At 56.6% G+C, this 461,373-nt stretch carries 395 protein-coding genes, 2 tRNA genes, 1 other RNA gene and 2 pseudogenes (1 of these 400 running past the window's edge); 190 read left to right on the plus strand and 210 right to left on the minus strand.

The features are described from left to right. The first annotated feature begins 41 nt into the window (after positions 1-41). The 5 genes from DNI29_RS11825 (at position 42) to DNI29_RS11845 (ending at position 3,734) form a co-directional block, all read left to right on the plus strand. The gene (locus tag DNI29_RS11825) at positions 42-551 is read left to right on the plus strand and encodes a DUF695 domain-containing protein (protein ID WP_110978325.1); all 510 of its coding nucleotides are present in this window, start codon (positions 42-44) and stop codon (positions 549-551) included. A 193-nt stretch (positions 552-744) separates the two neighbouring features. After that, positions 745-1,404, plus strand: coding sequence for a hypothetical protein (locus DNI29_RS11830; RefSeq protein WP_110978326.1), 660 nt, complete (start codon positions 745-747; stop codon positions 1,402-1,404). A gap of 48 nt (positions 1,405-1,452) precedes the next feature. Continuing rightward, positions 1,453-1,716, plus strand: a complete 264-nt coding sequence (locus DNI29_RS11835; protein ID WP_110978327.1) for a barstar family protein — start codon at positions 1,453-1,455, stop codon at positions 1,714-1,716. A gap of 138 nt (positions 1,717-1,854) precedes the next feature. Then, entirely contained in the window at positions 1,855-2,829 is a 975-nt protein-coding gene (locus DNI29_RS11840) for an NADP-dependent oxidoreductase (protein ID WP_110978328.1), read from the plus strand. Continuing rightward, positions 2,826-3,734 carry a helix-turn-helix domain-containing protein gene (locus DNI29_RS11845; protein ID WP_110978329.1) on the plus strand — a complete coding sequence of 303 codons (909 nt, stop codon included), beginning with the start codon at positions 2,826-2,828 and terminating at the stop codon, positions 3,732-3,734. The genes DNI29_RS11840 and DNI29_RS11845 overlap by 4 nt, the downstream gene beginning before the upstream one ends. A gap of 127 nt (positions 3,735-3,861) precedes the next feature. Here the strand turns inward: DNI29_RS11845 and DNI29_RS11850 are convergent, their stop codons facing one another. Both DNI29_RS11850 and DNI29_RS11855 read right to left on the minus strand, forming a co-directional pair. After that, entirely contained in the window at positions 3,862-4,656 is a 795-nt protein-coding gene (locus DNI29_RS11850; RefSeq protein ID WP_110978330.1) for an SDR family oxidoreductase, read from the minus strand. Positions 4,657-4,830: 174 nt separating this feature from the next. After that, positions 4,831-5,712, minus strand: coding sequence for a helix-turn-helix domain-containing protein (locus DNI29_RS11855; protein WP_110978331.1), 882 nt, complete (start codon positions 5,710-5,712; stop codon positions 4,831-4,833). Positions 5,713-5,762: 50 nt separating this feature from the next. Between DNI29_RS11855 and DNI29_RS24140 the strand changes: the two genes are divergently transcribed. The 7 genes from DNI29_RS24140 to DNI29_RS11885 all read left to right on the plus strand — a co-directional run bounded on the left by DNI29_RS24140 (position 5,763) and on the right by DNI29_RS11885 (position 12,011). Then, on the plus strand, positions 5,763-5,969 hold the full coding sequence (locus DNI29_RS24140) for a hypothetical protein (RefSeq protein WP_123823223.1): 207 nt from the start codon (positions 5,763-5,765) through the stop codon (positions 5,967-5,969). 242 nt (positions 5,970-6,211) lie between these two features. Beyond that, positions 6,212-7,279 (plus strand): SDR family oxidoreductase, encoded by a 1,068-nt coding sequence (locus DNI29_RS11860; protein ID WP_110978332.1) that lies wholly within the window; start codon positions 6,212-6,214, stop codon positions 7,277-7,279. Positions 7,280-7,517: 238 nt separating this feature from the next. Then, positions 7,518-8,498, plus strand: coding sequence for a hypothetical protein (locus tag DNI29_RS11865; RefSeq protein WP_123823224.1), 981 nt, complete (start codon positions 7,518-7,520; stop codon positions 8,496-8,498). Positions 8,499-8,584: 86 nt separating this feature from the next. Continuing rightward, positions 8,585-9,409, plus strand: coding sequence for an alpha/beta fold hydrolase (locus DNI29_RS11870; RefSeq protein WP_110978714.1), 825 nt, complete (start codon positions 8,585-8,587; stop codon positions 9,407-9,409). Positions 9,410-9,437: 28 nt separating this feature from the next. Beyond that, positions 9,438-9,857, plus strand: a complete 420-nt coding sequence (locus tag DNI29_RS11875) for an ACT domain-containing protein (protein ID WP_110978334.1) — start codon at positions 9,438-9,440, stop codon at positions 9,855-9,857. 60 nt (positions 9,858-9,917) lie between these two features. Continuing rightward, positions 9,918-11,159: a M1 family aminopeptidase gene (locus tag DNI29_RS11880; protein ID WP_110978335.1), complete on the plus strand. Its 1,242-nt coding sequence runs from the start codon at positions 9,918-9,920 to the stop codon at positions 11,157-11,159. Between the two features lie 120 nt (positions 11,160-11,279). Next, on the plus strand, positions 11,280-12,011 hold the full coding sequence (locus DNI29_RS11885; RefSeq protein WP_238388076.1) for a hypothetical protein: 732 nt from the start codon (positions 11,280-11,282) through the stop codon (positions 12,009-12,011). A 42-nt stretch (positions 12,012-12,053) separates the two neighbouring features. Here the strand turns inward: DNI29_RS11885 and DNI29_RS11890 are convergent, their stop codons facing one another. Continuing rightward, a complete protein-coding gene (locus DNI29_RS11890) occupies positions 12,054-12,470 on the minus strand; it encodes a tellurite resistance TerB family protein (RefSeq protein ID WP_110978337.1) in 417 nt (138 codons plus the stop codon). A 195-nt stretch (positions 12,471-12,665) separates the two neighbouring features. Between DNI29_RS11890 and DNI29_RS11895 the strand changes: the two genes are divergently transcribed. Beyond that, positions 12,666-13,073, plus strand: a complete 408-nt coding sequence (locus DNI29_RS11895; RefSeq protein ID WP_123823226.1) for a hypothetical protein — start codon at positions 12,666-12,668, stop codon at positions 13,071-13,073. 10 nt (positions 13,074-13,083) lie between these two features. Here the strand turns inward: DNI29_RS11895 and DNI29_RS11900 are convergent, their stop codons facing one another. The 3 genes from DNI29_RS11900 to cypC form a co-directional block, all read right to left on the minus strand. After that, entirely contained in the window at positions 13,084-14,064 is a 981-nt protein-coding gene (locus DNI29_RS11900) for a pectinesterase family protein (RefSeq protein ID WP_238388077.1), read from the minus strand. A 62-nt stretch (positions 14,065-14,126) separates the two neighbouring features. Further along, positions 14,127-15,077: a pectinesterase family protein gene (locus DNI29_RS11905; protein WP_110978339.1), complete on the minus strand. Its 951-nt coding sequence runs from the start codon at positions 15,075-15,077 to the stop codon at positions 14,127-14,129. A 176-nt stretch (positions 15,078-15,253) separates the two neighbouring features. Next, positions 15,254-16,585, minus strand: a complete 1,332-nt coding sequence (gene cypC, locus DNI29_RS11910) for a CYP152 family fatty-acid peroxygenase CypC (RefSeq protein WP_110978340.1) — start codon at positions 16,583-16,585, stop codon at positions 15,254-15,256. Positions 16,586-16,707: 122 nt separating this feature from the next. On the opposite strand from cypC, the gene DNI29_RS11915 reads away from it, so the two are divergent. Then, entirely contained in the window at positions 16,708-17,316 is a 609-nt protein-coding gene (locus tag DNI29_RS11915; RefSeq protein WP_110978341.1) for a DUF3885 domain-containing protein, read from the plus strand. A 61-nt stretch (positions 17,317-17,377) separates the two neighbouring features. Here the strand turns inward: DNI29_RS11915 and DNI29_RS11920 are convergent, their stop codons facing one another. The 8 genes from DNI29_RS11920 to DNI29_RS11955 form a co-directional block, all read right to left on the minus strand. Further along, complete coding sequence (locus DNI29_RS11920; protein ID WP_110978342.1) at positions 17,378-18,199, minus strand: enoyl-ACP reductase FabI; 822 nt, start codon at positions 18,197-18,199, stop codon at positions 17,378-17,380. Between the two features lie 133 nt (positions 18,200-18,332). Beyond that, positions 18,333-20,006 carry a DNA repair protein RecN gene (recN, locus tag DNI29_RS11925; protein ID WP_110978343.1) on the minus strand — a complete coding sequence of 558 codons (1,674 nt, stop codon included), beginning with the start codon at positions 20,004-20,006 and terminating at the stop codon, positions 18,333-18,335. Between the two features lie 159 nt (positions 20,007-20,165). After that, complete coding sequence (porD, locus tag DNI29_RS11930; protein ID WP_110978344.1) at positions 20,166-21,092, minus strand: type IX secretion system protein PorD; 927 nt, start codon at positions 21,090-21,092, stop codon at positions 20,166-20,168. Next, entirely contained in the window at positions 21,085-21,735 is a 651-nt protein-coding gene (locus tag DNI29_RS11935) for a phosphopantothenoylcysteine decarboxylase domain-containing protein (RefSeq protein WP_110978345.1), read from the minus strand. The genes porD and DNI29_RS11935 overlap by 8 nt, the downstream gene beginning before the upstream one ends. Positions 21,736-21,872: 137 nt before the next feature. Then, the gene (locus DNI29_RS11940; protein ID WP_110978346.1) at positions 21,873-22,436 is read right to left on the minus strand and encodes a flavoprotein; all 564 of its coding nucleotides are present in this window, start codon (positions 22,434-22,436) and stop codon (positions 21,873-21,875) included. Positions 22,437-22,595: 159 nt separating this feature from the next. Beyond that, a complete protein-coding gene (locus DNI29_RS11945) occupies positions 22,596-22,928 on the minus strand; it encodes a DNA-directed RNA polymerase subunit omega (RefSeq protein ID WP_110978716.1) in 333 nt (110 codons plus the stop codon). 87 nt (positions 22,929-23,015) lie between these two features. Then, positions 23,016-23,843, minus strand: a complete 828-nt coding sequence (locus DNI29_RS11950; protein WP_110978347.1) for an outer membrane protein assembly factor BamD — start codon at positions 23,841-23,843, stop codon at positions 23,016-23,018. Between the two features lie 103 nt (positions 23,844-23,946). Next, a complete protein-coding gene (locus DNI29_RS11955; protein WP_110978348.1) occupies positions 23,947-25,635 on the minus strand; it encodes an OstA-like protein in 1,689 nt (562 codons plus the stop codon). Between the two features lie 239 nt (positions 25,636-25,874). Here DNI29_RS11955 and tilS point away from each other — a divergent pair, with 239 nt between their 5' ends. From tilS to DNI29_RS11970, 3 genes are all read left to right on the plus strand, one after another. Beyond that, positions 25,875-27,203: a tRNA lysidine(34) synthetase TilS gene (gene tilS / locus DNI29_RS11960; protein WP_110978349.1), complete on the plus strand. Its 1,329-nt coding sequence runs from the start codon at positions 25,875-25,877 to the stop codon at positions 27,201-27,203. A gap of 152 nt (positions 27,204-27,355) precedes the next feature. Continuing rightward, on the plus strand, positions 27,356-28,297 hold the full coding sequence (gene mdh / locus DNI29_RS11965) for a malate dehydrogenase (protein WP_110978350.1): 942 nt from the start codon (positions 27,356-27,358) through the stop codon (positions 28,295-28,297). 135 nt (positions 28,298-28,432) lie between these two features. Then, positions 28,433-29,065 carry a macro domain-containing protein gene (locus tag DNI29_RS11970; RefSeq protein WP_110978351.1) on the plus strand — a complete coding sequence of 211 codons (633 nt, stop codon included), beginning with the start codon at positions 28,433-28,435 and terminating at the stop codon, positions 29,063-29,065. 98 nt (positions 29,066-29,163) lie between these two features. Here DNI29_RS11970 and DNI29_RS11975 read toward each other — a convergent pair whose 3' ends face one another. The 3 genes from DNI29_RS11975 to mutL form a co-directional block, all read right to left on the minus strand. Beyond that, positions 29,164-30,063, minus strand: a complete 900-nt coding sequence (locus DNI29_RS11975) for a rhomboid family intramembrane serine protease (RefSeq protein ID WP_110978352.1) — start codon at positions 30,061-30,063, stop codon at positions 29,164-29,166. Between the two features lie 108 nt (positions 30,064-30,171). Further along, positions 30,172-30,954: a rhomboid family intramembrane serine protease gene (locus DNI29_RS11980; protein WP_110978353.1), complete on the minus strand. Its 783-nt coding sequence runs from the start codon at positions 30,952-30,954 to the stop codon at positions 30,172-30,174. A 189-nt stretch (positions 30,955-31,143) separates the two neighbouring features. Then, the gene (mutL, locus tag DNI29_RS11985) at positions 31,144-33,207 is read right to left on the minus strand and encodes a DNA mismatch repair endonuclease MutL (RefSeq protein WP_110978354.1); all 2,064 of its coding nucleotides are present in this window, start codon (positions 33,205-33,207) and stop codon (positions 31,144-31,146) included. Between the two features lie 307 nt (positions 33,208-33,514). Between mutL and DNI29_RS11990 the strand changes: the two genes are divergently transcribed. Beyond that, a complete protein-coding gene (locus DNI29_RS11990) occupies positions 33,515-36,466 on the plus strand; it encodes a serine hydrolase domain-containing protein (protein ID WP_110978355.1) in 2,952 nt (983 codons plus the stop codon). Positions 36,467-36,724: 258 nt separating this feature from the next. Beyond that, positions 36,725-37,867, plus strand: coding sequence for an N-acetyl-alpha-D-glucosaminyl L-malate synthase BshA (gene bshA / locus DNI29_RS11995; RefSeq protein WP_202910460.1), 1,143 nt, complete (start codon positions 36,725-36,727; stop codon positions 37,865-37,867). Positions 37,868-37,979: 112 nt separating this feature from the next. Here the strand turns inward: bshA and DNI29_RS12000 are convergent, their stop codons facing one another. Both DNI29_RS12000 and DNI29_RS12005 read right to left on the minus strand, forming a co-directional pair. Continuing rightward, complete coding sequence (locus tag DNI29_RS12000) at positions 37,980-38,510, minus strand: 5' nucleotidase, NT5C type (RefSeq protein WP_110978357.1); 531 nt, start codon at positions 38,508-38,510, stop codon at positions 37,980-37,982. Positions 38,511-38,654: 144 nt separating this feature from the next. Then, positions 38,655-39,191 carry a DUF7935 family protein gene (locus DNI29_RS12005; protein WP_110978358.1) on the minus strand — a complete coding sequence of 179 codons (537 nt, stop codon included), beginning with the start codon at positions 39,189-39,191 and terminating at the stop codon, positions 38,655-38,657. Between the two features lie 261 nt (positions 39,192-39,452). Here DNI29_RS12005 and DNI29_RS12010 point away from each other — a divergent pair, with 261 nt between their 5' ends. Beyond that, the gene (locus tag DNI29_RS12010; RefSeq protein WP_045687449.1) at positions 39,453-39,806 is read left to right on the plus strand and encodes a HesB/IscA family protein; all 354 of its coding nucleotides are present in this window, start codon (positions 39,453-39,455) and stop codon (positions 39,804-39,806) included. Positions 39,807-39,971: 165 nt separating this feature from the next. Continuing rightward, a complete protein-coding gene (locus tag DNI29_RS12015) occupies positions 39,972-42,167 on the plus strand; it encodes a penicillin acylase family protein (protein WP_110978359.1) in 2,196 nt (731 codons plus the stop codon). A gap of 42 nt (positions 42,168-42,209) precedes the next feature. On the opposite strand, the gene DNI29_RS12020 is transcribed toward DNI29_RS12015, so the two are convergent. From DNI29_RS12020 to DNI29_RS12035, 4 genes are all read right to left on the minus strand, one after another. Continuing rightward, the gene (locus tag DNI29_RS12020) at positions 42,210-42,875 is read right to left on the minus strand and encodes a hypothetical protein (RefSeq protein ID WP_110978360.1); all 666 of its coding nucleotides are present in this window, start codon (positions 42,873-42,875) and stop codon (positions 42,210-42,212) included. Between the two features lie 89 nt (positions 42,876-42,964). Further along, on the minus strand, positions 42,965-43,846 hold the full coding sequence (locus DNI29_RS12025) for a 3-keto-disaccharide hydrolase (protein WP_110978361.1): 882 nt from the start codon (positions 43,844-43,846) through the stop codon (positions 42,965-42,967). A 647-nt stretch (positions 43,847-44,493) separates the two neighbouring features. After that, positions 44,494-45,453 (minus strand): MBL fold metallo-hydrolase, encoded by a 960-nt coding sequence (locus DNI29_RS12030; protein ID WP_110978362.1) that lies wholly within the window; start codon positions 45,451-45,453, stop codon positions 44,494-44,496. A gap of 10 nt (positions 45,454-45,463) precedes the next feature. Then, on the minus strand, positions 45,464-45,925 hold the full coding sequence (locus DNI29_RS12035; RefSeq protein WP_110978363.1) for a GNAT family N-acetyltransferase: 462 nt from the start codon (positions 45,923-45,925) through the stop codon (positions 45,464-45,466). A 130-nt stretch (positions 45,926-46,055) separates the two neighbouring features. On the opposite strand from DNI29_RS12035, the gene DNI29_RS12040 reads away from it, so the two are divergent. After that, on the plus strand, positions 46,056-47,660 hold the full coding sequence (locus DNI29_RS12040) for a glycerol-3-phosphate dehydrogenase/oxidase (RefSeq protein WP_110978364.1): 1,605 nt from the start codon (positions 46,056-46,058) through the stop codon (positions 47,658-47,660). Here DNI29_RS12040 and DNI29_RS12045 read toward each other — a convergent pair. From DNI29_RS12045 to DNI29_RS12105, 13 genes are all read right to left on the minus strand, one after another. Continuing rightward, complete coding sequence (locus DNI29_RS12045) at positions 47,657-48,292, minus strand: hypothetical protein (RefSeq protein ID WP_110978365.1); 636 nt, start codon at positions 48,290-48,292, stop codon at positions 47,657-47,659. The two genes, DNI29_RS12040 and DNI29_RS12045, sit on opposite strands and share 4 nt — an antisense overlap. A gap of 23 nt (positions 48,293-48,315) precedes the next feature. Next, entirely contained in the window at positions 48,316-49,197 is an 882-nt protein-coding gene (locus tag DNI29_RS12050) for a ChaN family lipoprotein (RefSeq protein ID WP_110978366.1), read from the minus strand. 118 nt (positions 49,198-49,315) lie between these two features. Continuing rightward, positions 49,316-50,644 (minus strand): ABC transporter permease, encoded by a 1,329-nt coding sequence (locus tag DNI29_RS12055; RefSeq protein WP_110978367.1) that lies wholly within the window; start codon positions 50,642-50,644, stop codon positions 49,316-49,318. Between the two features lie 15 nt (positions 50,645-50,659). Then, positions 50,660-51,607 (minus strand): ABC transporter ATP-binding protein, encoded by a 948-nt coding sequence (locus tag DNI29_RS12060; RefSeq protein ID WP_110978368.1) that lies wholly within the window; start codon positions 51,605-51,607, stop codon positions 50,660-50,662. Positions 51,608-51,686: 79 nt separating this feature from the next. Continuing rightward, positions 51,687-52,235 carry a hypothetical protein gene (locus tag DNI29_RS12065; RefSeq protein ID WP_162303593.1) on the minus strand — a complete coding sequence of 183 codons (549 nt, stop codon included), beginning with the start codon at positions 52,233-52,235 and terminating at the stop codon, positions 51,687-51,689. Positions 52,236-52,321: 86 nt separating this feature from the next. Next, positions 52,322-52,831, minus strand: coding sequence for an RNA polymerase sigma factor (locus DNI29_RS12070; RefSeq protein WP_110978370.1), 510 nt, complete (start codon positions 52,829-52,831; stop codon positions 52,322-52,324). A 335-nt stretch (positions 52,832-53,166) separates the two neighbouring features. Then, positions 53,167-54,309: a molecular chaperone DnaJ gene (gene dnaJ / locus DNI29_RS12075; protein ID WP_110978371.1), complete on the minus strand. Its 1,143-nt coding sequence runs from the start codon at positions 54,307-54,309 to the stop codon at positions 53,167-53,169. Between the two features lie 93 nt (positions 54,310-54,402). Then, a complete protein-coding gene (locus tag DNI29_RS12080) occupies positions 54,403-54,993 on the minus strand; it encodes a nucleotide exchange factor GrpE (RefSeq protein WP_110978372.1) in 591 nt (196 codons plus the stop codon). A gap of 207 nt (positions 54,994-55,200) precedes the next feature. Next, a complete protein-coding gene (obgE, locus tag DNI29_RS12085; RefSeq protein WP_110978373.1) occupies positions 55,201-56,199 on the minus strand; it encodes a GTPase ObgE in 999 nt (332 codons plus the stop codon). A 212-nt stretch (positions 56,200-56,411) separates the two neighbouring features. Beyond that, positions 56,412-57,035 carry an adenylate kinase gene (locus tag DNI29_RS12090; RefSeq protein WP_110978374.1) on the minus strand — a complete coding sequence of 208 codons (624 nt, stop codon included), beginning with the start codon at positions 57,033-57,035 and terminating at the stop codon, positions 56,412-56,414. A 120-nt stretch (positions 57,036-57,155) separates the two neighbouring features. Then, complete coding sequence (gene hpt / locus DNI29_RS12095) at positions 57,156-57,695, minus strand: hypoxanthine phosphoribosyltransferase (protein ID WP_110978375.1); 540 nt, start codon at positions 57,693-57,695, stop codon at positions 57,156-57,158. Between the two features lie 101 nt (positions 57,696-57,796). After that, on the minus strand, positions 57,797-60,007 hold the full coding sequence (locus tag DNI29_RS12100; RefSeq protein WP_110978376.1) for a sodium-translocating pyrophosphatase: 2,211 nt from the start codon (positions 60,005-60,007) through the stop codon (positions 57,797-57,799). A gap of 196 nt (positions 60,008-60,203) precedes the next feature. Then, entirely contained in the window at positions 60,204-61,118 is a 915-nt protein-coding gene (locus DNI29_RS12105) for a M20/M25/M40 family metallo-hydrolase (RefSeq protein ID WP_110978377.1), read from the minus strand. A gap of 110 nt (positions 61,119-61,228) precedes the next feature. Between DNI29_RS12105 and DNI29_RS12110 the strand changes: the two genes are divergently transcribed. Beyond that, positions 61,229-62,485 (plus strand): tol-pal system protein YbgF, encoded by a 1,257-nt coding sequence (locus DNI29_RS12110; RefSeq protein WP_110978378.1) that lies wholly within the window; start codon positions 61,229-61,231, stop codon positions 62,483-62,485. Positions 62,486-62,506: 21 nt separating this feature from the next. After that, on the plus strand, positions 62,507-63,871 hold the full coding sequence (locus DNI29_RS12115) for a hypothetical protein (protein ID WP_123823228.1): 1,365 nt from the start codon (positions 62,507-62,509) through the stop codon (positions 63,869-63,871). On the opposite strand, the gene DNI29_RS12120 is transcribed toward DNI29_RS12115, so the two are convergent. Further along, on the minus strand, positions 63,823-64,890 hold the full coding sequence (locus DNI29_RS12120) for a glycosyltransferase (RefSeq protein ID WP_110978380.1): 1,068 nt from the start codon (positions 64,888-64,890) through the stop codon (positions 63,823-63,825). The genes DNI29_RS12115 and DNI29_RS12120 overlap by 49 nt on opposite strands. A gap of 176 nt (positions 64,891-65,066) precedes the next feature. Between DNI29_RS12120 and DNI29_RS12125 the strand changes: the two genes are divergently transcribed. Further along, positions 65,067-66,020 carry a glycosyltransferase family 2 protein gene (locus DNI29_RS12125; RefSeq protein WP_110978381.1) on the plus strand — a complete coding sequence of 318 codons (954 nt, stop codon included), beginning with the start codon at positions 65,067-65,069 and terminating at the stop codon, positions 66,018-66,020. Continuing rightward, positions 66,017-67,156, plus strand: coding sequence for a dTDP-4-amino-4,6-dideoxygalactose transaminase (rffA, locus tag DNI29_RS12130; RefSeq protein WP_110978382.1), 1,140 nt, complete (start codon positions 66,017-66,019; stop codon positions 67,154-67,156). The genes DNI29_RS12125 and rffA overlap by 4 nt, the downstream gene beginning before the upstream one ends. Positions 67,157-67,183: 27 nt before the next feature. Here rffA and DNI29_RS12135 read toward each other — a convergent pair whose 3' ends face one another. The 23 genes from DNI29_RS12135 to asnB (DNI29_RS12240) all read right to left on the minus strand — a co-directional run bounded on the left by DNI29_RS12135 (position 67,184) and on the right by asnB (DNI29_RS12240) (position 91,535). After that, positions 67,184-68,371: a glycosyltransferase gene (locus tag DNI29_RS12135; protein ID WP_162303594.1), complete on the minus strand. Its 1,188-nt coding sequence runs from the start codon at positions 68,369-68,371 to the stop codon at positions 67,184-67,186. A gap of 64 nt (positions 68,372-68,435) precedes the next feature. After that, a complete protein-coding gene (asnB, locus tag DNI29_RS12140; RefSeq protein ID WP_110978384.1) occupies positions 68,436-70,292 on the minus strand; it encodes an asparagine synthase (glutamine-hydrolyzing) in 1,857 nt (618 codons plus the stop codon). Between the two features lie 69 nt (positions 70,293-70,361). Continuing rightward, positions 70,362-71,249: a glycosyltransferase gene (locus DNI29_RS12145; protein ID WP_110978385.1), complete on the minus strand. Its 888-nt coding sequence runs from the start codon at positions 71,247-71,249 to the stop codon at positions 70,362-70,364. Positions 71,250-71,284: 35 nt separating this feature from the next. Continuing rightward, the gene (locus tag DNI29_RS12150; RefSeq protein WP_110978386.1) at positions 71,285-72,211 is read right to left on the minus strand and encodes a glycosyltransferase family 8 protein; all 927 of its coding nucleotides are present in this window, start codon (positions 72,209-72,211) and stop codon (positions 71,285-71,287) included. Positions 72,212-72,241: 30 nt separating this feature from the next. Continuing rightward, positions 72,242-73,126: a hypothetical protein gene (locus DNI29_RS12155; protein WP_110978387.1), complete on the minus strand. Its 885-nt coding sequence runs from the start codon at positions 73,124-73,126 to the stop codon at positions 72,242-72,244. Beyond that, on the minus strand, positions 73,123-74,118 hold the full coding sequence (locus DNI29_RS12160) for a hypothetical protein (protein WP_110978388.1): 996 nt from the start codon (positions 74,116-74,118) through the stop codon (positions 73,123-73,125). The genes DNI29_RS12155 and DNI29_RS12160 overlap by 4 nt, the downstream gene beginning before the upstream one ends. A gap of 124 nt (positions 74,119-74,242) precedes the next feature. After that, entirely contained in the window at positions 74,243-75,388 is a 1,146-nt protein-coding gene (locus DNI29_RS12165; protein ID WP_110978389.1) for a glycosyltransferase family 4 protein, read from the minus strand. A gap of 64 nt (positions 75,389-75,452) precedes the next feature. Further along, positions 75,453-77,228: an ABC transporter ATP-binding protein gene (locus DNI29_RS12170; protein WP_110978390.1), complete on the minus strand. Its 1,776-nt coding sequence runs from the start codon at positions 77,226-77,228 to the stop codon at positions 75,453-75,455. A 169-nt stretch (positions 77,229-77,397) separates the two neighbouring features. Then, entirely contained in the window at positions 77,398-78,342 is a 945-nt protein-coding gene (locus tag DNI29_RS12175) for a glycosyltransferase family 2 protein (RefSeq protein WP_110978391.1), read from the minus strand. 34 nt (positions 78,343-78,376) lie between these two features. Beyond that, a complete protein-coding gene (locus tag DNI29_RS12180) occupies positions 78,377-79,375 on the minus strand; it encodes a glycosyltransferase family 2 protein (RefSeq protein ID WP_110978392.1) in 999 nt (332 codons plus the stop codon). Positions 79,376-79,488: 113 nt separating this feature from the next. Beyond that, complete coding sequence (locus DNI29_RS12185; protein WP_123823229.1) at positions 79,489-80,565, minus strand: hypothetical protein; 1,077 nt, start codon at positions 80,563-80,565, stop codon at positions 79,489-79,491. 83 nt (positions 80,566-80,648) lie between these two features. Further along, entirely contained in the window at positions 80,649-81,221 is a 573-nt protein-coding gene (locus DNI29_RS12190) for a GNAT family N-acetyltransferase (RefSeq protein WP_110978394.1), read from the minus strand. A 70-nt stretch (positions 81,222-81,291) separates the two neighbouring features. Beyond that, positions 81,292-82,260: an aspartate aminotransferase family protein gene (locus DNI29_RS12195; protein ID WP_110978395.1), complete on the minus strand. Its 969-nt coding sequence runs from the start codon at positions 82,258-82,260 to the stop codon at positions 81,292-81,294. Next, positions 82,257-82,964, minus strand: a complete 708-nt coding sequence (locus tag DNI29_RS12200; protein WP_110978396.1) for a WbqC family protein — start codon at positions 82,962-82,964, stop codon at positions 82,257-82,259. The genes DNI29_RS12195 and DNI29_RS12200 overlap by 4 nt, the downstream gene beginning before the upstream one ends. Beyond that, on the minus strand, positions 82,961-83,989 hold the full coding sequence (locus DNI29_RS12205; RefSeq protein ID WP_317048752.1) for a DegT/DnrJ/EryC1/StrS family aminotransferase: 1,029 nt from the start codon (positions 83,987-83,989) through the stop codon (positions 82,961-82,963). Before DNI29_RS12205 ends, DNI29_RS12200 begins: the two co-directional genes overlap by 4 nt. 100 nt (positions 83,990-84,089) lie before the next feature. Beyond that, a complete protein-coding gene (locus DNI29_RS12210) occupies positions 84,090-85,193 on the minus strand; it encodes a DegT/DnrJ/EryC1/StrS family aminotransferase (RefSeq protein ID WP_110978398.1) in 1,104 nt (367 codons plus the stop codon). A gap of 79 nt (positions 85,194-85,272) precedes the next feature. After that, a complete protein-coding gene (locus DNI29_RS25130) occupies positions 85,273-85,395 on the minus strand; it encodes a hypothetical protein (protein WP_262510221.1) in 123 nt (40 codons plus the stop codon). Continuing rightward, positions 85,396-85,887: a glycosyltransferase family protein gene (locus DNI29_RS12215; RefSeq protein WP_110978399.1), complete on the minus strand. Its 492-nt coding sequence runs from the start codon at positions 85,885-85,887 to the stop codon at positions 85,396-85,398. It lies immediately after the preceding gene. 15 nt (positions 85,888-85,902) lie between these two features. Then, the gene (locus DNI29_RS25340) at positions 85,903-86,085 is read right to left on the minus strand and encodes a glycosyltransferase (RefSeq protein ID WP_369073972.1); all 183 of its coding nucleotides are present in this window, start codon (positions 86,083-86,085) and stop codon (positions 85,903-85,905) included. 393 nt (positions 86,086-86,478) lie between these two features. Next, on the minus strand, positions 86,479-86,889 hold the full coding sequence (locus DNI29_RS12225) for a sugar 3,4-ketoisomerase (protein WP_110978401.1): 411 nt from the start codon (positions 86,887-86,889) through the stop codon (positions 86,479-86,481). Positions 86,890-86,983: 94 nt separating this feature from the next. After that, positions 86,984-87,970, minus strand: coding sequence for a UDP-glucuronic acid decarboxylase family protein (locus DNI29_RS12230; RefSeq protein WP_110978402.1), 987 nt, complete (start codon positions 87,968-87,970; stop codon positions 86,984-86,986). A gap of 90 nt (positions 87,971-88,060) precedes the next feature. Continuing rightward, positions 88,061-89,404, minus strand: coding sequence for a UDP-glucose dehydrogenase family protein (locus DNI29_RS12235; RefSeq protein ID WP_110978717.1), 1,344 nt, complete (start codon positions 89,402-89,404; stop codon positions 88,061-88,063). 223 nt (positions 89,405-89,627) lie between these two features. After that, positions 89,628-91,535 carry an asparagine synthase (glutamine-hydrolyzing) gene (gene asnB, locus DNI29_RS12240; RefSeq protein WP_110978403.1) on the minus strand — a complete coding sequence of 636 codons (1,908 nt, stop codon included), beginning with the start codon at positions 91,533-91,535 and terminating at the stop codon, positions 89,628-89,630. 126 nt (positions 91,536-91,661) lie between these two features. Here asnB (DNI29_RS12240) and DNI29_RS12245 point away from each other — a divergent pair, with 126 nt between their 5' ends. After that, positions 91,662-92,192, plus strand: a complete 531-nt coding sequence (locus DNI29_RS12245; RefSeq protein ID WP_110978404.1) for an acyl-CoA-binding protein — start codon at positions 91,662-91,664, stop codon at positions 92,190-92,192. Positions 92,193-92,339: 147 nt separating this feature from the next. Here DNI29_RS12245 and DNI29_RS12250 read toward each other — a convergent pair whose 3' ends face one another. Then, on the minus strand, positions 92,340-93,749 hold the full coding sequence (locus DNI29_RS12250) for an FAD-binding oxidoreductase (RefSeq protein WP_110978405.1): 1,410 nt from the start codon (positions 93,747-93,749) through the stop codon (positions 92,340-92,342). Positions 93,750-94,091: 342 nt separating this feature from the next. Between DNI29_RS12250 and DNI29_RS24930 the strand changes: the two genes are divergently transcribed. The 6 genes from DNI29_RS24930 (at position 94,092) to DNI29_RS12280 (ending at position 102,760) form a co-directional block, all read left to right on the plus strand. Continuing rightward, complete coding sequence (locus DNI29_RS24930; protein ID WP_262510222.1) at positions 94,092-94,472, plus strand: C40 family peptidase; 381 nt, start codon at positions 94,092-94,094, stop codon at positions 94,470-94,472. A 143-nt stretch (positions 94,473-94,615) separates the two neighbouring features. Then, positions 94,616-97,858, plus strand: coding sequence for a TonB-dependent receptor (locus DNI29_RS12260; RefSeq protein ID WP_110978406.1), 3,243 nt, complete (start codon positions 94,616-94,618; stop codon positions 97,856-97,858). Between the two features lie 33 nt (positions 97,859-97,891). Further along, positions 97,892-98,713, plus strand: a complete 822-nt coding sequence (locus DNI29_RS12265) for a DUF4397 domain-containing protein (protein ID WP_110978407.1) — start codon at positions 97,892-97,894, stop codon at positions 98,711-98,713. A 249-nt stretch (positions 98,714-98,962) separates the two neighbouring features. After that, positions 98,963-102,241 (plus strand): TonB-dependent receptor, encoded by a 3,279-nt coding sequence (locus DNI29_RS12270; RefSeq protein ID WP_110978408.1) that lies wholly within the window; start codon positions 98,963-98,965, stop codon positions 102,239-102,241. After that, positions 102,219-102,518 carry a hypothetical protein gene (locus tag DNI29_RS12275; protein ID WP_110978409.1) on the plus strand — a complete coding sequence of 100 codons (300 nt, stop codon included), beginning with the start codon at positions 102,219-102,221 and terminating at the stop codon, positions 102,516-102,518. The genes DNI29_RS12270 and DNI29_RS12275 overlap by 23 nt, the downstream gene beginning before the upstream one ends. Before the next feature lie 168 nt (positions 102,519-102,686). After that, positions 102,687-102,760: transfer RNA gene (locus DNI29_RS12280), tRNA-Ala, on the plus strand. A gap of 140 nt (positions 102,761-102,900) precedes the next feature. Here the strand turns inward: DNI29_RS12280 and cysK are convergent. Further along, a complete protein-coding gene (cysK, locus tag DNI29_RS12285; RefSeq protein ID WP_110978410.1) occupies positions 102,901-103,821 on the minus strand; it encodes a cysteine synthase A in 921 nt (306 codons plus the stop codon). Between the two features lie 80 nt (positions 103,822-103,901). After that, positions 103,902-104,738: a serine O-acetyltransferase gene (locus tag DNI29_RS12290; protein ID WP_110978411.1), complete on the minus strand. Its 837-nt coding sequence runs from the start codon at positions 104,736-104,738 to the stop codon at positions 103,902-103,904. 169 nt (positions 104,739-104,907) lie between these two features. Between DNI29_RS12290 and DNI29_RS12295 the strand changes: the two genes are divergently transcribed. Beyond that, positions 104,908-105,249: a cupin domain-containing protein gene (locus DNI29_RS12295; RefSeq protein WP_110978412.1), complete on the plus strand. Its 342-nt coding sequence runs from the start codon at positions 104,908-104,910 to the stop codon at positions 105,247-105,249. A gap of 152 nt (positions 105,250-105,401) precedes the next feature. Here the strand turns inward: DNI29_RS12295 and DNI29_RS12300 are convergent, their stop codons facing one another. Then, positions 105,402-107,390: a peptidylprolyl isomerase gene (locus tag DNI29_RS12300; protein ID WP_110978413.1), complete on the minus strand. Its 1,989-nt coding sequence runs from the start codon at positions 107,388-107,390 to the stop codon at positions 105,402-105,404. A gap of 228 nt (positions 107,391-107,618) precedes the next feature. Here DNI29_RS12300 and DNI29_RS12305 point away from each other — a divergent pair, with 228 nt between their 5' ends. Genes DNI29_RS12305 through DNI29_RS12320 form a run of 4 tightly spaced genes read left to right on the plus strand, consistent with a single transcriptional unit; the run spans position 107,619 to position 110,779 of the window. Further along, positions 107,619-107,861, plus strand: a complete 243-nt coding sequence (locus DNI29_RS12305; RefSeq protein WP_110978414.1) for a hypothetical protein — start codon at positions 107,619-107,621, stop codon at positions 107,859-107,861. Between the two features lie 60 nt (positions 107,862-107,921). Further along, positions 107,922-109,292 (plus strand): ATP-binding protein, encoded by a 1,371-nt coding sequence (locus DNI29_RS12310; RefSeq protein WP_110978415.1) that lies wholly within the window; start codon positions 107,922-107,924, stop codon positions 109,290-109,292. 52 nt (positions 109,293-109,344) lie between these two features. Next, positions 109,345-109,743: a response regulator gene (locus DNI29_RS12315; RefSeq protein WP_110978416.1), complete on the plus strand. Its 399-nt coding sequence runs from the start codon at positions 109,345-109,347 to the stop codon at positions 109,741-109,743. After that, on the plus strand, positions 109,733-110,779 hold the full coding sequence (locus tag DNI29_RS12320) for an adenylate/guanylate cyclase domain-containing protein (RefSeq protein WP_110978417.1): 1,047 nt from the start codon (positions 109,733-109,735) through the stop codon (positions 110,777-110,779). Before DNI29_RS12315 ends, DNI29_RS12320 begins: the two co-directional genes overlap by 11 nt. A 199-nt stretch (positions 110,780-110,978) precedes the next feature. Here the strand turns inward: DNI29_RS12320 and DNI29_RS12325 are convergent, their stop codons facing one another. After that, on the minus strand, positions 110,979-113,666 hold the full coding sequence (locus DNI29_RS12325) for a cyclic nucleotide-binding domain-containing protein (RefSeq protein ID WP_238388078.1): 2,688 nt from the start codon (positions 113,664-113,666) through the stop codon (positions 110,979-110,981). Positions 113,667-113,776: 110 nt separating this feature from the next. Here DNI29_RS12325 and DNI29_RS12330 point away from each other — a divergent pair, with 110 nt between their 5' ends. After that, complete coding sequence (locus tag DNI29_RS12330; RefSeq protein ID WP_110978419.1) at positions 113,777-114,370, plus strand: HD domain-containing protein; 594 nt, start codon at positions 113,777-113,779, stop codon at positions 114,368-114,370. A gap of 171 nt (positions 114,371-114,541) precedes the next feature. Here DNI29_RS12330 and DNI29_RS12335 read toward each other — a convergent pair whose 3' ends face one another. Continuing rightward, on the minus strand, positions 114,542-115,615 hold the full coding sequence (locus tag DNI29_RS12335) for an MJ1255/VC2487 family glycosyltransferase (RefSeq protein ID WP_110978420.1): 1,074 nt from the start codon (positions 115,613-115,615) through the stop codon (positions 114,542-114,544). 125 nt (positions 115,616-115,740) lie between these two features. Beyond that, positions 115,741-116,691, minus strand: coding sequence for a hypothetical protein (locus tag DNI29_RS12340; protein ID WP_123823231.1), 951 nt, complete (start codon positions 116,689-116,691; stop codon positions 115,741-115,743). Positions 116,692-116,842: 151 nt separating this feature from the next. Between DNI29_RS12340 and DNI29_RS12345 the strand changes: the two genes are divergently transcribed. Together DNI29_RS12345 and DNI29_RS12350 are read left to right on the plus strand one after the other, a co-directional pair. After that, complete coding sequence (locus DNI29_RS12345; RefSeq protein WP_110978422.1) at positions 116,843-117,376, plus strand: redoxin domain-containing protein; 534 nt, start codon at positions 116,843-116,845, stop codon at positions 117,374-117,376. Positions 117,377-117,400: 24 nt separating this feature from the next. Next, complete coding sequence (locus DNI29_RS12350) at positions 117,401-118,984, plus strand: T9SS type A sorting domain-containing protein (RefSeq protein WP_110978423.1); 1,584 nt, start codon at positions 117,401-117,403, stop codon at positions 118,982-118,984. A 38-nt stretch (positions 118,985-119,022) separates the two neighbouring features. Here the strand turns inward: DNI29_RS12350 and DNI29_RS12355 are convergent, their stop codons facing one another. From DNI29_RS12355 to DNI29_RS12370, 4 genes are all read right to left on the minus strand, one after another. Further along, positions 119,023-119,628 (minus strand): DUF4136 domain-containing protein, encoded by a 606-nt coding sequence (locus tag DNI29_RS12355; protein WP_110978424.1) that lies wholly within the window; start codon positions 119,626-119,628, stop codon positions 119,023-119,025. 131 nt (positions 119,629-119,759) lie between these two features. Continuing rightward, positions 119,760-120,215 (minus strand): GNAT family N-acetyltransferase, encoded by a 456-nt coding sequence (locus tag DNI29_RS12360; protein WP_110978425.1) that lies wholly within the window; start codon positions 120,213-120,215, stop codon positions 119,760-119,762. A gap of 32 nt (positions 120,216-120,247) precedes the next feature. Beyond that, positions 120,248-122,125 carry an ABC transporter ATP-binding protein gene (locus DNI29_RS12365; RefSeq protein WP_110978426.1) on the minus strand — a complete coding sequence of 626 codons (1,878 nt, stop codon included), beginning with the start codon at positions 122,123-122,125 and terminating at the stop codon, positions 120,248-120,250. A 117-nt stretch (positions 122,126-122,242) separates the two neighbouring features. Then, entirely contained in the window at positions 122,243-122,503 is a 261-nt protein-coding gene (locus DNI29_RS12370) for a hypothetical protein (RefSeq protein ID WP_110978427.1), read from the minus strand. Between the two features lie 199 nt (positions 122,504-122,702). On the opposite strand from DNI29_RS12370, the gene DNI29_RS12375 reads away from it, so the two are divergent. Beyond that, the gene (locus DNI29_RS12375; protein ID WP_110978428.1) at positions 122,703-124,271 is read left to right on the plus strand and encodes a hypothetical protein; all 1,569 of its coding nucleotides are present in this window, start codon (positions 122,703-122,705) and stop codon (positions 124,269-124,271) included. A gap of 73 nt (positions 124,272-124,344) precedes the next feature. Here DNI29_RS12375 and DNI29_RS12380 read toward each other — a convergent pair whose 3' ends face one another. After that, positions 124,345-126,036, minus strand: coding sequence for a catalase (locus tag DNI29_RS12380; protein WP_110978429.1), 1,692 nt, complete (start codon positions 126,034-126,036; stop codon positions 124,345-124,347). Positions 126,037-126,199: 163 nt separating this feature from the next. Here DNI29_RS12380 and DNI29_RS12385 point away from each other — a divergent pair, with 163 nt between their 5' ends. The 6 genes and pseudogenes from DNI29_RS12385 (at position 126,200) to DNI29_RS12405 (ending at position 137,658) form a co-directional block, all read left to right on the plus strand. Beyond that, positions 126,200-127,402: an MFS transporter gene (locus tag DNI29_RS12385; RefSeq protein ID WP_110978430.1), complete on the plus strand. Its 1,203-nt coding sequence runs from the start codon at positions 126,200-126,202 to the stop codon at positions 127,400-127,402. 814 nt (positions 127,403-128,216) lie between these two features. Continuing rightward, positions 128,217-128,702: pseudogene (locus DNI29_RS25445) on the plus strand (transglutaminase domain-containing protein); the annotation flags it as partial. A gap of 36 nt (positions 128,703-128,738) precedes the next feature. After that, complete coding sequence (locus tag DNI29_RS25480; protein ID WP_498366055.1) at positions 128,739-129,527, plus strand: DUF3858 domain-containing protein; 789 nt, start codon at positions 128,739-128,741, stop codon at positions 129,525-129,527. Between the two features lie 176 nt (positions 129,528-129,703). Beyond that, positions 129,704-131,749 (plus strand): transglutaminase family protein, encoded by a 2,046-nt coding sequence (locus tag DNI29_RS12395; protein ID WP_162303597.1) that lies wholly within the window; start codon positions 129,704-129,706, stop codon positions 131,747-131,749. Next, entirely contained in the window at positions 131,749-133,707 is a 1,959-nt protein-coding gene (locus tag DNI29_RS12400; RefSeq protein ID WP_110978433.1) for a DUF3857 domain-containing protein, read from the plus strand. The genes DNI29_RS12395 and DNI29_RS12400 overlap by 1 nt, the downstream gene beginning before the upstream one ends. A 378-nt stretch (positions 133,708-134,085) precedes the next feature. Continuing rightward, positions 134,086-137,658, plus strand: a complete 3,573-nt coding sequence (locus DNI29_RS12405; RefSeq protein ID WP_110978434.1) for a reprolysin-like metallopeptidase — start codon at positions 134,086-134,088, stop codon at positions 137,656-137,658. 78 nt (positions 137,659-137,736) lie between these two features. Here the strand turns inward: DNI29_RS12405 and DNI29_RS12410 are convergent, their stop codons facing one another. The 3 genes from DNI29_RS12410 to DNI29_RS12420 all read right to left on the minus strand — a co-directional run bounded on the left by DNI29_RS12410 (position 137,737) and on the right by DNI29_RS12420 (position 143,165). After that, positions 137,737-139,845: a helix-hairpin-helix domain-containing protein gene (locus tag DNI29_RS12410; RefSeq protein ID WP_110978435.1), complete on the minus strand. Its 2,109-nt coding sequence runs from the start codon at positions 139,843-139,845 to the stop codon at positions 137,737-137,739. Next, positions 139,842-140,741, minus strand: coding sequence for a hypothetical protein (locus DNI29_RS12415; RefSeq protein ID WP_110978436.1), 900 nt, complete (start codon positions 140,739-140,741; stop codon positions 139,842-139,844). Before DNI29_RS12415 ends, DNI29_RS12410 begins: the two co-directional genes overlap by 4 nt. Positions 140,742-140,873: 132 nt before the next feature. Continuing rightward, positions 140,874-143,165: a S46 family peptidase gene (locus DNI29_RS12420; RefSeq protein ID WP_110978437.1), complete on the minus strand. Its 2,292-nt coding sequence runs from the start codon at positions 143,163-143,165 to the stop codon at positions 140,874-140,876. Positions 143,166-143,297: 132 nt separating this feature from the next. Between DNI29_RS12420 and yidD the strand changes: the two genes are divergently transcribed. From yidD to fbaA, 3 genes are all read left to right on the plus strand, one after another. Next, a complete protein-coding gene (gene yidD, locus DNI29_RS12425; protein ID WP_110978438.1) occupies positions 143,298-143,519 on the plus strand; it encodes a membrane protein insertion efficiency factor YidD in 222 nt (73 codons plus the stop codon). Positions 143,520-143,884: 365 nt separating this feature from the next. Next, positions 143,885-144,778: an SdiA-regulated/phytase-like domain-containing protein gene (locus tag DNI29_RS12430; protein WP_110978439.1), complete on the plus strand. Its 894-nt coding sequence runs from the start codon at positions 143,885-143,887 to the stop codon at positions 144,776-144,778. A gap of 166 nt (positions 144,779-144,944) precedes the next feature. Continuing rightward, positions 144,945-146,033, plus strand: coding sequence for a class II fructose-bisphosphate aldolase (gene fbaA, locus DNI29_RS12435; protein WP_110978440.1), 1,089 nt, complete (start codon positions 144,945-144,947; stop codon positions 146,031-146,033). Positions 146,034-146,120: 87 nt separating this feature from the next. Here the strand turns inward: fbaA and lgt are convergent, their stop codons facing one another. From lgt to DNI29_RS12470, 7 genes are all read right to left on the minus strand, one after another. Further along, entirely contained in the window at positions 146,121-147,116 is a 996-nt protein-coding gene (lgt, locus tag DNI29_RS12440; protein ID WP_110978441.1) for a prolipoprotein diacylglyceryl transferase, read from the minus strand. A 120-nt stretch (positions 147,117-147,236) separates the two neighbouring features. Beyond that, positions 147,237-147,521: a protein kinase family protein gene (locus tag DNI29_RS12445; protein WP_110978442.1), complete on the minus strand. Its 285-nt coding sequence runs from the start codon at positions 147,519-147,521 to the stop codon at positions 147,237-147,239. After that, complete coding sequence (locus DNI29_RS12450; RefSeq protein WP_202910440.1) at positions 147,514-148,146, minus strand: RNA polymerase sigma factor; 633 nt, start codon at positions 148,144-148,146, stop codon at positions 147,514-147,516. Before DNI29_RS12450 ends, DNI29_RS12445 begins: the two co-directional genes overlap by 8 nt. Before the next feature lie 214 nt (positions 148,147-148,360). Then, complete coding sequence (nadE, locus tag DNI29_RS12455; RefSeq protein ID WP_110978443.1) at positions 148,361-150,295, minus strand: NAD(+) synthase; 1,935 nt, start codon at positions 150,293-150,295, stop codon at positions 148,361-148,363. A gap of 146 nt (positions 150,296-150,441) precedes the next feature. Beyond that, positions 150,442-151,191: a ribonuclease III gene (rnc, locus tag DNI29_RS12460; RefSeq protein WP_110978444.1), complete on the minus strand. Its 750-nt coding sequence runs from the start codon at positions 151,189-151,191 to the stop codon at positions 150,442-150,444. Beyond that, positions 151,191-152,444, minus strand: coding sequence for a beta-ketoacyl-ACP synthase II (fabF, locus tag DNI29_RS12465; RefSeq protein ID WP_110978445.1), 1,254 nt, complete (start codon positions 152,442-152,444; stop codon positions 151,191-151,193). The genes rnc and fabF overlap by 1 nt, the downstream gene beginning before the upstream one ends. A gap of 165 nt (positions 152,445-152,609) precedes the next feature. Next, positions 152,610-152,846 (minus strand): acyl carrier protein, encoded by a 237-nt coding sequence (locus tag DNI29_RS12470; RefSeq protein ID WP_019948606.1) that lies wholly within the window; start codon positions 152,844-152,846, stop codon positions 152,610-152,612. A 161-nt stretch (positions 152,847-153,007) separates the two neighbouring features. Between DNI29_RS12470 and DNI29_RS12475 the strand changes: the two genes are divergently transcribed. Beyond that, positions 153,008-153,436, plus strand: coding sequence for an IPExxxVDY family protein (locus DNI29_RS12475; protein WP_110978446.1), 429 nt, complete (start codon positions 153,008-153,010; stop codon positions 153,434-153,436). 159 nt (positions 153,437-153,595) lie between these two features. Beyond that, positions 153,596-155,035 (plus strand): pyruvate kinase, encoded by a 1,440-nt coding sequence (pyk, locus tag DNI29_RS12480; protein WP_110978447.1) that lies wholly within the window; start codon positions 153,596-153,598, stop codon positions 155,033-155,035. A 294-nt stretch (positions 155,036-155,329) separates the two neighbouring features. On the opposite strand, the gene rpsT is transcribed toward pyk, so the two are convergent. Beyond that, on the minus strand, positions 155,330-155,587 hold the full coding sequence (rpsT, locus tag DNI29_RS12485; protein WP_110978448.1) for a 30S ribosomal protein S20: 258 nt from the start codon (positions 155,585-155,587) through the stop codon (positions 155,330-155,332). A gap of 209 nt (positions 155,588-155,796) precedes the next feature. Continuing rightward, the gene (locus DNI29_RS12490) at positions 155,797-156,528 is read right to left on the minus strand and encodes a DUF4142 domain-containing protein (RefSeq protein WP_162303598.1); all 732 of its coding nucleotides are present in this window, start codon (positions 156,526-156,528) and stop codon (positions 155,797-155,799) included. 250 nt (positions 156,529-156,778) lie between these two features. Between DNI29_RS12490 and DNI29_RS12495 the strand changes: the two genes are divergently transcribed. Further along, a complete protein-coding gene (locus DNI29_RS12495) occupies positions 156,779-157,765 on the plus strand; it encodes a YheT family hydrolase (RefSeq protein WP_110978450.1) in 987 nt (328 codons plus the stop codon). A 137-nt stretch (positions 157,766-157,902) separates the two neighbouring features. Here DNI29_RS12495 and rsmG read toward each other — a convergent pair whose 3' ends face one another. The 4 genes from rsmG to DNI29_RS12515 form a co-directional block, all read right to left on the minus strand. Further along, complete coding sequence (gene rsmG / locus DNI29_RS12500; RefSeq protein ID WP_110978451.1) at positions 157,903-158,526, minus strand: 16S rRNA (guanine(527)-N(7))-methyltransferase RsmG; 624 nt, start codon at positions 158,524-158,526, stop codon at positions 157,903-157,905. Between the two features lie 60 nt (positions 158,527-158,586). After that, a complete protein-coding gene (locus DNI29_RS12505; RefSeq protein ID WP_123823232.1) occupies positions 158,587-158,874 on the minus strand; it encodes a hypothetical protein in 288 nt (95 codons plus the stop codon). A 156-nt stretch (positions 158,875-159,030) separates the two neighbouring features. Continuing rightward, positions 159,031-159,648: an RNA polymerase sigma factor gene (locus DNI29_RS12510; RefSeq protein WP_110978453.1), complete on the minus strand. Its 618-nt coding sequence runs from the start codon at positions 159,646-159,648 to the stop codon at positions 159,031-159,033. Beyond that, positions 159,639-160,796 (minus strand): glycosyltransferase, encoded by a 1,158-nt coding sequence (locus tag DNI29_RS12515; RefSeq protein ID WP_162303599.1) that lies wholly within the window; start codon positions 160,794-160,796, stop codon positions 159,639-159,641. The genes DNI29_RS12510 and DNI29_RS12515 overlap by 10 nt, the downstream gene beginning before the upstream one ends. A gap of 132 nt (positions 160,797-160,928) precedes the next feature. Here DNI29_RS12515 and tgt point away from each other — a divergent pair, with 132 nt between their 5' ends. The 3 genes from tgt to DNI29_RS12530 all read left to right on the plus strand — a co-directional run bounded on the left by tgt (position 160,929) and on the right by DNI29_RS12530 (position 164,373). After that, on the plus strand, positions 160,929-162,059 hold the full coding sequence (gene tgt, locus DNI29_RS12520) for a tRNA guanosine(34) transglycosylase Tgt (RefSeq protein WP_110978454.1): 1,131 nt from the start codon (positions 160,929-160,931) through the stop codon (positions 162,057-162,059). A gap of 186 nt (positions 162,060-162,245) precedes the next feature. After that, complete coding sequence (locus tag DNI29_RS12525) at positions 162,246-163,322, plus strand: LptF/LptG family permease (protein WP_110978721.1); 1,077 nt, start codon at positions 162,246-162,248, stop codon at positions 163,320-163,322. Between the two features lie 115 nt (positions 163,323-163,437). Beyond that, on the plus strand, positions 163,438-164,373 hold the full coding sequence (locus DNI29_RS12530) for a DMT family transporter (protein ID WP_110978455.1): 936 nt from the start codon (positions 163,438-163,440) through the stop codon (positions 164,371-164,373). A 154-nt stretch (positions 164,374-164,527) separates the two neighbouring features. Here DNI29_RS12530 and ispE read toward each other — a convergent pair whose 3' ends face one another. Then, complete coding sequence (ispE, locus tag DNI29_RS12535) at positions 164,528-165,340, minus strand: 4-(cytidine 5'-diphospho)-2-C-methyl-D-erythritol kinase (RefSeq protein WP_110978456.1); 813 nt, start codon at positions 165,338-165,340, stop codon at positions 164,528-164,530. 82 nt (positions 165,341-165,422) lie between these two features. On the opposite strand from ispE, the gene DNI29_RS12540 reads away from it, so the two are divergent. The 3 genes from DNI29_RS12540 to DNI29_RS12550 all read left to right on the plus strand — a co-directional run bounded on the left by DNI29_RS12540 (position 165,423) and on the right by DNI29_RS12550 (position 168,019). Continuing rightward, the gene (locus DNI29_RS12540) at positions 165,423-166,082 is read left to right on the plus strand and encodes a sugar transferase (protein ID WP_110978457.1); all 660 of its coding nucleotides are present in this window, start codon (positions 165,423-165,425) and stop codon (positions 166,080-166,082) included. Then, a complete protein-coding gene (locus DNI29_RS12545) occupies positions 166,079-166,774 on the plus strand; it encodes an acetyltransferase (RefSeq protein WP_110978458.1) in 696 nt (231 codons plus the stop codon). The genes DNI29_RS12540 and DNI29_RS12545 overlap by 4 nt, the downstream gene beginning before the upstream one ends. 93 nt (positions 166,775-166,867) lie before the next feature. Further along, entirely contained in the window at positions 166,868-168,019 is a 1,152-nt protein-coding gene (locus tag DNI29_RS12550; protein ID WP_110978459.1) for a DegT/DnrJ/EryC1/StrS family aminotransferase, read from the plus strand. A 226-nt stretch (positions 168,020-168,245) separates the two neighbouring features. Here DNI29_RS12550 and DNI29_RS12555 read toward each other — a convergent pair whose 3' ends face one another. The 4 genes from DNI29_RS12555 to atpD all read right to left on the minus strand — a co-directional run bounded on the left by DNI29_RS12555 (position 168,246) and on the right by atpD (position 172,321). Continuing rightward, a complete protein-coding gene (locus tag DNI29_RS12555) occupies positions 168,246-169,367 on the minus strand; it encodes a trans-sulfuration enzyme family protein (RefSeq protein WP_110978460.1) in 1,122 nt (373 codons plus the stop codon). A 63-nt stretch (positions 169,368-169,430) separates the two neighbouring features. Further along, a complete protein-coding gene (locus DNI29_RS12560) occupies positions 169,431-170,315 on the minus strand; it encodes a tetratricopeptide repeat protein (protein WP_110978461.1) in 885 nt (294 codons plus the stop codon). A gap of 167 nt (positions 170,316-170,482) precedes the next feature. Beyond that, positions 170,483-170,722 carry a FoF1 ATP synthase subunit delta/epsilon gene (locus DNI29_RS12565; protein ID WP_110978462.1) on the minus strand — a complete coding sequence of 80 codons (240 nt, stop codon included), beginning with the start codon at positions 170,720-170,722 and terminating at the stop codon, positions 170,483-170,485. 93 nt (positions 170,723-170,815) lie between these two features. Next, on the minus strand, positions 170,816-172,321 hold the full coding sequence (gene atpD, locus DNI29_RS12570) for a F0F1 ATP synthase subunit beta (protein ID WP_110978463.1): 1,506 nt from the start codon (positions 172,319-172,321) through the stop codon (positions 170,816-170,818). A 266-nt stretch (positions 172,322-172,587) separates the two neighbouring features. Here atpD and DNI29_RS12575 point away from each other — a divergent pair. The 4 genes from DNI29_RS12575 to pth all read left to right on the plus strand — a co-directional run bounded on the left by DNI29_RS12575 (position 172,588) and on the right by pth (position 175,281). After that, positions 172,588-172,660: transfer RNA gene (locus DNI29_RS12575), tRNA-Gln, on the plus strand. Between the two features lie 91 nt (positions 172,661-172,751). Then, entirely contained in the window at positions 172,752-173,681 is a 930-nt protein-coding gene (locus DNI29_RS12580) for a ribose-phosphate pyrophosphokinase (protein WP_110978464.1), read from the plus strand. Positions 173,682-173,891: 210 nt separating this feature from the next. After that, positions 173,892-174,464 (plus strand): 50S ribosomal protein L25/general stress protein Ctc, encoded by a 573-nt coding sequence (locus DNI29_RS12585; protein WP_110978465.1) that lies wholly within the window; start codon positions 173,892-173,894, stop codon positions 174,462-174,464. 250 nt (positions 174,465-174,714) lie between these two features. Continuing rightward, positions 174,715-175,281, plus strand: coding sequence for an aminoacyl-tRNA hydrolase (gene pth / locus DNI29_RS12590; protein ID WP_110978466.1), 567 nt, complete (start codon positions 174,715-174,717; stop codon positions 175,279-175,281). A gap of 391 nt (positions 175,282-175,672) precedes the next feature. On the opposite strand, the gene metG is transcribed toward pth, so the two are convergent. Continuing rightward, positions 175,673-177,718 carry a methionine--tRNA ligase gene (gene metG / locus DNI29_RS12600; protein ID WP_110978468.1) on the minus strand — a complete coding sequence of 682 codons (2,046 nt, stop codon included), beginning with the start codon at positions 177,716-177,718 and terminating at the stop codon, positions 175,673-175,675. A 293-nt stretch (positions 177,719-178,011) separates the two neighbouring features. Here metG and DNI29_RS12605 point away from each other — a divergent pair, with 293 nt between their 5' ends. Next, positions 178,012-178,593 carry a hypothetical protein gene (locus DNI29_RS12605; RefSeq protein ID WP_110978469.1) on the plus strand — a complete coding sequence of 194 codons (582 nt, stop codon included), beginning with the start codon at positions 178,012-178,014 and terminating at the stop codon, positions 178,591-178,593. A 101-nt stretch (positions 178,594-178,694) separates the two neighbouring features. Here DNI29_RS12605 and DNI29_RS12610 read toward each other — a convergent pair whose 3' ends face one another. Together DNI29_RS12610 and DNI29_RS12615 are read right to left on the minus strand one after the other, a co-directional pair. Further along, positions 178,695-179,045 carry a hypothetical protein gene (locus tag DNI29_RS12610; RefSeq protein WP_110978470.1) on the minus strand — a complete coding sequence of 117 codons (351 nt, stop codon included), beginning with the start codon at positions 179,043-179,045 and terminating at the stop codon, positions 178,695-178,697. Positions 179,046-179,120: 75 nt separating this feature from the next. After that, positions 179,121-179,915 carry a DUF3050 domain-containing protein gene (locus tag DNI29_RS12615; RefSeq protein WP_110978471.1) on the minus strand — a complete coding sequence of 265 codons (795 nt, stop codon included), beginning with the start codon at positions 179,913-179,915 and terminating at the stop codon, positions 179,121-179,123. 447 nt (positions 179,916-180,362) lie between these two features. On the opposite strand from DNI29_RS12615, the gene typA reads away from it, so the two are divergent. Next, positions 180,363-182,171 (plus strand): translational GTPase TypA, encoded by a 1,809-nt coding sequence (typA, locus tag DNI29_RS12620; protein ID WP_110978472.1) that lies wholly within the window; start codon positions 180,363-180,365, stop codon positions 182,169-182,171. A gap of 177 nt (positions 182,172-182,348) precedes the next feature. Here typA and DNI29_RS12625 read toward each other — a convergent pair whose 3' ends face one another. Both DNI29_RS12625 and DNI29_RS12630 read right to left on the minus strand, forming a co-directional pair. After that, positions 182,349-182,681: a DMT family transporter gene (locus DNI29_RS12625; protein WP_110978473.1), complete on the minus strand. Its 333-nt coding sequence runs from the start codon at positions 182,679-182,681 to the stop codon at positions 182,349-182,351. A gap of 4 nt (positions 182,682-182,685) precedes the next feature. Beyond that, positions 182,686-182,967 carry an acylphosphatase gene (locus tag DNI29_RS12630; RefSeq protein ID WP_110978474.1) on the minus strand — a complete coding sequence of 94 codons (282 nt, stop codon included), beginning with the start codon at positions 182,965-182,967 and terminating at the stop codon, positions 182,686-182,688. Positions 182,968-183,126: 159 nt separating this feature from the next. On the opposite strand from DNI29_RS12630, the gene nagA reads away from it, so the two are divergent. Next, positions 183,127-184,260, plus strand: a complete 1,134-nt coding sequence (nagA, locus tag DNI29_RS12635; RefSeq protein ID WP_162303600.1) for an N-acetylglucosamine-6-phosphate deacetylase — start codon at positions 183,127-183,129, stop codon at positions 184,258-184,260. A gap of 296 nt (positions 184,261-184,556) precedes the next feature. Further along, positions 184,557-185,030 (plus strand): hypothetical protein, encoded by a 474-nt coding sequence (locus DNI29_RS12640; protein ID WP_110978476.1) that lies wholly within the window; start codon positions 184,557-184,559, stop codon positions 185,028-185,030. Here the strand turns inward: DNI29_RS12640 and DNI29_RS12645 are convergent. Next, the gene (locus tag DNI29_RS12645) at positions 184,969-185,907 is read right to left on the minus strand and encodes a TrmH family RNA methyltransferase (RefSeq protein WP_238388080.1); all 939 of its coding nucleotides are present in this window, start codon (positions 185,905-185,907) and stop codon (positions 184,969-184,971) included. The genes DNI29_RS12640 and DNI29_RS12645 overlap by 62 nt on opposite strands. A gap of 54 nt (positions 185,908-185,961) precedes the next feature. Between DNI29_RS12645 and DNI29_RS12650 the strand changes: the two genes are divergently transcribed. The 10 genes from DNI29_RS12650 to DNI29_RS12695 all read left to right on the plus strand — a co-directional run bounded on the left by DNI29_RS12650 (position 185,962) and on the right by DNI29_RS12695 (position 195,630). Then, the gene (locus tag DNI29_RS12650) at positions 185,962-187,446 is read left to right on the plus strand and encodes a sensor histidine kinase (protein WP_162303601.1); all 1,485 of its coding nucleotides are present in this window, start codon (positions 185,962-185,964) and stop codon (positions 187,444-187,446) included. 90 nt (positions 187,447-187,536) lie between these two features. Then, complete coding sequence (locus tag DNI29_RS12655) at positions 187,537-187,947, plus strand: response regulator (RefSeq protein ID WP_110978479.1); 411 nt, start codon at positions 187,537-187,539, stop codon at positions 187,945-187,947. Positions 187,948-188,342: 395 nt separating this feature from the next. Then, complete coding sequence (locus tag DNI29_RS24740) at positions 188,343-189,284, plus strand: hypothetical protein (RefSeq protein WP_202910442.1); 942 nt, start codon at positions 188,343-188,345, stop codon at positions 189,282-189,284. A gap of 99 nt (positions 189,285-189,383) precedes the next feature. Then, complete coding sequence (locus tag DNI29_RS12665; protein WP_238388081.1) at positions 189,384-190,115, plus strand: endonuclease III domain-containing protein; 732 nt, start codon at positions 189,384-189,386, stop codon at positions 190,113-190,115. A gap of 46 nt (positions 190,116-190,161) precedes the next feature. After that, positions 190,162-190,362, plus strand: a complete 201-nt coding sequence (locus DNI29_RS12670) for a hypothetical protein (RefSeq protein ID WP_110978481.1) — start codon at positions 190,162-190,164, stop codon at positions 190,360-190,362. Positions 190,363-190,365: 3 nt separating this feature from the next. Then, entirely contained in the window at positions 190,366-190,635 is a 270-nt protein-coding gene (locus tag DNI29_RS12675; RefSeq protein WP_110978482.1) for a DUF167 domain-containing protein, read from the plus strand. A 101-nt stretch (positions 190,636-190,736) separates the two neighbouring features. Beyond that, positions 190,737-191,537 carry a ZIP family metal transporter gene (locus tag DNI29_RS12680; protein ID WP_110978483.1) on the plus strand — a complete coding sequence of 267 codons (801 nt, stop codon included), beginning with the start codon at positions 190,737-190,739 and terminating at the stop codon, positions 191,535-191,537. A 115-nt stretch (positions 191,538-191,652) separates the two neighbouring features. Beyond that, complete coding sequence (locus DNI29_RS12685) at positions 191,653-193,062, plus strand: ATP-binding protein (protein ID WP_110978484.1); 1,410 nt, start codon at positions 191,653-191,655, stop codon at positions 193,060-193,062. A gap of 18 nt (positions 193,063-193,080) precedes the next feature. Beyond that, positions 193,081-194,409, plus strand: a complete 1,329-nt coding sequence (locus DNI29_RS12690) for a tetratricopeptide repeat protein (protein WP_110978485.1) — start codon at positions 193,081-193,083, stop codon at positions 194,407-194,409. Positions 194,410-194,421: 12 nt separating this feature from the next. Further along, positions 194,422-195,630, plus strand: a complete 1,209-nt coding sequence (locus DNI29_RS12695) for a tetratricopeptide repeat protein (RefSeq protein ID WP_110978486.1) — start codon at positions 194,422-194,424, stop codon at positions 195,628-195,630. A 121-nt stretch (positions 195,631-195,751) separates the two neighbouring features. On the opposite strand, the gene DNI29_RS12700 is transcribed toward DNI29_RS12695, so the two are convergent. From DNI29_RS12700 to DNI29_RS12720, 5 genes are all read right to left on the minus strand, one after another. Further along, the gene (locus tag DNI29_RS12700) at positions 195,752-197,134 is read right to left on the minus strand and encodes an ammonium transporter (protein ID WP_202910444.1); all 1,383 of its coding nucleotides are present in this window, start codon (positions 197,132-197,134) and stop codon (positions 195,752-195,754) included. A 306-nt stretch (positions 197,135-197,440) separates the two neighbouring features. Then, the gene (locus DNI29_RS12705) at positions 197,441-198,646 is read right to left on the minus strand and encodes a threonine synthase (protein WP_110978487.1); all 1,206 of its coding nucleotides are present in this window, start codon (positions 198,644-198,646) and stop codon (positions 197,441-197,443) included. A 71-nt stretch (positions 198,647-198,717) separates the two neighbouring features. Beyond that, positions 198,718-199,617 carry a LysR substrate-binding domain-containing protein gene (locus tag DNI29_RS12710; RefSeq protein WP_110978488.1) on the minus strand — a complete coding sequence of 300 codons (900 nt, stop codon included), beginning with the start codon at positions 199,615-199,617 and terminating at the stop codon, positions 198,718-198,720. A gap of 72 nt (positions 199,618-199,689) precedes the next feature. Next, entirely contained in the window at positions 199,690-200,550 is an 861-nt protein-coding gene (locus DNI29_RS12715; protein ID WP_110978489.1) for a M28 family peptidase, read from the minus strand. A 216-nt stretch (positions 200,551-200,766) separates the two neighbouring features. Next, positions 200,767-201,294, minus strand: a complete 528-nt coding sequence (locus tag DNI29_RS12720; protein ID WP_110978490.1) for an RBBP9/YdeN family alpha/beta hydrolase — start codon at positions 201,292-201,294, stop codon at positions 200,767-200,769. A gap of 721 nt (positions 201,295-202,015) precedes the next feature. On the opposite strand from DNI29_RS12720, the gene DNI29_RS12730 reads away from it, so the two are divergent. From DNI29_RS12730 to DNI29_RS12775, 10 genes are all read left to right on the plus strand, one after another. Beyond that, positions 202,016-207,613, plus strand: a complete 5,598-nt coding sequence (locus DNI29_RS12730) for an alpha-2-macroglobulin family protein (RefSeq protein ID WP_110978492.1) — start codon at positions 202,016-202,018, stop codon at positions 207,611-207,613. A gap of 162 nt (positions 207,614-207,775) precedes the next feature. After that, positions 207,776-208,105 (plus strand): hypothetical protein, encoded by a 330-nt coding sequence (locus DNI29_RS12735; protein WP_110978493.1) that lies wholly within the window; start codon positions 207,776-207,778, stop codon positions 208,103-208,105. A 149-nt stretch (positions 208,106-208,254) separates the two neighbouring features. Further along, complete coding sequence (locus DNI29_RS12740) at positions 208,255-209,037, plus strand: protease inhibitor I42 family protein (protein WP_123823233.1); 783 nt, start codon at positions 208,255-208,257, stop codon at positions 209,035-209,037. 76 nt (positions 209,038-209,113) lie between these two features. Continuing rightward, the gene (pbpC, locus tag DNI29_RS12745; protein WP_110978723.1) at positions 209,114-211,414 is read left to right on the plus strand and encodes a penicillin-binding protein 1C; all 2,301 of its coding nucleotides are present in this window, start codon (positions 209,114-209,116) and stop codon (positions 211,412-211,414) included. Positions 211,415-211,966: 552 nt separating this feature from the next. Continuing rightward, a complete protein-coding gene (locus DNI29_RS12750; protein ID WP_110978495.1) occupies positions 211,967-213,319 on the plus strand; it encodes a TolC family protein in 1,353 nt (450 codons plus the stop codon). A 136-nt stretch (positions 213,320-213,455) separates the two neighbouring features. Continuing rightward, entirely contained in the window at positions 213,456-214,619 is a 1,164-nt protein-coding gene (locus DNI29_RS12755) for an efflux RND transporter periplasmic adaptor subunit (RefSeq protein WP_110978496.1), read from the plus strand. Positions 214,620-214,774: 155 nt separating this feature from the next. After that, the gene (locus DNI29_RS12760; protein WP_110978497.1) at positions 214,775-218,002 is read left to right on the plus strand and encodes an efflux RND transporter permease subunit; all 3,228 of its coding nucleotides are present in this window, start codon (positions 214,775-214,777) and stop codon (positions 218,000-218,002) included. Positions 218,003-218,327: 325 nt separating this feature from the next. Beyond that, the gene (locus DNI29_RS12765) at positions 218,328-219,668 is read left to right on the plus strand and encodes an SWIM zinc finger family protein (protein ID WP_110978498.1); all 1,341 of its coding nucleotides are present in this window, start codon (positions 218,328-218,330) and stop codon (positions 219,666-219,668) included. Between the two features lie 76 nt (positions 219,669-219,744). Beyond that, positions 219,745-222,819: a DUF6493 family protein gene (locus tag DNI29_RS12770; protein ID WP_110978499.1), complete on the plus strand. Its 3,075-nt coding sequence runs from the start codon at positions 219,745-219,747 to the stop codon at positions 222,817-222,819. 26 nt (positions 222,820-222,845) lie between these two features. After that, positions 222,846-223,760 carry an alpha/beta hydrolase gene (locus tag DNI29_RS12775; protein ID WP_110978500.1) on the plus strand — a complete coding sequence of 305 codons (915 nt, stop codon included), beginning with the start codon at positions 222,846-222,848 and terminating at the stop codon, positions 223,758-223,760. A gap of 97 nt (positions 223,761-223,857) precedes the next feature. Here DNI29_RS12775 and DNI29_RS12780 read toward each other — a convergent pair whose 3' ends face one another. Further along, on the minus strand, positions 223,858-224,163 hold the full coding sequence (locus DNI29_RS12780) for a hypothetical protein (protein ID WP_110978501.1): 306 nt from the start codon (positions 224,161-224,163) through the stop codon (positions 223,858-223,860). Between the two features lie 200 nt (positions 224,164-224,363). Between DNI29_RS12780 and DNI29_RS12785 the strand changes: the two genes are divergently transcribed. After that, a complete protein-coding gene (locus DNI29_RS12785; protein ID WP_110978724.1) occupies positions 224,364-224,891 on the plus strand; it encodes a YMGG-like glycine zipper-containing protein in 528 nt (175 codons plus the stop codon). A gap of 100 nt (positions 224,892-224,991) precedes the next feature. Next, on the plus strand, positions 224,992-225,465 hold the full coding sequence (locus DNI29_RS12790) for a nuclear transport factor 2 family protein (protein WP_110978502.1): 474 nt from the start codon (positions 224,992-224,994) through the stop codon (positions 225,463-225,465). A 109-nt stretch (positions 225,466-225,574) separates the two neighbouring features. On the opposite strand, the gene DNI29_RS12795 is transcribed toward DNI29_RS12790, so the two are convergent. Together DNI29_RS12795 and DNI29_RS12800 are read right to left on the minus strand one after the other, a co-directional pair. Beyond that, on the minus strand, positions 225,575-226,483 hold the full coding sequence (locus tag DNI29_RS12795; RefSeq protein WP_110978503.1) for a manganese catalase family protein: 909 nt from the start codon (positions 226,481-226,483) through the stop codon (positions 225,575-225,577). A 175-nt stretch (positions 226,484-226,658) separates the two neighbouring features. Beyond that, positions 226,659-227,072: a DUF779 domain-containing protein gene (locus DNI29_RS12800; protein ID WP_110978504.1), complete on the minus strand. Its 414-nt coding sequence runs from the start codon at positions 227,070-227,072 to the stop codon at positions 226,659-226,661. A gap of 92 nt (positions 227,073-227,164) precedes the next feature. Between DNI29_RS12800 and DNI29_RS12805 the strand changes: the two genes are divergently transcribed. Next, on the plus strand, positions 227,165-227,923 hold the full coding sequence (locus DNI29_RS12805; protein WP_110978505.1) for a DUF3239 domain-containing protein: 759 nt from the start codon (positions 227,165-227,167) through the stop codon (positions 227,921-227,923). Positions 227,924-228,034: 111 nt separating this feature from the next. On the opposite strand, the gene DNI29_RS12810 is transcribed toward DNI29_RS12805, so the two are convergent. Then, complete coding sequence (locus DNI29_RS12810; protein WP_110978506.1) at positions 228,035-229,561, minus strand: aldehyde dehydrogenase family protein; 1,527 nt, start codon at positions 229,559-229,561, stop codon at positions 228,035-228,037. A 157-nt stretch (positions 229,562-229,718) separates the two neighbouring features. Between DNI29_RS12810 and DNI29_RS12815 the strand changes: the two genes are divergently transcribed. Together DNI29_RS12815 and DNI29_RS12820 are read left to right on the plus strand one after the other, a co-directional pair. Continuing rightward, entirely contained in the window at positions 229,719-230,669 is a 951-nt protein-coding gene (locus DNI29_RS12815; RefSeq protein WP_238388082.1) for an AraC family transcriptional regulator, read from the plus strand. A gap of 182 nt (positions 230,670-230,851) precedes the next feature. Continuing rightward, positions 230,852-232,093 carry an MFS transporter gene (locus DNI29_RS12820; protein ID WP_238388083.1) on the plus strand — a complete coding sequence of 414 codons (1,242 nt, stop codon included), beginning with the start codon at positions 230,852-230,854 and terminating at the stop codon, positions 232,091-232,093. 773 nt (positions 232,094-232,866) lie between these two features. Here DNI29_RS12820 and DNI29_RS12825 read toward each other — a convergent pair. Next, complete coding sequence (locus tag DNI29_RS12825; RefSeq protein ID WP_123823234.1) at positions 232,867-239,820, minus strand: FG-GAP-like repeat-containing protein; 6,954 nt, start codon at positions 239,818-239,820, stop codon at positions 232,867-232,869. 1,054 nt (positions 239,821-240,874) lie between these two features. On the opposite strand from DNI29_RS12825, the gene DNI29_RS12835 reads away from it, so the two are divergent. Continuing rightward, the gene (locus tag DNI29_RS12835) at positions 240,875-241,207 is read left to right on the plus strand and encodes a hypothetical protein (RefSeq protein WP_110978509.1); all 333 of its coding nucleotides are present in this window, start codon (positions 240,875-240,877) and stop codon (positions 241,205-241,207) included. Positions 241,208-241,489: 282 nt separating this feature from the next. Continuing rightward, complete coding sequence (locus tag DNI29_RS12840) at positions 241,490-242,575, plus strand: fatty acid desaturase family protein (RefSeq protein WP_110978510.1); 1,086 nt, start codon at positions 241,490-241,492, stop codon at positions 242,573-242,575. A 94-nt stretch (positions 242,576-242,669) separates the two neighbouring features. On the opposite strand, the gene rfbD is transcribed toward DNI29_RS12840, so the two are convergent. From rfbD to DNI29_RS12865, 5 genes are all read right to left on the minus strand, one after another. Then, on the minus strand, positions 242,670-243,527 hold the full coding sequence (rfbD, locus tag DNI29_RS12845) for a dTDP-4-dehydrorhamnose reductase (protein ID WP_110978511.1): 858 nt from the start codon (positions 243,525-243,527) through the stop codon (positions 242,670-242,672). A gap of 112 nt (positions 243,528-243,639) precedes the next feature. Beyond that, a complete protein-coding gene (locus DNI29_RS12850) occupies positions 243,640-244,554 on the minus strand; it encodes a TIGR03915 family putative DNA repair protein (protein ID WP_110978512.1) in 915 nt (304 codons plus the stop codon). An 11-nt stretch (positions 244,555-244,565) separates the two neighbouring features. After that, positions 244,566-245,450 carry an alpha/beta fold hydrolase gene (locus DNI29_RS12855; protein ID WP_110978513.1) on the minus strand — a complete coding sequence of 295 codons (885 nt, stop codon included), beginning with the start codon at positions 245,448-245,450 and terminating at the stop codon, positions 244,566-244,568. A 57-nt stretch (positions 245,451-245,507) separates the two neighbouring features. Next, positions 245,508-245,693, minus strand: coding sequence for a hypothetical protein (locus DNI29_RS12860; RefSeq protein WP_123823235.1), 186 nt, complete (start codon positions 245,691-245,693; stop codon positions 245,508-245,510). A 104-nt stretch (positions 245,694-245,797) separates the two neighbouring features. Continuing rightward, a complete protein-coding gene (locus DNI29_RS12865; RefSeq protein ID WP_110978515.1) occupies positions 245,798-247,066 on the minus strand; it encodes a putative DNA modification/repair radical SAM protein in 1,269 nt (422 codons plus the stop codon). 212 nt (positions 247,067-247,278) lie between these two features. Between DNI29_RS12865 and DNI29_RS12870 the strand changes: the two genes are divergently transcribed. The 5 genes from DNI29_RS12870 to DNI29_RS12890 all read left to right on the plus strand — a co-directional run bounded on the left by DNI29_RS12870 (position 247,279) and on the right by DNI29_RS12890 (position 252,098). After that, entirely contained in the window at positions 247,279-249,186 is a 1,908-nt protein-coding gene (locus DNI29_RS12870) for a BamA/TamA family outer membrane protein (RefSeq protein ID WP_123823236.1), read from the plus strand. A 68-nt stretch (positions 249,187-249,254) separates the two neighbouring features. Further along, complete coding sequence (locus DNI29_RS12875; RefSeq protein ID WP_110978517.1) at positions 249,255-249,533, plus strand: hypothetical protein; 279 nt, start codon at positions 249,255-249,257, stop codon at positions 249,531-249,533. Between the two features lie 202 nt (positions 249,534-249,735). After that, positions 249,736-250,569, plus strand: coding sequence for a CvfB family protein (locus tag DNI29_RS12880; protein ID WP_110978518.1), 834 nt, complete (start codon positions 249,736-249,738; stop codon positions 250,567-250,569). A gap of 229 nt (positions 250,570-250,798) precedes the next feature. Then, a complete protein-coding gene (locus tag DNI29_RS12885; protein WP_110978519.1) occupies positions 250,799-251,470 on the plus strand; it encodes an NAD-dependent epimerase/dehydratase family protein in 672 nt (223 codons plus the stop codon). A gap of 58 nt (positions 251,471-251,528) precedes the next feature. Further along, positions 251,529-252,098, plus strand: a complete 570-nt coding sequence (locus DNI29_RS12890) for a hypothetical protein (protein WP_110978520.1) — start codon at positions 251,529-251,531, stop codon at positions 252,096-252,098. A 98-nt stretch (positions 252,099-252,196) separates the two neighbouring features. Here DNI29_RS12890 and DNI29_RS12895 read toward each other — a convergent pair whose 3' ends face one another. The 9 genes from DNI29_RS12895 to DNI29_RS12935 form a co-directional block, all read right to left on the minus strand. Next, positions 252,197-252,463: a hypothetical protein gene (locus DNI29_RS12895; RefSeq protein ID WP_110978521.1), complete on the minus strand. Its 267-nt coding sequence runs from the start codon at positions 252,461-252,463 to the stop codon at positions 252,197-252,199. 115 nt (positions 252,464-252,578) lie between these two features. Beyond that, entirely contained in the window at positions 252,579-253,559 is a 981-nt protein-coding gene (locus DNI29_RS12900; protein WP_162303602.1) for a DUF4249 domain-containing protein, read from the minus strand. Between the two features lie 59 nt (positions 253,560-253,618). Then, positions 253,619-256,012, minus strand: coding sequence for a TonB-dependent receptor (locus tag DNI29_RS12905; RefSeq protein ID WP_110978523.1), 2,394 nt, complete (start codon positions 256,010-256,012; stop codon positions 253,619-253,621). Between the two features lie 213 nt (positions 256,013-256,225). Continuing rightward, the gene (locus DNI29_RS12910; RefSeq protein WP_110978524.1) at positions 256,226-256,888 is read right to left on the minus strand and encodes an OmpH/Skp family outer membrane protein; all 663 of its coding nucleotides are present in this window, start codon (positions 256,886-256,888) and stop codon (positions 256,226-256,228) included. A 146-nt stretch (positions 256,889-257,034) separates the two neighbouring features. Then, a complete protein-coding gene (locus DNI29_RS12915; RefSeq protein ID WP_317048754.1) occupies positions 257,035-258,123 on the minus strand; it encodes a succinylglutamate desuccinylase/aspartoacylase family protein in 1,089 nt (362 codons plus the stop codon). 187 nt (positions 258,124-258,310) lie between these two features. Then, positions 258,311-259,258 carry a 30S ribosomal protein S6--L-glutamate ligase gene (rimK, locus tag DNI29_RS12920; protein ID WP_110978525.1) on the minus strand — a complete coding sequence of 316 codons (948 nt, stop codon included), beginning with the start codon at positions 259,256-259,258 and terminating at the stop codon, positions 258,311-258,313. Between the two features lie 84 nt (positions 259,259-259,342). Continuing rightward, positions 259,343-259,807, minus strand: coding sequence for an ATP-dependent zinc protease family protein (locus DNI29_RS12925; RefSeq protein ID WP_110978526.1), 465 nt, complete (start codon positions 259,805-259,807; stop codon positions 259,343-259,345). Between the two features lie 113 nt (positions 259,808-259,920). Next, positions 259,921-261,051, minus strand: coding sequence for a PQQ-dependent sugar dehydrogenase (locus tag DNI29_RS12930; protein ID WP_110978527.1), 1,131 nt, complete (start codon positions 261,049-261,051; stop codon positions 259,921-259,923). 45 nt (positions 261,052-261,096) lie between these two features. After that, entirely contained in the window at positions 261,097-261,381 is a 285-nt protein-coding gene (locus DNI29_RS12935) for a 2TM domain-containing protein (protein ID WP_110978528.1), read from the minus strand. A 206-nt stretch (positions 261,382-261,587) separates the two neighbouring features. Between DNI29_RS12935 and DNI29_RS12940 the strand changes: the two genes are divergently transcribed. Both DNI29_RS12940 and DNI29_RS12945 read left to right on the plus strand, forming a co-directional pair. Further along, on the plus strand, positions 261,588-262,190 hold the full coding sequence (locus DNI29_RS12940; RefSeq protein ID WP_110978529.1) for an O-acetyl-ADP-ribose deacetylase: 603 nt from the start codon (positions 261,588-261,590) through the stop codon (positions 262,188-262,190). Positions 262,191-262,255: 65 nt separating this feature from the next. Further along, positions 262,256-262,714, plus strand: coding sequence for a DoxX family protein (locus tag DNI29_RS12945; protein WP_110978530.1), 459 nt, complete (start codon positions 262,256-262,258; stop codon positions 262,712-262,714). A 38-nt stretch (positions 262,715-262,752) separates the two neighbouring features. Here the strand turns inward: DNI29_RS12945 and DNI29_RS12950 are convergent, their stop codons facing one another. The 5 genes from DNI29_RS12950 to DNI29_RS12970 form a co-directional block, all read right to left on the minus strand. Next, the gene (locus DNI29_RS12950; protein WP_110978531.1) at positions 262,753-263,544 is read right to left on the minus strand and encodes an alpha/beta fold hydrolase; all 792 of its coding nucleotides are present in this window, start codon (positions 263,542-263,544) and stop codon (positions 262,753-262,755) included. A 249-nt stretch (positions 263,545-263,793) separates the two neighbouring features. Next, entirely contained in the window at positions 263,794-264,348 is a 555-nt protein-coding gene (locus DNI29_RS12955) for a DUF502 domain-containing protein (RefSeq protein ID WP_110978532.1), read from the minus strand. 125 nt (positions 264,349-264,473) lie between these two features. Further along, on the minus strand, positions 264,474-265,358 hold the full coding sequence (locus DNI29_RS12960; protein WP_110978533.1) for a 4-hydroxy-3-methylbut-2-enyl diphosphate reductase: 885 nt from the start codon (positions 265,356-265,358) through the stop codon (positions 264,474-264,476). A gap of 123 nt (positions 265,359-265,481) precedes the next feature. Further along, positions 265,482-266,198 carry a (d)CMP kinase gene (gene cmk, locus DNI29_RS12965; RefSeq protein WP_110978534.1) on the minus strand — a complete coding sequence of 239 codons (717 nt, stop codon included), beginning with the start codon at positions 266,196-266,198 and terminating at the stop codon, positions 265,482-265,484. 41 nt (positions 266,199-266,239) lie between these two features. Beyond that, positions 266,240-266,632, minus strand: a complete 393-nt coding sequence (locus DNI29_RS12970; RefSeq protein WP_110978535.1) for a hypothetical protein — start codon at positions 266,630-266,632, stop codon at positions 266,240-266,242. 257 nt (positions 266,633-266,889) lie between these two features. On the opposite strand from DNI29_RS12970, the gene ade reads away from it, so the two are divergent. Continuing rightward, positions 266,890-268,545 (plus strand): adenine deaminase, encoded by a 1,656-nt coding sequence (gene ade / locus DNI29_RS12975; protein WP_110978536.1) that lies wholly within the window; start codon positions 266,890-266,892, stop codon positions 268,543-268,545. 79 nt (positions 268,546-268,624) lie between these two features. Here the strand turns inward: ade and DNI29_RS12980 are convergent, their stop codons facing one another. The 3 genes and pseudogenes from DNI29_RS12980 to DNI29_RS12990 form a co-directional block, all read right to left on the minus strand. Beyond that, positions 268,625-269,044 carry a response regulator gene (locus tag DNI29_RS12980; RefSeq protein ID WP_110978537.1) on the minus strand — a complete coding sequence of 140 codons (420 nt, stop codon included), beginning with the start codon at positions 269,042-269,044 and terminating at the stop codon, positions 268,625-268,627. A 52-nt stretch (positions 269,045-269,096) separates the two neighbouring features. Then, positions 269,097-270,071 (minus strand): annotated as a pseudogene (locus tag DNI29_RS12985) (PLP-dependent cysteine synthase family protein); the annotation flags it as partial. 101 nt (positions 270,072-270,172) lie between these two features. After that, the gene (locus tag DNI29_RS12990) at positions 270,173-271,558 is read right to left on the minus strand and encodes an erythromycin esterase family protein (protein WP_110978539.1); all 1,386 of its coding nucleotides are present in this window, start codon (positions 271,556-271,558) and stop codon (positions 270,173-270,175) included. A 372-nt stretch (positions 271,559-271,930) separates the two neighbouring features. Between DNI29_RS12990 and sucD the strand changes: the two genes are divergently transcribed. Beyond that, a complete protein-coding gene (gene sucD, locus DNI29_RS12995; protein ID WP_110978540.1) occupies positions 271,931-272,812 on the plus strand; it encodes a succinate--CoA ligase subunit alpha in 882 nt (293 codons plus the stop codon). Between the two features lie 269 nt (positions 272,813-273,081). On the opposite strand, the gene DNI29_RS13000 is transcribed toward sucD, so the two are convergent. Both DNI29_RS13000 and DNI29_RS13005 read right to left on the minus strand, forming a co-directional pair. Next, the gene (locus tag DNI29_RS13000; RefSeq protein WP_110978541.1) at positions 273,082-273,321 is read right to left on the minus strand and encodes a hypothetical protein; all 240 of its coding nucleotides are present in this window, start codon (positions 273,319-273,321) and stop codon (positions 273,082-273,084) included. Positions 273,322-273,512: 191 nt separating this feature from the next. Further along, entirely contained in the window at positions 273,513-274,247 is a 735-nt protein-coding gene (locus DNI29_RS13005) for a putative outer membrane beta-barrel protein (RefSeq protein ID WP_110978542.1), read from the minus strand. A gap of 159 nt (positions 274,248-274,406) precedes the next feature. On the opposite strand from DNI29_RS13005, the gene DNI29_RS13010 reads away from it, so the two are divergent. Then, positions 274,407-275,804 (plus strand): mercuric reductase, encoded by a 1,398-nt coding sequence (locus tag DNI29_RS13010; protein WP_110978543.1) that lies wholly within the window; start codon positions 274,407-274,409, stop codon positions 275,802-275,804. A gap of 10 nt (positions 275,805-275,814) precedes the next feature. Here DNI29_RS13010 and DNI29_RS13015 read toward each other — a convergent pair whose 3' ends face one another. From DNI29_RS13015 to radC, 8 genes are all read right to left on the minus strand, one after another. Next, positions 275,815-276,558, minus strand: coding sequence for a hypothetical protein (locus DNI29_RS13015; RefSeq protein WP_110978544.1), 744 nt, complete (start codon positions 276,556-276,558; stop codon positions 275,815-275,817). A gap of 191 nt (positions 276,559-276,749) precedes the next feature. Next, entirely contained in the window at positions 276,750-277,505 is a 756-nt protein-coding gene (locus DNI29_RS13020; RefSeq protein WP_123823237.1) for a hypothetical protein, read from the minus strand. Positions 277,506-277,668: 163 nt separating this feature from the next. Beyond that, a complete protein-coding gene (gene rny / locus DNI29_RS13025) occupies positions 277,669-279,366 on the minus strand; it encodes a ribonuclease Y (protein WP_110978546.1) in 1,698 nt (565 codons plus the stop codon). 137 nt (positions 279,367-279,503) lie between these two features. Continuing rightward, the gene (locus DNI29_RS13030) at positions 279,504-279,794 is read right to left on the minus strand and encodes a cell division protein ZapA (protein ID WP_110978547.1); all 291 of its coding nucleotides are present in this window, start codon (positions 279,792-279,794) and stop codon (positions 279,504-279,506) included. A gap of 29 nt (positions 279,795-279,823) precedes the next feature. Continuing rightward, positions 279,824-280,120: a hypothetical protein gene (locus tag DNI29_RS13035; RefSeq protein WP_110978548.1), complete on the minus strand. Its 297-nt coding sequence runs from the start codon at positions 280,118-280,120 to the stop codon at positions 279,824-279,826. A 194-nt stretch (positions 280,121-280,314) separates the two neighbouring features. Then, positions 280,315-282,750 (minus strand): phenylalanine--tRNA ligase subunit beta, encoded by a 2,436-nt coding sequence (gene pheT / locus DNI29_RS13040; RefSeq protein WP_110978549.1) that lies wholly within the window; start codon positions 282,748-282,750, stop codon positions 280,315-280,317. Positions 282,751-282,898: 148 nt separating this feature from the next. Beyond that, positions 282,899-283,540 carry a DUF1684 domain-containing protein gene (locus DNI29_RS13045; protein WP_110978550.1) on the minus strand — a complete coding sequence of 214 codons (642 nt, stop codon included), beginning with the start codon at positions 283,538-283,540 and terminating at the stop codon, positions 282,899-282,901. Between the two features lie 51 nt (positions 283,541-283,591). Then, on the minus strand, positions 283,592-284,356 hold the full coding sequence (gene radC / locus DNI29_RS13050; RefSeq protein WP_110978551.1) for a RadC family protein: 765 nt from the start codon (positions 284,354-284,356) through the stop codon (positions 283,592-283,594). 114 nt (positions 284,357-284,470) lie between these two features. Here radC and DNI29_RS13055 point away from each other — a divergent pair, with 114 nt between their 5' ends. From DNI29_RS13055 to DNI29_RS13075, 5 genes are all read left to right on the plus strand, one after another. After that, positions 284,471-285,718 carry a metallophosphoesterase gene (locus DNI29_RS13055; RefSeq protein ID WP_110978552.1) on the plus strand — a complete coding sequence of 416 codons (1,248 nt, stop codon included), beginning with the start codon at positions 284,471-284,473 and terminating at the stop codon, positions 285,716-285,718. Positions 285,719-285,872: 154 nt separating this feature from the next. Further along, positions 285,873-286,532: a hypothetical protein gene (locus tag DNI29_RS13060; RefSeq protein WP_110978553.1), complete on the plus strand. Its 660-nt coding sequence runs from the start codon at positions 285,873-285,875 to the stop codon at positions 286,530-286,532. A gap of 153 nt (positions 286,533-286,685) precedes the next feature. Further along, on the plus strand, positions 286,686-287,357 hold the full coding sequence (locus tag DNI29_RS13065) for a carboxypeptidase-like regulatory domain-containing protein (protein WP_110978554.1): 672 nt from the start codon (positions 286,686-286,688) through the stop codon (positions 287,355-287,357). 174 nt (positions 287,358-287,531) lie between these two features. Beyond that, positions 287,532-288,440 carry a UV DNA damage repair endonuclease UvsE gene (gene uvsE, locus DNI29_RS13070; protein ID WP_110978555.1) on the plus strand — a complete coding sequence of 303 codons (909 nt, stop codon included), beginning with the start codon at positions 287,532-287,534 and terminating at the stop codon, positions 288,438-288,440. A gap of 26 nt (positions 288,441-288,466) precedes the next feature. Next, positions 288,467-288,817, plus strand: coding sequence for a hypothetical protein (locus DNI29_RS13075; protein WP_110978556.1), 351 nt, complete (start codon positions 288,467-288,469; stop codon positions 288,815-288,817). A 79-nt stretch (positions 288,818-288,896) separates the two neighbouring features. On the opposite strand, the gene DNI29_RS13080 is transcribed toward DNI29_RS13075, so the two are convergent. The 6 genes from DNI29_RS13080 to DNI29_RS13105 all read right to left on the minus strand — a co-directional run bounded on the left by DNI29_RS13080 (position 288,897) and on the right by DNI29_RS13105 (position 298,422). Further along, positions 288,897-289,292 (minus strand): hypothetical protein, encoded by a 396-nt coding sequence (locus DNI29_RS13080; protein ID WP_110978557.1) that lies wholly within the window; start codon positions 289,290-289,292, stop codon positions 288,897-288,899. Positions 289,293-289,487: 195 nt separating this feature from the next. Further along, the gene (locus DNI29_RS13085; protein ID WP_110978558.1) at positions 289,488-290,693 is read right to left on the minus strand and encodes an aldose epimerase family protein; all 1,206 of its coding nucleotides are present in this window, start codon (positions 290,691-290,693) and stop codon (positions 289,488-289,490) included. A gap of 190 nt (positions 290,694-290,883) precedes the next feature. Next, complete coding sequence (locus DNI29_RS13090) at positions 290,884-292,539, minus strand: family 43 glycosylhydrolase (RefSeq protein ID WP_238388084.1); 1,656 nt, start codon at positions 292,537-292,539, stop codon at positions 290,884-290,886. Positions 292,540-292,596: 57 nt separating this feature from the next. Continuing rightward, positions 292,597-293,664, minus strand: a complete 1,068-nt coding sequence (locus tag DNI29_RS13095) for a glycoside hydrolase family 43 protein (protein ID WP_110978559.1) — start codon at positions 293,662-293,664, stop codon at positions 292,597-292,599. An 87-nt stretch (positions 293,665-293,751) separates the two neighbouring features. Then, positions 293,752-295,317, minus strand: coding sequence for a RagB/SusD family nutrient uptake outer membrane protein (locus DNI29_RS13100; protein WP_110978560.1), 1,566 nt, complete (start codon positions 295,315-295,317; stop codon positions 293,752-293,754). Between the two features lie 30 nt (positions 295,318-295,347). Further along, complete coding sequence (locus DNI29_RS13105) at positions 295,348-298,422, minus strand: SusC/RagA family TonB-linked outer membrane protein (RefSeq protein WP_110978561.1); 3,075 nt, start codon at positions 298,420-298,422, stop codon at positions 295,348-295,350. 455 nt (positions 298,423-298,877) lie between these two features. On the opposite strand from DNI29_RS13105, the gene galK reads away from it, so the two are divergent. Both galK and DNI29_RS13115 read left to right on the plus strand, forming a co-directional pair. After that, positions 298,878-300,047: a galactokinase gene (gene galK, locus DNI29_RS13110; RefSeq protein WP_110978562.1), complete on the plus strand. Its 1,170-nt coding sequence runs from the start codon at positions 298,878-298,880 to the stop codon at positions 300,045-300,047. A gap of 198 nt (positions 300,048-300,245) precedes the next feature. Further along, positions 300,246-301,310, plus strand: coding sequence for a UDP-glucose--hexose-1-phosphate uridylyltransferase (locus tag DNI29_RS13115; RefSeq protein WP_110978563.1), 1,065 nt, complete (start codon positions 300,246-300,248; stop codon positions 301,308-301,310). A gap of 124 nt (positions 301,311-301,434) precedes the next feature. On the opposite strand, the gene DNI29_RS13120 is transcribed toward DNI29_RS13115, so the two are convergent. The 5 genes from DNI29_RS13120 to DNI29_RS13140 all read right to left on the minus strand — a co-directional run bounded on the left by DNI29_RS13120 (position 301,435) and on the right by DNI29_RS13140 (position 308,264). Next, complete coding sequence (locus DNI29_RS13120; RefSeq protein ID WP_110978564.1) at positions 301,435-302,493, minus strand: glycoside hydrolase family 43 protein; 1,059 nt, start codon at positions 302,491-302,493, stop codon at positions 301,435-301,437. A gap of 227 nt (positions 302,494-302,720) precedes the next feature. Continuing rightward, the gene (locus tag DNI29_RS13125) at positions 302,721-303,821 is read right to left on the minus strand and encodes a cellulase family glycosylhydrolase (protein ID WP_110978565.1); all 1,101 of its coding nucleotides are present in this window, start codon (positions 303,819-303,821) and stop codon (positions 302,721-302,723) included. Positions 303,822-303,874: 53 nt separating this feature from the next. Continuing rightward, the gene (locus DNI29_RS13130; RefSeq protein WP_110978566.1) at positions 303,875-304,900 is read right to left on the minus strand and encodes a glycoside hydrolase family 43 protein; all 1,026 of its coding nucleotides are present in this window, start codon (positions 304,898-304,900) and stop codon (positions 303,875-303,877) included. A gap of 123 nt (positions 304,901-305,023) precedes the next feature. Further along, the gene (locus DNI29_RS13135) at positions 305,024-306,079 is read right to left on the minus strand and encodes a beta-L-arabinofuranosidase domain-containing protein (RefSeq protein ID WP_238388085.1); all 1,056 of its coding nucleotides are present in this window, start codon (positions 306,077-306,079) and stop codon (positions 305,024-305,026) included. A gap of 55 nt (positions 306,080-306,134) precedes the next feature. Further along, positions 306,135-308,264, minus strand: coding sequence for an RICIN domain-containing protein (locus DNI29_RS13140; RefSeq protein WP_110978567.1), 2,130 nt, complete (start codon positions 308,262-308,264; stop codon positions 306,135-306,137). Between the two features lie 444 nt (positions 308,265-308,708). On the opposite strand from DNI29_RS13140, the gene DNI29_RS13145 reads away from it, so the two are divergent. The 4 genes from DNI29_RS13145 (at position 308,709) to DNI29_RS13160 (ending at position 314,843) form a co-directional block, all read left to right on the plus strand. Continuing rightward, positions 308,709-309,869 carry a glycoside hydrolase family 172 protein gene (locus DNI29_RS13145; RefSeq protein ID WP_110978568.1) on the plus strand — a complete coding sequence of 387 codons (1,161 nt, stop codon included), beginning with the start codon at positions 308,709-308,711 and terminating at the stop codon, positions 309,867-309,869. Positions 309,870-309,911: 42 nt separating this feature from the next. Next, positions 309,912-312,425: a glutaminase family protein gene (locus DNI29_RS13150; RefSeq protein WP_110978569.1), complete on the plus strand. Its 2,514-nt coding sequence runs from the start codon at positions 309,912-309,914 to the stop codon at positions 312,423-312,425. A gap of 147 nt (positions 312,426-312,572) precedes the next feature. After that, a complete protein-coding gene (locus DNI29_RS13155; protein WP_202910448.1) occupies positions 312,573-313,646 on the plus strand; it encodes a glycoside hydrolase family 43 protein in 1,074 nt (357 codons plus the stop codon). Between the two features lie 204 nt (positions 313,647-313,850). After that, on the plus strand, positions 313,851-314,843 hold the full coding sequence (locus tag DNI29_RS13160; RefSeq protein WP_162303604.1) for a LacI family DNA-binding transcriptional regulator: 993 nt from the start codon (positions 313,851-313,853) through the stop codon (positions 314,841-314,843). A 132-nt stretch (positions 314,844-314,975) separates the two neighbouring features. Here DNI29_RS13160 and DNI29_RS13165 read toward each other — a convergent pair whose 3' ends face one another. From DNI29_RS13165 to DNI29_RS13180, 4 genes are all read right to left on the minus strand, one after another. Beyond that, a complete protein-coding gene (locus DNI29_RS13165) occupies positions 314,976-315,944 on the minus strand; it encodes a PorP/SprF family type IX secretion system membrane protein (RefSeq protein WP_162303605.1) in 969 nt (322 codons plus the stop codon). A 72-nt stretch (positions 315,945-316,016) separates the two neighbouring features. Then, a complete protein-coding gene (locus DNI29_RS13170) occupies positions 316,017-320,903 on the minus strand; it encodes a DUF8696 domain-containing protein (protein WP_110978573.1) in 4,887 nt (1,628 codons plus the stop codon). 507 nt (positions 320,904-321,410) lie between these two features. Next, positions 321,411-321,781, minus strand: a transfer-messenger RNA (tmRNA) gene (gene ssrA / locus DNI29_RS13175). Between the two features lie 291 nt (positions 321,782-322,072). Further along, a complete protein-coding gene (locus DNI29_RS13180; RefSeq protein WP_110978574.1) occupies positions 322,073-324,247 on the minus strand; it encodes a prolyl oligopeptidase family serine peptidase in 2,175 nt (724 codons plus the stop codon). 201 nt (positions 324,248-324,448) lie between these two features. Here DNI29_RS13180 and DNI29_RS13185 point away from each other — a divergent pair, with 201 nt between their 5' ends. The 5 genes from DNI29_RS13185 (at position 324,449) to DNI29_RS13205 (ending at position 333,126) form a co-directional block, all read left to right on the plus strand. Further along, positions 324,449-325,207, plus strand: coding sequence for a helix-turn-helix transcriptional regulator (locus DNI29_RS13185; RefSeq protein ID WP_110978575.1), 759 nt, complete (start codon positions 324,449-324,451; stop codon positions 325,205-325,207). A gap of 60 nt (positions 325,208-325,267) precedes the next feature. Further along, on the plus strand, positions 325,268-327,430 hold the full coding sequence (gene dnaX, locus DNI29_RS13190) for a DNA polymerase III subunit gamma/tau (protein ID WP_110978576.1): 2,163 nt from the start codon (positions 325,268-325,270) through the stop codon (positions 327,428-327,430). Positions 327,431-327,780: 350 nt separating this feature from the next. After that, positions 327,781-330,822 (plus strand): M16 family metallopeptidase, encoded by a 3,042-nt coding sequence (locus tag DNI29_RS13195; RefSeq protein ID WP_238388086.1) that lies wholly within the window; start codon positions 327,781-327,783, stop codon positions 330,820-330,822. A 201-nt stretch (positions 330,823-331,023) separates the two neighbouring features. Further along, positions 331,024-332,286: an NADP-dependent isocitrate dehydrogenase gene (icd, locus tag DNI29_RS13200; RefSeq protein WP_110978577.1), complete on the plus strand. Its 1,263-nt coding sequence runs from the start codon at positions 331,024-331,026 to the stop codon at positions 332,284-332,286. Positions 332,287-332,460: 174 nt separating this feature from the next. Further along, positions 332,461-333,126 carry a hypothetical protein gene (locus tag DNI29_RS13205; protein WP_110978578.1) on the plus strand — a complete coding sequence of 222 codons (666 nt, stop codon included), beginning with the start codon at positions 332,461-332,463 and terminating at the stop codon, positions 333,124-333,126. Positions 333,127-333,504: 378 nt separating this feature from the next. Here the strand turns inward: DNI29_RS13205 and msrB are convergent, their stop codons facing one another. After that, positions 333,505-334,098 (minus strand): peptide-methionine (R)-S-oxide reductase MsrB, encoded by a 594-nt coding sequence (gene msrB, locus DNI29_RS13210; protein WP_110978579.1) that lies wholly within the window; start codon positions 334,096-334,098, stop codon positions 333,505-333,507. Between the two features lie 149 nt (positions 334,099-334,247). Between msrB and DNI29_RS13215 the strand changes: the two genes are divergently transcribed. Next, positions 334,248-334,583, plus strand: a complete 336-nt coding sequence (locus DNI29_RS13215; protein ID WP_110978580.1) for a hypothetical protein — start codon at positions 334,248-334,250, stop codon at positions 334,581-334,583. 170 nt (positions 334,584-334,753) lie between these two features. Here the strand turns inward: DNI29_RS13215 and DNI29_RS13220 are convergent, their stop codons facing one another. Further along, a complete protein-coding gene (locus DNI29_RS13220; RefSeq protein WP_110978581.1) occupies positions 334,754-336,247 on the minus strand; it encodes a serine hydrolase in 1,494 nt (497 codons plus the stop codon). A gap of 253 nt (positions 336,248-336,500) precedes the next feature. Here DNI29_RS13220 and DNI29_RS13225 point away from each other — a divergent pair, with 253 nt between their 5' ends. After that, positions 336,501-336,719: a DUF3817 domain-containing protein gene (locus tag DNI29_RS13225; RefSeq protein WP_317048755.1), complete on the plus strand. Its 219-nt coding sequence runs from the start codon at positions 336,501-336,503 to the stop codon at positions 336,717-336,719. Positions 336,720-337,096: 377 nt separating this feature from the next. After that, complete coding sequence (locus DNI29_RS13230) at positions 337,097-337,954, plus strand: M12 family metallopeptidase (protein ID WP_110978582.1); 858 nt, start codon at positions 337,097-337,099, stop codon at positions 337,952-337,954. 75 nt (positions 337,955-338,029) lie between these two features. Here DNI29_RS13230 and DNI29_RS13235 read toward each other — a convergent pair whose 3' ends face one another. Both DNI29_RS13235 and DNI29_RS13240 read right to left on the minus strand, forming a co-directional pair. Beyond that, entirely contained in the window at positions 338,030-338,893 is an 864-nt protein-coding gene (locus DNI29_RS13235; protein WP_110978731.1) for an SDR family oxidoreductase, read from the minus strand. A 131-nt stretch (positions 338,894-339,024) separates the two neighbouring features. Continuing rightward, positions 339,025-339,552: a DinB family protein gene (locus DNI29_RS13240; RefSeq protein WP_110978583.1), complete on the minus strand. Its 528-nt coding sequence runs from the start codon at positions 339,550-339,552 to the stop codon at positions 339,025-339,027. Positions 339,553-339,719: 167 nt separating this feature from the next. Here DNI29_RS13240 and DNI29_RS13245 point away from each other — a divergent pair, with 167 nt between their 5' ends. The 3 genes from DNI29_RS13245 (at position 339,720) to DNI29_RS13255 (ending at position 342,171) form a co-directional block, all read left to right on the plus strand. Next, positions 339,720-340,916: a pyridoxal phosphate-dependent aminotransferase gene (locus DNI29_RS13245; protein WP_110978584.1), complete on the plus strand. Its 1,197-nt coding sequence runs from the start codon at positions 339,720-339,722 to the stop codon at positions 340,914-340,916. A gap of 186 nt (positions 340,917-341,102) precedes the next feature. Next, positions 341,103-341,591 carry a hypothetical protein gene (locus DNI29_RS13250; protein ID WP_110978585.1) on the plus strand — a complete coding sequence of 163 codons (489 nt, stop codon included), beginning with the start codon at positions 341,103-341,105 and terminating at the stop codon, positions 341,589-341,591. A 52-nt stretch (positions 341,592-341,643) separates the two neighbouring features. Beyond that, the gene (locus tag DNI29_RS13255) at positions 341,644-342,171 is read left to right on the plus strand and encodes a hypothetical protein (protein WP_123823238.1); all 528 of its coding nucleotides are present in this window, start codon (positions 341,644-341,646) and stop codon (positions 342,169-342,171) included. Between the two features lie 142 nt (positions 342,172-342,313). On the opposite strand, the gene DNI29_RS13260 is transcribed toward DNI29_RS13255, so the two are convergent. Then, positions 342,314-343,354 (minus strand): NAD(P)-dependent alcohol dehydrogenase, encoded by a 1,041-nt coding sequence (locus DNI29_RS13260; protein WP_110978587.1) that lies wholly within the window; start codon positions 343,352-343,354, stop codon positions 342,314-342,316. A 172-nt stretch (positions 343,355-343,526) separates the two neighbouring features. Between DNI29_RS13260 and DNI29_RS13265 the strand changes: the two genes are divergently transcribed. Further along, entirely contained in the window at positions 343,527-344,465 is a 939-nt protein-coding gene (locus DNI29_RS13265) for a multidrug resistance efflux transporter family protein (protein ID WP_162303606.1), read from the plus strand. Between the two features lie 17 nt (positions 344,466-344,482). Here the strand turns inward: DNI29_RS13265 and DNI29_RS13270 are convergent, their stop codons facing one another. Both DNI29_RS13270 and DNI29_RS13275 read right to left on the minus strand, forming a co-directional pair. Then, positions 344,483-345,205 carry a DUF1990 domain-containing protein gene (locus DNI29_RS13270; RefSeq protein WP_110978589.1) on the minus strand — a complete coding sequence of 241 codons (723 nt, stop codon included), beginning with the start codon at positions 345,203-345,205 and terminating at the stop codon, positions 344,483-344,485. Further along, complete coding sequence (locus DNI29_RS13275) at positions 345,198-345,767, minus strand: hypothetical protein (protein WP_110978590.1); 570 nt, start codon at positions 345,765-345,767, stop codon at positions 345,198-345,200. Before DNI29_RS13275 ends, DNI29_RS13270 begins: the two co-directional genes overlap by 8 nt. Positions 345,768-345,903: 136 nt before the next feature. Between DNI29_RS13275 and nfi the strand changes: the two genes are divergently transcribed. From nfi to DNI29_RS13290, 3 genes are all read left to right on the plus strand, one after another. Beyond that, positions 345,904-346,593: a deoxyribonuclease V gene (gene nfi / locus DNI29_RS13280; RefSeq protein ID WP_110978591.1), complete on the plus strand. Its 690-nt coding sequence runs from the start codon at positions 345,904-345,906 to the stop codon at positions 346,591-346,593. A 281-nt stretch (positions 346,594-346,874) separates the two neighbouring features. After that, positions 346,875-350,075 (plus strand): SusC/RagA family TonB-linked outer membrane protein, encoded by a 3,201-nt coding sequence (locus DNI29_RS13285; protein ID WP_110978592.1) that lies wholly within the window; start codon positions 346,875-346,877, stop codon positions 350,073-350,075. A gap of 13 nt (positions 350,076-350,088) precedes the next feature. Then, on the plus strand, positions 350,089-351,606 hold the full coding sequence (locus tag DNI29_RS13290) for a RagB/SusD family nutrient uptake outer membrane protein (RefSeq protein WP_110978593.1): 1,518 nt from the start codon (positions 350,089-350,091) through the stop codon (positions 351,604-351,606). Positions 351,607-351,724: 118 nt separating this feature from the next. On the opposite strand, the gene DNI29_RS13295 is transcribed toward DNI29_RS13290, so the two are convergent. Further along, positions 351,725-352,627 (minus strand): glutamate--tRNA ligase family protein, encoded by a 903-nt coding sequence (locus tag DNI29_RS13295; protein ID WP_110978594.1) that lies wholly within the window; start codon positions 352,625-352,627, stop codon positions 351,725-351,727. Positions 352,628-352,653: 26 nt separating this feature from the next. After that, positions 352,654-353,010, minus strand: coding sequence for a winged helix-turn-helix transcriptional regulator (locus DNI29_RS13300; protein WP_110978595.1), 357 nt, complete (start codon positions 353,008-353,010; stop codon positions 352,654-352,656). Between the two features lie 156 nt (positions 353,011-353,166). On the opposite strand from DNI29_RS13300, the gene DNI29_RS13305 reads away from it, so the two are divergent. The 5 genes from DNI29_RS13305 (at position 353,167) to DNI29_RS13325 (ending at position 358,546) form a co-directional block, all read left to right on the plus strand. After that, the gene (locus tag DNI29_RS13305) at positions 353,167-353,880 is read left to right on the plus strand and encodes a pirin family protein (RefSeq protein WP_110978596.1); all 714 of its coding nucleotides are present in this window, start codon (positions 353,167-353,169) and stop codon (positions 353,878-353,880) included. Positions 353,881-354,050: 170 nt separating this feature from the next. Beyond that, the gene (locus tag DNI29_RS13310; RefSeq protein ID WP_110978597.1) at positions 354,051-354,629 is read left to right on the plus strand and encodes a nitroreductase family protein; all 579 of its coding nucleotides are present in this window, start codon (positions 354,051-354,053) and stop codon (positions 354,627-354,629) included. Positions 354,630-354,631: 2 nt separating this feature from the next. After that, positions 354,632-355,342, plus strand: a complete 711-nt coding sequence (locus tag DNI29_RS13315; protein ID WP_110978598.1) for a pirin family protein — start codon at positions 354,632-354,634, stop codon at positions 355,340-355,342. 259 nt (positions 355,343-355,601) lie between these two features. After that, positions 355,602-358,046 carry a S9 family peptidase gene (locus DNI29_RS13320; protein ID WP_110978599.1) on the plus strand — a complete coding sequence of 815 codons (2,445 nt, stop codon included), beginning with the start codon at positions 355,602-355,604 and terminating at the stop codon, positions 358,044-358,046. Positions 358,047-358,252: 206 nt separating this feature from the next. Next, entirely contained in the window at positions 358,253-358,546 is a 294-nt protein-coding gene (locus DNI29_RS13325; RefSeq protein ID WP_202910450.1) for a YMGG-like glycine zipper-containing protein, read from the plus strand. Positions 358,547-358,622: 76 nt separating this feature from the next. On the opposite strand, the gene DNI29_RS13330 is transcribed toward DNI29_RS13325, so the two are convergent. Beyond that, positions 358,623-359,675 (minus strand): methyltransferase domain-containing protein, encoded by a 1,053-nt coding sequence (locus DNI29_RS13330; RefSeq protein ID WP_110978600.1) that lies wholly within the window; start codon positions 359,673-359,675, stop codon positions 358,623-358,625. A gap of 145 nt (positions 359,676-359,820) precedes the next feature. Here DNI29_RS13330 and DNI29_RS13335 point away from each other — a divergent pair, with 145 nt between their 5' ends. Together DNI29_RS13335 and DNI29_RS13340 are read left to right on the plus strand one after the other, a co-directional pair. Further along, a complete protein-coding gene (locus tag DNI29_RS13335) occupies positions 359,821-360,753 on the plus strand; it encodes a D-2-hydroxyacid dehydrogenase (RefSeq protein WP_110978601.1) in 933 nt (310 codons plus the stop codon). Between the two features lie 106 nt (positions 360,754-360,859). Continuing rightward, a complete protein-coding gene (locus DNI29_RS13340) occupies positions 360,860-361,441 on the plus strand; it encodes a hypothetical protein (protein ID WP_110978602.1) in 582 nt (193 codons plus the stop codon). Between the two features lie 86 nt (positions 361,442-361,527). Here the strand turns inward: DNI29_RS13340 and DNI29_RS24480 are convergent, their stop codons facing one another. After that, the gene (locus DNI29_RS24480) at positions 361,528-361,668 is read right to left on the minus strand and encodes a hypothetical protein (RefSeq protein ID WP_162303607.1); all 141 of its coding nucleotides are present in this window, start codon (positions 361,666-361,668) and stop codon (positions 361,528-361,530) included. Positions 361,669-361,842: 174 nt separating this feature from the next. On the opposite strand from DNI29_RS24480, the gene DNI29_RS13345 reads away from it, so the two are divergent. Continuing rightward, positions 361,843-362,424: an HPP family protein gene (locus DNI29_RS13345; RefSeq protein ID WP_110978603.1), complete on the plus strand. Its 582-nt coding sequence runs from the start codon at positions 361,843-361,845 to the stop codon at positions 362,422-362,424. Between the two features lie 3 nt (positions 362,425-362,427). Here DNI29_RS13345 and DNI29_RS13350 read toward each other — a convergent pair whose 3' ends face one another. The 4 genes from DNI29_RS13350 to DNI29_RS13360 form a co-directional block, all read right to left on the minus strand. Continuing rightward, a complete protein-coding gene (locus DNI29_RS13350; RefSeq protein ID WP_110978604.1) occupies positions 362,428-363,192 on the minus strand; it encodes a DUF72 domain-containing protein in 765 nt (254 codons plus the stop codon). Positions 363,193-363,195: 3 nt separating this feature from the next. Beyond that, positions 363,196-363,693, minus strand: a complete 498-nt coding sequence (locus DNI29_RS13355) for a DUF2243 domain-containing protein (RefSeq protein WP_110978605.1) — start codon at positions 363,691-363,693, stop codon at positions 363,196-363,198. Continuing rightward, positions 363,690-363,920 (minus strand): hypothetical protein, encoded by a 231-nt coding sequence (locus DNI29_RS24145; protein ID WP_123823239.1) that lies wholly within the window; start codon positions 363,918-363,920, stop codon positions 363,690-363,692. Before DNI29_RS24145 ends, DNI29_RS13355 begins: the two co-directional genes overlap by 4 nt. 185 nt (positions 363,921-364,105) lie before the next feature. Then, entirely contained in the window at positions 364,106-364,852 is a 747-nt protein-coding gene (locus DNI29_RS13360; RefSeq protein ID WP_110978606.1) for a DUF72 domain-containing protein, read from the minus strand. Between the two features lie 227 nt (positions 364,853-365,079). Here DNI29_RS13360 and DNI29_RS13365 point away from each other — a divergent pair, with 227 nt between their 5' ends. From DNI29_RS13365 to DNI29_RS13375, 3 genes are all read left to right on the plus strand, one after another. Further along, positions 365,080-367,203 (plus strand): prolyl oligopeptidase family serine peptidase, encoded by a 2,124-nt coding sequence (locus tag DNI29_RS13365; protein WP_110978607.1) that lies wholly within the window; start codon positions 365,080-365,082, stop codon positions 367,201-367,203. Between the two features lie 65 nt (positions 367,204-367,268). Next, positions 367,269-367,631 (plus strand): hypothetical protein, encoded by a 363-nt coding sequence (locus DNI29_RS24940; protein ID WP_238388088.1) that lies wholly within the window; start codon positions 367,269-367,271, stop codon positions 367,629-367,631. Between the two features lie 39 nt (positions 367,632-367,670). Beyond that, on the plus strand, positions 367,671-368,072 hold the full coding sequence (locus DNI29_RS13375) for an NUDIX hydrolase (RefSeq protein ID WP_110978609.1): 402 nt from the start codon (positions 367,671-367,673) through the stop codon (positions 368,070-368,072). A 164-nt stretch (positions 368,073-368,236) separates the two neighbouring features. Here the strand turns inward: DNI29_RS13375 and DNI29_RS13380 are convergent, their stop codons facing one another. Both DNI29_RS13380 and DNI29_RS13385 read right to left on the minus strand, forming a co-directional pair. Next, on the minus strand, positions 368,237-368,623 hold the full coding sequence (locus tag DNI29_RS13380; protein WP_110978610.1) for a DUF3037 domain-containing protein: 387 nt from the start codon (positions 368,621-368,623) through the stop codon (positions 368,237-368,239). Next, complete coding sequence (locus tag DNI29_RS13385; RefSeq protein ID WP_202910452.1) at positions 368,601-369,395, minus strand: HipA family kinase; 795 nt, start codon at positions 369,393-369,395, stop codon at positions 368,601-368,603. The genes DNI29_RS13380 and DNI29_RS13385 overlap by 23 nt, the downstream gene beginning before the upstream one ends. A gap of 297 nt (positions 369,396-369,692) precedes the next feature. On the opposite strand from DNI29_RS13385, the gene DNI29_RS13390 reads away from it, so the two are divergent. Further along, a complete protein-coding gene (locus tag DNI29_RS13390) occupies positions 369,693-370,643 on the plus strand; it encodes a 1-phosphofructokinase family hexose kinase (protein WP_110978611.1) in 951 nt (316 codons plus the stop codon). 199 nt (positions 370,644-370,842) lie between these two features. Here the strand turns inward: DNI29_RS13390 and DNI29_RS13395 are convergent, their stop codons facing one another. Continuing rightward, positions 370,843-371,181, minus strand: coding sequence for an acyltransferase family protein (locus DNI29_RS13395; RefSeq protein WP_110978612.1), 339 nt, complete (start codon positions 371,179-371,181; stop codon positions 370,843-370,845). 179 nt (positions 371,182-371,360) lie between these two features. Between DNI29_RS13395 and bla the strand changes: the two genes are divergently transcribed. The 3 genes from bla (at position 371,361) to DNI29_RS24745 (ending at position 373,457) form a co-directional block, all read left to right on the plus strand. After that, positions 371,361-372,293 carry a subclass B3 metallo-beta-lactamase gene (gene bla, locus DNI29_RS13400; protein ID WP_110978613.1) on the plus strand — a complete coding sequence of 311 codons (933 nt, stop codon included), beginning with the start codon at positions 371,361-371,363 and terminating at the stop codon, positions 372,291-372,293. Positions 372,294-372,372: 79 nt separating this feature from the next. Further along, the gene (locus DNI29_RS13405; protein ID WP_110978614.1) at positions 372,373-372,948 is read left to right on the plus strand and encodes a hypothetical protein; all 576 of its coding nucleotides are present in this window, start codon (positions 372,373-372,375) and stop codon (positions 372,946-372,948) included. Positions 372,949-372,977: 29 nt separating this feature from the next. Next, positions 372,978-373,457 carry a hypothetical protein gene (locus tag DNI29_RS24745; RefSeq protein WP_202910454.1) on the plus strand — a complete coding sequence of 160 codons (480 nt, stop codon included), beginning with the start codon at positions 372,978-372,980 and terminating at the stop codon, positions 373,455-373,457. Positions 373,458-373,744: 287 nt separating this feature from the next. Here the strand turns inward: DNI29_RS24745 and DNI29_RS24150 are convergent, their stop codons facing one another. Further along, positions 373,745-374,422, minus strand: a complete 678-nt coding sequence (locus DNI29_RS24150) for a hypothetical protein (protein ID WP_123823241.1) — start codon at positions 374,420-374,422, stop codon at positions 373,745-373,747. 456 nt (positions 374,423-374,878) lie between these two features. On the opposite strand from DNI29_RS24150, the gene clpB reads away from it, so the two are divergent. After that, complete coding sequence (gene clpB, locus DNI29_RS13415; RefSeq protein WP_110978615.1) at positions 374,879-377,500, plus strand: ATP-dependent chaperone ClpB; 2,622 nt, start codon at positions 374,879-374,881, stop codon at positions 377,498-377,500. Between the two features lie 137 nt (positions 377,501-377,637). Next, positions 377,638-378,855, plus strand: a complete 1,218-nt coding sequence (locus tag DNI29_RS13420; protein ID WP_110978616.1) for a hypothetical protein — start codon at positions 377,638-377,640, stop codon at positions 378,853-378,855. An 87-nt stretch (positions 378,856-378,942) separates the two neighbouring features. On the opposite strand, the gene DNI29_RS13425 is transcribed toward DNI29_RS13420, so the two are convergent. Next, positions 378,943-379,347, minus strand: a complete 405-nt coding sequence (locus DNI29_RS13425; RefSeq protein ID WP_123823242.1) for a hypothetical protein — start codon at positions 379,345-379,347, stop codon at positions 378,943-378,945. Positions 379,348-379,509: 162 nt separating this feature from the next. On the opposite strand from DNI29_RS13425, the gene DNI29_RS13430 reads away from it, so the two are divergent. After that, positions 379,510-380,112 carry a HupE/UreJ family protein gene (locus tag DNI29_RS13430; RefSeq protein WP_110978618.1) on the plus strand — a complete coding sequence of 201 codons (603 nt, stop codon included), beginning with the start codon at positions 379,510-379,512 and terminating at the stop codon, positions 380,110-380,112. Positions 380,113-380,283: 171 nt separating this feature from the next. After that, positions 380,284-382,647: a M1 family metallopeptidase gene (locus DNI29_RS13435; protein ID WP_110978619.1), complete on the plus strand. Its 2,364-nt coding sequence runs from the start codon at positions 380,284-380,286 to the stop codon at positions 382,645-382,647. Positions 382,648-382,917: 270 nt separating this feature from the next. On the opposite strand, the gene DNI29_RS13440 is transcribed toward DNI29_RS13435, so the two are convergent. Then, positions 382,918-386,106, minus strand: a complete 3,189-nt coding sequence (locus DNI29_RS13440) for a TonB-dependent receptor (RefSeq protein ID WP_110978620.1) — start codon at positions 386,104-386,106, stop codon at positions 382,918-382,920. A gap of 468 nt (positions 386,107-386,574) precedes the next feature. Here DNI29_RS13440 and DNI29_RS13445 point away from each other — a divergent pair, with 468 nt between their 5' ends. The 3 genes from DNI29_RS13445 to DNI29_RS13455 all read left to right on the plus strand — a co-directional run bounded on the left by DNI29_RS13445 (position 386,575) and on the right by DNI29_RS13455 (position 388,760). Continuing rightward, positions 386,575-386,949 (plus strand): PH domain-containing protein, encoded by a 375-nt coding sequence (locus DNI29_RS13445; protein ID WP_110978621.1) that lies wholly within the window; start codon positions 386,575-386,577, stop codon positions 386,947-386,949. Positions 386,950-387,016: 67 nt separating this feature from the next. Further along, positions 387,017-387,400, plus strand: a complete 384-nt coding sequence (locus DNI29_RS13450; protein WP_110978622.1) for a hypothetical protein — start codon at positions 387,017-387,019, stop codon at positions 387,398-387,400. 463 nt (positions 387,401-387,863) lie between these two features. After that, positions 387,864-388,760 carry an urease accessory protein UreD gene (locus tag DNI29_RS13455; RefSeq protein WP_110978623.1) on the plus strand — a complete coding sequence of 299 codons (897 nt, stop codon included), beginning with the start codon at positions 387,864-387,866 and terminating at the stop codon, positions 388,758-388,760. Between the two features lie 16 nt (positions 388,761-388,776). Here DNI29_RS13455 and ureG read toward each other — a convergent pair whose 3' ends face one another. From ureG to DNI29_RS13490, 7 genes are all read right to left on the minus strand, one after another. Beyond that, complete coding sequence (gene ureG, locus DNI29_RS13460) at positions 388,777-389,529, minus strand: urease accessory protein UreG (RefSeq protein ID WP_110978624.1); 753 nt, start codon at positions 389,527-389,529, stop codon at positions 388,777-388,779. A gap of 164 nt (positions 389,530-389,693) precedes the next feature. Then, positions 389,694-390,377, minus strand: coding sequence for an urease accessory protein UreF (locus DNI29_RS13465; RefSeq protein ID WP_110978625.1), 684 nt, complete (start codon positions 390,375-390,377; stop codon positions 389,694-389,696). A 139-nt stretch (positions 390,378-390,516) separates the two neighbouring features. Continuing rightward, positions 390,517-392,232, minus strand: a complete 1,716-nt coding sequence (ureC, locus tag DNI29_RS13470; protein WP_110978626.1) for an urease subunit alpha — start codon at positions 392,230-392,232, stop codon at positions 390,517-390,519. Positions 392,233-392,373: 141 nt separating this feature from the next. After that, positions 392,374-393,063: an urease subunit beta gene (locus tag DNI29_RS13475; RefSeq protein ID WP_110978627.1), complete on the minus strand. Its 690-nt coding sequence runs from the start codon at positions 393,061-393,063 to the stop codon at positions 392,374-392,376. Between the two features lie 16 nt (positions 393,064-393,079). Beyond that, positions 393,080-393,769 (minus strand): urease accessory protein, encoded by a 690-nt coding sequence (locus tag DNI29_RS13480; RefSeq protein WP_110978628.1) that lies wholly within the window; start codon positions 393,767-393,769, stop codon positions 393,080-393,082. 140 nt (positions 393,770-393,909) lie between these two features. Continuing rightward, the gene (locus DNI29_RS13485; RefSeq protein WP_110978629.1) at positions 393,910-395,292 is read right to left on the minus strand and encodes an NAD(P)/FAD-dependent oxidoreductase; all 1,383 of its coding nucleotides are present in this window, start codon (positions 395,290-395,292) and stop codon (positions 393,910-393,912) included. Positions 395,293-395,592: 300 nt separating this feature from the next. Next, positions 395,593-396,276, minus strand: coding sequence for a carboxypeptidase-like regulatory domain-containing protein (locus DNI29_RS13490; RefSeq protein ID WP_162303608.1), 684 nt, complete (start codon positions 396,274-396,276; stop codon positions 395,593-395,595). Positions 396,277-396,401: 125 nt separating this feature from the next. Between DNI29_RS13490 and DNI29_RS13495 the strand changes: the two genes are divergently transcribed. From DNI29_RS13495 to DNI29_RS13505, 3 genes are all read left to right on the plus strand, one after another. Continuing rightward, positions 396,402-396,800, plus strand: coding sequence for an ArsR/SmtB family transcription factor (locus DNI29_RS13495; protein ID WP_110978631.1), 399 nt, complete (start codon positions 396,402-396,404; stop codon positions 396,798-396,800). Positions 396,801-396,848: 48 nt separating this feature from the next. After that, complete coding sequence (locus tag DNI29_RS13500) at positions 396,849-397,175, plus strand: (2Fe-2S) ferredoxin domain-containing protein (protein WP_110978632.1); 327 nt, start codon at positions 396,849-396,851, stop codon at positions 397,173-397,175. 162 nt (positions 397,176-397,337) lie between these two features. Beyond that, a complete protein-coding gene (locus DNI29_RS13505) occupies positions 397,338-398,033 on the plus strand; it encodes a YjjG family noncanonical pyrimidine nucleotidase (protein WP_110978633.1) in 696 nt (231 codons plus the stop codon). Between the two features lie 6 nt (positions 398,034-398,039). On the opposite strand, the gene DNI29_RS13510 is transcribed toward DNI29_RS13505, so the two are convergent. Continuing rightward, positions 398,040-398,750, minus strand: a complete 711-nt coding sequence (locus tag DNI29_RS13510) for an SIMPL domain-containing protein (protein ID WP_110978634.1) — start codon at positions 398,748-398,750, stop codon at positions 398,040-398,042. A gap of 89 nt (positions 398,751-398,839) precedes the next feature. Here DNI29_RS13510 and DNI29_RS13515 point away from each other — a divergent pair, with 89 nt between their 5' ends. After that, complete coding sequence (locus DNI29_RS13515) at positions 398,840-399,388, plus strand: hypothetical protein (RefSeq protein ID WP_110978635.1); 549 nt, start codon at positions 398,840-398,842, stop codon at positions 399,386-399,388. 503 nt (positions 399,389-399,891) lie between these two features. Here the strand turns inward: DNI29_RS13515 and DNI29_RS13525 are convergent. Together DNI29_RS13525 and DNI29_RS13530 are read right to left on the minus strand one after the other, a co-directional pair. Continuing rightward, positions 399,892-400,890, minus strand: coding sequence for a glycoside hydrolase family 43 protein (locus DNI29_RS13525; RefSeq protein WP_110978637.1), 999 nt, complete (start codon positions 400,888-400,890; stop codon positions 399,892-399,894). A 68-nt stretch (positions 400,891-400,958) separates the two neighbouring features. Continuing rightward, entirely contained in the window at positions 400,959-401,513 is a 555-nt protein-coding gene (locus DNI29_RS13530) for a Riean_0653 family protein (protein WP_110978638.1), read from the minus strand. Positions 401,514-401,686: 173 nt separating this feature from the next. On the opposite strand from DNI29_RS13530, the gene pruA reads away from it, so the two are divergent. After that, entirely contained in the window at positions 401,687-403,357 is a 1,671-nt protein-coding gene (pruA, locus tag DNI29_RS13535) for an L-glutamate gamma-semialdehyde dehydrogenase (protein ID WP_110978639.1), read from the plus strand. Between the two features lie 68 nt (positions 403,358-403,425). Here pruA and DNI29_RS13540 read toward each other — a convergent pair whose 3' ends face one another. Continuing rightward, positions 403,426-406,098: a glycoside hydrolase family 2 TIM barrel-domain containing protein gene (locus DNI29_RS13540; RefSeq protein WP_110978640.1), complete on the minus strand. Its 2,673-nt coding sequence runs from the start codon at positions 406,096-406,098 to the stop codon at positions 403,426-403,428. Between the two features lie 417 nt (positions 406,099-406,515). Here DNI29_RS13540 and DNI29_RS13545 point away from each other — a divergent pair, with 417 nt between their 5' ends. The 11 genes from DNI29_RS13545 (at position 406,516) to DNI29_RS13595 (ending at position 416,995) form a co-directional block, all read left to right on the plus strand. Continuing rightward, complete coding sequence (locus tag DNI29_RS13545) at positions 406,516-406,908, plus strand: NADH-quinone oxidoreductase subunit A (protein ID WP_110978734.1); 393 nt, start codon at positions 406,516-406,518, stop codon at positions 406,906-406,908. Between the two features lie 69 nt (positions 406,909-406,977). Continuing rightward, a complete protein-coding gene (locus DNI29_RS13550) occupies positions 406,978-407,532 on the plus strand; it encodes an NADH-quinone oxidoreductase subunit B (RefSeq protein ID WP_110978641.1) in 555 nt (184 codons plus the stop codon). 76 nt (positions 407,533-407,608) lie between these two features. Beyond that, positions 407,609-408,172: an NADH-quinone oxidoreductase subunit C gene (locus DNI29_RS13555; protein WP_110978642.1), complete on the plus strand. Its 564-nt coding sequence runs from the start codon at positions 407,609-407,611 to the stop codon at positions 408,170-408,172. Positions 408,173-408,190: 18 nt separating this feature from the next. Beyond that, on the plus strand, positions 408,191-409,459 hold the full coding sequence (locus DNI29_RS13560) for an NADH-quinone oxidoreductase subunit D (RefSeq protein WP_110978643.1): 1,269 nt from the start codon (positions 408,191-408,193) through the stop codon (positions 409,457-409,459). Between the two features lie 22 nt (positions 409,460-409,481). Next, positions 409,482-410,051 carry an NADH-quinone oxidoreductase subunit NuoE family protein gene (locus tag DNI29_RS13565; RefSeq protein ID WP_110978644.1) on the plus strand — a complete coding sequence of 190 codons (570 nt, stop codon included), beginning with the start codon at positions 409,482-409,484 and terminating at the stop codon, positions 410,049-410,051. A gap of 20 nt (positions 410,052-410,071) precedes the next feature. Then, the gene (nuoF, locus tag DNI29_RS13570) at positions 410,072-411,412 is read left to right on the plus strand and encodes an NADH-quinone oxidoreductase subunit NuoF (RefSeq protein ID WP_110978645.1); all 1,341 of its coding nucleotides are present in this window, start codon (positions 410,072-410,074) and stop codon (positions 411,410-411,412) included. Between the two features lie 45 nt (positions 411,413-411,457). Continuing rightward, a complete protein-coding gene (locus DNI29_RS13575) occupies positions 411,458-412,459 on the plus strand; it encodes an NADH-quinone oxidoreductase subunit G (protein WP_110978646.1) in 1,002 nt (333 codons plus the stop codon). A 93-nt stretch (positions 412,460-412,552) separates the two neighbouring features. Beyond that, positions 412,553-413,635: an NADH-quinone oxidoreductase subunit NuoH gene (gene nuoH / locus DNI29_RS13580; protein WP_110978647.1), complete on the plus strand. Its 1,083-nt coding sequence runs from the start codon at positions 412,553-412,555 to the stop codon at positions 413,633-413,635. Positions 413,636-413,702: 67 nt separating this feature from the next. Further along, complete coding sequence (locus DNI29_RS13585) at positions 413,703-414,278, plus strand: NuoI/complex I 23 kDa subunit family protein (protein WP_110978648.1); 576 nt, start codon at positions 413,703-413,705, stop codon at positions 414,276-414,278. Positions 414,279-414,337: 59 nt separating this feature from the next. Continuing rightward, positions 414,338-414,850: an NADH-quinone oxidoreductase subunit J family protein gene (locus tag DNI29_RS13590; protein ID WP_110978649.1), complete on the plus strand. Its 513-nt coding sequence runs from the start codon at positions 414,338-414,340 to the stop codon at positions 414,848-414,850. Positions 414,851-415,315: 465 nt separating this feature from the next. After that, a complete protein-coding gene (locus DNI29_RS13595) occupies positions 415,316-416,995 on the plus strand; it encodes a serine hydrolase domain-containing protein (protein WP_262510224.1) in 1,680 nt (559 codons plus the stop codon). Positions 416,996-417,054: 59 nt separating this feature from the next. On the opposite strand, the gene DNI29_RS13600 is transcribed toward DNI29_RS13595, so the two are convergent. From DNI29_RS13600 to DNI29_RS13610, 3 genes are all read right to left on the minus strand, one after another. Next, positions 417,055-417,435, minus strand: coding sequence for a hypothetical protein (locus tag DNI29_RS13600; protein ID WP_110978651.1), 381 nt, complete (start codon positions 417,433-417,435; stop codon positions 417,055-417,057). A 122-nt stretch (positions 417,436-417,557) separates the two neighbouring features. Further along, on the minus strand, positions 417,558-418,160 hold the full coding sequence (locus tag DNI29_RS13605) for an RNA polymerase sigma factor (protein ID WP_238388089.1): 603 nt from the start codon (positions 418,158-418,160) through the stop codon (positions 417,558-417,560). 109 nt (positions 418,161-418,269) lie between these two features. Then, positions 418,270-418,731, minus strand: a complete 462-nt coding sequence (locus DNI29_RS13610) for a MaoC family dehydratase (RefSeq protein WP_110978652.1) — start codon at positions 418,729-418,731, stop codon at positions 418,270-418,272. Positions 418,732-419,030: 299 nt separating this feature from the next. On the opposite strand from DNI29_RS13610, the gene nuoK reads away from it, so the two are divergent. The 5 genes from nuoK to DNI29_RS13635 all read left to right on the plus strand — a co-directional run bounded on the left by nuoK (position 419,031) and on the right by DNI29_RS13635 (position 424,642). Beyond that, complete coding sequence (nuoK, locus tag DNI29_RS13615) at positions 419,031-419,363, plus strand: NADH-quinone oxidoreductase subunit NuoK (RefSeq protein WP_110978653.1); 333 nt, start codon at positions 419,031-419,033, stop codon at positions 419,361-419,363. Between the two features lie 122 nt (positions 419,364-419,485). Further along, positions 419,486-421,441: an NADH-quinone oxidoreductase subunit L gene (gene nuoL / locus DNI29_RS13620; protein ID WP_110978654.1), complete on the plus strand. Its 1,956-nt coding sequence runs from the start codon at positions 419,486-419,488 to the stop codon at positions 421,439-421,441. A gap of 88 nt (positions 421,442-421,529) precedes the next feature. Then, the gene (locus DNI29_RS13625; protein WP_238388095.1) at positions 421,530-421,715 is read left to right on the plus strand and encodes a superinfection immunity protein; all 186 of its coding nucleotides are present in this window, start codon (positions 421,530-421,532) and stop codon (positions 421,713-421,715) included. Next, positions 421,715-423,184, plus strand: a complete 1,470-nt coding sequence (locus DNI29_RS13630) for a complex I subunit 4 family protein (protein ID WP_110978656.1) — start codon at positions 421,715-421,717, stop codon at positions 423,182-423,184. The genes DNI29_RS13625 and DNI29_RS13630 overlap by 1 nt, the downstream gene beginning before the upstream one ends. A 48-nt stretch (positions 423,185-423,232) precedes the next feature. Next, on the plus strand, positions 423,233-424,642 hold the full coding sequence (locus DNI29_RS13635; protein WP_110978657.1) for an NADH-quinone oxidoreductase subunit N: 1,410 nt from the start codon (positions 423,233-423,235) through the stop codon (positions 424,640-424,642). 84 nt (positions 424,643-424,726) lie between these two features. On the opposite strand, the gene DNI29_RS13640 is transcribed toward DNI29_RS13635, so the two are convergent. From DNI29_RS13640 to DNI29_RS13655, 4 genes are all read right to left on the minus strand, one after another. Further along, positions 424,727-426,070 (minus strand): OmpA family protein, encoded by a 1,344-nt coding sequence (locus DNI29_RS13640; RefSeq protein ID WP_110978658.1) that lies wholly within the window; start codon positions 426,068-426,070, stop codon positions 424,727-424,729. 163 nt (positions 426,071-426,233) lie between these two features. Beyond that, positions 426,234-427,022, minus strand: a complete 789-nt coding sequence (locus DNI29_RS13645; RefSeq protein WP_202910456.1) for a 3'-5' exonuclease — start codon at positions 427,020-427,022, stop codon at positions 426,234-426,236. A 119-nt stretch (positions 427,023-427,141) separates the two neighbouring features. Beyond that, complete coding sequence (locus tag DNI29_RS13650) at positions 427,142-427,801, minus strand: SdpI family protein (protein ID WP_110978659.1); 660 nt, start codon at positions 427,799-427,801, stop codon at positions 427,142-427,144. Continuing rightward, positions 427,798-428,076: an autorepressor SdpR family transcription factor gene (locus tag DNI29_RS13655; protein WP_110978660.1), complete on the minus strand. Its 279-nt coding sequence runs from the start codon at positions 428,074-428,076 to the stop codon at positions 427,798-427,800. Before DNI29_RS13655 ends, DNI29_RS13650 begins: the two co-directional genes overlap by 4 nt. Positions 428,077-428,166: 90 nt before the next feature. On the opposite strand from DNI29_RS13655, the gene DNI29_RS13660 reads away from it, so the two are divergent. Then, positions 428,167-428,673 carry a YegJ family protein gene (locus DNI29_RS13660; RefSeq protein ID WP_110978661.1) on the plus strand — a complete coding sequence of 169 codons (507 nt, stop codon included), beginning with the start codon at positions 428,167-428,169 and terminating at the stop codon, positions 428,671-428,673. A 60-nt stretch (positions 428,674-428,733) separates the two neighbouring features. Here DNI29_RS13660 and aspS read toward each other — a convergent pair whose 3' ends face one another. Further along, positions 428,734-430,497, minus strand: coding sequence for an aspartate--tRNA ligase (gene aspS, locus DNI29_RS13665; protein ID WP_110978662.1), 1,764 nt, complete (start codon positions 430,495-430,497; stop codon positions 428,734-428,736). A gap of 307 nt (positions 430,498-430,804) precedes the next feature. Here aspS and DNI29_RS13670 point away from each other — a divergent pair, with 307 nt between their 5' ends. The 5 genes from DNI29_RS13670 to DNI29_RS13690 all read left to right on the plus strand — a co-directional run bounded on the left by DNI29_RS13670 (position 430,805) and on the right by DNI29_RS13690 (position 434,710). Next, positions 430,805-431,257: a T9SS type A sorting domain-containing protein gene (locus DNI29_RS13670; protein ID WP_110978663.1), complete on the plus strand. Its 453-nt coding sequence runs from the start codon at positions 430,805-430,807 to the stop codon at positions 431,255-431,257. 178 nt (positions 431,258-431,435) lie between these two features. Further along, positions 431,436-431,999 (plus strand): hypothetical protein, encoded by a 564-nt coding sequence (locus DNI29_RS13675; RefSeq protein ID WP_110978664.1) that lies wholly within the window; start codon positions 431,436-431,438, stop codon positions 431,997-431,999. Positions 432,000-432,074: 75 nt separating this feature from the next. After that, entirely contained in the window at positions 432,075-432,521 is a 447-nt protein-coding gene (locus DNI29_RS13680; protein WP_110978665.1) for a nucleoside deaminase, read from the plus strand. 109 nt (positions 432,522-432,630) lie between these two features. Then, the gene (locus DNI29_RS13685) at positions 432,631-433,239 is read left to right on the plus strand and encodes a superoxide dismutase (RefSeq protein ID WP_110978666.1); all 609 of its coding nucleotides are present in this window, start codon (positions 432,631-432,633) and stop codon (positions 433,237-433,239) included. A gap of 181 nt (positions 433,240-433,420) precedes the next feature. Continuing rightward, the gene (locus DNI29_RS13690; protein WP_110978667.1) at positions 433,421-434,710 is read left to right on the plus strand and encodes a nucleoside permease; all 1,290 of its coding nucleotides are present in this window, start codon (positions 433,421-433,423) and stop codon (positions 434,708-434,710) included. A 319-nt stretch (positions 434,711-435,029) separates the two neighbouring features. On the opposite strand, the gene DNI29_RS13695 is transcribed toward DNI29_RS13690, so the two are convergent. Then, a complete protein-coding gene (locus DNI29_RS13695; protein ID WP_110978668.1) occupies positions 435,030-435,449 on the minus strand; it encodes a nucleoside-diphosphate kinase in 420 nt (139 codons plus the stop codon). Positions 435,450-435,713: 264 nt separating this feature from the next. Here DNI29_RS13695 and DNI29_RS13700 point away from each other — a divergent pair, with 264 nt between their 5' ends. From DNI29_RS13700 to DNI29_RS13725, 6 genes are all read left to right on the plus strand, one after another. Further along, positions 435,714-436,757, plus strand: a complete 1,044-nt coding sequence (locus DNI29_RS13700; protein ID WP_110978669.1) for a DHH family phosphoesterase — start codon at positions 435,714-435,716, stop codon at positions 436,755-436,757. Between the two features lie 47 nt (positions 436,758-436,804). Next, positions 436,805-437,857 carry an FKBP-type peptidyl-prolyl cis-trans isomerase gene (locus tag DNI29_RS13705; protein WP_110978670.1) on the plus strand — a complete coding sequence of 351 codons (1,053 nt, stop codon included), beginning with the start codon at positions 436,805-436,807 and terminating at the stop codon, positions 437,855-437,857. 107 nt (positions 437,858-437,964) lie between these two features. Continuing rightward, the gene (locus DNI29_RS24945) at positions 437,965-438,867 is read left to right on the plus strand and encodes an FKBP-type peptidyl-prolyl cis-trans isomerase (protein ID WP_110978671.1); all 903 of its coding nucleotides are present in this window, start codon (positions 437,965-437,967) and stop codon (positions 438,865-438,867) included. A gap of 52 nt (positions 438,868-438,919) precedes the next feature. Further along, the gene (locus DNI29_RS13715; protein ID WP_162303610.1) at positions 438,920-439,486 is read left to right on the plus strand and encodes an FKBP-type peptidyl-prolyl cis-trans isomerase; all 567 of its coding nucleotides are present in this window, start codon (positions 438,920-438,922) and stop codon (positions 439,484-439,486) included. A gap of 10 nt (positions 439,487-439,496) precedes the next feature. Then, positions 439,497-439,961 carry an FKBP-type peptidyl-prolyl cis-trans isomerase gene (locus DNI29_RS13720; RefSeq protein WP_110978673.1) on the plus strand — a complete coding sequence of 155 codons (465 nt, stop codon included), beginning with the start codon at positions 439,497-439,499 and terminating at the stop codon, positions 439,959-439,961. Positions 439,962-440,085: 124 nt separating this feature from the next. Next, entirely contained in the window at positions 440,086-441,054 is a 969-nt protein-coding gene (locus DNI29_RS13725; RefSeq protein ID WP_110978674.1) for an FKBP-type peptidyl-prolyl cis-trans isomerase, read from the plus strand. Between the two features lie 38 nt (positions 441,055-441,092). Here DNI29_RS13725 and recO read toward each other — a convergent pair whose 3' ends face one another. From recO to DNI29_RS13745, 4 genes are all read right to left on the minus strand, one after another. Then, complete coding sequence (gene recO / locus DNI29_RS13730) at positions 441,093-441,809, minus strand: DNA repair protein RecO (RefSeq protein WP_110978675.1); 717 nt, start codon at positions 441,807-441,809, stop codon at positions 441,093-441,095. Positions 441,810-442,001: 192 nt separating this feature from the next. Next, complete coding sequence (gene porZ / locus DNI29_RS13735; RefSeq protein ID WP_110978676.1) at positions 442,002-444,353, minus strand: type IX secretion system anionic LPS delivery protein PorZ; 2,352 nt, start codon at positions 444,351-444,353, stop codon at positions 442,002-442,004. A 113-nt stretch (positions 444,354-444,466) separates the two neighbouring features. Continuing rightward, entirely contained in the window at positions 444,467-445,090 is a 624-nt protein-coding gene (locus DNI29_RS13740) for a thymidine kinase (protein ID WP_110978677.1), read from the minus strand. Positions 445,091-445,333: 243 nt separating this feature from the next. Next, positions 445,334-445,657: a 2Fe-2S iron-sulfur cluster-binding protein gene (locus DNI29_RS13745; RefSeq protein ID WP_110978678.1), complete on the minus strand. Its 324-nt coding sequence runs from the start codon at positions 445,655-445,657 to the stop codon at positions 445,334-445,336. A gap of 34 nt (positions 445,658-445,691) precedes the next feature. Between DNI29_RS13745 and DNI29_RS13750 the strand changes: the two genes are divergently transcribed. Continuing rightward, positions 445,692-446,867 (plus strand): DUF8457 domain-containing protein, encoded by a 1,176-nt coding sequence (locus tag DNI29_RS13750; protein WP_110978679.1) that lies wholly within the window; start codon positions 445,692-445,694, stop codon positions 446,865-446,867. A 42-nt stretch (positions 446,868-446,909) separates the two neighbouring features. On the opposite strand, the gene DNI29_RS13755 is transcribed toward DNI29_RS13750, so the two are convergent. The 7 genes from DNI29_RS13755 to purH form a co-directional block, all read right to left on the minus strand. Next, a complete protein-coding gene (locus tag DNI29_RS13755; RefSeq protein ID WP_110978680.1) occupies positions 446,910-447,968 on the minus strand; it encodes a hypothetical protein in 1,059 nt (352 codons plus the stop codon). Positions 447,969-448,336: 368 nt separating this feature from the next. Continuing rightward, the gene (rodA, locus tag DNI29_RS13760) at positions 448,337-449,635 is read right to left on the minus strand and encodes a rod shape-determining protein RodA (protein ID WP_110978681.1); all 1,299 of its coding nucleotides are present in this window, start codon (positions 449,633-449,635) and stop codon (positions 448,337-448,339) included. 68 nt (positions 449,636-449,703) lie between these two features. After that, positions 449,704-451,542 carry a penicillin-binding protein 2 gene (gene mrdA, locus DNI29_RS13765; RefSeq protein WP_110978682.1) on the minus strand — a complete coding sequence of 613 codons (1,839 nt, stop codon included), beginning with the start codon at positions 451,540-451,542 and terminating at the stop codon, positions 449,704-449,706. A 224-nt stretch (positions 451,543-451,766) separates the two neighbouring features. Beyond that, positions 451,767-452,300 carry a hypothetical protein gene (locus tag DNI29_RS13770; protein ID WP_110978683.1) on the minus strand — a complete coding sequence of 178 codons (534 nt, stop codon included), beginning with the start codon at positions 452,298-452,300 and terminating at the stop codon, positions 451,767-451,769. After that, positions 452,297-453,223, minus strand: coding sequence for a rod shape-determining protein MreC (gene mreC, locus DNI29_RS13775; protein ID WP_110978684.1), 927 nt, complete (start codon positions 453,221-453,223; stop codon positions 452,297-452,299). Before mreC ends, DNI29_RS13770 begins: the two co-directional genes overlap by 4 nt. Before the next feature lie 93 nt (positions 453,224-453,316). Continuing rightward, positions 453,317-454,342: a rod shape-determining protein gene (locus tag DNI29_RS13780; protein WP_110978685.1), complete on the minus strand. Its 1,026-nt coding sequence runs from the start codon at positions 454,340-454,342 to the stop codon at positions 453,317-453,319. Positions 454,343-454,721: 379 nt separating this feature from the next. Further along, a complete protein-coding gene (gene purH, locus DNI29_RS13785; RefSeq protein ID WP_110978686.1) occupies positions 454,722-456,257 on the minus strand; it encodes a bifunctional phosphoribosylaminoimidazolecarboxamide formyltransferase/IMP cyclohydrolase in 1,536 nt (511 codons plus the stop codon). Between the two features lie 178 nt (positions 456,258-456,435). Here purH and DNI29_RS13790 point away from each other — a divergent pair, with 178 nt between their 5' ends. From DNI29_RS13790 to DNI29_RS13800, 3 genes are read left to right on the plus strand one after another with little or no spacing between them, the layout of a single operon-like run. Continuing rightward, positions 456,436-457,614 carry an acyl-CoA dehydrogenase family protein gene (locus DNI29_RS13790; protein WP_110978687.1) on the plus strand — a complete coding sequence of 393 codons (1,179 nt, stop codon included), beginning with the start codon at positions 456,436-456,438 and terminating at the stop codon, positions 457,612-457,614. Between the two features lie 58 nt (positions 457,615-457,672). Then, positions 457,673-458,428, plus strand: a complete 756-nt coding sequence (locus tag DNI29_RS13795) for a PIG-L deacetylase family protein (RefSeq protein ID WP_110978688.1) — start codon at positions 457,673-457,675, stop codon at positions 458,426-458,428. A gap of 12 nt (positions 458,429-458,440) precedes the next feature. Then, positions 458,441-459,046 (plus strand): class I SAM-dependent DNA methyltransferase, encoded by a 606-nt coding sequence (locus tag DNI29_RS13800; RefSeq protein ID WP_110978689.1) that lies wholly within the window; start codon positions 458,441-458,443, stop codon positions 459,044-459,046. Here DNI29_RS13800 and DNI29_RS13805 read toward each other — a convergent pair. Both DNI29_RS13805 and DNI29_RS13810 read right to left on the minus strand, forming a co-directional pair. Continuing rightward, positions 459,043-460,278, minus strand: coding sequence for a glycosyltransferase (locus DNI29_RS13805; RefSeq protein WP_110978690.1), 1,236 nt, complete (start codon positions 460,276-460,278; stop codon positions 459,043-459,045). The two genes, DNI29_RS13800 and DNI29_RS13805, sit on opposite strands and share 4 nt — an antisense overlap. 204 nt (positions 460,279-460,482) lie before the next feature. Beyond that, positions 460,483-461,373, minus strand: partial view of a BamA/TamA family outer membrane protein gene (locus tag DNI29_RS13810; protein ID WP_110978691.1) — the 3' portion only. The gene runs 372 nt beyond the window's last position; 891 of the gene's 1,263 nt are visible here — the last part of the coding sequence; its start codon lies beyond the right edge, outside the window; its stop codon occupies positions 460,483-460,485.

Consider the following 461,373-nt stretch of genomic DNA (forward strand, 5'->3'; position numbering starts at 1 on the left):
ATTATTGTACTGCCTTTCTGCTTCCTAGCTAATGTACTTCAATGAAGTTGTTTCGCACTTGCATTATATCGGCCTTTACGCTTATTAACCTCTCCTGCTATGCGCAGGCAGATTACACCCCCAAAGAAAATTGGTGTATCCAGAAGGCCACAGACCAAAGCAATAATGATGTGCTCATTACTGCTAACCTGAGCTATAAAGACTATGCATACAAAGCCTCTTTTCCTTGGTGCCTGGCAGTAAATATTATAACTGTTAATAAATATCCCAACGGTCATCCGACACCTGAGGAAGCTGCTGTTTTGAATGATACGGAGGATATTATCACCTCTGCTTTACGCCAAGCCGGTGTGATACAGTATGTAGGGCGTGTTACCGTTAAGGATTATCGGGAGCTGTACTATTTCGTGGCTGATCCGGAAAGAGCAGATGCAATACTTTCACGCCTTACCAAAAAACGTCAGCCGAGAAGATGGGAATACAGCATGCAACAAGATCCTCAATGGGAACGTGTGGCGCCTTTTTTCAGCGGCACCCCCAAATGCCTATAGCCGTTTTGGGCCTACCTAGCGTGAGCTTAGCGCAGTGGTAGCCCATAACGGAGAAGGTTTGTCAGCACTCAGCTAACACCGCGCCGCTCAGAAGTTGTTGTGCTAGCGGGTGTGGTGATAACTTGCTTCACAATCCAGCGCAGGTTGCGTTATATTAAACTCGTGCTAATACTATCCTACTTATCTCCTTCTTATGAACGACATCACTGCTAAGTTCTTTCAAGCCTATTGGCAACCTGGTATGATGGAGGTGTACACAGAAGATGTGTCCGCAGCCATGATGGCAGGGCCAGTAAATGAGGATGGATGGTTCGAGTGGAAGCTGGCCGAAGGCACGCTACTCGATGCTGAGTACGAAAGATTGGCCAAGGCTCATGGAGTGCTGTTGCCACCGAGTTTCATCGACTGGCACAAGGCGTTCTTCTTCTGCGACGGAGACTGTTTTATCGCCAGACTACCTCCATCGCTGCCGAACGAGCCCCTAAGGCATTTAGCTGCCGAGCTAAAAACGGGCGAGTATCTAGATCTGACTACGCAGGGGCTATACACTTTTGCGCAGGCCAACAACGACGCTGGCCCGTTGGTGTTTGATGCACGCCAGCCAGTAGAGAACAATGAGTTTCCCATCCGGGAGTACGAGCATGACGCTGGAAACTATTCGGGTGACTTGGCAGGCTTGAGTGAGGTTATTTTCTCCTCGTTCAGCAAAATGCTGGAGTGCCTCACCTTTTTCTTGAATCGCCCCAAAGCAATGGACCAGACAGAAGCAGTGCGTGCTTTTTTTACTATTGACCCAACTGGGGCCGGGGGACCAGGTAGGGAGTATTGGTTAAGCCAGTTCGTAGAGCACTGATTACCTTGTTAAATCGACACAAGCTAATTCGCCACCTCCCCCATTTCCATGACCCTCGACCTGACCGGCATCACCAGCAAAGCGGCCATTCACCAGCTATTCAAGGAGAAGCTGGGCTTTGAAGACTGGTACGGCCCGAGCTGGGACGCCTTCTGGGATTCTGTTGTGGCCATTGTTGAAATGCCGGAGCAGCTCACGCTCATCAACTGGCAAGAATTCGCTGAAAGCTGCCCCCGCGACATGCAGATTCTGCGGCAGGTAATGGAGGACTATGCGGTGGAAATGGCCCCCAAGCGCATCGTGCTGGCCTGATTCTGTGCCCTTCCTACCTGGTACACTTTTTACAAACCAATTCCTACCCTTTCGGCTAACACAAAGGGCATTTCAATTAAACCGGCGTTTCGGACGGTGTGGACCTTTGCTAGCGTCAACCAACCGAAATAGCCTGTTATGAAAGCGGTAAGAATCCATGCGTTTGGCGGCCCAGAAGTGCTGCACCTGGAAGACGTGGCGCGGCCCGTGCCCGCAGCGGACGAAATCTTAATCAGGGTGTATGCCAGCGGCGTCAACCCCGCCGACTGGGTGGTGCGAGAAGGCGGCAACGACGTGCTGCGGCCCTACCTGAAATTGCCCATGACCCTGGGCTGGGACGCGGCCGGAATTGTAGAGGAAGTGGGAAGCGCGGTAACTGACTTCCGGAAAGGCGACGCCGTGTACGGGGAGCCTGATTTCCCCGGCGCCGGCAGCTACGCGGAATACTGCGCGGCCAAAGCCAGCCAATTCGCGCATAAGCCCCGGAGCCTCAGCTTCACTGAAGCGGCCGGGGTGCCGCTGGCCGGCCTCACGGCCTGGACGGCCCTCTTCGCCGACGGTAAGCTACAAGCCGGGCAACACGTCCTTGTTCAGGGTGCTGCGGGCGGCGTGGGTAGCCTGGCGGTGCAGTTTGCCAAAGCCAAAGGTGCCTACGTCATCGGTACCGCCTCGGCCGCCAACCTGGACTACCTTCGACAACTGGGCGCCGATGAAGTGCTGGATTACCGCAGTCAGCCGGTGACAGAGTTGACTCAGGGCGTGGACCTGGTGCTGGAAGCTTCGCCGTTGCGCGACAATGCGGAGCGCCTGCGCACGGTGGCCGCCTTGCAGGATGGGGGCATCTTCGTCAGCGTGAACGTGGACTTCCCGTTCAGCGAGGAAGTGCTGGCCGCCCTGGCCGCCAAGCATGCCACCGGTCTGTTATCGAACAACCAGCCCCGGCAGGAGTGGCTAGCTGAAATGGCCGAGCTGATTGACGCTAGCAAAGTGAAGGTGGTCGTTAGCCGGGTTTATCCGCTGGAGCATGCTGCCGAAGCCCACCGCGAAAGCGAAACCCGGCACGTGCGCGGCAAGTTGATACTGGAAATCCAGCAAGAAGCCGAGCCGGCATGAGGCACTTTAAAACCATCAGCGAGTTTCACGCCTACCGGGGGCTGCCCAAGCCCCAGCACCCACTGCTCAGCGTAGTAGATGTCGGGACGGTTGGGCACCTGCACGACGGGGAGTCGACGCAGTTGCTGCTGGATTTTTACACCATTTCCGTCAAAAGAATGCGGAACGCGAAGGGCACCTACGGGCAGCAGCCGTTTGATTTCAATGAGGGCATCTTGTCCTTTATGGCGCCCCGGCAGGTGTTTAGCATTGCGGCAGTAAACCCAAACGAACAGATAGAAAAATCAGGGTGGGTAGTGTATATCCACCCTGATTTCATCTGGAATACGCCGCTGGCCACAACCATCAAGCAGTACGACTTCTGGGATTATTCGCTGAATGAAGCCCTGTTTCTCTCGGCCAAGGAAGAAGCCAGCATCACGGCGCTCATTCTAGCCATTCAGGACGAGTATCACGCCAACATCGACCGGTTCAGCAAGCCCATTATCATTTCGCAGCTGGAAAGCCTATTGCATTACGCCGACCGGTATTATCACCGGCAGTTTATCACCCGCGAAAAAACCAATCATCAGGTACTGGCGCGGGTCGAGGACTTGTTGCGCGCGTATTTCAACAGTCCGGATGTGGCAGAAAAAGGTTTGCCGACTGTGCGCTACGTAGCCGAGCAGCTGCATCTTTCCCCGAAGTACCTGAGCAGCCTGCTGCGCGTATTGACGGGGCTGAACACCCAGCAGCATATTCACGCGCAGCTAATCGAAAAGGCTAAGGAACGCCTGTCTACCACCAGCCTGACCGTCAGCGAAATTGCGTACGAGCTGGGCTTTGAGCACCTGCAGTCCTTTAGCAAGCTCTTCAAGACCAAAACCACCCTTTCGCCGCTGGAATTCAGAGCTTCTTTTCAGTAGCACACTAGGGCGCATATAGAGGTTGCTTTAGTAACTGGACAAAGAATTACGGCAAGGTCCTCAGCTGTTGCAGGCCATTGACCAGCACGTCGGCGGGCAGCTGGAAGGGCGACTCCATTAGTCAACTTTATACTACGGGCACTGTCCCCCCATCAATCAAATAATTGGCGCCGGTCAAGTAGGAGGCGGCTGGGGAAACCAAAAAATGAACCAGTGCCGCAACTTCCTCCGGTTCCGCCATGCGCCCCATGGGGATGCCGCCCGCTTGCGTCGCCAGTTGTTGAAAGGTTTCCTCCGTACTTAAGCCGGAAGTGGCCGCCGCCTTCTGAATGAGTCGCTGCATCAAAGGCGTGTTCGTCGCCCCTGGGGAGACGGTCAGCACGCGCACGCCCTGAGGAGCAAGTTCATTCGACAGGGCTTTGCTATAGGCATTGAGTCCTGCTTTGGACACGGCATACGCTAAATTGTGATGCCACACGGGTTTTAATCCAGCCATCGATGAAATATGAATAATCACTCCACTTTTTTTCGCCAGCATGTGGGGCAACAGTGCCCGGTCCAGCCGAATGGTAGCCAGCAAGTTGAATTGCAATTCCTGCTCCCAGTCTTGGTCCGTTAAGCTGCTAAATCCCCCGCGGGGTGCCGTCACGCCGCCCGTATTGTCGATCAGAATATCCAGGCCACCATACGTTTCGTTGATGGTTTGGGCCAACTGGTCTACCTGTTGCGGCTGGGTGATATCCGCTTGCAGGAAATGCTGGGCCGGATTGGCCTCCTCGGGAGGGTGGCGGGCGGTAATGATCACCCGGGCGCCTGCCTGGCTTAACTTGTCCGCAATGGCTTTGCCTATGCCTTTGGTGCCGCCCGTGACCAACGCCGTTTTCCCGGCTAGGTCTGGGTACTGCTGGTGGTTGCTCTCCATTTGACTTATGGTGCTGAATAAATTACAGCCGCAAAGTTCTGGGCTTACTCCACCGGGCGGGTAATTGAAATCAATCGAAAAAGTATACGAAACACGCCATATCCCTTCTCGACAGCTACCCTGCCTCACCCAGCTGGCGTGGGCCGACGGGGCAGCGGGGCCCGCACGCCTGGCTTAGGCTTGGCGGCGGAGGGCGAGAGGCGTAGAGCCGGTGTGCTTCTTAAAGAAGCGCTGGAAGTAGGTCGGATACTCGAAGCCGAGGCAAGCGGCAATGCTGGCCACGCTCCAGTCGGTGTGCCGCAGCAGCGCCTTGGCCTCCTCCAGAATGCGGCAGGCAATGTGGGCACTCGTGGGCTTACCCGTCACTTGCTTCACCGCTTTGTTGAGGTGATTGACGTGCACGGCTAGCCGGTCGGCAAAGTCCTGCGGCGTTGTAAGGGGCAGTTGCTGCGTCGGGAGTTCAATCGGAAACAGACGCTCCAGCAGGTCCAGAAAGCGCGATGTGAGGCGGGTCGCCGCGTCCTTCGGCGGCACAACCGCATCCGCCGGTTGCAGGTGCAGCGCCTCGTGAATGAGCAACTGCACATACGTGCGAATCAACTCGGCCTTGAATGGGTAGTCCCCTGCTTGTTCGGTCAGCATCTTTGCAAAGATACCCCGTACGTAAGCGGCCTGTGGCTCAGCAAGCTTAAACAAGGGGGAACTGCCAATTTGAAACAGCGGCGACTGGTGCAGGCTTTCCGATCGGCCGGCGGCTTTTACAAACTCCTCGGTAAACAAGCAGGCGTAGGCGTGCAGGCGGTCCGTGCGCAACTCGAGCGAGTACGGAATATGCGGATTGGCAAAAAACAGATACTGCCCGTCCAACTCTAGGCGTTGGTGGGCATAGTGCAGCAGACCCGAGCTCTCTATCAAGAGCACCTTATAGTAATCGCGCCGACTGAATACCTGCGCCGCAAGCCGTGGCTGGTGTGCCCCCGGTAGATGCAGGTTTTTCTCGTACACTTTAAAGCCTTTCAACTTTACGTCGAGGAGGGGAGAGAGGCTAGGGTTCATGCAGTAAAAGTACAGCAACGGCTAGTAGCGTCAGCGCCTGATCCAGGGCCATGAGCACTAATTCGATGGGCATCTACGGGGCCACCCACGACCCGCCGAGAGCAGGGTATCGCGCCAAAGACGCAGGTAGCACCACCGCCCGCCGCACGCGCTACAAGAACCCGTACTTCGCTGGCTGCCCGGTTAACAACAGGCCACGCTTTCTGCTGGCAAGCCGGTCGAAAAGACCTTACCGTAATTCTTCGTCCAACTACTAACGCTACCCCATATAGGTGGTGCGGCCTCGGTTGCGCCGCTCATTGCGTGCTATACGGGAGCGAAACGTTAGGGCGGCGGCGAGACAAAATTCGGTTTCGGCTGTTCTAGTGTCTTTCCACGGGTGACGCCCCGCGCGGCCGAGCAAGCAACCCCGGCCCGCCTACCCTACGCATTATTAGGGTGCCGGTGTGCCGCCATATGGCTCACTGGGGGCGTTACCCAAAACCCAGACATTCGAATCATGAAGGAAACCGCACTAGTAGTTGGTGCCAGCGGCATCATTGGGAGCAACCTAGCCCAGGAGCTGCTGCGCCACGGCTGGACTACCTACGGCCTGGCCCGCAACCCCAGCACCGATGTGGCCGGCCTGCGCCCGGTAGCCGCCGATTTGCTCGACCCCGCCAGCTTGGCAACCGCTCTGGCCGACGTGCAGCCTACCCACGTTTTCATCACCAGCTGGCTGCGCCAGGACACCGAGGCCGAGAACATCCGCGTGAACGGGGGCATGGTGCGCAACCTCCTCGACGCCCTCTCGCCGAAGGGCACGGTGCAGCACGTAGCCCTGGTAACCGGCCTGAAGCATTACCTCGGCCCCTTCGACGCCTACGCCAAGAGCGGCACGCTACCCCTCACCCCCGTGCGCGAGGAGCACCCGCGCCTCCCCCTCAACAACTTCTACTACGCCCAGGAAGACGAGGTGTACGCCGCCGCGGCCCGCGACGGGTTTGGCTGGAGCGTGCACCGCCCGCACACCGTTATCGGCAAGGCTGTGGGCAACCAGATGAACATGGGCACTACGCTGGCCGTGTACGCTACCATCTGTAAGGAAACTGGCCGCAAGTTTCAGTTTCCCGGCTCCGAAGCCCAGTGGAATGGCCTCTCCGACGTGACGGACGCCCGCATACTGGCCAAGCAATTAGTGTGGGCCGCTACCACCGAGGGCGCCCGCAACCAGGCTTTTAACATTGTGAATGGCGACGTATTCCGCTGGAGCTGGCTCTGGGGCCGGCTGGCCGACTGGTTCGGGGTGGAAGCGGCTGGTTTCGACGGCACCGTGCGCCCCTTGGAAGCCGAACTGGCCAACGATACTGACCTGTGGCGCGAAATTGCTACCCGCCATAACCTGGCCGAACCCAACCTGCACCGCCTGGCCTCGGCCTGGCACACCGACCTGGACCTGGGCCGGCCAATTGAGGTAATGACGGATATGGCCAAGAGCCGCAAGCTGGGCTTCCTGGTGTACCAACCCACCGATGAGTCATTCTTCGACCTGTTCGAGCAGTTGCGCACTGACCGTCTGATTCCATAGTTGGTTGCCTAACTACCAGCACGCCGCTTTCAGCCGTTACGATAGTTGCGGCTGGAAGCGGCGTTTGTGTTTGTTGGCTTCGTTCGGCCATTGCATGGCACTTAACGGCCATCAAGCCAAATATCCTCCTCCAGGCAGAAAGGGAAAGCGCATTTCGGGTAATCTTTGTGCGGTTTCTGTCTTTCGGTTGCTTCCGCGTTCCATGCTGCCCTTCTCTCGCTTTTTTCTTGTTGCTCTCTTGGCACTGTGGACGTCCCTGACCCACGCTCAAAAGGCACCTTTCAGTATCCAGACCATTAGTCTGCCGAAAGAAATTGCGGACCGCAACAACCAGTTCTCCGGCCTGTTCATACGCAACAACCAGTTACTGCTGCTTTCGGAGAGCCGCTTGCAGGAACGCGCCGAAGCGAAGGTGTACGCGCTGGACCTAGCCAGCATCAACGGCCAGCTAAAGCAAAAGTCGGGGGAAGTGGCGTACCGGAAATACGCCCTGCAGAACCTGGATTTGATTCGGGCCCGCATCGACAGTGCCTGCCAGGTGTACGAGGGCTTGGAAGGAATTACCATGGTGGGCAGCACGGCGTATTTCACCATTGAAACGACTACCCCTTCAGCCTACTGCTACCTGATTAAGGGCGAATTAGACGAGGCCGGCGCCGCCATCCGCCTGGATCCGCGCTACCTGGTGCCGCTGCCCAAACCGGTTCTCACCGACGGTACCCACATCAACAACGCCGGCTTTGAAGCCGCTGCCGACTACGACCAAAGCCTCTTGTTGCTGTTCGAGTACAACTACTTCACCCACGACAATTATGCTTTTCGGCTCTCCACCGCAGCTACTACCCCCGATATTCCGCGGTATGTACCCGTAGCCCGCCTGCCCTTCCGCGTGACGGACTTAGTACACGAGGGGAAAAACCGCTTCACGGCCATTAACTATTTCTATAACGGCAATGATGACAGCGTGTACCGCACGCCAGACCAAGACCCAAATACCCGCTTTATTCGCAACGGCAGTAGCTACCAGAACTATTGCCGACTCATTAGCGTGCGCTACAAGCGCGACAAGGTGAGCTGGAAACCCCTGTTTGAGCTGCCGCGGGAGTACATGACCTATAACTGGGAAGGCTTGGCGGCCTACCAAGGTGGCTACTTCCTCATCAACGACAAGTACGGCCCCTCCAACCAATCGACGCTCTTGTACCTGCAGAAAAAGTAAGCGGAGCACCGGGTTCAGGCCCGGGGCGGGGTAGTAAAGTTGAAGGCAGGTCGGTATAATTGCTGGCCCACCTAATGCTGCTCGTTATGCTTCGCTACTTTCTATTGCTGCCTTGTTTGCTGCTTTGCCAGGTAGTGCTGGGGCAGCGGCCCGTGCCTTACGGCAACAACCCAGCGGCTGGCCACTACGCCAGTGTGCGCGGCCTGAAGCTATACTACGAAACCTACGGGAGCGGCGCGCCCCTGCTGCTTCTGCACGGCAACGGTGGCAGCAGCCAGGCTTTCGCCAAAACCATTCCCTACTTTGCCAAGCGCTACCGTGTTATTGCCCTCGATAGTCGGGCCCACGGCAAATCCACGGATGCATCTGATTCGCTGAGCTTCGAGCAAATGGCCGACGACTGCGCGGCCCTGCTTACGCAACTGCGCCTCGACTCAGCCTATGTGCTGGGTTGGAGCGACGGAGGCATTACGGCGCTGGTGCTGGCCATGCGCCACCCCGGGAAAGTAAAGCGCCTGGCGGCCACCGGCGCCAACCTCTGGCCTGACTCCACGGCCCTCACGCCCAGATTATGGCAGCAAATGCAGCGCGGCTACCGCGAAGGCAGCACCCAAACCTTCACTGATGCCAAGCGCCGCAACGATTGGAAGGTGTTTCTGCTCGACTGGAACCAGCCCCACATTCCGTTGTCGGCGCTGGCCCGCATACAAGCCCCCGCCTTTATTATTGCCGGCGACCGGGACATCATTCGGGCCGAGCACACCCTGGCTATCTACCAAAGCCTACCCCGTGCCTGGCTGTGGATAGTGCCTAACAGTGGCCACGCTACCCTCCACGACCACGCCGACGAGTTTAACCGCAAAACCGACGTTTTTTTTCGGGCTAAAGCCATTTTAGCCAGCAAGAAGTAACCCCGCTCCTACCCTCTGCTTTCCCCCTATGCCCGGCGAAACCGACCTTACCCAACTCCTGCGCACCATGAAACCGGAGCTGCAGCCGGGTACTTATGTGTTCTGTACTGTTGACTCCCTTGAAGGATTCGAGCTTGCCGAGGTGGTAGGTATGTTTCGGGAACGGGAGGGGCTTACCGTTATTCTGCCCCAGGCCACGGCCGACCGGCTGCGGTTGCCCTACACCTTCGTAGCCGCCTGGATTACCTTAACGGTGCACTCGGCGCTGGAAGCTGTGGGCCTGACGGCAGCCTTTTTGCAGGCCCTGGCCCAGGGCGGCATCAGCTGCAATGTGGTGGCTGCCTATTACCACGACCATATCTTCGTCGCGGCCACGGATGCAGAGAAGGCCATGCACTTACTCCAGGAACTGATTGCAACAAGCAGCCAGATGCAGGAGCCTGGATAAGCTTTCCGAAAGTAAGCAAGTAGTGAGTAGCTTAGGGGCATTATCCCTTTCGGTATTCTTATGCTAAGGCTGTTATTCCTGTGCCTGATTCTGGCATTTTCTCTGGCTTCTTCCGCCCGCGACAAAGTAACTGTTGAGCTGTCCATTCAGCCAGAGGCCCGGACCTTTTCCGCCCAGTATACCCTCAACACCCACGTAACTGGAGGCAAGCTTCTGCTCAACCTGAACAAGCCCTACCACCTGACCAACGTTACAGGGCCCAACGTCCGGACCTACACCTCGGCTTTGTTCTTTGATTCCTTCACGGGCGATACGCTACGGCAGATAACCGTTGAATTCTTCACTAAAAACCCTCGGCAGCAGCTTACGGTGCAGTACGAAGGTCGCATTGGAGCCCGCTTTGCTACCGACAGCATGGCTGAGTTTACGGCACATGCCAGCTGGGTACCTACTATTCCGAATCAGGAGTACGCGGTAGTTGACTACCGACTTACGGTGCAGGTGCCTACTACATATCATGTAGTGAGTACCCGCCTGGCGCGCTCCAGTACGCCGGGCCGATACGTCTTTGAAGGGCGTACTTCCACTATTGAAATTGGGGCATTGGCAGCGCGGCGGTTCTTTTCGCTTACCTCCCCTACCCCTGCCGCACGGGTAAACCTCTACAAGGCCAACCGCCCCTGTACCGCCACCGACAGCCTACTGGTGCGAGATGCCGGTAAGATCATTGGGTACTTTAATCAGGTTATCGGACGCAAAGACCCCATTCGGCATTTTACGTTTCTGCTGCCAGGCATCAACCGCACGGCTAGCGGGCTGCTGGATAACGCGGCCATTATTGCCTACACCACCTTTGATACCCGAGACCCCGGCGACCTCCTGATTCTGGCCCACGAGATTAGCCACAAGTGGTGGAGCTACGGAGCCTGGAACACCTACGACAACTGGCTGAATGAAGCATTTGCTACCTATTCCGGCCTGCTCTACCTGCAAGCAGCCGGCGATACAACTAGCTTCCGGAAAGAGCTAAGCAAACGCCAGAAGTCCGCCGCCACGGCCCCTGCGCTACTAGGTTTCGAGCCCCGCAACTACCCCTACCCTGTCCGGCGGCAGGTACTCTATGACAAGGGTACAGCCATCTTATTTGAGCTACACCAGCGCCTCGGCGATGAGCCATTTTTTCAGATACTCACTGCTACTGCCGCTGCTCGGGTGGCAACCACCGATGAATTTCTGCGGATAGTGGAACGTGAAAGCTCCCCCGCTACTCGCCAATGGCTGCAAGCAAAACTCAGTCAGTAAAGCCAGCTTACTTATGCAACCTGGTGCTGCCTATCATTAGGCAAAGGCTGCTTGCACCTGCTCTGTTGTGGCTGTAGCGCCCCTCCCTATCTTTGATCCACTTGCTGTTACCCTTTCTTGATGAAATTACTTCTACCCTCCCTATTCGCTGCCACCTTGTTACTCAGTGCCTGCTCGAAAGACGATGATACGGTCCCGATGCTTACGGGTCAGTACCGCACCGAGTCGACTATCAAAGCAGGTACACTGCAGATGTATACGAGCACTGGCCTCGTTACCAACCAGACGACTATTACCCGTTTTTTGCGGCGCCTGAATGGAGCCTCTACTGCTTTCCTTCGCCGCGACAGTACCATAACCGGCGCTCCGTTGGAGCTGCATTTCCGGGAGAACAACCGCGTAACGCTGGCATCTGTGGTGCCCGCCGGTACCGACGACCATATGATTGAACTGGAAGTTACTACCCGTGCCCGGAAGCACTACCTGCTCTCGGACCTGGACTCTGTAACTAGCTACGTTGCATCGCCTGGTTATGGCAGCAACCAAAACCCATGCGCAGCGTTCCCGCAAAACATCCAGGAACACCAGCCCGCCAAACGCTGCTTCCCTATAGCTATGGCTACTAGTTTCGAGCAGGTATGCCGACTGCGGCCCCTGTGGGTACTTAGCTTCCGGGATGGCCAACCCGTGATTCCGTTGCTCAGCTGGTTGGGCAAGTCTAACCGAAACGGCCGCTACTGCTGGCTGACCAATAATTCCTGGAACACCGTGAGCCCAAACCTGCGCAAGAACCTCTCGCCCGGCGATACTGTGGTGGTACAAGCAAACGAGGTAACCTTGCGCAAGCAGTAATGCTGCACAAGGTTACCTCTCTTATCTGGTGCCCGAAAGCGTTTAGCTAACTGTGGGCGGGTTGCGGTTTACTACCGGGCCGGCCCCGGCCAGTTGGCTTACCATGTCGTCAAGGATTTCCTTGCTGTACCCGATGCGGTTGGCGTACTCCATGCACAGGCCGTACTCGCGGGGGTCAATCTGGCCGTCCTGCAGCATCATCTGCACCAGCGTCTGGAGTTCCAGGGTACGCTGCAGGCCATCGGCGGGCACCACAAAGCTGAGTACGCTCAGGTTATCGGCCAGGGGTTGGGTTTGCTTGGCTGTCAGGCCCAGGCGGTTGCCAATCTGCAACAGAAACTCGCCTTCCTGGTCGTCCAACTGACCGTCGGCGGAAGCTAGCAGGAGTAAATTCTGGAAGAAGCTCAGCTTCTTCTGCTCAGTATTCAGAACCTCTTCGAGGGTGTGTTGCGACTGCATATCGGTAGCGGTAGGATGTGAGGAAACTACCCGCCTCGGGGCGAGTATCCTTTTCAACGCGGCCTCCGACGGAAGGTTATTTGCCGCTTTCTACCGCTCAGCTCTCAAACATTCCCTTATACATGTCGTTACTTTGGGCATCATTGTTCGACTTATGTGCCCTCCGCGGGCACTGATTGTTTTGCGCGCTAATTCATGATTACATCATTGCGACGGGGAGACGGCAGCACTTATTTGACCATTGAGCACAACCTGCGTGACAACTGGGTGCATGCTCATTGGTACGGCCGCCAGACCCTGGGCACCGTAATGGACGGCGGCCTAACCCACCTGGAAATGCTGCGGCAGGAACCCTGCGCCAAGCTTCTCAATGACCACCGCGACCTGGTAGGCGCCTTCACCGAAGCCAACGACTGGATTCAACAGGTTTGGACGCCGCTTATTATTGGGGCGGGCTTGCGCTACATCGGGCAGGTAGTGTCGCCGGATGTGTTTGGGCAGTTTTCCATGGAAGACCTACAGCAGCGCATCGGCGACCAGCTTCAGATTCATATGTTTGAAGATCTGGAGGAGGCCGAAGCTTGGCTGCGGGCCCAGAAGTAATACTGGCCGCCTATGCCCTCGGCTTCCAGGGCTCGGGCCCGGCGAAGATGCGCTTGAGCGTGTACGCTCGCGCCTCCCGCGCGGAAAGCTGCCGGGACCAGGCTACGCGCGTAGTGGCCGGAGCTGCACCAGGCCCGGTAGAGCGGTACTCTATGTAGCGAGCAGTCTTTTCGCTCTCCGGCTTCTTCCAGTTGTCCCAGCCCGCGGGCCGGATGTGCGGCCCCATGTAGGTGTGCAGGTAGGCCACCTGGGCGTACGGCTGCCAGGGCCGCCCCAACGATACATTGGTAGCTAGTGCGGTATCGGCCGTGAGCTGGCATTTCCGGAATACAAAGCCGTAGGCCTGGTCCTGGGGAGTGGCAGCCGCCGTGATGTGAGAGTTTTTCTTGCTTCGGATGGTGCACTGGTCGAACACGGCTGTGCTGCTCCCGAAAATAAAATCGGTGGTGCCTTCAATGAAACACTGGTAGAAATACTGGCGGGTGTGGCCAGTAGCCAGAAACAGCGTGTCCTGGTCGCCGAGGATGCGGCAGTTCCGGAAGATGCAGCGGTCGGCCTCAACGTGCAAAGCCACCGCCTGCCCAGCAGTACGGCCGGCTGTATTCTGAAACGTGAGGTTTTCGGCTCTGAAATCAGCCCCTTGCACCAGCACCGAGTACGAGGTGTAGGTATTGATAGTGCCCTTGCCGCTGTGGTCGTCGAAAGTCAGGATGGTTTGACTCCGGTCGTCGCCCAGCAGCGTCAGGTGAGTTTTGGTGGCCGGAACTACCAGCTTTTCTTTGTAGACACCCTTCCGGATGCGGATGACTACCTCCTGCTTTGACTGAGTAGGCGCTGCATCAATAGCCGCCTGCACCGTGCGGAACTGCCCACTTCCATCCTGAGCAACTACCAACTCTTGGGGCCGGGCAGTGGCCGCTAGGGCAAGCAGCAGTAGGGTAAGCAGAGCAAGTAGCTTTTTCGTCATCGAACGGGCAGCAGTAGTGTTCATAACATTAGGTCTGGCCCAGCCAACCGGCAAGAGTTTCCTACCCTCGGCTTTGCCTTCAAGCCTTATTCCTGGGTAGGGTCCCAACCGCGCAGCACAGTTTGCAGGGTGTATTGCTGAGCTTCGGCGTCGGAAAGCTGGCGGGCCCAGGCTACGCGCTGCTTGGGAGCGGCGCCGGGGCCCCGGCTTTGGTATTCGGCGTAGCGGGCGGTTTGCTTGTTGCTTTCTTTGTCCCAATGGTCCCAGCCTTCGGGCTTGATCTGCTTGCCCAGCTCGCAGCGCAGATACACCGTTTTGGCGTAGGGGCGCCAGGGCCGACCGAGGTAGAAGCTGCCGGCGGGTGCATTACCGGTCAGGCGGCACTGGTTGAACACGTAGCCATAGCGCGTGCTGTCGGGGGTAGAGGCCGCCGTGACAAAGCCGCCAGTTTTGCAGAAGATGGTGCAGCGCTCAAACCAGGCGGTGCTGCTGCCGAAGATAAAATCCACAGTACCTTCTATGTAGCAGTCTTCGTAGTACTGGCGGCTGCCGTAGCCGTAGGTGTAAAGCGTATCCTGAAATCCCAGGAAGCGGCAGTTTTTAAACCGGGCTTTGTCGCCGGCCACCCACATAGCCACGGCCTGCCCCACGGGCCCCGAGGAATTCTGAAACGTGAGGTTTTCAGCCGTAAAATCAGCGCCGTAGATGTAGCAGCTGGCGGAGCCCGAGGTGCCTTTGTCCTCCCCGAAAATGTTTTTCTTCTGGTTATAGTCGTCGTAGGTGAGGATGGTTTTCTTCCGGTCTTCCCCAATTAGCCGCACCAGGTTTTTGGAACCCGCCAGAATCAGCTTCTCCTTATACACACCTTTTTTGACGAAGATGGTGGTGACTTTCTTTCTGAAATCGGGCACGGCATTGAAGGCTTCCTGCACCGTCCGGAATTGCCCGCTGCCGTCTTGGGCTACCACAAAATCATAGCCCAGGGCCTGGCTCAGTGTTAGCCAGAGGAGCAGAGAAAAAAGCAGGACAGGTTTCATGGCGCGCGGGTGGGTAGGGCGGCAACTTATTTGAAATCCGCTGGAATCGGCTGTATTCCTCCCGCTATTTCCGCGCAAACGTTGTCGGGAACGTTGCCACTCCCTACCCCCTTGTCAGCACCAAAGCCGCCCTGAGTCTGGACTCAGGGCGGCTTTGGTGTGTAAATCAGGCTGATCTACCCCTTATGAAACGGGCAACCCATAGCGGCGGCCTTCTCACTGCCGGCGGCTGGCATGGGTAGGACAGCCAAGGCTCCTTTGCCGGTTGCCCGCACATTCGTCATCACAAAGCCGCTGGCGGGCAATGTGGGCATGCGCGTTAGGTCATAGCTTAGGTCCTGGGCCGGCACGTCGTAGCGGATACCGTCGTTGAGGAAGGCTACGGCTTGCTTCATGGCTTCAATGGTAATCCACTCGCCGGCGCAGCGGTGGCCGGTCAGGTATTCGCCGCCGCCCTGCGGAATAAAGTCGTAGGGGCTTTCCTGCCACTGCCGGAACCGCTCGGGCCAGAACACTTCGGGGTCCTGCCACAGGCGCTCGTCGCGGTTGGTGCCGTACACATCCAGCAGCACCATCGTGCCCTTCGGAAACTCAAAGCCGTGCCAGGTAAAGTCGTCGCGCACCAGCGCACCTACAAACGGGGTGAAGGGGAAATAGCGGCGGACTTCCTGCACAAATAACTCGGCGTAATCCTCGGCGGGATTGCGCAGTAGCTGGCGGTAGGCGGGGTGCTCATGCAGGGCCAGGGCCGCAAAGGTGATGTAGGTAGCAATAGCCACAATGGGCCGGGTGGCGTTCATCAGCTCAATAGCGGCCATTTGTACATCCAGCAATTCGCCGTCCGCATCCCGGTACCAGGCCACCATGTGAGCCGGCGAGCCTTCCTGCACCGGCAATTTCCCCTTCCGGATGGCCCGGATAATACCGCGCATCCACTTCTCGCCGCGGCTGCGGGCCTGCTTGCCGCGCCAGTGCCGGGGCCCTACCCCGCCAAAGCCATCTACCATGTCGCCGAAGTCGCGGGCGCGCTTGCTTACCTCGTCTTCCTGTAGCGGCACCTCAGCCCAGGCGCACGCCGCCCGGCACAAAATTTCCTGGGCTTCGCGAAAGAGCACTACCCGGTCCATCTTTTCCCAGCGGTGAGCGTAGCGCTGCCACTGCTCGGCCAGCAGGCTCATCAGCCGCTCCCGACTAGCCGGCCCCATCAGGGCCATGAACATTTCCTTGCGGCAGCGGTGCTCCCCGTTGTCGCGGGTCTGGATGGCGTCCACGCCCATCAGAGTGGTTTGCACCCGGCGCGGCACGGCCCCTTTCCGGATAAAGAGCTTAGGGTTGTAGAACAGCTCGGCGGCCTCAGCTCCGTGCAAGCAAATAGCCTTCATGCCCATCAGCCGAATCTGGAAGATATCGGAGTCGAAGCGCTGGCTGCGGCTGTACAGGAAGGGGTAGCCTTCGCGCAGCACGTCCAGGGTGCTGTCGAAACTTGGGTCGCGGAAAATCTTGGGCATGGTCAGGTAGTAGTCGAATAGGTCGCCAAAATGAATGCCTTTACCTTACGGCTCGTTGACACGGAGGATATTGTGGAGCCGGTGAAAAGACCTACTTTACTTCCCATTACCTATGATAATCAATGGCCTTAATCGGCTTTCTACAGCAGCATTATCCAAGCCTGACAACAGCCAAGCCTTTATTTGATTGCTGGCTTATCTCACTCCGATTTAACTTACAGAAGGACACCCTTGCTACTTCTGATGAGGCTTACTTCCAAGAGGTAATTCATAGAGCTTCTTTGTTATTCCGAGCCGTTTTTGCGCCCGATGAATATGCTTTGCTTGTACATGAGCAATGGAGGTCCAAACGGCATCGGATTAGAAGCAGCAATTATTTGCTGCGTCAACTTCCGGTTCCCCAAACAGCTATCCACTTTCAGCGAATAACCAACCCCTATTCTGATACCCTGAAATGGATGAGAATGCACTTTCCTATCACCATTTCACAAATACCTTACACTGAAATTTTAGCTGCTATCAGTAATCAAGATTTTGGAAGAAGGCCCGCCCTCCTTGGCCGCCTATTCTTTCTCAATCAACGCACGGGTCTTGTGTTTCACATGTACGACGACCGGGGATTGGACATCATCGGCCCTGACGTAGCATCTCTTCGCTACCTATATGAGGAGTTTAATGAGTTGATACTGGACTACGACCGGCCACAGATTGACGCATTATTTGCTACATAAAACGCAAAAAGCCCGACCTAATGGCCGGGCTTTCTTATTCTGAACTCTGACAACAGGTAGCCTAGGCTTTGCTGTTAGTGATGAGTTCTACGATTTCCTCTGAGATGCCGGTAGTGCTGAAGCCGCCATCGTGCATGAGGTTCTGCATGGTCACGTAGCGCGTCAGGTCGGAGAACAGGCTGATGCAGTAGTCGGCGCAGGCTTCGGCCGGAGCATTGCCCAGCGGCGAGAGGCGGTCGGCGTACTCATAAAATGCATCGAAGCCGCTGATGCCAGTGCCCGCCGTGGTTTTAGTGGGCGACTGAGAAACGGTGTTTACGCGTACTTTCTTCAGCTTGCCGAGGCGCTGACCGTAGCTCCGGGCAATGCTTTCGAGCACGGCTTTGGCCTGCGACATGTCCGTGTAGTCGAGGAAGGCGCGCTGAGCGGCAATGTAGCTCAGGGCTACTACCGAGCCCCACTCATTGAAAGCATCCTGCTTCTCGGCCACGGCTAGCATCTTGTGCAGCGACAGGGCCGATACGTCCAGGGTTTTCTGGTACCACTCATAGTTCAGCTCGCCGTAGTGCTTGCCCTTGCGGATGTTGGCACTCATGCCAATGCTGTGCAGCACAAAGTCGAGCTTACCACCGAGTTGCTCCTGAGCGCCACTGAACAGCTTTTCCAGGTCTTCCACGGAGGTAGCATCGGCCGGGATGATGGGCGCATTGCACTGCTCCGAGAGCTTATTGATTTCGCCCATACGCATGGCCAGCGGGGCGTTGGTGAGCACAAAGCGAGCACCTTCGGCGTGGGCCTTGAGGGCTACTTTCCAAGCAATAGATTCCTCGTTCAGGGCACCCGAAATGATGCCGACTTTACCAGCGAGTAGGTTGTTAGACATGTGGTGAAATGGTGAGATGGTGAAATGGTGAGTTGATGTTTCGGACTCCCCTGCACCGTTTGAAACTCCAGGTTAGCGGCTGCCAAGTTAGCCATTCACCACCTCACAATTTCACTACCTCATAATTTCACCCCTACCCTACCAATTCCTCGCCGCGCATGGCCAGCAGCTCGCGGGCACTCTGGTAGGCGTGTTGGCTGGGGTTGGCGCCGGAAATCATCTGGGCAATTTCATGAATGCGCTCCTCCAGGTTCAACATCCGGATGCTGCTCACGGTACGTTCGGCGCGGTCTTCCTTATACACGAAATAGTGCGCGTCGCCGGCGGCGGCCATTTGGGGCAGGTGGCTGATGGTAATAAGCTGATGCTTACGGGCCATCTGCTGCATCATGCGCCCCACCTTCACGGCAATTTCCCCGCTGATACCCGTATCAATTTCATCGAAGACGATGGTGGGCAGAGCTGTTTTATCGGCCAGCATGTACTTGATGCAGAGCATGAGGCGCGAGAATTCACCACCGGAAGCCGCTTTGCTCAAGGTTTGGGGCTGAGCACCTTTGTTGGCCGTGAACAGGATGCTTATCACGTCGATGCCGCTGGTAGCGGGCGGACCTTCCTGGTGATGCACCACAATGCGCGAGTTCGGCATGCCCAAGTCAGCCAATAAGCCTACTAGCTCCTTTTCAAACTTCGGGAATACCTTGCGGCGGGCTTCCGAGAGGCGGCTGGCCTGCTTTTTTACAGTTGCCAAAGCACCTTCGGCGTCGCGGCGCAGGCGGGCAATCTGCTTATCCAGGTTAAGCACGGAGCCCACCTTGTCGCGCAGGTCACCGCGCACGGTAAGCAGCCCCACCACGTCGCGGACCTGGTGCTTGCGCTGCAGATTATACAGCACGTTCAGGCGGCCCTGCAGTTCATCAATGCGGGCGGGGTCGCCCTCGGTGCGGCGCTCTACTACCTCTATTTCGTCGGCAATGTCGTGGAGCTCAATTAGGCAGCTGTCGAGACGGTGCTTTAACTCGCGGGCCTGCTCCGAGTAAGAGGCAATCTGCCCGAGCAGGGTAGCAGCCTCCTTCATGGCACTAGTGGCGCAGTACTCACTTTCCGTCAGGCTTTGCAAGGCCGAAGTCAGCTTGAACTTGATTTCCTCGGCGTGCTCTAGCTCCTTCACTTCCTGCTCTAGCTCGTCCTGCTGCTCATTATCGAGGCGGGCATCTTCCAGCTCACTAAGCAGAAAGCTATGGTAGTCCAGCTCTTTGTTGGCCTGAGCCACCTGATCTTCGAGAGCTTTGAGGTCGGCCTCCAGCTTCCGGTATTGGCGGTAGGCATTGCTGTACTGAGCACGGGTAGGCACCAGCCCGGCGTACAAATCCAGTAGGTTCAGCTGAAACACGGCATCTCCCAGCAGCAGCGTATCGTGCTGAGAGTGAATGTCCATGAGGTTCGCCCCGATGTTACGCAGGGTTTCCAGAGTCACGGGCGTGTCGTTCACGAAAGCCCGTGACTTGCCAGCCGGACTAATCTCGCGGCGCAGAATGCATTGGGTGTCGTAGTCAAGGTCTTCGGCTTCGAAGATATCCTGCAGCTGGTAGCTGCTGATATCAAATTGGCCTTCAATCACGCACTTCTTCTCCGTGTCGAAGAGCATGCGCGAATCGGCCCGGTTGCCGAGCAGCAGGCCAATGGCCCCGAGCATAATCGACTTGCCCGCGCCGGTTTCGCCGGTAATAATATTCAGGAGGGCCGAGGGTTGCAGCTGAAGCTGCTCAATCAGGGCGTAGTTTCGGATGCGCAGGTCAACTAGCATAGCAATCCAACATGAGGGCCGCACAACCGGCCATAGCTAATTAAAAGGAAAAGCTACGGGCCGGCCACAACCGGGTCTAGTAGCTTTAGCAAAGCTACTAGCTCATTTAGTTAATTGCTAACTATTTTTGCTTAATAATTTTCCGTATCTATCTGGCCCTTATGGTTGCCGCAAGATAGCCTGGTACTTAGCCGAATTAGTAGGATCTGTTTCCGAAAGCAGGGTAGCTACCGATACTTTCTGTTGCTGATCGGGGCTGGTGCGGAAAATGTTGGCTATTTCATCGGCCTTGGTGGTGAAGAACGAGCGGGCTAGCAGAGTGCCCGGTCGCCGTTGTACTGCCTGCTGCACACCCTGCAAGGCCGTAGTGATGCTGGTGCGAGCTTCTTCTGGCTTGGTAATAAACAAGTCCATGCCCTGCCGGTAGTACGCATACATACCGCTGCGGAAAGCTTCCAGCTGGGGGTCTTGCAGGTTATTTAGCAGCCAATAGCGGTTGCCATTGTTGGTGTCGCGCCAGCCCTCGTCGGTTTCCGTGGTTACGTTCTGGGAGGCAGCATTGGTCAGGATGGTGCGGGCCCGGTCGTAGTAGGGCGAGCCGCTCAGGGGCGAGAAGCTGTCCTGATCCATCCCGATGATGATGTAGGCGTAGAAAGACAGCAGCGAAGACAGGTTGCCGACGAACGTGTTTTCTGAATAGTCAATCGGGTTCTGAGGCGAGTAATTGAAAATCCAGCCCCGATCAGCAAAGCTTAGCACGTTGGTTTCGTAGCCCGTTCCATATACCGGGCGGCTGCTAACGACACGCACAGTAGCACGGTAGGTACCGTTCTGCGGAATCTCCGTGATACCTACGAAAAATCGACACCGAATTCGCTCCTCAGGCCGGTAGGTTTGGTTGGTGAAGGTGCGCGTGTTCAGGAACGTCTGCATGTCGTTGCGCATCTGCTGCACCAGCTGCCGGTCCGAAATGGTCACGTTTTCGGTGGTTATGGTCACTTCCGCCTGCAGTTCCTGGGCCCGGACGGGGCGCGTGAACAGAACGGCAGCAAGCAACAGACAGGACAGCAGCGGAAGATTACGCATGGTGGGGCAGACGAGCTAGAACGGTTTGCACAATGTCGCGGGCTACTTCAGCCTTGAGCTTCAACTCAAAGGTAGTCACGCAGCCATCGGCTTCCAGCAGGGTTATCTTGTTGGTATCGTGCCGAAACCCGGCGCCGGCATCGCGCAGCGAGTTTAGCACGACCAAATCAAAATTCTTACGCTGAAGCTTGTCGAGGGCGTGGGCCCGCTCATTTTCCGTCTCCAACGCAAAACCCACGGAAAATTGTTCGGGTCGCTTGGTTTTGCCCAGGGCAGCGGCAATATCAATGTTCTTTATCAGTTCCAGCGTTAGCGTGTCGCCGGCTTTCTTAATCTTGTTTTCCGCTACATGAGCCGGCTTGTAATCAGCTACGGCGGCGGCAAACACCCAGATATCAGCGGCGCCAGCCAGGGCAGCGGCGGCAGCGTACATCTCGTCGGCCGTCTGCACCCGCTGTGTCCGGATTCCTGAATGTACCGGGTCGGGCAGGTTGGTTGGTCCGCTGATCAGGTGCACCTCAGCACCAGCCGCCGCGAAAGTTTCAGCCAGTGCGTAGCCCATTTTGCCGGTGCTGTGGTTGCCAATGAAGCGCACCGGATCGAGGGGTTCATAGGTGGGGCCGGCCGTAATCAGAACACGCATGCCAAAGTAGTAGGGTGAAGTAAGGCGAGGACGCGGAGGTACTACCCTCTGTCAGACCTTAAAGGTAAGGGCTCCGGCTTTTCCTACCCCCTTCAGATTTCGCAAACCTGTTTTAGCCAGCCGCCTTCAGGATGATTCTAGCTGAAAAACCGCTCCAGCTGGGCTACTATTTCTTCCGGCTCTAGCATGCGGCCGGGGCCGCTGAGGCCGCTGGCCAGCTCCCCGGCCGGCGACTCCCACACTGTATTCCCGTACTCGCGCAGGCGGCGCAGGTTGGTCTGGGTGGCTGGGTGCTGGTACATATCTAGGTCCATGGCCGGCGCCACGAACACTGGGCAGCGGGCCGATAGATACACGGCGTCCAGTAGCGTGTCGCAAAGACCGTTGGCCAAGTGGGCCAGCGTATTGGCGGAGGCAGGCGCTACCACCAGCGCATCAGCCCACAGGCCCAGGTGCACGTGGTTATGCCACTCACCGGCTTGCTCATCCTTCAGAAAACCCTGCAGCACCGGATTTTTAGACAGCGTACCCAGCGTCAGAGGCGTGACGAAAGCAGTGGCGGCGGGCGTCAGAATAACCTGCACCTCGGCACCGGCCTTCACCAGCAGCCGCACCAGCACCGCCGACTTATATGCCGCAATACTACCGCTGACGCCCAGCAAAATCTTGCGCCCCTGCAGTACGGATGAAACTGAACTCATTGGCTTTTACAGGTTTTGCGGCCAATGCAATCCGCAGCGGGCCGCCTACCCCTCACCGCTCGTGCAAAGGGTAGTAAGGTGTGTACAAACAAAACGGATTACACAGATTGGCTATGCGCTACCTCTGTGTAATCCGTCAATCTGGCCTGAAGCTATACGCTATTCAGCTTTCGGCTCCTCTTCAGCGGGAGTGCGGAAGTGAACTTTGCCTTCCAGAAACTCTTCCACGGCCAGGTTAGTGGGCTTGGGCAGACGCTCGTAGTGCTTCGAAATTTCGATTTGCTCGCGGTTTTCGAACACTTCTTCGAGGTTATCCACAGTAGTGGCAAACTCGGCCAGCTTGCCGTTGAGCTCTTCTTTCAGCTTCACGGAAATCTGGTTGGCGCGCTTCGAGATGATAGCAATGCTCTCATACACGTTGCCAGTCTCGTGGGTGAAGTCCGACATGTTGCGGGTCACGATAGAAGCAGGTACGTTATTCGGAGTCTTCATATGCTTGAGATTTGCTGAGGTTTTTATGTTCTGGTGCACTGCGTAGACTGGGCTTCCTGTAAGTAAGGCCGCGGCCTATCAGCACAGTTAATTTGAAGCCGTCGACTCGGCGGGTTTGAGTTTATCCACTGCGGCGCGGGCGGCCTCGTACATGCGCTCGGCGTCCTTCAGGTTTTTGCTCTGCGGAAATGCGTCGATAAAGTTCTGGTAGAAAGCAATGGCTTCCAAATACCGCTCGCGCTGCTTTTCCTCCACGCTTTCCCGCGCCATGTCGTACTGGGCATTAAACTTCAGGAAAGCAGCCTGCTCGCCGTAGGCCGAAGCCGGGAACGACTGTTGGAACCCGGTGAAAGCCGTTACAGCCGACTGGTAGTAGCGCAGATCGTAGTAGAGGCGGGCGGCGCGGAAAGCTTTGTTTTCCAATTTCTTCTGCAGCTCCTGCGACATTCCTTCGGTTTCAGCGCGGAACCGGCTTTCCGGGAATCGGTTCAGAAAATCCTGAATAACCTCCAGAGCTGAAATAGTGTTCGTCTGGTCGAGCTGAAAGGACGGAGAATCGCGGAACAACGACTTGGCCTGCATGAAAGCCGCTTCCTCAGCGTACTGCGAGTTGGGATACGTCTCGTAGAACGTCTTGAAGTAGTAAGCGCTCAGCGTGTAGTTACGCTGCTGGAAGTTGGTGTTAGCAAAGTAAAACTGTGCCTTCTCCGCTTCGGGGCGGCCTTTCAGCAGAGGGTTCAGCTCTTCAAGCAGGGTGCCGGCCTTGAAATAGTCGCCTTTATCGTAGTACTGGATGGCGGCTTCGTACTTCTTGTTCACATCGGTGCTCTTGAGCAGCTTCTGGTAGCCGGTGCAGGAGCCGAGCAGCAACGCGCTCAATAACAGAACAAAGAAGGTAGGGCGAAAAGACAGCATAAGGGCGCAAAGGTAAGAATAATCAGTGATGCGAAGCGTGCCGAAATTGCGGGGCTCCTAGCCAGACTGCAGCAGGCGGTTTTCCTACCCCCTGCGGGCCGCCTTACTTTTTCACTGACTTAGGAACTGTTGGGGCAGGCTTAGCTGCTGGTTTACGAGTTGGGGTAGCCTTCTTAGGGGTAGCCGTTTTCCTCTTTACCGGGGTCGCCTTTTTCTTGGGCTTAACCGGCAGGGGGAAGTGCTTGCCTAACGTTTGGCGGCGGGTAGGGCGTTCCGTGGCACGCCACCGGAAATCCTTCAGTTTGGCATCTTCGGGTTTAAGTTCGTTGGGCGGAATAAAGCTGGCCTCGGGGTTGGTTAGAAAGCTGATGGTCTGCAGCTTGCTTTCCGCAAAGCGCAGGGCCATAGTAGCCGATACGCTTTTATTCACCCCGGACACGGCCGTGTCGCCCTCAAGAGCATAGTAGATGCTCTCGGCGTTGCCAAGCACGTCAATTTTTTTTATTGACTTATCCCGGAAGTACGCCACCATGTAGCGCCCCTTCACTTGGTTGAAGTTCAGCAGCGTATCCTGCCCGATGCTGAAGGCGTGCCCGTAGAGGCGCATCTGATCAATTTGGCCCTTGCGCTGCTGAATCTGCATGGAGTCGGCAGTAAGCTGGTTTTTGTTGTTCCAGAGTACCGGGTCATGACTGAGGTAGATGATGGAGTCTTGCCGGTCGTAGGTCAGCGAGTCGCAGCGGCCCTGCAGATCTGTCCGGAAGATGCCCACCTTACGGTAGGCATAGATGATGCCGGCCTTGTTCTGGGGTGGGCGGCCCTCCACGCTCACTAGCGTATCGGCCGTGAGATAAAGCGTGTCCCGGTCACTGATATTTCGCATCACGGGCCGACTGCCGTATACTTTGGCCCGCCCCTGTGCCCGCCAGTAGCGGCCCACATCACCCCGGATTTCAATGTTGTCCTTCTTCGAGGTCATCGAGACGTGCCCTGTGGCTACGCCATACTGCTTGGCTTCATCGTAGAATAGTTTGTCGCCACCCAGCAGGTAGTTGGGGGTTTCAATCTTGGCGTTTCGGGCAAAGTTGGAAACCTTGGTAATGGTGTTGTACGTGCCGTTCTCAGCGTAGAGGTTGCCCTGCTTGCCCCGAATGCGAGTAGGCCCGAAGAAGTAGGCAATCTTGCTGACGGTGTTGTACTGCAGCGTATCCGTATCGATGTTGTTTTCTTTGGTCACTAGCTTCACGTTACGCTTGAAGCTGAACACCTTGCTCTGAGTGTTGTAGTAGCCAAACTGACTGTCGAGGGTGTTCTCCGGGTCCTGGAGGTGGCCACCGGTGCTGTAGTACGCCAGGTTCTGGTTCAGGTCGTAGTCGAGCAGCTGGGTGGTAAGGGTCATGCGCGGGTCGCGCATGGTCACGTTACCGGTCATGCGGGCCTTGCGCGTATCGCCATCATACGTACCCCGGTCGCCGGTAATCGTGATGGTGTCGTTCTGGATGATGCGCACGTTGCTGAACGCTTCCAGTGCATTGCGTTCAGTGTACTGGTAGGCTGAGTCACAATAAAGCAGCGTGGTACCTTGCTTAAAGCTGACATTACCAATCAGCTTCCGAATTTCTACACCGTTGAAGGTGCCGCCTTGCAACTGCCCAGCTCCCAACAACTCTATACGCTGACCTTGCGGCGGGGTAGCAGGAGTAGCAGGACGAGCGGCCGGACGTTGCTGGGCCCAGGTGAGGGTAGGCAGCAGCAGGAGAAGAAAGAGAAAAAGAGGCTTCGGGAACGACATTTAACTGCAAAGGTACAGAAGGGCCGTTGCTAACGGTTTTCTTTGTGGAATAGTACAGCTGTTCCACAAAGAGCTGAACTTAAACTTCCCTCCTCGGATGAGAAAAGGTAGAGGGTGGTTGACCCACTGTTGAACAACCTACTAGCTATAGGTTTTAGTTTTCATCTATCAACTGCCCCCTACCCCTCCTCATCTGAGGAGAGGAGCCTAGCTATAAATTCTAGCTTTCCCCTACCCCCATGCTCGACCGAATTCAAGCTTACATACAAGAACACTCTCTCTTCTCCCCTACTGATAAGTTGCTGGTAGCCGTCAGCGGCGGGCTTGACTCCGTGGTGCTGGCCCATGTGCTGCACAAGCTGGGCGTGGAGTTTGCTGTGGCCCACTGCCATTTCGGGTTGCGGGCTGAAGAGGCCGACGCCGACGAGCAGTTCGTGCGCAAGCTGGCCAAGCAATACGAGGTGCCTTACTTCGTGGAGTTTTTCCAGACCAAGAAGTTTGCGGAGCAGGAAGGCGTTTCGACGCAAATGGCGGCCCGCGCCCTGCGCTACGAGTGGTTTGAGCGCATCCGCCAGACCCAGGGCTTCGACTACATTGCCACAGCCCACCACCAGCGCGACACGGCCGAAACCATGCTGCTGAACCTCACCCACGGCACCGGGCTGGCAGGCCTGCACGGCATCCGGCCCAAAACCGGCCATCTGGTGCGCCCTCTGCTGGCTGTGAGCAAGCCCGACCTGTACGACTATGTGGTAGAAAACCGGCTGATCTGGCGCGAAGATGCCTCCAACGACTCGCCGGTATACCAGCGTAATCGCCTGCGCCAGGAGGTACTACCCGTGCTGCGCGACATCAACCCCTCCCTCGACCAGACGATGAGCATTACCGCCGAGCGGGTGGGTGGAGCGGAAGAAATTGTGCGCCGCTACGTGGAGGAAACCGCTACCCAGGCCCGCCGCGACGAAGCCACTACTACTTACCTCGACATCCGGACCCTGCAGAATACGGCAGCTACAGCCGTGGTGCTCCACGAGCTGTTGCGGCCTTTCGGCTTCTCCTACCTGGTAGTAAAAGATATTGTGCAGAGCTTTGGGGCCGAGTCGGGCCGCCGATTTGAGTCGCCGACGCACCTGTTGGTCAAAGACCGGGAGCAGCTAGTTATTACCCCGCGCAACCTCACTAAATTCGGCACCCACCAGCTGCAGGCCGGACAGGAAGCTCTCAAGATTGACGGCCTGCACCTGCGCACCGAGCTGCTGGAAGTAACCGAAGGCTTCGATATTCCGAAGGGCAAAGCGGTAGCGGCCTTGGATGCCGATGCCTTAAAGTTTCCGCTCACGGTGCGAGCTTGGCAGGAAGGCGACTGGTTTATGCCCATCGGCATGAAGGGCAAGAAGAAGCTATCCGACTTCCTCATCGACCAGAAAGTGCCCCTTAACCTCAAGGACAACGTGCAGGTGCTGGTTTCGGCCGACGGCAAAATTGCCTGGGTTATCGGTTTCCGCCCCGACGACCGATTTAAGGTAACCGAGGAAACCGAGCGGGTGCTGGTGGTGAAGCGGATGTAGGAACTTCTCCTTCCGCGCAGCGCAACCTTTCTTACAGAGCCCGAGGCAGTTGCCGAGGCATGGTGCAGTTTTGTGGGGCCAGGACTTGCCGGAACGGGTTTTCGGTTAGCTTTACGAGCTCATCCCTTCGTTCACACCCAATTCCTCACCCAATGAAAGTTACCGTAGTTGGAGCCGGCAACGTGGGCGCAACCTGCGCCGATGTATTGGCCACCCGCGAAATTGCCAACGAAATTGTTCTGGTTGACATCAAGGAAGGCTTCGCGGAAGGCAAAGCCCTCGACATCTGGCAGAAAGCTCCCATCATTGGCTACGATTCCCGCACTGTTGGCGTAACCGGCGACTACGCCCGTACTGCCGACTCTGACGTGGTAGTTATTACCTCGGGCTTGCCCCGCAAGCCCGGCATGAGCCGCGACGACCTGATTTCGACCAACGCCGGCATCGTGAAAACGGTAACTGAGCAGGTAGTAAAATATTCGCCCAACGCCATCATCATTGTAGTGAGCAACCCACTCGACGTGATGACCTACCAGGCCCACCTCACCTCGGGGCTGCCCCGCGAGAAGGTGTTTGGTATGGCTGGCATTCTGGATACAGCTCGCTACCGTGCCTTCCTGGCCGAAGCCCTCAATGTAAGCCCCAAAGACATTCAGGCGGTGCTCATGGGCGGCCACGGCGACACCATGGTACCCCTCCCCCGCTACACCACAGTAGGCGGCATTCCGGTAACTGAGCTCATCGGCAAAGAACAGCTCGATGCTATTGTACAGCGCACGGCCGTGGGCGGTGGTGAGCTGGTGAAGCTGATGGGTACCTCGGCCTGGTATGCTCCTGGTGCTGCCGCAGCTCAGATGGTAGAAGCCATTGTGCGCGACCAGCGCCGCGTGTTCCCTGTGTGCATTGAGTTGCAGGGCGAGTACGGCATCAACGGCGTGTACCTGGGGGCTCCGGTTATCCTCGGCCGCAACGGCATCGAGAAAGTAATTGAGTTGCAGCTCAACGACGAGGAAAAAGCCCTGCTGGAAACCTCGCGTGGCCACGTAAAAGAGGTGATGGACGCCTTGGATAATATGAGCAAGGCTTCGGCGTAAGCTCCTTGCTTTTCTCGAAGGCTCTGAACCGGCCGTCCTGCACTCGCGGGGCGGCCGTTTTTTTCCTCCTGGGTTCTACGCCACTCTGCTGAGCGGCTGCTGGTTTCTGTGTATGTTTCTGCCTGAAACCACTCTATGCACTTTAACTTCATTGACACCAACCAAGAGGTAACAGATGCCTGGCAGCGCGTATTTGCCGATGTTCCGCAGGTAACCGTTCAGCACGGTTCTATTTTTGATTTCCCCGCCGATGCGCTGGTCAGCCCAGCTAATAGCTTCGGCTATATGAACGGCGGCATCGACTTTGCCATCTCCAAGCATCTGGGTTGGCATCTGGAGAAGGACTTGCAATACCTTATCCGTGAGAAGTATTACGGCGAGCTGCTCGTAGGTCAGGCTGAATTACTTCCTACCGGCAGCCCTCTATTTCCTTATCTGATTGCGGCGCCCACTATGCGCACGCCCATGACCATCACGCGCGGGCCTAACGTGTATCATGCCATGCGGGCCCTGCTGCTCTTGCTGGAGCACGAGCGCATGCCCTCCGGTGAGCCTGTAAAGTCAGTTATCAAAACTGTCGCCGTTCCGGGCCTGGGTACGGGCGTAGGTCAGGTCCGGCCGCTGGTGTGCGCCCGCCAAATGCGCCTGGCCTGGGAAGATGTGCTGACGCAGAAATACGCTACAGTGGCTGGCTGGGAAACCATGTGCGGCAACTACGCCTATTTCTACACCCACAATGAGTCAGACATCAAGTACGACATACCCTAGGCCAGTAGCATTTGTAATTTCTCGAAAACACAAGAGCCCCAGAACTGAGTCTTGGGGCTCTTACTTCTTAATAGGTGTTGACTTCAACGGCTAGGTCACTATCTCTGGCTGGCCCGGAATAATTTCTGCTTTTCGTCCTTGGAGAGGCTTTCGTAGCCCGAGCGGGAAATCTTATCCAGAATCAGGTCGATTTCATCTTGCTCCGGCTTGGCCAAGCCACCTTTTTTGGGGGCAGCCGCGGCCGGCGCTGGGGTAGCCCCGCCACGAGTTACACGCAGGTTGGGGCGGCCCGTTACAAGGCGCGTTATCCAGTCGCCGACGGCCTGCACGGGGCGGCCCAGGTCGCGGCCTGCCTGCAACTGCTTAATAAAGACATAGCCCAGAATGGCCCCGCCGATGTGGGCTAATCCGCCGCCTGCATTGCCTTGGTTGATGGCAATAACGGAAAGCAGAATCACGACGGCAGCTATGTACTTGATGCGCACAGCCCCGAAGAGAAAGAGCATAAAGGTGTACTCCGGCAGCAGGGTGGCCGCCGCCATAATAATGGCCGTTACGGCCGCCGAAGCACCTAGCAACGATACTCCTCCCGGCGTGCGCAGCGTCGGAATCAGATTGAAAGCCAGCAGAAAGAGCGCCGCTCCAGCCAACGCCCCCAGAATATAGAGGCTTACAAGGCGCCGGTCGCCGAGATATTCCCGAATAAGAGCTCCAAACCAGTACAGGTTCAGCAGGTTAAACAGGATGTGAAAGAAGCTTTCGTGCGTGAAAGCATACGTCAGCACCGTCCAGGGGTGGCGAAGCAGGGCAGACAAATCGGAGGGTAGTTGGAGTTGCCGAACTACGTTGGGGTAGTACTCAAGGTAAGTACCCGTCAGACGCATCAAGGCTTCAATCAGCACCAAGGCCACGAATACCAGCCCGTTCAGCAGCAATAGCTGAATCAGAGCGTTGTCGCGGCGACTAAAGGCAGTGCGGATATCATTAAAAACACTCATGGGTGGGCAGGGTTAAAGCCGGGCCGGGAGGTAGGAAAGGAAGCGGCACCGGGCGGTAATTTCTACAATTTTCGTGCAAGCACCTCACCCGCGTGCCAAGCCTGCCACTTAGTACAGGCGGGTGCGGTTGCGCTGCCAAAGCAGCAACACCACCAGCCCTACCAGCATTCCGCCTAGGTGAGCAAAGTGCGCCACATTGTCGCCTGGTACCCGCCGGATACCGAAGTAAAACTCGTAGAGTCCGTAGAGCACTACGAAATACTTGGCCTTGATGGGAATGGGCAGCGGAAAAATCATCAGTTCCGTGTTCGGAAAGAAGAAAGCGAAAGCCAGCATAATCCCGAACAGGGCTCCCGAAGCTCCTACCATCGGCACGGATACGCTACGATTGTAGAGCTCACGCATGGTGGCCTCAACTCCCTGAATCAAGCCTTGGTCATCGGGGGTGCGGTGCAGCTGGCGGATTACAGCGTCAAACGCAGGCGCATTCTCCGTGACGTTATGGTCCACGAAATCCTGCAGGTGCAGATCGGTGGGTTGCTGCTGGAACACCTCAATATCGTGCTGCATGCGGCGCAGCTCATAGGTACGCAGGCCGTTGTAGAGCATACTGGCCCCAAGGCCACAAATCAGCCAGAACGTCAGGAAACGCTTGGCCCCCCAGCGCTGCTCCAGCATGGGCCCAAACACGATCAATCCCAGCATATTGGAAAAGATGTGGCCCATATCGCCGTGCATGAACATGTAGCTCACAAACTGCCAGGGCTTGAAATTGGGGTTATCGAGGGGGTAGAGAGCCAGAAAGGAAAGGCCACCTAACTGCAAACTCAGCAGAAACACCACCACATTGGCAATGAGCAGGTTGCGAACCGTAGGAGTAATTTGAAACATGAATCGCTGATTGACACTGATGGGTGTGATTTCCCTGATTTTTCGTGCTTACGTGAATTCAGCTGAATTTGCTGGCTGCATCTTTCACCCGTACTACAAGCAAGGCTGGCCAAGCCTGTCCTGACCTTTTGCACATACTGCGAGATACTGGGCCGCAAACATCAGCGAAATCACTCAAAGCAGCGTTTATCAGCGGTTAAAGAGGGCCTGCACCTGCCCCAGCTCCAGCAGTACAATGGTCCGACGGCCATCGGGGGTGTAGTTGGGCACCTGGCAGGCAAATAGCTTATCGACGAGGGTAGTCATTTCCAGCTCCGAAAGGCGAGCTCCGGCGGCTGTGGTAGCCACGCGCCGGGCCAGCACCCGCGCCATCTGCTCGCGGCGGTCAAGCTTGATCGGGCCGGCCGTATTCCGGAACTGCTCAATCAGGCCTTCCAACAGTTCTTTCTCGTCGCGGGCCGGCACGTCGGCCGGAATCCCTTCCACAGCAATGGTGTTCTTGCCAAAATCGGTGAAGCGGAAGCCCAGGGCCCGCAACGGCTCCTCTACCTCCCGCAGAATAGCAAAGTCCTGAGGTGTGAAGGTAATGGTGCGCGGAAACAGCAGGGTTTGGGAAGCGCTGACTTCTCGCTCCAAACTTTGGGCGTACTGTTCAAATAGGATTCGCTCCCGGGCCGCTACCTGGTCAATCAGCATAACTCCCGACTTAACTGGCACCAGTAGATATTGCTGATGCAGCTGCAGCACTTTATTGCCCGGGCCAGTTGACGACTCACGTAGGGGTAGCTCGGGCGTAGCACTCGGAGCCGCAGAGGGTTGCTCTGGTGCCGAGGGGGTAGCAAACGAAGCCGCTATGAGCGCGCCAGCATTCGGCCCGGGAAGTTCTGCAGCCGGTTCAGCTGGGCTCTCCGGCGGGGTTGGCAGCGGTGCTACCAGGTTAGCCGCGGAGGGCACTGGCACGCCCACTGCCGTGGCCTCGTGCTCTACATCGGGCACGCTGATCTGGCTTAGGCTTTTGTAGAAATTTTCCAGCTCGCGCTTGGCCTGCTCGGTTGGCCGGGGCGGCAACTGGCGCTCGTAGGCATCGGAGCGGCCGGGCTTTTCGCGGGAAGGGCTGTTGCTGCCCGCTGCCTGCGCAGCCGCCGAGGCCAGAGCATCGGGCTGAAAGTCGTCGGCAAACGGGTTCTTCTCGTTACCCGAAAGGCGCAGGGGTTGAATGGCCGCGAAGTTCACGTTCCCATCAAAATCAAGGGAAGGAGCCATGTTGTGCAGGCCCAGGCTCTGCTTCACCGCCGACCGCACAATAGCGTACACCGTCTTTTCGTCCTCGAACTTGATTTCGGTTTTGGTGGGGTGCACGTTGATATCAATGGCCTTGGGGTCGAGCTCCAGGAACAGCACGTAGAACGGGTGCGTATCCTTAGGCAGCAGGCCCTCATAGGCAGCCAGCACAGCATGGTTGAGGTAGGCTGAGCGTATAAATCGGTTGTTAACAAAGAAAAACTGGTCGCCCCGGCTTTTCTTGGCTGACTCCGGCTTACCTATAAAGCCTTTCACCGTCAGGAATGGGGTTACTTCCTCCACCTGCGCCAACTGCTCCTTATAGCCATTACCCAGCAACGACACAATGCGCTGGCTAAGCTTGCCCGCCGGCAGGTTAAACACCTCTAGGTCGTTCTGAAACAGGGAGAAGCTGATCTGCGGGTTGGCAAGGGCCACATGCTGAAACTCGTCCAGAATGTGGCGCATCTCCACCGCATTGCTTTTCAAGAAGTTGCGACGGGCCGGCACGTTAAAGAACAGGTTCTTCACGCTGATGCTGGTACCATCGGGGCAGGCTACGGGCTGCTGACTGCTGATCTGGGAGCCTTCTACCAGTAGTAGTGAGCCAGTGTCCTGGTCGCGCTGCTTGGTCCGGATTTCTACCTGCGCTACGGCGGCAATAGAAGCCAGCGCCTCGCCTCGAAAGCCAAGGGTGCGGATGCGGAATAGGTCGTCGGTGGTGCGAATTTTACTGGTAGCGTGGCGCTCTAGGCTCATGCGCGCGTCGGTGGGACTCATGCCCGAGCCGTTGTCTACTACCTGCACCAGCTGCTTGCCAGCTTCCTTTACAATCAGCTGCACTTGGGTGGCGCCAGCATCCACGGCGTTTTCCAGTAGTTCTTTCACTGCGGAAGCCGGGCGTTGCACTACCTCGCCAGCAGCAATCTGGTTAGCTAAATACTCGGGTAAGAGCTGAATAATATCCGCCATACACTATCAAATTCAGAAGAAAAACGCCCTAACCCACTAGACGAGCCACTGGGGCTATCCGCCTGATAACAACCAGCGTCGGGAAATTATCCGTAAGTTTGCGGCCAACTTTTGTGTGCGCGACATGGGACGGTTTTATCCGTTCATGCGTTGGGAGGAGCAGACGGCACGGGGGCAACGCTTAAACCAAGGAGGTTTGCCACTCAACCGAAAACGCCTTCCGGCACCCTTTTTGGAAAGGCAAAAGTAGGGCTTTTCGGCTCGTCGTCCATCTCTCATTCCCCTTCAGCACAGACCACCGGAGCCGATGCTCAAAGACTTTCGGATTGGAATCTTCCTGCTAGTACTGGCCGTCACGGGTCTGCTTATCTCCTGGTCGGCCCCGCGCGAAGAGGGCGGGCGACCAATGTCGGCGGCCGAGCAGAACTGGGTCGACAGCGTCTTCAACTCGCTTACTCCTGACCAGCGCCTGGGTCAGCTATTTATGGTGGCTGCGTACTCCAATAAGGACCGCAAGCACGCTCAGTACACAGAGTTCCTGATTAAGAACTATAACATCGGGGGCCTGATGTTTCTGCAGGGTGGCCCACGTCGGCAGGCTAACCTTACCAACCGCTACCAAGCTGCGGCCAAGGTACCGCTGCTGGTAGCCATGGACGCCGAGTGGGGCCTTGATATGCGCCTCGACTCTAGCATGCACTTCGCTAAAGGCATGACGCTAGGTGCCATGGACGACGACCAGTACGTGTATCAGATGGGTCGCGAAATTGCCCTGAAGATGAAGACTCTGGGCGTGCACGTGAGCTTCTCGCCGGTTATCGACGTTAACTCCAACCCCAGCAACCCGGTTATCGGCAACCGTTCCTTCGGCGAAAACAAGGAGCAGGTAGCCAAGCACGGCATCAGCTACATCCGGGGCCTACAGGACCACGGCGTGATGGCGGTAGTAAAGCACTTCCCTGGTCACGGCGATACAGATGTGGACTCCCACGTAGCCCTACCCGTCATTAACTCCGATATGGCCCGGCTCACGAACGTGGATTTGTACCCGTTCCAGAAGGCATTTGAGCAGGGTGTAATGGGCGTGATGGTGGGTCACCTCTACATGCCCCTGTTCGATACGGTCCGGACGCTGTCGGCTACCATCTCCCGCAACCTGGTAACCGGCTTGCTGAAGGAAAAAATGAACTACCGCGGCCTGGTGTTCACGGATGCGCTGAACATGAAGAGCGTTTCGACCCTCTATAAGCCGGGTGAGTTGGATGCTCTGGCCCTGGCCGCTGGCAACGATGTGCTGTTGTTTTCCGAGGATGTACCTATGGCTCTTCAGAAAATCAAGGAGTTTATTGCCGAGGGCAAGGTAGAGCAGGCCGACGTGGACCAACGGGTGCGCAAAGTGCTACGGGCCAAGTACTGGGCCGGCCTCAACCGCTACCAGCCCGTGGATGTACCGAACCTGATGCAAAACCTAAACCGGCCTCTGAGCCGCATGGTGCAGCAGCAGATTTATGAGCACGCCACTACGGTGGTGAAAAACGAGGACGACCTCCTACCCTTCAACCGCCTCGACACCCTGCGGATTGCGGCCGTCACTATTGGTTCGGATGCGCCTACCTACAAGGAAATCATGGGCAAGTATCAGAACGGACCGGTATATGCTGTTCCGAACCGCTACGCCGTCGATTCCACATTCACCCGCATTGCCGGCCGTCTCACCCCCTACAATGTGGTAGTAGTGAGCCTGCACAACATGAACAATACGCCCACCCATAACTATGGTATTGGAGAAGGCGCGTTGAAATTTCTGAAGGAGTTGCAAGCCAACCCGCGTATCAAGACGGTGGTAGTGGCTTTCGGTAATGCATACTCCCTGAAGCATCTGGAGAGCAGCCGCAACTTAGTGTGTGGCTACGAGGACAATTACGCCTCGCAGTTGGTAGTGCCGCAGGTACTGTTTGGGGCCTTGCCGGCGAGGGGGCGCCTACCCGTCACGGTTTCCGAAAACCTAAAAGCCGGTACTGGTCTGCCTACCCCCGACTTCAAGCGCCTGCGCTACGGTACGCCCGAAGAAGCTGGCCTTGACTCACGCATCCTCTCGCAGATTGACAACGTGGCCCTAGAGGCCGTAGCCTATGCCGCGGCTCCCGGTTGCCAGGTACTGGTGGCCAAGGATGGTATGGTGGTGTTCGATAAGAGCTACGGCTACTGCACCTATGATAAGTCGCAGCCCGTCAACAGCAGCACGCTCTACGACTTGGCCTCGGTGACGAAGGTAGCAGGCACGCTGCAGGCCATTATGTACCTGAAAGACCAAGGCAAGCTCAACCTCGATGAGCGGGTAGCCTCTTACCTGCCCGAACTGAAATCGACCAATAAAAAGGATATGACGGTGCGGGAGGTGCTCATGCACCAGGCAGGCCTCAAGCCCGGCATTCCTACCTGGGAAAAAACTATTACCAAAGCCGGCCCCAAGCCGACCTTCTATGCCAGCACCGAGTCGCCGCAGTTTTCGCGGGAGGTAACTCCGGAGTTGTACAGCATCAGCACTTCCGAAGATTCCGTCTGGACCTGGGTACAGCGCTCCGGCCTGCTACCCAAGGTGAAAGGCAAATATCCAGTAGAGTACTCCGACTTGAGCTTCATCATTCTGAAGCGGGTAGCCGAGAAGGTGCTGAAAGAACCAATTGACGGCTTCCTGCAGCGTACGTTCTACCAGCCTTTGGGCCTAGGCACCATGACGTACAACCCGCTCAGCAAATTCCCGAAGTCGTGCATTGCGCCTACGGAGAACGACACCTACTACCGCCGCACGCTGCTGCAAGGCACCGTGCATGACCAAACGGCCGCTATGATTGGCGGGGTAGGCGGCCATGCCGGCTTGTTCTCTAACGCCAATGACCTGGCCGTACTCATGCAGATGAACCTGCAGAATGGCCGCTACGGCGGACAGCGCTTTTTCCAAACGCCAGTAGTTACAGAGTTTGCCCGCAGCACCGAAGCCGGCAACCGCCGTGGCCTGGGCTGGGACAAAGGCGACCCGAGTAAGCCCGAAGGCCCCACCAGCAACCTCTCGCCGGCCAGCACCTTTGGCCACACCGGCTTCACAGGCACCTGCGTCTGGATGGACCCCGAAAACAAAATCCTCTACATCTTTCTTTCTAACCGCGTGTACCCTGATGCAGGCAATAACAAGCTGCGTCAGTACAACATCCGGACCCGAATTCACGACGTGATTTACAAGTCGTTGCAGAAAACATGATTTGTTGTTCAGCCTTCCTGCTTCTCTAAACCGCGTCGGCGGCAAGCCATCTGAATGGGATGACTTGCCGCCGATTTGTTTGCTGGCCCAACCCTCACGGGTCTGTTTGCACCTAAAATTTAATGCGGAGCTTGGCTCCAGCAGCCGCAACGGTTAAGCCTTCCCGGTGTCCGTTACCTACTACGAAAGCTCCCGCACTTGTCCCCTACCCCCTGTTTTCGCCCGTATCCTCCCCGTATGGCGCCTGTTGAAGCTACCATGAACATCGGCATTGTTTGTTACCCCACTTTCGGCGGCTCGGGCGTCGTGGCCACTGAACTCGGCAAAGCATTGGCCCTAAAAGGCCACCGCGTGCATTTTATCACCTACAGCCAGCCAGTTCGTCTCGATTTCTTTAACGAGAACCTATTTTACCACGAGGTATACATCCCGCCCTACCCCCTCTTTCAGTTCCCACCCTACGAGCTAGCCCTGGCCAGCAAAATGGTGGACATTGTGCAGAATGAGAAGCTGGATGTATTGCACGTACACTACGCCATTCCGCACGCATCGGCGGCCTACATGGCCAAGCAGATTCTGCTGACCCGCGGCATCCGCATTCCGGTGGTAACTACTTTGCACGGCACCGACATTACTCTGGTAGGTAAGGATGCCAGCTACGAGCCCGTGGTAACGTTCAGCATCAATCAATCGGATGGCGTTACGGCCGTATCGGCCGATTTGCGCCGCGAAACTTATGAGTACTTCGCCATTGAGAAGGAGATTGAGGTAATTCCCAACTTCATCAACTTGGAGCGCTTTCAGAAGCAGAACAAAGGCCACTTCAAGGCCGCTATTGCTCCGGAAGGCGAAAAGCTGCTGGTGCACACCAGTAACTTCCGCTCAGTGAAGCGGGTGGAAGACGTAGTACACATTTTTGACGGAGTGCGAAAGCAAATTTCGGCCAAGCTGCTGCTGGTAGGCGACGGCCCCGACCGTCCTCGCATTGAGAAAATCTGCCGCGACCTGGGCCTGCTCAGTAATGATGTGCGCTTCTTGGGTAAGCTGGAGGCTGTAGAAGAAGTGCTGAGCATTGCCGATCTGTTCCTGATGCCTTCTGAGAAGGAAAGCTTTGGCTTGGCGGCTCTGGAGGCTATGTCGTGCGAGGTGCCGGTTATCAGCACCAATGCCGGCGGTATTCCTGAGTTGAACGAACACGGGGTCACCGGCATGGTCAGCAACATCGGCGACGTGGACGACATGGTGAAAAACGCCCTATTCATCCTCGACGACGAGAACCTACCCCGCTTCAAGGCCGCTGCCCGTGCCCACGCCGAAACCTTCGCGGTGGAAAAGATTGTGCCGCTGTACGAAGCCTGCTACCAACGCGCTATTGACGCTACCCTGGTTACAGCCGAATAAGTCCGGTAACAAGTTGCGACTAGCTACACTGACGAACGAATATTGCTTGTCCTCTTATTACCGTAAAGGCCCGACAGCTTTGTGCTATCGGGCCTTTACGGTTACCTAAACTTTATAGAAAGAGGCTTCCTAGCTCCTGCCAGTTGTGAACCCGGCGGTAGCGGGTTTCCTCAGCATTGTGCGGCGCATCGAACAGAATGCCTTCGCCCCTAAAGTTGTCGAAGTTGAAGGCGTTATCATCAATAAGGTAGTCGGCATTGATGATGCTTTTGTCACCGCAGAAAACAATGTTACGCCACGGAATGAAGTCGAAATGCTGCTTCATCCACTCGTATTTATCCAGAAAGGAGTTCGGAAACTCCATAGCGGCCGTGGCTATAAATAATTCGTAGCGCTGGTTCAGTTCGCGCAATACGCGCTGGCTATCGGCAATTACGGGCAGATCTTTAAAGAAGCCGGGACGGTTGGGGTATTCGCGCAACGACGCCTGATGTTCAGGGGCCACGGCCTCGTGGAAGTGCTTGCCGCGCAGTTCATCCAGGGTCATGGTAAGTTGAAAATCAAGTCCGTACCATTCCTGAAACCGGGCAATTGAATCGGCAATAACCTCATCCATATCTACGGCAATACGCTTTTTCGTCATGTGCTAAGGATATGCTTCTGAAGAACTGTTAAAACGCAGCCGTAGTATCTCGCGGACTGAGGTTGAGGCACTACCTAGCAACTCAAACTGGACACCTCGGCTTCGCCGCGGTCTGACAAATAAAGAACTGCGCGGTACGTTTTGTTAGAACATAGCCACAGCCTCCCGCTTCACTACTAGCAGGGCTGTTGCCGTGGGGTCGAACTGATTCGTCATGAGACCTTCCAAAATGTGGCGCGCTAACTCCGGACCGCGCGCTTCCTGGAGGTTGGGCAACGCCTGGTAGTGGGTAGTAATAAGGTTCACTACACTTTCTTGGGCCTGTTTTACTGCGGCCCAGGTTTCGGGCTGCATGTAAAGCTGTTGGCTAAGGTTATGCTCCATTTCCGCCCGGATTTCCTGCAGCAGCAGGCGGTGGTAGTCGGAGGCCGAAAGGCCGGCGCTGCTGACACGCACCAACAGGTTGTTGGGCGTGATGCGCTCCAGCAGCATCGTCACGCGCTCCAGGGCCTGCAGGCGCAGAGGCAAGGTAGTTTTGCTGGCTTCCAGCCGCATTTCTACCAGGCGGCGCTGCTGCTCCTTTTCCAGAAATTGCTGAAAAAGAAAGTAAATGGCACCCGCTACAATGAGGGCCGGCAGAATAATCTTGAGCAGATCGAAGAAGTAGGCGGTAGAATCCATGAGGGGCAGGTTGGGCCGAACAGTAAGGGTAGGGCGCCAAGGACGTCGGCGCCAAAACGAGGAATAAGCGGATCAGCAAGCGGAAAAGGCAGCTGCCTGAGGTCCGCAAATATAGTGTGAACCGCAAGCCGCTACCCGCTGTTATACCCTCAATCGGAGCTTGAGTTTCGAGCAGGGCCCGCGTCCGGGGTTTGGATGCATCAGGTGACTGCCGCGAGCTTCGTATATTTGTCGCCTTACTTCCCTAACGACGAACTCACTATGGCAACGGCCGTCTCCACGAAACTTGCTCCCATTAGCCTCACTCCCCGCGCACTGGAAGAGGTTCGGAATATTCTGATTGAGAAAAACGTGCCCGCTGAATACGGGCTGCGCGTTGGCGTGCAGGGCGGTGGCTGCTCGGGCATGAGCTACCTGCTCGGCTTCGACAAAGCCAAAGAGCAGGACGAAACTTTCGACCTCGACGGCGTACTGCTCATCATGGATAAAAAACACGCCATGTACGTGCTGGGCATGGAGGTTGACTTCCAGGATGGCCTGAACGCCCGTGGCTTTGTGTTCAACAACCCCCAGGCGAAAAGCACCTGCGGCTGCGGTTCCTCGTTCTCAGCCTAACTCTATTCAGCTGCGCTACTCAGGTAGCTCAGAGAGAAGCCCCAACTAGTTGGTTGGGGCTTTTTTTTTTAGCTGGTCAGATGCAGCCAGCGGTGCAGAGCAGGTCTATATGCGAGTTGCTGGCTACTTTAGGCCGCTCTTCCCTCCTACTCATTTTCTCCTCTGATGCGTTCCTTCCTTGCCCTGGGCCTTTTGCTGTCCGCTGCCGGAGTACAAGCCCAAGCATTCAGCCCCGCTGAAATTGCCCGCTGGCAGCAGCAAGCCAAGCAGGTTACCATCACGCGCGACACCTGGGGCGTACCGCATGTGCAGGGCAAAACCGATGCTGATGCGGTATTCGGCTTGCTCTATGCGCAATGCGAAGATGATTTTGCGCGGGTAGAAACCAATTACCTTGATGCCATTGGCCGGTTGGCGGAGGTAGAGGGTGAATCAGCCATTTACCACGATTTGCGCGCCCGTCTGTTCATGGACAGCACCCAGGCCATCAGTATTTACAAGAAGAGTCCGGCCTGGATGAAGCAGTTGCTGAATGCCTTCGCCGACGGTACCAATTACTACCTCTACACTCACCCCACAGTTAAGCCAAAGCTGCTACGCCGCTTTCAGCCCTGGATGCCTTTGATGTTTAGTGAGGGTAGCATCGGGGGAAACATCAGTGTGGTGCCGCTGGAGCGGCTAAAGAACTTCTATGGCAACCGGAAGTCTACCTCCTGGGTACGGCCCGATTTTGAGAAGGCGGAGCGGGAGCCGGTAGGCTCCAATGGGTTTGCCGTGGCGCCGGCCAAAAGTGCCAGTGGCCACGCCCTGCTGCTTATTAATCCGCACACGTCGTTCTACTTCCGCCCCGAGGTGCAGGTAAGCAGTGAAGCAGGCTTGAACGCCTACGGAGCCGTGACGTGGGGACAATTCTTTGTGTATCAGGGCTTCAACCAGCACTGCGGCTGGATGCACACCTCCAGCTTCGCCGACTCCATGGATGAGTACCTGGAAACCATTGAGCTGAAAGACGGCAAGCCGTACTACCGCTACGGCAAGAAGCTGCGGCCTGTGCAGGTAGCTACTGTTTCCATTCCCTATCTGCAGGATGGCAAAATTGTGCGGCGGCAGTTCACTACCTACCGCACCCACCACGGACCGGTGGTAGGTCAGCAGGCCGACAACAAGTGGGTGACGGTGCGCATGATGGATACGCCGTTGCAGGCGCTGGAACAATCATACCTGCGCACGAAAGCGACTGATTATGCCAGCTTCCAGAAGGTAATGAAGCTCAACGGCAACGCCTCCAATAACACGGTATTTGCCGACAGCAAGGGCACTATTGCCTACTGGCACGGCAACTTCATGCCCCGCCGCGACCCGCAGTTCGACTGGAGCCAGCCCGTGGATGGCAGCAACCCCAAAACCGACTGGAAGGGCCTGCACAAAGTGGAGGATATTGTGCAGGTGATGAACCCGGCCAGCGGCTGGATTCAGAATTGCAACTCTACCCCTTTTACCGTTTCGGGTCCTAGCAGCCCCGATAAGAGCAAGTACCCCGCTTACATGGCCCCCGATGCGGAAAACTACCGCGGCATCAATGCAGTGCGCGTGCTTAGCCAGAAATCGGTGTTTACTCTGGATACACTGATTGCTGCCGCCAAAGACCCCTACCTCCCGGGTTTCGAGGAACTGCTGCCGGCCCTGGCTAAGGACTTTCAATTCATGACGGACAGCCCTAACCCGCCGGAAGGTGACGTGGTGGAAGCTATGAAGGTGCTGCAGGCCTGGGACAAGCGCTACAGCAAAACCTCGGTGGGGCAAACGCTGGCTACCTATTGGGGCGAGCGGCTGCTGCGCCTGGCGCGCCCGCGCGTACCGGCCGGCCAGGTTCTGGATTACATCAGCCTCGTCAAGTTTACCATTGCCCACACCACGCCTCAAGAGAAGGTAACGGCTCTGCAGGAAATTGTGGAGGAGCTAACCCGCGACTTTGGTACCTGGCGCATGCCCTGGGGCGAGGTAAACCGTTTTCAGCGCCTTACGGGCAATATCACGGAAACCTACGATGATCAGAAGCCCAGTTTGCCGGTAGCGTTTACCTCTTCGGCCTGGGGCTCCTTAGCGGCTTTCGGTTCGCGCACCTACCCCGGTACCAAGAAGCGGTACGGCAGCGTCGGGAATAGCTTTATTGCGGTGGTGGAGTTCGGTCCCCGTATCAAAGCCCGCTCCGTATTGGCCGGCGGCAACAACAACCAGCCTACCTCCCCCCACTTCACTGACCAAGCCGCATTGTATGCGGAGGAAAACTTCAAGGAAGTGTGGTTCTACCCCGAAGACGTGAAGCAGCACGCCGAGCGCACGTACTCACCCGGGCAGTAGTGGATCGAGCATATTAACTAATAAAAAGCCCTGACCATAAGGTCAGGGCTTTTTTGCTTGCTCTAGCCAAGTATTACTTATTTGATATTTCGATTGATCAACCGCAATCCAAGTCGAAATATCAGTTTCTTGTGGATACTCAGATGAAGCACGATAAGGATTTTCAGCAATTATATAGTGAAAATAAAGCTGTTCGCCCGGTTTCAGCAAGGGTATCTTGGTTATAAGACCGTTGGGAGTAACATCCGTTATTAACAGATCATAGTTACTTAGGAATGCTCTCAGCCGAGGCGGCATCCAGTCATTATTATTAGCCCGGGAAGCCATTGCATCCTCATCTTCCGTGCCTATATGAAGCTGCCTAGCTTCACCCTCAAACCCTACTGCTATCAGATTCTGGCCTGTTTCAACGGTACCCTGCATAGTGGTCGATTTTGCCTCTATACTACATACTAATTGCTCTTGGCTGGAATTGCATTTGGTAATATAAAATGCCCAGGCCATTGCAGTTTCAACATTATAGATATCGGGTAGCCATTTAGAAGGTGGATACATCCGATGAATAATAATGTCATGGCCTACCGTTTGTAAAGTAGCGGCATCTTGTTCGACGCGAAATAATTTGTTGTCTGTTTGTACTCTGAGTTCAAACAGCCCTAGTTGCGACCAATAAGCTTCGGTATATATACTAAGCTGATCTTCCTTCATAGCCTAGGACAGATTGTTGACAGAGCATGCACTTCACCGGCTTGATGTTGACTGCTACATCACCGGTATACATAGCCAATTTGCTAACCCTACTTGAAATACTTAGCATACTCGGCCGGCATGGCATCTAGGGGCTTGATGAGGATGTCCTTGTAGAACACCTCTGCGGCTTCGCTTTGCAGCTGAATTTTGCCGTGCGTCAGTGGCTGGCGCTGCCCGTTCACAGTGGCTCCAGAATTATTCACGGCCAGCACTACGTGCCCATTCACGATGTGTACACTCTGGCCGTTTACGTTGATGAGTTCTAGCTCATTCCACTGGCCGTTGGGCACTTCATAATTCGCGGAAGCCTGGCAGAAGCCGGGGCCACCGCGGCCCATAGTTACAGGGGCGGCCGTAGCGTTGTAGCGGAGCGTGTCCCGGGTTTTGTTGTAGGCAGCTCGTATGTCGGCGGTGGAGTTGGCGATGCACCAGAAGTCGCCCATGGCGTTACCCTTCTGGTATTCCGACACCTGAAACTCCTGGCTGAGCATCCAGCTGCGCCAGTAATCTACCCCGCACTCGCCCTGGCTGTTGTACAGGATGCCGCTGTCGAGGGGTTCATCGAGCCGGGGCGTCCATTTCTTCGTCCCCCATTTCACCTTTAGCTTGAGGGCGTAATTGCGGAAATCTTGCTTAGTGAAGACGCAACCGTATATCTCGCCACTAATGCGCAGCACCGGCTCGCCCCCCTGCATCACCACGGAAAATACGTTTGCCTCGTTTTTGCCGTAACCAATTGGCGCAAGCGGTTTGCCTTCGGCATCAGTGGGTTGCTGGCCCCGGTAGCCTACTTGGTGGCGGTAGCTCTGAAACGTCTGCCACTTACTCAGGTCTTTATCCAGCAGTGGCTCCCAGCCTTTGGGGGCTACCGAGGAGGTAGAAGCTAGCAGCAAGATGGCCCCGCAAACCAGGGTAGTAGATTTTCTCATCGGGCGAAACAGATAGTGGATGGATAATGCACCCAATCTACTGATTTCAAGCTATGATGCAGAAGCAGTCTGCGCTTACCCCAATTTATCTGCTTCTATTTTTTATGGGCTTCAGGCTAATAGCAGCTCCGCCCCCGGCGGCGAGCTTTAGCTTCAGCGTAGACTTACCTCGCTCAAGCGGGTGATGCTAGTGTACTTGTTAGAGTTATGGTGGCCGGTATCCAGAAGGCTTTGTGGTTGGCTGACAGGTTGAACTCGGTTTTCTCCTGCTGCACCACAAAATAGGCGAGACTAGGCTGCTACAGAAACTCGTAGCGGACGCCACTACCACGCGGCGAGTGCCAGCTGGCCTTGTAATAAATAATATGGCCGGCTGAGTTAGTACCGCCCTACCCCCTAACCAGAGCTGATACATTAGCTTGCCCGCGGTGCTGAGCTGGAAGCTAGGAGTGAGTTGGTTGCTAAGTGCGTGAACCGTTTGTGCTTGAGAAGAAAAGCTAATGAGGCCTGCAAATAGCAGGAATGGACCGGTATGGCCGCCACCGTTTTCCATGCCCGCTAGACCAGTAGTATCTCCTACTAGTTTCGCGCTACCGGATTTTATACACGTTGGCGTAGCTTAATTTCAACCATGCCCCTACCCCTAGTCAAAACTTCAGCCACTTGCCTTGCTCCGGAAACACCAGCTTCAGCTCAAGCTTGTTGGCTTCGGTGAGCTGTTTTTTAATAGCGGCTTCGTTGCCGGGTGAAGGTTTAAGGTGCGTAATAACTACAGGCAGCCCGCGCAAGAATTGTGAGCCGGCTAGCTGGCCCAGTACACCCATTTCCTGCATGAGCAGTGCTGGCGTAAGGTGGCCGAACAGCTGGGTTGTTGGCTGGGTATTGGGGTAGGAAACTTCTATGAAAATGGCCTTGAGCTGTCGGGCTTTAACCAACGGCTGCACGGCCTGCCACACGGCGCGCAAATTCTGGCTTTGCTCTACGGCATCGGCGCCGGTGTCGCCGAGGTAGAGCAAGTAGCTACTGCCGCTGCGCACCAGAAACGCCGCGCTTTGGTAGGGTTTACCGTGGCTAAGGGGGTAGGCCTGCACCTGTAGCTCCGTGTTTTCGATGGAGGTTTCCTGCTGGGGTTGCAGCTCGCGCAGCTGGTATTTTTTCAGGGCCGGTGGGTTGCCGCCGCTGCCGAAATTAGGCCAGGCTCGCCAGTTGAAATAGTCGTTCTGAATAGTAGTAAGGCAACTCTGAAAGCCATAAATGCTTTTCGGCGTGTCGTCGGGGGCGCCTAGCAGCAGCCCGGCTACGTGGTCGAGGTGGGCGTGGGAAATAAGGTAGGCCTTGATTTGGTTGCGGACCACCTCACTGGCTGGTGCAGAAAACACCTGATTGCTAATAGCTTTTTCGACCCCGCTGTACACGGTTCCGGCATCCAGACAGAGGTAAGAAGCAGAGCCGGCTGGGGCCACCAGGTAGGCCGAAAGGTTGCTTTCCTGCAGGCCACCCTTCACCCCCAAGGGTACTACGGTGAAGCTAGGCGCCTTTTGCCCTAAAACTGATCCGCTGAGCAGAACAGCCCAAGCAAGCGCCAGCAGATTAATTGAGAAACGCATCAGGCTACTTTTAGGCAACGGGTTGGTGAGTAGCACGTTTGCCCTTCCACACCTCCACCGTCATTTCAAACCGAATTTCTCCGCCCTGCATCCGGCCGGTATCCTGCCAGCCGCGCCGGCGGTAGAACTCTTCGGCGCGGGAGCCAGGGTCCGTTCTCAGCCAGACGGGTTCAGTAGTTTGGCCGAAGTACCAATCCAGCATCCGGTCATGCAGCTGCTTGCCGATGCCTTGCCCGGCAAACTCCGGCTGCACGAACAGGGCCCAGATGCTACGGCCCACCAAATCGGCAATGCCAAAGCCAACTACCTCGCCCGCTACCTCGCACACCCAGCATTTGCCGCGCTGCGAAAGGTACTCGGTGTAGTCCTGAACTGTAATGCGGCCGGGGTCAGATAAGCGGTTTTCCTGCACTGACAGGCGCACCCACGAGAGTTGCGGAATATCTGTCAGCTGCGCTTCACGAAATAGCATAGGCCAGAGTGGTGAGAGTCTTGACCTAACCTACCAGCGGTTAGGCCCGGCCCAAATTATCTATTTCCCCGGCAATCCGTTGAGGGAGCAGAGCGGCTTGGCCCATCGAGCCAAGCGTGCTACCCCTCCTATGTCACCAAACCCTTCTGGCTCCATCTTTCAGCGCGAAACGCTTTTGCAGCAGCTACAAGCCCAACCACTGTGGGATGTGGTGGTGATTGGGGGCGGAGCTACGGGGCTCGGTGTGGCCCTGGATGCTATCAGCCGTGGCTATAAAACCCTGCTGCTGGAGCAGGCAGATTATGCTAAAGGCACCAGCAGCCGCAGCACTAAGCTTGTGCACGGCGGCGTGCGCTACCTGGCCCAGGGCGACGTAGCGCTGGTGCGGGAAGCTTTGTATGAGCGGGGCCTGCTGCTGCAAAATGCGGCCCACCTCGTAAAAAACCTCGATTTTGTTATTCCGAACTATACCTGGTGGGGCGGGCCGTTTTATACCATTGGGCTGAAGCTGTACGATCTGCTGGCAGGCAAGCTGAGCCTGGGCACTAGCAAACTGCTAAGCAAAGCAGAAACTCTGCGGCGCCTACCCGCCATCAGGCCCGAAGGTTTGCGCGGCGGGGTACTCTACCACGATGGTCAGTTCGATGACGCGCGCCTGGCCATTAATTTGGCCCAAACGGTCCTTGAGCACGGAGGCACCGCCCTTAACTACGTGCAGGTGCATGGGCTGCTGAAAGATGGTTCTGACAAGATTACGGGGGTAGCCGCCACCGACCTGGAAACCGGCGCTACCTACCAAGTGCAGGCCAAGGCCGTAGTGAATGCCACCGGTGTGTTTGTGGATGACATTTTGCAGCTAGATGAGCCCGGCGCACCCAAGCTGGTGCGGCCCAGCCAGGGCATCCACCTCGTACTCGATGCCTCTTTCCTGCCTGGGCCTAACGCCCTCATGATTCCGAAGACCGAGGACGGGCGGGTGCTGTTTGCCGTGCCCTGGCTAGGCCGCGTGGTAGTAGGCACTACAGATACGCCTCTGAACACAACCCACCTCGAACCCCAGGCTCTGGACGAGGAAATCGAATTCATTCTGCGCACAGCCGCCGCCTACCTCACCCGAGCGCCCAAACGCTCGGATGTGCTGAGCCTTTTTGCCGGCTTACGGCCACTGGCGGCGCCCCAAAGCGGCTCCGCCTCCACCAAGGAAATTTCGCGCAGCCATAAAATCCTGGTTTCCCGAACGGGCCTGCTTACCATTACCGGCGGCAAATGGACTACCTACCGTCGCATGGGGCAGGATGTGATAGACAAGGTAATTGGCCTGGGCTTGCTACCCCCTGCCCCAAGCCAAACCGCTCATCTGCCCATCCATGGTGCTAGCCTACCCCCTGGTTCCCGTGGCAACCATCTTTCAGCCTATGGCTCCGACTTACCAGCCCTGCAGGAGCTTATTACCCAACACCCGGAGCTTGGCGAGCCCCTGGATGAGGCGCTGGAATTTCTGCGGGCGGAAGTGGTGTGGGCCGCCCGCTCCGAAATGGCGCGCACCGTAGAAGACGTGCTGGCCCGCCGGGTGCGGGTGCTTTTTCTGGATGCGCGAGCAGCCATCCGGATAGCCCCGCAGGTAGCCGCTCTGCTGGCCCAGGAACTCGGCCGGAACGAGCAGTGGCAACAGCAGCAGGTAGAAGCCTTTACTGCCCTGGCCCGGCACTATCTGCCCAAGCAGCTCACGGGCTAAGCAAACTGGTAGGGGTAGCCAATTTCCTGCAGATCGGTTTCCAGCTGGGCCCAGTCATCTAGCGGATCGATAAGTTCTTTTACCAGTTCCTTGGTCAGGGGCTCGTGCTGATAAATATGGGCTACGGTCCCGGCGTCTATCGGGTCCCGGTCAGTTTCGTCGATGTAGTATTCATTGGCCCACTCGGCGTAGGTTTCGGGGTTGCCATCGAAGATGAACAGCAACTCTTCCGAGCCATCGTCCTCATCGGGCAGGATACCGGTTTGCCAGCCGTGGGCCGGCGTGTACCAGAGGCAGAACGTGGTACCGATGGAGCTGACCGGCTCGCCGAATATAAACTCATCAAACACTTCGGGCAGACCGCGCGTTACCTGGGCTTTCTCGGGTTGGTCGTAGCCATCGAGGTAGCCATTAATGCAGCAGCCTTCCTCCCGGAACAATACCATCAGTTGGTCACCTTCCCCGTCGTTCATTTCAAATAACGCCTCGCCCAGGTCCCAGTTAGGGTCGAAGGTGTAGTAGCGGTATTCCAGGTCCTGAGAGTTAATGGCATCGAGTACGGCCAACGACTGGCAGAGGCGGCGCAGGCCCGCCATATCGGGTAGGGCGGTGTAGTTTTGAGTGGAAAGCATAGCGGAGGTGATGAGGAGTAGGCTTAATACGTCTTGGTCATGTCCTGGGGTACTACCAGCACGAAATCCGCCTTCTGCTGATTTTCTTTCTCCAGCTTGCTGAGTTGCTCCTGCGAAACTGTGCTAATGGTCAGCACCTTCAGCTTGGGGTTTTGTTGGCGCAGGTAAGCCAGAATACCGTCGTGATTATCGGAGTGGTAGGCCCCGTTGAGGTGGAGCAGCAGGTGGCCTTCGGGACGAGCCTGGTTGAGGAAGTGGGCCATGGTAGCGTCCTTGAGGGCCTGGGCCTGAATGATATTCTGCACGCCGGCAGCATGGGCGGCGTCGCCCCCGAACATCTTCGCCATGTTTTTGTAGCCGGGCAGCTCGTAATCTACCGTCATTGGCAGAGGAACCATCCAGGCCTTCTCCGAAGCTGGCAGCTCATTAAGCGCCGCGAGGCTGCCTTTTGCTACTTGCGAGGCGTAGCGGCGCGGCACGTTGGTACCCACCACCCGAAACTTCTGTTGCTTCGCTAGCTGCAGCAGGGGCTTGTAATCGGTGGCGTAGTTGGGCCAGGGGCGGCTTTGCTCCTCGAACTCTTTATCCGACAGCTCGCCGGTGGTGTACTGGTCCACCAGGGGCTGCACGTCGCGCTCAAACATTTCCAGGCCCAGCACCAGTTGGCCCTGCCGCAGGCGCAATAGGTCCTTGGTTACCTGTAGCTCCAGCCAGTGCGCCATGGGGTCGTTGTGCTGCTCCCCGAAAAAAACGACATCGGCGGTGGCCAGCTCCTTGAGCATCTTATCGTAGTCGGCGGCTTTGCCTGCGGCTGTAAACAGCCGGTAGGCGGGTTTGTCATCGGCCCGCAGGGACAGGGAGGTTAGCAGGAAAAACAGGGGTAGGAGCAGGAATTTTCTGGTCATAGGAAAGCAGCGCCGCGGGGAAAAGCCGGAGTGCAAGGTAGCAGAAAGCCCCGGCAGCTGCTTTTCAACAGCTACCGGGGCCTGCTATGTTCAACTAAAAGCTATTGCCTGTGTTGGCCTAGCCTTTATAGAACATCCACTTCGAGAGCTCCCCGTAGGTTACTTTCTTGCCGTACATCAGAATGCCCACGCGGTAAATGCGGGCCGCTACCCAGATGGCAGCCACAAACCCCAGCACCAGAAACAACATGGAAAGGCCAAGCTGCCACATGGGCACTCCACCAAAGGGCAAGCGCATCATCATGGCAATGGGCGAGGTAAAGGGAATCATCGACATCCAGAAGGCCACCGTACCATTGGGGTTAGTCGTCAGGACTGCCTGCGACACAACAAAGGTTAGCACCAGCGGCATGGTCACGGGTAGCATAAACTGTTGGGTGTCGGTTTCGCTGTCTACGGCAGAACCAATGGCTCCGAAGAGCGCGCCGTAGAACAAGTAGCCGCCCAGGAAGTAAAACAGAAAGCAACCCACGATAAGCGGCACATTCAGGTCAGCCTGTTGTAGCGCTTGCACAATCTTGTTGCCTTCTTCCTTCTTTTCTTTCGCTTGCGCAGTGCTAGTGCCGGTGGCAGCGTTTACCCGCTCTACGCGGCTCTGCACCATTTTATCGGGGCTAAAGGAGCCAGCCATTGCCGAACTGATGCCCACAGAGAGCAGCACCCACAGCGCCAGTTGAGTAAAGCCTACCGCAGCAATACCTAGCACCTTGCCCATCATCAGCTGGAATGGTTTTACTGAGGAAATAACCACTTCTACAATGCGGTTGGTTTTCTCTTCCATCACGCCCCGCATAATCTGGATGCCATAGATGAAAATGAACATGTAAATCAGAAAGCCGCACATGTAGGCTACTCCCGTGCTGACGCCGGTGCTGGAACTCCGCTCCCCATCTTCGCTCAGACTTACCGTTTGCAGGTCTACGTTGGCCTTCATATTGTCGAGCACCGAACGCTCGATTCCGGCCTGGCTGAGGCGCTTGGTTTCTACGGCATTATCAACGGCGCGCTTAATATCACGCTCCAACGACATGCCCAGGCCTTTCCGCGAGAACACCTGAATGCCGGTAGGGTTGGCCAAATCTAGCTTCGGCACATACAATAGGGCATCGTATTTACTCTTCTGAAATTCAGTTTTGGCGGTGGGCAAATCGGCTGCTACGCGCGTAAAGTGGATGTCGCCTTTATCGTCGGGGAGCTTATCGGCGAACATGCCGCCAGCATCAGCCACTGCTACCACCTTGTCACTATCCGAGAGCGTAGCAATGAGCACAGGTACCGCAAACAGAGCCACCGTAAGCAGCGGCCCAATCAACGACATAATGATGAAGCTTTTCTTGCGTACCCGCGTGAGGTATTCGCGCTGAAATATGAGTATGATTTTATCCATGACGGGGTTTGGGAATTAGATAGTAACTTCTTCTACCAGGCTTTCTGGCATGGTTTCGCGCACCCGGCGAATAAAGATGTCGTTGATGCTCGGAATCAACTCCCGGAAGGCGTGCACTTCCACGTTACCAATGAGGTAGCGCAGCAGGTCGTTGGAGGTAGTGCCCGCGTGCAGCTTGATAATGTCATAGAAGTGGCCGTTTTCACGTTCGCGGTGCTCCAGCACTTCGAAATCGGGGTGCAGAATCATGGGCCGCCCCTTGCCTTCCACCACGTAGGTTTGGGTTTTGAAGGTATCCTTGATGTCGCGCACGGAACCATCCAACACTTTCCGGCTGCGGTTGATGAGGGCAATACTGTCGCAGAGCTCCTCCACCGACTCCATGCGGTGGGTACTGAAGATGATGGTAGCGCCGTTGTCGCGCAGCTTCAGAATTTCGTCCTTGATAAGGTTGGCATTAATCGGGTCGAAGCCAGAGAAAGGCTCATCTAGGATAATAATGCTGGGTTCGTGCAGCACGGTAGCAACAAACTGCACCTTCTGCTGCATGCCCTTCGAGAGGTCCTCCACGTTCTTCTCAGCCCACGCCCGGATGTCTAGGCGCTCCAGCCAATTTTTGATGCGCTGGGTTGCATCGGTCCGGGAAAGCCCCTTCAGGCGAGCTAAATAAAGCAGTTGCTCCCCTACCTTCATTTTCTTGTACAGTCCCCGCTCCTCAGGCAGGTAGCCGATTTCGGAAATGTGTTTGGGCTGTAGCTTCTCGCCTCGCACCCGGATTTCGCCGGAGTCAGCGCCCGTTATCTGGGTGATGATGCGGATCAGCGAAGTTTTTCCGGCGCCATTGGGCCCCAGCAGCCCGAAAATGCTGCCTTCCGGAATATCAAGACTAACGCCATTTAGAGCAACGTGCGCGGCGTAGGCCTTGTGCACGTCAATGGCTTGAAGAATAGGTTGCGCGGCCATTAGATAGTAGGGTTTGATCTACAGCGAATGTAGAATTTTGGCTATGTACTATAGAATCTATTTCAACGAACGGGCTGCTTTAGGCCTCTAACTCCCGCATGGCTGCTTCCAGTTGGTCGAGGTGCCGACCGTAGCGGCGCTGGTGCTCCAGTTTGCCAATTGCATATCCCGCATAAATAAGCGCCAGCACGGTTACCACCCCCAGGCCTACTATAGCCCAGTGCCAGCCCCAGTTGGGTCCCGAAGAGCTTACGTACTCCAGCAACTCGGCCTGCCGAACTACCAGCACTGTAAGCGCTACCAGTATCAGGGTCACTACCCCCACGTAGTCGTGCAACCGCATCAGGTGCCGAAATCGGGAAATCCGGCTTTTCAGGGACTGGTACAAGTTATCATGCTGCTGTTCCATTTCCCGCAACACGCGCAGCCGTTGATAGACTATCCCCCCTACTACTGCCAGCATTACCATCAACATCACCACAAACCACTGCAGACTAGCAGAGTTGCGGGCAAAAAAGAAGGCGTTGAAGCCGTTTAGCCCAAAGGCCATTACTACCCAACTCAGCTCCCGAGAAGCATTTTTTTTCAATCGGAGCAACGGATTTGCGGAAGAAGAAGAGGTAAGCATAGCATGTAGTTTTTGTTCGGTTAAGGCAGTTTGGGCTAGCTCAACTGGCTGCTGCTGCCAGCTGCGGCGAAAATCATCGAGTTCCATCAGGCGGGTTGGGTGAGCAGGTGGCGAAGCTTGTCTTGCACGCGGTGCATTTTCACACGCACGTTGTTTTGGGTGATTCCCAGGATATCGGCCATTTCCTCATAAGTGCGCTCTTCCAGATACAGCAGCACAAAGGCCTTTTCCACATCAGAGAGCCGCTCAATGGCGCGGTAGAGTTGGGCTAAGTCGTCGGCATCGGGGCCGGCCTCCGGGGCCATGGCCACATCCTGCAGAGCGGCGTCAAACCGTTCCGGCAGTGGCTTGCGCGTCCGCTGGCGCAAATCGGAAATAGCCACGTTCAGGGCCACCCGGTACAGCCAGGTGCTGAGCTTGGCCGAGGCCCGCGCCTGGTAAGTTGGCCACGCCCGCCACAGCTGCAGCACAATGTCCTGGTACAAGTCCTGCTGGTCGTCGGCATCGGCGCAGTACATGCGCACCACACGTTGCAGCAAGGGCTGATACTGCTGAAGCAAGTGCAAGAAATCCGGCGTGAGAGCAACGGCAGACATACGGTGGGGAAGTTTGCCGGATTTATCGTGGAACCCTTCTCCGCATTACAGCCGCGCCCAACTTTTTTCACCTACCCCGGTCCGGCACCAGAGGCAGCTGGCTGGTTGACGCCCGCGCTGCCTGCATAAAAAGTCCAACATGCCCCCTACCCCTCGCCGCTCGCTAAACCCTGGCAGCAAGCGTCAGCCCAAAGCCAACCAGTCGGAAGGTTGGGCCGCCGGACCGGAAAGGCGACTTAAAAACAAAAAGCCTACCTCCCCAAACCATGGGAAAGTAGGCTCTAAGCATTGTCACGGCAAGCCGTGCAAACCAATAAACCGGTCTGAATCTGGGGTTACTGGAAGTACTCCTTCACTTTCTCGAAGAAGCCTTTTTCATTCTTGCCAGGGTTGGGCGTGAAGTTGCGGGCGTCGCGCAGCTTTTCCAGCAACTCGCGCTCCTCATTGGTCACGTTCTTCGGCGTCCAGACATTCAGATGAATCAGCTGGTCGCCGCGGCCGTACCCGTTGATGTCCTTAATGCCCTTGCCTCGCAGGCGCAGAATCTTGCCGGGCTGGGTACCGGGGTCCACCTTGATTTTTACTTTGCCCTCAATGGTTGGCACCTCAATGCTAGCGCCCAAGGCGGCATCCACGAACGAGATGTACTGCTCGAACATGATGTTGTTGCCGTCGCGCTTGAGCACTTCGTGCGGCTCTTCCTCAATCTGAATGAGCAAGTCGCCGGGTACGCCGCCACGTTCCGGGAAGTTGCCTTTGCCGTTCATGCTCAGCTGCATGCCTTCGGCAACGCCGGCCGGAATGTTAATCGGAATAACCTCTTCGTGCAGTTGGCGGCCTTCGCCGTGGCATACGTCGCACTTGCTGGTTACTACCTTGCCTTCGCCTTCGCAGGTAGGGCAGGTAGAGGCACTCACCATCTGACCGAGCATGGTTTGCACCACGCGCTTCACCTGGCCCTGGCCGTTGCAAGTGCCGCAGGTTTTCAGGTCGGTGCCGTTTTTAGCGCCAGTGCCCGAGCAGGTGTTGCACGCTACGTAGCGCTTCACCTTGATTTTCTTCTCGACGCCGTTGGCTACTTCTTCCAGATCAAGCTTGAGCTTGATGCGCAGGTTAGAACCCTTGCGTACGCGCCGGCCACCCTGCTGGCCGCGGCCGCCACCTCCGAAGAAGCCTTCGAAGCCGCCACCACCAAAGATGTCGCCGAACTGGGAGAAGATGTCTTCCATGTTCGGGCCACCGCCATTACCGCCTACCCCCTGGTGACCATACCGGTCGTAGCGGGCACGCTTCTGTTCGTCGCTGAGTACCTCGTAGGCTTCAGCGGCCTCCTTGAATTTGTCTTCGGCGGTTGGGTCGTCGGGGTTTTTATCGGGGTGATATTTGATGGCCACCTTGCGGTAGGCCTTCTTTATCTCGTCGCCCGAAGCGTTTTTGGCTACGCCCAACACCTCGTAATAGTCTCGCTTCGTTGCCATGATTAGCAGTGAGTAGTATGTATTGCGTACTGAGGTTGGTAGCAGGTAGGGCAAAGCCTCAGCTTCCCGCTACCTGCTACCTATGTCTCAATACTATTGGCCCAGTACCACCTTGGCGTGGCGGATTACCTTGTCGCCGAGGTAGTAGCCTTTCTCTACCTCATCTACAATTTTGCCCTTCAGGTCTTCCGACGGAGCCGGAATCTGGGTGATGGCCTCGTGCAGATCAGGATCAAATGAACCACCCTTTGCTTCCATGGGGGCAAGGCCCTTCTGGTTCAGGGTTTTCTGGAGCTTATTGTAAATAATATCGATGCTTTCGCGCACGGCGCCAGCATCTTCCGTGTCCTTGGTATGGTGGCGGGCTCGGTCGAAATCATCCAACACGGGCAGCAGAGCCACCATTAGTTCCTGGTTGGCGGTCTTGAACAGGTCGGCGCGCTCCTTAGTAGTGCGGCGCTTATAGTTTTCAAACTCAGCAGCCAGGCGCAGGTATTTATCCTTCAGATCGGCCAATTCGGCATCAGCTTTGGAGCCTTGCCCAGATGTAGCTTCCGCACCTTCTACCTCTCCAATTTCGGGGGCATTGGGCTCTTCGGGCAGTTGGCCAGCGGCATGATCAGCCGTAGCGCCGGTCTGGTCGAATTGAGTTTCGTCGGATTGTGGAGTTTTATCGTCAGCCATTTTCGCTTGAAATCGTCGGAATGGGTTGAATCGGGAAGACATAGAGGCTAGGCGGGGCGCAAGGAACTTGCCAAAGCTTAATTAGCTGTCATTGTGGCACAGAAACCTTCGTCGGCTAGCAGTTAGTTCAGCCGGAGTGGCGTATTCCAGATAGCTCGACGGTAGCCAGGGGTTTGCGGTGTGACAGGGGGTAGGAAGTTCTGCCCCTTACTCCTGCGCATGCAGGGCCTGCCAGATCATATCCTTCAAGGGTTGGATGTTCTTGTTGGTCAGGCTGGAAATGAAAATGGTGGGCAGGTCGGTAGGTAGCGTGGTCCGGATTTCAGCCTCCAGCTCTTCATCCAACATGTCAGACTTAGTGATGGCCAGCAGGCGCTTCTTGTCCAATAGCTCGGGGTTGAACTGCTCCAGCTCACTCAACAACACCTGGTATTCAGCGTTGATGTCGGGCGAGTCGCAGCTAATCATGAACAGCAGAATGGAGTTGCGCTCTACGTGACGCAGGAAACGGTGGCCCAGGCCCCTACCCTCTGCCGCCCCCTCGATGATGCCGGGAATGTCGGCCATCACAAACGACTTGTAGTCGCGGTAGGCTACTACCCCCAGGTTGGGCGTCAGGGTCGTAAATGCGTAGTCGGCAATCTTGGGCTTGGCGGCCGACACAACGGAGAGCAACGTGCTTTTGCCTGCATTCGGGAAACCCACTAGCCCTACGTCGGCCAGCAGTTTGAGCTCCAGAATTACCCATTCATCAATACCGGGCTCGCCGGGCTGGGCGTAGCTAGGCGCCTGGTTGGTGGCCGACTTGAAGTGGTCGTTGCCGAGGCCACCGCGGCCGCCAGGCGTGAGAATAAGGCGTTGGCCATGCTCGGTAATTTCCAGCTTCTTCTCGCCGGTTTCCGCGTCGCGGGCAATGGTACCGAGGGGTACCTGCACAATAATGTCTTCGCCCTGGGCACCGGTACGCAGGTTTTCGCCGCCATTTTCGCCGGGCTTGGCAATCAGGTGCTTCTGGTACTGCAGGTGTAGCAGCGTCCAGAGCTGGGAGTTGCCTTCCAGAATAATATGACCGCCACGGCCGCCGTCGCCGCCATCGGGGCCACCGTTGGGCAGGCCCTTGGCCCGGAAGAAGTGGTGCGACCCCGCCCCACCCCGGCCCGAGCGGCAGTTGATTTTGACGTAGTCGATGAAGTTATTAGAAGCCATGGCTTTTTACTTGGGAGGTAAGAATGCGGAGGGGAGAACGGGTAATGGCTCGCACCTCCGGCTCTTCCTTTGAAATGGTCTGAAAACAACTGTCATCCTGAGCGCAGCGAAGGACCCCTACCTAACTCGTTGGAGGAAAGCAGTAGAGGTCCTTCGCTGCGCTCAGGATGACAGATAGTTCTGCCGCTACGAAAGCCGTAGCAGCTGCAAAGTTACGCTTTTACTTCGTCGGTAGCTTGGCGGCTGCCTTCGGTAGTAGCAGGCTGGTGCTCATCCAGGATGCCGCAGATCTGACCGAAGATATCTTCAATAGCGCCGATGCCGTTTAGGGCATGGAATTTCTGCTGACCAGCATAATAGCCGGCTACCTGAGCGGTTTCGGTGTTGTATACCGTTACGCGCTTGCGAATTTTTTCTTCGTTCTGGTCGTCGGGGCGGCCCGAGGTTTTGCCGCGCTCGAGCAGGCGCTTCACCAACTCTTCCTCATCTACTTCCAGGGCTACCATGCACGAAACGCCGGTATCATGCTGAGCCAGCAGCTGGTCCAGGCTTTCGGCCTGAGGTACGGTGCGCGGGAAGCCGTCGAAGATGAAGCCAGCGGCTTGCTTGTTGGCTTTCAGGGCACTGTCAATCATGCCGATTACTACCTCGTCGGGAACGAGCAAGCCTTCGTCCATGAGCTTTTTAGCGCGCAGGCCCAGCTCGGTTCCCTGGGTAATCTGGGCGCGAAGTAGGTCGCCGGTGGAGAGGTGAACCAGATTATAGCGGGCAATGAGCTTCTGGCTTTGCGTTCCTTTGCCGGCACCGGGCGGGCCGAAGAGCACGAGATTCAGCATGAGAGCGGGGAGTTACGCGAGGAAGAGAAAAACGGGGTGGATTGAGCAATATAAGCAACTGGCAGGAAAGCCTCTACGGATGCCAGCGAATTTTAGCTAGCATACTCGACAGTAATTTCCCTACACGGCTTTGTACACATCGGGGTAGTTGCGACCTAGCCCATCGTAGTCGAGGCCGTAGCCCACAATAAAGTCATTCGGGATGCTGAGGCCCACGTAGCGGATAGACAGCTCATGCTGCAGGCACTCGGGCTTCAGGAAAAGGGTAGCAACTTCCAGGGAATCGGGCTGCTTTTCCGCCAGCGTGTTGAGGAGCATCCGCATAGTATGGCCGGTGTCCACAATGTCTTCCAGAATGATGACCGGACGGCCCTGCAGCTCCTCTGTGAGGCCCAACAGCTCTTTCACTTCGCCGGTGCTGCTGGTGCCTTGGTAGGAGGCTACCTTCACAAAGCTTACCTCGCAGTCAAGCGCGATGTGCTTCATCAGGTCAGCAACGAACATAAACGAGCCGTTAAGCACCGCCACGAACAGAGGCGTCTGGCCGGCATAGTCCTGGTTGATGCGGGCGGCTACGGCCTGCACCGCATCAGAGAGTTGGGCAGCCGACAGATAAGGTTCGAACTGCTTGTTATGCAGCGAAATATGGTCCGGGGTCATCCGTTTGGGGTTGGGCCGTAGGTGAGCGGGCGGGCAAAGGTAGTAGAAAAAAGCCGCCCTCCTGGCGAAGGAAGGCGGCCTGACTAGTTGAGCTTACTGAATTAGCGGTTAAAAACAGACGGCTGAGTTACCTGTGCTACTGTGTGGTGCTGCTCAATCCTGGCTTCGCCGATTTTCTTACCTGATTCCAGAGTCAGGGCCCGCTCAGGGGCAGCAATGTGGGGGGCAATAACCAGAGACACAATGCTCATGAGCTTAATGAGAATGTTCATGCTCGGGCCGGAGGTGTCTTTAAAGGGGTCCCCTACCGTGTCGCCGGTTACGGAAGCTTTGTGGGCATCAGAGCCTTTGTACTCCATTTTCCCGTCAATCATCACCCCTTTCTCAAACGACTTCTTGGCGTTGTCCCAGGCACCACCGGCGTTGCTCTGGAACATGGCCATCAATACCCCGGATACCGTGACGCCAGCCAGCGTGCCGCCTAGTACTTCGGGCCCAAAGGCAAACCCTACAATAACTGGCACCACTAGCGCAATGGCACCCGGCAGCATCATTTCCCGGATAGCCGCCTGGGTGGAAATAGCCACGCACTTCTCGTACTCCGGGCGGCCGGTGCCTTCCATGATACCGGGAATCTCACGGAACTGGCGGCGTACTTCCTGCACCATGCTCATGGCCGCGCGCCCCACCGCCGAAATAGCCAGGGCCGAGAAGATAAACGGAATCATAGCCCCCACGAACAGCCCGCCCAGCACCCGCGCGTCGCTGATATCAATGGCCGAAATGTTGGCCGTACCCATGAAGGCGGCAAACAAGGCCAGCGAGGTAAGGGCGGCGGAGGCAATAGCGAAGCCCTTGCCGGTTGCGGCGGTGGTGTTGCCTACGGCGTCCAGGATGTCGGTCCTTTCGCGTACTTCCTTGGGTAGCTCACTCATTTCAGCAATGCCACCGGCATTGTCGGCAATAGGGCCGAAAGCATCAATGGCGAGCTGCATGGCCGTGGTAGCCATCATGCCGGCAGCCGCAATGGCCACGCCGTAGAGGCCAGCACACTCATAGCTGAGCACAATGCCCGCGGCCAGCACAATAATGGGCAGCACAGTGCTTTCCATTCCCACAGCCAGCCCCCCAATAACGGTAGTGGCGTGACCCGTGCTGCTCTGGCGTACAATGCTAAGCACCGGCCGCTTACCCATGGCCGTGTAGTACTCCGTGATAATACTCATCAGCGTGCCCACCACCAGCCCAACTACCACGGCGTAAAACACGTCCATGGCATCGAAGGTAGTGCCCCGAATTGTGAGGTCTTCGGCGGGTAGTATCCACTGAATGATGAAGTAGGAAGCCACCGCTGATACCAGTACCGACACGTAATTGCCTAAGTTGAGGGCACCCTGCACATTGCCGCCTTCCTTCACGCGCACCATCAAGATGCCTACCAAGGAGGCGACAATACCCATTCCGGCAATAACCATGGGTAGCAAAATGGGTGAAAGCCCTTGAAACTGGTCGCCGCGCGCTACTACTTCCCGGCCCAGCACCATGGTAGCCAAAATAGTCGCCACATAAGAGCCAAACAGGTCGGCGCCCATGCCGGCTACGTCGCCCACATTGTCGCCTACGTTGTCGGCAATGGTGGCAGGGTTGCGCGGGTCGTCCTCGGGAATCCCAGCTTCCACCTTGCCCACGAGGTCTGCGCCTACGTCGGCGGCTTTGGTGTAAATACCGCCCCCTACCCTCGCAAACAGCGCAATACTCTCAGCTCCCAGCGAAAAGCCGGTTAGCACTTCCAAGGCCGTTTCCATCTCAATGCCGTTGGCCGTGCCGCCTCTGCTCACCACAAACATCTGGTAGAAGACGATGAAGAGTGCACCTAGCCCCAGCACCGCCAGTCCGGCTACCCCCATCCCCATCACCGAACCTCCCGAAAAGGATACGCTCAGGGCTTGGCTCAGGCTCGTGCGGGCGGCCTGAGCCGTGCGCACGTTAGCTTTGGTGGCAATCTTCATCCCAATGAAGCCTGCCAGCGCCGAAAACACGGCTCCAATGATAAACGCTACCACAATGATCGGGCTCGACTTTTCGCCGGTGCTACCCAGATAGAACAGGAAAGCCGAAGCAATGAGCCCAAAAAGTATCATCACCCGATACTCGGCTTTCAGGAAGGCAATGGCCCCATCAGCAATGTAGCCGGCAATGGTTTGCATCCGCTCATCGCCCGCATCCTGCCTACCCACCCAACCCGAGCGAAACCATGTGTACAGCAAAGCCAGCACCCCCAGGGCCGGCACTACGTAGAGAATATTCATCATAAACGGTGGGAATAGGTTGAGGTGGATGGGAGAGTGAACACTGGGAAAGAACGATTGGTCAGGTAAAATAGAAGTTATTCCCTAATCCTCAAGCTATAAGCAGTATTCCTACCCCTGCCATACGACGAAACCCGGCCGGCGCAGCTGAGGAATACCTCTGCTACCCCAGCCGGGCCAATCAACCCTATCAAGCTTCTTACAGCTCCTGCATCAGCACCTGATACAGAGCCAGCATGCTGTCGATATCACGCTTATCCACGATTTCGTCGGGCGAGTGCACATTGTCTTCGGGGGCGCCTACGAAGCACCAGTCCCAGGGCTGGGCACCGTGCTGCAGTTCCTTAGCATCGGAGCCGCCGCTGCCCTCTACCTCCAGCTGATGCGGAATGCCAGCCTCGCGGGCAATGCGGCGGATGCGCTCCACGTAGCTGCGGCGCGGAATCAGAGAGTCGCGCAGGGAAATGACTACCCCCTCTCCCGGGTGCACACCTTCCGTCACCCAGGTAATATCGGAGATAAGCGCCTGCCGCACGCCGTAGGTTTCATAGATGTAGCGGGCCAGGTAAGCTACTGAGCCACCACCGTGCTCTTCCCAACATGAGAAAGCCACGATGCCGTCTTGCAGCGTTTCGCAGAGGCGCAGGGCGGTCCAGACTCCAAGCCGATTATCGAGGTAGCAGCTTTGCACCGAGGTTTCAGTTTCCCGAAAGTCACAGCGGAAGGTTAGCTCTGTACCCCGATCAATTTCGCGGTAAAAATCGTAGCTGAGCGCTCCTGTTTCCTCATTTACAACGAGTGTGCACTCTATTTCTCCCTGCGAGTCGCGGCCAACTAACGGATAGCCTGTTTCCGCGTCGGGACCTCCGATGCGCACTAGTTGCCGGCCGTAGCGTACCGTGAACCCAATGCTATCGAGATGGGCGAAAACAGCCGTCCTTGGCTTTCCAAATATAAGAATAATGCAATCCTGGAACTCTCCGCCCGACAGTACGGTTGGCTGGGTGCGCCATTGGCTTTGGTGTTGCTGTATGTAGCCGAGTAAGAATTCTGTCAGAGGAGCTTCGTTGCCAGAAGGGGCTGCTATCTGGCAAAGGGCTTGTAAAAGCTGCATATGGCGTATTTTATTTGTCCAAAACTAGCCCAAATGTTCTACTTTAGCTGTCCTGATGGGCGGCCCGGAATATTTTTGACTCGCAGCAGAAGCCGCAATTCGCTATTCTTATGGTTAAACAACTCCAATTTGTCCTGTTGTTGCTGTTACTGCCGCTAACGGTGTGGGCACAGCAACCCGACACTACCCGGCCGGCTCCTTTACCGGATACAGTGCGGCAAGTGCAATTGGAAAACGTAGATGTAGCTCCGAATGCCGTTGACACCAAAGGGTGGCTATTATTAGATAAGGATATTCAGACCGAGCTGGAAGGCGCGGTTTTCAATCTTTACAATTTCAAGTACGATAAGGCAGAGCGCCAGTTCCGGAGTTTGCGCCGGCGCTACCCTAACCACCCCATGCCCTACTTCTTGATGGGCTTGAGCACGTGGTGGAAAATAATGCCTTCCAACATTGCCAACACGCAATACGACAAGCTATTCTTTGCCTATATGGACACGGCCATCACCAAGGGTGAAGCTCTGTATAAGGCAGATACTCGTAACTACGAGGCCTGTTTTTTCCTGGCGGCCAGCTACGGCTTCGACGCTCGTCTACACGCAGAACGGCGCGACTGGCGCAAAGCTACTGTAGGGGCCAAACGCTCTCTTGACTACCTCGATAAAAGCAAGGAAGCCAACGGGTTGAGCCCAGAGTTTCTATTTGGCCAGGCTCTGTTCAACTACTATGCGGTCTGGATTCCGGACAACTACCCATTGCTTAAGCCAGTGCTACTCTTCTTCCCGAAAGGGAACAAGCAACTAGGTCTGCAACAACTGCGCAACGTAGCTGACAACGGGTTTTACGTAGGGCCAGAGGCGCGGGTATTTCTCATGCGCATCCTCATGAATGAGGAAGATAAGCCTGAGCAGGCCATGCCCATTGCACGCTACCTAGCCACTACTTATCCCGACAATGGGTATCTACAGCGTATCTACGCCAATGCTTGTTTCCGCCAAGGTGAATTTCGGGAGTGCGAACGGGTGAGCCGCGACATTTTAGATAAGCTGAACCGTGGCCTACCAGGCTACGAGGCTAATAGCGGCCGGTACGCCACCTACTTTCTAGGCTACCTCATGCAGAACAAGTACAAGGACTTCACGAAGGCCAAGGAGTACTACCAGCGCTGCATTGTATTTGCCGAAACCAACGGCGAAACCAAATATGGCTTTTACGTTTTTGCTAACCTAGCCCTGGCACGTCTTGCAGACCGTAGCAAAGATGCCGCCGCTGCCCGTCGGTACTATACCGTAGTCCTTGACAAATCCGACCATAATTCGGAACAATACAAGGAGGCCAAAGCGTACTTAAAGACGAATCGTAAGTAGGGACGGCCCCGCGCGCACTGTATGGAACTCAAAGACTTATTCTTAACCCCACTGTACCTCGGGATATTCTACGCAATAGCCTTTGCCGTGCGCAAGCGGTTCACAAATTCGTTAACGCGCAAATACTTTATTCCAGCTCTATCACTTAAGTTCTTGGGAGCCATTGGCCTGGGGCTGATCTACCAGTTCTACTACGGGGGCGGCGACACGTTTAACTACTTCTTTCACACCAAGGTAATCTACGGGGCCTTCGGTGATTCCTTCAGCACGGGCCTGAAATTGCTCACGAGCCAACACCCGCCGGATGCAGACATGCTGCGCTATACCGGCCAGATGTACTGGTACGACGCCCCCACAGAGTACACCGTAATTCAGGTAGCCAGCTTTTTTGCCCTGTTTTGCTTTGATACCTACACGGTTATTGCCCTATGCTTTGCCTTCACTAGCTTCTGTGGTGTATGGGCCATGTACGTCACGTTCGTGAAGCTCTACCCTACTGCGTATAAAAAGCTAGCTATTGCCGTGTTTTTCCTACCCTCGGTATTTTTTTGGGGTTCCGGCCTAATGAAAGACTCGCTTTGCCTAGGCGCGCTGGGCTGGGCTTTTTACGGGTTTTATCACGTCTTTATCGACAAGAAAAACATTTTTACCGCCGCCGTGCTCGGGGGGCTAGGGGTATATATTCTGCTGTCAGTGAAAGTGTACATCCTGCTGTCCTTCCTGCCCCCGGCGCTACTCTGGATTTTTAACGAAAACAACCAGCGCATCAAGTCCGCTACCACCCGCATGCTACTCAAGCCTCTTTTCTTGATTCTGGGTCTAGGGGCAGGCTATGTGGGCGCCACCGGGCTTACAGCAGGTGACGAGAAGTACGATGTGGAAAAAATTGGAGAGCGGACCAAAATCAATCAACAATACCTGACCCATTACGTGGCCAACGGCTCAGCCTACAACATCGGGGATTTTGATGGCTCGATGGGCTCGTTGGTGAAGGTAGGCCCGCAGGCCATTGTCGTGTCGTTATACCGGCCGTTTTTGTTTGAGGCCCGCAACCCCATTATGCTCCTCTCGGCCCTGGAGGCGACGCTATTTATCTGGCTGACAGTAAGCTTGTTTTACCGGACGGGCTTGCTCAAGGGCTTTCAGCTTATTCTGGGCAAACCAATTCTGACTTTCAGCTTCCTTTTTTCCATCATTTTCGCCATTGGGGTAGGCATAAACAGTGGCAACTTCGGCACGCTGGTGCGCTACAAGATTCCGCTGATGCCGTTCTACTTGGCGGCGCTCTACATCATGCAGGCCATGGCTTCAGCCAAGAAAGCCCCAGCCCGCCGTCCTCAGCTAAATAACCCTAGGAAGTTGCGGCGGTTGGCGACTACCGAGTAGCGCTCCTCAATGGTGCGGCGGGCCGCTTCACCCATTTGCGCCCGCAAGGATGGGTTTATCAATAATCGCCGTAGCGCCGCTTCCCATTCCGCGGGGGTAGCGCAGATGTTGCCGTTCACATTTTCCTGCACTACTTCCGTATTCATGCCTACCGGCGAAACCAGCGCCGGCTCACCCAGGGCCATGTATTGCAGGGCCTTGAAAGCGCACTTGCCCTTTGCCCACGGATCATCCTCCAGCGGCATCAAGCCCACGTGAAAGGTCAGCAGGTCGGCTATTTCGGTTTCCTTGCGCCAGGGCACGTACACCAGACTGCGCAGGGGCAGTGCCGGTGGCTGGTTGGAAATAACTCGAAACTCGAAGTTAAACTCCTGCTCCAAGCGAGCCAGCACGGGTACTACCTGCTCAATGTACTTGAGGGTAGAGTGTGTACCGGTCCAGCCAATCACCAATTTGCCTGGGGCCTGCTGGTTACGTACCCGGTTGTGCAGGTGCTCGGTATCAATAGTGGTAGGGTTGATGATGGCGTTGGGGTTGAATTGACGGGCGTAGTCGCGCAGGTAGGCGTTGCCGCAGCTTACCTTATAGGCCCAGCGGCAGATGCTATCTACCTTATGGTGCCACTTCACCCCAGCCACTATCTTGTTAGCCTCCGAAGTATTTGGAATCCAGATTGCGTCGTCGAAATCGTAGATAATCTTTTTACCCAGCGCTTTGGCAATCAGCCACTCGAACACGGGCGGGCCAATGGGCGAGGCTTCGCGGTGGATGAACACGTAGTCGTACTGCGGAACGGAGAACAGCAGGGCGGTCCGGCGCAGGAACCCGCCCAGAATGCCGGTTACCTTCTGCAACTGATGACCGGACTTGTAGAGAATAGACCACGTCGCATCGGAAATAAAAGAAGCAACCCGGTACTGGTACCCCGCGGCAGTTAGCGCCTCGAAGTACTGCTCAAAACGAAACCGTTGGGAAGGTGCTTTGCCCGCAGGATACGGAACTAGAAACAGAATGCGCATGCTCAAAAGTAGGTAGGCCGGCGTTAGAATCGGCAAAGGTACTGTATCTAGCGCTGTATGAGTTACTACGCAGCGGTCATTGCCACTGACACATTTCCGGCTTGTTATCTTTGCGGCCCAGCCAAGTAGCCGTTCCTCGGGTGAGGCATCCGACTCGCTTGTTCACTTCCCAGCGTATGCCTTTTGGTTCCTCGTCTTCGCTTCCGCTCCTGTCCGTGGTTAGCCCCGTATATCAGGCCGAGCAGGTCCTAGACGAACTGGTAGCTCGCTTGGAAGCGGCCCTGACCAATCTGCCGGGAGAATACGAGATACTCCTAGTGGATGATGGCAGCCGGGACGAAAGCTGGACGGCCATCTGCCAGCATGCCGCGCGCACAGCCCGCGTGCGGGGCGTGCGGCTTTCGCGCAATTTTGGCCAGCACCACGCCATTACAGCTGGGCTGGAGCACAGCCGAGGCGAGTGGGTAGTGGTCTTGGACTGCGACCTGCAGGACCGACCAGAGGAAATCGACCGGCTCTGGACAACGGCACAGGAAGGCTACGATGCCGTGCTGGCACGGCGGGGCCGCCGCACCGATTCGCCGTTTACTGTGTGGCAAGCGCGCGCCTTTTACGCTGTGCTAGCCTACCTTACTGGTCAGCTTCAGGACCCCGAGGTAGGCAACTTTGGCATCTATCACCGCCGCTTGATTGATACGGTGCTTCGGCTGCGAGAAAGCACCCGCTACTTTCCCAGCATGGTCCGCTGGGCCGGCTTCCGGCAAACCTCTGTGCCCGTGCAGCATGGCCGCAGCGAGCGGCCTACCTCCTACTCCTTGGCACGGCGCCTACAATTGGCACTGGACATCATGCTTACCTACTCCGACAAACCCTTGCGGCTGGCGGTATACTTCGGCCTGCTGCTGGCCGGCGTGGCGTTTGGCTTGGGCGTGGTGATGCTGACGCGCGCCCTGCGGGGCCAGATTGTGGTGCTCGGCTACGCGAGTCTGATTGTGTCGCTTTGCTTTTTCTCCGGCGTTCTTATTACCGTGCTCGGGGTAGTGGGCCTGTACGTAGGCAAAACGTTTGAGGGAGTGCGGGCCCGCCCTCTGTACGTAGTAGATACAATTACTCCTGCTCCGACTTCATGACGCCCATTCCCTTCAACAAGCCCTACCTGACCGGCCCGGAGCTGACGTACATTGCCCAGGCGGCGGCCTTGGGCAAGCTTTCCGGCAACGGCGTGTTTACCCAGCGCTGCCAGCAGTTTTTCGAGCAACACTACGGCTTTGCCCGCGCCCTGCTCACACACAGCGGCACAGCGGCCTTGGAAATGGCTGCTTTGCTGCTCGATCTGCAGCCCGGCGACGAAGTGATTTTGCCGTCGTTCACGTTTACCTCTACGGCAAACGCCTTTCTGCTGCGCGGGGCTACACTTGTTTTCGCTGACAGCAGCCCGGATCACCCCAACCTCGACCCAGCAGAAGTGGCCCGCCTGCTGACGCCGCGCACCCGTGCCATGGTGCTGGTGCATTACGCTGGGGTGGCCTGCGACCTAGACGCGCTGCTATACCTCGTACGGCAGCACAACCTGATTCTAATTGAGGACGCAGCCCAAGCTATTGAGTCGTACCACGGCACCCGCCGGCTGGGCACTATCGGACACTTGGCGGCCTTTTCCTTCCACGAAACCAAGAACATAAGCGCCGGGGAGGGGGGCCTGCTGGCTATCAACGATGCTCAGTTTGCCGAGCGGGCTGAGATTCTCTGGGAAAAAGGCACCAACCGGGCCGCCTTCTACCGGGGCGAAACGGGCAAGTATGAGTGGGTCGACGTTGGCTCTTCATTTCTCCCATCGGAGATGACGGCAGCCTTCCTGTGGGCCCAATTGGAGCACCGCCAGCGCATCCAGGGCCAGCGGCTGCGGCAGTGGCGCTGGTATCAGGCGGCCTTGGCGCCCCTAGCCGCCGTGGGAGTAGGCTTACCTCATATTCCGGCTTACGCCGCGGCCCACAACGGCCATATCTTTTACCTGCTGTGCCGCTCCCCCCAAGAGCGGCAGCAGCTCATTAACCATCTGGCGGCCCACGATATTCTGGCCGTCTTTCACTACCAGCCCCTTCACGACAGCTCCTTTTTCCGCTCCCGGTATATTGGCCCGGACCTACCGCGAGCCTGTTACTACGCGGCACATCTCATCAGGCTTCCGCTGTACTATGAGCTAAGCGAGACGCAGCAAGGTCGGGTGTCAGAGCTGATTCTGCAGTTTTATCTCCCTCCTAGTTAGCGGCTTTAACTACGTAAGAACGACCAGCTATTGCAATAACCGCTTGTATTCCCCCACGTAGCGCCCGATAGCAGTTTGCAAATCGTAGTACTCCTGAGCTTTTTGGCGCAGGTGGTGTCCATCTTTCTGCAGCAGCTCAGGAATGGTGCGGGCGGCGGCCTCGTAGCCCGTGGGCTCCAGCCGGGATACTACCGTGCCACCGTCCGTTTGCCGAATGATATCCGCTACGTCCCCTACCCCATCATTGCAGATCACAGGTAGGCCCATGGCGAGAATCTCACCGAGCTTGGTGGGCGAGCTGGCTTTCTTGGAGTAGCTTTGCTTGATAAAAAACAGATTCAGATCCGACGCCGCCACTAAGCCGGGTACTTCCTTCCGGGTAGCAGGACGCACCAGGAAATCGGTGAGATCCAGCCCGGGCACTTTCCGGGCCGCCTCCAGCACCATTTCCGGCGGCTCCTGGGTTACGAACAGCATCTTGGCACCTGGGTAGTGCTGTTTGATAACGGCAAACTGCGCCAGCATTTCATCCAGCAGGTACCAAGCCCCAATAGAGCCCAGGTAGCTAACTACCAAAGCTTTTTCATCGTAGCCGAGCTGTCTACGGGCTGTCTGCCGGTCCTGCGGGGTCAGCAAGGGAAACACCGAGAAATCGGCGCTGCACGGAATGACCGTAATAGGCGTACCCGGGTAGGCCGGCCAGGTCTGCATTTCTCCCTTGCCATTTTCCGTGAGGCTGATGATGCCATCGGCAGCGGCAATAAACTCGGTTTCCTTGCGCTTATAGGTGCGATAGGCCCGTCGGTAGATGGGATTCTGCAGATTCCACATGCCGCCTTCCACCCGCTCATCTACCCAGAAGCCGCGCATATCAAACAGGAACTTCACCCCATATTTGCGCTTGAGCAGCAGCCCTACCTCAGCACTTACGTAGCTACGGCAGTGGGTCATATCAAAGCCTAGCTCTTGGTGCAGGGCCAGCGCTTTTTGCCGCAGTTGATACCGGTCGTAGAACTTGGCCAACACCGGGGGCTTGCGGGTGAAAAAAATATGCTCCCACCGTATTCCAGCCGGTTCAATAATGGCCCGGATGGTTTTCTCGTGCTGGGCAAACCGCTCCCTTTTTTCCGTTGACAGTAACGTGATACGGTAGCCCTGCTGGGCCAGCCCCACCAGGTAGGGCAACACCTGCGACTGTCCCAGGGGATCAGTCATGCCGTCGTAGGAAATAAACAGAACGCGGGGCGCGGATGAACTCATGCCGGTAAAATAAAAAACGTTAGGCCGCTAACTGATGGGTAGTAGCCCACTGGTGCAGCACAATTAATAGCCACACACGATTGTACAAATGGTCCTCGCCGGCTTCAAACCGCCGTACCAGCTCTTTCACTACCTCCGGGCGTACAAAGCCAACCTGCTCTAGCACCTGAGGCTTGAGGTACTCGTCAATGAGGTAGTGCAGGTCCTTCTTCAGCCACGTACCCAGCGGAATGGAGAAGCCCCACTTGGGCCGGTCGAAGATGTGCGCCGGTACGTAGTCATAAAGCACCTGCTTAAGTAGATATTTGCTCACACCATCCTTCACTTTGAGGGCCGGGTCGAGGTTGAGGGCAAACTCGGCAATGCGGTAATCCAGCAGCGGCCCTCGGGTTTCCAGGGAGTAGCGCATGGAAGCGCGGTCTACTTTCACCAGCAGGTCATCCTGCAGGTAGTACTGCATGTCGAAAATAGCCTGCTGCTCGGCCGGGGTAAGCGTGCGGGGGGCGGGCCACTGCTCAGGCAGGGCCGGCAGGCTGTTAAGGCCGGGCTTCAGCAGCTTGGCAATTTCCTTTTCGGAAAACAGGTACTGCTCCTGGGAGAAGATGTGGCTCCGCAACCGCTCCTGGGCCGGATAATTCAGCAAGTCGGCCACACGCTTGTAGCGGTTGCTCATCTGCTGCATCACCAGACGGGCCGGGTGCCGTAATAGATTCACGCTACTCTTGGCCAGACGGTTGGCCCAGGTGTACATGCCGTAGCCGTGAAACAGTTCGTCGCCCCCATCCCCCGACAGGGCCATAGTTACGTGCTGCCTGGCCAAGCGCGACACCATCAGGGTAGGCACGGCCGAGGAGTCGGCGTAGGGCTCGTCGTAGATGGTTGCCAGCTCGGCCATGCTTTCCCGGGCTTCCCGCTCCGTTACGGTGAAGCTGTGGTGATCGGTGCCCAGGTGCATAGCCACGGCGGCGGCGTAGCTCGACTCGTTGTGTTTAGCCGAGTCAAAGCCGATGGAGAACGTCTTGACCGGTGTGGACGAAACGCTCTGGGCCATGGCCGTTACCAAGCTGGAGTCGATGCCGCCGCTGAGGAACGTACCGAACGGCACGTCCGAAATCATGCGGTATTGTACCGAGGTGCGCACCAAATCGTGAAGCTGCCGCTTGGCCTCGACTTCGTCGCTGAGTACCTGCGGGGCTACTTTCTCTTCCAGCTTCCAGTAGCGCGCCTCCGTGAACTCTGTCGCCGTAACGTGGATGTGGGCCCCGGAGTCCATCTTTTTAATCTCGTTGTAGATGGAGCGCGGCCGCGGAATATAGCCTAGGTAGAGGAACTGATTGACGGCTTCCTTATCCACCGTCAGGCGCCGCCGGATGGGCGCCAGATTCACGACTGACTTCAGCTCCGAGGCAAACGCGAAGGTCGCCCCATCGAGGTAGTAGTAAATCGGCTTTTTGCCCAGCCGGTCCCGGAACACATCCAGCTGACCTGTTTGCTTATCGTAAATAGCAATGGCGTACATGCCGTTGAGCAGCTGCACGAAATCGGGCCCCAGTTGCACGAAGGCTTCCAAGATAACTTCGGTATCGGAGGTAGTGCGCGTGTGCAGGCCTAACTGGTCGCGGATTTCCTGGAAGTTGTACACCTCCCCATTGAAAATGGTCACGTACCGCTCGTTGTGCGAAAACATCGGCTGGTTAGCGGCCGAGGATAAATCGAGGATGCTCAGGCGGCGGTGGCCTAGCCCCACCTGCCCGTCGAAATAGAAACCGTCAGCATCCGGGCCGCGGTGGGCCAGACACGTGGTCATATTGCGCAGCATTTCCTCGGTGAGAGGAGAGGCCGCCGTACGATTCAGAAAACCAGCAATACCGCACATGGGCAAGTGAAGAGTTATGACCCGTGAAGAATAGCTACGCCGCTACTCCTCACTCGGGCGCTAAATGAATTAGGCCGCCGAACCAGACCGACGCAGCCGTCGCCACAGCGGGCGAACGTCGGTGGAAACAGATTTAGCCAGAAAGCGCAGGAAACGCGCATTATCGTGCATGTCGCCGCGGTAGCAGGCCGCCAGAATCAGGTACAGATTGGCCAGGCACTGCCGGTAGTACGCTTCCGACGAAAAGTAGCTACCTTCTTGGTGTAGCTTGGTAAAAGCGTAGAGCATATCCCGCTCCATGAGCGGAATATTGTTGTGCATCTGTTGGCCATGAATGCGGTAGCGCACCAGCGTCTCGGTCAGGTAGCCAAACTCCGTGCACCGGGCCAAGCGCACCCATATTTCCCAGTCGGCCGAGGTAGAGAGTTTGGTATCAAAGTGCCCAGCTTCATCCAGTACGCTCCGGCGCACCACCACGCTAGAAGGGCTGTGAATAACTGTAGTACTCATTTCCAGCAGCAGAGGTAGCACCTGCCCGCCTTTGCCCTGGATAACTTCTACCGTTTGGTTGGTTTCCGACTGAAACCGCTCCTCTGCCGAATGCACCAGCCCGATGTGCGGGTGCTGCTCCAAGTATGCTACTTTTCGGGCTAGGTTTTCCGGCTCAAACAGGTCATCGGCATCTAGGAAAGCAATGTATTCGCCCTGGGCCAGGCTGATTCCCACATTGCGCGAATCGGCCACACCCGAGTTAGGCTTGGAATGCAGACGCACCTGAGGCTGGGTACGAGCAATGTCGGCCACAATCTTCGCCGATGCGTCTTTCGAGCCATCGTCTACCACTAGCACTTCCACGGCCGGGTAAGTTTGTTGCAGCACTGATTGCAGGGTAGCAGCAATGTACTTCTCCGCGTTATAGCACGGAATTACAACGGATACCAACGAAGCTACGACCATTCTTACAGGTTAATTTTAGGCAGGGGCGTCCCCGCTTAGCGTAGTTTTGCTTTGAGCTGCCGCCACTGCCGGCCCAGCGCCGGGTTATCTATGTACAGCTCTCTAAGCCGAATGCGTAGCAAAGCAGGCACTTTACTTAGAGCAAAGTCAGTGTAAAGCTCTTTCTGGGTACTGGGTGACTGCTGCAGATAACGGTGGTATAAATACCGAAAACGGTTCTGGCACAGCATGGCCCAAGGCCTGTGCAAAGTGAAATGCAAAATTACTTTGTCGGTCAAATAGGTTTCAAACTCCTTACGTGGCAGCATTTCCGGAACGTACGAATGCAGCGTATTGAATCTGCTGTCGATTTTTTTCCAATTGTTACGCAATACTGCATTCAGTGCACATTGATCCACATACTTGATCCGCTCGGGGTACTGTTGCAGATATTGTAGTGCCTGCTCTGAAATTTGTTGTCTACGCCACTCTTTCATCTGCATAAACAGCACCCCCGAGTTGAAATACTGCCCCTCCTCTGTAATACCCAATAAAGGTTGCGTCTTTACCCAATTATCATACACCGCTGCTACAGGGCACGTGCCTAGGTCAATCTGATTAAACTGATCTAAATCGCCCACCACTAACGTGTCACTATCGATGTAGAGTAAGTACTCTACTGATTCAGGCACTAGAAATGCGAAGAAGAGGCGGTAGTAAACAGCAGCAGTCCACTTGCTCCCTAAGACAAACTGAGAGATTAAGCTCTGATCAATTTGATAAAAGGTAATAGTAGAATTATGAGCCTGTACGTGTTCTTCAATCTTAGCTTTATCTGCCGTCTGGATGCCAGTTGCAATAGCATGTATTGCAATTGGCATGCTTGGGTTGCTGACGAATATTGAAGTACTTAAGGCATAAAATTGATCCAGATAGTTCTGATCAAATGTGATACCCAAATGGAAAACGCGCGAGGCGGACATACTGCGAAAATCAGCTAAACAAGTTCTATATTACTGAAAACGGAGTACCCGCCGCAGCCGCGAGGCCCACAACGAATTCTCCCACAACAGCCGTAACTGGCTGGGGGTTTGCGGCGGATTTTCCGTATAAAACGGTACCAGATCAGCAATGCGCTGCCCGGGCACAAATTGCAGCAAGGGCCATGCCTCTTTATCGAGAGGATGGACATTTTTGGCCTCCTTGTAGTTATCCGGGCTGAGTTTCAACCAGAAATCCAGATACGCCTGCGTGTCAAAGTCGTGGGCGTGACCCCAATTGCTGATTTTCTCGCGAATCTCCTGCTCGTCGCGTGCCCATGACTGATGCAGAATAAAGTAAGGTGCGTAGATGTTGAACCAGTGGCTGACCCGCCCGTGGTAGTAAGCAGGGGCATTGGTAGCCACTGGGTTGGATACATCAGCCCAGAGCTGCTGCTGTCGGTCGACGGCCAGAAAACCGCTGTCCAACTGTTTGAACAGGGTAATGTAGGGGCAGCGGATATTAACGGGGCGCGAGGGATTAAACCCACGTAGCCACTTAGCAAAACCAGCGAAGTTGAGAAAGTACTCGTCGGCATCCAGCTGCACGTGCCAGCCGCCCTTACCCAGCCGCTCCGCAATCAGGTGGCGCTGCCGCACCTCATTATCCATGGGTGCAAGCTCCGGCCGGTGGAAGTCGTCCTGGTAGATGTCAATCTTATTCTGAGTGTCCAGCCGTTTAACCAAGGCGAAGAAAGCCTCGTCGTCGAAAGAAAACGGTTTACCGGCCCAACTGATGCGGTCCTGATCCAGTGACAGGCAGATGCGGTCAGCCTGCTCGTACACCAGCGGCAGCGAGTGCTCCAGGAAATACCAGTCGTAGGCTACGCAGAACCCAATTTTTATGGCTTGGCTCATGCTTGGGTAATATGGCGCTTGGCGTGATAAAGCACGTCTTTCAGAAAGGAGGGCGTAAACGGCGATTTGCGCAGCGCCACCCAAGCGTGCTGATACCCTTCCCGGAAACGGTTCTCATTGAAGGCCTGCACGGCATTGTCTTGGAGCATTAGAGGGTGCTCCTCGTAGATAGTGGGTAGCTGCTGCGTCAGGCGTTGTACGGCTACCAGCTTATCGGCCCAGGTTTTACGCTGAAACTCGGGCGTAATGGCGTCGGCCAGCACCAAATCCGTGATTTGCTTCTTCACGCGGTACCAGTAGTGGTAGACGTACTGGTCACAGGGATGCAAGTCGGTGCGGGTCTGCAACACTAGGGAAAAGGCGTACTGCTCGCTGGCATGGTTCTGCGTAGGAGGATAGAACTGGTCTGTGAGCTGGTACACATCCGGAATCATAGCCAGTATTTCCGCCGGAAGGCCCATCACACCAGCATTCCATGACTCCTGCGTAGCCGAGTAGTGCTCTATGCCCCGCGAAGTTTGGAAGCTCTGCTGCTCAATCAGGTTCAGGAATGCGTGAAACGTTACACCCATAGGCAGGGGTAGCTTGCGACATTCCTCGTAAGGGTATTCCAGCAGGTGCATGAAACTGCGTCCAGGCCGGAAAGCTTGCATCCAGGGTAGCGCGTCAGCCGTGAAAAAGGTATCAGAGTCGACGTAGAGTATGTCGGCCCCCGGATGACGCTGAAACGCTTCCTCAATCAGCGCAATTTTCATGCGGTGCAGAAAATCAATCTCACCCCGCATTACCTTGATTTTCTCGGGAGTCAGCAGCACGTAGTCCACCTCAATGTCCGTCAGGTACGGCCGGAAGAAATCAGGAGCGTCCGTGAACAGCACGGTTTTAACCTGATTGACCGGACCGCTATACCATGCCCAAAAGCTCATAATAGTGAGCAAAGCCCGGCGGTACTCACTTTCCCGGCCGAACGATTGGGTTACGAGCAAATGCATGAGAACAGAACGCTTAAAAGGCGAAACCGGCGAGCATACTGCTTTGGAGGCAGCGCTACCCTTCAGTTCAGCAATGAAAATCAGAGGTTACGAAAACAGGAGTTGAAAGCCAGAGCGGGTATGATTACTGTCCGCAGTACAGGTCTTCCAAGGCGCAAAGATACGTGTCTAACCCGAATCGTTGAGTCGCAACTGTTTGCCCTGCCGTCCGTACGTGCGCGCGCAAGGAGGGGTCGGTCAGGTAGCGCTGCACGGCAGCGGCAATGGCAGCGCTGTCGGCGAAAGGAACTACCAGCGCATTTTCCTCGTGACGGATGAACTCTGGTGCCACGCCGGAAAGAGTAAACACGGCCGGAATGCCAGCCGCCAGCGCTTCTACGTAAGTTTGGCCAAATGCCTCGCTGTGGTCATCAATGGGCGTGTGCACGTACACATCAAACAGCTGGTACAAAGAGCCCAAATCGTTTTCAAATCGAATCTGCTCGTACGACTCAGCCGGCAGGTACTGGTTCAGCAGGGCCTGAATTTCCTTTTGATAGTCGCCGTGGGCGTTGGCCAGCAGCAGCTTGGCCGTGGGGTACTGTGTAAGCAGCGTGGCAAAAGCCGGGATGATATATTGAATTCCCTTCCACTCGGTCTGTCGGGCAATAACCCCAATAACCGGGTGCCGACCGTTCGCCTGGTACTTCTGCTGCAGAGCGGCTACCCGTTCCGGCTGGGGCTGCATAAAAGTTCCCAGGTCGAAGCCATGATGAATCAGGCGGATCTTTTCCGGCTTCACCCCCTCCTTTTCCACCAGTATCCGCTTCACCATTTCCGTAATGGCCACGATGTGGGTAGTCAGGGCATTAGTAAACCGGTCGTAGTATACAGCCCGGGGGAAGTACTGATGGTGCAGGGTGGAGTGGTGCCGTGTCAGGATGCGCCGCGGCACGCCCACCGACCACGCGGCCAGCAGCCCTACCACATTGGCGTCAAACAAATGTGTGTGCACTACCTGGCTTTTCCAGACGTTGAGTTGGCCTCGCACTTCCCGTATAGCCCGTAACAGGTCCGCCTTACCCCGATATACAACCCGCACCACAGGCAAGCCCACCTCCCGGATATATTGTTCCAGTTCGCTGTCGGCCGGGTTCAGCAGAATAAAGGACAAGGCCACCCTATGGGGGTTCAGGTGCTTGGCAATCCACTCGAAGGACAGCGCCTTATTAACGGCCGAAATGATGTAGGTGACGCGAACAGGAGAGCCGGGTACCGGGGAAGCAGACATAAACAACTACTAAAATCTGGAGGTAGTGGCGCAGGTAGCCAGGTATACTAGTCTTTCTCCCCTCCTATTTGCTGGGCGCCAGCGTGCGGCTTACCAGTTCCTGGTAGGTTCGCTCGGCTATCAGTTCCCCATCCTTTAGCTCGTAAATACGAGTGCAGTCCCGCAGGGTAGTAATGCGGTGGGCAATAATGAAAATAGTAATGTCGGTGGTAGCCAGGCGGCTGATGGCCTCGTTTACTTCCCGCTCAGTTTCATTGTCCAGCGCGCTGGTAGCCTCGTCCATCAGCAGCACCTCCGTACGCTTGTACAGCGCCCGGGCAATGCCTATGCGCTGGCGCTGCCCCCCGGACAAGCGCGAACCCCGCTCACCCACGTACGTGTCAATTCCCTCCGGCAAAGACTGGATAAAGTCAGCCAGCGAAGCTTGCTCAATAGCATATTGCAACCGCTGCTCGTCCACTTCTTGTTCGGCCAAGGTGATGTTGTCCCGGATGGACGACTCCATCAGGAAGGTATCTTGCTTCACGTAGCCTACTAGCTTGTACCACGCCTCTAAGTTATTTTCTGTCAAGGGCTGACCATCGATAAGCAGTTGTCCTTGTTGCTCCTCGTAAAAACGAAGAAGCAAATTCATCAAAGTTGTTTTACCGGAACCGGACGAACCAATAAGACCTATCCGCTCCCCCTTATTTACTTTAAACGAGATATTATTTAAAACAGGCTTACTCGATTCGGGGAAGGTAAAAGACACATTTCGCAACTCGATGGAGTTTTGAAATGGCAAAGGTTGTTGAGCTGGTAGCACGCGGTGTACCAAGTCCCGATGACTCCCGAGATTATCAAACGTAAATCGGTGCTGCTTCAAAGAAACCATAGCAATGATCAGACGATTGACCGATGGCATCAAACGATAAGCTGCGGCAGCAAATAGCCCAATTATTGTCACCAGATTTTCGGGGTCATGCGACAGAAGTAATGAATACAAAAAGATAGTAGCCACTGCTATAATAGCTACCATTTCAATCATTTTGAGAGGCAACTGCCCATATAGGTAGGAAACAGCTTCCAGGTCCTGCAACTCATTTTGATTGCTAATTACCTTGTCCTTAACCTGAAACTGCTTACCCGCGAGTTTAAGCTCTATATATCCAGCAAACGCCTCAGACAATAGCAAATACGTTACTGGCCGTAGTGCATCAACCCGGACGCCAATGCGCATGGAGCGGTTGCGCAACAACCGATACGTAAAAAAGGTAGAGGGAGCCAATACTACGGCTAGCACCATAAATAGCACTGGTTGATATACCAAAATGGACACTACAATTACGAGAATAACAACTACCTCTGACAGAAATACAAATAATTGCCGAATAATGCCATTCACAAATGCCTGCGGTACACCAACTGTGTAGTGGATTAGGTTGGATGAGCCAAGACGGCTAAAGTCCCAGAAGGAAAGATTATTATATTTATCTATCTGCGTGCCTACTACCTTCAAAGCTATATGAGCCGTGAATTTAACTTGTTGATAATTTACTAGCGTAGTAAATAAGTTTTTAACTAGAAAAAATATTACTAGAGCAACAATTATAAAGATTAGGAACGATGTCTCTGATTGAAAGTTTAGAGCGTGATATAACCAGTTTGAATAGGAATTACGAAAAATAGACCCAGGCTGAGAAGCCGCCATAATTACCGGCACCAGTGAAGCCAGCCCAAATACATCCAGTACAGAGGAGAAGATCAGCAGCAGGAACATCCAAACCGCCTTCCGTCGATCTGAATCGGATAGATAAAACAGTACGTTGTGTATTGTTTCGCTGATAATACCTTGGTTCATGGCTTCTTAGTAAGGGAAACGCATCAGCAACCTGTCTTGAATGCGCGACTGTGGTAGTAGCCATAGGCTATTACCGGGAAATATACTGTGTCTGAAGTATTGACACGGTGGTGCAAAGATAGGCAAAGCTATCGGCTAGGTCTCACTACATCTTCTCTGCGGTGCTCTCTTACTTACGCTGCGGCAGTGTTTGGTAGCCTGTATACAAAGCCGTACCCAGCAGCAAGTTCATGATACTGAAGTACAGTTTGTCCAAAGCTTTGGTATTGGGAATAAGTGACAGCACGCCAAGAACAAGGGGCTGCACAGCACCTACTACCCGATATATTCCGCCTTTCAAAGCGCCATAGTTGTACACTAATTCCTTATGCCCTAGCTCTACTGCGACACGCCGGGTTTCTCCCCCGCGCCGCTTACGAGCCAGCCAAGCATGTAGATTCATGCGGTCAGCCTCATTATGATACATGACGCTGGTAGGTAGGATGTAGGGTTGAATGCTGTGAGCTGCCAAACGTTGGCTAAACTCATGGTCTTCAAACCCTGCATGAGGAAACTTTTCGTTGTAGCCCCCTGACTGCTCGAAATCTACTTTTCGTATCGCCAGATACTGACTTGTAATACCAGGAGTAGCGAATAGTTTGTGGTTATCCCAAGGGAGGCCTCTGCACCAACCTTCGAGGGAGTCGAAACCATAGTGGTGCAAATAGCGCCCAAACTGTGTGCTCTGCACATAGGCCTGCAAATCCGGCGGATAAACCCAATTGAGATTGAAGCACCAAGCTTCTTTTTTGTACTGCTGATGTAGGGCTAGTGTCGCTTTGATATTATCGGCACTGACCCACATATCATCATCCATAAATACCAGCAATGGTGCAGCAGCATGCCTGGCACCCAGATTTCGAGCAGAAGCCACTCCACTGGATGGATTATTAATAGCCCTTACCTTGTCCTGATATTCGACAGGAACTATAACTTCTTCAGTTTTGGAGTCATTGATAATCAACACCTCCGCATTAACATTCTGTATGGCTTGGTATACCTTTGCCAGCGTAACTGCTAAAATGGATGCACGGTCCTTAGACGGAATAATGAGGCTTAACTCAGGTGAAGTCATAAGAGCAGGAAAGACTAAAGCAGAAGGCTGAAAATTAACGAGAAAGAAGCTTGTCCCCTATAAATTGACGAATACCGCTAAGCTTATTACTAAATAAAAATTTGCTAAATGCAGTAATGAATTGGCGACCAAATGAAGGGTCGAGTTGAGCAAGAAGGCTATAAATATCTCGGTGGGTTTCTAGTTTTATATTATAATTTACCATCCCATAAAACCAACGCTGCATTAAGCTTTCTATTTTTTTCTGGTAAACAGCCTTATTCAGAGAACCAAACTGCTGAAGAAAGTTAAGGATTCTGGCTTCTTCAGCTAGAGCAAGTCCAGTTACCAATGCTTTACTCCTAACATTATTAGAATGTTGTCGAAAATAGTTCAGAGGTTCTGCTACAAATGCTACTTTGGAGCTAGCCAATATTTTTGACCAATAGGCCCAGTCACCGGAAAGACGCATTGTTTCATCAGCAGGTCCGATACGTTCGATAACACTACGTCGGATTAACACGGCACTAGCATTGGGGATGATACAGCGCAGCGGCATGTACTGGCGCACTAATTCAATACCAGGCTTCACAAAATCATGCGCCCACAGAGTAGCATCCACTTCCTTATAGTAATCATAATGATTACCAATTGGGGAGCTATTCTCATCTACGCTGATCGACATGCAATACGCTAGACCTACCTCAGGATCAGCATCTAAGCGCTTCACTAACTCTTCTAGAAAGGTGGGCTTAGCATAGTCATCACTTTCGGCAATCCAAATGTATTGTCCGTTAACTTGAGCTAAGCCCTTATTCCATTGTTTAAAGGTGCTACCGCTATTCTGCTCATTATAATGCGTACAAATACGAGTATCCTGAGCCATATAAGCGTCGATAACGTCGCGACTATTGTCAGGCGAGCAGTCATCGAGAATCAGCACCTCAATATCAGTTAAAGTCTGCTGCAACACACTCTTAATACGCTCAGGCAAATACTTTGCGTGATTGTAATTGGGAATGATTACTGAAACTAAGGGAGGGCGTCTGATCATTATTCTGCCGTAACAGTGGTTTTTATTAAATAACAATACCTGTTCACTGTTTACGCAAAACTACTGCGATAAATAATTATCCGTTCACGCAGATAAGTGCAACAATACTAATTCTACGATATTGTGTAGGTGCGATTATAATACTTCTTAATGTTATTCACATAATCATTGTAATTGAATTGATTACTAATTATACTATACATATGTTTGTTAACATTTTCATAACTATCCTTCTTATCATTTTCTTTTATGAATCTAACAATAATATCACCAAACTCGCTGTAAGATTTTGCCACCGTAGGCAGTTCCTTGTATTCTTGAGTGAAAAAATTTTCATTATAAACAGCAAACCCTATTCCACCTCTCAAAACCAACCCAGCAAAATAGCCATCAAGCCCTTCGCCAAATGATATACCCCATTTTGCCTCTTTCTCTAACGCCTTGAAATCATCATAACGCATATTTTTGATTACAATAAGATCCAATTCAGGAAATTCAGCTTTTATCATTTCCAGAATATGCGCCTTATCAGGATGGTTATCTGGAGAAACTATTACTTTATTCTTTTTTCCTTCATAAGGAAAAATTTCTATCGGCTCTTGATCGTACCAGGAGGCTAGAAGATGCACTGGAATGCCGTATTTGCTTCGCAATTCTGGCGTAGTATACTTTTCGTGGGCATTTGTCAAAGTTAGCTCATCTGCAAATTCAGCCAGCAACTGAACGGATTCTACTTTAGGCATATATTCTATATTTTGATTCATTATATTTATATTAACTATATCAAAGTTAGTAAGCGCACTTTTTTTGTTATACAAAAATTTATACACAAACTCCTCTACATAATATTCAGGAATATGCAACAATAACCTACCGCCTTTTATACTACCTAATATACTATCGAATGAGTAAACATATACATCATTATTAAACCATGTATACTTTTCTATTTTGGGATAACCTGGATAAGAAGCCATCAAAACCGCCCTATCACTAAGCATTTTTTTTGTTTCTCTGTAAAAAGAAAAGATAGACAGAATTCCACCTGATCTTACTTCGTAACCCGGAACTAAAAAAACAACAAAATCAGATGATTTTTCATATTGACTTTTTAGCATGGATTGTTGCTTAAGGCCAATATATATCTGCCTGGCTTTATTTACAGCTCTACCAAAGACGTTTGCAAGCATTCTTTTCTATTGGTTGAAAATCAGGCTGATCATGCATACTGTCAAAGCACACATAATCAGCCTGATTTAAGCAAGTTTATATACTAGCTAGCAGAATCCGCAGACCAATAATTAGTCTGCTCAATCAGCTCAACGTAATCATTTCGTGTAATACCTACTTCGATTCTATCCCAGTAACGGTTATTACGGAAATACCAGTTTCTTCTGCGTCCTTCTTCCTTCCAACCGCACTTTTTGGTTATCATATTGTAGGCAATGTTATTATATTCAATAACAGTACCATCCAATCTTTCAAAATGCAGCTCCTCAAACGCGTAGCGCTGAATGGCCATAAACGTGTCGATGCCGTATCCTTTGCCACGGATATCCTTATCGCCTAACTGCAACCCGGTGAAGGCATGATTATTTTTCCAGTCTATATCAACCAGGTTCACCGTACCAATCAGGCCCAGATCCGGGGTATCGATGGCAAAGCGCTGATTGGACTGATCACTTTTCAAGCCTTCATACCACTTTTTCTGGTAGTCGAAATTACTAGGAAAGTGCCAGCCGCCTAACATGTGCCATATTTCTGGATCATTGGCCCATTTGTGAAGCAGAGGCAGATCAGCTTCATCAATTGCTCTGAGCACGACTTTCTTTCCTAGAATGTTCATGTTTTATATGTTTTGAAGTGAGAAACTTAACTGTCTTACTATTTTAAGCTGTTTCTGCCGACATTCTAAACTATTTCCGTCCAAGCAACTTTCCTACCGCTTCTATCACCTGCATAACCTCCGGTTGGCTATACCGATGATCAACTGGCAGCGGCAGGAGATTTTGGGTGATGAGCTTTTCCGTCTCATAGCCAGCCGAGGAGCGGGTAAGCGTTTCACGCCACAACCAGGGGACAAATATACTCTGGCTGAATAACTCTGTCCGGTCAAGCTCCTGCGGTAGCAGCAACGGGTAGCAAAAAGCCGGGGTATTCTCTAAGCCTGCCCACTCAATCGGCAGCGTATTCATCTGCGCAAAGGCATGGTGGTATTGGGTAAAGTTCTGCTGGCGGCGCTGGATGCAAGCCTGATAATCCACCGCTGAGAGCAGCTTTTCCGATACGATTGACATACCCCGCACGGCGTTATCAATACGTTCCTCGTACTCGGCAAACTCGGTGTAGGCCTGACTCTGCTTGCCCAGCAGCCGGTCAACTAAGTGAGCGACGGAGATTGTGTCATTGGCTGCTGGAGCCCCGAAGTATGGTCCGTATAGGTAGGCCCCGTCTGGCACCCCGAAAAATTTGCGCACCGAGTTGTACGCCCACCCCTGAGCCGGATCCTCACGAGAGAAGAAAGCGTGCGTGTTATCCAGAATAAGCTGTTTGCCCCAGTGTGCGCGCAACTGGCGCGCATAGACCTGCTTTACCCCAAAATAGTTGATGTACACCAACAACTCACCGGCTTGGAGCACCGGCGGGCTCTGAATCTCTAGGTGCGCATCAAGAGCATAGAAAGTATACTCTATCCCCCTCTCCTGCAGGGGGGCCAGCAGGGAGTCGCAGGTGTAGTAAGGCACGTACACCCGCCGGGGCTGCTCAACTTCCAAAATGGCCGAGAAGCACGCCCGCCCCGTGCTTAAGGGCATAGCTGCGGGGTGATAACTGCCCGCCGGCTGGTTAGGCAGTTCCAGCTCAAAGAAGCCCCCGATAGCTTTCATACTAGGTCGTATTCCCGCAACAGGTCGCGCGTTTCCGCTACGGAGTTAAACATCAGCACATCAAGAATAGACAGCCAGGGCACGAACTCATTCTTGAACTGCCGGTACGGTACCTTGCGGGCCTGAATAAATGATAGTTCCAGACCCTGCGTCCGAAATACGTCTTTATCGTACAACTGCTGCCCCCCAATGGGGTTAATGTAGGCTGTAGCCCCCTCTCGCCGACAGATGTCAAGTACGCGCTGCTGGCCGGATAGCTCAGCATTGTTGTAGTGGCTGGAGGTGGGTACTACCTCAGTTGTCAGCCCCAGGTACTGCTGTACTACTGTTAGGCTGTCGAGAGCGACTTCGCTAATGCTGTGCCCGGCAGCTTTTTCCAGTACGTGTTCCGCCAGCCCCACTACTTGCCCAACGTGCGGCGCTTTGCTGTAGCTCTGGGCGAGCGTCCGCAAAAACTTGCCCTTCCAGGGCTCAAACAGCCGGTCGTGAACCCGGATGTCCCGGATAAGCCGGTTGGAGCTGGCATCTATCAGCGGCAAGGTAAACAGCAGCGCCTGGCCGTTCGAGAGAGTATTGTTCCGGTTGATCCAGCCCTGCTTAATATACGTAACGTCGTCGTAGACTACAAACCGGTCTACTGCGCCCAGCAATTGGTAGTACCCAATGTATGGGAACAGGTAGGGCTGCATAATGGCAAGGGTCATGCGCAGCTGGCTCGAATAATGTGGCAGATGCGTTGTACCTGCTCCGGCTCCAGCTCTTGGTAGAAGGGCAGGCTTAGCACGCGCAGGGCAATATCTTCGGAAACCGGGCATGCGGCCCCAGTATGGTAAGGCAGCAGATTCAGCGAGGGATAGAAGTAGCGCCGCGTGTTGATCTGCTCGGCAGCCAAGGCATCCTTTACTTTGAACATCTGTGCTTCACTCTCCAACACAATGGGAAAGTAGGCATAGTTGTACTCCAGCTCATCGGGCATCGCCGGGAAGCGCAGGGGTAGGCCGGCCAACTCCTGCTGGTACAGCTCGGCTACCTTACAGCGGGCCTCAATAAAGTCGGGGACCCGGGGTAGGTTACACAGGCCCATAGCGGCGTGAAACTCCGAGTTTTTACCGTTTACTCCCAGCGAAAAGTAGTCGTCGCCGCGGTGCCCGAAGGACTTGTACAGCCAGATCTTCTCCGACAAGGACGGGTCCTGCACCACAATGGCTCCCCCCTCGGTGGTGTGGAACAGCTTAGTGGCGTGAAAGCTGCACGTAGAGATGTCCCCGTAGGTAAGCAGCGGCTTGCCGTGGTAGTTCACGCCAAATGCGTGCGCTCCGTCGTAGATTACCTTTAAGTTATGACGTCGCGCAATCTGCTCAATTTTATGCACGTCGCAGGGGAAGCCGTACACGTGGGTGGCCAGAATAGCGGAGGTTTGCGGCGTAATGGCGGCCTCAATCTTATCGGCGTCAATGCAGAAGGTACGGTCTTCGATATCAACGAAGACTGGCTCGCAGTTTTCCCACAGAATAGCTGTGGTGGTAGCTACGTAGGAAAAGGGCGTTGTAATAATCTCTCCCGTCAGCCCGAGTGCCTTAATAGCAATCTGTAAGGCAATAGTGCCATTTGAGGTAAATTGAACCTGCGCGCCGTTGAGCTGCTCGCTTAGGCTGCTCTCCAACTGCTGCACCAAAGGCCCGTTGTTGGTTAACCATGACCGCTCCCAGATACCTTCCAAGTAATGCACATATTCGCTTAGAGGAGGCAGGTAACTTTTCGTTACGTTGATCATGTTGACGAAACAAGACTTATTGAGCCCGCAAAGGTAGGAGTAATAATGGAAGCATTCAGGCAAAGAACGTCGCTATAGCCGCGGCAACTATGCTTACGTGCTCCTCGGTCATGCCGGGCCAGAGCGGCAGGCTCAGGCAGGTGGCGGCTAGTTCTTCGGCAACCGGTAAAGACCCTTGTTGGTAGCCCAGGTGTTGGTAGGCGTGCTGTAGATGTGGCGGAACAGGATAGTGGATCAAGGTAGCAATGCCCTCAGCGGCCAAGTGCTGCTGCAGGGCATCACGCTGTGTCGTACGAATGACGAAGAGGTGATACACGTGAGTGCTGCCCGCGGAGGTTTGCGGCAACTGCAGTCCGCTGATGCCAGCCAGCTGCTGCTGGTACCACGCCGCAATTTGCTGGCGCTGCTGGGTCCATTGCTGCAGGTAGCGCAGCTTCACCAGCAGCACAGCCGCTTGCAGCTCATCGAGGCGGGAGTTGTAGCCAATTACTTCGTTGTAGTACTTCTGCGTGGAACCATAGTTGCGCAGCCTCCGCAACTCCTGGGCTAGCGTCTCATCGTTGGTGGTTACGGCACCCGCATCGCCCAGCGCGCCTAGGTTTTTACCCGGATAAAAGCTGGTGGCGTTGGCTTGGCCGAAGCTACCCGTCGGGCGCCCGTAGGCCGTGGCCCCCTGCGCTTGGGCGTTATCTTCTACTACAAGCAGGCTATGACGTTGCGCAACAGCCATAATGGCCGGCATTTCGCAGGCATGCCCGTACAAGTGAACTGGCATGATGGCGCGGGTACGACCCGTAATGGCGGCTTCTAACTGGGTAGGGTCGAGGTTGTACGTGCATGGATTGGGCTCTACGGGAACGGGCGTAGCTCCCACGTGCGATACGGCCAGCCACGTAGCAACGTACGTGTTGGAGGGCACCAGCACCTCGTCACCGGGGCCAATGCCCAGAGCCCGTAGGGCAAGATGTAGTGCATCAAGGCCATTGGCTACCCCCACGCAATGACTCGTTCCGGAGAACAAACCATACGCTGCCTCAAACTCCTGTACTCGCTGCCCCAATACGTACCACTGCGCATCGTATACCTGAGCCATTGCCGCCAGTATCTCTTCCCGTAGTGGAGTGTGCTGAAAATCAAAAGAGAGGAAAGGAATATTCATAGTACCAGCAGCCAACTTACTTGCTTTCAGTTTTCCGGCACGTTCTTCGTGTGCTCAACAGGGATATATCTGGTACAGCTTAGCTCCTATGGCCTAACCGCACATCAGGGCTGATGGCAACTTTTACCACGTACAGTGGCCGGTTGCGGGCCGCATCCAGTCCGCGCCATACGTACTCGCCAATAATACCCAAGGGCATCATCTAGAAGTTAGACACAAAGAGCAGCACTACCATGAGCATGTTCCAACCGGCAGGCTGGCTGTACCGCTTAGACGTAGAACCACCAGATATAGTCAGTAGAGCAGCGCTACCCCGCCCAAGCAAATACCAATAACGGAAATAGCCCAGATGGAAAAACGAGAACGACAGGAAAGAATTAAGCAGCTTTATCTTCTTGGCTAGGGTCCAGCGCGAGGCACCTATTTCCCGACTTCGGCGCGAGTGAGGAATGTTCACGTAGGGGTAGCCCAGCCAAGTCATCAGGTAGAATACGTTGTTGTTGCGCTCCTGCACCTGGCGGTCGAACAATACGTAGTCGAAGCCACCCGGCAGAATGTTGAGTAGGGCAAACCGCGGCATCAGGCCGTGAAACAGTCGGGCAGACAAGATAGCGAATAGTCCCTCCTGCCGGTCTTGGCGGTTACCGATAACCAGCCGGAAGCCCTGCTGCCAATACTCGCACATCGTGACCATCAGTTCCGGCGGGCCCTACATATCGGCGGTAATAACTACGTTGCAGTCGCCGGTTGCGTGGGCAATACCGGCCACAATGGCGTTGTATGGTCCCACGTTACTAGCTAGTGCTACCACTCGCACCCGCTCAGGATGTTGCTGCCGGAAGGCATGCAGAGCCGTCACCGTTCCGTCGCCTGAAGCATCATCTACCAGCATGTACTCTCCCCCCTGAGAAGACGGGCTTCGTTTGCCACCACCGCATAATAGTAACGGGAATATTCGCCTCGTCAAAGTAGCAAGGAATGATAACAGAGAGCTTGGGCATGAAAAGGCAGCTACTATGGGAGAATGCGAAATAACTGTATTACACACATACCTTTCTGCAAAATACACCAATTGATGACGCTTGTAGCAACACCGACGCACTTTGCATTTTGGTAACAACCTTGTAACTATATTACAACAAGTATAAAATATGACACACTACCACATTAATCTGACAGTATGGCAAGCAGGTTTATTCTGAACTGGGCTCTCTGAGGGAAAAAACAGGTAACTGAAGCATACAGGAGCCACCTTTATCATTTCATTTGCCCATTGATGCCGCTACTAGTGGAGTAATTGCTTGCTTATCCGCTGGAACTCTCCATACTCCCGGATATAATCAGCTTCTTGATAGGTAGTAGAAGCCAACGTGAGCTGCACGGCTCCGGCTGAGTACTGCATAGTATGCCAACAACAGGGCGGGATGTACACGCCTACGTCGGGTCGATCCAGCACAAAGGCCTGCAGTTCCTGGTTAAGCATTTCGGTCAGAACCACAATGCGCCCGGCTACGGCTACCAGCACGTGTTCCGTGTGATGATGCGCGTGTCGTCCACGGACAATGCTTTCTGGCGTCTGGTAGGTCCAGAATACCCGCTGCACTGCGAAGGGTACATCCAAGTTTTCAGCTACTGATATAAAACCAGTGTCTGCAGCACCAATGCTAGGAAATGTGAGTAAGCGAGGAGTATTCATACATCTGCCAATACACTTGGCAATTCTCTGCGAAAAATAAGAAAAGCCGGCTGATAAAAGCAGCCGGCTTTTCGAAAAGGGTAGCCCAGAAGGCTTAGAAGGTCCGCGGAGTATTATCTACTTGGCCGGTTACTACTCCGGGTACATGCTCGCGGAAGTACTCCAGGGTGCGGCGCAGGCCCTCGGCCCGGTCTACCTTCGGCTCCCAGCCCAGCACTTCTTTCGCCTTGGTAATGTCGGGGCGGCGCTTCATGGGGTCGTTTTCGGGCAGCGGGCGATAGTCGGGCTTGAACTCGACGCCGGTGAGACGGGCAATTTCTTCGCCGAACTCCTTGATGGTAATTTCCGAGGGGTTGCCGATGTTCACGGGCAGGTGGTAGTCGCTCAGTAGCAGACGGTAAATGCCTTCAATCAGGTCATCGACGTAGCAGAACGAGCGGGTTTGCGAACCGTCGCCGAATACCGTTAGATTCTCGCCACGCAGGGCCTGCGAGAGAAAGGCGGGTAGTACGCGACCATCGTTGAGGCGCATGCGCGGACCGTAGGTATTGAAGATGCGAACAATACGGGTTTCTAGGCCGTGGTGGTTGTGGTAGGCCATGGTAATGGCTTCCTGGAAACGCTTGGCCTCGTCGTAGCAACCCCGGGGGCCTACCGGGTTTACGTTTCCGAAGTATTCCTCCACTTGGGGGTGAATTTCTGGGTCTCCGTATACTTCCGAGGTACTAGCAATCAGCATGCGGGCCCCCTTCACCCGGGCCAGGCCCAGCAGGTTGTGGGTGCCCAGGGAACCAACCTTCAGGGTTTGGATGGGAATTTTGAGGTAGTCAATGGGCGAAGCCGGCGAGGCGAAATGCAGGATGTAATCCAGTTTGCCGGGCACAAACACAAACTTCGACACATCGTGATGATGAAACTCGAAATTTTCTTTGCCGAACAGATGCTGAATGTTTTCCAAGTCACCCGTTACCAGGTTGTCCATGGCAATAACATGGTAGCCCTCCGCTAGGAACCGGTCGCAAAGGTGGGAGCCTAGGAAGCCTGCTCCACCGGTAATCAATACGCGTTTTTTGTCAGACATATACTTGTCGCTTAGTCGTTGCTGAAAAGTAGGCCGGTAGCAGGAGTCATACTTAAGTTGTGTTTAAGCCATACTCGAGCCATGCCTAGGCTATGCTTGAACCGGCTCGTGATGGGCGGTTTTGATGCCGATGCAGTGGTAGGCGTAGCCAGCAGTCTGCAGTTCAGCTGCATCATAGATGTTGCGACCATCGAAGATAACCTTCTGCTTCAGCAAGCGGCTCATTACCTCGAAATTCGGCACGCGGAACTCCGGCCATTCAGTTACTACTAGTAGCGCATCGGCGTCAATCAATGCCTCCATCTGGTCCTTAGCATAGGTCACTTTGTCGCCAAGCGAGTGCTTGGCTTCCTCCATCGCTACGGGGTCATACACTGATACGGTGCAGCCTTCTGCCAGCAGCTTGTCGATGATAACCAGCGAAGGAGCCTCGCGCATGTCATCGGTTTTAGGCTTAAAGGACAGGCCCCATACGGCCATTTTCTTACCTTTCAAATCGCCGCCGAAGTGTTTCTGCACTTTGTTGAACAGCACTTCCTTCTGCCCCTCATTCACGCTTTCAACGGCTTGCAGCACCTGCATCTGGTAGCCGTTTTCAGCAGCCGTCTTGATGAGGGCTTTTACATCTTTAGGGAAGCAGGAGCCGCCGTAACCGATACCTGGGTAGATGAACTTAGTGCCAATTCGGGCATCGGAACCGATACCCTTGCGCACCATGTTAACGTCGGCACCCATGATTTCGCAGAGGTTGGCAATATCGTTCATGAACGAAATCTTGGTAGCTAACATCGAGTTAGCAGCGTATTTCGTCATTTCCGCCGACGGGATATCCATGAAAATAATGGGGTGACCGTTGAGCAGGAAGGGCTTGTAGAGGCGGCTCATTACCTCTTCAGCGCGCTCCGACGATACGCCTACCACAATACGGTCAGGCTTCAGGAAATCATCAATAGCGGCGCCTTCTTTCAGGAACTCTGGGTTCGAGGCTACATCGAACTCGATATCCTCACCACGACGGGCCAATGCGTCCTCAATTTCTTTGCGAACCTTGGCAGCTGTACCCACTGGCACCGTGCTCTTCGTGACGATGACACCATAACTGGTCATGTTCTCCCCAATTTCGCGGGCTACAGCTAGCACGTATTTCAGGTCTGCAGAGCCATCTTCGCCGGGAGGAGTGCCTACGGCAATAAAGGCTACGTCGCAGCCCTTGATAGCCTCGCTGAGCTTAGTGGAGAAATGCAAACGGCCGGCAGCAACATTGCGCGAAACCATTTCTTCCAGACCAGGCTCGTAGATGGGCAAGATACCTTTGTGCAGGTTATCAATCTTGCGCTGGTCAATGTCGATACAAGTTACGTCGATGCCTACCTCGGCAAAACAGGTTCCTGTTACGAGGCCGACGTACCCGGTGCCTACTACTGCAATTTTCATGTAAGTGGGAAAATAAGGGGGAAAGAAAGAGCCTTTAAGGCTCACCATGAAAGCGAAGTGGTTTGGCTTGTAAGGATAGGCTTATCAGCACTATCCTATATCAGTGCATAAGGTGTTATTCCGTATAGATACCTCACGGATAGTTAGAGCGCGCACTTTTTTGCTGTGCGGTTAAGCTAATGCGAATGCCATGCAGAATTATCAGTAGCCGTCGCTCTCGTATTTATTCCATCATATGTTTTTTCCACCACCACTGGAAGACTATCAGGGCCCAAATGCGGGCATGTACGTCGCCGGGACTGGAGGAGAATAATTGGCGCTTCAGCCCCTGGATGGCTTCTACATCAAATACGCCTTGGGCTTCAATAAACGCATCTGATAGCAGGTCGTCCTCAATCAGAGGACGAAGCTCACCACGGAACCACTTGAGTAAGGGCACCTCGAAACCATGCTTGGGGCGCTTGTACAGCTCCTCAGGGAGCATGGGCCGGAAAGCGTCCTGCACAATTTTCTTTTTCATCTTGCCGTCAATCTTACTGGAGACAGGCAAGGAAAAGGCGAAGCGCACTACGTTGGGGTCGAGGAAGGGCGGACGCACCTCCAAGGAGTTAGCCATACTCATCAAATCTACCTTGGCGAGCATGTCATAGGGTAGCACCATTTTGGTGTCCGTGAGCAGCACCTCGTTCAGGTCACCATCGGCGTGAAGATCCGCCAGCAAATCCTTCCGGCGCTTTTCGGCCAGCTTCTTCCCTACTTTCCGGCGGGAGGCAGAGTTAAGCAATGAGCGAGCATCTTTTTCTGAGGCAAACGAAGCCCAGTCCCAATACCGATCTTTCGGGCCCGAGAGCATACCCCTAGAGAACCGCTGAAACTGCCGCACTTTGTTACCAAAGAAGGAGTTACGCGACTTAGGCAGAATATCCCAGAGTAGGTTCAGGCCAGTTACGGCTTCTGCTTTAAAGCCGCCTTGCCGCACCTGAAACTCGCCCATGTGCTTATTGTAGCCTGCGAACAGCTCATCGGCTCCGTCGCCTGATAGGGCTACGGTTACCTTCTCGCGGGTACGCTTGCTAAGAATATATACAGCCAGTGCGGAGGAGTCGGCGAAGGGCTCGTCGATATAGTTCAGAACGTCGAAGATGTGATCATAGAGGTCCTGGTTGGTAAGAGAAAATACCGTGTGGTTCGTCTTATATTTATCCGCAACCAGCTTGGCATATTTCGTTTCGTCGAAGAAAGGTTCATCACGGTACCCAATGCTGAACGTGTTCAGATGTTGTGTATGGCGCGAAGCCAAAGCCACGATAACCGACGAATCGATGCCGCCGCTGAGGAAGGCACCCAGGGGCACATCGGCCACGAGGCGGCGGGCAGTGGCGTCGTCGAGCAGATCTACCAACTTGGCCTGCTGTTGCTCGTAGCTCAGCTTGTTACGTTCAGCTTTCTTGGCATCGTAAGGCACCTTATACCAACGCTTCTTCACTACCTTCTTACCCTTTACATAGAGGTAGTGACCGGGCAGGAGCTTTTTTACGCCTTTGAAAATGGTAGCCGGACCCGGAATGTAGTTGAGCTGCAGGTAGTGGCTCAGCGATACGTAATCAAGCTTACGCGGCACGCCCAACGCCAGCAATGACTTCATCTCGGATGCAAACAGCAGCTTGTCCTCGTCGCGGTAAACCAGTAGAGGCTTCTCCCCCATTCGGTCGCGGGCTAAGAACACAGAGTCTTCTTCCTTGTCGAAAATAGCAAAGTCGAAGAAGCCATTCAGTTTCTTAAGAAAGTTGCGCCCTTCCGATATATAAAGGTGCAGAACCACCTCTGTATCGGTCTGGGAGTGGAAGCGGTGGCCTTTGCTGACCAGCTTCTGCCGCAGTTCCTTGAAATTGAAAATCTCCCCATTGAACACGATGGTATAGCGGCCCGACTCATCGGTCATGGGCTGGTTGCCATCAGCAGTCAGGTCGAGAATGGCCAACCGACGGAAGCCTAGCCCACACCGCTCGTAGGCAAAGTGCCCCTGCGAATCGGGGCCACGGCTTACAATAGCGTCAGTTGAGGCGCGCAGGGAAGCCAGCGAGCTGCGGCCTGCATCAGTAAAAGCGAATACTCCGGAGATTCCACACATAAGGCGGGCAAAAGTACGAACTATCAGGACTTGAGTTTCCAAAAACTACAAGGTCGCGCCCGCAACCAAAGCCGTGCCACGTTAGTACATAACTCAGGAATAGTTGTTCCCCAACCCTACCCCACCATGACGCTACAAGATCAACTGAGTCTGCAAAAAGAATTTGAAGCCGCTGTATCCCGGGTTGACAACCTCCCCGGCGACCAAGCCGCTGCACATATGACCGACCTCTATGGCCTATATAAACAAGCCACCGAGGGCGACCATGACACCAAGGGCGATGAAGTAGGCGACGATACCCCCGACAACCCGAGCGGCCCCAAAGGTATGTCCCAGGCGCAATGGGATGCCTGGAGCAAGTTTAAAGGTGTTAGTCAGGATGATGCCCGCCGCCAGTACATCCAGAAAGTAAACGAAGTGGCTGGCCCAGTAGGCGAGAAAACAACCATCATTACCGGCAATGGCCAGCCCGCTACCGGCTCTCAAGTTGGCGGTGCCGACTCTGCTTCGGGTCCTGAGGTGCAGGCTAATGACAACACGACCCTCGCCCAGCAACCCACTACCCAACCTGGCGTTTCGCAAGGTGGCCTACGCGGCGACATTACGGCTGGTGCTCCTTACGGTGGTGAAGACAAGCTAAAGGGCGACCAGAGCTAATCACAGATTAAAACGGATTCATCTCATTTCGCGGATTCGTTTGTCTTCTGATAATAACATAAAAGCGGCCACCTGATTAGGTGGCCGCTTTTATGTTATTATCAGAACTTAAAATGTAAAATCCTATGAATCCTTTCCAATTAGTGATTAAAAGATCTTACCGGGATTCATGATGCCGCGCGGGTCAAATACCTGCTTAATACCACGCATTAGGTTGATTTGGGCTTCACCGATGGCAATGCCAATAAAAGGCTTTTGCACCAGCCCGATGCCGTGCTCCCCGCTGATAGTACCACCCAGCTTCACGCACAACTCAAATATTTCAGTGATGGGTTGCCGCAGGCCCACATTCCACTGCTCGTCAGTTAGCTCTCCCCGTATGATGTTGACGTGCAGATTACCGTCGCCGGCGTGGCCGTAGCACACGCTTTTGAAGCCATAACGCGCCCCAATCTCTTTTACTCCTTTCAGGAGGGTAGGCAGCGCAGCGCGGGGCACTACGGTATCCTCTTCTTTATACACTGAATTGTAGCGCACTGAATTGCCAATGTTGCGCCGGATCTTCCAGAGTTCGTCTTTTTGGGTGGCATTGTCGGCCAGCAGGATTTCGCCTACGTCGTAGTTCTCCAATACTGCGTACACCTGCTCTGCTTCTTTGTAAAGCTGCTCCAAATCCTGTCCATCCAGTTCAATAAGCAAGTGGGCCAAAATGTCTTCAGGCAGGGTGAGCGGAATTTTCAGGTAGTCAGAAGACCAAGCAATAGCTTCCCGCTCCATAAACTCCATACCGGAGGGAATAATACCCGCCCGGAACACTGCTGATACGGCTTCCGCAGCCTGCTCCTCGCGCCTGAAAGGTACCAGCATTAGGATGTTATGCTGGGGGTAGGGAAGTAGTCGGAACACCACCTTGGTAATAATGCCCAGCGTTCCTTCGGAGCCCACCATCAGTTGAGTGAGGTTGTAGCCGGTGGAGTTTTTCAGAGTATTAGCCGCCGTCCAGATAATGTCGCCTGTAGGCAGCACTACCTGCAGGTTCAGCACATAGTCGCGGGTAGTACCATACTTCACAGCTTTGGGGCCACCACTGCTGTGCGCCAAGTTGCCACCCAGGAAGCAGCTCCCCTTGCTGGCCGGATCAGGTGGGTAGAATAAGCCTACCTCCTTCACTGCATTCTGGAACGCTTCATTTACTACCCCTGGCTCCACAGTGGCTTGCAGGTTGCGCTCATCAATTTCAATAATCCGGTTCAGGCGCTCTGTACTCAGCAACACCCCCTGATGAATGGGCAATGCGCCTCCACTCAAGCCAGTTCCGGCCCCCCGCGGGGTTATGGGTATCCGATGCTCAAAGCATAGGCGCACAATGGCACTTATTTCTTCGGCGTTAGCAGGCCGAACCACTACCTCTGGAGCGAAGTGCAAGTCCTCGGTGTGGTCTCGGCCATAGCTGGCGTACACATCCGCTTCCGAGCGCTGGGCGGTGAGCACATGCTGAGGTCCGACTATCGCTTCAAATTCAGCAATCAAAGCCGGAGTCAAAACTTGATATTCCATATATAGATGAGTGAAATGACCACTTCGCGTATCTTTGTCACGATGCGGGAACACGTTACGAAGGTACGGCATTCGACACAGTGGCAACGGCCACTTAGCACTGTCTTATTGCTGATACTAGGCAGTTGGCTGGCAGCTTGCAGCACCAGCAAGGTGAATTACCGAAACGGGCGATATTATTCGGCTCGTGACATGGCGCGCATGAAAGCGGCGGACCGTCGGCGCGGCACTGCGGCCCCGATGGTAAAATCGAAAGTCAAGACAGCCGCGGGCACCACTAAAAGTAAGGTGATAACCAGCCGGCCTACCTACCGTCCCCTTCCGGCTAATGTGCCCCGCGCAATGGGGACCGTCATCGAAACTGCCCGCTCTTTTCAGGGCACCCCATATAAGTTTGGCGGCACTACGCGAATGGGCATGGATTGTTCGGGGCTGTTGCACGAAGCCTTTGCCTCTATTAATGTAGCCATACCCCGCTCTAGCAACGAACAGGCCCTGTGGGGAGAGCCTATAAAGCCCCAGGACTTACGCCCCGGCGATTTAGTATTTTTTGGAGCTTCACCTGGCAGCAATACTATTACGCACGTTGGACTTATCACAGAGGCATCAGCAGAGAGCATTCAGTTCATACACTCTTCCAGTTCGTTAGGAGTTGTGGAGAACCCACTAGAGATGGATTACTACTTAAGTAGATTCATTAAGGCGGTTCGACCAAGATTGTGAATTTCCTCCTTACCTTTGCGGCGAAAATTGGTTCTTGCTTGCCTGTTGTATCATAACATTGACGTAACATACCACGGTTTTTGAAGCCGTAATTTTGCACCTCGTTTTTCCAGCGTACCTCTTTTTTTCACCAATCCCCCTTTATGAGACGCAATCTTTACGCCTCTGTGGCGCTAGTGCCGTTGGCAATTCTGTCGGCGCACATGAGCTGGGCGCAGGGCACCACCACTTCGGCCATGAACGGTGTTATCACCGACAAGTCGGGTGAGGGCCTGCCCGGGGCCACGGTTATTGCCGTGCACACACCTACCAACACCCAGTACGTAGCACCTACGAACTCGGAGGGGCGCTTCAACATCCCGAACATGCGTGTAGGTGGCCCCTACACGGTGCGCGTGACCTTTGTGGGTTACAAAGAGGCCGTACGGGAAAACATCTTTTTGACACTGGGCCAGAACCAGCGCCTTGACATTAACCTGAACGAGTCGGAGCAAACCTTAGGTGAGGTAGTAGTAAGCGGCCGCCGCGACCCTACTCTGAACTCAGAGCGTAGTGGTGCTGCTACCAACGTACAGCGCGAGCAGATCGAGCGCCTGCCCACCATTTCGCGTAGCTTCCAAGACTTTACTCGTTTGACGCCTCAGGCAAACGGTAACTCTCTGGCTGGCCGGAACGGTCGTTTCAATAACATTCAGATTGACGGTGCTTCGAACAATGACTTGTTCGGCCTAGGCAACACTGGTGCACCTGGTGGACAGGCCAACACTAACCCAATTTCTCTGGACGCTATCCAGGAATTTCAGGTAGTGCTTTCGCCCTACGATGTACGCCAAGGCCGCTTTAGCGGTGGCGGTATTAACGCCGTAACTCGTTCCGGCACCAACGAATTTTCGGGCTCTATTTATGGTTTTGGTCGTAACCAAAATACAGCTGGTAAGAGCGTAACGCCTGATGCAAGTGGAAATCGCACTAAACTAGCTGAGTTCTACGATTATCAGTCTGGTTTCCGTCTGGGTGGTCCGATCATTAAGGATAAGTTGTTCTTTTTCGTAAACGGTGAAATTGCTCGCCGTAGCGCACCTGTTTTGTTCCGGGCTGGTGCATCTGGAGAAACCGGCTCTGATGTTGTAGGTTTCGTCAATACAACCCAGCTGCAAGAGATTTCGGATATACTAGCTGGGTATGGATACAATGCTGGTACTTTCGGTGAAATTAACGCTGAAACCCGCAGCGATAAGGCTTTTGCTCGTCTAGACTGGAACATCAGTAACAATCACCAGCTGACGCTACGCCACAACTTTGTTGATGCCTCAAACGATAACATCAGTCGTACCGCTACTAACTTCCGCTTCGGCAATAACGCTTACCAGTTCCTAAGCCAGACCAACTCAACTGTATTGGAATTGAAAAGCCGTTTTGGCAACCGCTTTGCTAACAACTTGCTGGTAGGATACTCTACTATCCGTGATAGCCGCACCACCAAAGGTGACCTATTCCCCTCTATTACTATCAATATAGGTAACGGTACTGTATCGGCAGGCTCTGAGTTCAGCTCAGTGGCTAACCGTCTGGACCAGGACGTGCTGGAAATTACGGATAACTTCAACATCTTCGCTGGTAAGCACGTGCTTACCATCGGTACGAATAACGAGATTTTCCGCTTCGACAACCTGTTTGTACAATCTACCGAGGGCCGCTACGATTATCCTTCTCTGGACGCTTTCAAGGCCAATGTAGCTAACAGTACTGCTGCTGCTAACTTCCGCTACCGTCAGAACTTCCCACTACCTGGTGGCAAGCCTACAGCCAAGTTTGGCGCAGCTCAGTTCGGAGCCTACGTGCAGGATGAATACAACATCACGGATAACTTCCGTTTCACGACGGGCGTTCGTCTGGACTTGCCGGTGTACTTCGACAAGCCTTCCTACAACTATAAGGTTGACTCAACATTCGCCACAGCTAACGCTCAGACCGCCGCATACGATATCCGTACAGACCGGTTGCCAAAGAGCCGCCTGCAAGTTTCGCCCCGTATTGGCTTCAATTGGGATGTGCGTGGTAACCAAACCTTCCAGCTACGTGGTGGGGTAGGTATTTTCACTGGCCGTCCTGCTTATGTGTGGATTTCCAACCAGTATGGTGGTACCGGTGTTGACTTCGCGAACTATGATAGTAACACAGCTGGCACCAACGTTCCAGCCGGTGGTTTTATTCTGACTTCGGACTATACTACTCTACGCGACGCAGTTAAGAACCTCCCCGCTCGCGCAGCTAAGGGCAGCGTTGCCGTTACCGACAGAGACTTCAAAAACCCACAATTGCTGCGTACCAACTTCGCCGTTGACTACCGCCTACCCCTGGGTATCGTAGCTACTTTGGAAGGTATTTATTCCAAAACTCTGAACGACGTAATCCCCCAGGACATTAACTTGGTAAGTCCCACAGGAGTATTGCAAGGTGATGGTCGTCCGGTGTACCCATCAGGCGTTGCTCGTTACCGCAATAGCCGCGACTTTAATAGCGTATTCCTGCTGACCAACGTTAGCAAAGGCTACCAGTACAGCATCACGGGTGAATTGAAAAAGCAGATGACTAGCAACTTCTTTGCTACTGCTGCTTACACTTATGGTCAGTCGCGCGACGTGTACTCAGGTACTAGCTCCACGGCTCAGTCGATCTGGGAATTCAACCCCCATGTGTACGGCCCGAACAACTTGCCCCTTTCCTACTCTAGCTACGACCTGCGTCACCGCGTAATCGGTTCATTCTCGTACCGCAAGGAGTATGCTAATCACTTTGCTACCACGATTTCGGCCTTCTACAACGGCCAGTCGGGCTCGCCCTTCTCATATAGCTACTACGGCAGCGACATCAACAATGACGGTGGTGCAACCTCTGGTAACTCGAATGACCTGATCTACATCCCCCGCAACCAAAGCGAAATCGTGCTGGTGACGGATGCCGCAAATGACACGCGTTCGGTTGATCAGATCTGGAACCAGTTGAATACCTTCATCGAAAACGATGAATACCTAAGCAAACACCGTGGTGAATACGCGGCCCGTAATGGTGCCCGTACTCCTTGGACCCACCGCATCGACGTGCGTCTGCTACAGGACTTCTACACCAAAATTGGTAACAAGACCCACACAATTCAGCTTTCAGCTGACATAACTAACTTTGGTAACCTGCTGAATAAAGAATGGGGCCGCGACTATAGCGTATCGAACGGCAACTATGGCTTACTTCGTTACCAAGGCTTGGAAAACGGTACTACCGGGCGCCCAACATTTAGCTACTCCCCCACTCCACAAAGAACTGGCTATCAAGTTGACCAGCTAACATCGCGCTGGCAGGCACAATTCGGTGTTCGTTACCTGTTCTAATCAGCCCGTTGATTTAGCTTAAAGCATTCTCTCATGAAATTCTCTTTTGCTTCGCTTTTCACCAAACTAACGCTGGCTACTTCGGTAGCTGGCGCCCTAGTTGGCTGTGATGAACCTAACTACCCCGAGCCGAAGCCGGTAACTGAATCAACAGTTGGTCGCGCCAGCGTACTGGTAGTAAATGCTGCTCCTGGTGCTACTGGCACAGTAGTAACGTTGGATAACTCGCCTTTCGGCTCAGCATTACCCTACTTAGGCGCTTCAGCTACCACGCAAGTAAATGCGGGTCAGCGTCTGTTTACCTTCAATGAGCCGACCAATATCCCGAGCAACTATGCACCAGGTACAGCCCGTACCGTTACATCACGCTCTGCCTTTAATGGCAATGCCGGCTATACTATCTTCCTGACGGACCAGACTAACCGTGCTATCCCTGCTAACCAAACTGCCGATCAAGGGGGTATCCGCACGTTGTCTTTGCCTACCACTATTGCCACCCCAGCAGCAAATAATGCTCGAATTCGTTTTGTGAATCTGTCGCCTTCTGGCACGTATGGAATTTACAACTCCATTACACAGGCTCCTTTGTTCTCCGGTGCTCCTACCCGTGCATACCGAACCACTAACAATGGTACTACTGCAACCTCAGTTAACTACGCCAACTTCACAGAAGTAGCAGCAACTACCTACACTCTTGATGTTCGGAGCTCTACAGCTACTGCTGTACCAATCGTAGAATCACAGGGTACTTTCACATTCGCCGCTGGCAAGAGTTATACGCTCTATGTTCGGGGTGTTGCCAACAGCACTAATAGCGCTACCGCACTAGGCATCTCAGTAGTCCAGCACAACTAAGAGCGCCACTATGTAGAAAGCAAAGGGTCGGAGATATTCTCCGACCCTTTTTTATTGCACTATAAGCTTGAATATCCATAGTGATACATCAGCCTCATTTTAACACATGTCACTCAGCGATGTATCTAATTATCAATGCTATAATTACATATACTCTATTTTAGCACTTTGCTTTTAATAACATTTTAATAACACAGCAGCCTTAGCTAGTAGGCTAATTTTGTGGCCGAGTTTCAACTAACCTCTCTCATGAGAAAGAACCTTTACGCCTCCGTGGCCTTAGTGCCCTTGGCAGTTCTATCGGCACACCTTAGCTGGGCGCAGGGCACTACTACTTCAGCCATGAACGGTGTTATTACCGATAAGGCTGGAGAAGGGCTGCCCGGGGCCACAGTCATTGCTGTACACACACCTACCAACACCCAGTATGTAGCCCCTACGAACTCGGAGGGACGCTTCAATATTCAAAACATGCGTGTAGGTGGACCCTACACGGTGCGCGTGACCTTTGTGGGTTACACGGATGCTGTACGGGAAAATATTTTCCTGACACTGGGCCAGAATCAGCGCCTCGACATAAACCTAAGTGAGGCTACTCAGCAGTTAAATGAGGTAGTAGTAACCGGACAACAAAACGCGGTAATCAACTCTAACCGGACGGGTGCTTCCACTACTGTACAACGGGAAACGATTGAGCGCTTACCAACCCTGAACCGTTCCTTCAACGATTTCACCCGCCTGACACCACAAGCTAACGGGCAAAGCTTCGGTGGACGTAACACTGGTTTCAATAACATCACCATCGATGGAGCTATTTTCAATAACTCCTTCGGCTTGTCATCGACGGTAGGCGGCCAAGCTGGTGCCCAACCTATTTCGATTGATGCTATTGACCAGATTCAGGTAAGTATTGCTCCCTACGACGTTCGTCAGGGCTCTTTTACTGGTGCTGGTATCAATGCAGTAACTCGCAGCGGCACCAATAAGGTATCGGCGTCGATTTACGGCTTTTACCGTAACCAGGACTTGGTAGGCAGTCAAGTAGGTGATGTCAAATCGGACTACCCTGACTTTACACTCAAGAACTTCGGCTTCCGGGTAGGCGGGCCAATTATCAAGGACAAGCTCTTCTTCTTTGTGAATGCAGAGCGTGAGTTGCGCAACGCGCCGCCTACAGGTAACTACCGTGCTCTACGACCCGGCGAAACGCCTAACCTAACCACTTCAGCAGCTACTACCCGCGACCTAGATGCATTGTCGCGGTTTTTGCAGGAGCGCTACAACTATAGCACTGGCGCGTACGAGAACTATACGCTGCGCCAGAACAGCGACAAGGTTACAGCACGTCTGGACTGGAACATTACCCAGAATCACCGCTTCAACATCAAGTATAATTATCTAAAGTCGTACGCTGATATTAACCCAAGTTCTAGTGGCGGCATCTCGAGCACTCGTGCTCCTTCGCAGTTTGGCCTGCCTTACAAGTCCGCGTATTACACTATTAATAACAACCTCAACTCGTTTATCGCCGAGTTGAACAGTACGTTTGGCAGCCGGTTCTCTAACAATTTCACGGCTGGCTACTCGGCATTCCGCGACTATCGCTCGTCCTTCTCGTCTGTATTCCCTTTCGTGGAAATCGGCAACAACAACGGCGCTACTGCCCTCCCAACAGCTACAACTCCGAACCCAGCATATACCGCGCCTAATGCGACTCTCACTTCGTTTGGCTACGAGCCCTTTACGGCGGGCAACTTGCTTAACAGTGACGTGTTTCAGATAGGTGACAACTTCACAGCTTACTTGGGCAAGCACAACGTTACGCTGGGCACTTACAACGAATTCTATAAGTTCAAAAACGGCTTCGCACCCAACTTCAACAGCTTCTACCGCTTTGCGTCGCTGGAAGACTTCTATAGCTCAGCTGGCTACAGCTACGACCGTGCTACGGGAACCTACTCACCTCTTGCACCCAACGCTACCCGCCAAGCACCTTCTGTATTCCGGATACAATATGCAGCTAATGGCAGCAGCCAAATTCCGTTTGCAGAGGTAGAAGCCCAACAGTATGGCTTGTATGTGCAGGATGAATGGTCGCCACGTAACAACTTGAAGGTAACAGTAGGTCTGCGTGGAGATATGCCGGTAGTAGGTACGACTCTGCAGCAGAATACTAACGTTGCTAACCTCACCTTCCGGAACGGAGTGAAGTTGAACACTGGTCAAGTGCCAAATCATCCCGTTCTGTTCTCGCCTCGGATTGGAGCCAACTGGGATGTCTTCAATGACCACAAAACGCAGGTGCGCGGCGGTACTGGCATTTTCACTGGCCGTATCCCCTTCGTGCTTATTTCCAACCAAGCCAGCAACAATGGTGTGCTGTTCGGTGGTATTGAAGCGGCAGCTAGCGGTAACCCCAATTTCACCAACCCCTCAAACAATTCGGCTACACCGGCCAGCCCTACCCTCTCTTACGGCTTCAATCCTAACACGACGGCCTATGTGCCCGCTACTGCAGCAGCAGCTACGGGTTACAACCTAGCCGTGACAGACCGCGACTTTAAATTCCCGCAGGTATGGCGCACTAACTTGGCTATTGACCAAGAACTCTTCGGTGGTGTGATAGGAACTTTGGAGGCTATTTACACCAAAGACCTGAACGCACTGGCCTTTGAAAACGTGAACCTACCGAATGCCGTTGGACAATCGGCCGGTGCCGATCAGCGTCCCATTTTCTATCGTTTAGGTACAACAGCCAATAGCAGTGGTCTAGTAACTGCCACTGCTAACAACCGCATCTATGGGTTGGTTGGCACCAGTGCCAATCCGCAGAATACAGCCGCTAGCCCGAACATCACGGATGCTATTCTGATGAAGAATACGACCCGGGGCTATTCGTATTCCATCACAGGTCAGCTTCAGAAGTCCTTCAGCAATGGGTTGTTTGGTAGCCTTGCCTACACTTATACCGACTCACGCTCGGTAAATGATGGTGGTTCTACGCCAACCAACATTTGGCGTGACCGGTACGTGAGTGGGGACCCGAATGCCTCAGCCCTCAGCTATTCTAACTTCCTGCAGCAGCACCGGGTAGTAGCTGCTGCCTCCTACCGCCGCGAGTATCTCAACCATCTTGGCACTACACTTTCTGTATTCTACGTGGGAGCTCCTACCGGCCGGTTCAGCTACCTCTACGCCGGTGACATGAACGGCGACGGTCAGACCAATGACCTGATCTTCATTCCTGCCAGCCGCGACCAGATCCAACTCCAGGACATTGCCATCAACGACAACCGTAACAACCGGGTAGGCACGTACACTGCAGATCAGCAGTATGCCGACTTGGAGCGCTACATCAATCAGGATGCTTACCTGAAAGAGCACCGAGGCGAATATGCCAAGCGTAACGGGGCATCAAACCCCTGGCAGCACCAAGTGGATGTAAAGCTGTTGCAAGATATCTTCACCAAGATTGGGGAAAAGCCGCAATACGCTTCAGCTCACTGTGGATATCTTCAACATTGGTAACCTGCTGAACAAAAAGTGGGGCACAGCACAGTTTGCTAACCGTAACCAGCTCCTCAGCTACCGTGGTTATGACGTGCAGGGGCGTCCAGTATTCACCTTCCCTTATCTGACAGCTCCCACTGTTAGCGCAGCCACTCCTATTTCTGGCACTAATAATTTTACGCCTGGTACTATTACTACACCCGGCACGCCACTTTCCAACACTTTCCGTAACGACGTAACGGGCCTAGTATCTAGGTGGCAGATGCAGGTAGGCGTACGTTACATCTTCAACTAAGCCAACCTCTTAGCATAAAAAAAGTGGGCTGACGGTAGCGTCAGCCCACTTTTTTTATGTGAGAACTGGAAATATTTTTCACTTTTTTTGAGGCTGAGCCTTGTAGATCCGAAAAGCTGCACTACTTTTGTCACACCAAACGCAACCGGCGAATGGTTTACTGAAAACGGGGGATTAGCTCAGCTGGCTAGAGCGCTTGCATGGCATGCAAGAGGTCATCGGTTCGACTCCGATATTCTCCACTCCCGTTCTGAAAAGCCTGACCTCCCGGTCAGGCTTTTTTGTTTTTAAAACTTTCCCTTCTCTTTACCTGTAGGAAACACAAAAGCCGCCTCCTGATTTAAGAAGCGGCTTTTGTGTTCATCGGGAGACCTGCTAGGGTTTACACAAACAACCCTTCTACTGATAAGTAACGCTCACCCGTGTCGTAGCAGAATGTGAGGACACGGCCACCCTGGGGTATCTCGTCGAGCTTTTTGGCTACGGCAGCCAGAGAAGCGCCGGAAGAAACACCCACGAATAGGCCTTCTTCGCGGGCAGCACGGCGGGCATACTCAAAAGCTTCCTGCTGGCTTACTTGAATAGTGCCGTTCAGAATCTCGGTGTGCAGATTGTCGGGGATGAAGCCGGCGCCGATACCCTGAATGGGGTGCGGACCTGGTGCGCCCCCGCTGATAACCGGCGATAATTCCGGCTCCACGGCAAAAGTTTTCATTTGGGGGAAGTGGGGCTTCAGGGCCTCCGTTACGGCCGTAATGTGGCCGCCGGTACCCACTCCGGTAATGTGGAAATCGAAGCCTTCAGGTGCGTCGCGCAGAATCTCCTGAGCAGTGGTTTCGGCGTGCACTTTGATGTTGGCGGGGTTGCTGAACTGCATGGGCATCCAGGCGCCGGGGGTGTCGCGCACCAGTTCGTGGGCCTTTTCGATGGCACCTTTCATGCCTTTCTCCCGAGGAGTCAGCTCCAGGTTAGCCCCGTAAGCGGCCATCAGGCGGCGGCGCTCAATGCTCATGCTTTCAGGCATCACCAACGTGAGTTTATACCCTTTTACGGCCGCTACCATGGCTAGCCCTACTCCCGTATTCCCTGAGGTAGGCTCTACAATCAGGCTATCGGGGGTCAGAATACCATCCTGCTCAGCCTGCTCAATCATGCTCAGGGCAATGCGGTCTTTGATACTGCCGCCGGGGTTGGCACGTTCCAGCTTTACCCACACTTCTACGTCGGGGCGATGGGCGAACAGTTTGTTGAGGCGCAGCAGCGGCGTGTTGCCGATGGTATCCAGGATGGAAGTGGCTTTCATGGTGGTTGAGAGATAGGAGGACAAAGAAAGATTGATGCCGTCGGGCTAGAGCAGAAGACAAAAAAGAGTGTTGAGAAGACTTAAATGGAAAACATGATGTCTTCGGTGGGGTCCTGGGAACGAGTGACGTGAATGTGGGCCTGATGGTAAACCCGTGAGTGCGAAGGCACACTTTCCGTCAGCCACACATTGCCCCCGATGATGCTGTGGCTGCCCACGGTGGTACTGCCGCCCAAAATAGTGGCCCCGGCGTAAATCACCACATGGTCCTCGATGGTGGGGTGGCGCTTGATGCCCTGTAAATGCTTAGCAACGCTTAGTGCCCCTAGGGTTACGCCCTGAAAAATCTTGACGTGCGCCCCAATCACGCAGGTTTCGCCGATTACCAGCCCGGTGCCATGGTCAATGCAAAAGGATGGACCGATGCGGGCACCGGGGTGAATATCAATGCCCGTGCGGTGATGGGCATATTCACTCAGGATACGTGGCACTCGTGGCACTCCACGTTGGTGCAGGCCGTGGGCAAAGCGGTGCATGGCAATAGCGTAGAAGCCAGGGTAGGTAGCCACTACCTCGGCCAAGCCCTGAGCCGCCGGATCAGCCGCCACGATGGCGGCGGCATCCTGCAGCAGGGTAGCACGCAGGGCCGGCAAGGCGTTGATAAGGCTGGCAGCTAGTTCGGTGGCGGGCTCTGAGGTAGGCACGGCCCGCAACAGGGTGGCTAGGTCGTTGCGAAGTTGGTCGAGGGTAGCGGCTACGGCATCGGGCGTGCGCAGAGGCCGGGCGGAGCGCTCTGGAAACAGTAGGTCGAGTAACTGCTCGGCGAGCTGGCAGAAAGCCTGTGCAGGCAAGGGCGCCGCCGTTTGGAGGTGCGCTTGGGCCAGGGCCTGAATAAAATCGTGGTTGGAGGAAAGCATGAGCGGGGGCGCCCACCGTTGGGCGGAAAGGCGGAAGATAAAAACGCCGCGACTTTACCCAACCAGTCAGTGGGCGGAAGGTTTAGGATTCGGGCCAAGGGTAACCCGGCTTTATCAGGTAGCGTTACTCAACTAAACGTTACCTGTCATTCACTCTAGCTTTTTACTCATGGCTGATACCACCGTCACTAAAATTGATTCCCGCTTCTCTCCTACTGGCGTGGAGGGCGAAAAATACCTGGCTTCCGGCGTGCATGTAGCTATGCGCCTATGGGAAGATGAGCAGCCCGGCGAGGCCAAGGAACCTGCCGCTCGCGCATATGAAACGGTTGGCTACGTACTGAAAGGTAGGGCTGAGCTGCATATTGAAGGTCAGGTAGTAGTATTAGAGCCCGGTAATTCCTGGGTAGTGCCCAAAGGAGCCTCGCACACCTACAAGATTCTGGAAGCTTTTTCCGCGGTGGAGGCTACTACCCCTCCTGCCCAGGCCCACGGCCGCGACGAGGAGTAAATTTTCTCTTGATTGATAATAAAAGCCCCAGCTGCGAGTACGCGGCCGGGGCTTTTAATGTCAGTTATGTTTAAGCAAACTGTGTAATTAATTCCCAGCTACTATGCTCCGGCAGCCCATAGTTTGATTCACGGGAGTAAACCAGCCCTTTATCAGTTAATCAACTCCACCCGATCAATTCGGTCACCGATATCAAGCCGACTGACGACATCCATACCCTGCACTACCTGAGCGAAGATGGTGTAGCGCCCGTCGAGGTGGGGGGTAGGCGCGTGCGTAATAAACCACTGGCAGCTTTCGGTATCCTTACCTGCCGAAGCCAGCCCTACGGCTCCCTCGCCGTAGCGCAGGTCGGCAAATTCAGAGCGCAGGTTATAGTCAGAGCTACCCCAGCCGTCGCCGCGGGGGCAGCCACCCTGAGCTACGAAATTGGGAACTACCCGATGAAAGTTCTTGCCATTATAAAAACCCTGGCGGGTAAGGGCCACAAAGCTGGCCACTGACCCTGGCGCCTGTTCCACTAATAGGCGCAGCACCACGTCACCCTTACCAGTGCGCACCACTACCCGCTGCCCGGCCGGAATGGTGCTGACTAGGTTCCAGTCGATGGGGTGGGTAGCAGCGCCGGCCACGGGGGTAGCAGTGGCCGTAGTGCGGTTCTGCAGAAAGTCGATAGTCTGCTGCAAGGACTGCCAGGCTTCTAGGTCACGAGGAAGAGTAAGCCGGTCGCGCGCCTGCACCAGGAAATCGGGGTTAGCCAGTAGCTTACCCAGCTTTAGCTTCGGGTCTCGGATGGCTTCAGCCGCGGTGCCCATTACGGCCACATCACCACCAAGAACTCCTCGGCGCAGCACTAAGGCAAACTCAGGGTAGCGGCTGGCCGGAAAGCTTGGTTGACGCCCCATTGCCACCAGCGCCTCCATGCCATAGGTGCCAATAACTACTGGCTGGCCTGCAGCAAAGGTGGCCTGCTGTACAAAGTCGAAGGCAGCGGGGTCTTCGCCCAGGGCTTTCAGCAAATAGCCTTTTTCGTAAGGATCTGTGGCGGCCGTGTAGCGCTCCTGCACCGCTCCGCGAATAGCAGCCTGCTCAGGACTGCGTTGGCGCAGGGCGGCTGCCAGCAGCGTTGCCCGCACCCGCCAGCTTTCCAGTCGGTTGGCCTTTTCCAGGAACATGGCTCCCGGCTCGTTGGTCGCGTGAGCCAGAAAAAATTCGGCGGCGGCAAGGGCTACCTGCGCGTTGGCGTCGGTGAGGGCACTCCAGGCAGCTTCCTTCACGGGCGCGTACATGGCGGCGTTCATAGCGCGTAAAGCACTTACGCGTACCCGGTAATCAGCATCACGACGGGCTAAAGCAGCTAGCAGCGGCGGCACGGAGGGGTCGGTGGCAGCTTTGCTGAGGGCAGATGCGGCTCCACTTCGCACGGCGTAGTGCGCATCCTGCTGGGCGGCAGTGCCAACGGCTGCGGCATAAGGGGCCAGATTAAGGCCGCGTGTTCGAGCCAGAGCATTGGCCGCTGCCACCCGGGCTGTTACGGGGTTAGAGCGCCCCAGTAACTGTACTAGCCGGCCTACGGCTGCTTCCGAGGTAAGGCCACGCAGACCCGCCCGGTACAGGCCCCAGGCCTGTCCGCTGAGGGCGGCCGTGTCAGTAGCTAGGCTGGGGGGTAGGCGGGTAAGGGTAGCCAAGCCAGCGCGGGAGGTGCACCGGCCCAGCGCTTCCAGGACGTAGCGGCGCACGATGCCATCTGTTTCGGCCGTGATGCGCTGCACCAGCACCGTTTCAGCCGTAGAGTCGGCGGTTTGGCCGATGGCGTAGGCTGCTTGCCGGCGCACCGGCGCAAATGCATCCTGCTGCAAAAGCGCCAGTAGCGCCGGAGTAGCAGCTTTGTCCTGCACCGAGGCTAGGGCTTCGGCAGCGGCGCGGCGGTAGGATTCCTCGGGTCGGGAGAGGTAGGGCAGCAAGGCGGCGGTGCGGCGCTCATCTTGGGCGGTGGCAATGCGGCGCAGCACCGTATCGGCGGCAAACTGATTGAGGGCAGCCGGGGCTGTGGAAGCGTGCGGACGGGGGGCACAGGCAGAAAGCAGGAAGCCACCCACCGTCATGGCAGCAGCAGTCCGGCACAGAGCAGAGTAGATCATGGTTGGCCTAAGTTAGAAATTGCCACGGTAAGCAACTGCTAATGCGTCAGCAGCATCTGCCACAGAGTAGGGGAAGCCCCAGTACCGCCGGCCAAACAAAGCATTTCCGGCGCTAGGTGTAGGCAAACCTATTTATAGTAGCATCTTTACGACAGTAATATTTCCTATATGTCGGGCGCTAAATTATTCATCTTACCAGCCTTGCTGCTCCTAAGTATGGGGCGTAGCATGGCACAGAGCCAACAGACGCCGGCGCCGCCCGCTGCCACGCAGAAGGAGCTAACGGTGCAGCTGACGCTCCCGACCGTGGTAGGCGTTATCGGGGAGTATGCTGGCATTCTTACTTCCAAAGAGAAAGGCAAGCTTAAAACCCTCCGCAAACAAAACCGGACCACCACCAGCAATCCGGTACTTATTTTAACCATTCCGCTCCCGAAAGTGTGGGCTGACCGCAAACCTAAGTCAGAGTAACGGCCTACCCCTCCTGCCACCCACAACCCCTCCCCTGCTCCTTCCGAACTGCTTTTGCCCATGAAACTGAATGCGGATGTGCTGTTGAGCGTGCTGATTGCTTTGTTTATTGTGCGAGGTCTGCGCAAGTTTCTGGACCTGCCTACCCGTCTGCCCCACCTGAACCGGCTGCTGGGCTGGCTCTGGATACCCGGCCTGCTACTGTTCATTGGGAGCCGGGCTATCGGATGGGAGTCTGATCAGCTGGATGAGGTGTACATGCTTTTCGTGCTGGTGGTGCTGGCCCTCCCGTTGTTTCTGCTGCGCGACTACCGCCCGGCCCGCACGTTGCTTATCGGCTTGGTGCCCTACGTACTGTTTTCGGCGGTAGAGCTGCTGCTGGCCGATACCCAACTGGTGCAGGACTACGACGAGGCCTTTGATACATCCAAAGGCTTTTCGTTTATCTGGATGTTTACTTCTCTCTTCATTGCCCGCAGCCAGAAGCGCCATCTGGAAAAGGAGCGCCTGGAGCGGGAAGAGGAGGAGAAAGCCCGGCAGCTTATGGCCACCCAGAAGGCCGAACTGGAACGCTTGGTAGCTGAGCGCACGGCTATTCTGACCCAGCAAGCCGAGGAGCTGCGCGAAGCCCTCACTGAGCTGAAAACTACCCAAACGCAACTTATCCAAGCCGAGAAAATGGCCTCACTGGGTGAGCTGACCGCTGGTATTGCCCACGAAATTCAGAACCCGCTCAACTTCGTAACCAACTTCTCCGATGTCAGCGCTGAACTGATTACGGAGTTGGAGGAGGAGCAGCGGAACCCCAACCGCGACCCGGAGCTGGAAGCTGAGCTGCTGGGCGACCTGAAACAGAACCTGCTGAAAATAAACCATCACGGCCAGCGCGCAGCCAGCATTGTGCGGGGCATGCTGGAGCACAGCCGCGCCAGCACCGGCGAGCGGCAGTCTACCAACCTGAACACGCTGGCCGATGAGTACCTGCGCCTGGCCTACCATGGCCTGCGAGCCAAAGACAAAACCTTCAACGCTACCCTCACCACGCACTTCGACCCTAATCTGGGCTCCATCGAGGTGGTTTCGCAGGATGTAGGCCGGGTGCTCCTGAACCTGTTCACCAACGCTTTTTACGCCGTGCAAAAGCGCAAAGAGCTAGGCCAGCCTGGCTACGTGCCTACCGTTACCGTGACCACGAAGCCGCTACCCGACGGCGACGTGGAAGTACGGGTACGCGACAACGGCACGGGTATTCCGCGGGCCGTTGTCGATAAAATCTTTCAGCCCTTTTTCACCACCAAACCCACCGGCGAAGGCACGGGCCTGGGCCTTTCTCTGAGCTACGACATCATTACCAAGGGGCACGGCGGTACCCTGCTCGTAGAAACTCAGGAGGGCCAGGGCACAGAGTTTATCATCACGCTACCCGCCTAGCTCTGCCGCCGCGCTTGCCCTTCCTTTCCCGATTCTGCTAGCTTTGCTTCCGATGAAAATACTTGTAGTTGATGATGAGGCCGACGTGCGCACCCTGTTTGAGCAGCGCTTTCGCCGGGAAATCCGCAGCGGATTGTTTTCGTTTTCCTTTGCCTACTCCGGCGAGGAGGCCTTGGACTACCTGCACGCCCACGCCTCGGAGGTCGTCCTGATTCTCTCTGACATCAATATGCCCGGTATGAGTGGGCTGGAGCTGCTGCGGCAAATCAAGCAGGAATACGCCGCGCCCCCACCGCCGCCCTCGCCCCAGGTAATGATGATTACTGCCTACGGCGACGCCGAAAGCCGGGAGCAGGCCCTGCAGTTAGGCGCTTTCGACTTCTTAACCAAGCCGGTAGACTTTGCTGCCTTGAAAGATAAACTCCTCACCCTCGCCAGCCATGAAAACTAAAATTCTGGTCGTAGATGATGAGGCGGACCTGGAGCTGCTCATCAAACAGAAATTCCGCCGCAAAATCCGGGAAAGCGTGTACGAGTTTGTGTTTGCCAGCAACGGGCAGGAAGCACTGGACACCGTGCAGAAAAACCCTGATCTGGACATTATCCTCTCCGACATCAACATGCCCGTGATGGATGGCCTAACCTTGCTCAGCAAGCTGCAGGAAACCAACCCTGTGCTGAAGACGGTGATGGTATCGGCTTACGGCGACATGCAGAACATTCGTACGGCCATGAACCGTGGGGCCTTTGATTTCGTGACCAAGCCCGTTGACTTTCAGGACCTGGAGGTGACCATGGACAAAACGGCGGCCCACGTGAAACAGCTGCGCGAAACGCTACGGGCCATTCAGGAAAACAACATCCTGAAGATGTACGTGGATGAAACCGTGCTCAATTTTGTGAGCAAGCCGGGCTTCGAGAACACCCTCATGGCCAGTGAAACGGTAGAAGCCACGGTAGCCTTCATCGACATCTGTGGCTTCACGTCGTTGTCGGAAGTCCTACCCCCCGCCGACATCGTAACCATGCTCAATACCTACTTCGATCAGATGGTGAAGGAGGTCATTGCCCAGGGCGGCTACATCGACAAGTTCATGGGTGACGCGGTAATGGCCGTGTTCCGGGGAGAGTACCACCTCGACCGGGCGGTGGATGCCGCCCTGGCGGTGCGTAACGTAGTGCAGGCGAATGAGCACATACTCCCAGACGGCAAGTCCTACCAGCCCCAGGTTAGCATTGGTATCAACACCGGCGAAATGGTATCGGGCAATATCGGGTCGGCCTCTCTCAAGCGCCTCGATTACACTGTTATCGGCGACAACGTGAACGTGAGCCAGCGGCTGCAGTCGGTGGCCCTACCCGGCCAGATAATCGTGACGGAAGCTACCTACCAGCTCCTGCGCGAGTCGTTCCAATGCAATCCTATCAAGGAAGTCACGCTAAAGAACAAGGCTCAGCCCATCATGATTTACGAGGTAATAGCGTAGAAAATGCTGGACTGACCGTGAAGGGATATCGGCAGCAACCTAACGTAAACCACATGTGAAAGCCCCAGCGGGGCGACATCTACTCGCTCAACAGTAGTGTCGCCCCGCTGGGGCTTTAAACAATTAGCAGGGGTAGGCAGCTGTTAATTGGCACCTCCGCTGGGGCTACTCCCTCACAACCAGCCGAACGGCTAACTCGCTATTTCACCATCTCGTTCTGGCGGCGCAGGCGCTGGCAAAGCACCCGCAGGATGTTGCGCAGCACCTCGCCGCGCTCTTCCATCACATCATAGAAATCTTCCTGATCGAGGCGGAAAGCAACCACATCGGTTTGAGCAACAGCAGACGCAGAGCGCGGCTCTGCGTCCAGCAGGGCCAGCTCCCCGAAGAAGTCGCCTTTGCGGAACGTAGCCAGCTGCTGAGAGCCGGTGAAGACGCCTACTTCTCCTTCGTGCACAATGAACAAGGAAGTGCCTAAGTCGCCTTTAGCAAAAATCTGATGTCCAGCCGGGAAGCTCACCTCCTTCATAATGGGCACAATACTGCTGAGCACATTGGCGGGGGTAGCCGCGAAGAGAGCGGTACCCTGTAGCACGGCTACCCGCTCAGCAGCCGATATATGGGAAATAGAAGCAGAATGACTCATAAGCAAATCGGAGAGAGCCTGGTGGGCGGTAAGTAACTGAGTGTATGTGGCAGGCTGCTCACGTTTCAGCCGAGCCAGCGCCCCGAGGGCGCTTTCCCGGACAAGCAGGTTGGCGCTTTGTAAGTGCGGCACCAACAGCCCAACTGTGGCCTGCTCTGGTTGCCAGTGCTGTAGGGCTAAGCTAATGGTCCAGTCGGAGAAGGCAGTTTCACCCCGGCTGATGATGGCGGTGAATATTGATCCGGAAGCTGTAAATCCGCCCAGCAGTGCATCGAGCCGGCGCGCCTTTTCGGCTACCGGCCCTACCTCCAGCAGCGTCTGCAAGCCTTGGTACACGGGACGCGGAATCAGGTTGTCGAGGACTTCGAGGGCATTGGCCTGCCGCTCACGGGTAGCGTGAGCTACGCCGCGCTGCGCATCGGCAATCAGGTGGGACGGGTACAACTGCTGCAACAACCCAAAGATGCGCTGCTGCACCCGGGCCAACTCATAATCCAGACTGGCCCGCACGGTTTTATCGTGAGTGGAAGCCAGACCGTGCAGCAACTGCTGGGCCAAGCGCATTTCTTCCTGCACCAAGGCCTGAAACGCTGGTGCCTCGGCCGCTACCGGGGTTGCATGGCGCAAGGCCCGCAGAGCCGCCTCGCGCCGGAACAAGTTTAGGTGTTGGGCCAGCGTTACCAGCGCCTGTCGGCTGGCTGAGTGCCGGATGTGGCCGCACAGCTGGGCTACGCGCCGGATAAGCGCTTCATCAGGACTGGTGCGCAGGACTTCCAGCAGAGCGGGTAGTGCCTGCTCGCCCAAGGCCAGCAACGTTTCGGTGGCCGCGGCTCGGGTTGATTTATCCGATAGCGCAGCAATTTGGGCTTCAACTTCAGCGGGGCTGATAACTACATCAGTGCCTTTGGCAGCGGAAGTAAGGGTAGGCTCCTCATCGGCAAACCCAAAGCGCCGGCTCACCGCATGCTGCAACTCGGCGAGGTAGTGCCCATAGGTGCGGTGCAGGTAGAACAAGGCCACTACCAGCAGCAAACCCATCCATACAAAAGTGAAGGTCTGGCCCAGTTCCGGCTGAACGTGCAACGCAAACAGCAACCCACCAGCCAGGGCCATACCCAGAGGCTCATATACCCCCTTAGCCAAGGTGTGCGCCTGCAGGCGCTCCTCGGCGGGCAGAGGCTGAAACAGCACCAGAAAAACGGGGTCGAAGACGGCGCGGCGCAGTATTTCCAAAGTCAGGAAGAGGCCGCAGAAGTAAAGCACCAGCACATCGGGGCCGGCGGAGCGCACCACCCCAAACAGCCCCAACCCAACCAGCAGCACGGCCGGTGGGGCCAGCAGCACGGCTCGCAACCCTACCCGGCTGAGCACTGGCCCAGTCAGAATGAGCTTTACCACCAGCGCCAGCAGGTAGGCCAGGGCCAGCACGCTGCTCACGTAGCGCATCACGGCGGCCTGGTCGTGGAACTGATGCTTCACGTTCACGAAGAAAGAATACTCGATGCCCGTGGTAACGGCTGCCACTGCCAGCATGCTCAAGCACATAGTGAGCACCACCCGGCTGCTGCCAAACCAGCGCTGCAGCCCTGGCGCTACCGCCGTAGTACGCTGGGCCCGGGCCGCTGAACGGGCCTCTACCAAGTGGGAACGGTTAGTGCGTTGCAGCACCAGCAGGGCACCCATGTAGGCGCCAAAAGCCGTGAGGAGCAGCCACAGCAATTCCGTATGATGATGAATTAGGAGGGCCAGTACGGCGCCCAGGGCTTTGGCCGGCATGTCGCCAGAGCTGATAACGCTGAACAGGCGCCGCCCCTGGCGCACATCAAATACCACCGCCGACACGCCCCAGAACTCCAGGTTAGTAAGCAGATAAATTACCCGGTAGCCCGCCATAATAGCCACCGCGGCCAGCACCGAATGCCCCACCACCACCAGCACGCCCAGCACCGCCGTAAGGGCCACTACTGCCAGCAGCACCCGCACGGCTACCCGCTGCAGCCCTAAGTGGTGCTCATAATGGGCGTACACTTTGCCGGCTACTATCATGCATAGCGCCGCTGCTGCATAAGCTAAGGGCAAGTTACGCTCGGGGTTGTTTTCGAGCAGAATAACGTTGGCCGAGACATACACCAGGATGGTGCCAATGCCTAGCAGGAAGTTGTGCAGAAAAAATAAGCCCACGGTGCGGCCTTCTTCGGGCCGAATGCCCAGAAGCTGCTGCCAGCGTGCAAGTAGTGTCATCCTATACATGAAGGGCAAATAGCGAGAAGCTGCAAGATAGGACCCTGACACGGCACGACGCCGGATTTTTCCGATACTTACGGCGCATTTCTCCCGACTGCTTCCTGCCCATGGACTGCTTCCGCGCCGAAGCCTACGTGCTGACCCAACTGCGCCAGCATTTGCCCCCTACTCTCTACTACCACGGCCTGCACCACACGCTGGATGTAGTAGAGCGGTCTTTGGCTTTGGCCGCAGCCGAGGGCATTACTGATCCGGAAGCACTAGCCTTGCTCCGCACGGCAGCCTACTACCACGATTCCGGTTTTCTGACTACCTACCAGGGGCACGAAGAAGCGAGCTGTGAATTGGCCCGCCAGGTGCTACCCGGCTTCGGCTACCTACCCGCGCATATTGAGCTGGTTTGCCAGCTCATCAAAGCCACGCAGGTGCCTCAAAGCCCTGGCTCCCTGCATTTGGCCCAAATTCTCTGCGACGCCGACCTGGATTACCTTGGTCGCCCCGATTTCTGGCCCATCAGCCAGACCTTGTTTGAGGAACTTCAGGCCCGTGACCTTATTACCGACGAGCAGGCGTGGCTGCAGGTTCAAGAAAGGTTTCTGGGCAACCACCGGTACTGGACGACCAGCGCCACCCAGTGGCGCGAAACCGAAAAGCAGGCACGCTTAGCGGAAGTACAGGAAAAACTAGCTGCCACTCAATAAGAGGTTGTAGGCAGAAGAGAACGTCATCGGAATGGAGCCAAAGCATCTCGTTTGGCTGACCATTACCAAAAGAATGGTCATGGCGAGCTGTTGGAGCTATGACCGTTCCTTACTTAAGCCATAAACCTTTACTGGAAGCACACTTTGATGACACGCCAACCGCCATCAGCATTATTCGTTCACCGCAGTTCTTCCTACTCCGGCCAGCACTGCTTCCAGGGCCGCAAACAACTCTTCATTCCCGCGTTGCTCGTAGGTGCTCAGGGCTGCTTCGAACCCGCTTAGGTCGTAGAGAAAAGCCTTTAGGTTATCTGGGGTAATGGCCGTAAAATGCCGTCCGTACCCAAGCTTTTCGACCTCGGCAGCATTAAGAAACTGCTCAAATTGGGCTGGGATGGGGACCGCGCAAATGGGTTTGCGCAAGTACACGGCCTCACTGATCAGCGAGAAGCCCCCGTTGGTAACCACGGCGCGGGCACTAGCCAAATCTTCCAGAAAGCCTTGCTCGCTGAAGGCCCGAAGCTGCACGTTGCCATGGTTTTCTTCCTTATTAAAGCCATACACCCGAAACTGCTGCTGGGGTAGCTGCTGCAACTGTACCACTAAATCTTTCTGAGTGGTGGCCGACTGATACACCAGCACATGCTCGCCGCGGGTGGGCGTAAGTGCCAGCACCTCAGGACGCAGAATGGGCGTCACCAGCGTGGTTCGCTCCTTGATGAGGGGCAGGCGGAAGAAGGTAGTAATCAGGTAATGATGGCTCCGGGGCAGCTTGCCGCGCACAATCTGCCGGGCCAGAGCCAGGTTCTGACGTTCTGCGGGCGGCACTGGCACATCAAGCTGTGCCCGGCTTATAATCTGCATATTATCGACGCTGATGACGGGCAGACCTTTCCATTTGGCAAACAGAAAGCTGAACGACTCAAAGTCGGAAATCACTACCTCAGGCTCGAAGTCGCAGAGCAACTCTTGGTACTTGCGGAAGTTTACCCGCAGGTTTTCTGGTGCCGAGCGCAGCGTCAGGGCCGCCGTTCTCGACTTGGAAACCGTGAGGTTTTTATAAGCCAGATGAAACCCCCTGATTTCGTGCACACGGCCCGGAAAGTTGGCGGCCAGCATCTGGTAGGCCCGGGAGCTGCTCACCACGCACACGTTGTGCCCCTGGCTAAGCAAATGCCCAATAACTACTTTGCTGCGGGTAGCGTGGCCCAGCCCCTCGCCAGGAACGCCGTATAGGATATTCATCTGGTATTCAAGTGAAGTTGATTAGCTAAAATGCTGGTTTTGCGCATGGCTAAGCCAGCTGATGGGGTTCCTACCCCCACGAAAAAGCCCTACCACAAGGCAGGGCTTTTCCGGATTATGCATTTCTAGCGCCGAGTAGAGGGAATACGGAATTGCAGCCCTAGGCTAGGAATGAAAGTGAATCCTTTCAGACTGGCAGTTTTGTTGTTCAGCAGCTGATACTCGCCGTAGTTCTGGTAGTACACCGAGAGGGCCGGAATAAAGTAGGCATAGCGGTAGCCTAGCTTGGCATTGAAGAAAGCGCCAAAGGAACTGAAATTGCGGCGGGCAGTAGGCAGCTCGGGTACTTTGCTGGCCACAGCCCCGCTGCCCGGCCCGTTGTAGAGGTTGCCGGGCGTGAGGCCATAGCGCACAAAGCTATGCGCATACACCACCCCGTACGAAATGGCCCCGATTTCCTCCTCGGGCCCCAGCGAGGTGCTGAAAACCAGCGGCACCAGCAAATCATGGCGCGTAGCCTTAAAGCCGAGCAGGCTGTTCACGTCGTCGAGGAAGGGAATGCTGGGCAGCTTGGCACGTTGGGTAGCGTACTGCAGCCCAATGCTACCGTAGGTAGCGCCCCCCTGCCGGCTACCAGGGTTTTCGGGGGTGCCCGTCGGACCCATAAACTGGTACATCGCATCGAAAACGTGGGAGCCAAAGGCATATTTATACCCCACATCAAACCGCTCAGCCAAGCCATAGCGCAGGTAGAGGTCGGAGGAAGGCCGCACGGGGTCCAGAATGTAAGCCAGGGCGGCTACCTGCAGATTATCGACGGTGGCGCTGTAGTAAACGCTGTCCTTGGAAGCCTGATTGGCTAAATCTTTGGCGGCCGATTTAATGGTGGAGCCCAGCTTGCCGATGGTTTGGGTAGGCGCGTTAAATGAAACGTTACCCCCCACCCGGAACTCGCCCTTGGGGGTCACCTTACCCGTGCTGACAATGGCACGCGGGGCGGTGCAGGATGCAACAAGCAGCAAGCTAGTTCCGGCGACTAGGGTTAGCGCGGAACGGAGGGTAGGGAAACGACGCATATAAGCAGGAAATAAGGGCTGAAACCGGCCCACGGCCAAAACCAGGCCGAAAGTAAGAAAAGCCGCTGAGGTGGCGGCGGGCCGCTGGGCGGAACTACCGACCTTTACTTACTGTCTGCCTGATTATTCTTCTCCCGGAAGCGCCCCGCCTATGCCCCGAATTTTCCGCGTTTCGTTTTTCCTTGGCCTGGTGCTGGTGCTGCTTACGGCGGCCCGGCCTACCCCTAAAGCCACGGTGTACGTCTTCCTTTCCGATACGTGCCCCATCTGCCAGGCCTCTACGCTCACCCTGCGGCAGCTGCACGCCGAGTATGCCGCCCAGGGCATCGAGTTTGTGGGAATTTTCCCGGAGCCGGAGTTGCGCCCCACCGACCTAATTCTGTTTCAGAAGGAATATCAGCTTCCCTTCCCCCTTCGGCTCGATGAAGGCCAGCAGCTGGCTCATCGCTTTCAGGCCCGCATCACGCCGGAGGTGGTAGTAGCCGCTTCCGATGGCCGCATCCTATACCAGGGCCGCATTGATGACAGCTACGCCGCGCTGGGCCAGCGCCGCATGGTAGTGCAGCACCACGAGCTGCGCGATGCCTTAGCTGCCGTGGCTGCGGGCCAACCGGTAGCTCAGCCCCGCACCGAGGCCGTAGGCTGCCTTATTACCCTCCGCTCTTTAACAGGTTCGTCCCATTAACACCGCTATTCTATTCCTATTTATATGAAGCAATTCTTCTCTTGGCTTTTACTGGTTGCTGGCTTGTGTGGGGGTAGTACGCCGCTGTGCGCCCAGGCCCCACAGGCGCTTACCTACAGCGAGCATATCGCGCCCATTGTGTACACCCACTGCACGCCCTGCCACCGCCGGGGCGAGGTAGGACCGTTCCCGCTGACCAACTACCAGGAGGTGGCCAGCAAGGCTCAGACCATCAAGTTCGTGACCGGCATCCGCTACATGCCGCCCTGGAAAGCGGACCCCAAGTACAGCCACTTCCTCGACGAGAACACGCTTACCGACTCCCAGATTCAGCAGATCAAGGATTGGGTAGATAACGGTGCGCCCCGCGGCAACCCTAATCAGGAGCCACCGCTGCCAGCTTACCCCGCCGGCTCTCAACTGGGCACCCCAGACTTAGTGGTACCTATGGCCCAGGCCTACACCCACCAAGGCAACCTGAAGGATATTTATCGGGTGTTCGTGCTGCCTACCCACCTACAGCAGGACCAGGACATTGCCGCCGTAGAGTTCCGGCCGGGCAATAAGCGTATCACCCACCACGCCCTGCTAGGCCAAGACACTACCCAGCGCGGACCGCAGCGCGATGTGGCTCAAGAGGGCTACGGCTACACCAATTTCGGGGGCTACGGCTTTTCGCCTACCGAGGAAAACTGGGGCAGCTGGGTGCCGGGCGCACAGGCCCGCTACTACCCCTCCGGCCTTGGCAAGAAGCTGTACAAGGGCGCCAACATTCTGCTGCAGGTACACTACGGCCCTACCCCTCTCACCCAGTCCGATTCGTCGGTGGTGAACATCTTTTTTGCCCGTCAGCCGGTGCGGCGCTACGTGCAAACTATACCACTTTCGCCCATCCAGATTACGAATGGTCCGTTCGTTATTCCGGCCAATATGGTGCGTACTTTTCACGCCGAGTTTCAGGTGCCCACAGATGTAAGCTTGGTGAGCGTGCTACCCCATGCACACTTGCTGGGCAAGAGCTGGAAGATTTGGGCCGTGAAGCCAACCGGCGACACAATTCGCATTCTGAAAATCAATAGCTGGAATTTCAACTGGCAAGGTGCCTACCGCTTCCCGACCCTACTACGGATTCCGGCTGGCTCACGCATCATGGCCGAAGGCACTTACGACAACACCACCAATAACCCGCGCAATCCTTTTTCTCCTCCGCAAACCGTAACCTGGGGCGAGGAAACCACTGCCGAGATGTTTGTGGTGTACCTCGATGCCGTGCCCTACCGCCCCGGCGATGAAAGCCTCGTGCTGAGCGCACAAACCGAGAAAGAGCTGTTTCAGCGTCCTCAAACTAAGCTCTACCCCGTGTACCCCAACCCAACAGGCGGCGGGTCGGTTACGGTGGGCTTTGCCCTGGCTCATTCGGCCCCTGTTAAGCTGACCCTCACCGATGCACGAGGCCGCGTGGTGCGCCAGTTAGCGCCGAGCCGCACCTTTGCCAGTGGCCCCCACGAAGTGAAAGTTGCTACGGAGCATCTGCCGACCGGCCTGTACTTCGTGAAGCTGGAAACTCCGGATTTCAGCCAAACGCAGAAGCTGGTGGTAGGCCCGTAGCCGCGCTACTGCCTACTACCAGCTTCTAAAGCCCATGCTTACTCATCGGTGGGCATGTTGGTATTATTGCCTTGCAGGTAGCCTTCGGTGAAGACATGGTACTGGTCGAAGATGGAGCGCACGGAGCGGCGGAGCACTACCTCCCCCTGCGGCCCCGAAGGCACGCTTACCCCGGAGGCGTACCCATTCCAGACGGCGCGGTTGGTGCGGTTATCAATGAGAGTGACCAGCAAAGTGCCTTCTGAGAGCAGCAGCCGAACTGGCTGGTAGCCCTGGCGCGCATCATTGGGGGTGTCTTCGTCCTCGGTGCTGCCATTTTTCACCCACTTCGAGAAGTCATCCTGGCTGTAGCCCCGAAAGCGCATATCACCCTCAAACAGACGGAAGTTGACCAGCAAATCGGGGCGGCGGCGCGAGGAGCGGTAGCCCTGGAGCTTCATGCGCGTCCGGATGGCGTCGCGCACGGCCTCCCCCAGCTTGCTGGTATCGGAGTTAATGCCTTCTCCGCTGATGAATTCGTAGGTGCGGTAGCGCCGAAACTGCCCGGCGTAGCTGTAGTCTGATTCCACTCGCGCCTCGCGCGACATAAGGCACCCGGACAGCAGGAGGCTGCCGCTGGCCAGCAGAGTAGCAAGCAATTTCATAGGCCCAGAAGAGTTAGGAGCATGTAGCTTCTAAAATACGAAACCTATGGTGCTTTGGGACTGCCTGTTAGAGGTAAAATTATGATACTCATCAGCAAGCCCTTCTAGCGCTAAATCTAGCCACTTTCTGCCTACGAAAACTGCTTCTCTAGCACCAGCGTCAGTCCCCTACCCCCCTGCACCGTCCCAATGATATCGAAGCCGAAGCGCAGGTTCAATATCAGCATGGCTCGCCAGCGGTTAAAGGTTTGGGTCCGGACGCTGTGGTAGCCCTTTGCCTTGCACCATGCGTGCTGTCGGCGCATGAGCTCAGCGGCCAGCCCCTGCCCCCGGTGGGCAGGGTGCACCCCACCCAGCCAGCTATAGTAACTGCCGGGTTTGCGCTCGTAACCCAGCTTGCAGGCCACAAGCTTGCCCTCCGCAAAGGCCAGCCACGCCTGCACCGGCTGCTTGCCTTGCTGGTAGCGCAAATCGGCGGCAAACCCGGCCGCGTTATCTTCCAGCACTTCGCCCAAAAGCTGTGTCAGGGAATCAAAGTCGGCATCGGCCGTCGGCAGCTCTGCCCAGAAAACATATTCAACAGACATGCGCCCAAGATAGGCGCCGACCTGCTACCCTCCTACTGATACCCGGCGGCCTGCAGTTGGAACAGTTCGGCATAGCGCCCCCCACGGGCCAGCAGCTCTGGGTGGCTCCCGATTTCTACGAACTGCCCGTTTTCGATAACCAGAATCCGGTCGGCCATGCGTACGGTGCTGAAGCGGTGCGAGATAAGCACGGCGGTTTTGCCTTGGGTCAAGTCCTTGAAGCGCTGGAACACCTCGTATTCGGCACGGGCATCGAGGGCAGCGGTGGGCTCGTCGAGGATGAGGAGTTGAGCATCGCGCATGTAGGCACGGCCCAGGGCTATTTTCTGCCACTCACCCCCACTTAGGTCCACGCCCCCGTTGAAGCGGCGACCAATCATTTGGTCGTAGCCCTGGGGTAGCTTGGCAATGACGGAATCGGCGAGGCTTTGGGCGGCGGCTTGCTCAATGCGCGGCCGGTTGTCTTTCTGCTCAATGCGGCCCACGGCCAGGTTTTGGCCTGCCGGTAGCTGGAAACGTACGAAATCTTGGAAAATCACCCCTATTTCCTGGCGGAGCTCGGCAGGGTCGTATTCGCGCAAATCGTACCCATCGAGCAGAATGCGGCCTTCGGTGGGGTCGTAGAGGCGGGCCAGCAGTTTCACGAGGGTAGTCTTGCCGGCGCCGTTTTCACCCACCAGGGCCAGCTTTTCGCCAGCCTGCAGCGTGAAGTTCAGGTTGCGCAGGGCCCACTTTTCGGCGTTGCGGTACTTGAACCCCACGTTATCAAACCGAAACCCCTCCCGGATGGGCCGCGGAAACGGCCGCACCGGTTGTGCCTCGTCGCGGCGGATACGGGGCTGCAGGTGGAAGAAGTCAAAGAAATCCTGCAGGTACAAAGCGCCTTCGGCCACGGCGCTAAACCGGCTCAGAATGCCTTCCAGCAAGCCCCGCATGCGGCCAAAGGATCCGGCCAGAAAGGTAAGCTGACCAATGCTCACCTGCCCGCGCACGGCTTGGCTGATGATGTACACGTAGGCGGCGTAGTAGCCGGCTGCACCCACCGCGGCGAAAAACGTACCCCAGCCCGCCCGCCGAATCACGAGCGACTTATTCTGCTGATAAAACTCATCAGAAAGGGTCCGGAACCGGTCAATCAGAAAGCCCGACAACCCGAAAATCTTGACTTCTTTGGCCGTTTCATCGGAGGCGCCGGTTTGGCGGAGGTAGTCCAGCTCGCGCCGCTCGGGCGTCCAGCCGTGCACCAGGGAATAGCTGCGCTCATTAAAGTGCGACTCCCCCAGAAAGGCCGGTACCACCGCCACCAGCAGCAACAGCAGCAGCCACGGATTAAACGCTACCAAGCCCACGGCCAGAAACACCATGGTAATAAAGTCCTGGGCTTGACTGAGCACTTGGGCCATGAGTACGGTACGCGAGAGTGTCTGGCGGCGCGCCCGCTCCAGCTTATCATAGAATGCGCTATCCTCGAACTGGTCCAGATCGAGTTCGGCAGCGTGCTGCATAAGGCGCACCGAGGTCTGGTTGGCAAACAGGTCGCCCAGCAGCGAGTCGAGCAACGCCACACCCCTACCCAGCGCATCCGACAAAATGGCTAGGCCAAATTCCAGAGCAACCAAGGTTAAAACTGGCGTCAGGGCCCGCTCGGCGGCAGGCTGGCGGCTGAGTTGTACTACCGTATCGAGGATGAGCTGCCCAACATAGAGCATGGCCACCGGCAGGGCCGCCCGCACTAGGCGCAGAGCCACGTTGCCCAGGGTTAGGGCCGGGCTGGTCTGCCAGATCAGGCGAAGAAACTCCGGCAGGTTTTTAAGTGCCGAAAACCGCTCCCGCACCGTGAGGGCAGGCTTTCCATCAGCCCGCGGTTTTTTGGCAGATATAGTAGAGAAAAAGGAATCAGAACGAGCCATACCCCGGCTATACGGCACACTTCGGGCCGGAGTACGCCAGCCGCCGTTTTGGCAGAGCAGGGGAGGTAGTAAATAGCAGCAGAGTAAGTAATAGGGCAAGCCAAGCCTGCCCTACCCCTAGGCATTCATAATCTTACCTTGGTTATCCCAGTGGCTGTGCTTAACGGCCATGCTGCCCGGCTCGCGCTTGATGGTACGCGTGAACCGCTCGCCCACAATCTTGCCATCGGGGCGGCGCTTACCGAAGAACAGCACCACCGGCTCCCCATTCTCATTGGTGAGGAAGGTAATGTCGTAGCCCTTGAACACATCGTTAATTGTGGCCTTGGGCTCGTAAATTTTGCTGAGCTTTTTGTCTAGTTCTTGATGTAGCGGCATGATGACTTCGGGTTGGGTGCAGGGGTAGTGTACGGCCGATATTGGAGGTAGGTATAGCGTTGAGCTACCCCATGGTGCACCACAGGCGAGCTACAACGCACTGCCGAAATGCCGAAGAGCGTTACTTTACAGCACGAATTCACCACCGCGCGTACATACCGACTGGGCCTGCGCGGTAAGCAGCCCGTTTGCACCTCCTATGCTGCATAGCATCCCGTTTTCTTCCTTCGACGACACCACCCGCCAGGCTCAGTACGTAGCGGTAAAAGCCGCCCTGGAGGCCGAGGCCACCTCTTCCCCAACGTTGCTGCTCAGCAACTTTGAGGTAGAAGGCGAGGTAGTGGATGCCCTTGTGGTACGGCCTCACAGCATCACGGTGTTGCTTTTTGTGCCAGAAGGTGGCCTGCTGGACATCCCGAACCAGCAGGACGGGGCGTGGCAATTGGGCTCCTACACCCTGCACGGCGATGAGTATGCCGCCAACCCCTTCGAGCAGTTTCTGCGGCAGCAAGAAGCAGTGGCCAAATGGCTAAATGCACACCTCACACCCGCGCAGGTGCAGCCCGAGCTGATTACCGGGCTGGTCCTGTTTGCTGGCTCTGTGCAGTTCGGGCCGGGGGTAGAAACCTACCTGCGCCGCCAGCCCGGCGCCGAAAACTTTCAACTGCTCAGCGCCCTGAACCAGCTACCACGCCGCCTACGCCAGCTCAGCAACCCCGAAATCAGCCTTCCCCCCGACGCCCTGCTGACTTGGGCGCAAACCCTTTCCACCACCCCTGCCACTTCCTACCCCTCCGATGCCCCCGAACCCGACGGCACCAGCTACTGGGAAGACAAAGCGCGTAAGCTATGGCGCTGGTTGGGAGCCGAGGACATTCCGCACGATGCGCCCTACGGCTCCACGGCCGAGGCCGTAGCCGCCAGTGAGCAGGAAATGCACCGCTTGGAGCAGCTCAGCCAACAGGTCCGCGCCGAGCTGGCTCAGCAGCGCCAGGAGATGGAAGCCCGCGAAGCCGAACGGGAACGAAGCATTGAGCAGCTGCGAGCCCAGCTGACGCAAGCACCCGGCCCGGCCGCCGAGGTAGCTGCCCTGCAGGCCCGCCTAGCCGCCGAAACCCAAGAGAAAAACCGTCTAGAAGAAGCCATCCGGGCGGCGCAGCAAGAGTCGGCGGTACGTAACCAGGAGCTGGACGCGCGCATTCAGCAGTTAAGCCACCTGATTCAGCAATTGCAGCGCCAGCCGGAGCCAGTGGCTGCCGCAGCTCCTGCCGCGCCAGTTGCACGGGCAACACCTCCGGCAAGCGCCCCCGCCAAACCCACAGTACGCAATACGGCGGTGCCCCCTACCCGTCCGGCCGCCGCAAACCTGCTTCCCCGCGACTCCTGGCGCATTAAATGGCCGCGGGTGCTGTTGGTAATACTGGGCATTTGCGGCATTGGGGGAGCCGTTTGGGGGGTAGCGCACTTTGTCAGCAACCGCCTCGCTTCGGCCCCCACTACCACCCGACAAGCCCCGAAAGAGGAACCGAATGCCGAAGATGAAACCGCTCAGGCTCCTTCCCTCTCTGACATCCAGCCCGATACATTACTAGTAGAGGATGAGCCCATCCCTACCCCTGACCCAGCGAACAACCCTGCCTCAACGCCAGCTGCTACCCCCTCCGACAGCACTGACCAGGATGCCGGCTTATATGAAACTGACGAGGAAGGTTCGGATGCAGACCCCACTGATTCAGCCGCCATCGAAGAGCAGGTTCCCGGGCGTTAGCTAACCAACTTCAGATAATAAAAAAGCCCCAGCCTGTATGGCTGGGGCTTTTTTTATGATGCAAACAAGCGAATTAGTAGGGCTTGGCTTCGTGCGCAATTTTCTCAGCCTGCTGGGCAGCTTCTGAACTCTTGGCGTCGTTGTACTGGTTGCCGCCTTCGGCCGTTTTACCGGCTTTGGCTTGCTGCAGCCCTTCGGCCAAGCGGCGGCCGTACTCGGCGTCGCACTGGGTGCACAGGTCAATCATCTTATCCTGAATCACCTGGGCAGCATCGGTGAGGGCGCCCACCAAGTTGTTGATGAGGTCGTCCTTTTCCCAGTCTTCGTGCAGGTTCCAACGCTCACCGGCCTGCTTGAAGTTGTTGGTGCGGTCGATGCTCTCCCGGATCAGGCGGCCTTCGTAGCGAGGCGTGTGGTCGGGGAAGGTGCGGGGCGCTTCCTTCAGGCCGCTCAGCGAGGAGGGCTCGTAGTTTACGCTCAGGTTCTGGCCCGGAGCCGAGTCAACGTGGTAGGTCATCTGACCGTCGCGCTGGTTGGTGGCTACGTGCTTTTTGGGCGCGTTGATGGGCAGCTGCAGGTAGTTGGCGCCCACGCGGTAACGCTGGGTATCCGAGTACGAGAACGTGCGGCCCTGCAGCATTTTGTCGTCCGAGAAGTCGAGGCCATCAACCAGTACGCCGGTACCGAAAGCGGCCTGCTCTACCTCCGCGAAGTAGTTCTCGGGGTTTTTGTTCAAGGTCATCTTGCCCACGGACAGGAAGGGGAACTGATCCTGGGGCCAGATTTTGGTGTCGTCGAGCGGGTCGAAATCTAGCTCCGGGTGCTCGTCGTCGCTCATGATCTGCACGCACAGCTCCCACTGCGGGAAGTCGCCTTTGGCAATGTGCTCGAACAGGTCCTGGGTGGCGTGGTTGAAGTTTTTGGCCTGAATGGCTTCAGCTTCCTGCGCCGTCAGGTTCTTAATGCCCTGCAGCGGCTCCCAGTGGTATTTCACCAATACGGCTTCGCCCTTGTCGTTCACCCACTTGTAGGTGTTCACGCCCGAGCCCTGCATTTGGCGGTAGTTGGCCGGAATGCCCCAGGGCGAGAACAGGAAAGTGACCATGTGCATGGCCTCCGGGGTGTTGCAGATAAAGTCGAAAATCCGCTCCCCGCTTTGGCGGTTAGTTACCGGGTCGGGCTTCTGGGAGTGAATCAGGTCGGGGAACTTGATGGCGTCGCGGATGAAGAACACCTTCAGGTTGTTGCCTACCAGGTCCCAGTTACCGTCTTCGGTGTAGAACTTCACAGCAAAGCCGCGGGGGTCGCGCAGGGTTTCCGGCGAGTGACCACCATGGCCTACCGTGCTAAAGCGCACGAACACGGGCGTTTGCTTGCCGGCCTGCTGAAACAGCTTGGCGCGGGTGTACTTGCTGATGGGCTCGTCGCCTACCTTGCCATAAGCTTCGAATACGCCGTGGGCGCCGGCGCCACGGGCGTGCACCACCCGCTCCGGAATCCGCTCCCGGTCGAAGTGGCTGATTTTCTCCAGAAACTGATAGTTCTCCAGCGTAGCCGGGCCTCGGTTGCCTACGGTGCGTAGGTTCTGGTTGTTGGTTACGGGGTGGCCCTGGCGGGTGGTCAGGGTGTTAGCATCTTCTCCGCTGGCCGTGCGCTGGTCGTACGACGAACCGGTGCCGGTCACGGCCGTGCCGGTTCCCGACAGAGCATCGCCGGAAGCGGCGGAGTGGCCGTTTTGCGCTTGATTCTGCTGATCTTGTGCCATACCTGATAACGTGTGAGTGATGGATGTAATACCGGCAAGGTACATCAGAGGTTAGGTCTAGTGGAGAATTTTTCTCCGAAAGAATTTTGGCATTTTCCCTCCTACCCTACCGAAACCACGTTTTATACGGCTGCCCAAAGCGCAAGGGCTACCTTTGCCCCCCATGTCTGCTCCTTCCGCCACTCCTGCTACCCCTGTCTATACCATCGGCTTCTGGCTGATGTGCCTCTCGTCGCTGCTCTTTTTCATGAGCTTCAACATGCTTCTGCCCGAACTGCCTGATTACCTCACGCGCCTGGGCGGAGCCGAGTACAAAGGCTTTATCATTGCCCTGTTCACGCTCACGGCTGGCATTTCGCGCCCGTTCAGCGGCAAGCTGGCCGATACGGTGGGACGCATTCCGGTAATGGTCTTTGGCTCTTTGGTGTGCTTTGTGTGCGGGTTCTTCTATCCCTTCACGGCCACGGTAGCCGCGTTTCTGGGGCTGCGGCTGCTGCACGGCTTCAGTACCGGCTTTAAGCCTACCGGTACCGCCGCCTTTATTGCCGACATCATTCCCTACGCCCGCCGCGGCGAAGCCATGGGCCTGCTGGGGGTAGCGGGCTCTTTGGGCATGGCTGCCGGGCCCATGCTGGGGTCTTTCCTGGCCGAACAGTTTTCGCTGAATACCATGTTCTACTGCTCCTCGGGCCTAGCTCTGCTGAGCTTGGTGGTGCAGGGCACCATGACGGAAACCCTGCCCCAGGCCCAACGGCAGCGCTTTAGCTGGAGCCTGCTGCGCCTGGATTGGAGCGAGGTGCTGGAGCCGCGGGTGCTGAAACCTGCCCTCGTGACGCTGCTGTGCCTTTTTCCCTTCGGAGCGGTGCTCACCGTCATACCTGACCAGAGCCGCCTGCTGGGCCTCACCCACGGCAGCAAGGGCTTGTTCTACACCTGCTATACCGGCGCCTCCTTGGTAATTCGCCTCCTAGCCGGCCGCGCCTCCGATAAGTACGGGCGCGTGCCGGTGCTTATTGGCTCCTCCGCCCTAATGGCGGTAGCGTTGGGAATTATGGCGCTGGCTACTTCGGTGCCGCTGTTTCTGGGCTCAGCTATTCTGTTTGGGCTGGCTACGGGTCTGAACTCGCCTACCCTCTACGCCTGGACGGTAGACCTGAGCCACCCGGAGCGGCGCGGCCGGGCCGTGGCCACCATGTACATAGCCCTCGAAGCCGGCATTGGCCTGGGCGCCCTGCTGGCGGGCTGGCTCTACGCCAACGAACCTTCCCGCCTACCCCTCGTGCATGGCCTAAGTACATTGGCCGTATTGGGTTCTCTGCTGTACTTGCTCCGGTGGGGGCGGGTTTCGGCGTCCGAGGTGGGGTAGCCCTTGCCGGCTCAACGGCTTTTCAATAGCTTTACTGCCGTGCTACCTGGCAGTAGCAGTTTATCCGAAGCCGTTTATTATTGGTTTGATGTTTACGCATATTGCTCCGGCCAACTGGCGCGGGGTTTTGGGCAGCTTAGCCCTACTGGTAGTACCCGCCATGGGGCGGGCTCAGGAAGTTCCTATCCGTTTTGGTAAGCTTGATGCTAAGGAAGCAGCCGAACTGCTCGCCCGCCCAGCTCCTGATTCCGCCTCCGCTGAGGTATTGTGTGACTTCGGACAGTCCAAGATCCAGGGCGGACAGGATGGGTTCGAGATACGCTTCGAGCGCACTTCCCGCTTACTAATTCGGCGTCGGCCTGGTTACGATCATGCGACAGTACGCGTGTTGCTGTACCACGACCCCAAAAACGGTGGCCGGGAGCAGATTCAGCAACTCAAGGGCTTTACATACAACCTTTCAGGCAAAGAGCTGACTAAGGAGCCTTTGCGTACCGAGGCTGTTTTCAGTCGTAAGCTCAATGAGCGTCTCGATGAGTATGCCTTTACTCTACCTAATGTACGGGAGGGCTCCATTCTGGAGTTTACTTACGTGCTTCGCTCGCCCTTTCTATTCAATCTCCAAGACTGGCAGTTCCAACAGGAAATCCCTGTGCGTTGGAGCGAATACCGTGTTCAAATTCCTGGCTTCCTAGTTTATAAAGAGCTAAGCCACACGTACTGGCCTTTCGCGGTTAATGAAACCAGCGTATCCTCGTACAATACAGCCTACCGCCAAAAGGTGGAAGATTCGTTTGGTGGGAGTGCAGGCCTGATGGAGAAGTCGTTGTCGATTTCCACTCAGGCTATCAACCGCCGCTGGGTGCAGAAGGATGTTCCGGCTTTTCGCGACGAGCCTTTCCTCACGACTGAAACGGATTACTTGAGCCGTGTTGATTTTGAGTTAGAGCGAATTCAGTTCGACCCCAACCAAAGTCCGAACTACGTAATTGACACCTGGGCTAAGATAGAAAAAGAGTTGCTGGAACAGGAGGAGTTCGGGCAATATCTCAAGCGCGACTCGCCGCTGGCAGCCGGCGCGGCCGCTCTGCGCACCATTCCTGATTTGGCTGCCCGCGCTGCTGCCGCCCGTCAGTTGGTGTTGCAGGCTGTGAGCTACAGCGGTACTACCTCCCTTTACGCCCGCGCTACTCCTAAGCGGGTGCTGGAAACGCGCCAGGGCAATGCCGCCGAAATCAACCTGCTGCTGGTGCGCATGCTGCGCGAAGCTGGCCTAGAGGCTCAGCCTCTGCTACTAAGCACGCGCAGCCACGGCCGCGTGCAAGCCGAGTTGCCCGTGCTAAGTCAGTTTAACTATGTTGCAGCCCACGTAACGCTTCCCGGTGACAAGGAGCTACTCCTGGATGCCACCGATGGCAGCCTACCTGCCGAGTTGCTGCCCGAGCGCTGCCTAAATGGCAAGGGCCGCCTGTTGGGCCCGGCCGCGCGCTGGGTTTCCTTGGTTTCGCCTACTCCCCACCTACATTACACTCACGCTCGCTTAATCCTGGATGCCAAAGGCAGCCTGCAGGGTACCGTGCGTCAGGAATATGCCGGCTACGCTGCTTCAGACAATCGGCGGCCCGTGGCTGCGCTTCGCCAGGAGTGGCAAACGGCCCACCCCGATTGGCAGGTGGAAAAGGCCGAGGCCATTCATGACGACCTGACTCGCCCGGTTACCCTCACGCTGTCGGCCCGCCTACCCGGCGGTGAAGCGCCGGCTAGTACGCTCTACTTACGTCCCCTCTCCCAGTTAGGCATTCCGGTCAACCCTTTCCAGCACCCCGACCGGCTCTACCCAGTGGATATGCCTACCCAGCGCCGCCTAGAATACGTGGTGGACCTTACCCTGCCCCAAGGCTACACCGCCACCGAGCTGCCGAAGGCTGTTATGTTGCAGTTGCCCAACGATGGGGGACGGTTCATGTTCAATGTGGCACAAACCACGCCCGCAACTCTTTCAATAACCAGTCGGCTACACCTGGCCAAAACGCGCTACACAGCCGAGGAGTACCAAGCCCTGCGCGAACTGTACAACCGGGCCCTGGCCAAGTTGGCCGAGCCTATTGTGCTACAACGACAATAGCGTAGCCTTACTTACTTAACCGCCGAAGAGTCATAGTTCGGTTCCGCTTCTAGCTCTACTTGCTCTTTCTGCTACTATCCTATTGCTGCTTTGCTATTGCCTACTTCAGATAGCCATATGCTGAAGCTCGGGGAATGCCTATTCTCTACTCACCACCAGTATCCTACCCCCTTGGTATGACGCAACCTTTACTCCGCCGGCTGTTTCTGGCCGGCATTTGCAGCGCCGCGTCCGTGTCGCTGGCCCAAGCTCAGAACGAGCCTATTAAGTTCGGCAAAATTGACGAGCGTGACCTGACTGGGCAGAACTTTGTGGCCGATAGCGCCGCTCCGGCCGTGGTGCTCTGCGACTTTGGCCGCTCTACCTTCGACTATAACGAAGGACAGTTTCGGGTGATTTTTGAGCGTGTAGCCCGCATCAAAATTCTGAAGAAAGCCGGCTACGAGTATGCTACCGTGAAAGTGCCTCTCTACCATAAGGGCACCACAGAGGAAAAGATGACTGCCCTGCGCGGCTTTACCTATAATCTGGTGAACGGGCAGGTGGTGAAGGAGAAACTGAACACCGAGTCGATGTTTCGGGAGGTCAGTTCGCCTAACGTAAACATCCGCAAGTTCACCATGCCGAACGTGCGGGAGGGCTCCGTCATTGAGTTCACCTATACTGTGGCTTCGGAGTTTACTTTCAACTTTCAGGACTGGGCCTTTCAGACCGATATTCCGGTGCGCTGGAGCGAGTACCGCGCGGCCATTCCGGAGTATTTCGACTACAAGATGCTGATGCAGGGCTACGAGCCCCTGGAAGTGCAGGAGCGTACAGAGGGAGTTACGCAGTACTCAATCCGTTGGTCTTCGAGTACCGACCTGCGCACCGGCGAGCGGGAATCGGGAGGCTCGGGCGTGGTGACTCCGCGCGTAACCAACTACCGGTGGGCTATGAAAAACGTGCCCGCCATGCGCGAAGAGCCCTACATGACCACTACTGACGACTATACCGCCAAAATTGACTTTGAGCTAGCTGGCATTAAGTGGCCCGATGAGCCCTATAAGTCAGTGGCTAACTCCTGGGAGAAAATTGACCGGGATTTGCTTTCCGAAGATAATTTCGGTGTTCAGCTAAGTCGTGCCGGCTTTCTGAAGGAGCAGTTGGCACCACTGGTAGCTCAGTTCTCGGACCCTGCCGCCCGCGCCGCCGCCGTACACGAGTTGGTGCGTCGTGCCGTGAAGTACAACGGGAACAACGGCATCCTGTCAACGGGTACCCTGCGCCGCGCCTACGACCAAAAGTCGGGCTCATCGGCCGACATAAACCTGCTGCTGATTGCAGCCCTGCGCGAAGCTGGCCTAAAAGCGAATCCGGTGCTGCTGAGCACCCGCAACCACGGCCGCATGGAAACCAACGTGCCCCTGCTCAGCCGCTTTAACTACGTGGTGGCGCACGTAGCACTGCCCGAAGGAAAACAGATGCTAGTGGACGCTACCGAGGAGCTAGCTCCGTGCGGCATGCTGCCCTACCGCTGCCTGAACGGGGTAGGCCGCTTGGTGATGACCACGCCCGGTGAGTCGCGGTGGGTGGAGCTGAAGCCCGCCGAACGCCTGCTGACCTACCGGCAGGTAAATCTTGTAGTAGATGAGAAAGGCGGCCTCAGCGGCAAAGTGCACCAGGAGCATGCTGGCTACCGCGCCCTCGACCAGCGTGAGCAGCTGCGCAAGCTGGGCGAGAAAAAATACCTCGAGGAAATTACGACCGGCCACGAAGGCTGGAGCATTCCCAAGTACACCTTCAAGGAACGTGACGCCTTCCATAAACCCCTAACCCTGGACTATGAGTTTGCGGCCGCGGGTAGCGAAACGCCGGTAGGCACTATCTACCTGAATCCGCTGCGCTACTTCGGCACCAGCAAAAACCCTTTCCTGCACGAAGACCGCCGCTTCCCCGTGGATTTCGGCACGGGCCTCGATGAAACTCTGATGATGAACATCACCCTGCCTACTGGCTACGAGCTGGAGGAAACGCCCAAGGGCATGGTGGTAGAACTGCCGGAAGGGGGCGGGCGCTTCATTTATAACGTGCAACCGGGGCAGGGCACCATCCAGATTGTCAGCCGCATGAGCTTGGCCCGGCCGGTGTACTCAGCTCAGGAATACACCTACCTCCGCGAGTTTTTCACGCACGTCATTACTAAGCAGGCCGAAAAGCTGGTTTTGAAAAAGAAAGTCTGATGCGCCATTTGCTTTACTCGTTTGCCGCCGGCTGCACAGCTGCTTTGGCCCTGTTGAGCCTACCCGGCCAAGCGGCCTATGGCCCAGCCCCAATGTATGCCGTAGCCACCCTACCCCCTGCCCTGCGCGAAAACGCCCACGCCGTAGTGCGTCGCCACGACGAAACTTTGGTAGTGAAATCGGTAGGGCGTACGGTAGAAACGGTGCGCCGCGCCGTTACGGTGCTGGACGAGGCCGGCGCACGCTGGGCCTCGGAGCTGGTATACTACAGTCAGCTCAACAGCATCAACTACTTCCGGGGCAGCGCTTATGATGCCGAGGGCCGTTTGCTGCGCCAGCTTCGGAGCGCCGACATCCACGACATCAGTCTTTCCGACGGCTTTAGCTTGGCTTCTGATGCCCGCGGCCGCGTGGCCGACCTCAGCCAGCCAGCCTACCCCTACACCGTAGAGTTTGAGTACGAAGTAGTATCGGACAATCCGCTGTTTTATTCCACCTGGCGGCCTCAGCCTGTGGAGCAGCTGAGCGTAGAGCAGGCCTCCTTTAAGGTGCTGATGCCCAAAGGCATGGCCCTACGCTACCAAGAGCTACATTTGCCAGCCGGGGCGGCCCAAAATAAGCGCGCTCAAGGCACCCAGGAGGTGTACGAATGGCAAGTGCACGATTTGCCCGCCCGCGACGAGGAACCTGATGCGCCTTCGGTGGCCGAAATGACACCCGCGGTACTCACGGCCCCGGCTGAGTTTGAGGTAGAAGGCCACGCCGGGCGCCTGACTTCCTGGGCCGAGCTGAGCCGCTGGAATTATGAGCTGAACGCCGGACGCGACGCCCTCCCCCCTGCCCTTCAGACCAAGATAGCTGCGCTGGTAAAGGGCGAAACCGATGAGCGCGCCCGCATCCGGAAGGTGTACGAGTTCCTGCAGGCTAACACCCGCTACGTATCCATTCAGCTAGGGCTGGGCGGCTGGCAAACCTTTCCGGCGGCCTCGGTGGCGGCCAATGGCTATGGCGACTGCAAAGCCCTGACCAACTACTGCAAGGCCCTGCTGGGCGCGGCTGGCATTACAGCCCACGCCGCCCTGATTCGGGCTGGCTCTGATGAACAGGATATCCGCACGGATTTTCCTAGCTCCCAGTTCAACCACGTAGTGCTGTGCGTGCCCCTGAAAAGCACCCGCCCTGATACCGTGTGGCTGGAATGCACGAGCCAGAGCAATCCGTTTGGTTACATGGGAGGCTTCACGGGCAATCGGCACGCTCTGTTGTTGCTGCCCGAAGGAGGCCGCTTGGTATCTACTCCGCGCTACGGAGCCGCCGAAAACCGCCGGGAACGGCGGGCCGACGTGTACCTCGATGTTCAGGGAAATGCTACCGCCACCCTTCGCACCCTGCGCACCGGCCTGGAGTACGACGCCGTGGCGGAACTGCCGGGCCTCGACCTGGCCGAACAGAAAAAGCGCGTTAGCAGCCGATTGCCCCTGGCAAACTTTACCCTCACGAAAGTTGGCTTCCGCCCTACCGAACCCGGTGCCGCCATTCCTGGTCTCACAGAAACTCTGGCTTTAACCTTGCCCGCCTTGGCTCCGCCCAGCGGCAAGCGTGTGTTTCTGACCCCTAACCTGCTGAGCCGCTGGGCCGCACCCGCCGCCAGCATCGGGGAGCGGCAAACTGATTTGTGGCTCGATCATGCCCTGACCCAGACTGACACGGTGCGCCTGCATTTGCCAGCCAGCCTGCGGCCAGAGCAGCTGCCGAATCCAGTTCAGCTCAGCACCCCGTTCGGTACATACTCCAGCCAGCTTCAGACCCTGCCCGACGGCACCCTGCAGTACATCCGACGCCTGCAGCTGCCTCGCACTCGTTTCGCCCGCACCGACTACCCCGCCTACCTGGAGTTTCGGCGTAAAATCAGTGCGGCTGATAAGGCCCAATTGGTGCTGCTGAAAACCGACGTTTAAGCTTTCCTATCCCCTTCTCATAAGGTTTGCGCCTACCCCCTGGGGTAGGCGCAAACGTTTATATACCCTTGGCTTTTGAGAACAGATGAATAGCAAGAAATAAGAACGTCCTGTCGAGCTGGTCGAGACTTTGTGCGTGCTGATGTTGGAATACGTAATTCAACGATTCAAGCGCGATGCCTCGACCAGCTCGACAGGATGTTCTATATACTCGGAGCTTCACATTGCGGCCTAAGGCTAGCCTTCGTTCTGGGAAACGACGTAGCCCTGCCGGCAAGGGCCCAAATTATGTCCGGCCGGAGCGGGGCCCGGCGAACGTAAAAAGCCTAAATTTAGCGGGCTGGGGTCCTGCTGCCCGATGGTTTTTTACCCTGTTCTATGCTCAACACCCCTACCCCTCGTCGGTGGTGGAAGCCCTTCCTAAGAAGAGGCACGCTGGCCGCTATTCTGAGCGCATTTGGTACTACTGCAGCCACCGCGCAGCAGGTGCTCTGGACCGACGCGCCTACCCTCCCGGCAGCAGCTCGCAAGGCTACTCAGCCCCTGGCTTACTTCCGGTCTGTTACGTTTCAGCTTGATGCGTTGCGGGGTGCCCTGCGCAATGCTCCCGCTGCTCGGGGTAGCAGTGCGGCCGGCTCCGCTACGGTGGTGTCGTTGCCCTTGCCAGATGGCACGTCGCAACGGTTTCGGGTGGTGCAGACGGCCGTAATGGCTCCGGAGCTGGCGGCCCGCTACCCGGCCATCCAAACCTACGCCGCCCAAGGCATCGATGACCCTACCGCTACGGCCCGCCTGGATATCAGCCCCGATGGATTTCATGGCTTTATTCTGGCCGCCAACAAAACGGTGTTTATCGACCCGGCCGTGCGGGGCTCGGCTACCCACCTCGTGTTTGAGCGCCGGGCCATGAACCGCGCGGCCTTTCCTTTCGTGTGTGCTACCCCATCGGCGGAGGGGTTGGTGCCGGCCGCCGTCAATCGGGCGGCCCGAGCGGCTGCAGCCAACGGATCCACCCTGCGCACCTACCGCTTGGCCCTGGCCTGCACCGGCGAGTACGCTGCTTTTTTTGGTGGCACGCGCGATAGGGCCCTGGCGGGCATGGTAGCTTCCATCAACCGCGTCAATGGCATCTATGAGAAAGAGCTGGCAGTGCGGATGGTGCTGGTACCCAATAACGACAAGCTGATTTTCCTGGACCCTAACAAAGACCCCTACACCAATACCGACGGGGAAGCTATGCTGGACGAAAACCAGACGGCCGCCGACTCGCTGATAGGGCCCGCTAATTACGATATTGGGCACGTATTCAGCACGGGCGGCGGTGGCATTGCCCAAAGCCCAGCCGTGTGCCTCGAGGGTAAGGCGCGGGGCGTTACGGGCTCTGGCTCACCCCAGAACGATGCCTTCAACGTGGACTACGTGGCCCACGAAATGGGTCACCAGTTTGGGGCCGACCACACCTTTAACAGCACTACAGGCTTCTGTAGCGACAATCGGGTGTCGTCGGCGGCTTATGAGCCAGGCTCGGGTTCTACCATTATGGGCTACGCGGGCATTTGCGGTGCTGATGATCTGCAGCCCAACTCCGACCCGTACTTCCATTCCTACAGCATCGACCAGATTGTGGAGCATATTACGGGGCGCGGCAACTGCTCCGTGAACACGCCCTCCGGCAACACCCCTCCTACGGTAAATGCCGGAGCCAGCTACGCCATTCCCATCAGTACGCCCTTCGTGCTGACCGGCTCAGCTACCGATGCCAACGGCGACGCCCTCACGTATTCCTGGGAGCAGTTCAATTTGGGGCCGGTATCGGGGGTGAATTCTCCGAGCGGCGATGCACCCATTTTCCGATCCTTCACCCCTACTACGAGCCCCACGCGCACATTTCCACGCCTTACTGATCTGATCAATAATACTCAGACCGTTGGGGAGCGGCTGCCTACCTACGGGCGGCGGCTGACGTTTCGGCTGGTAGCCCGCGACAATCGGGCCGGGGGTGGTGGCATCAACTACGACTCTATGCAGGTGACGGTGGTGCCTACAGCCGGACCATTTGTAGTGCGCTCCCCCAACACCGCTACCTCCTGGCTGCTGGGGGTTCCGCAGCAGGTGCTCTGGGACGTAGCCAACACCACCCAGGCGCCCATCAATGCCACTAATGTTACTATTCTGCTTTCCACCGACGGCGGGCAAACCTACCCAACGGTGCTGGCTGCCAACACGCCCAACGATGGGTTCGAGAATGTAACCGTTCCTGCCACAGTGGGCGCCAGCACTACAGCGCGGGTGCGGGTGCAGGCCAGCAACGGGGTGTTTTTTGATATTTCGAACGAGAACCTGACTCTGGCGGCTCCCTCCGGGCCAACCTTCTTCCTGCAGAGCAGCACGGCCGCCACGTTGTCGTTCTGCCCAGGCGGTACGGGCACCCTACCCCTCACGCTGGGCCAAACCCAGGGCTTCACGGGTCCGGTAACGTTATCGGCCAGTGAGCTACCAGCCGGCGTGGCGGTCAGCTACGGAGCAGCTACGGTAGCAGCCGGGGGTAGCACCACAGTTACCATTACTACTACCCCAGCGGCTGTGGCCGGCACCTATACCATCCGGCTAACGGGCACCAGCGGCGGCGTCACGCGGGTACTGGATGCGCTCCTGACGCTACTGCCTTCCGCCACGCAGGCCCCTACCCTCACTACACCGGTTGCTAGCCGCCTAGCTACCTTACGCCCTCGCCTCACCTGGACGGCCGTGCCCGACGCTACCTCCTATGAAGTGCAGATAGCCACGGACGCCGCCTTTGCCAACGTAGTAGTAAGCCAGGCGGGCATTACGGGCACCAGTTTCACACCGCAACTGCTGCAGCCGAGCACCACGTACTACCTGCGCGTGCGCGGCATCAGCAGTTGTGCGGCGGCCCCGTACTCGGCTACCCGTCAGATCCAGACGGGCACGCAGACCCTGCGCTCCGTGACGGCCACGCAGGTACCGCGCACCATTGGCCCGGAGGGTGGCAGCACCATCACCTCGGTCATCCGGCTGACCAATACGGAGCGCGTATCGGACGTGCGGGTTCGGGACCTGACCATCACGCACCCCGATATCAGTGAGCTGGAAATTACCCTGACCAACCCAGCCGGCCGGCGGGCCGTGCTATTGACGCAGGCTTGCCCTGGCACAGCCAACCTCAACTTGAGCTTCGCGGATGATGCCTTGGCGCTGACTTGCCCCATTTCGGGGGGTAGTTCTGTGCGACCGGCTACGGCTTTGGGGGAACTCCTTAATGATCCGGCATTCGGCAACTGGACCCTGACCATCCGGGATAACAGGGCTGGCAATGGCGGCACGCTCACCGGCTGGAAGCTGGATGTGTACACTCTGAATGAGCCCCCGGCTCCGCCTTCTAACCTGAGCGTACAGGCCCCGGTTGTAGCCGACAACATTGCTACCGTCAACCTAAGCTGGTCAGATGACTCGGGCAATGAAACGGGCTTCGAAATTGAGCGGGCTCAGCTGAATACCACCTCCTTTAGCCGCATTGCTACGGTAGGCGCCAACGTGACGGAATACACCGACCAGGTGCGCACCAACGGCACGTTCTGCTACCGGGTGCGAGCCATCAATGCCAACGGGACTTCGGCTTACTCAAACGAAGGGTGCCAGACGACCTCCACTATCACGCGGGTAATTAGCGCGGCGCAGTTGCCGGGCATTGAAGTGTATCCGAACCCCAGCACCGACCTATTTACAGTGAAGGTTGAAAATGCGCACCGCGGCCCACTAACCTTGCGCGTAACCGACGCTCTGGGGCGAAGCGTTTTCACCCAGACGCTGCCTAAGTCGGCGGCTTCCTTCCAGTACCCGCTCAGCCTGCACCCGCTTGCTCCCGGCGTGTATATACTGCACCTGGATATGACAGATGGCTCGGCGGTAGTGCGCCTGGTGAAGCAGTAGTTAATCTTTTAACCACCAAAAAAGGCCGTACTGATATCAGGACGGCCTTTTTTGGTGGTTAGCTCTCCCCTACCCCTCTTAAAACCGATAACGCAACTGGGCCTTAACCTCGGAGCGGGTGGCTCCCTGAATTTCTTCCAGCCCTGAGCCAATAGTACTCTGATGCCGGTAATGGGTTGTGGCATAGCGTACCCACAGGGTCAGGTGACGGTTGAAGTCGTACTGAGCCAGCAGGTACGCCCGCGTGCCCTGCCCCGATAAGGCCGGCACCGAAAAAGCATACAGTACATCCTGCTCAAACACGTATTGGCGCGTGTCGTAATCGTCGGTATCGAAAAGCGCATAACGGCCCGAGAAACGCAGCCCGTGCCTCGGCTGCACAGTTACGTCCTGAGCCAGCACGTAGCCACGGCGCGCCGGACCGCCATCTTCGCGGTATTGGGTGCCTTGCACGCGGGTGCGTAGGCTGAGCGCAGGGGTAGGGCTGGCATCGTAGAAGATAAGCGCACTCTGGCGCTGGGTAGGCACAGGCAGTGGCGCAGGGCGCAACGTATCGGCATCGTAGGCCTTGGTGCGCTGGCGTAGCTGCACGTAGAGCAGGCTGGTTTTGGTAGGCGTGAAAGTGAGGCGCATGAGCCAGTCGTGACCGGAGCTGGGTGCCCCGGCCTGGTAGCGCAGCCATGGAAAGCTGAACCGGTCGTAGTAGGCCGAAATTTCCCAACGGGGCGCCGGCCGTGCTTTCAAGCCCAGGTACAGTCCGTTTTCGTTGATGTTGCGGGTGTTTTCACTGAGGGCATTGCCATAGAGAGTGTGAAAGTCCCGGTCGTAGCGTCGGTAGAGTACGGCTGCATCTACGGCAGGTGCCAAACTTGCCAGCAACCCGTTCACAGTGCCCAAGCCACCGCTGCTACTCCGCGCCGTTTCGCCGAACAGCAACAGGTTGCGCCACACGTAGCTGTATTGCGCTCCCAGCGCTAGGTTGTGCTGGCCGCGCAGTTCGAAGGCATTATACGGCTCGTCGCGGCGCTGCAGAGGTTTGTCGAAGTGGGTATCAACGGCAGTGAGCCCCACCTGCAAGTCGCCGCTGCGGCTGCCGTAGCTTACGTTGCTGCCCAGCACTGTTTCGCCCAGGGCCCGGCGGTTGGCCAACTCTGTGGGAGTACGGTGGAAGCCTGTCAGGAGCAACCCCGAGGAAAACTCATTGAAATCGGCCAGCGAATCCTGGGCTTGCTGCAGGGAAGCATCAATGCGCTTACGCGAGGCAAACGCCGTAGCCCGCACCGTTGACGACAACGCCATGGTTGCGGCGGCACCCCGAAAAAACGTGTTTTCCAGCACCGAAGAGTAGGGCCGCACTCCAATAGAGCTACGACGCAGGGTTGTAATCGTCTCGGCTCCCTTCCCCACCGACAGCCCTGAGGACAGCAGCAGTCCTTGCCCGAATTGCAGCTGGTAGTCGCCGAGAGCCAGGGTTTTCAGCCGGCCTCGCTCCTGCACTACTAAATGGGCAGAGTAGAAGTCGGCCCCATAGCGGCGGGTAGTGGGGTCCCAGCGAAACTGCTCGCCCGCATCCTTTTCGGCGGTAAAGCCCAAACTGAAATCCTTGCTGTGACTGACACGGTAGCGCACCAGGAGTTTATTAGGCGAGCCGAGGTAGCGGGTGGCCGGGGCGCCCGTCCGGGTAGTATCGGGCGGGCTGTAGCCGGGGCGGTCCTGCAGTACCCGCTCGTAGCGCAGAAACAGGGCGTTGTTTTCCTCATGGGCAATACGCTGCCACAGCGGCCCCCGGCTGGCATTGGGGTCAAGGGTAGCAGCAGCCACGAAGGGAGCGGCCCGGTAGATGGTGCGCAGGTCAAAGCCCTCTACCGTTTGCAGCTCATACAAACTCAGCAGCGCCCCATTGCGCTGTCGATGCTCCAGCAGGTTGGTTATCTGGTTTTCCGACAGCAGCAATAAGCCGCGTAACTCCTCGCGGGTGGCGGTGTTGAGGTTTAGTGGCGTTTGGTAGTACTGCAGTAAGGTTTCGTAGAGGTCTTCATAAGGCACCTCGTCGTTCTGGATTTCGGCAAACAGCTCTTGGGTTAGCCGGTCAAGGTCGGGGACGGCGGGGCGCGGATACTCCTGGGCCCAGGCAGGCAGAGCGGCCAGTAAGGCGGCCCCTACCCCCACTGCAAAGCGCAACCTCATGGCTGCTTAGCTGACCGGTGCCACGCCACACTCACTTGCTGACTTAGGCCCAGGGCCTCGTGCCAGCCAGCGGCGTAGTCAATCGTAAACTGACCGGCTCGAAACCCGGCTCCTCCGGTAAGCTGGCTGGTTAGCGAAGACAACCCCGCCCGCAACGCCAACATCGGCAACGGCTGATACTCCAGGCCGGCTTTGAAATCGGCGTCCTGCTCCACATCCTTCTCCGTTTCGGCCAGTAGGAGCACCTTCCCCGAAGGTCGCCACGCCAGCCCAGCGCGCAGCACCGTCGGCACCCGCTCGTCCTGGTAGGGCGCTAATCGGGCCTGGGTAAGGTTATAGAGGGTAGCACCGAAGGTGAGCTTGCGCGGAATGATATCGGCTTGTCCGCCCAGGGAAGCTACTACCACCTGCCGGCTGCCTAACCCTTCCAGGCTGGTTTGCAGCATTTCCATTCGGGCACCAAGCTGCACTGTGCCCAGACGGTAGCCGTAGCCCACTCCTACCCGCTGCTCCGAGTACAACTTGCCCCCAAACCGTTGCGCCGTAACGCCTATTACGCCGTAGCGCGGGGCATCAAAGGCAGCTACATCGGCAGGTACACCTACCACCGGCGCGGCAGGGGCCTGGTAGCCCAGCGGCACAGCCGCCGCTACCGATACAGTATTCAGGGAAGGAAGTAGGTAGCGGTTTTCGGCTCCCACCCCAATCTGTAGTTCTCGAAGGCTGCCCAGGGCCGCGGCATTGTTGGCACCAGCCCACACATCATCTTCAAGTACGGCACCTATCTGACCAAGCCCGGCACTCCGCGCACCCCACAAACCGGGCCCGTTGCCCTGGCTCCTAGCCTCCTGAAATACAGCAATAAGAATAGCTGCGCTAAGGTAGAATTTAAGCATATATCGAATAGTAATAGCCTCGACAGCTGGAAGATAAGTAGGCTTCTTCTATCCTACAACCCACTTGAAGCGAGCATACAAAAAAGCCCCGGCACCATATGGCACCGGGGCTTTCTGAGGTAGCAGACTGGCTTACAGCGCTGCCGCGTCTTTTTTGCGCTTGATTTTGGTTTTACCGCCGTTTTCGGTTTTAACCTTCATCTTCTCCACGTCGCTCATATCTACATTGGAGGCGGAAGCGGCAGGACCCACACCAGGGTTCGGGCCGTTGTTGACGATGGTCATTTCATCAACAAGATGCCTGGCACCGCCCAGCTTTTCAATGCACCAGAGCACGTAGCGGATATCGGCGTTGATGCAGCGCTTCAGCTCAGGGTCATAGGCAAGGTCGCCGGTCATGGCTTCCCAGTTGCCATCGAAGGCCAGACCGATCAGCTCACCGCGGCCGTTGATAACGGGCGAGCCAGAGTTGCCGCCGGTAATGTCGTTGTCGGTGATGAAGGCTACTGGCAGGTTACCGCCTTTGTCGGCAAAGCGGCCGTAGTCTTTCATTTTCAGCAGCTCCAGCTCCTTCTGGGGCACTACAAACTCGGGGTTGGTAGCGTCCTCCTTCTCCAAAATGCCCTGGCCGGTAGTTTTGTAGTCGTAGGCTACTGCGTCGCGGCCTTTGTAGGGGCGTACGGTGCCGTAGCTCAGGCGGATGGTAGAGTTAGCATCGGGTGAGTACACCTTCTGACTATTTTTTTCGCGCAGCGCCGCTACGTACTGGCGGTTGGCCTGGCCCAAGCCACCTTGGGCAGCCTGCAGCTTCGGCACGATATTCTGCACGTAGTTCTGATACACCGACTGGTAGGTTTTGTAGGCCGGATCGGCTTCGAGCTTGGCCAGCGTGGGGGCAGCCAAGAAGGCATTGAGCTTGGCTTCCGAAGTCAGGAAAGACGTGCTGAACACATAATCGGCGTACTTCTGCATGGAGCTGCCGTACTGCTTCTGTACCGTCTGGAACACATCGGGCTGCTGAGCTTTGGGCACATCCTGCATGTAGAGCCCCATCAGGGCCGCAAACACCTTTTTGTCGGTGGAGGCATTATAGTCTTTGAAGTGCTCTGCCATAGGCTCTTTCAAATCAGCCACTGCTTTATCAATAGCTGCTTTGTCGCCGGATTTCAAGGCCGTAGCGAGGGGCTGCAGGCGGGCCGCCTGCGTCACGATTTCAGTGCCGAAAGCAGCCTCGTTCACATACTGGGTGCTCAGGTTGTACTCACGCATCTTTGCGTAGGCCTCGTTGATGGTGCTAAGCGCGTCGCCGTACTTTTGCACACGGGCCTGGTCAGCCCGAATCCACTGGTCCAGTGCAGCTTCCTCGGCTTTCTTCTGGTCCACCGTTTTCAGGCGCTTCATGCCTTCGTTCTGCCCAATGAAGTACTTCCAGTAGTTGGCAATGTTGGCGTACTTCGAAGCGTATTTCAGGCGGAGCGCGGCGTCTTGGTCCATATCTTCTTTCCAGAGCTTCAGGCGCGTATCGCGCAGCTTGATGCGGGCGGGGTTTGTCTGATCAAGAGTCAGTTGGAGTCCAGCAGCCGGCAGGAAGCGCTGCGTACGGCCGGGGAAGCCAAACACCATAGCAAAGTCGCCCTCGTTGATGCCTTGCAAGCTTACGGGTAGGTGCTTTTTGGGCACGTAGGGTACGTTGCCCGCTTGGGGGGTAGCGGTGGGCTGGTTGTTCTTATCGGCGTATACCCGGAACATCGAGAAGTCGCCGGTGTGGCGGGGCCACATCCAGTTGTCGGTGTCGCCACCAAACTTGCCCACGGCTTCCGGCGGGGCGCCTACCAAACGCACGTCGCCGAAGCGCTGATAAATAAAGAGGTAGTACTCGTTGCCGCCAAACATGTCGCGCACGTAGGCCACGTACTTACCATTTTCTTTGGCGTTGTCGGCTAGCTCGCGCTGGCGCTTCTGCACGGTGGCCATGCGCTCCTGCTCGGGGGTAGTGGCTGAAATACCGTCCAGCACTTTGCTGGTTACGTCTTCCATGCGCACCAGAATATCCACAAACAAGCCTGGGTTCTGCTTTTCTTCAGCCCGCGAAGCAGCATAGAAGCCGTTTTGCAGAATGTTGTTCTGCGGGGTGCTATGGCTCTGAATGGCGTCGTAGCCACAGTGGTGGTTGGTCAGCAGCAAGCCCTGGCTGCTCACAAACTCGCCAGTGCAGAAGCCGCCCAGCTGCACCACGGCATCCTTCAGGGAAGCATTATTAATGTCATAGATTTCCTCGGCCGTCAGCTTCAGGCCTTTTTTCTGCATGTCGGCGTGGTTAAGCCGCTTTACGAAGAGCGGCAGCCACATGCCCTCATCGGCATGGGCCGCGAGGGGTAGCAGCAGCGTCAGCAGCAGGGCTTTGGCCCAGTGGGTAGTACGCATACGTGGGTGGTTTTAAGAAATAAAATCAATGCACGAAGGTACAAATCTGGCTGTTCTGGTATTGGCTTCCACGCCGGAACGCCCACGCCGCCCGCAAAGCCCGGCTGAATTTCTCCGACATTTGCCCTTACCATGTCCTACCTGTTTCGCCAGTTGCTGCTGGGCCTGCTATGGGTGTACCGCCACCTGATTTCGCCGCTCACGCCAGCCAGTTGCCGCTATACCCCTACTTGCTCGGCCTATGCCGTAGAGGCCGTTACCAAATACGGCCCCTGGCGTGGCGGCAAGCTGGCCCTGCGCCGCATCAGCCGTTGCCACCCCTGGGGCGGCCACGGCTACGACCCGGTGCCCTGAAGTAAAATGATGTGTTGATTATGTCTATCGGCACGGTATATCGGTAGCCCCTACCCCTTCTTACTTCTTCAATCCGTTTGGGGCAGCATACTAGAGAAACAAACGGGCATATGACTCTTGAAAGCCCCAGTGGGACGCCGCTCAGCATTGAAGGGTCCCCGCCAGGGCTTTGAACCGTTTAGGGGGGTAGGGCCTACTACCAGTAAGCTGATTTTACCGCGCTACAGGACGGATAGAACCACTAATTCACCAACTCACTACCGCACAATTTCACCACTCATCAGCTTCTACTGCGTATAAGGGGGTGTTATTGCTGCGGCGGCCATTGGCTGCGGCAGCTTTTTTTTCACTTCCACGCTACCTCTATGCGCATTGTCTTCCTTACCGCCGTGCTGGCGGGTTTGTTGTTCAGCGGCTGTTCCGAAGCTCAAACCCAGGAAGCCAGCGACGGTCAGAAGCAGGAGAAATCAGAAAAATCGGGCAAGAAAAAAGGCAAGAAGGGCAAAGGCATAGCCGACATTTCTAACCTGACGCAGGTAGGCAAGATGAACGGCGTTCCGGAAAGCTCTGGCTTGGCCCTTACCGGCGAAACCGGCAGCTTCTACACTCACGGCGACGAAGGAGCGCGCCCGATTCTGTTTAAAGTAGATGCTACCGGCCGCACGCTGGCCGAATTAGAAGTACCTGTGCAGGGCGACGACTGGGAAAGCATTACCCGCGATACCCAGGGTAACCTCTACATCGGCGACGTAGGCAACAATAACAATAACCGCCGCGACTTAGTCATTTACCGCCTCAACCCGAGCAATGTCAAGCAGGTCCAGGAAATCAAGCTCAAATATCCCGATCAGCAGGATTTCCCACCGGCCAAGCAGGACCAGAACTTCGACTGTGAGGCTACCCTCTGGAACGGCGGCAATGTGTATCTGTTCACCAAAGACCGGGGCCAGGGCCAGACCAGCAAAGTGTACGCCGTGCCGGATCAGCCTGGTTCTTACACGGCCCGCCTCATTACCAAGCTCGCTATTCCCGGGCAGGTGACTGATGCGGCCCTCAGCCCCGACGGGCGCCGGCTGGTGCTGCTGGCCCGGCAGGAAATGTTTGTACTGGAAGGCGGCAGCTTTGAGGAAGCCCTGAAGGCCACCCCGCAGCAGATTTCCTTGAAAGGTGCTGGCCAAACCGAGGGCGCGGTTTTCACCGACAACGCTACCCTCTACATCAGCTCCGAGCAGGGCGCCCTCTATAAATACAGTTTCTAGGCCCGAATTCTGTACGACGAAGGCTTATTCATGGCGGTACACAGAGGGAGGTTTTGCCTCGCCAGGTGTTATGCTATGGATAGGCCTTTTTCTTTTCCTTAAGTTTGGCCTAAGATTTCGAAACCAGGCGCGGCCTTTCCCCGACCACGTCATCACTACCCAGCAAATGGCTGAACAAACCACCCTCACCGGCCTGCGCGCCGGCGTGCTGCACGGCGACGAAGTGCAGCAGCTCTTCGAACACGCCAAAGCGAATGGCTACGCTCTGCCCGCCGTCAACGTCACGGGCACCGACACGGTGAATGCCGTGCTGGAAGCCGCCCGCGACCTGAACTCGCCGGTAATTATTCAGTTCTCGAACGGTGGTGCCCAGTTCTATGCTGGCAAGGGCCTGCCCAACGACAAGCAGCAAGCCAGCATTGCCGGTGGCATTTCGGGTGCCCAGCACGTACACCTGATGGCTGAGGCCTACGGCGTACCTGTAATTCTGCACACTGACCACGCCGCCAAGAAGCTCCTGCCCTGGATTGATGGCTTGCTGGAAGCCGGTGAAAAGCACTTCGCTCAGTACGGCCAGCCCCTGTTCAGTTCGCATATGCTGGACCTTTCGGAAGAGCCGATTGAGGAGAACATCGAAATCTGCAAGGAGTACCTGAAGCGCATGTCTAAAATGGGCATGACGCTGGAAATTGAGCTGGGCGTAACTGGCGGCGAAGAAGATGGCGTAGACAACTCCGACGTTGATTCCAGCAAGCTTTACACCCAGCCTTCCGAGGTAGCTTATGCCTATGAGGAGCTAAGCAAAATCAGCCCGCGCTTCACTATTGCCGCCGCGTTCGGCAACGTGCACGGCGTATACAAACCCGGCAACGTAAAGCTGCAGCCCGTTATCCTGAAAAACTCGCAGGATTTCGTGAAGGAAAAGTTCGGTCTGGAGGCTGAGCGTCCTATCAACTTCGTATTCCACGGAGGCTCAGGCTCGTCGCAGGAGGAAATCCGCGAAGCCATCGGCTACGGTGCTATCAAGATGAACATCGACACTGACCTGCAGTGGGCGTTCTGGGATGGTATCCGGGGCTACTACCAGAAAAACGAAGGGTTCCTGCAAAGCCAGATTGGCAACCCTACCGGCGAGGACTCGCCCAACAAGAAGTACTACGACCCGCGCGTGTGGCTGCGCAAAGGTGAAGAAACCTTCATTGCGCGCTTGAAAACCGCTTTCGAAGACCTAAACGCCACCAACCGCCGCTACTAGCCGCCGCGCGTATTCCGCCACAAAAAGGCCCCGCTCTCAGCTGAGAGCGGGGCCTTTTTGTGGTACACCTATTGGAATAACAGCTTCTTATTTGCGACTGGCAGCCGCTTCCTGAGCAGCCTGCTCTTCCAGGTCGCGGGGGGCGTACCCGTAAGGGTTCTGCGGGTCTTTGCCGGCGCGCCACACCACCCATAACCCAATAAAAATCAATGGGACGCTAAGCCACTGGCCCATATTCAGGCTCATATTCTGTTCAAACGCTACCTGGTCTTCCTTGAGGAACTCAACTAAGAAGCGGAAAGAAAACAGCAGTACCACAAACAGACCAAATAGCTTCCCACGCGGCGTACGCTCCTTGGTGCGGTTCCACATGCTATACAGCAGCGCAAACAGGAAAACGCAGAACAACGATTCGTAAATCTGGGTAGGATGACGGGGCACGGCCACTTCCGTATTCGCAGCTACTGCCCCCGTTATAGGTTGAGTTTCTACTTTAATGGTGCCATCGGCCTCGCGCAGACGCTGCACCGCTACTGAGCCGGCCGGCACAGGTTGATCGGGGCGCGGCTGCTGCAGGTGCTCTACGTCGCGCGGAAACACGAAGGCCCAGGGCACCTCGGTGGGGCGGCCCACAATTTCCGAATTCATCAGGTTGCCCAGCCGAATCAGGGCGCCACCCACGGCTACTACCAGCACAATCCGGTCAAGCGTCCAGAGCCAATCAAATTTGTTGTTCCGGCTGAACAGCCACACGGCGAAGATGATACCGATAGTAGCGCCGTGCGAGGCGAGCCCACCCTGCCAGATTTTGAAGATATCCAGCAAGTTGTCTTTGTACTGGTCCCAGTCGTAGAAGAATACGTGGCCAAGGCGGGCGCCCAGCACCGTGCCCAGCAGCATGTAAATGGTAATGACATCAACCCAGCGCGGCGACACCTTCTCCGAGCGGTAGATATGGGACAAGATGAACGTACCCACCACAAAGCCCGACATGAACAATAGGCCGTACCAGCGCAGGGTTAGCGGCCCAATTTCCGCGAGGATGGGGTTGGGGCTCCACAAAATGGCGCTCAGAAAACTCATAAGCAGAAAGAAAAGGATTAGGAGCCGAAAGTACGGAAACAGATGTTGTTGCGCCTATTGTGTTACATCAAGGTAAGCGCAGATTTTAGTAGGTGACCTAGCTGCAGACAAGCACTCTGCTTATTTACTATCAATGCAGATGCGGCATTGATTAGCAGAATCAATCGAGCGCCCAACAGCCCCGTCTCCGCTGAGCATCAGCATAATACCCAGCATGGCGGCATAGCTAGGCCAGCGCAGCCAAACGGGTAACAGTTGAAACCCTTCTGATGCTTCACTGATGATTCGGGCGCGAACCCTATTATAGAACATGGGCTGGGGTTGGGCGCCTTGCTGAGTGCGCCACTGATGCAGCAGGTTGTTCCATTCTTCGTCGGCAGTAGGGCGAGTAGGGGAATCAGGCATGATGCGGAGGAAGCAAAAGATGATTTCGAAGGGTTTTGCGGGCGCGAAACAGCAACGATTCGACGGCTGGCACAGTAGTCTTGAGAACCGCTGCTATTTCCTCATAGCTTAATTCCTGCTCGTAGCGCAACGTGAAGGCTACCTGTTGCTGACCAGGTAAACGGGCAATATGCGCGAGTAAAAGCTCTACTTGCTGCTGCCCTTCCAACTGCGCCTGCGGGTGCGCATGATCAGGCGGCTCGTGCAGCACTTGGTTGCTAAAGCCTAGCAGACTAGTGAAATAGGCAAAGCGTTTCTGAGCCCGAGCCCGCTGCTGGTGTTTCAGAGCCCGCGAAGTAGCCAACCGATATAGCCAAGTGCTTAGAGCAGCCTCGCCTCGAAACCTGCCTATGGTTTGGTAAACTTCCACAAATACTTCCTGCGCCACGTCCTCGGCATCCTCCGGCGAGCGTAGCAGAGCCAATACCGTGCGGTAAATACGATTTTGGTATCGTTCCACCAGTGCGCGAAATGCATCCTCGCTTCCCTGTTGCAGTTGTGCTATCAACTCGGCCTCAACAGAGGAAGTGCAGACATGCGCATGAGCTAGGAAGCCGGAGGCAGCAGACAGCGGGAGGGTACACACAAGTGAAAGAAGAACTAAAAGATAGAAACGACACCTACTCAGCGTCCGATCTTTCCCGCGACTACTGAGGTGATATCTACTTAGGCCCGATTAATACGGAATACTTGCGCCTATCCTTCCATCTTTTTATAAAGCACTTAATCACAGAACAGTATACTACAAAACGCTTGTACTACCCCCTCCTCTGAAGCGGAAGCCCTACCCACTAAAACAGCTACAGCTTATTTAGCTCCTCGGTAAAGCCACCACTCAGAATAGGGAAGCGCAGCCAGGAACGCGGGTCCACGTTGTAGTCGTCGAGGTGGAAGGCCGGCGCGAACCGCTCGCGCTTCCACTGGTTGCGGCTCCAGAGGCTATAGAAGCGCTTGACATAGGTTTTAAGCTGCTCAGCATCCATATCAGGCTGCTCTTCCGCCAGCGTTGCCAGCACCTGTTGCGGACTCAGGCGGTTATAGAAGGCCAGGCGCTCTATACGGTTAAGCAGGGGGTAGGGCATCAGGTCCCGCTCGTCAGTTTGCTTGTCTTCCAGAGGGCGCAGCTCGGCCGTAGGCTGCAGGTTATTTACATGTCGCAGGGCGGGGTAGTTCAGTTCCGTTTCAGCCCAGCGCAGCCACTCTTTCACAAAAGCCTTATCAACGCCGCCAATTGGCGAAATGGAGCCGGCCGTGTCGCCGTCCATGGTGCAGTAGCCCACACTGGCCTCCGAGCGGTTAGAAGTAGTCATGAGCAGGCAATTCTGCACGTTTGCCAGCAGCCAGATGCTAGGGGCACGCACCCGGGCCTGAATGTTCTGCAGGGCAAGGTCGTCGGTTTTCCAGCTTAGCTCCCGGTTCAGAGCGTGTTCAATTTTGCCTACGTAGCCGGTTACTTCCTCGTCAATGGTCCAGTTATAAAACACAGCCCCAATGGAATCGGCCAGCTCTTTGGCGGAGTTAAAAGTATCGTCGGAAGAGTTTACGGTGCCTTGGTAAGCGCAGGTTAGCAGGCGGCGCGTAAGCTCCTTATTAATGTCGGCTTGCTGCTGACTTGGCTGGGTATGGGAGGCATCTTTGGGGCCTTGCATGTTCTGGTCTGGGGTAGGCGCGGCCGGGCCGGCCAGTCGCTCAATTTCCTCAGCAGTGAAGCAGCCCGCACGGCGCATGAATTCGGCAGTACCTATTTCCGCCGTACCTAACCGCACTAACTCTGCCACGGCCACAGCACACATCACTGAGTCGGCACCGCCCGACAGGCTTAGCACAAAGCCCCGGCTCCGGGCCTTGCGCATGTAGTCGAACAGGCCCAGGCTCAGGGCTTGGTTTAGTTCGCGGTACTCATCGGGGGTAGGCAGGGGCTGAATCTCGTCGGCCCGGACCTGCTCGGTGGTAAAGTCCACGTCCACGCACTCCATGTCTACCTCCTTGAAACTCATCAGCTGGTTACGCATCAGCAAATGGCCATTACGAGCCACTAGAATCTCGCCGTCGTAGATGATGCGGCCAGCTTCATTGCCCAGCAAGTTGGCGTAGAGGTAGGTGCAGTTAAAATTGCGCGAGGCATTCAATACCAGCTTGTAGCGCAGGTCCGTCTTGCTCATGGCAAAATGGCTGGCCGAGGGATTCACAATCAGATCTACCCGTCCCGTAAGCCGAGCGGCCGGCCGCAGGTGGTCTGGCCGCCAAGCGTCTTCACAGATTTCAAACCCGAACTTAACGCCTTTGTGCTCGAAGATCATGTCGCCCAGAGGCCACTCCTCCCCTTCCCACTGCACGGTAGTTGTTTTGCCAGCAGGCCAGGGCGTAAAAAAGCGAGGCTCATAGTGCACGCCATCGTAGGCCATAAACTGCTTAGCCGCAAAACCCAGAATCTGTCCGTCGCGGAGCACAGCGGCCGTATTGTAGGTACTATTATTCAGGCGCACTGGCAGGCCTACTGCCACGCAAATACCTTCGGTCCAGGGCCGGATCTGCTGCAAATGCGCCAGCGCCGATTCCGGCATCCAGTCACTCAGAAACAAGTCTTCGCAGCCATAGCCTGTTAGGCAGAGTTCGGGCAGGCAAAGTAGCTCTACTCCGGCCGCTTTGGCCTGCTCAATGGCTTCGCGGATGGTCCGCAGGTTATGGGTCCAGTCAATAGGTACCTGGTTGAGGGCGGCGCCGGCTATTCGCATAGGTCAGAAAGTTCGTTTTACAAATCAACTCCTTTTCTCCGGTTCAGGTTGCCCTCTGAGAAAACACCGCGTCCTCTGCCAGCTAAGATCGTTGTTACGATTCTAGTGGCAGAGGACGCGGTGTTTTCCCAAAGTGTATAGTGTTCCTACACCCCCAATACTTCTAAAGCTCGTTCGGCGGCCAGTTGCTCGGCCTGCTTTTTACTAAGTCCCATGCCGGTAGCCACTGGGTTTTCATCCAGCAGCACGGTAGCCGAAAACTCCATTACGCCGCCAGGCCGGGCTTCACCGGTCAGGTCGTAGCGCAGGTTTTTCCCCTGGCGCTGGGCCCACTCAATGAGTTTGCTCTTAAAGTTGGTGGTCGTCTGGGTCATGGCCTTCACATCCACGTAGGGCTTAATCAGGCGGCCGAGCACAAACTTACGGGCGGTTTTGTAGCCTTGGTCAAGGTACACGGCTCCTACCAGCGCTTCTAAGGCGTTGCCATTGACAGAACGGGAACGAGCGGCCCGACCCTGACCGGCGTCCAGCTGCACCAGCTTGTCAAGCCCAATTTTGAGCGCAATGCCGTTGAGGCTCTCCCGGTTTACGATGCGGCTGCGCATCTCTGTTAGGAAGCCTTCTTGCTCGTAAGGAAATTTACGAAACAGGTACTCGGCTACTACTGTGCCCAGCACAGCATCGCCTAGGAATTCCAGCCGCTCATTGCTTTGGTGGCGGGCCTGCTCGCCCTGTAGCCGCACCACCGAGGAGTGCGTAAAGGCCAGCTGGTACAGCCGCACATTATCGGGCGTGTGACCGGTAAGCGTGGCAATGGCCTGCCGAAAGGCCCGGTCACGACCCAGCAGTCGGCGGAAAAAGCCAAACAACGGCAGGGGCTGACCGGGCCTAGGCATTAGTCGCGGAGTTTACGGAAGATGACCGACGTATTGTGGCCGCCAAATCCGAAGGTGTTGCTCATAGCCACGTTTACCTCGCGGGCCTGGGCCTTATTGAACGTGAAGTTCAGTTTAGGATCCAGCTCCGGGTCGTCGGTGAAGTGGTTGATGGTAGGCGGCACGATGTTGTGCTGCATGGCCAAAATACAGGCTACTGCTTCAATAGCGCCAGCACCACCCAGCAGGTGACCCGTCATGCTCTTGGTAGAGCTGATGTTCAGGTTGTAGGCATTTTCGCCGAATACCTTCTGAATGGCTTTCACCTCGGCCCCGTCGCCCAGCGGAGTGCTGGTACCGTGGGTGTTGATGTAGTCCACTTCAGCCGGTGAAATGCCAGCGTCGCGCAGGGCGTTCTGCATTACCAGCACTACGCCGTTGCCTTCCGGGTCCGGAGCCGTAATGTGGTACGCATCCGCCGACATGCCACCACCAATCAACTCGGCGTATATTTTAGCGCCACGGGCTTTGGCGTGCTCATACTCTTCCAGCACCAGCGAAGCGGCACCTTCCCCGAGTACAAAGCCGTCGCGTTCCTTATCGTAGGGGCGCGAAGCCAGCTCCGGCTCATCGTTCCGCTCGCTCATGGCCTTGAGGGCGTTGAAGCCGCCTACCCCCGATTCGGTGATAGCCGCCTCCGAGCCACCGGTCACTACCACATCGGCCATGTTCAGGCGGATGTAGTTGAAGGCGGAAATGATGGAGTCAGAAGAAGACGCACAAGCCGAGGTAGTGACGAAGTTGGGCCCCCGAAACTTGTGGCGAATGGAAATGTTGCCCGACGCGCTGTCGGCAATCATCTTCGGAATAAAGAAAGGATTGAAGCGAGGTGTGCCGTCGCCGTTAGCGAAGGCAATGCACTCGGCTTGCAGCGAGGTAAGTCCTCCGATACCGGAGCCCCAGATAACGCCTACGCGGTCTTTGTCAATGCCTTCCTCATCCAGTTTGGCGTCCTTGATGGCCTCATCGGCAGCAATAAGGGCAAACTGGGTGAAGATGTCCATCTTCCGGCCCTCCTTGGTAGGGAAGTATTTATCCGGGTTATAGTTCTTCACTTCGCAGGCGAAGCGGGTCTTGAACTTGCTGGCATCGAATCGGGTGATGGGGGCGGCCCCACTCACACCGGCTTGCAGTCCTTCCCAGTAGGTAGGGGCGGTGTTGCCCAGCGGGGTAATAGCACCCAGGCCGGTCACGACAACTCTCCGAAGAGACATAGGCTGGCTCAGAGAAGCGAAAGAAAGGAATCAGTAAAAAAGCAAAACGGCCGGCGGCAGGCCGGCCGGTAAGCACTTGTAGGGGGTAGGTAATGAGTAGTTGGTAGTAAGTACGCCTACACAAGGCCTTGCCAAGTCCAACTACTTACTACCAAGTACCTATTACTATTTAGCGTGCTCTTCGAGGTAGCTGATAGCCTGACCCACGGTACCGATATTCTCGGCTTGATCGTCCGGGATAGACACGTTGAATTCTTTTTCGAACTCCATGATGAGTTCAACAGTATCCAGCGAGTCAGCGCCCAGATCGTTCGTGAAGCTAGCCTCCGGAGTAACTTCCGAAGCTTCTACGCCAAGTTTATCAATGATGATGGCCTTTACTTTTTCTGCAATTTCAGACATTTCCGTGGGGGTTTAAGGAAAACTCGGCACAAATAACACCATCTTCGCTAACATTGTCAAACTTCCTCCCCTAATCTTCCTGGCACAAGATTATGACCCGTCGAGTTCCGTGAGGGTACTGTGGTGCCTATTTTTGCGTTTCCTTTCCTTTGACGCTGCCCATGAAAACCCTTACACTCGATGTAGAGTACGACTGTGAGTTTGACCTGTTTGGGCTGGTGTCATCAACGCGGGAGCATACCCTGGCCTGGATTCTGAACCGAGCCCTAAAACTCCGCTTAGTTAAGCAGCAGGACCTGATTTATGACCTGTTCAATAAGGGCCGCCTCGTAATCAGCAACTACCTGTATGCAACGGAGCACTTCACGCTGCGGCTGTTGCGCAATCGGTCCGTTGATCCATCGCCCCTAAAAAAGCCCTACCTCGCTCCCGACATTAAAGAGTACGACTACCTATTGCAGATAAGCAATGGCACGGGCCTGCTGGCCGCCGAGGAGTTACTGGCGCAGCTGACGGCGCTGCCGGAGGTGCAATTGGTCAGTCAATTCGACCCAAATGACCTTAAATTCAAAGAAAATCTGCTCTTTTGAGAAGTAAACAGCCGTCATCCTGAGTTGGGCACAGAACCTTGCTAGTACAGATCCTGATGCCCTAGCATCAGAGGGCCCGCTGTCTGCTAGGCTGTTGCCTTATTCAGGATGACGGCTGTTTGACCATCTATCACGCATTTCAGAACCTAAAACATACTCATGGAATCTCGACCGCATTTCAATAAAACCAAGATTATTGCCACCGTTGGTCCCGCCTCCAACACCTACGAGAAGCTGGGCATGCTAATGCGGGAAGGCGTAGACGTGTTTCGCCTGAACTTCTCGCACGGTAGCCACGAAGACCACCTCTCGGTTATCAACACGGTGCGCCGCCTCAACAAGGATATGCGCATGAACGTGGGCTTGTTGCAGGATTTGCAGGGTCCCAAAATCCGGTTGGGAGAAGTAGAAGGCGGCGGGGTAGAAATTAAGGCCGGTGATAAGATAAAGTTGGTGTGCGGCGAGAAGGAAATTAGCACGGCTACCCGCCTGAGCACGATTTACCTGGGTCTGGCCCGCGACGTAAAAGCCGGCGACATGATTCTGATTGACGACGGCAAAATTGAGTTGCGCGTACTGGCTACCGACCGCGACAAGGAAGTAGATGTTGAGGTAATCTACGGTGGCCTCGTGAAGCCCCGCAAAGGCATTAACCTACCCGACTCGGAAGTATCGGCGCCTTCCATGACGGATAAGGACATTGAGGACCTGAAATTCGGCTTGGAAAATGAAGTTGACTGGATTGCCCTTTCTTTTGCCCGTCGGGCCGAGGACATTCGCTTCATCAAGAGCCTGATTGCCGAGAGTGGCAAATCGGCCCGCGTTATCGCCAAAATCGAAACACCAGAAGGCCTGCGCAACCTCGACGAAATTATTGCCTTGACCGACGCCGTAATGGTAGCCCGTGGCGACCTGGGCGTGGAGGTGAAGATGGAAGAGGTGCCAATGGCTCAGAAGATGATTGTGGAGAAGTGCAATAAGGCCGGCAAACCCGTAATTGTAGCTACCCAGATGATGGAAAGCATGATTACGGCCCCCCGCCCTACCCGTGCCGAAACCAGCGACGTAGCCAATGCTGTTATCGACGGGGCCGATGCCGTGATGTTGTCCGCTGAAACCGCTGTGGGTGCTTACCCCGCTGAAGTTATCCGCTCCATGGTGGGCACCATTACCAGCGTGGAAACCCGTATGCCTAGCCTCTATAACCACTGGCACCCTATCACGCCCGATTCGCCTACGTTTATGGTAGACAGCGTGCTGTCAGCGGCTTGCCACTTGGCTAAAAACACCGGAGCCAAAGCCATTACTGGTATGACTCACCGCGGCTACACGGCCTTCCAGATTGCCAAATACCGCCCGAAGGCTAACATCTTTATCTTCACGGATAACCGGAGCCTCCTGACTACCCTAAGCCTGATCTGGGGGGTACGCGGCTTCTACTACGACCGTATGGTGAGCACCGACAGCACTGTATCAGACATCAAATATGCTCTGACGACCACGGGCCACCTGCAAAAAGGTGATGTGTTCATCAACACCGCTTCTATGCCGATCAACGAGAAAGGCAAAACCAACATGGTAAAAGTGAGCGTAGCATAAACAGTTTACGCCTATCCAAAAAGCCCGCGCTAGTTCTGTGGCGCGGGCTTTTTAGTGCTCATTTTGCAAGGCCTGCTGTTATGCTCTCAGAAAACTCATTCACTTCTGAAGTACTCGTAAGCACCTAAGCTATAGGTTTAACCAAGTTCAGAGGGTAGAGACTGAGGAGTAAAGCGGCTGTTATTCTTCACAAGTAGTAAAGCCTCTAAAACTTTGATTTGGCACTGAATGCAGTAAGGCCCTATGCTTGCGCACAGGGCCTTACCTATATAGAGCAGAGCGCCGGTTTACTGCTTAGGCAGCCAGCGACTTCACGAACTTAGCCAGCCTCGACTTGTTGTTAGCAGCTTTGTTCTTGTGAATGATGTTCTTCTTAGCCAGACGGTCCAGCATCGACGATACTTTCTTCAGCAGCTCCTGAGCAGCCGTAGCGTCGGTGGTGCCACGCAGCTTCTTGATAGCCGTGCGGGTAGATTTAGCCTGGTAACGGTTCAGCACGCGCTTAGCTTCGTTGGAACGGATGCGCTTGAGGGCCGACTTATGATTTGCCATGGGGTATGAAAATGGTCTTCTGCTCGAATTCAGTTCAATTGGGGAGTGCAAAGGTAAAGCTTTGATTTGAAATACCAAATCTTACCTTCAAGTGAAAAGTACAGAGCCAAAGGTTTAAGGGAGACTCAGCGTACCAGCCTGTTATATAACAGGGGCACGCCAGACATGCCAGCGTACCCCTGCTATAAACTAGACGTGTCCAACCTGAGTTAGTCGACCTTCTTTTCGATTTCATCGGCCATTTTCTCGTGCGAGCGGAGCATCGGCAATGTTTTCGTGGCGAAAGCTTTCACGGTAGGCGTTTCGGCAGCGTTGCTTTTCACCTCGAACATAGCAATGTCCATTTTGTGCGCCGTTTCCATGGCATCCATGTAGTCCTCATCGAAGGCCTTGCCGGATTTCGCCATCAGCTTGTCAGCCATGGCCTGGTGCACTGGCATCATGGTCTGGGGTAGCGTTACGCCCAGCGGCGTAGCAACGGTCTTCAGCTCTTGGGTAGCCTTGGTGTGGTGATCTACCATCATCTGGCCAAACCGTTTCACGTCGGCATTCGATGATTTTTGGGTAGCCAGCTGGCCCATCTGAATTTCTAGCAGATTGCTGCTGGCGGCGGTCATTAGGAACACAGGGTCCTGCATGGTGGAAAAGGTGGCCATGAAGGCAGTCATATCGGCGGCTCCGCCAGTGCCTGCCGTGCTGTTAGCGCCACCAGATCCGCTGATAGCGGCCGTGCTGCTGGTGCCGGGCGTACCCGAATTGGCATCAGGCGCAGGGGTAGGGTTCATGTCAGTGCCTGTACGGGCATCCATGCTACCAACGTTGCCACTGCTGCCCGATGTAGTGCCAGCAGCAGTGCTACCAGTGTTGGTGCTGCTACAAGCCGTGCTGAAGGCCAACGCGCCCACAAAGAAAAGCTGAGGAATTACTTTCACTGTTTTCATAGGAGTAGTGATTAGAGTCAGAATTGACATGTACGTTTATTCTGAGAATAAGTCTATATTTTATAATTTTTTGGATGCTCAAAGTCCTCATTACTGGCCTAGTATCTTATATGCTTCTATTAAAGTTCAATTGCTGTTGAGCTTGCTTAACCGGATAATACTGGCTTTTCAGACCTTTGAAGGTAGGCATGCCTACTTTTTGCTGTGTTCCTTTGTTCACTCAATTAGGTTTGCTTTTCCTGTTTGCCTTATGCCGCTCATTGCTCACTCTTCCTATCAGCCTCCATTCTATTTATTCAATGGCCACCTCCAAACTATTGTACCTAGCTTGTGGCGCTCGGTGCCGGAGGTGCGCTACCAGCGGGAACGGGTAGAAACCGAGGATGGCGACTTTCTAGACTTGGACTGGTCGCGGCAACCGGCTGACCGACGAACAGATGCGCTAGGGATTGTGTCGCATGGGCTAGAGGGCGACGCGAGCCGGCCCTACGTGCGGGGTATGGTGCGGGCCCTCAACCAGGCCGGTATGGATGTTTTGGCGTGGAACTACCGCAGCTGCAGCGGCGAAATGAACCGCCTGCTCCGCTCCTACCACCTCGGCGACACCGACGACCTCGACTTTGTGATACGCTACGCTTTGGGCACCGCCCTCTACAAGCGGGTGTACCTCACGGGCTTTTCAGCGGGCGGCAATGTCACCCTGAAGTATTTGGGCGAAAACCCGGCGCGGGTTCCCCAGGAAGTGCAGCGAGCGGCCGTCTTCTCGGTACCAACCGATCTGAAAGCTAGTTCTCACCACATTGCCCGCCTAGAAAATCGTGTATATCTGAAACGCTTCATGAAGACACTGCGGGCCAAGATGCGGGCGAAAGCTGAGTTGCTACCCGGTCAGGTTGATTTAACTGACATCGACCAGCTACAGGATTTCCCGCAGTTCGATGACCGATTTACAGCTCCTATGCATGGCTTCAAGTCGGCTGATGAGTACTATGAGCGCGCCAGCTCGGGCCGCTACCTCAGCAATATTCAGGTGCCGACCCTACTAGTAAACGCCCAGAACGACCCCTTCTTGCCTCCCTCCTGCTTTCCGCGCGAAGTTGCCGCCCACAGCCCCTACGTTTATCTGGAAACTCCTTCCGACGGCGGCCACGTCGGGTTTGCTGAAGGTAGTCCGGATGGGGTCTACTATTCGGAGCGGCGGGCTGTGCAATTCCTAACGGCCGATGTACCAGCGTAAAATCGGGGGCCACATTCCCCTACCCCCCTCTACACAGTGAAACCCCTGCTTCTATCTTAGAAGCAGGGGTTTCACTGTGTAGAGGGGGGTAGCAACCCAAACGAAGCAACCCACCTACCCTTTGGAGTACTATAAAGCTAAGCGTTAAGCACTACCACTACTTTCTTGGTATCAAAGAATTCCTCAGCATAGAAATCATTCAGATCTACTACTCTGGCGGCCAGACCCGATTCTTCAATTTCCTCGGCCAAGTCGCCCCCTTTCAGGTAGTAGAGGCCACTACCGGGGGCTGCCGTGGCGGCCGGCTTGTAGCGGTGCTCAATCCAGGTATAAAAGGTAGCCAAGCGGGCTACGGCGCGGCTTACTACATAATCGTATTTGGGGCGAAGCTGCTCAGCACGGATCTGCTCGGCCGTGACGTTGGTTAGCTGCAGGGCGTGGGCCATTTCCTGCACCGCTCTGATTTTCTTACCAATGCTGTCCACGAGGTGAAACTTCACTTCCGGAAACAGAATTGCTAGTGGCAGGCCCGGCAGGCCACCACCCGTACCCACATCCAGCACCGAGGAACCGGGCGCAAACTCAATCACCTTCGCAATACCTAGGGAATGCAGAAAATGGCGCTCAGCCAGGTTATCCACATCGGTGCGGGCTACTAAGTTCAGGCGCTCATTCCAGCCTCGGAATTCGGTTTCAAGCTGCTGGAACAACTGGCGCTGGTGGTCCGTGAGGTGCGGAAAGTAGTGGTTGATGATATCCATTGTGGCGCAAAGATAAGAGCTACAGGTAGCGGCGCCCATCATCACCCAGCACAAACAGGCTTACTGGCTCAGCGCAGCAACAAGAATCAGCCCCACAATCAAGGGTAGGTAAGCCGCACTAGCCCTGAAGATCCAGCGGTGATATAGGGAATTCTGTTGGCGTACGGTACTAATGGCTGTGAACAGCACAAGGAAAGGTGCTCCTAGTATCAGATAAAACGTCCCCAAAGAAGCCATACCTGACCATGTCCAGAACAAACCAGTTAATAAAATCATTAACAAGCCACCATACGTGGACATGACTACTAATAATTGCCACGCCGGCACCTCCACTGTTTGCTTGATCATACGCTGGCATAGGTATATATAGGCTCCGGCTCCAATTAGAGGTAGTAGGAAATAGATTAACAGAGGTACTAGTATGGTCATAGCTTGAAACGAACGGCTTTTACCCCATTACTAGCTACAAAAAAAGCCCCGACTTGCGACGGGGCTTTTTTGTGCTTAGATGATTTCCTTTTTGTTTTTCACCATGTCATAGAGCAACTCACGGGCGCGGTGCAGTTGGGCTTTCACAGTGCCGAGCGGGGCTTTTAGCTCTTGGGCTATTTCCTCATAGCTCAGCTCATCGAAGTAGCGCAGGGTAACGAGGCGCTGGTATTTCTCAGGCAGCCGCGACACTACGTGCTGCATGATTTCGATTTTCTGATTCTTGATGGCTGACTCCTGCGGGTTCAGGTTCTGGTCGCGGAAGTCGATGGTGATTTCGTCGCCGTTGTCAATCTTGATGGCCGAGTCAATCGACATCGTCTTAATTTTATTCTTGCGAATAAAGTCGATGCAGTTGTTGGTGGCGATGCGGAACAACCAAGTGCTAAAGGCAAATTCCGGGTTGAATTTGTGCAGGTTTTTGAAGGCTTTGGCGAAGGCTTCGATGGTCAGGTCCTCGGCATCGTCGGGGTTGCGCACCATCTTCAGTACTACGTGGTACACCGGCTTTTTGTAAATCTGCATCAGCTCGGCGTAGGCTTTTTCGTCGCTCTGCTCAACGGCGGCCCGAATCAGCTTGAAATCGTGCTTGGCCTTGGCAGAGAACTGTTTTTCCTGATTGTTTACTTCCATCGGAGGGTGCGGTAGAGGAACAGTGACATTCCCAGAGCGAGATAATAAAAAAAATACACTGCATCGAGGATGGGCAGCCACCCGAGGGGTAGCGGATCTTCGAGCCGACGACCAAGCTGGTAATACACGGTCATCATAGCCAGGGTGCGCACAAACCACACCGTAGCCAAAGGTACCCAATCGGGCTGGGAAAACAGTAGGCCGATTGCCGTACCGTAGAATAGCAAATTTACACCAATAAATGTTCCAATCCGAAGACGATCTGCGAGCCGGTACTGGGGGCCCGCGGAGAGGTGTCGGCGCTTTTGGCGCCACCACTTGCCCCACGTCTGCGCTGGTTCACTTAGGGTATGGGCCCCGGCATCGGCTACTACCGCTACCCGGGCGCCCCGGGCAACGGCATCCTGCACCAGCAGGTCATCGTCGCCGGAAAGGCTGCGGATATGGGAAGCGAAACCTTTGGTCAGCTGAAAGACCTGCCGGGTGTACCCAAGGTTGCGCCCCACCCCCATATAGGGTTGGCCGCGCCACGCGAAGGACAAATACTGTGCCCCCGTCAGGAAGGTTTCAAAACGAATCAGCTTATTTAAAAAGCCGCTTTCCTCTACGTAGGCAGAGTATCCCAGAACCACATCGGCTGGCTTATGGAAGCCACGCTGCATGTATCTGAGCCACTGATTAGTGGCCGGAATGCAGTCGGCATCCGTAAATAGCATCCGCTCGTGGCGGGCCGTTTTTATACCAAGTGTCAGTGCATATTTTTTGGGTGACAACCCGTCAGGTGTGCTCGTGATAGTTACCAGCCGCACATGGGGGTAGTACTGCGTGAGCTGTTGCACGAACAGGTAGGTATCGTCGGTGGAGCGGTCATCGATGACAACCAGCTCGAAGCCGGCGGGGTAGTCTTGCTGCAATAGCAGGGGTAGCAGCCGACGCAGGTTCTCCAGCTCGTTGCGGGCGCACACAAGAATGGATACCGGCTCGGTATCAGGGCCATCTGCTGCCTCGGAGGGCCGACGGGCGAAGGGCAGAAAATAGTAAGCCGCGTAGAAAAGCTGCACCAGCACGCAGGCCAGCAGCAGCCACAGGGCCGGAGAAAGATGGAAAGGCAAAGCGGAGTGGATGATTCGAATTACAAAAGTAGGCATTCGGGGTAGGGCGAGTACCTTTGTAAGAGGAAGCTGGGAGCGAGAAGGTAGAAGTACGAAGCCACTGAAAAAGTTGGCAAAGAATTTCTGTCTTCTGGCCTCCAGCTTCCGGCTCTTAGCTTTTCTCCTAGAATGACCTTCGACCTCGTAGCCAACGACCCGCATACCAAAGCCCGCGCCGGCGTAGTTCACACCGACCATGGCGCTATTGAAACGCCCATTTTTATGCCTGTGGGCACGGCTGGCACCGTGAAAGCCGTGCAGCAGCGCGACCTGAAGGACGATATTCAGGCTCAGATTATCCTCGGCAATACCTACCACCTCTACCTCCGCCCGGGGCTAGAAGTGCTCAGCAAAGCCGGCGGCCTGCACAAGTTCAACGGCTGGGACCGGCCCATCCTGACGGACTCGGGTGGGTACCAGGTGTATTCCTTGTCGGGCACACGCAAAATCAAGGAAGAGGGCGTGAAGTTTCGCTCCCACATTGATGGCTCGCAGCACTTGTTCTCGCCGGAGGGCGTCATGGACATTCAGCGCACCATCGGGGCCGACATCATCATGGCTTTTGACGAGTGCACTCCCTGGCCCTGCGAATACAGCTACGCGGCTCGCTCCCTCGACATGACGCACCGCTGGCTCAAGCGCTGCATTCAGCGCTTCGACAGCACCGAGGGCCACTACGGTTACTCCCAAACGCTTTTCCCAATTGTGCAGGGTAGCACCTTCAAAGATCTGCGGGTGAAATCGGCGGAGTTTATAGCCGAGCAGGGCCGCGAGGGCAACGCCATTGGTGGCCTGAGCGTGGGCGAGCCGGCCGAGCTGATGTACGAAATGACCGAACTGGTTTGCGACATCCTACCCCAGGATAAGCCGCGCTACCTTATGGGGGTAGGCACGCCGGCCAACATCCTGGAAAACATTGCGCTGGGCGTGGATATGTTCGACTGTGTGATGCCGACCCGCAACGCCCGCAACGGCATGCTGTTCACCACCCAAGGCATTATCAACATCGCCAACAAGAAGTGGGCCGACGATTTTACGCCCATTGACGAGGAGCTGGGCGGCTACGTCAGCACGTTTTACTCCCGCTCCTACGTGCGTCACCTCTTCCACAGCAAGGAAATGCTGGGCCCCCAAATTGCCTCCATCCACAACCTGACGTTCTACCTCTGGCTGGTGAAGCAAGCCCGGCAGCAGATCCTGGCCGGCACCTTCCGGGAGTGGAAAGAAAAGATGGTGAAGCAGGTGATGACCCGATTGTAAATCACTGATTCGTGCTGATTGAATTGATTTCGCTGATTCCGTCGTTTCATCAGCCAAGCGCTATTCTATCAGCCAGCTGATGGCATGGATGGCATGGCGGCTACCTATATAAATACCGATGCCTCCCTAGCTGCGCGTTCAAAGGAAATCAGTGCAATAAGCATAATCAGTGGAAATCAGCGATTCATGAAGCTGCTCGATAAATACATTATAAAGAAGTTTCTCACCGCGTTTTTCTTCACGGTAGTGCTGCTGGTGTCCGTTATCTGCGTGATTGACTTCACGGAGAAAAACGACGACTTCATCAAGCACGACCTGGGAGCCTGGCAGATTGTATCGGAGTATTACGTGAACCTGTTTCCGTACTTCGCCAATCTGCTCTCCCCTATCACGGTGTTTATTGCGGTAGTGTTCGTGACGGCGCAGTTGGCCTCGCGCACGGAGGTAGTAGCCATGCTGGCCTCGGGCATCAGCTTTAAGCGGTTTTTGCTCCCGTACATTATGGGCAGTGGCATTCTGGGCCTCATGACTTTGGCCATGACGGGTTGGCTGATTCCGATTGCCAACAAAACGCGGGTGCAGTTTGAGAAGGCTTACATCAAGAACCCCTACCGCTTCGCTGAGCGCAATGTGCACATCAAAATCGGGCCGCAGAGCTATGCCTTCATGGAGAGCTACGACAATGTGAACAACATTGGCTACAAGTTCGCGCTGGAAACCATTGATGGGCAGTTGCTGAAGCGCCGCATGACGGCCGAAGCCATTACCTGGGACTCAACCAAACGGGCCTGGCACCTCACGCCCCAGGTAGTGCGCACCTTCAACGGCGAGAAAGAAACCCTGCAAAGCCTGCCCGCCCGCGACACGACCCTCAACCTTTATCCCAAGGACTTTGCCAGCACCTACCGCCTGGCCGAAACCCTGACGCTGCCGGAGCTGAACCGCTACATCAACCAGAAGATAGCGCGCGGCGCCGATGATACCCAGGTGTACCTCAGCGAAAAATATGAGCGCTACGCCTACCCTTACGCCATGTTCATTCTCACTGTCATTGGGGTGATTATGAGTGCGCGCAAGAGCCGAGCGGGGGTAGGCGGGCAAATTGCGCTGGGTTTCGTGCTGGCCTTCGTGTTTATCATCTTCGTGATTCTGAGCCGCAATTTGGCTGCTGTGGGCACTCTCTCGCCGCTGCTGGCGGCTTGGGTCCCCAGTATTGTCTTCACCACCATCGGCCTGTTCCTGTACCGCGTGGTACCACGCTAGCCGTGAAATAGTGTGATGGGGAACAAGTGACCTAGCTGTTTTTATGTGCACGGAGCTGCACAATCAAAACGTCAAACGCACTAGTTCCTACCTCTCCATTTCACACCTTCCCCTTATGCTCAAAGACTACCTTCGCCTGCATTTTATTGTGTTGCTCTGGGGCTTCACGGCCATTCTGGGCAAGCTGATTTCCTTGCCACCGGTGGAGTTGGTGTTCTGGCGGACGCTGCTGGCAGCTACAGGGTTGGCCGGGCTATTAGTGGTTCGAAAGCAGCCTTGGAAAATTCCGGCCGGCGAGGCCCTGCGTCTGCTGGGCATTGGGGCGCTGGTAGCAACCCACTGGATTACCTTCTTTCTGGCCGCCCGGATTTCCTCAGTGAGTGTGTGCCTCGCGGGGCTGGCAACGCTGGCGCTTTGGACTTCCTTGCTGGAACCCTTGCTGCTGTGGCGGCCAGTACGCTTTTATGAGGTTGGGTTGGGCCTGCTGACGATGGTAGGACTCTATCTTGTGTCGCAAGCCGAGCTGGACCAACTGCCGGGGCTACTGGTAGCCATTGTGTCGGCAGGGCTTTCGGCCTTGTTCAGCGTGTTCAACTCTAAGCTGGTGCAGCGCCACCCACCGCTGCGCCTTACGCTTTATGAAATGGCCGGCGCCTGCCTGAGCATTGCGCTGTTTTTGCCCATTTATGGCCACTACTTTACCGAAGGCCAGGGTGTGCAGCTTGCTCTTTCTGGCTTCGATTGGCTGTGGCTGCTGGTGCTGGCGGGCGTGTGTACGGTGTATGCCTTCTCTACCTCTGTGGAGCTGATGAAGCGCATTTCGGCCTTTGTCGTGAACCTGACCATTAACCTAGAGCCAGTGTACGGCATTATTCTGGCGGTGCTGATGTACACATTCCACATTCCCGGCTTTGGGCAGGAAAAACTTTCCACTAAGTTTTACATGGGCACGGTCATCATCTTGCTCAGCGTACTTATTCACCCCGTCATCGACCAATGGAACCGCCGCCGCGTCCGTCAAAAAGAAGCAGCTGATGTGTTGGTAGGGTAAGTAGTGAAATAGTGAATGAGTGAAGTGTCATGGTGAGCAGAGCAAAGCCATCCTTCCTCTGCGTATGACAAGCCTGATAATGCAGCAAGCCCTCGACGCTAGTACAGTCGTCGAGGGCTTGGTGCGTTTTAAGGGGGTAGGGAATTCGCTTACCTCACAGCCGTCCGTCCCAGACTTGGTAGGCGGCGGGAAGCTCTAGCACTGGGGGCTGCTCAAGGCCAGGGAACAGCCCGTACACCGCCGATCCGGAACCCGATAAGCTGGCGTAAGCCGCCCCGGCCGCGTACAGGGCGGCTTTGATTTCGCCCAGCACGGGATAATAGGGCGTCAGGGCCTCTTCAAAATCGTTGCTGACGGTAGTGCGCCAGGTTTCCAGCGGCTGAGCCAGCGCGGCGCGTAAGTCATGACGCGGAGTGCGGGGACTGATGCGTGAGTAAGCCTCGGCCGTGCTGATATGCAGGCCAGGGTAAATAACTTTGCAGGCGGTACCCGTCAGGTTGAGGCTGATGTCCTCGAAAACGTCGCCCTTTTCGTAGGCAAAAACCGGCTTATTCCGAATGAAAAAGGCGCAGTCGGAGCCCAGGCGGCGGGCATAGGCTTCGAGGGTTTCAGGGGGTAGGCCGAGGCGGAATAAGTCGTTGAGAGCCCGTAATGCGAAGGCAGCGTCGCCGGAGCCGCCGCCTAGTCCGGCCCCAATAGGCACCACCTTATGCAGGTGCAGTTGTACCGGTGGCAGGTTAAAATCGGCCTTCAGCAACTCATACGCCCGCAGGCAGAGGTTGGTAGCCGGTTCGCCGGGGATGGGAATACCCGAAAGGTGCAATGATGTTTCGGCGGCGGGCAGCACCTCTAGGGCATCGGTCCAGGGCAGCGGCACAAACACCGATTCGAGGTTGCGGAAGCCATCGGGACGCTGGCTGGTGATGTAGAGGCCGAGGTTGAGCTTGGCGTTGGGGAAAACAAGCATACGATGCGCGGAATGAGGTGCAAGCTAAGCTACCAGCCGTCGAAGTCAAACGTGCCGGGTATTTCCTCCTATTTTTGACGCCATGAGCGCCCCCGCATCTTCTTGGTACGCGCGTCGCGGAAAGCGGCTGCTGGATGTGGCGCTAGCAGCTCCTTTGCTCCTTCTGGCCGTTCCGCTGCTCCTACCCCTGGCGGCAGCCTTAGCTGTTCAGAATAACGGCGCTTGGCTGTTCCGGCAGCGGCGGCCAGGGCTGCACGGCCGGCTGTTCACGTTCTACAAGCTCCAGACCATGACCTCCCAGCGCGATGCCCACGGCCAGCTTCTGCCCGATGCCGACCGCCTACCCCGCCTGGGCCGCTGGGTCCGCGCTACTTCCCTCGATGAGCTCCCTCAGCTCTGGAATGTGCTGCGCGGCGACATCAGCCTGGTAGGGCCCCGGCCGCTGCTGGAGCAATATTTGCCGCTGTACTCCCCTGAGCAGGCTCGCCGCCACAACGTGCGCCCGGGCATTACGGGCTGGGCACAAGTAAATGGCCGCAATGCCATCAGCTGGGAGCAGAAATTCATTCTCGATGTGTGGTACGTCGATCATCAGTCGTTTAAACTAGATCTGCGGATTCTTGCGCTTACCATTGAGCGGGTCCTGGGCTCTCACGATATTTCTACCCCTGGCCAGGCTACCACTACCGCCTTTACCGGCACATCGCCCGCACCCTCTGATCAATCCCCACCCCTTGCATGAGCTACGCCCCTGTCCTGCCCGATCCGGTCCTCGCCCCGCTTCCCCTATTAGTTATTGTGGGAGCCGGCGGGTTGGGCCGCGAGGTACTGATACTGGCCCGGCAAATCAACGAAGCCTCTCCCACCTGGGGAATAGCCGGTTTCTATGATGACCGAGCTCCTGCATCCTCTACTATTCATGGCCTCCCCTACCTAGGAACCATTGACGACCTGAAGGCCCAACCCGAGCCCCGGCACGTAGCTGTAGCGGTGGGCAATAGCCACAGTCGGGCCGCTATTGTGGAGCGCCTGAAGGCTCCGCACATCACGTTTGCCGTGCTGGTGCACCCGGGCGTAGCGCTGGCTGCCTACCAGCAGATACAGGTTGGCGAGGGCAGTATTATCTGCCAGGGCTGCATTCTCACTTGTGACATTACCCTAGGCCGTCACGTGCTGCTGAACTTGGGCTGTACCATCGGCCACGATGCCGTGCTGGAGGATTTCTGTTCCCTGATGCCTCACGCCAATGTAGGCGGCGAGGCCTACCTCGAAGCCGGTGCGTACCTCGGCACGAATGCTACCGTCATCAATCAGGTACGGGTGGGTACTTACGCTATTCTGGGAGCAGGGGCCGTGGCCGTCCGTTCGTTACCGGCCCACTGCACGGCCGTAGGGGTACCGGCTCAGGTGCTTAAAATAAGAAGCGGACAGTAAGCGCGGGTACCGCAAATTTATCCGTTCTTTCCAACGGCTACCTGCTTGTTGCCCTAGCTTCCGCCCGTTTTTCGCTCTTCATTTCGCTTACCCATGCGCAGCCAGGACTACGACCGACTGTACCTCTCCCCACCCCACCTCGGCCGTCACGAGCTCAACTACCTTCACAAAGCTATTGAAGACAACTGGGTGGCGCCGGCCGGCCCGAACCTGGATGGCTTTGAGCGCGACATTTGTGAGTTTACCGGAGCCCAGCATTGCGTAGCCCTGACTTCTGGTACGGCCGCCATTCACCTGGGCCTACGGCTGCTGGGCGTAGGTCCCGGCGACGAAGTTCTGTGTCCGTCGTTCACCTTTGTAGCTACAGCCAACCCCATTCTGTACTTGGGTGCTACCCCCGTTTTCATCGACAGCGAAGCCGAAACCTGGAACATATGCCCCGAGCGCCTACGCGAGGCTTTGGAGGAGCGGCAGCGCCAGGGTCGTCGGCCCAAAGCGCTTATTCTGGTTCACCTTTATGGGATGCCGGCGCGCCTACGCGAGGTTCTGGCTGTAGCGGCCGAATTTGGAGTGCCTGTTCTGGAAGATGCCGCCGAGGCTCTGGGAGCACGCTACGAAGGCCAGCCTTTGGGCACCTTCGGCGAGGTAGGCCTTTTCTCCTTCAATGGCAACAAAATCCTGACCACCAGCGGTGGCGGCGCCATTGTCACCAATAATGCTGCTTGGGCGCAAAAAGCTCGATTTTGGGCCACCCAGGCAAAGGATGACGCTCCCTATTATCAGCACTCGGAGCTAGGCTATAACTACCGTTTGAGCAATCTGCTAGCCGGTATTGGTCGGGGCCAAATGGAATTGCTGGAAGACCGCGTAAAAAAGCGTCGCGAGATTTTTGCGTGGTATACCAAATATCTCGCCCACCTACCCGGCGTTACGCTCGGCCCTACTGAACCCACCGGTGGCCGCTCCAACCGCTGGCTTACCTGCCTGCTGCTTAACCCCGCCGAAACCACCATTAGCCCGGAGCAACTCCGCCAGCACCTGGAAACCCGCAATATTGAAAGTCGGCCGCTGTGGAAGCCGCTGCACCTGCAGCCGCTCTTCGCTACTACCCCCTGTTTTGGCGGCAACATCTGCGAGGAATTATTTAACCAGGGTCTATGCCTTCCTTCAGGCTCAGCCATGACGGAAGCCGATTTACGGCGGGTCACCGATACCATCCAAGACGCGCTGCGGAACGGCAATTAAGTATATTTCCTCCTGGTGTAGTATATAAAGTTCATTACAGAGTATATAACGTACAAAACAAAAGGCGGGCAGCACAAGGTTTGTTGCGTTGGTAAACGTATTTTTTCCCTTGACCTGCCTTCAGCGCCTCCAAAAGGCATTCTTGATTGAGACGGCAGAAAACTGACACCATACCAATAGTTTTAACCTTTGTAGGGGGTAGGCAGCAGGCGTTTATATGCACGAGTTATTGCAATGCCTGCTCGAGGTCAGCTAATAATTCCTCAACTGGTTCAATACCTATGGATAGCCGAACCAGCCCAGTACTGATTCCAAGCTCTGCCTGCTGCTCCCCGGCAAGGTAGCGATGCGAAGTTGCCAACGGGTAAGACAAGGAGGAATCGACCCCGGCCAGCGATGGAGCGAATGGGAACCGCTGACTCCGGCGCATAAACTGGTTTACTACCTCCTCATCATCAGCCAGCAGTATCGACATCATTCCGCCGAACAAACCGCCTCCCTGCTCCTGTGCCAACGCGTGCTGCGGATGATCGGGCAGACCAGGATAGTATACAGCTCGCACGGCGGGCTGTGCGCTCAGAAACTTGGCTACCGCCAGCGCGTTGTGGCTGTGCTCGCGCACCCGCAGACGCAGCGTTTTAAGACCTCGCACAGCCAGCCAGCTTTCCATAGGGCTAAGAGTTAGTCCATAGAGCACCCCAATCTGCTTCAACCGCGCAGCAGTTTCTTCCTCCTTAGCTACTACTACCCCCGCCGTTACATCCGAGTGGCCGGCAATGTATTTCGTCACGCTGTGCAGCACAATATCTGCTCCCAGCGTCAACGGGCGCGTCAGAACCGGGGTGGCGAATGTGTTATCAACCACCAGTTTCAGCCCATGCCGATGACATTCGGTTGCCAGACGACCCAAGTCCGCGACCCGCAGCAAGGGGTTGCTCATAGTTTCAGCCAGTAGTACTCGGGTAGTAGGCCGCACGAATTGGCCTACCTCATACAGCTGCTCGAAAGGTATATACGTGACCGTAATGCCCAGCCGGCTCAACTCCTGATTCAGTAACGAAGATGAACCGCCGTAGATGTCCGCCGCGCACAGCACATGGTCGCCGGTCTGGCAGCACGCCAGCAGTGCAGCGAAAATGGCCGCCATTCCCGAGCCCGTTGCCACTGCCCCAGCTCCACTTTCCAGCGTATTTACGGCCTCCGCTAACTCATCAGAATTAGGATTGCCATTGCGCGAATAGAGGTAGCGGCTCCCTGGTTCTCCGAAATACTGCTCTACTTCATTCAGATCTTCAAACTTGAAAACGGAAGTCTGATAGATCGGGGTGATTTTGGGATGGATGTGCATGGGCGGAAAATGAGGGAAGGCAGCAAAACAAAGGCAAATTACGGCGGTAGCTGTAACCTGGTACTATTTCATTTTGCGTACCTCCTTCCCTAGGTCAGCAGCAACAGGGCGTCCGGCAGGTAGCTTTTGTAAAGATGCCAGAAACTGTTGGGCCTCCACCTTGCGATTCAGGCTAATGCTAAGTCGGATGAGGTTTGCTAACGTTTGCCAGTCGTTTGGGCGGCGGCTATTAGCCTGCTGAAATAAATCGTAAGCTTTATCAGGCTGCTGCCGCAAGGTATAGTACATGCCAAGGTTGAAGGGGCCGAGTGAACTTTCGGGGTAGTACTGGGTAATGAGTTCTGCCAGTTGCCGGGCTACTTCCGCATCTTCAGGCGTATCAGCCTGCCAATAGGGTAGCATGTATTCCTCCAAACTTTCAGGGAGAAATACGGCTTCTGGTGTAGGTAGGGCTTTGCCTTCGCTCCAGCGCCAAGGCTTACCGCTAGCTTTATGATCAGCCAAGGCGGTTTTAAGCACTTTCATTTCCTCGTCAGGGTCGTGGGTCATTTCGTACGTCTTGGCTAGGCCAAACCGCATATCCAGACGCTCTGGCGCCAGCTTAATACCCTCACGTAGGGTAGTACGGGCAGCTTCGAGCAGTTGTGGCTCATAGCCTTCATTAACAGAGCCTGCCACCTTCCCATCTTTTTGCTGGAAAGCTACTCCCCGTCCCGCAGGTTGCGCTGCACTCACTACCACCCGGTATGATTTCCGCAGCAGATAATTAAACCGAGCCACATACAAATCAGGATTCTGAGGTTCCTTTTGTTGCCAAGCAGCCAGTATTTTGCTCACCTTAGCTGTGTCTTGGGTTTGCATGGCCCGCCGGTAATCAATCTGAAATGTCTGGGCAGACATTGAAGTGGCAGCCAGCAACAGGCCAGCCGTAATAAGAGGGAAACGCATAATAACTACTGTAATAAACTGAGCTGCAAGCTACACCAGTTGCAGCATTTATGTCTGCTTTACCCCTTTCCACTTTCAACTCGTCACTTCTTATCTGATGACCTATGCAAAAAGCCCCATGTCTGCTCTCAGACATGGGGCTTTGAAATAGATAAGCGGTTGGCAAGTTACGCCGAAGCGCCTTCAGCCAAAACAATAACGTTGTTGCGGAGAACTTCTACTACCCCGCCTTCAATGCGGAAGCTGGTGGCACCACCGTTCAGCACGATGTCGCCGGCTTGCAGCGCCGAAATCAGCGGAGCGTGGTTGTTGAGAACCTCAAACAGGCCATCAGCACCCGGAAACCGAGCCGATGTAACCTCGCCTTCAAACACCTTGCGGTCGGGCGTGATGATTTCCAGATGCATAGTCTTTTCAGTTGCCAGTTGTCAGTTACCAGTTGTCAGCAAGTAGTTCAGAGAAGAACCGGCAACTGACAACTGGCAACTGGTAACTGATAATTACTTGGCTTCCGCCATCAGCTTCTCGCCTTTCACCACGGCATCCTCAATGGTGCCTACCAGGTTGAAAGCGGCCTCGGGCAGGTGGTCGTACTTGCCGTCGATGATTTCATTGAAGCCTTTGATGGTATCTTTGATATCAACCAGAACGCCTTTCAGGCCGGTGAACTGCTCAGCCACGTGGAAGGGCTGCGACAGGAAGCGCTGCACGCGGCGGGCGCGGGTTACCGTCAGCTTGTCTTCCTCCGAGAGTTCATCCATACCCAGAATGGCGATGATGTCCTGCAGTTCTTTATAGCGCTGCAGAATTTCTTTCACGCGCTGGGCAGTACCATAGTGCTCCTGACCGATAACGGCAGGGTCTAGAATGCGCGAAGTAGAGTCCAAGGGGTCTACAGCGGGGTAAATACCCAACTCGGCAATCTTACGCGACAATACGGTGGTAGCATCCAAGTGAGCGAAGGTCGTCGCCGGAGCCGGGTCAGTCAAGTCGTCGGCAGGTACATATACGGCCTGTACCGAGGTGATAGAACCACGCTTCGTAGAGGTGATGCGCTCCTGCATAGCACCCATTTCGGTGGCCAGCGTGGGCTGGTAACCTACAGCCGAAGGCATACGGCCCAGCAGAGCCGATACTTCTGAACCTGCCTGAGTGAAGCGGAAAATGTTGTCGATGAAGAACAGGATGTCACGACCAGCACCGGTGCCGTCGCCGTCGCGGAAGCTTTCAGCAACCGTCAGACCCGAAAGGGCTACGCGGGCACGGGCTCCGGGGGGCTCGTTCATCTGGCCGAACACGAGGGTAGCCTTCGAGTCTTTCAGGGCTTCGGCATCCACCTTCGTGAGGTCCCAGCCACCTTCTTCCATCGAGTGCTTGAAGCCTTCGCCGTACTTAATTACGTCCGACTCGAGGAATTCGCGCAGCAGGTCATTGCCTTCGCGGGTACGCTCACCCACACCAGCAAACACCGACAGACCGCCGTAGGCCTTGGCGATGTTGTTTACCAGCTCCATGATCAGTACAGTTTTGCCTACCCCGGCACCACCGAACAAACCAATTTTACCACCCTTTACATAGGGCTCGAGCAGGTCAATTACTTTGATACCCGTGAACAGTACTTCCGACGACGTAGCGAGGTCTTCGAAAGCCGGGGCGCCGCGGTGAATGGGCAGGCCGCCGTCGCTCTGGGGCTGGGCAATGCCATCGATGGCATGACCGATAACGTTAAACAGACGACCGCGCACACCTTCGCCGGTAGGCATAGTGATGGGCGAGCCTAGGTCACGAACTTCAGCGCCGCGGGTCAGGCCCTCGGTCGAGTCCATGGCGATGGTGCGCACACGGTCTTCGCCCAGGTGCTGCTGGCACTCCAGCAGAACTTTTTGGCCGTTGTCTTTCGTGACTTCGAGGGCATCGAGAATGTTGGGAAGCTTAGAGCTTTCACCCGCGAAGCTCACGTCCACGACGGGACCGATAACCTGGGTGATTTTGCCGGTATTCGCCATTGCTTTTTATATAAGGGGATGGGTGCAACGTTTCAGGACGCAAAAGTACGGCTTAATCCCGGCATTGCCAAGACCCCTCTAAAGCCTGCTCCGTCAACTTTTTTTTCAGCGCCTGAAGACCTGAAAATCAGCTCAAAAAGCCATGTTGTCGGGCTTTTTGGGGGTAGCCTGACGAAAAATTTTTACCCGGAAATTTGCCTTGAATAAAAGCTGCCGTACATTTGCACAACCAAACGGCATACTTACACCGGTAGCCGCCTGGAAATTGTCCGATGGTGTAACTGGCAACACGCTTGATTTTGATTCAAGAAAGTCCAGGTTCGAGCCCTGGTCGGACAACCGACAAACCAACGCGAAAGGCGCTGATTCTTCCTGCCCCGGAAGAGTCAGCGCCTTTCGCTTTTTATTTCTCCCTCCACCTACCCCCTTCATGTCACAGCAGGTAAAAATTTTCGCGGGCAATGCCTCCCGCGAGCTGGGTGAACAGATTGCTGCCGCCTACGGCACCCAACTCGGCGACCTGAGCATTCAGCGCTTTGCCGATACTGAACTCGGTCCCAGCTTCAACGAAAGCATCCGGGGATGCGCCGTGTTCCTGATTCAGAGCACCAATCCTCCTGCCGAAAACCTCATGGAGCTGGCTCTGATGGTGGACGCCGCCAAGCGTGCTTCTGCTTACAAGGTAAACATCGTAATGCCCTACATGGGTTACGCCCGCCAAGACCGTAAGGATAAGCCGCGCGTGAGCATCGGGGCCAAGGTAGTAGCCAACATGATTCAAAGCGTGGGCGCCGACCGCATGATGACATGCGACCTGCACGCCGGCCAGATTCAGGGCTTCTTTGACATTCCGGTAGATCATCTGGACGGCGCCACTGTCACAGCTCCTTATATAAAGTCGCTGAACCTGGACAACCTGATTTTCGCTTCGCCCGACGTTGGGGGGGTAGTACGCACTCGGGCCTTCGCCAAGAAGTTCGGTGCCGAAATCGTGGTCTGCGACAAGATGCGTCTGCGGGCCAATGAAATTGCCTCTATGCAGGTAATCGGCGACGTAACGGGCATGAACGTGGTGCTCGTGGATGACATTGTGGATACCGCCGGCACCATCTGCAAAGCCGCCGAACTACTGATGGAGCGCGGAGCTAAATCGGTGCGGGCTGTTATTACTCACGGCGTGCTCAGCGGCCCGGCTCACGAACGGATTCGCAACTCGGCGCTTGAAGAGTTAGTGATTACGGACACGCTGCCGTTGAAAGAGGAAAACCACAAAATCAAGGTTATTTCCGTGGCCAGCTTGTTTGCGCAAGCCATTCGCAACGTGGTAACGCACGAGTCAATCAGCTCGCTGTTTATCTAAAACAGCAATAGTCTTTATTATTCATAGTAGAAGCGAAGGACCTCTACCGAATGTAACATCTTCGGTAGAGGTCCTTCGCTTTTGCTCTAGATGACAAGCGGAGATGCGCTGTGCATCATTCAAGCTTTCAACTCCCAAACAATACACTTATCTTTGCGGCCCGTTTGCCTGCTGTGGGTAAGCGTTTTTATCTTCCAAAGAACACGTTTTATGAAAAGCCTCGAGATTGTAGGGTTTAAAAGAGCGAATCTCGGTAAGAAGGATGCCAAGGCCCTGCGCCTGGAGTCCTACGTACCTTGCGTACTGTACGGCGGTGCTGAACAAGTACACTTCTCGGCTCCGGCCATTCTGTTCCGCGAGCTGCTGTACACCCCCGAGGTGCACATCGTTGAGCTAAACATTGAAGGCGACATCCGTCGCGCTATCGTGCAGGACGCCCAGTTCCACCCCGTGAACGAAATGCTGCTGCACGTTGACTTCCTGGAGCTGCAGGAAGGCAAAGAAGTGAAAATGGACGTGCCCGTGAAGTACGTAGGCACTTCGCCCGGCGTTCAGCAAGGTGGCAAGCTGGTAAGCAAGCTGCGTAAGCTGAAAGTAAAGGCTACTCCCGAAAACCTCCCCGACTTCGTAGAGGTAAACATTTCGGACCTGGGCCTGGGCAAGTCGATCAAAGTGAACAAAGTGGAAGCCCAAGGCTACACCATCCTCACCAACCCGCTGGCTCCTATTGCTACCGTGACCATCCCGCGTGGTCTGCGTGGCACGCTGCAGGCTGACAAATAAATCACGGATTAAGGCGGATTTTTCGGATTACACGGATACCGTGCCCGAGTTACTCCGTCTGCCGAAAGAAGCCGTTCTGCTTGCAGAGCGGCTTTTTTATTGTCAGCTGCCGACTGTCAGCCAATTTCCTACCCTTTACTCGAAGCTAAAGCCTTACTAAGCATCCTGCCCAGTAGAAGGAAGTTAAGTTGCAGGCTGGCTGACTAGCGAATCCGTGTAATCCGTTCAATTCGTCTAAATCCCTGATTTTATGAAGTTCCTTGTTCTGTGCCTAGGCAACATCGGGCCGGAGTACGCCGATACGCGGCACAACGTAGGGTTTATGGTAGGCGACTACCTGGCTAAGAAGTTTGAGGCTGCTCCGTTTGAGTTGGGCCGTCATGCTTTTAATACTGAAATCAGGCACAAGGGCCACACGTTTGCACTAGTGAAGCCTACCACCTACATGAACCTGAGCGGCAAAGCCGCAGCTCATTGGCTGAGCGCGCTGAAAATCCCGAAAGAGCAGATGCTGGTCATCACCGACGACTTAGCCCTACCCTTCGGAAAGCTGCGAATGAAGGGAAAAGGCTCGGCGGGCGGACAAAACGGCTTAAAACACATTCAGGAAACCCTGGGTACGGACGAGTACGCCCGCCTGCGCTTCGGCATCGACTCCAGCTTCTCGAAAGGCCGACAGGTAGATTACGTCCTTAGCCCCTTCTCCGCCGATGAAAAAATCGATTTGGAAGGCCGTCTAGAAAAAGCTGCCGAAGCCGTACTGCTGTTTGGCACCGTGGGCCTGGAGCGCGCCATGAATGTGGTAAACGTAAAGTAAGGGACTACTGCAGAAAATTTGACTGCCGGTATTTCACTATGACCGAGCAAATGCGAAGCAGCCCAGGCAATATTTTACTCACCCATGCAAGACCACATAACAGTAGGCAGAGGCCGATGTAAAACTTTATTGAAAGATAAAGTGGCTCCCGTCGGGTGGCAGTCATCAGTTTGATCCCACCCCATAGCAGGCCAAAAATAGCTAGTGCAATCAGTCCTGCTGTCAGCAGGATGGACTTACCAAGGTTTTGGGGTTCCAGTGGGATTTCGTGCATTGCATGGCTTGATAGCAGCAGCGCTAGATGGTAACCCAAACGAAATACAAATGGGCTGTCCTACTCTTTGAAGAGTAGGACAGCCCATTTGTATTTCGTTTGGGTTGAGGCGTCAGATTACGCCACCCCAGAGCCTGGGCGCACGGGGCTGCTAGGCTGCATCAAGCTCAGAGAGCCGTCAGCGTTTTCGGCCATCAGGAGCATGCCCTGGCTTTGGATGCCCTTGATTTCGCGGGGAGCAAGGTTGAGCAGCACTTGCACCTGCTGACCGATGAGGGCTTCGGGCAGGAAGTGCTCAGCAATACCCGAGACGATGGTGCGCGGCTCCTCGAAGCCGAGGTCAACACTTAGCTTCAGGAGCTTCTTGGTTTTGGCAACCTTCTCGGCGGCTACAATGGTCCCGATGCGCAGGTCCATGGTCTGGAACTGCTCAAAGCTGACGTCATCTTTGGCAGGAGCAGAAACGGCGGCGGCCAATTCGTTGGCTTTCTTGGTGTCGAGGAGTTTCTGTACCTGCGCTTCCACCGTGGCGTCTTCGATTTTTGTAAACAGAAGGGCGGCTTCAGCTAGCGGATGCCCGGCAGCCAGCAAATCGGGGCGGCCGGCTTGCGGCCAGGTGACCTTCTCGGTATTGAGCATGGCGCCGAGGCGGGCGGCGGCCGTAGGCAGGAACGGTTCCATCAGGGTAACCAGGCTGGTCGCCAGCTGCAGGGCTACATGCAGAACGGTACCCGTGCGCGCCGCATCCGTCTTGATGAGCTTCCAGGGCTCCATATCGGCCAGGTACTTGTTACCTAGCCGCGAGAGGTTCATAAGCTCGTTCAGTGCGTCGCGGAAGCGGTAATTATCAATCAACTCCCCAATGCGCGCCGGGAACTCCTGGAGTTGACGTAGCACGTCTTCGTCCTCGGTGGTAAAGCCTACGGCAGCCGGCACTTTGCCTTCGAAGAATTTGTGGGTGAGTACCACGGCCCGGTTCACGAAGTTGCCCAGGTTGGCTACCAGCTCGTTGTTGTTGCGGGCCTGAAAATCCTTCCAGGTGAAGTCGTTGTCTTTGTTTTCTGGGGCGTTGGCGCAGAGTACGTAGCGCAGCACATCGGCTTGGCCAGGGAAATCCTGCAGGTACTCGTGCAGCCACACCGCCCAGTTGCGCGAGGTTGAAATCTTGTCGCCTTCCAGATTTAGAAACTCGTTGGCCGGCACATTATCGGGCAGAATGTAGTCGCCGTGGGCCTTGAGCATCGCTGGGAAGATGATGCAGTGGAATACGATGTTATCCTTACCAATGAAGTGCACCAGCTTCGTGCCCTGATCTTTCCAATAGGTTTCCCAGGTATCGGGCAGCAGGTCTTTGGTGGCTGAGATATAGCCGATGGGGGCATCGAACCACACGTAGAGCACTTTGCCCTCGGCTCCTTCCACCGGCACCGGCACGCCCCAGTCCAGGTCGCGGGTTACGGCGCGAGGCTGCAGGCCCTGGTCAATCCAGGATTTGCACTGCCCATACACGTTGGTTTTCCAGTCTTGCTTGTGGCCTTCCACAATCCACTCGCGCAGCCAAGGCTCGTACTGGTCCAGGGGCAGGTACCAGTGCTTGGTTTCGCGCAGCACCGGCTGGTTGCCCGAGAGCATGGAACGAGGATTAATCAGTTCCGTAGGGCTGAGCGAAGTGCCGCACTTCTCGCACTGGTCACCGTAGGCATTTTCATTGCCACAGTTTGGACAGGTGCCTACGATGTAACGGTCGGCCAGAAACTGGTCGGCTTTCTCATCATAGTATTGCTGCGAGGTTTGCTCAATGAATTTCCCTTCCTCGTAGAGCTTGCGGAAAAAGCCGCTGGCTACCTCAGCGTGCGTTTGGGAGGAGGTACGAGAATAGATATCGAAGGAGATGCCAAAATCTTGGAAAGAGTCGCGGATGATGGCGTTGTACTTATCGACCACCTGTTGGGGCGTCACGCCTTCCTTCTGGGCCCGAATTGTGATGGGCACCCCGTGCTCATCGGAGCCGCACACGAATTTCACGTCGCGCTGCTGGGCACGCAGGTAACGGGCATAGATATCGGCAGGAATGTACACGCCGGCCAAGTGACCGATGTGAACAGGACCGTTGGCATAGGGCAGGGCCGCCGTGACGGTATAGCGTTGGGGAGCAGAAGACATATAGAAAGCGGAAATCGAATTTTCAAAACAAACCCAACCTAGGGGCCGGGCAATGGGAGTGCAAAGGAACAAGTAAAAAGAGGAATCAGGCTTATTCCTTGTCCATGGCTGAGTTGCTACCCCTTAGCCTATGCGTACTTCGGCTAGCATGCATTTACGTGCTGGGCTACCCTAATTAGGCAGAGGACACTCTTTCCTAAAACAACTCGGCCTTAAAATCCTTTTACGCTCCAGCCACTTATAGTGGAGTTTTACCGTATTTGAAGACGCATCTCCCTACAAACGCTTGCATTATGAAAAACCAGAAGGAAAAACCTGCCAAAAAGGAAAAGTTGGAAAAAGACCCGGCCGAGAAAGCTCAGCGTAAAGCGGCTAAGGCAGAGGAATCCGCTTCTTCTACTATTACAGAGGCACGTAACAGCAAGAAAACCAACCAGAAAAAAGCTCTCAAAACGGCCGCCAAGCACCTGCAGAAACAGCTCGACGACCGGATTGATGAGGTAGTAAAACGGATTCGGAAGGAAACGAAGGCCAAGTTGAAGGAGGTAGTAAAAGACGCTACCCGACGCCTCGACGTGGACATCGAACAGTTGTTTGAGGAAGCGCTACACACCATCGTGCGCCACCACGAAGCCGGTACCCCTGGCGCCTCAGATAGTTTTTCTACACTAGCAGAGACTTCCACAGCTACCACCGACCTGCCTGAGGCGCCACCGGTATCCGCCGCTCGGCCCAGCCGCTCAGCAGCAGCCAAAGTTTCGCCGACGGCCGCTCGGCCCAGCCGCTCACGGTCATCAGTTAAAAAACCGGCTTCCAATAACACGCCCTCCCCTACCCCCGATAACGGCTCCATCATCAACGAGGTAGGGCTGTAATAGCTGCTTCCCTATCTACCGTTTCAAGAAAAAGGCCCACTGCCAAAAGCAGCGGGCCTTTTTCTTGAAACGGTTCCTTGCTCGATGCGGAGGTAAGCTGCTTATTGCCGGGGTAGGCGCAAGGTATCGGCTGGGGCACCATTAAGCCGGCGTAGCCGGGTTTCGGGTGAGGTGGTGTTGTTGTCGTTAGTGTTGAGACTTTCAGGGCGCTTGCGGGAATTGATGCCGCTAGCCTGTTCGCCCAGAAGCACGCGGCCAGGGGTGGCGTCGGGCACAGAGCCGCCATAGCCCGCGTTGCTGTTGTACGCGGCCTGCCGGTCGGCATCAGTGAGAATCCGAGTGGGTGGACGCCGCACGGCACTTTCCTCGCCGGTAGTTTCCTGTGATGTAGTACAAGCCGCCAGCAAAGCCAGCGCAGGAAGGGTAAATCGAATATAGGAAGGCAGGTTCATGGCCGTAACAAGAGAAGCCAGCTCCACGTGGGCTGGCTTCCTTGCTAACGGGCTGGCGGTCGGGAGGTTGGCCCCCTACCCCTGTGTTTGGGCTAAGTCGGCCCGGATACCATCCCAGAGAGACACGCGGGCCTGCATGCAGCGGGCTGCCACTTCACGGCTTTCCTGCCAGCGTTGGGCATCGGTGCCGCAAAGCTCCCTCACCATTTGCTGGGCCAGAGGCGTATGCACCTCCTCGTCCAACTGAATATGACGGTCTAGGTAGTACGTAAAGGTGTCGAGCTGACCGGGGAAGCGCTGGCGCAGATCGTGCACCAAATGGCGGAACATATCCGGAATAACATCTTCCCGGCCAAAGGTGAAGGCCGCTGCAACTGCGTGCGGTTTACCTGATTCAATAATGCGGAAGGTATCCAGCACAAACTCCTGCACGGAAGCTGGGGCCTGCGCTTTCACCAAAGCCTCCCTTACCGTGTTGCCCTCGGCTAAAGCTGCCAATAGCTGCTCAATGGGAGCGGTGTCGGCGCCGCACTCACGCATGGACCGCAAATACAGCTCAAAATGGCTGGCGGGGTTGCCTTCGGGGTCCACGTCCGTTTCTTCTTCCAGCACAATATCGTTGATGAGGCGACGGGTGGTAGGGTTGCCACGCGGCACCCACGGCACGTCCACGCAAGTGAGCTCCCGCTGCAGGGCTTTCAGCAACGACATGAAGTCCCACACGGCAAATACATGGTGCTGCATAAACACGCGCAGATCATCGAGGGAATGTAATGACTGGTACACGCCGTGCGCTACCAGTTGCTGACGGGCGGGTGCCAGTGCTTCCTGCAGCTCGGCAATGGAATCAGAATGAACCTGGGTTGACATAGGGAAACTGAAAACGGTACTGCGGAGCTTATGCCCCGAGGCATCAACAAACGAAATGAGCCGTTGGATTGGATTTGGCAACGAACGGTTCGCAAAGGTAGAAACGCAGGGCAAGCAAACTGCCGAATGGTTTGGGTTGGGAAGTCAGCCCAGGCCGCTAAATTTCGGATGGTTACAGCCTGCGGCAGGGGTAGGGCACGGTGCCTAGCAAAGAATTTCTTCTCACCTCTTCTCTCAGGAGACACAAGCCATCAGAGCCTAGTGCCACGGGGAGCCGTACGCCCGAAACTACGCTGCATAGCTATTTCTATATGCTGGCGGGAACCTCAGCTACCCAACGAGTTGTCTGTTTTCTCACTTGCAGTTTCTTCCTCTCTCATTAACAATTAATTACTGCGAGTTATTGCGCTAAACATTCCGTACCTTTGCGCCCGGAAAACCCTTTGTATGCAGAACATTCGGAATATCGCCATTATTGCGCACGTTGACCACGGCAAGACTACGCTGGTGGACAAGATCATTCACGCCTCGAAGCTTTTCGACGAACACCAGCAGTTCGACGACCTGATTCTGGACAACAATGATCTGGAGCGTGAGCGGGGCATTACTATCGTCTCCAAGAACGTATCGGTACGGTACAAAGACGTAAAAATCAACATCATTGACACCCCTGGTCACGCCGACTTCGGCGGCGAAGTGGAGCGTGTACTGAAGATGGCCGACGGCGTATTGCTGCTCGTCGATGCCTTCGAAGGTGCCATGCCCCAAACGCGCTTCGTACTGGGCAAAGCCATTGACTTGGGCCTGAAGCCCATCGTGGTGGTGAACAAAGTAGATAAGGAAAACTGCCGTCCCGACGAGGTGCATGAGCAGGTTTTCGACCTGATGTTCAACCTTGGTGCCACTGAAGACCAGCTGGACTTCGTGACGCTGTACGGCTCTTCGAAGCAGGGCTGGATGAGCACCGACTGGAAAGTAAAAACCGACAGCATCATTCCGCTGCTCGACGCCGTGGTAGAATCTATCCCGGCTGCCCCCCAGCTGGAAGGTACCCCACAGATGCAGGTTACCTCGCTCGACTACTCATCGTTCGTGGGTCGTATCGCCATCGGCCGTGTGCACCGCGGTACGCTGCGTGAAGGCGCCAACATGAGCCTGATCAAGCGCGACGGCACCATCAAGAAGGTGAAGATTAAGGAGCTGCAGGTATTCGAAGGTCTGGGCAAAAACAAGGTGGCAGAGGTTAGCTCCGGCGAAATCTGCGCCGTAACCGGCATCGAAGGCTTCGATATTGGCGACACCCTCGCCGACGCCGAAAACCCCGAAGCTTTGCCGACCATCAGCATCGACGAGCCGACGATGAACATGTTGTTCACCATCAATAACTCGCCGTTCTTTGGTAAAGAAGGTAAGTTCGTGACCTCGCGCCACCTACGTGACCGTCTGTTCAAGGAAACTGAAAAAAACCTGGCCCTGCGCGTGAAAGAAACCGACCGTGAAGACACCTTCCTGGTGTACGGCCGTGGTATCCTTCACTTGTCAGTACTCATCGAGACTATGCGTCGCGAAGGGTTCGAATTGCAGGTAGGCCAGCCGCAGGTACTGTTCCGTGAGGACGAAGACGGCAACCGCCTGGAGCCTATCGAGCACTTGGTAGTTGACGTACCGGAGGAAACCGCCGGTAAGGTTATCGAACTGGTAACCATGCGCAAAGGCGAGCTGACTATCATGGAGCCGAAAGGTGACCTACAGCACTTGGAGTTCAACATTCCGGCTCGTGGCCTGATTGGCCTGCGCAACAACGTGCTGACCGCCACCGCTGGTGAGGCCATCATGAACCACCGCTTCTCGGCTTACGAGCCTTACAAAGGCGTAATCCCGGGCCGTATCTCTGGTTCGCTGATTTCGATGGAAACGGGCCCTGGTACCGCATACACCATCGACAAGATGCAGGACCGTGGTGAGTTCTTCGTTGATCCGGGTGAGGAAGTATATGCTGGCCAGGTTATCGGCGAGCACACTCGCCCCAACGATTTGACCATCAACATTCAGAAAGGCAAGAAGCTCACCAACATGCGTGCTTCGGGCTCGGATGAAAACGTGAAAATCGTACCCAAGCGTCAGTTCTCGCTGGAAGAAGCCATGGAATACATCCAGAAGGATGAATACCTGGAGGTAACGCCGAAGTCGGTGCGGATGCGTAAAATCCTGCTCGACGAGAACGAGCGTCTGCGCTCAGCCAAGAAAGTAGACTAAGCTTTTTGCTTACTGAATAAAAAAGGGGCACAGCCAATGGCTGCGCCCCTTTTTTATTCTTTTTGCTATAGCTATTGCTTACTGAAGCGCGCTTATCGACACTACCACTCTCCTATTCAACAATATCACAGTTTGTAGCATACCAAAAATACTCATGGCCTCGGAACAGCATGCTCCTCAGTGTGCTGATGTTTTGGAGAAGACGTTGATAACGATGACGCCAGCCAGAATCAGCCCTAAACCGATTAGGGCCGGGGCATCTGGTATCTGCCGGTAAAACACTACCCCTGCCAGCGTAATCAATACAATTCCAATGCCCGACCAGACTGCGTAGGCTATGCCCATTGGAATACTTTTGAGGGTTACGCTTAATAAGTAAAAAGCCAGCCCGTAGCCCACTACCACCACAATACTTGGCCATAGTCGGGTAAACTGCTCGGAGGCCTTCAGAGCAGTAGTGGCAGCCGTTTCAGCCAGAATAGCCAGTAGTAGATAGAGCCAGTATTTCATCGTCCTATTTGCCTCGAACGACTTCAAACTCGCCATAGCCTTGTACGGAGCCAGACTGTACTTCCACTGACTTTACCCGCGCGGCGGGCGGCCCTTTTCGGCACCAGGTTTCCAGCGCGCTTAGGGCTTCCGGGGTGCCTTCGGCTTCCACCGTAACAGTGCCATCGGGGTTGTTTCGGACCGTGCCGACCAATCCCAACCGACGGGCTTCTTGCTGGGTACTCTGGCGGTAGAAAACGCCTTGCACATGGCCTTGAACGAGAATTGTGCGGTGCTCTGTCTGCATAGACCAAGGGGGGTAGTGAAATGAAAGGCAAGCGCCAATAGGGTTTCTGGTACGCAGCAGGGGTAGGCGCGTTGACATATGGCTTTGCGACGGCCGCGAAAGTGTAGCATCTTCCGGGCTTTACCGTATGCACCTTGTCATTCACTTGCCTCCTACTCCGTGCGCTATCTTCTCCGCAACTGCACCCTTTACACCGGAACTACGGTGCTTCATCATCATGCCCTGCTTGTTCAGGAAGGCCGGATTGCAGCCATCTTACCCGAGTTGGTGGCCCCCGATGATGTGCTTGCAGTAGATGGGCGCGGCCTGAGCGTGGCACCGGGCCTGCTGGATTTGCAGATATACGGCGCCGAGGGGCAGCTTTTTTCGGTGTCACCAGGCGTCGAGTCACTGGAAGCGCTGGCCCGGCATACCTTCTGGCATGGCACTACTGGCTTCATGGCTACTATGCCCACTAACTCCCTGCATATGATGCACCGGGCACTGGAAGTAGGCCTGGAGTTTTGTAAACAGCAGCCGGGGTTATTGGGTATCCATCTGGAAGGCCCATACATCAACCCCGTTAAAAAAGGAGCCCACCAGGAAGAGTTTATTCATGCGCCTACGGTAGCAGAAATAGAGGAACTGCTTATGCGGGCCGATGGCATGCTAAAGATGATGACGCTAGCCCCTGAAGTTGCTACCCCTGCGGTTGTGGCCAAGCTGCGCGAGGCCGGGGTGATCCTGTCGGCGGGTCACTCTAATGCCACTTATGCCCAGGCTACAGCTGGTTTCCAGAACGGCTTTGGGGCCGCCACCCATCTGTTCAATGCTATGTCGGGGCTGCAGGGGCGAGAGCCGGGCTTGGTGGGGGCCGTGTATGATGCATCGGCGGCTCAAGCCAGCATCATTGCCGACGGTGTGCACTGCGACTTTGCCTCCGTGCGCATCAGCAAAAAGCTGATGTCAGAACGCCTGTTCCTAATTACCGATGCCGTTACGGAAAGCCAGCAGGGCGCTTACCGCTTCCAGCGCCAAGGCAACCATTTCGTAGACGAGCAGGGCACCTTGGCAGGCTCGGCCTTGACGCTTCCCTTGGCCGTGCGCAACTGCGTGGAACAAGTAGGCTTGCCGCTGGCTGAGGCCCTTCGTATGGCTTCCCTTTATCCGGCTCGTGTGCTAGGACTCGACGACCAATTGGGCTTACTGGAAACAGGCTATACCGCTGACTTTTGGCTGTTTGATGAGGATGTAAACCCTGTTGCTACGGCTCGCGCCGGCGAGCTAATGTGGCATTCAGAAAAGAGCAAATAAGTGTGTGCTTCCGGCCGAAAACCTATTTTTCGCAGCAGTATTCCTACTTCCAACCAGTGGAATTAATTTACTGTCTATCCAGGATTACTGAGCTATAGCTCGTATTGCACAGAAGTAAGACTTCTGGTACTTTTGAAGGACATGCCCGTTTCAGCAACCGTACGGAAGCTGAGCGGGCTTTTCTCTATCCTAAGTTTTAAGTGCCTGTGCTGAAACGTTTACTTATTGTTACCCTCCTCACAACTACCTGTTTTTCGTTTGCCTCCGCCCAGGACGTTGCGACAACCGCTGCCGCTATGAACCTGAAACCTGCTCCGTATGAGTATCGGCTTTCGGAGTTGGGCTTTGAGGAAACCTATGGCTTCAACGACACGGCCCGGGCCGTTATCCGGCTTTACTACGCCAAGTGGAAAACCGGCCTCAGGATTATGCAGTTTTCCGGGGCGCCGGTGCCTATCGTGAGCGTGCTGGGCAAACACTATAACCCTGATCCGCGCACGGGCGGCGTGGCCCCCAACTACAATTCCTATTACTATGACCCTTGGGTCGCCCCTGTGGCCTTCAGTCTCCTAGGCGTTTCGGCTTTTGGCTTTGGTAAGACTACCGCCTGGAATCGCAGGCAGCTTTACCATACCATCCGGCAGTACCGGGCCAGCCATCAGCTGCCCAAGCAAGTGACACCGGCTCTACTTACATCTTACCTGCGGATTATAACTGAGGAGGATAACCAGCGCCTTCCTCCTCCCGCTGCCGCACGGCCTCAAAAGTGAGGATGGCTGTGGCCGTACTCACATTCAATGAATCAATGGCGCCCCGCATAGGAATGATGATGGTATGGTCGCAGGCCTGCATCAGCTCAGGAGTCAGGCCATCGGCTTCGGTACCCATTACCAAGGCCGTTGGCCCGCGGAAGTCGCAGGTGGTATAAGGCACGGCGCGCTCGGTGAGGGCGGCGGCGTAGGTTTTAATACCCTTGCGCTGGCACCAATCCAGCAGCTCGGTGCGGGTAGTGGCAATGGTGGGCACCGTGAACGAGCACCCGATGCTGCTGCGGATAGCATTGGGGTTGAATAGGTCCGTGCGCGGGTCGCAGACGATGACGGCCGTCGCCTGGGCAGCATCAGCCGTGCGCAGAATAGCGCCCAGGTTGCCTGGTTTCTCCACGGCCTCCAGCACCAACAGCAGAGCTGCGGCTGGCAGTTGCAACTCGTCGAGGGTAAGGCGGGGTGGCTCAGCCAGGGCCAGCACTCCATCGGAACCTTCGCGGTAAGCTACTTTCTCAAACACCGCTTTTGATACATCGAACCACTCGGTTTGCCCGCTGCCGAACAGTGTCCGCAGCTGCTGCAGCCGCTCGGGGCCGGCTAGGTCAGGGCACACGAACAGGGCGGGCACTACTACCCCTGCCCCGTGAGCAATAGTCAGTTCCCGCAGCCCCTCAATAATGGTCAGTCCCTGCGCACGCCGCTCCGAGGACTTCTGCTGGAGCTTGAGCAGGTTTTTGATGCGCGGATTCTGGGGGCTGGTAATCGGGTCGGGCATGAGGGCAATGGCTGGCGATGAGGGGGTAGCAATGCTATGTGCACCGCTTTCCGGCCCGAAGATACGCACCCTACCTGCCTCAGCCCAGGAAAAGGCATGCAGCAAAGCGACTCAGCCCGTACCTTGCAGACCGTAATTTTTTTGGCAGCACTACTACCTATGGGGCTCAAGCTAAACACCAAAATCATTCTGGGCTTCATCATTGCCGTAGGCGTGCTGCTGCTGACCTCAGCGGTATCGTGGTACAGCATTCAGCAACTGGCCTACTACACGCAGCGGGTGGAGCACACCTATCAGGTGTTGCAGGGCACGGCTAACCTGCGCACCCACATGCGCGATGCCCAAAGTCACATTCGTAGCTACTTGCTGCTCAACGATACGTCGGCCCTGACCAGCTTCCGGCGGGTATTGCCCGAGTCGGAGGCTGATTATCAGCTCCTGCGCAGCTTCACTTTCGACAATCCAAGTCAGCAGTACCGGCTCGATACGCTGCATAAGACAATGGCCGCCGAAATAGCCTACCTCAGCCAGTGGCCCCAACGCACCCCAAGCAATGAGGCCGTGCGGGAGCTGGTACGCGGCGACCAGAACCGGCAGCAACAGCTCCGGAACTTGCTGAACCGTATGCACTCCGAGGAGCAAGCCCTACTGCGGGAGCGGCGGAAGCAGCAGGATTTCTTTGAAAACACTACCCCCCTGGCCATTGTCGTATCGGCGGTGCTGGCGGCCATCATTGTGCTGTGGCTTTTTCGGAAAATCACGAAGGAAGTGCGAGCCAATGAGGAGTTGCAGCAGGAACTGGCCCGTAACAACGATGCGGTAGCCCGGCGCATTCACATCATTGAGGAGCTAGCCAACAAAGTGGTGGAGGGCGACTACTCGGTGCAAATAACCGACGTGGAAAAAGACAGCCTCGGCAACTTAGCTACAGCTCTCAACCGCATGACCCAGACCCTGGATACCAGCTTCACGGCCCTGGAAAACCGCAACCGCGAGCTAGACCAATTTGCCTACGTGGCCTCTCACGACCTGAAAGCGCCCCTGCGTGGGGTAGTAACGGTGGTAAAATGGATTGAGGACGAACTGCCCCACGAGCTGAGCCCCCAGATGCGCCAGTACCTCGACATGATGAAGGGCCGGCTGCACCGCCTCGAAGACCTGATTAATGGCTTGCTGGCTTATGCCCGCGCCGGCCGCACCGAGCAGCCGCTAGAGCCTGTGGAGGTACAGCAGCTGATACAGGAAGTTTCCGAGCTAGTGGTTCCGCCCACGTTCCGGGTGGAAACGCCTACCTCCCTGCCTACGTTTAACACCGACCGCCTCAGCCTGCAGCAGGTATTTACCAACCTGATGGGCAACGCCGCCAAATATCACAACCGCCCCGACGGCCTGATTACCGTAAGCTGCCGAGACATTGGTGAGTGCTACGAGTTTCGGGTGCAAGACGACGGCCCCGGTATTGCGCCGCAGTTTCACCAGAAGGTTTTCCTGATGTTTCAAACCTTACGCGACCGAAACACCGCGGAAAGCACCGGCATTGGCCTGAGCATCGTAAAACGCATCATCGAAGAAAAGAAAGGTACCATTCACATCGAATCGGAAGAAGGCGCCGGGGCCACTTTCGTTTTCACTTGGCCCAAATAGGAAATGGTAAAGCGGTGGGGTTGACGCTCAGGCAGCGCGAACACGCCGGTAAAATCTTGTCACCATTTCACCACCTCACTATCTCACCTCATGCGCTCTGTACTACTCGTTGAAGACGATTTTTTTGACACGATGACGGCCCAGAAGGCCTTTGAGAAATTCAGCGTTCCGCATAAACTGTATACAGCTTTCAATGGGCTGGAAGCGCTGGACATGCTACTAGGCAGCAATGGCGTAGAGCCCATCCGTCCCTTGCCTGAGGTGATTCTGCTGGATTTGAACATGCCCAAGATGAACGGGCACGAGTTTCTGGCCGAAATCCGAAATCATCCGGAGCTGAGTACCATTCCGGTTTTCATCACCACTACCTCGGGCATGGATGTGGACCGCCTGAACGCCCAGAACTTGGGGGTCAGCGGCTATATCCTGAAACCCCTGGATTTTGAAACCAGCGCCAATATGGTAGACAGCATCAACCTGCTGGAAAAATTGCTGCGCTAAAGCACAGGGCAATTAAAGAGAGTAAGTAATGAGTGAAAAGAGCTGCTATTGCTCGTGAGGCTCAGAACAACGTAGCGAAAAACCCACTTCTATCCATACCTCTTTGTAGGCATAGGCCTTAGTAAAACAAGGTAGGTAGGCGGGGTTATGCAACCATTTGGGGGTAGGCGGAATCTGCTGAGAATACAGCAGACTCTTGGTTCTTTTCCGGCTATGAAGGTTGCTTATACAGCGAAAACGGATTATTTCGTTTGCTTCGTAGGCCGGGCACCTTCGCCGGGGGCTGGCTGTTAGCATGGAACTCGTCGGTACTGCAGCCCGCAGAGTGTAGCTGTTCCCACAGATTCCTGTTCCGGCGCCTGTTTCCTCCCGACTTTACCGCTTTACTTGCCTGTATGTCGTTTCGCTCTCTCTCCCTATTGCTGCTGTGCACGGTGGCAGTGCCTGCTCTCGCCCAGCAAACTCCACGCGAGCTAAATACCTTGCCCGGCGCGCCCCGCCCGGTCCCTACCCCACCGGCCACCGTTAACCCGGCCCCGGCCGCTACTCCGGCTGCCCCCGCGCCGGCTCCAACGGCTGTGGCTCCGCCCGCAGTGCCGGATTCTGCGCGCCGCCAGGCGCCGGCACAGGCGCAGTTGCCGCCGGCCAACACCACCCGCTACGCCGTAGGCCTCAAAAACGGCCAGGTGCTGCGCGGCTACGATGTAGAGTTGAAGCAGCCTTTGCTCGGCCGCACCTTCGTGCTGGTTGACGGGCAGCAGCGCCTCGACTTGAACGACGTGCGCTACTACGAGGATGAAACCGGCTTCTATGTGCGTACTACCCTGCCCGGCCGCTCGAAGCGCGAAAGCACTCTGCGCCGCGACCGGGTGGGCCGCATCAGCCTCTACTCTATTACCAGCCAGCAGTACATGAACAACCCCTACGGCTACAGCCCTTACGGCATGGGCCGCTATGGCTACGGCTACCCTTACGGCGGCTATGGTGGGTTTGGGGGCTACCGCACGGTGCGCCAGGAGTATTTCAGCAAAGACAACGGCCCTATTCAGGACCTAAGCATCCGGAACCTGCAGCTAGCTACTACTGATAACCCCGGTGCCCAGCAACTGCTGGCCAACGCCCGGCGCTACCAGCGCATCACCACCCTCAGCTACATTGGGGCAGGCGGGCTGATGCTGGCCGGGGTGCTTTCCAGCTTCGGCGGCAACAACGGCTTCTCGGTGTCGCCGCTGATGTACGCGGCCATTCCGCTGGCCGTGGTGCCGCTGGTTATTGGCGGCAAGCAGCAAAACAACGTCCGGCAGGCAGTGCTGCTCTATAACCGGGGAAATCTGTAACCAGCTTTTGTATTTTTAGAAAAGCCCTGGCCTTATAAGCCGGGGCTTTTTTGTAGGATGAGCTTAACCCCTTCCCCGGCTTGTTGCGTACGCATTAGGGTGGCATCCTCTTCCCTACCCCTGACCTCCGATCCAACCTTTTTTGCCCGCCAAGAGCTGGCTCTGTGGGCGCACGAGCGGCTATGCGCGGAGTACGGAGCACCCTTCCGGTTTTTCAGCTCCAAAGACCCGCTCAGCGAGCTGATCAGTTCCATGCTCTCGCACCGCACCCGCAACCAAGATTCGCATCGGGCCTACCAGCAGCTGCGGGCCCGCTTCCCTACCTGGGACCTAGTGCGCGACGCGCCCACCGCTGAGGTAGAGGAAGCCATCAGCCCGTGTACCTGGCCAGAGCAAAAAGCGCCGCGCCTGCAGCAGGTGCTGCGCGAGGTAAGCCAGCGCTGCGGCGGGCCCTGCAACCTGGAGTTTCTGGCCGAGCTACCCATTCCGGAGGCGCGGGCCTGGTTGGAGGAGCTGCCGGGGGTAGGCCGCAAAACCAGCGCCGCCGTACTCCTGTTCAGTACCCTGCGCCTGCCGGCCATGCCCGTCGATAGTCATCACCACCGCGTGGCCCAGCGCCTGGGGCTGATTGGTCCGAAAGTAGGCGAAGCAGCTGCACACGCCCTTCTGGAAGCCCTGCTCCCGGTGGGCTGGGATGCCCAGCAGGTATACGACCACCACGAGGCCCTGATGTTTCATGGGCAAAAATGCTGCTACTTTCACACCCCCGCCTGCGGCCGCTGCGTAGTCCTGAGTCGCTGCCCTTTCGGGCAGGCTCGCGTGAACACCTAACCTCTCCTACCCTGTCCTCGTCCCGCAACCTCCTCCTTTTCTAGTCATGAAAACGACCTACGGCCTGCCTGCTTTGCTTTCCGCTTTTTTCCCTGGCCTGGGCCAGTTGGTAAAGGGCCAGATTCTGAAGGCTATTCTTATTTGGCTGGTGGGCGGAGCTGTTGGGTTTCTGCTTGGCTGGACGATTATCGTGCCCGTGGCCCTCTGGGCCTGGAACGTGTACGATGCTTACAACGACCCCGCTTAACCCGTGCCGGTTCTGCACCTGAAAGCCAAACCCAACGGCCGCCGCAACCAGCTGGAAATTGCTCCCGATGGCAGCGTAACCGTGCGCCTGAACGCGCCCGCCCAGGATGGCAAGGCCAACGCCTGCCTGCTCAGCTACCTCTCTGACGTATTCGGGGTAGCAAAATCCAGCCTGACGCTGCTCAGCGGGCACACTGCACCATTCAAGAAAGTAGAGGTAGGCGGCCTCTCTCCCGATGAGTTTGAAGCGGTGTTAGCCCGTTTTCGGGGGTAGGCAAAGTCGGAGAAAGGTGCATCCTTCCGCGAAGAGGCTGCGTTGAACGGTTCAGTTCCGGCTTCTGCCGTGTCCCGTCTCTCCCTCTCCCCTCATTTTCTATGTTTGACTTCCCTACTTGGGCCGTAGCTGGCTTCTGGGGCCTGGTTTCGGGCTCGGCTTTGCTGCTGGGGGCCGCTACCGGCTATTTCGCCCGCGTTCCGCAGCGGCTTATTGCGGCCATCATGGCCTTTGGCAGCGGCGTCCTGATTTCCACGCTTTCCCTGGAGCTGATGGAAGAAGCCTACAAGAAAGGGGGCTTCGGCGCTACGGCCAGTGGTTTTGTGGGTGGGGCCGCTGCGTACACTTTAGCTAACTGGCTGCTGGCCCGCCACGGCGCCAAACATCGCAAGCGCTCCGGTGAGCACCAGGCTCAGGAGCGCCAAGCCGTGCAGGAAGGCCAAACCGAAGCCGCCCCCTCGGGCTCCGACAACGGCATGGCCCTGGCCATTGGCGCCCTGCTCGACGGAATTCCCGAAAGCATTGTCATTGGCCTGAGCATGCTGACGGGCGGCGCGGTAAGCATGGTGGCCGTAGTAGCCATTTTCTTGAGCAACCTACCCGAAGGCCTGAGCAGCGCCGCCGGCATGCGCAAGGCGGGCCGTACCCCAGCTTATGTGCTGGGCCTTTGGGCCGGTATTGCCTTAATTTCCGGGGTAGCCTCCTTGGTGGGCTACTCCGTGTTCAGTGGGTTTTCAGAGGAAGTTATAGCCGCTACCATGGCCGTATCGGCAGGGGCGGTGCTGGCTATGGTGGCCGACACCATGATTCCGGAAGCCTTCGAAGTAGCCCACAATTTCACGGGCCTGATTACAGTGCTGGGGTTCCTGGTGTCGTTTGTGCTGAGCAAAATGGGAGGTTAGCGGCCCTTAGAGGGGTAGGCCCCTACCCCGGTTTTCGGTCAGAACCTGACTCAGCCATTCCGGCGGGGCGTAAATCTGCGTAGCTTGCAGCTATTGACCTATTGTAAGAATACCTATGCCCGCTACGCCCGACTCGTCCGCTATTCAACCCTTGCTGGAAGCCTTATCCTTCTCGCCCGATAACTTACCCCTCCGCAAGCACGTTGCTGCCCTGCTGGTACAGGCGGGCCGCCTGCCTGAAGCGGAAGAGCACTACCGCACCGGCCTCCGCCAAGCCCCCGACGACCCCGATTTGCAGTTGGGTCTGGCCGAAACCTATGCCAGTCTGGGCAAAACTTCCGCGGCTTTTGTGGTGGTAGAAGAGTTGCTGGCGGCCCGCCCCGAGCACGCCCGCGCCCACCTGCTGCACGCCCGCGTGCTATTAACTACCGACCAGGTAACGGCGGCTCGGGAGGCTTACCAAACCGCCCTGCACTACAATCCTACTCTGGAAGACGCGGAGTTGGCGGCCCGCCTGCGCGGCGGTGCCAGCGCCACGGCCCAGCCCGCCCACGGCGGGGCGCCTCGCCCCTTCCCCGGCGCAAACCCCGATACTTCTGCCGGCCCCAACGACGATTTCAGCAGTATTGAACAAAACCTGTTCAGCGGACTGGAGCGCCCTAAGATTACGTTTGCCGATGTAGGCGGTATGGAGGCCATTAAGGAGGAAATCCGGCTGAAGATTATTCACCCCCTGCAGTTTCCTGATCTGTACAAAGCCTACGGCAAGGCGGCCGGCGGCGGGCTGCTACTTTACGGCCCGCCTGGCTGTGGCAAAACCCACTTGGCCCGCGCTACGGCCGGCGAGGTGCAGGCCAGCTTTATCCACGTTGGTATCAACGATATTCTGGATATGTGGCTGGGCAACAGCGAGCGGAATCTGCACCAGATTTTCGAGCAGGCCCGCCTGCAGGCCCCATGCGTCCTGTTTTTTGATGAGGTAGATGCTCTGGCTGCCAACCGCCACGATTTGCGCCAGAGCGCCGGCCGCACCGTCATCAACCAGTTCCTTTCGGAGCTGGACGGCGCTACCCGCTCCAACGATGGTGTACTGATTTTGGCCGCCACCAACGCACCCTGGCACCTCGATTCTGCCTTCCGCCGCCCCGGCCGCTTCGACCGGATTCTGCTGGTTACGCCGCCCGATGAGCCCGCCCGCGAAGCCGTGCTGGAAGTGCTGCTGCAGGGCAAGCCCGTAGCGCCCTCGGTAAACCTGCGCAAGCTGGCGTCCCAAACCGCCGGCTTTTCCGGCGCCGACTTGCAGGCTGTAGTAGATGTGGCCGTAGAAGCCCGTTTGCGCGAATCAATGAAAGCCGGCAAGCCCCTACCCCTGGAGCAAGCTACTTTCCAAGAGGCCATCGGCAAAGTGAAGCCCAGCACCCGCGAGTGGTTTGCCACGGCCAAAAACTACGCCCTCTACTCCAACGAAGGCGGCGTCTACGACGACATTCTGGTGTACTTGGGTATCAAGAAGCCCTCGGCGTAAGCTGTAAGCCTCCGTAGGATGAACCACGCCGAGCACTCCCGGTGGCAGGAAGCTGTGCATCACCTTCTCGATGTGCACCGGCCAGAACAAGCAGAACGGTTGGTACGGCAGCGACTGGCCGCTATGCCGAAGGAAGCCGAGGCTCACCAGCTGCTAGCCCTGACGTTGCTAAGCCAAAGTGGGCGGATTGCGGAAGGGCTAACGGCCATTCGGCAGGCCATTGCGCTTGACCCGCAACAAGCCGCTGCGCATTACTTTCATAGTGCTTTGTTGCTACGAAACGCTCAGCAGATTGAGGCGTCGCGGGCTATTACCGAAGCGTTGCGGCTTGATGCCCGTAATGCTACATACCTAGGCTACAAAGCCGTCATTGCAAACTCAGGTCGGCACTTTGAGGAGGCACTTGAAGCCGCTACTGCGGGGCTAAGCATTTTTCCAGGTCATCTCGAATGCCTCTATCAGCGCATTATAGCCTTGCGGCGCCTGGGCAAACGCCGCGACGCGGCAGACACAATCCGGCGCTTAACTTATTGGCACCCAAACCATGCCATAGCGCATCAACTACAGGGCGAGGAGGCATTTCGTGAGCAGCAGCTTTCAGTAGCAGAGTCGCACTTCAGGGAAGCCGTTCGGCTCAGGCCTACCTCTGATCAGTCGCGCAAGTCGTTGCGGGAAGTACTAGAATGGCAAGCTGAAGCTGCGTTTGACCGGCAGCAACTAGCCCAAGCCGTTATTCTTTATCAGGATATACTTCTTCTGGAGCCCAATCAGCCGGAGGCTACCCGCAAACTGCGGGACGCCAGGCTGCTGCAACATTACTCGCAATTGCCTTTTCTCTGGCTGCAACGTTGGCGTGATACCTCTCTGTCAGGCAGCAACTTTTCTCTGCTAACGTATTTATCTAGGCCTCTTCTGCTGGCTTTACCCTTGCTTTTAGCATTGGGAGCCCGCATCATTTTGCGGGTGCGTTATGCATTAGTTGGCCCAGAACCTTTGCTGGAGGATGGCTGGTTTTACGCTGGCCTGCTGTGGGCCGCTGCAACGTTTGCACTTGCTCTATTTCCGCCTATTCCGCTCCCAGTGTTGTGGTTGGCAGTTATAGGAGGCGTAATGTTTGCATTGCGCAACAGTTATTTCAAATGGCAGCAAGGAGTTCGTAAATGGCCGTTAGGGGCCACATTGCTTCTTAGCCCAGGCAGCATGGCCTTAGTTAATGGGCATGGCAACTGGCTTAACGCTGATGGAGCAACCGAAGCAGCTGGTTTTCTTGCTTGTTTTGCGGGCCTGCTCTTAGTATATCAGGTACTCTGCCCTATTTCTCAGCCTGCCCGTACTCCGCTTTCCTAATCTCCTACCCCCATGGAACAAGCTAACTGGCCCGACCGGATTTTACTGCTGCTGCGTCAGGGCCGGGCGGCTCAGGCCGAACAGGAACTGCGCCGCATTCTGCACCAGGAGCCCAACGATGCCCTGGCCCACGCCTGGCTGGGCATGGCGCTGCTGGACTTGGGGCAGCTACCCGAAGGCCAAGAGCACATTGAAATTTCCATCGGCTTGGCGCCGGAGTTTGACTTTGCGTACTACCTGCTCAGCCTGGCCCACCAGCGTCAGCACCGCCTCAACGAGGCCCAGGAAGCTATTGAGGAAGCCTTACGCCTAGACCCTACTGACCCGAACTACCATCACACCCTCGGCCTGATTCGGTTTCAGCGGGGGCAGTGGGAAGGTGCGTTGCGGGCCGCCGAAATGGGCTTGGCCTACGACCCTGAGCATGTGGACTGCCTGGGGCTGCGCGGCCGCTGCCTGGCCCGCCTCGGCCGCTCCCAAGATGCCGAAGACTCGTTGCAAACAGCCCTGCGCTACGACCCTGACGACGCCGGCACCCATGCCGACGCCGGCTGGGTTGCCCTGGAAGCTGGTCGCCACCGCGAGGCCCTGGAGCACTTCCGCGACGCCCTGCGCCGCCAGCCTACCTCCAACTACGCTCGCGAAGGGTTAGTAGAGTCCCTGAAGGCCCAGTACTGGCTGTATCGGGCCTTCCTGCGCTTCACGGTCTGGACGGAAAAGCTGGGCGGCGGTATGCGCCGTCTGCTATTTATTGGGCTGTATGTGCTAGTGCGCTTCGTACCAGTATTGCTGCCCATTTATCTGCCTCTGGTGTTCATGAGCTGGTTTGCCGACCCCATGTTCAATGGGCTGCTGTTGCTGAACCCTTACGGCCGCCATGCCCTTTCTGAGGCCCAGCGCCGACAAGCCCTGGCCTTTTCCGGAGTGCTACTGACAGCTACCATCCTATTGACTGTGGGCACCTTTGCTGAAGTAGGTGGCCTGGCTTTACTAGGCGGCAGCTTATTGGCTGCCTTATTCCCGATAACGGTGGCGCTTCGGCCGTACGCTACCCGCAAAGCCCGCACATGGGCTATTGTGGCGGCGGCTTTAATTATTGTACTGGGGGTAGCCGGAGCCGCCATCAGTATATTCCTGCCCGAAACAGACGCGCAAAAGGGAATAGTTGGGCTGCTGTTCGTTATATGGCTGGCTTATCTGTGGTCCACAGCGCTGGGGTAGTATCTTTTCTGGTTGCTTAACACGACTACTGAATAGAAGAGGGCCACCGGCAGAATCCGGTGGCCCTCTTGCATGTAATCTAGCTATGCCTTTGGCCTAACAACGGGGGCAGGAAATTGGGCTAGGCATTTTCCGGGGCCAGCTCGCGGCGGTAGGTCCGCTCAAAATCCTCATCAATGTGGTAAGTAGATTCTTCGTGCTGGCTTAAATCGAGGCCCAACTCTTCTTCCTGCACTTTCACGCGCAGGCCGAAGATGCGGTCCGTGATTTTCAGCAGAACCCAGGCTCCCACGAAAGAATACGTGATAACAATCAGCAGCCCCAGCAAGTGGTAGCCGAAAGTGGTAAACGTGCCGTGAATCAGGCCTACTTTATCGGCAAACACTCCCGTAAGCAGCATGCCCACAATACCGCCCAGCCCGTGGCAGGGAAACACATCCAAGGTGTCGTCGATGGTAGTGCGCGAGTTCTGCCAGTGCACGGCAGCGTGACTAATAATGGCCGCCAATACTCCGAACAGGATGCTCTGCCCGTAGCCAACGTACCCAGCGGCGGGCGTAATGGCTACCAGCCCCACCACGGCCCCAGTGCAGGCTCCTACGGCGGTAGGCTTACCGCCCCGGGCCACCTCAATCAGCAGCCAAGCCATAAGCGCCGCCGCTGAGGCCAGGTTCGTATTCACAAACGACAGGGCCGCCAACTCATTGGCTCCCAAGGCTGAGCCCGCATTAAACCCAAACCAGCCAAACCACAACAGTCCGGTACCCAACAATACGTAGGGCACATTGGGAGTAGAGAAAGATGAGCTGCGTAGGTTGGCCGAGCGCCGGCCCAGCACCATAGCACCAGCTAGGGCAGCCACACCAGCCGAAATATGTACCACGGTACCGCCCGCAAAATCTAGCACGCCCCACTTGCGCAGGAAGCCCTCGGGGTGCCAGGTCCAATGCGCCAGCGGACAGTAAATGAACAGACTGAACAGCACCATAAACGCCAGATAGCCTTTAAAGCGGACCCGCTCAGCGAAGGAGCCGGTAATCAGGGCTGGGGTGATGATGGCAAATTTCAGCTGAAAGGCGAAGTAGAGAATAAAGGGGATGGTAGCGGCAAAAGCCGGGTTGGGCGCGGTGCCTACGTTGCGCAACAACATAAACGTGCGCGGGTCGCCGATAAGGCCGTACCAAGAGTCGCCGTAGCAGAGAGAAAACCCCACGAAATAGAATAGCACAGATACCACGCCCAACGCTACAAAGCTTTGTAACATGGTACTGATGACATTTTTAGGGCGTACCATGCCGCCATAAAAAAAGGACAGCCCAGGGGTCATGATCAGCACAAAGGCGGTGGCGGTCAGCATCCAGGCTACATCGGCAGCATTAAGCGAGCCGGGCTCGGCTACCGGATGCGGAACCTCCACGAAGGCAGCTACCAGAGCCAGTATCAGGAAAACGCCTAACATCAGCAAGCTGAGACCAGGGCGAAAGGGGGCAGATTTGGAAGTCATACCACTATTTTGAAATACCACCATTGTTTTCAATGGCAATATACCACTTATACTACCCATTCATGGTAAACCACCCCTAAATTCACAGTCATTTTTAGTAATTATTACTCGTTTTCCACAATTGCCCCTACAAAATCACACCAATGTATTATTAACACATACAAAAGCCCTCCACCTAGTTGAAGATGGAGGGCTTTTGTGAAATCTACTCTACCTGACTGGCTTGCTCTACCCAGATCAGGAGAAACGCTAAATAGGCCCAGGGTAAAACATGGGCATAGCCTCTGCAGTAACTGCCTGCTATTATTAACTAGGCTGGGCTTTACCTACAATGTTTTCTAGGTACTTCTGCGCGGAGCCGGTGTTCAGCAACAGCACTTGCTCTTCCGCCCGGATCCAGCCCGTGCTTAGTAAATGGCGCGCTGCCATCCAGACGGCGGCTCCCTCAGGCGCTACGAACAGACCTTCTTCCTTGCTCAACTCGCGCAGGCCCACCAGCATTTGGTCGTCGGTGACGGGTAGGGCCAGACCTTTTGACTCGTTTAGAACTTCCAGCATTAGCGGCTCTCCTAACGGCCGAGGCACTGCCAAGCCATTAGCAATGGTAGGCTGCCCCACGTAGGCGTGGCAGTTAGCCTGCCGACCGGCACGGGTTTCTACCAGCGGACAGCAATTTGCGGCCTGCACCGCTACCATGCGCGGCAGCTTCAGGTCGGCGGGCAGCCAGCCCAGTTGTTGCATTTCGCGGAAAGCCTTCCAGATGCCAATAAGGCCTGTACCACCGCCAGCGGGGTACAGCAGCACATCGGGCACCGACCAGTTGAGTTGCTCGGCAATTTCATAGCCCATGGTTTTCTTGCCTTCGAGGCGGTAGGGCTCCTTAAGCGTTGAAACATCCAGCAGCTCGCCAGCGGCATTAAGCTCCCGTACGCGGGCCGCGCAGTCGTTGATCAGACCGTCTACCAAATGTACTTCGGCCCCGTACCAATAGCACTCTTCTTTGAAAGCCTGGGGAGTGTGGCGCGGCATTACCACCACAGCTCGCATACCCGCCCGGGCGCAGTAGGCGGCCATAGCCACCCCCGCGTTGCCAGCCGTGGGAATAATGCAGCCTCTCACGCCTAACTCTTTGGCTTTGGAAATGGCCATGCTTAGCCCCCGGGCCTTAAACGAGCCGGTAGGGTTCTGGCCTTCGTCTTTAAGCTGTAGGTCTTGGAAGCCGTAGCGCGCTCCTAGGCGGGGTAGGGAAAGCAGGGGCGTCCAGCCTTCGCCTAGTGTTACCCGGTTTGCTTCATCGAGCAGGGGTAGTAGGGCCGCATAGCGCCACATAGAGTTTTCCTGGAGCCAAATGCCAGCCGCTTTCGACAAAGGTTCGTGCAACTCGTAGTCGGCTATTAAGGGTTGGGCACAGCAGTCGGAAATACGCTGCAGGCTGAAAGCAGAATAGGGAGTGCGGCAGGCAGCGCAGTGTAGCTTTTGCAGGCGCGAGGTGGTAGCAAGGAGGGTGGTCATAGCGTGGATTTCAACGCAAAACTGACCGGAGGTTATGCCGTCTACAAACGGCAAATTGGAATAGGCTATTCCTATTTGGAATAGTAGCGCCGTGCGAACTGCACAAATTCCTTGTAAGGCAGATTATTCTCGGTGCCCTTGCGCTGCACAAAATCGAAGTGGCGCACCAGGTTTAGGTCATGAATGGGTACTTCCACCAATTCGCCCACCGCTAACTCCTTCATGACGGATTGCCGGGGTAGGAAAGCGAGGCAGGTATCTACCCGCACAAAGTTCTTCAGGGCTTCGGTGCCACCTAAACGCACTTTCACCGGCAAATCTGTCAGCCGAATACCTTTTTCCGCCAAAGCCTCTTCCAGCACCGCCAGCGTACCGGAGCCGGTTTCGCGTAGTGCCACAGGCACCTGTCGCAGATCCTGGGCTTGCAATTCGCGCCGATGCAGGGGGTTGCGGCCCGAGCACACCGCCACTACCTCATCAGTCAGCAAAGGCGTGTAGGTGACGTTGCTGACTTTATGAATCCCCTCAATGATGCCCAGGTCAATTTCGTGCTCCAGCAAAGCCTTCAGAATGTTCTCGGAGTTGCGGTTTTTGAGCGTGAGTTGGGTATGGGGGTAGCGGCCCAGGTAGGCCGACAGCACCGGCGGAATGACGTAGAGAGAAATGGTAGTGCTCGCCCCGATAATCATGTGTACCTGCGGCGAAAACGTAGGGCTCAGCTCCGTAAACTCCTGATGCAGCTCGTGCTGGAGCTGCCGGGCTAGTAGCAGCTTGCGGTAAAGCAGTTCGCCAGCCGGCGTGAGCTGAATACTGTTACCCAGCCGCTCAAACAGCCCGGTTTTGTAATACTCCTCCAACGACTTTACCTGCTTGCTCACCGCTGATTGGCTCAAAAACAGGGTCTGCGCGGCTTTGGTGAAGCTCAGTTGCCGGGCTACCTCCAAGAATATTTCGTGCGGGTGAGAAAGCATGCCTAGGCCAGTTCAGCAGAAAGGATAAACCAAGGCAAAGGAACAGGATTTGTGCGTAGCGCAACAAGCAGCCTATAACCCCAGAATGGCCGCATACACGCCGTTTACTACCTCGGCCATTCGCCGGAAGTCCAGGGTTTCGATGGTGTCGGAGCGCTGATGGTAGTTGGGGTTGCGCAGGAAGGCGGTGTCGTTGATCATTACGGCCTCGTAGCCATAAGTCCAGTAGTTGCGGTGGTCGGAAAGGCCAGCCAGGCCCATTTCAGCGGGCAGGTTGATGCGCTGCACGTCAATGTCGGCCTTGGCCTGCATCAACTCCTGCACCTGCCGCGTGAAATCTTCTTGGCCCGTGCGGCCTACTACCGTGATAAAGTTGCCGGTACTGGGGTAGCGGGCCGCCAGTTGCTCGTTGGGGAAGCGCTGGGAGTTTGGCTCGTCGCGGAAATAGCCAATCATCTCGTAGCAGAGCATGGCCCGCACCGGTACGCCCGCTTCGTGCAGAGACTTGGCATGCACGGCGCTACCCATGAACTCGGAAGCAAAGTAGGGCGGCTCCTCATTGGGGTAGGCCACCAAATCGACCCGGTACTTTAGGTTGGAGCCAACTGCATGCAGCAAGCGGGCCGTTTCGAGCAGGCCTGCCACGGCGCTAGCATTATCGTCGGCACCCGGCGTTTCATCGAACACATCATAATGCGCCCCCACCACAATACGCGGTGCGCTGGCCGAGCCCACCGACAAAATGATGTTGCGGTACTGCCTCCCGTCGGCCCGAAACGGCTGCTCTTGCACTACCCCTTCCAGCTTCTCAAACTCTGCCTTGATGTAATCGGCGGCCTGATTCAATGACGCCAGGTTGCGGTAGTGGCGGGCAGGCTGCAAAGAGGTCAGGAACTTCACATCGGCGTACAGGCGGTTTTGGTCGGCGTGCATGGTAGCGGCAGAATTAGGAGAGGAAGCAGCAGTAGGTGGCGGCGCAGAGCGCCGAGCATCACAAGCACTGAGGCTCAGTAGGCTCCACAGCACCCAACCCACACTGTTTCTTGGCAAGAACATACCTTCCTAAACGGCTTCGGGCGCCGGAGGATCATCGGATTTCTACATTCTTTCCATAGCACTAAAAACCCGCTCTGGTGTAAGCTGAACCTTCTAAATCAGCTCTTGTAGCAGCGTGTGCCCCTGCGGCCATAGCCGTAGGCCAGACTCGGAATTGATGTGGCCCAGCGCGCCCACGTTCACTAACCGGCTTCCCCACGCTTCTGCGAATTGCTGCGCCCGTACCAAGGTCACGTACTCGTCGTTCGTGCTAGCCACCACCACGCTCGCAAACGGCAGGCGAACCAGGGGCATGGGAGCGAAGCCAGTCACCTCCGGCGGAAAATCGGGGCGGTCTACGTCGGCGGGCGCAACCAGCAACGCTGCTTTTATTTGGTGCTGGGTGGTTTGGGCCCAGTGCACAATAGTAGCGCAGGCCAAGCTATGTGCCACTAGCACTACGCCAGAGCCCGCAGCGGCTACTGCTGCTTCAAGGTTCTGCACCCAGTCTTCACAAATCGGATTATCCCAGTCCCGCTGCTGAACGCGCTGGTAGCCGTAGTGCTGTTCCCAGTAGGTTTGCCAGTGCTCTGAGCCGGAACTGCCTAAGCCAGGCACAGTGAGGATGGTGGGTGAAGGCATAGAAACAAAAGTGACAAGGACCGTTGCGAGGTTTACACGCCCCACCTTATCCCAGTGCATACGCTGCCGAAGGTTGGCATTGAGTGGGCTGAGGTATTTGAAGGGGTGTAGTAAAGCAGGCTACCTGAATTTTAGCTTATACGACTCTGATTTTTCTTGCCATATACTAGGAATGTAAACCTTGATATATCCTCGTCTTAATTGCTTAAGGACCATTATATCTTCGTTCAAAAGTAAAATCTCGCTAGTATCTCCACTGAGTTTTATCTGGTTATCCTTGAGCTTAAATGTGGCAGGATTGTATTGTATATCACCAGCTACAGTGTTCATATCAATAATTGTAGCTGAGTCAATATTCATGTAGTATCTCAGTTTGTTTTCTGGAGTGAATAGCAACGTATAGGAAGGTATTCCTTTTAGTTTATCAGTGTAAGATCGGCCTGGCCAAATCACTTGGTTATACCTATTCAATCCATTGCTAGAGCAGACAAGGTCCCAATATTTCCCCTTTCCATTACCTGTTAGAATACTATTCCTCTTGTCGGTTTGAGGCCGGTTACAACTCAGTATGGCAAGCAATGCTAAAGCGCAATAAACAGGGCTGACACTACGAAAGAGCATAAGAAGCAGATAATTATTCCCTCCCCGAACCTATACAAAACATAGCAGAAACGCCGTTTTTCTATACCTTCCGGCGTCCTTTCTAAGCTCCTCCCTATCCATGCTTTCCCGCACTCTTTCTCGCCTGCCGCTGCTGGTGCTGCTGGCTTTGCTATGTGCTTGCTCTAAGTCGGGCTCTGATGCCACTTCGGACCCCAACGGCGAGGAAATTGACCCGTACCAGAATCTGGTATTTCAGTTTGCGGATGCCGTGGCCAGCCCAGAGCAGCAGGACCGGTGGGATACGGTGCAGGTAGTAAAGTTCGAGCCGGCCATGCGCGGCAAGTTCAAGTGGACATCGGATAGAGAACTGATTTTCTCGCCCAGCACCCCCTTTAAGCCCAGCACCGCCTTCACGGCCACGCTACGCAAAGAGGCCCTGCCGGAAGGCAAGCAGGGCGTGGAGCTGCCCCAGAACCGCCAGAAATTCCACACGCCCTACCTGCAGCTGCAGGAGCCTCAGGCATTCTGGGGCCGCTCAGAGCGGGCGGCGGGCACGGCCGAAATGCGCGTGGAGCTACCCTTCAACTACAGCGTAAAGCCCGCCGATGTGAAGCCCCTGCTCCGCGTTACCCAGGACGGGCAGCCTGTGGCCTTCGAGGTAAGCGGGGAGCCGGGCCAGGTGGTGCGCGTGAGCCTTAACCAACAGGTGCGCCCGGGTAGTCCGCTCACAGTGGCACTGACTCAGGGACTGCGCGCCCAGGGCAGCGACCAGGCCTCTACCGCCGACTACGAAAAGCAGGTGCAGGTGCCCGACCCGGAGGCGCTGGAGGTGCGCTCCATCACCGGCACCCTACAATCAGCCGACCCCGTCATCACCATCCTGACCAACCAGCCCGTCACAACTACCGACTTGCAAAATGCTCTGTCAGTGTCGCCGCAGGTAGCCTACGAGGTGGAGGAACTGGAAAGCGGCTTCCGGCTTAAAGGTGGTTTCGAGGTAGGAAAAAGCTACCAGGTGAGCTTGCGCCAAGGCTTACGGGGTAGCCTGGGCGGCAATTTGAGCGAGGACTTCACCCAGACGGTGAGTTTCTCCGATGAGCGGCCCACCATTAGCTTTGCCAGCGCCGAGAAGGCCATGTACCTTGACGCGCTAGGTTCCCGCAACCTGGGCGTGCGCATCAACGAGGTAGGCCAGGTGAAGGTGACCATTGCCAAGGTCTACGCCAACAACATTCAGCAACTTCTGCGCGGCGGCACCCAATATGGCTACCCCGGCTACGACGGCGAAGACTCCGGTGAGGAGGAACAGGACGAAAACGGCGAGTACGTGGACCGCTCCTACCAGTACTACGATGTGGAGAACCTGGGCAACGTGCTCACGGAGCGCACCTACACCGTATCCGGGCTGCCAAAGGCGCAGGGGCTGCGGCTGCTGAATCTGAACCTCAAGGACCTGGAGTTTTCCGGTGGTTTGAAGGGCCTCTACATCATCAAGGTGCAGGATACGGAGCGCCAGTGGCTGCAGGTGAGCAAGCTGGTGGCCGTGTCGGATATTGGGCTGATTGTGAAGCAGGGCAAGGCGGGCAGCACGCTTGTATTTGCCAACTCCATCCGCAATGCCAAAGCCCTGAGCGGGGTGGAAATGCGCTTTATCAGTACCAACAACCAGGTGATGGGCACCGGCCTTACCAATGGTGATGGGGTAGCCAAATTCGACAGCACCGCCCAGAACGGCCGCTTCCGGCTGGGCATGGTGATGGCCCAGCAGGGCAACGACTTCACTTTCCTCGACCTGAGCCGCAGCCGCGTGGAAACCTCCCGCTTTGAGGTGGGTGGCCTACAAAGCAACGCCGCCCGCTACCAGGCCTTCCTCTACGGCGACCGGGACCTGTACCGCCCCGGCGACACCATCCAGACCAACACCGTCATCCGCACCGAGGACTGGCAGGCGCCGCCCAAGGGCCTCCCGGTGAAAATCCGGCTGCTACTACCCACCGGCAAGGAGTACGCTAGCCTGCAGAAAACGCTAAATGCGGCCGGCTCCTTCGAGGCGCGCTTCCTGCTACCCCCCGCCGTGATGACGGGCCTCTACACGATGGAAGTGCTGACCGGCAACGACGTGCTGCTGGCCTCGCGCCAGATTTCGGTGGAGGAATTCATCCCGGACCGCATGAAGGTGACGGTAAAAACTGACCGCACGGTGGTGAAGCCCGGCCAGGCTGTTTCCGCTCAGATTACGGCCCAGAACCTGTTCGGCCCGCCCGCCGCCGACCGCAAGTTTGAGGTAGAGTTTTCGCTCAAGGAAAAGGCCTTCACCCCCAAGGGCTACGAGCAATACACTTTCGCCATCAACAGCGGTGAGCGGCGCGGCTCCTACGGCGACCAGGAATCAACGCCACTCTCTGACCGCTTCGAGAAGACTACCCGCGAAGGCACCACCGATGCTGCTGGCCGTGGCACCGCTACCTACGAGGTACCCGACTACACCGACTTAGGAACCCTGGAAGGCGCGGCTTTCACTACCGTATTCGACGAAACCGGCCGCCCCGTGAACCGCCTGGCTACCTTCGAGGTACAGACCCAACCGGTGCTATTCGGGGTCAAGAGCCCCGATGAGCTGGTGAGCACCGGCAAGCCCCTGGCCGTGCAGTTGGTGGCCCTTACCCCAGCCGGCAAGCCCACCCAGGCTCAGGCCCAGGTGCACATTGTGCGCCTGCTCTGGGAAACGGTGATTGAACGCCAGGGGGGCCGCTACATCTACAACTCGCAGAAGCGGGAGCAGGTAGTGCTCAACCGCACCATTCCGGTGTACGGCGCCAGCAACACCGAGGCCAACCTGGGCTTCTCGCCTACCTACTCCGGCGAGTACGAAATCCGGGTTTCCCGGCCCGGAGCCGTTACCTACGTGGCCCAGCGCGTGTACGCCTACGGCTACGGCGATACTCAGAGCAACTCCTTTGAGGTGAATAACGAGGGCGAGGTAACCATTGAGGCCGATAAAGCCAAGTATGAGCCCGGTGACGTGGCCCACCTGCTGCTGAAAACGCCCTTCCCCGGCCGCGTGCTCGTGACCGTGGAGCGCAACCGCGTGCTCGACCACTTCTACGTGAACACTGACGAAAAATCGGCGAAGGTAGATGTACCCATTCGCGCCGGCCACGTGCCCAACGTGTACGTGACGGCCACCGCCATCCGCGAAATCAAGGACAACCGCCTACCCCTCACGGTGGCCCGGGGCTTCGTGCCACTGACGGTAGAAAAGCCCGGCGCCAAGCTGCAAGTGGCCATTAAGGCGCCCGCGCAAAGCCGCTCTCAGACTGCCCAAACCATTGAAGTAACCACCGCCCCCGGCGCCCAGGTAACGCTGGCGATGGTGGACGAGGGCATTCTGCAGATGAAGGACTACCGCACGCCCGACCCCTACGGATACTTCTACCAGAAGCGCGCCCTGGAAGTACAGGCCTATGACGTGTACCCCTTCCTGCTGCCCGAGCTGGGCACCAGCAGCACCGGCGGCGACGGCTACGACCTCTCGCGCCGCACCACGCCCGTGCCCAACCGCCGCGTGAAGCTGCTCGCTAAATGGAGCGGCGTGCTCACCGCCGATGCCAGCGGCAAAGTGCGCTACAAGCTGCAGGTGCCCCAGTTCAGCGGGGCCGTGCGCATCATGGCCGTGGCCTATAAGAACGACGCTTTCGGTTCCACCGAGCACACCATGCGCGTCGCCGACCCCGTCGTCATCAGCACCGCCCTCCCCCGCTTCCTCAGCCCCGGCGACACGATTGACGTACCCGTAACGCTGACAAATACGACGGGTAAGGTTTTAATAGGTGGCATACTAGTTGGAACGTCTGAATCATCCAGAAACCTGGCTCAGGTTTTCTTAAAAAGAGAAGATTTTAACAATAGCCGCTCTACTGTTTCCCAAGATCCTCCCGGTGGCTTTGAAGGCAAGGATGTTAAGCTACTTCCGAATTCCGAGCAGCGCGTGCTATTCCGCATGGCCGCTAAGTCTATAGGGACTGCAGTGGTTAAGATTGAAGTACTTGTTGACAAGGCACTACGCGTCGATGAAAACAACAAGCCAGTACGATCAGGTCAATGGATTGAAACCATCGAGCTACCCATCCGTCCGGCTTCGCCGCTGCAGAAGCGCACGGGGGCGGGCATTGTAGCGGGAGGCGCGTCCCAGCAGCTGAACCTGCGCACCGACTTCCTGCCTTCGTCGTTGCGAAGCCAGCTAGTGGTGAGCCGCTCGCCCATGACGGAGTTTGCCAAAGACCTGCGCTACCTACTGCAATACCCCTATGGTTGCCTCGAGCAAACCGTATCGGCTGCTTTCCCGCAGTTGTACTACGGTGATTTGGCGGCCACACTAGGCCAGAAAACGGGCAAAGCCGGCAAGGTGGGCCTGTTTAACCCCAACTACCACGTGCAGGAAGCCATCCGGAAGGTGGAAGCCCAGCAGATGTACAACGGCTCCCTCAGCTACTGGCCCGGCGGTGACTATGACAACTGGTGGGCCACGGCCTACGCCGCCCACTTCCTGCTGGAAGCTCAGCAAGCCGGCTTCGATGTAAATAAGAATGTACTCGATAGAGTACTGCGCTACCTGCAAGCCCGCGTGCGCAAGCGCGAAACTGACACCTACAATATCATCCAGACCGGCGGCGTGATTCAGCCCGTTACGCTGGCCAAAAAGGAAGTAGCCTATTCCCTCTACGTACTGGCCCTGGCCGGCCGCCCCGATGCCGTAGGTCTCAACTACTACAAAGCCAACCGCCCCCAACTGGCTGAAGATTCTCGTTACCTGCTGGCGGCGGCCTTCGCCCTGAGCGGCAACCAGCGCGGCTACCAAAGCACCGTGCCCACCCGTTTCGGCGCCGCGCCCACCATTGCCGGCCGTCAGCTCGACGGAGCCTTCTCCTCACCTATCCGCGACGAAGCCCTGGTGCTCAACGCCCTGCTCGCCGCCGACCCCGCCAACCCGCAGGTAAACACCCTGGCCCGTCAGCTCAGCCGACAGGTAAAGCAAGCCTACTGGCTCAATACGCAGGAACGGTCATTTGCCCTGTTGGCCTTGGGCAAGCTGGCGAAGAAAAACGCCGGCAGCACGGTAGTAGCTAGCCTGCTGGCCGATGGCAAGGCCATTGGCAACTTCTCGGGCAAAGACCTCACGGTAAGCAACGTGGCTAACCGCCAGCTGGCCCTGCGCACCAGCGGCAAGGGCAGCCTCTACTACTTCTGGGAAACGGAAGGCATTTCGCCCACCGGCCAGGTGCGCGAGGAAGACGCCTACCTGCAAGTGCGCCGCCAGTTCCTGGACCGCAACGGCGCGCCTGTGGGCAGCACTAGCTTCAAGCAAAATGACCTGGTAGTTGTCAAAATCACCATCCAGTCAGCTGAAAGCGCGGGCGAAGTCAAGAACGTGGCCATTACGGACCTGCTGCCCGCTGGCCTGGAAATCGAGAACCCGCGTATCGGGGCCGTGCGCGACCTGACCTGGGCCAAAGACGCCGCCCAACCCGACTACCTCGACGTGCGCGACGACCGGATCAACCTCTTTACTACCGCTACGCCCACAGCCAAGTCGTTCTACTACCTGTGCCGCGCCGTGAGCAAAGGCACCTTCAAACTAGGCCCCGTCAGCGCCGATGCCATGTACAACGCCGAGTACCACAGCTACGCCGGCAGCGGCGTAGTGCGGGTGCGGTAGGGATTTAATGAATAATCAAAAGCCAGGACGTGTCATGCTGAGCTTGTCGAAGCATCTCTACCGCTTCGTTGTAACGATTAAGCTACCTACGGTAGAGATGCTTCGACAAGCTCAGCATGACACGTTCTTTTACTGCTTCGTAATTCATCCTCACGCTCTATCATGATCAACTTCCGTCTTATTCTGATTTCTATACTAGTCATGTTCTTCGGCATGCTTCTGTGGATGGGGTACTATTTCTACTTCCGCACCGATGGCCAGGGCCGCGTAACGCGGGAAGCAGACAGCCCCGAAGCGGCAGCACGCGGCCAGCAGACACTGCGCCGGGCAGATGCCCTCATCAGCCAACGGCAATACGGCCCAGCCAAGGCCCTGCTCGATTCCCTGCGCGATGCTGACTTGAACCCTGCCTTTTTCGTCAGCACCGAGGACCTGGAGCAGCGCTTCGATACGCTGCGGGCCCGCAGTTACCGAGAGAGGCAGGTTCAGTAAGCGAGAGGGGGTAGCATACCAGGCAACTTCGCTCAGGAAGCTCAACTGCAGCTTTTTATGTGTGCATTCGTAGAATTTCTACCGCAGCCGGCGCTTCCTAAGTGGCCGGCTGCGCTGCTGTTGATGAACTCTATTTCTGGCGCTGCTTCATGAAACCAACACCCCGCTTCTCTCTCTATCTGCATCTGCGCATAGCGACGGCCTTGCTGCTGGTGTGCGGTGGCCTTGTTTTTCCTACCCCTGCGCAGGCCGACATCGTGACCCTCAACGCCAATGACAACGGTAAGCAGGTGCAGCTGAATGTGGGCGACCAACTAATTATCCGGCTGCCGACCATTTCGCCGCGTTTTGGCTGGCGCCTGACCCAAACGTATCCGGGGCAACTGACCGTGACGAATACTCACAGCCTGCCGGGCTTGAGCAGCGGTGTACCGGGAGCGCCGGCTACCTTCGAAATTCACTTTCAGGCTACCGGCACCGGTGGCATCGACTTAGCTTTGGTGTCGGCGCAGCCGGGTACGGGCTATTCGCCGCTAGGCGGCTTCTTCCGTGTTTTCGTGACCATTGATAAGCCGGGCGTAGCCAAAAACGTGAACATCACGGAGTACGGTAACCGCAGCCGCGTGAAAGTGAACAAAGGCGACCAGCTGGCCATTCGGCTTGATAACACGGCCGGCTCGCAGTATCAATGGGAGGTGATGCCTATTGCCGACAACGTCATCCAGTTGATTACACCCGCTGCCACCCAGCCCGCGAAAAAGCCGAAAAAGAAACCCAAAGCGGGTAGCGAGGAAGACGTAACGTTTCAGTTTCAGGCCCTGAACCCTGGCAAAACCACGCTACGCTTCCTCTACCGAAACACCGCCAACAACGAAGCCCCACCCAAGCGCGACTTTGAGCTGGAGGTAGAAGTGCCCGAGCCGCCCAGATAAAAGCACCACTAGCGCCACCAGCTTTCTATCTTGCTACCCCTAATCCATGGCTGAATGCCGTGGGCTAGCGGGCTGCATGAAACGCGCTTTAAAGGTTTTTATGGGGGTGGCGGTGTTCCTAGCGTTGGCCTGGGGCCTGGATCTGCTTTTCCCACTTCCGCCTACCCCTCAGTACTCGCCCATTGTGCTGGCCGCCGATGGCTCGGTGCTGCACGCCTACCTCAACCCCACCCAGAAGTGGCGGATGAAAACCGAGCTGCGCGAGATTACGCCGGTGCTACGCAAGGCCATCATGGAGAAAGAAGACCGGTGGTTTCGGTGGCACTTGGGAGTAAACCCGGTGGCGCTGGTGCAGGCGGCCGGGCGCAACGCGTTTGGCACGGGCCGCACCACCGGGGCCAGCACCATTACCATGCAGGTGGCCCGTTTGCTGGAGCCCAAGGAGCGCACCTTCGGCAACAAGCTGCTGGAAATGCTGCGCGCTACCCAACTGGAGCTGCATTACAGCAAAGATGAGATTCTGCAGCTCTACCTGAACCTGGTGCCCTACGGCGGCAACGTAGAGGGCGTGAAATCGGCAGCCTTGCTCTACTTCCAGCAAACACCCGACTACCTCTCGCTGGCCCAAACTGTCACACTGGCCATCATCCCGAACCGACCGAGAGGCCTAGTACTGGGTAGGAACAACGCGGCGGTGCTACGGGAGCGTAACCGGTGGCTGAAGCGGTTTGGCGAGGCCGGTTTGTTTCCCAAGCAGGATGTAGATGATGCTCTGCTGGAACCGCTGGACGTGCAGCGCCATGCTGCGCCTACTTTGGCCCCCCACCTTTCGCGCCGCTTAGTACGGCAGTTCCCTGGGCAAGCCATCATCCGGAGTGGCCTGGAGCGCAGCAAGCAAGCCAAGGCCGAAGACCTGACCCGCAACTACGTGCGGCGCCTCTACGAGCTGGGCATCACGCAGGCCGCAGTGCTGGTCGTGAACAACCGGACCCGGCAGGTAGAGGCCTACGTAGGCTCCGCCGACTTCCGCGACTTCGCCAACCAGGGCCAGAACGACGGCGTTGTGGCGGTCCGCTCGCCGGGTAGCACACTCAAGCCGTTTCTGTACGCGTTGGCTATGGACCGGGGCCTCGTTACACCCAAGCAACTGCTGCCCGATGTGCCCACCAACTTCCAGGGCTACCGCCCCGAGAATTTTGACAAGCACTGCAACGGCGAGGTGACACTGGAGCGCGCCCTGGCCTACTCCCTCAACATTCCGGCAGTGCGCGTGCTCAACCAACTCGGCGTGCCCACCTTCACCGATAAACTCCGCCAGGCGGGCTTCCAGAACGTAACCCGCAACCGCACCCGACTAGGTCTCAGCAGCATTTTAGGCGGCTGCGGCGCGAGTCTGGAAGAGCTGACGAATTTGTACGTGACGCTGGCGGAGGGCGGAGAGTATGCGGGGTTGCGGCTGGTTTCTGCCAATAAAAGCAATCCGGCAAAACCGCTCGTTTCCGAAGGCTCTGCCTTCCTCACTACCGAAATCTTGGCCCAGCTCACCCGGCCCGATTTGCCCATTAACGCGGCCAGCAGCATGCGCCTGCCCAAGATTGCCTGGAAGACTGGTACCAGCTACGGCCGCCGCGACGCCTGGAGCATCGGCTACAACAAGCAGTACACGATTGGGGTGTGGGTAGGAAACTTCAGCGGCCAGGGCAGCCCAGCCCTCACAGGCTCGGAAGTAGCCACTCCCCTGCTCTTCGACCTGTTTAATGCGGTGGCCTACAACTCGCCCAACGACTGGTTTGCGCCCCCGGCTGCGCTAGACTTCCGGTTGGTGTGCGCGGAAAGTGGCCTGGTACCCGGCGAGAACTGCCCAAATCAGATAATCGACTATTTCCTGCCCAACGTGAGCAGTGGGCAGCGGTGCCAGCATGTGCGGGAAGTACTGGTGTCGGCCGACGGCAGCTCTACGTACTGCCGGGCTTGTGCGCCGGCGGCTGGGTATCGGCGTGAGCTGTACCCCAATTTGCTACCCGAGGTAGCCGCTTACAAGGAAGCCCAGGGCATTCCGTACCGCCGCCTTCCCCCGCACAACCCGCAATGCCAGCTGGTACGCGGTGGCCTAGAGCGGGCGCCCAGCATTACCTCCCCTACCCCCAACACCGAGTACGTGCTCAACCGCCGCGAAAAGCAGCAACTCCTGCTTTCTTGCACCACCGACAATGAGGTGCGGCAGGTGTTTTGGTATGTCAACGACCGGTTTCTGCAAGCCGCCACCCCTACGGAGCGGGTGTTTATCAAGCCGCCACCCGGCCCGCTGAAAATCTCCTGCGCCGACGACCACGGCCGCAACACCGATGTACTGGTGACGGTAACGGAGCTGGAATAAGCGGCGCGAATAGGCAAGACTTCCTACCCTTAGCAAACCCGCCAAGTCGGGAGCAGTATCCCGCGGGCTTTACTAGGGCATGGGGCTGAAAACCCGGAAAAGACTGACTTATCGAGCGCCTCGAGACATCTCGCGGGTCGACGACTGAATTACTACTACCATACTCGCAGGCAAAACTTCCTCGAAAAGCTCGACAAGGCGGGTTGTTGCTCTCTTAGAGTGGTGGTAAGTTTCTTCGCCTTTGCTGCAACTCCCTGGGGTAGGAACACCACCTGAGCGCCTAGTTTTTTTACGAGCAGAATAACCTTTTGGGAGTGGGCTGGTTTACCAGCCTTGAACTACCGATACCAAAGTTTATTCAGCCCTGAATATTTCCGGGCCGGTACTACGCAAACAAGTAAAAGGCTTGTTTCTTAGAAAAAATAGGACCTCTCAGGCAGCGGAAAACGCGCAAACGGTGTCCTTGCGCCTGATGTCCGGATTAGTGACTGGCCTGGCAGGATGGCCAGAGGTGCTTATGCTACGTAACGGGGTAGCTGCTTTTACTTGAATATGAAACACATGACACGGGCAATCCGGCTACTGCTTAGCCTCTTGCTGCTTGCCCCCGCCTGGCTACAGGCGCAGCCAACCACGGCCCCCACGCCTCCTTCTGATCTTACGTTGGAGCAGTGTCTGCAATTCGCCCTGCAGAACCAACCAGTGCTCCGACAGGCGCGCATTGATGAGGAAACCAACGAGGCCACCATCCGAATTGGCCTTTCGGGCTGGCTGCCGCAGGTGGGCATAAACGCCACGGGCCAACACTATTTCCAGCTTCCTTACACAGTATTCCCGAACGCGGAAGGCGTGAACGTACCGCGCCAGATTGGCCTGAAGAACACCTCTACGGTGGGCTTATCGGCTACCCAGGCCATTTACAACAACGATGTACGCCTGGCCCTGCGTACGGCCCGGCCCTCACGGCAGTTCTACCAGCAGAACACCATTGGCGTGCGCATTGATGTGGTAACGGATGTAAGTAAAACGTTTTACGACGTGCTGCTCTCCCAGCGCCAGCTCGATGTACTGAACGAGGATATTGTGCGGCTGCAGCGCAGCTTGAAAGATGCCCGGGCCCGCTACGAGGCTGGCATCGTGGACAAAACCGATTTCAAGCAGGCCGAAATTCTACTTAACAACTCCATTGTAGCTCGGAAGCAGGCTGCCGAGAGCATCAAGGCTAAATCGGCGTACCTGAAGGAGCTGATGGGCCTGACGGGCCAGCAGCCGCTGACTTTGCAGTATGATACCGTCCGGCTGATGCAGGATGCCGTGGTAGATACGGCCGTGGCTCTGGACCCCACCAACCGCATCGAGTTCCAGCAGCTCCAGACGCAAAAGGCCCTGCAATCGGCCCAGATCAGCTACTACCGTTGGGGCTTCCTACCCTCGCTGTCGGCGTTCGGCAACTACAACGCCGTGTTCCAGAACAACAACTTCGGTGACTTGTACAGCCGGCGCTTCCCCAACTCCTATGCGGGTTTGCAGCTGTCTTTGCCCATCTTCCAGGGCACACGCCGCCTCCAGAACCTGCGCCGCGAACGACTCACCGACCAGCGCCTCGACCAGGATATTATTGCTACCCGCAACCGCATCAACACAGAGTTTGAGCAGGCACTAGCCTCTTATAAAAGCTACTACGCCGACTACCTCACCGGACAGCGCAACCTGGCCTTGTCGAAGGAGGTGTACTCAGTGGTGGATTTGCAGTACCGCGAAGGTATCAAGACCTACCTCGATGTGATTGTGGCCCAAACTACCCTGCGTACCGCCCAACTTAACTATTACAGTGCCTTGTTTCAGGTGCTCAGCAGCAAAGTGGATTTGCTGCGCGCCCAAGGCAACCTCCCTACTCAGTATTGATTTTAGAACTCAGATGCCGAAGCTAAGCGCCTAGCTCTCGCTCCGGAAAGTATAGCGCTGCTGATTTCAAACCACGTTGTCAGCGCCAGTGCCTTCTAAGTTCTACGCTCTCATATCTACGCTCTCGTAAGCTCTCATGAACAAGACCCTACTTGCCCTTTCCTGCGCCGCCGGCCTGTTTGCCGTGGCTAGCTGCGGCAAAAAAGAAGACGAAAAAGCGGCTGGTCCGCCGCCGGCTACGCCCGTTACCCTTGTGGCTGCCCAAACCTCCGATGCGGTGTACTACGATGAGTATCCGGCAACCGCAGTGGCAATCAACAACGTGGAGCTGCGCAGCCAGGTAGCCGGCTTTATCACCCAGATCTTTTTCAAGGAAGGCGAGGTAGTGACGAAAGGCAAGCCGCTGTATGAAATTGACCGGCGCAAGTACCAGGCTGCCTATCAGCAGGCCCTAGCTGGCCTTCGCAGCACCCAGGCCACCGTACAGAACGCCCAGATCAACCTGAACCGCTACGAGCGGCTGCTGGAGCAAGACGCCGTAGCTCGCCAGATTGTGGATAACGCCCGCACCAACTACGCTACGGCCCAGGCCCAGGTAGGCGTGGCCCAGGCCAACGTGGCGGCCGCCCGCACCGACCTCGACTACTCCCTGATCAAAGCGCCGTTTACCGGCCGCATCGGCATCTCGCAGGTGCGCCTGGGTTCCCAGGTGAGCCCCGGCTCTACGCTGCTGAACACCATCAGCGGCGAGGACCCCATGGGCGTTGACTTCGTGGTGACGGAATCAGACCTCAACCGTTTCAACGACCTGCAGCGCCAGGGCACCACCAGCAATGACTCCACATTCCGCTTGGTACTACCCGATGGCACCCGCTACAACCAGCCGGGCAAGATTCTGGCCATTGACCGCGGCGTAACCCAGGGTACCGGTACCGTCCAGATTCGGGTGCAGTTTGCCAACCCCAAGCGCCAGCTGAAGGATGGCATGAGCGCCGTGCTCAGCGTGCTCAACCGCCAATCGGGCCGCCGCATTGTTATTCCCTACAAAGCCGTGGTGGAGCAGATGGGTGAAAACTTCGTGTTTGTGGCCGGCGACAGCAGTAAGGCTTACCAGCGCAAAGTGCAGCTCGGCCCGCGCCTCCGCGACCAGATCGTTATCATGGAAGGTATCAAGCCCGGCGACCAGGTAGTAACCGAGGGCTTACAGCGCCTCCGCGACGGCGGTCAGATTCAGACCGGTACGCCTGCTCAAGCCCAGGGTGGTGCAGGCGCTCCTCCCGCTGGTGGAGCTAAGAAATAAGAATACAAAAGCCCGTCATGTCAAGTTAGTCGAGACATCTCGTGCGCTGACGTTGAGGCACTACCCAAAAGATTCGAGCAAGATGTTCCGGCAAGCTCGACATGACGTTCTGAATTTGCTGATAGTAACCTGCTTTCAGCTAACCGCCTAGATATATGATTGCAGAAACCTTTATCCGGCGCCCCGTCACGGCTATTGTCACCTCCCTGGTGATTGTGCTGGTGGGGGTGCTGGCCATCCTGAATTTGCCCGTAGGCCAGTATCCGGAGATTACGCCGCCCACCGTATCAGTAACGGGCACGTACACCGGTGCCGATGCCCAGACGGTGGAGCAAACCGTAGCCACGCCCGTGGAAGTGCAGGTAAACGGCACTCCCGGCATGACTTACCTGCAGAGCAACAGCACCAGCAATGGGCAGATGAGCATGACGGTGAACTTCGAGGTAGGCACCGACATCAACATTGCCGCCCTTGATGTGCAGAACCGTGTGGGCATCGCCCAGCCTACCCTCCCCCAGGAGGTGCAACGCCTGGGCCTGGTAGTGCGCAAGCGGAATCCCAGCATCCTGATGCTGGTGGCCTTGTACGCCCCCAAAGGCTCGCACAACACCACCTTCCTCGATAACTACGCCAACGTGTTCATTAAGGACGCTTTGCTGCGCACCAAGGGGGTAGGCGACATCGTGAGCCGCGCCGATGACTTCTCGATGCGCGTGTGGCTTAACCCCGATAAACTATCTCAGCTGGGCGTAACGGCCCAGGAGGTAACGGCCGCCATTCAGGAGCAGAACGCCCAGATTGCGGCCGGCTCCATTGGCGCCCCACCTGCCCAAACCGGCCAGACGTTCGAGTATATTGTCTTCGTGAAAGGCCGCCTCACTGATACCGAGGAGTTCGGCAACATCATTGTGAAAACCCGGCCCGAAGACGGATCTGTGGTGTATTTGAAGGATGTGGCCCGCCTGGAGTTGGGTAAGTTCAACTACGCCAACAACTCCTACGTGGATGGTAAGCGCTCAGCCTACCTGCTGGTGTACCAAGCCCCTGGCGCCAACGCCCTCGAAACCTACGAGAACGTGCTGGGTACCATGGCTCAGCTGAAAAAGCAGTTCCCCGCCGACCTCGACTACGTAGTGCCTTTCGAGGCTGCTTCGGTAGTGAAAGTGTCGATTGAGGAAGTGCTGCACACGCTGGTTGAGGCCCTGGTGCTGGTAATTATCGTGGTGTTCCTGTTCCTGCAGAGCTGGCGCTCCACTCTTATTCCAGTGCTGGCTATTCCGGTGTCCATCATCGGTACGTTCATCATGTTTATCCCGCTGGGCTTCACGATTAACACGCTCACCATGTTCGGCTTCGTGCTGGCTATCGGTATCGTGGTCGATGACGCCATTGTGGTGGTAGAAGCCGTAGAGCACAACATGAATGAGCGGGGCATGAGCCCGCTGGAAGCTACCCTAGCGGCCATGCGCGAAATCTCGGCGCCGGTTATTGCCATTGCGCTTATTCTGGCCGCCGTATTCGTGCCGGTAGGTTTCATTCCGGGTATCACGGGGCGTCTGTATCAGCAGTTCGCTATTACCATCGCCATTTCCGTGATTATCTCGGCTTTCGTGGCGCTTTCGCTCACGCCGGCTCTGTGCGTACTGCTACTCAAGCCCCACAAGCGCGATGAGCAGTCGAAAGGTCTGGACAGGTTCTTCTTTAAGTTCAACGCTTGGTTCGACCGCGTGACGAGCCGATACGGTAAGGGCGTGCAGCGCGGCATCAAGCACTCCCGCTTTGTGGTAATTATTCTGGTGTGCATTGTGGCCGGTACGGGCCTGCTGTTCGCTAAAAAGCCCGGCGGCTTTATCCCAACGGAAGACGAGGGCCGCGTAATTATCACCTTCAACCTGCCTGAGGCCGCCTCTACGGAGCGCACCGTGAACACGCTCAACGCCGTTATGAAGGAGTTGGGCCAGATCAAAGGCATCCGTCACTATGCAGGTTTGGGTGGTCTGAACGCAGTAAACTTCTCCTCCAAATCGAACAGCGGCACGGTGTTTTGCCAGCTGGAGCCTTGGGAAGAGCGCAAAGACAAGGAGCTGCAGCTGCAGAGCCTGATTGCTACCATTCAGCAACGCCTGAGCCACTTAAAGGAAGCCAACATTGTCGTGATTTCGCCGCCCGCTATTCCGGGTTTGGGTAATACGGGCGGTTTCTCCTTTATTCTGCAGGAACGCGAGGCCGGGGGCGACATCAAGAACTTTGATGCCCAGCTCCAGAACTTCCTCGGCGCCCTTCGCAAGCGGCCCGAAATCACGGGAGCCTTCTCCTTCTTTACGGCCAACACGCCTGGTTACCAGCTGACCATTGACCGCGAGAAAGCCAAGAAGCTGGGCGTTTCGATTTCGGATATCGGCACGGCCCTGCGCACCTACCTGGGCTCGGCCTATGTGAACGACTTTACGGTGTACGGCCGCAACTTCCGCGTCGTAACCCAGGCCGATTCCATGTACCGCTCCGACATCAGCAACCTGGGCCAGTACTACGTGCGCAACAGCCAAGGCGGCATGGTGCCGCTGAGCACGCTCACCAGCTACCAGCGCACCGAATCGGCCCCGCTTATCTCGCACTACAACCTGTTCCGCTCTGCCGAAATCAACGGTAACGCGGCCCCCGGCTACTCTTCCGGCGACGCCATCCGGGCGCTGCAAGAAACGGCGGCGCAGAGCCTGCCGGCCGGTTACGGGTTTGAGTTTTCGGGCCTAAGCCGCGAGGAGCAGATCGCGGGCGGCCAGACCATCTACATTTTTGCCCTGTCGCTCACCTTTGTGTTCTTGTTCCTGGCGGCCTTGTACGAAAGCTGGTCGGTACCGTTCTCGGTGCTGTTAGCTGTGCCGCTGGGCGCGTTCGGAGCTATTCTGGCCCTGATTTTCCTGCCCAAGCTCACTAACAACGTGTACGCCCAGATTGGTCTGATTACCCTGATTGGTTTGTCGGCCAAAAACGCTATTCTGATTATCGAATTCGCGAAGGAGCGGGTAGATAAGGGCATGCCGCTGGTGGATGCGACCCTGGAAGCTGTGCGCCTGCGCCTGCGTCCCATCGTGATGACTTCGTTGGCCTTCATTCTGGGCGTACTACCGCTGGTGTTTGCTTCCGGCGCTGGTGCTCAAAGCCGCCAAACCATCGGCTGGACGGTGTTGGGTGGTATGCTCTCGGCTACGCTGCTGGCTATCTTCATCGTGCCGGTGCTCTACGTGCTTATCACGCGCTTTGCCTACGGCAAGGAGAAGCTGGCCGAGTTGGAAGCTAACTACAAGCCCGACGAAGAACACGGCGGCCCTCAAGAAGAAGGCCCTGGTGAAGGAAACCACTCCCCCGTGCCCAGCCCCGCCTAAACGACTCTAGCTACAGCATACATTTGCCTGTAGCAAGACAAAGCCCCAGTGGAACCGACACTCTCGATCTGAGCTGTCGGTTCCACTGGGGCTTTTCGTTTGCGTTTAGTTACAACCAGCCCACAGCCGTCTATAGCATCTTTAACTACCTTACTGCCGGCAATATTTATCATCAAGCATATTCTTCCAAGTGAACTGCTTACCCCCTTACACTACTAAAATTAATAGCTAATAGAGGAATGTATAGACACAACCTTATGCTAAAAATATTAGTATATACAGCGTAGATTTTCGAACTTTAGGCAATCATACAACCCTACTTCGCATGTCTGACTTTGCTTATGCTTACGCCCGTCCTTCCATGCTGGAAGCCCGCCCTGAGGGCAATGCGTTATTATTATCTGCCTTTGCCGAAGATGCCATTGAGTCGGGGACTTCCTGCTTTTTTTGGGGTAGGCTGCGCAACTCCTGGCTGGCCGCACGCGGACTAAGCACATTAGCCAAAGTAGTTGCCTCGCGGTTCGTGCCCCAGAGTGCCGCTCTCCGCGACCCTATCGTGACGGCGGGGGCGGGCTTGCTGCGCTTTGAGGCCTTTTCTTCATGCAACGGGGTGTACGCCCGCCTTGATTTGGGGCCCGATGCGTTGGACGGAGAGTTCCTGAGCAGCGGCACCACCAACGTCGATTTCAACGAGCCCATGGTGAATGCCCTGGCCCGCATTTCGCGCACCGAGCCGGTGCTGCTGTCGGTGGGCGAGAAAGAGGTAGTGCTGGAGCGGGCCGAGGGCCGCGTGACGGAGCGCAAAGTAGCCCTGCCGGAACGCTGGATTAAGGGCCTTACAGCCGTACAGGCCTACCTGGCCCTCATGGAGGAAAAGCTGCGCCTGACACGCGTACAGGCCGTGCAACTAGTACAAGGCCTACCCGCCGGCAGCGCCAAAACCGACGTTTTTCTGGTATTGCGCGGCCCGCGCCCCAGCTTCTCGCCAGTGGCTACGGCGGGGGCCGTGCGGGTAGGCGGGGCGCACCGGCTGCGGCTCCTGGAGGGGCTGCTACCCCTGTGCGAAGCCCTGCGCGTGTACGCCACTCCTGATGGGCAAGCCTCGGCATTCGTGCTGGAGCTGGGCGGCGGGCAACAATTTGTGCTGGCGTTGTCGGCGGATGTGTGGCGCGGCTTTTCCGGCGAAGGCAACCAGCTGGATGCCTTGATGGAAGAGCTACCCACTGAGTGGATTGCCGGCGCCAACAACCTGTTCCGGGGCAACGAAACCTTCAACCCTACCCTCTTCGCCCTCGAAAATGGCCTCGACCCGGCCACCGTGGATAAGCTGTGCGCCAGCCTCTCGGCCATGGGCCTGCTGGGCTTCGACTTGGCCGAGAACCACTATTTCTACCGCCGCCTACCCTTCAAAACCCAACGAATCCTGAGCCTGAACCCGCGCCTGAAAAATGCCCGGGCTTTGCTGGCCGCCGCCGATGGGGTGCAGCTAGTTGGTGTGGGCGAAGGCGGGCGCACTGAAGCGCGTGTGCGGGGCACGGGCGTGTGGCACACGGTGCTGGTAGGTGGGGCACAGCCACCCCAGTGCACTTGCACTTGGTTTAGTGAGCACCAGGGCCAGCGCGGCCCTTGCAAGCACATTCTGGCGGCTCAGATGCAATTCGTGTAATATCCTCCTACCCCTGTTGTCGGGGCCAAGGCTCCGCCTCGCCTTCTTCCTTTCGCTGCTTACCTCCTGCTATTCTATGACTACTGTTGAAACCTTCGAGCACATCATTCGCCACCAAAGCTGCCGGGAGTTGGTGCCGTTTCTGGGGGCGCTGGGCAAATCCGACATTGTACCAGTCCGGCAGAAAACAAAAAGTCTGCTTAGGGAGCTGGACCGCTATGTGAATACCGAGGTAAAGCCGGGCCAGTGGCAGTATCGTCACCAGCTTACGCAGGAGCAGCAGATAATGCTGTTTTTCGCGGGCCTAGCAACGTACTCGCGCAAGGAAGCCCAAGCTCGTAGCTTCTCGCTGCCCTGGTATCTGTCGGACCGAGGCCCAGACCCGCAGGGCCACCAGCAGCATTTTATCACGGTGCTGGAACAGGCCCGGCCCGAGTGGCTGGCGGAGTGGCTGGTACGGCTTACCCGCGCAAATCAGTGGGCTGTTATATCCTACAAGCAGCTGCGGGAGCTGGAAAACCGAGGACTGCTGGCTCACGACCCTTGGCTGTTTACTCAATCGGTAGCCCACCAGCTGACGCGCTACAACTGGCTACGCAACACGTACAAGAAACCCGATATTGACGGCTACGACCAGCAGATTCTGCACGACCTGCGTGCCGACACCACCCTGCTGCAGCGCGACTTGCTCCTGCTGTTTGATTACGACAGCTTGGTGGACTCTGACAGCACCATCAGTGGAAAAGACCGGCAGTTAGTGAACTGGCTTATGCTGCTGCCACAGCTGGTTGCTTCTGGCCACCTGAACCGGTCGGAGGTGCTTACGCGTTGCTTGCTGGCCCTGCGCCGCGACTTCCGGCGGCCCCTGCTGACGTGGTTCAAGAATCTGTTTCTGGCCCTGCAGCCAACACCTGAAGAGCGCCTGGCCCGGCAGACGGAATTAATTGATCTGCTGGCTCACCCACTGCCATTGGTCATCAATTTCGCGCTTGACCAACTCAAGGAATTCTGGACGCAGCCGGAGTTTGATACCGCTGCGCTGCTGCTCTATGCCGACGCTCTGGTTACCCGCCAGGACCTGAAGACCGGCCTCCGGGCGCTGTTCAGTGGCCTGGAGAAGCTACTAAAACAAGACCCTACCCTGGCTGCCACCCTCAGCCGGCTCAGCACCACTGCCCTTACCAACGCCGATGCTAGCGTGCAGGAGCGGGCGGGTAAGCTGTTGAAAGCTATTCTTGGAGCCAAGAAACCGTTGCTGACGGCGGAGGAGGTAGTGGAAACGACCGACACTATTAGTCTGTACACTGACCTGCTGACGCCGGCTACGCGCACTCTGCTGGGGCCCTACCTAACAAGCACAAGCGCACCCTCAACCGACGGCTCTGCACCACTAGCTGGTACCTACACGCCAACGAGCAGCTTCATCCCCGATATTTCGGCAGCTACCGCCATTGCCCCAGTGCGCGACTGGCACGAGTTGCTGTTTCTGACGGGAGAGCTGGTGCAGCACAACAGCCCCGCTAGTGTGGAGCGGTGGCTTGATGGCCTGGGGCGCCTGCGCGGCCACTACCCCGCCGACTACGCCCAACAGCTGCGGCCCTACCTGGTGCGGATATCCTCTTCGGAGCTCAAAAACAAAACCGACGACGAAATCCAGGAATACTTTCGCACCTACTCTTTCGCCGGGATTCGGCAGGGCCGCCGGGAGCTGCTTTCGGCGCTGCTGATTAGCTGGTACCAGGGGTTCACTCAGCTCAACGTTTCGCGCGTGGCCTTGAAGCCCCAGCAATACAGCGCCCCCGACCCGCTGCTGCAGGTGGAGCAGGCGCGGCTAGCTGACTTGGAGCATCGACTGCAAACAGACACCCCAGCCCTACCCCTGCTGAGCACCCCAACCCATGCCCCGCACTGGGTGGCCCCTTCAGTGTTGGTGCAGCGCCTTCTGGATTATCAGGCAGCCGGTGCAGCGCCTGCCCCCGCTGACCTCGCCTTGGCCCTGACCCGCACCGCCGCTAGTGCTCCTGACGATGCCGCTGCTGCCCATCTGCTGCTACCCCAGCTTCAGCACCCTGAACTTTGTGCGCTGCTGGAATGGTATCTGGCTCCTCAGCCTGAGCCCGCGGCCCTACCCTCGCCTGCGGCCCCAACTGCCAGCAAGCCCATGGCCCGCGAGTTCACCGAGCGCCTGAGCAAGCTGATTCCGTTTCTGAAACGCACCACGGCCCCGGAACCCTCGCTCTCCCTGGCGGAGGCCCTGCCCTGGCTTTGGGTGGTAGCGGCCCGCACGCGCCTGCCCTATCAGGAGTTGCCGGAGCTGGCGGCTATGGCCAACTACCCCGGTGTGGCTCAGCCCTGGCTCCCCGAATGGCGCTTCGAGCAGAAGACGCATACGTATAAGCAAAGCTGGAACAAGCAGAAGCCCGAAGTAACGAATACGTGGCAGGAGCTTTTGGTGCATACTCCTCCGGTGCCACGGGGGCTGCCCAACCAGTTACTGCTGTATTCCTACTATGTGCAGCCCCCGAAGTCGACTACTGATTGGTATTCCCTTTTCTCCTTGCAACTGGAGCTGCCCTTCCTGCTTTCCCTGTTCCCGAATAACCCCGACGCAGTATACTGGCACCTGATTCGGCTGAGCTGCCGCACCGATGAGGCGGATACGACAGCTCGGGAAGTGGTACAAACGGCGGTGCATTCATTGCTGGAACCAGGCCCTTTATTCAGCGAGCCGGCCACCTTGCTGCTGGCGTTGGGGCTCACGCATTCTGCTCCTGCATGCAGGGCAGTAGCACTGGAGGCCTTGCTTGCCGCTGTTGATACCGGCCGGCTCGTGCCCGACGCGCTAGGGAAAAACCTAGGTCAGTTGCTGTCGGTGGGCTTTGTACCGGTGCAGCGCCTCAGTGATACCCTGAGCCAGGCTCGCGCCATCAGCCCCCTGGTAGATGACGCCTTATGCCAAGTGCTGGAAGTGTTGCTACCCCTATTGCCCACGGCCACGCCCCTGCGCAATACCCGCAAGCTCATAGAGGCCTACGCCGATGCGCAAAGCCGCACCAACCGGACAGTGCCCGCCGCCGTTACCCACCATCTACAAGCCTGGGGTCAATCGGCAGCACTAAAAAAGGCAGCCGCTAGCTTACTTGTGGCGTAATTCATCATACCCAGCCCTTCATTTCTATGCGTGCTCTTCTGCTTTCCTTTCTGCTTAGCCTGTCTTCTTCTCTCCTGATGGCCCAAACGCAACCTGTCATTGCCTTATATCCTGGCACCGTACCCAACTCCAAGTCGAGCGCCGTGCAGGAGGTAGCCAAGAAGCAAGCCAGTGGCAGCGTGCGTATTTCCCAGGTAGTGCAGCCCACCCTCACGGTGTACAAGGCGGCCAAAGCCAATGGTACCGCAGTGGTTGTATGCCCTGGTGGGGGCTATGCTATGTTGGCCATGGACCACGAGGGCCACGATGTAGCACGGCGGTTCAATGAAATGGGCATTACGGCCTTCGTACTGAAATACCGCCTACCCAACGACCAGAGCCAAACCGACAAATCCATTACACCCTTGCTAGATGCCCAGCAGGCTCTGCGACTGGTTCGGCAGCGGGCGGCAGAGTTTGGGATTAATCCGGGCCGGGTGGGCCTGATGGGCTTTTCGGCTGGTGGTCACCTGGCTTCCACTGCAGGCACGCACTTCGCTACCCCCGTTGGCGACGCTAAGGATAAAACCTCCGTGCGCCCCGATTTCCTGATGCTGATTTATCCGGTCATCAGCCTTTCCGACAGCTTGATGCACGCGGGCTCCCGTAACAATCTTCTGGGTGAGAAGCCTACGGCTGAGAAAGTGAAACTGTATTCCAACGAGCTGCAGGTAACTGCCCAAACGCCGCCTACCTTCCTGGTTCACGCCCAAGATGACCAAGTCGTGAAAGTGCAGAACAGCTTGGCGTTTTATGAAGCCTGCCTACACCACAAGGTGCCCGTGGAGATGCACCTGTACCCACTGGGAGGCCACGGCTTCGGCATGAATAACAAGACCACCAAAGACAACTGGACCGACCGCCTGCAGAACTGGCTGGATGCGGGCGGTTGGCTACGCTAGGGTAGGTAGGAAATACTGTTCTTTAGTTTACAACAGAGCGTCGGGCAGAGGGGAGCTATACCTCTGCCCGACGCTCTGTTCGTTATCGGCTTATGTTCTAAACTAATTCCTCCCAGCCTACCTCCGCCCCTGTCCACCACACCTCCGTACCGCCAGGCACCATAGTAGCCCCCTCCTGAGCAAGCAGCAGGCCCCGAATGGCGGGTGTTTCGGTACGGGCTATTTCTTCCACGGTGGCAATGGCGGTTTCAGCCGGGGTTGAGGGGTAGCGCAGAGTAACTCTGAGAGCCGTATGCAGCGCCAGTTCCACAAGCTCAGGCACCTCTAATTCGGGCAAAAGCAGCACGCCCAAACCAGGCAGTGAAAAATTTTTATCGACTTGAAACAGAAATTTTTCTTCCATGGTCAGCTGTACGTAAAAGCCTCGTGGATTGGCTGTAACGCCATATTTTCAGCTTATCACCTGCCCTAAACACAAGCCCCCCTTCTCCTTACTGCCGAGCTAAACCTACCCCGTATTTTGCCCGTATTGGCATGGTGCTTGTAAAACTGAGTTCAGGGCTGCTGATTAACCGGCCCGCTGAACCTAAACTTCTCTTCGCCATGAAAAAGGTAAGTCTGCTTCTCGCCCTGGTTATGTTCTTCTCCGCCATTGCTACCAGCTTTGCGCAGGATCGTAAGATTAGCTCGCACGCCAAAGGTGCCGTAATTGGTGGCCTGGGCGGTGCCGCCGCTGGTGCTATCATCAACAAGAAAAACCGCGTAGTAGGTGGTGCCGTGGGTGGTGCTGCTGGCGCTGGCTTGGGCTACGTTATTGGTAAGAACGCCGACAACAAGCGCAAAGCCGAAGCTGCCCGCGTAGCCGCTGCCCGCCGCGCCGAGCAGCGCCGCGCTGCCGCCTACCGTGCTGGCTTGGCCCAAGGTGCTGCCAAAGCCAAGTCTAACAACACAGCTCTGGCCGCCGCTGCCGTACCAGCTGCCGTTGCTGCTCCTGCCATGATGAACAGCTTTGGCGCTCCGGCTGGTGCTCCCGCCGCTCTTTCTATGAGCTCGGCCTACCTGCCCAACAACAACTACGGTGCCCGCGACGCAGCCTATCCTACCTCGGAAGTACGTCGCAAGAGCTGGTAACCTAACTTAGGCCGTAATTTCAAAGCCCAGGCCCCCGGGCCTGGGCTTTCTGCTGCTCAACCTCTCTCCCTTTTTCAGCCCTCACCTAACCTCTGTTCCCATGAAACCTCTTTTTGGTTTTCTGCTCGGGAGTGCCGCTCTGCTGGCCTCCTGCTCGGCGCCTAAGCAAGATGACGCCGCTGCTGCCGTCGATGTAAAAAGCCTCAACCAGCAGTTTATCGGCGCCTGGAACGCCAAGAACACTGCCGCCCTCGATACCTTACTGGCCGACGACGTGCAGTATGCCCAGGGCGCTACCCGCTTCAATGGCAAGTCGGAAGTTTCGGATAAGTGGGTGCGCGCTACCCTCGGTACTATTGCTGATCTGAAGCTCTACGGCACCAGCACCGGCACCGATGCTAATACGGCCTACGAGGCGGGCACCTTCTCCACGGAAGTACTACCCGAGGCTCCCGGTCAGCCCAGCGGCGAAGGCGAAGGCAACTTTATCCTGCTTTGGAAGAAAAACAAGAAAAACGCCTGGAAGCTCAGCTACGTGCAACTCGAAGGTCTGCCGGTGAAAATCAGCAACTAGATTTTAGCGTTACATCTGTTCCGCACAGAAGTTTCCTACCCCTCTTTCCATACAAAAAGCCCCGACCAAAGAGTCGGGGCTTTTTGTTATAGCTTACTTGATTACGCTGTTAGCTTTCAGTAGAAGGCTTGCCGCCGCTACCGCTCAGTGTACCTTCAATCTTGCTGGTAACGGTACCGATGAGAGAATCAACAGCTGTCATTTGCTCTTTTTGCGCGAAAGCGCCGGGCACCGGCGGAGCCAGTACCGGAATGCCGCCCAGCGGAGCCGCCTTCTCTACGTGGAACTCGCCGTGCCCGTCAAGCGAAGGGCCCTGGGTCCAGCGGCCGCCTTCGGTAGTTTCTTGGCCGATGTAGGTGCTCACGAAGGCGTAGTTGAAACCTTGAACTTCCTCGCTCTGCGGGAAGCTGTTGGGCACGGGCATGGAGCGTAGGCCGCCGTTTTCCTCAATTACCGCCATCCACTGGTTTTGGTGCATGGTGTCGCGGGCAATCAGGAACGAGAGGAAATCTTTCATGCCGGGGTCTTCGGTCATGTGCCAGAGGCGGGTAGCCAGGGTACGGCCGGTGGCCTCGGCAGCCACGTTGCTATACATATCGGCTACAATGTTACCGCTGCCTACTACCCAGGAGCCATTGAACGGCACCCCGTTGGCATCAACGGCCAACGCCGCCATGCCCGAAGACAGAATGTGGCGCGGGTCCATGCCACCCATAATAGCGCCTACCACTTTGTCGTTGGCAAACTCCTCCTGCATGCTCGTGGGAGCACCTTCCAGGTTAAGCGCTACGGCCGTGGCCAGCATCTCAATGTGGGCAATTTCCTCGGTGCCGGTTTCCAGCAGCATGTTGCGGTACTTCTCGGGGCCGCGGTTGCCCCAGGCCTGGAACAGGTACTGCAGGCACACCCGAATTTCGCCTTCGATGCCGCCAATAGCTTGCTGAAGCATGCGGGCAAATGCAGGATTAGGCTTATCGACGCGAACTTTGTACTGGAGTTGTCTATCGTGGTAAAACATACGAGGGTGTTGAGGTGTGAGAGATTAGGTTCAACCCTGCTTCCATGAGCAGTGCCCTAGGAATACGCGGCGTCAACACCTTAAAACTGACGCAGAAATACGGATTTATCTACGCCATTTTACTGATTTCCCGCGTACAAACACGTACAATCTCCTCCGTAACCGGCTTCATACTTCAGCTTGTTGCGGCCCGCAGTTGGTACTCCTCACCATCGTACACTGGTGCTAGGTTTGCCGATTCTTCTTCAGTGAAAAGGCGGGAGCGAATCAGGAATCGGACCCCCAGCGGGATTTCCAGCGAGAAGCTCGCGCCCCTGCCCTTGGTCACGTCCACGGTGAGTTGGGTGTGCTTCCAGTACTCGAACTGCGCGGCACTCATAAAAAAGTCGCAGCCATGAATCTGGCCCAGCCACACATCATTGCTACCCACCCGAAACTCGCCGGCCGCAAAGCACATCGGCGAGGAACCGTCGCAGCAGCCCCCACTCTGGTGAAACATCAGGGGGCCGTTCTCTTGGCGGAGTACGTCAATGGTTGCTTCGGCAGCAGGCGTGACCAGGACGCGGGGAGTGGTGGGTTGGCTGGGCATAAAGGGGTAGGGAACAAGAAGGAAACGGATGCAGATTGGTAACCCGACAGTAGCCGGAGCCGTTGCCGTATATAGTAACTCGACTATTTAATATGGAACGATCTATCGGCGACCCCGGACAATTCCTCAATGGCTCCGTGGCTACCCGGGCCGTGAACCTGGAGCCCGACATGCGCAGAGTGCGCCGCTACGATATTTACCATCGACGCTACCGCAACCTGCTGAAAAACTGGGGCGCTGCCGGGCTGGCACTGCTGGTGGCAGGAGTTGCGCTGTGCTGGTTTGAGCACCCTATCTGGGGTAGTATCCTGATTGTATTGTCTTTGCCGGTGTTGTTTATTGCCGCTCGCCTCCCCCAAACCCTCAAGGGCGACGCCTACCGCAACGGGCTGCTGATTCCAGGCCTCATCACCAATATTACCCCTCTCACGATGCTTTGCGTGACTGACATCCGCACCAGCGGCGAGGAGGAGGAGGACGAGACGGAGAGCCCCGGTGCTGTTTTCTGGGGAGCCAAGGAAGTGGTTATTGAACAGTTGCCGCTACACCCCGCCCAACTAGGCGAGCAAGTGCCCTGCGTATCGTTGTTCGGGGGAAGTGATGATGAAGGTGAATACTACCTGAACTTTGAGCCCCGCCCCCTGGCCTGGGGCACCGACTCCATTAGTAGCATCGAGCAGGCGCGCGCCGCCATTGATGACGAGGAGTGGCTATTGCTACCCCTGCTAGCCCGGGCCTACGCCAGCGCCGAGAAGAATGAGGATGGCGTTGCATACTTCGATGCCGACCTCAATCCGCTCAGGGTAGCGAAGGCCGAGGCCGCACCCGCGGCACCAGAACAAACGAATTAAGATAACCTCGCGCCTACCCCTTTGCCTTTTAGGAAAGCGGTGAGCTTGACGCCCGGCTAAGCCATGACGGCGTCAAGCTCACCGCTTTCTTATTTTATCGGCTCCATCTCGTTAAAAGAAGCCCAGCTTCTGTTGGCTGTAGCTGATGAGCATATTTTTGTTCTGGCGGTAGTGCGAGAGCATCATCTTGTGGTTTTCGCGCCCGAAGCCCGAGGACTTGTAGCCGCCAAACGGAGCCCCGGCGGGGTAGTCATGGTAGCAGTTGACCCACACGCGGCCAGCCTGAATGGCGCGGGGCACCTGGTACAGCTCGTGCGCATCGCGGGTCCAGACGCCGGCCCCGAGGCCGTAGAGCGTGTCGTTGGCAATGTCAATGGCCTCTTCTACCGTCTTAAAGGTCGTGACGGATACTACCGGCCCAAAGATTTCCTCCTGGAAGATGCGCATCTGATTGTGGCCGCGGAACATGGTCGGCTGGATGTAGTAGCCCTCGGCCAGGGCTCCATTTTCCTGCTGATACGCGTCGCCGCCAGTCAGCACTTCGGCGCCTTCGGCCTTGCCAATTTCCAGGTAGCTCAGGATTTTCTCGAACTGGTCGTTGCTGGCCTGGGCGCCCATCATGGTTTCCATATCCAGGGGGTTGCCCAGCTTAATGGCCTTCACGCGGGCAATGACCCGCTCGATAAACTCATCGTAAATCTCCTCCTGAATCAGCATGCGCGAGGGGCAGGTGCAGATTTCGCCCTGGTTCAGGGCAAACATCACGGCGCCTTCAATGGCTTTATCGAGGAAATCATCGTCGGCATCCAGCACGCTCTTGAAGAAGATGTTCGGCGACTTGCCGCCCAGCTCCATGGTTACGGGAATGATGTTTTCGGAGGCGTACTGCATAATCAGGCGGCCCGTGGTGGTTTCGCCCGTGAACGACACCTTCTGAATGCGCGGCGAAGAGGCCAGCGGCTTGCCGGCTTCCAGCCCGAAGCCGTTTACCACGTTTACTACCCCGGCCGGCAGCACATCCTGAATCAGCTCCATGAGCACCATAATGGAGGCGGGCGTTTGCTCGGCGGGCTTCATTACTACGCAGCAGCCGGCGGCCAGGGCTGGGGCCAGCTTCCAGGTCGCCATCAGCAGCGGGAAGTTCCAGGGAATAATCTGGCCCACTACCCCCAGCGGCTCATGAATGTTGAGGGAAAGCGTTGTTTCGTTCAGCTCAGTAGCGGAGCCCTCCTCGGCCCGAATCACGCTGGCAAAGTAGCGGAAGTGGTCGATGCACAGGGGTAGGTCGGCGAGGGTAGTTTCGCGGATGGGCTTGCCATTTTCCACGCACTCCACAGCCGCTAGGTGGGGCAGGTTCTGCTCCATGATGTCGGCAATCTTCATCAGCAGATTGCTGCGGGTGGTAGCAGAAGTGTGCTTCCAGGTCTGGAAGGCTTCGTGGGCGGCATCGAGGGCCAGCTCAATATCTTCCTTGGAGCTGCGGGCCACCTTACAGAAAGCTTGCCCATCAATGGGCGAAATATTATCGAAGTACTGCCCTTTGACAGGCGCTACCCATTTGCCGCCGATGAAGTTGTCGTAGTGCGACTTGAACTTGGGCCGGGCAACGAGGGTAGTGGGTCTTTCGAGGGTTTCCATGGTGGTGGGGTTTTGGTGGACTTTGGATAACCCAAGCTAGCGTTCTTCCTGGCCTCAACGGCTGTACTATCGTCGCACAAAAGCGGCCTATCGTCGCAAGTTACTACCGTACTAAGTAAGGACTCACTATATTGTATAGTCTCTCCGTTCTACTCGCATGAAAGCTTCCCCGACGCCCATGCCTTCCGCCTCGCACCTACCCGCTCCCATTGCTCTGCACCCGCCTCACCAGCTGACCACACTGGTGGAAAACCGCACGGTATATTCGCTGGAGGCTTTTGAGCTGAACGTGTTTGAAACGCACCGCGCCGCCCACCAGGTGCCCCTGAGCATGGGCCATGTAGTGCTCACGACCATGCTGCGGGGCAAGAAGGTGATGCATTTGCCCGGCCGCCCGGCGTTTGAGTACCTGCCTGGCGAGTCGGTGGTAGTGGGCGAAAAGGAAACCATGGTCATCGATTTTCCGGAAGCCAACGAAGAGCAGCCCACCCAGTGCCTGGCCGTGGCCATCCCCACGGAAACCATCCGGCAAACCGTGGATTTGCTGAACGAACAGCAGCCCCGTGCCGAGGAGCACCTGCCCTGGCACCTCGACACCCAGGCCCACGCCCACTTCCGGAACACGCCCGAGTTAACCGGCACCCTAGAGCGCCTCGTGCAGCTTTCCCGCGACACGGGCCGCATCAAGGATGTGCTGGCAGGCTTCACTATTCAGGAAATGCTGGTGCGCCTCATGCAAACCCAGGCCCGGCAGCTCATCTTCCAGAATTACCAGCAACATGCCACCTCCCACCGGTTCGCGGCCGTGGTGCAGTACATCAAGCAACACCTCACCGAGCAGATTACCGTCGAGAAGCTTTCGGAACTAGCCTGCATGAGCAAGGCCACCTTCTTCCGGGTGTTTAAGCGGGAGCTGGGCCTGACGCCGGTAGAGTACATCATCCAGGAACGCCTCGCCGAGGCCAAGCGGCTACTCCGCAACCCGCTTACTTCGGTAGCCGAGGTTTGTTTTCGGGCCGGCTTTAACAACACAGCCTACTTCCAGAAGCTATTCAAGCAGTACGAAGGCATGACACCAGGGCTGTATAAGCGGCAGTATTGTGCGTAATCTATGCCTTGGGCATTATGCGTTCTTATGAGGCCCAGTTAGCTCTTAGTATTCAGCCATTCAGGTTTCGCTACCCCTAGCTGCGGGCTGAAGCCAGCGCCATACATAACCTTCTGGGGCAAGAATCGGTTATTGGAACCCACTTAGGCGGGTGCCACTCAGCTCCCGCCAATTTTTGCCTCATGACTGAAGTAGCAGCGGCTGGTTTCCAGCCCGTCACAGAGGACGCACGTCCTACCCCCCAAGCGCCCTTGGCACCCGCCCTGGTTTGGCTGATGGCTGTAACCTGCGGTCTGGTTGTGGCCAATATCTATTATAACCAGCCTCTGCTGGCTGAAATTGGCCGCACATTTAACTTATCGGAAAGCCGGGTAAGCCTAATGGCTACTATTACCCAGGTAGGCTACACCCTGGGCCTGCTGTTTGTGGTACCCCTCGGCGACAAGCGCGAGCGAAAAGGCCTGACCCTGATTCTGCTGCTGTGTGCGGCCGTGTGCATGGCCGCCGCAGCCGTGGCCCCTACGTTTACCCTGCTGGCGGCAGCCAGCTTACTTATTGGCATTTTCTCGGCCGTGCCTCAGCTCATGATTCCGATGGCGGCCTCTTTGGCCAGTGATGAAGAGCGGGGCCGGGTGGTAGGCAAAGTAATGAGCGGGCTGCTGATTGGAATTTTGCTTTCCCGTACCATCAGCGGGTACGTGGGCGCTCATTTTGGCTGGCGCACTATGTTTTGGGTTGGGGCCGCCGTGATGGTACTGCTCACGGGTATTCTGGCCCGTATGCTGCCGCGTAACCAGCCGCAGTTTGCCGGCAGCTACGGTAGTTTGTTGAAGTCGTTGGGCACGCTTACTGCCGAGCTGCCAGTGTTGCGTCGCTCGGCCCTGGTGGGTGCCTGCATGTTTGCCGGCTTCAGCGCGTTCTGGACTACCCTGGTATTTTTCCTGGAAAGCCCCGCCTACCGCTACGGCAGCGACGTAGCCGGGCTGTTCGGCCTTATTGGGGCCAGCGGTGCTTTTGCAGCGTCCTTTGCCGGCAAGTCGGCAGATACGAAGGGGGCCGATTATGCCCTCAACCTCGGCATTCTGATGTTTTTGGGAGCCTACCTGCTGCTGGGTTTTGGCGGCTACTACTTGGTAGGGCTGATCATTGGGGTAGTAATTCTGGACATCGGGCAGCAGATAACCCACATTTCCAACCAAGCCCGCATCTTCACGCTGCGCCCGGAGGCCCGCAGCCGCCTCAACACGGTGTACATGACGGCGTCATTCATTGGGGCTTCGGTTGGCTCCTTTGTAGGCGGCCTGGCCTGGGTACACTTTGAGTGGCCGGGGGTATGCGCTGTGGGCTTGGCCTTTGTAGTGCTGGCGTATTTGGTGAACCGCTTCTACGGCCGTAGTGGGGGTAGCCCGGCCACAGTGGGATAATACGGACTGGGTAAGGTTATAGGGTGGCACCGAGACAGGTTGAGCGCTGCAGGTAATCTAGCGGGAATAATAAAAGCGCCAGACCCGAATTAGGGATCCATCGGGGTCAGTTGTGCTGTCTCGCACCACTAGCTGAGAAGCCGTTAAAGCGGTAATAAGAAAGGTATCGGAATGCCTCGTTGGTTTTCCGAGGTCCTGCCAGCCCCCATATCCGGCCCGTACCGCTGCCGAATCAAACAAACGCTGAACAACCAGTTTGTTTCCCTGCCGGGTATAGCGATGTTTTTCCCGCACACCTCCCGAGTAGGTCCAGTGCCCGGCCCGAATGGTCAGGTAGGTTTTGGGAGGCATGGGGTCCGTAAACCGATTTAGAAACTGTCGCTTTGAATTATAGAAAGTAGCTCCCGCAGAGTCATAGCGCCAAACCCCTTCCACCTGCGCCGGTTGTAGCACCTGAATTGCTGTGTTAGGCTCCGCATACTGGCAGCCTGCTAAGAGAGCCAGAAGCAGGCCTAAGCAGGATAAACAGAGTAACTGTACGCATGTAAGTCTCATAGCCGCAAGATAGCTGGCTGCTTTGAGCCAGGCAGTTCAGACTCATATGCAGCGGACGGCGTGACAAGACCCGCTAACCAGCTCCGACTTATAACACCCGCAACGGTTCTGCCCCCAACGTACCGGAACCACAGCCAAGCTAGCATGGTATGCTGCTCGGTTGTGGCTCCGGTACGTTGGGGGCCCATCGGCCTAGGCTGCGTAGGTCAGGATGTTTCTCAATCTATCATCAGATGCCCGACGACCTGTGGGCTACCCTCCGCGCTCAGCCGAACCAGGTATAGACCTGCCGCCAGGCCGGGGATGCGAACGGTGGTACGGCTGCCGGCTGGAGCGGCGGCCAGGGCCTGCGTATGCATCACCTGCCCCAGACTGTTCACCAGGCTAAGCGTGCCCGGGCGCAGCAGTAGGCCAGCCGGTAACTCCACGGTAAACTGCCGGTTCGCCGGGTTAGGATAAAGCGTAACCAAGGCAGCCAGCGGGTTGCCCAATGCGGCACCCAAAGGCACGCCGGGGCCGTTCAGGCGCAAGGCCAGCCCGAACTCCGCTGTACCATCGGCGGTCAGGTCCAGGTCGCCATCTCCGTCCAGGTCGCCGAGGGCCATGGCTATGGGCGGGCTGTTCGTGGGCAATGCCGTGACGGGGTTAAGCCTACCTCGCCCGTCGTTCAGAAACAGCCGGACGAACTGCTCCGGGTTGCGGTAATCCTGGCCTGAGGTAAGCGCGTCCACGTCGCCGTCGGCATCCACGTCGCCCAGCTCTAGCACGTCGGCCACGGCGCCGGAGGCGGGTAGGGCCCGCCGGGCTCCCACCGTGAACCGGGCGGCGCCGTTGTTGCGCAGTACCGTCAGGCCCCAGTGGTCGGCGCCGGGCAGGTCTTCGTAGTCAGTAATGACGGCGTCGAGGGTACCGTCCTGGTCCATATCGGCCAGCTTCAGGCCGGTAGGTACGGTGGGCAGAGGTAGGCTGGCAGCAGCTGTAAACCCACCGTCGCCATCGTTGAGCAAAATGCTTAGCACCCTTCGGCCGGGGTCGGCATCGTGTTCCCTGATGGCCACCAGGTCCAGGTCCCCGTCGTTATCTACGTCGCCCAAACGGAAGATAGTGAAGTACACAGCCAGGAGCTGCTGCGGGCCGGGGCTGAAGATGCCGTGGCCATCGTTCAGCAACGCCGTGATGCTGCCCCGGTTGGGAGAGCCGGTTACGAGGTCCAGGTCGCCATCAGCATCTATATCACCAACTTCCAGGGGAACTTCCCGGTAGGCTCCGCCCCCAAAATCGGGTGAGGCCACGTTATGGGTGCCGCTCAGGTTGCCGCGGCCATCATTCAGCCGGATGGCTACCATACCAAAGTTGTAGTACGTCGCCACATCCAGGTCCCCATCCCCGTCAAAGTCGCCGAGCTGCAGGGCCGGGTTGGCACTGACTACCGGGTTGGAGGTGTAGAGAGGGGTAGCAAACGTGCCATTACCCTGGTTGAGCACAACGCTCAGCTGGTTGTAGCCGCTGTTCGTTACTATATCCAGGTCCCCGTTGCCGTCCATGTCGCCCAGGCGCAGGGTATTGACCGACAGCTTGTGCGACAGACCAGAGGAGCCGGCGAAGGTGCCACGGCCCGGACCGCCGGCCGCCGCCCGGAACTGAAACACCCGCTTCACTATCCGGCCACCTTCTGTGCCCAGCAGACTAGCAGGCAAGCTGACACTGATTTGCTCGCCAGGGGCAAACGGCTGGGCTGGCACGAAGCGCAGCGCCGCCGTGCCGCCGCCGGTGAGCGTGCCCGTGCGCTGCCCTTGGCGCTGGTTACCGAACACGCGCAGGCTGCCGGCCGAAGCCGCCGAAATAGCCCTCGAAAACGCCACCTCAATGGAGCTGGTGGGCGGTACGTGCGAGGCATTCGGGCCGGGGGCCCAGGTAGTAGCCACCGGCGCCGCTAGTACCGTGAACAAACTGGCGCTGGTACCCGTGCCGCTCGGCGAGGTCAGGCGGATGGTGGCCGTAGTGGCACCTTCCGGTACTACCGCCGTGACTTCGGTGGCCGACACTACCGTGAACGAGGCAGCTGCTACTGTCCCGAAGCTAACTCCGGTGGCCCCGGTGAAATAGTTACCCCTGAGCGTAACCACCAGGCCCGGCCCGCCGGCCGTTGGTGTAAACGAGGCAATGGCCGGTGTGGGTAGCACAAAGGGGGTAGCACTCACGGCGGTACCGTAGGGGGTAGTTACTTTGATCAGGCCTGTGGTAGCCGTGGCCGGCACGTTGGCCGTTACTTGAGTAGCCGACACCACCGTAAAGCTGGCTGCCACCCCGTTGAAGGTTACTTGGCTGGCTCCGGTAAAAAAGCGCCCGGTAAGGGTTACTACCGTGCCAGCCTCGCCGGTGGTAGGCGTGAAGCTGCTGAGAACCGGAGCCGGCAGCGAATTCAAAAATATTTTTATGAACCCGCTGTTCAGCTGATCATCCACGGAAACCAGGTCCAGGTCCCCGTCCGCGTCAATGTCGCCGAGGGCCATTTCCCAGGGGGCTGAGCCGACGGAAACTTCCTGGGCCGCTGAAAATACCCCTTGTCCGTCGTTGAGGCGCACGCTGGTGGTTTTGCTGGTTACGTTGCTGGTAAGCAGGTCTAGGTCGCCGTCGGCGTCTATATCACCCAGGAGTACTGCTTCCGGCTGGCGGCCTACCGCTACGGTTTGGATGGCGCTAAATACACCCTGACCATTATTGAGACCAATGGAAACGCCCTTGTCTTGGTAATCTTCGGTAGAAGCTACCAGATCCAGGTCGCCGTCGTTGTCCACGTCGCCGAGGGTTACGCTCTGGGGCCGGCCGCTCACCGGCACGTTCTGCGTGCCCGAGAAAAAGCCCAGCCCGTTGTTGAGGCGCACGCTTACTATGTTGGGCCGGTCGGTGTAGGAATCAGAACCATTAGCTACCACTAAATCCAGGTCTCCGTCGTTGTCCACATCGCCCAGCACCAGGCTTTTGGGCTGAGTTCCCACCGCTACCGCGTGCGTACCCGAGAAACGGGCCTGTCCGTTGTTGAGGCGCACGTACACACTGTCGCGGCTGTAGTTGGCCAGCACAATATCCAGGTCGCCGTCGTTGTCTAGGTCACCGGTATTCACCGAGTAGAGGCGGCCGGGCACCGGAATGGAAGGGGCCGCTGTGAAGTTCCCAGTGCCGTCGTTTAGCTGAATAGCCACTTCGCCGACGGTACCGCCCCAGCTGCAGTGACAAAGCGAAATTACTATGTCCAGGTCCTGGTCGTTGTCCATATCGGCCAGCTTTATCTGTCCTGGACCTGTGGGCATGATTATTTCCTGGGTGCCGCTAAAGGAGCCTTGGCCGTTGTTGCGCCGGATGCTGATGGTTTCGCTGCGGGCATTGCTGCTCACCAGGTCCAGGTCCCCGTCATTGTCCACGTCGCCTAACGCTACGCCCAGGGGAAGCTGGCCTACTTCTACCGGAGGCGCCGCCACAAAATTACCGGTGCCTGAGCCGCTGGTAGCCGCCCGAAACTGATACACCTGCTGCACCGCGCTTCCGGCAGCTCCCTGCAGCGTATTGGGCACTACCACCGTTACCTCCTCGCCGGGAGCATAGGGCTGGCTGGGCGAGAAGGCCACCGTAGGCGTGCCGGCCCCGGTCAGGCTTCCGCTCCGTAAGCCCTGGCGCTGGCTCCCAAAAACACGCAAGTCGGTAGCCGTTTGCATAGGCTGCGCGAAGGTGAGAGCCACCGGGCCGGCCACGGGGGCTATATGGCTGTTGCGGGCCGGATTCAGACTGGTAACCGCTACGGGCTGCGTAACCGTGAAAATCTGAGCGGAAGTGCCCGTACCAGCCGGCGACACCACGGTGATGGGGCCGGTGGTGGCGGCCGCCGGAACCCGCACTGTTATTTGCGTGGCCGAGTTAATGATGTAGTAAGACGCTGCCTGCCCATTGAAGCGTACCTCCCGGACGCCTACCAGGTGGCGGCCCGTCAGCAGCACCAGGCTACCTACAGGGCCGCGGACCGGGCTAACCTGACTAATCACGGGCGCGGGGGTAGGCTGGTTGAAGCGCACACTCACGCTATTGCCGTATGCATTGGCCGTGAGCAGATCCAGGTCCCCGTCGTTGTCCAGGTCACCCAGGGCAATTTGATAGGCGGCGTCTTTGAGCGTTACAATGGCGCTAGGAGCGGGGGCAAAACCACCGTGCCCGTCGTTGAGGCGGACGCTAACAGTATTGGGGCTGGTAAGCTGCTGCTGGTAGTTCGGAACCACTAGGTCCAGGTCCCCGTCGGCATCCACGTCGGCCAGCTCTATGGCGGTAGGCTCCGGGCCCACCGGCACGGCCTGCAGGTTCCCGAACTGCCCGCGGCCGTCGTTGTACTGCACATGCAGGCGGCCAGTGGTTCGGTGCACGGTTACCAGGTCCACGTCCTGGTCGCCGTCGAGGTCGGCCAGGGCTACGGCCGTAGCGGCGGCGCCCACGGCCACGGCCGGGCCGGGCGTGAAGCTGCCCCGGCCATCGTTCAGCCCGACTTTGGCGAATTTGCTGATGAGGCCGTGGGTGGTTACTACGTCCAGGTCGCCGTCGTTGTCCACGTCGGCCAGGGCCAGACCGACGGCGTCGTCCAGGGCCGCATAGGTGCCGGTGGTGAAGGTAGCGTTGCCGTTGTTAAAGAACACGTTCGGGCCCGGCCCACTGTCGGCGCTCAAAATGTCCTGGTCGCCGTCTGCGTCAATATCTCCCACGGCCAGAAACTCGCCTCCCACCAGCGCGGTGGTGCCCGAGAAGCTGCCGTGCCCGTCGTTAAGGCGCAGACTGATTTTACCGGTGCTGCTGCTGCTAACCAACAAATCCAGGTCACCATCGGCGTCCAGGTCGCTGAGCAGAGCCTGTTGGGACTGAAAGTCCGTCGGAATTTCCCGGCTTACGGGGAAGTTGCCGCTACCATCATTAAGGCGCAGCATAATGACCGAGCTGCTGTGTTTGGTGGTGGCTACCAGATCCAGGTCGCCGTCGTTATCTACGTCGCCTACCGTTACGCCCGCGCACTCCCCGCCTACCCCCAGGTTTTGCGTACCCGTGAAATTAGCCTGCCCCGACACGCCCGGAACGGCCGCCCGGAACTGGAATGTGTGGGGCGTCACGCCCCCGCTCGGCCCTTCCACCGTCGCCGGCACCGACACGCTTACTAGCTCCCCAGGCGCAAATTGTTGGGCCGGACTGAACGTTAAGGCAGTGGTGCCACCGCCCGTCACGGTGCCTGCCCGCCTACCCCGCAGCAAGGAGCCAAACACGCGCACGTTATCAGCGGAAACCGCCGTCATGGGCTCCGAAAAGGTAATCTGCGGGGTAGTGCTGCGGGCGGCGGCTACGGTGTTGCGTGCGGGCGCCACGGTAGTTACCACGGGTGGCACCTGTACTACATAGCTGGCGGCCGAGGTGGTGGTGCCCAGGGGGGTAGTAACCGTCAGGGGGCCTGAAGTGGCTCCGGCCGGTACGGATACCGTCAGGCGCGCATCCGAATCAACGGTGAAATTAGGAGCAGGAATGCCGTTGAAGCGTACCTGAGTAGCGGCCGACAACCCGGTGCCCGTCAGGACCACCGTAGTGCCCACCCGGCCGCCTGAGGGGGTAAAGCTGGTAATGATAGGGGGCCGCGAAACGCCATTCAGCCGGACGCTTACGGTGCTCTCGTCTTCATTGCTGGCCAGTAGGTCCAGGTCCCCGTCGGCATCCACATCAGCCAGGGCTAAGCCCGATGGATTGAGCCCCAAGGCTACCGGCACTACGGCTGTAAAGGCGGCGCTGCCATTATTCAGAAATACAGTCGCGTTTTTTCTACCGGCGGCCACTAGGTCGGCGTCGCCATCGGCATCAATATCGCCCAGCACCAAGGCCGAGCCGGCCGCCGGCAGGGGCAGCGTTAGAGTACCTGTAAAAGTGCCTGCCCCCGTGTTCAGGCGTACGCTCACCGAAGAATCCTCGTCGTTAATTGTGGCGAAATCCAGGCTGCCGTTGCCATCCAGGTCGGCCAGCACCACGTCCTCCGGGCCAGCGCCTACGCTGACTGTAGTAGCGCCGCTGAAGGTGCCATTGCCCGCGTTCAGCCGTAGGCTCACGGTATTATCGGTGGCGTTGGCCGTGAGCAGGTCCAGGTCGCCGTCGTTGTCCACATCGCCCAGCACCACTTTCTGAGGAAAAGCGCCCACGGCTACCGTGCCGGTGCCCGAAAACGTGCCCACGCCATTGTTGAGCCGGACGCTGACGGAATTGCTACCCGCGTTGGCGGCCACAAAGTCCAGGTCGCCATCAGCATCCACGTCGCCCAGGGCCACGCTGGAAGGACGCACGCCGACCGCTCTACTCTGGGCCCCGAATACAGTACCCAAGAACTGCCCTTTGCCATCATTGGTGCAGATGCTCACGCTGCCCGCTCCCCCGCCCTGTCCGGCGTCCTGCGCGTCGGTAACCAGCATATCCAGGTCACCGTCCCCATCTACGTCGCCCAGGGCCACGCTGGTGGGGTGCCCGCCCACAATGGTGTTATAAGGCGCCAGGGTATAAGTGCCGTCGCCATTGTTGAAGCCCACGGCCGCCCGGAACAGGTAGTCATGCACCGTCACAAAATCCAGGTCCCCATCACCGTCCACGTCGCCCGTCACAATATCAGTAGGCCAGGCGCCCACAACTACCTCGGTGCCCCCTGTGAAGGTGCCCTGCCCGGTACCACCGGCGGCGACCGTAAACTCCAGCACCTGTTTAGCGACTCCACTGCCGGTAGCACTTTGCAGGGATGCGGGCACCGAAACCCGTACTTGCTCACCGGGTGCAAAGGGTTGGCTGGGGCTGAACGCGAGGGCAGCCGTGCCGCCGCCCGCCACGGCTCCCGTCCGCCTACCCTGCCGCTGGGCGCCAAACACCCGCAGGTTGTTAGCAGTAGCGGCGGTAATGGGCTGCGAAAACTGCACGGTAAGCCCGGCCGAAGCCTCCAAAACGGCCGTATGGCGGGCCGGTGTAGTGCCCATTACCATGGTGGTTTGCGCGTTACCGGTGGCCGATACCAGCAGCGCTCCGCAGGTCAGGCCTGCACCAACAACAGTCAGGCCGAATGGTACGCGGGAGAGAAAACGAGCCAGGAAATACCCAAAAGCAAAAGAAGGAGTAAAGTTCTGCAAATTCAAAACAATTAATTGTACTATAACCCGAATAGGTCAATTCTATTCCCTAAATGTAAGTGCCTTCAGTAGTTATATTTCTTCTCCAATACAAATTCACCGTTGAGCTTTCATTGCCTTTAGTTTCTCCGCCCGGCCCTGCCACCAAGTACACTGATTTGCTTAGGCACCAACTCATCGGCAGCCATTGGTGGCAGTTAGGTCAGCGGGCCTTTCGTCTCCACACATAACTAATGCTGTCAGACCTTCCATCCAAACCTGCGAGAACCGCAACCTAGTGCCTAACAGCACGTCCTGTTGAACAAGCGGTTTCGCTCCCGTCTGGCAGGTAGGGCTGTTGCGTTCCTTCTCACAAAGTCCAGCAGGGCCGGGCACTCCAAAGGAAGATGCCGGCCATTACATGTGCGGGATGTTGTATCAGGAGCTGTGGTGCGCAAAACGCCGGGCCAGGGGCGCGCTCTACGCTACTCTCTGCTTTGAAGTCCCCGGCGGGCTTTGCCAGTCAGCAGGAGAACTGTATGCCACTAAATAGCATAAAGCCTGGCGGAAAGCTGACTGGCTATACTTTTCCGTTAGGGTTGTGAAGGTGCCTCTCTCAGGGCACACACGTCTTCCCAGCTTAGTTCCCCATCAATATACCGGCGGTAGAGCTGCGCAAGGTAACCAGTGGCCTTTTTATACAAATCTGGCCGCACGGCCTGCATCTGCGCTAGTATATAGGCCCGTTGCTGAGGCGTTTGTGCAGCCGGGCCATATTTCGGATCAGTCTTCATAAGCAAGCCATCTAGGACAGCAAGATGCTGAATTACAGACCTGATGTCCAGGAAAAATCACGGTCTTTTGTGACACCTGTCGCGTGCTCGATGCAGGGGTAACGCTGGCACCCGTGCCAAGCAGCATATTGGTAGAGAAAAGGTGGAGGCAGGCCGATAATAATGGGGCGTTGGAAGAGACTACCCGAGCGTAACCAAGCCGTGGCATTAGGCTTGCAAAGAATCAGTCAGGCACACAATGCTGCTTCTATTCCTTTCACTCCCAACTTCTTCCCTCCATCATGAAAGCTTCCATCTTCTCCCTCGTTGCTGCTCTGGGCCTGCTGGCCAGTTCCTCTTCCTTCGCTGCTTCGGCCGCCGCTGCTGATCCTTACAAAGCCCGTAAGGAGGCCATCAAGTATGACCGCAAAGCCGAGGTTGAGCGCGCCCGGCGGGAAGCAGCCTACCGCAAGGCGGAACTAGAACGCCAGCGCCGCTTGGCCGCCGAGCGCCAACGCCTGGAACAACAACGCCGCCTGGAGCAACAGCGCGCTCAGGAGAGGGCCCGCTGGGAAGCCCAGCACCGCCGCCACGACGACCACAGCCACAGCCGCGACTATGGCTACCGTCGCTAACTACTTCCTACCCCCTGTCTAGTACCAAAGCCCTGACAGCTCTGTCGGGGCTTTGGTATTATGGGCAGCACCGGGCACGTTGGGTTTGTGAGGTTGAAAACAGATGTCTGAACGCTGGGTTAATACCTCCTCTTTTAGGAAGCAAGCCCAGTTAATCTGGACAATTCCTAGAAAACAAATATAACAGGAGCTTTCTCGGCGGTATCCGGGTTAGAAGGAATACATTTAATTTTCTTTTAAGGCCAAGGCAGTTTGTATTGCTTTTGCGCAATACTACTTCCAATGACCAGACCCCTCAAGTTTACCAACGTTACCCGCTCTACCTTTTTCGCCACGGTGCGCGAACGGGTTGATGTCTATTTCCAGAGCCAGCAGCTCTCCCGCCACGCCAACGGGGCCATGTGGGCTAAAACCATCTTCTTCTTAACGGCCTTTGTGGGGGTGTACGCCCTGATTATATCTGGCCTGTTCGGTCCCTGGGCGATGCTAGGGCTGGCCGGCGTGCTGGGCGCCTGCTGCGCCTTCATCGGCTTTAATATCTGCCACGACGCCCTGCACGGCGCCTTTTCAGCCAACAAGCACGTCAATAAGGGGTTTAGCCTGCTCTTCAACCTGATTGGCGCTAATCCCTACGTCTGGACTATTACGCACAACATCGTGCACCATACCTACACCAACATTCCAGGCCACGATGAAGACATTGAGGTAGCGCCGGGGCTGATTCGGTTGTCGGTGGATGAGCCAGTGCGGCCGTGGCAGCGTTTTCAGCACCTGTACGCCTTTCCGCTCTACGGGCTAGCGTCGTTGTCGTGGGTAGTGCGTAAAGATTATATCAAGTTTTTCCGGTCGAAGATCGGGCAGCATCCCACTGTCAATCACCCTCGCAAAGAGTACATTAATCTTTTTGCCTACAAGGCCCTATACTACCTGCTGTTCATCGTGGTACCGCTGGTAGTGCTGCCCATTACCTGGTGGCAGTTCCTGATTGGCTTCCTGGGCTTGCATCTAGTGGAGGGCCTGGTGCTGGGCTTGGTGTTCCAGTTGGCGCACGTGGTTGAGGGTACGGAGTTTCCTACCCCCGATGAAAGTGGTGACATACAGGAAGCCTGGGCCGTACACCAGCTGCGCACCACAGCCAACTTCGCCCCGCGTAGCGCTGTGGCTAGTTTCCTGTGCGGGGGTTTGAACCGGCAGATTGAGCACCATTTGTTTCCACGCGTCTGCCACATTCACTACCCTGCCCTGGCCGGCATCATCCGGCAAACTGCGCAGGAGTTTGAGTTGCCCTACATCGAAAACCCCTCGTTTCTGGCGGCACTCCGCTCGCACTACCGCATCCTGCACCAGTTGGGGCGGGCAGCTGTGTAAGCGCAGAGGTTTTCACCCGAAAGCCTACCCCCTCTTAAACACCAAAGCCCCGGCACTGTGCCGGGGCTTTGGTGTTTAAGAGGGGGTAACATACTTAGGCTGCCAGCCGGCTTAAGCAGACTTTCAGACTTTCGCGCCAGTGCGGAATAGCCACGCCCAATTGGGTTTTAGCCTTCGACTTATCCATGACCGAAAAGGCGGGCCGGGTAGCTTTGGTGGGATATTCGGCGGTGCGGATGGGTAGGGTGCGGGTAGACAAACCGCCCAGCTCGAAGATAGCCACCGCGAAATCGTACCAAGAGGTCAGGCCCTCGTTGCTGTAGTGGTAAATACCGTACTGCTGATTCTGCTGCTCGATGATAGTAAGAATGCAGCCGGCCAGGTCGATGGCGTAGGTGGGCGTGCCAACCTGGTCCCAAATCACCCTCATTTCTTCCCGCTCCCGGCCAAACTTCAGCATGGTTTTCACGAAGTTGCCTGCGTACTCCGAGTACAACCAGCTGGTGCGCAGAATGAAATACTGACTTGTATGGGCCGGAATTACCTGCTCGCCTTCCAGCTTGGTGAGGCCATACACGCTAATGGGTGCAGCTTCGTCGGTTTCCAGCAGGGGCGTATTGCCGGTGCCGGCAAACACGAAATCGGTGGATATGTGGATGAGCGTAGCGTTATGCTCCCCGCACAGCCGAGCCAGGTTCTCAGCACCGTCGCGGTTTACTTTGCGGGCAATTTCTACTTCCTCCTCGGCCTTGTCTACAGCAGTGTAAGCGGCGCAATTAATCACGTAAGCCGGCTGATACTGTGCAAAAACGGCTTGCAGCGCCTCTGCATTCAGAATGTTAGCCTGCTCTTCGGGCAGGAACACTAGGCTGGTCAGGTTACGCTCCCTGGAAACGTGTTGCAGGCATTGGCCTAGTTGCCCGGAGGCCCCGAAAACGAGAGTATGGCTCATGAAAAAAGCTGAGTTGTGGCGAAAAGCAGGTGACACCTTTTGTCATTTCTCCTGGAACAACAGGCAAGGTGATGGGCTGCAAATTAGCCTTTTCAACTCAGCTTCAAACGTCTTATTGGATAGGCCGCTTGTTCTTGATTGGCTCAAAGCGCTGCTCCCGGGGCTGCTTTTCGCTGAGGTAGCGCCAGTAGCGCAGAGGCATGTGGCGGCGGTGCAGCTTCATGTTTTTGCGCTCCGGTATGTTTACGTGGTCGAAGTACGACTGCCAGAGCAGCTTGAACAGGGGTTCCCGTTCGTCGAGCACGGTAGCGGAAATATCGGTGGTGCGCTGGGGCGCGTTGGTTTCAAACTGCACCACGTCGGTGCGGTGCAAATCGTAGTAGAGGCCGTAGCGACGGCGGCGGTCGAAAATCAGCCAGCGTTGGTCGGCGTAGCGCTTCGTGAAGTGAGGCGCAATCAGCGGCAGCACGTCGAAATCGGGGTCGATGGTAGCGTGAAACAGCCCGTCGGAGGTTTTCTCGAAGCGCACAAAAGCTTCCATGCGGTGCTTTTCGCGGTACATCTGCTGGGCAATGCTAGCCACGCGGCGCACATTGTCGTCGGCGTAGTTGTCGGAAATGTCGCGGCCGGCACGCATGGCCAGGTCGGCATAGCGGAAAATCAGCAACTCCCGGTCTGGCTGCTCGCTCAGAAATGTGTGGAACAAGCGGGTGCGGGCTTCCTCGTTCATGTGCCGGAGCAGGCCTTCCCACACGCGGGCCGCAGTGGCCTCGTGGGTATCAATCTGCACAGGCTGGGCAAACAAGCCGCCCTGCACCGCGCCCAGGGGCTGAATGCTATTCGGGGCCGACTTGCGCTCATAAATGGTAAATAGCACCGTTAGCAGCCCTTCAAACGACCCATCGTAAGTGTAATCAAGCGGCGGATTGGTGAGCTGCACCACCGTAGAGCGCGCGGCCACCGAACCAGCCGTTTGGCGGGCAGCATTGCCTTTTCCGGACGTAAGTGGGGTTAACGAACGACTCATGGGTAGGGAAATTAGGTAGCAGCAGGCGGCGAAACAGCCTGCAGAAACTCCAGCAGGAGCCGGTTTACTTTCTCAGGTTCTTCCTGGTGCAGCCAATGGGTAGCCTGGTCGAAATACGTCAGCTCGCCCTGGTCGCACAGGTTCATACTTAGCTGCGCCAATACTGGCTCCAAGAAACTGTCCTGCCAGCCCCAGAGCATGCGCACCGGAATCCGGATGCGGCCAGCTTCGCCTACCCTGCTCGGCTTCCGGAACGCTGCCCGGTACCAGTTGATCATGGCGGTGGGGGCGCCGGGCTGGGCCCAGGCTTCGGTGTAGCGGTGCAAATCGTCGGTGGTGAAAGTGCCGGGCCGACTGGTACCTCGCAAGGCCCCGCGCCCAAACCGAAACTGCCGTCGCCGAAACAGCTTTTCGGGTAGCCAAGGCAACTGGAAGAAGAAGATATACCAGCTTTTCAGTAGCTGCTGCGGCGCCCGGCGGAGGGCCCGACCCAGTACGGCCGGATGCGGCACATTCAGGATGGCAACTCCGTGCAAACGAGCCGGATGATGCGCTGCCAGCCACCACGTTACGGCCGCGCCCCAGTCGTGCCCAATCAGGGTAGCTTTTCCTACCCCCGCTGCATCCAGCAACCCTAGTATGTCGGCCCCTAGTTGCTCCATGCGGTAGTCGGCTACGCGGGGCGGTTTGTCGCTGAGGTTGTAGCCGCGCTGGTCAGGCACCCACACGCGGTAGCCAGCGGCGGCCAGCGCCTGTATCTGGTGGCGCCAGCCGTACCAAAATTCCGGAAAGCCGTGCAGCAAAATCACCAGGGGCCCGGCGGCCGGGCCGCACTGCACCACATGGAGCCGGATGCCGTTGGTGGAAACGTGGTGATGTTCAAGGTTGAAAGCCATAGGTTTCCTACCCCCAGCAGCCCGGCAAGGTTGCCCTGGGCTTTACCCCGCTTTCACTCAGGCTGCCTCTGAGCGCTGCGCTTTGCGGGCAGCGTTGGCACGGGCAGCTTCATGGTGCAATTGCTGCACCATGGGTAGTAACTCGGAAAGCTTGCAGCAGCAGGCCATCCGGGCCACTTTCACGGGTTTGGAGGCTTCCGCAGAAGCGGCCGACGCGTCGGCGGCGCGATGGGAGATAGTCATGGCGGCTTGGTTCACTGATGGTTTGTTTTCGGGTAGTTCGGGTAAGAAAAAGTTGCTTTTCGCTCCTGCCAACACACTAAAAATCAACCGCCAAAAACGAAAGCTTAAGAAGCCTGGGCAAACAAATCGAGCTGCTGGGTAACCAGCGCCGAGCGTACCGAGCCTGCGCCAAACAGAATCTGACGCCGAATGGTCTGCTCATCATAATCACGCTTCTCCAGGGCCTGCCCGCGGCAGGTCAGAAAGAACTTAGCCCGCTTCAGCACCACCCCAAACTTGTGCAGGTGGTCGAGGGTGATGGGCGAAAACCGGCGGGCGGCCACAATACGCTTGGCTGAGCGGGCCCCTACCCCCGGAATCCGCAGAATCATCTCGTAATCGGCGGTATTCACGTCCACCGGGAAAACGTGGCGGTTGCGCAGGGCCCAGGCCAGCTTGGGGTCTATTTCCAAATCAAGGAAGGGATGCGCGGGGTCCAGAATTTCGTCGGCCTGGAAGCCGTAAAAGCGCATGAGCCAGTCGGTCTGGTAGAGGCGGTGTTCCCGGATGAGGGGTGGCTGCGTTACCTGAGGCAAGCGGGCGTCATCGGTTACGGGGATGTAGCCGGAATAGTACACGCGCTTTAGGCCATAGCCTTTGTAGAGCGAATCCGTGAGGTTGATGATTTGCAGGTCGTTTTCCGCCGACGCACCCACAATGAGCTGGGTGCTTTGGCCGGCGCCGGCAAACTGCGGCACCTTTTTGAACAGTGCCTTCTCATCTTTATTCTGCTGAATTCCATCCCGAATTTGAGCCATCGGGGTCAGAATTTCCTGGTAATTTTTCTCTGGCGCCAGCGAGGTTAAGCTCATTTCAGAGGGTAGCTCAATGTTCACGCTCAGGCGGTCGGCATACAGGCCGGCTTCCTGAATCAACTCCTCCGAGGCGCCGGGAATAGCCTTCACGTGAATGTAGCCGTTGAACTTATGCTCCGTGCGCAGCTTTTTGATGATGCGCACCAGACGCTCCATGGTATAGTCGGGCGAGGAGAAAATGCCGGAACTCAGGAACAGGCCTTCGATGTAGTTACGACGGTAGAAGTTCATGGTCAGGTCCACCACTTCATCCACCGTAAAGGCAGCGCGCTTCACATCGTTGCTTTTTCTCGACACGCAGTAGGCGCAATCGAAGATGCAGTGGTTGGTAAGCAGAATCTTGAGCAGGCTCACGCAACGGCCATCTTCGGTGTAGCTGTGGCAAATGCCCATGCCCTCAGCATTGCCCAGGCCTTTGTCCTCATTCTTGCGCTTACCGCCGCTACTGGAGCACGAGGCGTCGTACTTTGCGGCATCTGCCAAAATACTTAGCTTTTCCTGAATACGCTGGTCGTTCATCGGGCCGGTTTGTTGGCTTAAAAATAGAAGCTTGCGCGCACATACGCATCATCCTTAAGGCTAATTTCATTAGAAATGTTCCTTCAAGCTCAACTTTCCTACCCACAGCAATTACCCGTAAGTTGGGTATGCTTTTTGGCTTTATTACCGCAATAAAACCCGACGCTAAACGCTTTTGGGCTGTATCTTGCAAAGACTGGCTTGCTGTTTTTATGAAGTATTTGGTTTGGGTTTGGGGACTATTGCTTGGGGCTGCCCTGGCTGCTACCCCCGTGCTGGCCCAAACCCCGGCCCTACCCCGCCCCGACACCACCAAGCTGCCCGGTACTCGCCCCGATTCCCTGCGCCGCCGCTTCGATCAGGAGCGCATGCTTAACAGCCTGAAGGCTTATACCAAGCGTAAAACCATAGCCGGCAAGGCTGCTTCCGTTTTGTTCAACTTCACGGAGCGGCGCGAAGACCAAGCCGGCCTCGATGCCAAGCTGCTCGACCGCCAGTTCGACCGGCACAACTACAAGGTCATTCGGCACATTGACATTCGTACGCTCGATGCCTTTGGCTACAGCATTTCGGACTCTCTGCGCGAACCGCGAAACATCTTGGAGAAAACCGGTAACTTCTTCCACATCAAAACCAATAAGCTGCGGGTGCGGCAGGTGCTGCTTTTCCGGGAGGGCGAGGAGCTAGAGCCGCAAGACTTGGCTGAATCGGAGCGTCTGTTGCGCCAGACTTCTGAGATTCTGGATGCCCGTGTGTTTGTCAATGAGCGCACCAGCACCACCGACAGCGTTGATGTGCAGGTAATTACCAAGGACGTGTTCAGCATCAGCGGGGCTTTCCAGCTGCGCGATGTATCAGCCGGGACTATTGGGCTGCGCGACGTGAACTTCCTGGGCCTGGGCCACCAGTTTCGGAACCGCTACGAGTACGGCCGCGGCGACACGGGCCCTGGGGCTCAACCTTGGCGCTACATCGGGAGCTATGTAGCACCTTTCCGGAACTTCCTGTACGGGCAGGCCCGGTACCGCAACGAAACCCGCAACCAAGAAGCTGGCGTTACCTTCAGCCGCGACTTCTATTCCATCAATACCCGCTACGCTGGGGCCGTCAGCTACGATTTTATAGACCGGTTGGTGGCCATTCGGGGCACTGGCTCGGCAGAAGATCCGTACGTTTTCAACCCGCTGCGCTACAATGTGCAGGATATGTGGCTGGGCCGTACCCTGCGCCTGAAAAGCTACGACCTGGGCTACGAGAACCCCGGCCGCATGATTGTTTCGGGCCGCATGATCCGGACCAGCTTCAGCCGCAAGCCTACTGCCGATTACCTCAACGCCAACTTGGTGCTGGGTACGGTGGGCTACAGCGTGCGGCGCTATTACAAGGATAAATACCTGTTTGGCTTTGGGCGCACCGAGGACATTCCGACGGGCACCCTCATCAGCCTGACGACCGGCTACGAGTTCAACGAGCAGGACAACCGCCGCTACTATGGCCTGCGCATGGCTTACGCTGGCTTCCACCCCCAGCGCGGCTACCTCTACCTCAACGGCGAGTTCGGCTCTTACATCAGGGGGCGGGCCAACGACTGGCAGCAGGGCCTAGTGAGCGGAGAACTGCTGTACTTCACGCGCCTTTACCACATGGGCAACTACCAGTGGCGTCATTTTTTCTGGCAGCGCAGCAGCCTGGGGCTAAACCGCCGCCCAGGGGAGCAGCTGCTCAGCATTGATGGCGAGCGGGGGTTGCGCGGTTTTCAGCCTGATGGTGTACTGCAGGGCACCAGCCGCGTTACATTCAACTACGAGGCTACCTTATTCACTCCTGTTTCCTTTCTGGGGTTCCGCATGGCAGGAGTTGCTTTTGCCGATGTGGCTTGGCTGAACTCACGCACTCCCAATCGGGTCCTGCCTTTTTTTGAGTCGCCCTACACCGGGTTTGGCCTGGGCCTGCGCTTCCGCAACGAGTATGCTGCCCTGCGTACCTTCCAGATTACCTTCGGGTTCTATCCGCGCGGCATGAGCACTCCCAACGGAATTCGTATCTTCGAAAACTCCCGCCCCTATTATGATTTTAGTGACTTCAGCTTCGGGCAGCCGGGCGTAGTGCGGTACCAGTAGCTACCTCCTACCCTCTCGGTCAGCTCGAAGCCCAATAGGTATCCATTCATATTTGCTACCGTGCTGCCATGGCTCTAGTACTCCACATTACGCTGGCCCTCGCCTACTACCTGCTTCGGCAACGGATAAATCTGTTTAGAGGCAATTATCATCCGGTAGTGGTTTACCTGGGCTGCCTCTTTCTGCTGGTGGTGCTGCCGTACGTGCTGGGCGAGCTGGTTCGGTTAAGCCTGCATATCTCCTGGCAACACAGCAGCTTCTTCCTGCTTCTACCACACCTGTATATGCTGCTTATCCAAAAGCAGATACGCTCCATTATCCGACAATCTTTTTCGGGTAGGGCCTGAGGCAGCCATGTCTGGGCGTGAGGGGCCGTGACATGTAGCGGTTAGGCACTGGCCGCCTACCCCCTCGGCTGACTTGAAGGCCTCACGCGGCAACATGGGGGTAGGGAACGAATGGCAGAAAACACTGGCCCACCCAATTCCCGTATCTTTGCCGTAGGCTGGCCCATTAGGCTCAGCCCGTTTTCTGCCCAACTTCCTGCCCATGCAACTCGGCGATTTTAATGACCTGGAGGTAGCCCGCGAGGTGGACTTCGGCATGTACCTGACTTCCGACGATGGCGACCTGCTACTACCCCGGAAATACATTCCGGCCGGCACCCGCGTAGGCGACATTGTACGCGTGTTTGTGTACCGCGACTCCGAAGACCGCCTGATTGCCACCAACCTGGAGCCCTATGTGCGGGTAGGCCAGTTTGCGGCCCTCACCGTCCGCGACGTAACCCCCACCGGCGCTTTCCTTGATTGGGGCCTAGAAAAGGACTTGCTGCTGCCTTACCGCAACCTGCGTCGTACGCTGCGCCCCGGCGAGCGGGCTACGGTGTTTGTGTATTTGGATGAAACCACTGACCGCATTGTGGCCTCTGCCAAGTGGGAGTGGTTTCTGAGTCCCGATCCGTTTCCGGGCAAAGCTGGCGACGCGGCCGACCTGTTTGTGGCTGAGGAAACCGACCTGGGCTACAAAGTAATTGTAGATGGTACCCACCAGGGCTTACTCTACCACAACGAAGTATTCAAACCCTTGCGCCTCGGCGACGTGCATACCGGCTACGTGCGCCAGGTGCGCCCTGATGGCAAGCTCGACCTCAGCCTCCAGCGCCCCGGCTACGATGAAGCCGTGGCCGCCGCTGATACCCTCTTGGCTGCCCTCCGTCAAGCTGGCGGTGCCCTACCCCTCGGCGACAAAAGTGAGCCCGACGATATCTACCGCCGCCTGGGCATGAGCAAAAAAATCTTCAAGAAAGCCCTGGGCTCCCTCTATAAGCAAGGGCTAGTGCAGCTGGAACCTGAGAAAACGCTGCTGGTCGCTGGCAAGTAGTCTGGCCCATTTCTTACCCCCTTTTATTCCGGCTTCTGCTCTTCAAATGAAAGCAGAAGCCGGAATTTTTGTAGAATGCCTTTCCGGTAGAAGAGGGGGTAGCAGGCAACGCCCAAAAGCGGCCAGACATCTGTCATGATGCAGCCGACAGCGTTTCCTGAGCCGGGCACGTACCAGCTAAGGCCGACGGCTCCTGTCGGGCTTCTCCTGAATTACTTCTTCTGCACCTATGCAAAAAACCGCACTCATTGCCGGGGCCAGTGGCCTGGTGGGCAGCCAACTCCTACCCCTGCTGCTGGCCTCAGAGCGCTACAACCGGGTTATTGCGGTGGGGCGGCGGCCCTTGCCAATAGTACATCCCAAGCTAGAGCAGCGGGTAGTTGACTTTGACCAGCTGGAGAAACATCGCCTGCAGCTTATTGCCGATGATGTGTATTGCTGCTTAGGCACCACCATGCGCCAAGCGGGCTCGCGGGAAGCCTTCTACCGCGTCGACTACCTATACGTGGTGGCATTAGCGGCCCTCACGGCGGCCAACTTTGCGGCGCAACTGCTGGTGGTATCGGCCATGGGGGCCGATGCAAAGTCGCGCATTTACTACAACCGCGTGAAAGGCGAAATGGAGGAAGCGGTACGCCAAACGCCTTTTCGTGCCATCCATTTCTTCCGGCCAGCCTTGCTGTTGGGTCCACGCCCCGAAAAGCGCACGGTTGAGCAGCTCAGCGCCGTGGTATTTCGGGTGCTGCGCCCGCTGCTGATGGGCCCACTCAGAAACTACCGCGCTATTGAAGCTGCAACGGTAGCTCGCGCCATGTTGCGGGCAGCACAAAACGCAGATAGCGGCACGCAGGTGCATCTTTCCGGCGCAATTGCACGCGAAGGAGCAGAAAGACAGGAATAATCCGGCAGTTCTGGTACTTTTGCGGGAATATCAACTGTTTACCTCTCTCCATTTCCGCATGAAGCGTTTGTTTTTTGGACTAGTAGCCTTGGGGCTGTTGGCAACTACGGAAGGGGCCCAGGCCCAAAGCAAGAAGAAAAGCGGCAGCAGCGGCGCGGGCTACGAAACCGCCATCGGGCTGCGCGGCGGTGGCTGGTCGTCGGGTCTTACGTTCAAGCACTTCCTCAGCGGCAAGAACAACGTGGCCTTCGAAGGTCTGCTCACCCGCGAATATCAGGCCCGCGGCGGCCGCCTCACGCTGCTGCTCGAAAAGCACCTACCCATCTCCGACTTTAAAGGCCTGCAGTTCTACTACGGTGCCGGAGGCCACGTAGGGGTATATAATGGCCGCTACTACGTACTGGATGGCCGCTTCGTCCGGGGCCGCAAGCGTGACTTCTACTACACCTACTACCGCGAGGACCGCAACTACATCGTGGGCGGTGCCGACCTGATCCTGGGCTTGGAGTACAAAATGGAAGATCTGCCTTTCACTATCGGCGTCGATTACAAGCCCTTCTTCGAGGTATTTGATGGCTACACTGGTTTCTACAACGATGCCGCTCTGAGCCTGCGTTTCGCCTTCTAAGCTGCATTCAGAATAGCCTTCTGAGAGCTTATTAAGCACAAGAAAGCCCCACTGAACTATAACAGTGGGGCTTTCTTGTGCGAAGCTAATTCCAAAGGCTACCGGCCTCGTCCGTAGGGCCGGGCTTGGTAGTGCGGACGCGGAGCGGGTACCACTACCCGGCGGCGGGGTTCTACCACTACTACCCTAGCGGGGCGCGGACGGTAGTAAGGCCGGTAGGGCCGGTGGTAGCACGGGCGGGCGGGGTAAGTATAGTATGGGGCTGGCACTGGGGCCACAACTACCCCTGGCTGTGCTGTAGCTACGCAGCCAGTTAGGGAAGCGGAGGCCAGCAGCAACGCAAAAAACTTCAGTAGGTTTTTCATACGTCAGGCAGCCGCTGATTAGGACGGCTTCCTTTCTTTGACGCATCTGACAGTCTCAGGTTTAATTGCTTACCCTAAAAAAGCACGTGGCACTTAGGGCTTGCCCCTACCCCTCTTACAAGTCTATGCGGTAGGTAGTGCCCGACATGCCGCCGAAGAACCCGTAGCCATTGCGAATATTAGAGTACAGCGGAGCGGGTTCGGCAAACGGATTATCCTGAGTGTCTTCGTAGCGCTGCCGCGACTGGAAAAATTTGTAAGCATCGGCGGTCAGGTTCAGCACCGTTAGCTCCAGATAATCGGGCGTTGGGGTGTTGGGCCCGTAGTAGTTAACCGACCAGGTTACGTCACTGCTCAGCGTAAATTGTTTGCCATTGATGTTGGTATCCGGGTAGGGAGCCAGGGCATTATAATAGCTGTTGTAAAGGCTTGAAAGCTGGAATGTTCCGCCCACATTGCCAAACTCAGTGTTGTCAGAGTTGTCGGTGATAAGGTTGCCGTAGAGGTTGCCCTGGGTGTCGTAGAGCTGACCGACAACTACATAATAGTCGGTAGTGGCGCCATTATCATTTAGGGTAAGCGTAATGTGTCCCCTTTGCTGTTCATACTCGCCTGGCGAGCGGGTGGTGTACACAGCATCCACTATGCGGGGTAGCTCGGGTAGGGTAAGCTGACTTTCGACGTTCTCGAAACCGGGCAGGCGCCCCCGCAAGGTATACGTCTGGCCAGGCCGCCCCGCGAAGTTCATAGTAGCCTCGTAGTAGCCGGGCCTAGAGCCGGGGCTGGGGTAGGTCTGTCCGCCGTTATTGGTAGCCTGCCGAAACCGTTCTACCACCGTACCGCTAGCATCCAGCAGTTCTACCGTGGCATCAGCCCGGCCTTCTAAGTTGCGCATATCAAACATGCGCTGGCTATGACTAACGTACAGTTGATTGAACGCCAGCATACCGCTGGATTGCTGCTTGGGTGCCTCGTTGGTGAGCATGTACCGCAGCGCAATGCGCGGCGTATGTTCCGGCTCGGGTAAGTTCACATCGGTTTCGCAGCTTGCCAGCATACCCACCAACAGAGAGAATAAAGGGAATAGCTTTTTCATAGGTATCTGATACTGGAAGAACAGCGTGGGGTAGTACATAGGGCTACCCTCACCAGTCATTAGAACCGAAAGGCTTTGCTGAAGGATGGAATAATGGGGAACAGCGAAATCTGCTTGTAAGTGGGCTTGCGCTCTACATTGCCGTACTGATCCTGGTAGCCGCGCTGGAAATAGAGGTAATAGGGGTTGCGGCGGCTGTAGGCGTTATAGAGAGAAAAGCTGTTTACTACCTCACCCCACTTTTTCTTCTTGGTTTTGCTCAGGTCCAGGTCCATGCGGTGGTAGGCGCGCATGCGGTAGCTGTTGCGGCCTCCGTAGTCTTCGAACTCCTGGTAGTCGCCGAGCTGGAAACGGCCCTGGCCTAGGGTAACCGCGTTGCCGGTACCGTACACCCACGTACCGGAGAGAGTAAACGTAGGGCTGAAATGATGGATTACCACCAGGGAGGCATCGTGCCTACGGTCGTACTTGTAGGGGAAGATGCGCCCCTGGTTCAGATCAGGAAAACGGCGCTTACTCCAGGCCAGGGTGTAGCCAATCCAGCCGGTAGTACGCCCCGATTTCTTCTGCAGAAACAGCTCGCCCCCGTAGGCCCACCCGTCGCCGCTGGTTACTTTCTCTTGCCAGTTATTATCGGTGGTGCCTAGGAAGCTCGCGCCCTCGCGGTACTCAATCAGCTGCCGCATGGGCTTGTAGTAGCTTTCAAAGCTGAACTCGTAGTCCTCGCCCTTGATGCGCACATTGCGGGCCGCCCCAATGCTGAACTGCTGCGCTTTCTGGGGCTTTACCTTGGCCGTAGCAGGCACCCACAAATCGGTGGGTAGGCCTATGCCGCTGTTGGTAAGCAGGTGAATGTACTGGGTAGTGCGGGCATAGGACGCTTTCAGGGCCCAGTCCTCCGTCAGCAGGAACCGGGCGGCCAGACGCGGCTCTACCGAAGGATACACTTTGTTATCCACGAAGAAACTGTTCAGGCGCACGCCGCCATTTACCTTCAGGCGCTCCGTCACGCGGTAGTCGTCTTCCAGATACAGGGAGGCTTCATTAGCCAGGGTACGGCTTCCAGCCTTCAGACGCGAACCGATATCGGAGTAATCATCCTTTACCTGCAGAGCCCCAGGCCGAAATGAGTGCTGAATAAACTGCCCACCAAACCGGATATAATGGTCGGCGGTCGGCGTGTAATCCAGGTCCGATTTCAGGCTAAAGTCCCGGATGTTGGACAAGTACTTCAGCGCAAATTTATCGGTCTGGGTGCCGCCGTTGTTGTCGGGGTAGCGGCTCTCGTTTTCCTCCGTTACGTTGAACTGGTATTTACTGTACGTCAGGTGGGTGTTCAGAAACAGTTGGTCGTTCAGGACGTGATTCCAGCGCAGAGCAGCGGTGAGGTTACCCCAGCCCAGTCCGGCCTTGTTGCGGTCGTAGTTGTCGCCGTCTTCTTCTCGGTAACGGGCGTAAAACTTGTCGTAACCGGTGTAAGCGCTCAGATACAGCCGGTCGCGGCGGCTGACTTTCCAGTTAAGCTTGCCGTTGAGGTCGTGGAAAAAGTAGCCAATGGAGCCTTTCTCGCCCTCGGCAGCCAGTGAGGCCTTGATGAGCGGCTGGGCCAGAATATCAATGTAGGTTCGGCGGGCAGAGAAGATAAACGAAGCCGTATCCTTCTTAATTGGGCCTTCCAGCGTGATTTTAGAGGCAATCAGCCCAATGGCGCCTTCGCCCTGGAACTTCTGCATGTTACCCTCCTTCATTGATATATCCAGCACCGACGAAAGCCTACCCCCGTACCGAGCCGGAAAGCCACCCTTGATTAGCTCCACATTGTTCAGCGCATCGGCGTTGAACACCGAGAAGAAGCCGAACAGGTGGGAGGCGTTGTATACGGGTGTGCCGTCCAGCAGAATCAGGTTCTGATCGGGGGAGCCGCCGCGCACGTAGAGGCCGCTGGTACCCTCGCCGCCACTTTGCACGCCGGGCAGCAGCTGCAGCACCTTCAACACATCCCGCTCCCCTAGCAGTGCCGGTACGGCCTTAATCTGGTTGAGCGGAATATTAACGGTGCCCATGCGGGTGCTCTGGGCAATCTTTTCCTCGCGGCTGCCTACCACCTCTACCCCGGCTAAGTCGTTGGCAGCGGAGTGCAGGCGAAAATCGTGGGCTAGGCTGCGGCCAACGGGGGCTACCCAGCGGGCTTTTTCGTAGCCCAGGTAGCTCACCAACAGCCGCACCGAATCGGCAGGAGCCGGCAGCGTAAGCGAGTAAAATCCGTAGGTATTGGTGGCAGTGCCCACGCCGGAGCCCGGGCTAACTACCGCAACGCCAATGAGATTTTCGCCGGTGGCGGCGTCGCGGACATAGCCGCTAATGGTAACGCGGGCCGGAGCTTGTTGGGCATAGGCCGTAGGGGTAGCCAGCACGGCACCGCCCAGAAACAGTGAGCGGAATAATCGGCTCATACAGGAGAATAAAAATTTACTATAGCTAGAAATTCAGGTGGGCCAAGAAGGTGCTGTACAGCGCTTTGTTATTTGCGGGAGCCAGATGAGCGGTAATAGGTTGCGTGCTGCCTCAGTAATTTTCTGCGGCTAAGCTACCGACAAAAACGCCCGCTTTTCCAGTGAAAAAGCGGGCGTTTGAAAATTTTCAACAGGCTACCTGATGCGGCTGTACTATTTCTTGCCGCCGCGGTACTCGTCGTTAAGGTGCTTGAGCACGGGAACCGTAATGTCGAGGTCTTTGCGCCCATAGGCAATGGTGCCACTGGGCGCTGCAATCAGAATAAGGCGGTAGCCGTTGCGCTTACCGTAGGCTTCTATCTGCTTGTTGATGCGCTCCAGCACTTGCTGGGTCATTTTGGCTTCCTCTTCCTGAGCCTGACGCTGGAGTTTCTCCTGCTCTTGAGCTACCTGCATTTGGCGGCCCTGCAGCTGCTGCTCCGTAGAGGCGCGCTGCTCCTGGGTCATGCCCTCAGCCTTCTGCTGATACTGCTGCACAGCACTCTGGAAGCCTTTCACCAGCGTTTGGTTCTGGGCTTCCCAACGACGAGCCTTGCCCTCGAAGCTCTTCCGAGCGTCCTTCATACCCTGGTAGCCATCCAGCAGCTTGCCCGATTCCACGTAGGCAACTTTATCTGTATCGGCTACGGCCACCAGGTCGGCGGGCTCATCGGTAACGGTGGCAGCGCTGGCATTGGCTGAGTCAGAGGGGGTAGTAACGGCGGCTACTGGTTTTTTGGCGGGCGCGGCAGGTTTGCCAGCAAAGTGGAGGTAAAACAGTACCGCCACGGCCACAGCCAGCACAATGTTAATGACTAATTGAAGCGAGTTTTTCATTCAGGGGATAAGGAAGAAGACCAAGCGCCGCAGTACGACTCTTCAAAGTAAAGCAAAATGTAGGGACATCCTGGCCGGTCCGCGGTCTACTCCTCGGAAATGAGTGCGGTATCCGTCAGTTGCTGGCAAGGCCCCTACCCCCTGTGCTACTCCCCATCCCGCATCAGTTCTTCGCCGGCTTCCTCGTCTTCTTCCGCGTCAATTTCCAGCGGCCTCATGGGCTTATCCTCGAACGGAATGCCCAAATCGGCGCGGCTGGGCGTGGTGTCTGTGCGGCCTACGTGCACCAGGGCGTCGCCTTGGTTCACCACGGGCATGTGGTTGAGCCCGATGATGTAGCCCGCCACCGGCGACTCTAGTCGCACCGAGTTTTCCCCGTACGGGTCGGCCACTGAGCCAAACACCTGCCCTTTTTCGATGTACTGGCCCAAATGCACCAAGCTATGGAACAGACCGGCGTACTTGGCCCGCAACCAGGTAGAGCGCATGCACACCACCGAGGGCTGGGCCGCCGCCGGGGCTTCCGGCATCATGCCCAGGTAGTGCAACACCCGGAGGGTACCCACAATGCCCAGATCAATACCTGGTTCATCCAAGCGGAGCGACTCGCCCGTTTCGTACACAATAATGCGGCGGCCCTCTTGCATAGCCGTTTCGCGCAGGGAGCCAGGGCGCAAGCCGGCGTGCAGGGTAAACGGCGCTCCGAAGGCTTCGGCCAGGGCATCAGTTTCGGCATCCTGATGGAGCAGGCACCTGATTTGGGGAATGTTAGCGCGGGCCGCGCCGCCCGTATGGAAATCAATGCCGTAGTCAATCAGGGGCATGATTTCGCGCATGAAGCGGTGGGCAACGCGGCTGGCCAGGGAGCCGCGCGGATTACCTGGGAACGAGCGATTCACATCTTTGCCATCGGGCACTTCACGCGAGAAGTTCAGGAACCCATAAATGTTGAGGATGGGAATGGCAATGATGGTGCCACGCAACGGCTGCAGCATCTGCCGGCGCACCATGCGCCGGATGGTTTCGATGCCGTTCACCTCGTCGCCGTGCAGGCCAGCCATCAGCAGCACTGTGGGCCCTGGCTCTACTGCCCGGTACACGTACACGGGAATATCAATGACGGTACCGGAGGGCAGCCGCGAGATGACCAGCCGCGTCATGACCTGCTGACCAGGTTTAATAATCAGGCCGTTCAGGCACAAGTCGGGCGGGCTACAGACAGATTCAGTGGACAAGGCAAAACGAAACTTGGAGGAGGACCTACCCTACCCCATACAACAACCCCGGTAGCGCATTTGCGTCCGGCCAGAAATACGTGCGTCAATTATCGTTCCAAGGCTGCTACCCCTCCCGGCTGCCCGGAAGCCAAACCGCCTACCTAGCAAAGCTAGGTAGGCGGTGATAGTCAAGAGAATATCAGCCCTAGTCCGGCTGATTGTCGGGCGCTGCCGCCTCAGAGGGGGCAGAACTAGCCTCAGGCTTCTTGCGCTTTCTTTTGTGAGCGAGCTGCTCAGTGTATTCAATAATTTTTCCGGCAATGTTAAGGCCCGTTGCCTTCTCGATGCCTTCCAGCCCCGGCGACGAGTTGACCTCCAGCACCAGAGGGCCGCGCTTGCTTTGCAGCATATCTACGCCGGCAATGCCTAGGCCCAGGGCTTTGGTGGCCAGCAGGGCGGCGGCTTTCTCGGCGCGGCTTAGCTTCACGAGGGTGCCGGAGCCGCCGCGGTGCAGGTTGGAGCGGAACTCGCCTTCCTTGCCCTGGCGCTTCATAGCGCCTACTACCTCCCCGTTCACCACGAAGGCACGTAGGTCAGCCCCTTTGCTTTCGGCAATGAACTCCTGCACAATAATGCGGGCCTTGAGGTTGTGAAACGCCTCAATAACCGACTGCGCTGCCTTAGCCGACTCAGCCAGCACTACGCCCAGTCCTTGGGTGCCTTCCAGCAGCTTAATGATGACGGGGGCACCGCCTACCTGCTGAATCATGGCCGGCACGTCGTCGGAGTAGTTGGTGAAGGCGGTTTTGGGCATGCCCACCCCGGCGCGACTCAAAATCTGCATGGAGCGGAGCTTGTCGCGGCTGCGCACAATAGCTTGGCTTTCCACGGCCGTGCGCACCTTCATCATCTCAAACTGCCGCACTACGGCGCAGCCGTAAAACGTAACGGAGGCCCCGATACGTGGAATGATGGCGTCAAAGCCTTCCAGCTTCTGGCCTTCGTAAACAATACCGGGCTGACCTTTTTCCAGCACCAGGTTGCAATGTAAATGGTCGAGCACTACGGCCTCGTGGCCGCGCTGCTCAGCAGCTTCCACCAGGCGGGTAGTAGAATATAGCTTCGGCTCACGCGATAGAATCGCCAGTTTCATCAGGATGCGGGTGGTACTTGTGAGAGAGGATAGAGCTGAAGCGCTAGGCAAAGATAGGTGCCCCAACCGGCACGCCGGGCGGGACTAATGGGTTGTAGGCTGATTTTTATAGGATAGGTTGCGCCGGGCTACATCCACAATCAACCGCGCCTCACGCAACAGTACTCTTCCGATTAATACGGGATATTTCATGTCGGAGCGGTCGGAGAGCGAAAATTCCGTGATGAAATCCTGCCCAAATAACCGAATAGCCGTCCGGATTACATAGCGTTCCTGCACTTCGCCGTTGGAGCTTTTGATATCACGCAGGCCGAACTCGTCAAACTGCATGGGCGAGCCATCAAAATTAGGGTGCGAAGGGTCCAGCAGTTGCACATGCAGGTGCCGCTGGCCTTGGGCATCAGTTTCTACCCGAATGTTGGAGCAGTGAATAGCCCCCGTGTAGGCACCCGTATCAACCTTGGCCTCTACTCCCCAGAGCTGAAATTCCGGAAAATCCACCAGCTCCCGCCGCCCTACGGTCCGTTTCGGTCCACGCTGTGCTTTCATGTGGGTGAATTGAGAAAGGGTGAGTTGGTAGTTCTTGGCTTGACAAGTGCAATATGCACTATAACGCCATGCGAACACCCACTCACCCTTTCTCAAGTTGACAATTTTGTCTGCTAGCCTTTATAACTAATGCGGTACACAGCATCGTTCTGGTCGTCGGAAACGAGCAGAGAGCCGTCGGGGAGCACTAGCAGGCACACCGGGCGGCCCCAAGGCGTCTGGCCTTGCAGCCAGCCTTCAGCGAAGGTTTCATAGCTCTTGGCCTGCTTGCCCGTCGCATCAAGGCGTACGAGGCTGATGCGGTAGCCGATTTTGTTGCTGCGGTTCCAGGAGCCGTGTTCCGGAATAAAAATCTGGTTGCGGTACTGGGCCGGAAACTGCTTGCCGGTGTAGAACTTCATACCCAGAGCAGCTACGTGTGGGCCCAACTTGCGCGCCGGCTTCACGTAAGTATCCGCCGATTTGCCTTTGCCAAATTCCGGGTCGGCAATATCGCCGGCGAAGAAGTAAGGGAAGCCAAAGTGCTGGCCGGGGCCAGCGGCACGGTTTAGCTCGTCAGCGGGCATATTGTCGCCCAGCTGGTCGCGACCGTTGTCCGTGAACCACAGAGACTTATCCTGGGGGCTCCAGTCGAAGCCTACGGTATTGCGCACGCCGTAAGCATACGTTTCCAAACCTGAGCCGTCGGCGTTCATGCGGTTAATAGTAGCATAAATCGGCTCCTCAGGCAGGCAGGTGTTGCAGGGCGCCCCTACTGGCACGTACAGCTTGCCATCGGGACCGAAGGCAATGTAGCGGAAGCCATGCCACTCCTTGGTGGGCAGCTTGCCGTACACCACCACCGGCTTGGGCTTTTGCTTGAGGCGAGCAGCAATATTGTCGAAGCGAATAATGCGGTTGATTTCGCCTACGTACAGGGCCCCGTTGCGCACGGCTACCCCATTGGGTGCATTCAGGCCGGTGGCTATGGTCACCACCTCGTCGGCGCGGCCATCTTTGTTGCGGTCGGGCAGGGCGTACACTTTGTCGTCCTTGGTGCCCACATACACCGTGCCGTCGGGGCCCACGGCCAGCTCCCGGGCGCTTTTCACGCCTTTGGCAAAGTAGCTGATGGTGAAGCCAGCCGGCAGCTTGATTTTGCTGAGGTTAACATCGGGGGCCGGGGCGGGCGCCGGCTTGGTTGTGGAAGAAGCCAGGGCCAGCGGAACCAGCGCGAGCAGCGGAAGGAAGTAGCGCGTTTTCATACTGCCACAAACCCCTACCCCCACCCGAAGGTTGCACCCGGCCGGCTACACCCGGTCGGCCCGCTGGCGCACCAGTCGCTCATACTCGCGCTCCGAGAGGTTGCCGCGGCTCATGTTGCCATAGGTAGCAAAGCCCTGGATAGCTACGCCCACGCCCCAAAACACCGTTGACCAGATGGGCCAGGGTAGGGGAAAGCTAGGCCGACCGGTCAGCAGCCAGATGGTCCAGAGCAGGGCATTTACAGTAACATAAGTGAAAAGGTGAGACTTAAATTTGGCGCGTTCTTTTGCCATCCGCCATAGTTGAGGGTCGCGCTGGGAGGTTTCCATGGTTGAGTAAGGTTTCGGGTTGTTGGATGCTCAAACGTATGAGGTTTATTAATATACACAAACCTATATCTACCCAACCGGCTATTTTAAACCCTGAACCCGCCAAAACCGGCCCTGAACTGAATGGCTCATTATTAGTCCGTACCTGACTGAGCCATAACGCGGCTTGTGCCTAGTGCGTTATTCCGCCAAACTCTAGTCTGCCTATGCCTACCTCCCCTACCCCCCATTGGCGCGACAATGCTCTGTCGTTCGGCCGCATCCTACTCTACCGCGGCGACATCACCCGGCTCGATACGGATGCCATCGTGAATGCCGCCAACTCCAGCCTGCTGGGCGGCGGCGGGGTTGATGGGGCTATTCACCGCGCCGGCGGCCCAGAAATACTGGCTGCCTGCCGCCAGCTACGAGCCAGCCACTACGGTAGTGGCCTACGAACCGGCGAGGCCGTACTAACCACCGGTGGGCGCTTGCCAGCCCGCCAGGTTATCCATACCGTGGGGCCGGTTTGGAACGGTGGGCATAAGCACGAGCCGGAGCTACTGGCCAACTGCTACCGCAACAGCTTAGAGTTGGCTGCTAAACACGGGGTAGGCAGCGTGGCTTTTCCAGGTATTAGCACCGGCATTTATGGTTACCCCAAAGCCGAAGCAGCTAGCATTGCCGTTCAGGAAGTACTCCGGTTTTTGCAGGCGCATGAGCAGCCGGCCGAGGTAGTGTTTGTAGCCTTTGGGGAAGAAGACTTCACATTATACGAGCAAGTGCTAACAAAGCTTCAGCCTGATTATAAGAGTAATACAACAAGCTAAATCTGGAGATAATAGCGTATATTTAGTAGAGCCCTGTTTCTTTCCCACCCTTAAAAACAAGCGCTATGGAACTCTCCAATCAATTTTCGGTGGCCCAGCGCCGTCGCAGAACCAGCGCCACAAATCCGGTTTGGATGGATGGGCTGCGGATTCTGCTAGGCCTGTTCCTGTTCATCAAAGGCATTTCGTTTCTGAGCAATTCCAGCGACGTATTCTACCTACTTAGTCAGCAGCCGAACCCGGAAGGCCTTAAGAAAGCCTCCCTCTTCTTCAGCGTCTTTCACATCATTGGCGGCCTCATGATTGCCTTCGGGGCCCTGACGCGCTTTGCCCTGCTGGTGCAGATTCCGATTCTGCTGGGGGCGGTTTTCTTGGTGAATGTGCAAAACGGCCTTACCCTGCAAAACACCGAACTGTGGGTGTCGGCGGTAGTGCTGAGCTTGTCGTTGTTTTTTATGGTAATGGGCCCCGGCCGGTTCTCCGTCGATAACAAAGTATTGCGTAACCAATCGAAGCAGGAATAAGGACCACGATTAGGGCCTAGTATTCTTAAGGATAATCCTCACAGCCGGAGTTTCGGGTTACGACGCAGGTAGGCCGCTACGTCATAAATAAGGCCGGCGTGGCCTGCTTCCAGCAATACCGTGTGGGCATGCTGCAAGGAAGCAATAAAGCTCTGCAGCCCTGCATGCGGAATCACCCGGTCATGGCGGCCCAGAAAGAACGTCACGGGTGTGGCCTGGTGGTTCAGAATAGCCGCTAGCTTTTTCACATCGAATGTCAGGTTGCGGAAACCCACCCAACTGCGGTACACGCGCAGCCGCTTCTCGCGACTATCCAGCTGCCACTGAGCAAAACGGACCAGGTTGGCATCGACGAGGCGGCGCTGGTGCAGAGCGTCCAGAAACCGGAGCAGGCGCTGCGGCCGCAGCACGGCCCGGCCTAGCACTCCGCGCATCCACGGGGGGTAAGTAGCCAACGCGTACCAGAACTGGCGCTGCAGCCCATCGGGCGCAATCAGCCATACTTGCTTCACGGCTTCTGGTAGCAACTCCACGGCCGTGAGGGCAAACTTGGCCCCCATACTGAAGGCCAGCAAGCTGAATTGCTTGATTTGATGTGCATCCAGAAAATCCTTCAGGAGCGCTCCGAGCCGCTTCTTGCTGATGGGTGCATCGGCTTTAGCCAGCTTACTCCGGCCATGATAAAACAGGTCGAAGGCATAAACCGTCACGTCGGGGCCCAGGGCGGGTATAAGAGTGCGCCAGTGCCCTTCGCCCTGTCCGTACCCATGGAACGCCAGCACTACCGTAGAGCCCGTCCCATATTTCTGAAAGTGTAGCTGGGTTTTCATAGGATGGGGTGAATCGTGACCGGTGAATGGTGAGAGTGCGTTATTCCAGCTCCCTACCCCCTCTAAGCGGTTTAAAGCCTCAGCGGGGCGGCACCAAATCGTTGAACGATAGGGGCCGCCCCGCTGAGGCTTTACGTTGTTATACGGGCCGGGGTGTTACAAATACACTACCCCCACTGCGGCGGGCCAGACAGACAGCTTGCAACATTCTTATGTTACGCAGTCACCGGTCACGATTCACCCATCACCTTATCCCAACCTCGATACGCCGCCTGAAACAATGAATTTCATCACTTCGCTGCTGGGCAAATCGAGGTAGGTAATGTTCTGGATGGGCACCAGCACCAGCTCGCCCGAGAAGTTGTAGGAGTGCGGAAAATACACGGCTAGCAGGTCGTCGCGGTGAATGGCGGCCATGGTAGGTTGCGTTACAAAGCCCATTTTAAAGGTTTGCTCCGCGGCACTCATTCGCACGAGCACGGGCCGGTTGAACTTCTGATTATCGCCCACGAAAGCATCAAACAGGTCCTTCAGGCTGGAATAGATAATGCTGACCAGCGGAGTACGGTGTAGCAGCCGCTCAGTGATGATGAGAAAAGGCCGCACCAGAAAGGACTTCGCCACGAACCCTACAGCCGTAACCAGCAGCACGGCCACCACCAACCCCAGCCCCGGCACATCAAAGCTCAGACCGGCGAACAGGTCATCGAGCCAGCGCAGCAGCGCATACAGGATGTAGATGGTAAGCCCGATGGGGGCCACAATAAGAAACCCGCTGAGAAAGTAGTTGAGCAGACGACGCATACACAAGGGAAAATAGCCCCGCAAAAGCAGGCCGCGCAAGATACCGTGACGGGCGCAAAACGAAACCGCCGCCCCAGATAAATCCGGTGCGGCGGCTAAGGTTTGGGCAGGGAGCCGGGGGTAGGCTACACGGCGTGGGCGGCTACTTCTTCAATCCGGTCTTTCACCTGCTGCATCAGCCACATGGGTGTGCTGGTGGCCCCGCAGATTCCTACTGATTCAGCGCCGTTAAACCACTCATCGTTCAGCTCATGCTCGTTTTCCACGAAGTAGCTGCGCGGGTTGGTTTTATTGACTACCGTGAACAGGGCTTTGCCATTGGAGCTTTTGCGCCCGCTCACGAACACCACCACGTCATGCTGGAGGGCGAACTTGGCCAGAGCGGGTTCCCGGTTGCTTACCTGCCGACAAATAGAGTCGTTGGCATCGAATGCTTCCAGAGAGCCTCCGGCCGCCTGAATGCGTTGCTCTATCACTTCTTTCATGTGGTAGAAGCCGGCCGTGCTCTTGGTGGTCTGGCTGAACAGGGTCACGGGCCGGGCGAAATCCACTTGGTCCAGGTCGGCTTCCGTCATCACAATGATGGCTTGGTTGCGCGTCTGGCCCGTAAGACCCGTTACTTCGGCGTGGCCTGGCTGCCCGTAAATAACAATTTGCCCGTTCTGACGGGTAGTAGCATCGAAGGCGTGCTTCACCCGGTTCTGCAGTTTCAACACTACGGGGCAGGAAGCGTCAATCAGCTCGATATTATTGCGCAGAGCCAGCTCGTAGGTTTCCGGTGGCTCGCCATGCGCCCGGATCAGCACCTTGGCGTCGTGCAGCTCCGAGAGTTGCTCCCGGTCGATGATACGCAGCCCCAAAGCGTGCAAGCGCTCCACCTCCATGCGATTGTGCACAATGTCGCCGAGGCAATACAGGGTTTCCTGCTGGCCCAACTCGTCTTCGGCCATCTGAATGGCAAACTCAACGCCGAAGCAATAGCCGGAATTCTTATCAATGATGACGTTCATGGGCTCTTAAATATGACGGCGAGGCTCCACAAAAGCCGGGTCGTCGGCGCGGGATTCACACTCAGCAAATCCAATAGCTCTTTTCTCTAACAACAATTCTGCCGCACTTTTGCTCCGGGCCGCTTATTTCTGTTCGCTACCCTGCCAGCCGTTCGCAGCCAATGAAAACAGCATGGCTGATACACGCTCTAACACGAAATCGACCTGTTCGTCAATCATCATGTGGGTAGTGTCGAGAAGTACGGCGTCGGCGGCGCGGCGCAGGGGGCTTTCGGCACGAGTAGAGTCCAAGTGGTCGCGCTTGCGCAGGTTTTCCACGATGTCTTCCACTGGTACGTGCTCTTCTTTCTCAGCCAGCTCTTCCTGGCGGCGCAGAGCCCGGGTTAGCACATCGGCGGTCATGAAGATTTTCACTTCCGCATCCGGAAAAACGGTGGTTCCAATGTCGCGCCCATCCATCACTACCCCCCGCTTGCGGCCCATCCGTTGTTGCTGCCGCACCATGGCGTGGCGCACAGCCGGAATAACCGACACCTCACTTACCAGATTAGAAATGCGCATTTGCCGGATTTCATCTTCCCGAATCACGCCATCCAGGCACAGCTCATTGCGGCCGGTTTTGCGGTTGCGCTTGAACGTGATGTGCATATCGTGCAAGGCCTGCTCCACGCGGGGTAAATCGTCGAAGCTGATGCCATGCTCCAGCAAGTACAGCGTAACGCCCCGGTACATGGCGCCGCTGTCGATGTACGCATACCCCAGCTCAGCCGCTACGGCTTTGGCCGTGGTGCTTTTGCCACAGGAGGAGTAGCCGTCGATGGCAATGACGATTTTTCGCATGGCAAGCTCGGTGCTAGGCTCAGACTGAGGAAAGGGGCTCACTAAATCCAGGATTTACGGCCCGGCTTGGCGGCCAGGCGCTCGGGTACACCCGCGAAAAACTCAGCAACCGATTGGCCCAGGCCCTTCGTTAGTTGCTCGCTTACGCGGTAAAACGGGTTAAAAAAAGAAGTCTGGTTAATGCCTACCCCCGTGGTGCCATCAGGCCCTTTGGCCCAGGTTCCACCATAGGTTTCTACCAGGCACTGCCCCAGAAAGCAGCCCAGCGCGGTAATAACGCCCTGCCGGTCGGTTTCTTTGATGGTAGGGCGCTGGACCTCAATAAAATCACGGAGGCGCTGTACGGCGTCCGCATCAAAAGCATTTACTTGTAACTGCTGGCGCACGGCTTCAGCAGCGGCTACCAGGGAGGCAAGCGGATTGGGTTCAGACATGAGGAAGCGGCCGGCTAGTGACTATCGCAGGGACAAGGGATTTTACCAACTTTGGCTTTCCGCTTGAAGGATGCCGTTTTTTTTTGCTGGGGGGTGCGAGCGGCGCAGCCGGCAGTTAGCAGGCCCGAGCCCCCGAGCAGGGCAGCCAGTAGCAAAGTCACAATCTTTCTCACGGCGCGGATTTTCGGCAAATATACGGTTCTTTACCCGTTAGCCGCCCTACGGCTCCACAATTCACTGTGCTTTCTCCCCTGCCTATGTCCGCCGATTTTCAGCTGCTCGCCAACGTCATCGACCTGTTTCAGAATACGATAATGCCCGCTACCCTACACGTAGCGGCCGGCCGCGTTCAGCGCATTGAGCCGACGGGAGCTGCGGAGCCTGACCCTAACTTGCCCTATGCGCTACCAGGGTTCGTGGATGCGCACGTACACGTAGAAAGCTCCTTACTGGTGCCCTCGGAGTTTGCCCGGCTGGCAGTGGTGCACGGCACGGTAGCTACGGTTTCAGACCCTCATGAAATTGGCAATGTGCTAGGCGTAGCTGGCGTGAAGTACATGCTGCAGAGCGGTCAGCAGGTACCCTTCAAGTTTTGCTTCGGGGCTCCTTCCTGCGTGCCCGCTACCTCCTTCGAAACGGCCGGAGCTGAAATAACCGCTTCAGATATTGAGCAGTTGTTCCGGGAGCACCCGGAAATTGGCTACCTCGCCGAAATGATGAACTGGCCCGGCGTACTCCACCGCGACGAGCTGGTGATGGAGAAAATCCGCTTGGCTGAGCAGTACGGCCGCCCCGTGGATGGGCACGCGCCCGGCCTGCGCGACACAGATGCCCAACGCTACGCCGAGGCCGGTATCAGCACCGACCACGAATGCTTTACGGCAGAAGAGGCGTTGGATAAGCTGGCGGTGGGCATGAAGATTCTGGTTCGGGAAGGCTCGGCGGCCCGCAACTTCGAGGCTCTGATTGATTTACTACCCCAGCACTATGAGCAGATGATGTTCTGCTCCGACGATAAGCACCCCGACACCCTTGTGCTGGGTCACATCAACCAACTGGTGCAGCGCGCCGTGGCTCGCGGTCAGGATGTACTGAAGGTGCTGCGTGTTGCCTGCCGCAACCCAGTGGAGCACTACAAGCTACCGGTAGGCCTGCTGCAGCCCGGCGACCCAGCCGACTTTATTGTGGTCAATAACCTCACTGATTTTACGGTGCAGCAAACCTACCTCAACGGGGAACTGGCAGCAGAAAACGGCCAAACGCTGATTCCGGCCGTGCCTGTGGAGGTAGTCAACAACTTTAATACCAACCCCGTTCGGCCCGAAGATTTCCAGCTACCTGCTCCCCAGCCCGCCGCTACTATTCGCGTGATGGAGTGCTTCGACGGGCAACTCATCACGGCCCGCCACGACCTACCGGCCCGCGTGGAGAATGGCGTGGTAGTACCCGATGTAGCCCAGGACGTGCTGAAGCTAACGGTAGTGAACCGCTACCATGCGGCTCCGCCGGCTGTGTCCTTCATCCAAGGCTTCGGATTGAAGCGAGGAGCCCTGGCCAGCAGCGTTGGCCACGACTCCCATAACATTACGGCCGTTGGCTGCGACGATGAAAGCTTGGCCCGAGCTGTAAATCTCGTTATCGAAGCACGAGGGGGCCTAGCCGCCGTGTCGCCCGATGGACAGGAAATGCTACTCCCTTTACCTGTTGCTGGCCTGATGTCAAACCAAGAGGGCTACCACGTCGCCGAAGCCTACGCTGCCGTCGATGCGCTGGCCAAACAGCTGGGCTCTCCGCTCCAAGCTCCTTTCATGACGCTTTCTTTTATGGCTCTATTGGTTATTCCTAGCCTCAAGCTCAGCGACAAAGGACTGTTTGATGGGGAAGCCTTCCGGTTTGTGGAAGCGGTAGTATAGAACCCGGTCCCTACCCCCTTCTGAAACAAAAAGCCCGGTGCTGCGCAGCACCGGGCTTTTTGTTTCAGAAAAACAGAAGTTACGCGGCTACGAAGCGCTTCTGCATCAGCTTCTGCATTTTCTCCTCGGTCAGGGGCTTGGCGAGGTACTCCACGCCTTCATACTGTGCTACCCGAGCGGTGTCGGCGGCGTGCATGGAGGTAGTAAGTACGGCCATTACCGTTTTTTCACGTACGGCTTCGGGCAGGGCACTATACAGCTTCAGGAACTCGAAGCCGTCCATGCCCGGCATTTTCAGGTCCACGAATACCAGATCGGGGGCTTCCTCAGTGGGTTGCTCGCCCTTGGTGCCACCCCATATGTGCTGGTAAGCCTGCTCGGCCTTGGAAAAGGTATGTACCTGCTCAGCCACGTCGAGGCGGCTGAGCAACCGGTTGTTGAGGAAACTGGTGGTTTCGTTGTCATCCACCAACACCACGCTGCGCAACTTCTTAGACATGGGCTTTGGGTTTAGTAAGCTGGTATGAAACAGATAAGCAACGGAGCGGCTATAGCCAGCCCTGTTCGCGCATCCAGTCGTCGTTGTAAATTTTACCGAGGTAGCGCGTGCCGTGGTCAGGTAACACAATCACCATGGTGTCGTCTTCCTTCAGGTGCTCTTTCGCGTATTCCAGCGCGCCATACACCGCCGATCCGCACGACCACCCCACGAACAATCCTTCTTCCTTGGCCAGACGCCGCGTCATGAGTGCAGCATCCTTATCTGATACTTTAATGAAAAGGTCAATCAGGTCAAAGTTAACATTCTTAGGCAGAATATCTTCGCCGATGCCTTCCGTCTTGTAAGGGTAGATTTCGTTTTCGTCGAAAATACCCGTCTCCTTGTACTTCTTGAAAACCGAGCCGTAGGTATCCAAGCCTACCGTAATAAGGTTCGGATTCTGCTCTTTCAGGTACTGAGCAGTGCCGCAGATGGTCCCGCCCGTGCCTACGCCTGCAGCGTAATGCGTGATTTTACCTTCCGTTTGCTCCCATAGCTCGGGGCCGGTAGTTTCGTAGTGAGCCGCCGAGTTGGAAGGGTTGTCGTACTGATTAGGGTAGATGGAGTTCGGAATTTCCTGGTTGAGCTTCCGGGCTACCGAGTAATAGCTGCGCGGGTCATCGGGGGCCACATTGGTGGGGCACACAATCACCTCGGCGCCTACTGCCCGCAGAATGTCCTGCTTCTCCTTGCTTTGCTTGTCGCTCATTGTGAAGATGCACTTGTAGCCCTTCGCAATGGCGGCCAGCGCCAGGCCCATGCCGGTGTTGCCGGAAGTGCCTTCAATGATAGTTCCGCCGGGCTTGAGCAAACCAGCTTTTTCGGCGTCCTCAACCATCTTGAGGGCCATACGGTCTTTTACGGAGTTGCCAGGGTTGAAATATTCCACCTTGGCCAGGATGGTACCTTTGATGCCGTCGGTGACTTTGTTGAGCTTCACCAGCGGGGTGTTGCCGATGGCCTCAACGATATTGTTCAAATACATGGGTGAGAGGTGCGTGGTGTTCGAGAGAGATGACAAAGGTACGGATTTACTAGCGTAGCCCTGACAACTAGTCCCGTTGCATATCAGGTTCAACCAGGCTCTCAAAAATTAGCAACTTGCCACAAGTAGCTGGCAGACGGTGTAGCCGCGGCCGACCGTCCTCCGGTAGCCGGAAGTGGGTGTAGCGCCTGTGTCTGGTCAATAAACAGGAAAGCATCGTACCGGTTGGGTAGGTCGCTGGGCACGTAGTTTCCGGTTTCCTGACCTGGGTCGTACACTACCCCAATTGCCCGATGCCCACGACTCTGGGTTAGCGCGGGCTCTTTGCGCCACTCCGATAACAAAACCAGTTTATTACGCGGTTCTCTTGCATGCATTAGGGCCTCCCAAGAGCCCGCCCGAGCAGCAGGCACCCGCATAGTTGCCGTAGGGGCGCCCCAACTGCGCGCTGCTATTACCGTGCCTTCATACGTTCCCATCCCTACGGCATATACTCCTTCAGAAGCATGCTGCTCGCGGGTGAGCTGCCCTACGTTCACTTCTCCGTACTGGGCCATATCGGTGTAGCGAGCATCGCCTACGTGCGTGTTATGCTGCCACACCGCAATTTTGGCGTCGGGGCCGTAAAGATTCATCAATCGGTTGATGGTTTCCATCATATGCCGGTCCCGGATGTTCCACGACTCCGTGTTGCTTCGGAAAGCCGCCCGATAATAGCGCTCGGCATTTACAGCCACTAGGGCATTTTGCTCGGCATTGAAAGCTCCTTCATGGGTAGGAGGTAGCGCTTTCATCTGGTTACGAACTGCGGCCAGCACAGCCGCAATTGCCGGGGCACAGTTGGCGCCTTGCAGCGTAGCCTGCCCATATGCTTCCTCATTGCGGCTGTAAGGCTGCAGGCACTGCAGCGCAGCATCCACCGCCCCCAGGGTGGTAGCGTCAGCTTCAGCAAAGTTGGTACGGATGTTTTCCAGCGACGACCACAGACTGTATACATCAAGGCCGAAAAAGCCGACCTTCCGACTGGCCGGCTGGTTCTGGTTATAGATGCGTAGCCACTCCGCAAACATTGCTACCTCTTCATTAGCCCACAACCAAGTTGGCCAGCGGCTGAACGTAGTCAGCACTTGCCTTGCCGATGTAGCGCTGCTAGTCCCTTTCACATATCGGTTCAGCTCATACAGGTCGGGCCAGTCGCCTTCTACGCCAATCATCGTGAAGCCTTTTTCCTGAATCAGGCGCTTACTCAGTGTGGCCCGCCAAGTATAAAATTCAGCAGTGCCGTGTGAAGCTTCTCCGAGCAGCGCATACCGGGCGGTACCTAGCTGCGTGAGCAGCGGATCCAGATCCTGCTCGGTTTCTAGCCGAGAAACGCCGGTGACCGGAACTTCAATAGGGTCAGGATCGGGAGTTGCGGTGTCGTTCTTATCGGAACAGCCTGCTAGGCACCACAAGCCTACGGCAAAAGCAAAGCGGATGGTTTTCATTCTCCTATGCTGGTTTAAGAGTAACTTTTGCCGCGCCGCAGGTTATGGTTACAGCCTAACCGGCACTACCCAGATAAGACCATAGAAACCTCGTCTATTCCCTGCAAATGGCCTTTTCACGTCATCTTAAAACTTGCTATACCTCCGAATAGTTATAGCCGAGTCGAAAAGAAAATACCTCCAGCTCTACACTACCTTCCGGCTTTGCGATAGACATAGTCCTTAGCCACCCGTTGGTACTGCTTGGTCTGCCTCGTTGAAACAGCTGATGGCTTGCTGCGCCCCCAAAAAAGCCTACTTTTGCGCACCGTCGGCTTTAGCCGGTGGTGAGTACCCCACCCTAAATCCGCATCTTCCTCTAACCCCACTTCTATGAGTGTTCTGGTAAACAAGGATTCCAAAGTGATTGTGCAAGGCTTTACGGGCTCCGAAGGCTCGTTTCATGCCCAGCAGATGATTGAGTACGGCACCAACGTGGTGGGTGGCGTAACGCCCGGCAAAGGCGGCTCGCAGCACCTCGAGCGTCCGGTGTTCAACACTGTAGCCGAAGCCGTAGCCCAAGCGGGCGCTGACACCAGCATCATCTTTGTGCCGCCGGCTTTCGCCGCCGACGCCATCATGGAAGCCGCCGACGCTGGCATCAAGGTCATCGTGACCATCACCGAAGGCATCCCGACCAAGGACATGATTGCGGTGAAAGAGTACCTGAAAGGCCGCGAAGGCCTGCGAATGATCGGCCCGAACTGCCCCGGCGTGATGACGGCCGGCGAGTGCAAAGTGGGCATCATGCCCGGCTTTATCTTCCAGAAAGGTCGCGTAGGCATCGTGTCGAAATCAGGCACGCTGACCTATGAAGCTGTAGACCAGCTGACCAAAGCCGGCTTGGGCCAAACCACGGCCATCGGCATCGGTGGTGACCCCATCATTGGCACCACCACCAAGGAAGCTGTGGAGCTACTCATGAACGACCCCGAAACCGAGGGCATCGTGATGATTGGCGAAATTGGCGGCGGCATGGAAGCCGAAGCGGCTCGCTGGATCAAGGAAACCGGCAACAAGAAGCCCGTAGTAGGCTTCATTGCTGGCCAAACCGCACCTCCCGGCCGCCGCATGGGCCACGCTGGTGCTATTGTAGGCGGCGCCGACGATACGGCTGCCGCTAAAATGGCCATCATGCGCGAGTGCGGCATCCACGTAGTAGACTCCCCCGCCGAAATTGGCGAGACGATGCTGCGCGTGCTGGGCGGGAAGTAATTCTTGCTCTCTGTTGAGTACCTAAAAAGCCCTAGCACGAGCTAGGGCTTTTTTCATTTGTTCCTATTTGTGCCAGACTGTGAAATAGTCTATGAAATAACTATTCCTATCATCATTGCATATATCAGCAAAGCTTTCCTTGTGTGGCCCCATATCATCATTTAGCGCCTGCTCCATCTGTGAGAAACTGCCGTCCAACCAAGTATATTTCTCTAAGGGATGTGTGTTATTAGCTGCATATAGTAGCCGATCACCTCCAAGAGCATACACTACCTGCTGATAATACTCGCGCCATTTATTACGATAAGGTGTAGCATCAGCCCCGTCTTGCATCTGTAAGCAAAACCACTGTCGATAGCGGAATGGGGGTTCCAGAACTCCAGGTACTGTTCGCTCACTGTGATGTGCAGGGCATATGGCCCTGCAAATTCCAATAAATGGTCACGGGCGTAGTCGAAACTGCTTTCTTCCAGCCATTCCCATTGCAGCCTATCAAGAGCATCTGCCATATCTGATCGGTCGGCATACCATTCACTGGCACAAGGAATATAGGAAGCTTGGATCAGGTAATATAATCTGGTTTAGTTTCCGCTCAATTTGTTGTGCTACTTCTCTTACCCACTGGGTACCGAATTCGATGTGGTGGTTAGCAATTGGCCGCAGGTCCGTTCCCATGTATCCCGGCAATGTGTGGTTAGGATTACTTCCCCCCGCTCTGTCCGCCTACGTTCACTACCAGTCCGAACTGAAATACCGAGTTGGCCGCTTTCAAATACTTGCGGTGGCGCAGGCCGAAGTTGCTGCCGCTGATAAGCTGAAAATCGAGGGGGCCGACCAGCGTAATGCGCGTGTAGGTAATGGGCTCCAGAAACACATTGTCTTCGGAGGCGTGCGCCTGGTTATCGAGGCGGAAGTTGGTGAGGTCCACGTAGCTTAGGCGCAGGGCCGTGCCGTAAGTAACAGGCCAGTCGCGGCCCAGTACGTGGTAGGTCTTCTTCTCTTTAGAGGTATAGTTTACTTGCGCAAAGTACTTGGTCAGGTTGCCCTCCAGGGTGCGCGTGATGCCCTCCGCGGGGGTCCGCTCAATTCGCCGGGTATGACCCAGGCCGTAGCCGCCATAAATTTCCAGCACCCGTTTGTCGCGCAGGCGGGTGTAGTAGCCCAGCCCTACCTCGCCGAAGTCGTGGTCATCGGCCCGCTTCTTCTTATCGGTGTGCAGGAAGGAGGCTGAGCCCATCACGCCCAGGTGGTTGGTGAAGGCGTAAGCGCCCTGCACGGAAGTATTCTGGCTAAAATTGGTGTGGATGCCCCCACTCCACTCGCCTTTCTGAGTAAGCAACGGCACTTGGGGCGGAGGCGGGAAATACAACGACGAACAGCTGGCCAGCAATGGCAGCAGCATCAGCGCATAAATACGGCGGAGAGAAAGCGGCATAGGCACGAGAAAAGAGCTGGTTGGGGCAGAACGTTAGAAACTAGCTTTCGTTGTGCCGCGGGGGTAGCAGCCCGCAACAACCAGGCCGGCGGTTTACGCCTGAGCTTCGTATAGAAGCGCGCGGGCTGGTCTTCGGCCCGTTTTCTCCTACCCTGCTCTATGGCTACTACCCGCTTTGATGCTGTTATTATTGGTTCCGGCCAAGCTGGCACACCCCTAGCTAGTGCGCTGGCTGGTGCGGGCCAGAAGGTAGCCATCATTGAGCAGAACCTATTAGGAGGCTCTTGCATCAACTACGGCTGCTCGCCGGTAAAGGCCATGCTGGCCTCGGCCGAGCGGGTGCACCAGGTAGCCACCGCTGCCGATTACGGCATTAAAGCCAGCAAGCCTACCCCCAATCTGTCCGCCATTGTGGGACGGAAGGACGCTATTATTCAGGCCAAGCGCGACGGTATTCAAAAGAACCTCACCCAGGAGCAAGATGGCATTACCCTGCTGCACGGCCGTGCTAGCTTCACCGGTCCTCGTACCTTACGGGTTGCCTTGGCTGATGGCGGAGAGCAGCTTTTAACGGCACCACGCATCTTCATAAACACAGGTACTCGGGCCGCCGTGCCACCTATTGAAGGGCTGGAGGAAAGTGGCTTTCTGACTAACGTCGAAATTCTGGACCTGAAGGACTTGCCTGAGCACCTGCTGATTTTAGGCGGGGGCTACATTGGCCTAGAGTTCGGGCAGATGTTCCGGCGCTTTGGCAGCCGCGTCACGATTATCAGCACGGCTACCCATCTGCTGGAGCACGAAGACGACGAAGTATGCGCCGCCATGCAGGAGCAACTGGCCGCCGATGGTATTGAGTTTGTGTTGCAGGCCAATGTGCACCGCGTGTCGCGCAATGCTGATGGTGACTATACGCTCATGGCCACCACGCCAACCGGCGAGCGGCGCCTGCGTGGCTCGCACCTGCTAGTAGCTGTGGGCCGAGAGCCTAACACGGATAGGTTGGGGCTGGATGCGGCCGGAATTGAAACCAACGATAAGGGCTACGTGCTGGTAAATGAGCGGCTGCAAACCAACGTGCGCGGCGTGTATGCCCTCGGCGACGTGCACCCGGGCCCTCAATTCACCCATATTAGCTACGATGATTACCGCATCGTGCGCGACAACCTGCTGCACGGGAAGCGCCGCACTACCAAGTCCCGGCCAGTACCCTACGTGGTATTCACCCAGCCCCAGTTAGGCCGCATCGGCCTGAATGAAAAGCAGGCCCAGGAACAGAAACTCAACTACCGAGTAGCTACCATGCCGGTCCGGACCATTGGCCGGGCCCAGGAGACCGGGCACACCGCGGGGCTCATGAAAGTGTTGGTTGACGGCCGCAGTTACATTCTGGGTGCTGCAATCTTCAGTGAGCAGGGTGGTGAAATTATGTCGATGTTGCAGCTGGCTATGGCGGGGGGGCTCACCTGCGACGATTTGCAGGACATGATTCTGGCTCACCCTACCTGGGCCGAGGCGCTGAACAACCTGTTCAGTAAGCTGGAAAAGGGCCGGTAGCAGAATTAGGCTACCGGCTGCGGCGGGGAAGCTGCCCCGGCCGGAAGATTAGTCCATACCCAATCAGCGTATTTCTGGCATCCAGGTACTTGTCTGCTGGGTCTCCATTTAGCCGCGCATTAGGCAGAGAGCTACCGATGCTTAACTGGCTTTGCAAAGCGCCTTGGCCAAACCGCATAAACACCGTGGGCTCCAGGTAGAATGTAGTAGCTGGAGTAACTGGCTGGTCATTGCGCCGAAGCTTGTCGTAGTCAACCCAGGTAGCCCGGCAGGATACTCCTCCGTTCAGCCAGCCCGCCTCCTCTCCAAAAAAAGCCACATAGCCTTGTGCATAGTAGCGGGAATATGTAGCCTGATACCGGGCAAAGCCGGGAGAGGAAATGTTGCCGTTGCGTACGTCGGAAGTTGCGTGGCCTACCCCGCCTACAAGGGCTACATGCATGGGAACCGTGCCATTAAAGCGCTGATAAACCCCTGCACCCAAGTTGAGCTGACGGTTCTGACTGGGCGATGAATCATCGGCATTTACCAAACGGACAGCCGCTTCGGTAGTCAGCATTACGTGGTTGACCGGCGACCAAGCCGCCCCTACCTCAGCCGACGACATCAAACCCCGAACACCGGCGTAGGCTTCTACCTCCCCCTTCTGCACCAATGGCGTACTCGGGATAGTGGGCGTGTAAACGGAGCAGCCACCCAGCAGCACTGAGCAGATTAAGGCAACGCGCTGGGGTAGGATATCGGGCAGAGGCATTGATCACACGTACTGGTAGAGATAATGCCCTGAAAGTATAGATACTGCCTACCCTTCGCCAACCCACTTTATCGCCTTACCAGACTTTCCAGCGGTAGCTTTTCCTACCTCATTTATAACACCATACCGTTGTTTACAGGTATTATGTAGCCTCCTACCCAGCACGCATCAGACTTTACCGCCCAAGCAGCTTACCGGTTGCGGCCAGCGTATTCGCGGAACAAGTGCGGATAAATGACTACCCCAACCGTGGTATACAACCGTCCTTCTTTCGTGGCTCTGATATCGGTATTGGGAGAACGGGTCCTGCCATCAGGGGCGATGGATACGCTAGTGGCTATCTGGCCCTGTAGCCAAGGCAGCCGCCCCTGCCCGCCTACCCGCATAAATAGCATGGGCTCCAAGCGCGTCATGCGCCGCAGCGGCACCGGTATTCCACGATTGGAAAGAGAAGAAAAGCGCACCTGCGACACCCGACAGGCAGCGCCGAAGGTGGTCCAGCCCGCGTCGTTGGCTACATAAGCCTCAGCGAACAGCTTATGAAAGCGAGCAGCATATTCATTGGCAAGCACCGAGTCCTGCCAAATGTCCTTGAAATCGTCGCGCCAGCGCCGGGTGCTGCGGCCGTGCCCGTAGCCTACCATGCCACCGATCAACCACTGTTCCCGGAAATAGCGGTAACTCCCTACCCCGGCTTCGAACTGCCGAATGCGGAAATAGGTGGAGTCGGCGCTGCTGGGACGAAAACCACCCGCGGCCCGAACCAGCACATGCTTCAGCGGAGAGTAAGCCACAGAGCCTTCCAGCCTCCCGGATAGGTAGGCGCTGCCTACTACTTCGGCCTCGCCTTTATCGTGTACCAAGGGTGCACTGGTTTGCAAAGGCGCGTACACCGAACAGCCGCCCGCCAATGAACCCGTGACAACAAGCAGCAGATAGCGTTTCAAGTGTAAACATTTGGGCATAAGCACTACTATATAGTGTCGAAAATGATGAGATATCCTGGCTTTATAAACCAGAGACCCGGGGTAGCTAAAACGTTGCATAATACCAAAGCGCCCCTGCAGCTATTGCTACAAGGGCGCTTTCAGGCAATTTGAGCTACAGCCGTTACTTGGCGTAAGCTACGGCGCGCATCTCGCGGATAACCGTGATTTTGATCTGGCCGGGATACTGCATTTCCTTTTCAATCTTCTGGGAAATTTCGTAGCTCAGCTCCGCAGCGCGCTCGTCGGTTACGTTCTCGGCGTCCACCATCACGCGCAGCTCGCGGCCGGCCTGAATGGCAAAGCACTGATTTACGCCTTTGAAGCCGTTGGCCGTTTCTTCCAGCTGTTTCAGGCGCTTGATATAGCTTTCCATCATTTCGCGACGGGCACCAGGGCGCGAGCCGGAAATGGCGTCGCAGGCCTGCACCAAAGGCGAAATCATGGCCGTCATCTCAATTTCGTCGTGGTGAGCACCAATGGCGTTTACTACGTCGGGGTGCTCCTTGTACTTCTTGGCCATTTCCATGCCCAAGATGGCGTGGGGTAACTCGGGCTCCTCGGTGCTGACCTTACCAATGTCGTGCAGCAGGCCGGCGCGCTTGGCATGCTTCACGTTCAGGCCCAGTTCGGCGGCCATAGTGGCACACAGGTTGGCTACCTCCCGTGAGTGCTGCAACAGGTTCTGGCCGTACGATGAGCGGAAACGCATCCGGCCTACCATCTTAATCAGCTCAGGGTGCAGGCCGTGAATGCCCAGGTCGATGATGGTTTTCTCGCCAATCTCAACGATTTCCTCATCGATGTTCTTACGGGTTTTGGCTACGATTTCCTCGATGCGAGCGGGGTGAATCCGGCCATCCTTCACCAGTAAGTGCAGGCTTAGGCGGGCTACCTCGCGGCGAACAGGGTCAAAGCCGGAAATGATGATGGCCTCGGGCGTATCATCTACTATAATCTCAACGCCGGTAGCGGCTTCCAGGGCGCGGATGTTGCGCCCTTCGCGGCCAATAATCTTACCTTTTACGTCGTCTGATTCAATGTTGAACACCGACACGCAGTTCTCAATGGCGTGTTCGGCGGCAGTACGCTGAATAGTTTCCAGCACTACCTTTTTGGCGTCTTTGGTGGCCGTGAGCTTGGCCTGGGCTACTACATCTTTGATGTAGCTGGAAGCCTGAATCTGGGCTTCGTTTTTCAGGGACTCTACGAGCTGCTCGCGGGCTTCGGCGGCCGTCAGGCCGGAAATGGCTTCGAGTTGTGAGGTTACTTGCTGCAGCTTGCTGCTGAGTTCTTGGCGACCTTCTTCTAATTCGGTTTCTACTTCCTGCTCTCGCTGCTCCAGCTTAGCCAGCTGGTTTTCGAGGGTAGTGCGGCGCTTCTCTTCCTGAGCTTCCAGCTTCTCGCGCTGCTGCTGAGCTTGGGTTTCAATCCGCTCACGGGTAACATCCAGCTCTTTCTCTTTGCGCTGAATCTGCTCTAGCTGCTTCTGGGTAGTGAGGGTCAGCTGCTTAATGCTTTGCTCCTGCTCCACTACGGCGGCGCGCCGCTCGGTTAGCTCCTGTTCTAAGGCTTGCTTCTGGCGGCGGCTTTCTTGTTCGAATTCTTGCTTAAGGGTACGGAATTTATCTTTCGATTGCTGAATCCGCTCGTCGCGGGTGCGGGTTGCCTGCACTTCAGCATCGGCCAGAATCTGCTGGGCGCGCGCTTTGGCATCGGCTTCGTGGTCCTGCCGGGCTTTACCAGCCAGCAGGCGCCCTACCACTACGCCAACCACAAGGGCCAGCACGGCAGCAAGGACAATATAAAGAGGTTCGGACATGAGCTATGAAGGGGGTTTTTGGAAGGAAGAAACCCATAGCTCCGAAGAAACACCAATGCCCGCGCAGAAAGCAGGGCCGATTGCCCTACCCTGCTCGGGCTTACGCTTCGCGCGTTGCCGGCTAGCCGCGCAACTGGCTACACCAGCACCACTCCCGACAGCAACTCGTCCAGGCGCGCGAGGCGCTCGGTCAGGGCCGCGTCGGTCCCGTCCTTTTCCTTGCTGACCTTGAGTTGGTCAGCCATTGTTGATAACGCAATCATGGCTAGCAAGTCCTGCTTGTCCTGAATGCCGTACCGTTCCCGAAACTCCTTCAGCCGCTCGTTTAGCAGCCGGCCCGCTAGGCGCAGGCGCTCCTCGTCCTGGGGGCTTACCCGCATGGGGTAGTCCCGGTCAGCAACGCGGATTTTAATGGATAGCTCGGACATCGGTAGCCAGTGGGCGGTGGGTTAGGTGGTTACTCCCTCAAATAGGCAAGGCACTTATCTATTTCTCGGATGTATTCGTTGAGGCGAAGTTTCAGCTCGTTGACATTGGCCGGTTCTCCGGCTATGGTATTGACAAGTTTAGTGATATTCTCCTGATTCTGGAAATCCTTCAACTGCCGCTCCCGGTCGCGTACATCGGCCCGAAGCTGTTGAATGGTAGTATGGGCATCGGCCAGCTCCTCACGCAACTGCTGATAGGCAGCCACTAACGTGGTCACCTGTCGCTCCATGCGGTCAAGTTGAGCAAGCTGCTGGGTAGAAGCCATTTTTTGTTATGTGGTTGGTGGTAATTGGCTGCTGTTAGCAGAACGTCATTCCAAGCTTGCCGGGAAATCCTGCGTGCTAACGTTGCAATAGTAATCCAACGCCCGCACGCAAGATTCCCCGGTAAGCTCGGAATGACGCTCCGGAGTTTCTGATTAGCAGCCTAATAACCAAAAACCGCTAACCAAAAACCAATTTACTTCCGGATCAGGGCCCCGGCTTGCTTCTCGAACTGCTGAATCAGGCGCTGCATAACGCCGTCAATAGCTTGGTCGGTCAGGGTTTGGGTAGGGTCCTGAAGGAGGAAACTCACGGAGTACGACTTTTTGCCGGCCCCAAGGTTTTCGCCTTCGTACACGTCAAACACATTTACCTGCTGCAGGAGTTTCTTCTCGGTGCGGCGGGCAATCTGCTGGAGTTGGTCGAAGGTGATGGTTTTATCAACTACCAAGCTCAGGTCGCGGCGTACCTCCGGGAACTTGGCCAGCTCGCGGGCCACCAAGTTGTTCTTGTACTTGCGCATCAGCCAGTCCCAGTCCAGCTCGGCATACCATACGGGTTGCGACACGTCCAGGCGCTTCAGCACTACCCCCGACACGGCGCCCAACTGCGCTACCGGTTGGTTCTGGGCCAGCAGCGTAAGACCACCGGCCAGGTATGGGTGCTGCACCGGCTGCGAAGTTGGCTGCGCGAAGCCCAGCGAGGCTAGCACTTGCTGCACCGCACCCGCCAACTGGTGGTAGGTAGCCTTTTCTGATTTCTGTTGCCAGGTTTCGGCAGCCGTGTTCCCGGTCAGGTAAATGACGAGCTTGTTCTTCTCCTCGTACTGGCCGTCGGCTTTCTGGTGGTAGGTTTTGCCGAACTCGTATAGCTTCAGGTCGCGCTGGCGGCGGTTCACGTTGTGGCGAATTACCTCCAGGCCGCTGTGCAGCAGCGTGGGGCGCAGCACATTCAACTCCGCGCTGTTGTAGTTGAGCAGGCGCACCAGGGTAGCGTCCGTTTCCCCTTCCTTCTCGAAGTAGAGAGAATTGGTAATGGAGTTGGTAATGATTTCCGAGAAGCCCTGGCCGCTGAGCAAGCGGGCCGTGTTCTGACGAATTACCTCCGGATCGGGGTTCGGGAATTTGGCGAGGTAGGAAGCCGAGTTGTGCGGGCGCAGCGCTACGTGGTTGTAGCCATAGATGCGTAGGATTTCCTCAATCACATCGGCCTCGCGGGTTACATCCACCTTGTGCGGAGGCACCGACAGAATCCATTCGGTGTGGCCGGCTTCGTCGGTCAGTTCCTCAGAAATGAGAATGTCCAGGTCCGTCAGAATCTGGCGGATACGCTCGGGGGCAATGAACTGCCCCACCAGCCTCTCTACCCGCGGCAGGCGCAGGCGCACCAAGGCATGCTCGATATGGGTTGGGTACTGATCTACCACGGGGGCAGCCACGGTGGCGCCCGCTATTTCCTGGAGCAGCAGAGCCGCCCGCTTTAGAGCCACGAGCACCATGTGCGGATCGGTGCCCCGCTCGAAGCGGAAGGAAGCATCGGTTTTGAGCTGGTGGGTCTGGCCGGTTTTGCGCACCACAGCCGGTGCGAAGTAGGCGCTTTCCAGAAACACGCGGGTAGTAGCGTCGGAAACGCCGGAGGTCTTGCCACCGAATACGCCAGCCAGGGCCATAGGCGAGCCGTTGGCATCCGCAATAACCAGATCATCAGCACTCAGCGTACGCTCTACCCCATCCAGGGTCACAAACTTCTCACCGGCTTCGGCGCGCTTCACGCGCACCTGGTTGCCCGTAATCTGGTCGGCGTCGAAGGCGTGCAGGGGCTGGCCCAACTCGTGCAGCACGAAGTTGGTGATGTCGACCACGTTGTTGATGGGTGAGAGGCCGATGCTACGCAGACGGCGCTGCAACCACTCCGGCGAAGGCCCTACCTGCACGTTTTCCAGCAGCAAGCCGGCATAGCGCGGTGCTGCCGCAGCGTCTTCCAGCGTTACCTGAATGTTCTGCGCAGCCTCATGGGGGGCGTGAAAATGGTTGATATCAGGCAGGTGGCAGGGCTGGCGGAGCAGGGCACGCAACTCGCGGGCTACCCCGTAGTGCGAGGCCGCATCGGCGCGGTTCGGGGTCAGGCCAATTTCGAATACCGAATCAGAGCCCAGACCGAAATACTCGGCGGCGGGGGTACCGTTGGGCAGGTCGGTGTCTAGCTCCATGATGCCGGCATGCGAAGTCCCCAGGCCGATTTCGTCTTCGGCGCAGATCATACCCTCGGAAGCCGCGCCACGGATTTTCGACTTTTTAATCTTGAACGGCTCGCCCTGGGTTGGGTACAGGGTAGCGCCATCCAGGGCTACTACCACCTTCAGGCCGGCACGCACATTGGCAGCGCCGCACACAATCTGGCGGGGGGTAGCGTCGCCTACATCTACGGTAGTCAGGCTAAGCTTATCGGCATCGGGGTGCTTTTCGCAGGTGAGCACCGTGCCCAGTACTACCCCGCGCAGACCGCCCGGTACGCTTTCCAGCTCTTCAATTCCTTCCACTTCCAGCCCCGAACCAGTCAGGAGCTGGCCGATTTCTTCGGCGGGTTTGTCAGTAGGAATCAGGGTGCGGAGCCAGTCGAGGGATATTTTCATCAGTTGTCAGTTGTCGGTTGCCGGTTACCAGTTGTGGCGGGTCATATGCACAGGTTGCCTAGCGTAAACGGGCAACCATCAACTGACAACCGACAACTGATTTGCGGCAAAGGTACGGATTCGGGCGGGTGGCTAAAACCGCCGTCTTTTAGTGATTGTGGCCTGTGTGGTCGGTTTCAGGGAAGGCCATTTCGCCGGCTCGGACCTCCACCGCCAGTCGGTTTTCCTGGGGTGGCAGGGGGCAGGCGAAGGCCGCGCCATAAGCGCAGAACGGGTTATAGGCCTCGTTAAAGTCGAGGGTAACTTCATCTGCCCCATCGGCAGGTAGGGCTACGTCGAGGTAGCGGCCGCCGCCGTAGGTAGTGAAGCCGTTGGTTTTGTCGGTGAAGGGAACGAAGAGCTTCCCGTCTTTCTCGTCGGGCTTGAGCAGAAGGATCAGTTGCTGCGGAGCGTCGGCCAGCTTAAACGTAGCGCGGCCCCAGCGCAGGTAGGTATCAGCCTTGCCATCCGTCAGCGGAATCTGCACCGATTCAGGCTTGGCAAACCGCTCTACCTTGGCGCTTACCCGGTATAATTTCTCGGGTGCGAAGTAGCGCAGGCTGTCAAACTCGTTGCGCTGCTCCGAAGACAGCGGAGAGTCTTTGGCCCGACGAAACGAGTCGTTTTTTTCCTTGCGAGCCTTGTAAATTCCGGCGTTGTACTGGCTGCTCCCAAACACAAGATCTTGGAGCGAGTACCCGACCACCAGCAGCAGCCCGAGGGCAATAAATAATTTAGGATTGATGCGCATGCTGCAAAGGTAGGCACCCAACCGCGCAACCCCGACTTAAGGGAGCGGGTGCTACAGCATGCCTTCGTCGGCGAAGCTGAAATAGCCGGCGTCGGTGTAAATCAGATGGTCGAGGATGGGAAGGTCGAGAAATTGGCCGGCTTCCCGGAGTTTGCGCGTGAGGGCCATATCGGCGGCCGAGGGGTTACGGTTGCCGCTGGGGTGGTTGTGAATAAGAATGATGGATGAGGCCAGCTGCTCCAGAGCTTCTTTAAAGATGAGCTTGGGGTCGGCAACCGTGCCGGCCACACCGCCGCGGCTGATGGCCACGGTGCGCATCACCACATTGGCCCGGTTCAGGAGCACCACCCAGAACTCTTCGTGGGGCAAATCCTGGAGGTAAGGGCGCACCACGCGGTAAATGTCGCGGGAGTTGGTAATGGTAGGGCGGGTAGGCGCATCTGCCTCCTTGCGGCGCCTACCCAGCTCCAGGGCCGCCACAATGGTAATGGCCTTGGCCTCCCCGATGCCTTTTTGGCGCATCAGTTCTTTCACCGAGAAGCGGGCCAGTTGGTTCAGGTCGTTATCGGCAGCTTTCAGCACCAGTTTGGCTACATCTACAGCCGAGAGCTTGGCCGTGCCAGAGCCCAACAGGATGGCCATGAGCTCCGCATCGGAAAGGGCGGCCCGGCCTTTCTGAAGCAGCTTTTCGCGGGGGCGGTCTTCCTCGGCCCAGCTCTTGATACCGAAGGAGGAAGGGGTTTCGTAACGGTTGGGGTTAGGCTCGGGGGTAGCAGATTCAGATAGATTTCCCGTCAGATTGTCAAACTCTTGCATAGGGCATTGTTGTTGTAACGCCCGGAATTTAAAGCAAAAACCTGGCTCCCGCGTCTGCGTTCATGGCAACTCAACCCGAACCTAATCTTCTCGCGCGGGTTTGCCATTCTACCTATGTCAAGATCTGTCATTCCCTTCATTTTTTTCGCGCTGGTCATTGCCGGCGAGTGGTACGGTTTTCAGGCCGTACGCACGCTGGTTCAGAACTCCTCCCCCGCTACCCGCCGCCTTACCCTGGCTGTGTATTGGGTCCTGACGGTGGTTATCTGGGGGCTGGGCATTTGGGCCATGAGCAACCGCCGCCAGCACGCATCTTTCAAATCGTACTTCGGAGGGCTACTGCTGGCTATGCTGGCCGCCAAAATTGTCATCGTTATTCCGCTGCTGCTCGAAGACCTGACGCGTGTGGCGCGCTGGGCTGTGCAGGCTTTGTCGGGCCCCAAGGGTAGCAGCGAAGGCCGGGCCATTTCGCGTAGCGAGTTTCTAAGCAAAGCCGCCCTGGTAGTGGGAGCCGTGCCCTTCGTGTCCCTGATTTGGGGCATGGTGAAAGGCGGCACCGATTACACCGTGAAGCGCGTGACCCTGCGCTTCCCCAACCTGCCGGCCTCGTTCGACGGGTTCAAGCTGCTCCAGATTTCAGACCTGCACACGGGTTCCTTTCAATCCAAAGAGCCGCTGCAGCGGGCTGTGACCCTGATTAACCAGCAGCAGGCCGACCTGGTGTTTATGACCGGCGACTTGGTGAATAACTACGCCCATGAGGTGGAAGAGCACATTGATACGCTGGCTGGCATCAAATCTAGCCTACCCATCTACTCCATTCTCGGCAACCACGATTACGCCGACTACGTGAACTGGGCGGAGGAAGGTGGCGCCGAGGCCAAGACCGCCAACCTGGCCCGCATCAAGCAAAACCACGCCAAAATTGGCTGGGAGCTGCTGCTGGATGAAGCCCGTACCGTGGAGCGCAACGGTGAGAAAATTGCCATTCTGGGCGTACAAAACTGGGGAGCCCGCGGCTTTACCCAGTACGGCAAGCTCGATAAGGCCCACGCTGCGGCCGACCCTACGGCGCCGTTCAAGATTCTACTCTCTCATGACCCTTCCCACTGGGACGAGCAGGTGCACGGCTACGAAGACATCGACCTGACGCTCTCGGGCCACACCCACGGCATGCAGTTTGGCGTAAACTTACCCTTCCTGAAGTGGAGCCCCGTGCAGTACGCCTACAAGCAATGGGCGGGCCTATACCAGCGGGGCCGTCAGTACCTGTACGTAAATGCCGGGCTAGGCTTTATCGGCTACCACGGCCGGGTCGGCTTCCTACCCGAAATAACTGTGTTTGAGCTGCGCCGGGCCTAGTACCGCCGTTTTTCCTACCCCCCCTTAGCTATTCAGAAAGCCGCCCCGACCTGCTCGGGGCGGCTTTTGTTTTGGCAGAGTAACCGCCACCGTAGCAGCCCCGTATAGCAGGCATTATTCTCTCTCCCTCTCCTTTCTCTCAACTTCTCTCCTCATGAAAAAGACCCTGCTTCTGCTCTCCGCAGCCGCTGCCTTCACTATGGCTTCGTGCTCGGAAAATAAGACTGGTGAAACTGCCAGCACCGAAACCACCACGACGACTACCACGGCTCCGGTAACCTCTACCGCCTATTCCTCGGAGGCCATTGAGCGCCGCGCCGACCGGATTTCGGCTGATATGGCTTCTAAAATGAAGTTCGACGACGCCACCCGCGCTAAAATCCGGACGGCTTACGTAAACCGCGGCCAGCGCATTGCTGAGCTGCAAACCCGCTACACCACCGACACCACAGGCATGGCCGCCGCCATGCGCGACGTGTACACGAACACCGACACGGAGCTGAAAACCATCCTGACCGACCCCACCCAGTACTCGGCCTACGAGTCAAGCCGCATGGAGTACATGGATGACCGCTACATGGATGACGATGCCAGCATGTCGAGCTCGGAAATGAGCTCTTCTTCGACCATGACGGATGGCTCCGATGCTTCAGGCATGGCATCGGGCTCGGCCGGCGGCGAAGGCAAGCTAAAAGTGAAGCGTGATGGCGACATCAAAATCAAAGACAGCGAAGGCAACAAAGCAAAAATTGATGCCGACGACGCCACAATGAAAGCCAAGCCGGTTGATGGCGAAAAAATAAAAGTTGAGTAGCCAACCCGGCAACAAGTTTGCTCTCTGCCAAGTCCGCACCTGCAACGGTGCGGACTTTTTTTGTCTCTGTTTGGTGTTGTTCCGTCGATAATACCTTGGTGCCGGTAGGTTCTGCTGGCTTTCCACGCGGTTGCTGCGTTAGTTTACCCCATAATGATTGGTCGCTCTGGTTTTTTGCCTGTTTTCTGGATATTCCTCTTGGGTCTGCTGCTAGTAGCTGGCAGTTCGATGGCCCAAATCCGCGTGACGGGTAGCATTTCCGACGCCAGCACCCGCAAGCCGGTACCGGGGGCCTCAGTGGTGGTGCAGCGCACCCGCCAGGGGGTAGTAGCCAACCAGGAGGGCGACTTCAACATTTCGGCCAACAGTACCGACACCCTGATTTTCCGGGCCGTAGGCTTCAAGGCCCAGCGTATGCCGCTGGGTGGCTCCGGTCTTTCCCAACTCATTGTGCACATTAAGCTGCAGCAGGATACCGTGATGCTTGGCGAGGTGCGTGTAACCGAAGGCCGCCCCGACCGTGCCACCATCAACAAGGCCCTGCGCAACATCAAGCGGCCTAGCACTGCCCCCACCAGCTACGTGAAGCGCCCGCCCGCGCCTAAGCCCATGTTCCCCGTCGATTCAGCGGCACCCAAGGCACCTACTCCTACCCTGGCCAGCCCAGTCAGTCTGATTTACGAGCAGTTTTCCAGAGCCGGCAAGGAGCGCCGCAAAATGGAAGAAATTCAGGCTGCTGAAGCTGCCCAGAAAGCAGCCGAACAAGCCCGCAAAGCCCGTACTCAGTACAACAAGAACTTCAAAGACAACCGGGGCTATGAGTAAACGGGATAATGAGATAGGAAAATAGTGCGCTTGAGGATGTGACGAGCAGCCCAACGGAACGGTGTATTAGTAGAAGCCCTACCCCTCCGAACCGCTTAAATGCCAAACTCATCATTTCACTCATTCGCCAGCGCACCGCTTCGCCATTTCCACATTTCCTACGTAAGCAGGTCTATGAGAATAGGCTATCCTTGCGTCAACGAGTCATTAGACTGCACTTCTACCAGCACTTTCCGGTTGGCTTCCTACTCCGATGAGCGGGTAGAGCTGGCCGTAGCAAATAACCTGGCCTGCCTGCAGCGCATTCTGATCTGGAATGTGGCCCAACACCTGCTGTTCTTCCGCATTGGCTCGGGTATTGTGCCCTTTGGCTCCCACGCCATCAACACCTTCCCCTGGCAGACGCGCTTTGCGGCTGAGTTCCGTAGCATCGGCGACTACATCAAGGCCAATGGCATGCGCGTGTCCTTTCACCCCGATCAGTTTGTGGTGCTGAACTCCCCCGACGCGGGCATTGTGGAGCGCAGCATTCAGGAGCTAGTATATCAGGGCTCGATGCTGGATCTGATGGGACTTGATAGCACGCATAAGCTGCAGATTCATGTGGGCGGCCTGTACAACGACCGGGAGCTGGCTATTTCGCGCTTCATTGCTACCTACCAAACCCTGCCCGAAGCCGTGCGGGCCCGCCTTGTTATCGAGAACGACGACCGGCTGTTTAGTCTGCAGGATTGCCTGCGGGTGCACAACGCCGTAGGTATTCCCATCCTCTTCGACAACTTCCACCACGAGTGCCTCAACAATGGGGAGCCCATGGCCGAAGCTCTACGGCTGGCCGCTTCTACTTGGCACCCCACGCGCGACGGGGTAATGATGATGGACTACAGCTCGCAGGCTCCCGGCGAGCGGCGTGGCAAGCACACCGCCTCACTGGTGGAAGAGTTGTTTCAGGGCTTCCTGGAAGAGCTCGGCGACCTAGACGTGGACATCATGCTTGAAATAAAAGACAAAGAAGCTAGTGCCGGTCGGGCCTGCCTCATGCTCCGCGACCTGGGCCGTATTGTAGCCACCCAAACCACCTAATATCTCCCCTTTCCTCCCTTTGAGTTATGTCTGAACTTTCTGACCTGCTAAGCACAACTACCCAGTCGTTGAGCAACGGCGTGACCGGCTTGCCCATCAGCGCCGCCATGGACACCACCGAAACCTGGCAGCAGCACTTCCTGCAAAGCGGCGACCCAGGCCTGCAAAACATTGCCCGTGAAATCGGCAACCTGCAGTCCTTGCTCAGCAGCGAGAAAACCGCCGGCCTCGATGGCGCCGCTATTGGCCGTTCCCTGAGCATGCTGGGCTCCCAAACCTCCGAAGTAGCCCGCACCGCGCCTGATGCTGTACGCAGTCAGCTCACCACCCTCGCCGACACGCTTTTACGCATGGGTGGGCAACTGGAGCAGGAATAGAAGCTCGTATATACAGCTCATAAAAAAGCCTCTTTAGCTTAGCTGAAGAGGCTTTTTTATGAGCTTATTCCCCTTTGGCTTAGGGACGGGGGGTAGTGGTTTCGGGTGTGATGGTGCGGCCCTCAATGGCGCTCCGTGGCACAGCCGTCTGGCGTATGGGGCGGCGACCAACTCGCGGCGCTACGCGCGTGGGCCGGAGGGGCTGACCTGCGTCCTGCTGCATGGTAGTGGTGCGCTGGGGCAAAGGCGTCTGGTCAATGGTACCGATGACGCCCTGCTGGGTGGGGCTGGTTGTGGTAGGGGTACGCTGGTCGATGGTGCCGGGGTTAGTGGCTGGATTAGCCGGGTTGACGGGCGGAACCGTGGTTTGGTTAACGGCGCCGCCGTACTGGGGCGTGGTAGGGTTGGTTTGGGCGGTGGCTAGGGTGGCAGACCCCATGAGCAGGGCAGCAGCCAAAAGCAATTTCATTTTCATAGGAAAGGCAGGTTACAGGTAGAGCGCTTTAGCAGCACCTACCCGCTAGCATACGTTTTCCGGTATGGATCAGCTAAGAAACCTTCATTTATTTCTACGCCATCTTATTTACCACCAACGCTATAGCCCCTATAAAACAACCGCGCCTACCCCACCAGCATGACGGAATAGGCGCGGCTTATCTAAACACAGACGCTATTTCCGGACCCCGAAACGGTACTCCGTAGTGGAGTGGAACGTTTGGCCGGGCTGGAGAATAGTGCTCGGGAACTTAGGCTGGTTAGGCGAATCGGGAAAGTGCTGAGTTTCTAGGCAGAAACCGTAGTGCTGGGGGTAGGCGGTGTTGCCTTTGCCCGTGAGCGTGCCCGAAAGGAAGTTGCCGGAGTAAAACTGCACGCCGGGCTGGTCAGTCAGCACGTCCATGGTGCGGCCCGAAACGGGTTCGTACACCGTGGCGGCTAGCTCAGGTTTGGTGCGCTGCTGGTCGGCCAGCACCCAGTTGTGGTCGTAGCCACCGGGCGCGGCACCAGGCACCTGCTTAATTCGCTCTCCAATGGCATGGGGCTGGCGGAAGTCCATGGGCGTTCCTTCCACAGGGCGCAGCTCGCCGGTCGGAATCAGGGTAGCATCAACCACTGTAAAGCGGTCGGCCTTCAGGGTCAGCACATGGTCGAGGGCGTTTTTGGCTTGGCCGTGGTTGAGGTTGAAGTAGCTGTGGTTGGTAAGGTTAAGGGGGGTAGCCTTATCGGTGGTGGCGGTATAGTCGAGGCGCAGAGCGTCGTCGTTGGTGAGGGTATACACCACCTTCACCGTAAGGTTGCCGGGGTAACCTTCTTCTCCGTCTTTGCTGGTGTAAGTAAGCGTGAGGGTTTGCCCATCGGCCGAAGAGCCCGGCTCAGCCTGCCACACTACCTTATCGAAGCCGCGCTTGCCACCGTGCAAGTGGTTGGGGCCATTGTTCTGAGCCAGGGTGTACGCCTTGCCATCGAGGGTAAACTTACCGCCTTTGATGCGGTTGCCGTAGCGCCCAATCAGGGCTCCAAAGTACGGACCGGCCTCCAGATAGGTAGGATTGGTGTAGCCCTCCACGCTGTCAAAACCCAAGACTACGTCGCCGAGCTGGCCTTTTTTATCAGGGGTGAGCAGGCTGGTGAGCGTACCGCCGTAGGTAGTAATGGTGGCTTTCAGGCCGTGGGCGTTGGTGAGCGTGTAGAGCTGCACTTCGGTACCATCGGCAGTTTTGCCGAACGAGGAAGAGGTAGGCATAGAGGTAGATTGCGTAGAATCGGCGCTAGCAGTGGTACGGTCTGCGCCGGCCGCCTGTTCAGAAGTTTTGGGTTGGTTGCAGGCAGCCAGCAGCAGCAAGCCGGCTAACGCTCCATTCAGGGAGAGTTTGGGCATAAAGGTCAGAAAGAATCGAAAGGAGTTAGAAAAGAGGAAACGCACCTACCTGGCCTGGCCTGAGTAGCGGGCAAGGTACTGAAGTACCATAAAGCAGAGCGCAGTGAAGCCTCTCGCATGCTGAAGTTGATTACTACTGCAACATTAGCCTGTGAGAGGCTTCACTGCGCTCTGGTTTATAGCCTCATTTTTACTGCTTACCGTCTGTGGCATTACCGCCAGACTGGGCGGTAACCGCTTCGTTTTGCAGGCTGAAATTCTCGAAGGAAACGGTAGCAGTAGCCGGGCCTCGGGCCAGCAAACCAGCCCGCACGCCCCGGTCCCAGGGTGGTAGGTAGGTACCATTAATGGGCGCACTGAGGCCAGGTAGGTTCTGCCAGGTTTTGCCTCCATCGGCACTCCAGCCAAAGCGGAACAGGTTGCCGTTCTGAGCCTGCAGACGTAAGGTTAAGGCCGCAGCTGAGGGTAGCTTGGTTTCACTGAGGGTTTTCTGCTTGCCTTTCTCCATTTGCCACAGATGCAGCTTGCCTCCTCCAGCTGTGAGAGCCAAGGTGTTTTCTGGGTCGCCGTGAGCAGCAATGCCGGCTACGGTACCGGCGGGCAGCTTGGCCGGGTTGAGCAAAGTAGTGGTAGCCGTATAGTCGGCGGTGGTAGTGTGCTGGCCGAGCACGGCACCACTGTGCTGGGGCCGGGCCGTAAGTTGCAGTTGGCCGCCCCGAACCGCTACGGTAGGCCGCTCCTCCACAGGCCACTGCCAAGTGGGCTGCAGTGTGGCCTGGTCAAACTCATCCGTAAAGTTGCGGGCCACGGCTGGGAGTGTGCCTTTATCAGGCACGGTGCCGCCGCTACGGAACTCGGGCCACTCCTGCGCATTCCAGGTAAACTCGCTTACCACCCCCTGCCGACCTACGAACTCGAAGCTGCGGGTATCATAGGCGTGGTGGAGCATGTACCAGCGCTTGCCGCGGTTGAACACGGTACCGTGGCCCGGACAAGCCCACTTCTCGCTTTTGGTCAGGATGGGGTTCTTCTCGTACTTCTCCCAAGGCCCCATCAGGCTCTTGGAGCGTGCTACCCCTATGCCGTAGGTGCAGTTGTGGCCACAGCAGCCATTGCCGGCATAAAAGGCGTAGTAATACTCGTTGCGTTTCACCATGCTCACGCCCTCCACCAGGTTGCCTTCCCAGGGCACCGTGTTGCGGAACAACTCTTTTTTCTCGCCAATCAGGGCGGTATGCTCCTCGTTGAGGCGCTGGGCCCAGATAGGCGTGGGCTGGCCTACGCTGTTGCCGTCTTCCTTCCAGATGAGGTACAGGTCGCCCTTCTCGTCGCGCATCGGGAAGCCGTCAATCGAGCCGTCTTTCTGCGCCACCAGCGGACCAAGGTCGCGGTATGGGCCGGCGGGGTTATCGGCTACTGCCACACCCACGGCCAGGTTGCCGCCCTTTTTGTGGGCCGTGTAATAGATGTAAATCTTGCCGTTTTCCTCGCTGATTTCAGGAGCCCAGAAGTAGTAGTCGGCCCAGGACGGCAGTTCATTCGGGAATACGTGGCCAGCCAGTTCCCAGTCCGTGAGGTTGGTTGATTTCAGCAGCGGAAACACCGGTCCCCAGTTAGAGGAAGTAGCCGTGGCCCAGTACGTGTCTCCTACCTTGGTGATAGAAGGGTCAGGAAAATCACCGGGCAGCACTGGGTTTACGAAGGACAGGGCCGGCATTTCAGCCTCGGCTACCGTTTCGGCGGTATTGGCCGTGGGCGTGCTGACGCTGGTAGTGGCGCTATGGCAGGCCCCGAGTAAGCCTAAGGCTAGGCTGGCTGCCAAACGGGTTTTGTTTCTTAATACCATGCAATAAGATGCTACGAGTGCGGGTGGATGCGGCGCGTTGAAAGTATAGACTTCAGCTTATTCCCCCGCCGGCCTTGGCAGAGCCGTACCTAGGTTTACCGGCGTGCCGAAATCTGGAGTGCCGTCAGCTTTCCACGTGAATTTCTGTATGCGCGGGCTGCGGTTGTCGCCGCAGCCTTGCCCAGCCTGGGGGTTGGCATGATAGATAATCCAGTCCTCAGTGCCATCCTTTGATTTAAAGAATCCATTATGCCCCGGCCCAAAGGCCTGCCCCGCCGTGTTCTTGGTGAATACAGGCGTAGTCGACTTGGTCCAGGAGGAAAGCTGCATGGGGTCGGCCGTGGAGGACGCCGTGAGCATACCCAGGGCATAGTCGTCGGTGCTGCAGTGGCTGGCCGAGTAAATAAGGAAGGTTTTGTTGCCATGTTTGAGAATTTCCGGCCCTTCGTTCACGTCGGGGTCCCCCATAGTCTCCCAGTTATACTCTGGATGAGAAAGCTCCACACGCGGGCCCACTAGGGTCCAAGGGTTGCTCATTTCGGAAATATAGATGCGCTGGGTGCGGCCATTCTCTACCTCGTGGCCCGACCAGATCAGGTAGCGCTTGCCGTTCTGCTCCAGCACGGTGCCATCAATGGCCCACAAGTCCACGTTGGGATTTGCAATGCGGCCCTTGTCTACCCAAGTACCCGTAGTGGGGTCAGCCGAGGAGTTTTCGAGCACGAACACCCGGTGACCGGCGCAGCACAGCGGGTTGGCGGAATAGTAGATGTACCACTTCCCATCAAAGAAGTGTAGTTCAGGCGCCCATATTTCAATTTGGTTAACGCCGGCCCGCTGGGGCGTCCAGACCACGGTGCTGACCGCCGAGCCCAACTCCGACATCTTCGCCGTTTTGCGGATAACGAGGTTACCGCCCGTGGTGCTCATGTAGTAATACATGTTATCCTTTTGGTACACCCACGGATCGGGCCCTACGCTAAGCAAGGGGTTGGTAAAGGTGGTAGTAGTGGGGGTAGTAGGCGCACTAGGTATGTAGGGCGCAGGCTTTTCTTTCTGGCAACCAGCCAGCAGTAATGCAGTTAGCAAAAGTGCCCTCACTGCCTGATGCGAATAAGAAAACATGAACAAGGGAAAGGGGGTAGACACGAAACTATGAACACAGCCCGGCCGCCGCGTATGGTATACGCGGCGGCCGGGGCATTATTTTTGTTAGTTCCAGCCTGGGTTTTGGGCCAGGCCGGCTATATCCACGTCGGTGCGCGGAATGGGTAGGTACTTTGATTTGCCTACCACATAAGTATTAAAATCTGGGTCACGGCTTTTCAGCTGATCGATGCCCGCCTGGTTATCAAGCAGGCCCCAGCGACGCAGGTCGTGCCAGCGCCAGGTTTCGCCAGCTAGTTCCGTCACGCGTTCGTGCATCAGCTGAGTACGCAGTGCGCTTTGACTCAGGCCACTCAGATCAGCCAGTCCTACCCGGCGGCGCACCAGGTTGATCAGTGTAATAGCATCAGTCGTCTTACCCTGCTCATTCAGGCATTCGGCCTGCGAAAGCAGCACGTCAGAGTAGCGAATCACCCGGTGATTGATGGGCGAGTAATAGCCCTCTACGTTTTTCCAGTAGTCGTTTTCGTACTTGCGCCAGTAAACGCGGTTACGGTTATAAGCATCGGTGGCAAAGCGCTGATCCAGCGTCTGGTTGTCGTAGGCTTTATCGTCCTGATCTACGGGGTCGGCAGCATCATAGGGGTAGCCCGCCCGATTGCGGCTAAAGAAAAGAGTAGCCGCCAGACGTGGGTCCTTCTGGCCGGTAGTAGTCTTTTCCTTTAGAAATTCATCAATCAGCCACGACCTGGCTTCGCCGTCGGTCCATCCTTTGGTGGGCAGGCCGAAGAACTGCGCCCGCTGGCTGGCCTCCGACGCGCCCGCGTAGTCGTCGTCGCGGTCAGCGCTGTACTCAGCAGTGAACTGTACTTCAAATACCGATTCCGATCCGTTTTCCCGGTCGTGACGGAAGTTGTCACGATAATTCGCGGCTAGGGAGTATCTGCCCGAGCTGATTACCTCCGCTAACTGAGTGCTGGCCTCAGTCCACTTCTGTTGTTGCATGTATGCCTTACCAAGAAGGGCTGTAGCAGCACCCTTGGTGGCACGCCCCAAATCAGTGCCGGAGTAGGTTACTGGTAAACCAGCTTTGGCCGCCTGCAGATCCTGCACGATAAAATCCCATACTTCCTGCTCTGAGCTGGCTTGTGGGGGACGATAGTCGGCCGTAGAGGGCTCCGTGGCCAGCACGGGCCGACCGTACAATGAAACTAGGTTGAAGTAATGCAAAGCGCGGATGAAACGAGCTTCGGCCAGAATCTGGGTCTTCAGCGTTTCATCCATCTGAATACCTGGCACGTAGGCCAGCACTTGGTTGCATCGGTTGATGCCTACGTAGTGGTTTCCCCAGGTTACAGAATTCACCTCGAAGTTATAGTCCGTGAGGATGAACTTGGTGAAGTTCTGCAGCTCGGGCCAGGGGCTACTAGAGAATCCTTCGTCGGAGCGCAGATCATAGTCGAAGTATATCCAGCGGCGGTAATTACCCAGCAACTGCAATCCACTGTAGGCAGCCACAATGCCTTTGGTAGCATCCTGGCTGTTTTTCCAGAAGGTTTCGGCCGTGGGTAGGTTGGGGTTAGGCTGGTCAAGCAGGTCTTTTTCGCAGCTCGTCGTAAGCAATAAAGTGCTGGAGAGAAAAGTCAGCAGGTGTTTTTTATGATATTTCATGGGTGAAGTCAGCGAATGGTGGGTGGGAAATTAGAAGCCAACCTGCAGGCCGCCCGTGATGGTGCGCACGTTGGGGTAGTTGCCCTCATCAACGCCGCGGGCTAGCGAACCAGCACCCACGATTTCGGGATCGTAGCCGGTGTACTTGGTGAAGGTGAGCAGGTTCTGGGCTGTGAGGGTAAACCGAACGCTTCCCACCCCAGCCAGCTTCTCCGTGATGGTTTTGGGTAGGGAGTAGCTCACCTGCAGGTTTTTCAGGCGCAGGTAGGCTCCATTTTCCAGCCACCGGTCAGTAATCATCAGAGCGTTCTGGCCCCCACCCAGCAACGGACGAGGCGTGGTGGTAGAGGGGTTCGAGGGCGTCCAAGGGCGAATGTCAGCACGGAAGTTACCATTGTCGTCCATACGGTCGGTCCAGTAGCGGGTCACGTTGTAGATGTCGTTACCCTGCACACCCTGAAATAGCGCGGCCAGATCGAAGTTCTTGTAGCCCAGCGTCAAGTTGAAGCCATACTGCAACTTGGGGAAGGGGCTTCCTGTGAAGCGGCGGTCAGCGTCGGAAATGACCCCGTCGTTGTTCAGATCCTCATATTTCACGTCGCCGGGTTTGGCGTTAGGCTGCTTCTCGTAGGCATCGATTTCTGCCTGCGTCTGGAAAATACCCAGCATATGCATCAGGTAGAAGGCCCCCACCGGCTGTCCGACTACGGTGCGTGTTACCCCACCAGGACCTGACGTGTAGTTTTGTCCTTCGAAGGCCAGCTGCGTTACACGGTTGCGCAGGGTTGTGAGGTTGGCATTGGCACCGTAGCGGAAGTTACCTGTGGTGTTTTGGTATCCGGCCTGAAACTCGAAGCCCCTATTTTCCAATTCGCCCAGGTTGGTGAAAGGGTTACCGCCCACATTACCTTCATACAGCGGAATAGCCGGGTTTACCAGCGCGTCCGTGGTGCGCGAAATGTAGTAGTCGGCGGCCAGAGTGAGGCGATTATCCAGGAAACTCGCATCAAAACCAAAATTGGTTGTTTTGCGTTTTTCCCAGCGTAGGTCGTTGCTGGAAAGCTGATTTTGGGTAGCACCGTTCTGCACGGGCTGCGAGGCCCCGCCTCCAAGCGGGTAGTTTACGTTCGGGTTCAGAATGCGCTGGTACAGGTATTCCGACAAGTTATCGTTACCGAGCTGTCCGTAGCTGGCCCGCAGTTTCAGGTCGCTGAACAGCGGTACATTCTCGAAGAACGCTTCACGGCTAATACGCCAGCCCAGCGAGAAAGCCGAGAACGTACCCCATTTATTGACTGGGTCTACCAGCGACGAGCCGTCGCGACGGACAGCCCCCGTAACTAAATATCGGTCATCAAAGTCATATGCTACTTGACCTAAGTAGGAACGTTTGGCCCACTTATTAGTACCGCCGCCTACACTGGCCGAACCTGTTGCAGCACCTAACGACCAGTAATAGGTTGGACCCGTACCGAAGCCCTGCGCATCGGCAACCGTGTTACGAATAGTATTTTTCTGCTCCGTGTATCCCGCTACGGCATTTACATTGTGTTTGCCGAAGGTGCGTTGAAAATTCAGGGTATTTTCAGCCAGCAGAAAAATCCGCTCACCCCGGCTTTCATACAATTGCGCCGGTCGGATGGGTTCGTTCATGCGTAGGCCGCCCGCCTGCCCGTACTTGCTTTCCGTGCGGTCCAGGAAGCCTACGTACTCCATTCCTAGGTTCAGGCGATACGTCAGAAAATCAAACAGCTTAATTTCCGGTGCTAGCGAGCCGATGAGGCGATTTTCCAGATTAGTATTGTTGTACACATCCTGCTGGCCTATGGGGTTGGTGCCAAACGTAATCTGGTTGGTATTACCGAAGCCGTAGCCGCTGACCGTCGCAGAATCACGCACCGGGATAATGGGCAGCATCCGAAGCACATCAATGAATGGCAGGCCATTCACGCGGGTAGTCATTGCTCGTGAAAACTGCGCCGACTGCTCAATCCGGAAGCGGCCCCGGTTGGCACCCGTATTAACACGCACGCTGTAGCGCTCAAATTTTGGCCCAACAATAGTCCCCTTCTGATTGAAATATCCCGCCGACACGTTGTAATTAGCTGACTCGCTAGCCCCACTCAACCCTAGGTTGTAACTCTGCACCCGGCCGCTCTGAATAAGGGCCTTCTGCCAGTCAGTATTAATAGCAGGAGGGTTGGCTGCCCCAGAGAATGGCGTTTGACCCGCATTTTCATACATCTGACGGGTAATGTCGGCCCACTGCGCGGTGCCGGCTAGGTCGTAGGTGTGGGCGATGTTTTGAACCCCGGCATAGCCGTTGAAGTTGAAGGCCGGTTTGCCCTGCTTGCCCCGGCGCGTCGTAATAATAATTACTCCATTGGCTCCTCGGGAGCCGTAGGGTGCCAGCGAAGCCGCATCCTTCAAAATAGTCGACGATTCAATGTCGCTGGGGTTGATGTCGCGGATTTCATTGGTCCATACCCCGTCTACAATATAAAGGGGCGAGCTACCCAGTTGAATACTTCCCACACCGCGAATGTTCACAATGGGGTTCTGCCCGGGGGCTCCAGAGTTGGCCACCTGCACGCCAGCGGCCCGGCCCTGTAGCGCTTCCGTGACGGAGGCCACCGGTGCTCGCCGTATCTGTTCCTGATTTACCTGCGTCACAGAGCCGGTTACTTGTTCGGTGGGCAGGCGCAGGTATCCTACTACCACTACCTCGTTCAGGGCCTTGGAGTCGGGCGCCAGGTTAATGTCAACACTGGTTCGGCCGTTCACAGCCACTTCCTGTGTCAAGTAGCCTACAAACGAGAACGTAAGAATAGCATTATCGGCTACGGTAAGAGAATACCGACCGTCGCCGTCGGTGGTAGCGCCATTAGACGTACCTTTTTCCAGCACCGTAACGCCAGGCATACCCTGCCCTTTCTCGTCAACTACCCGACCGGTAACGGTTTGGGCTGGCGCCACAGCGCGCACCAACTCCGTAACGCGCATACCAGCTGCCTCAGCCCCAGGAGCAACCAGCACCGAAAGGGGCAAGAAATACAGCAGCGTCGGCATAGTTGGCCGCCGCAATTTGAGGTAAGAATTTTTCATGGGAATTATTGAGTGGGAAGTAATAGAAATTTGCTTTTGCAAACGTTTGCACAATTATATTCAGAGCAAACGTTTGCATGAACTATGCAGAAAAGTCTCCGAAGAGGGCTTTAGAGCAGAGGAAAGGCAGGTTTTGATCTAAAAAGGAATAATATCCTTTCGAAGAATCTTGCAATGAGTTCGTAAGAATAAGAACGAATTTAAGAATAGTCAAGAATTTATAAAGAATAGTTACTCCTACCTCTATCCTTACTGCAACTCCTTCCTGAATAAATCAAAAGGCATTTTAGGCTTATTAATCAGGTGTTTACTATATTAAAAATCTATTAATTCTTCTTTTTAGATAACTAAAACCAGCTGATTGATATCGCAAACGTTTGCGCATTAGACTAGGATGTATCATCTTTAGGCCTCTCCAGTGTTCTACTGGTATCTTCTCATTCCTCTGCCCTGCTATGCTACCTAATTTACTCCACGCTGCCTTTCAGCGTCAGTTTCACCATACCCCTACCTTACTTGTGCGCGCTCCTGGCCGAGTTAATCTGATTGGGGAGCACACGGATTACAATGCGGGCTTTGTATTGCCAGCGGCTATTGATAAGGCTATCTATTTTGCTATCAGGCTTAACAACACCTCTATTATTCAGCTCTATTCTTATGATAATCACGCCCTGTTTACTACCCCGACTACTGAAGTAAGGCCAGAAAGTACGCTGTGGGCCAATTACCTGCTGGGTGTAGTTGCGCAGTTTGAAAAACGCGGCATTTCAGTTCCGGGCTTCGACTGCATGTTTGGAGGCGATGTACCGATTGGAGCGGGTCTCTCGTCGTCGGCGGCGGTAGAGTGCGGGCTGGCTTTTGCCTTGGATGCCTTGCTAGAAACTAACCTGGACCGCATGACCTTGGCCCACATGGCCCAGAAGGCCGAGCACGAGTTTGCTGGCGTACAGTGTGGCCTGATGGATCAGTTTGCCAGCTTGTTCGGGCAAGATGGGCAGGTGGTACGCTTAGATTGCCGTTCCCTGGAGTACGAGTACTTTCCCTTTGATACTATCACCTGCCACATTGTGCTTTGTAACTCCGGGGTAAAGCATTCCTTAGCCAGCTCGGAGTATAACACCCGCCGGCTGGAGTGTGAGCAAGGGGTAGCCGTGTTGCAGCGGCATTACCCTTTGGTGCAGAGCCTGCGCGATGCAAGCCTGGAACAACTACAGGCCCACGAAGCTGAACTTGGCGAGGTGGTTTACCGCCGGTGCCGCTACGTGGTAGAAGAAAACATACGGGTGGAAGCGGCCTGCCAACAACTAGCTGCAGGCAACCTACGCGCCTTCGGAGAGCAGATGTATGCCTCTCATGCCGGCCTGCGCGACGACTACGAAGTAAGCTGCCCCGAGCTGGATGTGCTGGTGCGGCTAGCCCAGGCGGCCCCGGGTGTATACGGAGCCCGCATGATGGGTGGGGGCTTTGGCGGGTGCACCATCAATCTGGTAGAAGTAGACCACGTCGATGAGTTTATCCGCTCCATTAGTGCCCAGTACGAACGTGAAGTTGGAATTTCGCTGGAAACATACCAGACTACCATAGTAAGTGGAGTCGGGGTGCTGGAGCCTGTGGTGCTCCAGTAGCAACAGGTATTTCGGGCTGGGTTGGCGCTTCGTGGAGGAGTGGGAACCGCCATGGTGCGCGGCCTGGCTCGGAATAACTGTCTTGCCGTTATTTGCCGGCGTCATGACCGGCCCCCTATCAAAACACGTTAGAACCACTAGCGGAGCCGGGTTCCTGTCCGGCACTTGCTCCTGGTTTCTCACTTTTTCGCTTTCCGCATGGCTTCATTTGACCTCGCTCAGCAACCTCACCGTCGTTTCAATCCGCTTACGGGCGAATGGCTCCTGGTGTCGCCACACCGCGCGCTCCGGCCCTGGCAGGGCCAGCAGGAAGCACCCGACCGCAGCCAGCGCCCGACTTACGACCCTACTTGCTACCTCTGCCCAGGCAACACGCGCGCCAACGGAGCCGTGAACCCGGCCTATACAGGTACTTTTGTGTTTGATAATGATTTCGCAGCCTTGACCCCAGATGCCCCTGCTGGTACCGTGGAAGTAGGCGGGCTGCTGCGGGCCGAGGCCGAATCGGGCGTGGGACGCGTTATCTGCTTTTCGCCTCGCCATGATTTGACCCTGCCGGAAATGAGCACGGCCGACATCAGAGGGGTAGTGGATGTGTGGGCCGAGGAGTTCCAGACCTTGGGGAGCCGGCCGGATATCAACTACGTGCAGATTTTCGAGAACAAGGGTCAGGTAATGGGCTGCTCCAATCCGCACCCCCACGGCCAGATCTGGGCCCAGCGCACCGTGCCCGGCGACCCAGCCAAGGAAACCGTTCAACAGCAGGCTTACTTCCAGCAGCACGGCCGCACCCTGCTCACTGACTACCTCGAAATTGAGCTTAAAGAGCAGCAGCGGGTAGTGTTGGAAAACGAGCATTTTGTGGTGCTGGTGCCGTTTTGGGCGGCTTGGCCTTTCGAAACATTGGTGCTACCGCGCCGCGCCGTGCAGGATGTAACCCAGCTCACAGATGCGGAGCGTGAGAGTTTTGCCGATGTGCTGCGTCGCCTTACCATCCGGTACGACAACCTGTTTCAGACCTCCTTCCCCTACTCCGCCGGGCTGCACCAGCGCCCCACCGATGGCCAAGAGCACCTCGAGTGGCACTTACACATGCACTTCTTTCCTCCTCTGCTGCGCTCAGCCACCGTGCGCAAGTTTATGGTAGGCTATGAACTGCTGGCCAACCCCCAGCGCGACATCACGCCTGAATACGCTGCCCAACGCCTGCGCGAATTGTCGGAGGTACACTATAAGCAAACACTAGGGCAGGAAGCAGTTTAAACCTCCAGCATGTGTGCTACCGCTGGTTTGCGCCTCTGGCCCATCATACTCTGACAGAAAAGAAAAAGCCACAACGCCGCGCCGTGTAATACGGCGCGGCGTTGTGACGTATAGGCTACCCCTCTCACTCGCCCGAAGGCCGGGCTAGCGACTGACCAATGGGAATGGGCTTGCCAAAATTAGGCGTGCCGTCGGGGTTCCAGGTGAAGGGCTGGGCCCGGGGCGTCCGGAACTGGCCACAACCCTGGCCAGGCTCGTCGTTAGCGTGGTAGAGAATCCAGTCCTGGGTGCCGTCGGGCGATTTGAAAAAGGAGTTGTGACCGGGGGCATACACCTTGTTGGCAGGGTCCTGCTGAAACACGGGGGTAGGCGACTTGGCCCAGGAGCCCGGCTGCAGCAGGTCACTATCGGCAGAAGCCGTGAGCATGCCCAGCGCGTAGAAATCGGTCCAGCAGCCGCTGGCCGAATAAATCAGAAACAGTTTGTTGCCGTGGCGTAGCACTTCAGGGCCCTCGTTTACATCAACATGAGGTGGGTCCTGGGGATTGTTCAGGTCGCCGTTTCGCTCCCAGGCATACACCGGCGTCGAAACTTTCAGGCGAGGGCCGTCGACGGTCCATGGATTTTTCAGGCGAGCCAAATAGATGTCCTGGCGGCCATTGTCGTCACCTTCCCACCCCGACCACACGAAGTAGAGTTGCCCGTTATTCTCGAATACTGACCCATCAATAGCCCACTTGTTGGTTATGTCCCGGACCTGTCCCTTGTCAACCCAAGTGCCTTGCATAGGATCAGGCGAGCTGTTTTCGAGTACCCAAAGCCGATGCGTTTGGTTGGTGGCTGCATCGGCGGCATAGTAGAGGTACCACTTGCCGCCAATGTGGTGCAACTCGGGCGCCCAAATGTCGCGGGAGTTGGGGCCCGTGGCGGGTGGCGTCCAGACGACCTTACTCGGGGCCGTTTTCAGCTGGCTCAGCGACTTGGTTTTCCAGAGGGTGATGTTGCGGCCCGTAGTGTGGGTGTAATAGTAGTAGCCTTCATGGTAGATGCTCCACGGGTCGGCCCCGGCGGGCAGCAAGGGGTTCGTGAAGGTAGCAGGGGTAGCAACAGGTGCTTGCTGAGCGTGAGCGGAACCAGCCAGCAGCATGGCGCTGAGTAGCAAGCGGAGAAAATATGTTTTCATACACGAATCCGTAAATCCTCTTGTCAGCCCGAGGTGCGCGAAAGACTTCTCTCACTTAGCTGCTACCTCAACGAGCAGATTTGGAGGCAGAGACCCTTCGCGCAACCCAGATAACAAGCGTTTTGTGTCGGTAATAGATGACGTCCTGGGGCAGCAACCTAGCAGTGGCTACTGTGCAGCCGTTTCGACGCCAACGACCAGTGTTTTTTTTTAATAGCGGCGCAGCTTTACTTACCGTTGATTTTGCGGATCAGGTCCGTCTCGTCCTGGTGGTAGGGCGTGCCGTCTTTGCGGAATACTTCGTGGAACCACTCGCCCGGCTCACCACCGTTGGCAATGGGCACATCCCACTGGTACTTGGTGTTGGTTTTGCCATCCACGAGGCCCCAATTGATGGCTCCGATGTTGTTCTTTTTCAGCAGGGGCAGGATGTTGACGAAGCGTGAGTTGCGGGGACGGGCCATGTACTCGGTGCAAATCATTGGGCGGCCGTGGGTTTTGAGCAGCTCAATTACCCGTTCGTGGGCAGGCACTTCGTCGTAGTTATGATAAGTCATCACGTCGGAATTCAGCGCCTGAAAAGTGTTGAGTTCCGTGAGGCCCCAGTTCCAGAGGCCTGAGCTGAGAGGCTGGGTGGGGTTAACTTCGCGGGCCCAGGCAAACACATTGCGCAGCAGCGGTAGCGAGGAGTTGCCCTTATTGTTGTTGCCAGGCTCGTTGTACAAGTCCCAGAGCAGAATCCGCTTATCGGTGGCGAAGCTACGCAGCACGTCCTGCACGTAGGGCTTGAGCTTCACGAAGGTAGCCGAGTCGCGGGAGGCGGGGTCGCCGGGGTCCTGGGCCCAGCCGGAGTTGTGGATGCCCAGCTTAGGCGCGGGCTGGGTGCCAGCCTTGGGGTCCTTGTTCCAGCAGTCATCAAAAAACACCAGAATGGTTTGAATGTGGTGTTTGTCGGCAATAGCGAGGTAGTCATTCACCCGCTTCTTGAAGCCCTGGGGGTCCTGCTGCCAGGCCAGGCTGTGCAAAAACACGCGCATGGTGTTAAAGCCAATACCCTCGGCCCAACCCAACTCCCGGTCGATGGTGGTAGGGTCAAAAGTGTCGGCCTGCCACATTTCCAGCTGGTTGATGGCCGTGCTGGGTGCAAAGTTAGCCCCCGACATCCAGGGGTGTTGCTTGTACCAGGCTGTGGCTTTGTCGGCCGACCAGCGCTGGCCCTGGAGAGCCGCCGCGGTAGCCGCCGCGCCTTTGGTTTTGATTTTAGTTTTCTGGGCGAAGGTGCTGGTGGAAGCAGCCAACAACCAGACAAAGAGCAACAGTTTTTTCATGTACTGTACTAAGAAAAAGAAAGGAAATAAAGGTCAAGAAGAAGGTGGGCTGCCTACTCGCCCGATGGCACCTGCTGGGGCTGCTGCACTGGTACCGGCGCGCCGAAGTTAGGCGTACCGTCGGGGTTCCAGGCGAAGCGTTGCATACGGGAGCTGCGCCCGGCGCATTTACCGTCTGGGGCAGATTTAGCATGATACACTATCCAGTCTTCGCGCCCATCGGGCGAGGTAATAAAGCAGTTGTGGCCGGTGCCCCACACCCCATTTTCGGCGGAGGGATGGAAGACGGGCTGCGGAGCTTTCGTCCAGGAATCGGGGCGCAACGGGTCGGTGCCTTTAGCAGCCGTAAGCATGCCCAGCGAGTAATTATCATCCCAGCAGGCACTGGCCGAATACACAATGAACAGTTGGCCTTTTTTGCCCGACAGGAACTCCGGGCCTTCTAAAATCTGGCGCCCCCCGCCTTTTTCCCAGGCGTAGGTGGGCGCGGCAATGGTTACTTCCTTGCCAGGCTGCAGGGTCCAGGGGTTTTGCATAGGCGCAATGGCTAGCACGCTCTGGGGCCCCACATAAGCGGAGTACAAGAAGTACCGCTTCCCTCCTTGCTCAAACACTGAGCCGTCGAGGCCGGTGTACTTCGTGTTTACCTTGCCCTTGTCTACCCATGTACCCATTGTGGGGTCGGGGCTGGCATTTTCCAGTACGAACACGTAGCGAGAGTTGTCGCCGGGGTTGGCCTGGTCGGTGGCCGTGTAGTAGAGGTACCACTTGCCATCCAGGAAGTGCAGCTCAGGCGCCCAGATCTGGGTAGAGTTTGGGCCTGTAGTGGGCGGCGTCCAGACCACGGTGGCCGGGGCATTTTTCACGGTGCTGAGGCCCTTGCTTTTCCAGAGCGTGATGTTCTGGCCCATCGTGTTGGTGTAGTAATAGTACCCGCCGTGGCGAGCTACCCAAGGGTCGGGGCCGTTTTCCTGCAAGGGGTTGGTGAACGTTCTGACAGCGGATTGCTGAGCCCGCGCCGGGTTCAGGCTCGTAATGAGGGTAGCACTAAGGAGTAGCGGTGGCAGGAAAATCCGCATGGGGCAAGGAGTAAGAAACGGTGGGAGCACTAAGAGCAGACTGTATCGGGGAAGGTCATTTTTGTGGAAGTAAGCCTGGGCGGTTATGCTTCGGCATGATGTTCCAGGGCTTGTTATCTTCTTCTAATTCACCACGGGGAAAGCCACGACCCGCAGGGTGGTACAGCCGTAAGGAATGAGCGTAATCTTTTCGGCGGCGGGGCTTACTTCTCCTTTGTACACCTCATCGCGCGAGGTGACGGGCTGAGGCGCTACGTTGCCGTTAAGCTGCCAGCCCGGGATGCGGCGGCCGATGGCAGTAAGCTCAACCGGGGCTCGCTCGGGGTTCCAGATAGTGCCGGGCTGGTTGGAGGGTAGCGGCTTCTGAATAACGGTTAGGTACTGCTCAGGCTTCTCAATGAGAGATTTTTGCAGGCCGTAATTCCAGGGGGCCGCGGGCTTGAACTCGTAGTAGTCGCCTTCTTCCTTGATAGTGCCTTTGGTTTGGGTATGCGGAATGTGCAGAGCATACACCAGGGGGCCACGCTCCACGGCGCGGGAGTTGCGGGCCCGGCTCCACTCGCTCCACTTCACCAGCGGAAAGGACGGTAGGTTTTGGAGCTGGTAGTGGAAATATTTGGTCATAAAAGGCAACACCCGCGGGTCCTGAGTGGCTTGGTAGTGCTGCTTAAGCACCTTCAGCATCACCATGCGGGGCCACCAGTCTTCGCCCTGCTCGCCTTCCACATTAAGAGGTTTACCGGCAGCTTGCTCAGCCTTGGTCAGAGGGCCGAAATAGCCCGACGGACGCTGGGTAGTGAGAGTCCAGTCAATGTAACGCTGCATTTTGGCTTTGAGTCGGGCGTCATCGAGGAGGTGAGCCAGAGGCAGGGCACCGTCAAGCCAATAGGGCGTTTCTTCCCAGTTGTCGCCCTTGCCGCCCAGCCAGCCGTTGTCGTCGCGGAGCTTGGGGAAGAACTCGGCCAGGTGCCCCGTGGCCCCCTGATCTATGGTAAGAAGTTGTTGCCGCAGCCAGCCCTGAGGCTTAACAGCACCTAGCGGCAGCTCCGCATACTTCAGAGCCGTGAGTGGAGTGCGAATAGCCACCGCCGAAGCTTGACCGTGGGCTACCGCGCCGCTCAGCAGCAAGCCAACCAGTAGCTTACCAGGTAAGGCGTAACGAAACACAGAGTGCATCATAAGGTGAGAGAAAGCCGGCGGGCACCCGTTAAGTGATGCCCGCCGCACCAGTTTCTTAATGCGTTACTACTACGCTACACCGCTGGGTGCTACCCCCGCAAGTCAACCGAACCGTGTACAGGCCCGCGGGCAGAGTTGCAGCGGGCAGCACGTTGGTGCTGGCTACCCCTGCAACGGCTTGCAACGCCAGGTGGCGCACCAGCTGCCCCGTGCTGCTGTAGACCTCCAGCCGGGCTGCGCCCGACTCCCGAGGCACAAACGACAGCATAATACCGCTGCTGGCAGGGTTAGGATACGCAGTGAGGGCACCGGCCGGAGCTTCGTCGCGGGCGGCTAGTACGGGACGGCCGCTGTTGAGTGGCACCGGCATTAAATCCAGCTTCCAGCGCTGGGCGTCGTTGCCGTTGTCGGTGTACTGGTGAATGCCGGTACCGGGGTTCGAGAGGTTGTTGTCCACGTCGAGGCACTGGTTGGTGCCTTTGTGCACCAGCTTCACGTAGCCGTCGCCCATGTTCACTATCTGCCAACGTTGGGCGTCGTTGCCGTTGTCGGTCCATTGCTGCACCACGGCCCCGGCGGTGGCGCTGTTGCCGGCTACCTCTAGGCAGAGGTTGGTGTTGCGGTGGCGAATTTTGTAGAATCCATCGGCTTCGCGGGTGATTACCCAGCGCTGGGCATCATTACCATTATCGGTGTACTGCTGCACGGCGGTGCCAGCCGTAGCGGAGTTGCCCGGCACCTCGAGGCACTGGTTCGTTCCCTTGTGCGTCAGCCGGTACGTGCCGCCCGATACAATATCGAGGTTGGTGAGGGTAAGCTGCCAACGCTGGGCATCATTGCCGTTATCGGTGTACTGGGCTACGTTCGTGCCGGCCGTGGCGCTGTTGCCCGCTACATCAAGGCATTGGGTAGTGTTTTTGTGGGTCAGTTTATAAAAGCCACCATCTACGGCCTCCATGCGCCAGCGCTGGGCATCGCTCCCATTGTCGGTATACTGCTGCACGTTGGCGTTGGGGGCCGTGCTATTGCCAGCCACTTCCAGGCATTGGGTGGTACCGCGGTGCGTGAGCTTGTAGTGGCCGTCGGCTTCCAGGGTCACAATCCAACGCTGGGCGTCGTTGCCGTTGTCGGTCCATTGCTGCACGTTTGCTCCGGCGGTAGGGCTATTGCCGGCTACCTCGAGGCATTGATTCGTGCCTTTATGGGTGAGTTTATAAGTGCCGCCCGATACCAGAATGTTTGCCGGGCACGCGCCACCCGGTACCCGCGGAGCTACCCCATAGTTGGTCATGTTCACCTTCTGCATGGAGCCATCTGCGGCGAAATACATCCGGTCGATGGCCACGTAGCGGGTCGAGAAGTTGTTGTTCTGGTAGCGGTGGTAAGTAATGTAGTACTCGTCGCAGCCCGGAATTTTGGTGATGGAGTGGTGGCCCGGGCCTTGATTTTGCGCATCCGAGGACAGCAGGGAGCCGCGGTAGGTCCAGGGACCCAGCGGTGAGGTGCTGGTGGCATATTGTACATTGTAGCTGGCATTGGTCCACGAGCCATTGGAGTAGGTCATGTAGTAAGTGCCGTTGCGCTTCACCATGTAGGGGCCCTCCGTGTAGTTTTGGGGCGTAATGTTGACTGGCGCATCGGCCGTCAGGCTCACCATGTCGGCATTGAGCTTGCGGGCTACTAGCTTACTACCGTTTGAGCCGCCGTAATAGATGTAAGCCTGCCCGTTATCATCCACGAACACATGCGGGTCAATGATGTCCACAGTGTAAGGGTCGGAGCCGATCAGGGGCCGTCCAATGTCGGTGAACGGACCGGTGGGGCTATTGCCCACGGCCACCCCTATTTTTACCTCAGCCGTGTAGTAGAAATAGTACTTGCCGTTGCGGGCCACCACGGAGGGCGCCCAGCCGTTGAAATCAGCCCAGGTGCACTGGGGACCTACATCGAACACCACGCCGTCGTCGCGCCAGTTCGTAAGGTCGGCGGATGAAAACGCGTGGAAGTCCTGGCCACCGGTACCTTCGTTGGAAGTCGGGTAGATGTAGTAGCGGCCGTTAAAGTAATTCATCTCCGGATCGGCATGGTAGCCCGACAGGATAGGATTTCCGCTGGTTTGAGCGGCGGCTGACCGCCCCAGCAGTAAGAGTAGGATTAGCGGGAGGAAAAGGTACTGGTGCCTCATGGTTGTGGTGGGGTTTGGCTGGAAAGAATAGGACTGAAATGGTACTCAAGTAGACTGACGATATAGCTTGACTAGCTCGCTAATACAGCAGATGCAAACGTTTGCATCTATGACTTGTAAAAGGAGGTCGAGCCATTAAAGGTCAGCATAAGGCCGGCGAATGAATGACTGGAATAGAAAATAAGAGCGAACAGGCTCTGAAAGCAGTAGGACCTCTGAGTAGAGCACATACTGCTTCTTGCTACTCTCCTACTTCCTACTACTAGTTGTGGAGGCAAGAATAGGAAGTCGCAGAAGCCCTAAGTAGTATCTAACCTGTACTAACTAGGATAGAAGGCGCGGTGCAATCTAAGTTTGTAGCACAACTTATGCAAACGTTTGCATCTTTCTATGCATCTTGTCGTCCGTTCTCTGTGCTACCTTCTCCATCCAATCCCACCCCCTATGCTCCAACCGCTACGCTGCCTGTTTCTACTTCTGCTGTTACCTCTGGCTAGTCCAGCTTGGGCGCAAAAGTTTAACGGCCTCGGCTCCGACCTAAGTAACCTCTACCGCCTCTCCGACGCCAAAACCCGCTCCATCAGCCCCGAGAACTTTACCGGCGCCAAAGGCCAGGGGGGGCGCGCTACTACCGGCACCGGCCAGAACGCCTCCCGCGACCTAGGCTTGGGCTGGAAGGTCAGTCCAAGCATCATCATCAAAGCTGGCCAAACGGCTGTGGTAGCTGAAATTGATGGGCCCGGGGCTATCCAGCACATCTGGCTAACTCCAACGGGGCTGTGGCGCTTCGCTATTCTGCGCATGTATTGGGATGATGAAAAGACGCCTTCGGTGGAAGTGCCGGTGGGCGACTTTTTCGGGCAGGGCTGGGGCGAAACGGCCTTGCTTAACTCCATTCCCGTGACGGTAAACCCGGGCAGCGCTTTCAACTGCTACTGGCTGATGCCCTTCCGCAAAAAGTGCCGCATCACGCTGGAAAATATCGACGAGAAGGACATGTTTTTGTACTATCAGGTCGACTATACCCTGACCGACGTTCCCAACGACGCAGCCTACTTTCATGCCCAGTTCCGGCGCCAGAACCCCACAAAATACAAGGTTCCCTACACCATTCTGGATGGGGTAAAGGGCCGGGGCCAGTACGTGGGCACCTACATTGCCTGGGGCGTGAACAGCAACGACTGGTGGGGTGAGGGTGAAATCAAGTTTTTCATGGATGGCGACACCCAGTTCCCTACCATTAACGGCACCGGTACTGAGGATTACTTCCTGGGCTCCTACAACTTCGAGAACAAGAAAACCCGCCAGTATCAGGAGTACTCCACGCCCTACGCCGGCCTGCACCAAGTTATCCGACCCGATGGACTTTACCGCGCCAATCAGCGCTTTGGCATGTACCGCTGGCACATCCCGGACCCCATCCGGTTTACCTCCGATTTGCGGATAACTATCCAGGCCCTGGGCTGGCGCTACAACGGCCGCTACCTACCCCTGCAGGACGATGTGGCTTCTGTGGCCTATTGGTACCAGACCGAGCCTCACGCCCCCTTCCCCGCCCTACCTTCCAAGGATGACCTAGAAGTCAATCTAGGCCCGGCCCGATAATTACAGACTCTTTCCCCGCTCTTCCACTTACTCCACGGTTGCATGCGCTTTCCTTCCTACCCCTTTGGCTGGCAGCAGCTAGCCGGCCTGAGCACGGCGGTCCTGCTGGCATTCACCTCTATACCACTTGAAGCTCAACAGCTTCGCCCGCCGGCCTATCCCCTCATCACTCACGACCCGTACTTCAGCTTGTGGTCCTTTCAGGATACCCTCACGGCCGGGCCTACCCGCCACTGGACCGGAGAGCCCCAGGCTCTGGAGGGGGTAGTGCGCGTAGATGGGCAGGCTTACCAGTTTCTGGGAGCTGCCGCGCCGGAATACCGGACCATTATTCCTGTAGCTGAGGAAAAGGCCTACACCGCCCGCTACACATTTACTGCCCCCGCGGCCGGGTGGGAAAAGGCCGGTTTTGCCGCGGCCACCACGTGGAAAACTGGCCCGGCTCCCTTCACCGACAACAAGACCCTGCAAGGCACGGCCTGGACGGGTGACGACGTATGGGTGCGGCGCACAGTCACGATTTCCGACCCGCTTCCTACGGGTAAGCTTAGCCTGCGCCTCTGGCACGATGATGATGTGGAAGTGTATCTGAACGGCGTGCTGCTGCTCAAGAAAGACAACTACAACGGCAGCTACGAGAACTTTGAGCTACCTGACGCGGCCCGTCAAACCCTACGCCGAGGTGAAAACCTCCTGGCCATGCACTGTACCAGCCCTCGGGGCGGCGAGCATCTGGATGCGGGCCTCTACGAAATCCTGCCCCAGCAACGGCTGGCCCGGGCTCGCCAAACGGCCGCTACAGTTACAGCCACACAAACTACCTACACCTTCGCGGCCGGACCGGTGCGCCTGACGGTTAACTTTCTTTCCCCGCTACTGCTGGATGAGTTGGAAACCGTAGCCCGCCCTGTCAGCTACGTCACGTTCGGGGCTGCAGCCACCGACGGTAAGCCCCACGCAGTGCAAGTGCTCCTGACCGAAGCTGGCACTACTGCTTCCAATACGCCCTACCAAACTGTAACGACCCAAACCGGCCGCAATGCCCAGTTGGAGTGGCAGGCAATGGGTACCACGGCCCAGCCCCTACTCGGTAAGGCCGGCGACAACGTGCGCATCGACTGGGGACAGGCGTATCTGGCCGCACCTGTGGCAGGGCAGCCAGCGGTGGGCACCCCTGCTGCGCTGAAAAGTGCGTTTGTCAAGTCGGGAAAACTACCGGAGCCCGGCAAGGCCGTAACGGGGCAGGCCCAGCGCGTGGCCTTGGGCACAGTGCTCGACCTGGGCCGCGTGAGCCAGCAACCCGCCGAACAGCACATTCTGCTGGGTTACGACGACCAGTATTCGGTGCAGTATTTCGGGCAGAACCTGCATGGCTGGTGGCGCCGCGACCCGGCCACGACTATGGAGAAAACCCTGCTGGCCGCCGAAGCCGACTACTCCCGCTTACGCCAGAAATGTACCGCCTTCGACCAGCAGCTTTACGCCGAAGCTCAGGCCGCTGGCGGTAAGCAATACGCCGACCTCTGCCAACTGGCCTACCGCCAAGCCATTGCGGCGCACAAAATTGTAGCCGGCCCGAAGGGTGAAGTACTGTTTCTGTCGAAGGAAAACTTCAGCAACGGCTCCATTGGTACAGTAGATGTTACCTACCCCTCGGCCCCGCTGTTTCTACTCTATAATAATGAGCTGGCGAAAGGGCTGCTCCGCTTCATCTTCGACTACAGCGAGTCAGGGCGCTGGAAGAAGGATTTCCCGGCCCATGACATCGGCACCTACCCCCTCGCCAACGGCCAAACCTACGGCGAAGACATGCCCGTGGAGGAAGCCGGTAACATGCTTATCCTGACAGCCGCAACGGTGCGTATGGATGGCAAGCCCGACTTTGCTCGCCAGCATTGGGCTACGCTCACCAAGTGGGTGGGCTTCCTGCAGCGCGACGGATTCGACCCCGCCACTCAGCTTTCCACTGATGACTTTGCCGGTCATCTGGCCCGCAATACCAACCTTTCCATCAAGGCCATCATGGGTATTGCCTGCTACGGGCAGCTGGCCGGGCAACTCGGCGACGAAAAAACGGCCACGCAGTACCTCACCCTAGCCCGCGACTTGGCTAAGCGCTGGCAAACCATGGCCCAGGATGGCAACCACTACGCCCTGACCTTTGACAAACCGGCCGGCTCCTGGAGCCAGAAGTACAACCTGGTGTGGGACAAGCTCCTGGATCTGCACGTATTTCCCCCTGAAATAGCCCAGCAGGAAATGGCTTTTTACCTCCAACACCAGCAGCGCTACGGCCTACCCCTCGACAGCCGCCGAACCTACACCAAATCAGACTGGATTATCTGGACGGCGACCCTGGCCGAGCGCGACGCTGATTTTCAGGCGCTGGTGGCTCCGGTGTGGCAGTTCGCCAACAACACGCCCAGCCGCGTGCCTCTCACCGATTGGCACGAAACCACCGATGCCCGCCAAGCTGGCTTCCAGGCCCGCTCGGTGGTAGGCGGTTACTTCATCAAACTGCTGGACAAGCGCCTAGCCAAGCAGCCAAAACCATAAATGGCACGCTTGTTTCCATAGTGGCAATAGGCCATCTACCGGAACCTTATGCTTGTAAAGCAGGCATGACATTCAGGAAAAATTACCTCTTGCCTTCCGCAGGGCTACCCCTTCGCTTTACCTCAACCTCTCCCACACAAGTATTCCATGCCTTCTCGTCGTCATTTTCTGCAGCAGGCCACTGCTGGCCTCGCTTCTCTTGCGCTGATGAATCAGGCCGCCGCCCGCGCGGCTGCCCGTACCTATACCAACCCGGTGTACGCCGGCCAGTTTCCCGACCCTTTTGTGCTGCGCCATGAGGGCCGCTACTACGCCTTTGGCACCACTGGCACCGGTCGTACCAAAGATGGGCGCATCTTCACTCTGCTCACCTCTGATAACCTAGTGGACTGGAAAGTGGCCGGTGGGGCTCTTACGCCACCCGCTGGTGCCGAGGGAGCTGATTTCTGGGCCCCCGAAGTCATCTACCACAACGGTACGTTTTACATGTACTACTCTATGGGCGGCGGCGCCATTGGCGCTACCGTGGGTCACCGTCTGCACGTAGCCACCAGCAAAACTCCGCAAGGCCCCTATCAGCAAGTGGCCCTACTTGATGTACCCGACAGCAAGTTCACCATCGATGCTCACCCTTTCCAGGACACCGACGGGCAATGGTACCTGTTTTACGCCCGCGACTTCATCGACTCCGACAACGGCTACCGCCCCGGCACGGGCCTGGTCGTAGACCGCCTCTTGGATATGACCCGCCTGGCCGGAGAAAGCCGCACTGTGATGCGCGCCCGCCACGACTGGACGGTGTTTGAGAAAAACCGCACCATGCCCCTCTACGGCGGCAAAACCTTCCCCGAGTGGCACACCCTGGAAGGCCCCTTCATGCGCAAGCATAACGGCAAGTACTATTGCTTTTATAGCGGCGCCAACTTCCTTACTTCCCGCTATGGCGTAGACTACTGCGTGGCTGATTCTATACTAGGCCCTTACTCTGATGCTGGGGCCGAAAAGGGCGCGCGGGTGCTACATGCGGTAGCCGGCCATGTGCGCGGCCCTGGCCACCACTCCCACGTCCTTAGTCCCGATGGCAAAACCGAATACCTCGTGTATCACGCCTGGGACAAGGATATGAAAGAACGACAGCTCTGCATCGATAAGCTAGCCTGGACGGCCCAGGGCCCGCGCTGCCAGGGCCCAACATATACCCCGCAGCCCTTGCCTCACTAAAATGGGTGTTGGGATCTGTCTGTATTACTTGCCTAATAACGACAGCCAATAAGTGAGCCTAAGTACTGCTTTAGGGCGTGCTTTATGATTTATGGAGGCAAAGCAATTATTTGCGTAACATTTGCGCAATTTATTGCTTTACCTTCCTCTCATTCATTCCAACCCAGCAAGGCATTGGCGCGCGAAAAAGCTTCTATTTCTGATTTGGCTAAGCAACTGGGAATCTCTATTTCCACGGTTTCCCGCGCCCTCAGCGACCATCCTAGCATCAGCGACGCAACCAAGAAAAAGGTGTGGAAGCTGGCGAAAGAGTTGCACTACCAGCCCAATCATTTGGCGGCTGGTTTGCGCAAAGGTCGCAGCAACCTGCTCGGTGTTATCGTGCCGCACATTGATGGGCACTTCTTCACGCTGGTGGTGAAAGGTATTGAAACGGTGGCCACCAAAGCGGGCTTCAATGTGCTCATCTGCCAGTCGAATGAGGATGTGGACCACGAGCGTAAAAACATTGAAACCCTGCTCAGCGCCCAAGTGGAAGGCATTCTGGTTTCACTGGCCCGCACCACCCGCGACTTCAAGCATTTCGAGAAGGTAGAGAAACAGGGTATTCCGCTGGTGTTTTTTGATCGGGTGCTGGATGGCCTTAATGTGAGTGCCGTGGTGCTCGACGACCGGGAGGGCGGTTACCAGGCTACCAAGCACCTGATTGGGCAAGGTTGCCGCCGCATTGCGCATTTCGGGGGGCCGCTGCACCTCAACATTTACAAGAACCGCCGCCTCGGCTACCTTGATGCCCTACACGAGCATGGCTTACCTGTAGAGGAAAACCTGATCTTTCACTGTGATATGACAGTGGACGATGGCGTTCGGGGAATGGCGAAGCTGCTGGCCCTACCCCAGCGGCCCGATGCCGTGTTTTCAGCCAGCGACTTTTCCGTTGTGGGCGCTCTGCAGGAATTGAAACGCCATCAGTTGCGCGTGCCCCAGGATATTGCTTTGGCCGGCTTCAGCAATGAAACTTTCACCTCCCTCACTGAGCCCATGCTAACGTCCGTGGACCAGCGGTGCGAGCAAATGGGTCAGTCGGCGGTGCGGCTGTTTCTGGAAATGCGCGAAGAGCGTGGGCAAAACTTCGCTCCCCGCCGCATTGTACTCCCCCCTGATCTGCTCATCCGGAACTCATCGGTGAAGGGCTAACCTTCCTACCCGTGCTAATGGCGCAGAGCTCTGACTGATTAGTTGGGGTAAGAAAAAGCCGTCCTGTCGAGCTTATCGAGACAGGACGGCTTTTTCGTGTTGTGGTGGTATGGTTCTACAACACCTTTGGCCTTACCAGAACCGGTTGGTGCAGACTACCTGGGCCTTTTTCTTGAGGCGCAGCCCCACCAGCACCTCGTGGCTGCCGCCGTGGTAGTCGGCTAGTTCTGAAAGACCGGCATCGTAGGAATAACCAACCGTAAATTGCTCGTAGTTCAGGCCCACCATGGCCACGAAGGAGTCAAAGGCACGCCACGACACCCCGCCCCACAGCAAATCCTGGTACTTGAGCTTGGCATTGATATCGAGGGAGAGCGGGGCTGGGTTCACGGCCTTTACCAGCACTGAGGGCACCAAAGACCATTCTTCGTTGAGCGGCACCCGTACGCCAGCCGTAGCGAAGTAATGTCGCTTCAGAGAGTTGCCTTCTCCCGGTGCCACCGAGGTAGGCCCATAGGAGAAATCGAGCTTGTTGCCGAGCAACTGCGCGCCCGAAACCCCCACGTAGAAATCAGAGCTGTACACCCAAATACCGATGGTGCCATCCAGCACCCGCGAGGCATCACTGGCCGCCACAGTGGTAGGGTCGAAGAACTGCAACTGCTGCCCATCGACGGCAAACTGCTGCATACCTGCCGACACGCCCAGTGCCATCCGGAGGTTGGGCCGTAGTACCAGGTTATAGGCGTAGGACAAATAGGCACCTTTCCGGCTCGTGGGCCCCGTCTGGTCGTTATAGATCAGCCCCCCGATGGCGTGAAACGGCCGCCGCCGGTCGCGCAGGGTGCGCTTGCCAGTGGTGCGCCACTTGCCCAGCGAGGAGCTAGCGCTGAGGTAGTAGGTTTTAGGCGCTCCTTCCAGGCCCGTCCATTGGGTGCGGTAGCTCGCCTTTACATCAATGTAATCCTCTACCCCCGTAGTAGCAGGGTTGAGGATGTAGTTATTATTCATGTACTGGCTGTACTGCGCCTGCTGCTGGGCCAGGGCCGGCACAGCAGCCAACAGCAGTGGCAGCAGCAGTAAGGGTAAGGCTTTTCTCATAGCAGTCATTGCCTTCGGGTCGATCAGGAGAGAAGGAAAGCCTGGCAGCGCGTGGCGCCGCCAGGCATTTGATTAGTACAGAATCGTAATCGACCCGCTGTAGGACCTGCCAAGCGGGCCCTTCGTGACGACAACGTAGTAGTAGGTACCCACCGGCGCGGGCTGGCCATTAATGTCGCCGCGCCACTCATTGGCCCGGCTGTAGTTATTGGCGGAGAAAATCTTGTTGCCCCAGCGGTTGAACACCGTCACCGTGTTGTCGGGGAACTGCTCGATAAACTCAATCTGCCAGGTATCGTCGCGGCCGTCGCCATTGGGCGTGAAGGCGTTTGGAATCCGGATGGGCGGGCGCACTGTGATAGTCACTTGGTCGGAATCGGCGCAGCCCCCACTACCCGCCGAAAGCGTGTAGGTGGTGGTTACGGTGGGCGAAGCCACAGGCCGCAGCGAATCGCTGGAGAACCTCAGCCCCACAGCCGGCGACCAGCGCACGGGGTAGGAGCCATCGGCGCGGCCCTCCAGGGTCACGGAAGAACCGGCCAGAATTTCTCTGTCGGGACCGGCATCTACATCAACCGGCGGCTGAATACGCACTGGCACCGCATTAGAAACCGCCGTAACGAGCTGGCCGCAGCTGTTGGTGGTGCGCAGGCGTAGCGTCACGGTTTGGCCCGCACGCAGCGTGGTGCTAGTGAAAACGGGGCCCGTGGCACCGGCTACATCAGCTCCGTCTACCTGCCACTGGTACTCAGGGGTAGGCCCTGCTTCCGTGACGGAGGCAATACTGAAAGTAAGCGGCGCGCCCAGGCAAACGGGCCCGCCCGGCTGCACGGCAATAGTGAGGGTAGGCAAGGGTGTAGGGGTGCGCGTGACCGTAACGCTGGCTACCGCTGGCCCCGTGCTGCACAGGCCCGCCGTGGGCGTTACCTGCACCCGCACCTGGTCGCCGGTTACGAGGGTGTTGCTGGTGAACGTAGGCCCACTAGCAACGGCCACGTTGTTAACAAACCACTGGAAGGTAGGCTCGGCCCCTGCATTGGCGGCTACAGCCGTGAAAGTGAGGGGCGTGCCAGGGCACAACACGGGCGGAGGAGCTAGGCTCACGCTAGGCGTCACGAGGGGCTGCACCTGTATAGTTACCACGTTGGAAACCGCCGTACCGCAGATGCCGGTACCGGAAGTAACCCGGCGGCGGAAATACGTGGTAGCATTCAGTTGGCCCGGCGCGAAGGTAGGGTTGGTGGCTCCGGGTATAGCAGTCCAGTTCGAGTTATCTGCGGATGATTCCCACTGGTAAGCAAAGGCCCCAGTGCCTCCACTGGCTCCACCACCGCTAAGGGGGGTAGGCGCCGTACCGGCACAAATAGTCTGATCAGCGCTGATGTTTCCTGCAATCAACTCCGGCAACACGGTCAGAATAACAGCCGGTGAATACTCTGGTCCACAAGCTCCCGACGTTACTCTGCGCCGGAAGTAAGTAGTAGCCTGAAGCGGGCCCGGCGCGAAGGTCTCGCCGGTAGCACCAGGAACAGACGTCCAGGTCGAACCATTCGGTGATGACTCCCACTGATATGCCAGCGGCCCCGTACCGCCCGTAGCCGGGGTAAGGCTCGTCAGCGGCGCGGGGGTAGCCCCTAGGCACACTGCCTGGTTAGCGCCAATAGTACCGGCCACCAGAGCCGGTGCCACCGTAATGGTCACCACATTGGAGAAGACAGGCCCGCAGGCGCCGGCCGTTACACGTCGGCGGAAGTAGGTTGTGGCTTGCAGAGCACCCGGCGCATACGTTGGTCCAGTGGCTCCAGGTATAGCACTCCAGTTGGTATTGTCTGCGGAAGATTCCCACTGGTACGTAAACGTGCCCGTGCCACCCGTGGCGGCATTGGCGCTGGTAAGAGGGGTAGGCGTTGCCCCGAAGCACAGCGTTTGGTTGCTGGCAATGCTACCTGCCGTCAGGGCGGGCAACACCGTCAGGGTAACAACCGGCGAGTATACTGGGCCACAGGTGCCTGATGTCACCCGACGCCGGAAGAAGGTGGTAGTAGAAAGCGGCCCAGGAGCAAATTCTGGATTGGTAGCGCCTGACACGGCTGCCCAGGTGGTGTTGTCTGTAGATGATTCCCACTGATAGGCAAACGTGCCAGTGCCGCCGGTGGGAGCAGCTGTGCTGGTTAGTGGGTTGGGGGTAGCGCCCGCACAAAGAGTCTGGTCGGCGGCAATAGTGCCGGCTACTAGCTCGGGCAGCACCGTCAGCGTGACAACGTTGGAGAAGACAGGTCCGCAGGCGCCAGCCGTTGCACGCCGCCGGAAATAAGTAGTTCTCGTAAGCGCGCCGGGAGCATACGTCGGGCCGGTGGCGTCCGTAATAGCAGTCCAGGTCGAGTTATCCGCGGATGATTCCCACTGGTAAGCAACCGGACCAGCCCCACCCGTTGCTTCAGTTGTGCTCGTCAGGGTAGCAGGGGTAGCACCGGGGCAAAGGGTTTGATCAGCGCCAATAGTACCGGCCACCAGAGCCGGCGCCACCGTGATGGTCACCACGTTCGATATAGCAGGAGCGCACGCACTGCCCGCACTGGCCTGACGGCGGAAGTACGTGGTAGCATTCAGCACACCCGGCTCGTAATTCGGGCCAGTAGCCCCGGAAATAGGCGTCCAGGTCGTGTTATCCACCGACGACTCCCACTGGTAGGCAATGGTGCCCGTACCGCCTGTAGCCGCAACCACGCTGGTGAGGGGCGCCGGGGTGCCGCCCGCGCAGATAGCTTGGTCAGCCGCAATAGTACCGGCGTTGAGGGCAGGTACCACCGTTATGGTAACCACATTGGACGGCGCAGCGGGGCAAGCACCAGAAGCTACTTGCCGACGGAAGAGGGTCGTAACCGTGAGCGGACCGGGTGTAAAAGTCTCGCTGGTGGCATTTGGAACAGGCGCCCAGGTAGTACCATCCACGGATGATTCCCACTGATAGGCAAACGTGCCGTTCCCGCCGGTAGCTGGCGTGGTGCTCGTCAGGGGAGCCACAGGGCTGCCCACACACACCGTTTGGTTGGCAGCAATGCTGCCAGGCGTGAGGGCCGGCAGTACAGTAATGGCTACCGAAGCCGTAAAGCTAGGCGTGCAGTAAGGCCCGGATTGGTCAGGCAGCAGCAGCTGCGCGCGCCGCCGGAAATATGTGATGCCCGTAGGCAATGAATTGCTGGGCTGGTAGCTGGCTCCGGTGGCCCCGGGAACCTCACTCCAGGTAGAGTTATCCCTTGAGGTTTCCCATTGGTACACGAGCGGCAGGCCGGCGTCGCCGGAGGCATCAACAGCGCTGGTAAGAGAGTCCGGCGCGGTTCCCGCGCACAGCGTCTGAGGCGCCGCAATGGTACCCGGCACCGGCAAATCCGGCACCTGAATTGTGCCGGAGCTTTCGCGGCAAAAGCAGTCGGTATCAATGCGCAGCGTCACGGTGTAGTTGCCGGGCCTAGCGTAAACGTGAACGGGCTTCTCCTCCGTAGAGGTAGCACCGTCGCCAAACGTCCAGAGGTACTTCTTGTTATCAAAGTCAATGGGCGGGGCTTCAAATGAAATTTGCCGACAACCCGTTATCCGAAAGCTAGGCCCCACGCGCAGCAGGGAGCTTTGGTTAAAGTTGACCAAGCCCAAGCCACTCAGACGGCCACCTAACTGCAGGCTATCATCGGCGTAACCGGCCTTTGCCCCCAGCGAGTCAGGATAAGGGATAAAACCCAGTGCCGGCTGGTTGTCGCGGGCTACGTAGATCTTGCCATCGGGCGCGGTCTGCAACGAACCCAGATCGGCGGGAGTCTTCTGCTTGAGCGGAATATCCTCCTTGGTAACCGGACCGCGGCCGCTGATATCGAATTGAAGCAGCTTGGGTGGGTTGCGCACGGTGGCGTAGAGGTAGCTGCCGGGCGAAAAGCTCACACCATAATATTTGCCCGCACCGCTGTCCACGATGTACGGCACCTGGGGGTCGGCGCTCACTTGGCCAGTGCCGTTATCAAACCCAAACAGTTCTACAGTGCTGCTACTGTCGCCTACTACCTCGCTGTAGCGGGCCAGGGCTAGCCGCTTGCCTTCGGGAGTTACCCGCATCTGACCTTTGTAGCCCAGGGGTGCAACGCTTGGCGCGTGCAGGCTACCAATGGCTGAAATAATGGGTGCGTCAATGAGGACTGGCCCCACATAGCCAGCCGATTGCCGCACGCGGTAGGCCAGAAAGGCATCGCCCCGGTTGTCGTTGCCCATCTTGCCATCGCCCCAACCGTGTGCGATAACCCAGATGTCGCAGCCATTTTTATGGAATACGCCCGTTAGCTTTTCTGCCGTGCCGCGGGCCAGGGGCGTGTTTTTGGTGGCGGCTATCACAGTACCCGGTCCACCACCCTCAGGAATCTCTATTTCTGAGTAGCTCAGGCCTACCGTGCTGTTCAGAGTAAACAGCAGGTAGCGCGTCGGTTGACCGGCCGTAGGTCTGCCGGGCAGCTTAATGGGCAGGGGGCCGTCGGTGGTGAAGCGGTTGCCCGCCAGCCCCGTGCCGTTGGTCATCACAGTACCGTCGCCGTTCCAAACGGTTTCGCCGTTGCTGTAAAAGAGAATTTTGCCGTCCTTGTCCGACATCACACCCGAGCCAGCGGGGGCATCCATTGCCTCATTAGTTAGCACCTTCGGAAGGGAGTCGGCAGAGGCTTGGTTAAAGTCGAGCCCCGCTTTAAAGCCGAAGTACCAAGTATTAGCAAACTTCTCATCGGCTGCGCACTCCGGAGAGGTCGGCGGCGTGGTTTGCGCCAGGGCCGTTGAAGCGACACCACTTACCAGGAAAAGGAGCAGGAGAAGCCAACCCACGACGGGGCGTAGCCAGGTAGCCAGAAGCCGGGTGCGGGCATCAGCGGGTGGGTTGGAGGTGGAAGCAGGGGTAGAAAGGGCAGGACGCGGTAGCTCTACGGGCATAGTGGGGCAGGTAATTGGGCGGCCGGCCTTTTGGAAGGAAAGTGCCACTCGCCGCCCTTACGAAACGGAGCCTGATGGCTAGTGCTTGCGAAAAGCGCCACCAACCGGTTTCAGTAAAGCTACACACTGCCGGTCAAGTTTGTGCAATGCAATGCCCGGATAGTTATAAATAGGCGCTAACGGCCTGTTTTGGGCTATTTTCACCCGCTAATACCATAAGCAACTATCTATATATCTTATTTTCAACCCCATATAAATTACTTGACCTATATAGTTGAGCTTATACAGATCCCAGCCCCTCTCCCGGTCTGGCTAACTTCCAATTGGGTATTCCTTTAAGGCCTACCCCATGGCACTAAGCGAAACCTTGTGTACGCACGCTTGGCCGAAGCTACCTGCCAGCTTTCTATCCCCTATTGCTTTCCAAACCCTATACCCTGCGAGGGTGGCCACATCACGAGGGGCCTAAAACAAAAAACGCCCTCCCCGTTGCCAGGGAGGGCGCTTCAGTGGAGCTGCAGGGATTCGAACCCTGGTCCAGACAAGGAAGCCGTCGAGCTTTCTACGTGTGTATCTATGCTTGAATTTTCGAGACATTCCAGGCGCACATCAGGCCCTTGGTTTGTCCTTATCTGCTGTGGTTTCGCCTTGGAGTCGCAGCGCCCCCAAAACTATCCTAATACTTACGACGCCCCGAACTCACCCGTGAAAAGGAAGACGGATGCGGGACGATGGCAATTACCTAATACCTAGATTAGGCAGCCATGGCGTAGCTATACTCGCCGGTTGTTGTTTGGACGACTTTTTAACGGGAGATTCATCCAACTCCCGACACGCTTACTCGCGACCTGCACAAGCTGTCAATTCCGGTCAGCCCCAATTTTGAAAGAACGAGACCCGCCACAAGTAGCGGGGTGCGAATGTACGCACATCAGCCAGAAAACGTTGCTTTAAGGCAAAATTGTTCCCGCTAAGCTACCCTGTTTATTGCCCCAGAGTGGTATAAGGCCTAGACAGAAAGCAAAGAGCACGCCCTGTCGAGCTGGTCGAGACACCTCGCGTGCTGAAATTGTCAGAGTAACTCAACGTCAGCACGCGAGATGTCTCGCCTAGCTTGATATGACAGCTTTTTTAAGCTCTGAATGAGCATCCTACTATATAACCGGGTTCTACTTCATGGCGGCCGCTTTGGGCTGAAAGCTGGGGTGGCCGGTTTGCCAGAGGCCGAAGGCCAGCAGGTCGGCCATGGTTTCAAACTGCTTCTGCTTGGAGTCGCCGATGCCGTGGCCGGCCTCGTAGTCGGTGAAGAGCAGAACCGGTTTACCGGAACTGGTGCTGGCTTGCAGGCGGGCGGCAAACTTGGCGGGTTGCCAGGCAATTACGCGCGGGTCGTTCATGCCGGCCGTCACGAGGGTAGCGGGGTACTTGGTGCCGGGCACTAGGTGGTGGTAGGCATCCATTTCTAGCAGGGCCTTGCACTCGCCCTCCTTTTGCACGGTGCCAAACTCCGGCACGTTTACGGGGCCATTGGGCGAGTTCTCCATGCGCACCGCGTTCAGGCAGCCCACTTCCGGAATAGCGGCAGCAAATAAATCGGGGCGCTCCGTCATGGCCCGCCCAATAAGGATGCCGCCGGCACTACCGCCGTTGATGGCAATCTTGCCCAGACCTGTGTACTGTTGCTTCACCAAGTAGTCGGCGCAGGCAATAAGGTCTTTCCAGGTGTTGGGCTTGGTGGTTTTCTGGCCGGCTTTGTGCCACTCTTCGCCCAGCTCGCCCCCGCCGCGTACGTGGGGCACGGCCAGCACGCCGCCTTGCTGGGTCCAGAGCAGGTAGGGCGGGTAGAAGAACGGACCCGTAGGGATGGAGTAAGCACCGTACCCCACCATCAAAGTTGGGGCGCTGCCGTTGCGGGGCAGTCCTTTCCGGTACACCAACGACAACGGCACCTTTACCCCATCGTGCGAGGGTACCATTATTTCCTCCACGGTCAATTCGGCAAACTCCGGATATTGGGCTTCCGACGACAAGGGCTCGGGCGAGAACTGCCGGGTAGCGGCCACGTAGCGGTAGCGCTTACGGTCGGTAATCCAGCCTACAGCACTGATCCAGAGGTCCGGCGACTGAGCGTTTTTGCTTTGCAGGCTGAGCGTGCCCACAGGCTGGGGCAGCTTGATTTCCTGAACCGTTTTGCTGCCTTTCGCCACGAAGTAGAGCTTGGCTTCCACGCCGTTGCGGGTGCGCACAAAGTACAGCCCATCTTTGGTGGTCTTGAGCTCCTCGTCGTTTATGGCTTCATTGGGGCTTTCGGGCACCAGCAGCTCGGCCGTGGCTACGTTGGGCTTGGCTACCGGCATGCGCATGATTTTTTCGCGCGGCGTGTTTCTGGAGGTTGTGAAATAAATGTACTGCCCATCCGACACGAAGTTGGTTACCTCCTGCTCGGGCTTAAAAAGGGGCTGCCAGGGAATGTTGGGTTTGGTTAAGGCTGCAGCCGGCGCGTAGTAGCCATACAGGTAGCGGTCCACGGTGCTCAGCATGCCGTAGGCCAATTTCGTGTCGCGGTCCACGCGGGCGTAGGCGTACTCCGCCGGCTTGATGCCTAGTTGGGGGTAGAGCCGCCCCGAGAAAATGGGCTGGTCCTGGCTCTGGGGTTGGCCTACGCGGTGCAGGTAGGCCTGGGTGTTGAGGCGGGCGGCGGGGTCCTTTACATCGGTGCTGTTGAGGGGAGTATAGGTGAAGCTCTGGTTATCCGGCAGCCACTCCGCGCCGCCCCAGGACCGGGCCAAGCGTTCGGGGTAGAGCTGCTGGGTTTTCACCTCCAGAATGCGCACCTCCCCTATCTCGCTACCCTTCTCGCTGAGTGAGAAGGCCACTTTGCTGCCATCATAAGCCGCCGAAAATTCATTGATGGTGTACACCTTACCTGGCTCAAAGCTTTCGGGGTCGAAGAGCAGCTTTTCGGCACCCTGATAACCGTCGCGGTAGTAGAGCTTGGGCTGCTCATCCTGGGGGCGGATTTTGAGGTAGAAGTACCGGTTGTTATCGGCAACGAATACCTGACGACCTACAGTCGATGCCTTGCGGCTATCAAACTCCTTCATCTTATCTATCAGCCCCTGCCGGCCCGGAATAGCGTCGAGCGTTTGTCGGGCGTAAGCCGCCTGGGCTTGCATCCAGGTTTGCACGGCCGGATCGGTGAGGTTCTCCAGGTTGCGGTACGGGTCCGTCACCGTTACCCCGAAATACGTGTCAGTAGCTGATACCGAGGGCGCCGTGGGCTGGCCTAGTGCCGCGGTTGCCGTTAAGCTAAGCGCTAGCAGGGAGCAGAGAGGTTTAGACATACGAGGCAAAGAGTGTGCGTGGAAGTGACTAGAGCTTGGCACAGGCCAGCAGCGGAGCCCGCACAGCCAGTCATGACTCAGGCTCATTAGGTTAGCTCCGACATCTCCCAAAACTACACGCTGCTATCTATCAGAAAATGAGTAATATTACCTATACCCTATTCTTTTCGGATTGCCTCTGGTTGCCTTACCTGCTATGCCATGATTCGCCTCCGCACCGCCGATTTTTTGCGTCTGAACCGGGCTATTGCTTTGATTTACGCCGAGCTAGAACCCAGCACCTTGTTCGATAAGCTTTCGGAAGCAGCAGCACTAGCCATACAAGCCGAAACGGCGTGCTTTGATGGGTTTGACCCGAGTGGGCGTATCGGCCACCTGGGGGCCTACCCCGAGGCCATGTTCTCAATGCTGGCTTTTCCGTTGCTGGCCGCGCACTTACCGCAGCACCCACTCTTCCCGGCCATCGTGGAGCAACGCCGGCCTGAGCCCTTACGCACATCCGATGTGGTGCCGCTGAGCCGCTTCCTGAATACTGCCCTGCACGATGCGTTTTACCGGCCGCTGGCTATTACCCACCAACTGGTGATAGGCCTGCCGGTGGAGCACTACGGCTGGGTGACCTGCGCCATTAACCGCTCCCGCCACGACTTCACGGCCACCGACCAAACCTTGCTACAGCTGCTGGTGCCCCACTTCCAGGCGGCCGTGCGGCTGAGCCAAACCGTGCGGGAGTTGCAGCAGCAAGCCGCTCCGGGCGCGCAGCTCGCCACCCAGGAGCTTACCCCGCGCGAAACCGTGATTCTCGGTCACCTCATGCGCGGCCTCCCCGACAAGGAAATCAGCCGGGTTTGCAACATCAGTCCGCGCACAGTGCAGAACCATTTGCAGAATATTTACGCCAAGCTGGAGGTAGATAACCGCACGGCGGCTCTGTCCCGGGTGTTAGGCGTGGCCGGATAAGAAGCGGTGGCTCTGGCTTCCAAACCCCGGCTTTTCGGGGTATCTTTGTAGCCAGGACTTATGGAGAATTTCGTTGTTTCGGCCCGGAAATACCGCCCCGCTACGTTTCGCAGCGTAGTTGGGCAGCAGCACGTTACTACCACGCTGCAGAACGCTATTGCCTCCCAGCATTTGGCGCAGGCGTTTCTGTTCTGCGGTCCGCGGGGGGTAGGCAAAACCACCTGCGCCCGCATTCTGGCCAAAACCATCAACTGCGAGTTTGTAGAGGAGCACGTGCGCAAAGGCCGGTCGGTTTCAGATCTGCTGAAAAGCCAGCCCGACATCGTACCCGATGCCCTGCAAACGGCCCCGGACCCCGATAACACGCCCTTCGAGCTGGAAGCCTGCGGCAAGTGCTCGTCGTGCCGGGCTTTCCAGGAAAATGCCTCGTTCAACGTGCACGAGCTTGACGCGGCCTCCAACAACTCCGTGGAAGACATCCGGAGCTTGGTGGAGCAGGTGCGCTATGCTCCGCAGCAGGGCCGCTTCAAGGTGTACATCATCGACGAGGTGCACATGCTCTCGAATGCAGCCTTCAACGCCTTCCTGAAAACCCTGGAAGAGCCGCCGAGCTACGCTATTTTCATTCTGGCTACCACCGAGCGGCACAAGATTATCCCCACCATCCTTTCGCGCTGCCAGATCTTCGACTTCAACCGGATTCGGGTCGATGATATTCGGGGGCACCTGCGCTACGTGGCGACCCAAGAGCACATCAAGGCTGAGGATGACGCCCTGCACCTACTGGCCCAAAAAGCCGACGGAGGCCTGCGTGACGCCCTGAGTATGTTCGACCAGATGGTGACCTTCTCGGGTCACGATCTGCGCTACAAGGATGTGGTGCAGAACCTGCACATTCTGGACTACGAGTACTATTTCCGGCTGGTAGATGCCCTGCTGAGTGAAAACCTCTCGCAGACCTTGCTGCTGCTGGAGGAGGTAGTGCAGAACGGCTTTGACCTGCACAACTTTGTGGTAGGCGCTGCCGAACACCTGCGGGGCCTGCTGGTGTGCAAGGACCCCGTGACGGTGCAACTGCTGGAAGTTTCCGACAACATTCGGGCGCGCTACGTGCAGCAAGCCCAGGCGGCCCCCCTGCCCTTCCTGCTCTCGGCCCTGAACCTAGTGAGCCAGTGCGACCGGGAGTTCAAGCAGGCCAAAAACCAGCGCCTGCACGTGGAGCTGATGCTCATGAAGCTGGCCTACCTGAACAGCGCCGTGCAGTTTGCCCGCGACCTGGGCAGCGGAGCCGCCTCAGCCAGCAATGGCGAGGCGAAAAAAAAAAGTAGTGTAGCCCCTACCCCCACGGCGCCGACAAACGGCCAGTTGGTAGCTGATGGCACGGCCGAAGCACCGGCGGCCTACGCAAAAGCCGTTGGGAATGGCGCGGCTGCCGCGGTGCCACAGCCGGCAGCACCCGTACCCACGCCTACCCCCATTCCCCAGCCGAAGTCGGCTCCGGCTGACCCGGAACCCGTAGTGCCGGTGGAAAGCGGCGTGGAGGAGCTGCACGATACACTCAGCATTGAAGATGAGGCCGCTACCCTGGTGCCGCCCACCAGCCTGATCCGCGACACGGTGCCGCACGTGGAAATTGGTACGCCCAGCGTAGCCGGTCATGAGCCGGGCCAAACGCCGGTAACGGCCGCCCCCCTACCCCCTCCCCGCCTCGGAATGCCCACCGGTAAACCCCTTGGGCTGGGCACCAAGCTGCCGGGCTTGGGGAGCTTATCGGCCATGAAGGCACAGCTGGAGCAGCAGGCCGCGGCGGGCAAAGCCGCCGTGGAAGCGGAACCCAGCGGCCCCACTACGGGCCTACCCACCATCAATGACGAGGTGTTGCAACGGGTGTGGAAAGAGCTGACAGAAGAACGTAAAGCCACCAGCATGATGCACTACAGCCTGCTCAACCGCCCGGTGCAGGCCAACGAGCAACACCTGATTGTGCTGCGCGTCGATAACCCCGTGCAGGAGGATCAGTTCAACGAGTTTCGGGCGGAGTTCTTGGGCGAGTTGCGCCGCCGCACGGGCTACCCCCGCCTCAACGTGCAGGCCGAGGTAGTGGAGCGGGTGGAAACCGGCCGCAAGCTCTACACCTCCAACGATAAGCTGGAATATCTCATGGAGAAGTACCCCATGCTCACGGCCATGAAGCAGAAGCTGGGCCTAGATGCAGATTTCTAGACTTTAGATTATTGCCGATTAGGTTGATTGCGCTGATTTGCTCATTCCAACCAGCAGAAGAATTGTGAGTTGCTCGCTAGAGTTGATTCAGGTTTCTTCTGCTGGTTGGAATGGCTGTTTTTAGCCAATTCCTTTCCCCACGGTTTATACAAGTCAGCATCAGTACCACCGCACTGCCCAGTGCCAGTCGAATCAATGTAATCAGATTAATCAGCGCGAATCTGCGATTCCCTATACGCAAAATTTCGCACTTCGCGAGGAACGGGCAGGAAGCGAGCTTTTTATTCCCGGGGGGGCGGCCTATCTTTGGCCTCTTATCCTTTCCTGCTCTGCCTTCCGCGTCCTTCCTCGTGAAAAAACCTCTGCTGCTCATCATCCCAGCCCTGGCTTCGCTCGGCCTTACCCAGTGCCAGACGAGTAAGCCGGCAGCGGCCACTACCGCTTCTACCCCTCCGACAGCCGCTACCCCGGCTCAGCAGCAGAAAGAGTACAAGTACCAGACCGTGGAGGGCGACCCGCTGAAAGCGCGCATCTACACCCTGGACAACGGCCTGACCGTCTACCTCTCCGACTACGACGACGCCCCACGCATCCAGACCTACCTAGCGGTGCGCGCTGGCTCCAAAAACGACCCCAGCACCGCCACCGGCCTGGCGCACTACCTGGAGCACATGGTGTTCAAGGGCACCTCTCGGCTGGGCACCCAGAACTGGGCCGCTGAGAAGGTGGAGCTGGACAAAATTGAGGCCCTCTACGAGCAGTACCGCGCCCAGCGCAACGACCCCGCCGCTCGCAAGCGCACCTACCACCAGATTGACTCGATTTCCAGCGTAGCGGCCAAGTATGCCGTAGCCAACGAGTACGACAAGGTGATGGGTGCCATCGGGGCCAAGGGCTCGAATGCCTACACCTCGGTGGAGCAGACGGTGTACCAGGAAGACATTCCGAGCAACCAGCTGGAGAAATGGGCGGCCATTCAGGCCGAGCGCATGCAGGAAATGGTGCCGCGCCTGTTCCACACCGAGCTGGAAGCGGTGTACGAGGAAAAGAACCGCGGCCTGGACTCTGACTTCCGTAAGGAGTTTGAGGCCATGAACGCCAGCCTGTTCCAGAAGCACGAGTATGGCACCCAGACCACCATCGGGACCATCGAGCACCTGCAGAACCCCTCCATCACCGAAATTAAGAAGTACTTCGGCCAGTACTACGTGCCGAACAACGTGGCTCTGTGCTTGAGCGGTGACCTGGACTACGACCAGACCATTCGCATCATTGATCAGTACTTCGGCAAGCTGCAAAGTAAGCCGGTACCAACCTTCACGCCCGCCCAGGAGGCGCCCATTACGACCCCTATCGTGAAGGAAGTGCTGGGCCCCGATGCCGAAAACGTAATGGTCGGCTTCCGTTTTCCCGGCACCGCCACCCGCGACGCGCTGGTGCTGCGCATGATCGACAAGATTCTGACCAACGGACAGGCCGGCCTTATTGATCTGGACCTGAATCAGAAGCAGGCCGTGCTCAGCGCCGCTTCGTTCACGGACCTCAATAACGACTACTCCACCCACATCCTGTACGCTACCCCCCGCCAGGGCCAGAGCCTCAATCAGGTGCGCGACCTGCTGCTGGGAGAGTTGAACAAGGTAAAGAAGGGCGACTTTCCAGAGTGGCTGATTCCGGCCATCATCAACAACGAGCAGCTGCAGCGCACTAAGAGCTACGAGAGCAACGAGGCCCGCGCTGGCGCCTTCGTGGCGGCTTTCGTGGCCCGCGAGGACTGGAAAGACTACCTCAAGCAGTTCGATGACTTCGCGACTATCACCAAGGAAGAAGTGATGCGCGTGGCCCAGCAGTACTATGGCCCCGGCTACGCCTTGGTGTACAAGCGCACCGGCCAGGACCCCAACAAGGTGAAAGTGGTGAAGCCCGCCATTACGCCCGTGCCGGTGAACCGCGAAGCTGCCTCCGACTTCTACAAGCAGGTAACCAGCATGACCTCGCCGGAGCTGCAGCCAGTGTTCCTGGATTATAAGAAAGACATTCAGGAAACGAAGCTGGCCTCGGGCGTGCCGGTGTACTACACCCACAACGCCGAGAACAACCTCTTCAACCTGTACTACGTGCTCGACCTGGGCACGAACCACGACCCCAAGCTGGGCCTCGCCACCGATTACCTGCAGTACCTGGGCACCGGCAAGTACAATGCCGCCCAGCTCCAGCAGGAGTTCTACAAGCTCGGCTGCTCCTTCTCGGTGCAAAGCGGACAAGACCGCACCTTCGTAAGCCTCTCCGGCCTCGACAGCAACTTTGAGCAAGCCTTGCAACTGTTTGAAAGCCTGCTGTCTGCGCCCAAGCCTGATGCTGCCGCCCTCAAGAACATGGTGGCCGGCGTACTCAAAGCCCGCCAGGATGCGAAGCTGAACAAAGGCGTGATTCTAAACCAGGCCCTGGTGAACTACGCCAAGTACGGTGCGAAAAACCCCTTCACCAGCCAGCTGAGTGAGAAAGAGTTGAAGGCCCTGAAGCCCGAGCAGCTCACCGCCCTCATCCAGAAGCTCCCAACCTACCAGCACCGCGTGCTGTACTACGGACCGCGTAAGGCCGATGCTAATGAGCCAGCAGTAATTAAAGGCGACCAAACGCAGAAACCCGAAAATCGGGCGGTAGTGCCAGGCTTACTCTGGTCACTGAATCAGTTGCACAAAACGCCCGCCAAGCTCACGCCCGTGCCAGCTAACAAAGACTTCGCGGAGCAGCCGCTGACGGACCGTAAGGTGTACTGGGTGGACTACAACATGGTGCAGGCGGAAATCCTGTTCCTGAGTAAGGGGCCGGTGTTTGACAAGGGCCTGCTGCCTACGACGAGCCTCTACAATGAGTATTTCGGGGGTAGCATGGGTAGCATTGTGTTCCAGGAGCTGCGCGAGTCGAAGGCGCTGGCGTACTCGGCTTCCTCGCGGTTTGCCTCAGCCGATAAGGTAGGGCGCAGCTCCTACAACCTCAGCTACATTGGCACCCAGAGCGACAAGCTGCCCGAGGCTATGGCCGGCATGAACACCCTGCTCAATGACATGCCCGTGGCCGAAGCCAACCTGCAGATTGCTAAGCAGAGCATCCGCAACAGCATCGCCACCGAGCGTATCACCAAGTCTGACATTCTGTTCAGCTACGAGCGCGCCAAGCGCCTCGGCCTCGACTACGATGTGCGCCGTGACGTGTACGAGCAGACCTCCAACATGAGCTTCCAGGATCTGCAGAAATTTCAGCAGGCCCGCGTGAAAGGTCAGCCCCAAACGATTCTGGTTATCGGTTCCAAAGACCGCCTCAACTTCAAGGAGCTGGCCAAGTACGGCCAGGTCCAGCAACTCACGCTGAAAGAGATTTTCGGCTACTAGGTCCCATGTCGTTACTACCACCTTGCCTGTTATCCTGAGCGTAGCGAAGGACCTCTACCGCTTCATTGTAGGGCTACTCAATTACTAACGGTAGAGGTCCTTCGTCGCACTCAGGATAACAGGTGGGGTAGCAGAAGCAACATTTTTCAAAACCCACAATCCTAAATACCTGTCACGTAACACCTGACAATCTTTTCAACAATGGCAGAGAAAATCACCATCAAGAACGGCAAGCTGAATGTGCCGGACCAACCTATCATCCCGTTCATCGAAGGCGACGGCACGGGTCCGGACATCTGGGCGGCGTCCGTCCGGGTATTCGACGCGGCCGTAGAGAAAGCCTACGGTGGTTCGCGCAAGCTGGAGTGGAAGGAAGTAATGGCCGGCGAGAAGTCGTTCAAGCAGACTGGTAACTGGCTGCCCAACGAAACCCTGGATGCTTTCCGCGACTACCTGGTGGGCATCAAAGGCCCCCTGACTACCCCCGTAGGCGGTGGCATTCGTTCGCTGAACGTGGCTCTGCGCCAGGAGCTGGACCTGTACGCCTGCGTACGTCCGGTACGGTGGTTTGAAGGTGTACCTTCGCCGGTGAAGCAGCCGAACCTGACCGACATGGTAATTTTCCGCGAAAACACCGAGGACATCTATGCCGGCATCGAGTACATGAACGGCACGCCCCAGGCTCAGAAAATGCTAGAATTCCTGCAGGACGAGATGGGTGTGAAGAAAATCCGCTTCCCCGAGTCGTCTTCGTTCGGCATTAAGCCTGTGTCGAAAGAGGGCACCGAGCGTCTGGTGCGCGCCGCTATTCAGTACGCCATCGACAACAACAAGCCTTCGGTGACCATCGTGCACAAAGGCAACATCATGAAGTTCACCGAGGGTGCCTTCAAAACCTGGGGTTACGAGTTGGCGGAGCGTGAGTTCGGCGACAAAGTGTACACCTGGGCTCAGTACGACAAAGTAGCCGCTAAGCAAGGCCAGGAAGTAGCCGACGCTCAGCAGAAAGCTGCTCTGGAAAGCGGCAAGATTCTGGTGAAGGACAGCATTGCTGATGCCTTCCTGCAGCAGATCCTGCTCCGCCCCGCCGATTACTCGGTAGTGGCTACCCTGAACCTGAACGGCGACTATATCTCCGACGCCCTGGCCGCCATCGTGGGTGGTATCGGCATTGCGCCCGGTGCTAACATCAACTACGTAACAGGCCACGCCATCTTCGAAGCTACCCACGGCACCGCGCCCAAGTACGCTGGCCTCGACAAAGTGAACCCCGGCTCGGTTATCCTCTCGGGTGCCCTGATGCTGGAGCACATGGGCTGGCAGGAAGCGGCCGACCTGATCTACAAAGGCCTGGAAGCCGCCATTGCCTCGAAGCGCGTAACCTACGACTTCGAGCGTCTGATGGACGGTGCTACCCTGCTGAAGTGCAGCGAGTTCGGCGACGAGATTATCAGCCGGATGTAGTAGCTTGGCACTAGCCAATTAAACCCCCAAACCCCGCGTTGGCTGCAAGGCCGGCGCGGGGTTTTGTTTTGAAGTGATTGGTGCCGGGGTTAATGTAGCGTCATGCGCAGCAGCAAAAATCATCTGCCATGATTTCTATCGGCAAATATTACCTTTCATTACCATCATTGCTTGATGCTTTTCATTCAGAAGCTGTTCGGCCGAAAAAAGCCCACTATTCACTCCCTGGTATTCGAAACGTTTGGCTGGTCAGAGCGCCAAGCTAGTGCAGAGTTGCGCGAATGGCAGCATCCGTCCATGCCAGCTTTATTGTCACTGCATTTTTTCGACATACCACCTGATTTACCGCCTGCTGCCGACGAGGTAGAGTTGCGCCAAAAGTACCGTCAGAGCCTAATCCAACAAGAGGGCGGCATATTGGAAGTGACACGTAGTGCAATAGAGGGTGCACCACTAATTCGAACGCTATTCAAGCTACCAACAAATTCTGATGGTGTGCTGTACGTTGGTTCACTTACAATTCCTTTCAAGAGTTGCAGTTATGTAATCAAAGTACAAGCCCGCGAGAGTGGTGTTACCGGCATGCGCGAAGCTGTGGTAGCCAACATGCTGCTGGGCACAGACCAACTAAAGGTTGGTGATGATGGGTTTATTGGCTGGGCCGCTGATCCATATGAACCAACCTTCACTGCAGGGAAACTTATGAACTTGGCTGAGAGGCCTGAATATGATACCCAATTTCCTAACCATCCACTCACCTTGGTTCGGCAAACACTACGGGCTATAGAAACTCAGATACATCTACCACCTGAACTAATAGCAGCAGCTTCATTCGTTTAGTTCAGCTTTACTAACTATCGGGGTGTGCTAGGTTGCCCCGCTCCCTAAAGCTCCGGTTGTTCTTACAGCCGGAGCTTTGTCTTTTCAAACGACTCGTTGTTAGGCTGACAACCGTACGGATGGGGTATGGGGGTAGCCCATCAACAAACGGAGCACCCTAAACAGGGCGCTCTGCGAGGTTTAAGCCAGTTGTAGGGGTAGGCGCTAAGTATAAAAAAACTAGTTCCCCTCCTCAGAGGAGGAGGGGTTAGGGGTGGTTGATAATTATTGAACATCAACTAGCTTCTAACTCTAGTATCGTTCAACGCTCCAATCAACCACCCCTAACCCCTCCTCCTCTGAGGAGGGGAACTAGTTTTAGCTCTAGGCTAGATGATACTAGTTGCCTAGCACACCGAAGGCGGGGCTTTTGCTGGGCACGAAGTCGAGGACGATGGAATTCATGCAGTAGCGCTGGCCCGTGGGCGGCGGACCGTCGTTGAAGATGTGGCCGAGGTGGGAGTCGCAGCGTCCGCAGAGTACTTCGGTGCGCTCCATACCGAGGGTATTATCGGCTTCGTAGCGCACGGCTTTAGTGCGCAGGGGCTCGAAGAAGCTAGGCCAGCCGCACTCACTGGCAAACTTGGCCGTGGAGCGGAACAGGGCATTGCCGCAGGCGGCGCAGTAGTAGGTGCCTTTGGCCTCGGCGTTCCAGTATTTGCCGGTGAAGGGCCGCTCGGTGTCTTTGCCGCGGGCCACGCGGTACACCTCGGGGCTGAGCACCTGCTTCCACTGAGCATCGGAGAGGCGCAGGCGGGTAGTATCGGTGCGGGAGTAGTAGGGGTTGCGGCCGGTGGCAGAGGTAGTGGGCTTAGCGGCCGTTTTGGTTGCGGCGGCTGAGGCTTTGGCTTTAGAAGGCGAGGTTTGGGCCTGCCCCTCACAGGAGAAACAGCAGGCGGCTGCCAGCAGCAGCCCAACAATGCGGAATAGCATGGTGCAAATACTAGAGGTGTAGCTACACATACGCAGTTGCTACCCCCATCGGTTCCTCCAAACCTGAACCGTTGCGGGCATTGCCTGAAACTAGCATCATTGTTGCGCCCATAGGCAGGTACTTCCTTTCTATTCTTTTGCTTATCTCTATGAAAGGCTCCCTATTCCCTACCCTCCTGCTACTAGGCAGCCTGACGGCAGCGCAGGCCCAGACGTCCGTGGTTATTAACCCAGACGGGACTCTTTCGGTGCTGGAGCAAACCGGCGGGTCGGCAGTACTAATCAACCCGAACGGTACGCATTCCATGGTCCCGAATGCTGACAGCAACCCTACGGTCGTCGTTAACCCGGATGGTACAAACTCTATGCTGCACCGCCATGGCGGCACCAACCTGCTGGTTACACCCAGCGGTTCCCACCCGACCCCTCCCCCCGACACCACGCACTACCTGCGCTTGCTGCCTATCAAGAAACGCAAGAAGTAATATGCTGATGCTCTCCCCTAATCAAAAGCCGTCATGTCGAGCTTGCCGAGACATCTCGGGTGCTGATGTTGGGGTAGTAATTCCTACGTCAGCACCCGAGATGTCTCGGCAAGCTCGACATGACGGCCTTGATACTTATATCCGTACCTACTACAACCCCAACACTCCTGCTAGTTCTGTAGCTTTTTGAGGTAGGCGGCGGCAGCGGCGTTTTTAGGGTTAAGGGCCAGGGCACGCTTGTAGTTTTTGGTGGCCAACTCCTGGTTGCCCAGGTCGGCGTAGGTTTCGGCGAGGCTGTCGTAGGTATTAGCGCTTTGGGGGTAAAGGCTGACGTTGAGCTTGAACACTTCCACGGCTTCCCGCGCCATGTTCTGGCGGAGCAGCATATAGCCCCAGGCGTTTACCTCGTCCTCAGGCAGCTGGTAGGCGGCGTTTTTCTTTTTCTCCTGGTTTACCAGCGCCGAGGCCTGTGCAAAACCACGTTTGCGCAGCTCCGTGTGCAGGGCCCGGATGGTGGGCGGCAGCCCGAACCCAGCCACAGCGCGCATATCGGGCAGGTAGTGACCGGCTATTTCGTCCATGAACACGTCGGGGTTGGCCCCGATGAGGTTGGTCAGGACCACGATGGCCAGGTCATCGTCAGGATAGATGAACAGGGCAGAGCGGCCCCCTCCTACTGGCGCAACGGCGCGGTGCTCGGAGCGCGTTACGGTGGGCCAGCCCAGGGCGTAACCGTTCAGCATGCGACTAAAACCGCGCTGAGTGCCATTGTTGAGGGTGCCGGGCGTCCAGAGGGTAGAGAGGCTAGCGGGTCTCAGGAGCTGGCATTGTTGCAGGGCAATAATCCAGCGGGCTACTTCCTCGGCCGTAGAACTCATGCCGGCCGCCGTGCGCAACATAGGCGGAAACGTCTCGAAGGTGTTGCGCAGCTGGTTACCCCGGCGCATCTGCCCGTTGCTGTTGTGGTAGTAGGTGTAGCCCCGGGCGCCGTGGGGCAGCACGTCATGGGCGTCGCCGAAGGTGGTGCGCGGCATTCCAACTACTTTTAGCTGGCGCTCCTGAATAAACTCGATGAACGGCTGGCCGCTGAGCTTGTCAATGATTTTGCCTAGCAGCAGGTAGTTGGTCTGGTTGTAGGCAAACTTCTCGCCGGGCGCGAAGTCCATCGGCTGGGTTTGCACCTTGGCCCAGGCGGCGCTTTCGTTTTCCTCGGTCACCATTTCGTCGTCGGGCATGATGTCGGGCAGGCCGGAGGTGTGGGTAAGCAACTGCCGGACCGTCACGGGCTGCCAGGCGGTAGGCAAACCATCGAGGTAGCGGGAGGCGGGCGCCGTGAGGTCTAGCTTGCCGGCTTCTACCAGCTGCATCACCGCTACCCCCACAAAGGCCTTGGTAATGGAGTTGATAGTAAACCGCGTTTGGCCAGTCACCAGCACCGAGTCCTGCACGTTGGCCAGCCCATACTGCCCCGTCCGGATGATTTTCCCATGCCGGACAACGGCCAACTGCAGGCCCGGGATACGGAGCTGGCGCATTTTGGCTTGTAGAAACAGGTCGAGGCTATCGGGAGGAGTAGCGGCTTGCGCCTGAAAAGCGGTGCCAAGGCTCAGGAACAGTACAAGCCAGACCAGCGGGGCCCAGGTGGTTGTGCGTGGCGTTTTCATGGGAGAGAAATAAGAAAAGCGTACAGAGGCGGTTCGCCCGGTGGGGCTACGTTCGGACAGATGTAACGCCGTAATATAGGGTTGCCTCTATCTTAAATATTCCGGGCAAGGCTGACTATCTAGGCCCAGCGGCTGATGAGGCGAACCAATGTTGCTCAACACACATCCGTCGGGGTAGCCAACCTTTCGCCCAGAGCCGGAGGGTAGGCCGGCGCGACTGGCGTAACTTGCGGCTTCATCTAGTTGCTGCTGTATGCTTTCTTCATTGTTGCGGACTTCTTTGGGTCGCCTGCGGGTGGTTGGGTTTTTAGAGGGCATTTCCTTCTTGGTGCTGTTGGGCATTGCTATGCCACTGAAGTACCTATTGGGGCAGCCCGAGGCGGTGCGCATTGTGGGTATGGCGCATGGGGTGCTGTTTGTGGCCTATGTGTTGCTGGTGCTGCAAGTCAGCTTGGAGCGTAGCTGGTCGTAGAAGAAGGCGCTGCTGGCGTTGGCTGTTTCGGTAGTGCCATTCGGCACCTTTTGGGCTGACAAGAAGCTGTTTCAGGAGTAGGATAATACCGCTATCCTCTTGTCACTACTTAGGCAATAAAGCCCTCAATACCATAGGAGCACAGGGCCCTTCCTGCCTTTTGCTCAAGCTTAAAATGACCAATGGGCTTTGTTATTGGCCCTGTTGCTGATTCTTTATTTATAATATTTATTTCAATATATAGTCAGTTATTATGCAATTAATTTACCGTTACTAGCTTGTAATTGATTTATTAATACTACTTTGCTTATAACATTGAAGAAAGACATCAGTCTTTCTTCTGCTCTTTTTCTATCCACAACCAAAACCAAAGTAGTATGCGTACCCATCATTTCTCCCGCTTGGCCTTATTGGCTACTCTTGGCACTTTTTCTATATTCAGCTGCAGCAAAGAGCAGGAATCGACTAAGGTGCAACCGGTAGCTGATAGCTCCCGGCAAGAGGCCAAAGCAGAGCAGGCCTACCCTGGCCAAACCGGTGAAAGCCGGGCCGGCTACCTCAGCGGCCAGCCCGTGGAATACCGCAGCATCAATGGCGAGAATATTTATGAGGGCGACATTATCCTGACGGCCGAGCAGGTAGCCAAAGGAACGGGCGCCGCCCGCCCCGAAAGTGCTGGCCGCACCTCGGGCCGGTGGCCTTCTGCGGTAGTGTACTACACCATTGACGCCGCCCTACCCAGCCAGAACCGCGTAACTGACGCCATTGCCCACTGGCAGGCCAACACGGCCATTCGTTTTGTGAAGCGCACCACCCAGGCCAACTACGTTACTTTCCGGGTGGGCTCGGGCTGCTCCTCCAACATTGGCATGATTGGCGGGCGCCAGTACATCAACCTAGCCTCGGGTTGCTCTACCGGCAATACTATCCATGAAATTGGCCACGCGCTGGGCCTGTTCCATGAGCAAACCCGCAACGACCGAGATACTTACGTGAATATTCTTACCCAGAACATTCAATCGGGTTATGAAAACAACTTCTCGAAGTACTCCACCTCAGGCTACAGCGGCACCGACTACGGCGCGCTTGACTTCGGCTCCATCATGATGTACGGCTCATTCTCGTTCTCTTCAAACGGCCAGCCTACCATCACGAAAAAGGATGGCTCTACCTTTGACATCCAGCGCACCGCCCTTTCTACCGGTGATAAGGCAGGTATTGATGCCATGTACTAAGCCCCAACTAGCTTCTCATACAAAAAGGGCACCCGAAACCGGGTGCCCTTTTTAGTGAATGCCTTTTTCTCGATGCTAGGTATTCAGCACCTCACCGCCGTTGGGGTGAATGGCTTGGCCCGTGATGTAAGAGGCATCTTCGGAAGCCAGGAACACGTAGGCCGGCGCTACCTCCGAGGGTTGGCCGGGACGCTTCATGGTCGTATCCTTGCCGAAGGAAGCTACTTTTTCAGCTGGGAAAGTAGCCGGAATCAGGGGCGTCCAGATGGGGCCGGGGGCTACGGAGTTTACCCGGATTTTCTTTTCGGCTAGCTGCTGAGCAATAGAGCGAGTGTAGGCCGTAATGGCTCCCTTCGTGGAGGTATAATCCACCAGCTGCTGGTTACCCCGGTAGGCGTTGATAGAAGACGTGTTGATGATAGAATCGCCTTCTTTGAGGTGAGCCAGCGCCGCCCGCGTCACGCGCACAAAAGAGAAGAAGTTGACCTGGAAGGTATCCAGCCACTGCTCATCCTCAATTTCGGCTACGTTCTTGTTCACAAACTGCTCGGCGGCATTGTTCACTAAGATGTTCAGCCCGCCTAGCTCCTGCACCGTTTGGTCTACGATGGATTGGCAGAACTGCGGGTCACGCAGGTCGCCGGGCAGGGTCAGGCAGCGGCGGCCTTCGGCTTCCACCAACTGACGGGTAGCGTAGGCGTCCTGCTCTTCCTCGGGCAGATACGTAAAGGCCACATCGGCCCCTTCGCGGGCAAAATGCACCGACACGGCCCGACCGATGCCGGAGTCGCCGCCCGTAATGAGGGCCACTTTGCCCTGCAGTTTCTCACTACCCTTATAGCCGGGCCGGATGTATTCCGGTTGGGGCGTCATTTCCTGTTCAATACCCGGCTGCTGATCCTGGGCTTGCGGGGGCAGGGTGGTTGGTTTGTTTTCCATAGCGTTAGTGAAGGTTAGAGCCTTTACCAACGGGCTACGGCGCCATGGGTTACTGTGGAGCCACGTCTTTCCTGGCTTACTGTACCTTACCTACTACCCCAGATGCCAACCGAAAAGCCACGCTCTGTCAGCTACTTCAGGCTCGCTCGTGCTACTCGTGCCGTTACCAGCAGTTGGCCCGTGTGGCGAGTGGTGTGCTCTGTGGCGTGTATTAGCAGGCCCACTACGGTGCTCGGCAACCCAGCCCGCCCCACCGGCCGGAACTCTGACAGGGTAGCTTCGGGGGTGGTGCGCAGGGTTGTAAGCATGGCCTCTACCTGAGCGGAAAACTGCTGAAGCAGGTTAGCAACGGTATCGGGGGTAGCAGGACCCTCTTTTTCCAAGGCCAGAAACTGAAATTGTGCTTCGCTGAGGGACTGATGGCGGGCATAGGTCTGCATCCGGTCGAGCACACCGGCCAAGTGGCGCAGATGAAACCCAACGGAGGCTACCCCGGCCGGGCGAACCGATAGCAGCTCATCGGGAAAATCATGCAAGGCAGCCTGCAGTTCTTCGCGGGCCTGCAACAGGGCCATGGCCAAGGGCTGCAGCACCGGCACAAATTCAGGTAGAGGGCCGCGCAGCCACACTTCGGGTAGGGTAGCAGGAGTGGTTGTCATGGGAGCATAACCGAAGGCAGGCAGTTGGGTTTACGGCTGGCAGCAGGGTAGGCTGTTTTAGCGTTAATGGGTAGCAGAAGTTTCCTACCTCCTGTTGGGCCCCAAAGCCTCCGAATACTTTCCGCAGAAAGCGCCTGATTCTGCCCGTTCGGCCTATCTTTAAGCCCATGCTCCAGATTTCGCAGCGTGGCCTGGCATTGCCACCCTCCCCTTACCGCCGCTTAACCCCTTACGCCGAAGCTGCCCGCCAGCGCGGCATTACGGTGCACCCGCTCAATATTGGTCAGCCCGATATTGAAACGCCGCCCACCATGCTGGCGGCGGTGCAGCAGGCCGACATCCGGGTGCTGGAATACGGCCCCACGGCGGGCTACCCCAGCTACCGCCAGAAACTAGCCGAGTACTACCAGCGCCTGGGCTTACCCGTTGCCGCCGACGACATTCTGGTGACGACGGGGGGTAGCGAGTCTATTTCGTTTGCTCTGCTGGCCTGCCTCAACCCCGGCGACGAGTTCATTGTGCCCGAGCCTTTTTACGGACCCTACAACGCCTTTGCCATTGCTACCGGCACGCAGGTAGTAGCTGTAGCCTCTCACTTGGAAAACGACTTTGCGCTACCGCCCATTACGGAGTTCGAGCAGCGCATCACGCCCCGCACCAAGGCCATCCTCATCTGCAGCCCCAACAACCCTACTGGCTACGTGTACAGCCGCCAAGAGCTAGAGCAATTGAAAGAGCTGTGCCTACGCCACAACCTGTACCTGCTCGCCGATGAGGCCTACCGCGAGTTCTGCTACGATGACGCCTTCACCAGCGCCCTGAGTCTGGCAGGAGCCGATGAGCACGTGGTACTACTCGATACCATCTCGAAGCGCTACAGTGCCTGCGGGGCTCGTATTGGGGCCTTGGTGACCAAGAACAAGGCGCTGCGCGACGTTATTTTCAAGCTGGCTCAACTGCGGGTGTGCCCGCCCGGCCTGGGGCAGTTGCTGGCCGAAGCCGCCGCCGACTTGCCCGAGGACTATTTCGACCACACCAAAGCTGAGTACCAAGCCCGCCGCGACCTGATGGTTAGCCGCCTTCGGGCCATGCCCGGCGTGCGCTGCCCCCTACCCCGCGGCGCGTTCTATGTGCTTTGTCATCTGCCCGTGGATGATGCCGAGCGATTTGCGCGGTGGCTGCTGGAAGACTTTAGCTACCAGGGCCAGACCCTCATGGTGTCGCCCGCAGCGGGCTTCTATGCCACGGCCAGCCTGGGCCGCCAGCAGATGCGCCTCGCCTACGTGGTAAACCAAGACGTCATCAACAAAGCCATGGACTGCCTGGAAGTGGCTTTACAGCAGTACCCGGGCCGACAGGAGTAAAGAAGCACTCTGCCGTGTTCCAGCGTCTTCCATTTGTCATTCCGGCACAGGAGAAATCTGAGCTAGTCTTTCAACGATTTAACCCAGATTCCTCCTGCGTCGGAATGGCATCTTGCTTTGCTAATAGCACAACCGTACAAAGGTTTTCAGTATCTTCTGGGCTGATTATTGCCTGTTCCCGCCCCGATGAAACGCTTCCTGCCTCTGTTGCTCTTGCCGCTTCTGGGTTCCGCTCCCAAAGCCCTGCCCCCACTCCCCGACTCAGCCCGCATCCTTACCCTGCGCATCAATGGGCAGCCGGTAGAAGCCGATACCATTAGTTCCCGTTTCTTCCTGGGTACCGACCGCGCCCTGCGCCTTAACATCGTGCGGGCCGATGACCCCGATGGTGAAGGCCTGACCATCATCATCGACCGATTCCCAATTCAAGCTGGTACCTATGCGTTCCAGGAAATCCTGAGCGGCCGCAACCGCGACGCCTCCTACCGCTACGGTAGCACGGCGGCCTACTCCAAATCCTGCCCCGATAACCCCGGCTCCGTGACCATTACGGGCGTAAATGCCGCCCGTCACTGGTTGGCCGGGTCCTACCGCTGCCAAGTGTGTGAGTCGGGCCGCGGCGGCAAGCGCCTCACGCTGGAAGGCACGTTCCGCTACCCTGTGGAGAAGGAGTAAGCTTTCAGCATAGGCTCTGCAACTATTTAGCAATCAGCTGGCTCTTGCTGCTATGCCATCACTCCGTGTTTCCTTCCGTATGCTGCTCCTGGTGGGGGCAAGTCCGTGGCTGCTGGCCGGCTGCTGCTGGGATGTTTTCTCCGAAAACAGCACCTCCGTGACGTTTCGATTCAGCGCCGACACCCTAGGAACAGGTTCCGGGTTCCGTAGGGAGGAGCTACGGTCGGCTTACCTAGTGAGGTATCTTGATGCCGACCTCACCCTTCCAGGCGATACCTTGCGGCAACCGGCACCGGGCACCCCTCCCACGGTAAGTACAAGCTACTTCCAGATTTTGGCTGTTCCTGTGAACAGCTTTGGGTTATATTTCCAGAAAAGCGGCTCGGCAGTGTACCCCGGCAGCTTTCGGGTAGTGGTGCCTACCAGCCAGCGCAGCTTCGACATCCGCCAACCCGATCTTGAGCTGGCCGAGCACGATGACCGATGCGGCGGTCAGTACGTCCGGCGCGTACGCTTCACCCTCAACGGCGAGCTTATAGACCGGGAGCCTACTACTACCCCCATCGTCCTTAGCAAATAAGGAGAGGCCGCTCTGCTACGCAAAAAAGCCCTGGTAAACCGGTACTGCTCGCGGAAAGCGAGGCACCAACTTACCAGGGCTTTTACCTTCCAGGCAGCCTCCTAATAGGTTAAGTAGCTAGGAAGCCGCGCGGTTTCGCAGCCTAAATCGTGGCCAGGTCCAGCACGAAACGGTACTTCACATCCGACTTGAGCATGCGCTCATACGCTTCGTTGATGTAGTCCATCCGGATGATTTCCACGTCGCTCATTACGTTGTGCTCGGCGCAGAAGTCGAGCATTTCCTGCGTTTCCTTGATGCCCCCAATCAGCGAGCCGGCAATGCGGCGGCGCTTGGAAATGAGGTTGAAGGCATGCAGCTGCGGCGCTTCCGGCGGTACGCCCAGCAGCACCATGGTGCCATCGAGGCGCAGGGTGCTGATGTAGGGCGTCAGGTCCATAGTAGCCGATACGGTGTTGATGATCAGGTCGAAGTAGTTCGACACGGATTTCATCGACTCCTGATCTTTGCTGACCACAAACTTATGGGCACCCAGGGCTTTGGCATCGGCTTCCTTGCTGGGCGAGGTGCTGAATACAGTTACCTCGCAGCCCAGAGCGGCCGCAAATTTCACGGCCATGTGACCCAGGCCACCCAGACCCATCACGGCCACCCGGTCGCCGGCTTTGGCGTTCCACTGGCGCAGCGGCGACCAGGTTGTAATACCAGCACACAGCAGCGGGGCCACGCGGGCCAGATCAAGCTTTTCCGATACGTGCAGCACGAATTTCTCCGTCACGACGATGTGGTTGGAGTAGCCGCCGTAGGTTACGGTGCCGTCGCGGTCGGTGGCGCCGTAAGTACCCACGAATCCTTCGTCGCAGTACTGCTCCAGGCCTTCGTTGCACTCAGGGCAGTGCTGGCAGGAGTTCACCATGCAGCCTACCCCGGCCAAGTCGCCTACCTTGAAGCCTTTCACATGGGCACCTACTTCGGTCACACGACCCACAATTTCGTGGCCGGGTACCATTGGGAATACGGAGCCGCCCCACTCGTCGCGCACTTGGTGCAGATCGGAGTGGCACACGCCGCAGAATAGAATTTCGATGCGAACATCGTGGGCGCCTACCTCGCGGCGCTGGAAATCGAAGGGCACGAGGGGCGCGTTTACCGCCGGAGCGGCATAGCCTTTTGCTTCTGACATGAAAAGGGTTGGTTGTAGAGAAACGGTTCAGAACAGAACCGCAACAACGGTCTCAAGGGCCAATTGTTTAAGAAGCTCCCCGACAAGCGGTACTTTGCTGACGACACTGCTTGCCCTACTTCCGCGTTCTGGCTCTACCTCTCTCGTTGGTGGGAACCACCTGCTACCCCTAATGCCTACCCCCGCCACCGGTTCTAATCCCATTCGCCCTATTCTGCTGGCTACGCTGGGAGCCATGTTGTTTTCCTCCACCTTCCTGCTCAACCGCCTGATGGCTACCACCGGTGGTTCCTGGGTCTGGACGGCGGTACTGCGCTACGCCTACACGGCGCTGCTCCTGACCGGCTGGCTACTCCTGCGCGGCGAGTGGTTGGGGTTCTGGCGGTTTTGGCGCAGCTCTTGGCGGCTATGGGTGCTGTGGGGCAGCGTGGGCATTGGGGTGTTTTACTCGCTGGTAGCCGTGGCGGCCGAGTTTAGCCCGGCCTGGCTGATAGCCGGCTCCTTTCAGCTGGTGCTGCTGTCGGGCTTGCTGCTTACGCCCTTTATCTACCCCGACCACCGCGCCAAACTCAACTTTCCGGCCTTGCGCATGGCGGGGGTAGTAGTGGTGGGCGTGCTCTTGATGCAGGTTGAAAATGTGGCCCAGGGCTTTTCGGCCAAGGCACTGCTGGGGTTCGGGATGATATTCGTGTCCACTTTCCTCTACCCCCTCGCCAACCGCAAAGTGCTGGTGTACTTGGAAACCGCCCCGGTACGGGTTTCAGCGGCCCACATGGTGCTGGGACTCACGCTGGGGAGTCTGCCATTTTGGGCGCTGGCGTCGGTGTGGGGCGGCCTCACGGGGCCGGGACCTACGCCCCAGCAGTGGGGCTACACCTTTGTAGTGGCGCTGCTGGCCGGCGTGGTAGCCACCGGGCTGTTTTACTACGCCCTAGCGCTGGCTGGCCCAAATGCTACCCTGCTCGGAGCTGTAGAAGCCACCCAATCGGTGGAGTTGCTAACTACCGTGGCTATTGAAGTAACGCTACTGGGCGCCCCCCTACCCTCGGCCCTGAGTTGGGCGGGCATGGCCTTGGTGGTGGTAGGAATTGTGCTCTACAGTCGGCTTTAGTAGAGGTAGACCTTGCTTTAGCGTGTTTTGTTCAACTGCTCTTGGGCGCCCGACTCCGCGGACACAGCTTGTACCGGCGGGGCATCCTGCGGGGCCGGTGCCTGCCAGCCTTTGCGCAGCATTTCCGCTACCTGCTCCTTCATCCGCCGCATCGATTCGCGGGCAAATTTCCGTTGCAGCATGCGCCCAAACAGCCGAAAACCAATCCAGTAAAAGGGGTTGCTGATGCGGCCCGTCTGCGAAAACGCGTGAACATGAAACCGCACCCGGCCGGTGGTCAGGTTTTTATGGATGGTAAAATCAATTTGTCCTCGCTCAAAATGCCCCTCCAGGGTGCGGTAATTGTAGCCCCACACCTGCTCCTGCTCACCAGTAGGCAAGGTTTGGAGCTCGTCTGTAACACCCCCAATGCGTACTCCAAACCAGAACGTGAACAACAAGAAACGGCCGCGCAGTACCATCACGCGCTGCTCTAGTGGCTGATCGGGAAGAAAGATGCCGGTAATCAAATCAGGAGGTGGGAAGGTGTAGTTTCGCAGCACCTCGCGGGCAGCGGCCCAGGAGCCGTGCGGGTCCGGGGGTCCGGGTGCTTCCAAGGGCAGCTCAGCTTCGTAGTCGTCCACGCGCCAGCCGTTTTCAGCGGTGTACTCACTGGTTTTAGTCAGGTCGAAGTTGTAGCCGGCCTTGGTGTAAGCATCGAGGCGGGCCTTCTGAAGCTGATAAAGAGGTGGCTTAGGCATCGTGGGTTACTTCGGTTCCGGAGGTATCCTGCTTTACGGTTTCCACCTGCACGGGACAGAGCTGCAGGCCGCCACTGCGCTCGGCCACGCGCTGACAGAACGTTTCCCAGGTTTGCTGCTGCACTTTGCGCCCTACACCCAGCGTGTCGTAGGTCAAGGCCACCAGTCCGTCGCGGGAGCGGGCCTTCGAGTGAATTTCAAAGCGCAATGTATCAGGCAGCGAGGCATGGGGCCGCAGGGTAAAGCAGATACGGCCGGCCTCGGGGTGGTTTTCAAGGGTAGCCAGCTCAAAGAAATCGGAGCCAATTTCCGTTACCCGCACCTCCCCGTTCCACGGCCCCAGTATTTTAATACGGAACTCGTCGCCCACGCTTAGGTCGTGGGGGTGCCCCTGTTTCTTCTCAAAGTCGGCCAGGGAATCCGGAGCATATTCGGGCAGGTGGCATTTGATGTGCTGCAGCAACTCGGTCGCCGACTGGCGCGGGTGCTGCACATCTACCCAGTAGCGGCGCTCGAAAAACGGGCCGCTGCCGGTGTGGGCAGGTTGTTCAGCTTTAGACATGGTAGGGAAAGGTAGTTGCTCAGCATAACGTAGGGGGTTGGCCGGGGTTGTAGCCCAGCCTGGGGGTAGGCGCCCGATAACCCCGGTACGGCCGGGGTAGTAGAAGCATTGTCTACTTGCCCTTACTCCCCTTCTTATGGCCTACTACCGCCCGCCCGGCCCTCCCGCCGACCCCATTCTTGTTCGTGACCTTACGCGCCAGCAGGACGAAATGCGCACGCTCGTTCGGTTAGAGTCCTTGCCCCACGAACCGCAACTGATTGCCGGCTGCGACTCCTCCTTTCCCACCCCCGAAACAGTACTCTCAGTATTCGTAGTCCTACGCTTTCCTACCCTCGAACTGGTAGAGAAGGTGTACCACACTAGCCCTGTTACGCTCCCTTACATACCAGGCTTGCTTTCCTTCCGCGAAGCGCCTAATCTGCTGCTCGCCTACGAAAAGCTTCGGCACAAGCCCGATGTGATTATGGTAGACGGCCACGGCATTGCACACCCGCGCCGGATGGGCATTGCGGCGCATCTGGGCGTCATGCTCGATGTGCCCACCTTTGGAGTAGCCAAACAAAAGCTCACGGGCAACTACCAAGAGCCCGGTATTATCAAAGGCAGTATCTCCCCTCTTACCGACAAAAATGGGGAACTACTGGGTGAGGTTATCCGCAGTAAAGACAAGGTGAATCCACTGTTCGTGAGCCCAGGTCACCGCTGCAACCAAGCCACCGCTACTCGCCTTACGCTGGCCTGTCTGCGTAGCTACAAGCTGCCGGAGCCCACCCGACTAGCCGACTACTGGGCCGAAGAGTTCAAGAAGGACCTGCACCCCTGATGTAGTTCCCGCATTGATGCGATGTTCCTAGATGGCTAAGCGACCTCACAGTTCGACACATATTTTTCACTCTACTAACCCACTAGTCTTCCCCAAAGATTTGTGGGTTTTTTAGTGTTTTTTCCTTGTTTTTCACTGATCAATGACAAGTCATATAGATGAGCTATATTTCAATTAAATTCCTTTAACGTTAAAATAAATTCATTGTTTACTTGCTAGGATTAACAATACCCACTTTATTAGCTCCTATAGTTGAGCATTTCATAATCATAAATGAACGCATGAAGAAAAGTCTACTCTTGTGCCCGCTGGTAGCATTGGCATTTACTGGTCATCAAGCCTGGGCCCAAACTAGGACCATTTCTGGCCGGGTTACGGACCGGAGTTCTGGAGAGGGTTTGCCTGGCGTTACCGTGTTGTTGAAGGGCGGCACTAATGGTGTATCGACCAACGCGGATGGCACCTTTACCTTAACAGTGCCTGAAGGAGGTGGTACACTGGTTTTCTCTTCGGTAGGCTACATCGGCATCGAACGGACCATTGGCACCGAAAGCACAATTAATACGGCGCTAGCTGCCGACAGCAAAGCACTAAGCGAAGTAGTGGTGGTAGGTTACGGCACCCAGTCACGCCGTGACCTGACAGGCTCAGTGGCCACAGTAAGTGCCGCTCAAATTGCCAACAAGCCAGTACAAAGCTTTGAGCAAGCCTTACAGGGCCAAGCTGCCGGCGTAAATATCACTACCCCCAACGGGGTACTGAATGCCTCTCCTGTAGTGCGCATTCGTGGGGTAAACTCCATCAGCCTGAGTTCAGCTCCTCTTTACGTAATTGATGGCATTCCGGCCTTTAGTGGCAATAGCTCGGCTGTAGGCAGTGTACCCAACAACCCACTCAGCAATATCAACCCCAACGATATTGAGAGTGTAGAAGTGCTGAAAGATGCTTCGGCCACGGCTATCTATGGTTCTCGCGCTGCTGGCGGCGTTATTCTGGTTACCACTAAGAAAGGCCGGCGCGGACAGAGCAAAATATCTCTCGACTCTTGGGTAGGCTGGAGTGAGCCGGTTCGTCTCTATGACTTGCTGGATGCTCAGCAGTACATGGACATCAAGAATGAGTCTGTGCGCAACCTGAACTCCAACCGGGTGGCACAAAACCTGGCTCCTACTGCTATTGAGGGCTTCCGTCCTACGCTGGATGAGAATGGCAACGTGATAAATACGCGCTGGTATGATGAAATCTACCGCACGGGCTTCTCATCGTCGAACAATATAAACTTCAGCGGCGGTACTGATAAAACCACTTATTACACCTCGGTTGGTTACACCGATCAGAAAGGGATGTTGAAGGAAAACTCCTTCAAGCGTGCCTCTGCCCGCCTCAACATTGACCATAAGGTATTCTCCCGCTTATCAGTAGGCGCCCGCGTAGGCTATACCAATTCGCGCACTGCTTCACCAAACTCTGGCTCCGTAGGCGATGGCGCTTTCGGCACGGCGGGCCTTGGCCGTCTGCCGCTGGTGTTGCCCCCCAACATTCGGGCTCGTAACCCCGACGGCACACCAAATACGGAGGCAGCGGGGGTAGGCCCGGGTAATAACATCAACCCGAATTCTTACTCTGCTTCTACTCCCAATGGTTCTCCTCTGCTACCAGGTTACTACAACCCGATAGTGGATTTGGAGGAAAACTATTTCCGCTCTGAGGGCAATGAAATCCAAGGCAGCGTGTATGCTAACCTGGAACCAGTAAAAGGCTTGAATCTGCGCTCGACGTACGGCATTTACAACATTGCCTTCGAAGACCAAGCTTTCTATACTCGCAAAGCCGGCGACTCCTACAACTTGGGCAGCGCCTCAAACTTTTACCGGACCAACAAACGCTGGAACTGGCAGAATACAGCTCAATACGACCTAAACGTAGCAAAACACAATATTTCTGCCTTGGTAGGCACCGAATACCAGAGCACTAGCATTGACCGCTGGGGCGCTAACCGCACAGGTGTTTCCGACGATTTCTTCACCACTTTTCAAGGCGGTTTTGCCAACATCGCCCTCTCTGGTGACTTTCAGGGGGAGAACTTCCTGATGTCATACTTCGGGCGGGTCAACTATAACTTTAACAGCAAGTACCTAGCTACATTCAACGCCCGCCGCGACGGCTACTCAGCTTGGGGTAACCAGAAGTGGGGTAACTTCTATGGAGCCTCGGTAGGCTACGTGCTGTCAGAGGAAGCTTTCTGGAAAAACTCTTCTGTTCTGAACCGCGTGAGCCTGCTCAAATTTACGGGTAGCTACGGCGAGGTAGGCAACAACCAGGGGGTAGGAGACTTCGTCAGCCGTGACCTGTATAGCCCCAGCTTGTACGGCGGCGCCAACACCTTTTACTTCAGCAACGCCGGCAACGCCGACCTGACCTGGGAGACGAGCAAGAAGACGGACGTAGGTGTGTCATTAGGACTGTTCGATGATCGAATTCAGGCAGATGCAACTTACTACCGCAATGTGGTTGATGGTCTGATTCTGGACTTACCTCAGGCTCCCTCGCGTGGTATTCCAGGCAACAGTATTGCTGCCAACGTAGGCTCTATGCGCAATACTGGCGTGGAATTAAACCTGCGTGTGAATGCCATTACTAAGCCTAACTTCAGCTGGACGGTAAATGCGAACCTTACAACGCTGAAAAACCGGGTTACAGCTCTTTCCTCAGAAGTGCCCCGCATAGCTACGGCCACCTCAGGCCTTGAAACGGTAAACTACACGGTAGTAGGGCGCTCCGTTGGTGAGATTCTGGCCGTGCCTTCTTTGGGTGTAAACCAGGATAACGGCCGCCGGATCGTGCGGCGCAAGTCCGATGGTGCTACCTTGCAGTACAACCACCTGAGCGGTGGCACCGGCTGGACTACGCTGGATGGCCAGCCCGTAGCCGTAGCTCCCTCCCAGCTTGCCGACGGCGAGTTTTACGGCCCTACCCTACCTACCTGGTACGGTGGCTTCGACAACACCTTCCGGTACAAGAACTTTGACCTAGGTGTGTTCATCCAGTTTTCAGGTGGCAACTATATCTACAATGGCACCAAAGCAGGTCTGCACGACATGCGTTTCTGGAACAATGCCACGGATATCCAGGACCGGTGGACAGAAGGAAACCGCAATGCTGAATGGCCACGGGTGGTGTATGGCGACAACGTATCGAACGGATCAGCTCTAATCCTTTCCACAAACGTGGAGAAAGGGGATTTTGCCCGCTTGCGCAACGTATCGTTAGGCTACACGCTGAACCCCGGTTTTATGGGCAAACTTGGAATGAGTACTGCCCGCTTCTATGTGCAGGTTCAGAACGCAGCACTGCTCACTAACTACTCGGGTATTGACCCTGAAATTTCTACGAACGGCAGTTCGAACACGGGTGCGGGCGTTGACCGCAACTCGGTAGGCCAAGCTCGTACCTACACGGCTGGTTTCAACATTGGATTCTAATTCTCTCCGTTTGATGAAGACTTTTAAGCAACTTCTTACCCTTAGCTTATTCATGGCTTCGCTGGGTCTGGGCAGCAGTTCCTGCAGCGAAGACCGACTTGATGTGCAGCCTAAAACCTCTCTGGCTAGTGAGCTGGCTTTTGATACTCCTTCCCGCGTGCTGTTGCAGGTCAACAACATGTATGACTACATGAAGTCCGGTTCTTTCCTGGGAGGACGCTATCAGGTTTACGGTGACATTCGGGCCGATGATTTCATCAACCGCACATCTAATGGGGTAACGGGGTCAGCTGTATGGCAGAATAACCTTACGGAAGCATCGCAGAATGATGTCATTAACATGTGGGGAGCGGCTTATCAAGCCATCAACCAGATCAATGTATTCCTGGCGGGTATTGATGCCAACACAGCTAAGTTTTCCGCAGCCCCTTTTCCCGCTAATTATGCGGCAACGGCCAACGGCTTCAAAGGTGAAGGCCACCTGTTGCGCGCCTTAGCTTACTATTCATTGTTGCAGTTTTATGCACGTCCCTACACCGATGGCAACGGGTCTAAGCCAGGCTTGCCACTTCGCTTGCAGGCAGAAACGGAGCTTGGCAACAACAACCTGGCCCGCAGTAGCGTAGCCGAAGTGTATGCTCAAATTCTGAAGGACCTCGACTTTGCGGAGAGCAACCTGCCTCTCACGAACATTACTGTAACCCGGGCACATCGCAACACGGCTATCGCCTTGAAGACGAGGGTGCTACTAAGTATGGGCCGCTACGAGGACGTAGTGAAGGAAGCAAACAAAATTGTTTCAACCACAGCTCCTTTCCAAGCTACCACCGGGGTCCCTCTTTCCCTAAGCCCTAATGTAACCAGCCTGTTCAGTCCTACTCCCAACGCTAGCGAGGTTATCCTGGCATTTCCATTTACCACTCAGGATGCCCCCGGTACGCAAAACCAGCTGGCGTACTACTATCTGCCGGCGGCTCAGGGTGGTAACGGCGAGTATAACCTGAACACGTCTGGGGTTATTTCTAACCCTAGATTTATTGATACTGTAGATACTCGCCTAATAAATTTTGTTACTACTGCTGGCAACACTAAGTACTTACGTAAGTACACCAATGGTACTCTGTCAGCTACTCCTTACACTGATAATGCGCCGGTTATTCGTTATGCGGAAGTGCTCCTGAACTTGTCGGAGGCATTGGCTCGCACAGAAGGTGCGACCAGCACTAGGGCACTAGATTTACTCAATGCTGTGCGCGAAAGATCCAACCCAAACCCGGATCCGAAGAAGCCAAACCCGGCTCTGTACACGTCCGCCAGCTTTAGCAGTTCGTTCTCCATTATTGATGCTATCCTGCTGGAGCGCCGCCTAGAATTCTTGGGTGAAGGATTGCGCAACAATGACATTATGCGTTTGCTTCAGCCAATTCCAGCTAAAAGCGTAGTGCCGGCTGTGCTGCCTACTTCTCCGTCGTACATCTGGCCTATTCCGAATTCGGAGCTAGCCGCTAATACCCTGATGACGCGCAACTAAGTCTGAACACTGTTTATCCCATAAAAAAGCCCTTCGCGTTTGTGAAGGGCTTTTTATTTGCTGTCGGATTTATGAATTCGGCGAGTGAAACACAACATAATGTAACATATATCCCCCGCTACACTGAGGCGCACAACACTTCCAACGACCTGCCGGCTTCCGGTAACAGGCCCAGCAGCTTAGCCACAGCTTGGTACACTACCTGCGGTGAGTTAGCCTCTGCCATAATCCCCCGCTGCTCTCCTGCCTGAGTTGATTTGGAAAGCTTCTGGCCGTTTTCATCCGTCACCAGCCCATGATGCAGAAACTGGGTTTCGGAGAAGCGAGCTTGCCCAGGGAGGTAGTGGGCTAGCCAGAGTTGGGCGGCCGTGCTGGGCAATAAGTCTAACCCTCGCACCACTAGTGTGACTCCTAGGCGTACATCATCTATCACGGAGGCTACCTGGTAGGCCGCAATGCCATCTTTCTTCCGCACTATAAAGTCACCTAATACAGCATTTAGATGACTGGTTACTGGCCCCTGCAATAAGTCGGGGATATGTATGGTAGTAGCCGATGGCACAAGGGCGCGCCACGCGGTTCCGGGCGCGAGGAGGGGTAGGGAGTGATTCCGGCAGGTACCAGGGTAGCAGCCAGTGGGGCTAGCTTGCCGAGCCAGCTCGGTGCGAGAGCAGCGACAGGTATAAAACATGCCAGGGTGGGCCTGCCGCGCCGCTTGCAGAACCTCCTCATAGAGGGAGAGAAAGTGGCGCTGGGAAAAGGAGCGCTCAAAATCATCGGGGCCGGAGGGGCCTTGATCGTAATCAAGGCCTAGCCACTCCAGGGTTCGGAAGATATTCTCGAGGTAGGCGGGCCGGAATCGGGCTCGGTCCAAGTCGTCGATTCGCAGGTGCAGAACGCCGCCCGCTTGGCGCGTAAGCAGCCAAGTCAGGGTAAAGTTGATGGCGTTTCCCAAGTGCAGGAAGCCGCTGGGGGTAGGCGCCAGGCGCGAAACAACAGGCGGAACAGGTAGCTGCAGCATAACTCCAGCAAGTTACTACCTCTTCCCTACTCCCCTATCGGCCCTGCCTGCTGCCCAATAAAAGCCTGGTTTTGTTCGCCCCAGGTTTGAATGGCTCTGATAACCGGTAGCAAGCTCCGTCCGCACTCCGTTAGCGAATATTCTACGGTAGGCGGTACAGTGGCAAAGGCTTGTCGCCGCACAATATCATGCGTTTCCAGCAGCTTAAGCTCTTTCACCAGCATCCGCGCTGTAATGCCCGCCACATCACGCTCCAACTCTTTAAAGCGCAGCTTATCATGCTTCAGCAAACTGTAGATGATGGCAAACTTCCACTTGCCTTCTAGCACGTCCAGCGTTTGACGGAAAGCGCATTGCGGAAATTCTTTTGCGTGCGTTGGCATTTTATCTACTTGATTATCAGCAAAAGTTACAGACAGGATATTGATATACCTCGGTGTAACTACTTGCAAATGTATAGCAGGAAGTGAATCTTTGAACCATAATCTATGTATGTACATATGATTACAAGTGAGGATTACTCCTCATCAACTACCACGATGCAAACTCTCCTTCATAACGCCACATCCCGAGGTCATGCCAACCACGGTTGGCTTAACTCTTACCACACTTTCAGCTTTGCTGGCTACCAGAACCCTGAGCGGGTACACTTTGGGGTCTTGCGGGTGCTTAATGATGATGCCGTGGCGGGCGGCATGGGCTTCGGTACCCATCCTCACGATAATATGGAAATCATCAGCATCCCGCTTTCTGGCACCCTGGAGCACAAGGACAGCGCCGGCAACCATGGCATTATCCGGAGCGGCGACGTGCAGGTGATGAGCGCCGGTACAGGCATTGCCCACAGCGAGAAAAACCACAGCCAGCACGAGGAAGTAAAGTTTCTGCAGATCTGGCTGTTCCCAAACAAGCGCAACGTAACCCCGCGCTACGACCAGCAGACGTTCCGGGCCGAAGACCGCCACAACCAGTTTCAGCAGATTCTTTCGCCCAGCCCGGACGATGCCGGTGTCTGGATTTATCAGGATGCCTGGTTTCACTTGGCTGATTTCGACGCGGGTTTTGCGGCTGACTACCAGATAAAAAAACCTGGTAACGGGGTCTATGTCTTCGTGCTGGAAGGAGACGTAACGGTAGCCGGTCAGCCTCTACATCGGCGCGACGGGTTTGGCGTGTGGGATACGGACAGCTTCCCAGTGCAGGCGTCTTCTGATGCCCGCCTGCTGCTGATGGAGGTTCCTATGACTCTGTAATTATTACAATTCGGCTTAGCTTCATCGAGTTGAATTCGGTATCTGCCAGCCGATGGCGAAGTTGCCAGCGAAATCTTCTACTTTCATCTTCACACACCTGATTTGCCTACTTCCCGCTGTTTGTTACGCTTCGGCTTAAACAATGGCGGGAAGTATGGTTTATAGCTACTATGAAACTCGCCACCACCACTTACCCGGTTCTGGAAACCATTCGCAAGCGCTGGAGCCCCCGCGCCTTTGCCAGCTACCCCGTTGCCCCCGAAACGCTGCATCAAGTATTTGAAGCCGCCTCTTGGGCTGCCAGCGCTATGAACGAGCAGCCTTGGCGCTACCTTTACGCTCATCATGCCGATCAGGAAACCTTCCAGAAGATGGTTGATTGCCTGCTACCTGGCAACCAGCCCTGGGCCAAAAACGCGCCCGTACTGATTCTGGCCCTGGCTAAAACTCACTACGACAATGGCACACCTAACGGCGCCGCCCTTCACGACCTGGGTCTAGCCAACGGTAACCTGATTCTAGAAGCCACCGCTCTGGGCCTGCACGGGCACTTCATGGGCGGCTTCGACGTGGCCAAAACTCGGGAGGTTTTCCAATTGCCCGAGAATCTACAGCCCGTAGCCTTCATAGCTCTGGGCTATCTGGGAGAAGCTGAGCAGCTTGAGGAGCCGTTCTTGAGCCGGGAAAAAGCACCGCGTCAGCGCAAAGGCGTTGAGGAAATTGCTTTCCATAACCAACTGCCTGCCTAGCCATGCCTCATCGCTTAACCAAAGCCACGGACCGGGGTCTAAAAGATACCGGCTGGCTTCAAAGTCATTTCTCCCTGAGCTTCGGCCCTTACGCTAACCCTGAACGAGCCGGTTTCGGGCTGATCAGGGTATTCAACGATGACTTCGTAAAGGCCGGCAACGGGTTTGGCCTGCACGCGCACGCCAACATGGAAATCATTTCGGTGATGCTGGCCGGGCACATGAACCACAAGGACTCGCTGGGCTACTCGGAGGAAGTAACCCAGGACTGGGTGCAGATTATGAGCGCCGGCTCCGGGCTCCGGCACGAGGAACACAACATTGGTAAGGAGGAAGTTAATTTCCTGCAGATCTGGATCGAGCCCAAGCTCCAGAACGTGACGCCCCGCTACCAACGCCGCCACTTCCCGCGCGAGAAGCGGCGCAACCAGCTCACCACCATCGTCAGCAATGAGGAAGGCACGGCACATTGCTGGATCAACCAGAACGCGAAGCTCAGCCTGGGCTTGTTTGAGGCGGGGCAAGCCGTGGACTACCACCTGAATCCGGTAAACAAGTGCGTTTTTGTCTTTTTGCTAGAAGGTCAACTAACAGTGAACGGACAGGCACTGGCACGCCGGGAAAGCCTGGGCCTCTGGGAAACAGATAGAGTGGCTATTCAGGTGGAAGCCGAAAGTCATTTCCTGGTGATTGAAGCCCCTATCAATCATTAGAAATCCTGAGTCATCCGAATCCCTTTTTCCTATACATAACGCCGAACCTATGCCGCTGGTGAAGGTTCGGCGTTGTTTTTGGGGTAGGGCGTTACATAACAGCACTCACTTATCGGTCCTACACGTAGGGTTTGACAGCCTTGCAGGGGTAGCAAGTGGCGACCCTACGAAATCTAATAAAGAAGAGTTGTACATCCTTTAGAAAATATGCCAGATTGTACCGTCATTTGTCATAATTTTCTGTTGCTTACCTCTTTCTATGAAGATACTTCGACTCACCCTGGCTTTGAGTCTGGGAGCATCAAGCCTGGCGGCGGCACAGGACTTGCCCTACCAAACGCCCCCCAGGGCCATTGCTGCAATGGCCGAAGCCCCGCCTACCCCTCGCGTTAGCTTTGCCTCCAACGGGCAGTGGATGCTGGTGCTGGACGTACGCGACATGCCTACTATTGCGGAGCTGAGCCAGCCCGAGCTGCGACTAGCTGGATTGCGCATTAACCCGCGCACTACGGGACCCAGCCGCGTGGCTTATGCTTCTTCCATGAAGTTGCGGCAAATGCCTGATGGCAAAGAGCTCCTGATTACTGGCTTGCCGGCCAATGCCCGTATCAGCGACGTGCAATGGTCACCGGACAACACCAAAATTGCCTTCACCCACACCACCAACAACCACGTTGAGTTGTGGATTGCCGATGTGGCTTCTGCCTCGGCTCGGCTGGTGCCTAACCTGTTTCTGAACAGTGTATTCGGCACCCCCTTCCAGTGGGTTTCCGATAACAAAACCATCATTGCCCGAGCCGTAGTGGGTGGCCGGGGCGAAGCTCCCAATCCAACAGAGACACCCAAGGGTCCGGCTATTCAGCAGAACATTGGGCGCACTGCCGCTGCCCGCACTTACCAAGATCTGCTAAAAAGCCCGGTTGATGAGCGTCTGTTCGACTATTACGCTCTCTCGCAGGTAGTGAAGGTAGGGCTGGATGGCCGCATGGCCCCTTTGGGGCAGCCCGGCATTATTCAGCAGGCTATGCCTTCGCCCAACGGGCGTTATGTGATGGTGCGCACCCGCCACCGTCCTTATTCCTATACCCTGCCGGTAAGCAGCTTCCCACAGCGGGTAGATATTCTGAACCTGGAAGGGTTGGTCGTGAAGGAGCTAGCAGAAGTACCACTGGCCGACAACGTGCCTACCAGCTTTGACGCCGTGCCAACTGGGCCACGCCAATTTGGCTGGCGCGAAGATGCGCCTAACACCGCTTTCTGGGTGGAAGCTCAGGACGGCGGCAACCCCAAAACGGAGGCGCCGGTCCGGGACAAAATTTTTGCCTTAACGGCTCCCTTTGAGGGCCCAGCGCAGGAGCTGGCAGCCCTACCCTTACGCTTCCGCGACATCTACTGGGGCACCGATAAGCTGGCGCTGGTGCAAGGCTACCGCTGGGCTGACCGCAAGGAAACTATGTGGACGCTGGACCTAAATAACAAGGCTTCCCTCACGCCCTTGTTTGAGCGTTCCTCTCAAGATACGTACACCAACCCCGGCACTCCTTACGTACATCGTAACAGCCAAGGGCGCGAGGTGCTAGCCGTAGATGGTGGCAGCGACGTAGTGTACTTCATCGGTGCGGGGGCTTCGCCAGAGGGCGACCGGCCATTTATTGATGAGCTAAACGTACGGACCAAAAAGAGCCTGCGCTGGTGGCGCTCAGAAGCTCCGTACTACGAGATGCCAGTGCATATCCTGGAAACGGGTAAGCGCACATTTGTAACGCGCCGCGAGTCGCCTCAGGAGTCGCCGAACTACTACCTGCGCGATGCTCCCAGCCTGAAGCTGACCCCGCTCACGAAGTTTCCGAATCCGTACGCCAGCCTTGGCAACTTGCAGAAGCAGGTGCTGAAGTACAAGCGAGCCGATGGCGTAGAGCTGACAGCGAACCTTTACCTGCCCCCAAACTACAAAAAGGAAGATGGTCCGCTACCCACGCTGATGGAGGCTTATCCCGTAGAGTTCAAGGATAAGAAGGACGCCAGCCAGGTAAAAGGCTCGCCCTATACCTTTGCCCGCCTCAACTGGGGCTCGCCGGTTTTCTGGGTAACGCAAGGGTATGCCGTGTTGCAAGGCACCAGCATTCCGATTGTGGGTGAGGGCACCAAGCAGCCCAACGACACCTACGTGGAGCAGCTTACGGCCTCGGCCAAGGCCGCCATTGACGAGGGCAAGCGCCTGGGCGTAGTAGACCCCAACCGGGTAGCCGTAATGGGGCACAGCTATGGCGCCTTCATGACAGCCAACCTGCTGGCCCACACAAACCTGTTCAAGGCTGGCATAGCCCGTAGCGGCGCTTACAACCGTACCCTCACCCCCTTTGGGTTCCAGGGTGAGGAGCGCACCTACTGGGAGGCCCCGGAGGTGTACAACGCCATGTCGCCGTTCAACTTCGCCGACAAGATCAAAACCCCGATTCTGCTGATTCACGGCGAGGCCGACAACAACTCGGGCACGTTCCCCATTCAGAGCGAGCGGTTTTATAATGCTTTGAAGGGCCACGGTGCTACTGTGCGCTACGTGGTGCTGCCTGCCGAGTCGCACAGCTACGCGGCCCGAGAGTCCATCATGCACATGCTATGGGAAATGAACACCTGGCTTGATACTTACGTGAAGAAAGCCAGCGCTACCCCTACTGACGCCACTAAGGCCGACGCACGCTAGTTTTCGCCTGTTTTGCGGACTTCTTATTACCCCTGGGCCAATGGCCTGGGGGTAGTTTTTTATAGCCCAGCTTCTATATATGTTTTCTACTTAGCCTGCAATAGCACAACGTATAAAATCATGGCCAGTTTGAAACCTGTCTTTTAGGGCTTCGTTAAAAAGCGAAAATCATCCTTTTTAGGATATTAACCATAGATGACATTGCCATGAAAACGCTCAAGATATATGCGGCTATGCTTTCGGCCCTGTTTGTGATGGAAAGCACGGTAGTAGTTTCTGATGCAGAAGCTCAAACCAAGCCAAGAAAAAGCTGGAGTAAAAAAGCTAAAGGTGCTGCCATTGGTGGCGGTGCAGGTGCCGTAACGGGTGCCGTGGTAGGCGGTGGTAAAGGTGCCGTAATTGGTACCGTAGCCGGTGCCGCAGCCGGCGGTATCATTGGCCGCAAAAAAGATAAAAAGAAAGACCCAGTGCGCTACGAACAGTATTCGCGCCGCGACTAGCTACATTATTTGCCCACCCAAAGAAAAGCCCCGAACCCATACAGTTCGGGGCTTTTCTTTGCTAGGGTATCTAAATCTAGCAACCACAGTTGCTGTCTGCTCCTGCGGCGTTGGCAGTGGCCATGGGGGTAGGACCGCAATTGAACAGGCCGAAGTGCTGGCTTTGGTCGCCGATTACGCGAAAGTGCGGGGCGTAACGCGTGCGGCTAAGCATGGCGGCCGTATTGCCGCACACTAACAGGGGGCGGCCCGTCTCGAAGCGGTGGTGGTCATCCAAAGAAAAGGAGTGCGCGTGGTCGGGTATAGTTCCGAGGTAGATGGCTACCTGACCGTAGTCCTCGCATCGGTCTTCCAGCTCAGGCAGTTTAAAGGCCCGCACGGTGAGAGAGTAGAAGCCAATGTTGCCCACTTTCAGTTCGATTTCGGGGTTGCCGATGGTAAGGCGCCTACTGGCCGTAAGGCGGTACTCATGGATGCCGATGCCATGGAGCAGACGCCGGAAATCCTCAGTGTACAGAGCTCCGCTCAGGCACTCGCCGTACAGCACAGGATCCTGGCGCAGCGCTTCCGAAACGCGGCGGTCAGCGAATACGTCAGATATGTGCAGCTCGCCGCCGGGTTTCAGCACCCGAAAAATCTCGCGGTAAGTGGCTTCTTTATCTGTGCTGAGGTTGATGACACAGTTGCTGACCACGACATCCACGCTGTTATCGGCGATGTTGGCGGTACGTAAGTCTTCGATATAGCCATGACGAAACTCTACGTTAGGCATGGTGTAGCCGAAGCGGCTGGTATGCGTGTCCACATGGCGCCGCGCTACAGCCAGCTGCTCCTCTGTCATATCTACCCCAATTACACGGCCCTGCTCTCCTACCAACCGGGAAAGCAAAAAGGCGTCACGGCCGCTACCTGAACCCAAATCGAGCACGGTGCAGCCTTCCACTGCTGGCGGCACTGCTACACCACAGCCGTAGTATTTCTCCAGAACTTCGGGCTCCAGCTGGGCTAGAATGCGGCGGTGCTCTGGCGGAATATCATCAGTGCAGCAGGCATTGGTTTGCAGGTCATGCTGCGTTTGCAGCTGACGGCCGTAGTAGTTCTGTACTTGTTGTTGAGTTAGCTCCTCCATAGATCTAAGATGGGATACCGCACTGAATTTTGTTTCGGTGCCGGACTACTCTACAGACTATTCAGAGCCTCGGTTGTTTGCTGACCACAGCGGAGCCTTTCTTGCGTATGCAGGCGGAAGAGCTTCCCCCCTTGAATAAAACCCCATGCACGCATTTGTTTACTCTGCGCTGAACGACGACGCCCGGGCGCTTCTACGCCAGCAACTACCCCCCGATGTCACGGCAACCTTCCGCTCGGAGCTGCCCACAGCCGACCAGCGCTCAGCGCTGGCTAATGCCGATTTGCTGCTGGGGAACCCACCGGTTGAGTGGCTTTCCCCATTCCCGGCCAAGCTGCAGTTCTGGCAAATCGATTCGGCCGGGATTGACCGCTACCAGGGGGTAGCGGCAAGCTGTCCGGTGGCAAACATGGGCGACTTCTTTGCCTGGCCCTGCGCCGAAACGATGGTAGCTGGTCTGTTAGGGTTGTTGCGCTACGTACCGGAATTGGCCGTACTGCAAGCCGAAAAGCACTGGGTAGGCGGCCCGCTCCGCCCGAAGCTAGGGCTGCTTCGTGGCAAGCGGGTAATTATTTTGGGCAGCGGGGCTATTGGGCAAGCGGTGGCCGAGCAGCTAATGGGCTTTGGCTGCGCCGTGCAGTTTCTGGCCCGCACGAACCCCAAAGCTCAGCTACACACGCCCGAGGAGCTACAGGCGGCCCTGCCTGATACCGACATTGTGGTAAACTGCCTGCCGGGCAGCGCCGATGGCTTCTTTTCCCGAGAGCTTATTGCCGCCATGCGCCCCGACGCTCTTTACGCCAGCGTGGGCCGCGGCAACACCACCGATGAGCCCGCTCTCATTGAAGCGCTTCAGGCGGGCCAGCTTGGCGGGGCCGTGCTCGACGTAACCGCCCAAGAACCTCTGCCAGCCGAAAGCCCACTCTGGGGCCTGCCGCGTGTATTGCTTACCCAGCACAGCGGAGGCGGACAGCCCGGCGAAGACGAAGGCAAGGTGGACCTCTTTCTGCGCAACCTCCGAAACCTGCAGCGGCAAGAACCGCTGGAAAATCAGGTAGAGTTGCAGCGAGGCTATTAATCCCTGGCTTCTTATTTCTTACCCACCAACCCGCTACCCTCAAGCAACCTTGCCACGAGGAGGTAAGTATGCTTGAAAACCTATACCTCCCTACCCCTCTCCTTCTATGGAATCTACTCGCACCTATTCCGCCGATACCGAAGCGGCCCTATGGCAGCAGGTAGCCGCCGACTTAGCCCTAGAAGAAAACCAGTATGAATACCGCGCCGAGTTGCTGCAAGGCGGTTACCGCATCAATTTTGAACTGGATATTGACTTGGGCGGCGGTTTTGAGGGCGGGTACGAGTTAACCACGTTCAGCGCCGTGGTGCCTGGGCAGCCTAGTTTCCATTTTGCTCTACACGAGCAGGATTGGGTGCACGAGCTAGGTAAGCTATTGGGCCTGACGGACGTAGAGCTAGGCGACCCGGACCTGGATGCAGCCTTCATCATCACCACCAACGATGCTGTAGCCCTGCGCATGCTGCTGAACGAATCGGCGGTGCGAGCTACTCTGCTTAAGTACCAGGAACTTCGCCTGACCCTAGCTCCGGCCAGCCACGAGCCCGGAGCCGAAGTACTGCTCACCTTCACGAAGGAAGAAGGCATTACCGACCCCGCGCAGTTGCAGGAAATTTACCATATGCTTTACTTATTGCTACAGCGCCTGACCCCGGCTTCGGCGGGCACGGCAATTAGCAACCGATAAGCAGGGTTCAGACGCCAACCGGGGGTAGGGGCCGCGTGCGCACGTGGTCCCTACCCCCGGTTGGCGTCTGAACCCTGCTTAGCAACTCAGTGACCAGGAATTACACCCGTCAGGCGCATCACCCAGCCGAGCAGGTAAACACCCATAATCACGAGGACATATGCCCACCAGGGCATGTGGGTGAGGCGGTAGCCCAAGCCCATGTATCTTCTTGGTCTCGTTTCCATAGCCAACGGTAGTTAAGTGAATACCAGTTAATTAAACTAACGTTTTATCTCCTTATTTCCTATTAGCTTTTCCAGCTATAATCTGGTTTGACGGGCTGTGGCGCGGGGCCGCACTCTGGCTGGAGGTACTTTTTGGTTGCTGCTGGTAATTTTGCGGGCAAGTACAGATTTGCCATGCGAGAAAAGCTCCGACAACGCATGCGCCGGGCGCGCTACATCTTTTACCAGGAAACCTTATTCGATTACAAAGAGCACTTCTGGACGTTTGTGGGCTCGTTTGCGGGTATTGGTTTGCTAGGCTGGTTGCACAGCTCGCTCTTGTCAGCCTCCGACAACATTTTCCTGATTGCTTCCTTCGGCGCTTCTTCGGTTCTGATTTACGGCATCATTAACAGCCCACTGGCACAGCCACGCAACCTCATTGGTGGGCATGTGCTTTGCGCGCTGGTGGGCGTTACGGTGCAGCGCTACCTGCCCCTACCTATGTGGGTCACAGCAGCCTTGGCCGTATCATCATCCATTGTCTTGATGCAGGTTACGCGCACCCTACACCCGCCGGGCGGCGCTACAGCCCTCATGGCCGTTATCGGCTCCGATAAGCTGAAAGCCCTGGGCTACGGCTTTGTGCTCTGCCCCGTCCTGACGGGCGTTGTTATTCTGTTGCTGGTGGCTATTGTGTTCAACAATGCTACTTCGCACCGCAGCTACCCCACCAACAAACACTGGTACAAGATCTGGCAGCGCCGCTACTCATAGGCCCTACCACTCGCTGCGCACCAAACCCAGCATTTGGCGGGCATTGCCGATGGCGGACGCATCAATATCATTGTTGAAGTAGAGGTAGGCTTCTCTGACGTGGCCCGGAGCCTGAATTTCGGTAGCTACCCGGCGCAAAAACTCCTCCGGGTACGGCGACTTGTACAGCTCGGGGGTCCCATGAAAGCGGTAGTACACCAGCTCTGTATTGGTTACTACCTCGTCGGGAAGGGCCGGGTGGCTTTGGCCCACGAAGGCAATGCGTCGCCGGGCCAACTCCTGGTACACATGCCCCAGCCACCAGCTCGGGTGCCGAAACTCAACCACATTCCGGAAAGCCGGATCCAGGCTCTCCACAATGCGGGTTAGGCGGTCCTCGGCGTAGGTGAGCCGCGGGGGGAGCTGGAAGAGCACCGGCCCCAGCTTTTCGCGCAAGCCTTCCTGCACCGTCCCGTAGAAGTCAGAAAGCAGCTGAGCGCAGTCGTGGAATTGCTTGTAGTGCGTAATCAGGCGCGGCGCTTTCACCGAAAAGCGGAAATCAGGGGGGCTTTGCTGGTACCAGCTTTCCAGGGCCGAGAGTTGCGGAAAGCGGTAGAAAGTTACGTTCAGCTCCAGGGTCCGGAAGTGCTGCTGGTAGAACTCGAACCACCGACGTTGGGGCAGCTTTTCAGGGTAGAAAACGCCCTTCCAGTGTTTGTAGTGAAAGCCCGAGCACCCAACATGGTAAGTGGGGGTAGGCAGCGGCTTATCTGTAGGTAGCCCTTGCATACGCTAGGCCTGATAAGCCGCCCGCGGTGCGGTATCATGGCGCCCGGCCCGCACTAGCCCCCAACCGGCCAGCAACAGCAGCGCCCCAAAAGCCAGAAAAGCCATGTCCCAGGGCTGCTTGTCGTCGGTGTACTCATACACATGGTGCAGGCCAAGCAGGGTATGGTCGATGAGGCCTTCTACCACGTTGAACAGGCCCCAGCCCAGCAACAACCCGCCCACGAACGTACGCCCCGACCACGGCACATCGGCCCGCCGACTAGCAGCCCAGAGCATCCGTAGGCCAATGGCCGTAAGCACCCATACGGCCGCGTGGAAAACGCCGTCCCAGTACATATTTACTTTGGCGGCCACCAGGTTATCGGGGGGTAGTTGGTTGGAGAGCATGTTGTGCCACTGCAGAATCTGGTGCAGCACAATGCCATCAACGAAGCCCCCAAGGCCGGCTCCCATGAGCAGGCCGGCCGCAATGAGAGGAGTACGGTGTAGCGTTTCGGTCATGAGCGAGCAGGAAGGGAGGGCCGTGGTTTGAGAGCCGGCGCGAAGTATAGCCCGGCACCCACAAGTAGCACCACAGCAATAGGCAACAGGAGTATCAACAGGTTCGCGGTGTAGTCGGGAGTATGAATCTGGGCCTGTACCCGCGGCCGACACACCCGGCAGGCGTGTGCCACTGGCCCCATCAGTAGCAGGCCGATAAGCCATGCCGCGCCTAATATTCTCATCATGGCCAAAGATTCTGTTTACCTAAGATGAGTACGTAACGGTTGGGCCGAAAAGTTATGTCGAGCTGATCGAGGCACGACTTTCGAGTGATTAAGGCAGCCTTACAACGTCAGTGCGCGAAACACCTCGGCAAGCCCGACATGGCAGCCGTAATCAACCAGATGTTCTTGTTGCCTATACGCGGGCGTCAGGTTGCGGAATTAGTGCCGGGTAGCAACTGCTGCAATTGCCGTGCGTTCAGGGCTCCTACCCCGCCAATACCATTGTTGAAATACAGATACACCTCTCGCACTTCGGGCGCGGCGTGTATTTCGGCAGCCACCCGTTCCAGAAACTCCTCGGAGTAGGGCGACTTGTACAGTTCCGGCACGCCGTGAAAACGGTAGTACACCGCCGGGGTATTGATGATTACCTCATCGGGCAGGGGCTGCGGATGGCTCTGGCCCACAAAGCTGACGTTGTGCCGGGCCAAGCGCCGAAACACTTCTCCATCCCACCAGCTCGGGTGCCGGAACTCCAATACATTCTGAAAAGCCGGGTCAAGGTGGTCCAGGATACGGTTGAGGTATTCTTCAGAGTAAGCAGATTTCGGGGGTAGCTGAAACAGTACGGGCCCCAGTTTCTCGCGCAAGCCTTCCTGCACCGTCCCGTAGAAATCGGCGAGGATGGGTTCAGCTTCCGGCCCAAACTTCTTGTAGTGCGTAACTTGGCGAGGCGCCTTTACGGCAAACCGAAAGTCGTCGGGGCTTTGCACATACCATTGCTCAAAGGCCGTTAGCTCGGGCATGCGGTAGAAAGTCACGTTCAGCTCCAGGGTGTTGAACTGCGTGCAGTAATAAGCAAACCACTTGCGCGGAGGTAGCGCAGCAGGGTAGAACACGCCCTTCCAGTCGCGGTAGGAAAAGCCGGAGCAGCCAATGTAGGTTGTGGGCATAAGCGGGGGTAGGCGAAACGAGGTAGGCAGAAACCTGAATCCGGGCAGTACGCAACTCTACCCCGCTTTGGCCGCTACGGACCAGCTTCTTGAGCTGTGATGCAGAATTTTTCCAGATGCTTCTACTTACTAGGTAAACAGATACCGGAAGCTTACCGTCGCTTTCTTACCTTGCCTATGACACCGCATCCAACCGGAAAGCATTGCTTACTCCTACTCCATCATTTATGAGAAACGTAGCCCCAACGCTGGTGGCACTGCTGGCCGGCACTACGGCGCTGGCCCAGGCCCCCATCAAAACCCTACCCTACCCCCAAACCCGGAAGGTAGATACCGTCACCACTTACTTCGGCACCAAAGTGACCGACCCGTACCGCTGGCTGGAAAACGACCAGGCCTCCGATACCAAAGCCTGGGTGCAGGAAGAAAACAAGGTAACGCAGGCCTACCTCAACCAGATTCCCTACCGCGACGCCATCCGTAAACGGCTGGAAACCCTGTGGAACTACGAGAAGTACGGCGCCCCCTTCAAGGAAGGCAAGTACACATACTTCAGCAAAAACACGGGCCTGCAAAGCCAGTCGGTGCTATACCGCCAGGTAGGCAACGGCACGCCGGAGGTGTTCCTCGACCCCAACCAGTTTTCTAAAGACGGTACTACGTCGCTGGCGGGCATCAACTTCACCAAGGATGGTAGCCTGGCCGCCTACCAGATTTCGGAGGGTGGCTCCGACTGGCGCAAGGTTATCGTGCTGAAAACCGCCGACAAGAGTATTGTGGGCGATACGCTCAAGGACGTGAAGTTCTCGGGTCTGGCCTGGAAGGGCAACGACGGCTTCTACTACAGCTCCTACGATAAGCCCACCACCGGCAGCCAACTGGCCGGCAAAACCCAGATTCATAAGCTCTATTACCACAAACTGGGCACCAAACAGAGCGCCGATAAGCTGATTTTTGGGGGCGAGAAAACGCCACGCCGCTACATCGGGGCTTCCCTAACCGAAGACGAGCGGTTCCTGGTCATCAGCGGAGCCAATACCACCACGGGCAACGAGCTGTACATTCAGGACCTGAGCAAGCCCGGCAGCCCCATTGTGCAGGTCATCGACCACGAGAAAAACGAGGTGGACGTGGTAGATAACGTGGGCAGCAAGCTCTACATCTTCACCAACCTGAATGCGCCTAACAACCGGGTAGTAACCGTGGATGCGGCCAACCCTACCCCTGCCAACTGGAAAAACCTGATTCCGGAAACCAAAAACGTGCTGCACGTTACCACGGGCGGCGGCAAAATCTTCGCTAACTACCTCAAAGACGCTACCTCGCTCATTGAGCAGTACGACATGAATGGCAAGAAGGAGCGCGCCATCACGCTGCCTTCGGTAGGCACGGCTGGCGGCTTCGGCACGAAGAAGGAGGAAAAAGAAACTTACTACACCTTCACCTCTTACATCTACCCGCCCACCATCTTCAAGTACGACATTGCCACCGGCAAATCCACGGTGTACAAGAAGGCCGGCGTACAGTTCGACCCCACCAAGTACGAGTCGAAGCAGGTGTTTTACACCTCCAAGGATGGCACCAAGGTTCCGATGATTATCACCCACAAGAAAGGGCTGGTGATGAACGGCAAGAACCCCACGCTGCTGTATGCCTACGGTGGGTTTAACTCCAGCGTAACGCCCAGCTTCGGTACCAGCACCATTATTCTGCTCGAAAACGGTGGCATCTACGCCGTGCCCAACATCCGGGGCGGTGGCGAGTATGGCGAGAAATGGCACTTGGCCGGCACCAAGCTACAGAAACAGAACGTGTTTGACGACTTTATTGCCGCCGCCGAGTACCTGACCAAGAACAACTACACCTCCAAAGACTACCTGGCTATTTCCGGGGCCTCGAACGGTGGCTTGCTGGTAGGCGCTACCATGGCCCAGCGCCCCGAGCTGTTCAAGGTGGCTTTCCCGGCCGTGGGTGTAATGGATATGCTGCGCTACAACCAGTTTACGGCCGGCGCCGGCTGGGCCTACGACTACGGCACGGCTCAGGACTCCAAGGAAATGTTCGAGTACCTCTACAAGTACTCTCCTTACCACGCTCTGAAGCCTGCTTCCTACCCCGCCACCATGGTTACTACTGCTGACCACGACGACCGGGTGGTGCCGGCTCACTCCTTCAAGTTCGCCTCCAAGCTGCAGGAAACGCAGAAAGGCAGCGCCCCAGTCCTGATTCGCATTGAAACCAAAGCCGGCCACGGCGCGGGCCGCTCTACAGCCCAGGTTATCAGCGAGCAGACCGACAAATGGGCCTTCCTGTTCCAGAACATGGGCGTACCGTATCAGGTAGTAAACTAAGCAACGCTGATTTCCTACCCCCTGCCAACCGGCCGAACCCTCCTAAGGGTTCGGCCGGTTTGGTTTTGAACTTATCTTTTGAGGCAGCTAATCGAAATAGCTATGAAGAGCTGGCGCAGTTCACCGGCCATTATACAAATAGAGGCAACACTATTTATTTCCGGTTTGGCCCGTCTCCTGTTTACAACAGGCAGATATTGCAGGAATTGAAACCGATTATTCTAACTATCGGGAACAGTGCGCCATTAGTTTACGATGAGACACAGGATGAAACTCGAAAACCAGTAATTACCATTCAACTCCTGAAAGTAACCAGGAGCACTGCTGCCGTACGCATAGGCCTTCCGATTGAAGGAGTGGTAGGAAACTTCACCCTGGAAAAGAAGAGCACCTGGAGTATTCTGAATAGCGAGGTATACGAAATGTAGCTAATCAGCAGAGCCACCACCTTCCGCCTACTTTTTGCTATGAGCTTCATTGATAAGATTGCCTGGCTGCACCTGCGCGAAGGCCGCGTACTAAGTACACGCAGCCGGGGCAAAGACCGGTACTATTTTCCGGGCGGGAAGCGTGAGCCTGGCGAAACCGACGCGCAAACGCTGCTGCGTGAGATTAAAGAAGAACTAACCGTTGACCTGGACCCCGACACCCTGGTGCACGCCGGCACCTTCCGGGCGCAGGCGCACGGTCACGCGGCCAGCGTGCTGGTGCAAATGACCTGCTACTATGCCGCCTACTCCGGCCACCTACAGCCTGCCTCCGAAATTGAGGAACTAGTGTGGCTAACTTACCGCGACCGGCCGGCCGTGTCGCCAGTAGACCAATTGATTTTCGACTGGCTGAAGGAGCAGCAGTTGCTGACTGACTGATCGGCCTACCCTCGGTCCGACGCTACAGGCATCGGACTAGTTTAACGCCCACATCCTCTGAATTGCCTTCTCCTACCTCTTGCAACGGTCCAAACCCAGCTGGGCAGGAGTCGGTAACAGAAACCGGTCCGATGCCTTCAGCGCCTGGCCAGGGGTAGGGCAGATTAGAGGACTAGCTGGGAGTAGAGGCGGTTCAGCGTGTCGGCTGGGTCATGGCAGAGGCCGGGGTGTACGGGGGAGGTTTGCACAATGGTACTGCGCGTGGCCGTAAGCCAGCGGAAGCGCGAGGCGAGCGGCAGCAGCCCAATGGGGCCGCCTTCCTTCCTACCCTTACAAATTCGCTCAAAGGAGCGTAAGCGCTCCGTTAGCTCCGGCAGGTTCAGCGCGTCGCCGGCGAAGGCGCGCAGCCGGTCCTCGGGCACTTCGAAGCGGGCCTGCAGAAACCCCTGCGACGAGCAGTACAAAATCACGCCGACGTTCAGAAACTCTTCGCGCTCCACGCGGGGCACCACGCGCAGCACGGCATACTCAAACAAGTGCTTTTCGGGCATTTTCGGCTTCCTGAACAAAGGTTTCTGATGCAGCGAGGCGAGCGGTGAGGAAGCGCACGTAGTTTTCGCGCTGCTCCTCGGCCCCTACCCCCGCTTCTGCCAGCCATTCCGCCGGCACCAAGTCCACAATGGCCCGGATGCGCTCTGGGGTGAGGCGGGCACGGCCCTCCGCGTCGGCGGCAGCTAGCTCTGTGGCTTGGGGTAGCAGCACATGGTCTTTCACCTGCGGAAACGGCCGGGGCCGGGGCTCAGCCCAGCCGGGGCCGGCGTGGTGCACGTAAAGAGCGGCACCGTGGTCAATCAGCCACAGTTCCTTATGCCACATCAGCAGGTTAGTGTTGCGGGCGGTGCGGTCCACGTTCAGCGTTAGGCAGTCGAGCCACACAATGCGGGAAGCTAAGCCTGGCTCAATGGTATTCACCAGCGGGTCGTAGGTGCTGGCGCCGGAGAGGTAGTGCAGGCCCAAGTTGAGGCCCGTGCTGAAGCGCAGCAAATCCTGAATTTCTTCATCGGGCTCGGTGCGGCCGAAGGCTTCGTCGAGTTGGCAAAACACTAGCTCGGGCATGCGCAGACCCAGCGCGCGGGCCATTTCGCCTACTATCAGCTCGGCAATCAGGGCCTTTAGACCCTGGCCTGCCCCCCGAAATTTCACTACGTACATAAACCCATCATCGGCTTCCACGAGGGCCGGCAATGAGCCCCCTTCGCGTAATGGCGTGACGTAGCGCATTACGTCAACGGTCCTGAGAGAAAGGTCGGTGGTATCCTGCATAGAGCACGGAAAAAGATGGAACAGGCCCGGCAAAGGACGAATAATTCCGGCAGTTTTGAACGGCAGCGCACCTTAGACAGCTGAGGCCCACACATAGCCCGGCGCCCGAGACACGGTACAGCCTACCCCCTGCCTGCGCAACCAAGTGTCTTGGTGTCAGTACACACCCTAGCAGAGTACCTCTGCAAAAATCAATTAACCAGTTCTGAAACCCATCTTTAGCCCCGGGTTAGGGTGCTTTACTTCTCCCTGTTCCTGCATCCTTACCCGGCCACTCACACCTGCCATTCTCCCGCTATGAAGCCTATCGTAACGCTTACCCTCAACCCCACGGTGGATAAAAGTACTACGGCCGACCACATCATTCCTGACCAGAAACTGCGTTGCGCCGCTCCCAAATTTGAGCCCGGCGGGGGCGGTATCAATGTATCCAGGGCCTTGAAGCGCTTGGGAGCCGAGTCAGTAGCGGTGTTTCCGGTGGGTGGCCCCAGCGGCGTGCTGCTGCGGGAGTTATTGGAGCAGGAGCACATTCAGCAGAAACCGGTGGAAACCGTGAGCCGCACCCGCGAGAATTTCATTGTGGTGGATGCTTCCAATGGCCAGCAGTACCGCTTTGGAATGCCCGGCACCCCACTTTCTCAGGAAGAGCAGCAACAGGTTCTGGCTACCCTGAAAAGCCTGCCGGAAGTGCCCGAGTTTCTGGTTATCAGTGGGAGCCTGCCGCCTGGCGTGGAGCCTGAGTTTCTGGTGAGAATTGTGCGCGCGGCCAAAGGCATGGGCATCAAGGTGGTCATCGATACTTCGGGGCCAGCCTTACACCAGGTGCTGGAAGAGGGCGTGTTTATGGCCAAGCCCAACGTGGGTGAGCTCAGCAAAATGGCAGGGGTAGATGAGCTGGACAACGAGGCCGTAGCCCAGGCCGCTCACAAGCTGGTACAGGACGGCAAGTGCGAAATTGTGGTTACCTCCCTGGGTCCGCAGGGCGCCTGCGTTGTTACAAAAGACACTGCCGACCATATTCCGGCCCCGGCCGTGAAGAAGCGTAGCACAGTAGGCGCCGGCGACAGTATGGTGGCCGGCCTGGTGTATGGGCTTTCTACGGGCCTTTCAGTGGCGGAAGTAGGCCGCTTAGGCGTGGCCTGTGGCACGGCCGCTACCATGAATCCCGGCACCGAGCTCTTCCGCAAGGACGATGTGGAAAAGCTCTACAACTGGCTGCTGCAACAAACGCTGCCGACTGCAGCTTAGGTCTGTGGCGTGGAGTGGCAACTAGCCAATACGCATTCTAAAACGTCTCACCATGACCTCCCCTCCCCAAAAACCGGAGTTGCCTGCCTGGGTATTTTTGCTGCTGCGCTTTGCTTCGGCGGCGTTGGTTATAGCTCTGGCGTGGTATCTGGTGAAGTGCCAGGGATAGCTAGCAGCAGCCCATAGCCGGCAACCATACTTATGGAACCAGCCAGCACAATACCGGCACTGAGCGCAACAGATAGGTGAGCAGTACGCAGCAGCTGAACACGCCAAGACTCAAGGCCGGTACCCCTAACAAAGGATGTATGTTGCCTGCTTCGATGGGGGCGGTGAAAAAACCCGTCGATAGCGTTTCCAGCACCAGCACATGGCTCAGGTAAATCCCAAATTTTAGCGCGCTGGTCTTTTTAACAGCTTTCAGAGCCCATGAGCCGGGCCGCAGCCATTTTTCCCACGCCACGTAGCGCGCCCACACAAACAGCTCTATGGCGGTCAGTATTACGCCCGTTGAGGAATACTCATAAAAGCTCTCCACACCGAAGAATTTGCTGAAGCAGCTTCGTGTAGATACTTACTCCCACTACAACTACAGCCTGCTGATTCGATGAAGGGAAAGACAAATATTTTTGGACTCGCTTGTTAACTTTGAAAAACAAAGTACTTTTGATGACGTAATCAGACGACTATCATTTCGGAACCTGCAAGGCTGCTTCCATGACCAGTACAGCAAAAGCTACCAGCAACAGCAAGAGCCGCAACCGGCTGCTACTGGCCGGCATGGCAGTTATTCTGGCTATAGGCGCTATACTGATTCTACCTAAGTGGAAGGCTGCTATTGATAACGGCGGACAGCTGCCCCGGGAGCCGTTCCGCATTGCCGGCAACCTCTACTATGTGGGCTCCCGCGATGTAACGTCCTTTCTACTAACCGGCCCCGCGGGCCACGTCCTGATTGATGGTGGCTACCCCGGAACGGCCCCTATGATTCTGCAGAACATTGCTGCCCTCGGCTTTCGCATCACCGATGTAAAGATTCTGCTTAACTCGCACGCCCACTTCGACCATGCCGGTGGACTAGCAGCCCTGCAGCAAGCTTCCGGAGCGCAGCTGTGGATAAGCGAGGGAGACGCCGAAATGATAGCCTCAGGAGGAGTAAGTCACCGCAATATGGCTCCGATAAACTGGCTGATATCCAGCGGCCTGATGCGCTACCCTGCGCCGCGCATCGACCACCAGTTTCAAGATGGCGCTCAAATTAAGCTGGGGCCTATTCAGTTGACGGCGCACGTTACGGCTGGCCATACGCCGGGCTGCACCACCTGGGCTTTTCCGGTCCGGGAGGGTAACCGGGAAATGCTGGCCGTCAGCGTAGGGAGCCTGTCGTTGCCTATGCCTACCTCTCTGTTTAACTGGAACTACAATGCAGCGTTGCGCCGTGAGTTGGCGCGCAGCTTTGTTAGGCTCCGCAGCCTTCCGGCTGATATCTACCTTTCCTCGCATGCGCAGCTGTTTAGCCTGAAGCGCAAGTTTGAGGAACGCGCTACGTCCCAAGACCCAGTAAGTCCATTTCTTGACCGAAAAGGGTATCTGGAAGACATTGCCAAAGCCGAGGCCGCATTTTGCAAAGCACTTCAGGAGCAACAGTAGCCGCCTACCCCTGCGGCAGTATCGCCTGCATACTTATACAGCTTCTCTCACATTGTTGAATCCTAACATCATAACCATCATGACACTCACCAAAAGCATTCTACGCGTTGCACTGGGCACTGGCCTACTGCTCCTAATACCCCTCGCCGCCAAACTGTTCGTTTCCGGCATGCTCTGGACCTTCGGCGACTTCGTGGCGGCCGGCATTCTACTCTTCGGGGCGGGGCTTACGTTTGTCTTGATTTCGCGGATGGGCGACAACACGGCCTACCGGTTGGCGGCTGGCGTGGGGGTAGCCTCCGGGCTGCTGCTGCTTTGGGCCAATATGGCCGTCGGTCTCGTTGGGAGCGAAGACAACCCAGCTAACTTCTTATACCTGGGGGTATTGGCTGTGGCACTTGTAGGAGCCATCATGGCCCGCTTCCGCCCGCTGGGTATGTCGAATGCCATGTTTGCGGCGTCGCTCACATACATTGTAGTTACCGCCATAGCGCTGTTCATCTGGACGCCTACCGGGGCGGCTGCTGAGCCTCAGGTTCGGCTGGTAAATGTACTGGTAGCCAACGGAGCCTTCGCCGCTATCTGGGCCGTTTCGGGTTGGCTGTTCCGCCGCGCCAGCGCCAACAGTTCAGCTCTCGGCCAACGGCTGGCCTAGGCCCTTCCTGAACCTTACCTCCTACTCATATGACCACAGCACACATTGTAATGGCTGGCATCGTGCTCCTTATTCTGGAGCTCCTGTACCTGCTGGTAGCGAGCCGAGGCCGCAGTGGCACGTATAAGCTGGCCGCGGGAGTAGCCGCAGCAGCCTCCCTCCTGCTGGTATGGGGCAACCTGGCCGTGGGTTTCATCGGCAGCGAAGACAACCCCATGAATCTACTATACGGCGCAGTGCTAGCCGTCGGCTTCATCGGGGCCGTTTTGGCAAAACTGCAGCCGCTAGGCATGGCTCGCGCTATGTTTGCGGCGGCAGCAACTCAGTTTGCCGTGCCTTTCATTGCCTTGCTCATCAAGCAACCCGAGCTGACCATGGGAGTACTGTGGGTGATTGTACTGAACACCATCTTCGCCGGGCTGTGGGTACTGTCGGGGTGGTTGTTCCGGCGGGCAGGTGTTATTGGCTCAGATTTAAGCTCACACCAACAATCAGCCTATCCAAGATAACTAGAGCTTTGGGCTAGAAAGCTTAGAGACACTATCCAAAAAAGGATGAGCATTCTACTAATACTTTTATAAACCTCTTAACCTTGCAGCAGTTATTCGCTACTTGTTTGGTACCAAGTATTGCTAGTTTGCTCTGCCTAAGGTGATGCCTTTTCTAACGCCCTAACATACATACTAGAGAGCTTAGATAATTCTGGTACGTAGAATATAAACCCAAAAGCTACATTTGGAGAAGGCTTGCACACTTTATCTACTGTAAGCTTGCCAAATACTATAGCGTTTAGTTTTTATAAGCCAAAATTATATCGGAGACCTACACTAGCTCCAAGCTGAGGTAAGTATGGGTCATCTGAAAAAAATTTCTTCGCTGTTGAGCCTATTAATGACCAGTTCAGACGAGTCTCCCCTACTACCGTCCAGCGTTGCGTAGGTGAATACGTAACAGCCGCGCCCACGGTAATTGGGAAATCATTCGCCTCGCTAAAACCGCCTAGCTCAAAAGATTGCTCGGGCTGGCCTGCTTGTGTAATGGAGCGCTGCCCCTCAATACGATTGTGTAAGATCGATAAACCAGCTATAGCTTCTATATCCCACTGCCGAGGCGTCGTTACCAGAGAAAAACGATAAAGAATAGGTATTACGTAGCTTCGATACCGATTATAATAACGGTACTTACTTCCATCAGGATAATCGATGGCTGTTATTGGTCCGTTGGCCGTGCGGCGCCATATGGCCGTAACTTCTAGGCTGGACCGTTTACTAAGTTGAGCTCCTACTACTGGCATTAAGCCCCGATAGAAAAGGGGTTTACCGTTACTATCTAGTTGGCCAAGGCCAGCATATCGGTACGCTCCTGCTTGTACTCCTACGTAAAAAGGAGTAGCTATTACTTTACTGGAATCAGCAACTTCTTTTGTGGTAGATGCTGGCAAAATCGAGGCAGCAATTAAACAGGCAGCGTACATAGTAGAGTTGAAATAAATACTACACCAAAAGTGATGTACTATACTTTGCTCAGCAAACTACTTTCACTATGTATCAGACTTTGTGTATGCCCTAATAAAGCCTATTAACTTCTCTAAGCTGGCTTAATAATCCAAATACTAACGGTACTGCAACTATTCCGGTACGAGTATCTAGACTTTATACAACGCACTAGGAGGATGTTGGTCAAGCAAGCATAGCGCTAAGCTATAGCAGACCCAAAGAGTCTGTAGCAACATCTCAAGTAGACTGTTGGTTGCTTAAGTTTTGAAGCACCGAGCTACCAAGCTGTGCTATTCAATGACATAATGTCTATATACTCGTATATTCTATCTTATCACAATGCCACAAAGGCAGTAAAATAACTTCCGCACCTCGTTTGCTAAGCATCCCGTAGAACTTCCTAACCCGAAGCACCTACCTAGACCTTAGCAACCATGAATTTTAATAACTATACCATCAAGGCACAGGAGGCCGTGCAGAAGGCCACTGAAATTGCCGGGGGCAACCAGCAGCAGGCCATTGAAACCGGCCACCTACTGAAGGGCCTCTTCCAGAGCGATGAGAATGTGCTGTCGTTTCTGGCCAAGAAGCTGGGGGTGAACCTAAATATTCTCACGCCTCGCCTCGATTCTATTGTAGCCGGATATCCGAAAGTAAGCGGCGGTTCGCCCTACCTCTCCAACGAAGCGGCGGCCGCTCTGCAGCGCGCTACCGGCTTTCTGAAGGAGTTCGACGATGAATACGTGTCGGTGGAGCACCTGCTGCTGGGGCTGCTGGGCGGTAAAGATGCCGTGGCTACCCTAATGAAAGACGCCGGCTTCAATGAGAAAGACCTGAAAGCGGCTATTAAGGAGTTGCGCGGAGGCCGCAAGGTCACTTCGCAGACTGCCGAAGACCAGTACCAGAGCCTCAACCGCTACGCCCGCAACCTTAATGAGCAGGTGCGCACCGGTAAGATGGACCCGGTTATCGGCCGCGACGAGGAAATCCGGCGCGTACTCCAGATCTTGAGCCGCCGTACCAAGAACAACCCCGTCCTGCTCGGTGAGCCCGGCGTTGGTAAGACCGCTATTGTGGAGGGCTTGGCCCAGCGCATCGTGGCCGGCGACGTGCCCGAAAACCTTCAGGACAAAATCATCATGTCCTTGGACATGGGTCTGCTCATTGCGGGCGCCAAATATAAGGGCGAGTTTGAGGAGCGTCTCAAGTCCGTCATCAAGGAAGTAACCGACTCCGAAGGCCAGATCATTCTGTTCATCGACGAGATGCACACCCTAATTGGGGCCGGTGGTGGCGGTGAAGGCGCTATGGACGCGGCCAACTTGCTTAAGCCAGCTCTGGCCCGCGGCGAGCTACACTCCATTGGCGCTACTACCCTCAAAGAGTACCAAAAGTACATCGAGAAGGATAAGGCCTTGGAGCGCCGTTTCCAAGCCGTAATGGTAGACGAGCCGAGCACGGAAGATGCCATAAGCATCATGCGCGGCATCAAGGAGAAATACGAGTTGCACCACGGCGTGCGGATTACGGACGACGCCGTAATTGCTGCCGTAGAGCTCAGCTCGCGCTACATCACCGACCGCTTCCTGCCCGACAAAGCTATTGACTTGATGGACGAGGCCGCGGCCAAGCTGCGCATCGAGCTTAACTCCATGCCGGTGGAGCTGGATGAGGTACAGCGCCGCATCATGCAGCTGGAAATTGAGCGCGAAGCTATCCGTCGGGAAGAAAACCACGACCGGGAAAACGTGCTCAATAAAGAGCTGAGCGAGCTGACGGCCAAGCGCGATTCGCTGAAAGCCCAGTGGGAAAACGAGAAATCGGCCCTCACCAGCATTCAGACCGAGAAGGAGAACATTGAGCGCTATAAGCTGGAGGCCGACCAAGCCGAACGCCAGGGCGACTACGGCCGCGTAGCGGAGTTGCGCTACGGCAAAATTCAGGAAGCCGAAGCCAAGCTAAAGGAACTGCAGGCCCAGGCCGAAGCCGACAAAGGCAAGGATGGTGGCTCGATGCTGCAGGAAGTGGTGACCTCCGAAGACATTGCCGAGGTAGTAGCTAAGTGGACCGGTATTCCGGTAAGCAAGATGCTGCAATCGGACCGCGAGAAGCTGCTGAACCTGGAGCAAGAGCTGGGCAAACGGGTAGCCGGCCAAACGGAAGCCATTGCGGCTATTTCGGATGCAGTGCGCCGTTCGCGTGCTGGCCTCCAAGACCCTAAGCGCCCGATTGGTTCATTCATCTTCCTGGGTACAACGGGGGTAGGGAAAACCGAGCTGGCGAAGGCCCTGGCCGAGTACCTGTTCAACGATGAGAACAGCATGGTTCGCATCGACATGAGCGAGTACCAGGAGCGCCACGCCGTGTCGCGCCTGATTGGAGCGCCTCCCGGCTACGTGGGCTACGACGAAGGTGGCCAGCTGACCGAGGCCGTGCGCCGCAAGCCGTACTCGGTAATTCTGCTCGACGAAATCGAGAAGGCCCACCCCGATGTGTTCAACATTTTGCTACAAGTGCTCGATGATGGCCGCCTCACCGACAACAAAGGCCGGGTGGCAAACTTCAAAAACACCATCATCATCATGACCTCGAACACGGGTGCCGATATCATTCAGAAAAACTTCAAAGAGCTGAATGAATACAACCACGACGAAGTGGTGGACCGCACCCGTGAGGAAGTGGTAGAGCGGTTAAAAGGCCACATGCGCCCCGAGTTCCTGAACCGCATCGACGAGATTGTAATGTTCCAGCCGCTGAAGCGCCGCGAGATTCGCAAAATTGTGGACATTCAGTTCCGCCAGATTCAGCAGCGCCTGGAAGAAGCCGGTATTCGGTTGGAAGCTACCGACGAAGTACTCGACTACCTCGGCGAACAAGGCTTCGATCCGCAGTTTGGTGCTCGCCCATTGAAGCGCGTGCTGCAGCGCCTGGTACTCAATGAGCTGTCGAAAGACATTCTTTCGGGCCGGGTTAGCAAAGACGCTGTAGTGGAAGCAGTGCTGGAAGACGAACAGATCCGCTTTGTAAATGTGGATGTAGAAATTCCGGGCGTGTAGCTTCCTAGGCTGGTTTAAAAGAAAAAGCCCCGCTGGTAATGTACCAGCGGGGCTTTTTAATACCTTTTTAATATTTGCAACAATGTTTCATTTATACATTTGCGCACCATTCACCCTTTCACTACCCCTTTGTTCTTATGAAAACGTGGACCCGCAGTATTCTATATCCAGCCACAGCGTTGGTGCTAGGCGGTGCTTTCTCTTCCTGCGATAAAGATGATGCAGAAGACGCCGCACCTGAGCCAGCCAAAACGGAAAGCCAGCACGTACGCCTGCTGGTAGCTGACCAAACGAGCACGGCTGTTACGCTGCTTACGCCAAGCAAGCAAACCCAAGAAAGCTTTCAGGCTAGCTTTGGTGGCGCCACGCTCTATCCAACGGGTAGCAGCCGGTTTGCAGCTTTTGTATCGGGTGCTAATAACTCGGTGGAATTTTTCGACAGTGGCATTGAAGCCCACGGCGACCACGCCCACACCAAGGGCACCCCGAAGTGGGCTCTTACCAAATCAGCGGCCCTGAAGCCGGCTCACTTCAGCGTGCAGGGTAGCAGCATTGCCATCTTTGGCGACGGCGACGGCCATTTGCACCTCACCAATGAGGCTAGCCTGCATACTGCCGCCGCTACAACTACCGTTCCGGTGGGCAGCGCTCACCACGGCGCGCTTATCACATTCAGCAACAACACGTTTGCCGTCTCCGACAAAGCAGCAACCGGCGCTACCCCTTGGCGGGTAAAAATTGTTACGGCTCAGGGCAACGAGGTAGGTAGTCCTTCGGCTATCAGCGTCACCAACATTCATGGCAATGCCACCGATGGGTCGCTGGCCCTGTTTGGCACGCCGCAGGGCATCCTCAAGGTTCAGAGCAGCGGGCAGCAAGAGCTTATTTCCTACCCTGCTGCCTTCGGTACAAACTGGCTCTCCAGCCTGAGCTACGGAGCGGCAGCCAAAACCTTCTTGGGCATGAGCGCCACGGCCGGCCTGCACCTGGTTAACCCCACCACTAAAACCTTCACGAGTGTGGGCGGCATCATGCAATACACTCGTGCCTTGTATGACGCGGCTGGCCAGGATATTGTGGTGTTGCAAGCGGATGGCAAGCTGCTGGTATTTGATGGAGCCACGGGAGCGAAGAAGGCGGAAAAGTCTATTTCGGGCCTGATTCCGAACGTAGCTACCACTGCTCCTTTCATAGCGGCCACCAAAGCCTACGTGTACCTCACGAACCCAACCCAGGGCAAAGTGCACATGTTAGACAAAGCTACCCTGGAGGAAAAGCACAGCTTTACTGTGGCCGGGGCTCCTTCTCGCATCGTGATGATTGGAGCTGACCTAAGCGGTGAAGGCGACCATTAGAATTCCACTTGGTCACCTATGCGTGTCCTGACTTTAAACCGCCCCGCTGGCTTTGCTGCCGGCGGGGCGGTTTTGAGTTATTCTGAGCTATTGACTGAAGTATTTTGGTTTCAGCCTTTTTCTGACGTAGGGCGGCAGGATGCCCGATTTCTGATAGAGTTCAATAGTTTGCTGCTCTTTGGCCTTACTGAAGCGGGTGAGCTTACCAATGCCGATGCCGGCGGGTACTCCGCCGAACAGGCCCACACCGACCACTGTACCTCCGGCCGTACTGGCAAATCCGTCGGTGGCACTGCTGCCGGCAGCTACCGAGGCAATACGCACGGCAAACACGCTGCCCACCGCCGTCCAGATCCAGCCGCCCGTCCGGTGCTTATGAAACATTCTTTGCATGGCCTGCACGGTATCCAGCGGAAAAGCAGGCACCTGCTGGGCAGAAGCGCTTGCACTTACACCCAGGAAGAGCAGAGCACCCGCCATATACTTTCGCATAAAAATCAGATAAATGAAGTAGTTAATTAGCAATGAGTGCTCAATAGTACTTTTTCTGCCGCGGAGGCAAAAATGTCGATGTGCTCTTTCCTGCTTCAGGTCTGTACTTTCCTTTTAAAAGCGCATTTCTACTCCCTTCGGGGTTTCGTGTAGCTTTGCCCTATGTCGTCCGTCTTTACTACCTACCTCCAGCTCGGCTTTCACCACATCTTCAACCTGCAGGCCTACGACCACTTGGTGTTCCTGCTGGCGTTGTGCGCGCCCTACGTGCTGCAGGACTGGCGACGGGTAGTAGCCTTGGTTACCAGCTTCACGGTGGGGCACTCTATTACGCTGGCCCTGGCGACCCTGGATGTAGTGAACTACTCCCCTACCCTGATTGAAACCTTGATTCCGGTGACAATTGTGCTGACCTGCCTGCTGAACCTGGCACGGGCCGGCAAAGCGGGCCTCCGGCCGGTGGAGCGGCGCGAGGCTACCCCCATCATTTTCACTCTACCCAACCTGCTGGCAGCAGTGTTCGGGCTGATTCACGGGCTGGGCTTTTCCAGCTACCTGCGCGAACTGCTGGGGAGCCAGAGCCGGCCGGTGTTGGAGTTGCTGAGCTTTAACCTGGGCGTGGAGCTGGGTCAGCTACTGATTGTGGCGCTTATTCTGCTGCTTGGCTTCGTGTTACTGCGTATCTTTAACGTAGCGCGCCGCGACTGGCTCCTGGTCACGACTGGTGCTGCCTTGGGTATTGCCTTAACGCTTTTGGTGGGGTAAGAAGGTGTAAATGAGTGACAGGATTGTTTAAACTCATCTATTCACTCTGCCACTCGCTTACCGCCTGCAACCCACGCATAGCATCTGTGTCTTTCGCCGCACGCGGCGGAGGGCGGTTGCAGCCCCCTCTGTTTTACTCTGTTTGCACCTCTTTTCTCCCCTTCACTCCCTATGCTGAAACCTACTCTGCTAGCCGCTGGGCTGGCGGCGCTACTGGCCGTACCAGCCGCGGCGCAGAATACCAACTCCGGCACCGATAAATTCGCCCAGCTGGAAACCCTGCTGCCTACCCCCAACACTTACCGGACGGCCTCGGGCGCGCCCGGCAACCAGTATTGGCAGCAGCGCGCCGACTACAACATCCGGGTAAAGCTCGATGATGACAAGCAGTCGATTTCCGGCGACGAGGACATCACTTACACCAACCTCTCGCCTGATGTGCTGACCTACCTGTGGGTGCAGCTCGATCAGAACATTCTCGACAAAAACTCGATTACCGCTGCCACCGAAGTAGGCCAGATCCAGCAGCGCATGCCGTTCCAGGCTCTGGACTACCTGCAGCGCAGCGAGTTCGACGGCGGCTTCAAAATTGCGGAGGTGAAGATGAAGGGTGGCAAAGCCCTACCCCACGTCATCAACCACACCATGATGCGCATTGATCTGCCGACGCCGCTTCGCCCCAAGCAGGCCGTGACGTTCAGCATCAAGTGGAGCTACAACATCAACGACCAGACCAAGATCAACCAGCGCTCGGGCTACGAGTATTTCCCGGAGGACAAAAACTACCTCTACGAAATTGCGCAGTTCTACCCCCGCATGGCGGTGTACTCTGATAACCAGGGCTGGCAGCACAAGCAGTTCCTGGGCAACGGCGAGTTTGCCCTGCCCTTCGGCGACTACCGCGTGAGCATTACGGCTCCTTCTGACCACGTAGTAGGTGCCACGGGTACGCTGCAGAACGCCTCAGAAGTACTGTCTTCTGCCCAGCGCCAGCGCCTCGAAAAGGCCAAAACCTCGACGAAGCCCGTTCTGATTGTGTCGCCGCTGGAAGCGGAGCAGGCCGAGCAGAAGCGCGCCAAAGGCACCAAAACCTGGACCTTCGCGGCCAAAAACGTGCGTGACTTTGCCTGGGCTTCTTCCCGCAAGTTTATCTGGGATGCCATGGGCATCAAGCAGGATGGCACGCCTGTGATGTGCATGAGCTACTACCCGAAGGAGGGCAACCCGCTATGGGGCAAGTACTCCACTGAGGTAATTGCGCACACCATCAAAACCTACTCGAAGTTTACCATCCCGTACCAGTACCCGGTGGCTATTTCGGTGCACGGGCCGGTAGGCGGCATGGAATACCCGATGCTGAGCTTCAACGGCGGCCGCCCCGAAAAGGACGGCACCTATTCGGCAGACCGGAAATACGGTATGATTTCGGTGATTATCCACGAGGTAGGCCACAACTTCTTCCCGATGATTGTGAACTCCGACGAGCGCCAGTGGACCTGGATGGACGAGGGCCTGAACACCTTCGTGCAGTACCTCACGGAGCAGGAGTGGGAGCGTAACTACCCCTCCAAGCGCGGCGAACCTGCCAACATTGTGCCCTACATGCAGACGGACAAGAGCCTGCAGACGCCCATCATGACCAACTCGGAATCGGTGCTGCAGTTCGGCAACAATGCTTACGGCAAGCCTGCTACCGGCCTGAACATTCTGCGTGAGACCATCATGGGCCGTCAGCTGTTCGATTATGCGTTCAAGGAATACGCTACTCGCTGGGCCTACAAGCACCCTACCCCCGCCGATTTCTTCCGGACCATGGAAGACGCCTCAGGCGTGGACCTCGACTGGTTCTGGCGCGGCTGGTTCTACACCACCGAGCATACCGACTTGGCCATTGACGGCGTGAAGTGGTACACGGTGGACTCGAAGAACCCCGAAATTGAGAATGCCCGCAAGCGCGAAATGATCAACAAAGCGCCCCAGAGCATTTCGCAGCAGCGCAACCTCCAGGACATCAAGAAAACCCTGGTGGACGATAAGCCGGAGCTGAAAGACTTCTATAACAGCTACGACCCATTGGCTACCACTGAGGCCGACAAGCAACGCTACCAGCAGCTGGTGAAAGGCATGAGCCCCGAGCAGCAGCAGCGCCTCAACAGTGGCCTGCACTTCTACGAGGTGAGCCTGAAAAACAAAGGCGGTCTGACCATGCCGGTTATTGTGCAAATGACCTACGAAGATGGCAAGCAGGAGGTAGTGAACATTCCGGCCGAAATTTGGCGCAAGAACAACGCCGAGGTAACCAAGGTGTTCATCACCGAAAAGCCGGTAGTGAGCTTTGCCCTGGACCCCTACCTGCAAACTGCCGACACCGACCTCTCAAACAACGCCTGGCCCCAGAAAGCGGCACCTTCGCGTTTCGAGTTGTTCGAGTATCAGCAGCGCGCCCAACCCAACCCCATGCAGCAGCAATCAGCCATGCAGCAAAAGGAGCAGAAGCCAGTGAACGGCACTACCTCCACGGGTGGTACCAAGTAAGAGTAGTTGTTTCACCACAATGCAAAACAGCCGGACCATATGGTCCGGCTGTTTTTGTTTTCCGCCTCCTACCTCTAAAAGAGGAGTTAACACTTAGTGACTACCTACGTGATAGTGCAACAAGCAATAAGTAAGTAAGCTGTTGGTGGGCAAGACCAGAGTACAGCCCACACGGGTATAGATGTCTTGGCTTATGCTGATAGCCACATAAAAAAGCGGGCGGCGAAATTCGCCGCCCGCTTTTTTTCGGGTAGTGCTACTAGGTAGCGCTTAGTTGAAGATGTAGCGCACACCCAGCTGGCCCTGCCAGCGCGAAGCCAGGGATACTACATCCCAGGCGTTGGTACGGGTAGCAATGGTGCGGGGGAACGAGAAGGTAGGCTGCTGGCCGTTGCCGGTCGATTCCACGCGGAGCAGTTCGGTAGCGTTGTTCTGCACCGAGTACTGACGGCCCCAATCGTTGTTGAGCAGGTTGCCCACGTTGATGACGTCGAAGGTTACCTGGATGGTGTTCTTCTTGCCACCGGCCTGGAAGTTGAAATCCTGGGCCAAGCGCACGTCAATCTGATGCGTCCAGGGCAGACGAGCGGCGAAACGCTCGGCATACTGGCCGCGGTGGCTGCGCAGGTAGGGGTCGTTGTTGATGAAGGCATCCAGCTGATCTTGTACCTGAGCCAGGGTGCGGCTGTCGGTAGTCACCAGCTTAATTTCGTTGGAGTTCCGTACGTCGCGGGGGATGTAGATCAGGTCATTGCCGTTGTTACCGTCGCTGTTCAGGTCAGTGCTGTTGCCGTACACATAAGTGAGCGGCTGGCCCGAAAGTCCTTCATACACGGCCGAGATGGTAGTAGCCAGTTTGTCGCCGGCGTAGCGGAACGTGTAGCCAGCCGTGGCTACCACCCGATGACGACGGTCGTTGAGCGAGAAGCTCAGTTCCGGGTTGTTCGGGTCCGTGATGATCTGGTTGAAGCCGAAGTTTGATAAGGCTGTAGTGTTGAAGCCGCTGTTTATTTCCTTCGACTTACCGTAGGTGTATGCCACCATGGCGTTCAGGCCTTCCGAGAATTGCTTCTGCAGCTGACCCGTGAAGTTGTAGCGGTAGCCTTTGTTGGTGTTCTTCAGCACGTACACGTTCGTGAAGTTCGGGTCAACGCGGCGGGCATTACCAGTAGCGTACACGGGGCGCTGGTCGGGGCCGGCCAGCTTGCCGATGGGGGCCGCCAGGTTAGCATCCTGGTAGTAAATATCGTTGATGGTTTTGGAGTACACACCTTCCAGCGTAGCCACCACGTCGCCGGGCAGGCGGAAGTCGACGGCCAGGTTTGAGCGCCACACCTGGGGCAGCTTGAAGTCCTTAGCCAGCAGGTTGATTTGCGCCGTTTTCGAAGCACCCGAGCTGTAAGTCGTCGGAATTTTGTTTACGTCCGTCTCAATGGTCGGGAGGTACTTCGGGTTACTCGGGTTAGTGTTGTTATTCGACGTGTTGTTGATGTCTAGGCTACCCTGAATCATGCCGCTGTTGGTGTAGCTGTTCGAAATCCACACATAGGGCACGCGGCCCGTGAAGATACCCGTACCGCCGCGTACCTGCAGCTTGCCATCGTTGTTCACATCGTAGTTGAAGCCCAGACGAGGAGCCCACAGCAGCTGGCCGTTCGGCATGTTCTGGGTGTTGAGGTCACCGTACTTGTCGAAGGCCGTTTGGTTTGCCACCAAGGGGTTGTACACAGGCTTATCCAGGAACACCGGCACGTCGAGGCGCAGGCCGGCCGTCAGGCGCAGGTTCTCAATGGGCGAGTACTGATCCTGCACATAGAAGCCCAACTGCATGGCCTTAAAAGTCGAGGCTCCGTCGCCGGAGGTAGCATAGGCTGCCTGTACACGGGTAGCCTTATCATTATAGAAGTTCTGCAGTGAAGTAAAAGTATAAGCTCCGTTTCCATTCTCTAAGAAGAGGTTGCGGAACTTGAAGGCCTCATTATGCGTGCCGACTGTTACGGTGTGTTTGCCGAAAGCGGCCGTCAGGTTATCGGTTACTTCAATGATGTCCTGGTTGAGGCTGTTACGGGCCGAGCTGCGCTCCGTGCCGAACAGGTAGGTATTGCCGTTATCGGAAATGCTAAACGAGGGGAGCAGGCTGCCGCGCGTTTCCCGACGGTCACGGATGCGGCTGTAGCTCAGCAGCAATTTGTTGGAGAACCGGCCCACACGGCTGTTCAATTCCGCTACCGAGCTATTGGTCACGTTGCTGAAGCGGTAGCCGTTGTTGCCGAAGCGGAAGTTGATAGACGAACGGGTGAGGTTGTCCGAAAACGCCTCCACGTAGTTGTGGCGGATGGTCAGCTGGTGATTGTCCGAGAGGTTGAAGTCCAGACGGCCAAATACCTTGTTGCTTTCCGTGCGGATGTTCTCGGTACCGGTGTAGTTGCCCACGTCGTAGCCGTAGCGCTGCTTGGCGTAGGTAGCAATGCCAGCCAGCGTAGTCGGGTTGATGCTCGAAGACGAGGTACCGGGCTCAAAGCCCAGGGGCGTGCTGGCACGGGCAATTTCGCCGTTCACGAAGAAGAACACTTTGTCCTTCACGATGGCGCCGCCCACGCGGGCACCGGTCTGGTAGTTGTAGAACTCATCGGCTTTCACGCGGGGTTCGGTCACGCTTTTGCCAATGATGTGCTGGTTGCGGCCAAATCCGTAGATGGAAGCCGACAGGTCGTTGGAGCCCGAGCGGGTAATGGCGTTGATGCCGCCGCCGGTGAAGTTGCCCAGAGTTACATCGTAAGGAGCCACTACCACCTGAATTTCCTGGATAGCGTCGAGGGCAATAGGCTGAGTGCCTGCCTGCCCGCCGGGGGTAGCGCTGGGTGCCAGACCAAATACGTCGTTGTTTACCGCACCGTCAATGGTGATGTTGTTGTAGCGGTTGTTAGCGCCCCCAATAGAGTTGCTGGTACCGCCGTTGGCCTGAGGCGTGAGGCGGGTAAAGTCGTTGAGGGACCGGTTGATGGTGGGCAGACGCTGGATTTGCTCGCGCGAAATGCGCGTTTCGGCGCCCGTGCGGCTAGCGTTAATCACCCCGTCGCGGCGGCCACTCACTACTACCTCGTTCAACTGAGCTGTAGCCTGGTTCAGGTTGATATCGAGGCGCTGGTTCTGGCCCAGGCTCAGGAAGATATTATCACGCAGCACATCCTGATAACCAATGTAAGTTACCCGCACGGTGTAGGGGCCGCCTACACGCATGTTCTGGATGTTAAAACGCCCTTCGGAGTTGGTGGGCGCAATGTACTGGGTGTTGGTGGGTGTGTGCGTAGCAATGATGGTAGCACCCGGCAGATCAGCTCCATCCTTGTCGGTAATGGAGCCGCTCATGGCCGCTGTAGTGCTTTGCGCCATGCCCAACCGCACTGACAGTAACGTCAGGATCAGCAACACCAAATGGCGTAAACGTAAGTTACTCATAGATAAACGTTTGTTGAAAAAAGCCCTTTTTCGAAAAGGGCCGCAAAGGTATACTTGTTTCCAGTGAATTGTATTATCCCATTATGATAAACTTACAACTACAGATACAGCACTCTATAAATCAGCTATTAAGCGCCTAAAAATTTATCATACTACTTTATTATAGCTCATTACAGTATATCAAACTCAATGTTAAGCCAATGTGAAATTTATATTTTTCAAATAACCACTGCTTTACTATCATAATTGTAATCGAAAGCTATTCTCCATTAAAATTCAATTTCCCTTTCATGGAAAGACCTATAAAATCCATTATGCTCCCAGCAGTTAGCTCCTGCCGTAAATAGTATCTGGCTTTAGCTCATCGGTAGGGGTAGCAGATTTGGGGTTGTCTACTTGTGAGAAGGCCGCTTCCAAATAGAATTTCTTGCTAGCTTCCGGTATCCTTCCACCTTACCTCCTACCCCTATGGGAATCCTCGATGCCATCCTGGGCAATGCCGCCGAAACCGATGCTCAAGAAATTCAGCTGGAGTTGCAGCAGCTGCTGGCCCCCGGCGAAACGGTGCGCGCGGCCTACGCCGTCATCCGCGACCTGCTGGTATTTACCAGTAAGCGCCTGATTCTGGTGGATAAGCAAGGCGTGACGGGCAAGAAGCGCGAGTACCTGAGCATTCCGTACCGCAGCATCGAACGGTTCTCCATGGAAACCACCGGCCACTTCGACCTCGATGCGGAAATTAAAATCTGGGTGCGCGGCCAAACCGAGCCCATCAGCAAAACCTTCCGCAACGACAAGAACATTCATGATGTATACCGCGTCCTAAGCGAGTTTGCGCTGTAGGCAAAGGGTAGGGTGCAACCATTTAGTTGGCTCGCATCTCTCAGTAGTAGCCCCGACTACTACCCTTATGACACAAACACTACTTTCCATAAACCTTGGTGGCCTGCTCGCACTAGCGCTGCTAGCCGGATGCCAGACGGACGAAGAAGCGCAAGAGCCCGAACTGAACTGTATCAGCGGACAAGTACTAGGAGCCAGTTGCAACGGCATGCTCATTCAAGTAGATGAGGCCGTCGGCATCGGCAAACCCATTATGTACCGCGACACGCTGCGGCCAAACGTAATAGGGACTTACTCTGAGCTACCAATCGGGTCTGAGCCGGGCAAAAAGTTCACCTTTGCTCTGCGCAAGGCTACAGCTAAGGAATCAGCCCCTCGCCCGTGCCTGGCTATCTACCAGAGTTTTGATGTGCCCCAAATGGTTGTAGAGGCTCCGCGTTGCAGCAAATAGATTGTTTACCAGCAAAAAAGCCTGTGGCGTATGTCCTACGGGCTTTTTTTTGATCCTAAAAGTCCCTACTGCCTGCCAGCGCTGGTGCTCCCGGCTTTCAGGTACTTATCATACCAGGCTAGGTACCGGTCGTAGCAGTCCTTTACGTAGCTGGCCGTGTCTGCCTGGCTGACCACGTAAGTAACCCACTGCCCGTTGGGCGAGAAATGGGCGCCCTAGATGTTGCGCAGCTGCTGCAAGTCGCGGGCCGTAAGTGGGTGCGGGGTGGTTTGCACCCGCAGCGTAGTGGGGGCCAGTAGCCCGAGCAGGAGTACCAGCTTTTATCATAACCTCAGAAGAGGAGAAGCAGGAAGTGAAGTTGAGCCCGGCTTCTGATGGAAGATACTAGTCCACCACATACGATTTAGGGCTTATTTTGCCCGGGGCTGCTGCTCGGCCCAGCTTATTCTCACTTCTCTCCGCCTTGGATTCTGCGTCAGCCTCCCTTCCCAGCCCCCTACCCCCTGCTGCCCCCGCTACCTGGAGCGAGCTGGAAATTACGTGCGTACGGGACCACTCGGTGCTGACGATGAGCCGTAGCGAGCAACCCCTGAAGCTTCTGAACCCGCGCGCGGCGGGTGGCAGCTGCCACGTGGTGCTGTCCAGCTACGGGGGCGGCCTGCTGGCCGGCGACGTTATCCGGCTGCGGGTAACGGGGCGGGCGGGGGCGCGTTTTCTGCTGGGCACCCAGGCCAACACCCGCATTTACCGCTCGCCCGGGGGTAGCATAGCCCAGCAACTCACCGAAGGACACCTGGAAGCCGGCGCGCTGGCCGCCGTGCTGCCTGACCCCGTGGTGCTTCAGGCTGAAAGTTGCTACCGCCAGCACCAGCACTGGCACGTAGCGCCCGGCGCCCTGCTGCTGCTGGCCGACTGGTTTCACTCGGGTCGGATGGACAGCGGCGAGCAGTTCGCGTTTACTTCCTACGAGTCGGAGCTGCGGGTGAGTGTGGGCGGCAAGTTGGTAGTGCTCGACCGGTTTGCCTTCCGGCCCGCCGAGCACATTGCTACCTCTCCCGCGCACTTCGACCGGTATCAAACCTCGCTGGCCGTGTACCTGGTCGGATCCCCGACGGACCCCAGATTTCAACGGCTTCGGGTGGCGCTGGATGACCTGCAGCCCCATTCCCGCGACGGACTTTCGCCCGAACTGTTCACTCAGGAATGCGTGGTGGCCGTGACTGAGGTGCGCCCGGGGGTACACTTGCTTCGCGCCCTAGGCACCAGCCGCCACGCGCTGCAAGCTGTTTACGAAGCTCTTTACGAGGCCTTAGCCGCGCCGGAATTGTTAGGGTATCATCCGGGCCGCAGGAAGTACTAAGCCGATTATTTCTCGCCTACCTCCTGTCCTCTCGCACGGATTCTAGGGCCCGGGTTTTGGCGGCGTGGATGTGCTGAATAATATCGTCGAGGCCGTGGCCGTGGAGGGCGCGGGCAAACAGAAAGGGCCCGTCGCCGCGCATGCGCCGGGCGTCGCGGTCCATCACACCGAGGTCGGCGCGAACCAGCTCGGCTAGGTCGGTTTTGTTGATAACCAGCAGGTCGGATTGGGTAATGCCGGGGCCGCCCTTGCGCGGCACCTTGTCGCCGCCCGATACGTCGATGACGTAGATGGAGAAATCAACCAGCTCCCGGCTGAAGTGGGCCGCCAGGTTGTCGCCCCCGCTTTCCACGAAGAGGTAGTCGAGCTGGTTGTTGAAGCGCGCCATCAGACCTTCCAGCGCGTCCATGTTCAGCGAAATATCTTCCCGAATGGCCGCGTGGGGGCAGCCACCGGTTTCTACGCCCACAATCCGGTCTTCGCTCAGGGCGCTGTGCCGGATGAGGAACTCGGCGTCTTCGCGGGTGAAGATGTCGTTGGTGACTACGCCCAGCTCGAACTCATGCCGCAGCCGCTCGCAGAGGGCTTTCAGCAGGGCCGTTTTGCCGGTACCCACGGGCCCGCCGATGCCCACGGTGAAGGCGCGCTGCCGAAAGTTGCGGTGTGAGGGCAGGCGCCGCGTTTCGCGCTGCGCGTAGTCGCCCGGCGAATCATAATACTCGTGGGTGTGACCGTGGAGCAGCAGGGCAAGCTTATCGATGAAAGCCATAGCAGAAAGCCAGGAAAGGATACGATGGAATAAATCTATCTGTCAGGCTGCCTAACGCTAAGGACCTTTGGCGCTTGGCGAAGGGGTAGCAGAAACTATGCGTAGTAGAGAGTTTTTGCACTACTCCCGATGACAGGCACTTTTCAAGAGGAAAACAGCAGCATTCAGTTCTGAAAAAGGCGAGAGTATACTTGCTCGTGTAGCATCTGGGCGGCATCGAGCAGATTGGCGGAACGAGCGGCCATGCGGTAGTCCGCGGTTTCGGCGCCGGCCAGCAAATCGTCGAAAATGGCGTAGAACTCGTGCTGCAGCCGGTGGCCTTCCATGGGCCCCAGACAGCCCAACCGGATAGCGGCGCTGATTTGGTCGCGCAAGGCCAGGTGCAGATAGAGCGTATGAATTTCGGGCAGGGTGTACCCCAGCCGGGCGAGGCTGAGGGCCAGCACCGGCACGAAATGAAGCGGTACCTCCTCCTGGGCAAACCACTCGCCCACTTCTGCTACCCCCGCCGCCGGCTGAAACGAGTGCAGCACCCGCAGCCAGGTTTTGCCCTGGGTAAGGCTGCCTTTGTGCAGGGCCGGCACCAGCAGCTGCGCGTCGTATTCAGCTACGATGAGGGGTAGCAAGTGGGCGTCAGCGGGCAATGTTACCCGGAAGCAAGAGTTCAAAAACGGAATTTCCAGCCCTACCACCTGCTGCAAGTAGGAATACAGGTAGTTGCGCACGCCCACCTGATTCCGCACCAGCCCAAACGTGCGGCTGCTCTCCAGCCCATATGAGTAGGCGAAGCCACCCGTCGGCAGGGCCGAATCGGCGAGGTGAAACAGGCGGGCAAGGCGGGTTGACACGGCGGTGGTACGTAACGTTGAGCGGTTGTTTGGCGCATATGGCGCATCAAGCCAGGGACAAGGAAGCTTACTCCTTGGAGGCTACCCCAGATTCCTCGTCTCGCGCGGAATGACAGTAGGATGTGCGACGATACAGGGGCTAAAAGAGGTTGTACAACTGGGCCAGTGGCAGCTTATCTACCGGCTCGCAGGTGAGGTGCACGCCATCCACGGTAACGCGGTAGGTTTCGGGGTCCACGGCAATGTTGGGGAGGTAGTCGTTCAGGGCCATATCCTGTTTGGTCACGGTGCGGCAGCCCTTCACGGCCACTACCCTTTTCTTCAGCCCGTAGGTAGCGCGCACGTGCTCCACCGAAGCCGCCGATACAAAGGCCAGCGACGTAGGCCCGGTAGCCCCGCCAAACGCCCCGAACATGGGCCGCGAAAACGAAGGCTGAGGCGTAGGAATGGAGGCGTTGGCATCACCCATCTGGCTGCGGGCAATAACGCCGCCCTTGATGACCATTTCGGGCCGAGAGCCAAAGAAAGCAGGCTTCCACAGCACCAAGTCGGCCAGCTTGCCCAGCTCCACGGAGCCAATTTCCTCCGCGAAGCCGTGGGCGCGGGCAGGGTTAATGGTGTATTTGGCCACGTAGCGCCGGGCCCGGAAGTTGTCGGTGCCGCGGGCCGCGTCTTCGGGGAGCAGGCCGCGCTGCTCGCGCATTTTGTGGGCCGTTTGCCAAGTGCGCGTTACTACCTCTCCTACCCGCCCCATCGCCTGGGAGTCGGAGGAAATGATGCTCAAGGCCCCCATATCGTGCAGGATGTCCTCGGCGGCAATCGTCTCGCCCCGAATGCGGCTTTCGGCAAAGGCCACGTCCTCGGGGATGTTCCGGTCGAGGTGGTGGCAGACCATGAGCATGTCGAGGTGCTCATCGATGGTGTTGCGGGTGAAGGGCCGGGTAGGGTTGGTGGACGAGGGAATCACGTTGGGCTCCCCGCAGATTTTGATGATGTCGGGGGCGTGGCCGCCGCCGGCGCCTTCGGTGTGGTAGGAGTGAATGGTGCGTCCCTTGAACGCACCCACCGAGTTTTCTACAAAGCCGCTTTCGTTGAGCGTATCGGTATGGATGCACACCTGCACATCGTACTCCTCGGCCACTTGCAGGCAGGTGTCGATGGTGGCGGGGGTAGTGCCCCAATCTTCGTGCAGCTTGAACCCTAGGGCACCGGCCTCCAGCTGCTCCCGCAGCCCTTCGGGTCGGGAGGTGTTGCCCTTGCCCAGAAAGCCAAAGTTGAGCGGAAACGTATCGGTTGCCTTCAGCATCATCTCAATGTAGAAGGCCCCCGGCGTACAGGTAGTGGCGCTGGTACCCGCCGAGGGGCCGGTGCCGCCGCCCAGCATCGTGGTCAGGCCCGAAGCCAGGGCTTCGTCAATCTGCTGGGGACAGATGAAATGGATGTGGCAGTCGATGCCACCGGCCGTCAGAATCAGGCCCTCCCCGGCTACTACCTCCGTGGTCACGCCCACCGTCATGCCAGGCGTAACGCCCGGCATAATATGCGGGTTACCGGCCTTGCCAATGCCGCTGATACGGCCTTTTTTCACCCCAATATCCGCCTTATAGATGCCAGTGTAGTCGAGCACCAGGGCGTTGGTGATGAGCAGGTCAAGGGCCTCAGCTTGCAGAATACCGGCGGCCTGGCCCATGCCGTCGCGCAGCACCTTGCCCCCACCGAATTTGCATTCTTCGCCGTAGGTGCAGAAGTCTTTTTCCACCTCAATCACGAGGCTGGTATCACCCAACCGCACCCGGTCGCCGGTGGTAGGGCCGTACATATCGGCGTAGGCGCGCCGGTCAAGGGAAAGGGACATAGTAGGATGATTACTTAGCTTAATAGGCCTTCTCTGGCTAAGCAGGATTAACTTGTTATTACTTCCAGCTACTCCATCAGCTCAGTAGCCAAGCGGTAAAACCAGTTCAACTGCGCTTAGCAGCACATGCAGGTAGGATCGTCACTCTACCTTTCCATTAATCCGTGCGTTGCCGCCGTACACGATTCTCTCCCCTGCTAGGGCCACGAGCTGCACCCGCTTCCGCTCGCCGGGCTCGAAGCGGACGGCGGTGCCGGCCGGGATGTTGAGGCGGAAGCCACGGGCAGCGGCACGGTCAAAGTCGAGCGCGGCGTTGGTCTCGAAAAAGGGGTAGTGGGAACCAACCTGAATGGGCCGGTCGCCGCGGTTGAGGACTTCTACAGTGAGGGTTTCGCGGCCTTCGTTCAGGATCAGGTCGGTGGCTTGAAGCTGGTACTCGCCGGGCGGGGGCGCGGGCAATGTGGGAGCGGCGGGCTGGGCGCGGGTGAGGCCGGAACCGTAGAGGGCCAGCTCCGGAGAGCCTTGCTCCCGACAGATAGGGTAGTGCACCGTGACGAGCTTGGTGCCATCGGGGAAAGTACCTTCTACCTGCACCTCGGCCACCAGGTCGGCCACGCCGGGCAGTACGTCCTGGAGGCCCAGAATCTGCTTGCCCTTATTCATGAGCACGGCCACCGTTTCACCGTCGCGGATGAACTCCAGCAGCTGGGTAGCCAGCAAAGCCACGGCTTCGGGGTAGTTGAGGGGCAGGCCGCGGGCATAGCGTTTCTGGGCTACCACGCCGGCTTGGTGTAGCATCAGCTTATCGAGGTCTTTGGGCGAAAGATGCATGGGCAGGAACGGAAGCTTACAGGTTGGAGCGTAAACCGGAGGGGTTGCTGGTGTGGGCGGGGGTAGGCAGGACGGGCGCTTGAGTTCGAAGCTCCTGGTTTTCTGCTTTAAATAAATTCCCGTATACCATCCAGCCACCGTAGCCAATGCTGAGCAGGGCCGAGGCTACCACCATGCCGGCGCGCAGATTGCGGCTGAAGCGCATGCGTTGAGTGAAGGGAATGCTCATCAGGCCGGTAGCGCCCAGCATACCCAGCACCGAACCCAACCCGAACAGCAGCAGGTAGGCCACTCCGAGCCAGGGGTTTTTCAGGCTACCCATGAGCAGCAGCACCAAAGCCCCGCTGCCGGCCAGGCCGTGTACCAAGCCCACGGCGTAGGCCGTGCCGCGGCGGTAGCGGGGCGGCCCGGTTTGGTAGTAGCTTTTGTCGGTGAGGCGGCTCAGGCCCATTACAAGTAGCATCAGCCCTACTGCTGCCTCGAAGTAGTTAGAATGGCTCACCAGCGCCCGACTTAGCAGCAACGCGCCGCCAAACACGACCAAGGTAGTAGTGTGTCCTAAGCCCCAGAACAGGCCCTCTTGCACGGCCCGAAGGCGGTTATCATGCCGAGCTACCAGCGTGCTGACGGCAATGAGGTGGTCGGCCTCGAAGGCATGCCCCATGCCAGCCAAGAAGGCAAACGCAATGGGAAGCAGGTCGTGCATAAAAAGCCGTGTTGTTGTAAATCGGCTCTTAATCTAAGGGCTTCCTCCGAGAAACGGGATGCTATTTTTCAAAATAGCCCTAAAAAAATACCCCGCCTTATCAGACAGGGTATCCGTTGTGCATAATTCCACCTATCAATCTACCCTCCTACCACAGCTGCTTTCGGGGCGGGTACCGGAGGGTTATACTCGGGAGTGGAGGCGTTGTGCTGGGCCGAGGTTTTCCCTTTGTCGTCCTTGAAATCGTGTCGCTTGTAGGGCCGGATGATGAGTCGCAGGGCTTTGTCGGCGGTAAAGTAGCTGATGGCCCAGCTGACTAGCGTAACGGCTTTGTTGCGGAAGCCCACCAGCGTCATGAGGTGCACAAACAGCCAGGTCAGCCACCCCAGGAAACCGCCGAAGTGCCGGTCGCCGGGCAGATCCACCACGGCACGGTTGCGCCCCACAATGGCCATACTACCCTTGTTGAAATACTTGAAAGGCTGTAGCGTCTCGCCGTGTAGCAGGCGCTTGAAGTTTTTAGCTAGCTGCTCGGCCTGTTGAATTGCCACTGGGGCCAGCATGGGGTAGCCCCGTGGCATCTCCTCGGTTGCCATGTTGGCCACGTCGCCAATGGCATACACGTTTTTGGTGCCCAGCACGCGGTTCAGGGTATCCACGTTGATGCGCTTGTTTTTGGCTACCACTTCCTCCGGAAGGCCCTCTACAGCGGCGCCGTTCACGCCCGCGGCCCAAATTAGGTTTTCGGTGCGCAGATATTCCGTGTCGGAATAGTAGAGCTTACCCTCCTCGAATCGCGCCGCTTTGGTATTCAGGCGAATGTGGATGCCCATATCCTCCAGGTACTTCTTGGCCTGCACCTGCGAGTCAACCGACATAGGGCCCAGCACCTCCCCGCCTGATTCTACCAGATAGATTTCCATCTGTTTCAGGTCCAGCTCGGGGTAGTCTTGGGGTAGCACGTCCTTGCGCATTTCGGCCAGGGAGCCGCAGATTTCCACGCCGGTAGGGCCACCGCCTACCACTACCACGTTCATCAAAGCCTGGCGCTGTACTGGGTCTTCGCAGAGCAACGCCTTTTCGAAATTCTGAAACAGGTAGCTGCGCAGGTTCAGGGCGTTTGGTACGCTCTTAATCTGCATGGCATTCCGCTCAATGGTATCGAGCCCGAAATAATTGGTGAGTGAGCCAGTAGCAATAACCAAGTGGTCGTAGCGGATTTCGCCAATGTTGGTTACCACCGTGTTGCGGGCATGGTCCACGCGCTGCACGTCGGCCATCCGGAAAAAGAAATTGGGCTGGCCGGCAAAAATCTTCCGGATGGGGTAGGCAATGCTGTCGGCTTCCAGGGCGCCAGTGGCTACCTGGTACAGCAGGGGCTGAAAGTTGTGGTAGTTATTCCGGTCGATGACGACTACCTGCACGGGCGCGTCGGCCAGATCTTTAGCTAGCCGCAGGCCCGCGAAGCCACAGCCAATAATTACAATGCGGGGCTGGGTAGTAGCCGGAAGGTTCGTATCCATAGCTGATACAACTGATTGTCGGCGCAAGCATACGACGAACTAAGGCAAAAGCGCCAAAATCCTTACCGAAAATTACTGGTTGAGGTTGTGATAAATGAGGTAGCAATGAGTGAGGTGTCATCAAGCCAGTATCCAGGCCAGGGGTCCTAACCAATTCCCTACCCCCTGACATGTGACAAGCCCTTATCATCAATGCTGATGATAAGGGCTTGTCACATGTCAGAAAGCTTATTCAGGAAAAGAAGACGGATGGAACCGCCGTGCTGCCTGGCTATAGCACTTCACTTAATCACACCTCCCCTAATAGTCTACCCCTTCTTTCTTTTTGAACTCACCATCCTTCACCTGCTTGATGAGCTGCAGCCAGCTAAAGGGATTAAGCAAGGGGTTGTTGGTAGCCGGCGTGGGGCCCATGCCCATGCGCCGGAGCTGGTCGTTTTGCTGGCTCTGCATGGTTTGACGATAGTTGCCCATGCTGGTAACGGGCAGCGTGTTAAACATGCGCCGCATGGTTTGCTCGTTTAGCTTCTCGGCGGCGGTCCGGTCGCTTTCAGCAGGGGCTTTCATAGCCAGGAAAGCTTCTTTAAACGCTTTTTCGGTGGCGTAGGGGAAGATGCGCACCTCTGGCAGCACCGTAGCATCTTCCTTGAGTTGCACAATAACGGAGTAGCTTTGGCGGGGGTAGTTAGCCGGGATGATAACGTACTGGTTGCGGTAGCCCAGGCTGCGAATCACAATACTGTCGCCGGCCAGCACCGGTATGGAAAAGTAGCCGTAGGGGTTGGTAGTGGTGCCGCGCCCGGCTTTGGGCACGAACACGGCCGCGCCGGGCACACCCAGCAGCGAGTCGCCGGAGGCCACGATGCCGGTGAACTGCACCACTTGGCGCTGGCCCTGTGCCCGCGCACCACCGGGAACCAGTAGCAGCGCTACCAGCACTAACCCGAGCAGGACGGGTAGGAAAGAAAGACGAATTCGGGCCACAACAAACATACAAGGCATTACAAGCGACAAAGATACGGCACTTTCGGGGGCCGCTGGCGGGTTTAAGGTAAATTCGGGCCCGCCGGTTTTGGTTCAGGGTTCTGTTTTCCTGCTTTCGTCTAAAGATGCGCCTCAAACACTTTACCGTTGCATTCGGCCAGCAACTATTCAAAGCCCTCGGCGACGATAGCCGGGTGCGCATCCTGCATTTGCTCTGGCGCAACCAGGAAATGTGCATCTCTGATCTGGAGCAGGTGCTGGATTTCACCCAGACCAAAACCTCTAGGCAACTAGCGTACCTGAAAAATGCGGGCCTTGTCAACTTCCGCCGCCTCGACAACTGGGTGTTCTATTTCATCAAAGACGAAGCCCAGGACTTTCTGCACCAACTGCTGAGCTATATGGAGCGCGACCCGCAGCTACTCCACGACCAGAAGATTTACCAAACGCTCTGGTCGAACCGCGAGCTGGCTGCGTATAAGCTGCAAAACCGCCGCTGGGTGGGCGTCCCTGATTCGCGCTGATTACGGGGGTAGCTGGCCCGTTACGTATCTTACACTTTTCTGCTTTCCGTGAAATCTGCCGCTGCTGTTACCCGCCTGTTTGTTTGCAATGCCCAGAAAAATGAGGTGGGCAAGGATGTAGCCAAGGCCCTGAAGATTGAGCTGAAAAAGCAGGGGCTGAAAAACCTGTTCAGTGGCGGCGAAAAGCGCAAAACCCGGGTACAAACCTGTAACTGCCTTGACCTCTGCAAGCACTGCAAGAAAGGCGCCGGCGCGGCCCTCATTATTTACCCCGAGGGCACAGTGTACGGCGATGTAAAGCCCAAGGACGCGCCCGATATTGTGCGGGAACACTTGGGCGAGGGGCAGGTTATTAATCGGCTCCTGATAGAGTAGCCCCTACCCCCGGCCCCATCCTAAAGGCACCTGCCCACTTGACACCCGCGCTGTTTGCGCCAGTTGCCTACCCCCTCTCAAGGCTCTAAACGCCTGCTCCGTCGGGCCGGAGCTGGAAAACCTTGTTACCTGTTACTGTTCACCTGTTACTTCCTTTCCCCTTTGAAATACCGGCACATTTTCTTCGACCTCGATCATACGCTGTGGGATTTTGAAACCAACGCCGATGAAACCCTGCGCCACCTCTTTGAGCTGCATGAGTTGGGCCGCTACGGTGCCTTTACGGTAGAGGAATTTATCCAGGTTTATTCCGACATCAACCACGGCTTGTGGCGCTTGTACCAGGGCGGCAAAATCACGCAGCAGCAGTTGCGGGCCACGCGCTTCCCACGCGCCTTCGTGAAGCTGGGCCTGGCAGAAGCCGACGCGCCCGCCGAAATGTCGGGGCAGTTTACGGACCTGCTACCCCACAAAACGGCGGTATTCCCTTACACCTACGAGGTGCTCGACTACCTCCGCGACAAAGGCTATGCGCTGCACCTGATTACCAACGGCTTTAAGGACATTCAGTATGTGAAGCTGAACGCCTCCCGCCTGACGGAGTATTTCCAGGAAATCATTACCTCGGAGTGCTGCGGCCACCTCAAGCCCGATGCCCGCATTTTCCAGCACGCCCTGGAGCGCACCGGCGCAACGGCTCCGGAAAGCCTCATGATTGGCGACAACCTGGAGTGTGATGTGCTGGGCGCTTATAATGCCGGCATCGACCAAGTGTACTTCAACCCCGAGAAACGCCGCCACCTCGCCCAGACCACCTACGAAATCAGCTGCCTGAGCGAGTTGAAGGGCATTTTGTAGAAGCTGCTACTCCAGCGCCACGACGGTTTGTACGGCGCCGGCGTATTCTATCAGTTCGGGGGTAAGGCGGAAGCTGCGGCCACCCATGCCTTTACCGTAGAGCTCCATTTCCACGGGCGGGGTAGTACCCCAGTTGCCTTCTTCGCTGCCTACCTTCTCTTCTACCTGCAGCACGGCACCCCGCTTCTGCCCCAGCCCAGCGCAGAGCTTGTCGGCGGCTTTCAGGGAGTTGCGCAGGGCAATAAGGGTAGCCTCCCGGTGCAGGCTGTCGGCCTGGGTGTGGGAGTAGCTCAGGTGCCGGATGCTGCTGATGCGGGTTTGCAGCAGGGCCTCCATAAACGGCTCTAGCTTCTTCAGATCGGCCAGTGTAATGGTTAAGGACTGCGTGGCCTGGAAGCCAGTGAATACCTCCTTACCATTTCGGTACTCGTAGTCTTTGTTGGTTGATACGGTGCTGGTGCGCAGGTCCTGTGCCGTCCGGATGAAGGGTTTTACTACCCCGCTTACCTGCCCAATAACCGCCTGCACTTCCGCCGCTGCCTCTTTCAGTTTAGGCTTGGTGAAGGATACCTGTACCGTAATTTCTGCCTGGTCAGGATACGCCGAAACCTTGCCGTAGCCCACCACCGTGATTTGCCGGTTTGGCACTGTGGTAGATGAAGTAGGGGTACACCCGAATAGCAGCAGGGGCAAGCAGCTGAGAATAATTCGCTTCATGTAAATGCAGGCGTCTGGAGGGAGCTGGAGTAATAGGCAAGTATAGCGTTTCGGCTACTAACCGCGGCAACCTGGCTACCTTTGCGCCCATGATCAGACTCATCGGCCTCTCGGGACGTCGCGGCAGCGGCAAAGACACCATTGCCCGCATGCTTCAGCAGCTACAGCCAGAGCGCAAGTGGCACATTCGCTCCGTGGGCGAGCCCATTAAGGCCGTGTGCGCGGCCCTGGCCGGTGAAGGCGTCACGCCCTACTTTTCGCAGGCGGGCAAGGCCGAGCGCCTACCCGCCTTCGGGCGCACCCGCGGTGAGATGCTGCAGCAGGTGGGGCTGGCCCTGCGCCAATGGGAACCTGACATTTGGGTGCAGGCCTTTTTCTCGCGCCTTCCTACCGACCAGTGCACTCTTATTCCGGATGTGCGCTTCCCTAACGAGGCCGACCTGATCCGGAGCCGCGGCGGCCTGATGTTGCGTGTAGAAGGCGACCCGCTCCACCAGCGCGGCGACGGCACCCGCGACGACCACCACCCCAGCGAAACCGCCCTCGACGCCTATCCCCACTTCGACCTCATCCTCCGCAACGAGGGCTCTTTTCAGGAGCTGGAACACTTAGTGAGGAAGCTGATGGAGCGGGTCTAACCATTAACGTAATGGCGCGGCAATCCAGCCTGAATTTATGGTTGCGGGCGTGGCTGTTCCCTCCCCTAGCGGTTATAGCATTGCTTGGGGTTCTATGGAAAACCGGGCAACGATGGCGCACCTTGCACAGTACGCAAGTACCAGCAACGGTATGTCGGCACCTAAGCAAAGAAGGCTCGGGCAGCAGCGGCGTTTACTACCTCATTGTTAAGTACCAACGTCCACAGGGCAACGAGTTTTATGCCCGCGTAGTCACGAACCGAAGCACGCATGATGATCTGTCAATAGGTACTTCTGTGCAAGTATGCTATTCCAATAACGACCACCAGAATGCGTTACTGGCATCTGAGCGGGCATTTACTGGCAAGCTTGTGGTAGTCAGCATCGTGTGCCTGATTCTTTTATTCGATGGGTTAGGTGCCAACCGTGAGTGGCGGAGCCGGAGGCCGAATGGGTATTTTCCCAATTAAGCATGTGGGGCAAGGTTATTCTCTATCCTGCTTTCACTCCGCTGGCCCTTCTTGCTCCTCCCACGAGGGCGTACCACCCGAAACCAGCCGGGGCCAACCATCCACATATTCCAGCCGGTCTAGCAGCATCACGCGGCGCGAGAAGCCTTGTTCATCATCAATAGCATCGAAGGTGGGCTGCCGGGGGTCGATGGCGTGGTAGGCCAGCCAGTCCTGCCCGGCCCCGTCCGTGATGACGCAGTTGTGGCCGGGGGCATGCCAGTGTTCGTTGCCTTCCAGCAGCATAGCGTAGGGGTTGCCGGTGGCATCGGCCAGAGTTTCGAAGGGGCCGGTGGCGGCGCGGGACCGAGCCACGAGGACTCCGTAGTGCGCATCGGGGCCGCAGCAGTTGTTGCCGGAGTAAAAGAGGTAGTACCAGCCGTGGCGCAGCACCACCCAGCTACCTTCCAGCAGTTGGTCGTAGCGGTGTGGGTCGCCGGCCCCGGCGGGCTCCAGCAGGGTTATTTCCTCACTGCCCGGCGCGAAGGAAAGTCGGTCTTCGGCCAGTTCCCGTACCCGCAGCGCCCCGAAGCCGGAACCCCAGTACAGCAGCCGCTTGCCGGTGGCGGGGTCGTCAAACGCCATTGGGTCGATTTCCAGGAAGCCTGTGCCGCATTGCAAAGGGGCACCTACATCCCGGAACGGTCCGGCGGGGGTAGCAGAGGTAGCCACGGCCAGGCAAAGCCCAGCGCCCGAATCAGGTTTGGCTGAGTAATAGAGGTAGTAAATGCCGTTATGCTCACTTACGTGCGGGGCCCAGAACTTCTGCGTAGTACTCGCCCAAATCGGTTTCTGCGGCAGGCCTTCGCCCAGGTATTCCCAGTGCACCAAATCCTGGGAGCGGGCTACCTGCAAGTTGATGATAAGGTTGCCAGGCCGCTTCGTCTGGGTGCCGTAGGCGTAATAATAGCCATCCGTCGCCTGGATGATGGTAGGGTCCGGAAAGTCGAAGTCCCAGATAGGGTTGCGGTAGGTAGCAGCGGGTTTGGGCATAACAGCGAGGGTAGGCAGATAGACTTTGCCTGAAACGAATAATTTCCGTTCTGGGCTGTACCTACAAACTACCGACGCTCAAACTTCACGTCGAAACGACCTTGGGTTATACTCACCGTACGGGAGCCACCATCTTCGAGCGGACTACCTTCGAAGGTGCCGGAGACGATGTTCTTAATAGTATCCAGTCGGGTAATCGTAACTATAACTGGCGCACTGGGCCCTGAATAAAATTGCGCCCGTTGATCAATCAGATCATTGTGGTATACTAAATAGCTCGGAGATACCCCTCCTAAAATGATAGTCTCTTGCTGATCGAGCGTATAGGTACCCGGCTGGTGTACGTCCACAAGTCGAATCCCTACACTCGACTGTCGTCCGCTCCGGTAGTCTGCAAAGGATAGGGTTAATATCGTTCCACCTTTGTTTTTCTCCCGGGAACCATAGACGGGCGTCCCCGGAATAAACCCATTTCCTGATTGTGGCTTGAACACCTTACCATCAGTCAGGAAGCCCGCGGTGTTTTTACCTTCTTGGGTAGCTTCAGGCAGTCGGTCAATCTTTTCTTTTTTGCAGCTGGTCAGTAGGCACAGCAGCGCAACTGCAGATATCGTCTTGCTCATAATATTAATCCTCGCACAAATAGTGAATCGAATAAGACAAGAGAAACACTTTTGCAGAACGGAAAGTAGCTTATTCTCCGTAGTGTGCCGACTCTGCCCTAGATCTTAGGCAGCTCTCTTACCTTTGTCCCTACCCCCTCCACCATCTAAGCACCCAAAATCCAGTAAGGACTATGGCCAACGCCTTTTTTAACGTTCCCGCTCCGGTCAACGAACCCGTCAAAGGGTATGCTCCCAACTCGCCCGAGCGCACCGAACTGCTCAAGACTCTGAAGGAGCTGAAGCAGCAGGAGCGCGACATTCCTATGCACATCGGCGGCCAGGAAGTACGCACCGGCAACACCCAGCGCATCTTCCCGCCCCACGACCACCAGCACACCCTCGGCTACTTCCACGAGGGAGATGCTTCCCACGTACAGCAGGCCATTGACGCCGCCCTAGCTGCCCGCCCCATGTGGGCTGAGCTGCCCTGGGAGCAGCGCGCTGCCATCTTCCTGAAAGCTGCCGAACTGCTGGCCGGCCCCTACCGCGCCCGCCTCAACGCGGCCACCATGCTGGGCCAAAGCAAAAACGCTTTCCAGGCGGAAATCGACGCGGCCTGCGAGCTGATCGACTTCTTCCGCTTCAATGTGCACTTCATGCAGGAGCTGTACCACCAGCAGCCCCAGAGCCAGCCTGGCATGTGGAACCGCCTGGAGCACCGCCCCCTGGAAGGCTTCGTATTTGCCCTCACGCCTTTCAACTTCACTTCCATTGCCGGTAACCTGCCTACCTCTGCCGCCCTGATGGGCAACGTGGTGGTATGGAAGCCCGCCTACACCCAGATCTACTCGGCGCAGGTGCTGATGGAACTGTTTAAGGAGGCTGGTCTGCCCGACGGCGTTATCAACCTGATTTACGTGGACGGTCCCGTAGCCGGCGACGTTATTTTCCAGCACCGTGACTTCGCCGGTATCCACTTCACCGGCTCTACGGGTGTGTTCCAGAACATCTGGCAGACGATTGGCCAGAACATCAAGCGCTACCGTTCCTACCCCCGCATTGTGGGCGAAACCGGTGGTAAAGACTTCATTGTGGCGCACCCTTCGGCCCACGCCAAGGCCGTGGCTACAGCTATTACCCGCGGCGCTTTCGAGTACCAGGGCCAGAAGTGCTCGGCTGCCTCGCGCATCTACCTGCCCAGCAACCTCGCCGACGAAATTCTGGGCTACGTGAAGCAGGACCTCGCCTCGTTTAAAATGGGCGACGTAGAGGATTTCTCGAACTTCATCAACGCCGTTATCAGCGAAACTTCCTTCGATAAGCTGGCCAAGTACATTGATGGAGCCAAAGCCGATAGCAACGCCGAAATTGTGGCGGGTGGCGGATACGATAAGTCGAAGGGCTACTTCATCGAGCCCACGGTTATCGTGACCAAGGACCCCAAGTACACCACCATGTGCGACGAGCTGTTCGGCCCCGTGGTGACGGTGTACATCTACGATGAGGCCGAGTTTGAGCAAACCCTGGAGCTAGTAGATTCAACCTCGCCCTACGCTCTCACCGGCGCTATCTTCTCTCAGGACCGCTACGCCATTGATCTAGCCTCGAAGAAGCTGGTGCAGGCCGCCGGCAACTTCTACATCAACGACAAGCCTACCGGTGCCGTGGTAGGTCAGCAGCCCTTCGGCGGAGCCCGCGCTTCCGGCACCAACGACAAAGCTGGCTCTCTGCTGAACCTGCTGCGCTGGGTGTCGCCGCGCGCCATCAAGGAAACCTTCGTACCCGTAACCGATTACCGCTACCCCTTCCTGGGCGTGGAAACCGGCGAAAACCTGAACGTAACCGGCCAGGGTGGTTTCTAACCTTCTCGGATCTTCAATAAAACAAGAGCCGCTTCAGAGTTTCTGAAGCGGCTCTTGTTTTACTATTCCTACCACAGGCGCTTTACCTGGATGCCATTCAGCATGGATTCCCCGGTACCAGCTTTGAAGTCAACGATGATGCCTTTGCCTTGGCGAGCAGAGGTAGTGAACTTGAAGCTGGCGGCTTGCAGCGGCTGCAGATAGGTGGAAGTGCTAAGGCCAGGCAGTACGAGTTGGCCATTGAGCAGCACATCGAAGGTGCGGCCTTGAGCGGCAGGCGCAGCGGCTTCCGTCCCTTTCGACAGATTATATACTAGCTGCTCGCCTTGGGGCACGGCTTCCAGTTCGGCGAAATGTAGCACTACCTCGTACTCACCGTCGGGTACATCGAGGCGGAACTGCTGTAGGCCCAGGCGCTGGGTTTCGTATAGGGCGTCGTAGTCGGTACCGAGGATGTTGCGGTCGGAGCCGTAGGGTAGGCGGTTGCCGGGCAGCACGTAGGGGTGGCCGCCTACGTAGCCCCAGCCGCCGGGCGTGTAGGCCTGCTCAGGCACCCACACTTGATGCCGCTTCGGGTCCATAAACTGTCGCTCATCACCTAGGCTTACGTTCAGCTCGGTAAAGGGCACCTTTGCAGATGCCAGAGAGGTAGGCAGCAGTTGAAACTCAATGTCGGTGTAGTCTTCTATAGGCTGACCGGGAGCCTGCGCGCGCAACTGGTTCAGGCCCTGCACAAAAGGCACCATAAAGCGCGCCAACCCGAAACTGACCGGCTGACTGCCCAAATCGTGGCCATTCAGGAATAGGCGCACTGCAGGCTGATTAGAATATACCTCTACCGGCTGGCGGCAGAAAAGCGAATCGGGGCTGGCAGCTACGCCGCTGCGGTGCGTCCAGGAGCGGGAGCCAATTTTCAGGAAGGGCGTTTTGAGCAGATGAGCTTGGTAGAAGAGGTAGGCGTCCTTGGGTTGCCGCTCGCCGGTAAGCAGGCTTTTGTTGTTGATATGGGGCACGGCCTCCTGACGGGTTTCGGAGTTGAACTCAGCCAGGTTCCAGACGGTACTGCCGGCCACAAAGGGCCGATCCAGAATGGCTTTCAGATAAAACTGATGGTAGCGGTTAGCGTACTCCGTCGTTTTATCGAATCGTTTGGGCTGAAAGGAATGCAGGCGCACATCGGAATCGGCACCGTATTCGGTTACCATAGTGGGCTTGGTGGGTAACTCGCGGCGGTGGCGGTCCAGAAACTGCGGGAAGCCCTCCAGGTCGCCGGAATACCAGCCTTGGTAGAGGTTCCAGCCCACAATCTGCGGAATAGAGAGGAGCCCTGCTTGTTGGTAAAGCTCGAAGTCACCATGATTCACCAGCATAGTATAGCGGCTGGGGTCCTCACGACGGGTCAGGCTATCAAGCTCCTGGGCCAAGCGATTAACGCGGCGCAGGTAAGCCCTACCCGGCTCGTTGTCGCGCTTGATACCGTCGGGCAGTCGCAGCAGCACTTCGTTCATATAAGCCCACACAACAACGCTAGGATGGTTAAAGGCCTGCCGGATCATCTCCGTCTGCATGGTGCGGCAGTTCTGGAAAAAGGCGGGAGAATCGGTTATGGCATTAACCACCGGAATTTCCACCGAAGCCAGAATGCCCAGCCGGTCGCAGGCTTGGAGTACGGCGGGGTCCTGGGGGTAGTGCGAAATGCGCAGGAAGTTGCCGCCCAGCTGCTTGAGTAGCTGTACATCTTGCTCGTGCAGCGCGTCGGGCAAAGCATTGCCAAGCCCAGGAAAATCCTGGTGGCGGTTGGTGCCGATAAGCTTAAGAGGCTTGCCGTTCAAGAAGAAACCTTGGGCGGCATCAAACCGAAACCAGCGTAGTCCCAACGGATTCACTACCTCATCCAGCACCTGCTTACTACCCCCTGCTTCTTGTATCGTTGACACCACCCGGTACAAATACGGGTCATCGGGCGACCATAAGTGGGGCTGCTTCAGGCGCGGCAACTGCTGTCGGAAAGCTCGCTTCTCCCCTACTTTCAGCGTAACGGTAGTTTGCTGCTGCCCAACTAAGCGCCCAGCCTTATCCAGCACCTGCGACGCTACCATCACCTTCCGCACCTTCCTTGACTCGTTGCGCAGACTACCCGTCACCACAACGTCAGCCGCTTCGCCGGACACATTAGGGGTAGTGATGAACGTGCCGTTGGAAGCGTAATTATCCAAGTCGAAGTGCACCGGATCAGCCGCCACTAGGTACACGTCGCGGTAGAGCCCGCCGTAAAAGGTAAAGTCAGCCGACAGGGGCGGAATATCGGGGTTGTACCGGTTAGTCAGCTTGACGAGAACTTCATTCCCCGCAGCCGCTTGGTTGCCAAACTTCAGCCATTTGCTCACCGGAAAGCTGAAAGCGGTGTAGCCACCCGCATGCCGACCTACCAGCTGTCCGTTCACATATACTTCCGCCTCTTGGTTGGCTCCTTCGAAATAGAGGTACACGCTGCGTTGCTGCCAACTGGCCGGCACATATAGCAGCTTGCGGTACCAACCCATGCCGCGGTAGTAACCGGGTTCATCATCCAGCACATCAGTTGCATTCCAGGTATGCGGCACCGATACCTTTTCCCAGTTGGTAGGGGTAGCAGGTTCCTTGGTAAAGTCCTCGGTGTCGGCAGCTTTACGGAACAGCCAATTATCGTTGATAGACTGCTTGATGCGCTGTTGCCCTAGGGCTGGCAGAGCAAGTATCATCAGCCACAATACTAGCCAGCACCCTGGCCAGTAGTATCGGGGAGCTTCCTTTTTATAGATTGTCGGTATTGACGCCACGTTGAGTTGATCGGTCTGGGAGATGCCTAAAGTATAGTAGTCAAGCTACTGTTACTAAGCGAAGGTAGTAGTGCCATCGGCTTTACAGGCTGGCGTGGCACTCTTTAGGTTCAGGAGCCTGTTCATACCTCAACAAGGCATATAGTGCTTGCGCTTCCAAGGAGTTTACTTTCACTTAGGCAAGCTGATAAAGGATTGTACTTGTTCGATAAGCGTAGTCCGCTTGCTTCTCTGCCTTCGGCTTCTAACCGACGGCTTATTTCGCGTTTGTTCCGCCCGCATTTCGTGGTACCTTTGCCTTCCATGCCGTTTCTGAGCGGCCTTACTCTGTCGATGTCTATGCTTCTCGCTGTCCCGACCCAATACCAGCCCTCTGATTTTCTGCCGATTATCGTGCAGTTCGTACTGGCCATAGCCTTCGTTGCTTTTTCCATGATAGCCTCGCACCTGCTGGGGCCGCGCCGGAAGAGCGTCGTAAAAGATGAAGCCTTCGAGTGCGGCATCGAATCGGTGGGTAACGCCCGCACCCCAATTTCGGTGAAGTACTTCCTCACGGCTATTCTCTTTGTACTCTTTGATGTGGAGGTAATCTTCATGTATCCCTGGGCCGTAAACTTCCGCGCCTTGGGCTCCACTGGCTTCATCCAGATGATTGTGTTCTTGGCCCTGCTGATGACGGGCTTTGCCTATGTTATCAAAAAGGGTGTTTTACGCTGGAACGAGTCGCGCTAAAGCAACCTTTGGCCGCTGGCTAGTGTTGCCTGACTGAAGCCCCGCGCTTCCTCAAACTGACTGACCATCATGGAAAATAGAGCTCCTGAAATCAAAATGGTAGATGCACCGGAAGGCCTGGAAGGCGCCGGTTTTTTTGCTACCTCGCTGGAGAAAGTAGTGGGTATTGCCCGCGCCAACTCCCTCTGGCCCCTACCCTTCGCTACCTCCTGCTGCGGCATCGAGTTCATGGCAACTATGGGTGCCCGCTACGATATTTCCCGCTTCGGCTCCGAGCGCCCCTCGTTCTCACCCCGGCAGGCCGACTTGCTGATGGTGATGGGTACCATTGCCAAGAAGATGGCTCCTATTGTAAAGCAAGTGTATGAGCAAATGGCTGAGCCCCGTTGGGTGCTGGCCATGGGTGCCTGCGCGTGCTCGGGCGGTATCTTTGATACGTACTCCGTGCTTCAGGGCATCGACCGGATCATTCCCGTGGATGTGTACATTCCTGGCTGCCCCCCTCGCCCCGAGCAAGTGCTGGATGGCCTGATGCGTATTCAGGACTTGGCCAAAAACGAATCTCTCCGTCGCCGCAACTCGCCCGAATACCAGGCTCTGCTGGCGTCTTACAACATTAAATAAGTAGTGGGTGGTGAGTAGCTAGACATCCTAAGTGTTTGCATCTAGCCACTTACCACCAGATACTCGATACTCAGAAATGGCTGACCAGAACGAATCCCCGGCGGCACAAGAAGCCGCCGCTGCCCAGGACCCGGCAACGCAGAAAAATGCGCAGCTGCTGGCTCTATTGCACCGCTTGTTCGGCGAGGACACTTTCACCGATGTGGAAGAGCCCTACGGTCTGCTGACCGCTACGACCACGCGGGAACGGATTCACGATATCATTGCTGGCCTGCAGCAGGATCAGGAGCTTCAAGTGAATTTCCTGACCACTATGTGTGGCATGCACTTCCCCGATAAGGAAGGCCAGGAACTGGGAATGGTGTACCACCTGCACAGCCTCGTGCACAACGTACGCCTGCGCCTGAAAATCTTCTTCCCCATCTCGGACCCAGTAGTGCCCACGATGACGGACCTCTACTCCACCGCTAACTGGATGGAGCGTGAGGCTTATGACTTCTTCGGCATTCAGTTTCCGGGGCACCCCAACCTCATTCGCATCCTCAATGTGGAGGATATGGATTACCATCCGATGCGCAAGGAATACGCGCTGGAAGATGGTACCCGCGAAGATAAAACCGACCTTTTCTTCGGCCGCTAGGCCCCTGATACCTTTATCATGGCAGTAAACGATACGCTGGAAGGCACCCGCAAAATTGTGGAAGAGGCCGAAGTGCAGAGACCCAATCTGCACCCACTGGCGCCTTCCGTCAACGACTTCAACCAGGAGCTAACCACGCTCAACCTGGGCCCTACCCACCCCGCTACGCACGGCATCTTCCAGAACATTCTGCAGATGGACGGCGAGCGGATTATTTCGGGTGTGCCTACCATTGGCTATATCCACCGCGCTTTCGAGAAGATTGCTGAGCGCCGGCCCTTCTACCAGATTACGCCCCTGACGGACCGCATGAACTACTGTTCGTCGCCCATCAACAACATGGGCTGGCACATGACGGTAGAGAAGTTGCTGGGCGTGGAAGTACCCAAGCGCGCTCAGTACATGCGCGTTATTCTGATGGAGCTGGCCCGTATTTCGGACCACCTCATCTGCAACGGCATTCTGGGGGTAGATACGGGCGCCTTTACTGGCTTCCTCTACCTGATGGACGAGCGGGAGAAGATTTACGAAATCTACGAGGAAGTAAGCGGCGCCCGCCTGACCACCAACATGGGTCGGGTAGGCGGCATGGAGCGCGACTTCACCGACGTAGCCATCCAAAAGCTGCGGGCCTGGCTGAAAACATTCCCGGCTGTGATGAGCGAGTTCGAGAAGATGTTCAACCGCAACCGCATCTTCATGGACCGCGTGGTGGACGTAGGCGCTATTTCCGCCGAGCGGGCCCTGAACTACGGTTTCACCGGCCCCAACCTGCGGGCTGCGGGTGTCGACTACGACGTGCGAGTGATGAACCCCTACTCCAGCTACCAGGACTTCGAGTTTGAAATTCCAGTAGGGACCAAAGGCGACACCTACGACCGGTTCATGGTGCGCAACGAGGAAATCTGGCAGAGCCTACGCATCATCAATCAGGCGCTGGAAAACCTGCCTGAAGGCCCTTACCACGCCGATGCTCCGCACTACTACCTGCCGCCCAAGCAGGCCGTGTACAAGAACATGGAAGCCCTCATCTATCACTTCAAAATTGTGATGGGTGAGATTGAGGCGCCTGTGGGTGAGGTGTATCACTCGGTAGAAGGTGGCAATGGCGAGCTGGGTTTCTACTTGGTTTCTGATGGAGGCCGCACCCCCTACCGCCTGCATTTCCGCCGTCCTTGCTTCATCTACTACCAGGCTTACACCGAAATGGTAACGGGCCAGACGCTCTCCGACGCCATCGTGACGCTGTCGTCGATGAACGTAATTGCCGGCGAGCTGGACGCGTAGTTTTTTGCTGAATTTGACTTTTATGGAGACGACTGCCGTCAAGCCGCAATTTTCCGAAGCCGCCCAGGCTGAAATCAAGCGTCTGCTCACCCACTACCCCGACGACCGCCGGAAATCGGCCCTGCTGCCCGTTCTGCACATTGCACAGGCCGAGTTCGGTGGTTGGGTAAGCCCTGAGGTGCAGGACTTAGTGGCCGAGGTATTGGACATCAAGCCCATTGAGGTGTACGAGGTGGCTACCTTCTATACCATGTTCAACCTTAAGCCGGTAGGCAAGCACGTGCTGGAAATCTGCCGGACGGGCCCCTGCATGCTACGCGGCTCTGATGAGCTGACGGCCCATCTGGAGCGCATTACCGGCGCCAAAGTGGGTGGCCCGGCTTCAGCTGATGGCTTGTTCACTTTGAAGGAGGTAGAGTGCCTAGCGGCTTGCGGCTTCGCTCCCATTGTGCAGGTGCGCGAGAAGTACTACGAGCAGCTCGATACCCCGGAGGCCGTGGATGCCATGCTCACCGAGCTGCGCAACCAGGTGCACCGCCCCGCTTTGCCGTGGGAAGAAACCGGCCTACCCAACGCGCTGGCCAACAACTAACGTCTTTCAGCTCTGAATCTATGGGACGCAAACTGCTGACCGAACATATTAACGTTGAGGGCATTAACACCTTTGAGGTATACCGCAAACACGGCGGCTACCGCTCGGTGGAGAAGGCCCTCAAGACCATGACCCCCGACGAGGTGGTGGAAGAAGTGAAGAAGTCGGGCCTGCGGGGCCGCGGCGGCGCTGGCTTCCCTACCGGTATGAAGTGGAGCTTCCTGGCCAAGCCCGAAGGAGTGCCGCGCTACCTCGTTTGCAACGCCGACGAATCGGAGCCGGGTACCTTCAAGGACCGGCAGCTGATGTCGAAGCTACCCCACCTGCTCATCGAGGGCATGATTACGAGCTCATACGCGCTGGGCGCCAACACCTCGTACATCTACATCCGCGGGGAGCTGTTGTACGTGTTGCGCATCCTGGAAAAAGCCATTGCCGAAGCTTACGCGGCAGGTTTCCTGGGTAAGAACATTTTGGGTTCGGGCTACGACCTGGACCTGCACGTGCATCCCGGTGGTGGTGCCTACATCTGCGGGGAGGAAACGGCTCTGTTGGAATCGTTGGAAGGCAAGCGCGGTAACCCGCGCAACAAGCCGCCGTTCCCGGCTGTGCAGGGCTTGTACGCCCGCCCCACGGTAGTAAACAACGTGGAGTCCATTGCTGCGGTACCGGTTATCGTGAATGAGGGCGGCGACGAGTACGCCAAGATTGGCGTGGGTCGGAGCACCGGCACCAAGCTGATTTCGGCTTGTGGCCACCTCAACAAGCCCGGCATCTACGAAATTGAGTTAGGCCTGCCCGTCGAGGAATTCATCTACTCCGATGAGTACTGCGGCGGCATCTGGAAAGGTCGGGAGCTGAAAGCAGTAGTTGCTGGTGGTTCTTCAGTGCCGATCCTTCCTAAGGAGCTCATCCTGAAAACAGCCGCCGGCGAAAAACGCCTCATGACTTATGAGTCGCTGTCGGATGGTGGTTTCGTAACGGGTACCATGCTGGGCTCGGGTGGTTTTATCGCCATGGACGAGACGACCTGCATCGTGCGCAACACTTGGAACTTCTCCCGTTTCTACCACCACGAGTCGTGCGGGCAATGCTCGCCCTGCCGCGAGGGTACAGGCTGGATGGAAAAGGTGCTGCACCGCTTGGAGCACGGCCACGGCCACATGGAAGATATCGACCTGCTGGTAAGCGTTGCCAAGCAAATCGAGGGCAATACCATTTGCCCGCTTGGTGAAGCTGCCGCTTGGCCCGTTGCCGCCGCTGTACGTCACTTCCGCCACGAGTTTGAGTGGCACGTGACCCATGCTAAGGAAGCGGCCCAGCCCGGCGCCGTGTACCGGGCTAATGCCGTGCTGGTTTAATTTCTAGTAAATGACTTTCTCTTCCTGATCAGGAAGCTTTGAATAATGGCTAAAATAACTTTCGACGGCGTTGAGGTAGAAGTTCCGGACGGAACCACTATCCTGAATGCTGCCCGCCAAATTGGGGGTAGCATTGTGCCCCCGGCCATGTGCTACTACACCCCGCTGAAAGGCTCGGGCGGTAAATGCCGTGCCTGCCTCGTGCGGGTAGCTGCCGGCTCAGCCAAGGACCCGCGCCCTATGCCCAAGTTGGTAGCCTCGTGCGTGACGCCGGTGCAGGACGGGATGGTAGTGGAAAACACTACATCCGAACAGGTACTGAACGTGCGCAAGGGCATTGTAGAAATGCTGCTCATCAACCACCCGCTAGATTGTCCCGTGTGTGACCAGGCTGGTGAATGTGACCTGCAGAACTTTGCCTTCGAGCACGGTGTGAGCACTACCCGCTATCAGGAAGAGCGCCGCACCTTCGAGAAAATTGACATTGGCCCGCTGATTCAGCTGCACATGACGCGCTGCATCCTGTGCTACCGTTGTGTGTACACGGCCAATCAGATTACAGATAACCGGGTGCACGGCGTGCTGGGCCGCGGCGATGCGGCGGAAATCGGCACCTACATCGAGAACATCATCGACAATGACTTCTCCGGCAACGTTATCGACGTATGCCCGGTAGGCGCCCTCACCGACAAGACGTTCCGCTTTAAGTCGCGGGTATGGTTCACGAAGCCCGTGAATGCTCACCGTGACTGCCCCAAGTGCTCCGGCAACGTGGTGCTCTGGTACAAAGGCAAAGACGTGCTGCGCACAACAGCCCGCAAGGATCAGTACGGCGAGGTCAAAGAGTGGATCTGCAACGAGTGCCGCTTCGAGAAAAAGGAAACCTCGGACTGGACCATCGAAGGCCCCGCCCACATCGACCGTTCTTCGGTAATTTCGGCCAACCACTACGAGCTGCCTGTTCTGAATCAGTCGGTAGTAGCTGACCTCCCCGAAAGCACCCAGCGCGACCTAGAAAAGAACCCGCCGCTGAAATTAGGCAACTAGTTCTCAGTTACCAGTCGAGAGTTGTCAGTTACCAGATACAGTAACCGCGGACTTCTCAAACTGGCAACTCTCAACTGACAACTCTCAACTGAAATGATTGAACTACCCGCACTAGGCTGGCAATCCATTGTCATCTTCGTCGTATTCGCACTTTCGCTGCTGATTGCGACTTATTGCACGTATGCTGAGCGCGTTATTGCAGCTTTCCTGCAAGACCGGGTAGGACCCGACCGTGCCGGCCCCTACGGCCTGCTTCAACCTCTGGCCGATGCAGTGAAGATGTTCACCAAGGAAGAGTTCTTCCCTGGAGGCGCTAACAAAGCGCTATTCATCTTCGGCCCCTGTTTGGCCATGATTACGGCCCTGATGTCATCGGCGGTTATCCCGTTTGGCAACAACGTGAGCTTTGGCAACAACAGCTTCTTTCTTCAGGGCATTGAGGTAAATATTGGGATGCTGTGGGTGTTCGGCGTGGTGTCGCTGGGTGTGTACGGCGTGATGATTGGTGGTTGGGCCTCCAACAACAAGTTTTCTCTCCTTGGTGCCGTGCGGGCAGCTTCCCAAAACATCAGCTATGAGCTGGCTATGGGCATGTCGCTGATTGCCGTTCTGATGATGTCGGGTACGCTCAGCTTACGCGAAATCACGCTGCAGCAGTCGGTAGCTGGCGAGTGGCAGTTCTGGAATATTGTAAAGCAACCCCTCGGCTTTATCATTTTCTGTGTGTGTGCCTTCGCTGAAACTAACCGTACACCTTTCGACTTGCCGGAGTGCGAGACGGAGCTGGTAGGCGGTTACCACACGGAATACTCTTCCATGAAGCTGGGTCTGTACCTCTTCGCCGAGTACATCAACATCTTCGTGGCGTCTGCCGTGATGAGCGTTCTTTACTTCGGCGGCTTCAACTTCCCCTTCCAATATGAGCTGCGTGACTGGCTGGTGAGCAGCCAAGGCTGGGAGCTGGCTTCGGCTCAGAACCTGATTACGGTGCTGGGAACAGTAGGCCTGTTCGCCAAGATCTTTGGGTTCATCTTCTTCTTTATGTGGGTGCGCTGGACTCTGCCGCGCTTCCGCTATGATCAATTGATGCGCCTAGGCTGGACCATCCTCATTCCGCTGGCCGTGCTCAATATTCTCATCACCGGCGGGCTCATCCTGTTCGGGGTGATTAAGTAACTTTCCATCCCTACCTCGTTACGCCCAGCTAACCATAGGCTGGGTATAACAACTGGTCTGACGATATATGCAACTCACCAATAGAGCCAAGAAACTAGAGAAGAAGCCAATGACTCTGGCTGAGCGGGCCTACTTGCCTGCTATTTTCCAGGGTTTGAGCATCACAATGCGGCACTTCTTCATGAAGAAGGCCACCGTGCGCTACCCCGAGGAGGTACGTCCGTTCTCCCCCGTATTCCGCGGCCTGCATGTGCTTAAGCGCGATGAGCAAGGCCGGGAGCGGTGCACTGCCTGCGGCTTGTGCGCCGTAGCCTGTCCGGCCGAAGCCATTACGATGGTAGCCGGTGAGCGGAAGAAAGGTGAAGAAGGCCTCTACCGCGAGGAGAAGTATGCCATCAGCTACGAAATCAACATGCTGCGCTGCATCTTCTGTGGCCTCTGCGAAGAGGCTTGTCCGAAGGCGGCTGTGTACCTGCAGCCCGATAAGATTGCGCCCCCTCGCTACGAACGAGATGAGTTTATTTATGGCAAAGACCGTCTGGTAGAGCCTGTATCGCCGGATGCCCGCTCAGTGCGTGGCATTCAACTGACGCCGGAACAAGCAGACTCTTTGCGCAATAAGTTAGCTCAACAGCCTGCCTAGAAATACCCCCTACCCCTTTGCCAAGGCTGATACCGGGCAACGCAGCTTACTCTTCCGATATGTCTCCTCTTTTTCTCTTCTTGGCTTTTGTGGCGCTACTCAGCGCGCTGGGTGTGGTATTCGCCAAAAACCCCGTGCATAGCGTACTGTTCCTGATTCTGACCTTCTTTGCGTTATCAGGTCACTACCTCCTGCTAAATGCGCAGTTCTTAGCAGCCGTGAACATCATTGTATATGCAGGGGCCATTATGGTACTGTTCCTGTTCGTGATTATGTTCCTGAATCTGAATGTGGATACGGAGCCTCACAAGCCGGCGCTGGCGAAGATTGCCGCTGCTATTGCGGGCGGTTCTCTGCTCGTTATCTTGGTAGCAGCTCTGAAAGATGTGCAGCCTACCGGCGCAGCCACGGATGCTAGTTTCGACTCCCAGATTGGCATGGTTGACCGACTAGGCCTAGTGCTGTATCAGCAGTATCTATTGCCTTTCGAACTGGCCTCCGTATTGTTTCTGGTAGCTATGGTTGGTGCTGTAATGCTAGGCAAGCGAGAAGCAGGGGAGCGTAATTTCTAAGCTTTAGGAAAATTCTGTGAATAAGAAAAGCGGCAGCTGAGCATTCAGTTGCCGCTTTTTTGCGTCTTACAAGTAGACAAGGGTTTATATAACAATAATGCTATTTATACACATTCACACAGCCATACTTAATCCTATTGCAACTTCTTTAATATAGTTTGACGATACTTATTATAAAAGTCAAATGTCTATGTTAAAGGCACTTTTGGTCAATAACTAAATATTGCATAGTTGAAAAATTTATATTTTATAACAGTATAGGATTACGATTTTATCGAAAATATCTAATAAAATTGCAAGTCTCCCTTTAGGACTGCAACAGCTGCATTTGGCTGTGATAGAGGCTTTTTTAATCAGGTTGGATTTGTGAAGAAGTTGCTTGCTCTGTTACTGAGCTTGCTTGCGTTGCCAGCATGGGCGCAAACCGGCGCATCCTCACCGGAAACGGCACCCTGCGATGTTGTAGTGCAGAAATTTATGGCTCGCTGGAAAATTCCCGGCGCTTCCGTTGCTATTAGCCGACACGGTAAGCTGGTGTATGCACGCGGGTTTGGCCACGCAGACTTAGCCCAAAGCCAGCCAATGACGCCTGCTACCTTGCTACGAGTTGCCAGCGTGTCAAAACCCGTGACGGCCATTGCCATCATGAAGCTGGTTGAAGAAGGGCAGCTTGATTTACAGCACAAAGCTTTTGGCTCTACTGGCTACCTGAACGACTCTTACTACAACAGCGTCGTGACGGATCAGCGCATCAACGACATCACGGTGCGGCAGCTGCTCGAACACACTGCTGGCTGGAACCGGGATGCAGGCGTAGATGGCTTCACTAGTTCTGATCCTATTGACTTCCCGCTCCATGTCGCGCAGGTAATGCATGTTCCGAACCCTGTCGGCGACTCCACGCTGGTACGCTACCTGTTAAGCAAGGGGCTGAATTTCACGCCTGGCAGCCGCTTTGCTTACTCTAACATCGGGTATCTGGTGCTGGGTAAGATTATTGAGAGAGTTACCGGGCAGCGCTATGAAGCGTGGGTGCGCCAGCATATTCTGGAGCCTGCGGGCATTCAGGAAGCTCACCTGGGCCGCAACCTGCGCACCGCCAAACTGGAAAACGAAGCAGAGTATTTCTGTCCTGCCACCGGCGAATCGTGTTACGGTACAGGCAAGAAGGTGCCTTATGCCTACGGCGGCGCCAACCTGGAAGCCATGAACGCCCACGGGGGCTGGCTGTTTACCGCCCGCGACTTGGTGCGCCTGCTCCTAGCAGTTGATGGCTCCCCCACGCGCCCCGACCTATTGCTGCCTGCTACCCTCGATACGATGACTACCCCCTCAGAGGCCGCGAAACGGTATGCAAAGGGCTGGATGGTGAACAGCAAGCGGGGACTTTGGTGGCATACTGGTTGCCTCAATGGCTCCACTAGCCTAGTAGCGCGCACCGATGACGGGTACACCTGGGCTATTCTGTTTAACTCTTGCCCCAATACCAACCGTTTCTGGAATGATGTGGAGGACCTGGGCTGGGACTGCGTCAATAGCACCAACACCTGGCCTTCCTACGACCTATTTCCACCCGAGCAAAACGCTACCCGCCTCCGCATAGCTCGACAGGGCAACCAAACGGCTACCCTCGCTTGGCGGAATGGTAATGGCACCCATCGGTTGGTTGTGCTGCGCGAAGGAAGCCCCATCAGTGCCTTCCCAGTGGATGGACAGGTGTATGCTGGCGGCCGGACCTTCGGGCAAGGGGCCATGCTTGGACAAGGAAATTACGTGGTAGCAGCTGGCCCTGACAGCACAGTGCAGGTTAGCGGGCTACAGCCGGGCCGCACGTACTACGCCCGCGTGATGGAATACCGCCTCGATGGCAAAGCCACTACCCAACCAGTCTATACCTTCGATGGTAACCCGACCGTACGCATTCGGATACCAGAAGTGGCAGCCCCACTCGCTAAGACCAAGACCAAGGCCAAGGCTAAACCGGCTACACGTACCAAGGCAATAGCCAGCAGAAACCGCGTTAGGAAGCCGGCGCCTACTTCACCCACCCGGAAGCAGCCCCTGGCCCTACCTCAGCAAGCAGCTTCCGCTCAGCCCGCTCACCTGAGCAGATTTCGCTCGTTGCTGAGCTGGCGTAAAGGATAGTCGGCACCAAAAGCAAACAAAAAGCCCCGGTAGTTGCCGGGGCTTTTTTATATCTAGATCTAGGAGGAAGCAGAGCTAGAGCTTTCGGGAGAGCGGCGCGCCATCCAAGGATGACCGGAGCAGGCCCCTTGCATTTTCTGGCGGAATTTTTCCTGCTCCTCCGGGGTAAGGCATGCCATTCGGGAATCCATTTTTTGCTTCCACATTCTCTGACGTCGCGCCCAGGCTCCGCGCCGGTTGCCCCTACCCCAGCCGCCGAACAGAATGCGGGAAAGCAGCAGCAGGCCCAACGTTTGCCAGAACGTGATGAAAGGACCATTGAACAGGGCCGGCACCAGCCAGTTCCAAAGATTCATGGTCAGGAAACCGGCCGCCGCAATGAACAGGGCACCAAAGAGAATAAACTTAAGGCCGCGCAGCAGCCAGTAGGAGCGATTCATGAGAGTTTTTATGTAGAAACGCCGGGCCTAATAAAGAAGGCTGTGTTTCTAGAGGCCGGCGTTGAGTTGCGGTGTGTACTATCTATTCGGTGCTTTTCGGGGGTAGGCTTATTTTCCAGGCATCAATCTGTAAACAGCTCGGAGTAGAGCGTCTGCAGACGCTTGCGCAGGTGTTGCACGGCGTAATGCTTGCGAGAAATTAAGGTCTTCAGCGGTACGCCGGTTTCCTCCTCCATTTCCCGGAACGTTTTGTCCTCCAATTCGTGCCAGATAAATACCTGACGCTGGGCAACGGGTAGCTCCGCCAAAGCGTCGGCAAGAGCTTCCATCAGGGTTTCGCGCAACAGTCGATTTTCCGGCGCGTCATCAGGAGCGGGCAGAATATCGGCCAGAAGCAAGGAATTTTCCTCATCATCGTGGCCGCGGGCCAGCTCATCTTCCAGGGAAGTGGTGCGCTTGCGGCGATAGAGGTCCGTGATTTTGTTGCGCGCCACCCGAAACAGCCAAGCCGCGGCCTGCTCCACCGGCTTCAGCATACGGTAGCTTTCCACCAGTTCGGCAAAAACATCCTGCAGGACGTCTTCGGCTTCGGCTTCATCCGGAATACGTCGTCGGATAAAGGCCAGCAGCCGCCCGCGCTGGGTGCGCACGGCTTCCTGAATTTGCAGGTCCTGGTGGCCAGCCGTCATCAGCGAAGCATCGAGGGGTAGTGCGATAGGTTCCATTCTACTCCAGCAGACGCCGGAGTGGGTAAAATACTTTATAAGAATTAGAAATAATTGCGCGGCCCTACCCGCCTACCCCCTAGGAAGTCGGCAGGCAGGGCCCCTCGCTTTATATAAAATGATACAGGAACGTGATAACGCCGGTATAGGCTGGCTTGCGGCTGCCTTCAATTTCCAGTGTTACCTCTATTCGCGCCTTGGCAATGCCGCGCAAATCCTTCACCGATAAGAGCTTGGCACGTAACCGCACACTGCTCCCAACCGTCACGGCTTGGTTAAAGCGCAGGCTTTCAATCTCGTAGTTTACCTGCATCTTCAGATTCTCAATAGTTACAATCTGATTCCAGAGGTAGGGCAAAAGTGAAACCGTCAGGTAGCCGTGGGCAATGGTAGCACCAAAAGGCGACTCCGTTTGGGCGCGTTCGGCATCTAGGTGTATCCACTGAAAATCGAGGGTAGCGGCGGCGAACTGGTTGATTTGCTCCTGGCTGATAACGTGGTAGCCGGAAATACCCAGCTCCTGATCTTCATATTGCTGGAGCTCGGCGAGGCTGCTGATAGTAATGCTCATTCGGAAGGAAAGTTGAGAGTTCAGAAAGCGAAGGTAAGATAGCCGAAGTGTTCCGGGCTTGGCGCAACGTATGCACACCGCATTTCCTACCCTCTTTCGGCGGTTAAACCACCCTTGAGTAATGGCCCAGGTGGGAACCAGATGCTACTTCCTGACCAGCCCACTCCTTTCTGCCCTGATTCTGCCCGGCAGAGCCCGATTTAAGGGTGGCGTTTTCCGAATTTCAGGATACCTTTGCCGGCTAGTTGCCCTTACCTCATCCGTGAGGAAGGGCGTCCTTTCGCCGTCAGCCTTACCGCATGGACCAGAACATACCGCAGGTTATCCAAACGGTACCTCTACAGTACTACGTCTTTTTCGCCGCCACCTTGTTCTCCATCGGAGTGTTAGGCGTGCTCACCCGACGTAATGCCATTATCATCTTTATGTGCGTGGAGCTGATGCTCAATGCCGTAAACGTGCTGCTGACGGCTTTCTCAGCCTACCGTGCTGACCCCAACGGACAGGTTTTCGTGTTTTTCATCATGGCCGTGGCCGCCGCCGAAGTAGCGGTGGGCTTGGCTATCATCGTGATGATTTACCGCAACCTTCAGAGTACTGACGTCAATCTGCTTAACCGCCTGAAGTTCTGATTTCACGCGGTTATCAAACCGCGGACCTTAGTCTCCTACCCGTTGCCTTGTTCGCAACCTTACCTCATGGTAGAAGTCTTTGGTTTCGCGAAGGATAACCATGTGATTCTGCATCCCTGCTTATGCAAGAACAAGTAATACCCGCTGCCAGCGCACCGTACTCGACTTTCCTGTACGTGCTCATTCCGCTGTTGCCGTTTCTGGGCTTTCTCATCAACGGGCTGCTGAACCGCCGCCTGTCGGGCACGGTAGCCGGCATGATTAGCTCGGCCGCGGTGCTGGGCTCGTTTCTAATTTCGGCTACGCTGTTTGCCAATTTCCAGTATCCCTACACCGTCACGCTATTTGAGTGGATTCGGGTAGGCTCCCTGCAAATTCCGTTCTCCTACCAGATTGACCAGCTCAGCCTGATTATGCTGCTGCTGGTAACGGGGGTGGGCTTCCTGATTCACGTGTACAGCATCGGGTACATGCACCACGACGAGAACGTGGGCAAGTTCTTTTCCTTCCTGAACCTGTTCGTGTTCAGCATGCTGGTGCTGGTGCTGGGCGCCAACTTCGTGATTCTCTTTATCGGCTGGGAAGGCGTGGGGCTGTGCTCCTACCTGCTCATCGGGTTCTGGAATAAGAACACCAGCTACAACAACGCCGCTAAGAAAGCATTCATCATCAACCGCGTTGGTGACCTAGGATTCCTGCTCGGCATCTTCCTGATCTACTCCGCTTTCGGCTCGGTTCAGTATGCCGAAGTATTTCAGAAGGCCTTCAACCAAGATTTCGGTCCTTACACGGTAGCCATTGTTGTTCCCATTACCTTGCTCCTCTTCGTGGGTGCCACCGGTAAATCGGCTCAGCTGCCGCTTTATACCTGGCTGCCTGATGCAATGGCCGGCCCTACCCCTGTTTCGGCCCTGATTCACGCCGCTACCATGGTGACGGCGGGTATCTACATGATTATCCGCGCCAACGTGTTGTTCACGCTGGCTCCTGATACGCTAGAAGTTATTGCCATCATCGGCGGTGCTACGGCCCTGTTTGCTGCTACTATTGGTCTGGCTCAGAACGATATTAAGAAGGTACTGGCCTACTCCACCGTTTCACAGCTGGGCTATATGTTCTTGGCCCTTGGCGTGATGGGCTACAGCACGTCTCTGTTCCACGTCCTGACCCACGCCTTCTTCAAGGCGCTAATGTTCCTAGGGGCAGGTTCCGTGATTCATGCCATGAGCAATGAGCAAGATATGCGCCGCATGGGCGGTCTGCGGAAGTCGTTGCCCATTACGTTTATCACCTTCCTAGTAGGCTGCCTGGCCATTGCCGGCATTCCGCCCTTCTCGGGCTTCTTCTCGAAAGACGAAATTCTGCTGCACGCTTACCAGCACAGCAAGGCTCTGTACGCGGTAGGTCTGTTCACGGCTTTCCTGACGGCTTTCTACATGTTCCGTCTGCTATTCCTCACCTTCTTCGGCGAGTTCCGGGGCACCGAGGAGCAGAAGCACCACCTGCACGAGTCGCCAGCGTCTATGACCCTACCCCTCATTGTGCTCGCCATCCTGGCTGCCGTGGGTGGTTTCATGAACGCACCCTTCTTCCTGGGTGAAGAAAATGCCTACCTCTCCAATTACCTCGCGCCGCTGTTCACCTACTCCCGCAAGCTGAACCCGGAAGCATTTGGCTTAGAGGTTGACCATGCAACTGAGCTCATGCTAATTGGCCTATCAGTAGGCGCGGGCGTACTGGGTATTGTGTTTGCCTATGTGCAGTACGTGAGCCGCGGCGTGCGCCCGGCCGAGGACGAAGCGCACCGCTCGGCTCCCGAGAACCTGGTGTACCACAAATACTACATCGACGAGCTGTACAACGCCCTGTTCGTGCGCCCCATCATGGGCCTTTCGCGCGGTCTTTACCGCTTCGTGGAGAACGGCATCATCGACCCCATCGTGAATGGCCTCGGCCGCCTGACCATGGGTGGCGGGCAGCTGCTACGCTACGTGCAAACTGGCTCCGTGGAAACCTACCTCATCCTGATGGTGGTAGGCATTGTACTGGTGCTGGCGCTAAACTTCGTGAAGTTTTAGGCTTATGCTAGGCGTTTTGTTTTTAGCGGATGTGTTTGAACCCGGCTTCTCCTTATGTGGAACCCTGTTCATTCTGCTTTGCTATTTGATGCCCGCTATTTTCGGGCGGCACCAACAGAACGCTCGCACCTTATTTTTCCTGAATCTGCTCTGGGGCTGGACCATCATTGGGTGGTTTTACGCCCTTCATCTTGCGCTCAAATTGTCGCCTGCTGATAAAGAAGTTGCTGCTTCACATCAATTGTGGCGTCATCGGAATAACCTGATTAGCTAATGCTGACTGTCCTTCTCCTACTCTGGCCCGTGGCGGCCGCCCTGCTGCTGCACTTCTTTAAAGGCGGCGCTGCCCGGGTGGCGGCGTTCGGCGCGGCGCTGGTCGAACTTGTGTTGGCGGCCTACGCGGCCTTCACCTTCAACTCCAACCACGCCGGGCAATTCTCCTACAACCTCAACTGGATTCCTTCAGCTGGCATTCAGTTCGCGGTAGGCATGGACGGCCTCAGCCTGCTTCTGGTGCTGCTGACAGCTTTCCTAGTACCCATTATTCTGCTGGCCGCTTTCCGCCGCAACTTCGAGAACGAAAGCGTATTCTACGCCTTGGTTCTGTTCATGGAAACCGGTCTGATTGGCGTATTCACGGCGCAGGATGCCTTCCTGTTCTACTTCATGTGGGAAGTAGCCCTGATTCCGATTTACTTCCTGGCTGGTGTATGGGGTGGAGTGAACCGGGCCAAGGTCACGTTCAAGTTTTTCCTCTACACCATCGTCGGCTCGCTGTTCATGCTGGCTGGCTTCGTGTACCTCTACTTCCAGACTGGCGCTTCTCCTGATGGTCTGGCCGCGCACAACTCCAGCCTGGCTTCGTTTTACAACCTGAACCTGCCGGTTGAAACGCAGATGTGGTTGTTCTGGCTGATTTTCGCGGCCTTCGCCGTGAAGATGCCCATCTTCCCTTTCCATACCTGGCAGCCCGATACTTACACCGAGGCTCCAGCCCCGGCTACCATGCTGCTCTCAGGCATCATGCTGAAAATGGGTATTTATGGCTGCATGCGCTGGCTGCTGCCCGTAGTGCCGCTGGGCGTTGATCGGTGGCAGAACTTGGTGCTGATTCTGGCTATTATCGGCATCATCTACGGCGCCATCATTGCCATCCGTCAGCAAGACGTGAAGCGTCTGATTGCTTATTCCTCCCTCTCGCACGTAGGCCTAATGATTGCCGGCGTGTTCTCCCTGACCCATATTGGCTTGCAAGGCGCCAGCATTCAGATGCTGGCTCACGGCGTGAACGTAGTGGGCATGTTCTTCATTGCCGACGCCATTGAGCGCCGCACCGGCACCCGTACCATTGCCGACCTAGGCGGCCTGACCCGCCAGGCGCCTGTCCTGACGGTGTGCTTCCTAGTGTTGCTATTGGGCACCGTGGCCCTACCCCTTACCAATGGATTCGTAGGCGAGTTCCTGCTGCTGGAAGGTGTGTTTGAGTACAACGCTTGGATGGGCGCCGTAGCCGGTGTAACCATCATTCTGGGCGCGGTGTACCTGCTGCGCATGTTCCAGCGCGTGATGCTGGGCCCGGATTCGTCGTTCACCGCCACTTTCACGGACCTTACCGGCGCGGAGTTGGCGCTGCTGGTGCCGCTCATCGTGCTAGTTTTCTGGATTGGTTTGTTCCCCGGCACCTTCCTGCACCTGTCGGAAGGCAGTGTGATGAACATTCTGAACGAGGTAGTAAAACGCTAAACTGATGGTAGCCTGCAGCTGCGGCTGCTTCTGCTTCCTCCCACGCTAATGAATTCAATCATTCTGCTTTCCGTTCTGGGCCTCGGTAACCTATTTCTAGGGTTCCGCCGCTCTAACCGGCTGCTACTTCCGGCTGCCATGCTCATGCTGGCGGTGGTGTTCGGTGTCAACTTTCTGGATTGGGGCACCTCGCAGTCGTTTTTCAACGACATGCTGGTAGTCGATAATTTCTCGGTAGCCTTCACAGGTATCGTGGTATTAACGGCCCTGGTGCTCCTACCCTTCTCTCAGAAATACGCGCAAGACGGCGAGGCCAACCTGGCCGAATACTACTCGTTGCTGCTGTTCTCGCTGGTAGGCGCCATTATGATGGTGGCTTACAATCACCTACTGATGCTGTTTTTGGGCGTTGAAACTCTGAGCATTGCCATGTACGTGCTGGCCGGTTCCGATAAGCGCAACTTACGCTCCAATGAAGCAGCTCTGAAGTATTTCCTAATGGGCTCTTTTACCACGGGCATCCTGCTCTTCGGCATGGCCCTAGTGTATGGCGCTACCGGAACCTTTGTACTGCGCGATATCAGCTTTGCGGTACAGAACCCCGTCAATGCCTCGCTCACGCCTATGCTCTACATCGGCATGCTGCTGATGTTTATCGGTATGGGCTTCAAAGTATCGGCCGCACCCTTCCACTTCTGGACGCCCGATGTGTATGAGGGTACGCCTACCTTCTTCACCGCTTTTATGAGCACGGTGGTAAAAGCGGCTGGCTTCGCGGCTTTCCTCAAGCTACTGGTGCAGGCCTTCCCCGCAGCTTCGGCCCAGGGCGTGTGGCTGCCTACCCTAACGGCTATGTGTGTACTCACACTGCTGCTCGGCAACGTAGGTGCCGTAACCCAAACCAGCGCCAAACGGATGCTTGCGTACTCAAGCGTATCGCATGCAGGCTATCTGCTGATTGGGCTGGTAGCGTTCAACGGGCAGTTGGAAGGCGCTTCGGCTAATGGCCTTTTCTTCTATTCCCTAGCTTATTCAGTAGCTACGGTAGCCTCATTCGGGGTGTTGAAGCTAGTAGCCGATGCCCGTATGCGGGAAGACTACAACGGCCTGAATGGCCTTGCCAAAACCAACCCGCTGCTGGCCTTCGTCATGACGGTAGCTATGCTATCATTGGCGGGCATCCCGCTCACTGGTGGCTTCTTCGGTAAGTTCTTTATCTTCTCGGCTGCCGTCGAAAATGGTTACATCGGCCTCGTGGTATTTGCCGTGGTTATGTCGATGGTGAGCATTTACTACTACTTGCGTCCCATCATTGCCATGTACATGCGCGATGCTGAGGATGAAACCACCGCTCCCCCCGTACCTGTAACAGGCTTTCAGTCGGCGGCTTTGCTGCTGCTGGCCTTATTAACGGTAGTGCTGGGTGTACTGCCAGGTTTGGTGGCCGGGATTCTCTAGCAGATTTCCTACCCTCTGACAAACAACAAGAGCGGCTCCATAAGGGCCGCTCTTGTTATTTATATGCACCAGGCACTACCGACTTTACTTTTTTACTACCCGGATGCTGATGCGCCGGTTCAGGGCGCGCCCTTCAGGCGTGGTGTTCGGCGTGATAAAGTATTTGCCGCCGTAGCCTTTGGCCTGAATCCGGTTGATGTCAACTCCGGAGCTTGCCAGAACCAGCATAGCCGTTTTGGCTCGTTCCTCGCTGAGCTGGAAGTTCTTCAGAGCATTGCCGGTGCTGTCGGTGTAGCCCCCAATTTTCACCATGGCATTCGGAAAGGTTTTCAGAATGCTGGCTACGTTGCGCAACTGCTGGAACGACTCGTCCGTCAGCGTAGTCTGGGCCGTTTCGAAATACACCCGGTCAAAGTTGATCCAGCCCTTGGTGCGGTTTACCGAATCTACCTGCATAGCTGGGTCGGCCAGAAAAGTGTACAGCCGATTTTCGGTTGAGGTAGCGCCCACTTTTTGAGTAGTACCATCAGCTAGACGAAGAATTAAGGGCTGACCCGTGTCGTAGATATATTTGTCGTTGACGGGGTCGTAGCGGCCTGCTGCGGTGGCATTGGAGGTGGCTGGGGGGGTAGCGGCCGTACTAGTCGTAACTAGCCCAGCTACGGAACTGCCCGTGTTGTTGCCCGAATCGTGACCGAAAAAGTAACCCAGTCCGACTGCCGTCAGGAGTAATACCCCCCATATCCAGGGCTGGCTGGCAATAGACGATGGGGCGGGCGCGGGCGCTACCGGAGCCGGCGTGAAGGTGCGACCGCCGCCAACCGGCATCCAGGCGCCATTGCTTGGCGCAGTCTCGGCCAGGGCAGTAGTTTTGGCTACATCTGGTAGAGGAGTCGGCTCACGTCTGGTATCAGCGGCATGTGGGTGGGCTGCACCAGCAAGCATAAGTCGCCGGAGGCCATCTTCGTCTTGCTGGAGCCACCGGGCCAGGGCTGGCGCATCGAAGTTGTGCTCCTGGCTGTACTCGCCGGCTATGCCCAGGGCCGCTACCGCCGTTACGCTCAGCAAGTGTGTGACGGCGGCCGAGCTTACTCCGGCAGCGGCAGCTATGCGCAACCCCGTAAAATGATAGCCTTCGCCTAACAGGCCGCGCATCAACGCCTCGCCGCGCTGCAGCCAGTTTTCTTGACCCGGCCCGGTAATGGTTTCCAGAACGCTGGCCCCGTAGGCCTCCCGACTAAGTTTCCAAATGGCTTCCGGACCATCAGGCCCGGCCGCTCTACCAGCCAGGGAGTGTGCTACTAGGGGTACAATTTGCCCCAATGCGCCCCATATGGCGGTCGGGTTTTCGTGAATGTCTTGCGCTAACCGACTTACAATTTCATCGGTAAAGAATACCTGAGAGGTGTGTGATGTAGTGTTCTCCATGATTATGCTTTCCCTTACTGTCCAACATAGCACAAAGTACAATTAATTATTAAAATCATTACGTAATGGTGCATTAATAAATTCTCACTATTGCCACTGTAACCTTCTCTGGTTGAGCTACAAATCACTCACACGGCACTATCTCCCTACCCTACTTGTCCTGTCAAACCCGCCGCAGTATCGTCTCTTGGTCGGCATACACAATGGCATCGTCGGCGAAGGGCTCATCGCCCCGAAACTTTTGTAGCAACCGGGCCGTGGTTACAATATCTTTTTGGCAGTAGCGCGCAATGCGGGGCAGGTCATTCTCCTCGTAGTACACCCGAGCTACATCCTTGCCTTGGATGTCGTCTTTGGGGGTAGGGATGCCAAACATAGCCGCCAGCAAACTCAGAGACGTGAAGGATTTTCGGTCGCCGAATTTCCAGAGTTCCATCGTATCCAGATGCGGCACTTCCCAGGGCTTTTTGCCGGCTACATCTAAGTGAGATGGCAGAGGCAGCCCGTTGATAAGCATGCGGCGTGAGAGGTAGGGTAGGTCGAACTCCTTAGCGTTGTGCCCGCACAGCCGGAAATGAGGACGGTGGCTGATGACGGCACTGAATTCTTGAAGCAGTTGCCGCTCATCGTGCCCATAAAAGGATTTCACACTGAAGCGTAGCTCTCCATCAGCCCCGTACCGAAACCGCCCCAGCGAAATGCACACTACCCGGCCAAACTCGGCGTAAATGCCTGCCTGCTCAAACAAAGCAGCCGCGTGCAGGGCATCAGGTAAGGGCGCAATGTGGTCGTGGTGAGAAATCCAGCCTTTCTCGCGCCGCAGGGCGTGGCACTTGTGTTCCCACAGCTCCTTTAGCATCTCCTCCAAGTCGTCGTGGCAACTCACACAGGGCACGGTTTCAATGTCGAGCACGAACACCTCATCAAGTTTCAGGTCGCGGAGCAGGCGCATACAGGCACGGGTAGGAAGCGAGGGGGAAGAATAGGAAAGATAGAAGAAACCGCCAGAATTGAATTGTTTGCTGGCTTTATTGCTACCCCGCGGGCCGTTCTCCTGATCTACCTCGTTCCTTACTTTGCCGCGGCCATTTCCTGCCGGTATAGCCAATAGGAGTACGCGTACACGGCAACCGTTGTACCGAGCACGCCTGCCACTAGCACGCCCATGCCTACCTCCCCTGACCAGGCCAAAGCCAAAAACGCGCTCAGCACTCCGGTAGCAAAGAACAGCCATCCGCCCAGGCGGTGCGTGCGCGCCCAAATCAGCGGAAACTCCAGGGCCCAAGGCGTTTTGAACCCGACAAAGTAGTTGGGCTGCACGGCGGTCAGGTAGTTGCCCATGAGGGCAAAGAACACGCCCATGACAACCGCCAGCCCCCGACCCGGCTGCACGGCGGGGTGCAGGGCCGCGTAGAGGCTGAACAGGCTGAGGCCGCTCATTAGGGCCACCAGTATCAGCTGCAGTTTCTGATAGTTCGTGGTGTTGGCATCCAGCCGCCTTTTAGGGTCGAGGCGGGGTAGGAAAGTTAGCAGCAGATAAGTACCTACCGGCAAGCCCAGGCACAGCAGCCACATGTTCTCTTTGGCCGTGAAGCCATCGGCAGTGCCGACCGCATTGAAGTGGGTAGGAATCTGGGCCGGTAGCGCGGGCCAGGTATACGCCAGATATGCAACCGGCAGCACCAGCGCTAACAGCATCAATAGTGTCCAGATAGAGAAAGTAGGCTTCATAGGTTCGCACTAGTATCGTTACTGGGTTTAAATTGTAGGAGCCAGCTCAGCAGCTCGTCCATCACGGTCATGTTCAGGGTGTAAGTCACAAACTGGCCCTGTTTATCGCTCGTCACCAGCTCGGCCTGGCGAAGCAAATCGAGGTGGTGGCTGATGGTAGGCTTCGAGAACTGGAAGTGTTCGGCTATTTCGCCGGCGGTGCGCGGCTGCTCGCGCAGCAACTCCAGAATAGCACGGCGCGTGGGGTCGTTGAGGGTTTTGAAGAGAGCGTTCAAGATTGATTAGGTATTTAGACAAATATCTAATTATTTCTGAAAGAAGCAACATTGCCCTATCTATATTTGAACGGCACCTCTTCTTCACTCATGAGAATCAGTATCCTTCTGATAACCTGTATTTTACTTGTTTTTACCAGCTGTACTCCTCCAACTGACAAAGTAGAGCGACCGGGCAAGCCTACTATTTATAATGTAAGGACTGAGGATGCGGAAATGAACCACGCTATGAAACAGGGTAAAGCTACCTTGCCTAAGTTTCTGACCAATATCAGCAAACCTGATTCGACCATCTCCAACCCAGCCGTCAAGGTTCATTACGATGATGGTGAGCAAAGGGAGTTTCTATGGATCGGTGACCCAGTTTTTGAAGATGGTCAGTGGTACGGCACTGTAGACAATACGCCCGAATATACTACTCAAGTCGTTGCAGGACAGAAAGTCCGCATAGACACTACTGTTGTGGTTGACTGGAATTACACCAAGGATAACCGATTGGAGGGAGGTTATACCGTCAAGCTTCTGCGCGACAGAATGACACCGGAGGAGAGAGAAGAATTTGACCAATCAACCGGCTGGATTTTTGACAAGCAATAAGTTAAAAAGCGGCTCCTGATGCATCAGAAGCCGCTTTCTTGTTTAGCCCAATATCAATTGCTACTTCCCTACCACTGCCGTAGCAATACTCAGCTCTTTAAGCTGCGCCTCGGAAATGGGCGAGGGTGAGTCGATCATCACGTCGCGGCCGGAGTTGTTCTTGGGGAAGGCAATGAAGTCGCGGATGGAGTCGGCGCCGCCGAAGAGGCTGCAGAGGCGGTCGAAGCCGAAGGCGATGCCTCCGTGGGGTGGGGCACCGTACTCAAAAGCATCGAGCAGGAAGCCGAACTGGGCTTTGGCTTCTTCATCGGAGAAGCCCAGCAGCGAGAACATACGGGCCTGTACTGCGCGGTCGTGGATGCGAATGGAGCCGCCCCCTACCTCTACCCCGTTAATCACCATGTCGTAGGCGTTGGCCCGCACCTCCCCGATGGTCTCGGGCGAGTCGAGCAGGGCTACGTCCTCGGGCTTGGGCGAGGTGAAGGGGTGGTGCATGGCGAAGTAGCGACCTTCTTCCTCGTTGTATTCGAGCAAGGGGAAATCAACCACCCACAGAGCCGAGAACGTGTCCTTGTCGCGCAGGCCGAGGCGCTGGCCCATTTCCAGGCGCAGCTCGCTCAGGGCCTTGCGGGTTTTGTTCGGTTCGCCGGCCAGAATGAGCAGCAGGTCGCCGGGCTGGGCGTTGAATGCTGCTTTCCACTTCTGGAGCACTTCCTGAGAGTAAAACTTATCCACCGACGACTTCACCGAGCCATCGGCTTCCACGCGGGCGTACACCAGGCCGGTAGCGCCAATCTGAGGGCGCTTCACGTACTCCGTCAGTTCATCGAGCTGCTTGCGGGTGTAGGAGGCCGCGCCGGTAGCGCAGATGCCCACTACCAGCCCGGCGGCTTCAAACACCGGGAAGCCGTGACCTTTGGCTACCTCATTCAGCTCCACGAACTTCATTTCGAAGCGCGTGTCGGGCTTGTCGTTGCCATAGAAGCGCATGGCATCGGCGTAGGTCATGCGGGGTAGCGTCCCGATTTCCAGGTTTTTCACCTCCCGAAACAGGTACTGCACCAGCCCTTCGAAGGTGCTGAGAATATCCTCCTGCTCCACAAACGACATTTCGCAGTCAATCTGAGTGAACTCCGGCTGGCGGTCGGCGCGTAGGTCCTCATCGCGGAAGCACTTCACAATCTGGAAGTACCGATCAAACCCCGATACCATCAGCAGCTGCTTGAAGGTTTGGGGGCTCTGGGGCAGGGCATAAAACTCGCCGGCGTTCATGCGGGAGGGCACTACAAAGTCGCGGGCTCCTTCCGGGGTGCTTTTGATGAGTACAGGAGTTTCCACCTCAATAAACTGCTGCCCATCGAGGTAGCGGCGAGTAGCCTGGGCCACGCGGTGGCGCAGCATCAGGTTCTGGCGCACCGGGTTGCGGCGCAAATCCAGGTAGCGGTACTTCATCCGCAGGTCGTCGCCACCATCAGTTTCGTCTTCAATCAAGAAGGGTGGCAACTTAGCCGGGTTCAGCACCGTGATGCTCTCCACCCGGATTTCGATACTGCCAGTGGGCATCTTGTCGTTTTTGGAGTGACGCTCCGAAACTTTGCCGGTTACGCTCAGCACAAACTCCCGGCCGAGCTGGCGCGCCTGCTCACGCACCTCCGCGGTTTCTACCCCCTCTTCCAAAGCCAGCTGCGTAATGCCATACCGGTCACGCAAGTCAACCCACAAAATGCCACCTTTGTCGCGGGTGCGCTGTACCCAGCCGCAAAGCGTAACGGTTAAACCAATGTGTTCGGGGCGCAATTCGCCGCAGGTATGAGTCCGGAGCATTTTGTTAGAGCTGAGAAGTGAGACCTTAGCACTGAGAAGAAGGAAAAAGCCCGGGCCAGCCGGATTTTCTCGCTTTTGACTCCTCAGGACTGAGTTCTATAATAGAAGCGAAGGTAGGCAGGAAATTCAGTCAAATGCTGAAAAAACGTCGGGCCGGGAACGGTACTTCGCTGGTGTAGAGTTGAGAAAAACGATGATTTCATTCCCGCCGCTGCCTTTTTTGTCTGCTACCCCCAAATCCGGCACGGAGTATGCAAACTGCTTTCCCAGAACCAACATTCAGGTGCCACAACCCTTTTTACTCTATATGAAACGCCCCGTTCTGCTCGCCCTGGCTGCCACGCTGCTCTCTTTTTCAGCCGCCCAGGCCCAGACCAAGGTTAAAACCAAATCCAAGGCTGCTAACGGCACGGAAGTAAAAGCTAAGTCGGAGGTAGAGCCGGTAACGCTGAACGGGCCCATTAAGCGCGTGGAAACTCTCTCGGGCATCGATGTATTCCCTTCCTCAAGCGGCCAGAGCATCATGCTTAGCTTCACCCAGCAGTTTACCAAACCTGGTACACTGGTGATGACCAACTACAAGAAGCAGGCTGTATATACCACCGAGCTTGACCCGCAAAACAACACCGGAGAGCCCGTAGACCTGGGCCGCATTCCGGCCGGCACTTACCTCATCGAGGCCAAAACCGGCAACTACGTGTACTGGAAGAAAGTGAGCATCAAATACCCTTCGGCTCCGGTTTCCAAGAAACGTCGCTAAATCACGGATTAAGCAGAGTTGTCGGATACCCCAGACTCATTCTGTTGCTTGATGTACGCCTAGGCAGATTTTTTACGCTCCGAAGTCGTTAGGGCTTCGGAGCTTTGCTTTTGCGGAGCCTGGCTAATTTCCTCCTTACCTGGTAGGCTTTGTTTCCCTACCCCGTCTTTCTTCTGATATGACCATTACTCGATTTTTCCGACTGTCTTCCTTCCTGCTGGTGCTGAGCGTATTGGTAGCGTTTGACGGGCCGAAGCTAAAGAAGACGCCCATTGCCCAGAACATCACGATGGGCGTACCGGAAGGTTTCGCGGCTCTGCCTGACGATGGCATTGCGGCCAAATACCCGGCAGCGCGTAAGCCCCTGGCCGTATTCAGCAACCCCAGCGGCCGTATCGACCTGAGCGTAGCCCAGAAGCCTACCACCTTTAGCAACCGCGACTACGCGCTGCTGCTCAAGATTTACAAGGCCAGCATTCAGAACATGTACACCAAGGTGCAGTTTCTACAGGAAGACATTCGCACCGTTAATAAGCGCGACTACGTGGCCTTGGAATTCGTTTCGACGGTAACGGACAACCGTCGGGGTGGTAATCTGGCTCCCGTGCGCAAATACCAGTTTGTGCAATACGCCATTGAAGGCAACCAGCTCTACGTTTTTACCTTCGTGGCCCCCGCCGAGGAGCAGGCTCAGTGGCAGCCCATTGCCCAAGCCGTAATGGGTAGCATAACCATGAAGTAAGTGGTGAAATTGTGAAGTGTAGGCTAACCTGCCCCTTACAACCTCATTCTTCACAACTCCACAAATTCACTGCCTATGACTCTTTCGCTTTATTCCGATGAGCAGTACATGCGGGAGGCGCTGAAACAGGCGCGCTACGCTTTTGAAGAAGAAGAAATTCCGATTGGTGCGGTAGTGGTGCTAGACAAGCGCATTATTGCACGGGCCTACAACCAAACCGAGAAGCTGCAGGATGTAACGGCCCACGCCGAAATGCTGGCCCTGACGGCCGCGGCAAACCACCTGGGCAACAAATACCTCACCGACTGCACCTTGTACGTGACCGTGGAACCCTGCGTGATGTGCGCCGGTGCCACAGCTTGGTCGCAGGTACGGCGGGTAGTGTATGGAGCCCACGAGCCGAAGTTCGGATTTCGGCGCCACGGCAACCTGCTGCACCCACGGGCCGAGCTTGTGAGCGGCATCCTGAGCAATGAGTGTGAAGACCTGATGCGGGAGTTCTTCGCGCAAAAGCGGAAATAGTCTACTTTTGGCGGCCTCCGTAACCCTGAGGCCGCCTTGGCGGTTATAGCTGCAGGTAATCCGGAGCGGCTGCGTCGTTTCCTCTTTCCACCAATCAAACCCTTCTGTTATGGCTTTCGAACTGCCCCAACTGCCTTACGCCTACGATGCCTTGGAACCGCACATTGATGCGCAAACCATGGAAATCCACCATACCAAGCACCACCAGGCCTACGTAACGAACCTCAACAATGCAATTGCTGGCACCGAGTTGGAAGGCAAGAGCTTGGAAGAGCTGATGCACAACATTGCCTCAGCACCGGCGGCCGTTCGCAACAACGGCGGTGGCCACTGGAACCACTCTCTATTCTGGACCATTCTGGGCCCGAACGGCGGCGGTGAGCCTACCGGGGCTATTGGCGAGGCTATTACCAAGGCTTTTGGCAGCTACGAGAAGTTCAAAGAAGAATTCACGAAGGCTGCTACCACCCGCTTTGGCTCGGGCTGGGCGTGGCTATGCAAGCAACCCGATGGCTCGCTGCAAATCTGCTCTACGCCCAACCAGGACAATCCGCTGATGCCCGATACTGGCTGCAAAGGCATCCCCGTTCTGGGTCTCGACGTGTGGGAACACGCCTACTACCTGAAGTACCAGAACAAGCGCCCCGACTACATCGCGGCCTTCTATAACGCCATCAACTGGGATGAAGTAAACCGCCGCTTCGCGGAAATTGGCTAGTCCCTACCCCTCTTAATGCCCAGAAAGGCTGCCGCTACGGCAGCCTTTCTTTTTTGCCCCTACCCCTTGGTTGTGGCTCAACTCTCGGCGCGGTCAGAATCTAGCGTCCCATCAGCCGGGTAGAATTCTTGTATCTTTAGGTTCGAAATTTTGTCCCCTCTTTTTTCTCAACCGTAGTTGCATGAGTACGAAGCTGCGTCTCACAATTCTGAGCTTTTTACAGTTTTTTATCTGGGGCTCGTGGCTGATAACCATTGGCGCATATTGGTTTCAGACAAAGCAATGGTCGGGAGCTGAGTTCGGTGCCATTTTCTCCACTATGGGCCTGGCGTCCATCTTCATGCCTTCGATCATGGGCATTGTGGCCGATAAGTGGATAAACGCCGAGAAGCTTTACGGGGTGCTGCACATTCTGGGCGGCGCAGTGCTGTGCACGGTTCCGCTGGTTTCAGACCCCGGCACCTTCTTCTGGGTGATTCTGCTGAACATGGTGTTTTATATGCCAACACTGGCGCTGTCCATTGCCGTATCGTACTCGGTACTCAAGCGCGAGGGATTGGATGTGGTAAAAGACTACCCCCCTATCCGGGTGTGGGGCACCATTGGCTTCATTGCGGCCATGTGGCTGGTTAGTCTGCTGGGCTTCGAGAAATCAGCTAATCAGTTCTACGTTGCAGCGGCAGCTGCTTTTGCTCTCGGACTGTACTCATTCACATTGCCCGCCTGCCCACCGCCCTCCAAAGGCGCCTCCAGCCGTTCACTGGTCGATGCGATGGGCCTGAAGTCGTTTGCTTTGCTGCGCGACACCAAGATGCTCACCTTCTTCTTATTCGCGCTGCTGCTGGGCGCTGCCCTGCAACTTACCAACGCTTACGGCGACACCTTCCTACACGATTTTGACAAGGTACCCGCCTACCAGGATACGTTTGCGGTAAAGTATCCGGCCATTATCATGTCTATCTCCCAGATTTCGGAGACGCTGTTTATTCTGGCTATTCCGTTTTTCCTGCGGCGTTTTGGCATTAAGCAAGTGATGCTGTTCAGCATGGTTGCCTGGGTACTGCGCTTCGGTCTGCTGGCATTTGGCACTCCTGACTCCCCTGGCATTTGGCTGATTATTCTCTCGTGCATCGTGTACGGCATGGCCTTCGACTTCTTCAACATCTCCGGCTCGCTGTTCGTGGAAACTCAGACTACGTCCTCTATCCGGGCCAGCGCTCAGGGCTTGTTTATGATGATGACCAACGGTTTCGGCGCCGTGCTCGGCAGCTCCGTCAGTGGTATCGTAATTGAGAAGTACTTCACTAACCCCGTTGATCAAACCAAGGACTGGCATAACATCTGGCTGACGTTTGCAGCCTACGCCTTAGTTATTGCCGTGCTGTTCGTTATTCTGTTTAAGCACAAGCACAATCCGCAGGAAGTATCAGAAACCGCGGAGGAACCGCTCTTGAGCGTTGAACAGGCATAGGGTAGGCTACACCCTTTACTCCCCTATTTTGCATACCTAAACCAATGGCCAGTCTGTAAGTGCAGGCTGGCCATTGTATTTTGTTAACTGCCAAGCTGCCCAAATACTAAGTCTCGCTTTTAAATAAAGAGTAAGCGATGATAGCAATTATAAGTGGGCTAGCATCCGCTTCGAAAAGCTACTTAGTATGCAATTGGTATAAAATAAGTTTATAAGTAGTCTGTATATAGCAAACAAAAAAACCTGCTTCACAAGCTGTGAAGCAGGTTTTTTCGATAAAAGAGTCAGAGCAAAAATAACTACTCTGATGCTTTTTGGTTTAGAACTGCTCGTCGGCAGTAAAGAAGAAGTTGCCTTCAATTTGAGCGTTTTCATCAGAATCGGAGCCGTGTACGGCGTTGGCTTCGATGCTCTTGGCGTACTTCTTCCGGATGGTGCCTTCAGCAGCCTGAGCCGGGTTGGTTGCACCAATCAGCGTACGGAAGTCGGCCACAGCGTTGTCTTTCTCCAGGATAGCCGCTACGATAGGGCCCGAAGACATGTACTTCACCAGGTCACCGTAGAAGGGACGCTCCTTATGTACTTCATAGAACTGGCCGGCGCGCTCGGGGGTCAGCAGTACTTTTTTCAAGCTAACGATGCGGAAGCCACCCTCCTCAATCATGCTCAGGATGCCACCAATGTGGTTCTCCTGGGTAGCGTCGGGCTTAATCATCGTGAATGTGCGGTTCGTGGCCATGGGGCTGTCGTATGGTTAGGGTTGAAATGAAATCTTTTTGAAAGAGCAACGCGGGTTTGCGGGCGCAAAAGTAGGGGGTTTAGCCGGCATTGCACGGTGGAACTGAAGTATTCCCCAAAAGTGTATGCTAGACTTACGGGGACAATGAGCGCCTTAAACGCACCTTTCCCCCAGGGGTTTTGTTGGAACCCAGAATATTTACGACTTTTGCCGCCTTTGTACGCGGCCTAATCGACCGGAATTCAGTCACCTACCCCGTAGGCAATGTCCACAATATCTGAGCTGAAGGAGCTGCTGGCGCAACCCCGACAGATTTTTATTACCACTCACCACAAGCCCGATGCCGACGCGCTGGGCTCGTCGCTAGGCTTGGCTGGCTACCTCCGCAAGAAGGGCCATTCCGTCACGGTGGTTACCCCCTCCGACTACCCTAACTTCCTGGCCTGGATGCCAGGCAACGACGAGGTAGTGGTGTACGAGCCGCGCGAAAATGACGCTCAGGTACGCGAAATCATCGGAACAGCTGAGGTGCTGTTTTGCCTTGATTTCTCCTGCCTCGGCCGCATCAATGAGTTGGGCGAGTACATCCGGCAGGCTCCCGGTACCAAGGTCCTCATCGACCACCACCAGGAGCCGGAGCAGTTTGCTGACCTCGACTACTCCAACTCCAAGGCAGCCGCTACGGCTGAACTAGTGTTTGAAGTAATCCGCGACCTGGGCGACCAAGACCTGATTGATACGGGTATCGGCGAATGTCTATATGCGGGCATCATGACGGACACGGGCTCGTTCCGCCACCCCAGCACTTCGCGGAATGTGCACCTGATTATTGCCGAGCTGCTGAGTGCTGGCATCAACCTTTCGGATGTGCACCGCCGCATTTACGATTCGCACTCCGAGGAACGCCTGCGTTTCCTAGGCTTCGTGCTGAAGGACAAACTCACGGTGCTGCGGGAGTATAACACGGCCTACATTGCCATTACGGCCGATGAACTACGCCAGTATCACTCGAAAACCGGTGATACGGAAGGGCTGGTAAACTTCGCACTCAGCATTGAGGGCATCGTGTTTGCCGCCATTTTGATTGACCGCACCCAAGCCGTCAAAATCTCCTTCCGCTCCGTAGGCGACTTCTCCGTAAGCGAGTTTTCTCGCCGCCATTTCAACGGCGGCGGGCACCACAATGCCGCTGGCGGCATCAGCCACGATCCGCTGCAGGATACCGTAGACCGCTTCCTGAGCCTGCTACCGGACTATCAGACCCAGTTGGTTACGGCTCCGCTGGCCGTTACACCACCATCGGTATAATTCGGTGTAACTTGGGCACTCATTCTGTCATAACGCTAAACCCTTTCATGCTCCTCAAACGCAACCTTCTGAGCCTGGCCCTTGCTGCCGGCGTTCTGGGCCTCGCCTCCTGCAACAAAGGCGGTGATTTCAGCAAGACCAAATCGGGGATTGAATACCAAGTTTTCAAAAGCACCGGCAGCGGCAAGTATGACTCCCGCGAAATTGGCGCCGAAGGGGACCCGACCTACAAAGACCGCGTGGGCAAGATTATGGCCCTGCACGTAGAATACCGCACTGCTAAGGATTCTATCCTATTTAACTCACGCAAGCAGCAGTTTAACTACCCTGTGCGCGTGCCGCTGGACTCTGTGCGCAAGGAGCAGCGCGGCGGACTGGAAGAAGCCATCAGCCTACTGCAACCCGGCGACTCGGCCATCTTCCGCTTTAACGTGGATACCATTTTTGCTAAGTCGTTCCGTCAGCCTGTGCCGCCTTTCATGAAGAAAGCCGGTAACACCATGACCATGTACGTGAAGGTGGACAAAGTCCAGACCCGCGACGAGGCGATGGCCGACGTGCAGAAGATGCAGATGGAGCTGCCGCAGAAAATGCAGGCCCGCGCCAAAGCTCAGATCAAAACCGATGATGTAACTCTGCAGGCTTACATTAAGAAGAATAACCTGAAGGTTGAAAAAGACACTTCGGGCGTGTACTACGCTGTAACTACCCCCGGTGCTGGTGCCAAGCCTAAGGCTGGCCAGTTGGTATCGGTGCTGTACAAGGGCTCGTTGCTGGAAAACGGCAAAGTGTTCGACTCGTCGGAGAAAATGGGCAACAAGCCGTTTGACTTCGTGCTGGGCCAAGGTCAAGTAATTCCGGGCTGGGACGCGGGCATCGCCCAGTTCACCAAAGGCTCGAAAGGCTTTCTGCTAGTGCCTTCGTCGTTGGCCTATGGGCAGCGTGGCGCCGGCGCCGACATTCCGGCTGATGCTATTCTGCGCTTCGACGTGGAATTAGTAGACGTGAAGAATGCTCCGCCTACCCCCGCCAACCAGCCAAACGCAGCCGATATTCAGCGCCAGCTGGAGGAGATGCAGCGCCAGCAGCAGGGCAAATAACCCGCTCTAGCCACCTCTACCTACTAGGTTGAGAAAAGCCCCCGGTCCGGTGCAACCGGGTCGGGGGCTTTGTGCTCTTATCCACAAACTGCCTTTTATTTTTGAGTATGCGTACTTCACTTTTCCGCTTCCGGGTGGCCGCTTGGCTCCCAGCATTTGTCCTGGGCTTTTTCGCCTTATTCCTGTCTTCCTGCGAGAAAGAAGAAAAAGACACCACTGACTACGCCGCCCGCGACGAGGCCACAATTCAGGCATACATCGCTGACAATAAGCTCACAGGCTTCGAGCGGCAGAACTCTGGCTTGTACGTGGCCATCACCCAGCCCGGCACCGGTAACAAACCGACAAAGGATCAGCTTATCGTTGCTAAGTACAAGGCCTCCTTGCTCGATGGTACCGTCTTCGAGTCGAATATGAACACGCTGGGGACTTTTGACTTCGACTTTGGCCAAGGCAAAAATGCCGGCTGGAATGAAGGCTTTAATTTGCTAAGTAAAGGCTCGAAAGCCACGTTCTTGGTTCCCTCTCCCCTGGCTTACCGCGGCGCGAGCAACAGCATCGTTCCTGCCAACGCCGTCATCCGCTACGATGTAGAAGTAGTGGATATCATTGACTACGCAGTACGGGACGAGGCTACTATCAAGGCTTATATTGAAGCAAATAAGCTGACTGGTTTCCAACGCCAGCCTTCTGGCCTGTACGTGGCTATTACCCAGGCCGGCACCGGCGACAATGCCAAGAAAAATCAGACCGTAGCGGCCCGTTATAAAGGCACTTTTCTTGATGGGAAAGTATTTGACAGCAATACAACTGCCGCCGCGCCTCTGTCCTTCGTAGTGGGAGCGGGCCAGGTAATTCCGGGCTGGGATGAAGGCTTCCAACTGCTCAATAAGGGTAGCAAAGCCATTCTACTAATTCCCTCAGACTTAGCCTACGGTGCGCGAGGGGCAGGTCCTATTCCGGCCCGCTCCATCCTACGCTTCGATGTGGAAGTTGCGGATATCAAGTAAGTTCACTACTGAAACCGCCGCGAGGCACTTCATTCCTTTTTGCGTTTACCTTATGAAAAAGTTTGCGCTGGCTCTTTCCTTTCTGTCATTGCCGTTCGCTCTTGCGCCGGCCCTGACCAGCTGCAACACCGAGCCGGATTATATCAAGCAGCAAAGAAAGGTGGAAGAGGAGCAGAAAAAGAATGACGACGTTCTTATTCAAGGCTACTTGACCCGCAACAACATCAAGACCTACAACCGTTTGCCTTCGGGCGTGTACGTGCTACCTGTAACGGAAGGCAACCCCAACGACCCGCTCATTAAAGCAGGTAATAAGGTGACGACGAACTACGTGGTTAAGTACATCATAGAAACGATTCAAGGCCAGACGCTCACCTCATCCAGCGTAAATCATTCGGCGTGCGGCTGTTACTCCTTTTTTGCTAATCAGGCTACCACGGATGCCCCGATTGGCCTCCAGGAAGCAATCCTGACGATGCGCAAAGGTGACCGGAAGCAGGTGATTATCCCCTCGCCTTTGCTAGGAACTGGTACTAATCTTACTAGCTATTACCAGAACGCCGCTCCCTACAATCCACTGCTTTTCGACATCGAAATCCTTGACGTACAGCAGCAGTAAGCTTTCCTACATGCGCCTCCTGCTAGTAGCTTTGCTTAGCGCATTGCCCCTTTTGGGGCTGGCTCAGCAGGTAGCGCCCGTTGCGGTGCCTACCCCCGATAGTCTGGTGAGCCGAGCTATTGCTACCCCTTCTGGCCTGCGCTACCTCATCCGGCAACCCGGCACAGGCCCGATACCTCAGGTTGGCGACAAAGTAACGGTGCACTACACGGGCTTTCTAGCCGATGGGCACCTGTTCGACGCCTCAACCCGACAGGGCGGACCGTTAAAAGTCCGGGCGGGGCGGGGCGAGGTGGTAAAGGGCTGGGACGAAGTGTTACTGCTGCTACCCCAGGGCAGCCGCGCGCGTGTCTGGATTCCGGCCGCGCTGGGCTACGGACCGTCGGGGCGTCCTGACCCAGACGACGAGCGGCGCTACCTGATTCCGCCCAACGCCGACCTGGTGTTTGAACTGGAGATAGTGAAAGTAAAATGACAAACCGGCCCAATGGTATACTGCCATTGGGCCGGTTTGCTTTTGAGGCATTGGTTTCAACTCCTTCCTCCACCGAGCCCAAAAATCTGGGCTAACTTGGGCATTGAATTTACTTGCTACTTGTATGCGGCCTTTCCTGAATCACCTGCGTTTTCTGCTTCCAGCTGCGCTTGGCAGCGCTTTTCTGATGAGCTTTCAGGGCGAGCCGACTTTCAACAAGCTGCGCTCGGGGCTGGAGTACCGCATCTACCACCGCGAAAACGGGCGCTACGTGCTGCGGCCTGCCTTACCCCCCACCGGCGACCCAACCTATGCCGCGCGCGTAGGCCGCATCATGAGTCTGCACTTAGAATTCCGGACGGCTTCTGACTCTGTGCTCATGCACTCGCGCCGCCAAGGAGGTGGCCAGCCCGTGCGCGTACCGCTCGATACGGTGCGGCGCCAGCAGGCCGGAGGTGTAGAAGAAGCCCTGTCGCTGCTGCAGCCCGGCGACTCTGGCGTGTTCCGCCTGAACCTTGACACCGTGTTTGCCAAATCGTTCCGCCAGCCGGTGCCTCCTTTTGTTCGTAAGGCCGGCCCTACCCTTACTGTATTGGCCAAGGCCGAGAAGGTGCAAACGGAGGCCGAGGCCATGCAGGAGGTGCAGCAGCAGGCGAAACTAGCGCAGGAGCGCGAGAAAAAGCAAGCCGCCCAGCAAGCCCTGAAAGATGACGCCCGCATTCAGGCCTACCTCAAACAAAACAAGCTGAAGGCCTTGAAAACGCCTGGCGGCGTGTACTACGTGGTAACCAAAGCCAGCACTGGCATCAAACCTAAAAAAGGCCAGACGGTTTCGGTACTCTACAAAGGCTTGCTGCTTAACGGAAAGGTGTTTGATTCGTCGGAACGCAATGGCAACCAACCCATCAATTTTGCGCTGGGTACAGGCCAGGTAATACCAGGCTGGGACCAGGGCATTGCCGTGCTCAACAAGGGTAGCAAAGCCATTCTGCTGATTCCCTCCGGTCTGGCCTACGGTGCGCGCGGAGCCGGCGCTGACATTCCACCAAATTCGATTCTGCGCTTCAACGTGGAACTTGTCGGCGTGAAGTAGCCCGAGCCAACTGCTGTTTGATTTTCATACAACTAAGCCTACAGCTCCGCTAATACTTCAGACAGCACAGATAGGGAGCGGATATCTCCGAGGTGCTCTACGTGCAACTGGTAGTAGCGAATCAGTACGCCCAGCAATTCGCGGCGCACCCGGCCGTTCGGGATGGTGGCGGCGGCTGGGTCACGCAACAGCGCATCGAAATGCTCTTCGAACTCCTGAAACCGGAGGGCCGTAGGGCTACCGCCCCCAATGGAGGCTGCAGCAGCAAAAGCTACCTGCGACGTTATTTCCTCCCCAGTTTGAGGTCCGAACCCAAGGTAGTGACTTAAACCTAGCAGAAAGCTCAACGCAAAGTTCTCGAAGCCTTCTTCCTGCCGGTCAAAAGCCAGAATAGAGTCGTGGAGAAAGGCAAACAGGGGTTCGTTCTTCTCTTCCTCCTGTAGCACCCGCCCGGTGACTTCCGACAAAAACAGGGCAATGCTGCTCTTGCGCACATCGTAGGGCAAAGAGCGAAACGGCTCGGCGCACCGGTACTCCGAGAGACGAGTGAGGCCGCCGCTCCGGGAAGTATAGGCCACCATCTCCAGCAAGGTAAACGGCTGAAACAGCGCAATACGTCCGGGAGGCTTGGCTTTGCGCACGCCGTTTACTACGTAGCTCTGCAAACCTAGCTGCTCGGTGTACACGCGGGCTATAATGCTGGTTTCGCGGTAGCGCATGTAGTTCAGGACAATGCCGCGGGTTTTGATTAGCATGAAGTACAAGTCTGTTAATGAAGCCGGAAACCAACCGCTTTTAGTCAGAGTGCGTGGTGCCATAAGGTCACTCGCGCCAGCTTTGCCTGCTATCTGACCGCATACGCTAACAAAGGTCATCCGGTGAATCAGAACAACCGAAAGGCCCTGATTAGCTCCGCAAGACCAAGGTAAAATCAGCCTACCACCTTGTTAGCGCTCAACCACGGCTACCTTGCTGACGCAGCCGTTCTTGCCATCCGCATCCGACGACAAGACCAAGTAAACGCCTGACTGGACCCGCCGGCCGTTGTAGTCGGTGAGGTTCCAGGTAACAGTACCACCGTTGGCGCGGGTCTGGTACACGAGCTTGCCGGTTACGTCCGTGATTTTCACTACGCCGTCGTTAGCCAGGCCTGATATGCCTACCTGCCCGTTGAAATCCGTTCGAACAGGGTTAGGAAACACCTTGGCGCAGCTGGCTTTTCCTTCGGTTACGGTAGCATTGCCCCGGTAAGCTACTAAACCGGCATCCGTCGCCACAAATACCTCACCGGTTTTGTCGTTCACTTCTACATCTACGATGCGGTTGGAAGGCAGGGGGCTGTTGGCGGTGGTGAAATGAGCTAAGGCTTCGTCCCCTTCCTCGTTGAATAGCCACAGGCCCCGGTCGGTGCCAAACCACTTCCGGTTGGCACCATCCACAGCCAGCGTGCGTACGGCTTCATTGAATAAGGTAGGTAGACCAGCCCCCTCCCCCCGCCGGAGCAGGGGCGCACGGAAGCCTGTTGCTATATCGGGACTGAAGGCGGAAGTCGGATCGTTGAACACCGCAGGGCCTTGGATAGTCGCTACCCAAATGTCGCCCCGGCGGTCCTTTACAAGATCATACACCTCACCGGAGGGCAGTCCATCGTTAAGGCCGAAGTAGCGGTTTGCGTTGGTGCTTGGGTTTATCACATTTATGCCCTGCGTAGTGCCCACAGGTGCCCGTGCTCGCGATACCCATACATTACCAGCGTCGTCCAGCACCAACCGCTCTAGGTTGTCGCTCCCATCAAAATAAGGAAGAACGCGCCAGTTGGTGGCTACCGGGTCAAACACATACACGCCTGACTGACCATCCAGCTCATGTCGGTTGATAATCCAGATGTGACCTTCCGCATCGGCGGTTAAATCGGTTACGCGCGTATAGTCGGGGTTGGGAATCGCGCTTCGTAGCGGATTTGGCTGATTGGTCGTGGGGTTAAACAGGCGAAACTCACCAGGTCCTTTCCACTCCAGCACGCCGTTGCCATAGCTGGCAATGTACAAAGTGCCATCGGGGGTGCGGGTACCGCGCACTACGTCCAGCGGGTTCGGGTATTGCCCCGGGTCCGGCAGCGTTCGGCTGTTGATATTGGTCCACTGGCCATCTTTATATTCATAAAAGCCCAGGCGCTGACCACGTTGCAGGTACCGGTCGCCGTAGCCTCCACTAAATACGTCCACGGTGTTGGTGCGCGCATCGGCCAGAATGCTATAGGCCTGCGCAAGCGCAGGAGCATTGGTAATAAACTGCTCTGCTTGCTGACCATTGGTCGTTTTCAGCAGCCCATTGGCGAAATCAGCCAGAAAGTAAGCGCCTTCGCTGGAGCGAAGCGCCACCCGCGGATCCTGGAACTGGGCCGGACGCAGGGTATTCGTAATGGTGCCCGTAGCAGGGTTCAGTATAGAAACACCTCCCCCTGTAACCACCAGCAACCCCGCCCGGGAAGGTGTCAGCTGTCGAAAGTCTTGCCCATTAAGCGAACTGGCTACAGGTTGCCAGCCTGCAGTGGGGGTAGCAAAACGGTACCGATACAGCTGGTCACCGATAATGCCCGCATATACATCCCCGTTCTGGACGGCCAGGGTCCGATAAGGATTGTTGGGGCGGGCAGGTAGGTCGGTTATCCAGTTGCGGTAGTCGAGGGGGTTGCTGCTGAGTGGCACGCGCATCAGACCGTTGGAGGTAGCGGCGAACAGCTGGTTGCCGGCCACGGCCGAGGCGTACACTTGCACTACTGTGCCTCCCGGCCCAATGTTAGTGTAGGTATCCCTGATTTCCAGCCGAGCTAGGTCCAGCACCACAATCCCGAAGCTGCAAGCCAGGTAGGCCATTCTGCCGCTGACATGGATCTGATTGATAGTTTTATTGCCACTGATTTCCTTGCTCAGAATGTCGTTCAGGTTCAAAATGGCCCCGTCCTTCAGCCGCAGAATATCAAGGTTAGTATTGCGGTAAGCGACAATTACCTGTTGGCTGACCGAGTCGTAAGCCAGCGTATTCACCCCCACGTCGTGTAGGCCGTCGCGGCGAGAGAGCAGGCGGGTCGTGTTCAGCCCCTTATCAAAATAGAAGAAGGCATCCTCGGCGGCTACATACACTCGGTCGCCTACCTCTGCCAGCGCCTTGGCCCGGTTGATGGGCAGGTGCAGCTGCCAGTCGCCGTAGCCAACCGTTGATTGGGCCCGTGCAGCTAGGGCAGACAAGAAAAAGGCCGCGAGAGTAGCCCCCCGGCGCAGGCGTAATGGTAGAGTCATCGGCAGAGATGTAGGCGCGCACGGCACGCAGTGGCAAGATAACGCACCTAGCCCGGCTTTGGTACGCTTACCTGCTGGGCCGGCATGAAAGCCTACGGCCGTTGCCAGCCACCTTAGCCTAGTTCAGCCTGATTAGTAGGCTCAGCTACTTTTTCTCGCATTCCCTCCTGGAAACAGTAGCGGCAGCGCGCCTCGTAGGCATCGGTTTCGCCAAGCAGGATCTTGTTTTCGGAGGCTGCAACGCGGAACGAATAAGACGCAATTTCGCCGCAGCACACGCACACAGCGTGTACTTTAGTTACAAATTCCGCCACCGCCATCAGAGCCGGCATTGGGCCAAAGGGCTGGCCCATATAGTCCATATCGAGGCCGGCCACAATCACGCGGGTACCCCGGTTAGCCAGCTGCACGCACACGTCCACCAAGGATTCATCGAAGAACTGCGCTTCATCAACACCTACCACGTCGCAGCCGGCGGCTAGCAGCAGCATTTCCTGAGCCACGGGTACGGGCGTTGAGCGGATGCTGTTCTGGTTGTGCGATACCACATCTTCGGCATGGTAGCGCGTATCGAGGGCAGGCTTAAAAATCTCGACTCGCTGGCGGGCAATTTTGGCCCGATTCAGGCGCCGGATCAATTCTTCGGTTTTGCCCGAAAACATAGAGCCGCACACGACTTCAATCCAGCCCCGGCGGGCAACATCACGACCAGTACCGACGCGGGGTTCGATAAACACAGGAGGAGAAAATAAAGAGGTGAGCGAATACGTTCGTGGGCGGACTGGGCGGCAAGCCAATTACCGAAATTACGGGTTTGCTTCCGGATACCCACAACTACCGGGCCTACCCCCTGCATGGTGGCAAACCTACCAGCCAGCCGTTGTACTTCGTTATCAGCTCATATTCTGATTGATAAAGAAGCCGTGCTTTTATCAGTTTTTCTCACAGCTGGGCGGTAGACTTCCGGGCAGTTAGCAGGCCTACCCCTGGTAAGTGACATGAGGCAGCTTGGTGGCGTCCGGCACGCAGCCAATTACCTCTCCTTCCAGCAACCGCGCCTGGCAAGTGAGCCGCTCAGTGGGCAGCAGGTGGCCAGCCGCACGGTAGCGCAACTCCGCCTCGGTGGGCGGCGTTAGCAGCTCAAGCCCTCGGAGTACCTGTAGCCGACAGGTAGTGCACCGGCCACGGGCCCCACAGGCGTGCAGCCAGTCGTGGCCGGCAGCCTGAACGGCTGCTAGCAGCGTGACTCCGGCGGGCACCGAAATGGCCTCGCCGAGCAGATTTTGCACAAGTAGAGTGGGCATCTTTCCCTAAATTGCCCGTTGAATCAGGCTTTTCATGAAGACCAAATATAGCCACGCCAAGCGTGAACAATACGGCCGTTTGCTGGCGGCGCTGCTCTGCGACCAACACTTCGGCGCCCGCCCTACGGCTACCCTCGACGGGCCGGCCGTGCTGCGTTTTACTCCCATCCGGCAGGTGAACCTGTTTGTGGTGCAGCAACTGTTAGGGAAATGGACTGCCGAAATGGCCAAGCTGCGCAGCCCCTATTTCGATTTTGAGGATGCCGATGTGCGCCAAGCCCTCACGCAGTTCATGAATACCCTCTCGCGGCGGATTAAGCTGAGCCGCCCCGTATTTGAGCCCCTGCTGGCCCAGGCCATTACCGACACGCTGGCTGGCGCCTTAACGCCCTCAGAAACGTTTACCGGTAAAGTGCTAGGTGAGCAAACCACCTACACGCCTGAACAGCTGCGGGAAACCCTGCGCTACCTTGATGTAAATAAGCCTCTGTTTGAGAACTTCCTAGATACCCTGCCGGCCAGCCAGGAGCAGGAGCGCGACTACCTGACTAGCCGTTTCCGCCTGCACGAAGAGGCCCAAGCGGCCGAGTTGCAGCCTATTGCCGGTATTCTGGAACAGTTCAACGCGTTGCTCCCCCTTACGGAGAAGGATTTATACGAGGAAGGTGCGCCGATTCAGGCAGCCTCCGCTTCAGACTCTACCCCTCCGCAGCCAGCAAATGCTGCTCCCACCGACGCGGCATTTGCGGCGGAAGATTCTCCGGCTGCTCCAACGGTTAAAGCTCCAGCTCCTACCCCCCCTCCGGCTCCAAAGACTGCTCCGGAGCCCCGGCGCCCTTTGGCCGAGGCCTTGCCGGCCGGAACCGTACCGCTATATGAAAAGCTGAAAGCCGAGCAGCCTGCCGCCCCCAGCCTGAGTGAAACCCTGCGGCAGGAGCGGTCTTCCGCTTCTTTGGCCGAGAAAGCGCCCAAGGTAGAATCGTTGCGAGAGGCTATTTCCATCAACCAGCGCTTCAGCTTTATCAATGAGCTGTTCAATGGAGAAAACATGGAATACCATGCCGCTATTCAGCACCTCGATGCTCTCCCAGATGCCAGCACGGCCAAGCGCTACGTCACGGAAAACCTAGCGGCGCAATACAACTGGACCCGTAAAGAGGAGCACATCAACAAGCTACTGAAGCTTATTGAACGGAAGTTTAATTCCTGAGCCTGAGAAATACAGCCTCTATTGCTTTTTGTATGGCTGTTTCTACAAGGGCTTCATATGACGCAACTTGATTGTAGCAAGACCTGCTCCAGCTCCAGCCAATAGCAGTGGAAGTACTGGTACCACGAATCGAGCAGCGCCTAACGGTCCGGTCAGTACAGCTAAGTAAACAACCAGCCCCACAACGACTAGACGATACACTAAGGCATAACGACGGCTGAAGGTAAATTGTAGCAGTAATGCCAGTCGCAGTAGGTTGCCAGCTGCTACCAGTAGTAATCCGCCTAATAAAGCTAATGGCAATTGGCGCACGGCGCGTAGCACTGCTGAATATCCTCCTTGATTTACTTGCTGCAAGAAGCCTGTACTTGCTTTCTCCGGTAGACCTAAAAAATATACCACATCGAACCGACCAGGATCCAGTAGAAGATTAACCATGCCTTTAGTGTGCTGCGCGATATACGTGCCCAGGTATTGCTGTAGCTTGGCGATGCTCCGCGACCGAAGTAATTGTTGACCCTGCCGGAAAGTTGGCTGTTGCTGCACAGCAGCCTCAGTAGAATCCACGAAAGCATCGGCCGCTTGTATGCCTTCCGTAGCTTGTAGCACTCCGTGTACATTGTAGTGCAGCAAATTAATTTCCGCGATATTGGAAAAATGGAAGTAACCTGTTTGCGCTTCATTACGTGCCATCCACAACAGTGCTACCACCAATGGCATAGCACCTAGCAAGGCCAGCAAAGGCCGTCGCTGCTGCCAAGCTAACCATCCACCTATACTTAGCAACACTACGGCAAACGGAAAAAATACGGGCTTGATAAGCAGGCACAATACTGCCGACGCCACTGTCCCGGCGAAATAGGAGCTACGACTTGGCTCATTTAGAAATTTTTCCAAAGTCAGCCACAATGCGACCACAGCCGTCTGCAGAAGCACTTCACTCATAAGCACATTGGCATAGATATATTGAGCTGGCATAGCTGTAGTTAAAAACAGCATGACGCCCCAAAACCAGACTGGCTTTGCTTCAACCACCTTTTGCTCAAGCCACCGCAACGCCAGCCCTACATTTAGCAGGCTAAGTAGATTTTGAAAAACCAATGTTAGCAGAGGTAGGGCACGAGTAGGCGCACCCGTTACCAACAAGAACACAGGGTAGCCAGGGGGGCGGATGCTGTATTCTGGAAAGTGTAAGGGTTTTTCTGTCAGAGGCCGGCAGTATAATATACCTGAGTTGCCCAAGTTGCGAGCAGCCTCTAGGTAACGGTCTGAATCAGGGAAATTTGGCTGATGGTGGTGGAGCTGCCATCCTAGGGCCAACCCGTGCAGCAGCACTAGCCATACCCATATCCACCATGGTGCACGATGCCTTATAGAAATAATTGCGGGAATAGGCTGCGTTATAGACATAGAACGCAAGTTGCAATTCCAACGGCGTAAAATAATCTGGTGGCCTGGCGCTTCCCTATTTAATACCGTTCCAGATCTTGCTTGCGGTAGGCATCGATGGCTAGCAGAATAAACAGCAGGGTAGTAAACGACCACAGCGAAGAGCCGCCGTAGCTGAAGAATGGTAGCGGAATACCAACTACCGGCGCTAGCCCTATCGTCATGCCAATGTTGACGCAGAAGTGGAAGAAGATGATGCTGGCCACGCAGTAGCCATAGGTGCGTCCAAACACCGATTTCTGCCGCTCAGCTACGTACACAATGCGAACCAGCAAGGCCATGAATAGGACGATGGTGGTAATGGACCCAACCCAACCCCACTCCTCGCCTACGGTGCAGAAAATAAAATCGGTGCTTTGCTCCGGCACGAAGTCAAACTTGGTTTGGGTGCCTTGCAGAAAACCTTTGCCGGCAAAGCCACCTGAACCAATGGCAATTTTTGACTGCGTTACGTTCCAGCCTACCCCCAATGGGTCGGCCGAAGGGTTAATGAGTACCTCAATGCGCTTGCGCTGGTGAGGCTGCAGCACATTGTTGAAGAAGAAATCTACCCCGAATACCATCCCGATAACCACCGCCCACACACTCAGGGCCAGCAACAAATGATGCCGTAGTACCCGGGTATTGAAAACAAATACCAACCCTAAAATCACAGTGAAGGCTCCAATCAGCCATAGCTTAGGCACCAGCAACGCCAGGATAAGAATAGCCCCGGCAGCGGCCAGAATCAGTAAGATGAGGGGTGACATTCCTTCCCGAAAGTACGCCAGCAGAAAGGCCCCGAATACCAGCGCCTGGCCGGTTTCATTGGCCGCAATAATCAGCAGCGGGGGTAGTAGGGTGAGCCCAGCCAATACCAACTGGTCACGGAAGTTCTGCTGCCGCAGGTTGATGCCCGCCATGTAACGCGAAGCCGCCAGCGCTGTAATAAACTTGGCAAACTCCGCGGGCTGCAGGCGTACTGGCCCTATCTCTAGCCACGAGCGAGAGCCGGCAATGGGCCGGGCAATAAAGGGCGTGACTATCAGGAGCACAATCATTACCCCGTAGAGCACAAAGGCAAACGTATCGTAAGCCTTGTAATCAACCACAAGCAGGATAACGATGAGGACGATGGCCGTACCGATCCAGAGAATCTGCTTAAACCAGTTAAAGGCCATCAGCTCCTGAAACCCCATGGAACTGAGCGGGTTAACCGGCGCATCGGGCGAGTAGCTGGCCGCATACACATTAACCCAGCCCAACGCTACCATCAGCAGGTAAATCAAGACTGTAGGCCAGTCAATGCTGCGGCTGTAACGAGCGGGTGAAGTAGGCATAGCAAAGGCAAAAATCGATTAGCAGGCAGGTTGGCACGCGAGGCGCCCAGAGGGAGCAGGTACAGGAATTAGTGGCGCCTCACAAATTTGGAAGCCGGCCCCTGGAGCCAGAACTCCCAGCGTTTCCGCCACGGAGCAATGTTGCCGCGCAAGTATTTCTCCATCATCAGGGCGGCCATGGGTGCTGCAGAAGTGCCCCCAAAACCCGCATTTTCAATAAAGACGGCAATAGCAATCTTAGGGTCTTCGGCCGGAGCGAAGGCTGCAAACGTAGCGTGGTCGTCGCCGTGGGGATTTTGAACAGTACCCGTTTTGCCGGCTACCGAAATGCCAAACTCAGCCAAGGAGGCTAGGTTACCTGTGCCGCCCCTACTATCTACTACAGCCTGCATGCCCGGAATTAGTGCCTCAAAGTGCTGAGGGTCCACGCCTACCGTGTGCCGCTCCCGAAACTGAGGTAGCGGCCCGTTCTGCCCGATGCTTTTCACGAAGTGCGGGGTATAGTAATAGCCACGGTTGGCAATGGTAGCCAGCACGTTGGCCATTTGCAGACCGGTAATCCCAATTTCACCCTGCCCAATACTGAGCGAGTATACAGTGCGGTAATTCCAGCGGTGGAAGCCGTTGCGCTTGTCGTAGAACTCCGGCGACGGAATCAGGCCCTTTTTTTCCTGCGACATATCTACCCCCAACCGGTCGCCCAAACCAAACTTCATTACCTGTCGCCGCCACTCGCCCAGGCCCAGTCGGGCATCCTCGAAGCGGTTGGTAGAGCGGCCGCGCATCACGGCTGCTCGCATCACCTGGTAGAAGTAGGGGTTACAGCTCTGCTTAATGGCAATGCCCACGTTGCTGGGGTACTCGTGGTTGTGGGTACAGCGCACTAGCCGCTGGTTGCACGGAAATCCGGTGTTGGCAGTTACCACTCCCATCTGCATGGCTACCAACTCATTTACCAGCTTAAACACGGAGCCGGGGGGGTAGGTGGCCATCAGGGGGCGGTTGAACAAGGGCCGCTCGGGGTTATTGAGCAGCTCCATATAGCGGTTGCCCATGCCTTTCCCCGACAGCGTGGCGGGGTCAAACATCGGGGCCGATACAAAGGCCAGGATTTCGCCGGTTTTGGGGTCGATAGCAACGATAGAGCCGCGCTTGCCTTGCATGAGCATTTCGCCGTAGGCCTGCAGTTCCGAGTCGATGCTCAGGTGCAGATCTTGTCCGGCTACGGAAAGCGTATCAAACTCACCGTCGCGGAAGGCTCCTTTCTCAATACCACGCACATTTACCATGCGGTACTGCACGCCGCGTCGGCCCATCAGCTGCTCTTCGTAGTACGATTCCAGCCCGGTAATCCCCAGAAACTCGCCCGGCTGATACTTGGCGTACTTAGGCTTTTCCAGGAAAGCAGGCGTAATGGAGCCCACATAGCCTAGGGCGTGCGCCAGCGTGTGCGTATTATAGGAGCGCGCCATCCGCGACTTAATACTGAAGCCAGGAAAGTCGATGAGGTTGTCCTGAATGGCGGCCAGCTCCGGAGTGCTCAGGTTTTGAAGCAAGGGGGAAGCCTTCACCCGGCTAAAGGCGCGGGCGGCTTTCATAGCGGCGCGCACTTCCTCAATGGGCAGCTGCAGGAGCTGGCAAAACCGAACGGTATCGAGTTGCTTCACCTCCCGGGGGGTTACCATCAGGTCGTACACGGGGGTGTTTTGCACCAAAATCTGCCCTTTCCGGTCGTAGATGAGGCCCCGGTAGGGCGTCTGCACAATGCGCTGCAGCGTATTGCGGTCGGCGGCCAGCTTGTAGCTGCCATCCAGCACCTGGATGTAAAAGAGGCGCGTCGCAAACACCAGCGCGACGGCCAGGAAAATTGCCTGGACTACGTACTTGCGGCCTTCGAGGTATTGCAAAGCAGAAAAATCTGAAAAGTAATGAGTTCCGGCTTCCGCGCCGGATTTGCAAAGATACTAGCTACTACCCTCACGCGGTAGTGTGCGGCTGTTTAAACCTTGCCAAGCAGTAAGGGGTAGGGGCCGTTGCCAGCCTGGAGCCAAGCTGCACAATGGTTTCCGTAACATTTCTCTTTGTCAACTCATTCCCCTACCTGCTCAACCGGCAGCTAACTCCCACCAGGCTAGCGGCTTCTTCTTCGGGTTGGGAAGAAAATCAATTGAATAATGAGCAGGGTGAGCCCGGTATAAAGCGTACTGACTACAATTTTGGCCAGCGTAATGCCAGGCACCTGAAAGCTACCTAGCTCCAACAAGAAGAATGCTGCGTGATGGATAGCGGTGAGCATCGAGAGGTACACCACCATCCATTGCCAGCCCATCTGGTGGATGTTCACGGAATCCTGCGTGTCGTATCCGTCGCGGGGGGTAAGCAGGCGTAGTACCCAGGGCCGCAGGTACATCAGCAGCACGGCCGCCGACGCATGTACCCCGCCCGTGTCAAAAAAGATGTCCAGGGTGATTCCTGTCAGGAAGCCCAACAGCAACTGCACTACAATAGGGGTAGCAATGGGCAGAAACAGCAGGAACCCTAGATAGATAAAGCACCAACCCAAGTTGAAGAGCACGAAATCGGTGCCGCTAATCAGGAGTACGTACAGCGCAATGTAGCCCACTCCTCGCAGCAACTGCCAGAAAATACCTAACACGCCTCTCATGGCTTGCCCTCCCCTTCCGGCACTACCCCAGCCCGCGCTTCCAATGTATCGCGCTCTGCCTTGGGCCGACTGGTAACTAAGTACACGTACACTAGGCGCGAAAAATCTACTGCTAGCTTTACCCGCACCGTCCAGAAGTTTTTATCTGGCTCTTTTACAAACGAATCGATGGTGCCAACCATCACACCCTCTGGAAAGACGGCGTTGTAACCCGACGTCACGACGGTATCACCGCGAATGAGCTTGTTTTGACGGGGCACTTCGTCAAGCAAGACATGGGTAGGGTCTTCGCCCAGCCAACGAATCGTGCCGATGGTCTCGTCGCGCTGAATACGAGCGGAAATGCGGGTTTTGGAGTGCAACACGGAGGTGATGGTGGTATAATGCTCGGAGGCCACTTTCACCCGGCCCACTACCCCTGCCGCCGACACAACCCCCATGCCTTCCTTCACTCCGTCTGCCGTGCCTACATTCAAGGTCAGATAGTTATCTACCCGGCGCAACGTGCTGCTTACCACCCGGGCCGGAATCAGCGGGTAGTCGGGGTCACGGACGGGCAGCTGCCGCAAGCCCAGCAGCAACGAGTCGGGACGACCGAGGAGGGCCAAACGGGCTTGGGTTACACTGTCTTTGCTTACGGGCAACGAGTCAGCTTCACGTCCGCTTAAATCGGGGCGGTAGAGTTGCTGGCGTAGCTGCGCATTCTCCTTCATTAACCCCTGGTTTACCTCAATCAGCCGGAAATAATCCTGCACCTGATTGCGCCAATCCAGCACCTGGCCCACGTAGGCATTCGACGAGTTGAAGAACGCCGCCCGTTGGTAGGTACTGTTCCGGATCAGTAGGTATAAACTCAACACCTCCAGTATCGCGAATACCAGGATACCCCGGTAGCGAAACAGAAAGGCGAGGAGATTATTCATGAGTCAGGGAGCAATAAAGAATGAGCAATGAAGAAGGAGCAGCCGGAAATACCGATTGTTGCTCTTTCTTCATTGCTCACGCTTCACTGAATATTACGTCAGCAGTACGCTACGGAAAGCCGGGATATTCTTAATAGCGGCGCCGGTGCCACGCACAACTGCCCGCAGTGGGTCTTCGGCAATATGGATGGGCAGCTTGGTTTTAACTGCGAGGCGCTTATCGAGGCCGCGTAGCAGAGCGCCGCCACCGGTCAGATGAATGCCGTTCTCATAGATATCGGCCGACAGCTCGGGCGGACTGATTTCCAGTGCTTTCAGAACGGCTTCCTCAATTTTGGCTACCGACTTATCCAGGGCAATGGCAATTTCCGAAGAGGTTACCTTGATTACTTTCGGGATACCCGTCATCAGGTCGCGGCCCCGAACTTCAAAGTCGGGGGGAGTTACGTCCAGCTCGGTAAGGGCCGCACCTACTTCAATTTTAATGCGCTCAGCGGAACGCTCGCCAATTAGCAGGTTATGCTGGCGGCGCATGTAGTCCAGAATATCCTGGTTGAATACGTCGCCGGCCGTTTTAATGGACTGGTCGCAAACGATACCCGACAAGGCAATAACTGCAATTTCGGTAGTACCGCCCCCGATGTCGATAATCATAGAACCGACGGGCTGCTCCACGTCAATTCCAATACCAATGGCGGCAGCCATAGGCTCCTGAATCATCCAGACTTCCTTGGCACCGGCGTGCTCGGCGGAGTCACGTACGGCGCGCTTTTCTACTTCCGTAATGCCCGATGGAATGCAGATAACCATGCGGTGCGAGGGCTGGAATAGCCGTGTGCGGGTATCAATCATCTTGATCATACCCTTAATCATTTCCTCGGCAGCGTGGAAATCGGCAATTACACCGTCCTTGAGCGGACGAATGGTTTTAATGTTGTCGTGGGTCTTTTCGTGCATCTGCTGCGCCTGCCGCCCCACGGCAATTACCTTATTAGTAGTGCGGTCTTTCGCAATGATGCTCGGCTCATCCACCACGATTTTATCGTTGTGAATGATGAGGGTGTTGGCCGTGCCCAGGTCAATGGCAATATCGCTGGTCAAAAAATTGAAGAAACCCATCGAGTAACGGCAAGTGAATGAGAACGGGCAGCTTGCGCCCGTCAAAAGTGGGGCAAAAGTAAGCAAGTTTCGGCGAAGCCCGATACCCCGGACTCGTCTGAAACAAAAGACTTGGGTTTGTCGCCTTCAGGCGAGGTAGGCCTAACGTGCACAACAGTGGAGTTGGTACGTCTGTATGTTCACGGCAAGGACAAATCCTGGTATCTTACTATTTAAGAGCTGCACGTTTATAGCTTATCATTACTCTGCATTACTACTCTCTACCCTTCTTCACTCTTCGAAACTGCTCGTAAGCAGCATCAGCCGCTCCCTACCCCTTGCTTGGGGCCGGAAGCGGCTGATGCCAATAATTATTGAAAGCAGGCTGTAACGGGTTGGTTTAGTGTTTGAAGTGGCGCACACCTGTCAGAACCATAGCCATACCCAGGCGGTCGGCGGCAGCAATACTATCTTGGTCTTTGATGGAGCCGCCGGGCTGCACCACAGCGCGGATGCCTGCTTCACCGGCAATTTCTACGCAGTCGGGGAAGGGAAAAAAGGCATCGGAGGCCATAACGGCACCTTGCAAATCGAAGCCAAAGCTGCGGGCTTTCTCAATGGCTTGGCGCAGGGCATCTACCCGGGAGGTTTGCCCTACCCCGGAAGCCAGCAGTTGCCCGGCCCGAGCCAGCACGATGGTATTGCTCTTGGTATGCTTACAAATCTTGAGGGCAAACTCTAGGGCGGACACTTCCTCAGCTGTCGGGGCCGACTCGGTTACCGTGCGGAACTCCTGTGCTCCTTCTACCACCCGGTCAAAATCCTGCTCAATGATACCGTTAAGCAGCGTTTTTACTTGCTTGGCCGGGAATTGCACCGGCTTCTGGCGCAGCAGAATGCGGTTCTTTTTGCTCTGCAGAACAGTTAGGGCATCGGCGGCAAACTCTGGGGCAATCAGCACCTCAAAAAACAGCTTGTTCAGCTCTTCAGCGGTGGCGGCATCTACGGGCTTGTTTACAATGATAACCCCGCCAAAGGCTGATACCGGGTCACAAGCCAGAGCCTGGAGGTAGGCTTCGTGCAGGGTGTCGGCTTGAGCTACGCCGCAGGCGTTCGTGTGCTTGAGGATAGCACAGGCAGCTTGCTCATCGGCAGCAAATTCCTGCATGAGCAGCACGGCAGCATCCACATCTACCAGGTTATTGTAGCTGAGCTGTTTACCGTGAAGCTGATCAAAAAGGGCCGTCAGGTCGCCGTAGAAAGTGCCAGCCTGATGCGGGTTTTCGCCGTAGCGAAGGGGTGTAGCGGGCTTTTCGCTGAGCTTGAGGGTAGCGCTGCTGAGCTCCGTACCCTGGGCCATGTAGCGGAAAATCTGGGTGTCGTAGTGCGAGGTGGCTTCGAAAGCAGCGGCGGCGTAATGGCGACGGTCTTCGAGGTCGGTAGCACAGCCTTTGGCCTGCAGCAGCTCCGTTACGGCCGCATACTGGTCGCGGCTGCTGACCACTAGCACATCGCGGAAATTTTTGGCGGCTGCCCGCAGCAAGGAGATGCCGCCAATGTCAATCTTCTCAATGACATCTTGCTCCGCCGCGCCGGAGGCTACGGTTTCCTCGAAGGGGTAAAGATCCACAATTACCAGGTCGATGGGCGGAATCTGGTGTTGCTCAGCTTCCTGCAGGTCGCCGGCCTCGTGGCGGCGGTGCAGAATACCCCCGAATACTTTCGGGTGCAGGGTTTTTACGCGGCCACCAAATACGGCCGGAAAGCCAGTCAGGCTTTCTACGGCAGTTACCGGTGCGCCCTGCTCTTCAATAAATTGCTGGGTGCCACCCGTGGAATAAATGGTTACGCCGTGCTCTTTCAGCAACGCTACCAGTGGCTCCAAACGGTCTTTGTAATAGACGGAAACAAGGGCGGAACGAATGGGCTGCGACATGGCAAGCAGAGTTTGATGAGAGGTTGAAACGCGCCGCGAAGGTAGGCAGCCCCCGTCAGAGCGGTGTTACGGAATTATTAACAGGCGCTAGGCACCGAGGTTGGCAACGGCTAAGCTTTTGTCCGTTACGGTTGAGTTTGCCGTATAGCCAAGCTCGACCATCTACCGGCGTGTTTTCATGACCATCTCCGCTGCTCCTACCCTATTAGCCAGCCCATTAACTACCCCCAACGCCGCCGAGGCAGCCGCCGCAGCCCTGGCTCCACGCCTGTTTGCCCACGCGCCCCACTCCGACCAGGAAGGCAGCTTCCCCGTTGACGAGTTTGGATGGCTGCGGGAAGCGGGCCTGCTGGCGGCTCCTTTACCTACCGCTCTTGGTGGTTGCGGATTAGCTGAAGCCGCCTCCACTGAACACCTGCTCAGCGTGTTGCGTCACATAGGGCGCGGCAACTTGGCGGTTGGCCGGGTCTATGAGGGCCATGTGAATGCCCTGCAGCTTATTTCCCGCTTCGGACGGCCCGATCAGCAGGTACGGTGGGCCGCCGATGCTCGTGCGGGCCATTTATTTGGGGTTTGGAACACAGAGGCCCAGGACGGGGTGAAGCTGGAGCCGCTGCCAAACGGGCGCTACCGTATGCACGGCAGCAAAACGTTCGGGTCGGGAGCGGGCCACCTAACGCGGCCCCTGCTTACGGGCGCCCTACCCGACGGCGGCTGGCAAATGGTGGTACTACCTGCCGATGCCCTACCTCCGCAGTACAACAACACGTTCTGGCGCCCTCTGGGCATGCGGGCTACCTCTAGTTTTCGCGTTGATTTTACGGGTTTGGAAATAGACGCGCAGGATTTGTTGGGCTCCCCCGGCGACTATTACCAGCAGCCCTGGTTTAGCGGGGGAGCCATTCGGTTTGCTGCCGTGCAGCTGGGTGGAGCCGAAGCCATTTTCGATGAAACCCGCCGTTTTCTGCGCGAGCTGGGCCGCACCGACGACCCTTACCAGCGCCAGCGCCTAGGCGAGATGAGCCTGCTGATAGCCAGCGGGCAGCACTGGCTGCGTGCCGCCGCCGATTTTGTGGCCCACCCCCTGTCTGAGCTTTCTGAGGCTGCAACTACCGAAGCTACTGTAGCGCATGCCAACTTGGTACGCTCGGCCATTGAGGAGCTCTGCCTGCGCCTGATGCCTCTAGCCGAGCGCTGTGTGGGAGCCCGGGGCCTCCTGCGCCCGGAGCCTTTTGAGCGCCTCCACCGCGACCTAACCCACTACCTCCGTCAGCCTGCCCCAGATGCTGCTCTGGCTGATGTGGGCCGCTACGCTCTACAAAAGAAGCAGCCTGCCTACCTACTATGGGAGCGGTAAAGCCCCTGTCATTTTATATCATCTGTTTTCACTGCTCCGGCTGTAGCGCATCTGCCACATGGTTTCCGCTCTCTTCGCCTCCTATCCTTTCCTACCCCTCGAACAGATAGCAACCCTAGGGGCTACTACAATTGTAGCCCCGCACCCCGATGATGAGTCGCTGGGGTGTGGGGGGCTGCTGGCGCTGCTGCGGCAAGCGGGCGTACCGGTTTGGTGCGTGCTGGCAACAGATGGCACTATGTCGCACCCCAACTCCCAGAAATTCTCAGCCCCGGCCCGCCAGGCACTGCGGGAACATGAGCTACGGACGGCCTTATCGGTTCTGGGAGTTGCGGCTCAGCACTTGCTGCCCCTTAACCTTCCCGATGGGGCCGCACCCACCCCCGATACTGCTGCTGGTGCGGCAGCCGTGCAACGCCTCGTAGCCTTTTGGGAGCAGCACCCACCGGCCACTGTGCTTGTACCGTGGCGGCGTGACCCTCACCCCGACCACCGCGCTACTAGCCTGCTGGTGCGGGCAGCGCTTCTTCAGCTACCTACCCCACCGCGGGTGCTGGAGTATGTAGTATGGGCCTGGGAGCGCGCCACTCCCTCCGACTTACCCCGGCCCGAAGAAGTCCAGGGCTGGCAGCTCAATATTACGTCCGTGCTGGAGCAAAAGCAGCAGGCCATTGGGGCGCATCACTCCCAGCTTCCGGGCTCACCCATTGATGATGACCCGAGCGGTTTCATTCTATCAACTGCCATGCTTGCCCATTTCACTCAGCCCACAGAAATCTATCTAGAAGCCACCGACGGGTATTTTTCATCCTAGCGCCTGCTACCCATGCAACCCAACCCTAACCAACCCCATACCCTGGGGCCGGAATATTTTGCGGCGGTATACGAAGCCAATGCCGATCCGTGGGGATTCGAAACCAGCCCCTACGAGCGGGAGAAGTATCAGACTACCTTGCAGGCCCTACCTAAGCCGCATTACGCTAACGTGCTGGAAATAGGCTGCTCCCTGGGTGTGCTTACCGAGCAGTTGGCAACCCAGTGCGGCCACCTACTGGCCGTAGATGTGGCCGAAGCCGCTTTAGCCCGAGCCCGACAGCGCTGCGCCTACCTGCCCCAGGTGGAGCTACGGCAATTACGTATTCCGGAAGAATTCCCACTTCAGCAGCAATTCGATTTAATTCTGGTTTCAGAGGTAGGCTACTATTGGAGCCCAGCAGACCTAACCCGAACTTTTGACTTGATGCTGCAGGCGTTGCCATCCGGCGGCCATCTGCTGCTGGTCCATTGGACCCCACCCGTGCACGACTACCCCCTGACCGGCGACGCAGTGCACGACTTCTTTCTAGAGCAGGCGCACCTCGATGGCCCATTACACCATCTGCATAGGGAACGGCACGCCACCTACCGTCTCGATTTGCTGGAACGGCGTTAAATCAACGCGCACTGCGCCACAGGGCTAGTTATCAACGGCCGGATAGCCTGCTCATGGCGCGCTAACTCCTGCCGCAACTGCTGAATTGCCACGGATACCGGTACCGGTGGCCACCGCCGGAGCGCGTGATATAGAAACCGCGCCCGCATTTTTTCCCAGAACTGCCCAAACGTAGCATACCGGGCAAGCTCCTGCTGCAGGCAAGAAGTGCCTACCCTTTCGGGCTCCGGCAACGCTATTCGTTCATTCAGCAGCAACCGCTCCCCAGTGTGGCAATGCCATAAACGCCGTAAATGAGCACGCAAACGCCACTCCGCAATCAGACGGACCGGGTTGTCAACGGTGGGTTCTTGCTGGGCCGCGTGCTGCGCGGCCCACTGGCGCAGCTGCCACGAGAGGCCTACTGGCACCCGGCCCTGCTGTCGGCTGGAAGTAAACACCCGCACGGCCGGACTGTGGCGCAGGCGCTGGTCGTGCCGGAGCAGGGCTTGGTACAAAGCTTCATCTTCTAGATAGGGCACAACCGGCAGCCCACCTACACGCCGGTACGCCGCGGCCGTCAGGGCCAGACTAGCTCCGAAATGCTGATGGTGGCGGGGCCAGGGGTCGTGGGCAATGGGGTCGAGGAGTTGCTCCAATCGGGCACGAAGGAGGTAGTACGCCGCATCCTGTAACTGATGACGGCGCAATGGGCTCCGGGAGTCCGCATCATAGGCCAAAATTCGGCCCCCCACGGCATCGGCTCCCTGGGCTAGCTCTGCGGCAATGGCCGCTAGCCAGGTAGGCGCCACGCGCGTGTCGGCATCGGTACTGGCAATGAATGCGCTCATCTGCCCTACCCGTTCCAGGCGCTGACAAGCCTCATCCATCAGCAAGCGCCGGGCTTTGCCTACGTGAGCATCAGTGGCCGATAAAGTTACTTCCGCTACGTGTACTACCAGCTGGGGATGTTGTGCCGCGCAGACACGCGCAACCTGGGCAGTACGGTCACGGCAATTGTTAGCCAGCACCAGCACTTCAAACCAGCCTTTGGGCAGCAACCTACCTTGCATATCCACCTGAGCGGCCAGGGCCGCTAATGCAGCCGGTATGCTCGTAGCTTCGTTTTTGGCCGGAATAATAACAATTGCTCTCAGACTTGCCGTGGGTGGTGGAGCCAGGTGCCACGGAGAAATGCTGCCGCCAGTTTCAGCAAGGGCATCATGAAAACGCAGGGGTGGGGCTTGCTTCATTAGCCCCTTCTACGGTTGAGCTAAGCAGAACGGTAACGCTGTCCCAAGAAGTTGTTCATCGGGCCTATCACTACGGCTTTCACTTGACCTAATGACAGCATTTAGGGTTTAGTGCACCCTACCCCTTACCTGCCAGAAAACAGTTGTGCCGGGCTCCTGCTGCTGCAGCCTGAACCCGGCACTTCCTATAGTGATGCAGTAAGCTTAGAAAGCCTCGCCCACGGCGAAGATGATACCGGAGTTGCCCCCGGAACCCACCCCGTAATCGAGGCGGACGTTCACCCGGTCGCGGCGGTTCAGCCGGAAGCGGGCCCCTACCCCACCAGCGTACTTCATCTCGTCCAGCTTGTAGTCGCCGAGGCGGGGTGCTACCTGCCCTACGGCCCCGAACACTACCCCATCAAAACGCCAAAACAGCTTCTGCCGGATTTCGCCCTGAAATGTAGAGAACTGACGGTCACGGAAACGTGCCTCGTAAATGCCGCGCATCAGGTAGGCATTATTGTAGAGAGAGCCACCCAACGTGGCACCCATGCCGCCCAGCTCGCGGAACGGTACACTGCCGGTGTGGTACTGCCCTAGAAACTGCAGGGCCAGAATAGTGTTGTTAGAGCCAAAAAGAGGGTTAAAATGGCGGGCGTCCACCATATAGCGGGTAAACTTATAGTCGCTGCCCAGCGCGCCACCATTAAATAGGATGTGGGCATCTACGAAGTTACCGCGGTAAGTAGCCAGCACGTTGTCGCGCCCATCGTAGAGCAAGGCCGGGCCTACGCCAGAGGTCAGGTAGCCGTTGCGCTCCTTCGAAGACAGCAAGTTATAGGGAGCCGGATTGCCCTGATCTTCATCGTCCAGCTTTACATTACCAAGGTTGGTCAGGCGGTAGCGCACCCCCACAAACAGGTTCGGCACCACTTTGGTCAGCACCTTTTCATCGAACACCCACAGTGGGTACTGAATGTGAGCCTCATTGCTCTTACGGGTATCGTTGCCGATGCCGTAGTAGTTGAAAGCCAGATCATAGTAGCTCAGTTCACCCTGGAAAAAGAACTTTTCCCCTTTGGTGAAAATGGTGTGCGTGAGCTGAATAGTCGT

It is taken from the genome of Hymenobacter sediminis, from assembly GCF_003231285.1.
Lineage (GTDB): Bacteria > Bacteroidota > Bacteroidia > Cytophagales > Hymenobacteraceae > Hymenobacter > Hymenobacter sediminis.

Excerpts from the sequence above, each read along its gene's own strand:
- DNI29_RS12105 (WP_110978377.1), bottom strand. The coding sequence starts at position 61,118 with ATGCAGCTTTTACAAGCCCTTTGCCAGATAGCAGCCCCTTCTGGCAAC.
- pth (WP_110978466.1), top strand. The coding sequence starts at position 174,715 with ATGAAGTTCCTTGTTCTGTGCCTAGGCAACATCGGGCCGGAGTACGCC.
- DNI29_RS13405 (WP_110978614.1), top strand. The coding sequence starts at position 372,373 with ATGACACTCACCAAAAGCATTCTACGCGTTGCACTGGGCACTGGCCTA.
- DNI29_RS12335 (WP_110978420.1), bottom strand. The coding sequence starts at position 115,615 with ATGAATATCCTATACGGCGTTCCTGGCGAGGGGCTGGGCCACGCTACC.
- DNI29_RS12855 (WP_110978513.1), bottom strand. The coding sequence starts at position 245,450 with ATGGCTTTCAACCTTGAACATCACCACGTTTCCACCAACGGCATCCGG.
- dnaJ (WP_110978371.1), bottom strand. The coding sequence starts at position 54,309 with ATGGCAACGAAGCGAGACTATTACGAGGTGTTGGGCGTAGCCAAAAAC.
- DNI29_RS24745 (WP_202910454.1), top strand. The coding sequence starts at position 372,978 with ATGACCACAGCACACATTGTAATGGCTGGCATCGTGCTCCTTATTCTG.
- DNI29_RS13325 (WP_202910450.1), top strand. The coding sequence starts at position 358,253 with ATGAAAACGCTCAAGATATATGCGGCTATGCTTTCGGCCCTGTTTGTG.
- DNI29_RS13590 (WP_110978649.1), top strand. The coding sequence starts at position 414,338 with ATGTCTCCTCTTTTTCTCTTCTTGGCTTTTGTGGCGCTACTCAGCGCG.
- DNI29_RS12410 (WP_110978435.1), bottom strand. The coding sequence starts at position 139,845 with ATGAGGTTGCGCTTTGCAGTGGGGGTAGGGGCCGCCTTACTGGCCGCT.
- ispE (WP_110978456.1), bottom strand. The coding sequence starts at position 165,340 with ATGCTTGTTTTCCCCAACGCCAAGCTCAACCTCGGCCTCTACATCACC.
- DNI29_RS13100 (WP_110978560.1), bottom strand. The coding sequence starts at position 295,317 with ATGAAATATCATAAAAAACACCTGCTGACTTTTCTCTCCAGCACTTTA.
- DNI29_RS12580 (WP_110978464.1), top strand. The coding sequence starts at position 172,752 with ATGTCACAGCAGGTAAAAATTTTCGCGGGCAATGCCTCCCGCGAGCTG.
- DNI29_RS11990 (WP_110978355.1), top strand. The coding sequence starts at position 33,515 with ATGCTCAAAGACTTTCGGATTGGAATCTTCCTGCTAGTACTGGCCGTC.
- DNI29_RS13680 (WP_110978665.1), top strand. The coding sequence starts at position 432,075 with ATGACTCTTTCGCTTTATTCCGATGAGCAGTACATGCGGGAGGCGCTG.
- DNI29_RS13605 (WP_238388089.1), bottom strand. The coding sequence starts at position 418,160 with ATGGAACCTATCGCACTACCCCTCGATGCTTCGCTGATGACGGCTGGC.
- DNI29_RS13435 (WP_110978619.1), top strand. The coding sequence starts at position 380,284 with ATGCTGAAACCTACTCTGCTAGCCGCTGGGCTGGCGGCGCTACTGGCC.
- asnB (WP_110978384.1), bottom strand. The coding sequence starts at position 70,292 with ATGTGCGGTATTGCTGGTTTTCTGAATCGTACGGCGGCCTCTCCTCTC.
- DNI29_RS11840 (WP_110978328.1), top strand. The coding sequence starts at position 1,855 with ATGAAAGCGGTAAGAATCCATGCGTTTGGCGGCCCAGAAGTGCTGCAC.
- DNI29_RS13700 (WP_110978669.1), top strand. The coding sequence starts at position 435,714 with ATGTCCACAATATCTGAGCTGAAGGAGCTGCTGGCGCAACCCCGACAG.
- uvsE (WP_110978555.1), top strand. The coding sequence starts at position 287,532 with ATGAGAATAGGCTATCCTTGCGTCAACGAGTCATTAGACTGCACTTCT.
- DNI29_RS13305 (WP_110978596.1), top strand. The coding sequence starts at position 353,167 with ATGCAAACTCTCCTTCATAACGCCACATCCCGAGGTCATGCCAACCAC.
- DNI29_RS13705 (WP_110978670.1), top strand. The coding sequence starts at position 436,805 with ATGCTCCTCAAACGCAACCTTCTGAGCCTGGCCCTTGCTGCCGGCGTT.
- DNI29_RS13135 (WP_238388085.1), bottom strand. The coding sequence starts at position 306,079 with ATGATGCACTCTGTGTTTCGTTACGCCTTACCTGGTAAGCTACTGGTT.
- DNI29_RS12155 (WP_110978387.1), bottom strand. The coding sequence starts at position 73,126 with ATGAGCCAAGCCATAAAAATTGGGTTCTGCGTAGCCTACGACTGGTAT.
- DNI29_RS13650 (WP_110978659.1), bottom strand. The coding sequence starts at position 427,801 with ATGAAGCCTACTTTCTCTATCTGGACACTATTGATGCTGTTAGCGCTG.
- DNI29_RS13555 (WP_110978642.1), top strand. The coding sequence starts at position 407,609 with ATGGCTGACCAGAACGAATCCCCGGCGGCACAAGAAGCCGCCGCTGCC.
- DNI29_RS11900 (WP_238388077.1), bottom strand. The coding sequence starts at position 14,064 with ATGAACACTACTGCTGCCCGTTCGATGACGAAAAAGCTACTTGCTCTG.
- DNI29_RS12315 (WP_110978416.1), top strand. The coding sequence starts at position 109,345 with ATGAAAATACTTGTAGTTGATGATGAGGCCGACGTGCGCACCCTGTTT.
- DNI29_RS13485 (WP_110978629.1), bottom strand. The coding sequence starts at position 395,292 with ATGGATACGAACCTTCCGGCTACTACCCAGCCCCGCATTGTAATTATT.
- DNI29_RS24930 (WP_262510222.1), top strand. The coding sequence starts at position 94,092 with ATGGGGACCGTCATCGAAACTGCCCGCTCTTTTCAGGGCACCCCATAT.
- DNI29_RS13585 (WP_110978648.1), top strand. The coding sequence starts at position 413,703 with ATGCAACTCACCAATAGAGCCAAGAAACTAGAGAAGAAGCCAATGACT.
- DNI29_RS12785 (WP_110978724.1), top strand. The coding sequence starts at position 224,364 with ATGAAAAAGGTAAGTCTGCTTCTCGCCCTGGTTATGTTCTTCTCCGCC.
- DNI29_RS13560 (WP_110978643.1), top strand. The coding sequence starts at position 408,191 with ATGGCAGTAAACGATACGCTGGAAGGCACCCGCAAAATTGTGGAAGAG.
- DNI29_RS12815 (WP_238388082.1), top strand. The coding sequence starts at position 229,719 with ATGAAAGCTTCCCCGACGCCCATGCCTTCCGCCTCGCACCTACCCGCT.
- DNI29_RS12640 (WP_110978476.1), top strand. The coding sequence starts at position 184,557 with ATGAACCTGAAACCTGCTCCGTATGAGTATCGGCTTTCGGAGTTGGGC.
- DNI29_RS12025 (WP_110978361.1), bottom strand. The coding sequence starts at position 43,846 with ATGAGAAAATCTACTACCCTGGTTTGCGGGGCCATCTTGCTGCTAGCT.
- pbpC (WP_110978723.1), top strand. The coding sequence starts at position 209,114 with ATGAAACGCGCTTTAAAGGTTTTTATGGGGGTGGCGGTGTTCCTAGCG.
- sucD (WP_110978540.1), top strand. The coding sequence starts at position 271,931 with ATGAGTGTTCTGGTAAACAAGGATTCCAAAGTGATTGTGCAAGGCTTT.
- DNI29_RS11940 (WP_110978346.1), bottom strand. The coding sequence starts at position 22,436 with ATGAGTTCAGTTTCATCCGTACTGCAGGGGCGCAAGATTTTGCTGGGC.
- DNI29_RS12185 (WP_123823229.1), bottom strand. The coding sequence starts at position 80,565 with ATGCTTGCAAACGTCTTTGGTAGAGCTGTAAATAAAGCCAGGCAGATA.
- DNI29_RS12395 (WP_162303597.1), top strand. The coding sequence starts at position 129,704 with ATGACGCAACCTTTACTCCGCCGGCTGTTTCTGGCCGGCATTTGCAGC.
- DNI29_RS13065 (WP_110978554.1), top strand. The coding sequence starts at position 286,686 with ATGATTGGTCGCTCTGGTTTTTTGCCTGTTTTCTGGATATTCCTCTTG.
- DNI29_RS12835 (WP_110978509.1), top strand. The coding sequence starts at position 240,875 with ATGAAAGCTTCCATCTTCTCCCTCGTTGCTGCTCTGGGCCTGCTGGCC.
- DNI29_RS12270 (WP_110978408.1), top strand. The coding sequence starts at position 98,963 with ATGAGAAAGAACCTTTACGCCTCCGTGGCCTTAGTGCCCTTGGCAGTT.
- nuoH (WP_110978647.1), top strand. The coding sequence starts at position 412,553 with ATGATTGAACTACCCGCACTAGGCTGGCAATCCATTGTCATCTTCGTC.
- icd (WP_110978577.1), top strand. The coding sequence starts at position 331,024 with ATGGCAGAGAAAATCACCATCAAGAACGGCAAGCTGAATGTGCCGGAC.
- clpB (WP_110978615.1), top strand. The coding sequence starts at position 374,879 with ATGAATTTTAATAACTATACCATCAAGGCACAGGAGGCCGTGCAGAAG.
- DNI29_RS13385 (WP_202910452.1), bottom strand. The coding sequence starts at position 369,395 with ATGCAGGATACCACCGACCTTTCTCTCAGGACCGTTGACGTAATGCGC.
- DNI29_RS11825 (WP_110978325.1), top strand. The coding sequence starts at position 42 with ATGAAGTTGTTTCGCACTTGCATTATATCGGCCTTTACGCTTATTAAC.
- DNI29_RS13670 (WP_110978663.1), top strand. The coding sequence starts at position 430,805 with ATGAAACGCCCCGTTCTGCTCGCCCTGGCTGCCACGCTGCTCTCTTTT.
- DNI29_RS12120 (WP_110978380.1), bottom strand. The coding sequence starts at position 64,890 with ATGCGCATTCTGTTTCTAGTTCCGTATCCTGCGGGCAAAGCACCTTCC.
- DNI29_RS13320 (WP_110978599.1), top strand. The coding sequence starts at position 355,602 with ATGAAGATACTTCGACTCACCCTGGCTTTGAGTCTGGGAGCATCAAGC.
- DNI29_RS11945 (WP_110978716.1), bottom strand. The coding sequence starts at position 22,928 with ATGAAGACTCCGAATAACGTACCTGCTTCTATCGTGACCCGCAACATG.
- DNI29_RS11895 (WP_123823226.1), top strand. The coding sequence starts at position 12,666 with ATGATTACATCATTGCGACGGGGAGACGGCAGCACTTATTTGACCATT.
- atpD (WP_110978463.1), bottom strand. The coding sequence starts at position 172,321 with ATGGCGAATACCGGCAAAATCACCCAGGTTATCGGTCCCGTCGTGGAC.
- DNI29_RS11830 (WP_110978326.1), top strand. The coding sequence starts at position 745 with ATGAACGACATCACTGCTAAGTTCTTTCAAGCCTATTGGCAACCTGGT.
- DNI29_RS12125 (WP_110978381.1), top strand. The coding sequence starts at position 65,067 with ATGCCTTTTGGTTCCTCGTCTTCGCTTCCGCTCCTGTCCGTGGTTAGC.
- DNI29_RS12735 (WP_110978493.1), top strand. The coding sequence starts at position 207,776 with ATGATCAACTTCCGTCTTATTCTGATTTCTATACTAGTCATGTTCTTC.
- DNI29_RS13365 (WP_110978607.1), top strand. The coding sequence starts at position 365,080 with ATGAGAAACGTAGCCCCAACGCTGGTGGCACTGCTGGCCGGCACTACG.
- mutL (WP_110978354.1), bottom strand. The coding sequence starts at position 33,207 with ATGGCGGATATTATTCAGCTCTTACCCGAGTATTTAGCTAACCAGATT.
- fbaA (WP_110978440.1), top strand. The coding sequence starts at position 144,945 with ATGGCTGAACAAACCACCCTCACCGGCCTGCGCGCCGGCGTGCTGCAC.
- DNI29_RS12305 (WP_110978414.1), top strand. The coding sequence starts at position 107,619 with ATGGCACAGAGCCAACAGACGCCGGCGCCGCCCGCTGCCACGCAGAAG.
- DNI29_RS13035 (WP_110978548.1), bottom strand. The coding sequence starts at position 280,120 with ATGGCTTCTACCCAGCAGCTTGCTCAACTTGACCGCATGGAGCGACAG.
- DNI29_RS13250 (WP_110978585.1), top strand. The coding sequence starts at position 341,103 with ATGAAACGCTTCCTGCCTCTGTTGCTCTTGCCGCTTCTGGGTTCCGCT.
- DNI29_RS12060 (WP_110978368.1), bottom strand. The coding sequence starts at position 51,607 with ATGGCCGCGCAACCTATTCTTCAAGCCATTGACGTGCACAAGGCCTAC.
- DNI29_RS12000 (WP_110978357.1), bottom strand. The coding sequence starts at position 38,510 with ATGACGAAAAAGCGTATTGCCGTAGATATGGATGAGGTTATTGCCGAT.
- DNI29_RS13125 (WP_110978565.1), bottom strand. The coding sequence starts at position 303,821 with ATGAAAAAACTGTTGCTCTTTGTCTGGTTGTTGGCTGCTTCCACCAGC.
- DNI29_RS12545 (WP_110978458.1), top strand. The coding sequence starts at position 166,079 with ATGAGCTACGCCCCTGTCCTGCCCGATCCGGTCCTCGCCCCGCTTCCC.
- DNI29_RS13625 (WP_238388095.1), top strand. The coding sequence starts at position 421,530 with ATGCCCGCTATTTTCGGGCGGCACCAACAGAACGCTCGCACCTTATTT.
- DNI29_RS12195 (WP_110978395.1), bottom strand. The coding sequence starts at position 82,260 with ATGAAAGCTATCGGGGGCTTCTTTGAGCTGGAACTGCCTAACCAGCCG.
- DNI29_RS13640 (WP_110978658.1), bottom strand. The coding sequence starts at position 426,070 with ATGGAGAACACTACATCACACACCTCTCAGGTATTCTTTACCGATGAA.
- DNI29_RS12980 (WP_110978537.1), bottom strand. The coding sequence starts at position 269,044 with ATGTCTAAGAAGTTGCGCAGCGTGGTGTTGGTGGATGACAACGAAACC.
- DNI29_RS13205 (WP_110978578.1), top strand. The coding sequence starts at position 332,461 with ATGCTTTTCATTCAGAAGCTGTTCGGCCGAAAAAAGCCCACTATTCAC.
- DNI29_RS12615 (WP_110978471.1), bottom strand. The coding sequence starts at position 179,915 with ATGTCAACCCAGGTTCATTCTGATTCCATTGCCGAGCTGCAGGAAGCA.
- DNI29_RS12290 (WP_110978411.1), bottom strand. The coding sequence starts at position 104,738 with ATGCTTTCCTCCAACCACGATTTTATTCAGGCCCTGGCCCAAGCGCAC.
- hpt (WP_110978375.1), bottom strand. The coding sequence starts at position 57,695 with ATGACCCCGGACCATATTTCGCTGCATAACAAGCAGTTCGAACCTTAT.
- DNI29_RS11870 (WP_110978714.1), top strand. The coding sequence starts at position 8,585 with ATGCTTCGCTACTTTCTATTGCTGCCTTGTTTGCTGCTTTGCCAGGTA.
- DNI29_RS12655 (WP_110978479.1), top strand. The coding sequence starts at position 187,537 with ATGCGCTCTGTACTACTCGTTGAAGACGATTTTTTTGACACGATGACG.
- DNI29_RS13085 (WP_110978558.1), bottom strand. The coding sequence starts at position 290,693 with ATGCCCAAACTCTCCCTGAATGGAGCGTTAGCCGGCTTGCTGCTGCTG.
- DNI29_RS12250 (WP_110978405.1), bottom strand. The coding sequence starts at position 93,749 with ATGGAATATCAAGTTTTGACTCCGGCTTTGATTGCTGAATTTGAAGCG.
- DNI29_RS13105 (WP_110978561.1), bottom strand. The coding sequence starts at position 298,422 with ATGAAAAATTCTTACCTCAAATTGCGGCGGCCAACTATGCCGACGCTG.
- DNI29_RS12875 (WP_110978517.1), top strand. The coding sequence starts at position 249,255 with ATGGCTCTAGTACTCCACATTACGCTGGCCCTCGCCTACTACCTGCTT.
- DNI29_RS13540 (WP_110978640.1), bottom strand. The coding sequence starts at position 406,098 with ATGATACTTGCTCTGCCAGCCCTAGGGCAACAGCGCATCAAGCAGTCT.
- DNI29_RS11955 (WP_110978348.1), bottom strand. The coding sequence starts at position 25,635 with ATGTCGTTCCCGAAGCCTCTTTTTCTCTTTCTTCTCCTGCTGCTGCCT.
- DNI29_RS13075 (WP_110978556.1), top strand. The coding sequence starts at position 288,467 with ATGTCTGAACTTTCTGACCTGCTAAGCACAACTACCCAGTCGTTGAGC.
- DNI29_RS12765 (WP_110978498.1), top strand. The coding sequence starts at position 218,328 with ATGTCTGACTTTGCTTATGCTTACGCCCGTCCTTCCATGCTGGAAGCC.
- DNI29_RS12695 (WP_110978486.1), top strand. The coding sequence starts at position 194,422 with ATGGAACAAGCTAACTGGCCCGACCGGATTTTACTGCTGCTGCGTCAG.
- DNI29_RS12910 (WP_110978524.1), bottom strand. The coding sequence starts at position 256,888 with ATGAAAAACTCGCTTCAATTAGTCATTAACATTGTGCTGGCTGTGGCC.
- DNI29_RS25130 (WP_262510221.1), bottom strand. The coding sequence starts at position 85,395 with ATGATGCCCTTGGGTATTATTGGCGAGTACGTATGGCGCGGACTGGAT.
- DNI29_RS13030 (WP_110978547.1), bottom strand. The coding sequence starts at position 279,794 with ATGTCCGAGCTATCCATTAAAATCCGCGTTGCTGACCGGGACTACCCC.
- DNI29_RS12115 (WP_123823228.1), top strand. The coding sequence starts at position 62,507 with ATGGAACTCAAAGACTTATTCTTAACCCCACTGTACCTCGGGATATTC.
- DNI29_RS13660 (WP_110978661.1), top strand. The coding sequence starts at position 428,167 with ATGAGAATCAGTATCCTTCTGATAACCTGTATTTTACTTGTTTTTACC.
- DNI29_RS12110 (WP_110978378.1), top strand. The coding sequence starts at position 61,229 with ATGGTTAAACAACTCCAATTTGTCCTGTTGTTGCTGTTACTGCCGCTA.
- DNI29_RS13120 (WP_110978564.1), bottom strand. The coding sequence starts at position 302,493 with ATGAAAACATATTTTCTCCGCTTGCTACTCAGCGCCATGCTGCTGGCT.
- DNI29_RS13295 (WP_110978594.1), bottom strand. The coding sequence starts at position 352,627 with ATGCTGCAGCTACCTGTTCCGCCTGTTGTTTCGCGCCTGGCGCCTACC.
- DNI29_RS12525 (WP_110978721.1), top strand. The coding sequence starts at position 162,246 with ATGAAGCTGCTCGATAAATACATTATAAAGAAGTTTCTCACCGCGTTT.
- DNI29_RS11875 (WP_110978334.1), top strand. The coding sequence starts at position 9,438 with ATGCCCGGCGAAACCGACCTTACCCAACTCCTGCGCACCATGAAACCG.
- DNI29_RS13265 (WP_162303606.1), top strand. The coding sequence starts at position 343,527 with ATGCCTACCCCCGCCACCGGTTCTAATCCCATTCGCCCTATTCTGCTG.
- DNI29_RS12755 (WP_110978496.1), top strand. The coding sequence starts at position 213,456 with ATGAACAAGACCCTACTTGCCCTTTCCTGCGCCGCCGGCCTGTTTGCC.
- DNI29_RS12905 (WP_110978523.1), bottom strand. The coding sequence starts at position 256,012 with ATGAGCCGATTATTCCGCTCACTGTTTCTGGGCGGTGCCGTGCTGGCT.
- DNI29_RS13340 (WP_110978602.1), top strand. The coding sequence starts at position 360,860 with ATGGAATCTACTCGCACCTATTCCGCCGATACCGAAGCGGCCCTATGG.
- DNI29_RS13530 (WP_110978638.1), bottom strand. The coding sequence starts at position 401,513 with ATGAGCAAGACGATATCTGCAGTTGCGCTGCTGTGCCTACTGACCAGC.
- DNI29_RS13165 (WP_162303605.1), bottom strand. The coding sequence starts at position 315,944 with ATGAGAAAAGCCTTACCCTTACTGCTGCTGCCACTGCTGTTGGCTGCT.
- DNI29_RS12325 (WP_238388078.1), bottom strand. The coding sequence starts at position 113,666 with ATGACACTACTTGCACGCTGGCAGCAGCTTCTGGGCATTCGGCCCGAA.
- DNI29_RS24145 (WP_123823239.1), bottom strand. The coding sequence starts at position 363,920 with ATGATGAGAATATTAGGCGCGGCATGGCTTATCGGCCTGCTACTGATG.
- DNI29_RS12065 (WP_162303593.1), bottom strand. The coding sequence starts at position 52,235 with ATGCTTACCTCTTCTTCTTCCGCAAATCCGTTGCTCCGATTGAAAAAA.
- DNI29_RS13240 (WP_110978583.1), bottom strand. The coding sequence starts at position 339,552 with ATGACAACCACTCCTGCTACCCTACCCGAAGTGTGGCTGCGCGGCCCT.
- DNI29_RS13475 (WP_110978627.1), bottom strand. The coding sequence starts at position 393,063 with ATGCATCTTTCGCCCAAAGACCTCGATAAGCTGATGCTACACCAAGCC.
- DNI29_RS12370 (WP_110978427.1), bottom strand. The coding sequence starts at position 122,503 with ATGCCGCTACATCAAGAACTAGACAAAAAGCTCAGCAAAATTTACGAG.
- DNI29_RS11970 (WP_110978351.1), top strand. The coding sequence starts at position 28,433 with ATGCACTTTAACTTCATTGACACCAACCAAGAGGTAACAGATGCCTGG.
- DNI29_RS13575 (WP_110978646.1), top strand. The coding sequence starts at position 411,458 with ATGGCTAAAATAACTTTCGACGGCGTTGAGGTAGAAGTTCCGGACGGA.
- DNI29_RS13550 (WP_110978641.1), top strand. The coding sequence starts at position 406,978 with ATGGAAAATAGAGCTCCTGAAATCAAAATGGTAGATGCACCGGAAGGC.
- pheT (WP_110978549.1), bottom strand. The coding sequence starts at position 282,750 with ATGAAAATATCCCTCGACTGGCTCCGCACCCTGATTCCTACTGACAAA.
- DNI29_RS12805 (WP_110978505.1), top strand. The coding sequence starts at position 227,165 with ATGGAACGATCTATCGGCGACCCCGGACAATTCCTCAATGGCTCCGTG.
- DNI29_RS12940 (WP_110978529.1), top strand. The coding sequence starts at position 261,588 with ATGCCTACCTCCCCTACCCCCCATTGGCGCGACAATGCTCTGTCGTTC.
- DNI29_RS12610 (WP_110978470.1), bottom strand. The coding sequence starts at position 179,045 with ATGAACCTGCCTTCCTATATTCGATTTACCCTTCCTGCGCTGGCTTTG.
- DNI29_RS13315 (WP_110978598.1), top strand. The coding sequence starts at position 354,632 with ATGCCTCATCGCTTAACCAAAGCCACGGACCGGGGTCTAAAAGATACC.
- DNI29_RS12360 (WP_110978425.1), bottom strand. The coding sequence starts at position 120,215 with ATGTCTGTTGAATATGTTTTCTGGGCAGAGCTGCCGACGGCCGATGCC.
- DNI29_RS12565 (WP_110978462.1), bottom strand. The coding sequence starts at position 170,722 with ATGCATCTGGAAATCATCACGCCCGACCGCAAGGTGTTTGAAGGCGAG.
- DNI29_RS13080 (WP_110978557.1), bottom strand. The coding sequence starts at position 289,292 with ATGAAAATGAAATTGCTTTTGGCTGCTGCCCTGCTCATGGGGTCTGCC.
- DNI29_RS13235 (WP_110978731.1), bottom strand. The coding sequence starts at position 338,893 with ATGGAAAACAAACCAACCACCCTGCCCCCGCAAGCCCAGGATCAGCAG.
- DNI29_RS12475 (WP_110978446.1), top strand. The coding sequence starts at position 153,008 with ATGAAAACCCTTACACTCGATGTAGAGTACGACTGTGAGTTTGACCTG.
- DNI29_RS12225 (WP_110978401.1), bottom strand. The coding sequence starts at position 86,889 with ATGAATACTCCTCGCTTACTCACATTTCCTAGCATTGGTGCTGCAGAC.
- mdh (WP_110978350.1), top strand. The coding sequence starts at position 27,356 with ATGAAAGTTACCGTAGTTGGAGCCGGCAACGTGGGCGCAACCTGCGCC.
- DNI29_RS12530 (WP_110978455.1), top strand. The coding sequence starts at position 163,438 with ATGCTCAAAGACTACCTTCGCCTGCATTTTATTGTGTTGCTCTGGGGC.
- DNI29_RS13725 (WP_110978674.1), top strand. The coding sequence starts at position 440,086 with ATGCGGCCTTTCCTGAATCACCTGCGTTTTCTGCTTCCAGCTGCGCTT.
- DNI29_RS12330 (WP_110978419.1), top strand. The coding sequence starts at position 113,777 with ATGGACTGCTTCCGCGCCGAAGCCTACGTGCTGACCCAACTGCGCCAG.
- DNI29_RS12960 (WP_110978533.1), bottom strand. The coding sequence starts at position 265,358 with ATGAACGTCATCATTGATAAGAATTCCGGCTATTGCTTCGGCGTTGAG.
- DNI29_RS13515 (WP_110978635.1), top strand. The coding sequence starts at position 398,840 with ATGATCAGACTCATCGGCCTCTCGGGACGTCGCGGCAGCGGCAAAGAC.
- nadE (WP_110978443.1), bottom strand. The coding sequence starts at position 150,295 with ATGCGAATAGCCGGCGCCGCCCTCAACCAGGTACCTATTGACTGGACC.
- recN (WP_110978343.1), bottom strand. The coding sequence starts at position 20,006 with ATGCTAGTTGACCTGCGCATCCGAAACTACGCCCTGATTGAGCAGCTT.
- DNI29_RS12470 (WP_019948606.1), bottom strand. The coding sequence starts at position 152,846 with ATGTCTGAAATTGCAGAAAAAGTAAAGGCCATCATCATTGATAAACTT.
- DNI29_RS12770 (WP_110978499.1), top strand. The coding sequence starts at position 219,745 with ATGACTACTGTTGAAACCTTCGAGCACATCATTCGCCACCAAAGCTGC.
- DNI29_RS24945 (WP_110978671.1), top strand. The coding sequence starts at position 437,965 with ATGCGTACTTCACTTTTCCGCTTCCGGGTGGCCGCTTGGCTCCCAGCA.
- DNI29_RS12495 (WP_110978450.1), top strand. The coding sequence starts at position 156,779 with ATGCCGCTCATTGCTCACTCTTCCTATCAGCCTCCATTCTATTTATTC.
- DNI29_RS12840 (WP_110978510.1), top strand. The coding sequence starts at position 241,490 with ATGACCAGACCCCTCAAGTTTACCAACGTTACCCGCTCTACCTTTTTC.
- DNI29_RS12015 (WP_110978359.1), top strand. The coding sequence starts at position 39,972 with ATGCGTTCCTTCCTTGCCCTGGGCCTTTTGCTGTCCGCTGCCGGAGTA.
- DNI29_RS12630 (WP_110978474.1), bottom strand. The coding sequence starts at position 182,967 with ATGCAGACAGAGCACCGCACAATTCTCGTTCAAGGCCATGTGCAAGGC.
- fabF (WP_110978445.1), bottom strand. The coding sequence starts at position 152,444 with ATGTCTCTTCGGAGAGTTGTCGTGACCGGCCTGGGTGCTATTACCCCG.
- pyk (WP_110978447.1), top strand. The coding sequence starts at position 153,596 with ATGGAATCTCGACCGCATTTCAATAAAACCAAGATTATTGCCACCGTT.
- dnaX (WP_110978576.1), top strand. The coding sequence starts at position 325,268 with ATGGAGAATTTCGTTGTTTCGGCCCGGAAATACCGCCCCGCTACGTTT.
- DNI29_RS12190 (WP_110978394.1), bottom strand. The coding sequence starts at position 81,221 with ATGAACATTCTAGGAAAGAAAGTCGTGCTCAGAGCAATTGATGAAGCT.
- DNI29_RS12310 (WP_110978415.1), top strand. The coding sequence starts at position 107,922 with ATGAAACTGAATGCGGATGTGCTGTTGAGCGTGCTGATTGCTTTGTTT.
- DNI29_RS13600 (WP_110978651.1), bottom strand. The coding sequence starts at position 417,435 with ATGAATCGCTCCTACTGGCTGCTGCGCGGCCTTAAGTTTATTCTCTTT.
- DNI29_RS13685 (WP_110978666.1), top strand. The coding sequence starts at position 432,631 with ATGGCTTTCGAACTGCCCCAACTGCCTTACGCCTACGATGCCTTGGAA.
- DNI29_RS12555 (WP_110978460.1), bottom strand. The coding sequence starts at position 169,367 with ATGCACATCCATCCCAAAATCACCCCGATCTATCAGACTTCCGTTTTC.
- DNI29_RS13150 (WP_110978569.1), top strand. The coding sequence starts at position 309,912 with ATGCGCTTTCCTTCCTACCCCTTTGGCTGGCAGCAGCTAGCCGGCCTG.
- DNI29_RS12445 (WP_110978442.1), bottom strand. The coding sequence starts at position 147,521 with ATGCCTGATTCCCCTACTCGCCCTACTGCCGACGAAGAATGGAACAAC.
- DNI29_RS11835 (WP_110978327.1), top strand. The coding sequence starts at position 1,453 with ATGACCCTCGACCTGACCGGCATCACCAGCAAAGCGGCCATTCACCAG.
- DNI29_RS12365 (WP_110978426.1), bottom strand. The coding sequence starts at position 122,125 with ATGGCTCGTTCTGATTCCTTTTTCTCTACTATATCTGCCAAAAAACCG.
- DNI29_RS12800 (WP_110978504.1), bottom strand. The coding sequence starts at position 227,072 with ATGCCCAGCCAACCCACCACTCCCCGCGTCCTGGTCACGCCTGCTGCC.
- DNI29_RS13335 (WP_110978601.1), top strand. The coding sequence starts at position 359,821 with ATGCACGCATTTGTTTACTCTGCGCTGAACGACGACGCCCGGGCGCTT.
- DNI29_RS12405 (WP_110978434.1), top strand. The coding sequence starts at position 134,086 with ATGCTCAACACCCCTACCCCTCGTCGGTGGTGGAAGCCCTTCCTAAGA.
- DNI29_RS13180 (WP_110978574.1), bottom strand. The coding sequence starts at position 324,247 with ATGTCTAAACCTCTCTGCTCCCTGCTAGCGCTTAGCTTAACGGCAACC.
- DNI29_RS12950 (WP_110978531.1), bottom strand. The coding sequence starts at position 263,544 with ATGAAAACCCAGCTACACTTTCAGAAATATGGGACGGGCTCTACGGTA.
- DNI29_RS13215 (WP_110978580.1), top strand. The coding sequence starts at position 334,248 with ATGAAAGGCTCCCTATTCCCTACCCTCCTGCTACTAGGCAGCCTGACG.
- DNI29_RS12990 (WP_110978539.1), bottom strand. The coding sequence starts at position 271,558 with ATGAAAACCATCCGCTTTGCTTTTGCCGTAGGCTTGTGGTGCCTAGCA.
- DNI29_RS13225 (WP_317048755.1), top strand. The coding sequence starts at position 336,501 with ATGCTTTCTTCATTGTTGCGGACTTCTTTGGGTCGCCTGCGGGTGGTT.
- DNI29_RS12175 (WP_110978391.1), bottom strand. The coding sequence starts at position 78,342 with ATGACTTCACCTGAGTTAAGCCTCATTATTCCGTCTAAGGACCGTGCA.
- DNI29_RS12090 (WP_110978374.1), bottom strand. The coding sequence starts at position 57,035 with ATGCTGAATCTCGTGCTCTTCGGCCCGCCCGGTGCCGGCAAAGGAACG.
- DNI29_RS12720 (WP_110978490.1), bottom strand. The coding sequence starts at position 201,294 with ATGCCTTCACCCACCATCCTCACTGTGCCTGGCTTAGGCAGTTCCGGC.
- DNI29_RS13345 (WP_110978603.1), top strand. The coding sequence starts at position 361,843 with ATGCGAGAAAAGCTCCGACAACGCATGCGCCGGGCGCGCTACATCTTT.
- DNI29_RS11860 (WP_110978332.1), top strand. The coding sequence starts at position 6,212 with ATGAAGGAAACCGCACTAGTAGTTGGTGCCAGCGGCATCATTGGGAGC.
- DNI29_RS13420 (WP_110978616.1), top strand. The coding sequence starts at position 377,638 with ATGAAAACGTGGACCCGCAGTATTCTATATCCAGCCACAGCGTTGGTG.
- rodA (WP_110978681.1), bottom strand. The coding sequence starts at position 449,635 with ATGCCTACTTCACCCGCTCGTTACAGCCGCAGCATTGACTGGCCTACA.
- DNI29_RS11880 (WP_110978335.1), top strand. The coding sequence starts at position 9,918 with ATGCTAAGGCTGTTATTCCTGTGCCTGATTCTGGCATTTTCTCTGGCT.
- msrB (WP_110978579.1), bottom strand. The coding sequence starts at position 334,098 with ATGCTATTCCGCATTGTTGGGCTGCTGCTGGCAGCCGCCTGCTGTTTC.
- DNI29_RS12375 (WP_110978428.1), top strand. The coding sequence starts at position 122,703 with ATGCTGCATAGCATCCCGTTTTCTTCCTTCGACGACACCACCCGCCAG.
- DNI29_RS12625 (WP_110978473.1), bottom strand. The coding sequence starts at position 182,681 with ATGAAATACTGGCTCTATCTACTACTGGCTATTCTGGCTGAAACGGCT.
- DNI29_RS13350 (WP_110978604.1), bottom strand. The coding sequence starts at position 363,192 with ATGCAAGGGCTACCTACAGATAAGCCGCTGCCTACCCCCACTTACCAT.
- DNI29_RS12020 (WP_110978360.1), bottom strand. The coding sequence starts at position 42,875 with ATGAAGGAAGATCAGCTTAGTATATATACCGAAGCTTATTGGTCGCAA.
- DNI29_RS12295 (WP_110978412.1), top strand. The coding sequence starts at position 104,908 with ATGGCTGATACCACCGTCACTAAAATTGATTCCCGCTTCTCTCCTACT.
- DNI29_RS12055 (WP_110978367.1), bottom strand. The coding sequence starts at position 50,644 with ATGGATAAAATCATACTCATATTTCAGCGCGAATACCTCACGCGGGTA.
- DNI29_RS12750 (WP_110978495.1), top strand. The coding sequence starts at position 211,967 with ATGAAACACATGACACGGGCAATCCGGCTACTGCTTAGCCTCTTGCTG.
- purH (WP_110978686.1), bottom strand. The coding sequence starts at position 456,257 with ATGTCGCAGCCCATTCGTTCCGCCCTTGTTTCCGTCTATTACAAAGAC.
- DNI29_RS11845 (WP_110978329.1), top strand. The coding sequence starts at position 2,826 with ATGAGGCACTTTAAAACCATCAGCGAGTTTCACGCCTACCGGGGGCTG.
- DNI29_RS12775 (WP_110978500.1), top strand. The coding sequence starts at position 222,846 with ATGCGTGCTCTTCTGCTTTCCTTTCTGCTTAGCCTGTCTTCTTCTCTC.
- DNI29_RS13480 (WP_110978628.1), bottom strand. The coding sequence starts at position 393,769 with ATGCACGACCTGCTTCCCATTGCGTTTGCCTTCTTGGCTGGCATGGGG.
- DNI29_RS12050 (WP_110978366.1), bottom strand. The coding sequence starts at position 49,197 with ATGACCAGAAAATTCCTGCTCCTACCCCTGTTTTTCCTGCTAACCTCC.
- DNI29_RS13185 (WP_110978575.1), top strand. The coding sequence starts at position 324,449 with ATGATTCGCCTCCGCACCGCCGATTTTTTGCGTCTGAACCGGGCTATT.
- DNI29_RS13610 (WP_110978652.1), bottom strand. The coding sequence starts at position 418,731 with ATGAGCATTACTATCAGCAGCCTCGCCGAGCTCCAGCAATATGAAGAT.
- DNI29_RS13445 (WP_110978621.1), top strand. The coding sequence starts at position 386,575 with ATGGGAATCCTCGATGCCATCCTGGGCAATGCCGCCGAAACCGATGCT.
- DNI29_RS12710 (WP_110978488.1), bottom strand. The coding sequence starts at position 199,617 with ATGCTTTCTCACCCGCACGAAATATTCTTGGAGGTAGCCCGGCAACTG.
- cmk (WP_110978534.1), bottom strand. The coding sequence starts at position 266,198 with ATGCGAAAAATCGTCATTGCCATCGACGGCTACTCCTCCTGTGGCAAA.
- DNI29_RS13770 (WP_110978683.1), bottom strand. The coding sequence starts at position 452,300 with ATGAGAGGCGTGTTAGGTATTTTCTGGCAGTTGCTGCGAGGAGTGGGC.
- DNI29_RS11850 (WP_110978330.1), bottom strand. The coding sequence starts at position 4,656 with ATGGAGAGCAACCACCAGCAGTACCCAGACCTAGCCGGGAAAACGGCG.
- nfi (WP_110978591.1), top strand. The coding sequence starts at position 345,904 with ATGGCCTACTACCGCCCGCCCGGCCCTCCCGCCGACCCCATTCTTGTT.
- DNI29_RS12780 (WP_110978501.1), bottom strand. The coding sequence starts at position 224,163 with ATGGAAGAAAAATTTCTGTTTCAAGTCGATAAAAATTTTTCACTGCCT.
- DNI29_RS13360 (WP_110978606.1), bottom strand. The coding sequence starts at position 364,852 with ATGCCCACAACCTACATTGGCTGCTCCGGCTTTTCCTACCGCGACTGG.
- DNI29_RS13635 (WP_110978657.1), top strand. The coding sequence starts at position 423,233 with ATGAATTCAATCATTCTGCTTTCCGTTCTGGGCCTCGGTAACCTATTT.
- DNI29_RS13375 (WP_110978609.1), top strand. The coding sequence starts at position 367,671 with ATGAGCTTCATTGATAAGATTGCCTGGCTGCACCTGCGCGAAGGCCGC.
- DNI29_RS12300 (WP_110978413.1), bottom strand. The coding sequence starts at position 107,390 with ATGATCTACTCTGCTCTGTGCCGGACTGCTGCTGCCATGACGGTGGGT.
- DNI29_RS13645 (WP_202910456.1), bottom strand. The coding sequence starts at position 427,022 with ATGCGCCTGCTCCGCGACCTGAAACTTGATGAGGTGTTCGTGCTCGAC.
- DNI29_RS12345 (WP_110978422.1), top strand. The coding sequence starts at position 116,843 with ATGCCCCGAATTTTCCGCGTTTCGTTTTTCCTTGGCCTGGTGCTGGTG.
- DNI29_RS12820 (WP_238388083.1), top strand. The coding sequence starts at position 230,852 with ATGACTGAAGTAGCAGCGGCTGGTTTCCAGCCCGTCACAGAGGACGCA.
- DNI29_RS13310 (WP_110978597.1), top strand. The coding sequence starts at position 354,051 with ATGAAACTCGCCACCACCACTTACCCGGTTCTGGAAACCATTCGCAAG.
- DNI29_RS12170 (WP_110978390.1), bottom strand. The coding sequence starts at position 77,228 with ATGAACCAAGGTATTATCAGCGAAACAATACACAACGTACTGTTTTAT.
- DNI29_RS12035 (WP_110978363.1), bottom strand. The coding sequence starts at position 45,925 with ATGCTATTTCGTGAAGCGCAGCTGACAGATATTCCGCAACTCTCGTGG.
- DNI29_RS12505 (WP_123823232.1), bottom strand. The coding sequence starts at position 158,874 with ATGATCAAGCAAACAGTGGAGGTGCCGGCGTGGCAATTATTAGTAGTC.
- porD (WP_110978344.1), bottom strand. The coding sequence starts at position 21,092 with ATGCGTAATCTTCCGCTGCTGTCCTGTCTGTTGCTTGCTGCCGTTCTG.
- DNI29_RS13430 (WP_110978618.1), top strand. The coding sequence starts at position 379,510 with ATGTCGTCCGTCTTTACTACCTACCTCCAGCTCGGCTTTCACCACATC.
- DNI29_RS13355 (WP_110978605.1), bottom strand. The coding sequence starts at position 363,693 with ATGACCGAAACGCTACACCGTACTCCTCTCATTGCGGCCGGCCTGCTC.
- DNI29_RS13270 (WP_110978589.1), bottom strand. The coding sequence starts at position 345,205 with ATGCCTAAGCCACCTCTTTATCAGCTTCAGAAGGCCCGCCTCGATGCT.
- DNI29_RS13380 (WP_110978610.1), bottom strand. The coding sequence starts at position 368,623 with ATGCCCGAAAAGCACTTGTTTGAGTATGCCGTGCTGCGCGTGGTGCCC.
- DNI29_RS13220 (WP_110978581.1), bottom strand. The coding sequence starts at position 336,247 with ATGAAAACGCCACGCACAACCACCTGGGCCCCGCTGGTCTGGCTTGTA.
- typA (WP_110978472.1), top strand. The coding sequence starts at position 180,363 with ATGCAGAACATTCGGAATATCGCCATTATTGCGCACGTTGACCACGGC.
- nuoL (WP_110978654.1), top strand. The coding sequence starts at position 419,486 with ATGCAAGAACAAGTAATACCCGCTGCCAGCGCACCGTACTCGACTTTC.
- DNI29_RS13140 (WP_110978567.1), bottom strand. The coding sequence starts at position 308,264 with ATGAGGCACCAGTACCTTTTCCTCCCGCTAATCCTACTCTTACTGCTG.
- DNI29_RS12550 (WP_110978459.1), top strand. The coding sequence starts at position 166,868 with ATGCGCAGCCAGGACTACGACCGACTGTACCTCTCCCCACCCCACCTC.
- DNI29_RS13285 (WP_110978592.1), top strand. The coding sequence starts at position 346,875 with ATGAAGAAAAGTCTACTCTTGTGCCCGCTGGTAGCATTGGCATTTACT.
- DNI29_RS24740 (WP_202910442.1), top strand. The coding sequence starts at position 188,343 with ATGTCGTTTCGCTCTCTCTCCCTATTGCTGCTGTGCACGGTGGCAGTG.
- DNI29_RS13155 (WP_202910448.1), top strand. The coding sequence starts at position 312,573 with ATGCCTTCTCGTCGTCATTTTCTGCAGCAGGCCACTGCTGGCCTCGCT.
- DNI29_RS12880 (WP_110978518.1), top strand. The coding sequence starts at position 249,736 with ATGCAACTCGGCGATTTTAATGACCTGGAGGTAGCCCGCGAGGTGGAC.
- DNI29_RS12700 (WP_202910444.1), bottom strand. The coding sequence starts at position 197,134 with ATGACTTCCAAATCTGCCCCCTTTCGCCCTGGTCTCAGCTTGCTGATG.
- DNI29_RS12850 (WP_110978512.1), bottom strand. The coding sequence starts at position 244,554 with ATGAGTCGTTCGTTAACCCCACTTACGTCCGGAAAAGGCAATGCTGCC.
- DNI29_RS12165 (WP_110978389.1), bottom strand. The coding sequence starts at position 75,388 with ATGTCTGCTTCCCCGGTACCCGGCTCTCCTGTTCGCGTCACCTACATC.
- DNI29_RS12740 (WP_123823233.1), top strand. The coding sequence starts at position 208,255 with ATGAAACCAACACCCCGCTTCTCTCTCTATCTGCATCTGCGCATAGCG.
- DNI29_RS25340 (WP_369073972.1), bottom strand. The coding sequence starts at position 86,085 with ATGCTGGTAGATGATGCTTCAGGCGACGGAACGGTGACGGCTCTGCAT.
- DNI29_RS11890 (WP_110978337.1), bottom strand. The coding sequence starts at position 12,470 with ATGCAGTCGCAACACACCCTCGAAGAGGTTCTGAATACTGAGCAGAAG.
- DNI29_RS12430 (WP_110978439.1), top strand. The coding sequence starts at position 143,885 with ATGCGCATTGTCTTCCTTACCGCCGTGCTGGCGGGTTTGTTGTTCAGC.
- DNI29_RS13300 (WP_110978595.1), bottom strand. The coding sequence starts at position 353,010 with ATGCCAACGCACGCAAAAGAATTTCCGCAATGCGCTTTCCGTCAAACG.
- DNI29_RS11950 (WP_110978347.1), bottom strand. The coding sequence starts at position 23,843 with ATGCTGTCTTTTCGCCCTACCTTCTTTGTTCTGTTATTGAGCGCGTTG.
- DNI29_RS11975 (WP_110978352.1), bottom strand. The coding sequence starts at position 30,063 with ATGAGTGTTTTTAATGATATCCGCACTGCCTTTAGTCGCCGCGACAAC.
- DNI29_RS12420 (WP_110978437.1), bottom strand. The coding sequence starts at position 143,165 with ATGCGTACTACCCACTGGGCCAAAGCCCTGCTGCTGACGCTGCTGCTA.
- DNI29_RS13015 (WP_110978544.1), bottom strand. The coding sequence starts at position 276,558 with ATGCCTCTGCCCGATATCCTACCCCAGCGCGTTGCCTTAATCTGCTCA.
- DNI29_RS13290 (WP_110978593.1), top strand. The coding sequence starts at position 350,089 with ATGAAGACTTTTAAGCAACTTCTTACCCTTAGCTTATTCATGGCTTCG.
- DNI29_RS12760 (WP_110978497.1), top strand. The coding sequence starts at position 214,775 with ATGATTGCAGAAACCTTTATCCGGCGCCCCGTCACGGCTATTGTCACC.
- DNI29_RS13045 (WP_110978550.1), bottom strand. The coding sequence starts at position 283,540 with ATGCGCATCAATCCTAAATTATTTATTGCCCTCGGGCTGCTGCTGGTG.
- DNI29_RS13630 (WP_110978656.1), top strand. The coding sequence starts at position 421,715 with ATGCTGACTGTCCTTCTCCTACTCTGGCCCGTGGCGGCCGCCCTGCTG.
- cysK (WP_110978410.1), bottom strand. The coding sequence starts at position 103,821 with ATGAAAGCCACTTCCATCCTGGATACCATCGGCAACACGCCGCTGCTG.
- DNI29_RS13715 (WP_162303610.1), top strand. The coding sequence starts at position 438,920 with ATGAAAAAGTTTGCGCTGGCTCTTTCCTTTCTGTCATTGCCGTTCGCT.
- DNI29_RS12715 (WP_110978489.1), bottom strand. The coding sequence starts at position 200,550 with ATGCACGCCGACCAAAACCGCCTGTACGCCGATGTGAAGTTCCTGACC.
- DNI29_RS13675 (WP_110978664.1), top strand. The coding sequence starts at position 431,436 with ATGACCATTACTCGATTTTTCCGACTGTCTTCCTTCCTGCTGGTGCTG.
- DNI29_RS12010 (WP_045687449.1), top strand. The coding sequence starts at position 39,453 with ATGGCAACGGCCGTCTCCACGAAACTTGCTCCCATTAGCCTCACTCCC.
- DNI29_RS12230 (WP_110978402.1), bottom strand. The coding sequence starts at position 87,970 with ATGTCTGACAAAAAACGCGTATTGATTACCGGTGGAGCAGGCTTCCTA.
- DNI29_RS11905 (WP_110978339.1), bottom strand. The coding sequence starts at position 15,077 with ATGAAACCTGTCCTGCTTTTTTCTCTGCTCCTCTGGCTAACACTGAGC.
- rffA (WP_110978382.1), top strand. The coding sequence starts at position 66,017 with ATGACGCCCATTCCCTTCAACAAGCCCTACCTGACCGGCCCGGAGCTG.
- recO (WP_110978675.1), bottom strand. The coding sequence starts at position 441,809 with ATGCTAATCAAAACCCGCGGCATTGTCCTGAACTACATGCGCTACCGC.
- DNI29_RS12790 (WP_110978502.1), top strand. The coding sequence starts at position 224,992 with ATGAAACCTCTTTTTGGTTTTCTGCTCGGGAGTGCCGCTCTGCTGGCC.
- DNI29_RS12690 (WP_110978485.1), top strand. The coding sequence starts at position 193,081 with ATGAACCACGCCGAGCACTCCCGGTGGCAGGAAGCTGTGCATCACCTT.
- DNI29_RS13745 (WP_110978678.1), bottom strand. The coding sequence starts at position 445,657 with ATGCCCACTCTACTTGTGCAAAATCTGCTCGGCGAGGCCATTTCGGTG.
- DNI29_RS12860 (WP_123823235.1), bottom strand. The coding sequence starts at position 245,693 with ATGACTATCTCCCATCGCGCCGCCGACGCGTCGGCCGCTTCTGCGGAA.
- DNI29_RS13425 (WP_123823242.1), bottom strand. The coding sequence starts at position 379,347 with ATGCGAAAGTATATGGCGGGTGCTCTGCTCTTCCTGGGTGTAAGTGCA.
- lgt (WP_110978441.1), bottom strand. The coding sequence starts at position 147,116 with ATGAGTTTTCTGAGCGCCATTTTGTGGAGCCCCAACCCCATCCTCGCG.
- tgt (WP_110978454.1), top strand. The coding sequence starts at position 160,929 with ATGACCTTCGACCTCGTAGCCAACGACCCGCATACCAAAGCCCGCGCC.
- nuoF (WP_110978645.1), top strand. The coding sequence starts at position 410,072 with ATGGGACGCAAACTGCTGACCGAACATATTAACGTTGAGGGCATTAAC.
- DNI29_RS12200 (WP_110978396.1), bottom strand. The coding sequence starts at position 82,964 with ATGACCCTTGCCATTATGCAGCCCTACCTGTTCCCATACATTGGGTAC.
- DNI29_RS13495 (WP_110978631.1), top strand. The coding sequence starts at position 396,402 with ATGCGCCTCAAACACTTTACCGTTGCATTCGGCCAGCAACTATTCAAA.
- rfbD (WP_110978511.1), bottom strand. The coding sequence starts at position 243,527 with ATGAGCCATACTCTCGTTTTCGGGGCCTCCGGGCAACTAGGCCAATGC.
- DNI29_RS24150 (WP_123823241.1), bottom strand. The coding sequence starts at position 374,422 with ATGTACGCTGCCTGTTTAATTGCTGCCTCGATTTTGCCAGCATCTACC.
- DNI29_RS24480 (WP_162303607.1), bottom strand. The coding sequence starts at position 361,668 with ATGGAAACGAGACCAAGAAGATACATGGGCTTGGGCTACCGCCTCACC.
- DNI29_RS12210 (WP_110978398.1), bottom strand. The coding sequence starts at position 85,193 with ATGAATATTCCTTTCCTCTCTTTTGATTTTCAGCACACTCCACTACGG.
- DNI29_RS13750 (WP_110978679.1), top strand. The coding sequence starts at position 445,692 with ATGAAGACCAAATATAGCCACGCCAAGCGTGAACAATACGGCCGTTTG.
- DNI29_RS12810 (WP_110978506.1), bottom strand. The coding sequence starts at position 229,561 with ATGGAAACCCTCGAAAGACCCACTACCCTCGTTGCCCGGCCCAAGTTC.
- DNI29_RS13565 (WP_110978644.1), top strand. The coding sequence starts at position 409,482 with ATGGAGACGACTGCCGTCAAGCCGCAATTTTCCGAAGCCGCCCAGGCT.
- DNI29_RS13255 (WP_123823238.1), top strand. The coding sequence starts at position 341,644 with ATGCCATCACTCCGTGTTTCCTTCCGTATGCTGCTCCTGGTGGGGGCA.
- cypC (WP_110978340.1), bottom strand. The coding sequence starts at position 16,585 with ATGCCCAAGATTTTCCGCGACCCAAGTTTCGACAGCACCCTGGACGTG.
- DNI29_RS12970 (WP_110978535.1), bottom strand. The coding sequence starts at position 266,632 with ATGTCTGAACCCAATCCGCTTGCCTCCCTGGTAGCCGCTGCTGAAGCC.
- DNI29_RS13390 (WP_110978611.1), top strand. The coding sequence starts at position 369,693 with ATGAAGCCTATCGTAACGCTTACCCTCAACCCCACGGTGGATAAAAGT.
- DNI29_RS13690 (WP_110978667.1), top strand. The coding sequence starts at position 433,421 with ATGAGTACGAAGCTGCGTCTCACAATTCTGAGCTTTTTACAGTTTTTT.
- DNI29_RS12945 (WP_110978530.1), top strand. The coding sequence starts at position 262,256 with ATGGAACTCTCCAATCAATTTTCGGTGGCCCAGCGCCGTCGCAGAACC.
- DNI29_RS12265 (WP_110978407.1), top strand. The coding sequence starts at position 97,892 with ATGAAATTCTCTTTTGCTTCGCTTTTCACCAAACTAACGCTGGCTACT.
- DNI29_RS13060 (WP_110978553.1), top strand. The coding sequence starts at position 285,873 with ATGAAAAAGACCCTGCTTCTGCTCTCCGCAGCCGCTGCCTTCACTATG.
- galK (WP_110978562.1), top strand. The coding sequence starts at position 298,878 with ATGCTACCTAATTTACTCCACGCTGCCTTTCAGCGTCAGTTTCACCAT.
- DNI29_RS12930 (WP_110978527.1), bottom strand. The coding sequence starts at position 261,051 with ATGAAAACGCGCTACTTCCTTCCGCTGCTCGCGCTGGTTCCGCTGGCC.
- DNI29_RS12135 (WP_162303594.1), bottom strand. The coding sequence starts at position 68,371 with ATGACTGATCCCCTGGGACAGTCGCAGGTGTTGCCCTACCTGGTGGGG.
- ureC (WP_110978626.1), bottom strand. The coding sequence starts at position 392,232 with ATGTCCCTTTCCCTTGACCGGCGCGCCTACGCCGATATGTACGGCCCT.
- radC (WP_110978551.1), bottom strand. The coding sequence starts at position 284,356 with ATGCAAGAGTTTGACAATCTGACGGGAAATCTATCTGAATCTGCTACC.
- DNI29_RS11980 (WP_110978353.1), bottom strand. The coding sequence starts at position 30,954 with ATGTTTCAAATTACTCCTACGGTTCGCAACCTGCTCATTGCCAATGTG.
- pruA (WP_110978639.1), top strand. The coding sequence starts at position 401,687 with ATGGCCAACGCCTTTTTTAACGTTCCCGCTCCGGTCAACGAACCCGTC.
- DNI29_RS12040 (WP_110978364.1), top strand. The coding sequence starts at position 46,056 with ATGTCACCAAACCCTTCTGGCTCCATCTTTCAGCGCGAAACGCTTTTG.
- DNI29_RS13130 (WP_110978566.1), bottom strand. The coding sequence starts at position 304,900 with ATGCGGATTTTCCTGCCACCGCTACTCCTTAGTGCTACCCTCATTACG.
- DNI29_RS12865 (WP_110978515.1), bottom strand. The coding sequence starts at position 247,066 with ATGAACGACCAGCGTATTCAGGAAAAGCTAAGTATTTTGGCAGATGCC.
- DNI29_RS12355 (WP_110978424.1), bottom strand. The coding sequence starts at position 119,628 with ATGAAATTGCTTGCTACTCTGCTGGCCAGCGGCAGCCTCCTGCTGTCC.
- DNI29_RS12380 (WP_110978429.1), bottom strand. The coding sequence starts at position 126,036 with ATGGCACAAGATCAGCAGAATCAAGCGCAAAACGGCCACTCCGCCGCT.
- DNI29_RS12885 (WP_110978519.1), top strand. The coding sequence starts at position 250,799 with ATGCAAAAAACCGCACTCATTGCCGGGGCCAGTGGCCTGGTGGGCAGC.
- DNI29_RS11885 (WP_238388076.1), top strand. The coding sequence starts at position 11,280 with ATGAAATTACTTCTACCCTCCCTATTCGCTGCCACCTTGTTACTCAGT.
- DNI29_RS12045 (WP_110978365.1), bottom strand. The coding sequence starts at position 48,292 with ATGCTTTCCACTCAAAACTACACCGCCCTACCCGATATGGCGGGCCTG.
- DNI29_RS12100 (WP_110978376.1), bottom strand. The coding sequence starts at position 60,007 with ATGATGAATATTCTCTACGTAGTGCCGGCCCTGGGGGTGCTGGCTTTG.
- DNI29_RS12900 (WP_162303602.1), bottom strand. The coding sequence starts at position 253,559 with ATGAAAAAGCTATTCCCTTTATTCTCTCTGTTGGTGGGTATGCTGGCA.
- DNI29_RS12005 (WP_110978358.1), bottom strand. The coding sequence starts at position 39,191 with ATGGATTCTACCGCCTACTTCTTCGATCTGCTCAAGATTATTCTGCCG.
- DNI29_RS12160 (WP_110978388.1), bottom strand. The coding sequence starts at position 74,118 with ATGCATTTGCTCGTAACCCAATCGTTCGGCCGGGAAAGTGAGTACCGC.
- rpsT (WP_110978448.1), bottom strand. The coding sequence starts at position 155,587 with ATGGCAAATCATAAGTCGGCCCTCAAGCGCATCCGTTCCAACGAAGCT.
- DNI29_RS13805 (WP_110978690.1), bottom strand. The coding sequence starts at position 460,278 with ATGAAGCAAGCCCCACCCCTGCGTTTTCATGATGCCCTTGCTGAAACT.
- DNI29_RS12150 (WP_110978386.1), bottom strand. The coding sequence starts at position 72,211 with ATGTCCGCCTCGCGCGTTTTCCATTTGGGTATCACATTTGATCAGAAC.
- DNI29_RS12650 (WP_162303601.1), top strand. The coding sequence starts at position 185,962 with ATGGGGCTCAAGCTAAACACCAAAATCATTCTGGGCTTCATCATTGCC.
- DNI29_RS12955 (WP_110978532.1), bottom strand. The coding sequence starts at position 264,348 with ATGCGTCGTCTGCTCAACTACTTTCTCAGCGGGTTTCTTATTGTGGCC.
- DNI29_RS13695 (WP_110978668.1), bottom strand. The coding sequence starts at position 435,449 with ATGGCCACGAACCGCACATTCACGATGATTAAGCCCGACGCTACCCAG.
- aspS (WP_110978662.1), bottom strand. The coding sequence starts at position 430,497 with ATGCTCCGGACTCATACCTGCGGCGAATTGCGCCCCGAACACATTGGT.
- DNI29_RS13230 (WP_110978582.1), top strand. The coding sequence starts at position 337,097 with ATGCGTACCCATCATTTCTCCCGCTTGGCCTTATTGGCTACTCTTGGC.
- DNI29_RS12350 (WP_110978423.1), top strand. The coding sequence starts at position 117,401 with ATGAAGCAATTCTTCTCTTGGCTTTTACTGGTTGCTGGCTTGTGTGGG.
- ureG (WP_110978624.1), bottom strand. The coding sequence starts at position 389,529 with ATGGCTTTCATCGATAAGCTTGCCCTGCTGCTCCACGGTCACACCCAC.
- DNI29_RS12585 (WP_110978465.1), top strand. The coding sequence starts at position 173,892 with ATGAAAAGCCTCGAGATTGTAGGGTTTAAAAGAGCGAATCTCGGTAAG.
- DNI29_RS13510 (WP_110978634.1), bottom strand. The coding sequence starts at position 398,750 with ATGAAGCGAATTATTCTCAGCTGCTTGCCCCTGCTGCTATTCGGGTGT.
- DNI29_RS12340 (WP_123823231.1), bottom strand. The coding sequence starts at position 116,691 with ATGCGTCGTTTCCCTACCCTCCGTTCCGCGCTAACCCTAGTCGCCGGA.
- DNI29_RS12235 (WP_110978717.1), bottom strand. The coding sequence starts at position 89,404 with ATGAAAATTGCAGTAGTAGGCACCGGGTACGTCGGCCTCGTAACAGGA.
- obgE (WP_110978373.1), bottom strand. The coding sequence starts at position 56,199 with ATGGCTTCTAATAACTTCATCGACTACGTCAAAATCAACTGCCGCTCG.
- DNI29_RS11855 (WP_110978331.1), bottom strand. The coding sequence starts at position 5,712 with ATGAACCCTAGCCTCTCTCCCCTCCTCGACGTAAAGTTGAAAGGCTTT.
- DNI29_RS13800 (WP_110978689.1), top strand. The coding sequence starts at position 458,441 with ATGCAACCCAACCCTAACCAACCCCATACCCTGGGGCCGGAATATTTT.
- DNI29_RS12320 (WP_110978417.1), top strand. The coding sequence starts at position 109,733 with ATGAAAACTAAAATTCTGGTCGTAGATGATGAGGCGGACCTGGAGCTG.
- DNI29_RS13440 (WP_110978620.1), bottom strand. The coding sequence starts at position 386,106 with ATGAGTAACTTACGTTTACGCCATTTGGTGTTGCTGATCCTGACGTTA.
- DNI29_RS12890 (WP_110978520.1), top strand. The coding sequence starts at position 251,529 with ATGAAGCGTTTGTTTTTTGGACTAGTAGCCTTGGGGCTGTTGGCAACT.
- DNI29_RS12895 (WP_110978521.1), bottom strand. The coding sequence starts at position 252,463 with ATGAAAAACCTACTGAAGTTTTTTGCGTTGCTGCTGGCCTCCGCTTCC.
- DNI29_RS12670 (WP_110978481.1), top strand. The coding sequence starts at position 190,162 with ATGAAAACGACCTACGGCCTGCCTGCTTTGCTTTCCGCTTTTTTCCCT.
- DNI29_RS13260 (WP_110978587.1), bottom strand. The coding sequence starts at position 343,354 with ATGTCAGAAGCAAAAGGCTATGCCGCTCCGGCGGTAAACGCGCCCCTC.
- DNI29_RS12540 (WP_110978457.1), top strand. The coding sequence starts at position 165,423 with ATGAGCGCCCCCGCATCTTCTTGGTACGCGCGTCGCGGAAAGCGGCTG.
- DNI29_RS12510 (WP_110978453.1), bottom strand. The coding sequence starts at position 159,648 with ATGGAAGTAAACAATCAGGAAAAACAGTTCTCTGCCAAGGCCAAGCAC.
- ade (WP_110978536.1), top strand. The coding sequence starts at position 266,890 with ATGTCCGCCGATTTTCAGCTGCTCGCCAACGTCATCGACCTGTTTCAG.
- DNI29_RS13095 (WP_110978559.1), bottom strand. The coding sequence starts at position 293,664 with ATGTTTTCTTATTCGCATCAGGCAGTGAGGGCACTTTTGCTAACTGCA.
- DNI29_RS11935 (WP_110978345.1), bottom strand. The coding sequence starts at position 21,735 with ATGCGTGTTCTGATTACGGCCGGCCCCACCTATGAACCCCTCGATCCG.
- DNI29_RS13000 (WP_110978541.1), bottom strand. The coding sequence starts at position 273,321 with ATGGCAGATGCTCTTGATAGGCTGCAATGGGAATGGCTGGAAGAAAGC.
- yidD (WP_110978438.1), top strand. The coding sequence starts at position 143,298 with ATGTCCTACCTGTTTCGCCAGTTGCTGCTGGGCCTGCTATGGGTGTAC.
- DNI29_RS12730 (WP_110978492.1), top strand. The coding sequence starts at position 202,016 with ATGCTTTCCCGCACTCTTTCTCGCCTGCCGCTGCTGGTGCTGCTGGCT.
- DNI29_RS13145 (WP_110978568.1), top strand. The coding sequence starts at position 308,709 with ATGCTCCAACCGCTACGCTGCCTGTTTCTACTTCTGCTGTTACCTCTG.
- DNI29_RS12795 (WP_110978503.1), bottom strand. The coding sequence starts at position 226,483 with ATGTTTTACCACGATAGACAACTCCAGTACAAAGTTCGCGTCGATAAG.
- DNI29_RS12070 (WP_110978370.1), bottom strand. The coding sequence starts at position 52,831 with ATGTCTGCCGTTGCTCTCACGCCGGATTTCTTGCACTTGCTTCAGCAG.
- DNI29_RS12685 (WP_110978484.1), top strand. The coding sequence starts at position 191,653 with ATGCCCGCTACGCCCGACTCGTCCGCTATTCAACCCTTGCTGGAAGCC.
- DNI29_RS13780 (WP_110978685.1), bottom strand. The coding sequence starts at position 454,342 with ATGGGTTTCTTCAATTTTTTGACCAGCGATATTGCCATTGACCTGGGC.
- DNI29_RS13790 (WP_110978687.1), top strand. The coding sequence starts at position 456,436 with ATGACCATCTCCGCTGCTCCTACCCTATTAGCCAGCCCATTAACTACC.
- DNI29_RS12705 (WP_110978487.1), bottom strand. The coding sequence starts at position 198,646 with ATGACCACCCTCCTTGCTACCACCTCGCGCCTGCAAAAGCTACACTGC.
- mreC (WP_110978684.1), bottom strand. The coding sequence starts at position 453,223 with ATGAATAATCTCCTCGCCTTTCTGTTTCGCTACCGGGGTATCCTGGTA.
- DNI29_RS13005 (WP_110978542.1), bottom strand. The coding sequence starts at position 274,247 with ATGCCGCTTTCTCTCCGCCGTATTTATGCGCTGATGCTGCTGCCATTG.
- DNI29_RS13275 (WP_110978590.1), bottom strand. The coding sequence starts at position 345,767 with ATGTCTAAAGCTGAACAACCTGCCCACACCGGCAGCGGCCCGTTTTTC.
- DNI29_RS12180 (WP_110978392.1), bottom strand. The coding sequence starts at position 79,375 with ATGATCAGACGCCCTCCCTTAGTTTCAGTAATCATTCCCAATTACAAT.
- DNI29_RS13720 (WP_110978673.1), top strand. The coding sequence starts at position 439,497 with ATGCGCCTCCTGCTAGTAGCTTTGCTTAGCGCATTGCCCCTTTTGGGG.
- DNI29_RS13055 (WP_110978552.1), top strand. The coding sequence starts at position 284,471 with ATGTCAAGATCTGTCATTCCCTTCATTTTTTTCGCGCTGGTCATTGCC.
- porZ (WP_110978676.1), bottom strand. The coding sequence starts at position 444,353 with ATGACTCTACCATTACGCCTGCGCCGGGGGGCTACTCTCGCGGCCTTT.
- DNI29_RS13450 (WP_110978622.1), top strand. The coding sequence starts at position 387,017 with ATGACACAAACACTACTTTCCATAAACCTTGGTGGCCTGCTCGCACTA.
- DNI29_RS12605 (WP_110978469.1), top strand. The coding sequence starts at position 178,012 with ATGAAAAACCAGAAGGAAAAACCTGCCAAAAAGGAAAAGTTGGAAAAA.
- rnc (WP_110978444.1), bottom strand. The coding sequence starts at position 151,191 with ATGCCTAGGCCCGGTCAGCCCCTGCCGTTGTTTGGCTTTTTCCGCCGA.
- DNI29_RS12935 (WP_110978528.1), bottom strand. The coding sequence starts at position 261,381 with ATGGAAACCTCCCAGCGCGACCCTCAACTATGGCGGATGGCAAAAGAA.
- DNI29_RS12080 (WP_110978372.1), bottom strand. The coding sequence starts at position 54,993 with ATGGCTGACGATAAAACTCCACAATCCGACGAAACTCAATTCGACCAG.
- DNI29_RS12925 (WP_110978526.1), bottom strand. The coding sequence starts at position 259,807 with ATGAAAGCACAGCGTGGACCGAAACGGACCGTAGGGCGGCGGGAGCTG.
- bshA (WP_202910460.1), top strand. The coding sequence starts at position 36,725 with ATGAACATCGGCATTGTTTGTTACCCCACTTTCGGCGGCTCGGGCGTC.
- DNI29_RS12870 (WP_123823236.1), top strand. The coding sequence starts at position 247,279 with ATGAAGTATTTGGTTTGGGTTTGGGGACTATTGCTTGGGGCTGCCCTG.
- DNI29_RS12560 (WP_110978461.1), bottom strand. The coding sequence starts at position 170,315 with ATGCGTTTCCCTCTTATTACGGCTGGCCTGTTGCTGGCTGCCACTTCA.
- asnB (WP_110978403.1), bottom strand. The coding sequence starts at position 91,535 with ATGTGTGGAATCTCCGGAGTATTCGCTTTTACTGATGCAGGCCGCAGC.
- DNI29_RS12515 (WP_162303599.1), bottom strand. The coding sequence starts at position 160,796 with ATGCCTACTTTTGTAATTCGAATCATCCACTCCGCTTTGCCTTTCCAT.
- rimK (WP_110978525.1), bottom strand. The coding sequence starts at position 259,258 with ATGAAACTGGCGATTCTATCGCGTGAGCCGAAGCTATATTCTACTACC.
- DNI29_RS13330 (WP_110978600.1), bottom strand. The coding sequence starts at position 359,675 with ATGGAGGAGCTAACTCAACAACAAGTACAGAACTACTACGGCCGTCAG.
- DNI29_RS12145 (WP_110978385.1), bottom strand. The coding sequence starts at position 71,249 with ATGGTCGTAGCTTCGTTGGTATCCGTTGTAATTCCGTGCTATAACGCG.
- DNI29_RS13090 (WP_238388084.1), bottom strand. The coding sequence starts at position 292,539 with ATGGTATTAAGAAACAAAACCCGTTTGGCAGCCAGCCTAGCCTTAGGC.
- DNI29_RS12245 (WP_110978404.1), top strand. The coding sequence starts at position 91,662 with ATGACGCTACAAGATCAACTGAGTCTGCAAAAAGAATTTGAAGCCGCT.
- DNI29_RS12215 (WP_110978399.1), bottom strand. The coding sequence starts at position 85,887 with ATGGTCACGATGTGCGAGTATTGGCAGCAGGGCTTCCGGCTGGTTATC.
- DNI29_RS13795 (WP_110978688.1), top strand. The coding sequence starts at position 457,673 with ATGGTTTCCGCTCTCTTCGCCTCCTATCCTTTCCTACCCCTCGAACAG.
- DNI29_RS13525 (WP_110978637.1), bottom strand. The coding sequence starts at position 400,890 with ATGCCCAAACCCGCTGCTACCTACCGCAACCCTATCTGGGACTTCGAC.
- nuoK (WP_110978653.1), top strand. The coding sequence starts at position 419,031 with ATGGACCAGAACATACCGCAGGTTATCCAAACGGTACCTCTACAGTAC.
- DNI29_RS11920 (WP_110978342.1), bottom strand. The coding sequence starts at position 18,199 with ATGTCTAACAACCTACTCGCTGGTAAAGTCGGCATCATTTCGGGTGCC.
- DNI29_RS13245 (WP_110978584.1), top strand. The coding sequence starts at position 339,720 with ATGCTCCAGATTTCGCAGCGTGGCCTGGCATTGCCACCCTCCCCTTAC.
- DNI29_RS13545 (WP_110978734.1), top strand. The coding sequence starts at position 406,516 with ATGCTTCTCGCTGTCCCGACCCAATACCAGCCCTCTGATTTTCTGCCG.
- rsmG (WP_110978451.1), bottom strand. The coding sequence starts at position 158,526 with ATGGATATCATCAACCACTACTTTCCGCACCTCACGGACCACCAGCGC.
- DNI29_RS12680 (WP_110978483.1), top strand. The coding sequence starts at position 190,737 with ATGTTTGACTTCCCTACTTGGGCCGTAGCTGGCTTCTGGGGCCTGGTT.
- DNI29_RS12030 (WP_110978362.1), bottom strand. The coding sequence starts at position 45,453 with ATGCGTTTCTCAATTAATCTGCTGGCGCTTGCTTGGGCTGTTCTGCTC.
- DNI29_RS11915 (WP_110978341.1), top strand. The coding sequence starts at position 16,708 with ATGGCCTTAATCGGCTTTCTACAGCAGCATTATCCAAGCCTGACAACA.
- DNI29_RS12490 (WP_162303598.1), bottom strand. The coding sequence starts at position 156,528 with ATGAAAACAGTGAAAGTAATTCCTCAGCTTTTCTTTGTGGGCGCGTTG.
- DNI29_RS24140 (WP_123823223.1), top strand. The coding sequence starts at position 5,763 with ATGAGCACTAATTCGATGGGCATCTACGGGGCCACCCACGACCCGCCG.
- DNI29_RS12260 (WP_110978406.1), top strand. The coding sequence starts at position 94,616 with ATGAGACGCAATCTTTACGCCTCTGTGGCGCTAGTGCCGTTGGCAATT.
- DNI29_RS12415 (WP_110978436.1), bottom strand. The coding sequence starts at position 140,741 with ATGCTTAAATTCTACCTTAGCGCAGCTATTCTTATTGCTGTATTTCAG.
- tilS (WP_110978349.1), top strand. The coding sequence starts at position 25,875 with ATGCTCGACCGAATTCAAGCTTACATACAAGAACACTCTCTCTTCTCC.
- DNI29_RS13170 (WP_110978573.1), bottom strand. The coding sequence starts at position 320,903 with ATGCCCGTAGAGCTACCGCGTCCTGCCCTTTCTACCCCTGCTTCCACC.
- metG (WP_110978468.1), bottom strand. The coding sequence starts at position 177,718 with ATGTCTTCTGCTCCCCAACGCTATACCGTCACGGCGGCCCTGCCCTAT.
- DNI29_RS13115 (WP_110978563.1), top strand. The coding sequence starts at position 300,246 with ATGGCTTCATTTGACCTCGCTCAGCAACCTCACCGTCGTTTCAATCCG.
- DNI29_RS12400 (WP_110978433.1), top strand. The coding sequence starts at position 131,749 with ATGCGCCATTTGCTTTACTCGTTTGCCGCCGGCTGCACAGCTGCTTTG.
- rny (WP_110978546.1), bottom strand. The coding sequence starts at position 279,366 with ATGTCCGAACCTCTTTATATTGTCCTTGCTGCCGTGCTGGCCCTTGTG.
- DNI29_RS12385 (WP_110978430.1), top strand. The coding sequence starts at position 126,200 with ATGTCTGCTCCTTCCGCCACTCCTGCTACCCCTGTCTATACCATCGGC.
- DNI29_RS13010 (WP_110978543.1), top strand. The coding sequence starts at position 274,407 with ATGGCTACTACCCGCTTTGATGCTGTTATTATTGGTTCCGGCCAAGCT.
- bla (WP_110978613.1), top strand. The coding sequence starts at position 371,361 with ATGACCAGTACAGCAAAAGCTACCAGCAACAGCAAGAGCCGCAACCGG.